At 59.6% G+C, this 461,373-nt stretch carries 397 protein-coding genes, 7 tRNA genes, 1 pseudogene and 2 riboswitches (1 of these 407 cut by a window edge); of the genes and pseudogenes, 188 read left to right on the top strand and 217 right to left on the bottom strand.

The window, feature by feature from the left end:
* Positions 1 to 289 precede the first annotated feature (289 nt).
* From JF539_RS09970 to JF539_RS09955, 4 genes are read left to right on the top strand one after another with little or no spacing between them, the layout of a single operon-like run.
* The gene (locus JF539_RS09970) at positions 290 to 529 is read left to right on the top strand and encodes a GlsB/YeaQ/YmgE family stress response membrane protein (RefSeq protein WP_207140127.1); all 240 of its coding nucleotides are present in this window, start codon (positions 290 to 292) and stop codon (positions 527 to 529) included.
* A complete protein-coding gene (locus tag JF539_RS09965) occupies positions 526 to 966 on the top strand; it encodes an acyl-CoA thioesterase (protein ID WP_207140126.1) in 441 nt (146 codons plus the stop codon). Before JF539_RS09970 ends, JF539_RS09965 begins: the two co-directional genes overlap by 4 nt.
* A gap of 57 nt (positions 967 to 1,023) precedes the next feature.
* Complete coding sequence (gene lipA / locus JF539_RS09960; RefSeq protein ID WP_207140125.1) at positions 1,024 to 1,998, top strand: lipoyl synthase; 975 nt, start codon at positions 1,024 to 1,026, stop codon at positions 1,996 to 1,998.
* A gap of 32 nt (positions 1,999 to 2,030) precedes the next feature.
* Positions 2,031 to 2,483, top strand: a complete 453-nt coding sequence (locus JF539_RS09955) for a type II toxin-antitoxin system RatA family toxin (RefSeq protein WP_207140124.1) — start codon at positions 2,031 to 2,033, stop codon at positions 2,481 to 2,483.
* Between the two features lie 3 nt (positions 2,484 to 2,486).
* Here the strand turns inward: JF539_RS09955 and JF539_RS09950 are convergent, their stop codons facing one another.
* The 5 genes from JF539_RS09950 to JF539_RS28115 all read right to left on the bottom strand — a co-directional run bounded on the left by JF539_RS09950 (position 2,487) and on the right by JF539_RS28115 (position 4,947).
* Entirely contained in the window at positions 2,487 to 2,921 is a 435-nt protein-coding gene (locus JF539_RS09950) for a hypothetical protein (RefSeq protein ID WP_207140123.1), read from the bottom strand.
* A gap of 101 nt (positions 2,922 to 3,022) precedes the next feature.
* On the bottom strand, positions 3,023 to 3,493 hold the full coding sequence (locus JF539_RS09945) for a hypothetical protein (RefSeq protein ID WP_207140122.1): 471 nt from the start codon (positions 3,491 to 3,493) through the stop codon (positions 3,023 to 3,025).
* Between the two features lie 166 nt (positions 3,494 to 3,659).
* Entirely contained in the window at positions 3,660 to 4,103 is a 444-nt protein-coding gene (locus JF539_RS09940) for a hypothetical protein (RefSeq protein ID WP_207140121.1), read from the bottom strand.
* 103 nt (positions 4,104 to 4,206) lie between these two features.
* Positions 4,207 to 4,716 (bottom strand): CinA family protein, encoded by a 510-nt coding sequence (locus JF539_RS09935; protein WP_207140120.1) that lies wholly within the window; start codon positions 4,714 to 4,716, stop codon positions 4,207 to 4,209.
* Between the two features lie 90 nt (positions 4,717 to 4,806).
* Positions 4,807 to 4,947, bottom strand: a complete 141-nt coding sequence (locus JF539_RS28115) for a 2-C-methyl-D-erythritol 4-phosphate cytidylyltransferase (protein WP_207140921.1) — start codon at positions 4,945 to 4,947, stop codon at positions 4,807 to 4,809.
* 394 nt (positions 4,948 to 5,341) lie between these two features.
* On the opposite strand from JF539_RS28115, the gene dusB reads away from it, so the two are divergent.
* From dusB to hflX, 9 genes are all read left to right on the top strand, one after another.
* Complete coding sequence (gene dusB / locus JF539_RS09925; RefSeq protein WP_236042459.1) at positions 5,342 to 6,361, top strand: tRNA dihydrouridine synthase DusB; 1,020 nt, start codon at positions 5,342 to 5,344, stop codon at positions 6,359 to 6,361.
* The gene (locus tag JF539_RS09920; RefSeq protein ID WP_207140118.1) at positions 6,358 to 7,509 is read left to right on the top strand and encodes a two-component system sensor histidine kinase NtrB; all 1,152 of its coding nucleotides are present in this window, start codon (positions 6,358 to 6,360) and stop codon (positions 7,507 to 7,509) included. Before dusB ends, JF539_RS09920 begins: the two co-directional genes overlap by 4 nt.
* A gap of 2 nt (positions 7,510 to 7,511) precedes the next feature.
* Positions 7,512 to 8,951: a nitrogen regulation protein NR(I) gene (gene ntrC, locus JF539_RS09915; RefSeq protein WP_207140920.1), complete on the top strand. Its 1,440-nt coding sequence runs from the start codon at positions 7,512 to 7,514 to the stop codon at positions 8,949 to 8,951.
* A gap of 220 nt (positions 8,952 to 9,171) precedes the next feature.
* Positions 9,172 to 11,436, top strand: a complete 2,265-nt coding sequence (locus JF539_RS09910) for a sensor histidine kinase NtrY-like (protein ID WP_207140117.1) — start codon at positions 9,172 to 9,174, stop codon at positions 11,434 to 11,436.
* On the top strand, positions 11,426 to 12,793 hold the full coding sequence (locus JF539_RS09905) for a sigma-54-dependent transcriptional regulator (RefSeq protein WP_207140116.1): 1,368 nt from the start codon (positions 11,426 to 11,428) through the stop codon (positions 12,791 to 12,793). The genes JF539_RS09910 and JF539_RS09905 overlap by 11 nt, the downstream gene beginning before the upstream one ends.
* A gap of 48 nt (positions 12,794 to 12,841) precedes the next feature.
* Entirely contained in the window at positions 12,842 to 14,218 is a 1,377-nt protein-coding gene (gene trkA, locus JF539_RS09900; RefSeq protein ID WP_207140115.1) for a Trk system potassium transporter TrkA, read from the top strand.
* 102 nt (positions 14,219 to 14,320) lie between these two features.
* A complete protein-coding gene (locus JF539_RS09895; protein ID WP_207140114.1) occupies positions 14,321 to 15,184 on the top strand; it encodes a D-amino-acid transaminase in 864 nt (287 codons plus the stop codon).
* A 183-nt stretch (positions 15,185 to 15,367) separates the two neighbouring features.
* Entirely contained in the window at positions 15,368 to 15,625 is a 258-nt protein-coding gene (gene hfq / locus JF539_RS09890) for an RNA chaperone Hfq (protein WP_187300740.1), read from the top strand.
* A gap of 90 nt (positions 15,626 to 15,715) precedes the next feature.
* Positions 15,716 to 17,035, top strand: coding sequence for a GTPase HflX (gene hflX / locus JF539_RS09885; protein ID WP_419247668.1), 1,320 nt, complete (start codon positions 15,716 to 15,718; stop codon positions 17,033 to 17,035).
* Here hflX and mazG read toward each other — a convergent pair whose 3' ends face one another.
* The 9 genes from mazG to JF539_RS09840 all read right to left on the bottom strand — a co-directional run bounded on the left by mazG (position 17,036) and on the right by JF539_RS09840 (position 26,912).
* A complete protein-coding gene (mazG, locus tag JF539_RS09880; RefSeq protein WP_207140113.1) occupies positions 17,036 to 17,857 on the bottom strand; it encodes a nucleoside triphosphate pyrophosphohydrolase in 822 nt (273 codons plus the stop codon).
* Between the two features lie 182 nt (positions 17,858 to 18,039).
* Complete coding sequence (locus JF539_RS09875) at positions 18,040 to 19,197, bottom strand: ABC transporter permease (protein ID WP_207140112.1); 1,158 nt, start codon at positions 19,195 to 19,197, stop codon at positions 18,040 to 18,042.
* Positions 19,194 to 20,120, bottom strand: coding sequence for an ABC transporter permease (locus JF539_RS09870; RefSeq protein WP_207140111.1), 927 nt, complete (start codon positions 20,118 to 20,120; stop codon positions 19,194 to 19,196). The genes JF539_RS09875 and JF539_RS09870 overlap by 4 nt, the downstream gene beginning before the upstream one ends.
* Positions 20,121 to 20,468: 348 nt before the next feature.
* Positions 20,469 to 21,272 (bottom strand): ABC transporter ATP-binding protein, encoded by an 804-nt coding sequence (locus JF539_RS09865; protein WP_207140918.1) that lies wholly within the window; start codon positions 21,270 to 21,272, stop codon positions 20,469 to 20,471.
* A 317-nt stretch (positions 21,273 to 21,589) separates the two neighbouring features.
* Positions 21,590 to 23,047 (bottom strand): dihydropyrimidinase, encoded by a 1,458-nt coding sequence (gene hydA / locus JF539_RS09860; protein WP_207140110.1) that lies wholly within the window; start codon positions 23,045 to 23,047, stop codon positions 21,590 to 21,592.
* Positions 23,048 to 23,103: 56 nt separating this feature from the next.
* Positions 23,104 to 23,862: an endo alpha-1,4 polygalactosaminidase gene (locus JF539_RS09855; protein WP_209017069.1), complete on the bottom strand. Its 759-nt coding sequence runs from the start codon at positions 23,860 to 23,862 to the stop codon at positions 23,104 to 23,106.
* A gap of 84 nt (positions 23,863 to 23,946) precedes the next feature.
* Positions 23,947 to 25,203, bottom strand: a complete 1,257-nt coding sequence (locus JF539_RS09850; RefSeq protein ID WP_207140108.1) for a Zn-dependent hydrolase — start codon at positions 25,201 to 25,203, stop codon at positions 23,947 to 23,949.
* A 10-nt stretch (positions 25,204 to 25,213) separates the two neighbouring features.
* Positions 25,214 to 25,501 (bottom strand): cupin domain-containing protein, encoded by a 288-nt coding sequence (locus JF539_RS09845; protein WP_207140107.1) that lies wholly within the window; start codon positions 25,499 to 25,501, stop codon positions 25,214 to 25,216.
* Positions 25,502 to 25,565: 64 nt separating this feature from the next.
* Positions 25,566 to 26,912 (bottom strand): aspartate aminotransferase family protein, encoded by a 1,347-nt coding sequence (locus JF539_RS09840; protein WP_207140106.1) that lies wholly within the window; start codon positions 26,910 to 26,912, stop codon positions 25,566 to 25,568.
* Between the two features lie 467 nt (positions 26,913 to 27,379).
* Between JF539_RS09840 and JF539_RS09835 the strand changes: the two genes are divergently transcribed.
* Complete coding sequence (locus tag JF539_RS09835; RefSeq protein ID WP_207140105.1) at positions 27,380 to 28,060, top strand: TetR family transcriptional regulator C-terminal domain-containing protein; 681 nt, start codon at positions 27,380 to 27,382, stop codon at positions 28,058 to 28,060.
* Positions 28,057 to 28,518 (top strand): alternative ribosome rescue aminoacyl-tRNA hydrolase ArfB, encoded by a 462-nt coding sequence (gene arfB / locus JF539_RS09830; RefSeq protein ID WP_207140104.1) that lies wholly within the window; start codon positions 28,057 to 28,059, stop codon positions 28,516 to 28,518. Before JF539_RS09835 ends, arfB begins: the two co-directional genes overlap by 4 nt.
* 17 nt (positions 28,519 to 28,535) lie before the next feature.
* Here the strand turns inward: arfB and JF539_RS09825 are convergent, their stop codons facing one another.
* Positions 28,536 to 29,096: a TetR/AcrR family transcriptional regulator gene (locus JF539_RS09825; protein WP_209017228.1), complete on the bottom strand. Its 561-nt coding sequence runs from the start codon at positions 29,094 to 29,096 to the stop codon at positions 28,536 to 28,538.
* Between the two features lie 259 nt (positions 29,097 to 29,355).
* Here JF539_RS09825 and JF539_RS09820 point away from each other — a divergent pair, with 259 nt between their 5' ends.
* From JF539_RS09820 to JF539_RS09810, 3 genes are all read left to right on the top strand, one after another.
* On the top strand, positions 29,356 to 30,594 hold the full coding sequence (locus tag JF539_RS09820) for an efflux RND transporter periplasmic adaptor subunit (protein ID WP_207140103.1): 1,239 nt from the start codon (positions 29,356 to 29,358) through the stop codon (positions 30,592 to 30,594).
* Positions 30,594 to 33,728 carry an efflux RND transporter permease subunit gene (locus JF539_RS09815; RefSeq protein ID WP_207140102.1) on the top strand — a complete coding sequence of 1,045 codons (3,135 nt, stop codon included), beginning with the start codon at positions 30,594 to 30,596 and terminating at the stop codon, positions 33,726 to 33,728. The genes JF539_RS09820 and JF539_RS09815 overlap by 1 nt, the downstream gene beginning before the upstream one ends.
* A gap of 84 nt (positions 33,729 to 33,812) precedes the next feature.
* Positions 33,813 to 35,279 carry an efflux transporter outer membrane subunit gene (locus JF539_RS09810; RefSeq protein ID WP_207140101.1) on the top strand — a complete coding sequence of 489 codons (1,467 nt, stop codon included), beginning with the start codon at positions 33,813 to 33,815 and terminating at the stop codon, positions 35,277 to 35,279.
* Between the two features lie 116 nt (positions 35,280 to 35,395).
* Here JF539_RS09810 and JF539_RS09805 read toward each other — a convergent pair whose 3' ends face one another.
* A complete protein-coding gene (locus JF539_RS09805; RefSeq protein WP_207140100.1) occupies positions 35,396 to 35,878 on the bottom strand; it encodes a GNAT family N-acetyltransferase in 483 nt (160 codons plus the stop codon).
* Positions 35,879 to 36,300: 422 nt separating this feature from the next.
* Between JF539_RS09805 and JF539_RS09800 the strand changes: the two genes are divergently transcribed.
* Positions 36,301 to 37,059 (top strand): alpha/beta hydrolase family protein, encoded by a 759-nt coding sequence (locus JF539_RS09800; protein WP_209017068.1) that lies wholly within the window; start codon positions 36,301 to 36,303, stop codon positions 37,057 to 37,059.
* 67 nt (positions 37,060 to 37,126) lie between these two features.
* Positions 37,127 to 38,203, top strand: coding sequence for a serine hydrolase domain-containing protein (locus tag JF539_RS09795; protein WP_207140099.1), 1,077 nt, complete (start codon positions 37,127 to 37,129; stop codon positions 38,201 to 38,203).
* A 168-nt stretch (positions 38,204 to 38,371) separates the two neighbouring features.
* Here the strand turns inward: JF539_RS09795 and JF539_RS09790 are convergent, their stop codons facing one another.
* The 7 genes from JF539_RS09790 to JF539_RS27995 form a co-directional block, all read right to left on the bottom strand.
* Positions 38,372 to 38,938, bottom strand: a complete 567-nt coding sequence (locus JF539_RS09790) for a regulatory protein RecX (RefSeq protein ID WP_207140098.1) — start codon at positions 38,936 to 38,938, stop codon at positions 38,372 to 38,374.
* A complete protein-coding gene (locus JF539_RS09785; protein ID WP_207140097.1) occupies positions 38,928 to 39,764 on the bottom strand; it encodes an MBL fold metallo-hydrolase in 837 nt (278 codons plus the stop codon). The genes JF539_RS09790 and JF539_RS09785 overlap by 11 nt, the downstream gene beginning before the upstream one ends.
* Positions 39,764 to 40,567, bottom strand: coding sequence for a TatD family hydrolase (locus JF539_RS09780; RefSeq protein ID WP_207140096.1), 804 nt, complete (start codon positions 40,565 to 40,567; stop codon positions 39,764 to 39,766). Before JF539_RS09780 ends, JF539_RS09785 begins: the two co-directional genes overlap by 1 nt.
* Before the next feature lie 141 nt (positions 40,568 to 40,708).
* Positions 40,709 to 41,779 (bottom strand): DNA polymerase III subunit delta', encoded by a 1,071-nt coding sequence (locus JF539_RS09775; RefSeq protein WP_207140095.1) that lies wholly within the window; start codon positions 41,777 to 41,779, stop codon positions 40,709 to 40,711.
* Positions 41,779 to 42,465, bottom strand: a complete 687-nt coding sequence (tmk, locus tag JF539_RS09770; protein WP_207140094.1) for a dTMP kinase — start codon at positions 42,463 to 42,465, stop codon at positions 41,779 to 41,781. The genes JF539_RS09775 and tmk overlap by 1 nt, the downstream gene beginning before the upstream one ends.
* Before the next feature lie 44 nt (positions 42,466 to 42,509).
* Complete coding sequence (locus JF539_RS09765; RefSeq protein ID WP_209017067.1) at positions 42,510 to 43,676, bottom strand: D-alanyl-D-alanine carboxypeptidase family protein; 1,167 nt, start codon at positions 43,674 to 43,676, stop codon at positions 42,510 to 42,512.
* 95 nt (positions 43,677 to 43,771) lie between these two features.
* Complete coding sequence (locus tag JF539_RS27995) at positions 43,772 to 44,911, bottom strand: septal ring lytic transglycosylase RlpA family protein (RefSeq protein WP_207140093.1); 1,140 nt, start codon at positions 44,909 to 44,911, stop codon at positions 43,772 to 43,774.
* A gap of 755 nt (positions 44,912 to 45,666) precedes the next feature.
* Here JF539_RS27995 and JF539_RS09755 point away from each other — a divergent pair.
* From JF539_RS09755 to JF539_RS09740, 4 genes are all read left to right on the top strand, one after another.
* Positions 45,667 to 45,756: transfer RNA gene (locus JF539_RS09755), tRNA-Ser, on the top strand.
* Between the two features lie 507 nt (positions 45,757 to 46,263).
* Positions 46,264 to 47,244: a ParA family protein gene (locus tag JF539_RS09750; RefSeq protein WP_207140092.1), complete on the top strand. Its 981-nt coding sequence runs from the start codon at positions 46,264 to 46,266 to the stop codon at positions 47,242 to 47,244.
* Between the two features lie 13 nt (positions 47,245 to 47,257).
* Positions 47,258 to 47,782, top strand: coding sequence for a hypothetical protein (locus JF539_RS09745; protein WP_207140091.1), 525 nt, complete (start codon positions 47,258 to 47,260; stop codon positions 47,780 to 47,782).
* A 196-nt stretch (positions 47,783 to 47,978) separates the two neighbouring features.
* Complete coding sequence (locus JF539_RS09740) at positions 47,979 to 48,791, top strand: transglutaminase family protein (protein ID WP_207140090.1); 813 nt, start codon at positions 47,979 to 47,981, stop codon at positions 48,789 to 48,791.
* Between the two features lie 63 nt (positions 48,792 to 48,854).
* On the opposite strand, the gene JF539_RS09735 is transcribed toward JF539_RS09740, so the two are convergent.
* Complete coding sequence (locus JF539_RS09735) at positions 48,855 to 49,448, bottom strand: flavodoxin family protein (RefSeq protein ID WP_207140089.1); 594 nt, start codon at positions 49,446 to 49,448, stop codon at positions 48,855 to 48,857.
* A 37-nt stretch (positions 49,449 to 49,485) separates the two neighbouring features.
* On the bottom strand, positions 49,486 to 50,364 hold the full coding sequence (locus JF539_RS09730) for a sigma-70 family RNA polymerase sigma factor (protein WP_207140088.1): 879 nt from the start codon (positions 50,362 to 50,364) through the stop codon (positions 49,486 to 49,488).
* A gap of 370 nt (positions 50,365 to 50,734) precedes the next feature.
* Positions 50,735 to 50,857, top strand: a riboswitch (guanidine-I (ykkC/yxkD leader).
* A 125-nt stretch (positions 50,858 to 50,982) separates the two neighbouring features.
* Between JF539_RS09730 and JF539_RS09725 the strand changes: the two genes are divergently transcribed.
* From JF539_RS09725 to JF539_RS09705, 5 genes are all read left to right on the top strand, one after another.
* Positions 50,983 to 52,053, top strand: a complete 1,071-nt coding sequence (locus tag JF539_RS09725; protein ID WP_207140087.1) for a putative urea ABC transporter substrate-binding protein — start codon at positions 50,983 to 50,985, stop codon at positions 52,051 to 52,053.
* Positions 52,054 to 52,132: 79 nt separating this feature from the next.
* Positions 52,133 to 52,954, top strand: a complete 822-nt coding sequence (locus tag JF539_RS09720) for an ABC transporter permease (RefSeq protein WP_207140086.1) — start codon at positions 52,133 to 52,135, stop codon at positions 52,952 to 52,954.
* Complete coding sequence (locus JF539_RS09715) at positions 52,951 to 53,784, top strand: ATP-binding cassette domain-containing protein (RefSeq protein ID WP_207140085.1); 834 nt, start codon at positions 52,951 to 52,953, stop codon at positions 53,782 to 53,784. The genes JF539_RS09720 and JF539_RS09715 overlap by 4 nt, the downstream gene beginning before the upstream one ends.
* 11 nt (positions 53,785 to 53,795) lie before the next feature.
* Entirely contained in the window at positions 53,796 to 55,034 is a 1,239-nt protein-coding gene (locus tag JF539_RS09710; protein ID WP_236042361.1) for an agmatinase family protein, read from the top strand.
* A 5-nt stretch (positions 55,035 to 55,039) separates the two neighbouring features.
* Positions 55,040 to 55,540, top strand: a complete 501-nt coding sequence (locus JF539_RS09705; protein WP_207140084.1) for a hypothetical protein — start codon at positions 55,040 to 55,042, stop codon at positions 55,538 to 55,540.
* Between the two features lie 57 nt (positions 55,541 to 55,597).
* Here the strand turns inward: JF539_RS09705 and JF539_RS09700 are convergent, their stop codons facing one another.
* Positions 55,598 to 57,556, bottom strand: a complete 1,959-nt coding sequence (locus tag JF539_RS09700) for a putative bifunctional diguanylate cyclase/phosphodiesterase (protein ID WP_207140083.1) — start codon at positions 57,554 to 57,556, stop codon at positions 55,598 to 55,600.
* A gap of 426 nt (positions 57,557 to 57,982) precedes the next feature.
* Between JF539_RS09700 and JF539_RS09695 the strand changes: the two genes are divergently transcribed.
* On the top strand, positions 57,983 to 59,632 hold the full coding sequence (locus tag JF539_RS09695; protein ID WP_207140082.1) for an alpha/beta hydrolase: 1,650 nt from the start codon (positions 57,983 to 57,985) through the stop codon (positions 59,630 to 59,632).
* 1 nt (position 59,633) lies between these two features.
* Here JF539_RS09695 and JF539_RS09690 read toward each other — a convergent pair whose 3' ends face one another.
* From JF539_RS09690 to JF539_RS09620, 15 genes are all read right to left on the bottom strand, one after another.
* On the bottom strand, positions 59,634 to 60,578 hold the full coding sequence (locus JF539_RS09690) for a patatin-like phospholipase family protein (protein ID WP_207140081.1): 945 nt from the start codon (positions 60,576 to 60,578) through the stop codon (positions 59,634 to 59,636).
* A 119-nt stretch (positions 60,579 to 60,697) separates the two neighbouring features.
* Complete coding sequence (gene uraD / locus JF539_RS09685; RefSeq protein WP_207140080.1) at positions 60,698 to 61,207, bottom strand: 2-oxo-4-hydroxy-4-carboxy-5-ureidoimidazoline decarboxylase; 510 nt, start codon at positions 61,205 to 61,207, stop codon at positions 60,698 to 60,700.
* 6 nt (positions 61,208 to 61,213) lie between these two features.
* Complete coding sequence (locus JF539_RS09680) at positions 61,214 to 62,395, bottom strand: urate hydroxylase PuuD (RefSeq protein ID WP_207140079.1); 1,182 nt, start codon at positions 62,393 to 62,395, stop codon at positions 61,214 to 61,216.
* 78 nt (positions 62,396 to 62,473) lie between these two features.
* On the bottom strand, positions 62,474 to 63,538 hold the full coding sequence (locus JF539_RS09675) for a BMP family ABC transporter substrate-binding protein (RefSeq protein ID WP_207140078.1): 1,065 nt from the start codon (positions 63,536 to 63,538) through the stop codon (positions 62,474 to 62,476).
* A gap of 90 nt (positions 63,539 to 63,628) precedes the next feature.
* Positions 63,629 to 64,543, bottom strand: coding sequence for an ABC transporter permease (locus tag JF539_RS09670; protein WP_207140077.1), 915 nt, complete (start codon positions 64,541 to 64,543; stop codon positions 63,629 to 63,631).
* Positions 64,536 to 65,624: an ABC transporter permease gene (locus tag JF539_RS09665; protein ID WP_207140076.1), complete on the bottom strand. Its 1,089-nt coding sequence runs from the start codon at positions 65,622 to 65,624 to the stop codon at positions 64,536 to 64,538. Before JF539_RS09665 ends, JF539_RS09670 begins: the two co-directional genes overlap by 8 nt.
* Positions 65,624 to 67,138, bottom strand: coding sequence for an ABC transporter ATP-binding protein (locus tag JF539_RS09660; RefSeq protein WP_236042456.1), 1,515 nt, complete (start codon positions 67,136 to 67,138; stop codon positions 65,624 to 65,626). Before JF539_RS09660 ends, JF539_RS09665 begins: the two co-directional genes overlap by 1 nt.
* Before the next feature lie 93 nt (positions 67,139 to 67,231).
* Positions 67,232 to 68,242 (bottom strand): xanthine dehydrogenase accessory protein XdhC, encoded by a 1,011-nt coding sequence (gene xdhC / locus JF539_RS09655; RefSeq protein ID WP_207140074.1) that lies wholly within the window; start codon positions 68,240 to 68,242, stop codon positions 67,232 to 67,234.
* Positions 68,239 to 70,578, bottom strand: coding sequence for a xanthine dehydrogenase molybdopterin binding subunit (gene xdhB, locus JF539_RS09650; RefSeq protein ID WP_419247667.1), 2,340 nt, complete (start codon positions 70,576 to 70,578; stop codon positions 68,239 to 68,241). The genes xdhC and xdhB overlap by 4 nt, the downstream gene beginning before the upstream one ends.
* Entirely contained in the window at positions 70,562 to 72,043 is a 1,482-nt protein-coding gene (xdhA, locus tag JF539_RS09645) for a xanthine dehydrogenase small subunit (protein ID WP_207140073.1), read from the bottom strand. The genes xdhB and xdhA overlap by 17 nt, the downstream gene beginning before the upstream one ends.
* A 3-nt stretch (positions 72,044 to 72,046) precedes the next feature.
* A complete protein-coding gene (gene uraH, locus JF539_RS09640; RefSeq protein ID WP_207140072.1) occupies positions 72,047 to 72,397 on the bottom strand; it encodes a hydroxyisourate hydrolase in 351 nt (116 codons plus the stop codon).
* A 99-nt stretch (positions 72,398 to 72,496) separates the two neighbouring features.
* Positions 72,497 to 73,447, bottom strand: a complete 951-nt coding sequence (locus tag JF539_RS09635) for a LysR family transcriptional regulator (RefSeq protein WP_207140071.1) — start codon at positions 73,445 to 73,447, stop codon at positions 72,497 to 72,499.
* Between the two features lies 1 nt (position 73,448).
* Positions 73,449 to 74,426, bottom strand: coding sequence for a quinone oxidoreductase family protein (locus tag JF539_RS09630; protein WP_207140070.1), 978 nt, complete (start codon positions 74,424 to 74,426; stop codon positions 73,449 to 73,451).
* A gap of 180 nt (positions 74,427 to 74,606) precedes the next feature.
* Entirely contained in the window at positions 74,607 to 75,323 is a 717-nt protein-coding gene (locus JF539_RS09625) for a CDP-alcohol phosphatidyltransferase family protein (RefSeq protein WP_207140069.1), read from the bottom strand.
* A 187-nt stretch (positions 75,324 to 75,510) separates the two neighbouring features.
* Positions 75,511 to 76,446, bottom strand: coding sequence for a DUF2182 domain-containing protein (locus JF539_RS09620; RefSeq protein ID WP_207140068.1), 936 nt, complete (start codon positions 76,444 to 76,446; stop codon positions 75,511 to 75,513).
* 207 nt (positions 76,447 to 76,653) lie between these two features.
* On the opposite strand from JF539_RS09620, the gene JF539_RS09615 reads away from it, so the two are divergent.
* Positions 76,654 to 77,856: a UbiH/UbiF family hydroxylase gene (locus JF539_RS09615; protein ID WP_207140067.1), complete on the top strand. Its 1,203-nt coding sequence runs from the start codon at positions 76,654 to 76,656 to the stop codon at positions 77,854 to 77,856.
* On the opposite strand, the gene JF539_RS09610 is transcribed toward JF539_RS09615, so the two are convergent.
* A complete protein-coding gene (locus tag JF539_RS09610; protein WP_207140066.1) occupies positions 77,853 to 78,308 on the bottom strand; it encodes a DUF1801 domain-containing protein in 456 nt (151 codons plus the stop codon). The genes JF539_RS09615 and JF539_RS09610 overlap by 4 nt on opposite strands.
* A 64-nt stretch (positions 78,309 to 78,372) precedes the next feature.
* Positions 78,373 to 79,341: an AEC family transporter gene (locus JF539_RS09605; RefSeq protein ID WP_207140065.1), complete on the bottom strand. Its 969-nt coding sequence runs from the start codon at positions 79,339 to 79,341 to the stop codon at positions 78,373 to 78,375.
* A gap of 263 nt (positions 79,342 to 79,604) precedes the next feature.
* On the opposite strand from JF539_RS09605, the gene JF539_RS09600 reads away from it, so the two are divergent.
* The 3 genes from JF539_RS09600 (at position 79,605) to hspQ (ending at position 82,127) form a co-directional block, all read left to right on the top strand.
* Complete coding sequence (locus JF539_RS09600; RefSeq protein WP_207140064.1) at positions 79,605 to 80,564, top strand: lysophospholipid acyltransferase family protein; 960 nt, start codon at positions 79,605 to 79,607, stop codon at positions 80,562 to 80,564.
* 96 nt (positions 80,565 to 80,660) lie between these two features.
* Positions 80,661 to 81,701 (top strand): HpcH/HpaI aldolase/citrate lyase family protein, encoded by a 1,041-nt coding sequence (locus JF539_RS09595; protein WP_207140063.1) that lies wholly within the window; start codon positions 80,661 to 80,663, stop codon positions 81,699 to 81,701.
* Between the two features lie 102 nt (positions 81,702 to 81,803).
* Positions 81,804 to 82,127, top strand: coding sequence for a heat shock protein HspQ (hspQ, locus tag JF539_RS09590; RefSeq protein ID WP_207140062.1), 324 nt, complete (start codon positions 81,804 to 81,806; stop codon positions 82,125 to 82,127).
* Positions 82,128 to 82,246: 119 nt separating this feature from the next.
* On the opposite strand, the gene JF539_RS09585 is transcribed toward hspQ, so the two are convergent.
* On the bottom strand, positions 82,247 to 82,858 hold the full coding sequence (locus tag JF539_RS09585) for an invasion associated locus B family protein (RefSeq protein WP_207140061.1): 612 nt from the start codon (positions 82,856 to 82,858) through the stop codon (positions 82,247 to 82,249).
* A 403-nt stretch (positions 82,859 to 83,261) separates the two neighbouring features.
* Between JF539_RS09585 and JF539_RS09580 the strand changes: the two genes are divergently transcribed.
* The 4 genes from JF539_RS09580 to JF539_RS09565 all read left to right on the top strand — a co-directional run bounded on the left by JF539_RS09580 (position 83,262) and on the right by JF539_RS09565 (position 88,826).
* Entirely contained in the window at positions 83,262 to 85,130 is a 1,869-nt protein-coding gene (locus JF539_RS09580) for an extracellular solute-binding protein (protein ID WP_207140060.1), read from the top strand.
* 24 nt (positions 85,131 to 85,154) lie between these two features.
* Entirely contained in the window at positions 85,155 to 86,786 is a 1,632-nt protein-coding gene (locus JF539_RS09575) for a class I adenylate-forming enzyme family protein (protein ID WP_207140059.1), read from the top strand.
* An 11-nt stretch (positions 86,787 to 86,797) separates the two neighbouring features.
* Positions 86,798 to 88,006: a response regulator transcription factor gene (locus JF539_RS09570; protein ID WP_209017066.1), complete on the top strand. Its 1,209-nt coding sequence runs from the start codon at positions 86,798 to 86,800 to the stop codon at positions 88,004 to 88,006.
* 145 nt (positions 88,007 to 88,151) lie between these two features.
* Positions 88,152 to 88,826, top strand: a complete 675-nt coding sequence (locus tag JF539_RS09565) for a DsbA family oxidoreductase (RefSeq protein WP_207140058.1) — start codon at positions 88,152 to 88,154, stop codon at positions 88,824 to 88,826.
* A gap of 62 nt (positions 88,827 to 88,888) precedes the next feature.
* On the opposite strand, the gene eno is transcribed toward JF539_RS09565, so the two are convergent.
* Both eno and kdsA read right to left on the bottom strand, forming a co-directional pair.
* Positions 88,889 to 90,163 (bottom strand): phosphopyruvate hydratase, encoded by a 1,275-nt coding sequence (gene eno, locus JF539_RS09560; RefSeq protein WP_207140057.1) that lies wholly within the window; start codon positions 90,161 to 90,163, stop codon positions 88,889 to 88,891.
* Between the two features lie 94 nt (positions 90,164 to 90,257).
* Positions 90,258 to 91,106, bottom strand: coding sequence for a 3-deoxy-8-phosphooctulonate synthase (gene kdsA / locus JF539_RS09555; RefSeq protein ID WP_207140056.1), 849 nt, complete (start codon positions 91,104 to 91,106; stop codon positions 90,258 to 90,260).
* Positions 91,107 to 91,517: 411 nt separating this feature from the next.
* Between kdsA and galU the strand changes: the two genes are divergently transcribed.
* The 3 genes from galU to JF539_RS09540 all read left to right on the top strand — a co-directional run bounded on the left by galU (position 91,518) and on the right by JF539_RS09540 (position 94,434).
* Positions 91,518 to 92,411 (top strand): UTP--glucose-1-phosphate uridylyltransferase GalU, encoded by an 894-nt coding sequence (gene galU / locus JF539_RS09550; RefSeq protein ID WP_207140055.1) that lies wholly within the window; start codon positions 91,518 to 91,520, stop codon positions 92,409 to 92,411.
* Positions 92,412 to 92,512: 101 nt separating this feature from the next.
* Complete coding sequence (locus JF539_RS09545) at positions 92,513 to 93,817, top strand: nucleotide sugar dehydrogenase (RefSeq protein WP_207140054.1); 1,305 nt, start codon at positions 92,513 to 92,515, stop codon at positions 93,815 to 93,817.
* Positions 93,818 to 93,999: 182 nt separating this feature from the next.
* Positions 94,000 to 94,434 carry a DUF4864 domain-containing protein gene (locus JF539_RS09540; protein ID WP_207140053.1) on the top strand — a complete coding sequence of 145 codons (435 nt, stop codon included), beginning with the start codon at positions 94,000 to 94,002 and terminating at the stop codon, positions 94,432 to 94,434.
* Here JF539_RS09540 and tgt read toward each other — a convergent pair.
* The 5 genes from tgt to coaD form a co-directional block, all read right to left on the bottom strand.
* A complete protein-coding gene (tgt, locus tag JF539_RS09535; RefSeq protein WP_207140052.1) occupies positions 94,431 to 95,588 on the bottom strand; it encodes a tRNA guanosine(34) transglycosylase Tgt in 1,158 nt (385 codons plus the stop codon). The two genes, JF539_RS09540 and tgt, sit on opposite strands and share 4 nt — an antisense overlap.
* Positions 95,585 to 96,670 (bottom strand): tRNA preQ1(34) S-adenosylmethionine ribosyltransferase-isomerase QueA, encoded by a 1,086-nt coding sequence (gene queA / locus JF539_RS09530; RefSeq protein WP_207140051.1) that lies wholly within the window; start codon positions 96,668 to 96,670, stop codon positions 95,585 to 95,587. Before queA ends, tgt begins: the two co-directional genes overlap by 4 nt.
* Positions 96,671 to 96,876: 206 nt before the next feature.
* Positions 96,877 to 97,350 (bottom strand): peptidylprolyl isomerase, encoded by a 474-nt coding sequence (locus tag JF539_RS09525; RefSeq protein WP_207140050.1) that lies wholly within the window; start codon positions 97,348 to 97,350, stop codon positions 96,877 to 96,879.
* A 42-nt stretch (positions 97,351 to 97,392) separates the two neighbouring features.
* Positions 97,393 to 97,932 carry a peptidylprolyl isomerase gene (locus JF539_RS09520; RefSeq protein WP_328809223.1) on the bottom strand — a complete coding sequence of 180 codons (540 nt, stop codon included), beginning with the start codon at positions 97,930 to 97,932 and terminating at the stop codon, positions 97,393 to 97,395.
* A 41-nt stretch (positions 97,933 to 97,973) separates the two neighbouring features.
* Positions 97,974 to 98,480 (bottom strand): pantetheine-phosphate adenylyltransferase, encoded by a 507-nt coding sequence (gene coaD / locus JF539_RS09515; RefSeq protein ID WP_207140049.1) that lies wholly within the window; start codon positions 98,478 to 98,480, stop codon positions 97,974 to 97,976.
* A gap of 486 nt (positions 98,481 to 98,966) precedes the next feature.
* Between coaD and JF539_RS09510 the strand changes: the two genes are divergently transcribed.
* Positions 98,967 to 99,383, top strand: coding sequence for a phosphopantetheine adenylyltransferase (locus JF539_RS09510; RefSeq protein WP_207140048.1), 417 nt, complete (start codon positions 98,967 to 98,969; stop codon positions 99,381 to 99,383).
* A gap of 103 nt (positions 99,384 to 99,486) precedes the next feature.
* Here JF539_RS09510 and gyrA read toward each other — a convergent pair whose 3' ends face one another.
* Positions 99,487 to 102,303: a DNA gyrase subunit A gene (gyrA, locus tag JF539_RS09505; protein ID WP_207140047.1), complete on the bottom strand. Its 2,817-nt coding sequence runs from the start codon at positions 102,301 to 102,303 to the stop codon at positions 99,487 to 99,489.
* 215 nt (positions 102,304 to 102,518) lie between these two features.
* Here gyrA and JF539_RS09500 point away from each other — a divergent pair, with 215 nt between their 5' ends.
* Positions 102,519 to 103,154, top strand: a complete 636-nt coding sequence (locus JF539_RS09500) for a MarC family protein (RefSeq protein WP_207140046.1) — start codon at positions 102,519 to 102,521, stop codon at positions 103,152 to 103,154.
* A 29-nt stretch (positions 103,155 to 103,183) separates the two neighbouring features.
* Here the strand turns inward: JF539_RS09500 and JF539_RS09495 are convergent, their stop codons facing one another.
* The 4 genes from JF539_RS09495 to JF539_RS09480 form a co-directional block, all read right to left on the bottom strand.
* Positions 103,184 to 103,570: a hypothetical protein gene (locus JF539_RS09495; RefSeq protein WP_209017065.1), complete on the bottom strand. Its 387-nt coding sequence runs from the start codon at positions 103,568 to 103,570 to the stop codon at positions 103,184 to 103,186.
* Positions 103,571 to 103,635: 65 nt separating this feature from the next.
* Entirely contained in the window at positions 103,636 to 104,166 is a 531-nt protein-coding gene (locus tag JF539_RS09490) for a hypothetical protein (protein WP_207140045.1), read from the bottom strand.
* Positions 104,167 to 104,194: 28 nt separating this feature from the next.
* Complete coding sequence (locus JF539_RS09485; protein WP_207140044.1) at positions 104,195 to 105,142, bottom strand: polysaccharide deacetylase family protein; 948 nt, start codon at positions 105,140 to 105,142, stop codon at positions 104,195 to 104,197.
* The gene (locus tag JF539_RS09480; RefSeq protein ID WP_207140043.1) at positions 105,135 to 105,737 is read right to left on the bottom strand and encodes a formyl transferase; all 603 of its coding nucleotides are present in this window, start codon (positions 105,735 to 105,737) and stop codon (positions 105,135 to 105,137) included. Before JF539_RS09480 ends, JF539_RS09485 begins: the two co-directional genes overlap by 8 nt.
* Between JF539_RS09480 and JF539_RS09475 the strand changes: the two genes are divergently transcribed.
* Positions 105,705 to 105,998, top strand: coding sequence for a hypothetical protein (locus JF539_RS09475; RefSeq protein ID WP_207140042.1), 294 nt, complete (start codon positions 105,705 to 105,707; stop codon positions 105,996 to 105,998). The genes JF539_RS09480 and JF539_RS09475 overlap by 33 nt on opposite strands.
* A 41-nt stretch (positions 105,999 to 106,039) precedes the next feature.
* Positions 106,040 to 106,471 (top strand): hypothetical protein, encoded by a 432-nt coding sequence (locus JF539_RS09470; RefSeq protein ID WP_207140041.1) that lies wholly within the window; start codon positions 106,040 to 106,042, stop codon positions 106,469 to 106,471.
* On the opposite strand, the gene JF539_RS09465 is transcribed toward JF539_RS09470, so the two are convergent.
* The 3 genes from JF539_RS09465 to guaA all read right to left on the bottom strand — a co-directional run bounded on the left by JF539_RS09465 (position 106,468) and on the right by guaA (position 109,731).
* Positions 106,468 to 107,295 carry a sulfotransferase domain-containing protein gene (locus tag JF539_RS09465; RefSeq protein ID WP_207140040.1) on the bottom strand — a complete coding sequence of 276 codons (828 nt, stop codon included), beginning with the start codon at positions 107,293 to 107,295 and terminating at the stop codon, positions 106,468 to 106,470. The genes JF539_RS09470 and JF539_RS09465 overlap by 4 nt on opposite strands.
* Before the next feature lie 72 nt (positions 107,296 to 107,367).
* Complete coding sequence (locus JF539_RS09460) at positions 107,368 to 107,961, bottom strand: hypothetical protein (protein ID WP_207140039.1); 594 nt, start codon at positions 107,959 to 107,961, stop codon at positions 107,368 to 107,370.
* Positions 107,962 to 108,174: 213 nt separating this feature from the next.
* A complete protein-coding gene (guaA, locus tag JF539_RS09455; protein WP_207140038.1) occupies positions 108,175 to 109,731 on the bottom strand; it encodes a glutamine-hydrolyzing GMP synthase in 1,557 nt (518 codons plus the stop codon).
* A 355-nt stretch (positions 109,732 to 110,086) separates the two neighbouring features.
* Here guaA and JF539_RS09450 point away from each other — a divergent pair, with 355 nt between their 5' ends.
* Positions 110,087 to 111,271 (top strand): tetratricopeptide repeat protein, encoded by a 1,185-nt coding sequence (locus tag JF539_RS09450; protein ID WP_207140037.1) that lies wholly within the window; start codon positions 110,087 to 110,089, stop codon positions 111,269 to 111,271.
* A gap of 208 nt (positions 111,272 to 111,479) precedes the next feature.
* Entirely contained in the window at positions 111,480 to 112,517 is a 1,038-nt protein-coding gene (locus JF539_RS09445; RefSeq protein WP_207140036.1) for a hypothetical protein, read from the top strand.
* Positions 112,518 to 112,600: 83 nt separating this feature from the next.
* Here JF539_RS09445 and JF539_RS09440 read toward each other — a convergent pair whose 3' ends face one another.
* The 4 genes from JF539_RS09440 to JF539_RS09425 form a co-directional block, all read right to left on the bottom strand.
* Positions 112,601 to 113,893: an RsmB/NOP family class I SAM-dependent RNA methyltransferase gene (locus JF539_RS09440; RefSeq protein WP_207140035.1), complete on the bottom strand. Its 1,293-nt coding sequence runs from the start codon at positions 113,891 to 113,893 to the stop codon at positions 112,601 to 112,603.
* A gap of 53 nt (positions 113,894 to 113,946) precedes the next feature.
* Entirely contained in the window at positions 113,947 to 115,449 is a 1,503-nt protein-coding gene (gene guaB / locus JF539_RS09435) for an IMP dehydrogenase (RefSeq protein ID WP_207140034.1), read from the bottom strand.
* 204 nt (positions 115,450 to 115,653) lie between these two features.
* On the bottom strand, positions 115,654 to 116,361 hold the full coding sequence (locus JF539_RS09430; RefSeq protein WP_207140033.1) for an RlmE family RNA methyltransferase: 708 nt from the start codon (positions 116,359 to 116,361) through the stop codon (positions 115,654 to 115,656).
* Positions 116,358 to 117,695, bottom strand: coding sequence for a Ppx/GppA phosphatase family protein (locus JF539_RS09425; protein ID WP_236042359.1), 1,338 nt, complete (start codon positions 117,693 to 117,695; stop codon positions 116,358 to 116,360). Before JF539_RS09425 ends, JF539_RS09430 begins: the two co-directional genes overlap by 4 nt.
* A gap of 662 nt (positions 117,696 to 118,357) precedes the next feature.
* Here JF539_RS09425 and JF539_RS09420 point away from each other — a divergent pair.
* A tRNA-Gln gene (locus tag JF539_RS09420) sits at positions 118,358 to 118,431 on the top strand.
* A 649-nt stretch (positions 118,432 to 119,080) separates the two neighbouring features.
* On the opposite strand, the gene JF539_RS09415 is transcribed toward JF539_RS09420, so the two are convergent.
* A complete protein-coding gene (locus tag JF539_RS09415; protein WP_207140032.1) occupies positions 119,081 to 119,812 on the bottom strand; it encodes a LytR/AlgR family response regulator transcription factor in 732 nt (243 codons plus the stop codon).
* Entirely contained in the window at positions 119,800 to 120,942 is a 1,143-nt protein-coding gene (locus JF539_RS09410) for a sensor histidine kinase (protein WP_207140031.1), read from the bottom strand. Before JF539_RS09410 ends, JF539_RS09415 begins: the two co-directional genes overlap by 13 nt.
* Positions 120,943 to 121,147: 205 nt before the next feature.
* Between JF539_RS09410 and JF539_RS09405 the strand changes: the two genes are divergently transcribed.
* Positions 121,148 to 127,864 carry an autotransporter outer membrane beta-barrel domain-containing protein gene (locus JF539_RS09405; RefSeq protein ID WP_207140030.1) on the top strand — a complete coding sequence of 2,239 codons (6,717 nt, stop codon included), beginning with the start codon at positions 121,148 to 121,150 and terminating at the stop codon, positions 127,862 to 127,864.
* A gap of 172 nt (positions 127,865 to 128,036) precedes the next feature.
* Here JF539_RS09405 and JF539_RS27990 read toward each other — a convergent pair whose 3' ends face one another.
* From JF539_RS27990 to JF539_RS09395, 3 genes and pseudogenes are all read right to left on the bottom strand, one after another.
* Positions 128,037 to 128,465: a PQQ-dependent sugar dehydrogenase gene (locus tag JF539_RS27990; protein ID WP_328809222.1), complete on the bottom strand. Its 429-nt coding sequence runs from the start codon at positions 128,463 to 128,465 to the stop codon at positions 128,037 to 128,039.
* A pseudogene (locus JF539_RS27985) lies at positions 128,356 to 128,598 on the bottom strand (hypothetical protein); the annotation flags it as partial. The gene JF539_RS27990 and the pseudogene JF539_RS27985, both read right to left, overlap by 110 nt.
* A 139-nt stretch (positions 128,599 to 128,737) precedes the next feature.
* Positions 128,738 to 129,949 (bottom strand): carboxymuconolactone decarboxylase family protein, encoded by a 1,212-nt coding sequence (locus JF539_RS09395; protein ID WP_207140029.1) that lies wholly within the window; start codon positions 129,947 to 129,949, stop codon positions 128,738 to 128,740.
* Positions 129,950 to 130,282: 333 nt separating this feature from the next.
* Between JF539_RS09395 and JF539_RS09390 the strand changes: the two genes are divergently transcribed.
* Positions 130,283 to 131,299, top strand: a complete 1,017-nt coding sequence (locus JF539_RS09390) for a zinc-dependent alcohol dehydrogenase family protein (protein WP_207140028.1) — start codon at positions 130,283 to 130,285, stop codon at positions 131,297 to 131,299.
* A 130-nt stretch (positions 131,300 to 131,429) separates the two neighbouring features.
* Here JF539_RS09390 and JF539_RS09385 read toward each other — a convergent pair whose 3' ends face one another.
* From JF539_RS09385 to JF539_RS09355, 7 genes are all read right to left on the bottom strand, one after another.
* The gene (locus JF539_RS09385) at positions 131,430 to 133,619 is read right to left on the bottom strand and encodes a xanthine dehydrogenase family protein molybdopterin-binding subunit (RefSeq protein WP_207140027.1); all 2,190 of its coding nucleotides are present in this window, start codon (positions 133,617 to 133,619) and stop codon (positions 131,430 to 131,432) included.
* Positions 133,620 to 133,632: 13 nt separating this feature from the next.
* Positions 133,633 to 134,094, bottom strand: a complete 462-nt coding sequence (locus JF539_RS09380) for a (2Fe-2S)-binding protein (protein ID WP_207140026.1) — start codon at positions 134,092 to 134,094, stop codon at positions 133,633 to 133,635.
* A gap of 33 nt (positions 134,095 to 134,127) precedes the next feature.
* Positions 134,128 to 134,508, bottom strand: a complete 381-nt coding sequence (locus tag JF539_RS09375; protein ID WP_207140025.1) for a c-type cytochrome — start codon at positions 134,506 to 134,508, stop codon at positions 134,128 to 134,130.
* A gap of 213 nt (positions 134,509 to 134,721) precedes the next feature.
* Positions 134,722 to 135,432, bottom strand: a complete 711-nt coding sequence (locus tag JF539_RS09370; protein ID WP_207140024.1) for a DUF4405 domain-containing protein — start codon at positions 135,430 to 135,432, stop codon at positions 134,722 to 134,724.
* On the bottom strand, positions 135,429 to 135,884 hold the full coding sequence (locus JF539_RS09365; RefSeq protein ID WP_207140023.1) for a cytochrome P460 family protein: 456 nt from the start codon (positions 135,882 to 135,884) through the stop codon (positions 135,429 to 135,431). Before JF539_RS09365 ends, JF539_RS09370 begins: the two co-directional genes overlap by 4 nt.
* A gap of 138 nt (positions 135,885 to 136,022) precedes the next feature.
* Entirely contained in the window at positions 136,023 to 136,604 is a 582-nt protein-coding gene (locus tag JF539_RS09360; protein ID WP_207140022.1) for a flavodoxin, read from the bottom strand.
* A 26-nt stretch (positions 136,605 to 136,630) separates the two neighbouring features.
* Entirely contained in the window at positions 136,631 to 138,085 is a 1,455-nt protein-coding gene (locus JF539_RS09355; protein ID WP_207140021.1) for an MFS transporter, read from the bottom strand.
* Between the two features lie 313 nt (positions 138,086 to 138,398).
* Between JF539_RS09355 and JF539_RS09350 the strand changes: the two genes are divergently transcribed.
* The 12 genes from JF539_RS09350 (at position 138,399) to JF539_RS09295 (ending at position 150,472) form a co-directional block, all read left to right on the top strand.
* Positions 138,399 to 139,292, top strand: coding sequence for a LysR family transcriptional regulator (locus JF539_RS09350; RefSeq protein WP_207140020.1), 894 nt, complete (start codon positions 138,399 to 138,401; stop codon positions 139,290 to 139,292).
* A 242-nt stretch (positions 139,293 to 139,534) separates the two neighbouring features.
* On the top strand, positions 139,535 to 140,518 hold the full coding sequence (locus JF539_RS09345; protein ID WP_207140019.1) for an aldo/keto reductase: 984 nt from the start codon (positions 139,535 to 139,537) through the stop codon (positions 140,516 to 140,518).
* A gap of 346 nt (positions 140,519 to 140,864) precedes the next feature.
* Positions 140,865 to 142,022, top strand: a complete 1,158-nt coding sequence (locus tag JF539_RS09340; RefSeq protein WP_419247679.1) for a muconate cycloisomerase family protein — start codon at positions 140,865 to 140,867, stop codon at positions 142,020 to 142,022.
* Between the two features lie 68 nt (positions 142,023 to 142,090).
* A complete protein-coding gene (gene benA / locus JF539_RS09335) occupies positions 142,091 to 143,479 on the top strand; it encodes a benzoate 1,2-dioxygenase large subunit (protein WP_207140017.1) in 1,389 nt (462 codons plus the stop codon).
* 12 nt (positions 143,480 to 143,491) lie between these two features.
* The gene (gene benB, locus JF539_RS09330; RefSeq protein WP_207140016.1) at positions 143,492 to 144,025 is read left to right on the top strand and encodes a benzoate 1,2-dioxygenase small subunit; all 534 of its coding nucleotides are present in this window, start codon (positions 143,492 to 143,494) and stop codon (positions 144,023 to 144,025) included.
* Between the two features lie 71 nt (positions 144,026 to 144,096).
* A complete protein-coding gene (gene benC / locus JF539_RS09325) occupies positions 144,097 to 145,119 on the top strand; it encodes a benzoate 1,2-dioxygenase electron transfer component BenC (protein WP_207140015.1) in 1,023 nt (340 codons plus the stop codon).
* Complete coding sequence (gene benD, locus JF539_RS09320) at positions 145,116 to 145,895, top strand: benzoate diol dehydrogenase BenD (RefSeq protein ID WP_207140014.1); 780 nt, start codon at positions 145,116 to 145,118, stop codon at positions 145,893 to 145,895. Before benC ends, benD begins: the two co-directional genes overlap by 4 nt.
* A 43-nt stretch (positions 145,896 to 145,938) precedes the next feature.
* On the top strand, positions 145,939 to 147,111 hold the full coding sequence (locus tag JF539_RS09315; protein ID WP_207140013.1) for an ABC transporter substrate-binding protein: 1,173 nt from the start codon (positions 145,939 to 145,941) through the stop codon (positions 147,109 to 147,111).
* A 55-nt stretch (positions 147,112 to 147,166) separates the two neighbouring features.
* Positions 147,167 to 148,036: a branched-chain amino acid ABC transporter permease gene (locus JF539_RS09310; protein WP_207140012.1), complete on the top strand. Its 870-nt coding sequence runs from the start codon at positions 147,167 to 147,169 to the stop codon at positions 148,034 to 148,036.
* 4 nt (positions 148,037 to 148,040) lie between these two features.
* The gene (locus tag JF539_RS09305) at positions 148,041 to 149,045 is read left to right on the top strand and encodes a branched-chain amino acid ABC transporter permease (RefSeq protein WP_207140011.1); all 1,005 of its coding nucleotides are present in this window, start codon (positions 148,041 to 148,043) and stop codon (positions 149,043 to 149,045) included.
* Between the two features lie 49 nt (positions 149,046 to 149,094).
* Positions 149,095 to 149,781: an ABC transporter ATP-binding protein gene (locus tag JF539_RS09300; RefSeq protein ID WP_328809244.1), complete on the top strand. Its 687-nt coding sequence runs from the start codon at positions 149,095 to 149,097 to the stop codon at positions 149,779 to 149,781.
* Positions 149,774 to 150,472 carry an ABC transporter ATP-binding protein gene (locus JF539_RS09295; protein ID WP_207140009.1) on the top strand — a complete coding sequence of 233 codons (699 nt, stop codon included), beginning with the start codon at positions 149,774 to 149,776 and terminating at the stop codon, positions 150,470 to 150,472. Before JF539_RS09300 ends, JF539_RS09295 begins: the two co-directional genes overlap by 8 nt.
* 97 nt (positions 150,473 to 150,569) lie before the next feature.
* On the opposite strand, the gene JF539_RS09290 is transcribed toward JF539_RS09295, so the two are convergent.
* Together JF539_RS09290 and JF539_RS09285 are read right to left on the bottom strand one after the other, a co-directional pair.
* Positions 150,570 to 151,445 carry a LysR family transcriptional regulator gene (locus tag JF539_RS09290; RefSeq protein ID WP_236042357.1) on the bottom strand — a complete coding sequence of 292 codons (876 nt, stop codon included), beginning with the start codon at positions 151,443 to 151,445 and terminating at the stop codon, positions 150,570 to 150,572.
* Positions 151,446 to 151,556: 111 nt separating this feature from the next.
* Positions 151,557 to 152,432 (bottom strand): dioxygenase, encoded by an 876-nt coding sequence (locus JF539_RS09285; protein ID WP_207140007.1) that lies wholly within the window; start codon positions 152,430 to 152,432, stop codon positions 151,557 to 151,559.
* Positions 152,433 to 152,715: 283 nt separating this feature from the next.
* Here JF539_RS09285 and JF539_RS09280 point away from each other — a divergent pair, with 283 nt between their 5' ends.
* Positions 152,716 to 153,096, top strand: a complete 381-nt coding sequence (locus JF539_RS09280) for a hypothetical protein (protein ID WP_207140006.1) — start codon at positions 152,716 to 152,718, stop codon at positions 153,094 to 153,096.
* Positions 153,093 to 153,950 carry an alpha/beta fold hydrolase gene (locus JF539_RS09275; protein WP_207140005.1) on the top strand — a complete coding sequence of 286 codons (858 nt, stop codon included), beginning with the start codon at positions 153,093 to 153,095 and terminating at the stop codon, positions 153,948 to 153,950. Before JF539_RS09280 ends, JF539_RS09275 begins: the two co-directional genes overlap by 4 nt.
* A 341-nt stretch (positions 153,951 to 154,291) precedes the next feature.
* Here JF539_RS09275 and JF539_RS09270 read toward each other — a convergent pair whose 3' ends face one another.
* On the bottom strand, positions 154,292 to 155,218 hold the full coding sequence (locus tag JF539_RS09270; protein WP_207140004.1) for a LysR family transcriptional regulator: 927 nt from the start codon (positions 155,216 to 155,218) through the stop codon (positions 154,292 to 154,294).
* A 96-nt stretch (positions 155,219 to 155,314) separates the two neighbouring features.
* On the opposite strand from JF539_RS09270, the gene JF539_RS09265 reads away from it, so the two are divergent.
* The 5 genes from JF539_RS09265 to JF539_RS09245 are packed head-to-tail and all read left to right on the top strand — an operon-like array spanning position 155,315 to position 160,356.
* Positions 155,315 to 156,496 carry a CaiB/BaiF CoA transferase family protein gene (locus JF539_RS09265; protein ID WP_207140003.1) on the top strand — a complete coding sequence of 394 codons (1,182 nt, stop codon included), beginning with the start codon at positions 155,315 to 155,317 and terminating at the stop codon, positions 156,494 to 156,496.
* The gene (locus JF539_RS09260) at positions 156,496 to 157,440 is read left to right on the top strand and encodes a hydroxymethylglutaryl-CoA lyase (protein WP_207140002.1); all 945 of its coding nucleotides are present in this window, start codon (positions 156,496 to 156,498) and stop codon (positions 157,438 to 157,440) included. The genes JF539_RS09265 and JF539_RS09260 overlap by 1 nt, the downstream gene beginning before the upstream one ends.
* Before the next feature lie 40 nt (positions 157,441 to 157,480).
* Positions 157,481 to 158,473 carry a TRAP transporter substrate-binding protein DctP gene (gene dctP, locus JF539_RS09255; RefSeq protein ID WP_207140001.1) on the top strand — a complete coding sequence of 331 codons (993 nt, stop codon included), beginning with the start codon at positions 157,481 to 157,483 and terminating at the stop codon, positions 158,471 to 158,473.
* Positions 158,474 to 158,479: 6 nt separating this feature from the next.
* Positions 158,480 to 159,067, top strand: a complete 588-nt coding sequence (locus JF539_RS09250; RefSeq protein WP_207140000.1) for a TRAP transporter small permease — start codon at positions 158,480 to 158,482, stop codon at positions 159,065 to 159,067.
* Positions 159,068 to 159,078: 11 nt separating this feature from the next.
* The gene (locus JF539_RS09245) at positions 159,079 to 160,356 is read left to right on the top strand and encodes a TRAP transporter large permease (RefSeq protein WP_207139999.1); all 1,278 of its coding nucleotides are present in this window, start codon (positions 159,079 to 159,081) and stop codon (positions 160,354 to 160,356) included.
* Between the two features lie 156 nt (positions 160,357 to 160,512).
* Here JF539_RS09245 and JF539_RS09240 read toward each other — a convergent pair whose 3' ends face one another.
* The 5 genes from JF539_RS09240 to JF539_RS27980 form a co-directional block, all read right to left on the bottom strand.
* A complete protein-coding gene (locus JF539_RS09240) occupies positions 160,513 to 161,997 on the bottom strand; it encodes a VPLPA-CTERM sorting domain-containing protein (RefSeq protein WP_207139998.1) in 1,485 nt (494 codons plus the stop codon).
* A gap of 179 nt (positions 161,998 to 162,176) precedes the next feature.
* On the bottom strand, positions 162,177 to 163,412 hold the full coding sequence (gltS, locus tag JF539_RS09235; protein WP_328809219.1) for a sodium/glutamate symporter: 1,236 nt from the start codon (positions 163,410 to 163,412) through the stop codon (positions 162,177 to 162,179).
* Positions 163,413 to 163,427: 15 nt separating this feature from the next.
* On the bottom strand, positions 163,428 to 164,912 hold the full coding sequence (nhaC, locus tag JF539_RS09230) for a Na+/H+ antiporter NhaC (protein WP_209017064.1): 1,485 nt from the start codon (positions 164,910 to 164,912) through the stop codon (positions 163,428 to 163,430).
* Between the two features lie 75 nt (positions 164,913 to 164,987).
* Complete coding sequence (locus tag JF539_RS09225; RefSeq protein WP_207139997.1) at positions 164,988 to 166,151, bottom strand: S41 family peptidase; 1,164 nt, start codon at positions 166,149 to 166,151, stop codon at positions 164,988 to 164,990.
* Between the two features lie 278 nt (positions 166,152 to 166,429).
* Positions 166,430 to 167,221, bottom strand: a complete 792-nt coding sequence (locus tag JF539_RS27980; RefSeq protein WP_207139996.1) for a helix-turn-helix transcriptional regulator — start codon at positions 167,219 to 167,221, stop codon at positions 166,430 to 166,432.
* Positions 167,222 to 167,310: 89 nt separating this feature from the next.
* Between JF539_RS27980 and JF539_RS09215 the strand changes: the two genes are divergently transcribed.
* From JF539_RS09215 to JF539_RS09190, 6 genes are read left to right on the top strand one after another with little or no spacing between them, the layout of a single operon-like run.
* Positions 167,311 to 168,384 carry an ABC transporter ATP-binding protein gene (locus tag JF539_RS09215; protein ID WP_207139995.1) on the top strand — a complete coding sequence of 358 codons (1,074 nt, stop codon included), beginning with the start codon at positions 167,311 to 167,313 and terminating at the stop codon, positions 168,382 to 168,384.
* Entirely contained in the window at positions 168,384 to 169,307 is a 924-nt protein-coding gene (locus JF539_RS09210) for an ABC transporter permease (RefSeq protein WP_207139994.1), read from the top strand. The genes JF539_RS09215 and JF539_RS09210 overlap by 1 nt, the downstream gene beginning before the upstream one ends.
* Complete coding sequence (locus JF539_RS09205) at positions 169,307 to 170,125, top strand: ABC transporter permease (RefSeq protein WP_207139993.1); 819 nt, start codon at positions 169,307 to 169,309, stop codon at positions 170,123 to 170,125. The genes JF539_RS09210 and JF539_RS09205 overlap by 1 nt, the downstream gene beginning before the upstream one ends.
* A 27-nt stretch (positions 170,126 to 170,152) precedes the next feature.
* Positions 170,153 to 171,181 (top strand): extracellular solute-binding protein, encoded by a 1,029-nt coding sequence (locus tag JF539_RS09200; RefSeq protein WP_207139992.1) that lies wholly within the window; start codon positions 170,153 to 170,155, stop codon positions 171,179 to 171,181.
* Between the two features lie 19 nt (positions 171,182 to 171,200).
* Positions 171,201 to 171,977: a carbon-nitrogen hydrolase family protein gene (locus JF539_RS09195; protein WP_207139991.1), complete on the top strand. Its 777-nt coding sequence runs from the start codon at positions 171,201 to 171,203 to the stop codon at positions 171,975 to 171,977.
* Positions 171,974 to 173,338, top strand: a complete 1,365-nt coding sequence (locus tag JF539_RS09190; protein WP_207139990.1) for an aminotransferase class III-fold pyridoxal phosphate-dependent enzyme — start codon at positions 171,974 to 171,976, stop codon at positions 173,336 to 173,338. The genes JF539_RS09195 and JF539_RS09190 overlap by 4 nt, the downstream gene beginning before the upstream one ends.
* Positions 173,339 to 173,373: 35 nt before the next feature.
* On the opposite strand, the gene JF539_RS09185 is transcribed toward JF539_RS09190, so the two are convergent.
* Positions 173,374 to 174,279, bottom strand: a complete 906-nt coding sequence (locus JF539_RS09185) for a LysR family transcriptional regulator (RefSeq protein WP_207139989.1) — start codon at positions 174,277 to 174,279, stop codon at positions 173,374 to 173,376.
* Between the two features lie 100 nt (positions 174,280 to 174,379).
* On the opposite strand from JF539_RS09185, the gene speB (JF539_RS09180) reads away from it, so the two are divergent.
* The 11 genes from speB (JF539_RS09180) to JF539_RS09130 all read left to right on the top strand — a co-directional run bounded on the left by speB (JF539_RS09180) (position 174,380) and on the right by JF539_RS09130 (position 185,533).
* Positions 174,380 to 175,384, top strand: coding sequence for an agmatinase (gene speB, locus JF539_RS09180; protein WP_207139988.1), 1,005 nt, complete (start codon positions 174,380 to 174,382; stop codon positions 175,382 to 175,384).
* 88 nt (positions 175,385 to 175,472) lie between these two features.
* Positions 175,473 to 176,450: an ABC transporter substrate-binding protein gene (locus JF539_RS09175; RefSeq protein WP_207139987.1), complete on the top strand. Its 978-nt coding sequence runs from the start codon at positions 175,473 to 175,475 to the stop codon at positions 176,448 to 176,450.
* 18 nt (positions 176,451 to 176,468) lie between these two features.
* Positions 176,469 to 177,263, top strand: a complete 795-nt coding sequence (locus JF539_RS09170; RefSeq protein WP_207139986.1) for an ABC transporter permease — start codon at positions 176,469 to 176,471, stop codon at positions 177,261 to 177,263.
* Between the two features lie 11 nt (positions 177,264 to 177,274).
* Positions 177,275 to 178,054, top strand: coding sequence for an ABC transporter ATP-binding protein (locus tag JF539_RS09165; protein ID WP_207139985.1), 780 nt, complete (start codon positions 177,275 to 177,277; stop codon positions 178,052 to 178,054).
* A 69-nt stretch (positions 178,055 to 178,123) separates the two neighbouring features.
* Positions 178,124 to 179,275 (top strand): acetylornithine deacetylase, encoded by a 1,152-nt coding sequence (argE, locus tag JF539_RS09160; RefSeq protein WP_207139984.1) that lies wholly within the window; start codon positions 178,124 to 178,126, stop codon positions 179,273 to 179,275.
* 97 nt (positions 179,276 to 179,372) lie between these two features.
* Entirely contained in the window at positions 179,373 to 180,632 is a 1,260-nt protein-coding gene (locus tag JF539_RS09155; protein ID WP_207139983.1) for a flavin-containing monooxygenase, read from the top strand.
* A 30-nt stretch (positions 180,633 to 180,662) separates the two neighbouring features.
* Entirely contained in the window at positions 180,663 to 181,082 is a 420-nt protein-coding gene (locus JF539_RS09150) for a RidA family protein (RefSeq protein ID WP_207139982.1), read from the top strand.
* 9 nt (positions 181,083 to 181,091) lie between these two features.
* A complete protein-coding gene (locus JF539_RS09145; RefSeq protein WP_207139981.1) occupies positions 181,092 to 181,766 on the top strand; it encodes a DUF1028 domain-containing protein in 675 nt (224 codons plus the stop codon).
* A gap of 26 nt (positions 181,767 to 181,792) precedes the next feature.
* A complete protein-coding gene (locus tag JF539_RS09140; RefSeq protein ID WP_207139980.1) occupies positions 181,793 to 183,280 on the top strand; it encodes an aldehyde dehydrogenase in 1,488 nt (495 codons plus the stop codon).
* Positions 183,281 to 183,302: 22 nt separating this feature from the next.
* Positions 183,303 to 184,226 carry a LysR family transcriptional regulator gene (locus JF539_RS09135; RefSeq protein ID WP_207139979.1) on the top strand — a complete coding sequence of 308 codons (924 nt, stop codon included), beginning with the start codon at positions 183,303 to 183,305 and terminating at the stop codon, positions 184,224 to 184,226.
* Positions 184,227 to 184,483: 257 nt separating this feature from the next.
* Positions 184,484 to 185,533: a cytochrome-c peroxidase gene (locus JF539_RS09130; protein ID WP_207139978.1), complete on the top strand. Its 1,050-nt coding sequence runs from the start codon at positions 184,484 to 184,486 to the stop codon at positions 185,531 to 185,533.
* 103 nt (positions 185,534 to 185,636) lie between these two features.
* On the opposite strand, the gene JF539_RS09125 is transcribed toward JF539_RS09130, so the two are convergent.
* Positions 185,637 to 187,838, bottom strand: coding sequence for a peptidase domain-containing ABC transporter (locus JF539_RS09125; RefSeq protein ID WP_207139977.1), 2,202 nt, complete (start codon positions 187,836 to 187,838; stop codon positions 185,637 to 185,639).
* Complete coding sequence (locus JF539_RS09120; protein ID WP_207139976.1) at positions 187,835 to 189,463, bottom strand: peptidase domain-containing ABC transporter; 1,629 nt, start codon at positions 189,461 to 189,463, stop codon at positions 187,835 to 187,837. Before JF539_RS09120 ends, JF539_RS09125 begins: the two co-directional genes overlap by 4 nt.
* A gap of 292 nt (positions 189,464 to 189,755) precedes the next feature.
* Here JF539_RS09120 and JF539_RS27845 point away from each other — a divergent pair, with 292 nt between their 5' ends.
* Entirely contained in the window at positions 189,756 to 195,719 is a 5,964-nt protein-coding gene (locus JF539_RS27845; RefSeq protein ID WP_207139975.1) for a beta strand repeat-containing protein, read from the top strand.
* Between the two features lie 327 nt (positions 195,720 to 196,046).
* Here the strand turns inward: JF539_RS27845 and JF539_RS09110 are convergent, their stop codons facing one another.
* Together JF539_RS09110 and JF539_RS09105 are read right to left on the bottom strand one after the other, a co-directional pair.
* Entirely contained in the window at positions 196,047 to 197,366 is a 1,320-nt protein-coding gene (locus JF539_RS09110; protein WP_207139974.1) for an HlyD family type I secretion periplasmic adaptor subunit, read from the bottom strand.
* 124 nt (positions 197,367 to 197,490) lie between these two features.
* A complete protein-coding gene (locus JF539_RS09105; protein ID WP_207139973.1) occupies positions 197,491 to 198,351 on the bottom strand; it encodes a PaaX family transcriptional regulator C-terminal domain-containing protein in 861 nt (286 codons plus the stop codon).
* Positions 198,352 to 198,783: 432 nt separating this feature from the next.
* On the opposite strand from JF539_RS09105, the gene JF539_RS09100 reads away from it, so the two are divergent.
* Positions 198,784 to 199,893, top strand: a complete 1,110-nt coding sequence (locus JF539_RS09100; protein WP_207139972.1) for a zinc ABC transporter substrate-binding protein — start codon at positions 198,784 to 198,786, stop codon at positions 199,891 to 199,893.
* 67 nt (positions 199,894 to 199,960) lie between these two features.
* Here the strand turns inward: JF539_RS09100 and JF539_RS09095 are convergent, their stop codons facing one another.
* Complete coding sequence (locus JF539_RS09095; protein WP_209017063.1) at positions 199,961 to 201,958, bottom strand: L,D-transpeptidase family protein; 1,998 nt, start codon at positions 201,956 to 201,958, stop codon at positions 199,961 to 199,963.
* A gap of 633 nt (positions 201,959 to 202,591) precedes the next feature.
* Positions 202,592 to 203,113 carry a single-stranded DNA-binding protein gene (locus JF539_RS09090; protein WP_207139971.1) on the bottom strand — a complete coding sequence of 174 codons (522 nt, stop codon included), beginning with the start codon at positions 203,111 to 203,113 and terminating at the stop codon, positions 202,592 to 202,594.
* Between the two features lie 586 nt (positions 203,114 to 203,699).
* On the opposite strand from JF539_RS09090, the gene uvrA reads away from it, so the two are divergent.
* The 4 genes from uvrA (at position 203,700) to trmFO (ending at position 209,300) form a co-directional block, all read left to right on the top strand.
* Positions 203,700 to 206,630 (top strand): excinuclease ABC subunit UvrA, encoded by a 2,931-nt coding sequence (gene uvrA, locus JF539_RS09085; RefSeq protein ID WP_207139970.1) that lies wholly within the window; start codon positions 203,700 to 203,702, stop codon positions 206,628 to 206,630.
* 237 nt (positions 206,631 to 206,867) lie between these two features.
* On the top strand, positions 206,868 to 207,020 hold the full coding sequence (locus JF539_RS09080) for a DUF1127 domain-containing protein (protein WP_207139969.1): 153 nt from the start codon (positions 206,868 to 206,870) through the stop codon (positions 207,018 to 207,020).
* A gap of 472 nt (positions 207,021 to 207,492) precedes the next feature.
* Positions 207,493 to 207,642, top strand: a complete 150-nt coding sequence (locus JF539_RS09075; protein ID WP_207139968.1) for a DUF1127 domain-containing protein — start codon at positions 207,493 to 207,495, stop codon at positions 207,640 to 207,642.
* Positions 207,643 to 207,881: 239 nt separating this feature from the next.
* Positions 207,882 to 209,300, top strand: coding sequence for a methylenetetrahydrofolate--tRNA-(uracil(54)-C(5))-methyltransferase (FADH(2)-oxidizing) TrmFO (trmFO, locus tag JF539_RS09070; RefSeq protein WP_207139967.1), 1,419 nt, complete (start codon positions 207,882 to 207,884; stop codon positions 209,298 to 209,300).
* Positions 209,301 to 209,309: 9 nt separating this feature from the next.
* On the opposite strand, the gene JF539_RS09065 is transcribed toward trmFO, so the two are convergent.
* The 5 genes from JF539_RS09065 to yajC form a co-directional block, all read right to left on the bottom strand.
* Complete coding sequence (locus tag JF539_RS09065; RefSeq protein WP_207139966.1) at positions 209,310 to 210,161, bottom strand: phytoene/squalene synthase family protein; 852 nt, start codon at positions 210,159 to 210,161, stop codon at positions 209,310 to 209,312.
* Positions 210,162 to 210,189: 28 nt separating this feature from the next.
* A complete protein-coding gene (locus tag JF539_RS09060; protein WP_207139965.1) occupies positions 210,190 to 210,567 on the bottom strand; it encodes an Mth938-like domain-containing protein in 378 nt (125 codons plus the stop codon).
* 12 nt (positions 210,568 to 210,579) lie between these two features.
* Positions 210,580 to 211,530, bottom strand: a complete 951-nt coding sequence (gene secF, locus JF539_RS27640; protein ID WP_207139964.1) for a protein translocase subunit SecF — start codon at positions 211,528 to 211,530, stop codon at positions 210,580 to 210,582.
* Positions 211,531 to 211,546: 16 nt separating this feature from the next.
* Positions 211,547 to 213,157 carry a protein translocase subunit SecD gene (gene secD / locus JF539_RS27635; protein ID WP_207139963.1) on the bottom strand — a complete coding sequence of 537 codons (1,611 nt, stop codon included), beginning with the start codon at positions 213,155 to 213,157 and terminating at the stop codon, positions 211,547 to 211,549.
* Between the two features lie 73 nt (positions 213,158 to 213,230).
* A complete protein-coding gene (gene yajC, locus JF539_RS09045; RefSeq protein WP_207139962.1) occupies positions 213,231 to 213,566 on the bottom strand; it encodes a preprotein translocase subunit YajC in 336 nt (111 codons plus the stop codon).
* Positions 213,567 to 213,808: 242 nt separating this feature from the next.
* Between yajC and JF539_RS09040 the strand changes: the two genes are divergently transcribed.
* A complete protein-coding gene (locus JF539_RS09040) occupies positions 213,809 to 214,681 on the top strand; it encodes an ATP-binding protein (protein ID WP_207139961.1) in 873 nt (290 codons plus the stop codon).
* A 53-nt stretch (positions 214,682 to 214,734) separates the two neighbouring features.
* Here JF539_RS09040 and JF539_RS09035 read toward each other — a convergent pair whose 3' ends face one another.
* The 11 genes from JF539_RS09035 to nagZ all read right to left on the bottom strand — a co-directional run bounded on the left by JF539_RS09035 (position 214,735) and on the right by nagZ (position 224,669).
* A complete protein-coding gene (locus JF539_RS09035) occupies positions 214,735 to 216,156 on the bottom strand; it encodes a peptidoglycan DD-metalloendopeptidase family protein (RefSeq protein ID WP_209017062.1) in 1,422 nt (473 codons plus the stop codon).
* 238 nt (positions 216,157 to 216,394) lie between these two features.
* Complete coding sequence (locus JF539_RS09030) at positions 216,395 to 217,087, bottom strand: protein-L-isoaspartate(D-aspartate) O-methyltransferase (RefSeq protein WP_207139959.1); 693 nt, start codon at positions 217,085 to 217,087, stop codon at positions 216,395 to 216,397.
* 20 nt (positions 217,088 to 217,107) lie between these two features.
* Complete coding sequence (gene surE / locus JF539_RS09025) at positions 217,108 to 217,866, bottom strand: 5'/3'-nucleotidase SurE (protein ID WP_207139958.1); 759 nt, start codon at positions 217,864 to 217,866, stop codon at positions 217,108 to 217,110.
* Positions 217,867 to 217,960: 94 nt separating this feature from the next.
* Positions 217,961 to 219,241 carry a serine--tRNA ligase gene (serS, locus tag JF539_RS09020; protein ID WP_207139957.1) on the bottom strand — a complete coding sequence of 427 codons (1,281 nt, stop codon included), beginning with the start codon at positions 219,239 to 219,241 and terminating at the stop codon, positions 217,961 to 217,963.
* Positions 219,242 to 219,313: 72 nt separating this feature from the next.
* Positions 219,314 to 220,120, bottom strand: coding sequence for a twin-arginine translocase subunit TatC (gene tatC / locus JF539_RS09015; RefSeq protein WP_207139956.1), 807 nt, complete (start codon positions 220,118 to 220,120; stop codon positions 219,314 to 219,316).
* Positions 220,117 to 220,560 (bottom strand): Sec-independent protein translocase protein TatB, encoded by a 444-nt coding sequence (gene tatB, locus JF539_RS09010; protein ID WP_207139955.1) that lies wholly within the window; start codon positions 220,558 to 220,560, stop codon positions 220,117 to 220,119. Before tatB ends, tatC begins: the two co-directional genes overlap by 4 nt.
* Positions 220,561 to 220,614: 54 nt before the next feature.
* The gene (locus tag JF539_RS09005) at positions 220,615 to 220,839 is read right to left on the bottom strand and encodes a twin-arginine translocase TatA/TatE family subunit (protein WP_207139954.1); all 225 of its coding nucleotides are present in this window, start codon (positions 220,837 to 220,839) and stop codon (positions 220,615 to 220,617) included.
* A 126-nt stretch (positions 220,840 to 220,965) separates the two neighbouring features.
* On the bottom strand, positions 220,966 to 222,102 hold the full coding sequence (locus tag JF539_RS09000; protein ID WP_207139953.1) for an ABC transporter ATP-binding protein: 1,137 nt from the start codon (positions 222,100 to 222,102) through the stop codon (positions 220,966 to 220,968).
* Positions 222,102 to 222,722 (bottom strand): SMC-Scp complex subunit ScpB, encoded by a 621-nt coding sequence (scpB, locus tag JF539_RS08995; RefSeq protein WP_236042448.1) that lies wholly within the window; start codon positions 222,720 to 222,722, stop codon positions 222,102 to 222,104. Before scpB ends, JF539_RS09000 begins: the two co-directional genes overlap by 1 nt.
* Positions 222,723 to 222,798: 76 nt before the next feature.
* On the bottom strand, positions 222,799 to 223,638 hold the full coding sequence (locus JF539_RS08990) for a segregation and condensation protein A (protein ID WP_209017061.1): 840 nt from the start codon (positions 223,636 to 223,638) through the stop codon (positions 222,799 to 222,801).
* Between the two features lie 11 nt (positions 223,639 to 223,649).
* Positions 223,650 to 224,669: a beta-N-acetylhexosaminidase gene (gene nagZ / locus JF539_RS08985; RefSeq protein ID WP_207139951.1), complete on the bottom strand. Its 1,020-nt coding sequence runs from the start codon at positions 224,667 to 224,669 to the stop codon at positions 223,650 to 223,652.
* Between the two features lie 117 nt (positions 224,670 to 224,786).
* Between nagZ and JF539_RS08980 the strand changes: the two genes are divergently transcribed.
* Entirely contained in the window at positions 224,787 to 225,800 is a 1,014-nt protein-coding gene (locus tag JF539_RS08980) for an alpha/beta hydrolase (RefSeq protein WP_207139950.1), read from the top strand.
* Positions 225,801 to 225,876: 76 nt separating this feature from the next.
* Here the strand turns inward: JF539_RS08980 and JF539_RS27975 are convergent, their stop codons facing one another.
* From JF539_RS27975 to JF539_RS08965, 3 genes are all read right to left on the bottom strand, one after another.
* Positions 225,877 to 228,408 carry an SPOR domain-containing protein gene (locus JF539_RS27975; protein WP_207139949.1) on the bottom strand — a complete coding sequence of 844 codons (2,532 nt, stop codon included), beginning with the start codon at positions 228,406 to 228,408 and terminating at the stop codon, positions 225,877 to 225,879.
* A gap of 210 nt (positions 228,409 to 228,618) precedes the next feature.
* Positions 228,619 to 230,388, bottom strand: a complete 1,770-nt coding sequence (argS, locus tag JF539_RS08970; RefSeq protein ID WP_207139948.1) for an arginine--tRNA ligase — start codon at positions 230,386 to 230,388, stop codon at positions 228,619 to 228,621.
* A gap of 97 nt (positions 230,389 to 230,485) precedes the next feature.
* Complete coding sequence (locus JF539_RS08965; RefSeq protein ID WP_207139947.1) at positions 230,486 to 231,703, bottom strand: deoxyguanosinetriphosphate triphosphohydrolase; 1,218 nt, start codon at positions 231,701 to 231,703, stop codon at positions 230,486 to 230,488.
* A gap of 150 nt (positions 231,704 to 231,853) precedes the next feature.
* Between JF539_RS08965 and erpA the strand changes: the two genes are divergently transcribed.
* The gene (erpA, locus tag JF539_RS08960; RefSeq protein ID WP_207139946.1) at positions 231,854 to 232,195 is read left to right on the top strand and encodes an iron-sulfur cluster insertion protein ErpA; all 342 of its coding nucleotides are present in this window, start codon (positions 231,854 to 231,856) and stop codon (positions 232,193 to 232,195) included.
* A 65-nt stretch (positions 232,196 to 232,260) separates the two neighbouring features.
* Positions 232,261 to 233,043 (top strand): exodeoxyribonuclease III, encoded by a 783-nt coding sequence (xth, locus tag JF539_RS08955; protein WP_207139945.1) that lies wholly within the window; start codon positions 232,261 to 232,263, stop codon positions 233,041 to 233,043.
* Between the two features lie 522 nt (positions 233,044 to 233,565).
* Here xth and JF539_RS08950 read toward each other — a convergent pair.
* Positions 233,566 to 234,360: a tetratricopeptide repeat protein gene (locus JF539_RS08950; protein ID WP_209017060.1), complete on the bottom strand. Its 795-nt coding sequence runs from the start codon at positions 234,358 to 234,360 to the stop codon at positions 233,566 to 233,568.
* 655 nt (positions 234,361 to 235,015) lie between these two features.
* Here JF539_RS08950 and parE point away from each other — a divergent pair.
* The 3 genes from parE to JF539_RS08935 all read left to right on the top strand — a co-directional run bounded on the left by parE (position 235,016) and on the right by JF539_RS08935 (position 239,926).
* Positions 235,016 to 237,061, top strand: a complete 2,046-nt coding sequence (parE, locus tag JF539_RS08945; RefSeq protein ID WP_207139943.1) for a DNA topoisomerase IV subunit B — start codon at positions 235,016 to 235,018, stop codon at positions 237,059 to 237,061.
* Positions 237,062 to 237,301: 240 nt separating this feature from the next.
* The gene (locus tag JF539_RS08940) at positions 237,302 to 238,744 is read left to right on the top strand and encodes a DEAD/DEAH box helicase (protein WP_207139942.1); all 1,443 of its coding nucleotides are present in this window, start codon (positions 237,302 to 237,304) and stop codon (positions 238,742 to 238,744) included.
* Positions 238,745 to 238,867: 123 nt separating this feature from the next.
* Positions 238,868 to 239,926: a GGDEF domain-containing protein gene (locus JF539_RS08935; protein WP_207139941.1), complete on the top strand. Its 1,059-nt coding sequence runs from the start codon at positions 238,868 to 238,870 to the stop codon at positions 239,924 to 239,926.
* 62 nt (positions 239,927 to 239,988) lie between these two features.
* Here the strand turns inward: JF539_RS08935 and tenA are convergent, their stop codons facing one another.
* The 10 genes from tenA to JF539_RS08885 form a co-directional block, all read right to left on the bottom strand.
* Positions 239,989 to 240,651, bottom strand: a complete 663-nt coding sequence (gene tenA, locus JF539_RS08930; RefSeq protein ID WP_207139940.1) for a thiaminase II — start codon at positions 240,649 to 240,651, stop codon at positions 239,989 to 239,991.
* A 67-nt stretch (positions 240,652 to 240,718) separates the two neighbouring features.
* Complete coding sequence (gene sufA / locus JF539_RS08925; protein WP_207139939.1) at positions 240,719 to 241,096, bottom strand: Fe-S cluster assembly scaffold SufA; 378 nt, start codon at positions 241,094 to 241,096, stop codon at positions 240,719 to 240,721.
* Between the two features lie 68 nt (positions 241,097 to 241,164).
* On the bottom strand, positions 241,165 to 241,560 hold the full coding sequence (locus tag JF539_RS08920; protein ID WP_207139938.1) for an SUF system Fe-S cluster assembly protein: 396 nt from the start codon (positions 241,558 to 241,560) through the stop codon (positions 241,165 to 241,167).
* Between the two features lie 14 nt (positions 241,561 to 241,574).
* Positions 241,575 to 242,831, bottom strand: coding sequence for a cysteine desulfurase (locus JF539_RS08915; RefSeq protein WP_207139937.1), 1,257 nt, complete (start codon positions 242,829 to 242,831; stop codon positions 241,575 to 241,577).
* A gap of 42 nt (positions 242,832 to 242,873) precedes the next feature.
* A complete protein-coding gene (gene sufD / locus JF539_RS08910) occupies positions 242,874 to 244,193 on the bottom strand; it encodes a Fe-S cluster assembly protein SufD (RefSeq protein ID WP_207139936.1) in 1,320 nt (439 codons plus the stop codon).
* Between the two features lie 14 nt (positions 244,194 to 244,207).
* Positions 244,208 to 244,963: a Fe-S cluster assembly ATPase SufC gene (gene sufC / locus JF539_RS08905; protein WP_207139935.1), complete on the bottom strand. Its 756-nt coding sequence runs from the start codon at positions 244,961 to 244,963 to the stop codon at positions 244,208 to 244,210.
* Complete coding sequence (locus tag JF539_RS08900) at positions 244,956 to 245,303, bottom strand: hypothetical protein (protein WP_207139934.1); 348 nt, start codon at positions 245,301 to 245,303, stop codon at positions 244,956 to 244,958. The genes sufC and JF539_RS08900 overlap by 8 nt, the downstream gene beginning before the upstream one ends.
* Positions 245,304 to 245,312: 9 nt before the next feature.
* On the bottom strand, positions 245,313 to 245,492 hold the full coding sequence (locus tag JF539_RS08895; protein ID WP_207139933.1) for a hypothetical protein: 180 nt from the start codon (positions 245,490 to 245,492) through the stop codon (positions 245,313 to 245,315).
* An 18-nt stretch (positions 245,493 to 245,510) separates the two neighbouring features.
* Positions 245,511 to 246,983, bottom strand: coding sequence for a Fe-S cluster assembly protein SufB (gene sufB / locus JF539_RS08890; protein ID WP_207139932.1), 1,473 nt, complete (start codon positions 246,981 to 246,983; stop codon positions 245,511 to 245,513).
* A 100-nt stretch (positions 246,984 to 247,083) separates the two neighbouring features.
* Positions 247,084 to 248,253 (bottom strand): cysteine desulfurase family protein, encoded by a 1,170-nt coding sequence (locus JF539_RS08885; protein ID WP_207139931.1) that lies wholly within the window; start codon positions 248,251 to 248,253, stop codon positions 247,084 to 247,086.
* Between the two features lie 296 nt (positions 248,254 to 248,549).
* Between JF539_RS08885 and JF539_RS08880 the strand changes: the two genes are divergently transcribed.
* Complete coding sequence (locus tag JF539_RS08880; protein ID WP_207139930.1) at positions 248,550 to 249,218, top strand: alpha/beta hydrolase; 669 nt, start codon at positions 248,550 to 248,552, stop codon at positions 249,216 to 249,218.
* 62 nt (positions 249,219 to 249,280) lie between these two features.
* On the top strand, positions 249,281 to 249,766 hold the full coding sequence (locus JF539_RS08875) for a GNAT family N-acetyltransferase (RefSeq protein WP_207139929.1): 486 nt from the start codon (positions 249,281 to 249,283) through the stop codon (positions 249,764 to 249,766).
* 12 nt (positions 249,767 to 249,778) lie between these two features.
* Here the strand turns inward: JF539_RS08875 and JF539_RS08870 are convergent, their stop codons facing one another.
* From JF539_RS08870 to JF539_RS08850, 5 genes are all read right to left on the bottom strand, one after another.
* A complete protein-coding gene (locus JF539_RS08870; RefSeq protein ID WP_236042446.1) occupies positions 249,779 to 250,327 on the bottom strand; it encodes a DUF2155 domain-containing protein in 549 nt (182 codons plus the stop codon).
* Between the two features lie 111 nt (positions 250,328 to 250,438).
* Positions 250,439 to 253,369, bottom strand: a complete 2,931-nt coding sequence (locus tag JF539_RS08865; RefSeq protein WP_207139927.1) for a valine--tRNA ligase — start codon at positions 253,367 to 253,369, stop codon at positions 250,439 to 250,441.
* Between the two features lie 246 nt (positions 253,370 to 253,615).
* On the bottom strand, positions 253,616 to 254,356 hold the full coding sequence (locus JF539_RS08860; RefSeq protein WP_207139926.1) for a PopZ family protein: 741 nt from the start codon (positions 254,354 to 254,356) through the stop codon (positions 253,616 to 253,618).
* Between the two features lie 389 nt (positions 254,357 to 254,745).
* A complete protein-coding gene (locus JF539_RS08855; protein WP_207140904.1) occupies positions 254,746 to 256,080 on the bottom strand; it encodes a TolC family outer membrane protein in 1,335 nt (444 codons plus the stop codon).
* A gap of 262 nt (positions 256,081 to 256,342) precedes the next feature.
* Positions 256,343 to 257,005 (bottom strand): protein-L-isoaspartate O-methyltransferase family protein, encoded by a 663-nt coding sequence (locus JF539_RS08850; protein WP_207139925.1) that lies wholly within the window; start codon positions 257,003 to 257,005, stop codon positions 256,343 to 256,345.
* 265 nt (positions 257,006 to 257,270) lie between these two features.
* Between JF539_RS08850 and JF539_RS08845 the strand changes: the two genes are divergently transcribed.
* The 3 genes from JF539_RS08845 (at position 257,271) to JF539_RS08835 (ending at position 259,104) form a co-directional block, all read left to right on the top strand.
* A tRNA-Cys gene (locus JF539_RS08845) sits at positions 257,271 to 257,344 on the top strand.
* Between the two features lie 119 nt (positions 257,345 to 257,463).
* A complete protein-coding gene (locus tag JF539_RS08840; RefSeq protein WP_207139924.1) occupies positions 257,464 to 257,892 on the top strand; it encodes a hypothetical protein in 429 nt (142 codons plus the stop codon).
* Between the two features lie 81 nt (positions 257,893 to 257,973).
* Positions 257,974 to 259,104, top strand: a complete 1,131-nt coding sequence (locus tag JF539_RS08835; protein WP_207139923.1) for a carboxylate-amine ligase — start codon at positions 257,974 to 257,976, stop codon at positions 259,102 to 259,104.
* Between the two features lie 41 nt (positions 259,105 to 259,145).
* Here the strand turns inward: JF539_RS08835 and JF539_RS08830 are convergent, their stop codons facing one another.
* Positions 259,146 to 259,397: a hypothetical protein gene (locus tag JF539_RS08830; RefSeq protein WP_207139922.1), complete on the bottom strand. Its 252-nt coding sequence runs from the start codon at positions 259,395 to 259,397 to the stop codon at positions 259,146 to 259,148.
* A 212-nt stretch (positions 259,398 to 259,609) separates the two neighbouring features.
* On the opposite strand from JF539_RS08830, the gene cobD reads away from it, so the two are divergent.
* Both cobD and cbiB read left to right on the top strand, forming a co-directional pair.
* Positions 259,610 to 260,611 carry a threonine-phosphate decarboxylase CobD gene (cobD, locus tag JF539_RS08825; protein WP_207139921.1) on the top strand — a complete coding sequence of 334 codons (1,002 nt, stop codon included), beginning with the start codon at positions 259,610 to 259,612 and terminating at the stop codon, positions 260,609 to 260,611.
* Positions 260,612 to 260,620: 9 nt separating this feature from the next.
* Positions 260,621 to 261,598, top strand: coding sequence for an adenosylcobinamide-phosphate synthase CbiB (gene cbiB, locus JF539_RS08820; RefSeq protein ID WP_207139920.1), 978 nt, complete (start codon positions 260,621 to 260,623; stop codon positions 261,596 to 261,598).
* On the opposite strand, the gene JF539_RS08815 is transcribed toward cbiB, so the two are convergent.
* From JF539_RS08815 to cobU, 5 genes are read right to left on the bottom strand one after another with little or no spacing between them, the layout of a single operon-like run.
* On the bottom strand, positions 261,585 to 263,069 hold the full coding sequence (locus JF539_RS08815; protein ID WP_207139919.1) for a cobyric acid synthase: 1,485 nt from the start codon (positions 263,067 to 263,069) through the stop codon (positions 261,585 to 261,587). The genes cbiB and JF539_RS08815 overlap by 14 nt on opposite strands.
* 18 nt (positions 263,070 to 263,087) lie before the next feature.
* Complete coding sequence (gene cobO / locus JF539_RS08810) at positions 263,088 to 263,726, bottom strand: cob(I)yrinic acid a,c-diamide adenosyltransferase (protein ID WP_207139918.1); 639 nt, start codon at positions 263,724 to 263,726, stop codon at positions 263,088 to 263,090.
* The gene (gene cobN / locus JF539_RS08805; RefSeq protein ID WP_207139917.1) at positions 263,723 to 267,514 is read right to left on the bottom strand and encodes a cobaltochelatase subunit CobN; all 3,792 of its coding nucleotides are present in this window, start codon (positions 267,512 to 267,514) and stop codon (positions 263,723 to 263,725) included. The genes cobO and cobN overlap by 4 nt, the downstream gene beginning before the upstream one ends.
* 20 nt (positions 267,515 to 267,534) lie before the next feature.
* Positions 267,535 to 268,638, bottom strand: coding sequence for a cobalamin biosynthesis protein CobW (gene cobW / locus JF539_RS08800; protein ID WP_207139916.1), 1,104 nt, complete (start codon positions 268,636 to 268,638; stop codon positions 267,535 to 267,537).
* Positions 268,635 to 269,186: a bifunctional adenosylcobinamide kinase/adenosylcobinamide-phosphate guanylyltransferase gene (gene cobU, locus JF539_RS08795; protein WP_207139915.1), complete on the bottom strand. Its 552-nt coding sequence runs from the start codon at positions 269,184 to 269,186 to the stop codon at positions 268,635 to 268,637. Before cobU ends, cobW begins: the two co-directional genes overlap by 4 nt.
* 32 nt (positions 269,187 to 269,218) lie before the next feature.
* Positions 269,219 to 269,434: riboswitch (cobalamin riboswitch) on the bottom strand.
* A gap of 323 nt (positions 269,435 to 269,757) precedes the next feature.
* On the opposite strand from cobU, the gene JF539_RS08790 reads away from it, so the two are divergent.
* Positions 269,758 to 269,833: transfer RNA gene (locus JF539_RS08790), tRNA-Asn, on the top strand.
* Between the two features lie 429 nt (positions 269,834 to 270,262).
* Entirely contained in the window at positions 270,263 to 270,418 is a 156-nt protein-coding gene (locus JF539_RS08785) for a hypothetical protein (protein WP_207139914.1), read from the top strand.
* 229 nt (positions 270,419 to 270,647) lie between these two features.
* Here the strand turns inward: JF539_RS08785 and JF539_RS08780 are convergent, their stop codons facing one another.
* The gene (locus tag JF539_RS08780) at positions 270,648 to 271,277 is read right to left on the bottom strand and encodes a LysE family translocator (protein ID WP_207139913.1); all 630 of its coding nucleotides are present in this window, start codon (positions 271,275 to 271,277) and stop codon (positions 270,648 to 270,650) included.
* Positions 271,278 to 272,603: 1,326 nt separating this feature from the next.
* Here JF539_RS08780 and JF539_RS08775 point away from each other — a divergent pair.
* The 4 genes from JF539_RS08775 (at position 272,604) to JF539_RS08760 (ending at position 276,889) form a co-directional block, all read left to right on the top strand.
* Complete coding sequence (locus JF539_RS08775) at positions 272,604 to 273,203, top strand: hypothetical protein (RefSeq protein ID WP_209017059.1); 600 nt, start codon at positions 272,604 to 272,606, stop codon at positions 273,201 to 273,203.
* Between the two features lie 287 nt (positions 273,204 to 273,490).
* Positions 273,491 to 274,789, top strand: a complete 1,299-nt coding sequence (locus tag JF539_RS08770; protein ID WP_207139912.1) for an NAD(P)/FAD-dependent oxidoreductase — start codon at positions 273,491 to 273,493, stop codon at positions 274,787 to 274,789.
* Entirely contained in the window at positions 274,786 to 275,640 is an 855-nt protein-coding gene (locus JF539_RS08765; protein WP_207139911.1) for a DUF1365 domain-containing protein, read from the top strand. The genes JF539_RS08770 and JF539_RS08765 overlap by 4 nt, the downstream gene beginning before the upstream one ends.
* Before the next feature lie 19 nt (positions 275,641 to 275,659).
* The gene (locus JF539_RS08760; RefSeq protein WP_207139910.1) at positions 275,660 to 276,889 is read left to right on the top strand and encodes an SAM-dependent methyltransferase; all 1,230 of its coding nucleotides are present in this window, start codon (positions 275,660 to 275,662) and stop codon (positions 276,887 to 276,889) included.
* Positions 276,890 to 276,924: 35 nt separating this feature from the next.
* Here the strand turns inward: JF539_RS08760 and JF539_RS08755 are convergent, their stop codons facing one another.
* A complete protein-coding gene (locus JF539_RS08755) occupies positions 276,925 to 277,731 on the bottom strand; it encodes an SDR family NAD(P)-dependent oxidoreductase (RefSeq protein WP_207139909.1) in 807 nt (268 codons plus the stop codon).
* A gap of 120 nt (positions 277,732 to 277,851) precedes the next feature.
* On the bottom strand, positions 277,852 to 278,508 hold the full coding sequence (locus JF539_RS08750; protein WP_207139908.1) for a ChrR family anti-sigma-E factor: 657 nt from the start codon (positions 278,506 to 278,508) through the stop codon (positions 277,852 to 277,854).
* Positions 278,509 to 278,836: 328 nt separating this feature from the next.
* On the opposite strand from JF539_RS08750, the gene JF539_RS08745 reads away from it, so the two are divergent.
* The 5 genes from JF539_RS08745 (at position 278,837) to sseA (ending at position 283,662) form a co-directional block, all read left to right on the top strand.
* Complete coding sequence (locus tag JF539_RS08745; RefSeq protein WP_207139907.1) at positions 278,837 to 279,874, top strand: cysteine synthase A; 1,038 nt, start codon at positions 278,837 to 278,839, stop codon at positions 279,872 to 279,874.
* 22 nt (positions 279,875 to 279,896) lie between these two features.
* The gene (cls, locus tag JF539_RS08740) at positions 279,897 to 281,411 is read left to right on the top strand and encodes a cardiolipin synthase (RefSeq protein ID WP_207139906.1); all 1,515 of its coding nucleotides are present in this window, start codon (positions 279,897 to 279,899) and stop codon (positions 281,409 to 281,411) included.
* A gap of 183 nt (positions 281,412 to 281,594) precedes the next feature.
* Positions 281,595 to 282,311, top strand: coding sequence for an alanyl-tRNA editing protein (locus tag JF539_RS08735; protein WP_207139905.1), 717 nt, complete (start codon positions 281,595 to 281,597; stop codon positions 282,309 to 282,311).
* A gap of 22 nt (positions 282,312 to 282,333) precedes the next feature.
* A complete protein-coding gene (locus tag JF539_RS08730) occupies positions 282,334 to 282,807 on the top strand; it encodes a GFA family protein (RefSeq protein WP_207139904.1) in 474 nt (157 codons plus the stop codon).
* A 9-nt stretch (positions 282,808 to 282,816) separates the two neighbouring features.
* Complete coding sequence (gene sseA / locus JF539_RS08725; RefSeq protein ID WP_207139903.1) at positions 282,817 to 283,662, top strand: 3-mercaptopyruvate sulfurtransferase; 846 nt, start codon at positions 282,817 to 282,819, stop codon at positions 283,660 to 283,662.
* Between the two features lie 22 nt (positions 283,663 to 283,684).
* Here sseA and JF539_RS08720 read toward each other — a convergent pair whose 3' ends face one another.
* The 5 genes from JF539_RS08720 to JF539_RS08700 form a co-directional block, all read right to left on the bottom strand.
* Positions 283,685 to 285,022, bottom strand: coding sequence for a globin-coupled sensor protein (locus JF539_RS08720; RefSeq protein ID WP_207139902.1), 1,338 nt, complete (start codon positions 285,020 to 285,022; stop codon positions 283,685 to 283,687).
* Between the two features lie 446 nt (positions 285,023 to 285,468).
* Entirely contained in the window at positions 285,469 to 286,272 is an 804-nt protein-coding gene (locus tag JF539_RS08715) for an amino acid ABC transporter ATP-binding protein (RefSeq protein ID WP_328809217.1), read from the bottom strand.
* Between the two features lie 67 nt (positions 286,273 to 286,339).
* Positions 286,340 to 287,491: an amino acid ABC transporter permease gene (locus JF539_RS08710; protein ID WP_207139901.1), complete on the bottom strand. Its 1,152-nt coding sequence runs from the start codon at positions 287,489 to 287,491 to the stop codon at positions 286,340 to 286,342.
* Positions 287,492 to 287,503: 12 nt separating this feature from the next.
* Positions 287,504 to 288,712, bottom strand: coding sequence for an amino acid ABC transporter permease (locus JF539_RS08705; protein ID WP_207140901.1), 1,209 nt, complete (start codon positions 288,710 to 288,712; stop codon positions 287,504 to 287,506).
* 240 nt (positions 288,713 to 288,952) lie between these two features.
* Positions 288,953 to 289,972, bottom strand: coding sequence for an amino acid ABC transporter substrate-binding protein (locus JF539_RS08700; protein ID WP_207139900.1), 1,020 nt, complete (start codon positions 289,970 to 289,972; stop codon positions 288,953 to 288,955).
* Positions 289,973 to 290,452: 480 nt separating this feature from the next.
* Here JF539_RS08700 and metC point away from each other — a divergent pair, with 480 nt between their 5' ends.
* Positions 290,453 to 291,613, top strand: coding sequence for a cystathionine beta-lyase (gene metC, locus JF539_RS08695; protein WP_207139899.1), 1,161 nt, complete (start codon positions 290,453 to 290,455; stop codon positions 291,611 to 291,613).
* A gap of 22 nt (positions 291,614 to 291,635) precedes the next feature.
* Here metC and JF539_RS08690 read toward each other — a convergent pair whose 3' ends face one another.
* The 4 genes from JF539_RS08690 to JF539_RS08675 form a co-directional block, all read right to left on the bottom strand.
* Complete coding sequence (locus JF539_RS08690) at positions 291,636 to 291,950, bottom strand: lipid-A-disaccharide synthase N-terminal domain-containing protein (protein WP_207139898.1); 315 nt, start codon at positions 291,948 to 291,950, stop codon at positions 291,636 to 291,638.
* A gap of 63 nt (positions 291,951 to 292,013) precedes the next feature.
* Positions 292,014 to 292,775, bottom strand: coding sequence for a glycosyltransferase family 2 protein (locus JF539_RS08685; RefSeq protein WP_207139897.1), 762 nt, complete (start codon positions 292,773 to 292,775; stop codon positions 292,014 to 292,016).
* A complete protein-coding gene (locus JF539_RS08680) occupies positions 292,772 to 293,683 on the bottom strand; it encodes a phosphatase PAP2 family protein (RefSeq protein ID WP_207139896.1) in 912 nt (303 codons plus the stop codon). Before JF539_RS08680 ends, JF539_RS08685 begins: the two co-directional genes overlap by 4 nt.
* Positions 293,670 to 295,526: an ArnT family glycosyltransferase gene (locus JF539_RS08675; RefSeq protein WP_209017056.1), complete on the bottom strand. Its 1,857-nt coding sequence runs from the start codon at positions 295,524 to 295,526 to the stop codon at positions 293,670 to 293,672. The genes JF539_RS08680 and JF539_RS08675 overlap by 14 nt, the downstream gene beginning before the upstream one ends.
* A gap of 189 nt (positions 295,527 to 295,715) precedes the next feature.
* Here JF539_RS08675 and JF539_RS08670 point away from each other — a divergent pair, with 189 nt between their 5' ends.
* Positions 295,716 to 296,555 carry a phosphodiesterase gene (locus JF539_RS08670; RefSeq protein WP_207139895.1) on the top strand — a complete coding sequence of 280 codons (840 nt, stop codon included), beginning with the start codon at positions 295,716 to 295,718 and terminating at the stop codon, positions 296,553 to 296,555.
* Positions 296,552 to 297,100 carry a CAP domain-containing protein gene (locus JF539_RS08665; RefSeq protein ID WP_207139894.1) on the top strand — a complete coding sequence of 183 codons (549 nt, stop codon included), beginning with the start codon at positions 296,552 to 296,554 and terminating at the stop codon, positions 297,098 to 297,100. Before JF539_RS08670 ends, JF539_RS08665 begins: the two co-directional genes overlap by 4 nt.
* 143 nt (positions 297,101 to 297,243) lie before the next feature.
* On the opposite strand, the gene JF539_RS08660 is transcribed toward JF539_RS08665, so the two are convergent.
* On the bottom strand, positions 297,244 to 298,626 hold the full coding sequence (locus JF539_RS08660; protein ID WP_207139893.1) for a YcaO-like family protein: 1,383 nt from the start codon (positions 298,624 to 298,626) through the stop codon (positions 297,244 to 297,246).
* A 265-nt stretch (positions 298,627 to 298,891) separates the two neighbouring features.
* Here JF539_RS08660 and JF539_RS08655 point away from each other — a divergent pair, with 265 nt between their 5' ends.
* Together JF539_RS08655 and JF539_RS08650 are read left to right on the top strand one after the other, a co-directional pair.
* The gene (locus tag JF539_RS08655; RefSeq protein WP_207139892.1) at positions 298,892 to 299,182 is read left to right on the top strand and encodes a hypothetical protein; all 291 of its coding nucleotides are present in this window, start codon (positions 298,892 to 298,894) and stop codon (positions 299,180 to 299,182) included.
* A 70-nt stretch (positions 299,183 to 299,252) separates the two neighbouring features.
* Positions 299,253 to 299,549, top strand: a complete 297-nt coding sequence (locus tag JF539_RS08650) for a hypothetical protein (RefSeq protein WP_207139891.1) — start codon at positions 299,253 to 299,255, stop codon at positions 299,547 to 299,549.
* Here JF539_RS08650 and JF539_RS08645 read toward each other — a convergent pair.
* Complete coding sequence (locus JF539_RS08645; RefSeq protein WP_207139890.1) at positions 299,541 to 301,409, bottom strand: BTAD domain-containing putative transcriptional regulator; 1,869 nt, start codon at positions 301,407 to 301,409, stop codon at positions 299,541 to 299,543. The two genes, JF539_RS08650 and JF539_RS08645, sit on opposite strands and share 9 nt — an antisense overlap.
* A 305-nt stretch (positions 301,410 to 301,714) precedes the next feature.
* Between JF539_RS08645 and JF539_RS08640 the strand changes: the two genes are divergently transcribed.
* Entirely contained in the window at positions 301,715 to 301,963 is a 249-nt protein-coding gene (locus tag JF539_RS08640) for a hypothetical protein (protein ID WP_207139889.1), read from the top strand.
* Between the two features lie 195 nt (positions 301,964 to 302,158).
* Here the strand turns inward: JF539_RS08640 and JF539_RS08635 are convergent.
* Positions 302,159 to 302,235, bottom strand: a tRNA-Arg gene (locus tag JF539_RS08635).
* Between the two features lie 142 nt (positions 302,236 to 302,377).
* Positions 302,378 to 302,683, bottom strand: coding sequence for an ETC complex I subunit (locus tag JF539_RS08630; RefSeq protein ID WP_207139888.1), 306 nt, complete (start codon positions 302,681 to 302,683; stop codon positions 302,378 to 302,380).
* 385 nt (positions 302,684 to 303,068) lie between these two features.
* Between JF539_RS08630 and JF539_RS08625 the strand changes: the two genes are divergently transcribed.
* Both JF539_RS08625 and JF539_RS08620 read left to right on the top strand, forming a co-directional pair.
* Positions 303,069 to 303,302, top strand: a complete 234-nt coding sequence (locus JF539_RS08625) for a hypothetical protein (RefSeq protein WP_207139887.1) — start codon at positions 303,069 to 303,071, stop codon at positions 303,300 to 303,302.
* A gap of 26 nt (positions 303,303 to 303,328) precedes the next feature.
* On the top strand, positions 303,329 to 303,838 hold the full coding sequence (locus JF539_RS08620; protein WP_207139886.1) for a hypothetical protein: 510 nt from the start codon (positions 303,329 to 303,331) through the stop codon (positions 303,836 to 303,838).
* Here the strand turns inward: JF539_RS08620 and JF539_RS08615 are convergent.
* A complete protein-coding gene (locus JF539_RS08615) occupies positions 303,810 to 304,520 on the bottom strand; it encodes a hypothetical protein (RefSeq protein ID WP_207139885.1) in 711 nt (236 codons plus the stop codon). The genes JF539_RS08620 and JF539_RS08615 overlap by 29 nt on opposite strands.
* Positions 304,521 to 304,731: 211 nt before the next feature.
* Here JF539_RS08615 and JF539_RS08610 point away from each other — a divergent pair, with 211 nt between their 5' ends.
* A complete protein-coding gene (locus JF539_RS08610; RefSeq protein WP_207139884.1) occupies positions 304,732 to 304,911 on the top strand; it encodes a hypothetical protein in 180 nt (59 codons plus the stop codon).
* 15 nt (positions 304,912 to 304,926) lie between these two features.
* Here the strand turns inward: JF539_RS08610 and JF539_RS08605 are convergent.
* From JF539_RS08605 to JF539_RS08590, 4 genes are all read right to left on the bottom strand, one after another.
* A tRNA-Pro gene (locus JF539_RS08605) sits at positions 304,927 to 305,003 on the bottom strand.
* 110 nt (positions 305,004 to 305,113) lie between these two features.
* Positions 305,114 to 305,599 carry a DUF192 domain-containing protein gene (locus JF539_RS08600; RefSeq protein WP_207139883.1) on the bottom strand — a complete coding sequence of 162 codons (486 nt, stop codon included), beginning with the start codon at positions 305,597 to 305,599 and terminating at the stop codon, positions 305,114 to 305,116.
* A 252-nt stretch (positions 305,600 to 305,851) separates the two neighbouring features.
* A complete protein-coding gene (locus JF539_RS08595) occupies positions 305,852 to 306,433 on the bottom strand; it encodes a cold-shock protein (RefSeq protein WP_209017055.1) in 582 nt (193 codons plus the stop codon).
* Between the two features lie 158 nt (positions 306,434 to 306,591).
* Positions 306,592 to 307,350: an SIR2 family NAD-dependent protein deacylase gene (locus tag JF539_RS08590; protein WP_207139882.1), complete on the bottom strand. Its 759-nt coding sequence runs from the start codon at positions 307,348 to 307,350 to the stop codon at positions 306,592 to 306,594.
* A 53-nt stretch (positions 307,351 to 307,403) separates the two neighbouring features.
* Here JF539_RS08590 and JF539_RS08585 point away from each other — a divergent pair, with 53 nt between their 5' ends.
* The 3 genes from JF539_RS08585 to JF539_RS08575 all read left to right on the top strand — a co-directional run bounded on the left by JF539_RS08585 (position 307,404) and on the right by JF539_RS08575 (position 310,106).
* Positions 307,404 to 307,844 (top strand): VOC family protein, encoded by a 441-nt coding sequence (locus JF539_RS08585; protein ID WP_207139881.1) that lies wholly within the window; start codon positions 307,404 to 307,406, stop codon positions 307,842 to 307,844.
* A gap of 125 nt (positions 307,845 to 307,969) precedes the next feature.
* Positions 307,970 to 308,045, top strand: a tRNA-Glu gene (locus JF539_RS08580).
* Between the two features lie 537 nt (positions 308,046 to 308,582).
* On the top strand, positions 308,583 to 310,106 hold the full coding sequence (locus tag JF539_RS08575) for a caspase family protein (protein WP_207139880.1): 1,524 nt from the start codon (positions 308,583 to 308,585) through the stop codon (positions 310,104 to 310,106).
* A 94-nt stretch (positions 310,107 to 310,200) separates the two neighbouring features.
* Here the strand turns inward: JF539_RS08575 and JF539_RS08570 are convergent, their stop codons facing one another.
* On the bottom strand, positions 310,201 to 310,620 hold the full coding sequence (locus tag JF539_RS08570) for an ExbD/TolR family protein (protein WP_207139879.1): 420 nt from the start codon (positions 310,618 to 310,620) through the stop codon (positions 310,201 to 310,203).
* A 275-nt stretch (positions 310,621 to 310,895) separates the two neighbouring features.
* Between JF539_RS08570 and JF539_RS08565 the strand changes: the two genes are divergently transcribed.
* The 3 genes from JF539_RS08565 to JF539_RS08555 all read left to right on the top strand — a co-directional run bounded on the left by JF539_RS08565 (position 310,896) and on the right by JF539_RS08555 (position 312,501).
* Positions 310,896 to 311,297: a DUF1036 domain-containing protein gene (locus JF539_RS08565; protein ID WP_207139878.1), complete on the top strand. Its 402-nt coding sequence runs from the start codon at positions 310,896 to 310,898 to the stop codon at positions 311,295 to 311,297.
* 236 nt (positions 311,298 to 311,533) lie between these two features.
* Positions 311,534 to 311,791: a hypothetical protein gene (locus JF539_RS08560; RefSeq protein WP_207139877.1), complete on the top strand. Its 258-nt coding sequence runs from the start codon at positions 311,534 to 311,536 to the stop codon at positions 311,789 to 311,791.
* 38 nt (positions 311,792 to 311,829) lie between these two features.
* Positions 311,830 to 312,501 (top strand): MotA/TolQ/ExbB proton channel family protein, encoded by a 672-nt coding sequence (locus JF539_RS08555; protein ID WP_207139876.1) that lies wholly within the window; start codon positions 311,830 to 311,832, stop codon positions 312,499 to 312,501.
* On the opposite strand, the gene JF539_RS08550 is transcribed toward JF539_RS08555, so the two are convergent.
* From JF539_RS08550 to JF539_RS08495, 12 genes are all read right to left on the bottom strand, one after another.
* Positions 312,493 to 314,307, bottom strand: a complete 1,815-nt coding sequence (locus tag JF539_RS08550) for a hypothetical protein (RefSeq protein WP_207139875.1) — start codon at positions 314,305 to 314,307, stop codon at positions 312,493 to 312,495. The two genes, JF539_RS08555 and JF539_RS08550, sit on opposite strands and share 9 nt — an antisense overlap.
* Positions 314,304 to 314,726, bottom strand: a complete 423-nt coding sequence (locus JF539_RS08545) for an ExbD/TolR family protein (protein ID WP_207139874.1) — start codon at positions 314,724 to 314,726, stop codon at positions 314,304 to 314,306. Before JF539_RS08545 ends, JF539_RS08550 begins: the two co-directional genes overlap by 4 nt.
* 38 nt (positions 314,727 to 314,764) lie before the next feature.
* On the bottom strand, positions 314,765 to 316,705 hold the full coding sequence (locus JF539_RS08540) for a serine/threonine protein kinase (protein WP_207139873.1): 1,941 nt from the start codon (positions 316,703 to 316,705) through the stop codon (positions 314,765 to 314,767).
* The gene (locus JF539_RS08535; protein WP_207139872.1) at positions 316,702 to 317,469 is read right to left on the bottom strand and encodes a PP2C family protein-serine/threonine phosphatase; all 768 of its coding nucleotides are present in this window, start codon (positions 317,467 to 317,469) and stop codon (positions 316,702 to 316,704) included. Before JF539_RS08535 ends, JF539_RS08540 begins: the two co-directional genes overlap by 4 nt.
* Complete coding sequence (tagF, locus tag JF539_RS08530) at positions 317,466 to 318,161, bottom strand: type VI secretion system-associated protein TagF (RefSeq protein WP_207139871.1); 696 nt, start codon at positions 318,159 to 318,161, stop codon at positions 317,466 to 317,468. The genes JF539_RS08535 and tagF overlap by 4 nt, the downstream gene beginning before the upstream one ends.
* Before the next feature lie 2 nt (positions 318,162 to 318,163).
* Positions 318,164 to 321,817: a type VI secretion system membrane subunit TssM gene (gene tssM / locus JF539_RS08525; protein ID WP_207139870.1), complete on the bottom strand. Its 3,654-nt coding sequence runs from the start codon at positions 321,815 to 321,817 to the stop codon at positions 318,164 to 318,166.
* A 38-nt stretch (positions 321,818 to 321,855) separates the two neighbouring features.
* On the bottom strand, positions 321,856 to 323,454 hold the full coding sequence (gene icmH, locus JF539_RS08520; protein WP_207139869.1) for a type IVB secretion system protein IcmH/DotU: 1,599 nt from the start codon (positions 323,452 to 323,454) through the stop codon (positions 321,856 to 321,858).
* On the bottom strand, positions 323,455 to 324,789 hold the full coding sequence (gene tssK, locus JF539_RS08515; RefSeq protein ID WP_207139868.1) for a type VI secretion system baseplate subunit TssK: 1,335 nt from the start codon (positions 324,787 to 324,789) through the stop codon (positions 323,455 to 323,457).
* Between the two features lie 14 nt (positions 324,790 to 324,803).
* Positions 324,804 to 325,295: a hypothetical protein gene (locus tag JF539_RS08510; protein WP_207139867.1), complete on the bottom strand. Its 492-nt coding sequence runs from the start codon at positions 325,293 to 325,295 to the stop codon at positions 324,804 to 324,806.
* Positions 325,296 to 325,357: 62 nt separating this feature from the next.
* A complete protein-coding gene (gene tagH / locus JF539_RS08505) occupies positions 325,358 to 327,118 on the bottom strand; it encodes a type VI secretion system-associated FHA domain protein TagH (protein WP_207139866.1) in 1,761 nt (586 codons plus the stop codon).
* 23 nt (positions 327,119 to 327,141) lie between these two features.
* Positions 327,142 to 327,738, bottom strand: a complete 597-nt coding sequence (locus tag JF539_RS08500; protein ID WP_207139865.1) for a DUF6931 family protein — start codon at positions 327,736 to 327,738, stop codon at positions 327,142 to 327,144.
* 48 nt (positions 327,739 to 327,786) lie between these two features.
* On the bottom strand, positions 327,787 to 329,577 hold the full coding sequence (locus JF539_RS08495; RefSeq protein ID WP_207139864.1) for a type VI secretion system Vgr family protein: 1,791 nt from the start codon (positions 329,575 to 329,577) through the stop codon (positions 327,787 to 327,789).
* A 418-nt stretch (positions 329,578 to 329,995) separates the two neighbouring features.
* On the opposite strand from JF539_RS08495, the gene JF539_RS08490 reads away from it, so the two are divergent.
* The 9 genes from JF539_RS08490 (at position 329,996) to tssH (ending at position 342,354) form a co-directional block, all read left to right on the top strand.
* The gene (locus JF539_RS08490) at positions 329,996 to 330,706 is read left to right on the top strand and encodes an OmpA family protein (protein WP_207139863.1); all 711 of its coding nucleotides are present in this window, start codon (positions 329,996 to 329,998) and stop codon (positions 330,704 to 330,706) included.
* 254 nt (positions 330,707 to 330,960) lie between these two features.
* Positions 330,961 to 332,241, top strand: coding sequence for an ImpA family type VI secretion system protein (locus JF539_RS08485; RefSeq protein ID WP_207139862.1), 1,281 nt, complete (start codon positions 330,961 to 330,963; stop codon positions 332,239 to 332,241).
* Positions 332,242 to 332,513: 272 nt separating this feature from the next.
* The gene (gene tssB / locus JF539_RS08480) at positions 332,514 to 333,068 is read left to right on the top strand and encodes a type VI secretion system contractile sheath small subunit (RefSeq protein WP_207139861.1); all 555 of its coding nucleotides are present in this window, start codon (positions 332,514 to 332,516) and stop codon (positions 333,066 to 333,068) included.
* A complete protein-coding gene (tssC, locus tag JF539_RS08475; RefSeq protein WP_207139860.1) occupies positions 333,069 to 334,592 on the top strand; it encodes a type VI secretion system contractile sheath large subunit in 1,524 nt (507 codons plus the stop codon). It begins immediately after the preceding gene.
* A 203-nt stretch (positions 334,593 to 334,795) separates the two neighbouring features.
* Positions 334,796 to 335,281, top strand: a complete 486-nt coding sequence (locus tag JF539_RS08470) for an Hcp family type VI secretion system effector (RefSeq protein WP_207139859.1) — start codon at positions 334,796 to 334,798, stop codon at positions 335,279 to 335,281.
* Between the two features lie 144 nt (positions 335,282 to 335,425).
* Complete coding sequence (gene tssE, locus JF539_RS08465) at positions 335,426 to 335,977, top strand: type VI secretion system baseplate subunit TssE (protein WP_207139858.1); 552 nt, start codon at positions 335,426 to 335,428, stop codon at positions 335,975 to 335,977.
* Positions 335,974 to 337,971 (top strand): type VI secretion system baseplate subunit TssF, encoded by a 1,998-nt coding sequence (tssF, locus tag JF539_RS08460; protein ID WP_207139857.1) that lies wholly within the window; start codon positions 335,974 to 335,976, stop codon positions 337,969 to 337,971. The genes tssE and tssF overlap by 4 nt, the downstream gene beginning before the upstream one ends.
* The gene (gene tssG / locus JF539_RS08455) at positions 337,968 to 339,515 is read left to right on the top strand and encodes a type VI secretion system baseplate subunit TssG (RefSeq protein ID WP_207139856.1); all 1,548 of its coding nucleotides are present in this window, start codon (positions 337,968 to 337,970) and stop codon (positions 339,513 to 339,515) included. The genes tssF and tssG overlap by 4 nt, the downstream gene beginning before the upstream one ends.
* 25 nt (positions 339,516 to 339,540) lie before the next feature.
* Positions 339,541 to 342,354 carry a type VI secretion system ATPase TssH gene (tssH, locus tag JF539_RS08450; RefSeq protein WP_207139855.1) on the top strand — a complete coding sequence of 938 codons (2,814 nt, stop codon included), beginning with the start codon at positions 339,541 to 339,543 and terminating at the stop codon, positions 342,352 to 342,354.
* 167 nt (positions 342,355 to 342,521) lie between these two features.
* On the opposite strand, the gene JF539_RS08445 is transcribed toward tssH, so the two are convergent.
* The 6 genes from JF539_RS08445 to JF539_RS08420 all read right to left on the bottom strand — a co-directional run bounded on the left by JF539_RS08445 (position 342,522) and on the right by JF539_RS08420 (position 352,380).
* On the bottom strand, positions 342,522 to 344,546 hold the full coding sequence (locus JF539_RS08445) for a M23 family metallopeptidase (RefSeq protein WP_207139854.1): 2,025 nt from the start codon (positions 344,544 to 344,546) through the stop codon (positions 342,522 to 342,524).
* A 35-nt stretch (positions 344,547 to 344,581) separates the two neighbouring features.
* Positions 344,582 to 346,516 (bottom strand): adenylate/guanylate cyclase domain-containing protein, encoded by a 1,935-nt coding sequence (locus JF539_RS08440; RefSeq protein WP_207139853.1) that lies wholly within the window; start codon positions 346,514 to 346,516, stop codon positions 344,582 to 344,584.
* Positions 346,513 to 347,193, bottom strand: a complete 681-nt coding sequence (locus JF539_RS08435; protein WP_209017054.1) for a hypothetical protein — start codon at positions 347,191 to 347,193, stop codon at positions 346,513 to 346,515. Before JF539_RS08435 ends, JF539_RS08440 begins: the two co-directional genes overlap by 4 nt.
* Before the next feature lie 328 nt (positions 347,194 to 347,521).
* On the bottom strand, positions 347,522 to 349,144 hold the full coding sequence (locus tag JF539_RS08430) for a caspase family protein (RefSeq protein ID WP_207139852.1): 1,623 nt from the start codon (positions 349,142 to 349,144) through the stop codon (positions 347,522 to 347,524).
* 25 nt (positions 349,145 to 349,169) lie between these two features.
* The gene (locus JF539_RS08425) at positions 349,170 to 349,421 is read right to left on the bottom strand and encodes a hypothetical protein (protein WP_207139851.1); all 252 of its coding nucleotides are present in this window, start codon (positions 349,419 to 349,421) and stop codon (positions 349,170 to 349,172) included.
* A 319-nt stretch (positions 349,422 to 349,740) separates the two neighbouring features.
* Positions 349,741 to 352,380 carry a caspase family protein gene (locus tag JF539_RS08420; protein ID WP_207139850.1) on the bottom strand — a complete coding sequence of 880 codons (2,640 nt, stop codon included), beginning with the start codon at positions 352,378 to 352,380 and terminating at the stop codon, positions 349,741 to 349,743.
* Between the two features lie 456 nt (positions 352,381 to 352,836).
* On the opposite strand from JF539_RS08420, the gene JF539_RS08415 reads away from it, so the two are divergent.
* From JF539_RS08415 to JF539_RS08400, 4 genes are all read left to right on the top strand, one after another.
* Positions 352,837 to 353,646 (top strand): GNAT family N-acetyltransferase, encoded by an 810-nt coding sequence (locus JF539_RS08415; protein WP_236042356.1) that lies wholly within the window; start codon positions 352,837 to 352,839, stop codon positions 353,644 to 353,646.
* A 328-nt stretch (positions 353,647 to 353,974) separates the two neighbouring features.
* Positions 353,975 to 355,006 (top strand): ABC transporter ATP-binding protein, encoded by a 1,032-nt coding sequence (locus tag JF539_RS08410; RefSeq protein ID WP_236042355.1) that lies wholly within the window; start codon positions 353,975 to 353,977, stop codon positions 355,004 to 355,006.
* Positions 355,007 to 355,017: 11 nt separating this feature from the next.
* Complete coding sequence (locus JF539_RS08405) at positions 355,018 to 355,950, top strand: ABC transporter substrate-binding protein (protein ID WP_207139848.1); 933 nt, start codon at positions 355,018 to 355,020, stop codon at positions 355,948 to 355,950.
* Complete coding sequence (locus tag JF539_RS08400) at positions 355,950 to 357,653, top strand: ABC transporter permease (protein ID WP_207139847.1); 1,704 nt, start codon at positions 355,950 to 355,952, stop codon at positions 357,651 to 357,653. The genes JF539_RS08405 and JF539_RS08400 overlap by 1 nt, the downstream gene beginning before the upstream one ends.
* 29 nt (positions 357,654 to 357,682) lie before the next feature.
* Here the strand turns inward: JF539_RS08400 and JF539_RS08395 are convergent, their stop codons facing one another.
* From JF539_RS08395 to JF539_RS08365, 7 genes are all read right to left on the bottom strand, one after another.
* A complete protein-coding gene (locus JF539_RS08395) occupies positions 357,683 to 358,627 on the bottom strand; it encodes an ornithine cyclodeaminase family protein (RefSeq protein WP_207139846.1) in 945 nt (314 codons plus the stop codon).
* Positions 358,628 to 358,731: 104 nt separating this feature from the next.
* Positions 358,732 to 359,832, bottom strand: a complete 1,101-nt coding sequence (locus tag JF539_RS08390) for a calcium:proton antiporter (RefSeq protein WP_207139845.1) — start codon at positions 359,830 to 359,832, stop codon at positions 358,732 to 358,734.
* 160 nt (positions 359,833 to 359,992) lie between these two features.
* Positions 359,993 to 360,727: an ABC transporter ATP-binding protein gene (locus JF539_RS08385; protein WP_207140896.1), complete on the bottom strand. Its 735-nt coding sequence runs from the start codon at positions 360,725 to 360,727 to the stop codon at positions 359,993 to 359,995.
* Positions 360,728 to 360,771: 44 nt separating this feature from the next.
* Positions 360,772 to 361,527, bottom strand: coding sequence for an ABC transporter ATP-binding protein (locus tag JF539_RS08380; protein ID WP_207139844.1), 756 nt, complete (start codon positions 361,525 to 361,527; stop codon positions 360,772 to 360,774).
* A 10-nt stretch (positions 361,528 to 361,537) separates the two neighbouring features.
* The gene (locus JF539_RS08375; protein ID WP_207139843.1) at positions 361,538 to 362,674 is read right to left on the bottom strand and encodes a branched-chain amino acid ABC transporter permease; all 1,137 of its coding nucleotides are present in this window, start codon (positions 362,672 to 362,674) and stop codon (positions 361,538 to 361,540) included.
* Between the two features lie 6 nt (positions 362,675 to 362,680).
* Complete coding sequence (locus JF539_RS08370) at positions 362,681 to 363,709, bottom strand: branched-chain amino acid ABC transporter permease (RefSeq protein WP_207139842.1); 1,029 nt, start codon at positions 363,707 to 363,709, stop codon at positions 362,681 to 362,683.
* 92 nt (positions 363,710 to 363,801) lie between these two features.
* Positions 363,802 to 365,154 carry a substrate-binding protein gene (locus tag JF539_RS08365; RefSeq protein WP_207139841.1) on the bottom strand — a complete coding sequence of 451 codons (1,353 nt, stop codon included), beginning with the start codon at positions 365,152 to 365,154 and terminating at the stop codon, positions 363,802 to 363,804.
* Positions 365,155 to 365,620: 466 nt separating this feature from the next.
* Here JF539_RS08365 and JF539_RS08360 point away from each other — a divergent pair, with 466 nt between their 5' ends.
* The 3 genes from JF539_RS08360 (at position 365,621) to JF539_RS08350 (ending at position 368,796) form a co-directional block, all read left to right on the top strand.
* On the top strand, positions 365,621 to 366,226 hold the full coding sequence (locus JF539_RS08360; protein ID WP_207139840.1) for a pyridoxamine 5'-phosphate oxidase family protein: 606 nt from the start codon (positions 365,621 to 365,623) through the stop codon (positions 366,224 to 366,226).
* 110 nt (positions 366,227 to 366,336) lie between these two features.
* Positions 366,337 to 368,379, top strand: coding sequence for a M3 family metallopeptidase (locus JF539_RS08355; protein WP_207139839.1), 2,043 nt, complete (start codon positions 366,337 to 366,339; stop codon positions 368,377 to 368,379).
* 18 nt (positions 368,380 to 368,397) lie between these two features.
* A complete protein-coding gene (locus tag JF539_RS08350) occupies positions 368,398 to 368,796 on the top strand; it encodes a DUF423 domain-containing protein (protein ID WP_207139838.1) in 399 nt (132 codons plus the stop codon).
* A gap of 5 nt (positions 368,797 to 368,801) precedes the next feature.
* On the opposite strand, the gene fghA is transcribed toward JF539_RS08350, so the two are convergent.
* Together fghA and JF539_RS08340 are read right to left on the bottom strand one after the other, a co-directional pair.
* Entirely contained in the window at positions 368,802 to 369,629 is an 828-nt protein-coding gene (fghA, locus tag JF539_RS08345; protein WP_207139837.1) for an S-formylglutathione hydrolase, read from the bottom strand.
* Positions 369,630 to 369,766: 137 nt separating this feature from the next.
* On the bottom strand, positions 369,767 to 370,879 hold the full coding sequence (locus tag JF539_RS08340; RefSeq protein ID WP_207139836.1) for an S-(hydroxymethyl)glutathione dehydrogenase/class III alcohol dehydrogenase: 1,113 nt from the start codon (positions 370,877 to 370,879) through the stop codon (positions 369,767 to 369,769).
* Positions 370,880 to 371,269: 390 nt separating this feature from the next.
* Between JF539_RS08340 and JF539_RS08335 the strand changes: the two genes are divergently transcribed.
* From JF539_RS08335 to JF539_RS08315, 5 genes are all read left to right on the top strand, one after another.
* The gene (locus JF539_RS08335; RefSeq protein ID WP_207139835.1) at positions 371,270 to 372,523 is read left to right on the top strand and encodes a sarcosine oxidase subunit beta family protein; all 1,254 of its coding nucleotides are present in this window, start codon (positions 371,270 to 371,272) and stop codon (positions 372,521 to 372,523) included.
* 14 nt (positions 372,524 to 372,537) lie between these two features.
* Positions 372,538 to 372,843: a sarcosine oxidase subunit delta gene (locus JF539_RS08330; RefSeq protein WP_207139834.1), complete on the top strand. Its 306-nt coding sequence runs from the start codon at positions 372,538 to 372,540 to the stop codon at positions 372,841 to 372,843.
* The gene (locus JF539_RS08325) at positions 372,840 to 375,842 is read left to right on the top strand and encodes a sarcosine oxidase subunit alpha family protein (protein WP_207139833.1); all 3,003 of its coding nucleotides are present in this window, start codon (positions 372,840 to 372,842) and stop codon (positions 375,840 to 375,842) included. The genes JF539_RS08330 and JF539_RS08325 overlap by 4 nt, the downstream gene beginning before the upstream one ends.
* Positions 375,835 to 376,410 (top strand): sarcosine oxidase subunit gamma, encoded by a 576-nt coding sequence (locus tag JF539_RS08320; protein WP_207139832.1) that lies wholly within the window; start codon positions 375,835 to 375,837, stop codon positions 376,408 to 376,410. Before JF539_RS08325 ends, JF539_RS08320 begins: the two co-directional genes overlap by 8 nt.
* A 172-nt stretch (positions 376,411 to 376,582) precedes the next feature.
* A complete protein-coding gene (locus tag JF539_RS08315) occupies positions 376,583 to 377,299 on the top strand; it encodes an endonuclease/exonuclease/phosphatase family protein (protein ID WP_207139831.1) in 717 nt (238 codons plus the stop codon).
* A 45-nt stretch (positions 377,300 to 377,344) separates the two neighbouring features.
* Here the strand turns inward: JF539_RS08315 and JF539_RS08310 are convergent, their stop codons facing one another.
* The 9 genes from JF539_RS08310 to JF539_RS08270 form a co-directional block, all read right to left on the bottom strand.
* Positions 377,345 to 378,850, bottom strand: a complete 1,506-nt coding sequence (locus tag JF539_RS08310) for an anion permease (protein ID WP_328809216.1) — start codon at positions 378,848 to 378,850, stop codon at positions 377,345 to 377,347.
* Between the two features lie 108 nt (positions 378,851 to 378,958).
* Positions 378,959 to 379,444 carry an NUDIX hydrolase gene (locus tag JF539_RS08305; RefSeq protein ID WP_207139830.1) on the bottom strand — a complete coding sequence of 162 codons (486 nt, stop codon included), beginning with the start codon at positions 379,442 to 379,444 and terminating at the stop codon, positions 378,959 to 378,961.
* A gap of 101 nt (positions 379,445 to 379,545) precedes the next feature.
* The gene (locus tag JF539_RS08300) at positions 379,546 to 380,448 is read right to left on the bottom strand and encodes a nitrilase-related carbon-nitrogen hydrolase (protein ID WP_207139829.1); all 903 of its coding nucleotides are present in this window, start codon (positions 380,446 to 380,448) and stop codon (positions 379,546 to 379,548) included.
* Between the two features lie 82 nt (positions 380,449 to 380,530).
* A complete protein-coding gene (locus JF539_RS08295) occupies positions 380,531 to 380,722 on the bottom strand; it encodes a hypothetical protein (RefSeq protein ID WP_207139828.1) in 192 nt (63 codons plus the stop codon).
* Between the two features lie 85 nt (positions 380,723 to 380,807).
* Complete coding sequence (gene recJ / locus JF539_RS08290) at positions 380,808 to 382,613, bottom strand: single-stranded-DNA-specific exonuclease RecJ (RefSeq protein ID WP_207139827.1); 1,806 nt, start codon at positions 382,611 to 382,613, stop codon at positions 380,808 to 380,810.
* A gap of 20 nt (positions 382,614 to 382,633) precedes the next feature.
* Positions 382,634 to 383,629: a class II fructose-bisphosphatase gene (gene glpX / locus JF539_RS08285; RefSeq protein WP_209017051.1), complete on the bottom strand. Its 996-nt coding sequence runs from the start codon at positions 383,627 to 383,629 to the stop codon at positions 382,634 to 382,636.
* 45 nt (positions 383,630 to 383,674) lie between these two features.
* Positions 383,675 to 384,997 (bottom strand): homoserine dehydrogenase, encoded by a 1,323-nt coding sequence (locus JF539_RS08280; protein WP_207139825.1) that lies wholly within the window; start codon positions 384,995 to 384,997, stop codon positions 383,675 to 383,677.
* Between the two features lie 22 nt (positions 384,998 to 385,019).
* Positions 385,020 to 386,237, bottom strand: coding sequence for an LL-diaminopimelate aminotransferase (locus JF539_RS08275; RefSeq protein WP_207139824.1), 1,218 nt, complete (start codon positions 386,235 to 386,237; stop codon positions 385,020 to 385,022).
* Between the two features lie 295 nt (positions 386,238 to 386,532).
* The gene (locus tag JF539_RS08270) at positions 386,533 to 386,775 is read right to left on the bottom strand and encodes a hypothetical protein (protein WP_207139823.1); all 243 of its coding nucleotides are present in this window, start codon (positions 386,773 to 386,775) and stop codon (positions 386,533 to 386,535) included.
* 215 nt (positions 386,776 to 386,990) lie between these two features.
* Here JF539_RS08270 and JF539_RS08265 point away from each other — a divergent pair, with 215 nt between their 5' ends.
* Positions 386,991 to 388,796: a PHA/PHB synthase family protein gene (locus tag JF539_RS08265; protein ID WP_207139822.1), complete on the top strand. Its 1,806-nt coding sequence runs from the start codon at positions 386,991 to 386,993 to the stop codon at positions 388,794 to 388,796.
* A gap of 36 nt (positions 388,797 to 388,832) precedes the next feature.
* Here the strand turns inward: JF539_RS08265 and JF539_RS08260 are convergent, their stop codons facing one another.
* A complete protein-coding gene (locus JF539_RS08260; protein WP_207139821.1) occupies positions 388,833 to 391,166 on the bottom strand; it encodes an EAL domain-containing protein in 2,334 nt (777 codons plus the stop codon).
* A gap of 301 nt (positions 391,167 to 391,467) precedes the next feature.
* Between JF539_RS08260 and JF539_RS08255 the strand changes: the two genes are divergently transcribed.
* Positions 391,468 to 392,067 carry a DUF6653 family protein gene (locus tag JF539_RS08255; protein WP_207139820.1) on the top strand — a complete coding sequence of 200 codons (600 nt, stop codon included), beginning with the start codon at positions 391,468 to 391,470 and terminating at the stop codon, positions 392,065 to 392,067.
* Between the two features lie 12 nt (positions 392,068 to 392,079).
* On the opposite strand, the gene speB (JF539_RS08250) is transcribed toward JF539_RS08255, so the two are convergent.
* Positions 392,080 to 393,048: an agmatinase gene (gene speB, locus JF539_RS08250; RefSeq protein ID WP_207139819.1), complete on the bottom strand. Its 969-nt coding sequence runs from the start codon at positions 393,046 to 393,048 to the stop codon at positions 392,080 to 392,082.
* A gap of 348 nt (positions 393,049 to 393,396) precedes the next feature.
* On the opposite strand from speB (JF539_RS08250), the gene guaD reads away from it, so the two are divergent.
* Positions 393,397 to 394,713, top strand: a complete 1,317-nt coding sequence (guaD, locus tag JF539_RS08245) for a guanine deaminase (RefSeq protein WP_207139818.1) — start codon at positions 393,397 to 393,399, stop codon at positions 394,711 to 394,713.
* A 4-nt stretch (positions 394,714 to 394,717) separates the two neighbouring features.
* On the opposite strand, the gene JF539_RS08240 is transcribed toward guaD, so the two are convergent.
* Complete coding sequence (locus tag JF539_RS08240) at positions 394,718 to 395,959, bottom strand: MFS transporter (RefSeq protein WP_207139817.1); 1,242 nt, start codon at positions 395,957 to 395,959, stop codon at positions 394,718 to 394,720.
* Positions 395,960 to 396,028: 69 nt separating this feature from the next.
* Between JF539_RS08240 and JF539_RS08235 the strand changes: the two genes are divergently transcribed.
* A complete protein-coding gene (locus JF539_RS08235) occupies positions 396,029 to 396,469 on the top strand; it encodes a helix-turn-helix domain-containing protein (RefSeq protein WP_207139816.1) in 441 nt (146 codons plus the stop codon).
* Between the two features lie 479 nt (positions 396,470 to 396,948).
* Here JF539_RS08235 and JF539_RS08230 read toward each other — a convergent pair whose 3' ends face one another.
* The 4 genes from JF539_RS08230 to JF539_RS08215 all read right to left on the bottom strand — a co-directional run bounded on the left by JF539_RS08230 (position 396,949) and on the right by JF539_RS08215 (position 399,210).
* Entirely contained in the window at positions 396,949 to 397,653 is a 705-nt protein-coding gene (locus tag JF539_RS08230) for a sulfotransferase (RefSeq protein WP_207139815.1), read from the bottom strand.
* Positions 397,654 to 397,954: 301 nt separating this feature from the next.
* Positions 397,955 to 398,431: a 30S ribosomal protein S9 gene (gene rpsI, locus JF539_RS08225; RefSeq protein WP_207139814.1), complete on the bottom strand. Its 477-nt coding sequence runs from the start codon at positions 398,429 to 398,431 to the stop codon at positions 397,955 to 397,957.
* A gap of 2 nt (positions 398,432 to 398,433) precedes the next feature.
* Complete coding sequence (rplM, locus tag JF539_RS08220; RefSeq protein WP_207139813.1) at positions 398,434 to 398,901, bottom strand: 50S ribosomal protein L13; 468 nt, start codon at positions 398,899 to 398,901, stop codon at positions 398,434 to 398,436.
* Between the two features lie 162 nt (positions 398,902 to 399,063).
* Positions 399,064 to 399,210: a hypothetical protein gene (locus tag JF539_RS08215; RefSeq protein WP_207139812.1), complete on the bottom strand. Its 147-nt coding sequence runs from the start codon at positions 399,208 to 399,210 to the stop codon at positions 399,064 to 399,066.
* A 61-nt stretch (positions 399,211 to 399,271) separates the two neighbouring features.
* Between JF539_RS08215 and JF539_RS08210 the strand changes: the two genes are divergently transcribed.
* Positions 399,272 to 400,429 (top strand): GGDEF domain-containing protein, encoded by a 1,158-nt coding sequence (locus tag JF539_RS08210; protein ID WP_328809243.1) that lies wholly within the window; start codon positions 399,272 to 399,274, stop codon positions 400,427 to 400,429.
* On the opposite strand, the gene JF539_RS08205 is transcribed toward JF539_RS08210, so the two are convergent.
* Positions 400,426 to 400,857: a PaaI family thioesterase gene (locus JF539_RS08205; RefSeq protein ID WP_207139810.1), complete on the bottom strand. Its 432-nt coding sequence runs from the start codon at positions 400,855 to 400,857 to the stop codon at positions 400,426 to 400,428. The genes JF539_RS08210 and JF539_RS08205 overlap by 4 nt on opposite strands.
* A gap of 235 nt (positions 400,858 to 401,092) precedes the next feature.
* Between JF539_RS08205 and JF539_RS08200 the strand changes: the two genes are divergently transcribed.
* Positions 401,093 to 401,596, top strand: a complete 504-nt coding sequence (locus JF539_RS08200) for a hypothetical protein (protein ID WP_209017049.1) — start codon at positions 401,093 to 401,095, stop codon at positions 401,594 to 401,596.
* Positions 401,597 to 401,631: 35 nt separating this feature from the next.
* Here the strand turns inward: JF539_RS08200 and bmt are convergent, their stop codons facing one another.
* The gene (gene bmt / locus JF539_RS08195) at positions 401,632 to 402,657 is read right to left on the bottom strand and encodes a betaine--homocysteine S-methyltransferase (protein ID WP_207139809.1); all 1,026 of its coding nucleotides are present in this window, start codon (positions 402,655 to 402,657) and stop codon (positions 401,632 to 401,634) included.
* Positions 402,658 to 402,821: 164 nt separating this feature from the next.
* On the bottom strand, positions 402,822 to 405,383 hold the full coding sequence (locus JF539_RS08190; RefSeq protein ID WP_207139808.1) for a GcvT family protein: 2,562 nt from the start codon (positions 405,381 to 405,383) through the stop codon (positions 402,822 to 402,824).
* Between the two features lie 362 nt (positions 405,384 to 405,745).
* Here JF539_RS08190 and JF539_RS08185 point away from each other — a divergent pair, with 362 nt between their 5' ends.
* The 6 genes from JF539_RS08185 to JF539_RS08160 all read left to right on the top strand — a co-directional run bounded on the left by JF539_RS08185 (position 405,746) and on the right by JF539_RS08160 (position 416,828).
* Positions 405,746 to 407,284 (top strand): trimethylamine methyltransferase family protein, encoded by a 1,539-nt coding sequence (locus tag JF539_RS08185; protein ID WP_207139807.1) that lies wholly within the window; start codon positions 405,746 to 405,748, stop codon positions 407,282 to 407,284.
* A gap of 171 nt (positions 407,285 to 407,455) precedes the next feature.
* On the top strand, positions 407,456 to 408,640 hold the full coding sequence (locus JF539_RS08180; protein ID WP_207139806.1) for an AGE family epimerase/isomerase: 1,185 nt from the start codon (positions 407,456 to 407,458) through the stop codon (positions 408,638 to 408,640).
* A gap of 138 nt (positions 408,641 to 408,778) precedes the next feature.
* Positions 408,779 to 409,690 (top strand): bifunctional methylenetetrahydrofolate dehydrogenase/methenyltetrahydrofolate cyclohydrolase FolD, encoded by a 912-nt coding sequence (folD, locus tag JF539_RS08175; protein WP_207139805.1) that lies wholly within the window; start codon positions 408,779 to 408,781, stop codon positions 409,688 to 409,690.
* 196 nt (positions 409,691 to 409,886) lie between these two features.
* A complete protein-coding gene (locus JF539_RS08170) occupies positions 409,887 to 411,869 on the top strand; it encodes an autotransporter assembly complex protein TamA (protein ID WP_209017048.1) in 1,983 nt (660 codons plus the stop codon).
* A gap of 5 nt (positions 411,870 to 411,874) precedes the next feature.
* The gene (locus tag JF539_RS08165; RefSeq protein ID WP_207139804.1) at positions 411,875 to 416,221 is read left to right on the top strand and encodes a translocation/assembly module TamB domain-containing protein; all 4,347 of its coding nucleotides are present in this window, start codon (positions 411,875 to 411,877) and stop codon (positions 416,219 to 416,221) included.
* A gap of 253 nt (positions 416,222 to 416,474) precedes the next feature.
* Positions 416,475 to 416,828, top strand: a complete 354-nt coding sequence (locus JF539_RS08160; RefSeq protein WP_209017047.1) for a helix-turn-helix domain-containing protein — start codon at positions 416,475 to 416,477, stop codon at positions 416,826 to 416,828.
* Between the two features lie 57 nt (positions 416,829 to 416,885).
* Here the strand turns inward: JF539_RS08160 and JF539_RS08155 are convergent, their stop codons facing one another.
* The 5 genes from JF539_RS08155 to JF539_RS08135 all read right to left on the bottom strand — a co-directional run bounded on the left by JF539_RS08155 (position 416,886) and on the right by JF539_RS08135 (position 424,117).
* On the bottom strand, positions 416,886 to 417,914 hold the full coding sequence (locus tag JF539_RS08155; RefSeq protein ID WP_207139802.1) for an Ldh family oxidoreductase: 1,029 nt from the start codon (positions 417,912 to 417,914) through the stop codon (positions 416,886 to 416,888).
* 37 nt (positions 417,915 to 417,951) lie between these two features.
* Positions 417,952 to 420,708 carry an EAL domain-containing protein gene (locus JF539_RS08150; protein ID WP_207139801.1) on the bottom strand — a complete coding sequence of 919 codons (2,757 nt, stop codon included), beginning with the start codon at positions 420,706 to 420,708 and terminating at the stop codon, positions 417,952 to 417,954.
* A gap of 186 nt (positions 420,709 to 420,894) precedes the next feature.
* Positions 420,895 to 421,839 (bottom strand): FecR family protein, encoded by a 945-nt coding sequence (locus JF539_RS08145; RefSeq protein WP_209017046.1) that lies wholly within the window; start codon positions 421,837 to 421,839, stop codon positions 420,895 to 420,897.
* A 320-nt stretch (positions 421,840 to 422,159) separates the two neighbouring features.
* Positions 422,160 to 422,906: a FecR domain-containing protein gene (locus JF539_RS08140; RefSeq protein ID WP_207139800.1), complete on the bottom strand. Its 747-nt coding sequence runs from the start codon at positions 422,904 to 422,906 to the stop codon at positions 422,160 to 422,162.
* A 491-nt stretch (positions 422,907 to 423,397) separates the two neighbouring features.
* Entirely contained in the window at positions 423,398 to 424,117 is a 720-nt protein-coding gene (locus tag JF539_RS08135; protein ID WP_207139799.1) for a glycerophosphodiester phosphodiesterase, read from the bottom strand.
* A 428-nt stretch (positions 424,118 to 424,545) separates the two neighbouring features.
* Here JF539_RS08135 and JF539_RS08130 point away from each other — a divergent pair, with 428 nt between their 5' ends.
* From JF539_RS08130 to JF539_RS08110, 5 genes are all read left to right on the top strand, one after another.
* Positions 424,546 to 425,130 (top strand): YceI family protein, encoded by a 585-nt coding sequence (locus JF539_RS08130; RefSeq protein WP_207139798.1) that lies wholly within the window; start codon positions 424,546 to 424,548, stop codon positions 425,128 to 425,130.
* A gap of 50 nt (positions 425,131 to 425,180) precedes the next feature.
* Positions 425,181 to 425,765, top strand: coding sequence for a cytochrome b (locus tag JF539_RS08125; protein WP_207139797.1), 585 nt, complete (start codon positions 425,181 to 425,183; stop codon positions 425,763 to 425,765).
* Between the two features lie 24 nt (positions 425,766 to 425,789).
* Positions 425,790 to 426,347, top strand: coding sequence for a YceI family protein (locus JF539_RS08120; protein ID WP_207139796.1), 558 nt, complete (start codon positions 425,790 to 425,792; stop codon positions 426,345 to 426,347).
* A gap of 158 nt (positions 426,348 to 426,505) precedes the next feature.
* Entirely contained in the window at positions 426,506 to 428,143 is a 1,638-nt protein-coding gene (locus JF539_RS08115) for a fumarate hydratase (RefSeq protein ID WP_207139795.1), read from the top strand.
* Positions 428,144 to 428,640: 497 nt separating this feature from the next.
* A complete protein-coding gene (locus JF539_RS08110) occupies positions 428,641 to 429,234 on the top strand; it encodes a L,D-transpeptidase (RefSeq protein WP_207139794.1) in 594 nt (197 codons plus the stop codon).
* Positions 429,235 to 429,404: 170 nt separating this feature from the next.
* On the opposite strand, the gene JF539_RS08105 is transcribed toward JF539_RS08110, so the two are convergent.
* Positions 429,405 to 429,773, bottom strand: coding sequence for a gamma-butyrobetaine hydroxylase-like domain-containing protein (locus JF539_RS08105; protein ID WP_207139793.1), 369 nt, complete (start codon positions 429,771 to 429,773; stop codon positions 429,405 to 429,407).
* 69 nt (positions 429,774 to 429,842) lie between these two features.
* Entirely contained in the window at positions 429,843 to 431,279 is a 1,437-nt protein-coding gene (locus JF539_RS08100) for a cryptochrome/photolyase family protein (protein ID WP_207139792.1), read from the bottom strand.
* 448 nt (positions 431,280 to 431,727) lie between these two features.
* Here JF539_RS08100 and moaA point away from each other — a divergent pair, with 448 nt between their 5' ends.
* Positions 431,728 to 432,717, top strand: a complete 990-nt coding sequence (gene moaA, locus JF539_RS08095) for a GTP 3',8-cyclase MoaA (RefSeq protein WP_236042434.1) — start codon at positions 431,728 to 431,730, stop codon at positions 432,715 to 432,717.
* Positions 432,718 to 432,759: 42 nt separating this feature from the next.
* On the opposite strand, the gene JF539_RS08090 is transcribed toward moaA, so the two are convergent.
* Complete coding sequence (locus JF539_RS08090; RefSeq protein ID WP_207139790.1) at positions 432,760 to 433,998, bottom strand: multidrug effflux MFS transporter; 1,239 nt, start codon at positions 433,996 to 433,998, stop codon at positions 432,760 to 432,762.
* Positions 433,999 to 434,351: 353 nt separating this feature from the next.
* A complete protein-coding gene (gene apbC / locus JF539_RS08085; protein ID WP_207139789.1) occupies positions 434,352 to 435,494 on the bottom strand; it encodes an iron-sulfur cluster carrier protein ApbC in 1,143 nt (380 codons plus the stop codon).
* Between the two features lie 318 nt (positions 435,495 to 435,812).
* Between apbC and JF539_RS08080 the strand changes: the two genes are divergently transcribed.
* From JF539_RS08080 to glp, 8 genes are all read left to right on the top strand, one after another.
* On the top strand, positions 435,813 to 436,493 hold the full coding sequence (locus JF539_RS08080; RefSeq protein WP_207139788.1) for an SDR family oxidoreductase: 681 nt from the start codon (positions 435,813 to 435,815) through the stop codon (positions 436,491 to 436,493).
* A 30-nt stretch (positions 436,494 to 436,523) separates the two neighbouring features.
* Positions 436,524 to 437,114 carry a GNAT family N-acetyltransferase gene (locus tag JF539_RS08075; RefSeq protein ID WP_207139787.1) on the top strand — a complete coding sequence of 197 codons (591 nt, stop codon included), beginning with the start codon at positions 436,524 to 436,526 and terminating at the stop codon, positions 437,112 to 437,114.
* Positions 437,115 to 437,318: 204 nt separating this feature from the next.
* A complete protein-coding gene (locus JF539_RS08070; protein ID WP_207139786.1) occupies positions 437,319 to 437,777 on the top strand; it encodes a BLUF domain-containing protein in 459 nt (152 codons plus the stop codon).
* Between the two features lie 126 nt (positions 437,778 to 437,903).
* Positions 437,904 to 439,073 carry a benzoate/H(+) symporter BenE family transporter gene (locus JF539_RS08065; protein WP_207139785.1) on the top strand — a complete coding sequence of 390 codons (1,170 nt, stop codon included), beginning with the start codon at positions 437,904 to 437,906 and terminating at the stop codon, positions 439,071 to 439,073.
* A 93-nt stretch (positions 439,074 to 439,166) separates the two neighbouring features.
* A complete protein-coding gene (gene fdhD / locus JF539_RS08060) occupies positions 439,167 to 440,045 on the top strand; it encodes a formate dehydrogenase accessory sulfurtransferase FdhD (RefSeq protein WP_207139784.1) in 879 nt (292 codons plus the stop codon).
* Positions 440,042 to 440,695, top strand: coding sequence for a molybdenum cofactor guanylyltransferase MobA (mobA, locus tag JF539_RS08055; RefSeq protein WP_207139783.1), 654 nt, complete (start codon positions 440,042 to 440,044; stop codon positions 440,693 to 440,695). Before fdhD ends, mobA begins: the two co-directional genes overlap by 4 nt.
* Entirely contained in the window at positions 440,692 to 441,213 is a 522-nt protein-coding gene (gene mobB, locus JF539_RS08050; protein ID WP_207139782.1) for a molybdopterin-guanine dinucleotide biosynthesis protein B, read from the top strand. Before mobA ends, mobB begins: the two co-directional genes overlap by 4 nt.
* The gene (glp, locus tag JF539_RS08045; RefSeq protein ID WP_207139781.1) at positions 441,210 to 442,487 is read left to right on the top strand and encodes a gephyrin-like molybdotransferase Glp; all 1,278 of its coding nucleotides are present in this window, start codon (positions 441,210 to 441,212) and stop codon (positions 442,485 to 442,487) included. The genes mobB and glp overlap by 4 nt, the downstream gene beginning before the upstream one ends.
* 51 nt (positions 442,488 to 442,538) lie before the next feature.
* Here the strand turns inward: glp and JF539_RS08040 are convergent, their stop codons facing one another.
* Positions 442,539 to 443,537: an MBL fold metallo-hydrolase gene (locus tag JF539_RS08040; protein WP_207139780.1), complete on the bottom strand. Its 999-nt coding sequence runs from the start codon at positions 443,535 to 443,537 to the stop codon at positions 442,539 to 442,541.
* 187 nt (positions 443,538 to 443,724) lie between these two features.
* Between JF539_RS08040 and JF539_RS08035 the strand changes: the two genes are divergently transcribed.
* On the top strand, positions 443,725 to 444,651 hold the full coding sequence (locus tag JF539_RS08035) for a LysR family transcriptional regulator (protein WP_207139779.1): 927 nt from the start codon (positions 443,725 to 443,727) through the stop codon (positions 444,649 to 444,651).
* A 13-nt stretch (positions 444,652 to 444,664) separates the two neighbouring features.
* On the opposite strand, the gene JF539_RS08030 is transcribed toward JF539_RS08035, so the two are convergent.
* Complete coding sequence (locus JF539_RS08030; RefSeq protein ID WP_209017044.1) at positions 444,665 to 445,309, bottom strand: glutathione S-transferase family protein; 645 nt, start codon at positions 445,307 to 445,309, stop codon at positions 444,665 to 444,667.
* A 601-nt stretch (positions 445,310 to 445,910) separates the two neighbouring features.
* On the opposite strand from JF539_RS08030, the gene JF539_RS08025 reads away from it, so the two are divergent.
* The 4 genes from JF539_RS08025 to JF539_RS08010 all read left to right on the top strand — a co-directional run bounded on the left by JF539_RS08025 (position 445,911) and on the right by JF539_RS08010 (position 449,579).
* A complete protein-coding gene (locus tag JF539_RS08025; RefSeq protein ID WP_207139778.1) occupies positions 445,911 to 446,687 on the top strand; it encodes an ABC transporter substrate-binding protein in 777 nt (258 codons plus the stop codon).
* A gap of 125 nt (positions 446,688 to 446,812) precedes the next feature.
* Entirely contained in the window at positions 446,813 to 447,526 is a 714-nt protein-coding gene (locus JF539_RS08020; RefSeq protein ID WP_207139777.1) for an ABC transporter permease, read from the top strand.
* Positions 447,523 to 448,350 carry an ABC transporter permease gene (locus tag JF539_RS08015; RefSeq protein ID WP_207139776.1) on the top strand — a complete coding sequence of 276 codons (828 nt, stop codon included), beginning with the start codon at positions 447,523 to 447,525 and terminating at the stop codon, positions 448,348 to 448,350. Before JF539_RS08020 ends, JF539_RS08015 begins: the two co-directional genes overlap by 4 nt.
* Before the next feature lie 62 nt (positions 448,351 to 448,412).
* Positions 448,413 to 449,579: a trans-sulfuration enzyme family protein gene (locus JF539_RS08010; protein WP_207139775.1), complete on the top strand. Its 1,167-nt coding sequence runs from the start codon at positions 448,413 to 448,415 to the stop codon at positions 449,577 to 449,579.
* Positions 449,580 to 449,687: 108 nt separating this feature from the next.
* On the opposite strand, the gene JF539_RS08005 is transcribed toward JF539_RS08010, so the two are convergent.
* Complete coding sequence (locus JF539_RS08005) at positions 449,688 to 450,563, bottom strand: LysR family transcriptional regulator (RefSeq protein WP_209017043.1); 876 nt, start codon at positions 450,561 to 450,563, stop codon at positions 449,688 to 449,690.
* A gap of 405 nt (positions 450,564 to 450,968) precedes the next feature.
* On the opposite strand from JF539_RS08005, the gene JF539_RS08000 reads away from it, so the two are divergent.
* Positions 450,969 to 451,850, top strand: coding sequence for an NAD(P)-dependent oxidoreductase (locus tag JF539_RS08000; RefSeq protein WP_207139773.1), 882 nt, complete (start codon positions 450,969 to 450,971; stop codon positions 451,848 to 451,850).
* Positions 451,851 to 451,899: 49 nt separating this feature from the next.
* Positions 451,900 to 452,580, top strand: coding sequence for a DNA alkylation repair protein (locus tag JF539_RS07995; RefSeq protein WP_328809214.1), 681 nt, complete (start codon positions 451,900 to 451,902; stop codon positions 452,578 to 452,580).
* Positions 452,581 to 452,588: 8 nt separating this feature from the next.
* Here JF539_RS07995 and JF539_RS07990 read toward each other — a convergent pair whose 3' ends face one another.
* The 4 genes from JF539_RS07990 to JF539_RS07975 form a co-directional block, all read right to left on the bottom strand.
* Positions 452,589 to 453,086, bottom strand: a complete 498-nt coding sequence (locus JF539_RS07990; RefSeq protein WP_207139772.1) for a DUF302 domain-containing protein — start codon at positions 453,084 to 453,086, stop codon at positions 452,589 to 452,591.
* A 225-nt stretch (positions 453,087 to 453,311) separates the two neighbouring features.
* On the bottom strand, positions 453,312 to 454,385 hold the full coding sequence (locus JF539_RS07985; protein ID WP_207139771.1) for a 2Fe-2S iron-sulfur cluster-binding protein: 1,074 nt from the start codon (positions 454,383 to 454,385) through the stop codon (positions 453,312 to 453,314).
* A gap of 4 nt (positions 454,386 to 454,389) precedes the next feature.
* Complete coding sequence (locus JF539_RS07980; protein ID WP_207139770.1) at positions 454,390 to 455,625, bottom strand: aromatic ring-hydroxylating oxygenase subunit alpha; 1,236 nt, start codon at positions 455,623 to 455,625, stop codon at positions 454,390 to 454,392.
* A gap of 145 nt (positions 455,626 to 455,770) precedes the next feature.
* Positions 455,771 to 457,807, bottom strand: coding sequence for an NADH:flavin oxidoreductase (locus JF539_RS07975; protein WP_207139769.1), 2,037 nt, complete (start codon positions 457,805 to 457,807; stop codon positions 455,771 to 455,773).
* A 183-nt stretch (positions 457,808 to 457,990) separates the two neighbouring features.
* Between JF539_RS07975 and JF539_RS07970 the strand changes: the two genes are divergently transcribed.
* Positions 457,991 to 458,653: a TetR/AcrR family transcriptional regulator gene (locus JF539_RS07970; RefSeq protein WP_419247678.1), complete on the top strand. Its 663-nt coding sequence runs from the start codon at positions 457,991 to 457,993 to the stop codon at positions 458,651 to 458,653.
* Positions 458,654 to 458,663: 10 nt separating this feature from the next.
* Here JF539_RS07970 and JF539_RS07965 read toward each other — a convergent pair whose 3' ends face one another.
* Positions 458,664 to 459,149 carry an Lrp/AsnC family transcriptional regulator gene (locus JF539_RS07965; RefSeq protein WP_328809242.1) on the bottom strand — a complete coding sequence of 162 codons (486 nt, stop codon included), beginning with the start codon at positions 459,147 to 459,149 and terminating at the stop codon, positions 458,664 to 458,666.
* A gap of 151 nt (positions 459,150 to 459,300) precedes the next feature.
* Positions 459,301 to 459,939 carry a uracil-DNA glycosylase family protein gene (locus tag JF539_RS07960; RefSeq protein ID WP_328809213.1) on the bottom strand — a complete coding sequence of 213 codons (639 nt, stop codon included), beginning with the start codon at positions 459,937 to 459,939 and terminating at the stop codon, positions 459,301 to 459,303.
* 132 nt (positions 459,940 to 460,071) lie between these two features.
* On the opposite strand from JF539_RS07960, the gene JF539_RS07955 reads away from it, so the two are divergent.
* Positions 460,072 to 461,373, top strand: partial view of a sensor histidine kinase gene (locus JF539_RS07955; protein WP_207139766.1) — the 5' portion only. Its footprint extends 249 nt past the window's final position; 1,302 of the gene's 1,551 nt are visible here — the first part of the coding sequence; it begins with the start codon at positions 460,072 to 460,074; its stop codon lies off the right edge, out of view.

Below are 461,373 nucleotides of genomic sequence, written 5' to 3'. Positions count from 1 at the left end.
GGTGACCTCCTGAAGCTCCTGAACTTTCCCTCTGAAAAGGTTCCAGAGTCCGAGAAAAAACGTCGCAAAAAGTTGTACTGGGGTGGTTACGTCTTTGGGGTGGTCGGGGCCGGTCTTGGGGTCAAACTTGTGTCCAGGCTTGAGGTCTCCGGCATAACGAATTATGCCCTTTGGCTTGTCGCAGCCGTCACCGGTTTCTTTCCGTGCCTGGTCATTTGGCGAAGGATTCTCGGCTAGGCTCTGTCATCAAACCCAGCTCGGCTGGTTGAGGTACTAAGGAGTGCCCGAGATGGGCCTGATCGTTTCAATTGTTATCGGCCTCATCGCGGGCGCCGTCGCGCACCGGGTGCTCAACAGCCGTGGGGGCTTCCTGGGTAGTCTTGTCGTCGGTCTTTTCGGGGCGCTTGTCGGCGGCGAGCTGGCATCGCTCTTCAATCTGAACATGACCGGCGGACTTCTCGACCGGCTGATCGTCGCGACCCTGGGTGCGATCCTGTTCCTGTTCGTCTGGAAAAAGGTTTTCAAGTGACAGTTCTGCCCGAAGGCTTTGCAGCAGTTTCAGATTTCCCGGTTAGCGCGAAGGACACAATCAGATACGGAGATACCGACCGGCAGGGTCACGTCAACAACGCGGTGTTTTCGACCTTTCTGGAAACGGGCCGGGTCGACTTTCTCTACCGGGAAAATCTGACGGAGACCGGTGCGGCTTTCGTGATCGCGCGACTGGAGCTCGATTTCCTGGGAGAGATCAACTGGCCGGGGGATGTCGAGATCGGGACGGCCGTGCTCGAGGTCGGGCGCAGTTCCTTCAAGCTCTATCAGAAGGTCTTTCAAAACGGCGTCGCCGTCGCGCAGGCAGTGAATGTTTGCGTTCAGATGAACGAAGAAACCCGGAAGTCCCAGCCTCTTTCGGAAAAAGCCCGGCAGCGGCTGAAAGAATTGACCAGACATGCACCCGCGACATAACTGGCTCTACAGCTTTATGCCTTGACCTTGACCGGGAATAACGACACTTAAAAGCTCATGGTTACGATCGTCGACACGCTCAATCGCCCGCAAAACAGTTCAGAAGCGCGGCCGCGCCATCCGGAAAAGGCGCACCGCCCGGACAACCCGGTACAGCGCAAGCCGAAATGGATCCGCGTCAAGGCGCCGACTTCGCCGGTTTACCGCGAAACTCAGGACTTGGTACGCGCCAACAATCTCGTTACGGTGTGCGAGGAGGCCGGCTGTCCGAACATCGGCGAGTGCTGGTCGAAGAAGCACGCCAGTTTCATGATCCTGGGCGATACCTGCACACGCGCCTGTGCCTTCTGCAATGTGCGGACCGGGATGCCCGGACCTGTCGATCCGAAAGAAGCGCAAGGGGTCGCGGATGCCGTCGCGGCAATGGGGCTGGAGCATGTGGTCATCACGTCCGTGGACCGGGACGATCTCGACGATGGCGGCGCGAAACATTTCGCCGACGTGATTTCGGCGATCCGCGCGACATCGCCTTCAACGACGATCGAGGTGCTGACACCGGATTTCCTTCGCAAGGACGGCGCGCTCGAAATCGTCGTGGAGGCGCGTCCCGATGTTTTCAACCACAACCTTGAAACCGTTCCCTCAAAATATCTGAAGGTCCGCCCTGGTGCGCGGTATTTCCACTCCGTGCGCCTCCTTCAGAAGGTGAAGGAGCTGGACGACGAGATGTTCACGAAGTCCGGGATCATGGTCGGGCTTGGCGAGGAACGCAACGAAGTGCTTCAGCTCATGGACGACCTCAGGGCCGCTGACGTGGACTTCCTGACGATCGGGCAGTATCTGCAGCCCTCCAAGAAACACCATCCGGTCCTGTCCTTCGTAACGCCGGAGGAATTCAAGGGCTATGAGCGGATTGCCTATGCCAAGGGCTTCCTGAAGGTCTCGGCGACGCCATTGACCCGTTCATCGCATCATGCCGGCGAGGACTTCGCGGATCTGCGTGCTGCCCGCAAGGCCAAGCTCGGCCGGTAAGGCCCGTTTCGCGAAAGGGGGCGTTTTCGGGCATGCCTAGTTTCTCATCCGAGCACAAAGTCAACCACAACGCGGAGGACATGTTCAGCCTTGTCGCCGACGTTGAACAGTATCCGGAATTCGTGCCGCTGTGCAGGGATCTGCATATTCGCGGCCGGAAGGATCTGGGCGATGGACGAAGCGTGCTGATTGCCGACATGACGGTCGCCTACAAGCTCTTCAAGGAGACCTTTACCAGCCGCGTGGAGCTCGATCCGGAAAACAGAACGATCCTGGTGGAATATCTGGACGGACCGTTCAAGCATCTGGAAAACAAATGGACCTTCGTGGACGGCGGGGAAAAAGCCTGTACGGTCGGTTTTTATATTTCCTACGAATTCCGCAGTAAAACCCTCGGATCGCTCATGGGCGTGATGTTCGACAAGGCCTTTCGCAGATTTTCGAACGCGTTTGAAGAACGCGCCGACAAGGTCTACGGAACCTGAGGTTCATTTATACTGCTTGAAAGCGTCGCGAATGGTTCTGATCCGGCTCGGTTTCGCGGCTTGCGGCGAGTCCTTCTCGCGAATGGCCTTCAGTTCGAGGCGTTTCAGACCAAGATCGTCGAGTGTGGCAAAGGCGTCTTTGTCCGAGCAGATCACCCGGCGGTTGTCACCGTCGTTTTCTTCCAGGAAGAGGTCGTTGCCGGCGGCGGTCTGTTGTTCCGTCCACAATACCGTGTTCGAGGTCACCCAGAAGGTCCGGTCGCAGTAGAGGGCTGCGTGATAGCCTTTTTTGGGCGCGGTCAGGATTTCGTGAAACCCTGTAAAACTGCCGTTGGTGTAGTGGGATCTGATGTAATAGTCACTTTGTCCGAGCGCGTGGCCGGACAGGAGAACGCTGGATCCGAAAGTGATGACCATAACTGCAATGGAGCGTTTCATCTCCGGAGTCCTTCGGTTTATTTCCTCAATTTTCCTTCTGCATTGCTAAGACTATAGACACGTCAGCTTACCTGAGCCTTACCGGACCGGGTGCGCGCTCTTTATTTGTCGTGATACGACTTGGCCATTTCCTGGGCAGTCTTGAATGATTTCCGAATGGCCGCGAACCGATTGATCTTCGGTTCCGTCGGGCCGTCATTGTACATGACCATCCGCGGGTCTTCCGAAATGCCAAGATCTTTCAAGGTGACCTGTTCCTCAGGGTGTTCGCAAATCGGACGCCAGCCCTTGCCCCAGTTATGCTCTACCTTGACCACGTATTCGTTTTCGACCTCGACCTGGGTCCAGGCAACGGTCGCGTAGCGAACCCAATATGACCGGCCGCAATACTGAACCTCGACCAATCCGTCGGCCTTGCGGTTGTAGATCCGGTGTGATCCGCGGAACATCCGGCCGTCGTCTCTGGAAATGATGTAGATATCGCCTTTTCGCGGAAGTTCGCCTCCGGCGTGTGCACAGGTGTGCGCGAGAAAAAACGCAGCGAGCGCAAGAAACGTCTTTTGGACTGACATATCCCAATTCCTTCAGCGCGAACTCATTTCGCGTTGTATATTTTACCTAGCCGGACAATAGGTGCGAAGATTTGCGATCGGATTTCGATCCATCGCCGCGTTTTACTAAAGTTTTACCGATTTTTTGTTCGGCCGGCTGGACGCAGCGGACCGGAGCGTCAACGCCTTACGGCGTATGATATGTGGTGTCGAAACCCGACCCTATGGCGGACAGCCGGTTTTGCGAATTGGTGCGAACCGCGGCTTGCGCCAGCAAATCCTCCGGGTGAACATCTATGCCGAGATCCTTTAGGGTAACCTGGCGTTCCGGACCCGCGCAGATCGGGCGCCACCCGCGTCCGAAATTGTATTCGATCTGCACCCTGTGCCCACGCTGGGATTCCACCTGGGTCCAGGCGACGGAGTTGCTGCGGACGAAGTAGCGTCGGTTGCAATAGGAAACCTTGCTCAGGCCTTCGGCATAGTCCGTGAAAAGCTTGTGGCTGCCGACGAACAGTCCATCCCGGTCCCGTGAGATGAGAAAGAAATCTCCCTGCTTCGGAATCGCGTCGGCGAATGCCGCGCTCCCAAGACCAAGTATGCCGGCGGCGAGGATCGCAATGCGTTTCATTTCAAGCTTTCTGAGGTTCCGTTGAGGTCAGTTTTGCGCGAACTATAGTGATGACGAATACGGAAGCCAGCGGCAACTCGAGCCAGAGTAAATGAGGATTTACTCAGTCGAGTGCATTTAGAATTGAGGTCAGGGCGGTCCTTATGGTTTCCAGCCTGATCGATTTTCGGCCCCGGTCGGCGAACCAGCAATGCAGGTGGGCGGTGGGCCTGTCCCTGACGGCGACGGCGACATGCACGGTGCCGACCGGTTTTTCAGCACTTCCACCGCCGGGACCGGCGATTCCGGTAACCGAGACGGCGATATCCGCGTGCGAGCGTGCCAATGCGCCTTCCGCCATGGCGATCGCCACGTCCTTGCTGACGGCGCCAACCTTCTTGATCAGGTCCGGCGAAACGCCCAGGAGCTCGCTCTTGGCTTCGTTGGAGTAGGTCACGAACCCTCTGTCAACGGCGGCGGAAGACCCCGAGATCTCTGTGAGGGTGCCGCAGATCAGTCCTCCGGTGCACGATTCTGCCGTGGCCACCATTTTTTTTCGGGCGATCAGCTCCTCCAGGACGGTAACGGCCAGGGGGGTCAGATCCTCAAGGCTGTCAGGTGTCTTGTCTGTCATGGCTCTGCTCATTCGTTGTCGTTGAAAGGTCTGTGGACTGCCGCGCAGGCAAGTCCGGCCTGAGTGCCGTCCGCATCCATATCCGCTTTTTCATGCAACGACCGACAGAGCGGGAAAGACGAAGAGGCGGGCGGTCTCGTGAAACAGGACATGTTCGGCATCGGTATTTGACAGTGCCTTGAGACCCTCGTAAACGCTTTCCTGCCTGGATGAGCCTCCCGGGACGGTAATCCGGAGTTGTCATTCACGTGTTTTCCCGATGAGGCGACCGCGTCAGAGTGGTTGTTGCTCCGTTCGGGTGAAAGACGGTTGCAATGTGGTTGTGAGAGGGATGACTCGCAAGCGCGATAAGAGTATGTGACGGAGCAGTCCGGCAAGCCAGACGAGGATACGCGCTCAGTGTCTATTCAGGAGCCGCCAGGCAAGTGCCGAGTTCAGCAGCAAAAACGAGAATTGCCGCCGTATTAGTCATTCCCGAGCTCCTTCTCGCTGGCGCCAACCGCGTCGTCTTAACCGTTTTTATCGAAGAACTTGTTCGGACCGCAATTTTTGACTTGTTGCATTGCGTGAATTGTCTACAATATAGGCAACTCAGAAATTGCACAGACAATAAGCAGTCTATTCCCTGGTGTTGCTGTTGATGAAACCTCTGTCGATTGGACGACATACATTGCTCAACCGGGCTGTGCTTGCTCCCATGTCGGGGGTCACGGATCTCCCGTTTCGCAAGCTCGCGGCGCGCCATGGCGCCGGGATGGTCGTCAGTGAAATGGTCGCCAGCGAATCCTTCGTCAAGGGGGATGCGGAAACGCAGATGCGTGCCGAATCTCAGGAGACCGGTCTTCACGTGGTTCAGCTCGCGGGCCGGGAGGCCCGCTGGATGGGCGAGGCGGCCAGGGTCGTCGCGGACCTTGGCGCGGATGTTGTCGACATCAACATGGGGTGTCCGGCCAAGAAGGTGACGTCCGGCCTGTCCGGATCGGCCCTCATGCGGAACCTTGATCACGCGCTGACCCTGATCGAGGCAACCGTAGATGCGGTGGATGTCCCTGTCACCCTGAAGATGCGCCTCGGCTGGGACGAGACGTCCCTTAACGCGCCGGAGCTGGCGCGGCGCGCGCAAGATGCAGGGGTTCAGCTGATTACGGTTCACGGACGTACGCGGTGCCAGTTCTACAAGGGCAAGGCGGATTGGGCCGCGATTTCGAAAGTGAAGCAATCGGTGACAATTCCGGTCATCGCCAACGGTGACTGCAAGGAGGCTCGGGACGCGGTCAGCATGCTGGAACAGTCCGGAGCCGATGGTGTGATGATTGGCCGTGGGGCCTACGGACGCCCGTGGCTGCCCGGGCACATCGGGCATTACCTGGCGACGGGGGAACGGCTTTCACCACCCGGCGGGCGTGAGCTCTCCGACCTTGTCGGCGGTCACTACGAAGACATGCTTCAGCATTACGGGCCCGTTGCGGGCGTGCGCATCGCGCGCAAGCACATCGGCTGGTACATCGACGAAGCCGTTACTCAAGGCGCGGATCCAATGCCGACGTCGCTCAGGAAAACGCTTATGAGTTCCAATCAGCCTTGCGAGGTGTTGCGCCTTGCGACCGATTGGTTTTCCTCCTCAAACGAACGGGAAGCCGCGTGACGACGACAAAGTCCCCGACGGGCCGGACAGCCGCACTTGCCAGTGACGGGCCGACCATCCTGGATGCCCTTCCGCATCCGGTTTTACTGGTCGCCCCAGACGGCGTCATCGAATCGGCCAATATGGCGGCCGAAATCTTCATGCGCTCGAGCGTGTCGGTTCTGCGCCGCTATCCTATCAGCGAATTTGTCCCCTTCGGCAGTCCCTTGCTGACGCTCATCGAGCAAGTGCGCGAGCGCAGCGCTCCGGTCAATGAATACAAGGTGGATATCGGTTCCCCGCGGATCGGAGCGCCAAAGGTGGTCGACATCAACGCGGCGCCCGTCGCTGAGCGACCCGGGGCCGTTGTGCTGATGTTCCAAGAACGCACGATGGCGGAAAAGATCGACCGGCAACTGACGTCGCGCGGCGCGGCGCGCACGGTGACCGGGCTGGCGGCGATGCTGGCACATGAGATCAAGAACCCGCTTTCTGGAATTCGCGGCGCGGCCCAGCTTCTCGAGCAGTCCGTCCCGAACGAGGACCGGGCGCTGACCCGTTTGATCATGGACGAGACCGACCGGATCGTGAAATTGGTCGACCGGATGGAGGTTTTTTCAGACGAACGGCCGATCGAGCGGGAGCCGGTCAATATTCACGTCGTTCTGGATCACGTGAAACGGCTGGCCGACAGCGGATTTGCCCGGGGAAAACGGATTGTCGAGACATACGATCCCTCGCTTCCGCCGGTCTACGCGAACAAGGACCAGTTGATTCAGGTCTTTCTCAATCTGATAAAGAATGCCAGCGAGGCCATAGGCGACGATCCGGACGGCGAGATCCGCATTTCGACCGCTTTCCGGCCGGGCGTGCGTCTCTCCGTTCCCGGAACGGACGAGAAGGTCAGCCTGCCGCTCGAGTTTTGCGTTCAGGATAACGGCCCGGGCGTCCCGGACGATCTCCTGCCTCATCTTTTCGAGCCATTCATCACGACCAAGACCAACGGATCCGGCCTTGGACTGGCGCTCGTTGCCAAGATCATCGGAGATCATGGCGGCGTTATCGAATGTGACAGCCAGCGTCAGAAAACCGTTTTCCGGATCTTAATGCCAGCTTTCACGGATGCCGCTGCGACGACTTCCGAGCGGACCAGAAAAGGAACTGATTGACCATGCCGACAGGCACGATCTTAGTTGCGGACGACGACGCGGCCATTCGCACCGTCCTCAATCAGGCCCTGTCCCGGGCCGGTTACACCGTCAGACTGACCTCGAACGCGTCGACGCTCTGGCGATGGGTGTCGTCGGGCGACGGCGACCTGGTGATCACCGATGTGGTGATGCCGGACGAGAACATCTTCGACGTTTTGCCGCGCATGAAGAAAATGCGTCCGGAACTGCCCGTTCTGGTGATGAGCGCCCAAAACACGTTCATGACGGCAATCAAGGCGTCGGAGAAGGGGGCTTACGAATATCTTCCCAAGCCGTTCGATCTCAAGGAACTGACCAGCATTGTCCAGCGGGCGCTGGAAGAACCCAAGAAGCGTCCGGCGGTCGATCTCGACGATGCGGGAGAGGGAATGCCGCTGGTCGGACGGTCTCCGGCCATGCAGGAAATCTACCGGGTTCTGGCCCGGCTGATGCAGACCGACCTGACGGTCATGATCAACGGGGAATCCGGAACCGGCAAGGAACTGGTCGCAAGAGCCCTGCACGACTACGGCAAGCGCCGCAACGGTCCGTTCGTGGCCATCAACATGGCAGCGATCCCGCGCGACCTGATTGAAGCGGAACTCTTCGGGCACGAAAAAGGCGCCTTCACCGGTGCTCAGAACCGCAGTTCAGGCCGCTTTGAGCAGGCGGACGGGGGCACATTGTTCCTGGATGAAATCGGCGACATGCCGATGGAGGCCCAGACGCGTCTGCTGCGCGTTCTGCAGCAGGGCGAATACACGACCGTCGGCGGGCGGACGCCGATCAAGACCGATGTCAGGATTATCGCCGCGACCAACAAGGATTTGCGTCACCTGATCAATCAGGGTCTTTTCCGCGAAGACCTTTATTTCCGGCTGAATGTCGTTCCGATCCGTCTGCCGCCGTTGCGCGAACGCGTGGAAGACATTCCTGATCTGGTGCGTCATTTCTTCTCGCTCGTGGAAAAGGAAGGCCTTCCGGCCAAACAGATCGACCAGGGCGCGCTCAACCTGCTGCGCCGTTACCGCTGGCCCGGCAACGTTCGCGAGCTTGAAAACCTGGTCCGGCGACTGGCTGCGCTCTATCCGCAGGACGTGATCAGCGAAAGCCTGCTGGATCATGAACTGAGCCAGCCGACCACCAGTCCGATCGAGGATGAAACGCCCGAGACGGTCAATCTCGGCGGCGCCGTCGAACGTTATCTGGCGGGCTATTTCGAAACCTTCGGGGATGCTTTGCCGCCGCCGGGACTTTACCATCGCATCCTTCGGGAGGTGGAGTACCCCCTGATCAGTGCCGCGCTTGCGGCGACGCGCGGCAATCAGATCAAGGCGGCGGAACTGCTTGGCGTGAACCGGAACACCCTGCGCAAGAAGATCCGGGATCTCGACATTCAGGTCATGCGTTCCACGCGTTAGGCCAAGACCGGTGGTCGTCAACACCATGGAGCGGCAGCGGCCGCCGCAACTCGTCCAATGCTCCCGGTGCTCTGGCTTTCACCGCCGGTTTCAGTCATCCACCGCATTTTTTCCCAGGCCGTCAAATCTGTCTCAATTTCGCAACATTGTGTGGTAACTTTGCCGCAAATGTTGAGGCGCGTCGCCAAGAGTTGAACGGTGACAGGTATTTAGAGGCCGAATGATCCTTGGAGTGAGCGAGAGAGCCGGCGCACGGTCGGGCGGACGGGGAAAACTCTGGCGGCGAGCCGGCCTCGCCATCATGGTGATCGCGCTCGTCTCCATCGGGGTGACCTTCGCGATCCTGATGGGGCTGACCACCATCGATCCGACCCGCGACGTGATCTTGAAGGCCATGGCGATCAACGGTGCCTTGGCCGCGATCCTCCTGTGCCTGATCGCCTTTGAGATCGTGAAGCTCTGGCAAGCGCGGCGCCGCGGCCGAGCCGCGGCACGGCTCCATGTCAGGGTCGTCGCACTCTTCAGTATCGTCGCCGCGGTTCCCGCGGTCCTGATGGCAATCCTTGCGGCAATCACGCTTGACCGGGGACTGGACCGCTGGTTCGAGGAACGGACCCGGCAGATTGTCGATAACGCCCTGACCGTTGCCCAGGCCTATCTCCAGGAGCATGCAAGGGTGTTGCGCGGCGATCTCATCGCCATGACCAACGATATCGACAGGGCCAAGGCCGTCTATGACTTCGAGCCCAGCCGGTTCGATCAGTTTTTTTCCACGCAGGTGTCCTTACGCGGGATCCTCGCCGCCTTTATCCTGAATGAAGACGGAGAGGTGGTGACAAGGGTTGTTCACGATCCAAACGCGAAGATACCTCTGCCGCCAAATGACAGTTTTTCGAAGGCCAAGGAAGGCGCGCCGGTCCTGATTGCGCCAGGGAGTTCCAACCTGGTCGGCGGAATCATGAAACTGTCCGCCTACGACAATTATTATCTCTACGCGGTCCGGGCGATCGATCCGAGGGTTCTCGACTATCTGCGCCTGACCGAACAGGGCGCCTCCCAGTATCAGCAGATGGAAAACAGCCGGTTCGGGGTGCAGGTGGCCTTCGCGCTTGTCTATCTCGGTGTCGCCCTGGTTCTGCTTCTGTCCGCGATCTGGATCGGGTTCGGATTCGCCAACAGCCTGGTCTCGCCCATCAGAACCCTGATTTCCGCGGCTGACGAAGTGTCCAAGGGCAATCTGGCGGTAAAGGTCGAAACGGACAAGGCCGGAGGCGATCTGTCCAATCTCGGGCTCACCTTCAACAAGATGACCGGTCAGTTGCTCGGTCAGCGCGATGCCCTGCTGGCGGCAAACGAGCAGATCGACCGAAGGCGCCGGTTCAACGAAGCGGTTCTGTCGGGGGTTTCCACCGGTGTGATCGGCGTGGACGACGAGGCGTCGATCATGCTGATCAACAGGTCCGCCCTGGAACTTCTTCAGCTTGACGAGGTGCAGATCCTGAACCGGTCGTTGATCGAAGTCGTGCCGGAACTGGCCGACTGCATCTCCGATGCCCTGAAAAACGACACGGACCGTCTTCCGGAAACGCAAATCGAGATCACGCGGGAAGGGCGCCTGCGGACGATCAACGTGAGAATCACTCAAGAGCAGTCAACGCGTCGGGAACATGGGTTCGTGGTCACGCTCGACGATATCACGGACCTCGTGTCGGCCCAGCGCAACTCCGCCTGGGCCGATGTGGCCCGCCGCATCGCGCATGAGATCAAGAACCCCCTGACACCGATCCAGCTTTCCGCGGAGCGGATCCGGCGGCGTTACGGCAAACGGATCGAGGAAGACCGGCAGGTGTTCGATCAGTGTATCGACACGATTGTCCGTCAGGTCGGCGATATCGGGCAAATGGTGGATGAATTTTCATCCTTCGCGCGCATGCGCAAACCGACGAAGTCCGCGGGCGACCTCAGGGAAGCCGTCCGGGACGCCGCCTTCATGCAGTCGGTTGCAAATCCGGAGATCAGCGTGACCGCCCAGGTGCCCGAGGCTCCCGTCAAAGCCGTGTTCGATGCCCGTCTGGTCGGTCAGGCGCTGACCAATGTGGTGAAAAACGCGACCGAGGCTGTCGCCGCGCGAACCGGGGATGAGCTGCCGAAGGGCAAGGTCACGGTTTATCTGCGCGGCGAAACACAGGACAGCGGCGGGCGGATCGTGATCGACGTGATTGACAATGGTGTCGGTCTGCCGGAAGAAAACCGCAGCCGGTTGCTTGAGCCCTATATGACGACACGGGAAAAGGGCACTGGCCTCGGTCTCGCCATTGTCCGGAAAATTCTCGAAGACCATGGCGGCGGCATCGAGTTGCTCGATGCGCCCAAGTCCGGTCCGGACGACACGGGTACGCTCGTGCGGTTGACCCTGGCCGCGGACGCTAAAATTGAACCGGAAACCGAAATCGAAGAGCAGACAGTGACAGCTCATGGCGCATGATATTCTTGTCGTAGACGACGAAACCGATATTCGCGAAATGATCGCCGGTATTCTGGATGACGAGGGCTACGGCACCCGGACCGCCCACGATTCCGACAGCGCGCTTGCTGCCGTCAAGGAGCGCAAGCCTTCGCTTGTGGTTCTCGACATCTGGCTCCAGGGCAGCCGGCTCGACGGGCTGGCTTTGCTCGACGTCCTCAAGGAAACCGATCCGGACCTGCCGGTCGTGATCATTTCCGGTCATGGCAACATCGAAACCGCCGTCTCGGCGATCAAGCGCGGTGCCTATGACTATATCGAGAAGCCGTTCAAATCGGACAGGCTGATCCTGATCGTCGAACGGGCCCTTGAGGCCTCGAGCCTGAAACGGGAGGTCCGCGACCTCCGTCAGCGGAGCGGCGAGACGAGCGATATCGTCGGAAATTCCTCCGCGGCCCATAATCTTCGTCAGACAATCCAGAAGATCGCCGGCACGAACAGTCGTATCCTCATCGTCGGCCCTTCCGGTGCGGGCAAGGAACGGGCCGCGCGGATGATTCACGATCTGTCGCCGCGGATCAAAAGCCCGTTTGTCGTCCTGAACGCCGCCACGATCACGCCGGCGCGCATGGAGGAAGAGCTCTTCGGGATCGAAGACGAGCACGGCAATCTGAGGAAGATCGGGGCGCTGGAAGAAGCCCACGGAGGCACGCTCTATCTCGACGAAGTCGCGGATATGCCGGCGGAAACCCAAGGAAAAATTCTGCGTGTGCTGGTCGACCAGAGTTTTTCCAGGGTCGGCGGCACCCAGAAGGTCCAGGTCGATATCCGCATCCTGTCCTCGACGTCGAAAAACCTTGAGGAGCATATCGCCTCGGGCCTCTTCAGGCAGGACCTTTATCACAGGCTGAGCGTGGTTCCCTTGCGCGTCCCGGGGCTCGCCGAACGCCGGGAAGACATTCCCGTGCTGGTGGCGCATTTCATGGAACAGATTTCGGCTGCTTCAGGCATTCCCCTGCGGCCGATCGGCGACGACGCAATGGCGGTGCTGCAGACCCACGACTGGCCCGGCAACGTACGCCAGTTGCGCAATAACGTGGAACGGCTGCTCATCTTGAGCCGCGGCGATCCGGACAGCACCATCACCGCAGACCTTCTGCCGTCCGAAATCGGCGAGACGCTTCCCAGCCTGCCGTCGTCCGGGACCGGAGAGCATCTCATGTCCGTCCCGCTTCGCGAGGCGCGCGAAATCTTCGAGCGGGAGTATCTTCAGGCGCAGATCAAAAGATTTGACGGGAATATCTCGCGTACGGCCGAATTTGTCGGTATGGAACGTTCTGCGCTTCACCGGAAGCTGAAAACCTTGGGCATGACCTGAGGCGGTCGGGCGCGGACGGTCATCTTCGGGCGGTAAAGGGGTCTTCCCATGAAAATCGTTATTTGCGGCGCCGGGCAGGTTGGATACGGCATCGCCGAACGTCTCGCCGCCGAACAAAACGATGTATCGGTGATCGATTCCTCCCCGCAGCTGATCAATGCCATCGGCGACCAGCTCGATGTGCGCGGTTTTGTCGGGCACGGCGCCCATCCGGATGTGCTCGCTCAGGCCGGAGCGGAAGAGGCGGACATGATTGTCGCGGTCACGCTCTACGACGAGGTCAACATGGTGGCCTGTCAGGTGGCGCATTCGCTGTTCAATGTTCCAACCAAGGTTGCCCGTATCCGGGCGCAATCCTATCTGCAGGGCCGCTGGCGGAACCTGTTTTCAAGAGACAACATGCCGATCGACGTGATCATCTCGCCGGAGATCGAGGTCGGGGAAATGGTGTTGCGCCGGCTTGCGCTGCCGGGCGCTGTCGAAACGGTCCGCTTTGCCGACGACAATGTGGTGGTGGTCGGCATCATGTGCGAAGAGGACTGTCCGGTGGTCGACACACCGTTGCGACAGCTCACCGAACTGTTTCCGGATCTGGGTGCGGTCGTCGTCGGGCTTTACCGGAACAACCGGCTGTTTGTTCCCAAAAGCAGCGACAGCATCCTGACCGGCGATCTGGCCTATGTGGTCGCGCGCCGCGACCAGGTCCGCAGAACGCTGAGCATTTTCGGGCACGAGGAACCGGAAGCCGGAAAGGTTGTCATCGCCGGTGGCGGCAATATCGGTCTTTACGTGGCAAAAGCGCTGGAACAGCGCCAGAGCGGCACCAAGATCAAGCTGATCGAGGCGTCCCGCGAGCGGGCGATGGCGGTTGCCGACGATCTGAAACGGTCGGTCATCCTGCATGGCAGCGCCCTGGATCAGACCATCCTGAACGAAGCCGATGCCGGTGACGCGGATACGATGGTCGCCCTGACCAATGAGGACGAGGTGAATATCCTGTCTTCGGTCATGGCCAAGAAGCTGGGCTGCAGGCGCTCCCTGTCGCTTTTGAACAATCCGAGCTACCCGGCATTTGCCAATGCGCTCGGGATCGACGCCTTCATCAATCCGCGGGCGGTCACCATATCGCGCATCCTGCAGCATGTCCGCCGGGGCCGCATCCGTGGCGTGCATTCGCTTCAAAACGGTGCCGCGGAAATCGTCGAGGCAGAGGCGCTCGACACGTCTCCGCTGGTCGGGAAGCCGCTCAGGGAAATCGATCTGCCGACCGGCATTCGGGTCGGTGCGGTGTTCAGGGCCGGTGAGGTGCTGACCCCAGACGGCGAGCTGCAGATCCAGGCGCAGGACCGCATCGTCATTTTCGCAGTCGCGAACCGCGTGCGTCAGGTGGAACAGATGTTCCGCGTCAGCCTGGATTTCTTTTAACGCTTTCCATGTCGGTTTCAGGCCTTGCATTTGTCGCGCTGAACGGCCAAAAATATAAATTATACCAAACGGTTCAAATTGAACTGTGCTTCTGGAGGGCTTATGAGCCGGATTGCATATGTCAACGGGCAATATGTGCGTCACGCTGATGCTGCGGTGCACGTTGAAGACCGCGGTTATCAGTTCGCGGACGGTGTCTACGAGGTTTGTGAGGTCTGGCAAGGCAATATCGTCGATGTTCCCCGGCATCTGGACAGGCTCGACAGATCCTTGAAGGAACTCCGGATCGACTGGCCGATGGCCCGGTCCGCGGTGCAGTTTGTCCTGCGCCAGGTCGTTCGGCGCAACAGGGTGGTCAACGGGCTGGTCTATATCCAGGTTACCCGGGGCGTCGCCCGCCGGGATCATTTCTTTCCGTCGGACGATGTCGCGCCGTCCATTGTCGTGACCGCGCGTTCGGCCGATCCGAAAGCCGCGCAGGCTCAGGCCGAAAAAGGTATCGCAGTCGTAAGCTATCCGGAAAACCGTTGGCCAAGGGTGGACATCAAGACCGTCGCCTTGTTGCCGAACGTGCTTGCCAAACAGAACGCCAAGGAAAATGGCGGGAAGGAAGCCTGGTACGTGGACAAAGACGGCAATGTGACCGAAGGTGGGTCGACGAATGCCTGGATCGTGACCAAGGCAGGTGTGCTGGTTACAAGGCCGGCCGAAAGCGGTATCTTGCGAGGCATTACCCGGCAGGCCATACTGGAACTTGTAGCAAGGGAAGGGCTGACGTTCGAGGAGCGGCCCTTCAGTCTGGCGGAAGCCTATGACGCCAAGGAAGCGTTTGTGACGGCTGCCACGACAATCGCCATGCCGGTGACACGGATCGACGATAGAATTGTCGGGAACGGTCATCCGGGTACGGTTGCAACCCGATTGCGCGAAATGTTCCATACTGCTACTGATTTGCAGGCAGTATGATTCGGTGGCCGCAATCGGTCGTTTATGGGAAGAGAATCAGAGCCGGAAGAGCCGGCTCTGTCTGGTGGGCAGAAAGAAGTGGGCGGACGTCAAACCTTAGAGTTTGAAATTGAACGGATTTTGACGGTAAGCTGCTTAAAAACCGGATGCTCGGCCGCATCCGGATAAAACAGGATAAAAAGACTGATGGCTGAGCGCGCACAAAATCTTCAAGACACTTTTCTTAATCACGTTCGCAAACAAAAAACGCCCCTGACGATATTTCTCATCAATGGTGTGAAATTGCAGGGTGTCGTAACTTGGTTCGACAACTTTTGTGTCTTGCTGCGCAGAGACGGGCATTCCCAGCTGGTCTACAAACATGCGATTTCCACAATTATGCCAAACGGACCTGTTCAACTGTTCGATCAGGCTGAGGAAAACGCTGAAAAGGCTAACTGATTGAAACCGAAGTCTCGCGCGGACGATTTTTCAAAATCAAACGGGGCGGAAGAGCCCGGACAAACATCGCTGAGACTGAAAGACACTGGGGTGGATCGTCTGCCCCAGCCGTTTCGTGCTGTCCTTCTCGAGCCGGTGCTGCATATCCGCAGCGAGGCAGCGTCCCATGATCTTCGTGGGAACCGCAGCCCCGAGGCTCGTCTTCAAGAGGCCGTCGGCCTCAGTGCGGCGATCAATCTCAACATCGTTCATTCCGGTGTCGTCAAGGTCAACAGTCCCAAACCGGCCACCCTGTTCGGCGAAGGCAAGGTCGCGGAGCTTGCGGGGATCGTCGCCAGCGAGGAGATCGACCTCGTGGTGGTCGACCATCCTCTGTCGCCGGTGCAGCAGCGCAACCTTGAGCGGCGCCTGAAAACCAAGGTGATCGACCGTACCGGACTGATTCTGGAAATTTTCGGCGACAGGGCGCGCACCAAGGAAGGTCGGCTTCAGGTGGATCTGGCCCATCTGACCTGGCAGAAAAGCCGGCTGGTGCGCTCCTGGACCCACCTGGAGCGCCAGCGCGGCGGGGCGGGTTTCATGGGCGGTCCGGGCGAAACCCAGATCGAGGCCGATCGGCGTCAGATCCAGGACCGCATCATTGCGCTGCAAAAGCAGCTCGAGAGCGTCCGCCGCACCCGGGACCTGCACCGAAAGAAGCGCAAGAAGATCCCGCAGCCGGTTGTCGCGCTGGTCGGTTACACAAACGCCGGAAAGTCGACGCTTTTCAACCGGCTGACGGAATCCGACGTGTTCGCCAAGGATCTCCTGTTCGCGACGCTCGATCCGACCTTGCGCAAGATTACACTGCCGCATGGCCGGGAAGTGATCCTTTCGGATACGGTGGGGTTCATTTCCGATCTGCCGACCCATCTGGTCGCTGCATTCCGGGCGACGCTCGAAGAGGTTCTGGAAGCCGACTTGATCCTGCATGTACGCGATATCTCCCATCCCGATACGGATGCGCAGGCGGAAGACGTCAAGAAAACGCTCAATGATCTCGGTGTCGATGCCCAGACCGGAGCGCCGATTATAGAAGTCTGGAACAAGATCGACTGCCTCGATCCTGCCTACCGGGACAAGCTGCTGAGTGACGCCGGCAGCGAAGGGCCGGTGGCGCTTTCAGCGCTGACAGGCGCGGGGATCGATCAGCTTTCGACACGCATCGATGCCTTTATCGCCCAGCACGACGATGTTCTTTCGGTTCGTATTCCGGTGGAGGAGGGCGCGCTTCTGGCTAAGCTCTACCAGATGGCGGAAGTTCTGGAGCGAACCGACGCGGAGGACTGTGTCTCCGCGGAGGTGCGCGTATCGGACAAGCAGCGCGGTCCTTTCCGAGACACTTTTGGAGCCTTTATCGACAAAGGCTGATCATTTTCCCTTTGCCGCCTGCCAGGCAGACTCCATCTCCTCGAGGCTCATGTCGTCAAGCGTCGTGCCGTTTTCCTTCGCGTGATCCTCAATGGCCGCGAACCGGCGGCGGAACTTTCGGTTGGTCCGGCGCAGGGCTTCTTCCGGATCGATGTCCAGGTGCCGGGCGAGATTGGCGAGGGCAAACAGCGTATCGCCGAGTTCGTCGGTGACCCGGTCCTTGTCCGGCTGTCCTTTCGCCAGTTCCTCGTCAAGCTCATGGGTTTCTTCCCGGATCTTGTCCAGAACCAGGCGTGCATCGTTCCAGTCGAAACCGACCCTGGAGGCACGGTGCTGAAGCTTGTCGGCTTCCTGCAGGGCCGGGAAGGCGGTTGGGACATCGTCCAGAAACCCTTTTTCGGCTTCGGCCAGTCCAAGGGCTGCGCGCGCTGCCCGCTTTTCCGCGCGTTCCTCGGCCTTGATCCGTTCCCAGATTCCCTTGACCAGGTCCGGCTTGTCGCCGTTTTCGTCTCCGAAGACATGCGGGTGCCGGCGGATCAGCTTTTTGGTGATGCCCTCAACGATGTCGCCGAAATCAAAGTGCTCGTCTTCCTCCGCCATGCGGGCGTGATAGACCACCTGAAGCAGCAGGTCGCCGAGTTCCTCCTTGAGTTCGACCAGGTCGTTCTTGGCAATCGCATCCGCGACCTCGTAGGCCTCTTCCAGCGTGTATGGAGCAATCGTCGCGAAGTTCTGCTCAAGATCCCAGGGGCAGCCGGTCACCGGCGTGCGCAGGGCTTCCATGATTTCGATGAGACGGGAAATGTCGCGGCTTGGGGTCATGAAACAGGCCTTGGCGTTTTCAGTTCAATATAGGATTTTGTCGTTCCGGTTGAGGCGAAGCGCAAGGCGGGGATCCAGTAACCCTGGTCTTGACTGTAAGATCCCGACGTCTGTGTTTACTGGTTTCCTGCCTTCGCAGGAATGACAGGAACACGTAGCTTAGGGACTTTTCCGCGTTCAAGTCATCCCCTGATCGACGGGTGCCAGAAGGTCACGGCCCGTTCGAGCAAAGCGACGGCTCCGTAAAAGAGAGACCCGGCAAGTGCTGCGACGGCGATTTCCGCCCAGACCATGTCCACGTTCATGCGGCCGACTTCGGTCGAGATCCTGAAGCCCATTCCCACGATCGGCGTGCCGAAGAACTCTGCGACGATGGCTCCGATGAGCGCCAGGGTCGAGTTGATCTTGAGCGCGTTGAAGATGAACGGCATGGCCATCGGCAGACGCAGCTTGAAGAGGGTCTGCCAGTAACTGGAGGCATAGGTGCGCATCAGGTCGCGCTGCATGGCGTGCGATGCCGCAAGACCGCTGACCGTATTCACCAGCATCGGGAAGAAGGTCATGATGATCACGACGGCGGCTTTCGACGGCCAGTCAAAACCGAACCACATCACCATGATCGGAGCGACGCCGATGATCGGCAGGGCAGAGACAAGGTTGCCGACCGGCAGCAGTCCCCGGCGCAGGAACGGAATGCGGTCAACCAGAATGGCGACGAAGAACGCCGAACCGCAGCCGATGACATATCCGGCGAGAACCGCTTTCAGAAAGGTCTGCCGGAAATCCGCCCATAGGGTCGGGACGGAGGAGGTCAGGCGCAGCCAGATTTCGGACGGCGCAGGCAGAAGCACCTTCGGGACACCCGCTCCTGTGACGACGATCTGCCAGATAACCAGAAGCGTGATGCCGAATATGGCAGGGATCGCGAGGTTGACGAGACGCCTTGCGAAGGGTGAGCCGACTTTCCAGGTCGCCAGCCGTTCCACGAACAGCCAGGCGGAGGCCCAGGTCGCCGCCGTCAAGGCCCAGAACCCGGCTTTCGCGTCGCCTGCATGGTTGGAGGCCGTCGCGATCAGAAGCCAGGCGGCAACGGCCGTTACAAGTCCGAGAACAACGTCGCCGATCCGGTTGCGCATGAAGCCGAGTTCGTAGCGCACACCGGCGATCGCAAGGATGACAAGGCAAACGGAAAGACGCGGGACGTCCATGACGCCGAGATCGGGTTTAAAGATCGGAAAAATCAGACCGGCAATGACCATGGCAACGATGAACCACGCAAGAAGGGCCGCCATGTCGATCCGGCGTTTGGCTGTGGTGCTGGCTTGGGTACTGGGGGTCATCGCACCATTCCCATGCGTTTCAGGGTCAGTGTTTCGAGCAGTCCGATCAGGGCAACGAGCGTGCCCGCCAGGATTGCGGCCATGATGAGCGCCGACCAGATCTGGACGGTCTGTCCATAGTAGGACCCGGCCAGAAGGCGGGCGCCGAGACCGGCGACCGCGCCTGTCGGGAGTTCACCCACAATCGCGCCGACGAGCGAGGCGGCCATGCCGATCTTCATGGAGGTGAAGAGGTAGGGCACCGCATAAGGCAGGCGCAGTTTCCAGAATGTCTGGAGGCGAGAGGCGGAGTAGGTGTGCATCAGGTCCATGTGCATGATTTCCGGCGAGCGCAGGCCCTTCACCATGCCGACCGTTACGGGGAAAAAGGAAAGATAGGTGGAAATCATCGCCTTGGGCAGAAGTCCGGAGATGCCAACGGCGTTGAGCACCACGATGATCATCGGGGCAATCGCCAGGATCGGGATCGTCTGGGAGGAAATCACCCAGGGCATCAGGGATTTGTCCAGAACCTGCGAGTGCACGATGCCAACCGCCAGCAGGATGCCGAGCGTTGTGCCAATCAGGAAACCCAACAGTGTGGACGAAAGCGTTATGCCGCTGTGATAGACCAGCGAGCGTTTGGAGGTGATTTTCTTCTCCACCGTGGTGTTCCAGATCTCGACGATCACCTGATGCGGCGCCGGCAGAACCGGCCGCTCCTGTGCCAGGGTATCTGTCACGAGCTGGGATATCGGCACGTCTGTCAGGTCTGCACGCTTGTAGAGTTCCTCCTGGAACGGTGTGTTGAGGGCAACGGCGGCGATGTACCAGATGGCGAGAATTGCCGCGACCACGACGATCACCGGCCCGACGGTGCCGGAAAATAGGCCGGAAAAGGGATTCAGGCTGCTGCGGGACGGGGTGAGGGCTGTGTCTGTCATCTATTCTTGCCCTCTCGGTCATCCCATGGCGTGATCCATTGCTGTCCGGTAACGCGGCTACCTCCGGGTTTCCTGAGCGGTGCACCTTGATGCAGTTCCCCCCATTGAGGCGAGAGGGGAGCAAGCTGCGAAACCGAGCTGTGTCGCGCAGCCCCTGAAGATGGGAGAGAACCGGAGACGACAATGGCTTTCCCAATAAGCTGAGACCGAAACCGTAGTGTGGCGGGCTTCGTAACGGGGTTTGTTTTTCTGCTGTTCCTCGTGTTGAACCCGGACCTTTTGGGAACGCAAACGGGTTCGATTGCCGGATCGGATCCGGCATTGACCAGAGGAGGGAGCTTAATAGCCTCAGTCCTCATAGGAATGTCCCGCCTTCAACCCCTCGCGCACCCGGTGGGCGATCTTGAGGAATTCCGGTGTTTCGCGGACATCCAGGGTCCGGTCGCGCGGGAGGTCGCTTTCGATGACATCGTAGATCCGTCCCGGACGCGGGCAAAGCACCACAATCTTGGTGGAGAGAAAAACGGCTTCCGGTATCGAGTGGGTGACGAAGACGACTGTCTTGTTGGTCTTGGCCCAAAGCTGCAGAAGCTGTTCGTTGAGATGGTCCCGGACGATTTCGTCCAGGGCCCCGAAGGGCTCGTCCATCAGAAGAAGATCCGGTTCGACTGCGAGCGCACGGGCGATCGAGGCACGCTGCTGCATGCCGCCGGAAAGCTGCCAGGGAAACTTTTGTTCGAACCCGGTGAGGTTCACCAGCTCCATGTTCCTGGAAATGCGCTGCTGCTGCTCGGCTTTGGACAAACCCATGATCTCAAGCGGCAGGGCGACGTTTTTGGCGATGGTCCGCCAGGGGTAAAGGGCGGCTGCCTGAAACACGTATCCATAGGCACGTTTCAGACGGGCGTCTTCCGGTGAGACGCCGTTGACCGTGATCGATCCGTCCGTTGGCTGTTCCAGATCGGCGATGACGCGCAAAAGCGTTGTCTTGCCGCAGCCGGACGGGCCGATGAAGGACACGAAGTCGCCTTCGTCGATCTTCAGGTCGATATCGGACAGCGCATGCACAGGACCGTCATTGGTCTCGAAGGTAAGCGAGAGCCTGTCGATGTCGATCACCCGTTTCGGGCCGGTTTGCGGAGTGTCCACCATCGCGGTGTCCTTTGCGCTGGCTGGTGCGTTCATTTTAGTCCTCGTAGCACGAGTCTGGTCCGTTTCGGCAAACTCAACGATTGACGTGTCATTCGAAAAGACTGGTGCAATTGCAATCTTTTTCAAACGTTGAGGCGAGCTCCTGATTAACCTCGCCCGTTGGGAGAGGTCGGAGCGAAGCTCCGGGTGAGGGGGCGGCCGTTTCGCATTTCCTGGACGTTCGAGCCGTTCACCCCCAGCCCTCTCCCGATGGGAGAGGGAGCACTGGTCGTGCCATCCGTAAAGGCTTTGCCTGGTGGATCAGCAACGTCGTTTAGTCATACGCCGCTTGCCGGGATGCCCGTGCGCTCCACCTTACGCGGAGCGGTCAGTTCCTTCCAGGTGCTGAGGGCCTTGTTGACAGCCTGGAAAGGCTTGCGGGCAACGAATTCGCCGTGGCCCTGCTTGTGGTTGACGGTGCCGTCTTCCACCGCGACGCGGCCGCGGCTCAGCGTGTAACGCGGCAGGCCCTTGACCTTCTTGCCCTCGAAGACGTTGTAATCGATGGCCGACTCCTGGCTGGAGGCGGAAATCGTCTTTTCCTTTTCCGGGTCCCAGACCACCAGATCCGCATCGGCTCCGACCAGAACAGCTCCTTTTTTCGGATAGATATTCAGGATCTTTGCGATGTTGGTTGAAGTCACCGCAACGAATTCGTTGGGTGTCAGGCGGCCTGTGCCAACGCCGTAAGTCCAGAGCATCGGCAAGCGGTCTTCAAGGCCGCCGGTGCCGTTCGGGATCTTGGTGAAGTCGCCCACGCCCGTGCGCTTCTGGTCCGTGGTGAACGCGCAGTGATCGGTGGCGACCACCTGAAGCGACCCCGAGGCAAGGCCTGCCCAGAGGCTGTCCTGGTGCTTCTTGTCCCGGAACGGCGGAGACATGACCCGGCGGGCGGCATGGTCCCAGTCGGCGTTCTTGTATTCGCTGTCGTCGAGCGTCAGATGCTGGATAAGCGGTTCGCCATAGGCGCGGATGCCGTTCTGGCGCGCGCGGCGCACCGCCTCGTGGGCCTGTTCCGAGGACGTGTGGACGATATAGACCGGCACGCCGGCCATGTCGGCAATCATGATGGCGCGGTTGGTGGCTTCGCCTTCCACTTCCGGCGGACGGGAATAGGCGTGGGCTTCCGGGCCGTTGTTGCCTTCGGCGAGCAGCTTCTGCTGAAGCGTGGCGACGACGTCGCCGTTTTCCGCATGTACCAGCGGCAGGGCGCCGAGTTCGGCGCAGCGGGAGAACGACGCGAACATCTCGTCGTCATTGACCATCAGCGCGCCCTTGTAGGCCATGAAATGCTTGAAGGTGTTGATGCCCTTTTCCTGCACGACCGTCTGCATATCGTCGAAGACCTGCTCGCCCCACCAGGTGATCGCCATGTGGAAAGAGTAGTCGCAATGGGCGAGGCTGGACTTGTTGTCCCACATCTGCAGGGCCTCGAGTAGCGACTGGCCGGGCGAGGGCAGGGCGAAGTCAACCACCATTGTGGTGCCGCCGGCCAGCGCCGCGCGCGTGCCTGAATCGAAATTGTCGGAGGAGAACGTGCCCATGAAGGGCATTTCCAGGTGGGTGTGCGGGTCGATGCCGCCCGGCATGATGTAGCAGCCGGTTGCGTCCAGCGTTTCGTCACCGGCAAGGTTCGGGCCGATCTCGGTGATCTTGCCGTCCTCGATCTTCACGTCGGCTTCATAGGTCAGGTCGGCGGTGACCACCGCGCCACCCTTGATTACCTTGCTTGCCATTGTCGTTCCCCTTTTCTCGATGCTTAAAGGTCCGGCGCTTGCAACCGGAATGTTGTTCAGTTTTCGTCAGGACACCAAAGGGCCGGAGCCGTGAGGTCGCGGTCCTTCAGGATCATTGATAGTCCGTATTTTTCGGCCACCGTGCAGGCCTTGCTGAAATGGATCGGCCGGTCGGTATATTCCGCGTCGAAGACCGGTTTGCCCGCGTCGGCGTAAGCCAGATAGGACTTGCAGCTCCGGTCCTGGTAGCAGCTTTCGGCAATCGCGAAGTCAAGGCTGTCGACAAGGTCTCCGGTCAAGTCCGGGACGTTCTTCTGACCGATCTTCAGGCCGATGCCGTGGGCGGTTGCAGCCAGTAGGCGGACATAGGCGATGGAATGTTTCGCCGTCACCGGAAACCCGCTGTCGTTGTGATGCACATCCATGTTGTCCGGCTCGATTGCGTCGAAGCCCATTTCCTTGCAGCGTTGAAACCGTGCCGTCATGATCGGCAGCAGGACATCGAGCCGGCGAATGTCGAGAAACTTTTCGTCCGGCCAGTCGCCGTAGATCTTGCCGACGACGTCTTTCGGGAAGGCGGCCCTGTCGGGTGCCGTTCGTTCCAGGGTACCAACGCTGACGTAACAGATGGTCTTGATGCCCCTGGCCCGCAATCCGGCAAGATCTTCGGGCGTGACCAGATCCGGATGCAGGTCAAGAACCTGGACAGCACGGTTGAGGTCGGCGGGTTCCGTCAGTTGCCAGTCCCAACTGTCGCCCGCGGAAAAGGCGAGGGCAGATGCGGGCGCCAAAAACAGGCTGCCGGCAATCGCCAAAGCTTTTCCGTTAAAACCCATACCTTCAGCCGTTTCTCGATAGGAGGTCCCGGCGCAGGACCGGGACGCTCTCAAAGGTTCCGGTTACTCCACGATCTCCGCCGTCTCTACCACCGCGTGAAACAGAACATCGGTTCCGGCCTTGGCCCAGTCCCTGGAGATCTCTTCGGCCTCGTTATGGGAGAGACCGTCGACGCAGGGGCACATGATCATCGCCGTCGGGGCGACCTTGTTGACCCAGCAGGCATCGTGACCAGCGCCGGAAATGATATTCTTGTGGGAATAGCCAAGCCGTTCTGCAGCGCTGCGGATTGCCTCGACGCAGGTCTTGTCGAATTCGACCGGATCGAAACCGCCGACCTTTTCGAATTCCACCTCAAGACCCATGTCGTCGCAGATCTTTTTGGCCTCGATCTTGAGCCGGTCTTCCATGTCCTTGATCACGGCGATGTCCGGCGAGCGGAAATCGACGGTGAAGACGGTCTTGCCCGGGATCACGTTGCGGGAGTTCGGATAGACGTCGATATGGCCGGCGGCGCCGACCGCATGAGGGGCGTGCGACCAGGCGATTTCATCGACAAGCTGCAGAATGCGTGCCATGGCTAGACCGGCGTTCTTGCGCATCGGCATGGGGGTCGAACCGGTGTGGGCTTCCTTGCCGGTCACCGTCACCTGGGTCCAGGAGAGGCCCTGGCCGTGGGTGACCACGCCGATGTCCTTTCCTTCCGCTTCCAGGATCGGGCCCTGCTCGATATGGAGCTCGAACATGGCGTGCATCTGGTTCGCGCGCGCGCCGACTTCCTCGTCGCCGACCCAGCCGATGCGTTTCAGTTCGTCGCCGTATGTCTTGCCTTCCGCGTCTTCCCGCTCATAGGCCCAGTCCTGGGTATGAACGCCGGCGAAGACGCCGGAGGCGAGCATGGCCGGAGCGAAGCGGGTGCCTTCCTCGTTGGCCCAGTTGGTCAGCACGATCGGGTGTTTGGTCTTGATCCCGAGGTCGTTCATGGTTCGGATCACTTCCAGACCGCCGAGCACACCGAGAACACCGTCATATTTGCCGCCGGTGGGCTGGGTGTCGAGGTGGGAGCCGACGTAGACGGGCAAGGCGTCCGGATCGGTGCCGGGACGGGTCATGAACATGGTGCCCATGGTGTCGACGGCCATGGTCATGCCGGCGTCTTCGCACCATTTCTGGAAGAGCTTGCGGCCTTCGGCATCCTCATCCGTCAGGGTCTGGCGATTGTTGCCGCCGGCGACGCCTGGGCCGATCTTCGCCATTTCCATAAGACTGTCCCACAGACGGTCGGCATTGATCCTGAGGTTCTCGCCCGGAGCTGCCATTGCCACTCTCCTATTTCAGTTCGGTTTCGACGAAGGACATGGGCACATCCCCGCCGTTGATCACATTGTGTTCGACGCCTTCGTCGCGGCGGTAGACGGTTCCGGCCGGGATAAGCACCTCACGGGTCTCTCCACCCGGCTCCTCAAGCACCATGCGGCATTCGGTCAGCGTTGTGATCACGTAGTCCATGCCATGACGGTGCCAGCCGGTTTCCGCGCCCGGCTCGAAATCGAAGCGAGTCACCCGGACACGCGCGTCGTCGATCAACTGGCTGGCCGTTGCCTGAGGTCTTGTCATCGTTACTCTCTCACACTCAAAAGCTGGAAAGCGGCGGCGGTTTGAGGACCGCCGCCGGAATTCATCAGTCGATGGCGTTCAGTACATTGCGCAGCTTGTCGAACAGCTCGTCGATCTGCTCCTTCGAGATGATCAGCGGCGGCGACAACGCGATGATGTCACCGGTGGTCCGGATCAGAAGGCCCTCGTCGTAGGCCTTGAGGAAGGCTGAGAACGCGCGTTTGGTCGGTTCTCCGGCAATTGGTTCCAGCTCCACCGCCCCAATCAGGCCGAGGTTGCGGATGTCGATGACATGCGGGCAGTCCTTGAGGGCGTGAAGGCCGTCTTCCCAGTGCTGGGAAAGCTCGGACGCGCGCGTGAGCAGACCTTCTTCCTCATAGGTGTCGAGCGTGGCCAGGGCCGCGGCGCAGGCAAGAGGGTGAGCGGAGTAGGTGTAGCCGTGGAACAGTTCGATCATGTGTTCCGGACCGGTCATGAAGGCGTCGTAGATCCCGGAGGCGCAGAAGACCGCGCCCATAGGAATGACGCCGGAGGTAATGCCCTTGGCGGTGGTCACCAGATCCGGCGTTACGCCGAAGAAGTCGGTGGCAAACGGCGAGCCGAGACGTCCGAATCCGGTGATGACCTCGTCGAAGATCAGCAGAATGCCGTGTTCGGTGCAGATGTCCCGCAGGCGCTCCAGATAGCCTTTCGGCGGAATGAGCACGCCGGTCGATCCGGCCACGGGCTCGACGATCACGGCGGCGATAGTCGACGGGTCGTGAAGCTGGATGATGCGGATGAGATCTTCCACATATTCGGCACCGTTTTCCGGTATGCCGCGCGAGAAAGCGTTGCGTTCCGGGTCGTGTGTGTGACGCATGTGGTCGACGCCGGTCAGCAGCGTGCCGAAGGTCTTGCGGTTGGAAACGATGCCGCCGACGGAAATGCCGCCGAAACCGACGCCGTGATACCCCCGTTCACGCCCGATCAGGCGCGTCCGGGTTCCCTGGCCAATGGCGCGCTGATAGGCAAGCGCGATCTTGAGCGCCGTATCGACGCTTTCCGAACCGGAGTTGGTGAAGAAAACATGGTCGAGCGGCGAGGGCATCTTGGCGGCGAGCCGGGCGGCCAATTCAAATGCTTTCGGGTGGCCCATTTGGAAGGCGGGCGCATAGTCGAGTTCGGCGATCTGCTTCTGCACGGCCTCGACGACCTTGGGCCGGGAATGGCCGGCGTTGCAGCACCACAGACCCGCTGTTCCGTCGAGGACCTGGCGGCCGTCCGCGGTCGTGTAATGCATGTCCTTGGCGGCGACGAACATGCGCGGCGCCTTCTTGAACTGACGGTTGGCGGTGAACGGCATCCAGAAAGCTTCCAGATTGTTTGTGGCTGCCTGGTTCGGTGCAGCTGAAGATGCCGAAGATGACATGCGTCCTCCTTGCGGCCGTCAAGAGGTTCGGCCGCGGCTGGTTCTGAAGCGGTTTGCAGATCCGCTCCGAGCAGGCACCCGGCACGAACCACTCCCCGTGTTTTCCCTTAGCGTGTCAGGCAGGCGTAGCCCTCCAAACGAACGCCGATTTTCTCTGGTTGGCCCCATGGCCCGGACCGGTTGACGCCGGTTCTGTTTATGATGATCTCTTCCGTTCGAACCTTCAAGCGTTACCCGTTGCAGGCCGCAGAACGATCGACTAGGCTTCTGACCATCTGGTCAATTTACACTAGGAACGATTTGACCAAATGGTCAAGATGCAAATCCATTCGTCATGATTAATTTCCAGTCAAACAGGAATGGCGGCAATCGAGAGCTGCCGGAGCCTTTGGATTGACACAGGAATGCGGCTGTTGAGCCAAAGCGATGAAAAGGACGGCCTTCGGGGGTCGAAAATGGAATTATAGATGACAGGTCTCAACGAGCAGTCCAGGGAACCCTTCAAGACCGGCGGCATCAGCCGCATTCAGGAAAAGAACCGCTCCCTGATCCTGGAAGCCGCCCTGGGCGAATTCTCGAAGAAAGGGTTTTCCGGAGCAACGGTTGAACGGATTGCCGCGGAAGCCGGCATGTCGAAATCCAACCTGCTTTACTATTTCCCCTCGAAAGAAGCGATTTACAATGCGGCGCTGGCGCACATCCTCGAGGTCTGGCTCGCGCCCTTGAAAACGCTCGACCCTCAGGGGGAGCCGGCCGACGAACTGGCGGCCTATATCCGGCAAAAGATCGCGATGTCCGCGACCTATCCGGAAGCGTCCAGGCTGTTCGCCAACGAGGTGATGCAGGGAGCCCCGCAAATCCTGCCGATTCTCGAGACGAACCTGAAGCGTCTGGTGGATGAAAAATGCCAGGTCATCGAAGACTGGATCGCGGCGGGCAAGATACGGCGCATCGACCCGGTCCATCTGATATTCACGATCTGGGCAACGACCCAGCATTACGCGGATTTCTCGGTTCAGATCAAGGCGCTGACGGGCAAGGACCTGAGCGACGAGGATTTCCTGCGGGAGACGGAACAATCGGTCACGGCGATCGTATTAAACGGTCTCGGGATCACCTGGCCGCAAGCTGAACAAGGCGCGGAATGACGGACAGCCGGGAAGATCCGTTTGCCGCGTCGCGGATTTCCGTGACAGGTCGCCTGTTCATTCTCAAAGACGATATTACCGAGGATTTCATTCGTGCGTCGGGGCCGGGCGGCCAGAATGTCAACAAGGTGTCGACGGCGGTCCAGCTCCGGTTCAATCTGGCAGGAAACGAGACGCTGCCTCAGGAGGTTAAGGCGCGTGCGGAGAAACTTGCCGGCAGCCGGCTGACGCTTCAGGGCGAAATCGTTCTTCAGGCCGACCGGCACCGGACGCGGGAACGCAACCGCGAAGATGCGCTGGAGCGTCTGCTCGACCTGCTGCGCAGGGCCAGCGAAAAACCTAAACCCCGTAAGGCGACGCGCCCGACACTGGCATCGAAGCGACGCAGGCTCGATGCCAAGAAGCAAAGGGGCCAGGTCAAGAAACTGCGCGGCCGGACAGGGCGGGGGGACGATTGAGCGCGTTTCGGTGGCCCTCAGCGCGGCTGCAGGCCGTGGACCAGATGGGCGATGCTGTGTTCCAGGTAGGTTCGTATGTCGGAGATGCCTGAGGGGCCTTCAGGTGAATCAGGCCGGTAGAGCCGGGCGCCGACGAGAATGTCCATGAGGTATTTAGCCGTATCCCGCGGAGAGGAGGTCACGATCGTTCCCTTCTTCTTCTGCGTGTCGACCCAGTCCGCCAGAAGATCGAGAAGGCCGGCGCCGCAGTGTTTCCTGACCAGATCGCCCAGTTCGGGGTTCGCGATGGATTCGGCGAAAAACAGGCGCATTTCATCGATCTGTCTTTGATGCTCGGCGTCGGTCTGATCGACCTTGAAGATTTTTCTCAATGCAATATCGAGCGGGCAATCCTCGTCCATCTGCGTCAGGTCGACCACGTTCGACCGGTGCCGGATGGCCATTTGCGTAAAGAGTTCCGGTTTGGACGGAAAGACCTCGTAGAGCGTTCGCTTCGATATCCCCGCGTTGGCAGCGACCCTGAGCATGGTCGAGCCCTTGTAGGAATGTTTTTGAAACGTCCGGAAAGCGACATCCAGAATTTTTGACTTGAGCGTTTCGGTGTCATGGACCTTCTGGCGGCCCCTAGGACGGCATTCGCGAGGAACGGAGGCCTCTTCACCGGAACACTGCGAAACATTTCTGTTCGGTTTCGTGGAAATTTTCTCCTCCCAATCAGTTCGTTACATTTTGTTGCGGAAATTCGATTGACTGCCGCACTGCACAAATAATATTGGTACCAGAGGGTTTTCTAAACCTCAACAAAAGTCGCGTACCTGACAGGATTCGCTCCAACACATGCTTAGCACATTCTCTTTCGTCGCTTCGGGACGTTTCTCCTCCCTTTCCCGCGCGGCGCTGACAGCCTGCCTGTTTGTTTCGGCAATCACCGCTTCCGCCCCTCTTCAGGCGCAGCAGGGACAGGGTTCGGCACCGAAACCAGAGGTCGGTGTCGTCGAGTTGCATCCGCAATCCGTCGCGATCACCGCCAAGCTCTCCGGACGCACAGTGGCTTCGCTCGACGCCGAGGTCCGGCCCGAGGTCAGCGGCATCATCAAGGAACGCCTGTTCAAGGAAGGCTCCGAAGTGGAGGCCGATGCGGTGCTTTACCGGATCGATGACGAACTCTACAAGGCCGCACACGACAGCGCGGTTGCCGCCCTGCAAAAGGCCGAGGCGGCTCTGCCAAGCGCCGAGACGAAAGTCGACCGCTACAAGGAACTGATCACGCAGAATGCGGTTGCCAAACAGGAACTTGAGGACGCGCTGGCCGACCTTGCCCAGGCGAGAGCCGATATCGCGGCGGCAAAGGCCGATGTTCAAACCGCGAAAATCAACCTGGATCATACGGTCATCCGTGCACCGATTTCCGGACGTATCGAGGCTTCGACGCTGAGCGTCGGCGCGCTTGTCACGGCCAACCAGAGCGATGCCCTGACCACGATCCGTCAGCTCGATCCGATCAACGTCGATGTCACCCAGTCAAGCACCAACCTTCTCAATCTGCGGAAGGCGGTGAGGGAAGGGCGGATCAAGCTCAACGGAGACAATGTGACGGTCCGTCTGCTTCTTGAGACGGGTGAGGACTATCCCGAAGCCGGCAAGCTCGAATTCTCGCAGGCCTATGTCAATCCGACGACGGGCACCTATACCCTGCGCGCTGAATTCGCAAATCCGGAAAGACTGCTGCTGCCGGGCATGTATGTGCAGGCGGTCGTGGAAGAAGGGGTGGCGCAGGACTCCTATCTCGTTCCCCAGCGTGCTGTCTCTCGCAATGCCAGGGGGGAGCCCACCGCGTTGTTTCTCGGCCGGGACGGCAAGGTTGAAGAGCGCGTGCTTCAGGTCGGCGGCAATGTCGGCAACAACTGGCTGGTGAGCGAGGGGATTTCCGACGGCGACAGGGTGATTGTTGAAGGAACGCTGTTCGTCAAAGCGGGCCAGGAGGCAACCGGCGTGCTTGTCACCATCGACGAAACCACCGGCGAAGTCGGAAGCCGCGGCGAAACCCTGGACAATGCGGGCGAGGCGACCGACTGATGTCCGCGTTTTTCATTGACCGGCCGATTTTTGCCTGGGTAATCGCCATCGTGACGATGCTTGCGGGCGCGCTTGCCATCACCACCTTGTCCGTCGCGCAGTATCCTCAGATTGCGCCCACAACCGTCAACATCAACGCCAGTTATCCGGGGGCGGACGCTGAAACCGTCGAAAACTCCGTCACGAAGGTGATCGAACAGGGCATGTCCGGTATCGATCACCTGGACTACATGACGGCGACATCCTCCAATACCGGGCAGGCACAGATTTCTCTGGTCTTTTCCAACGACGCCGATCCGGATGTGGCTCAGATGCAGGTGCAGAACAAGCTGCAACTCGTCACCAGTCAGCTTCCGCAAATCGTGCAGAACACGGGCATCACCGTGACCAAGTCGACGACCGGCTTCCTGCTTGTGATCGGATTTGTGTCGTCGGATGGCCGTCTGACCTCTACCGACATCGCGGACTATGTGGACAGCACGCTGAACGACACGTTGAAACGGGTCGAAGGTGTCGGCGAGACCCGCCTGTTCGGCTCCGGCTATGCCATGCGAATCTGGCTCGATCCGGAAAAGCTTTTGAAATACAACTTGATGCCGAGCGATGTCAGCTCCGCCATCGAGGCGCAGAATACACAGGTTTCAGCCGGTCAGCTCGGCGGTCTTCCCCAGGTCCAGGGCCAGCAGCTCAATGCCACGGTCACCGCATCGAGCCGCCTGCAGACGGTTCAGCAGTTCCGCGACATCATCCTGAAGAGCTCCCAGGAGGGGGCCATCGTGCGCCTTAACGACGTCGCACGGGTGGAAATCGCCAACGAAAGCTACACGACGCTGGCCTCGTATAACGGCATGCCGGCCTCCGGTCTTGCCGTTAGTCTTGCCACCGGCGCCAATGCCATCGATACGGCGGAACGGGTACGCGACACGATCGAGCGTTTGTCCCCCACGCTGCCGGCAGGGCTTGAGGTTGTCTATCCCTACGACACCACCCCCTTCGTCGAATTGTCCATCGAGAAGGTGGTGCACACGCTGATCGAGGCGGTCGTCCTCGTCTTCCTGGTCATGTTCCTGTTTTTGCAGAACATCCGGGCGACCCTCATTCCCACGCTCGCGGTTCCGGTGGTGCTGCTCGGCACGTTCGGGGTGCTGGCGCTTTTCGGCTACTCGATCAACACCTTGACCATGTTCGCGATGGTGCTTGCCATCGGCCTTCTGGTGGACGACGCCATTGTCGTTGTCGAGAACGTCGAACGCGTCATGGCGGAGGAGGGGCTGTCGCCCAGGGAGGCGACCCGCAAGTCGATGAAGGAAATCACCGGAGCGCTGATCGGTATCGCGGTCGTGCTGTCCGCCGTCTTCGTGCCGATGGCCTTTTTCGGCGGTTCGGTCGGCGTGATCTACCGGCAGTTTTCGATCACTATCGTCTCGGCGATGATCCTGTCGGTCCTGGTGGCCCTGATCCTGACGCCGGCGCTCTGCGCGACAATTCTGAAATCCGGCAGTCATGGGCACGCCCGGGGACCGTTTGCCTGGTTCAACAAGGGATTCGACGCCAGCGCCAACGGTTATCGTGCCGCGAACGGATTCATCCTGAAGCGGAGCATTGTCTTTCTGATCCTGTTTGTCGGCGTGTCCGGCGCAATGGGCTGGATGTTCACCCGCTTGCCGAGCTCGTTCCTGCCGCAGGAAGATCAGGGTATCCTGATCACCAGCATCACGCTGCCGGTCGGCGCGACCCAGGGAAGAACGCTCTCCGTGCTCGACCAGGTCCGAAATCACTATCTCGAAAACGAGCCCGATGCCGTCCAGAGTGTCTTCACCGTCGCCGGGTTCGGCTTTGGCGGGCAGGGGCAGAACGTGGGCATCGCCTTCGTGCGAATGAAGGATTTCGCGGAACGCGAGGACCCGCGGCTGTCGGCTCAGGCGGTCGCCGGGCGGGCCATGGGCGCGTTTTCTCAGATGAAGGATGCCCGGGTTTTCGCCCTGGCGCCGCCGGCCATTCAGGGCATGGGCAATACCAATGGTTTTACGTTCTACCTTCAGGACATCAACGGTGCGGGCCATGACCGGCTGATCGAGGTGCGCAACCAGCTTCTCGGGATGGCGGCACAGTCCCCGAAGCTTACGGCAACCAGACCGAACGGTCAGGAGGACCAGCCGCTCTTCAAGGTGAATATCGATACGGAAAAGGCACGTCTTTTCGACTTGTCCATCACCGATATCAACAACACCCTGTCGATTGCCTGGGGGTCCGATTATGTGAACGACTTCATGGACCGGGGGCGGATCAAGCCGGTTTACGTGCAATCGGACGCGCCCTTCCGGATGCAGCCCTCCGATCTCGACCGTTGGCATGTGCGCAACGACGACGGCGACATGGTGCCGTTTTCCGCCTTCGCCACCAGCCGATGGACCTACGGTTCGCCCCGGCTGGAGCGCTACAACGGTTCGTCGGCCGTGGAGTTGCAGGGGCAGGCGGCCACCGGTGCGAGTTCCGGCGAGGGGATGAACGAGGTCGACAACCTTGTCGCCCAGCTTCCGGCCGGATTCGTGCATGAATGGACAGGGCTCTCTTTCCAGGAACGGTTGTCGGGAGATCAGGCGACCTCTCTCTACGCGATCTCGATCCTGATTGTGTTCCTCTGTCTCGCAGCTCTCTACGAAAGCTGGTCGATCCCCTTCGCGGTGATGCTGTCCGTGCCCATTGGTATCTTCGGCGCGCTGGCGGCCGCGTTGCTCTTCGGGCAGACCAACGACGTCTATTTCAAGGTGGGTCTTTTGACCACCATCGGTCTTGCGGCGAAGAACGCCATCCTGATCGTTGAATTCGCGATCGAGCAGCAAAGCCGCGGGAAAGGCCTGATCGAAGCAACGCTCGACGCGGCCCGCCAACGCCTGAGACCTATCCTGATGACGTCCTTCGCCTTTATTCTGGGGGTCACGCCCCTCGCAATCGCGACCGGTGCGGGGTCGGGTGCTCAGAACTCCATCGGCATCGGCGTCATGGGCGGCATGATCTCTTCGACCGTCCTGGGCATCTTCTTCGTGCCGCTGCTTTTTGTGACGGTGCGGCGGGTCTTCGGCGGCAAGAAGGCGGTGTTGCCGGGTGGTGCACCGTCGAGCGAAACGCTTTGAGGCGACGCGCAATCCGGATGACGACCTTTCAAACAATGGACCGCTTCAGTCGAAGGCGGAAAGAAAAACAGGACTTGGGTGGCGATGTCTAAGACGGCGCTTAAATCGGTTGGGGCAGGGCTACTGATCGCCGGATTGCTGAGCGGCTGTGCCGTCGGTCCGGATTATCAGCAACCCAATATTTCAGTACCTGGCCGCTGGTCGAACACCAGCCAGGCGACGCCGTCCGGCGTGCCGCAACTGGCCTACTGGTGGACACGGCTGAACGATCCGGAACTGAACCAACTGATCGAGATCGCGATCAACAACAACCTGGATGTGAGATCGGCCAAGGCCAGGGTTCGGGAGGCGCGCGCCAGCTACAAGCAGACGACCGCGTCCCTCTTTCCGAGCCTCGACGGATCGGCGGCGGTAACCCGATCGAAGTCAACCGGCAGCTCGTCCACCGGCTCCGGAAACTACAGCACGGTTTGGAACGGCGGTTTCGACGCGGCCTGGGAAATCGATCTCTTCGGGGCCAACCGCAGGGCCAAGGAAGCCGCAAAATACGGGATCGACGCGGCGGAGGAAGATCTTCGCTCGACGCTGCTGACGCTGATTGGCGACGTCGCCACAAACTACGTGGAAGCGCGCGGTTTCCAGCAGCGGATCCATCTTGCGCAGCGAACGGCGAAATCGCAGTGGGACACGGCCGAACTCACGCAAAAGCGGTTTGATGCAGGCACGTCTTCCGGAGTCGATCTCGCCAACGCAAAAGGGCAGGCCGCATCCACGGAGGCGGCCATCCCCACGTTGAAAACATCGCTTGCCGCGGCACAGCACAGGCTCGGAGTGCTGACCGGACAGGAGCCGACGGCACTGACGAAGCAGTTGAACAAGAGCAGCCGTATCCCGGTGCCGCGGATACCAATACCGGCGGGTGTGCCGGCCAACATCCTGTTGACCCGGCCGGACGTCCGGCTCGCCGAACGCCAGCTCGCGCAGGCAACGGCCCAGATCGGTGAGGCGGAAGCCGCCAGGTATCCGTCGATCAGCCTGACCGGGGACATCGGGACCAGTGCCTCGGATTTCGGCGATCTCGGCAAGAACTCCTCCATAAGCTGGTCGTTTGGGCCGAGCCTTTCGGTGCCGATCTTCAACGCCGGCAAACTTGCCGCGGCCGTGGAGGTAACCAAGGCGCAGCGTGACCAGTACTTCCTGGCCTATAAGGCATCGGTACTCGAAGCGCTCGAGGATGTCGAAAACGCGCTTGTCGGCTTCAACCAGGAACGGCGGAGACTTTCGAGCCAGAGGCAGTCGGCGCAAAGCTACAAGAAGGCTGCGGAACTGTCCCGTTCACTTTACACCACCGGTGCTGTTTCCTTCCTGGATGTGCTCGATGCCGAACGCTCGACGTATTCCGCCGAGGATACGCTGATCCAGAGCAGGGTGCTTCTGACCACTTACTATATCTTTCTTCAAAAGGCACTTGGCGGCGGCTGGAACGGGGAAGTCGAAACGAGCACGCCCGAGGTCGTCGATACGAACACGGGGCCGCATTTTCAGAATTGACGCGAGCCGGTCCTGACCTTGCCGCGCCAGCGGGAGGGACCGGCGGAACTCAAGCTGTTTTCACGAATACGCAGACGGCAGGCATATCGCGAAGGTCAGGAACGGACCGGGCGGAATCATCTGTCATTGGACATCACGATGACATCGATCTGGGGAAGGCCCTCATCCCGTCCGGGAAAGACGCTTCTCCCGACCTCTTTGAAGCCCCACTTTTCGTAGAAGGGAGCGGCATTCAAAGTGGCCTCGATCTTGACGATCCCGTGCCCATCAGGCGTGGTGTCGCGCAATGCGCGTTCCAAAAGAGCTGCGCCAACACCTCTTCCGGCATGATCGGCATCAACGAACAGGCGTTTCAATTCTCCCGGCACGCCATGGGCAAACCCGATTGGCACGGATCCAAGCTCCGCGATCCAGATCTGCTGATTCCTGCAATCTTCGAGATAGTCGTCACTCGCACGTCCAGCCATCCAGGTCGCTACGACTTCACGAGGGTAGGGATCCGGGCTCAGAGTGCGAACGGAAGCGCCGACCAACGCAAAGACGGCTTCGGCGTCGTCGGCGGTTGAGCGGCGGTAGGTAATTCGGTCAGACGTTTCCATGTTTTCCAGCCGTACGTCTATCGGATGAGTTTAGAAGAATTTCCATGAAAACATCAGATCTGTCCAACGAGTCCTGACAGGGGCAGGAGCCGTTTTCACCCAGGGTCTGTGACTCCTATATGTCCACAGACCGTAGGTCGCGTGCTGTGACAGTTAGCTCGCGAAGGCCGTAATCAGGATCGTCACGCTGGATTTTTGAAATGCTTCAATCGAGCGACCGGACGATCGGTCCCCTGAACTTGCAAACGAAATTCTGCCTTGAACAGGTCAGTCCTAATCCTTGTCGGCCGTGCCAATGAACCGAGCTCCGGGCGGTTTTCGGTCATTTTGGCGGTGAGGGGGCGCTGTGGATCTCGAGCCAGACATTGACATGAATTCGGCAGAACATATCCTCGGCCGCAACGTCGGCCGAGGTATTTGTTTTGGTGGTGGTTTCACGACATCTGATTAAACGGGACGGTGGCGACACGGTTGAACTGTTCCAGGCAAAGGGGGGCAACACCCCTCATGGCGGTGCCATGCTGTTTGTTCATGGCAATCAGGGCGGTCGTCTTATCGGTGCTAAGGAAGCCGTCGATAGCGGGATATTGGCGCGTGTGTCTGCGCGGTTGAACATCACGGCAGCCGCAGTCTCCCAGCCTGGCTTCGGAGCGTCCGACGGACCGCCAGATTTCTGCGGACCCGAAACTCAACAGGCGATCATGGCTGCTTTGTCTTTTTTGATGGAACAGCCATCGGTCGATCCTGAGCGTGTTGTCCTCTACGGCAACAGCCGCGGCGCCGTTGCATCGGCGATGGTTGCGTCCCGGTTCCCGGAGCTGCGGGCCGTCGTCCTGTCCAGCGGCGTCTACGATCTCAAGGAAGTTATCGCTCATTGTTCAGAGGGCCTGCGACGGGCTATTCGAACGGAGGCCGGTCTGTCGAACGAAGCCTTTCGGCTTCGGTCGGCCCTGTACCATGCGCACAAGATCCGGTCGGACGTCCTTCTTTTGCACGGAAGATACGACGACCGCGCTCCGGTAACCCAAGCCGAAGCATTTTCGGACGCATTGGCGGATGCCGGAGTAGCTGCCGTCCTGAATGTTTTCGATTGCGGTCATCGTATCCCGCGGGAATTGACGCAAAGTGTTCTTGGACCTTTTCTCAAAAGGATGTTCGGTGGCAACGAAACCTATCACTGATCCTGTTGATGGCGTTCCAAAACACGCCGCCACGCATGCAGAACTTTTTCGGTCGGCGAGGGCCACAATGATTCAACGGTCAGTTCACTTTCTTCTGCCAGTTTTTCTGGTCTTGAGCAGTGTCTTGCATCCGTCTCAGGCCGAGACGCTCAATCGGAAACTCAAAGACAGTTTCGAGGCGGGTGAGTTGCCGGGCCTCCACGGGGCGATCATCGATTTCAAGGACAAGCGCCTGGCGGAAGTTTATTTTCCCGGCTCCGACGAACGCTGGGGCGATCCGCTTGGAGAGCGCAGGCACTCGGCGGAAACACTCCATGATCTTCGCTCGGTCACGAAATCGGTTGTCGGACTGCTCTACGGGATTGCCTTGGCGGACGGCAAGGTTCCCGACCCTGATGCACCGCTTTACAAGCTGTTTCCGCAGTATGCAGACCTTGCAGGGGAACCCGGGCGGGAACGCATTCTCGTGGCCCATGTTCTGTCAATGCAAATGGGTCTGGAGTGGAACGAGGACCTGCCATATTCGGACCCGCGCAACAGCGAAATCGCCATGGAAAGAGCTTCCGACCGGTATCGCTATGTTCTCGAACAAGCCATCGTCGAACCTCCCGGTCAGTCCTGGCGATATAGCGGCGGGGCCGCGGCGCTTATCGGAAAGCTGATTGCGGATGGAACCGGACTGGACCTGGATGCCTATGCCCGGGAGAAGTTGTTCGAACCGCTCGGCATCGAGACCCATGAATGGATCAAGGGAGCGGATGGGGAGGCCTCCGCTGCTTCGGGTCTGCGCCTTACATTGCCGGACCTGATGAAAATCGGCCGGCTGGTCGCCCAGGACGGCGTTTATGACGGCCAGAGGATTGTGTCTTCGGACTGGCTGGCACGTTCATTCGAACCGCAGGTCAAGATCAGCGATCAGATCCGGTACGGGTACCTCTGGTATATCGCCGGACCCGAAAACCACGTCGTCGCCATCGCTGTCGGAAACGGCGGTCAGAGATTGACGGTGGAGCCGGACCCGGGCCTGGTCGTCGCATCGTTCGCGGGCCGCTACAACGATCCGGAGAGCTGGCGGACATCGATCAAGGTTCTGTTCGAGTTTGCCGTGCCGGAAGTGAGAAAACTGATCGCCGGCTCAAAATAATATCTGGTTTGGCGCTGGCCGTTTTCCGAAAGTGCGGTCAGGCATTCGCTATGCGGGGCAGAGTGGACGTGAGCCCCAGAAGCGATACCGACACAGCGCCTACCAACGAAATTCGCATAATCAATATTATGGAATATTTTTAATTGGGTGTTTGGCGCTGAAAATCAGTCACTTGGCGGATACCCCCGCTGGAGCGTCGCCGGATGCGTCGGCTTCCGTGTCGATTTCTCCGTCCACGACCCTGCGCGCGAGCTCGAATGAAAATCCAGCACGGCACATGGCGGCAAGATCCTTGTCACGGCGATCTTCGCGCTCGGTTGCCTTGCGGTATGGGCCAAGGCGTTTTCGCCGTGCGAACGCCTTGGCGGCGTCATCGTCGGTCTGTGCGTCCTGATCCAGAACGCTGCGGATCGTTTCCCGGTCGACGCCTTTGGCCGCGAGCTTCGCCTCGATCTTGCGGCTCGATGCGCCGCGCCGCCTGAGGCTTGCGGTTTTGGTCTCCGCGAAGCTCCGGTCATTCACCAGACCGGCGCGCACGCATTTCTCGACGACTGTGCGAACCAGGTCTGAATACGTCTCGAGATCTTCATCGAGACTCAGACAGGCCTTGAGAACCTTGCGCTCCAGAACCTTGCGTAAATTCACCTCGGATGACGGGTAACGCTCAAGATAATGGACCGCGGCTCTGGTCAGCCGGTCTTCGGTTGGCAGCTTGTAACGCGGCTTATCCCGCATCGGCTGTCAGGAAGGTCTCTTCGGCAGGATCTTGAAGGTTGATGCGCAGGCCGTCATAGGCCGGCACAATCGATTCCGGCAGTTCCGATTTGAGTGCGTTATAGTCCAAGTCATTGTGAAGATTGGTGAAAACGGCTTTTTCAGGCGCTAGTTCCTTTGTCCAGGCCAAGGCATCGTCAAGGCAGAAATGGCTCGGATGCGGACGGCGCCGCAGGCAGTCGAGAATGAGATAGTCCAGATTTTTCAATCTCTTGGCACTCTCACCGTGGATGTCCGAGACATCCGGAATATAGGCCGCGTTTTCGATGCGGAAGCCCAGAGCGGTGATATCGCCGTGGATGACGGGGACCGGTTCAAGAGCGATGCTTCCACCTGCACCGGAGATGACCACGGGACACTCCGGGTCAATCGGGAAATGCTCCAGAATGGGTGGATAGTTCGACCCGTGAGGCGTTTGAAAACAGTAGGTAAAGGCTGAGAACGCGCGCTCGTACGTCGGCTCATCCATGTAAACCGGGACTTTCTTGCCCGTGTGGACCCAAAAGGCTCTTAAGTCGTCGATGCCGTGAAGGTGATCGGCATGGGCATGGGTATAAAGAACCGCATCGACACGGCCGACGTCAGCGTTCAGAAGCTGTTCCCGGATGTCGGGGCCGGTGTCTATCAACACGGTTGTGCACCCGTTTTCCCCAAACTTTTCCACAAGAAGCGCACAGCGTTTACGGCGGTTTTTCGGCTCGAGCGGATCGCACACACCCCAGTCGTTGCCGACGCGGGGCACGCCGCCGGACGACCCGCAGCCGAGTATTGTCAGGACGGTTCCCATCAGTGGGCAGCCTCTTCCCGAACGTGCGACCTGGGCACTTTCTTGAACAGGCGGAAGAAATTTTCCGTCGTCTGGCGGGCGATGTCTTCTACCGAAACGCCCCGTGTCTCCGCGAGTACGGCGGCGGTCATCGCCGTATAGGCCGGCTCATTGCGTTTGCCGCGCTTCGGTTGCGGGGCCAGATAAGGCGCGTCTGTTTCCACCAGCAAACGGTCCGCCGGCAATTCCCTGGCAATCTCGCGCAGTTCTTCCGAGCGCTTGAATGTCAAAATGCCGGAAAAAGACACATAAAGACCCAGTTCGATACCGGTCAGGGCAAGGTCGCGGCCGGAGGAAAAACAGTGCAGGAGGGCAGGAAACGCCCCCTTCCCCATTTCCTCTCGCAGGATCGCGGCCATGTCATCGTCGGCATCGCGCGAGTGGATGACGAGCGGCAAGCCGGTCTCCCGCGCGGCCTCGATATGGATGCGCAGTCCCTCGGCCTGTGCGTCTCGCGGGGCCTTGTCGTAGAAATAATCCAGACCGGCCTCGCCGATGGCGACGACCTTCGGATGGGCGGCGAGACGGATGATCTCGTCAGCCGGTATGCCGCGCTCTGCTTCCGCATTGTGAGGATGCGTCCCGACAGAGCAATAGACTTCCGGGTAGGTCTCGGCGATCTCCCGAACCCGGTCGAAATTCCTGATATGCGTGCAGATGGTCACCATCAGATCGACGCCGGCGTCGTGGGCACGCGCGATCAGGTCCTGACGTTCGCCGTCGAAATCGGGAAAATCGAGGTGGCAATGGCTGTCAACGATCATGAAAGGTCCACAGTGATTTTGAAATTATGTATTTAGCTGCACGTCAGGTGAGTCTGATAGACGGAATGCTCGGAATTGCCAACCGGGCGGGTCTCCAACTTTCGCGCTCACCGGGGGCCGGGCCGGGTCTTTCGAAAAATCTCAAAACGCCTGCAAGCCACGCAATGCCAGAAAGAAATCGAGAACCACCTGTTTGCGGTCGAGGTTGAGGGCGTCGCTTTCCCCGATGGCTTTTTTGGTCTTCTCCCAAAGGCCGACATATTCAAAGGCGTTCGGGATACCGCTCTTGAGTGCCTGACGCATACGGGCATGCAGCCAGGTCTCGGCGATGTGCTGGAAGCTGTCCCAATTGTCCGATTGACCGCGTGCCGCGACCAGATCCGCAAGAGCGTGGACTGCCGCCAAGTCGAGCCCTTTTGCCGTTTCAGCCAGTTGCCGAACCCCCTTGGCGATGGTCAGACCGTCACCCGACAGAAGGGTCAACGCCGACCTCAGACTTCCGTCCGCGGTTTTCGCGATCTCCATGAGATCCGCTTCGGACGGCAGCGCGGACGGCGCGAGTTCGCGCAGACCCGTTATGATTTCCTCCGGTTCAAGGGGCGCAAGGTCCAGCCTGCGGCATCTGGAACGGATGGTGGGCAGAAGCCGGCCGGGCGCATGGCTCAACACCAGAAAAAGGCAGCGTTCGGGCGGTTCCTCGAGGATCTTCAAGAGCGCGTTCGCGGAGCTGATGTTCATGTCGTCGGCGGCATCGACAATGCAAAGGCGCCAGGCATTGGCCGATGCGGTCGTTCCGAAAAAGGACACCGTTCTGCGAATTTCATCCACCGGCAGATCGCTCTTGAAGCGCTTGGACTTTTCGTCCCACGGACGGCGGAGATGCAGGATGTTGGGGTGACCGCCCCCCTTCAACTGTCGCGCAGCCGGGTGATCTTCCGGGACGCGGAGCGTGTTCTTTGAGGCCGTCTCGGGTCCGAAACGATCGGGATGGGCGACGGCGAACCGGGCCAGGCGGAAGGCCAGCGTCGCCTTGCCGATCCCCTTCGGTCCACCCAGGATCCATGCGTGGTGCAACCGTTCCGACCGGTAGGCTTCAAGCAGGGTGGCTTCTGCCGCCGTGTGGCCGATCAACCGGTCACGTTCATGGGGAAGCGGCACGCCCGGCAGCGCATCGACCTCCGGTGTTTCGACAGGCTCGCGTCTCGGCGCCATCAGACGGGCTCCGCCCCGTGTTCAGACTCGTGGCGCACCGGCTTCAACGTGCTGGAAAAGGCTTTGAGAACGGCGTCCCGCACGGCCCTTTCGACACGATCCGGATCTTCCGTGCCGTCGATCACGGCGAAACGGTAGGATTCCTCGTTCGCAAGGTCCAGAAACAATTGACGCCGGCGCTCATGAACGGCGAGCGCTTCTTCCTCGAAACGGTCCGGTCCATCCGAGTTTTCCTCACGGGCGCGGCTGGCCACGCGGCCAAGTCCGAGCTTTGCCGGAACGTCGATCAGGACCGTCAGTTCGGGGCGAACCCCGGCAACGGCCGCGGTTTCGAGAAGCCTCAGGTAATCGGTGTCGACGCCGGCCTCGCCCTGGTAGACCCTGGTTGAATCGGCGTAGCGGTCGCACAGGACCCAGTCGCCGCGTTCCAGCGCCGGCTTGATCTTGGTGTCGACGTGGTCCGCGCGTGCGGCGGCGAAGAGCATTGCTTCTCCCCTGGGGCCCAGTTCCCGGGCCTCGCCCGACAACAGCAGCGTCCGGATCTTTTCCGCTCCGGGCGACCCTCCTGGCTCACGCGTGACGATGACGCTTTGTCCGCAGCTTTCCAGAAACGTCTTGAGCCGTTCGATCTGTGTCGACTTTCCGGCCCCTTCTCCGCCTTCGAATGTTATGAAGTGTCCAAGCACCCTGTCCGCGGCCTTTCCAAGTTTCCACAGTGGTTCCCGGCGCTCTAGCCGATCCAGCCGAATAGCAATTCCTGCAGTCCATCGAGCGCGCGGCCGAACATTTCGCCCTGACCGATGTCTGCACCGGTCACCAGCGGTGCGCGATAGACAACTCCGTGCTTTCCGAGAACTCGAATTTCTCCGACCCTGTCGCCTTGTTTCACCGGCGCGCGCAGCGGTCCTTTGTAAACCACCCGGATCCGGTACTCCAGAGTATCTCCCCGGGCAAGCAAGACGTCGATATCGGTTTTTGAAACGAGAGGTACCGAGCCTTCAACACCGCCGTAGACGCGGGCTTCAGCGACCTGCTCTCCCGCCTTGAAAACCGTGCGTATGCTGAAGAAATCCCATGCGCCGGCGATCACTTCCTTCAGCGTCTGGAGCCGGTGTTTGTCGGAAGTCAGGCCCGCGACTACGGCGATGATCCTGCGGCCGTTGCGGTTGACCGATCCAAGGCCGGAATAACCGTCGTTCTTGTCGATTCCGCCGCCAAGACCGTCCAGGTTGCGGATTTCCCCGATGAGTGGATTCTTGTTGCGCTGAAAAATCTTGTTCCAGGTGAATTCCGGCAGGGCGAACAGCGGGTAGAAGCTTGCATGGTTCTCCAGGATATATTCCGCCAGCAGCGCCTGGTCGCGCACAGTCGTCTGACTTGGAACGGTGTCGTAACCCGTCGGATTGCCGAAGCGGCTGTTCTTCATGCCTATGGCCTGAGCCAGTTTCGTCATGCGCTCGGCAAAGGCTTCCTCAGATCCGTCCAGGCATTCCGCAAGAATGATCGCGGCATCGTTGCCGTTGTGAACAAGCAGACCCTTCAGGAGGTCTTCAACGGCGATTTCCGACTTGATCGCGGCGAACATGGTTGACCCCCGCGACGGTGCGCCGCCGGTGCGCCAGGCGTGTTCGCTGACTTTGCAAAGCTGATCTGTTTGCATCTCCCCGTCTTTCAGGGCGCGAAAGACGGTCGCGGCGGTCATGACCTTGACCAGCGAGCCCGGGGCGAACGGGTCGTGCGGGGCTTTGGCAAAAAGAATAGAGCCTGAGGAAGGTTCGTAGAGAAATGCTTTTGGGGCCTTGGTGACGATCGTCTCGGCGGCGTTGATGTCGCTCGGCGCGGCCAGCAGCGCGCCCAGAACCATCGGTACAAGCCGAAGGGCGGCACCCCGAAACACTTTCCGCTGCAGTCGCACAGTCAAAGCGCGCGCCCTCACCGTTCAATCCGTCCGCACCATGTCAAACCGAAGAGTGAACGGCCCTTCGATTCCCTTTATTCGTCGGACGGGATATTAGCAGCAAGTTCACGCATGGAAAGGCTCGGGCCAAAAGTAGCGGTGGCCAAAAGCGCATGAGCGCCGGAGACCCGTTCGTTGGCACGGAAAGAGGACACGGCGCCACCGCCCTGCAAAGCGCTGGCCGGCAGGATACCCAAGGTGCCCGGCGCCGGTGCCTGTTGGGGGGCATAGGCGGAGGGAGACGGTTCGAACCTGTTGTTGGAGGCAACCTCTATCGTCGGCCGTCCTGCTTCAAACGCGATGGCCGGGTCGAAGGCAACGGACAGCGGCGCCGGAGACTGCGGACGATAGGCGGCGACAGTGGTTGGGGCGCTCAGGTAAGGGCGCGGGCCCGGTGCGGGCACTTTTCCGAAAACCACTCGCGGCGCGGGTTGAAGCGTTTGGGGATCGGCCTGGGCCAGAAGTGTTCCGGGCATCGTGCCGCCGGGGACAACGGAATCTGCGCCCTGCAAGGATGCCATAAGATAGGCTTCGTCCTGGCCGTGGAGCGGCGCCTTGCCGACATACTCGACCTTGACCTTGCCGACGCCTGCGGACTTGGTGCCCAAAAGGGTGGCGACGCGCTCCGACAAGTCGATGACCCGGTTGCCGTGGAACGGGCCTCGGTCGTTGACGCGCACGATCATCGAGCGGCCGTTGGCCACGTTTGTGACGCGCGCATAGGACGGCAAGGGCATCGTGGTGTGCGCGGCGGTCAGGCCGTTGCGATCAAAGACTTCGCCATTCGCGGTCTTGCGGCCGTGAAAGGTCGGACCGTACCAGGACGCCAGTCCGGTCTTCTTGTAGCTCGTATCTTCCTTGGGGTAGTACCATTTGCCGGCTATCTTGTATTTCTTGCCGACCACGTAGCGCCCGCCGCCCTTGGGCACGGGCTTGCCGGCGGCAACCATGCGCGGGCTGGCCTTCACGCCGTATTTCTTTTCGCTGAATTTGACTTTTTCAGGAGGAGCGCTGCTGCAGGCAGCCACCGCGGACACGGCCGCGATGACGACCAATCCGGAACGAACCTGTCTCCAGACCGTTTTACCGGTGCGCTGACTTAGTCGTTGCGCGCCGGCTTCATCCCCACAAGACGTTCCCGCCACCTGGCGAGTTTCCCCGTCTATCCCTAGCATGTCGCCGTCCTACTCACTTACGCGTTGGCGGCCCCGCAGCTCACGCGACTTTCCCGACACTGGCTTACATCCGCGCCGGTTTAAAAAGGCAATCGACACTCCGACGATCTGTCCCCGCAAGACGCACTGCCCCCGCTACGCGTCCCACATTGCCCTGTTTAATCCCATGTTCCTTACTTCAAAGTAAATCTTGCGTCGAGGCTTCAGGCGCGCGACCTTTTGGCTTTCAACGGTTTAACGAAGACTCCGCCAGCGACAGAAGGTTCATTTGATCGCTAGAATGCTGATTTAATTTTATTTTCCCGTTCAGCTTCCGCCGTCACCGAACTGTTGCCTGTAGAACACACGCGAGGGAAAATCGGCAAAGAGCCTCGTTGTGACATAGGTCACATCCGCGTTTCGGGATTGCTCCTAAGGTCTCCTTATTGCCGATGACCGCCCTGTCACGGCAATGCTGGACCCCACCTCCAGCTTCGGCCGCCGGTTCAAAACCCTGCCCACGACACCGGACCGGCGGCCTCTTAACTTTGTCCATGTTCCGGCGCCCAAGCGCACCTCCTGCCCCTACCCCTTGATTGCGCAAGGGCCCGGAACATGGCAAAGCCTTCCGCCTCTCCGCGCCATCCGATCCAAACCCCATCCACACGAATCTCCGCCCGCTTCGACGCGGCCGTTCACCCGGCGCTTGACTTTCTCGCCGAGACGAAGGAAACGGAAGACAGCGCAGCCGACCGGAGACCGGATCCGGCTGCCCAGGTGAGGTGGCCGAGTGGTTTAAGGCAGCGGTCTTGAAAACCGCCGTGCGTGAGAGCGTACCGTGGGTTCGAATCCCACCCTCACCGCCACTCCCCTAAAGAGCCCAATTATTTCAAAATCCCTTTATTTTCCGGTTGGTTGGCGCGCCTCGAACCGAGTAAGCTAGGCTACCAATCGGGCGATATATGGCGAAGGTTTACAAGCGCGGGATCCCGAAAGATTTTCATGCGCTTTTCGGCGATCGGAAAATTAAGCACAGCCCAAAAACTGACAGTTTCCGAGCCGTGACTATCGCCGGTCAACGTCTCGATATCTTTTACGCCGATGAGTTCAGCCCTTTATTGCCTTGGGCCGCTAGGGCGCGGACGATCAATAGGATCATTGTGGATCCGGTGAGCCAAAAAACGGACGGATGACCGCCCGCTCTCTCAGCGGCCCAACCCGCCTCGCCTCCTGCGTAATCGATTAAAATCTACGTCGAATTCGTCTCAAAGACACACCGCTCGATTATCGGACGGGCAAGACATCCCTGCTTTCATGGCCCATAGATGCACCAGAGGACCGGCTGCAATGGGCGCCGGTGGGAGAGGTGAAACATGTCCAGTGACGACAAGGCAAGACCAGCCGCACAAGTGGTGGTGTTTGCCTCGCAAAAGGGCGGATCGGGCAAGACCACGGTCTCGGCTCACATGGCGGTGGAAGCCGAACGGGCCGGCTATGGCCCGGTGGCGCTGATCGATACCGACCCGCAGGGCTCGATGACCAAATGGTGGAATGCCCGAGCCAGCGCCACCCCGGCCTTTGCCCAGATTTCCGTGCTCGATCTGGCCCGCGACATCGCGGTGCTCGAGGAGGCCGGCTACCGGCTTATCGTTATCGATACGCCGCCGGCGGTGACCTCAACCATCGCCGAAGTGATCATTCATGCCGATCTGGTGGTGATCCCGACCCGGCCCAGCCCGCACGACCTGCGGGCGGTGGGTCCCACGGTGGATATCGTGCAGATGCAAAACAAGCCGCTGGTATTTGTGGTCAATTCGGCCACGTCCCGGGCCCGGATTACCGGCGAGACGGCGGTGGCCCTGTCCCAGCACGGCACCGTGGCGCCGGTTACCCTGCACCACCGGGTCGATTTTGCCGCCTCGATGATCGATGGCCGTACCGTGGGCGAGGTCAATCCTGATAGCCGTTCAGCGGTGGAGACCGCCCGGTTGTGGGCCTATTTTCAGGACCGGCTGATGCGGATGCGGGGCGACGGGCTGGACTTGATCGACCGGCCGCCGCGACGCACCTTCGAGGATGATATTCTCAGCCCGGCCACGGCCGGGATGTCGTCCCATGTCGAAGATGAGGAAGAGATCCCGCTGGAAGACCGGCCCGGCTATGCCTTGTCCGGCCTGGCGCCGCGCTTGGGCACCGGCGCCGGTGTCGCAGTCACCGAGCCCGATCCGCCTGCCGAGGCGGAGAATTCCAACTGGGACGGGGTGGAGCGCCGGCGCGCCGATACGGGGCCGCCGCCAGGCCAGCCCGATCGCCGCCGCTCCCATCAACCTTTCGGCCGCCGGCATATAGCATAAGGAGACCGATACGATGAGCCGCTACGCCAGTCTTCATGCCGGGCTTCTCGCCCGCAAGGGCGAGGCCTCGCCCGCTCAGCCCTCGGCCTTTGCCGGTGCCAGCTATGTCGATGCACCCGCGCCGGAACCGCGGGGTCCGGAAGAACGTCGCGACGCCACCTGCGCCGACCTGCCAGCCCGGACCGTCCTGCTGAGTAAGCCCCCCGCAATCGATGCGGCCAGAGCCCCCGCCCGTGAACCCGCACAGGCCACACCGGATGCGCAGCCCCTCTCTGCGGACGCAGCCGCCCGCGGCTGTTGTCAAGGTGCCGGGGTAACATGGCCCGCCGATCCCCATGCCGGCGTCGACCGCCTGCACCGGGTCGAAGCGCGGCTGACGGCGGAACAGAAGCGCCGGATTCTGACCGTCGCCGTGCAGAGCGGGCACAGTCAGCAGCGCATCCTGTCCGACGCGCTCGACGCCTGGCTGGACGCGCTGTCAGCCGGAGATATGCAGGGATGCGCCTGTCTGAAAGCCCGCACGCCTGAGTCGCGGTGATATCATCCTCCGGCGATCACTTTACCGTGCCAGGCAAAGCGGTCGCTGATTTTTTTGACACATTCGACACTCCGCCGGCCCTTCCGCCGACGTCCCCCAATCTACTGTCTGAAGATTTCTCAGGGTGTGGTCACTCCACCCTTTTCCTCCTAGATTTCAGTCTTTCGAATTCAGAGACCGTTTGAGGGGACGACACTTGCGTTTTTCCGTTCAACACGAAACCTGCTATCAATATTCCGTGCCGGTCAGCCTCGGCGATCATCTGCTTCGCCTGACACCCCGTCCGGACAGCTTCAGAGTTCTTCAGCAAAATTTCGAGATCGACCCGGAGCCGGTCTGGCGGCGCGACGAGCTTGACCGGTACGGCACGCCTGTCACCCGGTTCGGGTTCAGCGGCGAAACGCAAGTTCTACGGATTGTCAGCAAGTTCGAGGGAGAAACCGTCAGCTACGCGGAGCCCCTACCCGGTCTTCAGCCCCTGCCATGGAGCCAGGGTTCGATGGTGGAGTATCTCGGCGCGGGAGAAAACGCGCCAACGCACCGTTTTGCCGGCGACCTTGCAGCTGAATGCGGAGGTCAGGCCGAAACCTTTCTCAATCTCCTCACGCGGGTGCTTTTCGAGCGTTTCGACAGGCATATCCGGATGGACGGCAATGCCCAGAGCGCGGCGGAAACCTTGGCGCTGGGGCGTGGGGCTTGCCGCGACCTGGCGGTTCTCTTCATGGCGGCCTGCCGGAGCCAGGGCATTCCGGCGCGTTTTGTCAGCGGCTACCAGGCCTTCTCCGAGACGGCGGACGGCGGACGCCACCTGCACGCATGGCCCGAGGTCTGGTTTCCCGGCGCCGGGTGGCGGGGCTACGACCCGACCCACGGGATAGCGGTCCGCGACGGCCATGTCGCTCTCGCCGCGGCACCGGATCAGGAGGCGACAATGCCCGTGGAAGGCGGCTTTTGGGGAAATGGCGTTACCTCCACCCTGGATTACCGGGTGCGGATCGAAGCCGGTTGAGCTTTTCCGTAACCGGTGCGGATGTCGTGCGACACGTCAAGCCCCGGCTTCAACGGCAAGCCTCTACGCAGCCAACTGCCGTCCGCGAACGAACTGAGCGGTCACCTCGGCGACGCGCCGGCCGAGATGGCGTGCGGTTTCCAGATCGGCCGCCGGTGGCGCCGTGTCCGGCCCTTCGTCGGTATTCGATTGCGCGGTCGCGCCGAGCCAGCAGCCCAGGCGGTTCAGGTCTCGGGCCGACCCAAGGGAAGAATTGTTGGCCGGCGGCAGATCGAGATTGACCCAATGCATGCCGTGCTGCGCCGCGAACAGGACGAGCTGCATCAGGGTCGCCAGCTTGTCCCCGGACTGGGCGCCGGAATTGGTGAAGCCGGCGGCAATCTTGTCCTTCCAGAGATAGCCGCCTGTCATGATTTCGCGCGAACTGGCGTCCTGAAAGGCCTTGAACTGCGCGGAGGGTCCACCGACATAGGTCGGCGCCCCGAAGATGATCCCGTCCGCCGCATTCAAGATGCCCCATGAGGCCGGGGCCGCGTCAACGGAGAGCAAAGTTGCCTTTGCGCCTTCAGCGTCTTCGACCCCCCTTGCCACCGCTTCGGCCTGCCGGGCGGTATGTCCAAAGCCGCTGTGATAGACGATGGCGATTTCCGTGTTCATGAGCTTCGGTCCTTTAAATCGGTGTGAAGGAGGAATGTCAGGTCTGCTGCGCCAGGCTCCGTTGAAGACTGATCAGCTTGTCCGGGTTGCGCAGGACAAAGACGGCGGACACCGCACCCTCTTCGATCTGCAGCGCGGTCGTTTGGAGGATGTCACCGCCCTCGACGGTCACGAACCCGGGCAGGCCGTCGATGCTTGCATATCGGACCAGGCGGGACGGTTGTTTCCGGAACAGGATCGCGAGTTGCGCAAAGCGTCTCATGACGTCGTCGATGCCGACGATTGGCCGAAGCGAGGCGGCAACCTTGCCGCCGCCATCGGAATAAGCCGTGGCGTCTTCGCGCAGCAACTCGCGAAGCGCGTCCAGATCGCCGGTCCTGGAGGCCTGGAAGAACGCTTCGGCCAGCCTTCGCCCTTCCTTTCTGTCGACGGCAAATCTCTGCCTCGCGGCGTGGATGTGTTCGCGCGCCCGGCTGGCAAGCTTGCGGCAGGCCGCTTCTTCCCGGCCCAGGGTGTCGGCGATTTCGCCGTAACCGACCGCGAAAATGTCATGCAGGAGGAAGGCAGTCCGCTCCAGGGGCGACAGGCGTTCCAGCGCCATCATCAGCGGCAGCGTGATATCGTCCGCAATGTCCTCGTCTTCAGGGTCGAACACCGGTTCTGGCAGCCAGGGACCGATATAGGTTTCGCGCTTGCGACGGGCAGACTTGAGCACATTCAGGCAAAGGCGCGCGACAATCGTCCGTAAATAGGCTTTCGGTTCGCTCACCGCTTCGCGCTTCACATCGAGCCAGCGCATGTACGCGTCCTGCACCACATCTTCCGCATCGGCCACCGAGCCGAGCATGCGGTAGGCAAGACGGATCAGCTGCGGCCTCTGTTCGGTGAAAAGCGGATCGTGACCCGTATCGGACATCTTCGGTCGTTCTCAAGCGTTGGCATTTGCGTCATCGACCCTGCAAGGGCCGGGCAGGACGGATCGGGTGAACGGGTTTGGCGGCATGCTTGCCTCCTTCGAAGTGTCGGTTCGATAGACAAGACAAGGCAGCCGGACCGTTTGTGACATGGTGAAGATATTTTCTTTTGCGACAAGCAATTCTCTCGCAGCGAATTGGCAACGAAACTGACCGGAAACTGTTCACCTGCCGCCCAGTTTTTAGCCAGAACATTGATTGCAAGTTCGTTCTGTCGTCGAGAAGAAATTACCGGAACAAAATAAGTCATTGATAGTTCGAGAGCTTTACATTCCGCCCAAACTGGCACTGCGCTTGCTTTCCTTAATTTTCGTGCAGCGCGCCTAGGGATCCGGTTTTTTTCAAAAACGCAGGACCGAGAGGCGCAAGCCGGGCAGGAAGGGTCGTTTTGGCCTGCATAGCCCGGTGACACGGCGGGACAAAAACCCGGGAGACAACTGCACGAGGTTTCGCGCGCGCGAACCTGCTCCCGGCCGTGCGCAAGAACCTCAAGACGTAAGCCCAGATTGAGCGCTCCTCTCGGGAGGAGTTCAGGGGCCCAAGACAGGAGACGCGCACAGATGCTGAAATCGATTGCCAAAGCTTCCCTACTCGCCGCAGTGCTTTCCATGCCGCTGTCCTATTCCGCCGCCCAGGCGGAGGAAAAGAAAGACTTCAAGGTCTGCTGGTCGATCTATGTCGGCTGGATGCCCTGGGGCTATCTGCAAGACAGCGGCATCATGAAGAAATGGGCCGACAAATACGGGCTCGACATCGAAATCGTCCAGATCAACGATTATGTCGAATCCATCAACCAGTATACCGCCGGCGAGTATGACGGTTGCTCCATGACCAATATGGACGCGCTCTCCATCCCGGCCGGCGGCGGCATCGACACCACCGCTCTGATCGTCGGCGACTATTCCAACGGCAACGACGGCATCATCCTGAAAGACAAGACCGAGCTTGCCGATATCAAGGGCCAGACCGTCAACCTCGTGGAACTGTCCGTCTCGCACTATCTGCTGGCGCGCGCGCTCGATACGGTGGATCTGAGCGAAAAGGACCTGAAGGTCGTCAACACCTCGGATGCCGACATGATCGCCGCCTACGCGACACCGGATGTCACCGCGGTCGTTACCTGGAATCCGCTGCTTTCCGAAATCGAAGCCCAGCCGAATGCCAACAAGGTCTTCGACAGCGCGGGTATTCCGGGCGAGATCATCGACATCATGATGGTCAACACCGACACGCTCGCCGACAACCCGGATTTCGGTAAGGCGCTTGTCGGGGCATGGTATGAACTGATGGCGCTGATGGCCTCCGACAGCGAGGAAGGCATTGCCGCGAAAACCGCCATGGCCGAGGCTTCCGGGACCGACCTTGCCGGCTACGACGCGCAGCTCGCCACCACGAAAATGTTCTACACCCCCAAGGACGCGGTCGATTTCACCAAATCGGAGGATCTGCCCAAGACCATGAAATTCGTGGCGGAATTCCTGTTCGACAAGGGCATTCTCGGCGAAGGCGCGCCAAGCCCGGAGTTTGTCGGTGTCTCCTTCCCGGACGGCTCCGTCTACGGGGACAAGAACAACGTGAAGCTGCGTTTCGACCCGAGCTTCATGGAGATGGCCGCCGGCGGTTCTCTCTGATCCTGACGTCTCCGGCGGGATCCGCTCCAACCGGGCCGGGTCCCGCCGGTTCCTCCCTCGAGATTTCCAGGATCGAGCCATGCGCGTCATCAACCGGTCGCCCTCACGGCTGACAGCCCTTGCCCTGGGTCTTGTGCCCTTTGTCGCGACGATTGTTGCCTATGCGGTTGCAAGCCACTACCGGCGTCTTGAAAACCCGGCGGACAAGCTTCTGCCGTCCCTTGAAAGCATGGGGCAGGCCTTCTGGCGCATGGCCGCCGTTCCGGACAAACGGTCCGGTGAATTGTTGCTTTGGCTCGATACCTTCGACAGCCTTTGGCGCCTGGGCACGGGCATGGCGCTGGCCACCGTTTTGGCTCTTCTCATCGGCATCGGGATTGGCTTTGTCCCGCATGTCCGCAGTGCGCTCGCGCCCTATATCGCGACATTTTCCCTGATCCCGCCGATCACCGTCCTGCCGATCCTGTTCATCGTGTTCGGGCTGGGAGAGGTATCGAAGATCGCGCTGATCGTCGTCGGGACGGCACCGGTGATGATCCGCTACACCGCCCAGGCGGTGCTCGATATTCCAAGGGAAATGATCATCAAGGCGGAAACGCTCGGCGCGTCCGTCTGGCAGATGGTCACCCGGCTGGTCGTGCCGCAGGTGCTGCCCAAGCTGATCGCCTGCATGCGGCTCAGCCTGGTACCGGCCTGGATCTTCCTGATTTCGGCGGAAGCCATCGCCTCGACCAGAGGGCTCGGCTACCGGATCTTCCTGGTCCGCCGCTATCTGGCAATGGATGTGATCCTTCCCTATGTCGCCTGGATCACGCTGCTGGCCTTCCTGCTCGACCGGTTGCTGTTGCTGCTCTCCCGCCGGGCCTTCCGCTGGCATCATCTGGGAGGCGACGCGTTATGACCGTTTCGCAACAGCCGAAACTCTCCGTTCGGGGAGTTGAAAAGTACTATGACGGCACGCCGGTTCTGGAACGGGTCGAACTCGATGTCGCGCCGGGCAGTTTCTGCACGATCGTGGGCGCCTCGGGCTGCGGCAAATCCACATTCCTGCGCATGCTCCTCTCCCAGGAACTCCCAACCCGAGGCGATATAATGCTGGACGGCAGGCCGCTGCCGGACGAACCGACCCCGGATCGGGGCATCGTTTTCCAGAAGTATTCCGTGTTCTCGCATCTCACCGTTGCGGAGAACCTCATTCTGGCAAAGGAATTCGAAGCAGCCACCCTCACCGGCAGGTTCTTCGGATCAAGCCGGCGGACTGCCTTTTCGGACATCGAGGAGCTCCTCGAGCGTATCGGCCTCACCGCCGCCAGGAACCGCTATCCCGCTCAACTTTCGGGAGGCATGCAGCAGCGGCTGGCGATTGCCCAGGCGCTGGTGAAAAAGCCGGCCATCCTGCTTCTGGACGAGCCTTTCGGCGCGCTCGATCCCGGTATCCGCGTCGACATGCACGAGCTGTTGCTCGGGCTTTGGCAAGACCTCGGCATGACCATTTTCATGGTCACCCATGACATTCACGAGGCTTTCAAGCTCGGCACGCGCCTGCTCGTCTTCGACAAGATCCGGCACGATCCGCAAGCGCCCGAGCGTTTCGGAGCGACCATCACCTACGATCTGCCCCTTTCGGCCCCGGTCGCCGGCCCCAGGCAAAAGCCGGAGGACATCGCCACTGTAATCGGCGTGCCTTTCAGTGCCGAAGCGGCCATCCCTTCAGACCCCAACCATCCGTGAGGAACGTCCCCATGAGTTTTTCAACCGAATTAGGTCCCTCTACGCGCCATCGCGCCGCCGGCCAGCTGACGCGCGAACCGGCGAAGAGACAGCACCACCCGGATTTCGACAAGCTTCAACTGCGCGGCTGGAAGTCGGCGGAAAAGGAAGGCACCCTGCCCTCCGCGGCCTGGGAAAAGGAAAAGGCCTGGGCGCTGCGCATGGGACTGACCGGCTCCGACAGCCTGACGGACAAGTCGATCCCGACCTTCGCGCGCGGCGAACTCCCCCACTATGCGGGCATCAACACCTTCCTCAAGGCGCCTTACATCGAAGACGTGACCCAGGTCGGCGCCTATGATGCCGCCATCATCGGCGTTCCCTTCGACGGCGGCACGACCTACCGGCCCGGAACCCGCTTCGGTCCCCAGGGCGTGCGGAAGATCTCGGCGCTCTACACGCCTTACAATTACGAGATGGGCGTGGATCTGCGCGAACAGATGACGCTTTGCGACGTCGGCGATATCTTCACGATCCCCGCCAATATCGAAAAGACCTTCGATCAGGTGACAAGGGCGGTGTCTCACGTGGCCTCCTCCGGCGCCCTGCCGATCATGATCGGCGGCGACCACTCCATTGGCTTTCCCTGCGTACGTGGCATTGCGAACTGCACTTCCAAACGCATCGGCATCGTGCATTTCGACCGGCACATCGACATTCAGGAAAAAGATCTCGACGAACGCATGCATACGACGCCGTGGTTCCATGCCACGGATCTGGTCAATGTGCCCGCCGTGAACCTCGTTCAGATCGGCATCGGAGGCTGGCAGGTGCCGCGCGAAGGGGTCGAGGTGGCGCGCGAACGCAACACCAACATCTTCACCATGCGCGACGTTGAGGAACTCGGCCTCGCGGAAACGGCCGCTCGCGCCCTGGAACTTGCCTGGAAGGATGCGGACGCGGTCTATATTTCCTTCGACATCGACAGTGTCGACTGCGGCTTCGTTCCGGGTACCGGCTGGCCGGAACCCGGCGGTTTCCTGCCGCGCGAGGCGCTCGAACTTGTTTCTCTCGTTGCCAAGGAAGGCATTTGCGGGCTGGAAGTGGTCGAGGTCTCGCCGCCTTACGATTGTTCCGACATCACCGCCCTGCTCGCCACAAGGGTGATCGTGGACGTGCTCGGCACCCTCGTCTCGCACGGAAAAATGGGCGCGCACAAGCATATCATCGACAAGCCGGTGTCCATCCCGGCCGGTCCGGACGTGGAGTGACAGATATGGCTCATCACCACCACAATCACCCTCATCAGCACGGACATGGTCACGCTGCTCACGACCATTCCCATGCGCATGATCACGGTCATGCGCATGGTCACAATCACGCAGGCCACGATCATCTGCATTCCCACGTACACGGGTCTTCCGATGCGGACAGGGCCGAGGAACTGCAGGCGCTGAGTGTGAGTTTTATCGACGGGTTCCGGGCAGCAGAGGACAAGACCTCCTATCTGAGGCTCGCCGGCGTACCGTTCCACCGCCCGGGTTCCGACGGACTTGTCCAGCATCTCGTCGATGCGAAAATCGAAAGCAACTGGCAGGTCGGCACGGCCTCGCCCGCCTTCGCCTCCAAGGAACTGGTCTATATGCCGTTTCCCGGGTCCATGGTGCAGGCCCGCGAGACCATGACATTCACCTATGTGTCTTTGACCGAGCGCTCCGACATCGACCTGCTCGACACCTTGAAAACTCGGCTGACAAGCGGTGAAATTGCCGGCTAAAGGCGCAGGTTCGGTTGAATGGGGACCCAGCCGACGGTTCCGGCGCGGTCCCCAATCTTAGGCCTCCTTCAGATCGGGGTGCCGATGTCCCTGGAAAAACAGGGTCTTGATATCGTCGATGGCCATCGGACCGCCGAAAAGATACCCTTGGCCGTTGGCGCATCCCAGGTCCGCGAGAACATCGCACTGGTCGACGGTTTCGATCCCTTCCACAAGAACCTCCGAGCCCATTTTTGCGGCAATGCCAAGTACGAGTTTGAGAATGTCCCGGATCTTGTCATCGGAGGTCGCCCTGGTGGCGAAGGCACCGTCGATCTTGATCAGATCCCAGTGAAAATCCGTCAGACACGACAGTTCCGAAAAGCCCATGCCGAAGTCATCGAGTACAAGAGCAATGCCGAGGGATCGAACGGACGACAGCGTTGTTTGGATCTGGGCACGATCGCTCATCACGGTGGTTTCCGTGACCTCAATCTTCAGCCGGCTCGCCGGCAACCCTGTCCGCTCGAGGCAGTCTTCCAGCATGAAGACGACATCTTCATCGAGCAATTGTGAAACAGACAGGTTGAGGGAAAGTGTCAGATCGCCTGGCAGTTTCAGGATTTCACGGCATGCCCGCTCCAGAATTTGCCAGCCGATCGGAACAATATCGCCACTGTTTTCCGCAAGTGGAATAAACTCAGAAGGAGAGATCCAGCCAAGGTCCGCATGGTTCCATCGGGCCAGTGCCTCGACGCCCACGATGCGTCCCGACATCAGATTGAACTGCGGCTGATAGTAAGGGAGAAATTCACCGTTCTCGATGGCATCCGGTAGAGCTTGTTCAATCGATATCGTGCGGTCCAGAGCCGCGCGCATGGAGGGCTGGTAGGTAACCGGTCTTGCGAGAGGATTTGCGAGTGCTTCGTAGGCTGCAAGGTCTGCATTCCGAATGAGTTCGGCCGGATCCTTGTCAACGGTTTCGGTGTTGGCGATGCCGATTGCCGGAGGCAGGAGAAAGGCCCCCCTGTCGGTCGCGACGGGATGTTGAAAGCCACGGCGGATTCGCATAACCAGGTCATGCGCGGCCGGATCCTCTGTTTCCGAAGTGGTGAAATAGGCAAGAAACCCCTTGCCGTTGGCCCGAGCGAGGCAGACGGCACCGACAGCAACGCCGGCGGCGTGGCGCAAGATGTCGGCCGCCGAGACCAGGATCGCATTTTCGATCGATTGACAATACTCGGCGGTTTTCGGAGATTTCGCGTCGAGATTGATGCTGACAACATTCAGCACCTGCCCCTCGGACAGCTGTTGATAGGTTCGTCGCAGCCTGGCTGAAAATTCCTTCTGATTGAAAAGCCCGGTCAGAGGATCGTGACTCTGGATATGCAAAAGGCGGTCTGTGTCTTCCATGCGGTCCTGGCATTCCTTTCGGAGAGCCGAGTTCCGGCTTAGGAGCAACACAACCCAGCCAAGAGCGCTGGCGATTGTCGCGAGCGCCAGCCCGGTTTGCATGCCCTGACGGATCTGAAAGGAGCGGCGCGCGGTCTCGGCGCGCGTGTCCGCTTCCCGGGTTGTCATTTCGGCGATGTTTTGAAGCGCGGCCGCGACGGTCTCAGGAAGAACGACCGCGCGATCGACAGGCAGCAGCGCATCCAAAGCATAAAATGCCGCTGTGTTGCCGTTCATTGCGGCCACGGGCGCAGCGACCCAATTCTGAAAAAGGTTTGACCGGTCAAGCACCGTGCTGAATTCACGGCTCGGAAGGTTTTCCAGTGTGGCTTGAACCGACTTTCCACCTAGCTTCGGGAGCTGTCCTTCGCCATGTCCCGATCGGGTCGTGTAGCGGGAAAAGAAGTCCTCGAAATCAGAAGTGTTCAGCCGTATGGCTTCTCGGAAGGAAAACCACTCCAGCCGGTGGTTCTCCTCGAAATCCGAGCGGGTTTCGATGAGACCGTAGGTATTTAAGGCGAGGAAAACTGCGAAGACGCCGCAAAGCGCAGGGAATAAAAACAGCAACAGTCTGTCAAATGACATCGGCCGATCCGTTCGATTGGTCAATCCGGTCTGGTCTGTGTTGCATGCCTTGGTTAACCGGTGCCCCCCGGTTGTTATCGTTAGGGAAACAATTTCAGGCCTCCAGGCCCGTGCCGTTTCCCGCTGAGGCACAGCCGGCTTTTACGCTAGTCCGTTAAACTTTCACGAAACTTGCGGGCTGGCTGTGCTTGTGGGGGTCCGAAGTCGCAGACGCGTCTGAATTCCGGCTCCCCGCTACCGGGTGCGATTTAGACCCGGCAACTGTTAATTCTGTCTAAATGTCACGATGCGCAGCGTAATTTTTATCGATTGAATTCGGCAGCGGTCATTTGAATTGCCGATCTATCGTGCCGTCGCAAGAGGGTGTCATTCTTGCGCAAATGGCCGATACTACCGGTGTTTCAAACCTTTGATGCAGTGTGCGCGATGGCTCCCTTTAAAGCATTCCGGGACGGCTGGTCCCCTTTCGGTTTCGTGGTCGCAGTCAGTTTCTTCGGAGCGGCGTTAACACCGTCCCTGATGCCGCGAGACCCGCTGGTTCAAAGCATCCTGGCGGCAGTCGCGGCCAGTCTGGGATACGAGGCCGCACTTCTGATGCGTTCGCTGTGGAGATATCTGGAACTGCCGGACTGTCCCACCGCGTTGAACCGATGGTGCAGCACCGCCGCGTTGCTGACCGGCGGCGTCATTTTGTTGTACTCGCTGTTGAAAGCCGGGAGCTGGCAGAACGCAACCCGGGCCGCGATGGAGCTTCCGCCCCTGGAAACCGGCGCACCGGTTTTCATCTTTCTGGTCGGTGCCTTCGCAAGCTTTGCTCTTTGGGTCTGTTTTAGGCTCGCGGGAATGCTGAGACGGGTCGTCGCCGTGCAACTGGACAGGGTTTTACCGAGGCGCGTCGGAGTGGTTCTGTCTGTCGGGCTCGTCGGATGGGTCGTGTGGGCAGTCGTCGACGGGGCGCTTGTACGAAACTTTTTCAAGGCTGCCGATGCGTCTTTCCTGGCGGCGGACAAGCTGATCGAAGCCGATATTGCTCAACCGAAAGAAGACAGAAAGACCGGAAGTCCGGCCTCTCTCGTAAAGTGGGAGGAAATGGGACGCTGGGGACGCCATTTCGTCGCGACGGCACCAACCATAGAGCAAATTTCTGAATTCCAGCATGGCCGCGTTATTGAGCCCATCAGGGTGTATGTCGGCCGCCGGGCGGCGGACACGCCCGAGGAACGGGCACAAATCGCTCTAAAGGAACTGATCCGTGTCGGCGGTTTCGAGCGCTCGGTTCTGATCGTGATGGTTCCGGTCGGTACCGGCTGGATGGATCCAGGCGCACATGACACGCTGGACTTCATGCTCGCCGGGGACGTGGCGACCGTTTCCGTCCAGTATTCCTATCTGACCAGCATGCTGGCGCTGCTGGCGCATCCGGACTATGGCGTCGACCAGTCCAGAGCTCTTTTCAACGCCATTTACGATCATTGGACGGACATGCCGAAAGAAGATCGGCCCGATCTCTATGTGCATGGCCTGAGCCAGGGGGCGTTCAACTCCCAGGCCACCCTGCCCTTGCTCGACATGCTCGGCGATCCGATCCAGGGCGCGATGTGGGCCGGTTCGCCGTTCTTTTCGAGGTACTGGTCGGAAGTCAGGGATCGTCGCAACGAAGACAGCCCCGCCTGGCGACCGACTTTCGGCAATGGGTCGCTGGTGCGTGTTCTCGACCAGTATGGTGGGCTTGATGGGAATTTTGCCCCTTGGGGACCGATCAGGGCGGTGTTCCTGAATTACGGCAGCGACCCCATTGTGAATTTCACATTCGACAGCGCGATCAAACCGCCGGCCTGGATGAACGAACCGCGAGCGCCCGACGTCACCGACAAGCTCTCGTGGTTCCCCGTGGTCACCATGTTGCAGCTCGCGCTCGATTCCATGTTCGCGCTCGATGTCGAGAGGTTCGGACACTATTACGTCGCACCGGACTATATCGACGCCTGGGCGGCCCTTGTGGAACCGGAAGGCTGGTCGAAAGCCCGGGCCGACGAACTGAAGGCGATTTTTTCAAGACGCGGTCCGGCGTTCTGAGTCATGAGCCGTCCAATAGCGTGCTCAATTCTCGCTTGAAGACTTCTTTCGCGGGCTCCGCCGCCTTAACGATGTCCTTGATTTTGAAGAAATCCATCGTGTTGAAAGTGCCGATGGGCGGCTCTATCAAAAGGTCCGGTTGAGCGCAGGCAAGCTTTGCGGCAACCAGCGAATGCAGCGTGATGGAAAACGAGCCGATCCAGGTTTCCAGCCCGCTGGGAAAGGTCTTTCTGGACGAAAATGTGCTGCCGGTTACGTCTACGCCGACGGTCACGAGATCAGCCCGGTCAAACACGTCGAAGGGGGTCGGATTGACGAAACCTCCGTCGATCAGCACGCGGTCGTCGATCCGGACGGGCGTCAGCAGCATCGGCAGTGCCGAGGAAGCCGCGATGGCCGGCAACAGACGGCCCTGTTCCAGGACCACCTGGGACTGATTGTAGAAATCCGTCGCAACGATCTTCAACGGCAGGCGCAAGTCGTCGAAGGTTTCCGGCCGGTCTTTTGGAAAGACGGTTTCAAACAGAACAACCGGATCGATTATCGCCGGTCGGGTCATGTTGAGCAGCGAACTCCATGTCCGGCCGTTGGACAGAAACAGCTTCTGCAGCAACTGGGGTTTGCGGGTGAACAGATCGACCGCGAAATCGCGGATATCACGTCCGCTCATGCCGCCCGCATAGAGCCCTCCGAGAATTGCACCCATGGAGGTTCCCGCGATTTCTTTGGGCATCACGCCGAGTTCGTCGACGGCCTCGAGGATCGGAATATGTGCAAAGGCCTTGGCTGCCCCACCTCCAAGAGCCAGTGCGAAACCTTCCTTCTTTTTTGCTGAGGCGGATGGAGTTTCCTCGGATGAGGCCTGACCTTGAGCGGCGGATAAAACCGGGAGCGAGCTTCCGCCCGCGGTCACGGCGGCCAGCATGAGTTCACGTCTTTGCAGCATGGTTCGCAGCGCCAATGATGATGTGAATACCGGAAAACCAATCGGAGCCGATCCTACCATCACGGGTGGCAAATGCGATCCGTTTGTCCTCCTTCAAACGGATAGTCGCCTGATCCGGTCTATTCGGCGATCCGGTCTTCCAGGCGAAACCTGAAAATGCGGGCGATCTGGGTCAACGCAACCTGGAACTCCTTATCCGGATCATTGCCAATTCTGTCTTCGAAAGCGGCCAGGATCATGTGTTTGGTCGATCCCTTGACCGCGAAGATAAAGGGGAAACCGAATGTCTCCAGGTAGCGGCCGTTGAGGTCAGTGAACCTTTCAAATTCCGCGCCGGTAAGCCTGTCGAGTCCGGCCCCGGCTTGCTCTTTCCTGGAATCCACGGCGATATCGCCTGCGATTGCCGCTTTTCCCGCAAGATCCGGGTGAGCACGGATCAGGGCCAGTTGTTCGTTTCGGTGGGCTGCGGTCATGGCTTGTTCGAAGGCGGAGATCACGGATTCGCGGGTTTGAAACGGAGCGGCGTCAAAAGCTTTTTCCGCAACCCAGGGCGAATGCTCCGCCACATCGCCAAAGGCTGCAAGGAAGGCATCCTTGTCCATACGGTTGACATCTGAAAGGCTGGTCATGGTCTTCTATTTCGACTGGCTGATCCAGGCGCCGAGCGTGGCGCGTTCTTCTTCCGTCATGCCGGTCTCGTTGCCGAGTGGCATGGCGTCGGATTGAACGGCCTGCTGCATGATCTGGTCGGCATACCGGTGCAGGTTTTCCAGGCTGTCCAGTTCGATCTCCTTGGGCGGTTCGTCGAAGCCCTCGTATTGCGGATTGGCTGCGTGGCAGACGGCACAGTGTTTCTGCGCAATTTGCAGCACCGTGTTGTCGGCGACCTTTTCGGAGCCTGAAAAATCCCTGGGTGCCGTCATCACCATGGCGATGACAATCGCGATGGCGGCGGCCGGAAGCGACCACCAGAATTTGCCGAGATCATCGCCCGCGTCGTGACGATTGAGGAAATGGCGCATCATTGCACCGGCGATCAGCACGAGTGCGACCAGCAGCCAGGAATGCGGATGTCCGGTTAGCATCGGATAATGGTTGGACACCATCATCAAGAGAACGGGCAAGGTCAGGTAGTTGTTGTGGACCGAGCGCTGTTTGCCCATGGCCCCCAGGGCCGGATCGGGGGCTTCCCCCGCCATCAGGCTGGCGGCAATTTTCTTCTGGTTCGGGATGATCACGCCGAACACGTTGACGGCCATGATCGTGCCGATAAAGGCGCCAACGTGGATAAGCGCCCCTCGCCCGGAAAAGACGTGGGTGAACATATAGGCCGCCGCCATGATCAGCACGAAAACGCACAAGGCAAGCAGTGGCGTGTTCCTGCCGATGGGCGATTTGCACAGTCGGTCGTAGATCAGCCAGCCGCCAACGAGCGACGCGACGGAGATGAGAATTGCTTCGCTTGGCACGAGCTTCAAGACATTCGGGTCAATCAGATAGGCGGTGGCGTTGAAATAATACTGGACAATCAGCAGCGCAAACCCCGTGACCCAGGTCAGATAGGCTTCCCACTTGTACCAGATCAGGTCGTCGGGCAGTTCCTTGGGCGCAACGGTGAATTTTTCGACGTGATAGAAGCCGCCGCCATGAACCTCCCAGGCGGTTCCGAAAACCCCCTCCTTCATGCCTTCCCGTTTGCGCAAGGACAGGTCGAGCGCGATGAAATAGAAGGATGTGCCGATCCAGCCGATGCCGACGATCAGATGCGCCCATCGGAAAAGCAGGTTCAGCCAGTCCATTGCAAAGGCAAGGGTCATGAAGTCCGCGTCCATGATAAGAGGTGAAGGTCGACCGGCCCGGAACATGCTCCCGGGCCGGTTGCGTTCATAAGAACCTTATTGCGGCAGCTTGTCGTCGACGCCCTGGACGTACCAGTTCATGCCCAGAATGGCGCCGTCATCGAGCGTCACGCCATCTTCCGCCGCAACCGTACCGTCCTGCTTGGTGATCGGTCCGGTGAAGGGTTCCCAGCCACTCTTGATCTTGTCTTCGGTGGCCTTTGCCATGGCGACGACATCGTCCGGAAGGTTGGTGTAGGGCGCCATGACAACGTGGCCTTCGGCAATGCCGTCCCAGGTGCTCTCCGATTTCCAGTTTCCGTCCAGCACTTCCTGAATACGCTCGATGTAATACGGCCCCCAGTCGTCGACGATTGCCGTGTATTGGGCGTCCTTAGCGAATTCGATCATGTCGGAGGCCTGGCCGAAGCCGTGCACGCCGCGTTCCTGGGCGACCTGGAGCGGCGCGGTGGAATCCGTGTGCTGGGTGATGATGTCGACGCCCTGGTCGATCAGCGCCTTGGCGGCATCGGCTTCCTTGCCCGGATCGAACCAGGTGTTGACCCAGACCACCTTCAGCTTGAAATCGGGATTGACGGACTGAGCGCCCAGCAGGAACGCGTTGATGCCTGCGACGACTTCCGGAATCGGAAACGACGCGATGTAGCCCGCTACGCCGGTCTTCGACTGTTTGGCCGCGATCTGGCCGATGATGTAACGGCCTTGATGGAACTTGGAATTATAAGTCGCGACGTTGTCGGCGGTCTTGTAGCCCGTGGCGTGCTCGAATTTCACGTCCGGAAACTTCTTGGCGACCTTGATGGTCTGGTTCATGTAGCCGAACGAGGTGGTGAAGATGATGTTGCAGCCTTCGCGGGCGAAACGTTCGAGGGCGCGCTCGGCATCCGGTCCTTCCGGCACGCTTTCAAGAAAAGCGGTTTCCAGCTTGTCGCCGAAATGTTCGACCGCGTCGAGGCGGCCCTGGTCGTGCTGGTAGGACCAGCCGAAGTCGCCGACCGGGCCGACATAGATGAAGCAGGCCTTGACGTCGGCAGCGCTCGCCGCCGAACCTGCTGCGACCAGAACCGCTGCGGCGGCGGTGGCTTTCAAAAGAGATTTCATGTGTTTTACCCCTGTGTTTTTCTCAGGCGCGATCTTGCGGATTATCCCGCCCCTGATCGCTTCGGGGCCGGGAGCTGACCGGGAGCATGACTACCGGTCGGGAACAAAAGACTTGCCGAGACAGGCCGGCGTGTTCACCAGCGTCAGTCTGCGGTTCGCCGAAATGAGGACAAGGACCAGGATGGTCGCCAGATACGGCAGGCTCGACAGGAACTGAGACGGTATGTCCATCTCCATGGCCTGCGCGTGCAGGTTCAGGACGTTGACGGCACCGAAGAGATACGCCCCGACGATTACGCGCAACGGCAGCCAGGACGAAAAGACCACCAGCGCCAGCGCGATCCAGCCCCGACCCGCCGTCATGTTTTCCACCCACTGCGGCGTGTAGGCCAGAGACAGGTAGGCGCCAGCCAGTCCCGAGCAGGCTCCGCCGAACAGGACGGCCATGAAACGGATCCTGATGACGGAATACCCCAGCGCATGGGCCGAGCCGTGATTGTCGCCCACTGCGCGCAGGATGAGACCTACCCGCGTTTTGAACAGCGTATAGGCAACGGCCGCGACCAGCGCGAAGCTGATGTAGACGATGGCGTCCTGACGAAAGAAAACCGGGCCGAAAAAGGGTATGTCGGACAGTCCCGGAATTACGATTTGCGGCAATTTCAGGCCCGGAACGCCGATAAAGGCTTCACCGATGAGTCCGGAAAACCCGATACCAAGGATGGTCAGCGCCAGTCCCGTTGCAACCTGATTGGCCACCAGGTTCAAGACCAGAAATCCGAACAGGGCGGACATGGCGACGCCGGCGAGGATTGCCGCGAAAATGCCGAGTGCACCGGACCCGGTCAGATTGGCGACGGCAAAGCCCATCACCGCGCCCATGATCATCATGCCTTCCACGCCCAGATTCAGGACGCCGGACCGCTCGACGACAAGCTCTCCTATGGCGGCGATCAAAAGCGGCGTCGCGGCGGTGATGACGGTCAGTAGAACGGCTTCAAACATGGGATGCCTCCCCGCCTGGAGCCCGGCGGGAAATCACGCGAACCCGGTACAGGATCAGGGTATCACAGGCGAGAACGAAAAAGAGCAGAAGCCCCTGGATCACGCTGGCGATCTTGTTGGAAACACCCAAAGCCGTCTGGACGGCCTCGCCGCCGATATAGGACAGCGCCAGCACAAATCCGGCAACGATGATACCCAGGGGATTGAGACGTCCCAGAAACGCGACGATGATCGCGGTAAAGCCATACCCGGGCGAAATCGTCGGCAGGAGCTGGTTCAAAGCGCCGGAGACCTCCATGGTGCCGGCAAGGCCGGCCAATGCACCGGCAAGCGCGAAGGAGAAAAGGGTCAGTCCCTTTGCCGAGAAGCCTGCGAAACTGCCGGCTCTGGGGCTTTGCCCCATGACGCGGATCTCGAACCCCTTGAGGGTCTTTGCAAGCAGGACCGCAAGGACGATGGCAATCACCAGCGTGATCGGCGTAGCCAGGCTCAAGGCGCCTCCGAAGACCTCAGGCAGTGTCGCCGCGTCCGAAAACATGCGGGATTCGGGAAAATTGAACCCTCCGGGATCGCGCCAGGGTCCGCGAACCAGATAATCGAGAAGCAGACTGGCCACATAGACCAGCATCAGGCTGGTCAGGATTTCATTGGTATTGAACCGGGTCTTCAAGAGGGCCGGTATCAACGCCCACAAGGCTCCGCCAAGCGCCCCGGACACAAGCATCAGCGGCAGCGTCGCCCCATTCTCAAAATCCGGAAACAGGATGGGCAGAAAGGAGCCGAACAAGGCGCCGATGATGAACTGGCCTTCCGCGCCTATGTTCCAGTTGTTCGACAGGTAGCAGATGGCCAGACCGCAGGCGATCAGGATAAGAGGCGTGGCCTTGTCGATCGTCGCTTCCAGCGACCATTGCTGGGTCAGGGGCTCGATGAAGAACTTGTAGAGCCCGAGAGCCGGATTGTGGCCCGTCAGGGAAAAGATGATCGCAGCGGACAAGGCCGTGAGAGCGATCGCGATGACGGGAGACAGTAAAGCCATCGCCTTGCTTTGTTCTTTTCGTTTGACCAGTTCGATACGCATCAGGCGACGTCTCCCTGGGTTTCGGCACCACCGGCCATCAAAAGTCCGACCCGCTCCCGGGTCATTTTTTCCGCCGGCTCGGCTTCCGACAGGTATCCGCGTGAAATCACCGCGATCCGGTCGGCGATCTCAAATATCTCGTCGAGGTCCTGGCTGATCGCGAGAACGGCGGACCCGGATCTCGCAAGGTCGATCAGGGCCTGTCGAATGAGTGCCGCGGCGCCGGCGTCCACACCCCAGGTGGGTTGATCGACAACGAGCAGGCCCGGCTTGCGGTCGAGCTCCCGCCCGACGACGAATTTTTGCAGGTTGCCGCCGGACAGCGAACGGGCTTCCGGATTGTCGTGGGACATGCGGACATCGAAATCCCGTTTGATGCGTTCCTGGATCGATACCGCTTTGGGCAACGACACCAGACCGCCCCACGAAAGGCCGTCTGATGTCGCATGGCGCGTCAGCACAACGTTTTGGGAAAGCAGCATTCCCGGCACGGCGCCGTGCCCGAGGCGTTCCTCCGGAACAAAGGCCGCGTTCTGGCGCCGGCGCCAGGTGATCGATTTCGTGCCGCAGGCGGTGCCGTCGATCTCGATCATGAAAGACCTGACCGGCCTTTCGCCCGAGATCGCGTCGAACAACTCCCCCTGCCCGTTTCCGGCAACTCCCGCGATCGCAACGACTTCTCCGGCTCTGAGGTCAAGGGAGATTTTGTTAAGGGCGGTCGCGAAGGGTGTCGCGGCCGGTGCCGAGAGGTTCTTCAAGCCCAGACGGACGCCGCCGAGGTTCGCCTTCTTTTCGCTTGCGCTGACCGCGGCCACATCCGCACCGACCATCATGCTCGCCAGCGAAGCGGGCGTTTCCTTGGTCGGATCGCACTCGCGCACAACCTGACCATGGCGCAGGATCGTGGCGTGGTGGCAGATCCTTTTGACCTCTTCCAGCCGGTGGCTGATGTAGAGAACGGCACAGCCTTCTTTCGCCAGCCTTTGAAGCGTCAGGAAAAGTCGATCAGCCTCCTGAGGTGTCAGCACGGACGTCGGTTCGTCCATAATGATAAGCCTCGGTTCCTGCAGCAGGCAGCGGACGATTTCAATCCGTTGACGGATGCCCACCGGCAGATCGGCGACCACATCCGTCGGAGTAAGCGGCAGTCCGTAATCCTTCGAGACCGCTTCAATCCTCTTAGCCAGATCGGCCATCCTGCCTGGATTTGGCAGGGCGAGTGCGATGTTCTCCACCACCGTCAGTGCTTCGAATAGCGAGAAATGCTGGAACACCATACCGATGCCGAGTTCCCTGGCTGTTGCCGGGTTGTCGATCTTCACCCGGTTGCCCTGCCACAGGATTTCTCCTCCATCCGGTTCCAGGGACCCGTAGAACATCTTCACCAGGGTGGATTTGCCGGCGCCATTCTCGCCGAGCAAGGCATGGATTTCGCCCTTGTTGATGACGAGATCAACACGGTCGTTGGCGAGAATATCGCCGAAACGCTTGGTCAGCGCGCGCGCGTCCAACAGCGTTTCGCTCCCGGATCGGCTGCTTTGCCCCGCCTCTGTTTCCGCCTGTCCAAGGCCTGTCTCTGCCAAGTTGCCCCCCAAAAGAATGCTGCTTTATTGACCAACTGGTATAATTTGTGCAAGCGAGCCGTCCACGGCTGCTTGATTTTCCCGGGTCTCGTCCCGCTGCAAAAGATCGACGGCAATGCCTGCGGCAATGGCTGCCGGCAGTTTCGATCTTATGCCTGTCACGCCAACGGGGCAGACCATTCCCGAGATGAGTGCGTCGTTCAAACCCCGTGCCTTCAAACGCTTCTGAAACCGGGCTCGCTTGGTTTCAGAGCCGATAACCCCGCAGTAGCCGAACCTTTGGTGAAGCAAGGCGCATGCCATGATGTCCTCATCCAGTGCGTGTGAATGGGTCATAGCGAGAATGAAAGCGCCGTCAGGAGCCCGGTCCAGAACGGCGGCGGGGGTTGAGGACAGAATTTTACGCGTGTTTGCGGGCGTTGCCGCCGGAAATTGCTCCGCACGGCTATCGACCCAAACGACCTCAAAGGGCAGAGACGCCAGCGCAAGAACCAGTGCCCTGCCCACATGACCGGCGCCGAACAGGTAAAGCGGGCGAACGCGTTCCCCGAAGCGTTCCGAAAGAGTTCGCCGGTTCGCACCTTCGTCACCGTCCAGGCCGAAGATTTCTGCGGGCGGCGTATCGAGAACAGACCGGGCGCCGAGTTTTCCGTTCTCCAGCGTGCAGACTGTTCCGAACGGTTTTCCTTCGGATTCTCTCAGGGCCAGCGTTTCGGCGGGTGCACGATCGTTTTCGGTCAATACCTCAATCGCCAGGTCGACCCGGCCACCGCAGCATTGCCCCAGGTCCGGCCCGAGGGAAACCTTCTGACAAAAAAAGCCGGATCGCCCCTGGGAAGCCGCTTGTGCCGCGCGCCGGATTGCCGCCAGTTCCAGGGTGCCGCCGCCGATCGTGCCATAAAAGCCACCATCGGCCCTGACAACCATGCGGGCACCGGCTTCCCTCGGAGTCGACCCCTTCGCCTGCGCCACGGTCACAAGGGCGCAGCCCTCCCCGTCCTTCAGACAGGCGGCTATTTGCGCCCAGACCTTCATTGGGGCGCCTTTCTCATCCGCATGTCCCGAACGGCTTTCATGATGGCTTCCGGCGTAGCCGGAGCGTCGAGTGTCGGGACAACGCCAGGGTTGAGGCTGGCGACCGCATCTGTGATCGCACAGAAGACCGAGTTGGCGAGCATGACCGGGGGTTCGCCGACCGCCTTGGACCGGTAAACGGTTGCCTGTGGGTTCCCCTGGCTTTCGTAAAGATTGACGGTGAAATCTGACGGGATATCGGAGGCCGCAGGGATCTTGTAGGTCGAAGGCGCATGTGTCCTCAGCCGGCCGGCCTCGTCCCAGACAAGTTCTTCGGTGGTCAGCCAGCCCATGCCCTGCACAAAGCCGCCTTCGATCTGACCGAGATCGATGGCCGGGTTCAGGGAATGGCCGACATCGTGGAGGATATCCACCCGGTCGATCGTCATTTCGCCGGTCATGGTGTCGATGGTGACTTCGGCACAGGCGCCGCCAAATGCGAAGTAGTAAAACGGCCGACCGGTCGCGCTGTCGCGGTCCCAGGTAATGCCGGGGGTGGCGTAAAATCCCGCATGGGAGAGTTGAATACGGGCCATATGGGCCTGATTGGCGACCTCAGCCAGGGAGAAACTCCGGTCGGCCACCAGAACCCTGTTGTCGACGAAAAGGATCGCCTCGGGTCCGCACTGATGCTGCTCGCAAAGGAACGTGATCAACCGGTTTTTGATTTCACCGGCGGCAATCTTCGCGGCCATCGCATTGAGATCGGTGCCGGAAGAAGCCGCCGTCGGGGCCGTGTTGGGCACCTTGGAGGTGTTGGTGGCTGTGATCCGGACCTTGTCGAGCGTGACGCCGAATTCCTCGGCGACCACCTGCGCAACCTTCTGATAGAGCCCCTGCCCCATTTCCGTGCCGCCGTGGTTCAGATGCACGGAGCCGTCGGTATAGAGATGAACCAGCGCGCCGGCCTGATTGAGATGCTTCAGAGTGAAGGAAATACCGAATTTGACGGGCGTCAGCGCCAGGCCCTTCTTGAGGACCGGATTGACCGCGTTGAAATCGTTGACCTCGTCACGCCGGTTCCAATAGTCGGAACTTTGTTCCAACTGCGCGATCAGATCGTGCATGACCTCGTATTCTTCAACGGGCATGCCGTAGGGCGTCAGGTTTCGTTCGCCGTCGTAAAAATTCAGCTTGCGGATATCGAGCGGATCCTTGCCGAGGCTGATGGCGACCGCGTCGATCATCCGTTCCGCGGCGAGCATGCCTTGTGGACCGCCAAAACCACGGAACGCGGTGTTCGAACATGTGTCGGTGCGCAACCGGCGCGAGCGGATCGACGCATCCGGATAGAAATAACTTGAGTCCGCATGAAACATCGTCCGGTCGTTGACCCCGAGCGAGAGATCGGCCGAGTAACCGCAGCGAGCGAGAAATTCCATATCGACGGCACGAATGCGCCCGGACCTGTCGCAACCGATCTTCCAGTCCACTTTGAAATCATGCCGTTTGCCGGTCATGATCATGTCGTCGTCCCTGTCGAGGCGGACCTTGCAGGCGCGGCCCGTCACGCGTGCAGCCAGCGCCGCGAGGGCCGCCCATTGGTTCGCCTGGGATTCTTTCCCGCCGAAACCGCCTCCCATCCGACGGACCTCCGCCGTTACCGCGGCATCCGGGACTCCGAGCACCTTGGCGACCGTGTGTTGAACTTCGGTCGGATGCTGGGTCGAGGTATAGACCATCATACCGCCATGTTCTTCCGGCTGAGCCATGGCAACCTGGCCTTCGAGATAGAAATGCTCCTGGCCGCCGATATGCATCGCGCCGCTGAAGACATGCTCGGAGGCCGACAGACCCGTCTCGGGCGAGCCTCTGCGGAACTGATAGTCCGGCAGAACGGTGGTATCGGCGTCGACCGCGTCTTCTGCGGTCAGGATCGGGGTGATCGGCGCGACCTCTATCCGCGCTTTCGCCGCGGCCTTGCGCGCGGCATCGCGGGTTTTGGCGACAACGGCAAAGATCACCTGGCCGTAAAACAGGATTTCGTCTTCCGCCAGAACCGGGTCGCCACCGAACGCGGAGGAACAGTCGTTGATGCCCGGAATATCCCGCGCCGTGATAACGGTAATCACACCGGGTGCATCGCGGACGTCGCCGAGATCGACGGACTCGATCCGTCCGCGGACCGCCTGTCGAGCCCAGCCGGGCACCACGTGAAGCGTCCCGGCGGGTTCCGCCATGTCGTCGATATAGGTCGCCGTGCCGGTCACATGCAGTCTGGCGCTGTCATGCGGCAGGTCCTTGCTGACGTGTTTCAGCGTGGCGTCAAGGCGATGCTGATCAGGCGGCACGGTCACGGTCGGCCTCCCGTTTCGCCAGCACCCGGATTTCCTCCGGAGCGGTCCCGCTGATTTCCATGAGCGCCTTGGCCAGAAGGGCCCGGGCGGTTTCCATCCGGTACTCCGCGCTCGCTCGCATGTCGCTCAGCGGCGTGAAGTCGGACAGAAGCGCCTGCATGCCGGCGCCCCAGCTCGAGGGATCGTCCAAATCGGCGCCTTTCAGCGCCATTTCCGCCGCTCTCGCGCGTTTCGGCGTTGCCGCCATTCCGCCATAGGCGATCCTGGCTTCCGTGATGAGACCGTCGTCGATCGTGAACCGGAAGGCGCCCATCACCGAGGAAATATCCTGATCGAACCGTTTGGAGATCTTGTAGCAGCGAAACGCCTGATTGGCGGACAGTCTCGGCACGAACAGGCCGGTGACGAATTCGCTCTCGCCCCGGTCCTGTTTGCCATAATCGAGAAAATAAGCTTCCAGCGGCAATGCCCGGGAGCCTTCCGGGGAATGAAGCTCCAATGTCGTTCCGAGGGCAATCAGGGCCGGCGGTGTGTCACCGATCGGAGATCCGTTGGCGATGTTGCCGCCAACCGTGCCCGAAGCGCGCACCTGTTTCGAGCCAATCCGGCGCCAGAGTTCTCCAAGGCTCGCGGAGAGCCCGGTCATCGCGTCCTCGGTAGCCTGATAGGTTGCGGTCGCACCGATCAGGACACCCGAGGCCGTGTCTTCAACCCTCTCGAGCCCCTCGATGCGCCCGAGCCAGATCATTTTTGGCAGCTCACGCAGGTGTTTTGTAATCCAGAGGCCGACATCCGTCGCGCCTGCCACCAGCGTTGCGTCGGGATGCTGGCCGTAAAGCACGGCCAAACCGTCGAGGGTCGACGGCGAGGCGAAAAACCTGTCGCTGTCACCGAGAAAGATGTCGCGGCTGTCGGCAAGTGTCTGCAGCTTTTCCCTCGTCTCGTTCGCGCGCCAGGAAAACGCGTCGTCGGCCGCCTCGAAACAGGCGTCCAGCGCCGCGTCGACGATCGGACGGTAACCGGTACAGCGGCACAGGTTCCCTGCAAGCCATTCGGTGACCGTCTCGCGCGATCTTTCGACATCCGTCGCATGGTAAAGGGTGAACAGGGACATGATGAACCCCGGCGTGCAAAAGCCGCATTGGGAGCCGTGATGCGCGACCATGGCGGCCTGCACGGGGTGAAGCCGTTCGTCCGCGACCAGATCCTCCACCGTCACCAGTTCCGCTCCGTCGATCATGCCGAGCAACTGGATGCAGCTGTTGACCGGCTGATAGACCAGCCTGCCATCGATGAGGCGGCCGAGCGCGACCGTGCAGGCGCCGCAATCGCCTTCGCCACAGCCTTCCTTGGTGCCAGTTTCCCGGCGCCTCAGGCGCAGGTAATCGAGGAGCGTTTCCGTGGGAGCGACGTTCTCCAGTTCAACGATCTCGCCGCCTTTCAAGAAACGGATGCTGTCCCTCATGCCTCAACTCCCCCGGTATGTCGAATAGCCGAAGGGCGACAGAAGAAGCGGCACGTGATAGTGGCCGTCCCGGTCCGCGATCCCGAAGCGGATCGGAATCAGATCGAGAAACAAGGGGTCCGGAAGAGCCTGGGCCGTCTGCCTCAAATAGTCTCCCGCGTGAAACCGGAGTTCGTAAACGCCAGGTTCGAATGCGTCATCCTGGAGGATCGGGCCATCGACCCGGCCGTCGTCGTTGGTCACGTGCGAGGAGATGTGTCTGATCGTTTCTCCGGCCGACCAGAGCTCGATTTTAAGCCCCTCGGCGGGACGGCCCAAGGCCGTATCCAGCACATGCGTCGTCAAACGCCCCATAAGTCATCTCCCTCGCCCGGCGCGCGCCGTCAAACTGTCACAAAAATGTGCCCTAAAAAATCGTCAAACCAAAGCGTTCATTTGAGACCCTATTGATGCCTATTTGGCATCAATAAGCGGTAACCGATCCCGCAACGCGAACACAGCGTGATCGAAAAACATGGCCGGCGCGAGCGCCATGGCGCGCAGGGAAGACGTCACGACACACAGTTTGTCCGCCTGTAAAGGCGCGTCCGACAAAGGTATGAAGACGAGCGCTCCAGATGTCAGATCGTCCTCGCATCCGATCAGCGTTTGAAATCCGATGACGTTGTCCTCACGGGCGAGTGCCCGCATGAGCCTGAGTGAATTGGCTTCCACGTATGTTCTCGACACGCCGTGAATGCGGTTCCGGACAACGTCGATCCTCGTGCGAATCGAAAGCCCTTCCGCCGGCAGGGCGACGGGATATTTCAGGCAGTCGTGCAGACAGAGAGACGGCTCCCCGGCGAGCGGGTGGTCCGGCTTCATCAGGGCGCCTATGGCGACTTCGTGCTGAAAGGCCAGGGTCAATGCCGAGGTTTCCGGAGGATCGAAGGTGAAACCGACATCCGCCTCGGCGGCTTCAACTTTCCTCGCCGCCTCCCTGGAGGAAGACACCGTGACATTGACGTGGATGCCGGGATAGCTTTTACGAAAGTCACTGATGATCGAAGGCAGGAGTTTTTCAGCAACGCTTTCGACTGCCGCGATCGAGACCGTGCCCCGACGCAAGCCCTTCAAAGCATCGAGTTCAGCCACGGTGCCTTCAAAATCCGAATAGGTTCTCCGGATGTGAGCAAGAAGCAATTCACCGGCCTGTGAGAGCCTCAACCGGCGTCCGACCCGCTCAAAGAGCTGTAACCCGAGGGCTTCCTCCAGCCAAAGGATCTGCCGATTAACCGCCGAAGAGGCGACGTTCAGCTCTCTCGATGCCGCCCTGATCGACCCTGCTTCGGCCGCGGCCAGAAAATAGCGCATGGCCGGGCTGTACAGATTGCGCGACAGATCCTGTGCCCGGCCGGAGCGCATGTTACGGGATCAGGACCGTTGTGCCGGTTGTCTTGCGGCCTTCCAGATCCTGGTGCGCCTGCACCGCTTCGGCCAGCCGGTATTCCTGATTGACCTCGATCTTGACGATACCCTTTTGCACGACGTCGAAGAGTTCTCCGGCTGTGGCTTCCAGGTCTTCGCGTGAGGCGATGTAACTGAACAGGGTCGGCCGTGTCGCAAACAGCGACCCTTTCGGCCCCAGAAGCGCCAGGTTGAAATCCGTGATCGGGCCGGAGGATTGACCGAAACTCACCCACAAGCCTCGCGGCTTCAGACAGTCGAGCGAGCCCGGATACGTGTCCCGGCCGACCGAATCATAGACGACGTCGCATTTTTTCCCGCCGGTGATCTCCTGCACTCTCTCGACGAAGTTTTCCGTCCGGTAATTGATCATGTGCTGGTAGCCATGCGCCCGGGCGAGCTCGATTTTTTCCTCAGAACCTGCGGTGCCGATAACGGTCGCACCGAGATGCGCAGCCCACTGCCCGGCAATCAGACCGACACCGCCGGCCGCGGCATGGAACAGGAGCGTCGTTTCCGGCCCGACCTTGTAGGTCTGACGCAGCAGATATTGGGCAGTCATGCCTTTCAGCATCATGCCTGCGGCGGTCTTGTCGTCGATACCTTCGGGAATGACCACCAGCCGGTCGGCCGGGACGATCCTTTCCTGGGCGTAGGCTCCGAGAGGCCCGACATAGGCGACGCGATCGCCCGGTTTGACGTTGGATACCCCGTCGCCAACCGTTTGTACGATGCCGGCGCCTTCGTTGCCCGGGCTGAACGGTGTCCCGTCGGGAGCCGGATAAAGGCCGGAGCGGAAATAGGTGTCGATGAAGTTCAGGCCGACCGCCGTATGACGGATACGCGCTTCGCCCGGTCCCGGTTCGCCAACCTCTACCTGTTCCCAACGCATGACGTCCGGACCGCCGGTCTCGTGAACACGGATTGCTTGGACCATTTCTTTCTCCCCGGCCTTGCCGTCGTCAGGTGTGCTTAGTTCGGCGCCCACTGCGCGCGGCAGGCACATTAGTAACTTCAACGCCGGCAGGAAAGGTCGCCATGAAAAAGAAGTTGCGGTCCGTTTTCGGACGGCTGACCACGCTGTGCGACAGGACAGTTCAAGTCTGAAGGGAGCCGTTCAATCGACCCGGTCGAGCAATTGCTGAACGGCGGAAACCGAGAACAGGTAGACGCTGGCCAACGTAAACAAGATCGCCGGCAGGCCGACAAGCGACATGCCGTCCAGAATCGCAAGGGCTGCCAGCAACATCCACAAGAGCGTAACCGGCAGGGTCACCACGCGCCAGCGCCGGACCCGAACGGGATGAACAAACCTGATGGGAGCAAACGTCAAGGCGCAACAGAGAAGGACAACGCCGATGGTGAAACCTTGTGAGGGCGACAGGGCCATCAGGCCGAACACCACCATGTTCCATCCGGCCGGGAATCCCTTGAAGGATCCGTCCGGGGTTTTCATGCCGTTATCGGCGAAGTACAGCGCACCCGTAAAGACGATCAGACCACCGCAGATCCAGTTCCACGGTTGTGAAAGCATCAGGCTCCAGGAAAGGGCGAAAGCCGGCAAAAACACGTAGGTCGCGTAGTCAATGACGAAATCGAGCGATGCGCCGGACCAGCGCGGCAGGCGCTCGGCAATCTTGAAGCGCCGGGCCAACGGACCATCGATGCCGTCGACGAAGAAAGCCAGGCCGAGCCAGGCAAACATACCTGCCCAATCCCCTTGAGCACCGGCAAGCAGCGCCACCAGCGCAATCGGCGCTCCAGAGGCCGTCAGGAGATGGATCAGAAACAGAGCGGGCTCCGGAGCCTCTTTGTCTGGCGTGTAATCCGTCACGGAAATTTCCTCACCCTGGAAGCGGGCAAGCGCTGTTTTGCCGCTTGTCCCGTGCGTTCGGTTCAAAGTGGACGACTTGAACCTGAAAGACGGATTTCAAACCCGCATTCTCACCGCCGCTGCTTATTATTACGATATTATGACACTGTGAACTCAAAAAACAGCCTTGGCAAACAAGTTCACCGGATCAGCCGGCCGGGGAGCCGAAAAAGATGAGTGCAGTCAGAAGACCGGCCCACACAATCAGGACCACGCCGATCGCGGCTGGAAGAACTCGGCTCGGCAGGGATTTTTCCAGCGCCATCACGCCGCCAAGCAGGGCGATCCAAATGATGTTCATGAGCCCGACCGCAAACATGACCGTCATGACCGCCCAGCAACAGCCGAGGCAGGCCAGGCCCTGAACGAGCCCCTCCCTGAACCCTGCATGTGCTCCGGAGCGCTGCAAAGCGGCGAAGACAAAACGTGGATACCAGCAGCGGGCGAGACAGGCCTGTTTTGCAGGCGTAAACTGGTAAAGCCCCGCGGCAAACAGAACGGATGTCGTCAGGGCCATGCTCACCGGCGCCATCATGTCGTTCATGGCTCCGAACCGGTAGAGCCCCCATTGAACGGCCGTCGCGACCACCGCGTAACCGACCCAGACCGCGAGATAACCGAAAACGGCCATGACCACAGGCACTGTAGAGGAAAGCGTTGCGCCCTCGCCTTTCCCCGCCGTTTCCGCAGAATAGGCGCGGAGCATGGGAAGGGCGGAAGGCAGCATCATGGCCAGAGCCATCATGGTCCACATCGCGAAAATCCTGAAGAGATCCGCAGGTCCCATGTCCGGTCCGGGCATGCCGAAAGTCGCTCCCGCGGGCAGACAGATCACCGCGAGTGCGGCCCGGGCCTCCGCCGACAGCCCCTTGAAGAGATTGAACTGGTTGAGGATGCCCATTCCCGGGCCGGCCTGGGTCATATCCATGACCGGAACCATGTCGGCGACCATTGCGACCAGATAGGTCCATCCCGTCAGACACAAGACCGCGACGGTCATCAGGACGAACGGCCAGCCGCGCCCGGTCTTCCCGCTTTCCAGCCGGTCTTTCCGTGTTCCCTCGAAACTGGGCAGGAATGTCATTGTCGCGGACCTTGTTCATGCGTTCTTGCGCGGCGAAAGCGCATTCACTACCCGATGCCCCCGGGTTGCGAATTGATCTTTCTCATATCATACCGGTCGCGCATCGCTGGAATTGTGACGGGAAAAGGCTGCGTGATTTCGTCCCGTTGAAATCGCCACGATGTGCAGCACATAAGTTTGCAACGATTTTGCCTCCGGATTGGACAGATGGCGAGAAGAAAACCGAACCAGGCCTTTGATATCGCGGTTGTCGGCGGCGGGCCGTCCGGGCGCATTGCCGCCCTGACCCTTGCCCGGGAAGATTTCAAGACGGTGCTTGTTGCACCCAATCCTGTGGGCATGGACGGGCGCACGACGGCCCTCTGGCAGAAGTCAATTGCGCTCCTTGAGAAGGTCGGTGTCTGGGCGCCGTTGGAGTCCAAAACGACTCCTCTCCGGAAGATGCGCATGATTGACGACACGAACCGTCTGGTGCGTTCGCCTGAGGTTGTTTTCGACAGCAACGAGCTTGGCATTGAATGTTTTGGTTTCAATATCTTAAACAATGATCTTAATTTAGTACTGGAGGAATTGTGCCGCCGTCAGGACAACCTGACGATCGTGGAAGAGTCCGTACAGGCCGCGCATTTCGGCAGCGACCTGGTGGAGTTGCAAACGACGGATGGTCAGAGCGTCAAGGCCCGCCTCGTCGTTGCCGCGGACGGACGCAATTCGCTCATTCGCGAGACCGCGCGGATCGATGTCCGGCGCTGGGCCTATCCCCAGGAGGCTGTCGTCCTTAACCTGGAACACACGCTTCCCCACCGGGATATCTCGACCGAGTTCCATACGCCGACGGGACCTTTTACCCTGGTTCCCCTGCCCGGTCGGAAATCCTCGCTCGTGTGCGTCGAAACCGCGGAAGGTGCCCGCCGCCTACTTGCGATGGAGGACGAGGACCTCGCTCTTGAGCTTGAACGCCGGGCGCATTCGGTGCTGGGGAAGTTCAAGCTCGCCACGAAACCGCAAAGTTTCCCGCTCGCCGGTTTGACCGCGACCAGATTTTCGGCGAACCGGCTGGTGCTGATCGGAGAAGCCGCGCATGTGTTTCCGCCCATCGGCGCGCAGGGACTGAATCTGACTTTGCGGGATATCATGGATCTGGAGCGAATCTTGATCATGGCAAAGGCGAAGCACCAGGATCCCGGCGCGAAGACGGTTCTCGAAACTTACGAGGCGAAACGCACCAGCGACATCCACTCGCGCACGCGCGCTGTCGACGCATTGAACAGATCTCTTTTGACCGATTTCCTGCCCGTGCAAGTCGCGCGCAGCGCGGGCATGTATTTCGCAGGCAAGATCGGACCATTCAGGCGTCTCCTGATGCGGGAAGGCATGGCGCCGGGTTCTCTTTTCCGGTTGAACCGCTAGACGGCAGAGCGCGACTTGGCCTCCCGAAATCCGGTCTGTTTCGAGCCCGTTCCTTGCTTCCGGCTGTGATAGGTCAACGCCATGACGATCATCGCACGCAGCTCTTCTTCCGGAAAACCTTCGGAAGTTTTGAAGTGCACGCTGCGATCCCCGCCGTATGTCAGTGTCGGGAACAGTCCTCGCCATTCCGAGACGAGCGAGGATTGGCAACTGACGTACAGCGCATAGTCTCCCGTTCCTGAGGTGTCGCGGTCGATACGGATTGTCGTGCCGGTTTTGGGCCGTTCGGTGAGATAGCTGGGTTGTCCCCATTTCAGGGTCTCGACAAGGCGCCCCGCATCGCCGGTTCGCTCCGCGGTATCGACGATCAAAGACCGGAGCTTTTTCAGCGCCAGCCTCAGGTCCTCGGGATAACCGTCTATGAGGGCCAAAACGTCCGGATTATCCTGCATCTTCTTCGCGCCCGTTCACTCAAAGTCCAAATCGGTGCGAGGGTAGCGCAAGACAACGAACCGATCACCCGCCTTGCAACGGCGTGTCGAACAGAACGCCGCTCGTCAACGCCCAAATGAAAGCGGTCACGGTCACGATGGAGATGGCTGTGCCGATCATCACGAAACTCGAGGCGCGCTGGACGTAAACACCGTATTGCTGGGCAATGACGAAGACATTGGTTGCCGGCGGCAGGCATGCCATCAGCACGGCGGTCGCGACCCAATTGCTGTCAAAACCGCCCAGCCAGGACAGCAGCAGGAAAATAAGGATCGGATGCAGGAGGAGCTTGACCGACAAGACGACGGGCAATTCGACAGGAATACGGCCGATCGGTCGCAACGCGATATTGACCCCCATTGCAAACAAGGCACAAGGCGCCGCCGCCGAACTCAGATAACGGAGCAACGTATCGATAGCCTGAGGCGGACGGAATTCGACGGCGGCCGCGAGCACGCCGGCAATGGTCGCCACGATAAAGGGATGCGTGAAAATCTTGATGACGATTTTTTTCAGGGTTCCGGCGATGGTCTCGTGCTCGGTGCCGGCCAGGGCCATGAGCAAAGGCGCAAGGATAAACATCAAGGCATTGTCGAACGCCAGGATGAGAGCTGTCGGGACGGTCGCCTGTTCGCCAAGCACCGAAAGCGTCAGGCCCGGTCCCATGTAACCGACATTGGAATACGCGCCGGCGATCCCGAGTATGGTGGATTCCCCGATATTGCCTCGGGTCGCCACGACACCGATGCAAAAGGCGATCGCAAAAACGATGTAGGTGGTGAAGGTCGTTGCCGTAATGAAGGAAACGTTGGCGAGCTCTTCAAACGGGGTTTCGGACAACAGGCGAAAGAAGAGCGCCGGCAATGCCAAATAAATGACAAAGAAATTCATCCAGCTCAATCCACTCTCTGGCAGATCGCGGAGCTTTCCAGCTCCGAAGCCCAGGAGTATCAAACCGAAAAACGGCAGAGCCAGCGAGATGACGTTCTGCATCTAAAACCCAAATGCGCAAAGGCCGCGGCTGTGGAAACCGCATGCATGAAGGAGTAACCGGTGTTGACCGTTCAACGGCAGTGAAGGAGCTTGCATCTTGCGCCTTGCTTGGATATGGACGCGTGACTCATTGGCCGCCGCGATCAGATGCGCATTCCAATCAGGTCTCAAGCTGCATCGCAAGGCCCAATCAACTCGGAAAAGACCGGAAAAAGCTCTCTTTCCAGTGAAAGAGGCTCGACAGTCGAAAGCACTTCACCTGAATGTCTCGGAAACTCAGACAGCGCAAAGCCCCCAGACGGTTGGAGTTCCAAAACCGGATTGAAGGTATCGCGCTGAACGCCGCGATCCGGGTGTTTCGCCTGATCCCTGTCGCTACCGCGTCTTTTCTCATGGGTAAAGCTTGGCGGTTGTTCGGACCGTTCAACGCCCGGCACCGCAGGGCGCTGCAGCATGTTGAGATGGCTCTGCCGGAAAAGACGGCTGCGGAGCGCGACGCGATTGTCCGGGACATGTGGGAAAACCTCGGCCGGGTCGCTGCCGAGACGTTTCACATCGACAGGCTGCTCGATCAGGACCGGCGTTTCGAATCCGTCGCCGACGAACGAATGTTCGATATTCTCAAGGAAAAAAACGGCTGTATCCTGGTCTCCTTCCACAGTGGCAACTGGGAACTGTGCGTTCAACCGCTCGTCGGATTGGGATACGAAATCACGGGAATCTATCAGGCGCTCAGAAATCCCGAAGCGGACAAGGCCCTGACCAATCTGCGCAAGGACCTCTACAAAGGCGGTCTCCTTTCGAAGGGCCACAGTACAGCCCGAAAAATTCTGACGACACTGAAAAACGGCGGAATTGTCGCAATGATGGGCGACCTGCGGGAAACGCGCGGCATCCAGGTACCTTTCTTCGGCAAGATGGCCTACGCCAATCCGGTTCCGGCGTCACTCGCCAGAACCTGCAACGTGCCGATCGTTCTTGGCCGGGTCGTCCGCAAGAAAGGCGTCAATTTCCGGATCGAAGGTCACGTCGTTTCCGTTCCTGTGACCGAAGACCGGCAGGCCGATATCCTGGCCGCGACCGAAGACATTCACCGGATTTTTGAAGGTTGGATCCGCGACTGCCCTGAGCAATGGATGTGGATCCATAAAAAATGGGCGAAGCCCGGCACGCAAAAACAAGCCCGCAAGGCGGCCGCACGGCCGAGAACCGGACCGGTCTGATTTCTCTCCCCCTGTTGGGTTTCGCCTTTCGGCGGATGGTTGCAGCGCAACACAGACGCTATAGGTTACAGCTCTACAGGTGGAGGACCCCCTTTCATGAAAACCCCAAACGCCTACTACAAACCCCTTGCGATCGGCGCTCCCGCTCCGTTCCGCGAGCGCCCCGTTTCCCTGGAGCGCATGATTCACTTCGTACCGCCGCATATTGAGAAGATGCGCGCGAAGGTTCCGGACCTGATTCAAAAGGTCGACGTTGTTCTCGGCAACCTGGAAGACGCAATTCCCGCCGACGCCAAGGAAGACGCGCGCAAGGGCTTCATTCAGCTCGCCCAGGAAAACGATTTCGGCTCCACCGGTCTGTGGACACGGGTCAACTGCCTGAACAGCCCCTGGTTCCTGGACGACCTCATGGAAATCGTTCCGGCCGTCGGCGACAAGCTTGACGTGATCATGCTGCCGAAGGTGGAAGGCGTCTGGGACATTCACTATCTCGATCAGCTTCTGGCGCAATTGGAAGCCAGGTCCGGTCTGACCAGACCGATCATGATCCATGCGATCCTGGAGACCGCCGAAGGCGTCAAGAATGTCGAAGAAATCGCGGCCGCGAGCCCGCGGATGCACGGCATGAGCCTGGGTCCCGCCGATCTCGCCGCATCCAGGGGGATGAAGACCACCAGGGTCGGCGGCGGGCATCCGGATTATGCGGTTCTTTCCGACCCGGCTTCAACCGGTGAACGGACCGCCTACCAACAGGACCTGTGGCATTACACCGTCGGCAAGATGGTTGACGCCTGCCTGTCCTGCGGATTGAAACCCTTTTACGGGCCATTTGGCGACTTCTCCGATCCGGCGGCCTGCGAAAGCCAATTCAGGAATGCATTCTTGATGGGATGCCTTGGCGCCTGGTCGCTGCATCCAAGCCAGATCGACATTGCAAAAAAGGTGTTCTCACCCGACCCGGACGAGGTTGCCTTCGCCAGAAAAATTCTGGAAGCCATGCCGGACGGCACAGGCGCCGTAATGATAGACGGCAAGATGCAGGACGACGCGACCTGGAAGCAGGCCAAGGTGATCGTTGACCTGGCTAAGCTCGTCGCATCCAAGGATTCGGAGCTTGCCGAAGTCTACGGTCTTTAGAGATTCGCAAGGCTCAATGGATAAGGTTTCATCTTGGAACGCTTGCAAGCAAGATGCTGACACGGTATCCCGGCAATGCATGCAGTAGGCGGATGAGTAACCATGCGAACGGCAAAATTCAGAATAGGACAGGTTGTCCGGCATCGGGTTTATCCCTTCAGGGGGGTGATTTTCGATGTCGACCCGACGTTCAGCAACACCGAAGAGTGGTGGAATGCCATTCCCGAGGACGTACGCCCCCGCCGCGACCAGCCATTTTACCATCTTCTCGCGGAAAACGAGGAGACGGAATACGTCGCTTACGTGAGTGAGCAGAACCTGGAACCGGATATGACCGGTGAGCCCGTCCGCCATCCTCAAGTCGATGAGATTTTCGAAGAGCAAACCGACGGAACCTACCTGCCGCGCGGCGTCGAAATGCACTGACACCGATCGCTCCGCTTTTAGCGGGCAGTTGAAAACGGGTCGCCCAAAAATCAAAAGGCCGGAACTTTCGTTCCGGCCTTTCTCGTTTCCAGGCGCTTGTGACGCCCTTCAATATACGGTCACTGACCTTGTTTCTGTGCGTCGATCAGTTTCTGACGGGCTTCGTCCGCCTTCTTCTGCAGTTCGCTCTGCAATTGTTGCTGACGTTCCTGTCTTTCCTGAAGGGTCATCGGAGCGCCGTCATAGACCTTGGTGAAACCGATCAGGGTCGCCTTGAACAGGTTTTCCTTGCCGTACTGGTTGAATACGACGATGCGCATCTCACCGCCCTGCTTCATCGCATTGATGAAGGTGTCGTCAATCGCCAATTCAGCGATACAGGCGTTCGGTGCACAAATGCTGTATTTCGGCTGAAGCGGTTTGTTGTCATCGATCCGCACGCTCAGGCCCGGCTGAAGAAGGACACCCGTCGGCACGGAGATAATCAGCTTTTTGCGCGCTTCTCCCTCGATCTCCTGAATGACGACGCTCGTGAGGAACTGGCCCGTGTTCGTGCGCACTTCAATCAGGGTCGCACAGATTTCCTTTTTCGTATTCGGATGAACATTACAGAACTTTTCCCAAGGGCTTTTTTCCTCCTGGGCGATTGCCGGAGCACCGGCGAAAGAAGACAGCACCACGCCTGCGCCGAACGCGCAACCGAGCAATCCTCTTTTCAAAACACTCTTCATCGATACGTCCTCAATCGTGCGTGTACGATACTTTTGCGTTGTTCTGAGGCATTCCGGGTCTGTCCGCAAGAGCCGTCAGAACATTCAAACCGCGAAAACATGGTAACGCACTTAATTTGGGCAAGAGGGTGGCCGATTTGCAACGCGGGCACAGTCGGTCGCTATCGTATCCTCTCTTTGATGCTTCTTCGCCTTTCCGAAAGTAAACGGAGATCATTCCGTTGTTCGGCCCCGGTTCTCCCTTGGATCGGGCATCTTGCTCCGCTGCCGCGATGTCAAACCGGCGTGGGGGTCAAACGACTGGAAACAAGTCTGAATATCTCTGCGATTGTTTCTTGCATCGGGCGCACACGCGTTAACCATGTGATACCCTGACGGGTGAGAATCAACGGAATCTCGGGCTATGGCTGGGCGTATCAGGACATTTATCGCGGCTCTCTTTCATCTCAAGGTGCATTTCCTGCTTGCCGCAGCGGTTTGCGCGACGGTTCCGGCCCTGCCTATGGCGGCGGAGGACACCGCGTTGCCCTGGACCCATGCCATTTCAATGCATGGGACCCCTGCCCTGGCCCCGGACGAGCCCTTTCCCTATGTCGATCCTGACGCTCCGAGAGGCGGAACACTGACCCTGGGGGTTCAGGGAACGTTCGACAGCCTGAATTCCTTCATCGTCCAGGGTGGCTGGACCTCCGCCCGGGGCATGCGCGAACGGCAGTTCGGCAACAATATCCTTGAAAGCCTCATGGTACGCTCATATGCGGAACCATTTTCGCTCTACGGGCTGCTGGCACAGCAGGTCCGGATGCCAGACAGCCGCGAATGGATCGAGTTCGAATTGAACCCGGCCGCCAGATTCTCGGACGGAACGCCTGTAACCGTCGAGGACATCATCTTTTCTCTGGAGATTATCCGCGACAAGGGCCGACCACCGTACCGTACGTGGTACGGCGAGATCGTCAAAAAGGAGGTGACGGGGCCAAACCGTCTCAAACTCTTTTTCAGGGACGGAGAGAACAGGGAGTTGCCGCTCCTGATCGCGCTCGCACCGATCTTCTCCAAGAAACACACGGACGCGGCGACCTTCGACAAGTCCTCGCTGACCCCTCCGGTCGGCAGCGGACCGTATACCTTCAAGACGATCGAGCCGGGGCGTCTGGTCGTCTACGAGAAGAACACGGACTACTGGGCAAGAGACCTCGCGGTGAAGACCGGGTTCGACAACTTCGACGAAATCCGCATCGAGTATTTTCGGGACGAGACCACCCTGCAGGAAGCCTTCAAGAAAGGTCTGATCGACGCGCTGCAATTTCGCGACCCCGCCCGCTGGGCGACGGGCTTCGATTTTCCAGCCGCGGAAAACGGAGACGTCACAAGACTTGAGATTCCTCTCGGCGTTCCGGCAGCGATGCAGGGCATCGCCTTCAACACCCGCCGGCAGCAGTTTTCCGACCGCAATGTTCGCAAGGCCCTGCGGATGCTGTTCGATTTCAACTGGGTGAACCGGAACCTTTACCACGGTCTTTATACGAGAACGGCCGGATATTGGGATAATTCCGAACTGTCATCCATCGGCAGACCGGCCAGCGCCCGGGAAAAGGCGCTCCTCGCTCCGTTTCCGGATGCGGTCGACCCGGATACCCTGGCCGGCACCTGGCGGCCTGCCGACGCGGACGGCTCCGGCCGTGACAGGAAGGTACTGCGCGCCGCCTTGGAGGAATTCGGGAAGGCTGGTTATGGCCTCAAGGACCGGAAACTCGTCAACCGGGAAACAGGCCAGGCTCTGGCGTTCGAGATTCTTGCAAAGAACGAGGACGAGGAGAAACTCGCGCTCACCTACATCCGCACTCTTGAATTGCTTGGTATCGACGCAAGTGTCCGAAGCGTCGATCCATCCCAGTTCGAAGACCGCCGGACGAAACGCGAATTCGACATGGTGTTCAACACCTGGACGGCATCGCTATCGCCGGGCGCTGAACAATACGGACGCTGGTCGTCGAAGGCGGCGGATACGGAAGGATCCTTCAATTTCGTCGGCGCAAAGGAACCGGCCATCGACGCGCTGATCGATGCCATTGTCGGGGCGCGCAGCCGGGAGGATTTCGTGGATGCGGTCAGGGCGTTCGACCGTGTCCTGATCTCCGGCGCCTATGCCGTTCCGCTCTATCACGTTTCAAGCGACTGGGTTGCCCACTGGAATAAGGTTGCGCCGCCTCAACATCATTCCCTTTACGGACATGAGTTCGACACCTGGTGGTCGTCTTCAGCTCAATGACCGGATCTACGGAAACTTAAAGACATGAAAGCCACGCCCGAAAGTCTGTCTCAAGAGTATCACGAAAGTGGAGCCTGGTCCGATGTGCCGCTTGACGAACTCTTGCGCCAGACGGCAGCGGAACATCCCACACGCCTTGCTCTTGTGGACGCACCAGACCGGACCGCATGGACCGGTGGCGAGCCGAGGTCCTTGACTTACGCGGAGGCCGACAGGGAGATCGACAGGCTCGCGGCCTTTTTCAAAACAATCGGTCTCGCCTCCGATCACGTGATCGGCGTACAGGCGCCGAATACCGTGGACACGGTCATAGCAGTCCTGGCAGCCTTGAGAGCAGACCTTATCGTTTCGCCACTGCCCCTGCACTGGCGCCAGAAGAACGTTCTTGAAGCGCTGAACTCAGTTGGAGCAAAGGGACTGATCGCCGCGGACCGGATCGAAACGCGAAACGTGGGGGCCGCGGCTCGCGATGTAGCGGCGGATCTTTTCTCCCTGCGCTTCGTTTTCGGGCTGGGAAAGGACATTCCCGACGGATTGATCGAACTCGGTCCGATGCTGGCCGAAATGGGGGACGACTTTCAGTTCGAACCGGCCGAGCGACCGGACCCGGCAGACCACACCGCGACAATCTGCTGGAGCAGAAGCGGCGAGGAAAACGTTCCCGTAACCCGGTGCCACAACCATTGGGCCTCGGTGGCGCACATGATTGTCGGCGAGGCGCATATCAAGGATGCAAGCACCATCGTCGTCCCCTACTCCCTGAGCGGATTGACGGGTCTGGGCGGGGGATTGGTTCCCTGGCTGCAGACCGGCGGGACGTTACACCTTCATCACCCGACATCTCTCGCCAATCTTGCCGCACACGCCAATCAGGTTTCGGCGGATGTCGTCATGACCCCCGGCCCGCTGGCTCAGACCCTCGATCGGAAACTGAGCAACTCCAACACCACGATACTGGCTGCCTGGAATGTTTCGTCACCGCATCCGACGACCTTTGTGGCCCGAAGGCGGCTGGTCGACCTGCAGGTTGCCGATGAATTTGCGCTTCTCGCCAAGGCGCGCGGGCCATCCGCCAAGATGAAGCCTATTCCCCTGGGAAAGCATAACGGGCCGAACGGGTGCGAAAGCGGGCCAGCCCTTCTGGAGATAGAGATTACCGAGGAGGTCGAGGAACAGCCGCCGGTGCTTCTTGTGAAGGGGCCCTCGGCACCCGATGTCGGCTGGCACACCATCAACGGCAACCAGCGCCGCGTGCGATGGGAAGGAACTGGCTACCTCAACACCAACATCAAAGTCGAAAAAACAGAGGGCGGCATCGTCGGCTTCGGCATTCCGGGCCTGTATGCTCTTGGAACCGGAAACCTGGAAACGATAGACATGATCTATGCGAGCTATCCGGGCATTCGGGAAGCCGCCGCGTTTATCGTCGAAGACCCTGTTCTGGGCGCCAGAATGTATGCGGCCCTCGTGCCGGAGACCGGCAGCGTCCCGGATGCGGGTGCGTTCTTCGCCTATCTTGACGCGGAAGGGGTCGACCTGGCCAAGATTCCGCATCGCGTGCTGATCCTGCAATCCCTGCCGATGAACCCGGATGGAACAATCTGCCGCGACCGCCTGACCATGCGCACTCAGCGCTTGCCTGCCAAAGTCGCGTAAGGGGACCGGACATGGATGTTGAGACATCGCTTTCCTGGCGCGGTCCCTATTGGTACGCCGGTCGCCGCCCACGCAGAAGTGGAAACGGCGACGCGCCGGAGGCTCTCGACATTTCGCTTGTGAAGATGTTCGAGCGCGGTAGCAGACTGCCGACAGCATTGCCTGCGGCGATTGTCGTCGACGTGACCTGCTCTCTGGATGGGACGCTCGATTCGTTTTTCGAATGGCTTCTTCCGTTTGTCAGAGACCTCGCATGCGATGTGCCTTTTTACATTCTGACCGGAGGTGACGACGACATTCCGCAGGGCGTGCAACCGACTGCGGTCATCAATCGCACGGTTCCCGACGACGTTCTCTTGATGCTGATTTGCATCCATCAGCGCGCGATCCTGCGTTTCGAGGAAGCCCAGTTGAGACGAAACGTGTTCGGACGTATTCCCGGTTTCGGATCTGCGCCTCATCACTCCGGTACCAGCAGCCTCATGGTTGTCGGCGTGAGCGGCCGGTTCCTCGAATGGCAGGATGCGATCGACGAAAAGTTCGAGGTCGTGGGTGCGTTCGACGGATCCATGGCGGTGGAGTTCATGGCCTTGCGGGCTTTCGACGCGGTTGTGGTGGATGCTCCTTTTGAAGACGCTGTCGATTACATCCAGCAGATTCGCAGGGATGCCCGTTTCGCCGGATTGCCGGTCCTGGCCGTTTGTGAGGACGAAGACGACACCGTTCACCTTTTCAGAAACGGTGCCTCCGATGTTCTCATGGGCGAAAACCGGAAAGACACGCTTGCCAGCCGGCTGGCTACTGCGATCCGCTTCGGCAAACGCCGCCGTCTCGCCGACCGGGGGCTTGCGGAAAGCCGGATGTGGCTGCGCCAGCAAATCAATCACGGCGGGCTCGATATCGATTATTACAACAGCTACCTGGACAGCTGCAGCGCCGCGCTCGCGGTCCGCGGACTGGATCTGTGGGAAATGCGCCTTCAGCCGGAAAACTTCGGCATAGAGGTGTCTTCGCCCGACGAGTTGGAGGAAACCTATTCGACGCTTCTGTCGATTGCGGATGCGACCAGCCGGGAAGAGGACCTCGTCTGTCTGGTCAAGGACATGGGTCCTGTTGCCGTCTTGAAAAACGAGCAGGGAACGCTGCGGCTTCAAAACCGCATCAACATGATACTGCGTCACACCGTGCGACAGGGAACTCCAACGGGTTGCGACACCTGAACGAGGCGTCAGCCTTGCGTTTTCCTGGCAAAATGAATGCTTCCCGTCCGATTTACCTTTCCCACATTCAATCGCCCCTCGAAACTTTGTTCGGTTTATGAAAAAATCGGCGGTCAAGTACGAGCAGGCTCAAGAAGGGTTCCCAATGAATGACGACACCCCGATCACCATCGACATTGTCTCAGACGTCATGTGTCCTTGGTGTTACATCGGGAAACGGCGGCTGGAAAAGGCGCTAAAGACTGTTCCGGATCTCAGGGTCAAAGTTCGCTGGCACCCTTTTCAACTGGATGAAACGCTTCCCGGGACCGGCAAGGACCGCAAGCAGTATCTCAGCGACAAATTCGGCGGCCTGAAACGTGCCGGCGAAATCTACGCCCAGATAGCGACTGCAGGCGCGGAAGAAGGAATCGATTTCGCCTTCGATGCCATAGCGCTGTCGCCGAATACCCTGGACTGCCACCGGCTGATCCTCTGGTCGCGGGCAGACGATCTGCAGGATGAAGTGGTTGAACGGCTTTTCCAGGCCTATTTCCTGAAAGGCGAGGACCTGACCAAATCGGAGACGCTTGTTCGAATTTCCGAAGAGGCCGGCATGCAGTCGGACCTCGTTGAACAGCTTCTGGAGACGGAAACGGACCTGGACAAAGTCCGGGACCAGATCGCGAAAGCCCAGGAGTCGGGCGTGTCCGGTGTCCCCTGCTTCATTATCGATGGACGCTTCGTTCTGGCGGGCGCGGAAAAACCGGAAACCATTGCGGCCGCGTTGCTGCACGCGGAAGAAACACGGACAAATCCGGACGCCGAGATTTCCGGTTAACTCCTGAAAACAGGAAAGACCCCGCGAGTCGCGGGGCCTTTGAACCTTGAACCGGCGATCCGTTATCCTTTGAGGATCGAACGTCCGGCGTAGACGGCCTGCGGGCCGAGCTCTTCCTCGATGCGAATGAGCTGGTTGTATTTTGCGAGCCGGTCGGACCGCGCCAGAGAGCCGGTCTTGATCTGTCCGCAATTCGTGGCCACAGCGAGGTCGGCGATGGTCGAGTCTTCGGTTTCGCCGGAGCGGTGCGACATGACCGCCGTGTAGGCTGCCTTGTGCGCTGTTTCGACCGCGTCCAGCGTTTCCGTCAAGGTGCCGATCTGGTTGACCTTGATGAGGATCGAATTGGCGACACCCATGTCGATGCCCTTGCGCAGACGTTCGGAGTTGGTCACGAAGAGATCGTCGCCAACGAGCTGGCACTTGGCACCGATAAGGTCCGTGGTCGCTTTCCACCCGTCCCAGTCGTCTTCGGCCAGTCCGTCCTCGATCGAAATGATCGGATACCGGGAGACCAGATCGTCCAGGTATTTCGCCATGTCTTCCGGTGCCAGAGACTTGCCCTCGCCCTCAAGCACATATTTGCCGTCCTTGAAGAACTCCGTGGAGGCGGCGTCGAGCGCGAGATAGACGTCCTCACCCGGCTTGTAGCCCGCGGTTTCGATGGCTTTCATGACGAAGCCGATCGCTGCATCAGTGGATTCCAGATTCGGAGCGAACCCGCCCTCGTCGCCTACGTTGGTGTTGTGTCCGGCCGCGTTCAACGCCTTTTTCAGGGTGTGAAAGATCTCGGAACCCATGCGCACCGCCTCACCGAGCGTTTCGGCGCCAACCGGCATGATCATGAATTCCTGGAAATCGATCGGATTGTCCGCATGTGCGCCGCCGTTGATGATGTTCATCATGGGAACAGGCAGCGTACGCGCGGAGGTTCCTCCGACATAGCGGTAGAGCGGCAGGCCCGAGGCCTGCGCGGCTGCGCGCGCGACCGCGAGCGATACACCGAGAATTGCGTTGGCGCCCAGACGGGACTTGTTCGGCGTGCTGTCGAGATCGATCATGGCCTGGTCGATCTGAAGCTGGTCTTCCGCTTCCAGGCCGCCAACGGTCTCGAAAATTTCGCCGTTGACAGCGTCGACGGCCTTTTGAACGCCCTTGCCCATGAAACGGTCGCCGCCATCGCGCAGCTCCACTGCTTCATGTGCTCCTGTGGACGCACCCGACGGGACGGCCGCGCGGCCGAACGATCCGTCTTCAAGGAAGACGTCGACCTCGACAGTCGGATTGCCGCGGCTGTCGAAAATCTGGCGGCCGATGATGTCAATGATGGCGGTCATGGAAAGAACTCCCTTGTCGCGTTTAGCAGACCATTAGTTCACCGGTTCAGGGACCGGCACGAGATGCAAAGCCGTTGGCAGCTTGTCGAAAAATCTATTCAGCGGCTGTCGCAGGCGTCTTGACGACGTCATCAAGGGCCTTGAGTTGTTTCAAAAGCGCCTCGAGATCTTTCAGCGGCACCATGTTCGGGCCATCGGATGGGGCGTTGTCCGGGTCCGGGTGTGTCTCGATGAAGAGCCCTGCGACGCCAACAGCGACAGCAGCGCGCGCGAGCACGGGTACCATCGCCCGGTCCCCGCCGGTCGAGCGTCCCTGCCCGCCCGGCTGCTGAACCGAGTGGGTTGCGTCGAAAACGACGGGTGCACCAGTTTGCGCCATGATCGGCAGGGCACGCATGTCGCTGACAAGGGTGTTGTAGCCGAAACTGGCACCGCGTTCAGTCAACAAAACGTTCGGGTTGCCGGACCCCGTCACTTTGCCCAGAACATTCTTCATGTCCCATGGCGCGAGGAACTGACCCTTCTTGACGTTGACCACCTTTCCCGTCTGCGCCGCCGCGATCAGCAAATCCGTCTGACGGCACAAAAAGGCGGGTATCTGTAGAATATCGACCACCTCGGCGACCGGAGCGCATTGGTCCGGGGCGTGGACGTCGGTCAGAACAGGCATCCCGTACCGTTCCCTGATGTCCGCGAATATCGGCAGCGCCTCACTCATTCCGATACCACGCTTTCCGGACAGGGACGTCCGGTTGGCCTTGTCGAAGGACGTTTTGAAAACCGTACCGATTCCGAGCCGGCCACTGATTTCCCCAATGGCGGCGGCACATTCCATGGCGTGTTCGCGGCTTTCCAACTGGCACGGGCCGGCAATGAGGCTGAACGCCGTCTCATTGCAGAACGTTACGTTGCCAACGGATACTACGCGGTTCGCTTCGGTCATCAGTCACCATTTTCAAGCAGTTCGCCTGCTATTGCCATTCCGTTTTCGGACGGGCTAGAACTTCCAGGCAAAGTCGGGTGTTCCATAGCGCTCTTTTGCGCTGCCTGCAACATCGGTTACTCCGATGAGTTTTAAACTATTTTCAAACGACTTACTCTGAAAATTAATGTTTTGACCGTATCATCAAACTGTCGTAAGTCTCATCAATATTTTGCATGTGCGTAATTAATCTTTTGCGCCGCAAAATTAGAAGCCGAAGAGTTCAAGGCGCCCGGATTTTTATTGAGAATGCTATCAAGGACATAAACCGCGCAAAATTGGATGATCGATTGCGGGAGTGTCACGCATTTTCTTCAAGTGTGGGCAAATGGTAGGAAATATCGCTGAAGTACAGCATTGGAAGGCTACACCATGAACAAACGTATTCGTAAAGCCGTGCTGCCCGTCGCAGGATTGGGAACGAGGTTTTTACCGGCCACGAAGGCCGTTCCCAAGGAAATGCTGACCATCGTCGACCGGCCGATCATTCAATACGTTGTCGATGAAGCACGAGCCGCTGGTATCGAACACATTGTTTTTGTCACGGGCCGCAACAAGCACGTGATCGAGGATCACTTCGACGTGGCCTACGAACTCGAGGACACGCTGAAGGCACGCAACAAGACCGCCGCGCTCGAACTCCTCGAAAAGCACCGGCCGCAACCCGGTTCGACCAGTTTCACCAGGCAGCAGGCTCCGCTCGGCCTGGGTCATGCGATCTGGTGTGCGCGCGACATCATCGGCGAAGAACCGTTCGCCATTCTTCTTCCCGATGTCATCATCAAGTCGCAAGTTTCCTGCCTGAAACAAATGGTCGATCTCTACGAGAGAACCGGAGGCAATGTCATTGCTGTTGAGGAAGTTCCGGAAGATCACACCCATCAGTACGGCATCGTGGAACTGGCGGAAGAACTCTCCGCGAACGCAAGCCGGATTTCGAGCATGGTTGAAAAACCGGCTCCGGGAACCGCGCCGTCCAATCTGATGATCACCGGACGGTACATTCTGCAGCCGCAGATCTTCGACCTGCTGTCCGCGCAGGACAAGGGCGCCGGTGGCGAGATTCAGCTGACCGACAGCATGCTGACTCTCATGAAGGACCAGCCGTTTGCGTCCCTCAAGTTCGAAGGACGAAGCTACGACTGCGGCAGCAAGGCGGGTTTCCTGAGTGCCAATATCGCTTTCGGCATGGATGACCCGAAGCTTGTCGAGGAACTCGTTCCCTTCATGCGGGACATGATCGAAAGCCCTCTGGCTGCGGAATAGTCCCGCGCCACAAAGTGGACTTGCATTCGATCGGAAGAAACGATTAGGAGTGGGTCGGATCGCGCCGTCGCGGTTCGGCCCTTTCCTTTTCAGGATGTCCAATGTCCATTCCCTCAATTCAATCGAAGTCAATCGCAGTCATCGGTCTCGGTTATGTCGGGTTGCCGGTTGCGGTCGCCTTTGCGGCCCGCGGTTTCGACGTCTTGGGCTTCGATATCGATCGGGGCCGGCTTGCAGAACTGAATGAGGGAATGGATCGGACGGCTTCCGTCACTTCACTGGAGCTTGTCCAGGAAACGTTGAGCTTTTCGGCCGATGAGGAAGCGTTGTGCGGCAGGGACGTCATGATCGTGGCCGTACCGACGCCTGTCGACGCGGCGAAACGACCGGATCTGACGCCGTTCCAAAAGGCGGCTGCAACGGCGGGACGGCAAATCCGCCCCGGTGCGATTGTCGTTTTTGAATCAACGGTGTTTCCCGGGGCAACGGAAGATGTCGGCGTGCCGATCCTGGAACGCGAATCCGGATTGCGCTTGGGAGTGGATTTCGAGGTCGGCTACTCGCCGGAACGCATCAATCCCGGCGACACCGCGCGCGATTTCAGCGACATCACGAAAATCGTGTCCGCCTCATCCGCGCAGGCGTCTGAAACGCTTGCGTCACTTTACGGTGCCGTCGTCACCGCGGGTATCCACAAGGCGCCGTCGATCAAGGTCGCCGAGGCGGCGAAGGTGATCGAGAACACCCAGAGGGATCTGAACATCGCCTTGATGAACGAACTGGCGATGTTGTTTCATCAGATGGGAATAGATACGCGGGATGTGATCGAAGGCTCGCAAACAAAGTGGAATTTCCTTCCCTTTCAGCCGGGTTTGGTCGGTGGTCACTGCATCGGAGTCGATCCTTACTATCTGACGCACAAGGCGCATGAAATCGGGTTCTCGCCACAGGTCATTCTCGCAGGCCGCGGCACCAACGAAGCGATGCCGGCCTTCGTCGCCGGGAAGATCATCCAGGAAAGCGTGAAACTAGGCCTGCCCATGCCGCCGAAGGTTGCGGTGCTCGGCCTCACCTACAAGGCGGATGTTCCCGACACACGCAACTCCAAAGTCGTGGACCTGATCCGGGAACTGGAGCGGTTCGGCGCCGAGGTGCGCGTGCACGATCCGTTGGCCATCCCTCACCAGGTCGCTGAGGAATACGATCTAACGCTCCATGATCTTGAAGACATTTCCGGCGCACATGCCGTTATTCTGGCGGTACCGCACGCGCAATTTCTGCAGGGCGGCAATGGTTGGAGAACCGTTGCCGGTGTTCTGAAAAACGGATCCGGGCTCGTTGCGGACCTTCCGGCGGCCCTCGAGCGGACCGCGGCTCCGGAAAATATAACGCTCTGGCGGTTATGAATGCCGATGGTATTTATACGGGTAATTGCGTTGGTTACCCGGCTCACCGGTTTCCCTGCTCAATAAAAAGCCGTTACGCGCCGAAATTGCTCAAGTTAACGTCGGGGATTGCGCGAATTTTAGGAAACTGAAAAGAGTTTTCCGCCGTATACTGTTCAGGTTCAGAAAAGGAGATCCTGATCATGGCGAAAGCTCATTTCTGGAAATCGGCGACAACCGCAGCCCTGGGCGCGCTGTTGCTTTCAGGCGCGGCGCGTGCCGACGACGGGCTGGACAGCAGCGCATTTCAAACCATCATCAAGAAACAGATGTCCGCGTTTGCCACGGAAAACGCCGAGGCGGCCTATGCCTTTGCGGCAAACTCCCTGAAGCGGAAGTTCCAGAACCCTGAATTTTTCATGGAAATGGTACGTCAGGGATATCAGCCGGTCTACAAGGCGAGAGACGTCACCTTCGGGCGGTCGAAAATGACGAAATACGGGCCGACACAAGAGGTCTTCGTCACCGGTCCCAAAGGCAAGGACTGGATTGCCCTTTACAGTTTTGAGCAGCAAGATGACGGAAGTTGGCGGATCTCCGGCTGTTACCTGACGAAATCGGAAGGTATTTCAGCTTAGGTTCCGAACTCGGGGATATCACCGCGCGCCCAGTCTTCCTTGGTTCTGGCGTAGAAGTCCTCGAACCGGCTTTCTTCGATGGCGTCTCGCATGCCCTGCATGAGCTGCTGGTAATATGAGATGTTGTTCCAGGTGAGCAGCATGCCGGCGAGCCCCTCGCCCGCCCGAACCAGATGATGGAGATAGGCGCGGCTGTAAACGGACGTTGCGGGACACTTGCTTTCCTCGTCGAGCGGGCGCGGATCGTCCTGATGCCGGGCGTTTTTCAGGTTGACCTTGCCAAACCTCGTATAAGCGAGCCCATGCCGGCCGGCGCGTGTCGGCATGACGCAATCGAACTGGTCTATGCCCCGTTTCACACTCTCCAACAAATCGTCCGGCGTTCCCACCCCCATCAGGTAACGCGGTTTGTCGGCGGGCATCGCCGGCAGGGTCACATCAAGCATCGCAAGCATGACCTCCTGCGGTTCGCCGACCGCCAGACCGCCAACGGAATACCCCTCGAAAGGCATTTTTGAGAGTTCTTCCGCCGAACGGATGCGCAGGTCGGCCTGGTCGCCGCCCTGAACAATGCCGTAAAGGCCCTGGCCCTTGCCGGGACCACCCATGGTCTCGAACTGGCTTCTGGAGCGTTCCGCCCAGCGAAGGGACAGCTCCATGGCCCGCTGAATTTCTTCCTTCGGGCTTGGCAGCCGGATGCATTCGTCGAGCTGCATCTGGATGTCGGATCCGAGCAAACCCTGGATTTCGACCGAGCGTTCTGGGGTCAGATGATGTTTGCTGCCGTCGATATGACTTTGAAAACGGACGCCGCCCTCGTCGAGTTTTCTGAGCTGCGCCAACGACATCACCTGAAAACCACCACTGTCCGTCAGGATCGTGTGCGGCCAGTTCATGAACTTGTGCAGACCGCCAAGCCGGTCGACACGTTCCGCCGTCGGACGCAGCATGAGGTGGTAGGTATTGCCAAGCACGACGTCCGCACCGGTTTCCCGGACCTGATCCGGGTACATCGCCTTGACCGTCGCCTGGGTTCCGACCGGCATGAAGGCCGGAGTGCGGACCACACCATGGGGTGTCGTGATTTCGCCACGCCGGGCTCTGCCGTCTGTAGCGATCAGTCTGAAACCGAATTGTCTGGTCTTGTCCGTCATGCTGTCTCCTGCAGCGCTGTCTTGCAGGGAAACAGCAGCGAAGCGTCCCCGTAACTGTAAAACCGGTAGTCCTCGGCAATGGCGTGCGCATAAGCGGCACGCATTGTTTCCAGGCCGGAATAGGCCGACACCAGCATGAACAGGGTCGATCGGGGAAGGTGAAAATTCGTCATGAGGGCGTCGATGGCCCTGAACCGGTAGCCCGGTGTGATGAAGATGGAGGTTTCGCCCGTGAAAGGGGAAATTCGACCGGTTTCGCTGGCTGAACTTTCCAGAATTCTCAAGGACGTCGTTCCAACGCTGACAACCTTGTTGCCGCGTGCCTTGGCTTCCTGCAAAGCGGCTGCGGTTTCCTCAGGGACTTCTCCCCATTCCGCATGCATCTTGTGATCAACAGTGTCCTCCGCCTTGACGGGCAGGAAGGTGCCGGCTCCGACGTGAAGGGTCACCCGGTGCTGTTCCACCCCGCGGTCGTCCAGGGCTTTCAGAAGGTCCGGTGTGAAATGAAGACCGGCAGTCGGGGCGGCGACGGCCCCCTCCCGTGCGGCGAAGATCGTCTGGTAGTCCAGCCGGTCCTGAGCGTCTTCCCCTCGTTTCTGGGCGATGTAGGGCGGCAACGGGATATGGCCGACGGCGGCAATCGCCGCGTCGAGTTCAGGCCCGGACCTGTCGAACACCAAAAGCACTTCTCCGCCGTCGGTTTTCTCGGCAACACGTGCCGTCAGGCTCTCTTCGTTGCCGGCGAACACGACCTTGTCATCCGTCTGAAGTTTTTTCGCGGGCCGTACGAATGCCCGCCAGCGATCGGCACCTGACCGGAGATGCAATGTCGCGCTGATCCCCGCAGTAATCTCTCCCCTGAGGCGCTTGCCTTCCAGCTGGGCCGGAATGACCTTCGTATCGTTGAAGACCAGTGCGTCGCCGGGGTTGAGAAGTTGAGGCAGGTCGCGGACGGTCCTGTCGCTCAAAACCGGCATCCCATCCGGTTGAACAAGGAGCATCCGCGCTGCGTCCCGAGGCCTCGCCGGACGCAAGGCAATACGTTCATTGGGAAGATCAAAGTCGAATTGTTCGACGCGCATCGGGTTTTGCTCAGGCAAGAAAAGGAAAACGGAGCGGTCGGATGTCGCGTTCCAGTACCGCGCGCCCGCTCATAGACGCGATGCCCTTGGCGGTCAACCTGCCAGGATCCGAACGCCATTGGAGAAACGTGATGGCATTGGTTCCTGCAAACAAAAAACGCGGCCACCCGGGCCGCGTCTCTGCAAAAGTGTTTCTAGCCAGGAACTCAGGCCGCGTCGGCTGCGACTTTCAGGGAAACGATATTGTCCGGATCAACGACCGGTTCGCCGCGCTTGATCTTGTCGACGTTGTCCATACCTTCGATGACTTCCCCCCAAACGGTATATTGACCGTCGAGCCAGGGAGCGTCCGTGAAACAGATGAAAAACTGGCTGTCGCCGGAGTTCGGATCCATGGCGCGGGCCATGGAGCAGGTGCCGCGGGAATGCTTCTGCTGGCTGAATTCGGCCTTCAGTTTCTGACCGGACCCACCGGTCCCGGTGCCTTGCGGACACCCGGTCTGTGCCATGAAGCCGTCGATGACCCGGTGGAACACGATGCCGTCATAAAACCCTTCGCGCACGAGTTCCTTGATGCGGGCTACATGGGTCGGGGCAAGATCCGGTTTCATCTCGATGACGACCGATCCCTTGCTGGTTTCCATGAGCAACGTGTTTTCGGGGTCTTTTATGTCTGCCATTTTAATCTCCTTGGGTCAGTAATCGTCTGCGGCCGGGCGTCCTCACTGCGCGTCGGCCGCAATCTGCATCTTGACGATCTTGTCCGGGTTCGCCGGCGGCTCGCCGCGGGTAATGCTGTCTATGTGGTCCATGCCGTCAACGACTTCGCCGAAAACCGTATATTGTCCGTTCAGCCAGTCGCCGTCCGCGAACATGATGAAGAACTGGGAGTTCGCGCTGTTCGGATTTGCGCTGCGCGCCATGCCGAGCGTTCCCCGCTTGAAGGAAGCCTTGGAAAATTCAGCCTTGAGATCGGGCAGCTTTGAGCCCCCCATTCCGGTTCCGGTTGGATCGCCGGTCTGCGCCATGAAGCCGTCGATGACCCGGTGGAAGACGATCCCGTCATAAAAACCCTCGCGGGTCAGCGACTTGATCCGTTCGACGTGGTTCGGCGCCAGATCGGGACGAAGCTGAATGACGACCCGGCCATCCTTCAGGTCCATGTAAAGCGTGTTTTCCGGGTCCGCTGTCTGCGCCCCGGCAGCCGTTGGCAAAATCACAAGAGAAGCCAATATGGCAAGGATTGAAAGTAGTCGTGACACTGGGGACTCCTGAAGTTGAGGTCCGTTTAAAGTCTGGATACCTAAACACCGGCTCCTGAACGCAGGCGCAAAGGTTCAGCGACCGGCTCCGGGACGAAGGCGGAGATTTCCCCACCCATTTTCGCGATTTGCCGGACCAAGGTGGCGGTGATGTGGCGCACCTGCGGAGACGCGGGAAGAAAAACCGTATTTATGTCCGGCTGCAGCGTTCCATTCATGCCGGCCATCTGCATTTCAAAGTCCAGGTCGGTTCCATCCCTCAAACCACGCACGAGGCAGGCAGCGCCGTGATCCCTTGCGGCATCGATTACCAGACCGGAGAAGGAAATGACCTCGAGCCGGTCGGCATCTGCCTCGCTGAACTCCGTTCGCGCCGCCTTGCGGATCAAGTCCACCCGCTCCTCAAAGGAAAACAGGGGCGTCTTGCCCGGATGAATGCCGATTGCGACCACGACCTTGTCTGCGAGCGCAAGCGCCTGACGCAGAATGTCCATGTGGCCGTTTGTGACAGGGTCGAACGAGCCCGGGTAAAGTGCGATGCGTTCCATGGCACTTCCTTACTCTGCTTGATCCGGAGCCACAAGGGAAACGGGCTCCCGAGGACGTCAAGCGCTCACAATCGAGGGCCACAGTGCCTTTAAAACCGGTTTTTTAAACGAAAACCGCATGTATTGGGGGTGATGTTTTTTCGGCGGCAACGTCTGCGATTCTTCCGGAAGAGTATTTCGTGCGGGCCCGGAAAAGCTCGATTTCGCGCCAAAGGATGCAGACGTCCGCATTGCGCACCCTTGCACCAGAAGTTGTTACCGCTGCGGCAGCAAACCGAAAACAGACTATTTCTTAAGCCTTTATGTCTCAACTTATGTCAAATTCTTTGTGACCTTTTATCGTATTTTATGAGGACATGACTAAGTTCCGCTCCGAAGCCTTTTTGCCACTAACTGACAATGTGTGACCGCCGTCACATCGGTCTTTTCATCAATACGGCAGTCTGGCGGCATCAAAGAAGAACGGCGTGAGCAGGAGCCAGACAAATGAGGAGCTACAAGACTTTCGACTTGACCGACACCCAGCCGGTTTCCAAGCCTTTTGCGATAGAAACCAAAGCCCTGGACCGTTCGGTTCAGATCAAGATGGCCGCGGTGTTCATCCTGGCTTTGCTGACGGTACTGCTGGTAGGCATCTTCACTCTGCATCCGAGCAATGCCTCGCAAGCCGACAGAATGACCAACCTCGCGACCCAGGGACTGACCTCGACGAAGTCTGACCGTATGCCGGAAGCAACGGTTGGAAAGTCTTGCGAATCCCAGGCGTGGGGAGCATGGAGCGAAGATTGCGCGGCCGCACTGACCGGTGCGAGCAAAGTTCGCAACGTATCCTTCGTGACCGTCGAGAAGTCCTCTCCGACCGTGAATGAAACCATTTTGGCGCGCTACCCTGTGACCAACTGACGATCAGTCCTCTTTACATCCCCCCGCAAACGGCAAACAGCGGCCCAGTTTCCACCCTGGCCGCTGTTGTCGTTTTTGCGCGTTTACGCGTCTGGTTCAAAGGTCAACTTTCCGGTGTGCCGTCTCCCTCGTCCCCCGTTTCCTCGCCGGCTGCGGGTGGCGTGTCGCCATTCGAGGTTTCCTGACCGCCTTCTTCCTCTTCGAGATCCTCATCTTCCTCGACTTCGGAGATCCCCTCCACGGCAACGACCTTTTCGTCGGAAGCCGTCTTGAAGACGATGACGCCCTGTGTTGCCCGGCCGGCGATACGGATACCGTGGATCGGACAGCGGATGAGCTGACCTCCGTCGGTCACGAGCATGATCTGATGTCCCTCTTCCACGGGGAAGGACGCAACCAGGCCACCGTTGCGATCGTTGACAGCCATGGCGGTGATGCCCTTGCCGCCGCGTCCGGTGACCCGATATTCAAACGAAGAGGTTCGCTTGCCGTAGCCGTTTTCGGAAACTGTCAGAATGATCTGTTCCGCGGCACTCATCTGTGCGTAGCGTTCCTGCGGCAGATCGCCGGCGACAACGCCTTCTTCATCGGACGCGCCACCGTTTTCATCCGCTTCACCCCGCATCGCCCGTGAAAGCTTGAGATAGGCAGCCCTTTCTTCGGCATCCACATCGATATGATGCAGGATCTGCATGGAAATGACCCGGTCGTCGTCGGCCAGGCGAATGCCTCGCACCCCGACGGAATTGCGGCCGGCGAACACCCGGACATCCGTCACGGGGAAGCGGATGCACTGGCCGAAATTCGTGGTCAGCATGACATCGTCATGCTCGGAACAGGTGTCGACGCCAACGATGCCGTCACCATCTTCCAGTTTCATGGCGATCTTGCCGTTCCGGTTGATGTTCACGAAGTCGGAGAGTTTGTTCCGGCGCACCGTGCCACGCACGGTCGCAAACATCACATCGAGATTTGCCCAGCTTTCCTCATCCTCCGGCAAGGGTAGAATGGACGTGATCTGTTCGCCCTGTTCCATCGGCAGGATATTGACCAACGCCTTGCCGCGCGATGTCGGCCCGCCGAGCGGCAGGCGCCAGACCTTGAGCTTGTAGCAGATGCCGCGCGAGGAGAAGAACAGCACCGGCGTGTGAGTGTTGGCCACGAACAGCCGGGTCACGAAATCCTCGTCTTTTGTGGCCATGCCGGAACGGCCCTTGCCGCCCCGGCGTTGGGCCCGGTAGGTGGCAAGCGGCACGCGCTTGATGTAGCCGCCATGGGAAACGGTCACCACCATGTCCTCGCGCTGGATCAGGTCTTCCTCATCGAAGTCCGCGCCGCCCTCGACAATTTCCGTTCGCCGGGGCGTTGCGAATTCTTCCTTGATCTCCAGCATCTCGTTGCGGACGATTTCCTGTATCCGCGCACGGGAGCGCAAGATATCCAGAAAATCGGAAATCTCCGCGCCGATCTTTTTCAGTTCGTCGTCGATTTCATCGCGGCCAAGCGCTGTAAGGCGCTGAAGCCTCAGATCGAGGATTGCCCGGGCTTGCTCCTCGGAGAGCTTGTAGGTGCCGTCTTCCTGGACCTGGTGGCGCGGGTCATCGATCAGACGGATGAGCGGCTCAACGTCACGCGCCGGCCAATCGCGCTCCATCAGTTGCGCTCGTGCCGTCGCCGGATCCGGCGCGGTGCGGATCAGATGAATGACCTCATCGATGTTGGCGACCGCAATACCCAAGCCGACCAAAATATGTGCCCGGTCCCGGGCTTTTTTCAGCAGATAGCGCGTGCGCCGCTGAACGACTTCCTCCCGGAAGGCGACGAAGGCGCGCAGCATGTCGGACAGGTTCATCTGCTCCGGCTTGCCGCCGTTCAGAGCCACCATATTGGCGCCGAAGGACGTTTGCAGCTGACTGAACCGGTAGAGCTGGTTCAAGACAACGTCGGGAACGGCATCCCGCTTCAGTTCGATGACCACGCGCATGCCCGAGCGGTCGCTTTCGTCGCGGATATCGGAAATGCCTTCGACGCGCTTGTCCCGCACAAGCTCGGCGATTTTTTCGATCATCGTCGCCTTGTTGACCTGATACGGGATCTCGGAGACGATCAGCGCGTTACGGTCCTTGCGGACTTCCTCGACATCGACCTTGGCGCGCATGACGATCGAGCCGCGTCCGGTGTCATAGGCGCTTCGGATACCGGAGCGGCCGAGGATCATGGCGCCGGTCGGAAAATCCGGTCCCGGCACGATCTGCATCAGCTCTTCCAGCGACATCGCCGGGTTTTCCATGATGGCGATAGCGGCGTCGATCACCTCGCCGAGATTGTGCGGCGGGATGTTGGTTGCCATGCCGACGGCGATGCCGCCCGCGCCATTGACAAGAAGGTTTGGAAACTTCGCCGGCAGAACGACAGGTTCGCTCTCGGAGTTGTCGTAGTTCTCCTGGAAGTCGACGGTGTCCTTGTCGATATCGTCGAGAAGCTTGTGAGCGACTTTTTCAAGCCGGCATTCGGTGTAGCGCATGGCCGCAGCCGGGTCTCCGTCGACCGAGCCGAAGTTCCCCTGCCCGTCGATCAGGGGCAAGCGGAGAGAAAAGTCCTGCGCCATGCGCACAAGCGCATCGTAGATCGCGCTGTCGCCGTGCGGGTGATACTTACCCATGACGTCACCGACGACGCGCGCCGACTTACGGTAGGGTTTGTTCCATTCATACCCGTTTTCGTGCATCGAATAGAGGATGCGCCTGTGAACGGGTTTCAAGCCGTCCCGGACATCGGGCAGCGCGCGCGACACGATCACGCTCATGGCGTAATCGAGGTAACTGCGCTTCATTTCATCGACGATGGAGACCGGTTTGATATCGGACGGAAAACCGTCTGAAGGGGTGTTGTTGTCCTGGTCGGCCAAAGAGACACTCATTTGCTTGTTATTGCTGTTTCTTTTATAGCCGATTCAATCTGCCGAACCAAATTCCGGGCCATTTTCCGGCTAATCAAACACGCAATTAATTCAATGGTTTGCATTGAATATGCACAGGGGCAAAAAATGATTTTCACCTGGCGAGACCGGTGCGATGGATTAGAGCCTATAGTCGGGTTGAAATCACATCCCAATTTCGGCAGCGGGAACTGATCATGCTCGACTATTTCGTCAATGCCTTCGCGACCCTTTTTGTCACGATAGACCCGATCGGCCTTGCCCCGATGTTCCTGGCCGTGACCGCCGGAATGAGCCGAGCCGACCGCCGGCGCGTGGCCGTCAGATCCGTTCTCACAGCCGCCGGCATCCTTCTGATCTTCTACGCCTTCGGGCAGGCCGTTCTGAATGTCCTGGGAATTTCCGTGTCGGCCTTCCGCGTGGCGGGCGGTATTCTGCTTTTCATCATTGCGCTTGAAATGGTTTTTGGAAAAAGGCAGGAACGCAAAACGGAAACCGCCGAAAAGGCAATCGAACCCGAGACCAACCATGGCGCGGTTCACGAAATAGCGGTGTTTCCGCTCGCCATTCCCCTGATTTCCGGACCTGCCGCGATTTCCGCGATTATTCTGCTCACCGGTCAGGCCCCGGACACTCTGTCATATGCGGGCCTCGGTGCGGTCATTGCATTTATACTGCTGTGCTGCCTGGGAACTTTTCTTCTCGCCGACCGGATCGAGCGTTTGCTCGGCGACACGGCTCAGCTCGTGATCACCCGCCTTCTCGGCGTCCTTCTGGCTGCCTTGTCGGTTCAATTCGTAGCGGATGGCGTCCTGGCGTTTGTCGCGCGCTGACCGGGTCCGTCTTCCCTCGCCCAGGAGTGTTATCTGTCGAGAGAAACCTCAAATGTTTTGTCCGAAAACCCGTGTTTCTTGTCCCGGGCGCGAATCCGAACGCTGCCCACCCCATCCGGAATTACGACGCCTGAAAGCGAGCGGGTGAAAGGTTGCTCGTTTTCATGAGGGTGCAGCAATACACGCTCCCCCAATACGGCACCGTCCGGTCCGAGTACCTGCCACAGATCCGCATAGTGATCCCATCCTTCATCTTCATGGAGAAGCGTCACTGAGAAGGTCCACGATCCGCCCTGTTGACGCGCCGTGGCGTCCACGATTTTAACCTCTCCGGCCAAAACCGGTTTGATGCTGACGAGCGCCAGCGCTAAAAGACAAAAAAATCGCATGTCGCGGCGGTCCCTTGTGTGGATCAATCGCTATCCGGACGCCACCATGCTGGGAATTCCGCACCGGTTAAAGTCACGAATGCGTCAGTTGCTCAACCGGACAGTTGGACGTGGCGGCGCAGTCTAGACAGAAAGTCGGCCACCTGACGCGTTGCGCGGGCAACGGGAAAGGCTTTCAGGCTTTCTTCCGACCAGTCCGTTTCCGGAGCAAGGATTTGCCTGAGACCGGAGAGCTCCAGACGTTCGTCCGGGTCGAGGGGAAGTTTTGCCGCTGCGCCAAGCAGCAACAGCTGTTCGTGGATCTGGCGCAAGACGGACAAGGCATCGCCCATCCGGTTCATGAGAATCGGGTCGTCGCGCCAGCTCCTGCCGCCAAACACCTCTTGTGTCACGCGCTGGCCCGCACCGTGGCAGTCGTAGGCAATGCAGCCCCTGAAGCCGAGCGTCTCCCTTTCCCGGAAAATGGTGCATTTGCCGCAGGTATCGAGATTGGGACACACTTCGCCCGCCGCCTTGTCGATGGCGAAGGACTCGGACTTGTCGAACACGAACACCACACAGCAGAGTGCGGCGCAATTCTCACATTGCGGTTCCAGAACCAGTTCGTCCGCCGTTTTCGTCAATTGATACCCACGTTTCAATGAAGTGCCTTCACGGGCCCAGTCCGACCCTTTGCCCGGCGCCGTCGATCAGTTCGGCGATCTGTCTCTGAAATCCCGAAAAAGATCCTACAGGCATATAGCGCTCGAGTACCGGCAAGCCATTGAGTTTCGGCAGAGGGCCATCCGTCACATGGTTTACGCGCGAGCGAGACAGCAAAAAGGCCGAATAGCCTTCCCGCGCAAGGATGGTGCAGGTTTCGGTGTCGAAGGTCTCGAGGCCGCCGAAGGGTACGGAAAACACCTGTGTTGTCTTTCTGCCCAGGGTCTCCAGCAAGGCCGCGTTTCTCCGGATTTCGCGCCGTTGCTCAGCGCCGGACAGAGACGCCAGGACATAATGGTTTTCGGTGTGGTTGCCGTAGGACAGGAGCGGGTGCTCAACCAGCTGCCGCTCATCGTCGGCGCAAAGGTTCCGTTCTCCTCTTCCGGAAACCACCCGGGCATCCAGGAACGCGCTCAGGAGTTTGTCGAGTTCCGCGCTGTTGACGCTTGGGCACTTGCTTTTCTTGTAAAGATTGTCGGCGTCGATGCGGTTCGATCGGCAAAACGCTTCTGCCCATGCAACAAATTCCGCGGAAAGACCGGAACCGATCAGCATGCGCATCTTGTCCCGCCAGAAGATTTTGCCGGTCAGGGTGCTGCCGATCACGAAAACACTTGCGGGAAGGTTCAAGTCCGCGAGGATTGGCAGTGCGTTGGTAAAGACGCTCTTGTAAGCGTCGTCAAACGTGATGGCGCACTTGCCTTCGCGATCCTGCAGACGGGCCAGGCTGTCCAGGTCGACAACGTCGAAATTCTGCTTGACCCAGGAAAGCTGCTTGAAAAGAACGTCCGGGCATACGTTGTGCAACTTCATACCCGGTTGGACCGGCAGGTTTTCGCTAACGGCGTGATAAAGCAGGACGTGCGCGAAGAGACGCTTTTTCCGTTCGCTAGCCATCGACCATTCTGCCATTCCGCACGATATTGATGCCTGAGAATGCCCCGGTTTCTTCACCTGCGATCTGCCGGTGAAGCAGCCCCTCCCGGTTTTCGAAATACGCTTTGGCGGCCTTGAAGGTCCAGTCACGATCGTAAAAGGTCTTGCCCTCGGTCCATTGCGGCAAGGCTTTGCAGGTGCCTGCCTCGATGCTTTTCAGCGCATCGATCATAAGTCCGGTCCCGGCAACGATGCTTTTGCAGTTGATCGCGGCATAGGTATCGCCGGGCTCCACAAGCACGCGTTGAGAATGGATGATGTCACCTGAATCGATGCCTGGCGACATTCTGTGTACCGTGACGCCGAAATAGCCCGGCGCATTTTCGACGAAGGGCCAAAAATTAGTCCGCCCGCCCCTGTAGTAGGGCGACAGACCCGTATGCATGTTGAGAACGTGTGGCGCGCTGTCCAGGATCTTCCGGCCGAGCATGCATGTTCCCATGACTGCGATGATATCAGGCCTGGCATTTCGGATGATGTCGACCATTCGCTCGGCGTTGATGGAACGGACTTGGCCGTCGACATGAGCGATGACAAGATCGGCATGATCGGCCATGAACCGGGACCTCTGACCGCCAAAGTACCGCCCTTCGGCTTCTCGTTTTTCCTGTTTCAAGGCATTGCCGTAAGCTCGGTAGCGCTTGTGGTAGAAACGCTGCTTTACGGTTTGGAACGGGTGGCGAAAAGTGGCTCGGCGCAGCTCTTCCAGCCGGCTGCGATTGATTTCCTTACCTCCGGTTACGACGCCCACAACGGTCCCGGTCTCCTTGATGAGACGGTTACAGAAATAGAAGTGCCGGTCGGCTCCATCGGTTAGTATGACTATGCGGTTGCTCATGTTCCGTCGGTTGGCAGCCAATGGTGGTTGTCGTTTCAAGTCTAAAGGGGATGGAGCAGCGAGTCGGTCTCGATCTGGCGAAGGGCTTCCTCAAGAGGAACATCGGCGTGGCGGCAGAACCACTGGCCGGTATGCCGGTGCCACATCACGTTGAAATGGAGAGCCGTGTGCCGCTCTTCTACAAGATCGAGCCGTGCAAAGGCGCGATCGAATTCCTCGCCAAGATTTTCAGAAAATCCCGAGCGATAACGGGTCATGAAGCTGTACTTTACACCGCGCCATTTTCCGGAAATATCGACGGGGTAATTGAATTCGGTCTCGCGTATTTCCTGAAGGAATCGTGGTTTCAGCTTTTCATCTATGAAATGCCGGCAAATGCCTTCGACTTCCCGTTTTTCCGTATTCGTCAGAACCCTGACCCATGTCCCCCCTCCCCGTGGCATGCGTTCTAGCCCCAAAGCTCTCTCGTTTGCGGAAACTCTTTGTGGCAGTACTCATAGACGTCTTTGTAGGTTTGCTTGATTTCCGCCTCTAATTCTGGATCGATACCGGCTTCGATCTTGGTCTTGTTCTTGGTTTTGTTCACATAGACGGAAGAATATTCGAAATTCGGTTCAATGCCCAGAAACGCCGACAGCTTTTCGATCTGAGCGGGCTCAAACATCGTCTCGTAGAGACCGACATAGACCTCTTTCTTTTCAAAGGCGCCGTAGAGGCGCTGTATCGTCTCATGGTAGCTGGATCGTAACCGGCATTCCTCGGTCTTGAAGTGACTGCGCAACGCGGCGACAAAATCGGTCACTCCGGCTTCGACGCCCGCACCGGTTTTTCCCTTACTCAACATGAAGCTGATGTTGCTCTTGATCCGCTCAACGGGATCGCGGATCAGGACGACGGCCTTGCATTTAATGTTCCGTTTCTCAAAACCCTGGCGAATGAAACGGAAACGCTCCTCGCTCAACCCGCTGTAAGATGGCGTTATGTCGGCGGTCAGACGCTGTTCGGGGCTGCACAGGGAATCGAAGTACTTGAAGTAGAAGCCCGGCTTTGTCTGCATCAGGTAGAGCAACGCGTCGTTGCGCTTCTGCAGACGGTGGCGCAACGAAGGCCTCGGCGCCAGCATCATTTTCATCGTTTCGATATCGACACAGTCCCAGATATGGTACTCCTTGGTGAAACCTTCGGCGAATTCCCCGGATTGCAGCATGTAGCGATGCAGCCAGCTCGTACCGCATTTCTGGCAACCGGCTCCCAAAATGAAGGTCTTTTCTTTCATGCCATTCAAATTTCACTTTGTTGGATCGGGGGGATCGGCACTCCTGCAAAACCGGAAAAACACCGGTTTCGTTCACTGCCTTTCCAGCCAGTTGGAGCAGATAGTATAAAACTCCAAGTCGGCGCGATACCATTGTTCCAGGTTCTGTTTGGCAAGGTCCGAAAGGGACGGGTCCTGGGTGTACGCGTATTTGTGGGCAGACTTTTCATCCTGTGCGATCGCCAGATCCGCGACGGACAAATTTGAGTTCAACCTTTGCAACAGAACGTCGAAATCGTTCTCAAAAGCTTCCTGCCGAACGATCCAGACAGGCGGTCGTTCCTTCAGAAAGTTTCCGGAGAGCTGAAACCAGTCGGTTTGTCGTGTTCTTACATGACCGATGCTGTTCATCGCCCAGAAGGCGTTCTCTCCGATGCCGTCGTTCCTGAAAAGCGCTTCTGCGAGGTCGTTCGCATGTTCGAAATTCGCAAAGGCTTGCTCTTCTTCTTTCTTCCACTCGTTGTAGAGCCTCGGCTGGCCTTTCCTCTTTCGAGAATAGAAACCTGACCGGAAGCGTGAAAGGGGATGTCTTACGGAAAAGAAATATGGAACGTACTCAGGCACATCCTTGAGCTTCAGGCCATGGCCAGATGAAACAATTCTGAAGTCGTTCTGGAGAGCGTTCAATTGTGTCGACAACTGAATGATCTGTGTTCCCGCGTTCTTTCCGATATGCAGGAAAGCGACATCGTTTGCGGTGAACTTTTCCGGGACGGACTTGCCCTTGAGCGCCTTTCTGATTTTCTTTCTTGTTTTTTTGAACATTTTTTCGCTCTGAAAAGACAATCGGCGAACCGGAAAGATGTCGCCCGGTTCCGGAAAATCCTGGATCGAACTACCCTATTCCCACTCAATCGTTCCCGGAGGCTTCGATGTGATGTCGTAGGTAACCCGGTTGATCCCCTGGACCTCGTTGATGATCCGGGTCGCGGTTTCGCCCAGAAACTCGTGGCTGAAGGGATAGTAGTCCGCGGTCATCCCGTCGACGGAGGTCACGGCCCGCAAGGCGCAGGCGTAATCGTAGGTTCTGCCGTCGCCCATGACGCCCACCGTGCGAACCGGCAAAATGGCGACGAACGCCTGCCAGATTTCGTCATAGAGCCCGTGTTTGCGGATCTGGTCGATATAGACGGCATCCGCCTTGCGCAAGATCTCTAGCTTGTCGCGCGTTATTTCCCCCGGGCAGCGGATGGCGAGACCAGGTCCGGGGAACGGATGGCGTGCAATGAAACTCTCGGGAAGCCCCAATTCCCGTCCAAGCGCCCTCACCTCGTCCTTGAAAAGCTCCCGCAGCGGTTCGACGAGTTTCAGCCCCATCTTTTCCGGCAGCCCACCGACATTGTGGTGCGATTTGATGGTCACCGAAGGCCCGCCCGAAAAGCTAACGCTTTCAATCACATCAGGATAGAGTGTGCCTTGGGCAAGGAATTCCGCACCGTCGATCTCATGGGCGTGTTTCTGAAAGACATCGATGAACAGCTTGCCGATCGTCTTGCGTTTTGTCTCGGGGTCGGAAATCCCCTCGAGCGCTCCGAGAAACAATTCCGCTTCATCGGCGTGAATGAGTGGAATGTTGTAGTGATCGCGGAACATGGACACCACTTCCTGCGCCTCGTTCAGACGCAGCAGCCCGTGATCGACGAATACGCAAGTCAGTTGATCGCCGATCGCTTCGTGGATCAACACGGCGGCAACGGAACTGTCGACGCCCCCGGACAAACCGCAGATGACCTTCTTGTCACCGACCTGTTCGCGGATTTTGGCAATCGCGTCGTCCCGATAAGCCCCCATGGTCCAGTCGCCGGAAAAGCCGGCGAGTTTGACGAAATTCTCGTAAAGCGTTTTGCCATTCGGCGTGTGGTGAACTTCCGGGTGAAACTGCACCGCGTAAAAATTCCGAGCGACATCCGCGGTGATCGCAAAAGGCGCGTTCGGCGATGTTCCGTAGACCTCGAACCCGGGGGCAATTTCGCTGACATGATCGCCGTGGCTCATCCAAACCTGTTCCCGGCCATCGTCGAACCAGCCGTTCAGCAAGGCGATAGTCCCGGTCTTCGGCACGACGTAGGCCCTGCCGAATTCGGCGGTCCCATGTCCCCGCTCCACCTTTCCGCCCAGGCAGTGCATCATGACCTGTTGTCCGTAACAAATGCCAAGGATAGGAACGCCGAGATCGAAGACACTTTCAGGCGGCATCGGTGCGCCGTCCGCGAAGACCGAAGACGGCCCACCGGAAAAGATCACGGCTTTCGGGCTGAACTCCTGGAGGAAAGCGTCGGTAACGTTCTGAAAGGGGTGGATCTCGCAATAGACCTTGAGCTCGCGCAGCCGGCGTGCGATCAGCTGGGTAACCTGGGATCCGAAATCGACGATCAAAAGGCGGTCATGATGTGTCATGGCCAGCTTTTAACCGGACTGATGCGCAAATAGAACCCGAAATCTTCTAGTTACCGCATCCCGCACAGGTTTCTGCTCACGACTGGAAACGGCGTGCTCCTGTCATCGGCGGAAGGTTTCAGCCGGACGGGTTCCGCCCCGCTTTAGGCAGTTTCAGGCTGTTGAGCGATCCTGCCGCGTTTGCCCTGCCCCCCCTGAAGCAGAGGTCTTTCGGGAGCAAGCAGGCGCACAAGCTGTGCACGGTTGAATTTCCCTTTTGACCCCTCTCCGCCCGTTTCTTAGGTTAGCCGCTACCCCGGCGTCTGGAGTTTCAAGTTCAGTTCGGGCCATCGGAAGTCAAACCGCCGGGAAACAAATGACGCTAGCCGCCCGTAAAGCCTTCGACGAAGCCGTGAGACTTGAACAGTCCGGAGACATGGACAAGGCGCTTGTCTCCTACCTGAAGGCTCAGGAACTCGCGCCCAACGATACGGAAATCGCCTACCGCGCAGCGTCCGCGCTGCTTCAGTCGGGCCATGCGGAAGAAGCGCAGTCCCAGTTGCGCCGGATCGTCTTTACCGAGCCCGACCACCTGCGCGCACGGGCGAGCCTCGGCAATTGCCAACTTCTGCTGGGGGATACCGCCAATGCCAAACAGAATTTCACGGATGTTCTGGAGTTGGAGCCTGAGAACAGAAACGCCCTTTACGGGCTCGCCAGCGTTCTTCTGAAGGAGGGAAAGGCTGCCGAAGCCAGCGGTCCCGCGAAGCGTCTGCTGGATCTGCTGCCGGATTCCGCGGCGACTCTGACTGTTTTTGCTGAAACCCAGTCCAAAACCAACCAGTACAGCACCGCGATCGCCGCCTACCGCAGAGCGTTGAAGATCGCTTCGAACCATGTCCCAGCAATGGTGGGGTTGTCGGAGGTTCTCCTGCGCCGGAGCCGGTTTGACGAAGTCGTCGAGCTCACCGTCAGGACAAACCAACTTGTCCCGAACGACCCGTTACCCCTTGTCATCCTTTCCGACGCCCTCGCGGGCAAGGGCGCCCTTGACGATGCCTATGAGGCCGCCCAAGAGGCTCTCAAGTGCGACCGGCGTTCCACCGCGGTCCTCGTCAGGCTCAGCGTTCTCTCGCGCAAGCTCGGAAACGCCGGGCAGGCGATGATGTTCGCGCTCGACGCCCACGATCTGGACGCGCAAGCGCAGGGGCCGTTGAACGCTCTCGGCGCAACCCTTGCCGCCGGGAAGTTCGCCAACCAGGCCCGCTCTGTACTGACTGCCCTGTCGTCCGGCAAAGGGCTTGATCCGGAAGTCAGGCAATTCATCGAAGACCTGATCCAAAACGACGCTGAGGACGAAGTTTCCGGGTCAGCGTTCCCAGAACCATCAGGCGCCGAAAAAGCTAGCGATCAACCAACGCCCGAACCCGCAGTCACACGAGCAGACACGGAAACAGGAGACGATCGGCGAGCCGAATCGGTTTCCGGGCTTCTGCCGGGAGATCACGAACCGCTTCCCAACGTTCTCGGGCTGCGACGGCAGGATCGGTCCTCCTCCTGAGGGTCTGCGAGACCCTTCTTCGTCGGCTCGTCGCAATCGGCCCCGGCAGTGAGGCGACCATATTTCGTTCACAATCCTGATGAAATCTGGTTGCGGTGCAGCAACCGCCCGTCGGAACGCGCCTTGGACCTTCGTGCGGGAGCCTAACGATGTCTGTCAAGAATCGCATCCTCACCGGCCTATCCATCGAAGTCGGGGCACTCCCCGGATGAGGCCGAAGATCATCCTTCATGTCGGACCTCACAAGACCGGCTCGACCTATCTCCAGAAACGTCTGACCGAAAACCGCGGTCATCTCGAGGATTTGGGGGTCTTCATTCCATCCACCGGATGGGGAACAACCGGTCACCACCAGCTGGTGGATGTCTTGCGCGGCTGGCTGCCGGTTTCAGAGGAATGTTCGCTCAATGCATTGAAATTCGAGATTTCCGGCCATGACCTTTCACTGATTACCAGCGAAAACTTCATTTTCCTGAACGAACAGCAGCTACGGGTTTTCCGTGATCTTTTCAGAGGTTACGACATCGAGGTGGTGTTTTTTCTCCGCCACCCGGCCAATGTCTGGCCTTCGCACTGGCAGGAACTGATCAAGCACGGGGCCGACACGACATTCGCTGAATACATGCTGTGCATATTCGGGCTTTCCTCGCTGGTTGACGTGTCCCCCGTGATGCCACGCCTGCAGATCAGGCGTCTGAGCGAAGTGTTTGGTATCGGCAGCCTGAAAATCATTTCCTACGAAAACCTGCTTGAGGCCGAAGAAGATTTCTTCGAGTTTTTCTGGCGTTCCATTCTGCGCAAACCGGATCGCGCATTTGCCGGCGATCGTGAACTGGTCAACAAGTCCTTTGCCGCCGATCATGTGGAAATGGTTCGGCAGCTCAACACGACCTATCTGCTGGAAAGAGGCCAAAGCCCGGGAACGGCGCTCAGACGAGCGTACGAAGTAAGTTTGCGCGACCGGGACCCGGCCGGACCGTTCAAGGCCTTTGTCGAAGAGTTCCGCGAAAATGCCGCTTCTCTTCGCCTGTCGAGCGATTTGCCGATCATGGCCGAAATCTTCGAAGACCTTGCGGGCGAGTTCGGCTCGGTCATCGTCAATCGTCACACCGACAAACAGATCCTGAAGCGCCCCGTCGGTGAGCGGATGGTAACCTACGGCTCAAGAGACTGGATCTTGCGGTCCGGTCAAAGCAGTTATGTCCGTGAAATCTATTCGAAGCTGGTGCGCGACCTGAACGAATAGCGGGTCGTCAGGCGGGCACCGCAACCCTTTTTCCTCGCAGGCCGATCCGGGCCAAGGGGAAAATGTGCCAGCCGCCTGCTGGATCAGCTTGTACGCTGAAAAATTGCGACGAAAAAGCCGTCCGTTGCAGTCGAAGCGGGCGTCATAAGTATTTCACCGCGCTCCGACACGTATTGTGGCTGACGGATATTCGGCAAGGTTTCCCGCCAGATATCGGCGGCCGGCAGCGAAACGAAATCCTGACGACTGCCCAGAAACCATTCGACCTGGTCCTGATTCTCTTCGCGTAACACAGAACAGGTAACGTAAACGAGCCGTCCGCCTGGTTTGACATACCGGCTGCCGTGCTCAAGCACGTGGCGCTGGTCTTCCAGCCGGTCGCCGAGCGCTTTTTCAGACAGACGCCACTTGCTGTCCGGCCGCCGTCGCCAGACACCAGTACCGGTGCAGGGTGCGTCGATGAAGACGAGGTCCATCTGCCGCTCCAGATCATTGAGACTGGAACTGGCCGGATCGCGAACCTGGATGTTGCGCACGCCGGCGCGCTGCAGGCGCTCATGGATCGGTGCCAGCCGCAGCCTGTCGGCATCATAGGCATAAAGCTGGCCCTTGTTTTCCATCGAGGCGGCCAGAGCGAGGGTCTTGCCGCCGCCGCCGGCGCAATAGTCCAGAACCTGTTGCCCGGGCCTCGCCTGTGCAAGATGAGCCGCAAGCTGGCTTGCCTCGTCCTGGAGTTCGAACCAGCCCTTGCGATACCCTTCCTCCGCCTGAACGTGCGGCATGCGCCCGATTCCCGGTTTGGCTTCGATGCGAATTCCCACGGGGGAGAGACCGCAAGCGTCCGCACCGGTATGAGCCAGACGTTTCAGCACCTTTTCCCGGTCTGCTTTCAGGCTGTTTGCCCTCAGGTCGACCGGAGCGCGTGTGGAGAGCGCCCTGCCCTCCTCGACGGCGTGCGGACCGAACACGGCCTCGAACCGTGGCCAAAGCCACTCCGGCACATCAGCCTGCGCGGCGGCCGGCATCTCCACCGGCGCATCCCCGGACAAAAGGTGCGTCTCGTCTTCGGACAGGGAATCCGGCGCATGGCGGTCGTTGGCCAGAGCTTCAACGAGGGAGGGCACGCCCTTGCCCCATGAGCGGACATAGGTCGCCAGAACGAGTGACCGCGCGGCATCGGTTCCCATGACCGAGGCCAGAGATGCCTTGTTCCGCAACGCATCGAACACCAGATTGCCGATGACCGTCCGGTCTCCGGAACCGGCAAAGCGGTGCGCCGCTCCCCAATCCCTGAGCGCGAGCTGCACAGGCCTGTGCCGGTCGTTGACCTCCGTCAGGACTTCAATCGCCGCCGCCAGGCGTCCGCCGTCTTTCATGAGAACCCCTCGGTGCGGGGTGAAGTTGTCAAGACCGCACCGTCTTTGGTTTTTTAAACATTGGAAGGATAATTCGGGCTTTCGCGCGTGATTGTCACGTCATGGGCATGGCTTTCACGCAAACCCGCGCCGGAAATCTGGACAAAACGCGCTTTTTCCTGAAAATCCTTGATGGTCTTGCCGCCGACATATCCCATGGCCGCGCGCACGCCGCCTGCCAACTGATGCAGGACGCTGCCGAGCGCCCCCTTGTAGGGAACCTGACCTTCGATACCTTCCGGAACCAGTTTCAGGCTGTCGCGAACCTCTGCCTGGAAATAGCGGTCCGCGGAGCCCCGTGCCATGGCACCAACGGACCCCATACCGCGATAGGATTTGTAGGAGCGGCCCTGGTGAAGATAAACCTCGCCCGGGCTTTCTTCGGTGCCGGCCAGAAGCGACCCGATCATGACGGACGACGCTCCGGCGGCAATAGCCTTGGCCAGATCGCCGGAAAACTTGATGCCGCCGTCGGCTACCACCGGGATACCGTGCTTGTCGGCTTCATTGACCGATTCCATGATGGCGGTCAGCTGCGGCACACCGACACCGGCAACGATCCGAGTGGTGCAGATGGAGCCCGGTCCGATCCCGACCTTGACCGCGTCGGTGCCAGCATCGATCAGGGCCTTCGTTGCCTCGGAGGTCGCGACGTTGCCGGCCAGAACCTGAACGGAATTGGACAAGGTCTTGACCCGGCTGACCATGTCCAGAACCTTCTGGGAATGCCCGTGTGCCGTGTCCACCACAACCATGTCGACACCGGCATCGACAAGCCGCTCGGCCCGTTCGAAGCCCTCGTCACCCACGCTGGTTGCCGCTGCAACGCGCAACCGACCTTGCGCATCCTTGGAGGCGTTCGGGTTGAGCTGCGCTTTTTCCATGTCCTTTACGGTGATCAGACCGATACAGTTCCGGTCTTCGTCGACGACCAGAAGCTTTTCGATGCGGTTTTGATGCAGCAACCGCTTGGCGTCTTCCTGGCTGACATTGTCGCTGACGGTGACCAGGTTCTCGCTTGTCATCAGTTCATGGATCTTCTGCTCGGGGTTAGAGGCAAAGCGGACGTCCCTGTTGGTCAGGATACCGACCAGCTTTCCCGTGATCTGACCGCCGGAACCGCCGTTGTCGACAACCGGAACGCCGGAGATTCCATAGTGCTTCATCAGGTTCAACGCGTCCTGAAGAGTGGCGTCCGGACCGATCACCAGCGGATTGACGACCATTCCGCTTTCGAACTTCTTGACCATGCGGACTTCTTCCGCCTGCTGATCGAGGCTCAGGTTCCGGTGAATGACGCCGATGCCGCCTGCCTGCGCCATGGCGATCGCAAGACGTCCCTCGGTAACCGTATCCATCGCGGAGGAAATGATCGGAATATTGAGTTCCAGCTCGCGGGTGACCTTCGTCCGCAGGTCGACCTGGCCCGGCATGACTTCCGAATGACCGGGGATCAGCAGAACATCATCGAATGTCAGGGCTTGCTGCCCTGTCGATGGGACAAAGAAAGACGCCATGGCCAATTCCCCTTAAATAGAGTGCCTGAGACACGCGCTTGAATGAACAAGCCCGTATCTTTCGAGTCGCTTCGGCTGTGCCGGAGAAGTTGGCGCGGGTCAATAACATGCGGGTGACAGAAAGAAAAGAGGCGAATGGTTTCTCACCTGCTTCCCCGATTGTTTCGAGCTGCCCGCCGCGAAGGTGGTTCCGTGACCCGACCGTCAATCAGGCGGAAGGTCGCTGCCGCGAAATCCTTTCGCGATGACATAGAGTTCCGGGCTTTCCTTTCGGCTGGCCGGCGGCTTGAGGTGGGCGACCGTCTTGAAGTCACGCTTCAGGTCCTGCAACAAAGCGTTTTCCGTGCCGCCACGAAAAACCTTCGCCAGGAAAGAACCGCCCGGCACGAGGTTTCTGCGAGCGAAATCAACCGCGATTTCAAAGAGGTGAGTCGTTCGCAAGTGGTCCGTCTGCTTATGGCCGGTCGTCGGCGCCGCCATGTCTGAGAGAACCACGTCCGGCTTGTGTCCGCCGAGCGACTCCATCAGCATGCGAGGCGCATCGTCGTCGAGAAAATCCTTTTTCAGGAAAATGGCGCCACGGACATGATCCATGTCCAGGTAATCGATACCGACCACCTTCGGCGCCTCGACGCTCGACTGGACCCGCTCGACCGCCACCTGGCACCAGCCGCCCGGCGCACAGCCCAGATCGACCACCCGGTACCCGGCTTTGAGCAGTCTGTGCTTGTCGTCTATCTCAATGAGCTTGTAGGCGGCGCGTGACCGGTACCCGTCCATCTTTGCCCGGCGCACATAAGGATCGTTCAATTGCCGCTCCAGCCAGCGGGTCGAGGATTCCCGTCTTCCTGCGGCGGTCTTCACCTTCACATGGAGGCCCCGGTCTCCGGTGCCTTTTTTCGAGCGACTCATGATCTTTTCCTCTGGCGGAGCCGGTCCCGGCGTCTGCCGTTTTTCTTCGTGGACCAAACCCCGTCGGCCGCCATCAGTTCGGTCAAGATGCCCTCGCGCAGCCCCCTGTCGGCGACACGGAGCCTTGAACAGGTCCAGCGCCTTCGAATCGCCTCCAGAATGGCGCAACCCGCGAGCACAAGATCGGCACGGTCCGCGCCGATACAGGGGTTTTCCACGCGCGCCTCATAGGGCATGTCGCGCAACTGATCAATCATTCTGGAGACGTCCCGGTCGTCGAGCCAGGTTCCGTCGACCCGGCGCCGGTCGTAGCGCTTCAGACCCAGATGCACGCCGGCAAGCGTGGTGACCGTACCGGATGTGCCCAGCATGTGGACGCCTCCGCCGGCAATCGCCTCGCTGAGATTGTCGGACAGGTTGAAGGCCGCGAGATGAGAAGACGCGTCATCGACCATGGCTTCGAAAATATCCGGGGTCACATGAACCCCACCATGACGTTCCGCCAGATTTACGACGCCGACAGGAAGCGATATCCAGGACCGGATAAACCGGGTCAGCGCATAGCCTCGCGCGCCGCAGCGGTTGCGCAGATCCAGCCAGACGATCTCGGACGAACCGCCGCCGATGTCGAACAGAATCACGCCATCGGCTTCGTGATCGACCAGCGACGCACATCCCGCCACGGCAAGTCGGGCTTCCGTCTCCCGGTTGACGATTTCGAGCGCCAGTCCCGTTTCCTGCCTTACCCGCTCGATGAATTCGTCCCCGTTCTCCGCGGCTCGGCAGGCCTCCGTGGCAATCAGGCGCGAGCGGGCAACACCCCTGTCCGCGAGCTTGCGGTGGCAGTTGGCCAAGGCATCAATCGCCCGGTCCATGGCTGTGTCACTCAATCGCCTGTTGGAACCGACCCCTTCGCCGAGCCGGACGATGCGCGAGTATGCGTCGACGACCCTGAAACCGCGCTCTTCCGGACGAGCGATCAGCAGCCGGCAATTGTTGGTGCCAAGATCGAGCGCCGCGTAAAGCGGAGACCCGTTGCGAGCGGTCCGGGAAGGTTCCCTTCGTCCAGCCGGCTTCGTTTCAGCGACACGCGCTCCGTTCTGGGTCGGCAGCCGTATCTCCGCCGGCGCCTTAGCCGATTCGGAAAACGTCTGCACGTCGGAGGCCATCCTGCCGTTCGGCACACCTGTTTCGAATTCGTTGTGTACGGGCCTGCCGTTGACCGCTCCGTTGGCGGCCTGCCGGCGTTTGCGCCCTCTTCTGCGGGCCGCTTTTTTGCCCTTCGCGCTTGTTGCGCCGTCCGGACCCTTGTCACCTTCATTGCGCGCGGACATTCCGACACCGAGATCGGTTTTTGCCGCCTCTCCACCAGTCTGCGCTTTTGGGTTCCGCTTGCGTTTCTTTCGGCGCTTTCCGGAAGAAACGGCACTTTTCTCCTCCTGTCCGGATTCGGACCGGAGACCTGCGTTCTGATTGACGGTACCGGATACAACACGGGCCGTTTGCGGCCCCGACACCTGCGGCTCCCCGGACACGGCGCTCGGCTTCTGCGCCGCCTCTCCCCCCGGCGACCCCTGGCCGGGTCGGCGCTTACGCCGCCTGCGGCCTGGTCTCTTGTGCTCCTTCGGAGCTGTGCTGTCTCCGGACCCGTCAGCGGTACGACGCCCATTCAGGGGCGGTTCCTGGCCTGACTGTGTCACGTTTTTGCCTTTCAGACCCGGGGAACCCGCCCTTCACACGCCAAGCGTTTTGGGGAGATTCCTCCGAGGCCACATCTTTCGTTGACAAAACTGTAACAGGTTGGCCGCAGTTGGAAAAGCGTTTCAAGGCTCGATTGTCGCGCGCCTTCCTCATGTCTGCAAAGTGCGCTCTTTTCAGAAAAAAGTCACAGGCGGCACTTGCATTCGCCACGGTGTTGGATGTATACGCGGCTCACTCATCGGCCTCGCAGGTTCTTGAACGGACCTTGCCCCTCTCACACACCGATGAGCCGTGTTGGGGAATAGGTTAACGGTAGACCCGCGGACTCTGACTCCGTTAGTCCTGGTTCGAATCCAGGTTCCCCAGCCAACATTTCTCATTTTGAAATCAATCACTTAATCGGAAGCGGCATTGCGTTAGCTTAAGAATTTTCTGAGCACATGTCGCAGGCATTTACAGCAGTTTCCCTTGGTTTACCAAGGGCTCCGGCAAATTCGTGCGACATGAGACTGCGGCAACTGCGCCTAAGATTGTGCGCGACGTTGCTTCGCGAGACACGCCACATCATTTAACCTAAAGCTCATCTGGGTTGAAAGACACAGCTTGATAACAACGTAATTTTATTGATTTGGGACGACTGCTTCTGTTGCTCGATCGCTCCTCTGACTGTTCTGCCTTTTTCGGGCGGGAAGACTTCATCGGTCTCATGTTTTTTCGGCAAGATATTCATTTGAATAGTGCCAAACCAGGCCGATGAATACGCTATCCTTTAGTGACCGCATTGGTGACGTCACCAGATGGCCGGTTCCGAGAAATTCGGTCACCTTAGCTGACATTCGTCAGGACAATTTCTTTGGCCGCCTTCGGCTGAGAGCAGTCGATGAGGTGCGCCGCGGCCAAGATCCGGTTTGCGTACTCATGTTGTTCGATTCAGTTTGAAAATGCGCTTTCCAAAACCGGACATTGGCGGGCCTGGCGTTTGAACGCGATTTGTACCTGTCTCACGCCCCTCACACAGTCACAAAAGGGAGCGCAGTCGCTTTGATGCCGGCCGCCCAAGTTCGACGACATTCGCGCCGGTGCTGAAGTAAATGCTGCTCCGTCCGGAAGCGTGCCAGTTGACGCGCTGGATCTTCGAGCAGTTCACGATGGTGGAGCGGTCCAGCCGATGAAAGGGCGGTGCCGGAAGTCTGGTTTCGAAGACGCGTAAAAGACCGCTGGCGAGATGCTGCTGCCCGTTTTCTAGATAGACGCGGGTGTAGTCCCCTTCGGCTCGCAGAAAGGAAACTGCCTCATGGGGCACCAGAATCGATGCGGAGCTGGTCTTGAGCTGAAGACGGTCCTGTGCCGCTTCCGGGGCGGGAGACGTGTTTTTCTCTAGAGCAGACGGGCGCGATGGCAGCCTTTCGCGCAAGCGGCCGATTGCGGTTTCCAGCCGTTCTGGCTTGACCGGTTTCACCAGGAAATCAATCGCGGCCACATCGAAGGCATCGATGGCATAGAGGTCATAGGCGCTGACGACGATAACGAATGTCTCCGGCGGCAGATCCGTCGCGAGGTCCAGTCCCTTGCCATTGGTCAATTCCACATCCATGAACACCGCATCGGGCCGGGCCCGGTTCATCACGTCCCGGGCAGAGACCAGGTCGCCCGCCTCCCCGGCGATCGTGATGTCGGGATATTCGCCGAGCATGCGCCTGAGACCGCGTCTGGCCGAGGGTTCGTCGTCGACCAGGACTACACGGAGCATGCCGGGCCCTTCAGCAGGATGCGGGCGACGACCGTGCCTTGTCCTTCGCTCAGGCTGAACTCATGCATATCCGGATAGTAGAGCTGCAGGCGCTTTCTGAGATTGGCATGGCCGATCGACTTCCGCGTCGGGTCCGTTTCAGTAATCTTCCCGGAATTCGTAACTGAAACATCGACCTGATTCGTCCCGAGCCGGCGGACGGACACGTGAATGTCTATCCGGTTCGACTGATGCTTCAACCCGTGCTTGACGGCGTTTTCGACGAGCCCCTGCAGAATCATGTGCGGAACGATCATGTCCCTGACCGTCTCGTCCACGCTTACGGTGCATTGAAGCTTGTCCTCAAACCGGATTTCCTGGATGCGCAGATAGGCGTTCATCGCCTCCACTTCTTCCGACAGCGGACAAAGGTCCCGGCGCTGCTGGTTGAGGCAATAGCGCAGGTAACCTGCGATTTCCCGTACCATTTCAAGCGCGGTATCGGGTCGCTCGTGAATTTCCGACGCGACGGAATTGAGCGCGTTGAACAGGAAGTGGGGCGCAAGTTGCAGCCGCAGTTGTTCTAGTTCGGAGCGCATGGCCTCCGCAAGTGCCTCGCTGCGCCGAAGCCGTGCGATCCGCGCCTCGTAATCGGACCTCAGGCAGAAATAGGCCAGCATCCAGCCCAGCAGAACCGAGGTGTAATAAACCACCGGCGTCAGTGGCGTGTTGAAAGGGAACGCCTCGGGAAAAAACAGATCGCGCAGGAGCCAGGCTACATACGTCTGCAGGGTGCCGCCGGCGAGCGAGAGCGCCGCCGCCCCCAGAAACACCGGAATCGTGATCAGCCGCTGGACGTTCCGGAGAAAATAAAGATGCGCCGCGCTTGTGAGCAGAAAGCCGACTGTGTCCATCGAAAGGGTCAGTGTGAGCGCAAGCCGAAAGTCGGAAAACGTCAACACCCGGGCGAAGAAGCCGTAAACGACTATGAACAGCCAGCCGCCGATCTGCAGTTTCCAGAAGAGATGTTCCGTCTCAGGTTGCAGGCTTTCCTCGTGAAGAGGACGCCTGGCGGCCGGCGCACCGGCATCTTCCAAAGGTGCGGAAACGGACCTGCGTGTCATTCCCGGAATGGCTTCATCTAAAATCATGTTTCAAGCGATCTCGTTCTGAACAGGCAGTTTCGAATATAGGACCACTCCGGCGGCACGACTTACAATTTCATCGATGAATTCAGCTGGTTCATCGAATTTGCAGTGAAAACCACTGGCCCGCAACCATAGTTACTCCCGACGAAGAAGAGCAAAAAAGTTCCGACTCAGAACGTTTTAAGACAATTGCTTCAGGGATAAAAAAATGGGCCGTGGCCTTATATCCGACGGAAAAGACCGGGTCTCTCGTCCTTCGGTCAGGGGAAACGTCCGCTTAAAATCGCTGCTGCTGTCCACCGCATCCGTTGCGAGCCTGTGCCTTTTAACCCCTTCCCTGGCGGATTCCCTGTGTGACGAGTCCGGCGACCCGTGGGTTTGCACCTTCAATTCCGGCACGGATGTCAGTTACGTCGATCTGACCGCAACGGGTGCCTCCGCTGGCGCGCTGGCACCCGGCATCACGATTCAGAATTACGGCCAGCAGGATATGGTCATCCCGACCAGCGAAGGCGTCTATGCAAACTGGTATGTCGAATCCAGAGGGTCGGCCGGCGAGGACTCCGGGGCCGCCGGAGCGGGTGGAACCGTTTCTATCGTCAATCAGGCAAATATCGACATCAACGCGTCGGAAGTCAGCCAATTTGCGATGGGCATCTTCGCCCAATCCAGCGGCGGCGAAGGCGACCAGTCCAACGGGGATAACAATTCCAGCGGCGGCGCCGGCGGCAATGGCGGCTCGGTTCAGGTCACCAACAACGGCATTGCGGGCTATACGGCCGTTGGCTACGCCAATTTCGGATTTGCCATTTTCGTTGCCGAAAGCAAAGGCGGAACGGGAGGCAACCAGAACAACAGCGTCCTGTCCGACCAATATGGCGGTAAGGGCGGAGACGGCGGCAGCGTCACCGTCAACAACACCGCCCCGAGCAGCTTCGCCGTCGGCTCGAGCGACGGCCGGTTCCAGGGACTTGGAGAGGGCGGCGGTTTCATCGCCAGATCCCTTGGCGGCAGCGGCGGCGACAACAACGGCAATGCCGGATCCGGCGGAACGGTCACAATAGACAACGCCATGGACGGCGATATCTATTGGGATGTCACCATGAGCGACGGTGACGGCCTGTTCGTCCTTTCCGGTTTGAGCGCGGGAGGCGCGGGCACCTCCTCGACCGACAATAACGACAACGGTGGCGATGGCGGCGATGGCGGCAATGTGTCGATCACCAATTCCGCAAGGCTCATTCTCGACGTTACCGGCGCCAGCTATGAACCGAGCGCGGCAATCGGCGCGAAAAGCACCGGGGGCAAGGGCGGTACCGGCCCCACCAAAGACCAGAGCGGCGGCAATGGCGGGACAGCCGGGTCTGTTTCGGTGTCGCTTGAAAACGGAAAATCCCTCCAGACGAGCGGCGTCAACGTTTACGGCGTACTGGCGCAGAGCATCGGCGGCGAAGGCGGAGACGGCGGCGATGGCACCGCGCTCGCCGGCACCGGCGGCGGCGGCGGTTTCGGCGGCGATGCCGGCACGGTTTCAGTCAACGTTTCAGGCGGCACCGGCATTGAGACAAGCGGTGCCTTTTCCGCAGCCATCGCCCTGCACTCCATCGGTGGCGGCGGCGGAACGGGTAGCGATTTCCAAAGCGTTCTCGGTGGACAGAGCGGCAATGGCGGCAATGGCGGCGACGCCGGAAACGTCTATCTCTCCCTCGGCAATGCCACGGTCACGACCGCAGCCGATCATGCTTTCGGCGTTGTCGCACAATCGATCGCGGGAAGCGGCGGAACCGGCGGGATCGACGCCTCCACCTTCGTCGGACTGGGCGGCGACGGCGCCGGCGGTGGCGCGGCCGGCACCGTAACGGTCAATTCCAGCGCCGACATCACGACCTATGGTTTCAACTCGCTCGGCATCATAGCTCAATCGATTGGCGGCGGCGGCGGTGCGGCAGGCTCTTCCAGCGGGTTCGTCAGCATTGGCGGCAGCGCTGCCGGATCGACAACGTCAAATGGCAGTTCCGTCGGAGTTTCAAACACTCAAACGGTCACGACCAAGGGCGATTCCTCGGCCGGCATCCTGGCGCAATCGATTGGCGGCGGCGGCGGGTCCGGCGGCGACTCCACCGGCACTGTCGGTGTCGGCGGTCAGGGTGCGGCGGGCGGGAATGGCGGCACGGTCGCCATTCCGAATATCGGAACCATCGTCACCTCCGGCGGCTATTCGCCGGGAGCCGTTATCCAGTCCATCGGCGGTGGCGGCGGCAACGGCGGCAGCGTGCAGACACTGTCGACCATCGCCTCCATCGGCGTCGGCGGCTCCGCCGATCTGGGCGGCGACGGCGGAGACGTCTGTGTCGACAACACCGGCGGATGCGTTTACTCCAACCTCTCCTCCCTGCAGGCCGCCACAAGCGACGGCAACGCAAACATCACGACCACCGGCGTATACGCGCCGGGGCTGATTGCCCAGTCCATCGGCGGTGGCGGCGGCAATGGCGGCAGCGTCAAGAATTTCGGTGTGCTGTCCTTCCTCGCGTTCCAGATGGGTGGCAGCGGCGGCGATGGCGGCGACGGCGGAACCGTTTCCCTGACCCAGAACCGGTTTTCCGCCGCGACCTCGGGTGCCCAGTCGACAGCTGTCCTCGCACAGTCCATCGGCGGCGGCGGCGGCACAGGTGGCAGCGCCAATTACTTCGACGCGACCGTCGGCTTCAACGCCGCCTTTGTCCTAGGTGGCAGCGGCGGGGCCGGAGGCGATGGGGACGACGTCACAATCGACCTTTCGAGCGGCACCATCGCCACCGGCCTCTCCGCGTCTTCCACTTCCAAATACGCCCCCAACAATGCGACCGGCATTCTGGCGCAATCGATTGGTGGTGGCGGCGGCAACGGCGGCTCGACATCCGCCGGCGATTTCCTGGTTGCCGCTCCAACCGGCACCGGCGTTCCCCTCGCCTTCAACTATGTGGCAACCGTTGGCGGCAACGGCGGCAACGCGGGAGCCGGCGGCGACGTGGCCGTCACCTATGACCAACCCTCCAGGCTCACGACAATCGGCGATGCCTCTCACGGGATCCTGGCCCAATCGGTTGGTGGCGGCGGCGGCAATGGCGGCGATGCGTCCGCGCTGACAGCCACGCTTGGCGACAAGGACACGGTAGAATCCACCGCTACCGTTGCTCTGGGAGGCGGCACCGGCAATGCCCTGAGCGACTACAATTCGGATTATGCGTTCACGACATCCGGTGGCGGCAATGGCGGGGAAGTCAGTGTAACCCTGGGAACCTACGGTTCGTCTTCCAATTCAGGCGGCACTGCTGCAACGAAACTGACAAGCCTGGCGCCTGAAAGCACGCTTTTCACTTTCGGCGATGGTGCCCATGGCGTTCTGGCACAATCGATTGGCGGCGGCGGCGGTAACGGTGGTCTGGGCAACAGCAACGCCTATACGCAAGGCGGTATTGCGACGCTGGAAGCGAAGATTTCCCTGGGTGGCCAGGGTGGTTCGGGCGGTGACGGCTCCTCCGTCGAGATCCATAACTTTGCCGGCTACACGGTTCAGACGCAGGGATCGGGCTCCAAGGGCCTGGTCGGACAGTCCATCGGTGGCGGTGGCGGCAATTCGCAGGGCGGCACTGTCTACCTTGGCGTTGGCGCCAGCAGCGTATCCGGCAGCATGTCCCTGGGAGTTGGGGCGATAGGCGGCAGCGGCGGCAACGGCGGCACCATCTACGCCGAACAATACGGTCGTATCGAAACCTTCGGCGGCGACTCGGACGGTGTCGTGCTGCAATCCATCGGCGGCGGCGGCGGTATTGGCGGATCGCTCGGCAATGACGCGTCGTCTCACAAGGTTCTTGACGCCATTGGGACCTTGAAGAAACAGATCAAGCGCCTGTCGGATGCGGGAGCTTCCTATTCGTTCACAGTGGATGTCGGCGGCGGTGGCGGGTCCGGCGGTGACGGCAATCAGGTCAGATATTACCATGATGGCCAGATCATCACGCAAGGTGCCTGGGCGGATGGGGTCGTCCTGCAATCAATTGGCGGCGGCGGCGGTCAGGGTGGCTCGTCAACGGCCAGTGGCAGCGAAGTCAGCGCCGACATCGAACTTGCCGTCGGCGGCAGGGGCGGGTCCGGCGGGGACGGCGGTGAAGTCGCCGTCTGGCTGGCGGAAGGTGACACCAATTTCATCAACACAGCCGGTTTTGCTGCCACCGGCATGACGATGCAATCCATCGGTGGCGGTGGCGGCCAGGGTGGCGACGGCTCGGACAACCAGACCGGCACACTGGCAATCGGTGGAGACGGCGGCGGCACAGGCGGCGCGGGCGGCGATGGCGGCGAGGTTCACACCTATGATACCAGCGCGGTAACGATCACCACCAGCGGCAACGATGCCACTGCCATGGTTGCCCAATCGATCGGCGGTGGCGGCGGCACAGGTGGGGTCGGCAGCAGTGCAGAAACAACCCGTGTGGACGGTAGCGAGCTGAGCGTCTCTATTGGCGGTTCAGGCGGTGTGGCCGGCAATGGCGGCACAATCGACCTGACGATGGACACGACGATTGCCACCTACGGCAACCGCTCTCACGGCGTTCTGCTCCAGTCCATCGGCGGCGGCGGCGGTTATGGCGTTACAGGTAGCGTCGAAGGCGGGCTTGATCTTGCAATCGGCGGAACGGGCGGTGCGGCAGGAAACGGCGATGCTGTGACGTTCCAGCTAACCGGTGGCGCCGGCATCCAGACCCACGGCGACGGCGCTTTCGGCCTGGTGGCACAGTCCATCGGTGGTGGTGGCGGATTGGCGGGCGATGCGACCGGCGGTTCCATGACCAACGCCACCGCAAACCTGACCTCCGGCGGGGCCAGCGGCAACGGCGGCCAGATCACACTGGATATCGACGCGCCGATCTACGTCACGGGTGACGAGTCCATCGGTATTATCGCCCAGTCCATCGGCGGCGGCGGCGGTATATCGGGAACCGGCACCGGCGGCGCCGCTGGCCTAATGTCAACGGACAGCACAGGGACCGCGGGCGCTATCGATCTGGAAATCTCAAGTCAGGTCTATGCCACCGGATCGCGCTCGTCAGGTGTCTTCGCGCAAAGCCAGGGCGCAGACGGCAACGGCACAATCGGGATCATGGTTGACGGACAAGGCAACGTCCAGGGGGGCACGGATACGGATGCCGCCGCCATCAGGGTCTCCAACGGGCTCAACAACACGCTGGCTCTGAACGGCAATGCCATTGTCCAGTCAGGCGCGTCGCGCAACGGCACCGACGAGACCGCCTCCTATGCGGTCTGGTATACCGGTACGGGCACGACGGCTGACGGGGCAATCCTTGACGTGACCGTCAACGACACCGCGTCGCTCTATGGCAATGTCGTCCTTACCAATGCCAGTGGTGGCGGCGCCGGCACGGTCACCAACAACTCACCCAACACCCTTGCTGACGGTTATCTGTACGATGCAAATGTGGTCAACAACGGACGCTTCGTGCTGGGCCGCGCACGAGACCCCGGCAAGACCGTGATCACCGGCAACTTCACGCAAGGCGCACAGGGTTTTCTGGTCGCGGACATCGACCTGAACAATTTCGATTCCGATTGGCAGGACGTGCGCGGCGACGCGACGCTTGCAGGAACACTCGGTCTCAATACCATCAGCCTTCTTCCGGACAGGAAGACGAAGGTTCTGTCGGTCGGCGGGTCTGTTGCAGGCACGCTTACCCCTCAGGATTCTCTCATCTTCGATTATCTGTTCAACGCGGAAGGCTCCGATTACTATTTTCAGGTCACTGGAGCCGACTTCACGCCTAACAGCCAGGTTACGCTCAACCGCGACCAGAAGGCCGTTGCTCAGAACCTACAAGATATCTGGGATCGCGGCGGTAACAACCTTTTCGGATCATTGTTTGGTGCCATTGCCGACGAGGTCGACAATCGGTCTGGAAGCTACGCGGAGACCCTGAACCAGCTCCTGCCGCGCACCGGGCTTGCTGCCGTCGTCGAACAGACGTTCGAAATGCTGTCCTTCGGTGACAGCCTGATGAGTTGCCCCGTCTTCGAAGGTGATGGCGCTAGCGTAACCGAGGGGTCTTGTGGCTGGGCACGCGTAACCGGCGGAACAGGCCACCGCGCAGCCATTGGCAATTCACCGAGCTACAACGCCGACGCGCTGACCTATCAGCTCGGTGGACAACGTGAAATCGCTCCAGGCTGGTTTATCGGCAGTGCGGCTGCCTTTCAGCAATCCTGGATTTCACAGGCCTCCGGAACCGTCAGCGGAGACGGTAAGTCGGGATATCTCGGGGCAAGCCTGAAGCGGGAATTGGGGGCCTGGACTTTTTCGGCCGCTGCCGCCGGCAGCTATGGGACAACCCGGTTCGAGCGCAGTCTGTCGATCTCTGGTCTTTCCGAGACGATCTCCAGCTCTCCCGACGTGCTGGCAGGCTCCGTCAGGGCACGGATCGCACGCACCTTTGCGGCCACGAATGTTTACGTCAAACCCTATATCGATTTCGATGCGATTTATTCCAGGGTCGGCAGTTACCGGGAGAACGGCGCATACGGGCTGGAATTCGAATCAACAGGGCAGTGGAATTTCGCCGCAACGCCCTCCGTCGAGCTTGGCAGCCGCCTGCGCTACAAAAATGGCTCTGACCTGCGTGTTTATGGAAAACTCGGCCTGTCGTTTCTGTCCAACGACCAATGGCAAACCGATGCAGGTTTCGCCAACAGTGCCGGAGGCACCGCCTCGTTCAGGACGTCGCTCGAACATGAGGATCTCTTCGCATCCATCGGGGCAGGCCTGCAGCTCACCTCCATCGAAGGTGTCGACCTGCGGCTTGAATATAACGGCCGGTTCTCGGAAAAACTGGCCACCAACAGCGGCTCGCTCAAACTCAGCATTCCCTTTTAGCAGGGGTATGAGAAAGGCGAATCACGGCCCATAGCGGTCATTCGATCCGACCGCAACAAAAGTCCGCTTTCCGCCCAGTCGGGACCTCAGGGCAAAGCGCGGTGAATGGCTGTTTCTACGCGTTGGTTTCAAGATCGCGAAGGTCCGAGATGGGAATGCTAAGCGGTCGTGGTCAGAAATTTCTGGCGAGGATAATTGGACTCGAAGCTTCGATGCTCAGCAGCAACATCCATGCGACATAGAAGGCGAGTCCAATCGGTGCGATCACCGGATTCCAGTGGTAGAGAGGCTGTTCCATGCCGTCCTTGGCGGTCACCCCGTCGCCAATGGAACGGCCGCTGTAGTCCTCGCCGCAGGTGATCAGCGGCCAGCCGTGGTTCTTGCCCGCCTCCGGTCTGTTCAGTTCGCCTCCGCCGCGTGGACCGTGGTTCGACGGTCCAGAGCGCGCCGTCAGGACCGATGGCCGCCGCCTGCAGGTTCCTGTGACCGTAAGACCAGATTTTCGGCAATGTGCCGGGAATAGCCGGATTGCCGTCAGCTGGCCCGCCGTCCGGCAGAAAGGCCGCGCCCCAGGGATGTTCAAAGCCTGAAGCAATGTCATCCTTGCGCAGAACCAACGGATCCTCGATCACCGGCGCCCGGGTCTGTCCGGCATAGGCGGGTCGCTGGTCCGGAGCATTCGGGGCGGCTGCGTTGATATCCTGTGCAGCCGCCGACCCCGTCAATACGATCACGGCAGGGAGACAAAGGCAAAGGATACGCCCAGGTAAACCGTCTTACGGAAGTCCTTGTCTCGAATGTCCGGTTCTATCTCACATACCTTGCCCTTTCCGGTCTCTCGCCATCGGTAACCGCTTAGTTCACTGTCGGATTTCAGTCGGTCGCCGTTGCCGTTGCCGTTGAATAGTCTGCGTCGCTGACCTTCTCCAGCCAGGTGACAACTTCGCCTTCCAGCGCCTCCGCGACAGCCAGATGTGACATTCCTTCGGACGCAGACGCGCCGTGCCAGTGCTTCACCATCGGCGGTATCCAGACAAGATCGCCCGGCTTGACCACCTCGACCGGCCCGCCTTCCATCTGCACCCAGCCTGTCCCGGAAATGATGAACAGGGTCTGCCCGAGCGGATGGGTGTGCCAGGCCGTGCGCGCACCGGCCGAAAACTCTACGGTCGCCCCGCCGATACGGGCTGGTGCTGTGCCATTGAAATAACCAAAGACCTGGACCTTGCCGGTGAAGTAGTCTTCCGGACCGGTGACCGCGGTTTCCGGAGCGGCCCGGACAATTTGTATTTTCTCGTCTTCGGCGATTGCCGTCATTTCACTGTTTTCCTCTCGCGCTGCAAAGACATCCTTCAGGATCGGCACCGCGGACATGGCCCGGGGCCAGCCTGCGTAAAACCCGATATGTGCGGGCACTTCGGCGACCTCGGAGCGGGTCAAACCATTGTCCATCGCCCTGTTCAGGTGGAAGGTCAGTTGTTCAGGCTGGCCGATGGCTATAAGCGCGGACATGGTGACGAGACTTCGGTCGCGCGCGGAAAGATCAGGCCTTTGCCACAAGTCACCGAAAAGCACCCGGTTGGTCAGTTCCGCCAGAGCCGGCGCGGTCGGCGCCACCAGAGTGTTGACGGTCTCCGTCCGGGTCGCTTCGGCAGCGGCTTCCAGTTCGATCCGCGCCTCATCGCTTGCCGAGACCGGTCCGATACCGCGCTCTTCAAACACCTTCTTGACTTCGGCCACCGCTGAAACCGCATTCGGCCAGCCGGAATAGAAAGCGAGTTGCGTGATCAGTTCCCCGATCTCTCCAGGCTCGACGCCGTTGTCGAGTGCGAGGCGCACATGCGATCCGACCTGTGGGATCTTGCCGGTTGAAACAAGTGTCGAAACGGTCACCAGGCTGCGATCGCGCGGCGCCAGTTCGGTGCGTCTCCAGACCTCGCCGAAAAGTACGTCGTCGGTAAAGCCTCCGAGACCCGGCGCGACGTCATAGACCGCGGGCGGTGCAATTCTGTTCCTTGTTTCCTGTGCCTCGCTCCCCGTGGCCGCTAAAGCGGAAACGGCAAGTGTTGCGGCGATCTTCTTCATGCCCTTTTCTCCGTGTCGTCCTTTGCGCCGGACCCGTTGCAAGAACATCCGGCGGTTCCACTGACTTCAGATAGGGAAAAGAACTCTTCGAATTAGATCGTTCGTTTCGAATGCCGCTATATGCCGATTTCATAAGTGCGGCGTTGGCAGCGCATAGATTTATGCTTTCGGAGCATAAGCCCATTCGGCCTTGGCCAACTAATCATAGGGAATTGAAGGGCCTATTTTGACTGTGATCCAGTCTGCAGCGCTCCGCCTTCCACATGGCGGAAGGCGACCGGACGGATGGTGAAAACCGCTATCGCATTCAAGAAAGTCCGAAGGAATAGTGAAATGCTTGGAACAGTTCTCCATGCGCCAGGAGACATCCGCTGTGAAGAGGTATCCGAACCCGAGATCCTCCTGCCGACCGACGCAATCATCAAACTCTCGGCAAGCTGCGTCTGCGGCTCCGATCTATGGCCGTACCGCGGTCTGAACGACGTGGCGGAGCCCATGCACATGGGTCACGAATACTGTGGTGTCGTGGTTGAGGTCGGCAGTGCCGTAAAAACCGTGAAGCCCGGTCAGTTCGTGGTCGGATCGTTCTGCCTCTCCGACAACACCTGCCCCCACTGCAAGGTCGGCTTTCAGTCTTCCTGCGAGCAGCGCGAATTCATGACCGGCGCCCAGGCGTCCCTCGCCCGGGTCCCGCTTGCGGACGGAACGCTGGTCGCAACTGCGGAAATGCCCTCCGAGGATCTCATTCCCAGCCTGCTTGCGACATCTGATGTTCTCGGAACCGGCTGGTACGCCGCCGTTGCGGCTCAGGTAAAACCCGGTTCGACGGTCGTGGTCGTCGGCGATGGCGCCGTCGGCCTGATGGGCGTCCTCGCCTCCAAGCAGATGGGCGCCGAGCGCATCATTGCCATGAGCCGCCACAAGAACCGGCAGGACCTTGCTCTGGAATACGGTGCAACCGACATCATCGCCGAGCGCGGCGACGAGGGCATCGCCAAGGTAAAGGAACTCACCAACAAGATCGGTGCAGACGCCGTTCTGGAATGTGTGGGCACGAAGCAGTCCATGGATCAGGCCCTGCATTGCGCGCGCCCCGGTTCGATGATCGGCTATGTGGGCGTGCCGCACGGTGTGGAGTTCGACGGCCAGCAGCTCTTCTTCTCGCAGGTCGGCATGCTGGGCGGACCAGCTCCCGTGCGCAGGTTCCTGCCTCATCTCATGGATCTCGTTCTGACCCGCAAGATCAATCCCGGCAAGGTTTTCGACCTGGAGGTTCCGCTTGCCGATGTCGCCGAAGGCTACAAGGCAATGGACGAGCGGCGGACAATCAAGACGCTGCTCAGGGTCTAACGGGACCGGCCGAAAACTCGTGGAACCTGTCTGGCCCGGGAAGCTTTCGGCTTCCCGGGCCGCTTTTTTTGCGTGGCCTTTACGACAGGGTACGGGACCGCCTTTATGGCGGTCCCGCGCTTTAGGGTGTTCAGCTTGGGTTCGCGCGGAAGTCGAAGTTCTGCAGCGGCATGTTGCGAACCCTTTTGCCGGTTGCCGCGAAGATCGCGTTCAGAACAGCGGGAGCCGCCACGGCGATTGTCGGCTCGCCGACGCCGCCCCAGAAGCCGCCGGACGGTATGGCAATGACTTCGACCTCGGGCATTTCGTCCAGGCGCATGACATTGTAGGTGTCAAAGTTCTCCTGTTCGATGCGGCCGTCCCGAACGGTACATTCGCCATAAAGCATTGCCGACAGTCCATAGACGAACGAGCCGGCAACCTGTGCCTCGACCTGCTGGGGATTAACGACGTGTCCCGGATCCGTTGCGGCGACGATGCGGTGGATCTTCACCCAGCCGTCGGAGACCGATACCTCCGCGGCCGCCGCCACGTAGCTGCCGAATCCCATGATCTGGGCGAGACCGCGGTGAATGCCTTCCGGTGGCGGTGTGTCCCAGCCGACGCCTCTTGCGGCAGCTTCCAGGACTGCGAGGTGCTTCGGATGGTTGGCCATCAGCTTGCGGCGGAAGTCCAGCGGATCCTGGCCGGTTTCATGTGCAATCTCGTCGATGAAACTCTCCAGGTAGACCGCATTCTGGTTCAGGTTCACACCCCGCCAGGCGCCCGGACGGATGTGCGGATTGCGCATTGCATGGTCGACGAGAAGGTTCGGGATCGTGTAGCCGATTGCCGTTTCGTCGCCATCCGGATTGAGCCCCTGGAAGACAAAGGGGTCGCCGTTTTCCGTCATCGCGCCTGGAAAGGCATAGGCGGCAATCGACTGGCCGGAGATGCGCATGTGCAGGGCCTCCAGATTGCCGTCCGTGTCGACGGCGGCACGAAGGCGGCACTGGGTGACAGGGTGGAAACGTCCCTGCACCATGTCTTCCTCGCGCGTCCACATCATCTTCACGTAGCGATTCGGGATCTGCCTTGCGATCCGCGTGGCCATGCCCACGTAGTCTGACTGCAGCCTGCGTCCGAAGCTTCCCCCGATCCGGGTCACATTGACTTCGCAGGCCTCCGGCGCCAGCCCGGCGGCTTCCGCCATCGCTGAAAGAGCGCTCTCGGGCACCTGGGTCGCGCCCCACATTTCGCAGCGTTCGGGTGTCCAGCGGATCGTCGCCGAAAGGACCTCCATGGGAGCGTGATTCAGGTAGGGAAAACTGTAGTCGGCCTCGATCACACGGTCGGCGCCAGCGAGGACGCCTTTCGCGTCGCCTGCCTCGTTGCCGATGTAAGGCGTCTCCGCCGTCAAGCCCTCCCGCAGCATTTCGGCGATGGTCTCGCTGGAAACGCCCGCGTTCTCGCCTTCGTCCCATTCTATCGGCAGGGCATCGAGCGCAGTCTTCGCCCGCCAGAAGGTATCGGCCACGACGGCGACCGTTTCGTCGTCGACGCGCAGGACATGTTCCACGCCGCGCATGTTCGTGATCGCCGATGCGTCGAAGCTGACCAGCTTGCCGCCGTGCACCGGGCAGGCCTTCGGAACCGCGACAAGCATGTCCGGAAAGGTGACATCCGTGCTGTAGACGAGCGCACCATTGAGCTTGTCCATGGTGTCGATGCGCTTGACCGGCTGACCGGCAATTGTCCAATCGGCCGGATCCTTCAAGATCACTTCGTCGGGAGGCGTGATCGCGTTTGCCGCTTTGGCCACCGCACCGTACGTGGTGGACCGGCCGCTGGCATCATGGGTGATCACGCCTTTCGAGACACTGCATTCGCCGGCGGGCACGCCCCATTCGCGCGCGGCGGCCTCGACCAGCATGGCCCGCGCCGTTGCGCCGCCCTTGCGCACGTACTCGTGAGAACCGCGAATGGCACGCGAGCCACCGGTGCTCTGGCGTCCCCAGACGTTGTTCCGCGCGCTGTTTTTTCCAGGCTTCACCAGCTCGAAGGTCACCTTGTCCCAGTCGCACTCGAGTTCCTCGGCGACAAGCTGCGACAGGCCGGTCAGCGAGCCCTGCCCCATCTCGATACGCGCAATGCGGATCACAACGGTCTCGTCCGGCTTGACGACGACCCAGGCATTCACCTCCGGTGCGCTCGTCCGGGCAAGACCAGGCGATGCCAGCGGAAAGGAGAACCCGAACGTGAAGGCTCCAGCCGCAGCGCCGGAAGCTCCCAGAAACGAACGCCTGGAAAGACGTGCTGCATCATTGATCGTGGCTTGCATCTTCTTGCCCTCCTCAGCCGCGCATGCGCTCGGCGGCGCGCATTACGCCCGCCAGTACGCGCGGATACGTGCCGCATCTGCAAATGTTGGTGATTTCGGCGCGAATGTCCTCGTCGGACGGATCCGCGTTCTGGTTCAACAGGGACGAAGCCGCCATGATCATGCCGACCTGACAATAGCCGCACTGCGCGACGTCCAGCTCCGCCCAGGCGGACTGGACCGGATGCGGGGTGTCGCCCTCCGCAAGTCCCTCGATGGTGACGATCTCGTCGTCTTCGCTGACGGCGCTGATCGGCAGAACGCAAGACCGCGTCGCCTCGCCGTTCAGGTGAACGGTACAGGCGCCGCACTGGGCAACGCCGCAACCGTATTTCGTGCCTGTCAGGCCGACATGTTCACGAATAACCCACAGCAGTGGCGTCTCGTCCTCGACGTCCACCTCGACGGATTTGCTGTTTATCTTCAACTTGGTCATCATTCATTCCTGGCTGGAACGGGGGGGGTCTGGCTAGTCGGAGCTGGCCGCCTGTTCGAGGAAGGCGACAATGTCTTCCCGGTCATCTTCGTTGCGGATGGCGATCGACATGCTTGTACCGCGCACGAGATCACGCGGACGCTCAAGAAAGGCTGTCAGCGTTTCCGGATCCCAGAGGAGGTCGGCATCCCGCATTGCCCTGGAATAGCGCGCGCCCTGTGTGCTGCCGGCTTGGCTTCCGACAATACCGTGCAGAGACGGCCCGATGCGGTTCTCGCCCGCTTGAAGCGAATGGCAGGAACTGCAGCGTTGTCTGAAAAGCCGTTCTCCGGCATCTGCGTCCTGTGCCTGTGCCACTCCGGACATCGGTCCAACGAGCGACAGGGCGAAGAGAGATACGATTACTCTCGTCAAGTACTTCTCCAGTTTCTTGGTTTCCAAGCCCCCGGAAGCCCACATATTCGGCTGTTCAGCTCTTGTCGTTTCGCGCGACGCAACAGGCTCGCACGTATTTCTACTCATAACGCCCGAACAGCGACCCGATTAGCCGGACATTGACGCTTGGGCTTATCTGGCAGGTTCATGAATGGTGGGTCCGCACCCGAGATTTGCGGCTCCGGTCCGGGATCAGTGCTTGCCTGCGTTCGTTCGAACAGAGACCAGTCTTGCGTGTCCGAACTCGATCAGATTGAGGACAAGGCATGATGCGACAGCGAACAATCCGACAATGGCTATCCAGTGCAGGAAAAAACGGGCCGCATCGGCATTGAAGTCCCACATGACCGGGCTCTGGCGGAACGTCAGCCGTGTCCAGACATCCAGTGCGGCGGCGCTTTCCAGGCCTAAGACCAACAGGATCAGGGCACTTGTCGCCGATCCGATTTTCCAGGAAACACCCGCAAACCGGAGTCCTGTCAGATTGCGCATGAGAGACACAAGCCTGCTCCAGTTGAGCCCGATATGCAGCCCGACAAGGGCAATCATCCAGTAGGCGGAATACCAGTGCACCTCTCGCAGAACAAAAACCTGCTTGACCGAGAGAAATGCGAAGACACTCCGGGAAATCAACAGGCTCGAGATCATGAGCACAATCGTTGCGCTCGCCAGGAGCGCGGTGATCGCGACGCTTGCCGCGCGGCGGAGCGTGTAGTTGCCCTTTGGCAGGGAGCACCACCAGTTCAAGTTGGACCGGATGTGAAATCCCAATACGAGAAACAAAGCCGTTCCAAAAAGCTCGTGCGCGAGATTGCCCAACCACCAGTAGGCAAAACACAGCAGCAGCAGGAGGCTGGCACCAAGCACAAGCGAGAGGCGATACGAACTTCCTCGCAGGCTCATTCGTAGTTTCTCAGTTGGTCGAAGGTGTACATGAACTCACGTCCGTCCCGGGCCTGGTGACAGGAGCGGCAGCGCTGCGTGTTCTCATTCAGGTTGATCGAGCCGTCCGGCCAGAACCACTGGAACTGCCAGTTTTCGGTGCGCATCGCTTCTTCATAGTCATCGCCCCAGTTCTCGCCCTTCTCCATCACGAACAGACGGTAGACTTCGCCGTTACGCCAGTCCTGGAGGATGACCTGAGTTCCCGGCGGGATTGGCTCACCGGCCTTCGCTGCATCGGCCGCTTCCCGGGATGTATACATGAACTCCGTTACTTCGCCGCGTCTGACAGTGGTGTAGTGCTCCAGCTCGCCCAGATTGCCGGGAAAGCGGACCCTGTTCTGCTCCGCGAGTGCGGAAGCGGTTGAGACCAATGTGGCAGTTACGGCGCCGGCAATAACCGTGCTTTTCATAATGGGAGTTTTCCTCTTGCCCGGACCGGCACGCGCCGCCGGTCAACTCTCGGAGATATCTGGGAGGGAATTCGGGAAAGATTAGCTGGCGTTTCCCGATAGGCTCTATGAGCACAGCGGATGAATGCGTGCGACGCTTCAGCTCTTCACGCCGGAGACTTCAAGCCAGGAAGACACACGTTCGATGATTGCCCGTTCCTGGTCGCATTCGAGGACAAACGGGTCCAGGACCGTCGCTGCCGGAACGAGTTCGGCAACCGTTTCGAGAGCGCTGCCGGGTCCATATCCGCCATGGGTCACGAACGGAACAAGCCGCTTTCCCGAAAAATCGTTCGCGCTCAGGAAGGTTCTTACCGGCGCGGGCAACGCTCCGCCCCAGATCGGAAAGCCGAGAAAGACCACATCGTAGCCGGCGAAACTGGCGGGCAGATCCTCAAGTGCCGGTGCAATTTCGGCGTCCCGCTGGCGGCGCGCGAGATCGACATGCCGGTCGTAGTCCTCCGGATAGGGTTCTCGCGTCCTGATTTCAAAGAGGTCCGCGTCCTGTTCCCGGCTAAGAAAACCGGCGATCACTCGCGTATTTCCACTGCGCGACAGATAGGCTACGAGCGTTTGATTTCCGGGCGAGGCTGGCAGCGCTTTTCCCGTGCTGCCTGCCAGAGCAGCCAGAAAGAGCGTGTTGACGGCATCCCGCCGCGTGAGCACCGATGGTATGGTCATGTCGCCTGTTTCCTTTTAATTCCTCCTCAGGACCTCTCGATCACCCGGCTCAATGCGGGAACCTCCTCGACACCCCTGCCGGCAAGCGGATTTCTGACAAGGAAGGCGAGTGCGATCGCGAGCGCTGTCGCAAGGAAAGTGCCGCCGGCCGTGAAGGTGAAGGCAAGGCCGCGGGCAAGTTCATCGCTGCTCTCTACCGCCTGCGGAGAGACCAGCGAAAAGACCACCAGCAGGACGGCCAGGCCGAGGGCCCCGCCGAGCTGATGGAACACATTCACGAGCCCGGACGCGGCGCCGGTATCCTCGGAACGGACACCGCTGACGCTGGCCACCGTAAGCGGACCGAGGGCCGCGCCGTTGCCGAGGCCGATCAAAATCATGGGGAGCGCGAAGCCGGCGATGAACGAGCTGTGAGCGGTTGCCTGCCCCAACCAGAACAGTCCGGCAGAGCCAAAGGCAAGGGCGAGCGCCATCAGGCCGCCGTTGCCCAGGCGTGCGGTGAGCCGGGGTACGAACAGCGATGCAAGGAAACTCGGGATCGTAAGCGGCAGAAACGCCATGCCCGCCTGCGTCGGCGTGAACCCGAAAACGTCCTGCAGGAACTGTGTCGTGAAGAAGAAGAACCCCAGCATTGCGCCGATGAACAGCATCCGGGCGAGATAGGCGGCAGAGCGCTGGCGGCTGTTGAACAGGCGCAGCGGCAGGATGGGCTGTTCTGCCTTTCTCTCGTTGATCACGAAGAACAGCAGGAGAAGAATGCTCGCACCAAGCGAGGCAAGAACAGTCTCGTCGTAGAAGCCGTCCGCGGCCGATCGCTCGATTCCAAAGACGAGTGCCGTCATGCCGAGCGTGGAACTCAGCGCTCCCGCCAGATCGAAGCGGCCGGTCTGTCTGTCTGTCTCATCGAGAATGAGGCGGGCGACAATCATCAGTCCGATGCCGATCGGCACATTCATGAAGAACCCGACACGCCAGGAGAGTTCACCGGCGAGAAGCCCGCCGACCAGAAGGCCGAGGCTGGCCCCGCCCCCTGCGACAGCGGCATAGTAGGCCAGCGCACGCGTTCTTTCAGCTCCTTCGGCAAAATGCACGGAAAGCAGGGCGAGCGTGGACGGTGCGAGCACCGCAGCACCGATCCCCTGCACGGCCCGGCCGGCGACCAGCGCCGCCGGTGTCTGGGCAAGACCGATCGCCATGGAGGACAGGGTGAACAGGCCCAGCCCCCAGATGAACATGCGCCGGCGGCCGGCAATGTCCCCTGCCCGCGCGCCCAGAAGCAGCAATCCGCCGAAGCTGAGCATGTAGGCGTTCTGCACCCAGGAAAGCGCGGATGGTGTGAACCCGAGGCCGTCGCGGATCTTCGGCAAACCTGTAATCACGATGGACGTGTCGAGCACGATCATCAGGTAGCTGACGAGAACGATCACCAGCACGGCACCGGGGTTGACGTTCCCTGTTTCAGTTTCGGACGGCGTGGTCACTGGCAGTCTCCTGGATGTCTTCGGTCGAACGACACCCTCGGGTTTCGCGCAGTCCCCACCAGCCTGGGGACGCCTGCGTTATCGGGCGTTCGTGAACCGTGAAAAAAGTGGAATAATCCGTCGGTCGGCAACCGCGCGAACCTTCTGATACATAGAATAGGGAGCCGCCGGCTTATTCACTGGACGACATAAACCGAATGGGCTTATGTCTCAATTTCATGAAAACTCGCGTGCGGCAGATTGAAATCCCGTCCGAGGTCATTAATTAGCTTTCTTGGAAAATGTCCCTTTTGCCTATCGCTGGAGATCATGAATGAAGCGGGATGAACTCGGAGACCTCGCAGCCTTTCTGGCAGTTGCTGAAGAACAGAGCTTCACCCGTGCAGCCGCTCGCATCGGAACCTCCCAGTCGTCCTTGAGCCATACGGTCCGCAGGCTGGAGGAACGTCTTGGGGTCAGGTTGCTGACAAGGACCACGCGGAAGGTGTCGACCACCAAGCCGGGAGAACTCCTTCAGGAAACGCTTGGCCCGGCCTTCGAGGACATCCGCCAGCGCCTCGACACACTGAATGAATTCCGGGAACGGCCCGCCGGCAATCTCCGGATCACGTCGAGCAAGCACGCTGCCCAGACCATTCTCCTGCCCGCGATCACCAGGCTCATGCGGGACTACCCGGACATCAATATCGAGGTCGCGGTAGACCAGAAGCTGACCGACATCGTCGCCGAACGCTACGATGCAGGAGTGCGCCTGGGCGAGCAGGTCGAAAAGGACATGATTGCCGTGCGCATCGGGCCGGAAACCCGAATGGCCGTGTTCGGATCACCGGATTATTTCAAGGACAAACCTGTACCGGAAACGCCCTACGACCTGACGGACCATATCTGCATCAACCTTCGCCTGCCTACGCTTGGCGGGCTCTACGCGTGGGAGTTCGAGCGCGACGGACGTCCGCTCAATGTCCGTGTCACCGGCCAATTCACCTGCAACGACGTCGAATTGATCATCAGATCGGCGGAAGAAGGCCTTGGTCTGGCCTGCCTGCCGCAGGAGCATATTGGCGACCGCGTAAACTCCGGCAAGCTGATCCGGGTCCTTGAGGACTGGTGCCCGCCCTTCCCCGGCTATCATCTCTACTACCCAAGCCGGCGCCAATCGTCGCCGGCCTTCGATCTGCTGGTCAACGCCCTCCGCTATCGTGGATGACCCGGTACCGAGCAATTTGCGATGGATCATCGAGCTTTTCATGAACCAGAACGCATAGTTCATGTCGGAACGGACCTCTAATCGGTCCTGGCTCCTCACCTTAGATTGGAAACCGGCAGAGAATTGGACGGGTGGTTTCTCCAACCCGTCAACTCCGCCGAATGTCATTCAATCGGAAGACGCACCGTGAGCGGCCGTAGCAGCCGCCCAAAAATTGGGCGTTTCCAGAAAAGGAGCCAATCATGAAAATGCGCAAACTCGGCGTGCGTGGACCCGAGGTTTCGACCGTCGGTCTCGGCTGCATGGGCATGAGTTTTTCCTATGGCGACATTCCCGATCCGGTCGACATGATACCGGTGCTTCGCCAATCCTTTGAGGCCGGTGTCACCTTCTTCGACACCGCCGAGATCTACGGTCCCTTCACCAACGAACTTCTCGTCGGCGAAGCACTCGAACCGTTTCGCGACAAGGTAACAATCGCAACCAAGTTCGGTTTCGACATTTCGGACGACGGCAAGATCAACGGGGTCGGTTCCGATCCGGACCGGATCCGCAGGGTTTGCGATCAGTCGCTCAAGCGTCTGCGCACGGATGTGATCGATATCTTTTATCAGCACCGTGTCGATCCCAACGTGCCGATCGAAGACGTCGCGGGAACGGTCAAGGATCTGATCGGCGAAGGTAAAGTCCGGCATTTCGGCCTGTCGGAGGCAGGTGCGGAGACGATCCGAAGAGCGCACGCGGTTCAGCCGGTGTCGGCCCTTCAGAGCGAGTATTCACTCTGGACCCGACAGCACGAGAAAAACATCATGCCGACCGTGGAAGAACTAGGTATCGGCTGGTGCGCCTATTCTCCGCTCGGCAAGGGATTTCTGACCGGCAAGGCACCGGATGCCTCGGAACTCAAGGACGGCGATTTCCGCAAGAACCTTCCGCGCTACCAGCCGGAGGCGATGAGGCACAATCAGGCGCTGGTCGACCTCTTGCGCGAAATCGCCTTCGGCAAGGATGCCACGCCGGCACAGGTCGCGATTGCCTGGATCCTTGCGCAAAAGCCCTGGATCGTCCCGATCCCCGGCTCGACGAAGCTTCATAGAATAGAAGAAAACATCGGCGCGACGGAGATCGAGCTCACGTCATCAGACCTTGCCCGCATCGATGAAGCCGCGGCAAAAGTGGAAGGTTCCCGGTATACAGAGGCACTTGAGGCGTCGACCGGGCTCTAAAGCTGAAGAAAGATCCGGTCAGGCATGGTCGCTTGCGTGCGCCTTGCAGGTCAGGATCCAGTTTACCCCAAAACAACTAAAGGCGGACAAACGCTCAGGGCCCCGGGCGAAACCGCAAATCGTCTGGTTTCTGAGACTCTGCGTAACGATTGCTTGCGCCAACACCACGGGTTTCAAGCAAAGGCTTGCGTCGCTTTTTGTCACGCAAGCCACGATACCGAGCGAGCTTCCGGGCTTGTGCTTTCCAGGTGCGTCACCAGCCAGGGTATCACCCAAGACCCCTCCAATCATCGACAGTTCACGGCTCGCGTAGGCAATCTGCGCTCCAACGAAACCTAAAGACGTGGTGGCCTCTGTGACGACGATTGACCAAATCGAGACTGTGATCCTCGATATTCCGACCATCCGCGGACATGTGCTTTCCATGGCCACGATGCGGTCGCAGACGGCGGTCCTTGTCAGGGTGAAGTTCTCGGACGGTTCGGAAGGTATTGGCGAAGGCACGACAATCGGCGGCCTCAGCTACGGTGCGGAAAGTCCGGAAGGCATACAGTCCGCAATCGACACCTACATTGCGCCAACCCTCGCAGGGCGAGACGGAAACGATGTCAACGGCGCCATTCAGCTTGTCGACAGGCTGGTGAAAGGCAACAGGATTGCCAAGACCGCGGTCGAGATCGCCCTTTGGGACGGTTTGGGTAAGCGTTTGGGCGTGCCGGTGTCGCAGCTTTTCGGCGGCGCTGTTCACAAGGCATTGCCGGTCGCCTGGACATTGGCATCGGGCAACTCCGAGACCGACATCGCCGAAGCGCAGGAGATGATCGAAACCCGGCGCCACAACATCTTCAAGCTGAAGATCGGCAAACGTGGCGTCCGCGACGACATAGCCCACGTTGCGCGGATCAAGGCGGCGATCGGCGATACCGGGAGTGTGCGCGTCGATGTCAACCAGGCCTGGAGCCTGGCTGACGCCCGCTGGGGTCTCAAAGGGCTGCAGGAAGTCGGGTGCGAACTGGTGGAGCAGCCGGTGCAGGCCCGGTTCCGCAGGGCAATGGCCGAACTGACCAACGGGTATGAGATCGCCGTCATGGCGGATGAGGCGCTGAACGGGCCTGAGGATGCCCTGACGGTCGTCGCCGGCAATGCCGCAGACGTCTTCGCCGTGAAGGTGGCGCAGTCCGGCGGGCTCAAGCGGGCTTCCGAGGTGGCGGCCATCGGACAGGCAGCCGGGCTGGGCCTTTACGGCGGCACGATGCTCGAAACAGGTCTCGGCACCGCCGCCGCATTGCAGCTCTTTTCAACGGTCGAGGCACTGCGCTGGGGAACCGAGTTTTTCGGACCGCTTCTCCTGACCGAGGAGATCCTTTGCGAACCGATCGTCTATTGCGATTTCTGCGTCGAAATCCCCACGGGGACCGGCATCGGCGCATCCCTGGACCCGGACAAGGTCGCATTCTACCGGCGGGATCGCGGCCGGACTATCAAGGCAGCCGCTGGCGAATGACCGGCGGCTGGGAGGACAAATTTCAAGGCGCGCCCGAAGCGCCTCGGCAGTCAGGAGGAGGACCACCGATGTTTACCCAATCCAATCTCGACGAATTCGAAAGGCGTGTCGACGGAGCGATCCAGGAAGATCCTGAGAACGGCGTTTTCCGCTGCCGGCGAGACATCTTCACCGATGAAGACCTGTTCGAGCTGGAAATGAAGCACATCTTCGAGGGCAACTGGATCTACATGGCGCATGAAAGCCAGATCCCTGAGCCGGGCGACTATTTCACCCTCTTCATGGGCCGAACGCCCGTGGTCATCACCCGCGACAAGGATGGCGAACTGCACGCGCTGGTGAATGCATGTTCGCACCGGGGCGCGATGCTCTGCCGTTTCAAGCGCCGCAACCAGAAAACCTTCACCTGCCCGTTCCATGGCTGGACGTTTTCAAACACGGGAAAACTTCTGAAGGTCAAGGATCCCAAAGGAGCCGGATATCCGGAGCAGTTCAACAGGGATGGCAGCCACGATCTGACCAGGGTCGCCCGGTTCGAGAATTACCGCGGTTTTCTTTTCGGGTCTTTGAGCGCCGATGTGCAGCCGCTCGAGGACTACCTTGGCGAAGCCCGCAAGATGATCGACATGATCGTCGATCAGGCGGACGACGGCCTGGAAGTTCTGCGCGGCTCTTCGACCTATACCTACGACGGAAACTGGAAGCTTCAGGCCGAAAATGGCGCCGACGGCTACCACGTGTCAGCGGTCCATTGGAACTATGTCGCAACCACCGCCCACCGCGGCGACGAGGGCAAGGAAGACACCATCAAGGCGACTGATGCTTCCAAGTGGGCCAAGCAGCGCGGCGGTTTTCACGCCTATGAAAACGGTCACATCCTGCTTTGGACCGAGTGGGCCGATCCGACCAACCGTCCGGGCTACCCGCGCCTCGAAGAGTGGAGCTCCAAATTCGGCAAGACGAAAGCCGAATGGATGGTCGGCGTACTGCGCAACCTCTGTCTTTATCCGAATGTCTTCCTGATGGATCAGTTCAGCTCCCAGATCCGGGTTTTCCGGCCCGTCAGCGTCGACAAGACAGAGGTCACGATCTACTGCATCGCGCCCAAGGGCGAGAGCCAGGAAGCCCGTTCGCGACGGATCCGGCAGTACGAGGATTTCTTCAACGCCTCCGGCATGGCCACGCCCGACGATACCGAGGAATTCCGGGCAACACAGCGCGGTTATGCCGGTGGGGCGCATGCCGAATGGAACGACCTGACCCGCGGCGCGACCCAGTGGATCGAAGGGCCTGATGCGGACGCCAAGGAACTGGGCATCAACCCGGTGCTGTCAGGCGCCCGCACCGAGGACGAAGGGCTCTTCGTCATCCAGCACACGAACTGGTCCGAACGTATGGCCGACGCCATCGTCAGGGAACGGGGCAATGCACAGCCTGTGCCCGTAGCGGCTGAGTGAGGAGGAGGAACCATGAACACCGTAGCGCTTAACCGCCCTGCCCCCCAACCGGAATGCGCATTGAGCTTCGATGAAATTCAAGCGTTTCTCTACGCTGAAGCGCGCGCGCTGGATGACCGCGACTGGGACACGTGGCTGACCTTCTACCACAAGGATTGCCCATTCTGGATGCCGACCTGGGACGACTTCGATGAGTTGACGGAAGACCCGCAGAACGAGATGTCGCTCATGTACTACCCAAACAGGCAGGGCATCGAGGATCGCGTTTTCCGCATCAAGACCGACCGGTCCTCGGCGACCTCGCTGCCCGAGCCGCGCACCAATCACAACATCTCGAATATCGAGGTGGTGGCGGTAGAAGGACCGGAGATCAAGCTGCGCTTCAATTGGCACACGCTGAGTTACAGGTATGGGGTCACCGACCAGCACTGGGGCACATCGTTCTATACGATCGACGCCAGCGGCCCGGGACCGCAGATCACGGACAAGAAGGTGGTCCTGAAAAACGATCACATCCATCACGTGATCGACGTCTACCACATCTGAATTCTTCCAGCGGGAGCGGAAATAACCTTCGCACGCCCCTCAAGGGTGCGCGGCGACGGGAGGAGCATGCCATGACGAGCTACACAATTGCCCTGAATTTCGAGGATGGCGTTACACGCGTCATCCAGTGCGAGGACGACGAGAAGGTCACCGATGCCGCCTTCCGCCAGAAGATCAACCTGCCGATGGATTGCCGCGACGGGGTTTGCGGCACCTGCAAGTGTTTCGTCGAGCAGGGCGCGTACGAGCTGGAATTCTACATGGACGAGTCGATGAGCGATGAGGAGGCCGATCAGGGCTATGCCCTCACCTGCCAGATGATCCCCGAAAGCGACTGCGTGGTCCGGGTGCCGGCCTCGTCATCTGTTTGCAAGACGGCTCCGGAAACCGTCGACGGCAGGGTTCTGGCCGTCGACCGACTGTCGGAAACGTCATTCGGCCTGCGTGTCGAACTGGCCAGGCCGATCAACTTCCTGCCGGGCCAATATGTGAACCTCAGCGTTCCCGGCACTCCAAATCACCGCTCCTATTCCTTCTCGTCCGCGCCGGGCGCACAGGAGGCGTCCTTCCTGATCCGGAACCTGCCAGGCGGACTGATGAGCACTTATCTCGACGAACGGGCACAGCCAGGGGACGAGGTGACGGCGACCGGCCCCATGGGCGCCTTCTACCTGCGCCCCATCGAACGTGCCCAGGTTTGGCTGGCAGGCGGAACCGGCCTGGCTCCGTTCCTGTCAATGCTGGAGCAGGTTGCCGACCAGGGTTTGGACCATCCGATCATTCTTTACTATGCCGTCACCCGTGCCGCCGATCTGGTCGAGTTGGGCCGCGTAAACGAGCTTGCTGAACAGATCGGCGCTGTCACGGTCATCACGATCCTGGCGGCTGAGGATGAAACACACGAGCGCAAGGGCTTCGTTACCGATCACGTGACGGTTGACGACCTGAACGGCGGCGATTGCGACGTCTATCTCTGCGGTCCCCCGCCAATGGTCGATGCCGTCCGCAACCACTTCGGCAAGCTCGGCGTCGAGCCGGCGAACTTCTACTACGAGAAGTTCAATCCGACGGAAGCCGAGGCCGAAGCCGCATGACCCGCCGTTTTGACGAAAAGGTCATGGTGGTGACCGGCGCGGCACAAGGCATCGGACGCTGTGTCGCGGAGTGCGCCGCAGCCGAAGGGGCCCTTGTGCTGATTGTCGACCGTTCTCCCGCCCGCAAGGACGTCGTCAAGGCAATTCGCGCGGCAGGCGGCACGGCCGAAGCGATTTCCACCAATCTGGAGACCTGGAACGGGTGCGAAAAGGCGATGCAGAAGGCCATCGACCTTTGGGGACGGATCGACGTTCTCGTGAACAACGTCGGCGGCACGATCTGGGCCAAGCCCTATGAGCACTACGAACCCAAGCAGATCGACGCGGAAGTGAAGCGTTCCCTTTTCCCGACGCTTTACTGCTGCCGCGCGGCAATCGAACACATGCTTCAAAGGCAGGCCGGCGTGATCGTCAACGTCTCGTCCATCGCCACACGCGGCCTCAACCGCGTGCCCTATTCGGCGGCCAAGGGAGGCGTGAATGCCATCACCGCCAGCCTTGCGTGGGAAGTCGCCGAGCGCGGCATTCGTGTTGTCGCAACCGCACCCGGCGGGACTGAGGCTCCGCCGCGTATCGTGCCACGCAATCCGAACGCGGACCAAGAACAACGCGCGGACTGGTACCAGACCATCGTCGATCAGACGATCGGATCCACTTTCATGAAGCGCTATGGAACGCTCGACGAGCAGGCAGGGCCCATCCTGTTTCTGGCGTCGGACGCCGCTGCTTACATCACCGGGGTAACCGTCCCGGTCGGAGGCGGCGACCTGGGTTAGGTCCTGAGGAGGGGCCAGCCAACCTACCGGAGGAGAACATACGATGAAACGCGCAATCCTGGCAGCCCTCGGGCTTGCCTCCAGCTTCACATTGCCTGCGAGCGCCGAAGACATCAAGGTCGGCCTGCTGCTGCCGTTTTCCGGTGTCTACGCCGCGCTCGGCAATGACATCGAGACTGGGTTCAACCTTGCCCTCGAACATTTCGGCGGTGAGACGGACGCCACGTTCGAAATTCTCAAGGAAGATACGGAAGTAAAGCCTCCCGTTGCCCTGGGCAAAGCAAAGAAGCTGATTTTGCAGGATAAGGTCGATGTCATGGCCGGGATCGTCAGCTCCGGCGTTCTGGGGGCTGTTCGCGATCTGGTCCACGGCGCGAACGTTCCGTTGATCGTGGCCAACGCCGGCAACGACGAAGCCACCGGGGCCAATTGCTCGCCTTTCATCACGCGCATGTCGTTTTCCAACGGACAGGTCAACCGTCCGATGGGCAAATGGCTGCATGACCAGGGTATCGGCAAGGTGTTTACCCTGGCGCCGGACTATGCCGCGGGCCGCCAGATGATCGACGGTTTCGTTTCAACTTTCGCTAAAGCGGGCGGTAAGATCGTCGGCCAGGAATTCACCCCGTTTCAGAAAACGCAGGATTTCGGGCCTTATCTGGCAAAAGCAAAAGCCAGCGGCGCAGATGCGGTTTTCGTCTTTTACGCCGGCGGCGAAGCAATCTCCTTCGTCAAGCAATACGACAGCTTCGGTCTGAAGTCAGACCTGCCTCTTTACGGTTCGGGCTTCCTGACCTCGCCGCTTTATGTCAACGCGGAAGGCCCTGCAGCCGAAGGTGTGATCACCGCCCTGCACTACGTTCCGACCATCGAAAGCCCCGCGAACGAGACGTTCGCCCAGGCCTTTGAGGCAAAAACCGGCCGTGTACCATCGGAATTCGCGGTCCAGGGATACGATGCCGCGCGCGCATTGATCGAGGCGAGCAAAACCGGTGCGAATGATCGTGAAACGCTCGCCAACGCATTGCGTCAGGTCAGCTTCGAAGGGCCGCGCGGCAAACTGTCGATCGATCCCGCGACGAACAACATCGTTCAGCCAATCTACGTCTACGAGACCGTAATGGGAGAAAACGGCCTGACCCAGAAGGTGCTCGCCCAGTTGTCCGCCGAGGCTGACCCGGCCAATGGCTGCGAGATGGCTCCCGTTTCCAAATGAGGCAACCTGCCCGGCCGCATTCGCGACCGGGCCATCACTGGGAGGAGCGTTTCTTATGGCTCACGATTTGGGGTTCTGGACGCTTCAGACGCTGAATGCGCTGCAACTGTCCATGCTGCTTTTTCTGCTTTCGATCGGTCTGACGGTCATCTTCGGGCTGATGCATTTCGTCAATCTCGCGCATGGATCCCTCTATGCGCTGGGAGCCTATTTCGCCGCTTCTCTGGCGGCTGTTGGCGGCTACTGGATGGGATTTTTCCTGGCACCTGTCGCGGTAGCCGGCATCGGTATTCTGCTCTATTCCGGCTTCATCAAACGGATGCGCAAGTCCGGGCCGATGGCGCAGGTTCTGGTGACCTTCGGCCTCATCTTCGCGCTTCTAGATCTTACCAGGATTTTCTGGGGCGACCTTGCGCTCGCCATTGAAGTTCCCTCGGCTCTGGCCGGACGTCTGGATTTCCTTGGTGTCGAATACCCGGCCTACCGCCTGTTCATCATTGTCCTGGGGGTTGCGATCTTCGGCTTGTTGGCTTTCGTGTTGGGACGCACCCAGATCGGCGCAATGATCCGCGCGGGGGTCGACAACGATGCCATGGCCGCCTGCCTCGGTATCAATGTCGAAAGGATGTTCTTCGTCGTCTTTTGCGTCGGCTGCGCTCTTGCGGGCCTTGCCGGCGCCGTCGCGGCGCCGCTGCTCAGCGTCACGCCGGACATGGGTCTCCACGTTCTTATTCCGACGCTGATCGTCATCGTCATCGGCGGGCTCGGATCCCTCAAAGGCGCGATCGCGGGGTCGCTGATCTACGGCTTTGTCCAGACTTTCGGCGCGGTGCTTGCCCCGCAACTTGCCTCGGTTCTCATCTATGCCCTGCTGGCGGCGGTCCTCGTGATCAAACCTGTGGGCCTGTTCCCGGCGAGAGGATGACACCATGTTCCGTCACAATGCACTTCGCTATGCCGTTCTTGTGGCTCTTTCCCTGGCCGCGTTGTTCCAGGCTTTGACGGCCGAGTATTTCGGCCTGGAAATCCTGACAGAAATCCTCATCCTTGCGGTACTCGTCCTCGCGCTGGACATGGTGGCGGGATTCGGAGGTCAGGTCTCGCTCTGCCATGGCGCGCTCATGGGCGTTGGCGCTTACGTTTATGCTCTGGTCTCGGCGAAGGCGGGTATCGCGCCGCCGGTGGCAATGGCCTCCGCCGTAGCCGTGACCGGCGTCATCGCGTGGGTGATCGGCGCCATTTGTTCGCGCAGTCACGGCATATATTTCATCATGGCGACGCTCGCCTTCGGCCAGATGGCCTATGCCTACGTGTTCGAGGCACCGGTCTTTGGCGGAGACGACGGCCTGAGCGGTATCTCCAGGCTGGATCTGAGCCTTTTCGGTATCGACCTCGATGACAGCCGCAGTTTCGCGCTGTTTTGTCTCGCAGTCGCAGGGGCTGTCTACGGCGCGTCTGTCATGACGCTGCAGTCGGGGCTTGGGCGCTCGCTCACGGGCGTCATGCACAATGAGCAGCGCATGCGTGCATTAGGACTGACCGTCTGGCGGGTGAAAGCGGACGTCTTCGGTCTTTCGGGCATGATTGCAGGCCTTGCCGGAGTTCTGGCTGCCCAACACGTCATGTATATCTCGCCGGGCCTCCTGAGCTGGACGGTCTCCGGAGAGGCGCTTGTCGTCGTGATACTGGGCGGCTTGGGCACTCTGGTCGGTCCTCTCATCGGCGCCGCAGCCTTCGTTTTGCTCAAACATGAAATCAGTGCCTGGACAGACCACTGGCATCTCGTCGTGGGCGTCGTGCTGATCGCCGTGGTGATGAGCGGCGCCAATGGGATCTTCGGCTGGGCCGAAGCCCGCTGGGGCGGCTGGCTCGAGCGCCGCATGGCCGATGCCACCCGAAAGCACGAGCAGGAAGAGGTTGTGAGCGATGCTTGAAACGCGAAACCTGGATAAGAGCTTTGGCGCTGTTCACGTCACACGGGACGTGTCATTGAAACTGGAGCGCGGAGAACGGCGGGTAATACTCGGCCCGAACGGAGCCGGCAAGACCACGCTTTTCAACCAACTCGTCGGTGAACTGACGCCCGACAGTGGTTCGGTTCACCTTGCAGGGGAAGATGTGACCGCTCTGCCCGTGGCCAGACGGGCCCGGCGCGGTCTGTCGCGCAGTTATCAGAAAAACACGCTGTTCGACGGACTGACCGTTGAAGAAAACCTCAGCCTTGCCGCAGCCGTACACACGGGAAACGCAAGCCAGCTCTGGTCGGACAGTTTTACAAAGCCCGAGGTCCATGAAATCGTCGCCGAGGTGGCGGAGCAGGTCAATCTGATGCCCTACATTCATGCCAGGGTCTCCGAGATCAGCTACGGTGTCCGGCGACAGCTCGAGGTCGGGGTCGCCCTTGCCACACGCCCGCTGGTGCTTCTGATGGACGAACCGACAAGCGGTGTCGGACCAGAGATGTCGAAGGGGTTTCATGACCTGCTCAACAATCTGCCACGCGATCTTACTCTCCTGATCATAGAGCACGACATGGACCTTGCCTTCGATGTGGCGGACACGATCACTGTGTTGAACTACGGCGAAGTCGTGTTCGATGGCGTACCGGAGGCAGCACGCAATTCGAAACTGCTCAAGGAGATCTATCTGGGGAGCTGGGAAGATGCTTAAACTGAACGCAATCCAGTCCGGTTACGGTGAAACCCAGGTCCTCTACGGATTGTCGCTTGAAGCGCTTCAGGGAAGGATACTGGCCATTCTGGGACGCAACGGCGCCGGCAAGTCCACGACTCTCAAGACCATCATGGGGCTGTTGCCACTGAAATCGGGAGAGATCTTTTTTGAAGGCAAGCCAATCGCGTTTCAACCGTTCGACATTGCCAAGAGCGGTATTGCCTACGTGCCGGAGACGCGCGACATTTTTCCATCACTGAGCGTGCGAGAAAATCTCGAGATCGTCGCCAAACGGTTCGGCAGTTCCGGGGCGGTGTGGACAATGGAGCGTGTTCTGGAGCTGTTTCCGCGACTAGGCGAACGCCTGGAAAACGGCGGCACCCAGCTGTCCGGTGGCGAACAGCAGATGCTCGCCATCGCCCGCGGACTTTTGATGAACCCGCGTCTTCTGATCCTCGACGAGCCGACCGAGGGACTGGCACCGATTATCGTCAAGCTAATCCACGACAAACTGCAGGAGCTCAAGAATACTGGGCTTTCCATGATAATCGTCGAACAGAATTTCGGCTTCGCAACTTCGTTGGCTGATGATGTTGCGGTTGTTGGCAAGGGCAAGGTTGTCTGGACCGGCAGCTCCGGAGAAATTCGCGCGGACGAGGAGGTTCAGCACACTTGGCTTGGCGTTTAGTGAGGACCGGAAGACATTCGGCAAACAGATCGATCTGAGAGCTGCGCGGCACGTGAACACAGGCTCCGCATGCTCCGCACGGCAAAGTTCAAGGTGATCAAAGAACCTTGCGGGCAACCTTGTGCGCCAGGCGGACAAAGTTCTGAACGTGCACACCTTGTTCGTCCAGCCTGTAGTTCACAGACAGGGTTGTGCGTGCGATTTCCGGTTCGATATTGAGGAATTTCATGTTCTTTCGCGGAGCGGTGGCAACAGACGCCGGAACGATGCAAACACCCTCCCCTACCGAAACCAGACTCAGAGCCGTTTGAAGGTCCATGCACCAGACGCGCAACGGCACTTCGAACCCCGCATCCCGGCAGGCATTCAGAACGAAATCGGCGTAGCTCGGCCGGGGATACTCCGGATAGAGGATCAGGTGATGGGTTTCCAGCCGCTCCAACTTTGCGATTGTGCGCCCACCGGTGTCGATCGAATCCGGCAAAGCAAGGATCAGCTTTTCTTCCATCAGTTCCTTCGTCAGAAACTCAGGATCCTGCAAGGCAGGCCGTGCGAACGCCACATCGATCTCGCGTGACACCAGTGCACGGTGGAGCTGGGCGTTGTTCATCGGGATGAGGTTGAGGTTCACCTCGGGAAAGGTTGCGCGGTAGGATTTGATGATGTTGGGAAGGATTCCAAAGGTGGCGGAGCCGACAAAGCCAATTCGCAGCCGCCCCTCCGCTCCCTGCCCGAGCCGGCGGACTTCAAGTCGTGTGTCAGCAAGTTGCGCCAGGATCGACTTGCCTCTTTCGAGCAGTCGTTCACCGGCCTGGGTCAACGTGATCGCACTTCTGCCCCGGTTGAACAGAGGCGCCTCCAACTCTTCCTCCAATTGCTTGATCTGCCGACTAAGTGGAGGCTGCGCCATGCCGAGACGCTCAGCCGCGCGACCGAAGTGCAGTTCTTCAGCAACGGCGATAAAATATGTCAACTGTTTGAAGTTCAATGTTCGCCCTCCCCCGGCTGATTGTCTAGGATACAAGTTCGAACGAAAAAAGGCCCCCTTCCAAAGGGAGCCAGTCTTCAGGGAGAATACTTGGGACTACTCTGCCGCGATTGCGTGTTCCGCAGCGGCGGCCTTGAGTACGAAATCGAATTCGAAATGCAGGTCCGTGCCCAGTTCCTCAGGCGCGGGCTTGAAATTGCCGATCAGGCTTTCCTTGACCGCGAAAACGCTGTCTTCTTCGAGCCACTCACTGTCCCCGTCGTAGATCTGGCTGATCAGCGGGCGGAAACCTTCCTTGGAAATGATGAAGTGCATGTGGCCTGGCCGGTTCGGGTGGTGCCCCATGAAGTGCAGCAGTTCGCCGGCGGTTTCGTCTTCGGGGATCGGATAGGGAACAGGACGCACGGCCACGAAGGCATAGTGACCGTTTTCGTCGGTCTCGTATCGGCCGCGCAAGTTGTATTCGGGTTGATCCGGATCGAGGTTTTCATAGATGCCGTTCGGAGCGTCCTCCCAAACGTTAAGGGTAACGCCGGGAATGCCGTCACCGTTCTCGTCGCGGATGTAGCCCTCATAATAGGCGGTTTCCTCGTTGTCGAAGTGCTTCTGGATCATTGAAGCGCCTTTGGGCAGGACCGGCGGATTCTCTCGGTAGAATGGTCCAAGCACGGTCGACTCGCTTTCCTTGCCTTCGACCGGATTGGTCAGCATGTCGACCAGCACCTCAACCCCAAGAATGTCGGCCAGCAGAATGAATTCCTGACGGTTTTCGTTACAAAGCTTGCCCGCGCGCGCGAGGTAGTCGCAGGCGGCCAGGAATTCGCCGTGTTGCAGTTTCACGTCCTTGACGAAGGCATGCATGTTCCTGATCAGCGAAACCATGATTTCGCGCTGGCGATCTGTGATGTCGCCATGCTTGCCGAGACTCTCGATCACGACGTCCGTTATGTTGTCCTGATTGACGATACCCATGATTTCTCCTCCTCCTGGCACTCTGGGATACGTGCTCGGGACGCTCCCACGCCCCTTCGACCAACACACTTGTCGAAATCACAGGCCACCCCAATGCCTGCTGCGGTATCGAGTAATACTGTTTTGGATTGCCTCGTCATCGCGTTTGACTGCCGAAGATCCGCAACAGGCTGCTGCCCTGGCCTATTACAGAGTATCGCCCCATACCCTCACCGGCATAGCCACCCATCGGCCGGTCATGTCAGCTAGGCGCGAATTCAAGAACCGACGACAGGAGGCGCGCGTGATCAAAACCTTCAGACATATCCAGTCGGCCCTGGAGGAAACGCCTCACCTGCTACGTCTCGGTCAGTTGTTCAGTGAGACCGTACTGATCGAGGTCGACGGCAATGAATACTATCTGACCTTCGAAAAAGGACACCTCTCGGAGGTGGTCGAGGGCCCAAGCCGGAAGACACCCTGGCGCTTTGCCTTGCGTACCGACACCGAAGCTCTTCGCAAGTTCTGGGAGGCCTGCCCTGACCCCGGATTTCATGACATCTTCGGGCTGGTGAAGATCGGCCGCGGCAGGATCGACGGCGATATACTGAGCCTCGTGAAGAACCTGCGTTTCATGAAGGAAGTCCTCACGCTTGCGCGCGCAACAAAGGAGCTGGCCGCATGAGCATCGAACCGATTACCGGCCGCTACATGACCGTCAAGATTGGGGGAACGTCCCGGCGGATCTACTTCGAGGAAGCCGGCCAGGGCCGGCCGGTCCTCTGCCTGCACACGGCCGGCGCCGACACCCGTCAATGGCGTCATCTGATGAACGACAGCGAAGTCACCGCATCCAACCGCCTGATCGCTTTCGATATGCCCTGGCATGGCAAGTCGCTACCGCCTGAAGGCTTCGAGACGCAGGAATACCTTCTGACGACAGAAGCCTATATCGAGACCGTGCTTGCCGTGACCGAAGAACTCGGACTCGAACGCCCCCTGCTTGCCGGCTGTTCGATGGGTGGGCGGATCGCGCTGCAACTTGCGGCGTCCCATGCGGACCGGTTCAGCGGGTTCATTGCGATCGAAGCCTCGGATTTCCAGCCGGCCTGGTATGACATCGACTGGTTCCATCGTCCCGACGCTCATGGCGGCGAAATGGGGGCGGCGCTGGTCTCGGCCAATATTTCACCCTACGCCCCGAATGCCGAGCGTTGGAACACGCTGTGGATGTTCATGCAGAGCGGACCGGGCGTCTTCAGAGGAGATCTGAGTTTCTATACGAGGGACGACAGCCTGATCCCGCGTCTGCCCACCATCGATACCTCGAAGACACCGGTTCACATCATCGTCGGCGCCTATGACCTGACCTGCACACCGGAAGATGCCGAGCGAACAGCCAAGGCAATCCCGGGCGCGACACTCGCCGTAATGGATGAACTCGGACATTTTCCGATGAGCGAGCATCCCGCGGGGTTTCGGCCTTATTTCATCGAAGCCCTCGGCAGGATGCCGTCGTATACGGCCGAAGCCGCCTGACGGATCGAGAGCTGCACGAGGGTCGGAGCAATGCCCATGGTCCGGAAGTAAAAATCGCCATTCCGGTCGATCGGACGAGTTCGACATTTATCTCTTGCGGAGCGACCCATGGCAGCTCCACGAACCGGGTTGCGGACCAGCGTTCGGCTGACACCATACCTGGCCGGAATGACGACACGATGGTATGTCGGCTATCCGCGAGAGCCTTGTTCTCGTGTTCCTTCTTTTGCCCCCCGTTCAGAAACACTCAATTGAAGAAGGTGCCATCGAAAGGGATCGTGAGAAGCCGGTCCACTCAACGTTCGGCAAACAAGCCTTCGCTCGTGTAAACTGCGCCAGAGCTACAGGAGAGACCGGCACTCCCAGCGACCGCTGGCGATTTCTTCCGACAGGATTTCAATGAAGAGATCCCGGACATAGGCCATTGAACGGGACGTGGGCGCATCGCGACGCTCGCAGAGGTACAACGAACGCTTGATCGACGGATCGACGATTTCACGTCCGATGATGTTCGAGTTGAACGCGCCATGGGCGAGATTTGCAGGCGTGCCCAAAATGACTCCGTAGCCGCTGTTCACGAACAGCGCCGCTGCCGCAACGTTTTCGGAAAAGAAACTTGCATTGCGTTCGAGCTGCTTTTGAATATCCGTATCGTCCGTTATCGGTCGCCCCCTCGGTCCCTTGCGCGTAAGCACAAAGCGTAAGGTCAGGAAATGCTCGAACGTCATGGGTTTGTCCGGATCGCCGATCAATTGGCGTGTTCCCAGACACAACATGTCTTCTTCAAGCAGGGGGGTAAGCGCCAGGCGCGAGTCCCGCGGTGGATTATAAGCAACCGCCAGATCGACATCCGCTGCGAGCAGCCGCTCGATCGTGGCCCCGGAAACGCTCTCGGCAATTTCGAGCTGCAGGCCCGGCTGGCGTTCGGCGACCGTCTGGATCAGTGGCAAGGCAGTCCCCATCACCGCCGAAAAAGCCAACCCAACCACGGCGCGGCCTGTGAGGCTGTCGGTCGTGTCCCGCATGTCGCTCTCGGCATTGTCTACCGCCCGCAAAATGGCCGCCGCGTGCAGATAGAATTGCTGTCCCGCCGCCGTCGGCAACACGCCGCGCGACGAACGTTCGAACAGCGTTTGCCCTAGCCTGTGCTCGAGGTTGACGAGATGATGAGCGATGACCGAGGGAGCACATCGTTCCAGTTCGGCCGCACCGACGATACTGCCGGCGTCAAAAACCGATTTGAAAACGCGTATCTGACGAATATCCAACTTGCTCTCGATTTTTTAGAGACCTGATAGCTAATCATTATAATACATAGAGCCTTTGAACGGCGCTATGGTCTTTCCAACTGGAGGAAGGACGGTATGACAGACGCATTCAGACCGCTTGAGGGTATTCGTGTCGTGGAGATGAGCCACATGATCATGGGGCCCTCCTGCGGCATGTTCCTGGGCTATCTCGGTGCCGAGGTCATCAAGGTCGAACCGCCACAGGGCGACAAGACTCGTAGCTTGACCGGCATGGGACGGCCGATGTTCCCGCTCTTCAATCGCGGCAAGAAGTCGGTGACCATCGACGTGAAGACCGAGGCGGGCCGAAGCGCTCTGGAAGACCTGCTGTCGACCGCCGATGTCTTCGTCGAAAACTTCCGCGATGCCTCGCTGGCCAAGGCGGGGGTCGATGCGGAAACCCTGCGCCGGAAATTTCCGAGGCTGATCTTCACCGCCTGCAAGGGCTTCCTGTCCGGCCCATACCAGAACCGGACCGCACTGGACGAGGTGGTGCAGATGATGACCGGCCTCGCCTATATGACCGGACCGAGCGGCCGGCCGCTGCGCATCGGCTCCTCAGCCAATGACATCATGGGCGGGCTTTTCGCAGCCTTCTCCGTTCTCGCCGCGCTGATGGAGCGCAAGGAGACGGACACTGGCCGGACCGTTCGGGTGGGTCTTTTCGAAAATTGCCTGCTTCTCGTCGCCCAGCACATGGTCCAGTTCGAACTGGAAGGCAGAAATCCGCCACCGATGCCGGAACGGGAATTTTCCTGGCCGGTCTACGACATCTTTGAAGACATCGACGGTCAGCAGATTTTCGTGGGGGCCGTTACCGAAGGCCAATGGGCGGCAATTTGCAAATTGCTCGGCCTGGAGGGTTTGCTTGACGACCCGCGATTGCAGACCCGGATGGACCAGATCAATGCCAGAGAATGGACGATCCCGCTGGTTGCGGCGAAGATCGCCGACCGCAGAGTAGAAGATCTGGGCCCTGCTCTTGAAGCGGCCGGCCTTCCTTTTGCTCCAATCGCCAAACCCTGCGACATGTATGACGACCCACATGTCATGCGCGAAGGCGGCATGTCGATTTCCACCTATGAGGACACGTCCTTCCGCGCCCCGGCATTGCCCTTCGAGATCGACGGAATGATGCCGACCGGCGGAGGCGACGTGCCGGAAATCGGTCGCGACAATGCGGAAATTCTCGGTGCGCTAGGGCTCTGCGGTGCCGAACTGGACGCCGTTACGGGCCGCAAGTCGGAAGCAGCCTGATGCGTGCGGACCGCCTCTTCCCGAAAGACAGGATTGTCCTGCGCGAGGTTGGATTGCGTGATGGTCTGCAATTGACCAAACAGTATCCGACCACAAAACAGAAACACGACTGGCTGCTGCGGGAGCATGCCGCAGGCGTCAGGCACTTCGAAGTGGGATCGTTCCTGCCTGCGTCGCGCTTTCCGCAATTCGCCGATCTGCGCGAGTTGATCGAATTGGTCGGCGCGTTGGACGGCGCTTGTTCAACCGCGTTGACCCTCAACGAGCGCGGCGTTGCCGATGCGCTCGAGACCGAGGTCGACGAAATCATGTTCGTCCTCTCAGCAACAGAGAGCCACAGCCTTGCCAACACCCGCCGCAGCCGGGCCGAAGCACTCCGGATGCTGGAACGGATCAACCTGCAACGCTTGAACGGCAGGGGCAGACCGCCGGTACTGACGGTGGGGATCGCCATGGCGTTCGGTTGTTCGCTGGAAGGCGAAGTCGCCCCGAAGGAAGTCATCCGATTGGCCGAAGCCTGCAAGGCGGCGGGTGTCGACACGATCGCCGTCGCAGACACGGTGGGATTTGGCGGCCCGGCTCAGGTCGGACATATGGCGCATGAACTGCGCCGGCTCCTCGGCGACGATCAACCGATATCGATGCATTTCCACGATACACGCGGCCTCGCCATCGCCAATTGCGCGGCCGCCCTCGACAACGGCATCCGTATTCTCGACGGCAGTCTTGGAGGGCTTGGCGGCTGTCCCTTCGCCCCGGGTGCAACCGGAAACACGGTTTTCGAGGACATGGTGTTCCTCTGCGACACGATGGGCCTTGAGACCGGGATCGATGTAACCGCCCTGGCGGAGGTACGCGCGGTTCTGAGAACCGCGCTGCCGGACGAACCGCTCCATGGCGCGGTGGCGCGTGCCGGAGTGCCGAAGGTGCTGGAGGTCACCTGAGGCGTAGATTCAGAATCAGATCAATATGGGAGGAAAATTCATGATCAGTTTCAGAGCCATAGTGACAAGTGCCGCGGTGTTGGGCGTTTCCGGTGGCGTGGCGGCTGCGCAGGACTATACGATGCGTCTAAGCCATCAGTTTCCGCCAACGCACCACACGGCCGTGCGAATGCAACAATTCGAAAAGGACGTCGAGGCGGAGACCGGCGGCGCGGTGGACGTTCAGATTTTTGGTGCCGCGCAACTCTACAATCCGAAACAGCACCATGCGGCGGTGGCTGCCGGTGAAATTGAATCCGCAATCATCCTGAACCTGCAATGGGGAGGTACCATTCCGGAGATGGCAGTCACGCTCATCCCGTACCTCATGTCGTCTCCGCAAGCCCAGCAGGCTTTCATGGGTTCGGAAGCCGCCAGCCTTCTGGACGATAAAATGTTGGAAAAGGGCATCCGCAATATCGGCTGGATAGTCGACACGAACGATCTGATCTTCACGTCTTCCAAAGAGCATCTGGATGAACCGTCGGACTTCGAAGGCATCAAGATCCGTGGCCTGACGCCACTCTTCAACGAAGGCCTCGTGGCGCTTGGTGCGACCCCGGTCAACATGCCAGGCTCGGAAACCTATCAGGCGCTCCAGACCGGCGTGATCGATGCGGGTGTGACCGGTGTCGCCGCTGCCTACAGCCGGAAATTCTATGAAGTGCAAGGCTACGGCACGGCAACGCCGATGTTCCTGGCATTCGACAATCTCGTGGTGAACCCAGCCTGGTGGGACGGACTGCCGGAAGAAGTGAAAAGCGGAATTCAGCGCGCGGCGGACAAGGCGGTCGAAAGCTCGATCATCACAATCGACGGGATCAGGCCAGAAGACATCGAAAACCTGAAAAGTGTCGGGATGGACGCCAGGGTCTTGACCGACGAGCAGATGGCCGCCATGCGCGACATCATGCAACCGGCTGTTACGGAAGCCTTTCTGAAAGAGACCGGCGAAGACGGAAAGCACCTGCTCGGACTGCTCGGTCAGAATTGAACCGGCATGTCGACTGAAACCAAGGACCGCGGCTCCGTGAACGCGGACGGATTGCCATCTGACCGGTTGCGCGCTTACGAGCGCGCAGTCAGTTTCCTGGTCGAAGCGGCCTTCGCCCTCGCGACTTTGCTGGTGCTCGTGGACCTCGTGTTGCTCGGGATGTCGGTGACGGCGAGGTATCTCGTCAACATGCCGATCACCTGGAGCGACGAAATCGTAGCGCTCTCATTGACGGCGATCACGATGCTGGCAGCCCCGAAGGTGCTGTTCGATCACGGCCACATTGAAGTGGACATCCTCACCTCGATGACACGCGGCAGGCTGTCGCTGGCGCTCCGCGTGTGGTCGTCCCTTGCGGTCTTGGCCGTCGCCCTGCTGCTGATCTTCAATGGCTGGTCGACCGCAATGTTTTCCAGGCTGATCGGCCTGCTGACCGAAGGTTACCTGGAACTCCCGCTTTGGCCTCTCCAGCTTCTCCTGCCGCTTGGAGGAGCGCTCCTGACCCCGGTCGTCATCCTTCATCTGTGGCAGATAGCGGTTCTGTGGCGGCAGAACGGGTCGCGGTCCCCGCAGGATGCTTCGCTCATCGACTGAAAGAGCCGGAAATGATCATCGCCATTATTCTAGTTTCGCTGCTGGTTCTGCTTTTCACCGGTCTGCCGATCTTTGCCGGACTTACCGTCTACGGTGGCGCACTGCTCCTGATGACACAAGGCAATTTCGGGCCGGTGACCGACATCATGTTTCACGAGGTGAACCGGTACTTGCTGGTCGCGATTCCGCTGTTCGGCTTCATGGCCAACATCATGATCAAAGGCAAGGTCGTCGACGATCTGTATGACGCAGCCTACACCTTCACCCGCCATCTGCCCGGTGGACTTGCAGTGGCGACGATCCTCGCGTGCACCGTTTTTGCCGCGATCTCCGGTTCCAGCGTGGCGACTGCCATGACGATCGGTTCGGTGGCGATTCCACAGATGCTGCGCTTCGGGTATGACGAGCGACTGGCCTATGGTGTCGTCGCCGCCGGTGGTACGCTCGGCATACTGATCCCTCCCTCCGGCCCGATGATACTTTACGGTGTCACAACGGACACTTCGATCGGGGGCCTCTTCATGGCCGGCATGGTACCCGGCGCGCTGATGGCCGGCATCTTCATCGTCTGGGCTCTGGTTCGCACCACGATTTCCGGCACGACGACGCGGGAAAAGATGGCCAGTGTTGATGAAATGGCTCTCGCGATGCGCAAGTCCTTCTGGGCGATACTGATGCCATTGATCGTCCTCGGTGGCATGTATGCGGGCGTTTTCACGGCCACCGAAGCCGCGGCGGCGGGGGCCTGGCTGGCGCTCCTCATCACCGTTTTCGTGTATCGCAGCGTCGGACTGCGGGCGATTTGGCAATCGGCGGCGGAAGCTGCCCGAATGTCGGCTATGCTGTTCATGATACTGGCTGGAGCAACCGTGTTCAGTCATGTGCTCACCAAGATGCGCGTTCCACAACAGTTCGTGGAAGCTCTCGTTGCCGCGGATCTTGGAATGATGGGCTTCGTTGTCGTGATGATGGCTGTCGTGCTGATCCTGGGCATGTTCCTGGAGTCGGTCGCGATCATCCTTATAACCGCACCGATTATTCTGCCCGCGATGATTCATCTCGAGATCAATCCGGTCTGGTACGGGGTGTTGCTTGTCGTCAACCTGGAGATGGCGATGATCACGCCTCCAGTAGGCATGAACCTCTTCACACTCAAGGCGATAACAGCCGCCCCCATGGCGCGGATTGTCGCCGGTTCTGCCCCCTATGTTCTGCTGATGGGCCTGATCTTGGCACTGCTTATCCTGTTCCCGCAACTCGCGCTCTGGCTGCCTTCGAAGCTTCTGTAGTGGCGAGGCATTGCGGTCGAGCCCTCAAATGCCGGGCAAGGAAGAATAACCATGACGGTTGCCTCCCGGCGCGAATTCCCCGTCACCAAAGACAAAGGGTGCGGAGACGTTAAGTCTCCGCACCCTTCGAAGTCACGCCAATCGGCGAAGCGCTTTTTACGCTGTCGCGCTTTTCCGCGAACGGCGTCTCGAGACGAGACCCAGGCCGGCCAGGGCCGAGCCGAACAGCAGCGCGCCGGCCGGAAGCGGAACCGCCGTGAGCTGGCTGTAGGTCAGAGCCCCGTCCAGGAAATAGAAGTTTTCCCATGAGACGAGACGGAGCGTCGTGTCACCGGACAGTCCGAGCGCGGTCAGGAGCAGGATCCCGTTTTCCATGGAAACTTCGACATCGCTGCTCAACAGACCGAGGAAGGTGATGCTGTCCTCTCCGTCGCCGCCGTCGAACAGACCGCCGTCACCGAAAGCGCCGATGGACGTGTCGAAGAAATCGTAGGAGAAGACCATGCTGTCATTGTCGTCACCGAAATCAGCGCCACCGATGATCGAGCTTCCCGCAAGGCTGACCAGCGTGTCCTGCCCAGCCCCGAGGTAAAGCGCTGTGCCGCTGGTCCCGATGAGCGCACCCGCGTTGATGATTTCCTGCCCCTGCGTATCGGCATCGTCGGTGTTGACCGCGATGGTTCCGGAAATGAGGCCGAAATTTTCGATCTGCGAGGACTTCGCGCCGGGATCGAAATCGATGGCGGAGTTGGTGGTGGAGCGGATCTCACCGAAGTTGGTGATTTCGCCGCTGTCGATGTCGATGGCATCCTGCGCCTCAAGCGATGGGTTCGCGGCGAGATCGGCAGGCGTCTGGGTGTTCGCGATGGTGCCGTGGTTGACGATCACCGCATTTTCACCGACCTGGATCGCATCGTCGAACCCCGAGATTTCGCCATGGTTGGTGATTTCGGCGAAGTCTCCGGTCTCGATCGCTTCATTGGCAGAGGATTTGATGACGCCCGTCGCGGCGTTGGTAATCCGGGCGTTGTCGCCATTGGCATCGACGGCTTTTTCGACGGCGGAAATGGTTCCGGCGTTATCAACGCTCAGATTGTCACCGCCCTGAATGCCTTCATCCTGGGCCTCGATCAGACCGCCGGCACTGTTTTCCACCGAAAGGCCGGTTCCGTCCCCCACATTGATCGCACGGTCGCTGGTCTGGATCTTGCCGCTGTTTTTGACGGTGACAGAATTGGCGTCCGCGTCATTCTCGGTTTCGCCGACGATCCCCTGATCGACCGCCGAGATCTGACCGCTGTTGACTACGGTCATCCCGTCGCCGCCGACAATGGCTTCGTCGCCGCCGGCAATGGTGCCGCTATTGTTGATCGTGCTTCCGGTGTCCTTGAGCTTGATCGCGTCCTCACCGGAGGCGGTCGTGTCGATAGACGCGCCGGCCTCGACATTCACCGTCACATTCTTGCTGCCGTCATCGATCTCACGGGTTTCGATGGCGTCCGGACCGTCGAACACATCGGTGGCCGTACAGGTGACCGTGTCGCCGTTGCCTGGAGACAAGTCATCGCAGTCGGCCAGGGCGATATTTGCGAAAGAGATTGGGACGAGCGCGATCGCGGTCGTCATCAAGAAACGTTTCATTGAGCATCCCCGGGTTTATTATATTCTTGGAGTACTCAGGCTGGATGACAGATATATGTCAGCCTGCCACGAGGTGTGGCATGCAGGCATCACGGACGGGAATCTCGTTCCTTCCGCCGTGCGGATTGCGCTGCTCCCGCCAGAGACATCCAATGACCGCAGTCTTGCAAGCTCCCGGATCACCAGAGGCTCAAGAACCATTTGATGAGGATGGCGTTTGCGATGTCGACGAAAAAGGCGGAAACGAGCGGCAAAACGATGAAGGCGACCGGGGATGGGCCGTATCTTTGCGTCACGGCGGTCATGTTGGCGATGGCCGTCGGCGTCGCGCCCAAGGTGAAACCGGCGAATCCCGCGGAGAGAACCCCAGCAAAGTAGGTCCGTCCCATGGCCCGGAACACAACCAGGACAATGTAGGCCACCGCAACAACCGCCTGCATCGCCATGGTCACCGTCAGAACACCGGCGCTCGAGGCAAGGGTCCAGAGTTCCATGCTCATCAGGGACATGGACAGAAAAACCGAAAGGCTGAATTCGGAAATCAGGTCCGTCGCCTTGCTGCGGGCACGCCATTTTCTCCTGGGAAAGATCGCCGGAATCACGTTGGCGAGCAGGATCGCACTTAGAAGGCACGGCACGAACAACGGCAGCTTGACCCCGGCTTCCTCCAGGGCCGTGAACACCGTGAAGCCAATCGCAATGGACAGATGGATCCACAGGATGCTGCGCATGATTGAGATCTTGTTGATCTCTTTATCGTCTTCTGCCCCTTCTTCCGGCGCGGCGGCCGTCGGCATGTGTTCTTCGGGATGAATTTCCGCGACCAGATTGTTTCTCTCGATCAGAAACCTGGCGATCGGCCCCCCCAGAAGACTGGCCAGGATCAGGCCGATCGTCGCTGACGCGATGCCCAGTTCCGCCGCGCCGGAAATGGCATAGTCCGACTGAATGGTCGGTCCCCATGCGATCGCCGTTCCGTGACCGCCGATCAGCGACGCGGTCCCGAGCAGCACTCCGGCCTGGGGCGGCAGTCCGAAAAGCGTCGCCCCCAGAGCCCCGATCAGGTTCTGAAGGATCATGTAGCCGATGGTCAGGCCAAGCAGGACAGCCAGCACGGGCCCGCCCCTGAGCAAATCGGAGACACGGGCATTCAGGCCGACGGTCGTAAAGAAGTAGACGAGCAGAAAGTCCCGCGCCGTCAGGTCATAGGAAATTTCACGCCCCGTGAAAACCACGACGGCCAGCGCGACAATCGCCGCCAGAAGTCCGCCGCTGACCGGCTCCGGAATACTGTAGCGTTGCAGGATCGGGAATTTCCTGGTCAGCCGCGCACCGAGAAAATAGACGACGATGCCCAGTGTGAAGGCTCCAAAGCCATCAACGACAAACGGGTCCACCATTGTTTCGCCTTCCACAGCACGCCCTCCCGACTAAGCCGACCTGTCCCCGGTGCTTTTCCATGTTTCGGATTTCAGCATACGGATGCCAAGAAACGCAAAGGCAACCGTCACGACCGGATTCAAAAGATTGAATACGGCAAAGGGCAAATACGAGACAGTCGCGACTCCCAGCGTGGCAGCCATATAGGCGCCGCAACTGTTCCAGGGAACCAGGGCGCTGGTGACAGTGGCCGAATCCCCAAGCGCGCGCGACAGGACTTCCGGCTGAAGTCCCATTTTGCGGAACGCCTTCTGGAATATCTTTCCAGGCAGAACGATCGCAATGTACTGATCCGAGGCCAGGAGATTGGTGCCTATGGCGGCCGCGACAAGGGCGCCGACCAGCCGGCCGGATGTATGTGCCGCCTTAAGAATGCCGCCAAGCAAACGATCCAGCACACCAATCCTGTCTACGATGCCGCCGAAAGCGAGCGCGGTGAGAATAAGCCAGACCGTCACGAGCATGCTTTCCATCCCGCCCCGGGTCAGGAAACTGTCGATGACCGCGACGCCGGTCTCAGAGACATATCCCTGCGCCATGACCGTCCAGACGCCTTTCAGGAGTGCCCATCCTGCCGGCAGTTCGGGATCCTGCGCCATCAGCGCGACATTTGAGGGATAAAGGAAAACCGCTATGACCCCGCCTGCCAACGCACCAGCAAATATCGTCAGGAAAGGAGGAAAACGGACTACGGCAAGGACCAAAACGAAAACGAGTGGCAGGAAGGGCAGAAGACCGACATCAAAAGACTGTTCGAGCGCGCCGGTGAAAGTCGTGGGGTCGAAATCCCCCGGAGCTCCGAAGAACAAGAACACGACAAGACAGATCCCCAGGGTCGGAACCGACGTCCAGAGTGTCTCGGTGATGTGCCGGTACAATTGCGCACCGGCCGCTGCTGTCGCCAGGTTGGTCGCATCCGACAGAGGCGAGGACTTGTCGCCGAAGTAAGCACCGGAAATGATCGCTCCGGCTGTAATCGCCGGATTGAGTTCCATTTGCTGGGAGACCCCCATGAGGCCTATGCCGATCGTTCCCGCGACGGTCCAGGAGCTTCCAACGCACAGCGCGACAATGGCGCAAATCAGAACGACGCTGAAATAGAAGAAGTCCGGAGAAAGGATCTTCAAACCCCAGTAAACCATGGCGACAAGCGTTCCGCTCATCGCCCAGGTCCCGATCAGCGCGCCGACCGCAAGCAGAATGAAAATCGCACCCAGCCCGGTGTTGACGCTTTCGACCGCTGCCTCGCGCATGCTGTCGTAGGAGTGTCCGTGACGCCGGCCAATGGCTACGGCAACCACGGCGGCGAAAGTCAGAGCAAGCTGGTTGGCACCCTCCGCAGCGTCATCGCCATAAAGACTGTATGCTGCCATCAGCAACAAAACCAGGACGACAACCGGCATTATCGCCCAGATCAGTGCCGGTTTGCGCGGATCGTCCGGCTGAGATGGTCCATGCTTCTTCTCGTCGATCACGGTATCCCCCCGGCACCTTGAACGCTTGCCACAGTGTGCAGCATACGGGGTCTGGGTGGCAACGGAACAGAAAATCTACACAGGCACTTTGCCGGGTTCCTCGGTTGGCGGCCAGTTTTTGAAAATGTCAGGTTCGATGCCGACACCTTCGAATGGCGAGCGATCCGGAAACATCTGCCGTTTTGCCCCGACCCACAAACGCATTCCATCCTCCAAATCGCGCAAGTACGGCTGTCCGCTGCTTCCACCGGTTGGCTCACCAACGATCTCAGCCCGCTTGTTGTCTTTGAACGGCGCGACAAAATCTTCGGCCGCCGAGAACGTGCCGCCGTCGATAAGGATGGTCAGCTTTCCTTTAAACGCCTCCTCAGCCGGCTCGACCCAGTCCGCCTCCGAGACGATCATGCGGGGTGGCTCCCCACGAGCACGTGCGAGGCCGTCGGAACAGGGTGTTTCGTAGGTCCAGAACCGATATCGAGTTGGCATCAGCGCCGAAACTAGAGCTTCTGGTGTATTGCCGCCGGCATTGCCGCGAACATCGATCACCAGATGAACGGTATCGGTGAGTGAGCGCAGAAGCTCAATTGCGTCAGCTTCAAAGCGAGGTTGAGCAAAGCTCGGGATTGTGAGGAGATAGCGCTGGCCGTCCTCCAGCCAACGGCCGTCCGTTTCGGCGGGACCTGGAGGAAGCTCAGTCCCCCTCTCGATCCATCTAGTCGTGCCATCCTCCATGACAATCTCAAACGATTGGGGAAACAAGAATGGCCGTGAGAAGAGGCGATTGCGCTGTTCCCGGATGCTGGACCCGGACACAAAAGCCAGTAGCTTTGACGCAAACGCATCTATCGGCTGGCCGCCGATCCGGACGATTTGCGCACCCGGAGCAATATCCTCATAAGCCGACTTGGTAACGCACCACCCGGCTGCATCGTGTCTCACGGCAAGACCGATCGGCGCGCCGTGTTCCCGCCACAGCCAATCGTCGGCAAATGCAGTGTGACCGTTCTTAAGGCTCGCAATCAGCCGCATTGTGGCCAGGTCGAAACCGAGGCGGTCCGGCGCTTCAAAAGCTTCAACGAGATAGGCCTTGAAAACTGCCTCGAAATCGAAACCGGGTAGCGTTTCCCAGTGCGCAAAGCAGGACTGGACGGCTTCATATACGCCCACGACGATCTCACCCCGCCGCGCCACGGATAACGTGCTGTCAGATGAATTGTTAGTCGCTGCCCGCTTTGCCAATTCGATTCCTCAATATCTTTCCGGAGTATCGCAACAAACCCCATACCCTCCAAGTTAATGTGAACGTCGGAAACGAGCACCCTGATTGGCTACATGCGTGTTTCTACCGGCGTGCAGTGTCTCGATCTTCAGCGTAACGAGCAGGAGCGTTGAGAATGCCGAAACATCCGGATACGCGAGCGCCCGTCGACGCACTTAACATGTTTTGGATCAGCATTTCGGCTTGAACGGTTTTTTCCTGGCGACAACAGTTTTCCCGAAATCACCTGACTTCATTTTTACTGATCGGACAGCAAGGGCATGAAGAGCGAGAAGAGTTCCGCCTGTGAGGAGATAGTGCACTTCCGGTAGAGCTGCTTGCGGATCACCTTGACGGTCTGGAAGCTGATACCGAGTTGCAGACCGATCGAGACGGACGAATGTCCGCGCAAGATCAGCAGAGCGACCTGTGCCTGGCGCGGGCTGAGCCGGACGCCCAGTCGGCTTTCGCCGGCTTCGATCAAGCGGTTCATGACGTCTTCTTCCGAATAATCTCCGCTCGACTGCAAACCGAACCAGTGCTGGCGCACGAGACCGCAGACGATCGGGGACAGTCTTTCGGCCATCGAAAGATCGCGGGCGCTGAAACGTCTGCCGGACGAGGCGTCGCGGCCGAGGCAGATATGGACCGATACGCCGTCTGACGGGTAGTCCACATAGGCGATCTCGTCGATGAGGGTCGTGCGTTGATAATAGGAAGCGAAATACTCGTTTCTCTGAAACTGATCCGGTGCGATATCCTTGAGGCGGTAGAGACCGGCCGGCGCCCGATCCACATGCAGGGCGTGAAACGGATCGAGCAGATAGATCCCGGACAGGTAATCGGTATCCAGCTTTTCATGCACATTGCGTTCCACCGCCTGCGCGAAGAGCACCTCCGGTTTCCGGTTCTGGAAATAGGCAAGCATGGTGGTGTTGTCGATCTGGAAACACCGTGCAAGCCATTGAAATAAAGCTGTTTCGAAGGTGTCCGATCCGATGGCCGCAATCGTCTGACCTAGCTGCTTTTCGGCGGAATTCGGTAGATTCACGTGGGTACCCCCTTAGGGGTATATACCCCCTCAAAGCTTCATTTTACCGTTCATTCAATGAATAAAGGGGTATCAGCAATGAGGTGCACATGACCAGTCCCGATATTGCAGTCGCCGTGGATCGGGTGATCAAGCGATACGGTTCTGTCACCGCGCTGCACGGAGTGTCGCTCGATATCCGCGAAAATGAGTTCTTCACGCTGCTCGGCCCTTCGGGGTGCGGCAAGACTACCTTGTTGCGCGCCATTGCCGGCTTCGAGGATGTCACCGAGGGCCGCATTCTGCTCAAGGGACAGGACCTTACGGGGCTACCGCCGCACAAGAGACCGGTCAACACGGTTTTCCAGCAGTACGCTCTCTTTCCGCACATGACGGTCACGGAAAACGTGATGTTCGGGCTGCTGCGCAAGGGCTGGTCCCGACCGGAGGCCGAACGGCGGGTGCGGGACGTTCTGCATCTGGTGCAACTTTCCGATTTCGCCGCGCGCAAGCCCGGGCAGATGTCCGGCGGCCAGCAGCAGCGTGTGGCGCTCGCCCGCGCACTCGCGCCGCGGCCGGAGGTCCTCCTGCTTGACGAACCTCTATCCGCGCTGGATTTGAAGCTGCGTCAGGCGGTCCGCATGGAACTGAAGGCCCTGCAGCGCGAAACCGGCATCGCCTTCATCTTCGTCACCCATGACCAGGAAGAGGCCCTGACCATGTCCGACCGGATCGCGGTCATGTCCGCGGGACGCGTTCAGCAGGTCGGCAGTCCGAGAGAGATCTACGAAGCGCCCGTGAACAGGTTCGTTGCCGACTTCATCGGAGAAACCAATCTGCTCGATGTGGCGGTTCAATCGATATCCGCCGGACAGGCGAACGTGCTTCTGCCCGGCAACCATCCCTTTACCTGCCCGGCCGCAGCGGTCGTCGAGCCCGGTGCCGGTCACCTGTCGGTGCGCCCGGAACGCATATCCCTTTGTCCGGAGGATCAGGGCCATCTGCGGGCGACGGTTACCGGACACACCTATCTCGGAACGGATATTCAGCTGCATGTGGTTCTGGTGGATGGCGAGACCATGAGCGTGCGGCTGCAGAACGCGGAAACGACGCTGGTGCCGGACACGGGAAGCGTCATCGGCCTCAAGCTGGAGACAGGCGCGGCACGCCTGCTGGCCGACTGATGGCCGCCGGACCCGCAATGGCCGGAGGCGCGTCCTCCCGGATCTACGAAGGCGCCGGCCTCAAGCTCATGCTGCCGTCCTGGCTCGTCATCGGCATCTTTCTGCTCGCGCCCGTCGCCATGATGGCGGTCTATTCCTTCCTGACCAAGGAATTCCGGGGCGGCGTCATCTGGGAATTCTCGCTGGCCGCCTACGATCAGTTCTTTTTCGACCGGGGGCTTTTCGGGGATGAGGCGCCAACGATCGAATGGACCTATATCGGCATATTCTGGCGCTCCATATGGCAGGCCGGACTTGCCACCCTCGCCTGCCTGCTGATCGGTTTCCCGACCGCCTGGTTCATCGCCACGCGCGACCCCAAGACCCGGTCCATCTGGTTGTTCCTCGTAACCATTCCCTATTGGGTCAATCTCCTGATCCGCACGGTCTCGATGAAGTTCCTGATCCGGGACACAGGCCCCCTGAACGAGTTTCTTCTCGCGCTCGGCGTCATTGACGAACCGCTTGGCCTGATCAACACCAATTTCGCCGTTCAGCTCGGCCTCTTTTACTCCTACCTTCCCTTCATGGTTCTGCCGATCTACGCAGCGGTGGAGCGCTACGACTTCTCGCTTTCGGAGGCCGCCGCCGATCTTTATTCCGGCACCTGGACCACACTTCGTCTCGTCATTCTGCCGGTCGTTAAGCCCGGCATCGTCGCCGGCTGCATCCTGGTGTTCGTGCCATCGCTCGGAGCGTTTCTGGCGCCCGATCTCCTGGGCGGCGCAAAGACCTTCATGATCGGCTCGCTGATCGAGGAACAGTTCAAGGGAAGCGCCGGCAACTGGCCGTTCGGCGCGGCCGCGTCGATGATCCTCTTGACCATCGTGATGTGCGTTCTGCTGGTCTATGCCCGCAACCAGAACAAGGGAGAGACCCGCTGATGGCCGCCAAAGTCGATCTGCGCCGCTTTCCCGGTTTCCTGACCGTCACGATCCTCTGCCTTTTTGTGCTTTACGCGCCGCTGATCGTGGTTGCGGTCTACTCCTTCAACGCCTCGTCCTCGATCACCAATTGGGGCGGTGTATCGCTGACCTGGTACGCGGATGTCTTCACCGGACCTGAAGCACCGAAGTTTCAGAAGGCTGCCCTGAATTCGCTCGTGATCGCGGTTTGCGCCGCCACCGCAGCAACGGTGATCGCCACACTGGCCGCCGTCGCCATGACACGGGCCGGCAGATTCAAGGGCAAGACCCTGGGCTTCGCGCTCATTAATCTGCCGCTGATGGTGCCGGAGGTTGTCACCGCCGTGGCGAGCCTGGTGTTCTTTTCCGCCATCGGCTTCACGACCGGCCTGATGACGATCCTGATCGCCCATATCGTCTTCTGCATTCCCTTCGCCTATCTGCCGATTGCCGCGCGCATGCAGTCCATTCCGGACATGTTCGAACAGGCCGCGATGGACCTCTATGCGACGCCGCGCGAAGCCTTCAAGCTGGTGCTGCTTCCCCTGATGACCCCGGGAATCCTCTCCGGGTTCCTGCTCGCCTTCATCATTTCGCTCGACGACTTCCTGATCACCAATTTCGTCAAGGGCGCGGGCGTTGAAACCCTGCCGACCGCGATTTTCGGGTCGGTGAAACAGGGCATCAAGCCCAATATCATGGCCATTTCCACCCTCATGCTCGCCGTGTCGGTGGTGTTCGTATCCCTGTCCTGGCTGATCGGCCGGACCGGGCAAGACAAAAAACAAGCAAGGTAACCGCATCCAACCAGAGTGGAGACGAAAATGAAGAAACTACTGGCAACGACAGGGCTGGCTCTCCTGAGCCTCACCGCCGCAGCGCAGGCCGAGGGCAAGCTCTCGATCTATCACTGGTTCGAGTACATCCCGCAGGAACTGCTCGACAAGTTTTCGGAAGAATACGACGTCGAGGTGACCATGGACACCTTCGACAGCAACGAGGCTTTGCTGGCTGCCCTCAAGGCCGGCAAACTCGGCAGCTACGATGTCGCCGTACCGGGCGACTACATGGTCAAGATCCTGAATTCGGAAGGCATGCTCGACACGTTCGAAGCTTCCGAACTGTCCAATTTCGGCAATATCCAGGATCAGTGGGTCGATGTCGCCTTCGATCCGGGCCGCAAGAGTTCCATTCCCTATCAGTGGGGTTCCACGTCCTTTTCGGTGAACCGGGACGTGTTCGACGGCTCCATCGACAGCCTCTCCGTCATCTTCGATCCGCCGGAAGAGCTGAAAGGCAAGATCAACGTTCTCGACACCGCAGGCGAAACCCTGACGCTTGCGTCCCTCTATCTCGGCATCCCGCAATGCACCTCCGACCGCGACCAGCTGAAGGAGCTGAACGCGCTGGTGCAGAAGGCCAAGGCGTCCTGGGCGTCCTTCGGCTCCGATGTCGCCAAGGACGTGCTTGTTTCCGGCGATGCGGCCGCGGGCATGATCTGGTCGGGCTTCTCCGCCAAGGCCCGCGCGGAAGGCGCCAACATCGAATACGCCTTCCCGAAGGAAGGCATGATCGTATGGATGGACAACGTGGTGCTGCTTAAGGACGCCCCGAACCGGGACAACGCCCTGAAGTTCATGAACTTCCTGCTTGAGCCTGAAAACGCGGCAGCCGTCACGAACTACGCGCAGTACACCGCCGGTGTCAAAGGGGCCGACGAGTTCCTCGATCCGGAAGTGAAGAACTCGCCCGAATCCAACCCGCCTGCGGACCAGAATGGTGTTTTCGTCGAAGCCTGTCCGGAAGAAGTCCAGGTTCTATACGACGCCATCTGGACCAACCTGAAGAAGTAAGTCTTAGGAAACGACGGTCATGAAACTGGCGCTCTATCAGGGGCCCGCCATCGGCGGGGATATCGAAGCGGGCTTTGCCCGTCTCGAGACCCAGCTCTCGGCCGCCGCCAGGGCCGGCGCCGCCATGGCCGTCTTTCCCGAACTTTTTCTGCCCGGCTACAACAGGCCGGACCTGCATCGAAACCTCGCCCAGCCATTGGGCGGGGTCTGGAGCGAACGGCTTGCCAGGCTTGCCCGACAGACGGGGTGCGGCCTGACGGTGGGCTGGGCCGAACGGGACGAGGACAACGTCTACAACGCGGCGTCGGCTTTCTCGGAGACCGGGGAGCTTCTGGGGCATTACCGCAAGATCCAGCTTTTCGGGCCGATGGAAAAGGCAAGCTTCGTTGCCGGCGAGAACTACACCGTCTTTGATTTCCAAGGTCGGAAGACCGCGCTTCTCATCTGCTACGATATCGAGTTTCCCCAGCACAGCCGGGCGCTCGCAGACGAGGGTGTCTCCCTCGTTCTGGTTCCAACCGCGAACCCGCAGCGCTTCGACCATGTTTCCAGGGTCTTCGTACCGTCCCGGGCGGCGGAGGCTGGACTGACGATTGCCTACGCGAATTATTGCGGTTCTGAAAACGGCCTCGCCTTTTGCGGGCAGTCGCTGATCGCCGGGCCCGACGCCCAGGTTCTCGCAAGCGCCGGACGGGGCGAGACGCTCCTCGTGGCGGACCTCACACCAATCACAGACATCGCGCCGGACCTCCTGTCCCTGCAGCGCGAGGATTACCGGGAAGGAAAGTTTCGATGACCCTGATGCCGAACATGACCACCGACGCCGTTCTCACCGCGGATACCCATCTCATTCAGTCCTTCGCGGATCTCAATCTGCTGAAGCAGGACGGCGCGCGGACCGTGATCGTCGGCGCGGACGGAACCATGGTGCGCGACAGCGAAGGCAACCAGTTGATCGACGGTATCGGCGGCCTTTGGTGCGTCAATGTCGGTCATGGCCGCAAGGAAATCATCGACGCGATCACGGAGCAGCTCACCCAGCTCGATTTCTATTCCACCTTCTACAACTTCACGCATCCGGCGGCGGCGGCTCTGGCTGAAAAGATTGCCAGCCTGGCACCGGGTCACCTGAACAAGGTCTATTTCGGGAATTCCGGATCGGTCGCCAACGACAGCGCGGTGCGTATCCTGCATCACTACAACAACCGTCTCGGCCGTCCGAAAAAGAAAAAGGTCCTGAGCCGTATCGGCGCCTATCACGGCTCGACCCATCTGGCGATCGCCATGACGACGCCGCTCTATTCCGAAGGCTGGGACCACGTTGAAGGCCTGGTCCACCATCTGAAGAGCCCGCATCACTGGCGCGAGGGCGGCGGCTTGAGCGAAACGGAGTTCTGCGATGCCCTCGTTCAGGACCTGAAGGACAACATCGAACGGATCGGAGCGGAAAACATCGCCTGCTTCATCGCCGAACCGATCCAGGGCGCCGGCGGTGTCGTTGTGGCGCCGGAGGGGTATCACACCCGCATGGCCGCCGTCTGCGCGGACTACGACATCAAGTACATCGCCGATGAGGTCGTGACCGCCTTCGGCCGCCTGGGCCATTTCTTTGCCTCGCAGGACGTCTTCGGCCATACACCAGACATCATCACCACCGCGAAGGGACTGACCTCCGGCTATCAGCCGCTGTCGGCCACCATCGTTTCCGACGAAATCCATGAGGTGATTTCCCGTCCCGGCGGCATGTTCCTGCATGGCATGACCTACTCCGGTCACCCGGCCGCCGCCGCGGCCGGGCTTGCCAACATCGCCGTCATGGAACAGGAACAGATCCCGCAACAGGTCCGGACAACCGGCAAGGTCTTCGAGAACGCCCTGCGCGGGCTTGCCGATCTCGACATCGTCGGAGAAGTCCGCGGCAGCCACTTCATGATGGGCATCGAATTCGTGAAGGACAAGGCGACGAAGGAAGGCTTTGCACCGGAAGACGCCATCGGTCTGAAACTGGCGAAGGCCGCCCAGAAACGCGGTCTGATCGCCCGTCCGCTCGGCAATATCCTGATCCTGTCTCCGACGCTGATCTTGTCTGAGGAACAGATCGCGAAGATCGCAGATATTCTGCGGGAGAGCATTCTGGAAGTCACTGCCACGCTCTGACGCACTTCGAGGTTCGGCGACGATCCGAACCTCGGTCAATGCACTTCGAGCAGGCAGCTCCGAAAGATCTCGGCGACGCGGGACAGCGTACTCACCGGGTAGTGGGCGATGCACATGCCGATCTGGAAACTGACGAGATCCGGCCTCAACGCCCGCATTTCGCCGCGTTCGACCCATTGCGCCGCGTAGTGGGTCGGCAGGAAGCTGACATAGCGCCCGCTCAGGATGAGATGGGCGAGCCCTTCCATCGAATAAGCGGTCGCCCGGGGCGGATGCGCGAAGACGGAATTGTACGCCGTTGCGATCGTATAGCCGCGCCGCGCGTAGGTGAGCTTTGAAATCCTGTCCAGTGAAAGCTCCCCGGACTGCGCGGCGAACAATTCGTGCCGCGTACCACAGTACAGGTTCTGCTCCTCGTAAAAGAGCTGTTCCAGCTGCAAGGCGGCGTTGAGCGGCTGGTTGGCCACGATGGCCACTTCGATCTGCTTGTTCAACAGCGCGGTGCTAAGCTGGTTGGGCGACAACACCATGATCGTCACATTGACATCCGGAACCCGTTCGTTGAACAGCGCGATGGCATCCGGCAGGTGGCATTTGGGGTTCTCGGCCAGTACGTCGACCGCGCCGATCCGCAGTTCACCGACAAGCCCGCCCCGCATCACACCGACTTCGTTGCGGAAATTCTCCAGAGCCGCGAAACACTTGATCGCTTCGGCGTAGATCTTCTGGCCCTGTTCGGTGAGCGAGAACCCGGACCGGCCTCTCCGGCAGAGTTTCAGGCCCAGACGTGTTTCAAGCGCCGCCATCTGGGCGCTGATCGTCGATCTGGACAGACCGAGTTCATCCTGGGCCGCGGTAAATCCATTGTGGTCGACGACCGCACGAAAGATGCGCAACTGACGCAGGTCGACGTCGCTCAAGGGGGAGACGGAGGAAACCATGATACATTGAGATCTTCGGACGTTTACTCTTGTAATTCGATATTATCGGACGTGATGTTGCATGGCAACATGGCGCTCTTGACCAATCGTGGAGCACACCATGTCCGAGCCGACCGCATCCGGTCCAGGGTCCGAACAGGACAACGAATTCTTTCAGCCGGTTTCCGGTTTCGACCTTCCCAGATACGCAGGCGTGCCGACGTTCATGCGGCTGCCGCTTCTGGACCTGGAAGACGAGAAGACCGATCTGGTCGATATCGGCATCGTGGGCGTCCCCTGGGACGGCGGCACCACCAACCGGCCGGGCACCCGCCACGGTCCGCGTCAATTGCGCGACCTGTCGACCATGATCCGGCGCATACATCCCGCCCTCGGCACGCGTCCCTTCGAGGAGCGCAACGTGGCCGATCTCGGCGACTCCCCGGTCAACCCGGCTGATGTCGCCGACGCCCTGGACCGCATCACCGGCTTCTACACCAAGCTGAAACAACGAGGCATCACACCGTTGAGCGCCGGTGGCGATCATCTGATCTCCTATCCCATCCTCAAGGCGCTTGCGGCGGACGGACCGGTCGGCATGATCCATTTCGATGCTCATACCGATCTGTTCGACAGTTATTTCGGCGGCTTCAAATACACCCATGGCACGCCATTTCGCAGGGCGATCGAGGACGGTTACCTCGACCCCAAGCGGGTCGTCCAGATCGGCATTCGCGGCACGATGTATGACGACGAAGACATCAAATGGGGCCTCGCACAGGGCGTACGGATCATCCGCATCGAAGAACTGGACGAGCGCGGTGTAGACGAGGTCATGGCCGAGGCCCGCGCGATCGTCGGCGATCTGCCGACCTATGTCAGTTTCGATATCGACGGCATTGATCCGGCCTTTGCACCGGGGACCGGTACACCGGAGATCGGAGGCTTCAGCACCCGTGAAGCCCAGCGGATGGTGCGTCTGCTGGACGGGCTGAACGTCATCGGCGCGGACCTCGTTGAAGTCTCACCTCCGTTCGACACGTCGGGAGGAACGGCCTGGGTCGGTGTGTCGATCATGTTCGAATTGCTCTGCGTTCTCGCACGAGCACCGGGGACGAAACGCTGAGGACTGGAACCAACAAAAGAAGCAGACCCGACAAGGGCAATAACAACGAACGACTGCAGCACAACCCAACCATTCCGGAGCAGAACACATGAACAAACTGATTTCCCGCCTCGGCGGCGCAGCGCTTGCGGTGGCAACCGCGTTTTCCATGGCCCCCGCGCAAGCCGCGGAAAAACTGACCGTCGGCCACTCCACCTGGGTCGGCTACGGACCGCTCTATATCGCCAGGGACAAGGGCTTCTTCGAGGAGGAAGGTCTCGATGTCGAACTGATCGTCATGGAAGACACCAAGACGCGTATGCCCGCGCTTGCGGCCGGCCGCATCGACGTCGCGGTGACGACCATCGATACGGTTCTGGGCTTCACCTCTCCCAAGCGTCCCCTCACCTATCTGTTCGCGCTTGACGACAGCGCCGGCGGTGACGGCATTGTCGCCAACAAGGACATCAAGTCCGTCGCCGATCTCAAGGGCAAGTCGGTCGCCTACACGGAAGGCTCCGTTTCCCAGTTCTTCCTGAGCGTCCTTCTGAAGGAAGCCGGTCTGAAGCTCTCCGATGTCGAAACCCAGAACATGACAGCCGGTGATGCCGGCGCGGCTTTCGTCGCCGGTCGTGTCGACGCCGCCGTGACATGGGAACCGTGGCTGACCCGCGGCAAGGACACCGAGCACGGCACGCTTCTGATCGACAGTTCAGCAACGCCCGGCCTGATCACCGACGTGGCCGTGACCACCGAGAAATTCCTCGAGGACCACAAGGCCGAAATGCAGGGCTTCTACAAGGCCTGGGTCAAGGCGGTCGACTGGCAGAAGGCGAATGAAAAGGAAGCCGACGAGATCATGGCGAAAGGTGTCGGCGGCTGGCTGAAGGATCCGGCGGTCTTTGCCGAAACCCGCGCCGGTATCGTCTTCTACGACGGCGACATGAACGTCAAGTTCATGGATGCTTCGAACGCTGACGGCATTCTTGGCACCATCGCCGACGCGAAGGCCCTCGGCGAGGAAGCCGGTCTCTTCAAGCTTGAAAGCGATCCGGCTTCCATGGTCGCGACCGGCATCGTCCAGTAAGGCGGCGGAGCAGGCATCATGAACACCACCTCGCTGTTTTCACCGAAAACCGAAATACCTCGAAGCTACTACATTGGCTTGAGCATTTCCTCCGTGCTCGCGGTGCTGTGCTTGTGGTGCCTGCTCACCTACGGCGGCTACATGCCGCCAGACTTCCTGGCGACGCCCGTGGAAGTGTTTTCCGCCGGCGTGGAGCATGTCTCGGACCTGTCGCTCTTCAAGCACATGGGTTCGAGCCTGACCGTGATCCTGTCCGGCTTTCTTCTCGCCTCCGTGCTTGCCGTTCCGCTCGGCATTCTGATGGGCAGCTTCAAGGCCGTTCAGGCGTTCATGGAGCCAATCACCGGCTTCATGCGCTATATCCCGGTCTCCGCGCTGATCCCGCTCCTGATCCTGTGGGTGGGCATCGGACTGGAGCAGAAGGTGATGGTCATCTTTCTCGGCACCTTCTTTCAGCAGCTCATCCTGATTTCCGACGTCTCCGCACGGGTCAGCAAGGATCTCATCGACTGTGCCTACACCCTTGGCGCAAACCGCAAGCAGGTCGTCTGGCGCATTCTCCTTCCGGCCTGCATGCCCGGCGTCATGGACAACCTGCGCGTCACAATGGGCTGGGCCTGGACCTATCTCGTCGTGGCGGAACTGGTCGCCGCCAACAGCGGTCTTGGCTACATGATCCTCAACGCCATGCGCGGTCTGTTCACGGATGTCATCCTGCTTGGCGTCTTCACCATCGGCATCCTGGGTCTTTTGACGGATTTCCTGTTCAAATGGCTACGCCAGCGCCTGCTTCCCTGGTCCGCGGATTTTTGAGGTCTTAGTCGATGAGCCTGCTTTCTCTTGCCGATATCACCGTGCGTTTCGAGCCCAAGGGCAAACCCGCGGTCCTGGCGCTCGACAATGTCTCGCTGACGGTCGCGCACAACACCTTTTCCGTCATTGTCGGACCCTCCGGCTGCGGAAAATCCACGCTGCTCCGTCTGGTCGCCGGTCTGGAAACGCCGACAAGCGGCCAGATGGACCTCGACGGCAAACCGATTTCCGGTCCCTCCGCCGACCGGGGCATGGTCTTCCAGAGCTACACGCTGTTTCCCTGGCTGACGGTCCGGGAGAACGTGATGTTCGGTCCGAAACTGAAAAACCTGCCCAAGTCCGAGTGCGAGGACATTGCCGATACACTCATCGGAAGTGTCCATCTCAAGGGCTTCGAGAACTCCTATCCGAAAGAGCTTTCCGGCGGCATGCGCCAGCGGGTGGCGCTCGCGCGCGCTCTTGCCAACGACCCACGGATTTTGCTGATGGACGAACCCTTCGGCGCTCTCGACAGCCAGACCCGGCAATTGATGCAGGAGCTTCTTCTGGAGATCTGGCAGAAGCATCGAAAGACGGTGCTCTTCATCACCCACGACATCGATGAGGCGGTTTTCCTCGGCGACGAGGTGCATGTTATGTCCGCGCGTCCGGGCCGGTTCAAGAAAACACTGTCCATCGACATCGAACGCCCGCGCGGCATCGATGTGCTGACGTCACCGCAATTCATGGAATACAAGCGGGAAATCCTGTCACTGATGCACGACGAGGCCATGCGCGCCCAGATGGCCTGACCCGGTCCCATAGGACCGTTCCACAAAATGGGACTGGCCAAGAAGCCGCAAATATCGTGAATTGCCGGCATGACCAATGCATTCGATATCCTGGACCGACTGATCGCCTTTCCCTCGGTGAGCCGGGACGGCAATCTCGATCTGATCACCTTTGTCGCCGACCTCTTGGGACGAAACGGTATCGAGTGCCGGCTTTTTCCCTCCGAGACCCGAGACCGGGCCAGCCTGTTCGCGACAGTCGGTCCCGCAGGGCCCGGCGGGATCGTTCTATCAGGCCATACGGATGTGGTGCCTGTCGACGGACAGCCCTGGACCCGTGATCCCTTTCGCCTGAGCGAGCAAGACGGCCGGCTTTATGGGCGCGGCACCGCGGATATGAAGGGTTTTGTCGCCTGCGCCATCGAGGCGGTTCTTGCGGCCCAAATGCACCCGCTGAAGCGTCCGTTGCATCTGGCGCTTTCCTACGACGAGGAGATCGGCTGCGTCGGCGTGCGGCCCATGCTCGGCGAACTAGCAAAACAGGGTTTCCGACCGGACTGGGTGCTGATCGGCGAACCGACCTCAATGCAGATCGCCACCGGCCACAAGGGCAAGATCGGCGCGCGGGCCACCTGCTGCGGTGTCGCCGCCCACTCCGCCCTTGCTCCGACCGGCCTCAACGCTATTCATCTTGCCGCCGATTTCCTGCAGGAAATCAGGACCCTGCAAACGGAGATCGTGGAGACAGGCAGCCGGGACGACGACTACGATATCCCCTATTCGACCCTTCATGCCGGTATCATTCAGGGGGGCACGGCTCTGAACATTGTTCCGGACGCCTGCACGCTGGATTTCGAAATCCGAAACATCGCCAGCGACGATCCGCGGTCCCTCCTGGACAGGCTGTTCGACGCGGCAGAAAAATTGACGAAGACCTCCAGAGACCGGTTTCCCGATGCTGGAATAAAGATCGATGTCGTCAGCGACTATCCCGGTCTCGATACGCCCAGCCAGAGCCGCGAATTCGCCACGGCCATGTCGCTTGCGCAAGGCAGCCAAGCCATCAAGGTCGCCTTCGGAACGGAAGGCGGTCTGTTTTCTTCCGCGCTGGATGTCCCGGCCCTTGTCTGCGGTCCGGGTAGCATGGATCAGGGCCACAAACCGGATGAATTCGTGACCCGCGCGCAAATGGAAGCCTGCAGGTCGATGCTGACCCGCATAACCAACCGCCTTGCTGCTTAGGTTTTTTTGAAGCTAAAGTTTGAAAAGTAAGATTTTATCTAAGCTCCGGCGTCTGACATGGTGGTCGTTCTGACCCACGGCAGCAAAGAGGACGGATATGCCAGTTGAGAAAGTGGAAGCGCTTGTCGTCGGCGGCGGGCAGGCCGGATTGGCCATGAGCGAGCATCTGAGCCGCGCAGGCCTTTCCCATGTCGTTCTGGAGCGCGCCCGGATCGCGGAGCGCTGGAGATCTGAACGCTGGGATTCGCTCGTCGCGAACGGTCCGGCCTGGCACGACCGGTTTCCCGGCATGGAGTTTCCCGACACCGATCCGGACGCGTTCCCCGAGAAGGAAAAAGTCGCTGACTATTTTGTCGCCTATGCGCAGAAGATCAATGCACCCGTCCGGTGCGGCGTTGAAGTAACCGAGGTCCGTCGCCTGTCCGGGCAGCAGGGATTTCACGTCGAAACCACCGATGGCACCTTTGAAGCCAGCTTCGTGATCGCGGCGACCGGAGCTTTCCAGACCCCCGTCTTCCCGAAAATGGTGCCGGACACCGCCGGTGTCTTTCAGCTGCACTCTGCCTCCTACAAGAACCCCGGGCAATTGCCCGAGGGGGGCGTCCTCGTCATCGGAGCGGGATCGTCGGGAACCCAGATCGCCGACGAACTGCAGCAGGCGGGACGAAAGGTCTATCTCTCCGTCGGTCCCCACGGCCGACCACCGCGCAGCTATCGCGGCCGGGACTTCGTCTGGTGGCTAGGCGTCTTGAATAAGTGGGACGCGGAGGCGACGCCCGGCGTGGAGCACACGACGATCGCCGTCAGCGGTGCTGAGGGCGGCAAGACCGTCGACTTCCGGCGTCTTGCGGAAGGCGGCATGACCCTGCTTGGTCGAACAGCAGGCTTCGAGAACGGCATCATGCGCTTTCAACCGGACCTCAAAAAGAACATAGAGGACGGCGATGCCGACTACCTGGCGCTCCTGGACGAAGCGGACGCCTATGTGGAACGCAACGGGCTCGATTTGCCTGTCGAGCCGGAGGCCCGCGAAATCGGCCCCGATCCGGTCTGTGTCAGAGATCCTCTTCTGGAACTCGACCTGAAAAAGGAAGGCATCTCCACCATTCTGTGGGCGACCGGGTTTGAACGCGATTACGGCTGGCTGAAGGTCGACGCCCTGGACGAAACCGGTGCGCCGAAACATCAGCGCGGCGTGTCGAGTGAACCCGGTGTCTACTTCCTGGGCCTGCCCTGGCAGACACGGCGGGGATCGACCTTCATCTGGGGTGTCTGGTTCGACGCCAAGTACCTGGCCGACCACATGTCCAAGCAGCGCGGTTACATGATCTACGAAAGCCAGGCTGAAAAAGCCTGACCGGCGATGCAAAAAGAAACGGAGCGGCTCATGGCCCACAAACGTATCCGCAAGTTCAATACCAAGGACACCTATCCGGAGCAGGCGCTCGACAACGATCTCTGTCAGGTCGTGGTTGCCAAGGGCACCATGGTGTTCGTCCGCGGTCAGATCGGACAGAACCTCGACACCTCTGAAAATATTGGCGTCGGCGATGTGACAGCGCAGGCCGAACAGGCCATGGCGAATATCAAGATGCTGCTGGAAGAAGCCGGGTCCGAGCTGGCGCATGTCACCAAAATCGTCATCTATATTGTCGATCCGCGTTACAGAGAGCAGGTTTACCGGGTGGCCGGCAAATGGCTGAAAGGCGTCTTTCCGGTCTCCACCGGCATTGTCGTTTCGGCTCTTGCCCGGCCGGAATGGCTGGTGGAGATCGATGTCACCGCCGTCATTCCCGACGAAGGTTAGGATTATCGCATGACGTTTTCGATTGCCGCCCGATGTGCAGAGACCGGCGCGATGGGGATTGCCATCTCCTCGTCTTCGCCGGCTGTCGCCGCGCGCTGCGCCCATGCCCGTGCTGGCGTGGGCGTTGTGGCGTCTCAGAACATTACGGACCCGTCGCTCGGACCGAAGGGCCTGGATCTGCTGCAAGGCGGCCTGGACGCCGACCACGCGCTTGAAGCGCTTTTGCAGGATTATCCGACGGCGGACTGGCGTCAGCTCGTGGTACTCGACTCGTCGGGCGGGAGCGCCTTTTTTTCCGGGTCTGAAACCCTCGGAACAAACGCGACCGCGAAAGGCGTGGACTGCGCGGCGGCAGGCAATCTGCTCGCCAACGAAACCGTCCCCGGGGCCATGGTGGCCGCATTCGAAGAATGGCCCGGCGCGCTCGGCGACCGGCTGATTGCCGCCATGAAGGCCGGGCTCGAGGCCGGCGGAGAAGCGGGGCCGGTACACTCCGCCGGTCTTTATATGGTGCGCGACGTGAGCTGGCCGATCGCGGATCTGCGTGTGGACTGGACGGAAGACTGTCCGATCGAAACCCTCAAGTCGCTCTGGCATATCTATCAGCCACAGCTCGAGGACTACGTCACCCGCGCCATCGATCCCACAGCGGCCCCCAGCTACGGCGTGCCAGGCGACGAATAGACATCAAAAAGCAAGGACCTTCAAACATGGAACTCACGCACAAGGATTGGGTCGCAAAGGCGGAGGCAATCCGGTTTCCGGCGCATGCTCTTATCGACGGCAAGCCGGTTCAGGCCATTTCGGGCAAAACCTTCGACACGATCAATCCGGCAACGGGGGCCGTGCTTTCCACCCTGCCCTCCTGTGACGCGAACGATGTCGATGCCGCCGTCAAGGCTGCCCGCGCCGCCTTCGAGGACGGGCGCTGGTCCGGAAAGTCGCCGGCGGAGCGCAAGGCCGTCATCTTGAAGCTTGCGGATCTGATCCGGGAAAACGGCGAGGAATTCGCCCTTCTGGACAGTCTCGACATGGGCAAACCTGTCCGGGACGCGGCAACCATCGATGTGCCGGGAGCGGCTGCGATCTTCCAGTGGTACGCGGAAGCCATCGACAAGGTCTATGACGAGATCGCCCCTACAGGCGAAGGCGATCTGGCACTGGTCCGGCGCGAGCCACTCGGCGTCGTCGGCGCGGTGGTTCCCTGGAACTTCCCGCTCGACATGGCCACCTGGAAATGCGCACCCGCCCTGGCCATGGGCAACAGCGTCATTCTCAAACCCGCCGAGCAGTCGCCGCTTTCCGCCGTCCGGCTGGCGGAACTGGCTTTGGAAGCGGGCCTTCCCGAAGGCGTTTTGAACATAATCACCGGATACGGCGAAACGGCAGGCAAGGCCATCGGTCTTCATCCGGACATCGACTGCGTTGCCTTCACCGGATCCACGGAAGTCGGCAAGTACTTTCTGGAATATTCCGGTCAGTCGAACATGAAACAGGTCTGGCTGGAATGCGGCGGAAAGAGCCCGAACCTCATCTTCGCGGATTGCGACAACCTGGATGCCGCCGCCGACATGGCCGCGCTCGGCATCTTCTTCAATCAGGGCGAAGTCTGCACCGCGAACTCCCGCCTTCTGGTGGAGGCCTCCATCGCGGAGGAGTTCGTTGCAAAACTCGTTGAACGGGCCGGAAACTTCATGCCCGGAGACCCGCTCGATCCGGCCTCATCCATGGGGGCGATGGTCGATGAGAAACAGACCGATCGCGTCATATCCTTCATCGAACAAGGCCGGTCCACCGCGAGGCTACTTTGCGGCGGCAATCGCGTTTCCGTCGATGGGAAAGGCTGCTTCATCGAACCAACCATCTTCGCGGATGTCGCTCCCGGCAACCGGCTGGCGGCGGAAGAAATCTTCGGTCCGGTCCTGTCGGTGATCAGTTTTGAAACGGAAGAAGAGGCCATTCAGATCGCCAACGACACGATCTACGGTCTGGCGGCCTCTGTCTGGACGTCCAATCTGTCCCGGGCGCACAGGGTTTCCGCCAAACTCAAGGCGGGAACCGTATCCGTGAACACGGTAGACGCGGTCTCTCCGATGACGCCGTTTGGCGGCTTCAAGCAGTCGGGGATCGGCCGGGACCTGTCGCTGCATGCCTTCGACAAGTTCAGCGGACTGAAGACCACGTGGATCAAGTACTGACAACCGCAACGTCGAGGCATGAATGCGCTTCACGCTGAAACAGCTTGAGTATTTCGTTGCCGCGGGCGAAACGGGAAGCATCGCCCGGGCCTCGGAACGCATCCATGTCTCCCAGCCGTCGATCTCGACAGCTATTGCCCAACTGGAGAAAGAGCTGAACGTTCAGCTCTTTCTGCGCCACCACGCGCAAGGGCTTTCCCTCACCCCCTCCGGGCGAACGCTCTTTCAAGAAGCCAAGCGTTTGCTCGAACAGGCCGGCGGGCTTTATGCCGCCGCCTCGCAGATGCACGAAGAGGTCCACGGAAACCTCAACCTGGGATGCCTGACAACGCTGGCGCCGATGATCCTTCCGGAACTGACTCTCTCCTTTACGTCTGCGTTTCCGAAAGCAAGCGTATCCCCGCTGATCGACCATCAGGAGCGGCTCCTTGCGAGCCTTCGAAGAGCGGAGGTCGACATCGCGGTGACTTACGATCTCCGGCTTTCCGAGGATGTGACGTTTCAGCCTCTGGTGGAGCTGCCTGTCCACGCTCTTGTCGGCGAGAACCATCCGCTGGCACGGGAAAGCAGGACGACCTTGAAAGAACTCGCCGCTCTCCCCCTGGTGTTTCTCGACCTGCCCCATTCAAGAGACTATTTCCTGTCCCTGTTCGACATGGACGGCCTGACACCGAATATCGCCTACCGGCTGACTCAGCCGGATGTCATCCGCACAATGGTGGCCAACGGGTTCGGTTATACCCTGGTCAATACGGCGCCACGCTCCAATGTGGCGCTGGATGGCCGGACGTTGACCAGGGTGGCCATTGACGGCAGCCACCGCCCCATGACCCTCGGGCTGGCGACCCTGACCGCGCTCAGGCAAACCAAGCTTCTGGAAGCTTTTGTCAGCCATGCGAAAAGCATCATTTCTCAAGGATATATTCCCGGAATGATGGCTCCTTGACGCCTCCCCTCTGATTGATCCGTAAGTCGTGGAGTCCGTTGCGTCGCCTTCGACGCCTCCGCAGCAAATCGGGTCAACGGACCGGTCGAATTTCGATCGAAAACCGCTGGGTGTGCGCGTCTGTCGCAGGTGGAAAATTGAGGTAAATCAAATCCTTTTGCCGATTCAAGGCGTCTAAATAGAATTGTTCTAAAGAAAGGGTGCTGTGCAACACGACCCTGTCTTCCCGACGCAACTTTCCTGCGGAGGATAAAACCATGAAACACTTGATGACATCCATCGCTGCTGTCAGCTGTCTGCTGGCGGGAGCCGCTTCGGCGCAAGAAGACCTGCGTTCCGAAGCAAAGGACCTGTTCGAACCGGTCCCCTCTACGACCCCTTCGGTTCAGGACAATCCGATCACTCCGGAAAAGATCGATCTGGGCAAGGCGCTCTTCTTCGATCCGCGCATGTCCGCGTCCGGCGTGTTCTCCTGCAACTCCTGCCACAACCTGGCGACCGGCGGTGACGACAACATGTCCACCTCCATCGGTCACGGCTGGCAGAAGGGACCGCGCAACGCACCGACCGTCCTGAACTCCGTTTTCAACGAAGCCCAGTTCTGGGACGGTCGCGCAGCCGACCTGGCCGAACAGGCCAAGGGCCCGGTTCAGGCCGGTGTCGAAATGGCCAACACGCCTGAAAACGTGGTTGCGACCCTGAACTCCATGCCGCAATACGTCGACTGGTTCAAGGCTGCCTTCCCGGGCGAACAGGATCCGGTCACCTTCGACAACTTCGCCAAGGCGATCGAAGCCTACGAAGCCACGCTGGTCACGCCGGCACCGTTCGATGCCTGGCTGAACGGCGACGACAACGCGATGACCGACCAGCAGAAGGAAGGTCTCCGCGTCTTCATGGAAGCCGGATGCTCCGCCTGCCATAACGGCGTCAATGTCGGCGGTCACGGATACTACCCGTTCGGCCTCATTGAAAAACCCGGTGCGGAAGTTCTTCCCGAGGGTGACCGGGGCCGGTACCAGGTGACCGAAACCGCCGATGACGAATATGTTTTCCGCGCAGGTCCCCTGCGGAACATCGCCGTGACGGCCCCCTACTTCCATTCCGGCGTCGTCTGGGATCTGAAGACGGCCGTCGAGATCATGGCTTCATCGCAGCTTGGTGCGGACCTGTCCGAAGACGAAATCGACTCGGTCGTCGCCTTCCTGAACGCCTTGACCGGCGAGGTTCCGGAAGTCGTCTATCCGATCCTGCCGGCTGAAACGGGAACAACGCCGAAACCCAGCGGCGTCGTTATCGACGAATAAGCAAACGGCGCAATCGTGCAAGAACTCGAGAAGGCGGTGCCACTGGCGCCGCCTTTTTTCTGGCTTGCGAAGCTTGTCCGGACCGAAAGACCGTTCTCCGCCCTCACCCGGCCTTGGCCGGCTGCCCCATGATCGCCGGGACAATCTTTTCCGGCGGGCCCATCATCGCGATCTGACCGGACTTCAACACCACGACCCGATCCGCCAGTTTCATATGGCTGGGCCTTTGAGTGTTGAGAAGAACTGTGGCCTTGCCGTGAAGCGCCTCGATCATCTCCATGAATTTCTTGTCGCCTTCGAAATCGAGATGCGTGCCGGGATTGTCGAACAGATAGAGCGGTGCGGATTTGATCAGCGCGCGGGCGAGAACGATCCGCTGTTTCATGTCCTCGGTAATCAGTTTGAGGCTCTGACCGTTGAGCCTGGTTTCCAGTCCGTCGAAATGAACGTTCAGGTAGGACAAAAGGCCGAGTTGCGACGTGATTTCGACAAGCCTCTGGTGACTTGCACCCGGATCGGACAGGCGCAGGTTCTGGTCGACCGTGCCGTAAAAGAAATCCAGGTTGTCCGGAGCGTAACCGATCGCGGACCGCCACTCGGACGTGTCGAGCTGGCGCACATCCAGTCCGTCGAAAAGAATGGATCCGACCTGGGGCTGGAACAACCCCGTTATGGCCTGAAACAGCGCGGTTTTCCCAGAACCGCTCGCCCCGGTGATTGCAACCGTCTCGCCTTCGCCGACAGTCAGGTCTATGCCCTTCAAGGTGGCTTCCGTCGCTCCCGGATAGCGCAGCACGAGTGAAGAGATCTTCAGTTCGCCGCGCATTTCACGCTTGATCTTCGGCAGATGACCGGGCTCGCGCTCCAGGGGAACCTGCATCAGGCTATTGATCTGATCGATCACCACCCGGCTTTGCGCGAACTGAGTGATACTCAAGAATGCCTGGTTCATCGGGCTCAGGACGCGCCACGACAATGCCATTGTCGCGATCAGCGCGCCCAGGCTCATGTCTCCGTTCATTGCCTGCCCCGCGCCGATCCCCAGAACCAGCACGCCGCAAATCGTCATCAGCGTCTGGGAAACGGTTTGAAGGACATGGGTCAGGTTGCGCGCGTGCAGATTCAACTTGTTGAAATTCTCCGACAGGGTCGACAGCCGATCCAGCCAGACGTCATCCACCGACAGGTTCCGGAGCGCTCTCTGGTTCCGGACGGTTTCAATCATGAAGTTGTTGAGCCTGGTCTTCTGTTCTCCGACGAGTGCGACCTCTCGCTGGATCCTGGGCAGAACGTAAATGGCCATCAGCGTATAGAGACCGAGAAGCACCAGGGGCGGAAACGCCACGGGACCGCCAATCAGGAAGATTGCCGCGATGAAGATCAGGGTAAAGGGGATATCGACAATGGCGCTGAGAAGAGAACTCTGAAAAATGTCCCGAACGCTGCCGAAGAACCTGAGACGCGCAACCTGGGTCCCGATCGGAGCTTCCGACAGCATGGCATAGGGCAAATGCAGGATGCGTTCGAAAGTCTTGTTGCCGACAAGGGCGTCGATGCGGCCGCCGAGGTAGGACTGCAGGCGGTTCTTGGCCCTGCGCAGCCCTATTTCGCAGGCTAGAATGATGACGATACCGGCGGCCATCGTGAACAGCACATCGATCGCCTTCGCGCCCATGGCCTTGTCGTAGATGGCCATGATGAACAACGGCGGACCGAGCGCCAGGACGTTCAGCACAAACCCCAGTGCCAGGATCGCCAGGACGCTGCCGCGGAATTTTCTGAACACCTGCGAGAACCAGCTGCGGCCGTTGCGGGCCTTGCCGGTCTCTTCAACGTCTTCCTTGACCAGATAGACTTCGTCTCGCGTAATCTCTGCCGTCGGTACGGTTTTCGCCTGCCCCTCGCAGCCGGAGTAGACACGGAAATCGCCTGTATCCGACATGCCCGCGATAATCTGCACGTCGCCACCAGCCACTCTCAAACACGGGAAATGGCTCTTGTCCAGATTGCGCGCCTTGCCGTGATAGAGGGTTGTCCTCACATTCAAGCGATTGAGTACGGCCCTGAGATCCTGAAAATCCGCAACGGAATCAAAATGCGGAAGAGCTTCAAAAAGGAGCCGGCTGTTTCCGTGCCATCCCAATTCCTCAAGCAGCGGAACGAGGCAGTTCTCGGCGGGGGACGCGTCCGCCCGCGACGCAGCATCGGGCGAAGCGCACAGCTCGGCGGACAAATCGCTCAATTGCTTGTGGACCGGGTTCTCCGGGAAATCCTGCTCCGCCAGATTAAACAGTCCTCTGTTCATCCGGCGACCTCCACGCTCGCCGGCGCCCCGGCGTGGGCTGTGCCCCCGTGGAGATATATCTTGCCATCGCGCAGTTCGATCTGCCGGTCCGCGACCGCAAGCATTGACGGCCGGTGACTGACGATCACAACGGTCAGGAGCCCTTTCAGGCGCCGCAGAGCGGAAATCAGCCCTCTTTCAGCCGGCAGGTCGAGCAAGGCATTGGCCTCGTTGAGGACCAGTATTCCGGGTTCGACGGCAAGTGCTCTTGCGATGCAGATTCTCTGCAGGGTCGATGTCGGGACCCTGCCGCCAAGGTCGGATCCGATCTGTGTGTCGTAGCCCTTCGGCAACAAATGGATTTCTTTTTCCAGCCCGATAAGCCCCGCGGCCATCCTGGCCCGGGCGATGTCCGAGACAGCACCGAACATCGTGATATTTTCCAGGATGCTGCCGTTGAAGATGGCCGACTGGCTATCGAGATAGGCAACGTTTTTTCGAAGCGCCTTCCGCTCCGGTCCGGAGTAATCGTGTCCTCCGATCAAAACGCGCCCCTCGTCGGGCTGAATTTCTCCCGCGATCAGCCGCATGAGATTGGTCTTCCCGCTTCCCTCCGGTCCCCGCACCCCCAGAAACTCGCCTGCCTCGATCCTGAGGTTGACGTTCTCAAGCACGCGGTCTCGACCCTCGCCCCTGAGCACGGACACGTTGACGAGTTCGATCGAACTGTCGGTTTCCCCGACCGGGGTGCGATTGTCTTCGACCACCGGCAACTGAAAGAGGGCCTTCACCTGGGAATAGTCGTTGTTCAAACGCTGCATGTCCGTGAGTTGATTGATTGCACGCAAAAACGGTTGGACGAACTGGCCGGACAAAAGCGTGCTTGCCGCGACTCCCCCGATGCTGAAGTTTCCGTAAATGACCATGGCGGCGCCAAAAACCACCACGCAAACCGTCGTCGTCGTTCCGAAAATCGATGCGATGTCCCGCTGCTGTCCAGAGAGCCTTATGAAATTTGCATTCAGTTCGGCTGCCTGTTTCTGCAGGCGCTCGAACCTGCGCATGATCAACGCTTCCATGGCCTGCGACTTCACGGTCTTCGCGCCGGAGAGCACCTCGAGAATAAAATCGGACTTCCGGTCGCCCTGTTCCGAGCGTTCTGCAATGACTTTCTGCAAAAGTCGGTTTCGCTTCAATGCGAACATCAAAAATCCGCAGAGCAGACACAGCGGGACAAGAGCCAACGGGCCGGCAATATACGCAAGAACCACGAAAAAAATCGTTCCGGCGGGAAGATCGACGGCGAGCAGCCGTCTCTGATCGCCGTAGTGTTCCGCAACCGACTGAAGCGAACGGAGTCGATGCGCCTGTACGGAGACAGGAACGCTTGCGAAAAGATCCGTTTCGGCATCGAGGATCCTTCGGAAAAGTTCCTTGTGGGCCTGATGATTGAACCCCGCCCCCAATCGGCCGACAACAGCCGCGCGCGAAACCTTGATGACGCCATCGGCGATCAACACCGTCACGACGCCCGCTATAAGAACCCAGAGCGTGTTCAGGGACGCATTCGGCAAGACCCGGTCATAGACCTGCAACACCGCCAGAGGCATCGCCAAGCCGAGAATATTGGTCAGAACGGACGCCACGACCACATCCCGCGGCAGCCCAGGCGAGGTAATCCACCTGCCCGACGGCGAATGCCGAATCCGGAGCCGAGGAAGAAAGAAGGATGAAACAACCGATTTCAGCATTCAGCGAGCCACAGTCCTCTAGAGCTCGTTTAAAATGCGCCAATCCGGTTTAAAAACGGTTTACCCTAAATCCCGAATTGTAGATTTAAATTGAACTAACATACAGATTTCCGGTTCTTTTTTCCGTTTCCTTAAGGCTGTCGGCGTTCCATCGACCGATCTTCAACCGTGCGGATGTGCGACCGGAATGGCGAACGAAATCGAAAAACGGAATCAGGACGAGACAACCGAGAGCAGAACCACCCTGACCTCGGACAGCTACCTGAATTCCGGCTTCCTGGAGCCCGACGGCCAGCATCTTGACCAGGCGCACGACTACCACCTCGACCAGGACCTGGGCGAAACCATGGAGCAGGTGAACGCCAATCTGCACCTGGGCAGCGACACCCCCGACCGACATACGGGGTCGTTGGAGGAAACCGGTCAGGGCGTCTTTGAAACCATATTCGAGGCACCACCCCTCAACGGATCCGACAACGATGGTACCGCTTTGCCGGACAATGCGGCCGATGCCGGTCTGCCGAACGCGTCTGCCGAGGAAGAAGGAACGCGCTCGGTTCACATTGCCGACGCATCCGATGCGCCCCTGAGCAATGGGCTGTCCAGCGACCCTGCCGACCGAATCCTCAACGGATCCGTGCAAGAGCAGGACCCGATCTCGGAAGAGCGCCTGGAAACCCCACCAACCCAGGAAGCTGCAACGGCAAAGGCGGTTCTTCCCGATGAGACCGATGTTCCCGGAACGGACCCTGCGGAGCCCTCTCCATCAAATCTCTCCGGAATAACGGATATCGATCTCGCGGACGATTCCGTTGACGAAGACGCGGCCTCCGGTTCGGGAACGGGCATACAGGCCCATGCGGATGTCTCGGACGGCAATCAAGTCACATACAGTCTACTGGATGACGCCGGTGGATTGTTCTCCATAGATCCCGCTAGCGGCATCGTCTCTGTTGCCGGAGATCTGGATGCGGAATCGGCCGGCAGTCACGACATCGTCGTCCTTGCGACTGCCTCCGATGGACAAACGCAAACCGAATCATTCACCATAGGCGTTCGGGACGTCAATGAATACGGCGTTTCGCCCGTCACGGATATCGACGCCACGGACAACGCCATCGCGGAAAATGCCGCCTCGGGCGAAACCACCGGAATAACCGCGAGCGCGGAAGATCTGGATGTCTCCGACACGGTGTCCTATTCGATAGACGACCCGAGATTTGAAATCGACGAAAACGGCATCGTGACCGTTGCCGACGGCGCAAATTTCGATGCGGAAACAGAAAGCACAGTCTCCTTCACGGTAACGGCCACGTCGACCGATGGTTCGCAGTCCTCCCAGGTCTTCAACCTGACGGTCTCTGATGTGAACGAAAGCTCTGTCTCAGCCGTTTCCGATACGGACGCCACGGACAACACCATCGCCGAGGATGCGTCCTCGGGCACAACAGTTGGCATCACCGCGCTTGCCACCGATGCCGATGTCACCGACACCGTCAGCTACACCGTCGACGACAACCGGTTCACCGTCGATGCGAACGGTGTTGTCACCGTTGCCGACGGAGCAAGCTTCGATGCAGAGACCGAAGGCTCCATCGACGTCACCGTGACGGCGACCTCTTCCGATGGCTCCACCTCCCAGGAGACCTTCACCATCTCCGTCTCCGACGTCAATGAATCCGCCGTCTCGTCCGTCTCTGACACGGATGCCACGGACAACACCATTGCCGAAGATGCATCCTCGGGCACAACAGTTGGCATCACCGCGCTTGCCACCGACGCCGATGTCACCGACACCGTCAGCTACACCGTCGACGACAGCCGCTTCACCGTCGATGCAAACGGGGTCGTCACCGTTGCCGACGGAGCAAGCTTCGATGCCGAGACCGAAGGCTCCATCGATGTCACGGTGATGGCCACCTCTTCCGATGGCTCAACCTCGCAAGAGACTTTCACAATCTCCGTCTCCGACGTCAACGAAAGCGCCGTTTCTGCTGTGTCAGATACGGACGCCACGGACAACACCATTGCCGAGGACGCAGCCGCAGGAACCGAGGTCGGCATTACGGCGCTTGCCACCGACGCCGATGTCACCGACACCGTCGGCTACACCGTTGACGACAACCGGTTCACCGTCGATGCGAACGGCGTTGTCACCGTTGCCGACGGAGCAAGCTTCGATGCAGAGACCGAAGGCTCTATCGACGTCACCGTGACGGCCACCTCTTCCGATGGCTCCACCTCGCAAGAGACCTTCACAATCTCGGTGTCAGACGTCAACGAAAGCGCCGTTTCCGCCGTTTTAGATACGGACGCTTCGGACAACACCATTGCCGAGGACGCAGCCGGAGGAACCGAGGTCGGCATCACCGCGCTCGCCACCGACGCCGATGTCACCGATACCGTCAGCTACACCGTTGACGACAGCCGCTTCAGCGTGGATGCGAACGGGGTCGTCACCGTTGCTGACGGCGCCTCGTTCGACGCCGAGACCGAAGGCTCCATCGACGTCACCGTCACGGCGACTTCGTCCGATGGCTCCACCTCGCAAGAGACCTTCACCATCTCCGTCTCAGATGTGAACGAGTCCGTTGTTTCTGCCGTTTCCGATACGGACGCCACGGACAACACAATCGCCGAGGATGCATCCTCGGGCACAACAGTTGGCATCACCGCGCTTGCCACCGATGCCGATGTCACCGACACCGTCAGCTACACCGTCGACGACAACCGCTTCAGCGTCGATGCGAACGGCGTTGTCACCGTTGCCGACGGAGCAAGCTTCGATGCCGAGACCGAAGGCTCCATCGACGTCACCGTGACGGCGACCTCTTCCGATGGCTCCACCTCCCAGGAGACCTTCACCATCTCCGTCTCCGACGTCAATGAATCCGCCGTCTCGTCCGTCTCTGACACGGATGCCACGGACAACACCATTGCCGAAGATGCATCCTCGGGCACAACAGTTGGCATCACCGCGCTTGCCACCGATGCCGATGTCACCGACACCGTTAGCTACACCATCGACGACAACCGGTTCACCGTCGATGCGAACGGCGTTGTCACCGTTGCCGACGGAGCAATCTTCGATGCAGAGACCGAAGGCTCTATCGACGTCACCGTGACGGCCACCTCTTCCGATGGTTCCACCTCGCAAGAGACTTTCACAATCTCCGTGTCAGACGTCAACGAAAGCGCCGTGTCTGCCGTTTCCGATACGGACGCCACGGACAACACAATCGCCGAGGATGCATCCTCGGGCACAACAGTTGGCATCACCGCGCTCGCCACCGACGCCGATGTCACCGACACCGTCGGCTACACCGTCGACGACAACCGCTTCACCGTCGATGCAAACGGCGTCGTCACCGTCGCAGATGGCGCAACCTTCGACTATGAAAGTGAACCGTCAATCTCGCTGATCGTCACGGCGACCTCTTCCGATGGATCGACCTCCCAGGAGACATTCACGGTTTCCGTATCCGACGTTGCTGAAGACTATCAGCTAGACGACGGGGGCCAGTCCTTCACGGACAGCGGCGTTGCGGAAACAACGATCACGGGCGGAACCGGCGACGACACCATTACAGGCCACGACGACGGCGCGACCATCGACGGAGCCTCGGGGAACGACGACATCTCCGGTGGATCCGCGAACGACACGCTGTCTGGAGGATCCGGCGACGATACCGTTTCAGGAGGCGACGGCAACGACACGCTTTACGGAGAGGCCCAGTCAACCAACGGAACCTGGCATTATCAGGTTTACGATCACGATTTCAGTTATGCCTCCGGACAGGCGGGCGACATCGAAAGCGGGTCGATGATCGATGAAGGCACGACCGATGCCGTCGACGTTAATGCCCTGATTACGACCGCGAGAGGTTCCACCGACAATCAGGACGACTTCGGCGTCATTCTGACGTCCAATTTTACCGCGACCGACGGCGGCACCTATCGCTTTTCGACGCGCTCCGACGATGGTTCGACAATCCGGATCTACGATTCCAACGGAAATCTGGTGACCTTCACGGATTCCTATGGCAACGAAAGCGACCATCTCGACAACGATCACGATCAGTCCGCAACGACCAGATGGGCGGAAGCCGACCTGGACGCCGGTGAAATCTACACGATCGAAGTCCGGTACTGGGAAAATGCCGGCACCGAGACGCTTGAAGCGACAGTCACACCTCCAGGCGGCAGTGCACAGGATCTGTTCACCTCGGAGTTTGTCAGCTCCTCTGAAGATATCCCTGGAGACGATACGCTGAGTGGCGGCGCCGGCGACGACACGATTGATGGGGGACTGGGAACCGATACCGCTGTCTATTCGGGGAATTTCTCGGATTACACAATCACGGAAAACGCTGGCGTTTTCACGGTGACCGACAACAGGGACGGATCCCCGGACGGAACCGACACGGTCGTGAATGTCGAAAATTTCCGTTTTGCCGATGGCGATGTTCTTGCGGGCGATTTGATCGCGCAAGATATAGGCGCGATCAGCGACACGGACGAAACAGCGAATTCCATCGCGGAAAACGCGGCCGAGGGGGCGGCTACCGGGGTCACGGTTCTGGCAGAGGATGGCAATACATCCGATACAGTTTCCTACTCCGTCGATGACAACCGCTTCGCCGTCGATGGGAACGGCGTCGTCACCGTTGCTTCCGGAGCGTCTTTCGATGCGGAAACCGAAGCCTCCATAGACGTCACCGTTACAGCAACTTCTTCCGATGGGTCCAGCTCGCAAGAGACCTACACAATCTCCGTCACCGATGTGAATGAAACCGCGGTTTCCCCCGTTTCCGACACGAACGCCACAGGCAACATAATCGCCGAAGATGCAGCCACTGGAACCGAGGTCGGTATCACCGCACTGGCCACAGATGCCGATGTGAGCGATACTGTCAGTTATTCGGTCGACGACAGCCGCTTCGCCGTAGATGACAACGGTGTCGTGACCGTCGCATCCGGCGCAGCTTTCGACGCGGAAACCGAAGCCACGATCGATGTTATCGTAACAGCGACTTCTTCGGATGGCTCGACGAGCACGGAGACCTACACGATTGGCGTCTCGGATGTGAACGAGACAAGCGTATCTGCGCTGGTGGACGCGGAGGCGACGGTAAACGCGGTCGCTGAAAACGCGGCCGAAGGCACCGCAGTCGGCCTCACCGCTTATGCGACGGACAACGACGTTTCAGACACGGTGAGTTACACGGTGTCCGATAGCAGGTTTGCGGTGGATGCCAATGGTGTCGTCACGGTCGCTGCCGGGGCGACGTTCGATTATGAAAGCGAACCGTCCGTTTCCCTGACCGTGACCGCAACGTCTTCGGATGGTTCCACGGCACAGGAGACCTTTTCGATCGCCGTTTCTGACGTCGTAGAGGACTATCAGATGAAAGACGGCGAGACCACGTTTACCGATACGGGCGTCGCCGAAACGACGATTACCGGACATGACAGCGCCGATACCATTACGGCCCATGACGACGGCAGCACGATCTATTCTGGTGCGGGCGACGATATGATCTACGGTGGGGACGGCAACGACACTGTCATTTACGGAACCGGCGCGGATACTGTTTATGGTGGAGGTGGCGACGACTTCATCGACGACGAAGTCGGCACCCAGCCCAATAACGACAACAACTATCTGGACGGCGGTGCAGGGAACGACACGATCTATGGCGGCGGCGGCAATGACTTCATGCTCGGGGGAAGCGGAAACGATACGCTGTATGGTGAAGGCGACAATGATATTCTCGCCGGTGGTGAAGGCAACGACCTCCTGGTTTCCGGCTCAGGTGACGATATTCTTGTCGGTCAGACAGGCGACGACATTCTCATTGGCGGTGATGGCTCCGACCTGATTTATTACGGGCTCGGCGATGGCAACGATACGGTCAACGCAGGTATCGGCGCCTCGTGGACGGACGTGATCGACCTCGGAGGTTATACCGGGACGGAATCTGCCGGGGAGTTTGGGACGGATTGGACCGTGACCGTCACCAGCGGATCGATACACCATGTCGACGCGATCAACGGAGAGATCGATCTTTCTCAGGACGCTGACGGCTATATCGATTTCTCTGACGGAAGCCGCGTCACCTTTAGCGACGTCGAGGAAATTCGCTGGTAAGGCCTTATCCTTTTTCCAGAAAACGCCCGGCACAGACGGCTTGGCCGAGTTCGCCAACAGCCACACGTACAGATTGTCTAGAAAAGCGAGGCGTAAGTCGGGTGCAGATCCGCTATCCGGAGATTGGCAGGATGTTGTGAATTCAAGGCCGATGACTACAAATCGATGCTCGCCCTTGTTCACCGCGACAGCCGGATTCCGGCTCACGCAATGCCGCTTTGCGGCGCTCTGTCAGGAATGACCCCGAGGGGGGCGCCAATCTCAGCTTCGCACGGTCGGCGGGCGTGTTTGTCAGGCCGGAAAACACCAACGGTGCATTTTCCGGTTCTACCGTTCGCTGAGCGGATCGCCGATCGCTCTCGTGACGGGCTTCAGAAGATACTGGAGAACGGATTTGGAACCGGTGACGATCTTTGCATCCACGACCATGCCGGGAGAAATCGTCTCGGCCTGGCTTCCGTGGCCGATCCGGTTGGTGGTCAGCGGTATCGTCGCCTTGAAGAAATAATTGCCGTATTCGTCGCGGAAACTCGAGGCGGACAGCACCGAAACCTCCCCCGTGAGCGTACCCTGAATATTCGGATCGAAGGTGGTTATCGCAATCTCCGCCTGGTCGCCAACCTCGATATGGCCGATATCTCTCGGTGAGATCCGCACCTCGGCTACAAGATGGCTGTCGCTTGGAACAATCTCGGCAACTACTTCCCCCGGAGCGACGACACTTCCCGTCCCTTTCAAGTTGAGCGCCTTGATATGGCCGCTGACCGGCGACCGCACAAAAAGCCGTTCGAACCGGTCCCTTTGCTTTTCGGCCTCAAAGGTCAGCTCGTTGCGCTCCTGTACCACCCGGCTGCGCTCTTCGGCGAGTTCTTCCTCGGCAACGGCAATTGATCGTTCGAGGCCCGCCTTCGCCTCGGCCAACTGAGCTTCCGCCTGTCCCTGCATGCCCACCAGTTCACTCAACTGGCTCTGAGCGGTTTGCAGGGAAGATTTGGCATCGAGATAACGCCGTTTCGAGGAATAGCCCTGTTTCAGCAGGTTCTGCTGGATTTCATATTTTTCGTTTTCTATTTCGAGCTGTGTTTCCTGCAGGGACACACGCTCGACAAGGCTCGCCAGTTCGACCTCTTTTTCATTTATCCGTGCCTTGAGCGCCTGCTGTTCTTGCTCGAGTGCTTTTTGCTGCGCAGTCAGAGCCGCCTGCTGCGCTTCGCTGAAGCTCACACCGCCACTGAGGCGAAGTCCGGAGGGACCTGTCCCTGCCCCTCTCGTGGCCAGACGTTGTTCTTCGCCTGCCAAAAACCTCAGGCGGGTCTGAACCTTTTCGAGATCGCTGGAGGCTGCCGTCTCCTGAAGGCGCACCAGCGGAGCCCCCGCCTCGACAAGCTGTCCTTCCTGAACGAGAATTTCCGCGACGAGCCCGCCTTCGAGATGCCCGACGGTCTGAACCTTTCCCGCCGGAACGATTTCGCCTGTCGCCTTGGCGACTTCACGCACCTGACCGACCGCCGCCCATGCGAGAAAGACAACCGTGCCGACAGACAGGATGCGCAAGGCCTGACGGTAGGCAACCGGCGGTGGCCCCTCCTCAAGTTCGAGAGGCATATCCAGCGAGGTGTCGTCTGCAGCGGGTTTTCGAGTGAACATTATACGCGATCGATGATCTGGTTCTTTCCAGTCATCATTGGCGCATCAAAGTAAAGATCCACTGAATCGGCGCGCCATTTTGAAGAAATAAAACTTTTAGTACAGATAGTTACCTATGGCAGAACTACCGTAGGGGTTCCAGGGACTTCAGGCGTGCGGACACCGCCTCGGTGGTTCTTTCCATCGGACCGTCCCGATTCAAAAAGTGCCGACAGATATATTCGTCAGCGGCGCCCGACAATGCGCGATACAGCTCGCAAAACAGGGCCCGCGCGACGGTTCCCGGCCATTCCACGGGCAAAACGGATACCGGCAAGCGCGGATCCCTCAAACGAACGGCACGATACGCGTGAACGAGCGCCACCCGGTAAACCAAGGCCGGCGCCCCCGCAAGCTTCTTCGGAAACTGGGTTTTCAAAGGCTCGAACTGCCGGATGAATGCCGCGTAGTCGCGGCTGAGCGTTTCAAGATCGTAGGCGTCAAAGGCCAGCGCCTTTAGGGCCTCGCTTTCAGGTTCCAGCGGCGAGGCGCGGAATGCGGTTCCGCCGATTCGGCGGCCCGGACGGTCTGATCCCACGAAGACGTCGCCCCCCAGCGAAACGAAGCCCTGTCGCCTGAGATCCTCTTGTGCCTTCCATTCCGGACAATGGGCGATGATCCACTCGCTTTCACCGTCCTCTTCACCGTATAGGACTTCCGCTGCGTGCCTGTATTCGGTCCCCGCTTCCGGGGTCAGCGCATAGAAGCTTCGGCGTCCCTCTCTGTACCCGACGAGCTGCCCCTGGGAAACGAGACGCGAAACCGCCCGTCTTGCAAGGGACTCATTCACGGCAAACCCCGCGCAAAGACTGATCAGGTCGCCCATCCAGATGGAGCCACCTCTCGGCTCGACGACATCGCCGTAAATCGTCGCGATCAGATGCGTGGCTTTGGGCGGGTTGGGAGAGACAAAGCGGTCTATGGTCAGTTCGATGCTGGGAGGCATGAAGCAATCGATCCGTCGAAGTTTTTTCAACCATAGCCGCGCCCAGGGACCAAGCCAATATCGAAGCGCTTAACAATTCTGCCTAGAGTGAATCGCGCTACATCGGCTGCGCCATTCGATGACTGAATTCAAGGAACCCAAACCGAATGCGTCGGGGTGTTCCGGTGAAACGCCAGACTTGCGCGTGAGGTAAAATTGGAGCCCCTCCGAGAATTGCCGCAAGTTCAGCAACGCACTTCAATTCCGGAAACCGAACCCGAAACATGAATCTACGCGGTGACCCATTCCAGATTCAAGGCCGTTGCGGGCATTCCTCCAAACGATATGAGTTTCAAAGACAGGCATCCTGGCGAAAATCGCCTTGCGTCATCGAAAGCTCATCGGTATTGAGTTATACGTTATTACGTTACACTCAACCGGAAGCCAGATACCATGACCTCCCGTTTCTCCGTCCCGGCATTGGCCGGGTCCCTGTGCCTGGTGTCCGCGGGCACGCCGGCACTGGCGGATGCCCTGACGGTGGTGACGACCATCAAACCGATCCATTCGATAGCCGCCGCGGTCATGAAAGGTGTCGGCGAGCCTCACATCCTGATTGACGGCGCAGCGTCCCCTCACGGTTTCGCGCTGAAGCCATCTCAGGCGACCCTGCTGCAAGGCGCGGACGTGGTCTTCTGGGTGGGGCCGGAGCTCTCTCTTTCTCTCGAAAAACCAATTCACTCCATGGCATCTAAAGCCGAAGTGATCGCCTTGATGGACGCCGACGGCATCGAGCAACTGGATATCCGGGAAGGCGCAAATTTCGACGCCCACGATCATGGGCACGCCGATGAGCACGGACACGAGCATGACGAAGACGCTCATGGCGATGATGACGGCGATGGCCATGAGCATGAGCATGAAGACCACGCGGATGAGCATGACGATCATGAAGAGCATGCCGACCACGCCGATCATGAAGAGCATGACCATGAGGAGGAGCATGCGTCAGAAGATCACCATGATCATGATCACGGTGAGGAAAAGGACGCTCATATCTGGTTAAATCCGCAAAACGGCATCGCGATCGCCGGCGCCATGGCCGAGACGCTGGCGAAGATCGATCCGGAGAATGCAGGCACCTACCAAGCCAACGCAGCCGCGTTTGCCAAGCGTATCCAGGACCAGGAAAAGCAGATCGCTGCTGAGTTGGAGCCGGTTTCCGGCAAGAAATTCGTCGTCTTTCATGACGCCTACCACCACTTCGAGCATCATTTCGATTTCGAAGCCAGTGGCGCGATCACCGTATCACCGGAAACGCTGGCCAGCGCTGACCGCATCGCCGAAATCCAGCATCGCATCGAAGAGCTTGATGTGACCTGCGTGTTTCAGGAACCGCAGTTCGAAGCGAAACTGGTCGATGTCGCTCTGGAAGGCAGTGGCGCGCGCAAGGGAACGCTCGATCCCTTGGGAACGCAGCTTGAAAACGGCCCGGATCTTTATCCGCAACTCCTCGAAAACCTGGCCAGGTCGCTGAGCGATTGCCTGTCGGGTCAGTCCTGAAATCTTCTGACAATCCAAAGAAAAACGCCGGACAAGTTTTGTCCGGCGTTTTGTCATCCAAGCCTGCTCAGGATTGTCTGGCTTTCGCCCTGGCTGTCTCGGTCTTTTCGATGGCCTTCAGGAGATAACGGTCCCGGTCGTAGACATCGGCATAATAGGCGATCTCTCCGTCAAGCTCCGGCCACGCCGTGAAGTAGGACACGTAGACGGGAATGTCTCCGGTCACCTGTTCCTGCTCGTTTTGTCCGCCAGCAATGCGCGACGAAACGTAGTCCTTCGACTTTCCAAGCACGGCCGCCGCCATTGCCTTGGGGTCCTGAAGGCGGATGCAGCCATGACTGAAGGCACGCATGTCCTTTTTGAACAGGTTCTTGGACGGCGTGTCGTGCATGTAGATGTGATGCTTGTTGGGGAAGAGGATCTTGACCTCGCCAAGCGCGTTCGAGCGGCCCGGATACTGCCGGACATTGATGGATTGCTGTTTTGCGGCAACCGCATACCAGTCCACAGATGCGGACGAAATCTGGCGCCCGCCCGGTGTCGTCACCTCGTATCCCGCACGGTCGAGATAGCTCGGATCCCGCGCCAGTTTCGGCAGCATCTCGTTGACGATGATGGAATAGGGTACGCCCCAGTACGGATTGTATTCGACAATCTCGATCGTGTCGTAGAAGAAATTCGTCTGGTTCGACTTCTTGCCGACCACAACGCGCATGGACAGCGGAACTTGACCCGGCGCGAAATGGGTGGCGGTGAAGGCCGCCTGGTTGATGAAGACCTTCCGCTCACCGAGTTCTTCGGGGATCCAGCGGCTGCGTTCCATCGCCAGTTCGACCTTCGCGATCTTGGCCGCATTGGTCTCTCCCACCATCGCCATGATCGTGTTTTTGCCGACAATTCCGTCCGGGGTCAGCTTGGCCTCCTTCTGGAAGGCCTTGACCAGATCGACGAGCTCCGGTGCGTAGAGGTCGGATCCATCGTAGGCCTCAAGGGTTTCCGCATGCGCCGTCTTCAGGTCGTCGGAGCCGTTCTTCACGATGGCCGCAACAATGTTTTTCAGTTCCGGGCTTGATTTTCCCGCTTTCAGAAAGGTTCCCGGAGCGATCACGATCTGATCGGCTTCCTCGTCCTCGGCCTTCAAACGCGCCAGTTCCGCGGTCAACTTCCGGAAATGGTCGTTCCGGGGCTGGTGGGCTTCCAGCAAGGACCCCGGGGCGTCGGAGGAAGCCAGCTCGGTGAGAGCGGCGATAAGATCAACAGTGTGCCGCGGAAGATCGTGGTATTGGGAAATGCGGTTGGGGTCGACCCGACCGCGCTCGGCATCCAGAGCATAGGTCAAGGCTGCAGCGCTCAGTTCCATCTCGAAGCGCATCCGCTCGCTGTCGCGTCCTGCCTCGTCGAGACCGGACGACTGCGGCAGTGCGACGAAATAATCTTCCGGGTTCAGCGCGAATTTCGCCGCCCCGGCCAAAGCCTTGCGCACATGGGCGGCCTTCGCCGTCGGCTTGCCGTCTTCGGTCCAGACAAAATCCGGATGCTCGCGGTAGTAGCCGATCAGGGCCTCGCCGACCTCGGGAAGTGCCACCAGGGACAAATCCTTCAGCGCAGGACGCGCTTTGTCGAAGGCGGTCAACACGACAGGCGTGCTGGGCGATGTATCGCTCTCAACCCGCTGAGCGTCTCCGGCTTCCGCGGTTTCATCCGACGGCGTCACTTCAGCGGTTTTCTTTTCCGACAAGGCGGCGAGCGAAACGCTTTTCCAGGCATCGGGCGAATAGTTGAGATACCGGGGAGCCGAGACTTTCGTCGTTGCGGCTTTCTTGCGCAGCTCTTCCTGGCGCAGCCGTTCCTGTTGCTGGCGCTGGTACTGCGGATTGAAGAGGCGCTGGAACAGACCTTGCGCGTCCGCCGTATCGACCTTCGAGACGGAAAAACCGGTCGCCAGAACCGTTGCCATGAGCGCGGCCTTCACGGTCTGCCCCGCAACGGACTTCGGCCGGGCCGTTCGAAGGCCTTCCCGGCCCTTGTCGTTCAACCGGCCTTGTTCCATCGTCTTCGCTTGCATCGATTTAACCTGCAATTCTATTAAAACGTTTTTTCGGCATCTCGTTCCGGCAAACCAGACCGTCTTGTTCCAACCTGGATAGGGCCCGGTTCCGTCTGCTCCGCAGACGTCAGATCGGCTCGCCGACCAATCCCGATGACGGCCCGAATCCGCGTCTACTCCGCGGAACTGGAATTCCATACTATATCAGGCCTGCTCATGTGGTTAAGAGCCGGTAGTCTTTACCCGTCTGAAAATCAAAACACTGTGACGAATTTGCCGCTCCGTCAGCTTGACCGGAGCGTCTTGCGTCTGGCCACATGGAACATGTTCATTCCGGAGGAAAAGCCGGGTTCAGGCCATACGCGCCACGCAGATCGCAGTGCCGGAAAAGCCGGACGAAACTGTTCAGGGACGACCGGCGTCGTTTTGCCGGCTTACCTGTGGAGGAGCGGGGCCTTGCCTCCGGCACCCGGGCTTCTGGAGCAAATCGCGTTTCACCCGAATCGCTTTCACGGTCTGGAACCGGCGCTTTCAACGCACCGAGACGATAAAAGATATGCCCGGTCGAACGCGACACGCTCCGGAAACGCCCGCAACGAAGCTGTGCGGCGCCGAAGCCTCGATCGCACCGCACTTCGCTCCAGATGTGTCTTAGAACGGAATTTCGTCATCCATGGGACCGGATCCGCTGCCGCCCGAACCACCGAATCCACCGCCGCTCGAGCCGCCGCCGTAGCTGCCACCCGAACCGCCGCTGAAACCGCCGCCCTGAGGTTCGTTGCCGTAGTCAGGCAAGCCACCCGGCTGGCCGCCGCCCTCGCCGCGTCCATCCAGCATGGTCAGGGTCGAATTGAAACCTTGCAGGACCACTTCCGTCGAATACCGGTCCTGACCGGACTGATCCTGCCATTTGCGTGTCTGGAGCTGGCCTTCGATGTAGACCTTCGAGCCCTTGCGCAGGTAATTTTCCGCGACCTTGCACAGGCCGTCGTTGAAGATGACCACCCGGTGCCATTCGGTTCTTTCCCGGCGCTCACCGGAGTTGCGGTCGCGCCAGGTTTCGGACGTTGCAATCCGCAGGTTTGCGATCGGCCGCCCATCCTGTGTCCGGCGGATTTCGGGATCGGCTCCGAGATTGCCGACCAAGATGACTTTGTTGACGCTGCCCGCCATGCTGCACTCCTGTTGGTTTTGCCACGATCCGCCGGCCTCAAGCGCATGCTGCGCTCGCTGGTTCGCCTGTTAGTCCGCGCCGTAAGCTTCGCTGCAAGAAATCAGAAGCCTCGCGGAAGGCCAACCATTTCCTCCGATATTTACGGCTCCGGCAACCATTTTCCACAACGCAGGACGACGCGGACAAGGCCCGGGAAACCCGCCGGAGACGACGAAAGCCGTCAGGCGCCGTTCAAACGCCTTCAAAAAGAGAGCCTGCCACATTTCGCCCCATCTTTGTTCCCCATGCGCCGCACAGCCCGTGTCAGGACAGATGTTCGGGTTTTCAGCGCCTCGGGACGCAAATGGCGTGAAATTGCTGACTCCGGCGCCTTGTATGTACTTGTTTTGTTCTTATCATTTTCGTAAGATCGTTTCAACCGCACAGCATGCATTTCAGACCGTTCCTTTCCGCAACGCAAAAGCTTCTCTGGAAGCCTTGCTTGAAACTGCTATATCGGGGGAATGGCAAGCCGGACGTGGTCCGGAGATGCGTGTTTGAACGTCCCAGCGGCAAAAGCCGCGCCAGAGGCAGGAAGAGTTTAGAATGACGAACCCCAAAGCTCCACAGCCGGAGGATTCCTGGAAGACGGATCCTACAAAGATGCTGAGCATTCGCGGAGCAAGGGAACATAATCTCAAGAACGTCGACCTCGATCTGCCCCGCGACCGGCTTATCGTGATGACCGGCCTGTCCGGCTCCGGCAAGTCCTCGCTGGCCTTCGACACCATCTATGCCGAAGGCCAGCGCAGATATGTGGAAAGCCTGTCTGCTTACGCGCGTCAGTTTCTGGAGATGATGCAGAAGCCGGATGTCGACCAGATTGACGGTCTGTCGCCCGCCATCTCCATCGAACAGAAGACCACGTCCCGCAACCCGCGCTCCACCGTCGGGACGGTCACCGAAATCTATGACTACATGCGCCTTTTGTTCGCGCGGGTCGGGGTCCCCTACTCGCCGGCAACCGGCCTGCCGATCGAAAGCCAGACAGTCAGCCAGATGGTCGACCGCCTCATGGACCTGGAAGATGGCGCGCGCCTCTATCTTCTTGCGCCGATGGTTCGCGGGCGCAAGGGCGAGTACCGCAAGGAACTCGCCGAGTTGATGAAAAAGGGTTTTCAGCGCGTCAAGATCGACGGCACGTTCCATGAAATCGCCGACGCCCCCGCCCTTGACAAGAAATTCAAACACGACATCGATGTCGTCGTGGACAGGATTGTCGTGCGCGATGATATCGCCGGCCGCCTAGCCGATTCCCTGGAAACGGCGCTCCAACTGGCCGACGGTATCGCGATTGCGGAATTCGCCGACAAGTCGGAAGAGAACGGCGATCCGCAAAGGATGATTTTTTCCGAGAAATTCGCCTGCCCTGTTTCCGGCTTCACGATTCCGGAGATCGAACCGCGACTTTTTTCCTTCAACAACCCGTTCGGCGCCTGCCCGACATGCGACGGGCTCGGTACAACGCTGGCCTTCGAGGAAGATCTCGTGGTCCCGGATCATTCGCTGTCGCTGCGCGAAGGCGCCGTGCTTCCCTGGGCGAAGACCGGGTCGACGTCCCCATACTACAACCAGACCCTGGAAGCGTTGTGCCGTCATTTCGACTTCTCCATGGCCACACCCTGGAAGGACCTTTCGGCAGAGGTCAGGGACGCCATCCTGCACGGAACGGGAAAGACCAAGATCGAGTTCGTCTATGACGACGGCGTGCGCAGCTACCGCACGGAAAAGACCTTCGAGGGTGTCATCGGCAATATCGAGCGGCGCTGGCGCGAAACCGAATCCACCTGGGTGCGCGAGGAACTGTCCAGGTTTCAGTCAGACCACGCCTGCCCCGCCTGTTCGGGCTACCGGCTCAAACCGGAGGCGCTGGCGGTCAAGATCGCTGGCAAGCATATCGGGGAAGTCACCGAATACTCGATCCGTCTGGCCGCGGACTGGTTCGAGCAATTGCCCGCAAAACTGAACTCCAAGCAGAGCGAAATCGCCGGCCGAATTCTCAAGGAGATCCGTGAACGGCTGAAATTCCTGAACGATGTCGGCCTTGAATACCTGACATTGTCGCGCTCCTCGGGAACGTTGTCAGGGGGAGAAAGCCAGCGCATCCGGCTCGCCTCGCAGATCGGCTCCGGCCTGACCGGCGTCTTGTATGTGCTTGACGAACCGTCGATCGGTCTTCACCAGCGCGATAACGCACGACTGCTCGAGACCTTGAAACATCTGAGGGATCTCGGAAACACGGTGATCGTCGTCGAGCACGACGAGGATGCGGTTCTGGCCGCTGACTACGTGGTCGACGTCGGTCCCGGCGCCGGCGTTCACGGCGGGCAGGTCGTCGCCAGGGGAACACCCGGCGAAATCATGGCCAATCCCAATTCGCTGACAGGAGAATACCTGTCGGGTACAAAGATGATTTCCCGCTCCGAAGGCCGCCGGAAGATCAACAAAAAAAGAAAAATCTCGGTGCACGGCGCGCGTGGCAACAACCTCAAGGACATCGACGTGGATGTCCCGCTCGGCACATTCACCTGTGTGACCGGCGTTTCCGGCGGTGGCAAATCGACCTTCCTGATCGACACGCTCTACAAGGCGGCCGCCCGGCGGCTGAACGGGGCCCGGGACAATCCCGCTCCGCACGACCGGATCGACGGACTGGAAGTGCTGGACAAGGTGATCGACATAGACCAGTCGCCGATCGGCCGGACCCCGCGCTCCAACCCGGCCACCTATACCGGTGCTTTCACTCCCATTCGGGAGTGGTTCGCGGGCATGCCGGAAGCCAAGGCGCGTGGGTATCAGCCGGGGCGCTTCTCCTTCAACGTCAAGGGCGGCCGCTGCGAGGCCTGCCAGGGCGACGGTGTCATCAAGATCGAGATGCACTTTCTGCCCGACGTGTATGTGACCTGCGACGTCTGCAAGGGGCGCCGCTACAATCGCGAGACATTGGAAGTCGAATTCAAGGGCAAGTCCATCGCGGACGTTCTGGACATGACCGTTGAAGAGGCGGCGGACTTCTTCTCCGCCGTTCCGGCTGTCCGGGACAAGATGGAGACCCTCGCACGCGTGGGTCTTGGATATATCAAGGTCGGCCAGCAGGCCACGACCTTGTCCGGGGGCGAAGCGCAGCGCGTGAAACTGGCCAAGGAACTCTCACGGCGGTCGACGGGCCGGACGCTCTACATTCTGGACGAACCAACCACCGGCCTGCATTTTCACGACGTGGCCAAATTGCTCGATGTTCTCCATGAACTGGTCGACCAGGGCAACACGGTGCTGGTGATCGAACACAATCTCGAAGTCATAAAAACCGCGGACTGGATCATCGATCTTGGTCCGGAGGGCGGCGACGGCGGCGGGAGCATTGTCGCGACCGGACGGCCTGAGGATGTCGCCGAAGTCGCGGAGAGCTATACCGGCCAATTCCTTCAAGAGCTTCTGCTACGACGGCCTAACCGGGCCTCGGACGCGGCAGAATAGCGCAGCCAAAGACTTGCCTTTGCCGATATGTGCACCGCACACCGATTCGTATGCGCTTGAATTTGCGCGTTTTTGGCGCTTTCATCGCTGAAATTCATATTGTGTTTGCTGCATTGCACCAAATGCATGTCTGACATGCACAGATGGCACTTCTTTTATTTTGTCGGGTGAAATATATCTGTTTTCAACAACGGCGGGGAACACACCGAGGTTCTTCGCTGACAAGGAAAAAAGAAAATGTTCGACACTGTGCGTCAAAGATACAGCAACTGGGTGAGCTACCGCCGTGCGGTTGACGAATTGTCCCGCCTGTCCACCCGTGAGCTATCGGATCTTGGGATCTGCCGCAGCGACATTAAGTTCGTTGCACGCCGTTCTAACAACGGCTGACATATAGAGATCGCGTCCGGAGGCATCCTCCTCCCAGCCGATGGGCGTGTGACACGCAGGGCATCCTCCTCCCAGCCCTGCCACGTCGAAACGACACCCGCCAGTACCTCCTCCCACTGGCGGGTGTTCGTTTGTCTGGCGTTTGAAATCTTCTCCAACAAAAGCTGCTGTGAGTTTCAAGGGGCGCCGTAAGCGTTCCTCGGACAAGATGAATGCGCGACGCGACAGGGCGGCATCCAGCCTTGTTATTTCGCACTTGCGAAATGAGTAAATTACGAGCTATGCATTAGAGGTGAAAAACGACGGATCTAAATTGTTTTAAACAGTTTTTTACCCTGCGTTTTTTGCATGGCTGCTTCGCGCTTTTGGCTCTACCTTGCAGTGCACAATTTTCGTATATTGCAAACATAAGAGAACGGGCCAGACGCCGATCCGCGGTGATGTGGCCATGAGATAGTGAAAGGCCTGAACCATGATCGACACCGTCGTTCGCAAATACAACAACTGGAAGCGTTTCCGTCAGACCTATGACGAACTGTCCAGCCTGAGCAATCGGGAACTCACGGACCTGGGCATCGCCCGTGCAGACATCGTTCGCTTCGCACGCATGACTGCAAAATAAATCAGTTTCGCGGCCTGAGAGCATCCTCCTCCCAGTTTTCGGGTCGCGTATTCTGTGGGTTATCCGCAGAAATCCAAGAGCGCCTGCCGGTACCTCCTCCCACCGGCGGGCGTTTTTTATTGCGCCTAGTATCGTTGCTTCGCAAAAACATTCGGTGTTATCAGGACGGACTGATTTTACCGCATCCGTCTCGCGACCTTACGTCGTTTGAGACTGCGGACCGACCCCAAGGGAAGATGATGAGCCCAATCCATGTCATCGGCGGCGGACTTGCCGGCTCCGAAGCCACCTGGCAGATCGCGCAAGCCGGTCTCGACGTCGTATTGCATGAAATGCGTCCCGTGCGCGAGACGGATGCCCACCGGACGGACGGACTCGCCGAGCTGGTCTGTTCCAACTCCTTCCGCTCCGACGATTCGGATCACAATGCGGTTGGGCTGATCCACCATGAGCTCCGCCAGCTCGGGTCGCTGGTCATGGCCTGCGCGGACCGTCATCAGGTGCCGGCGGGAAGCGCGCTTGCCGTCGACCGGGACGGATTTTCGGCGGCGGTTACGGCTGCCCTTTCAGAGCATCCGAAAGTCACGATCGAGCGGACTGAAGTCGCGGGCCTGCCGCCCGAGGACTGGCAGAAGGTGATTGTGGCGACCGGTCCCCTTACGTCACCTGCCCTGTCGCGGGCGATTCTTGAGAAAAGCGGTGAAGACGCATTGGCGTTTTTCGACGCCATCGCGCCCATTGTCCATTTCGACTCAGTTGACCTGTCGAAAGCCTGGTTCCAGTCCCGATATGACAAGGTCGGCCCCGGGGGCACGGGCAAGGACTATCTCAACTGTCCGATGAACAAGGACCAGTACGAGGCCTTCATCGATGCGCTTCTTGCCGGCGAAACCGCCGACTTCAAGGAATGGGAAGACAACACGCCCTATTTCGACGGATGCCTGCCGATCGAGGTTATGGCCGCGCGCGGTCGGGAAACCCTGCGCCACGGACCGATGAAGCCGATGGGTCTGACCAACGCGCACAACCCTGACGTCAAGGCTTATGCGGTGGTGCAGCTCCGTCAGGACAACGCGCTCGGTACGCTCTACAATATGGTCGGTTTCCAGACCAAACTGAAGTACGGGGCTCAGGCTGATATTTTCCGGATGATACCAGGGCTCGAGAACGCCCGGTTCGCCCGCCTCGGCGGCCTCCACCGTAACACCTTCCTGAATTCACCCAGGGTTCTCGATGCGACGCTGCGCCTGCAAGCCGATCCTCGGCTTCGCTTCGCCGGGCAGATTACCGGCTGCGAAGGCTATGTGGAGTCCGCGAGCGTCGGCTGCCTTGCCGGCCTCTTCACCGTGCTGGAAACACGCGGCCGGGAAATCGTAGCGCCGCCGGAGACAACGGCAATGGGAGCCCTTCTCGGCCATATTACCGGCGGCCACATAATGCGCGACGACGGTGCTGGAAATCCCGGTTCCTTTCAGCCCATGAACGTGAATTTCGGCCTGTTTCCACCGATTGAAGCTCCTTCAAGGGACGAAGACGGCAAGCGGCTGAAGGGCAAGGAAAAAGCCAGGGCTAAAAAACTGGCCATGACCAGACGGGCGAAGGCGGATTTCGCGGACTGGCAAGCGCAAATCGGCGTTGAGAGCATCGCTGCCGAGTAATCCCCTCCGTCAAATCCGCTGAAATACCTTGCCGGCCGCGCGCCACAGGATCCACTGACGGCGCAATTGCGACAGCTCGACAATCTGCTTCAGCGGATCGAAACCAGGGTTTTCCAGTCCTTTCAGATAAGGCTCGACCAAAGCAAGGGGCAAAAAAGCCGCCTCACACAGTTGCGGAACATCGCCCGCAGATTTCCGGATCCGATCCAGGTGATGACGCACATGGCCGCGCATTTCTTTCAGGACCGCGGCGAGTTCCGGCGACGTTTGCCCCTTGAAGACAGTCTCGGGATCGAGATTGTGCCGGGCCTGAAGGTCTTTGGGCAAATACATCTGCCGGCGGGACGCGTGCCAGGGCAGCGCCCTCATCAGTCCTGTCAGGCCATAGGCAACTCCCGCATGTCCGGCAACCGTCGCGGTTCCCGGGTCTTCGCCGTCGTTCAGCACGAGACACGCGAGCTGCACAAGCGCGGAGACCGTCTCCCCCGCATATCCCTCCAGATCGTGCAGGCTCGGCATCGGATCGTTGTAAAGATCGAAAACCCTGGCCTCTGTCATCGCGGCGAGCGCCCTGGTGGGAAGCTTGTAGCGTTCGATCGCCTGAAGAAGCGCGTTGGCAACGGGGTTGGAAGCGACCGCCCCATGTTCGGTGCCTTCCAGCAGATCGCGCCACCATTGCAGCCTGACTTCCCCCGGCAAAGGTTCGGATACCACCTCGCGCACGCGGGAAATCTCCGCATTGAAGGCGTAAAGCGCCATCAATGCCGGACGATGGGTCTCCGGCGCGAGCAGAGCGCTCAAGTAGCGGTCGCGGTCGAACCGGCGAACCACATCCGTGGCATGATCAAAATCGGTGGTCATTTACGCCCATATGGCCCGGACACAGGCTTCAGTCCACCGCGAGAAGCGCGGCGGCAACCGCCCGGTCCTCGGAAAGTAGCACGTTGTAGGTCCGAACGGCCGCACCTGTGGACATCGGATCCGCCAGAATGCCGGCCTCCCGGAACATCGCCTTCAGGTCTTCCGGCAGCGGCTTGAGCTCGACCCCGGTACCAACGAGAAGAACCTCGATATCCGCCTGCTCCTCGAATACCCGCTGAAACGCCTCTTCACCGAAGCCGGACGAGTCCGTGACATCCCAGCCGTAGATGCCACTCGGTACGCACAAGAGCGCGCCGCGATGGGACATATTCGCGAAACGAAAGCCTTGGTTGCCGTAGGCCTCGAGCGGCGCTCGTCCCGGGAAGTGCGCCTTCCGGATTTCCATCGTCAGGGCCCTTTATACGGTAGCCTTGGCGCCTGACCCTTTCTCGCCGTCGCCGTCCTTCTTCGACAACGCATCCGCCCTGAGATTGAACAGGATCAGGAATGGCGCGGCCAGGAAGATCGAGGAATATGTGCCGATCACGATGCCGAAGATCATTGCGAGCGTGAAGGACTGAATGACTTCACCGCCGAAGATATACAGCGCGATCAGGGCCAGGAGTGTCGTCACGGAGGTCATTGTCGTCCGCGACAGGGTCTCGTTGATCGAAAGGTCCAGAACCTCGGTCAGCGGCCGCTTCTTGTATTTTCGCAGGTTTTCCCTGATGCGGTCGTACACGACCACGGTATCGTTGAGCGAATAGCCGATGATGGTCAGAACCGCGGCGATGCTGGAAAGCGAGAAATCCAGCTGAAGCAGCACAAAGAGCCCGATCGTGATAACGACGTCGTTGGCCGTTGTCAGGATCGCCCCGACCGCGAACTGCCATTCGAAGCGGAACCAGATGTAGATCAGGATTGCCAGGAGAGACGCGGCCACGGCAATGGCGCCGGCTTGCGCCAGTTCTCCGGAAACGCGCGGGCCGACGACCTCAACGCGTCTGAAATCGACATTCTGGCCTTCGAAAATGGTTCTGATCCGCTGAGCGACGGATTGCTGGGCCAGTTCCCCGCCGGGCTGCTCCTCGACGCGAATGAGTATGTCGTCGGTCCCGCCGAACTCCTGAACCTGCACGTCGCCAAGATTGAGCGATGACAGGTCGGAACGGATCGCGGCGATGTCCGCCGGTCCGTCGGTCTTGATCTCGATGAGCGTGCCGCCCTTGAAGTCGATGCCGTAGTTCAGGCCGACCAGAAAAAAGGCGGCGAGCGAGGCGATGACCAGCAGAATGGACAGCGGAAAACTGATCTTCCGCAGCCACATGAACTTGATATGCGTGTTGTCCGGAACGAGTCTCAGCAACATTGAACAGTCTCCCGGATCAAATCGGCAGTTCGGACGGACGGCGGCGGCGTATCCACAGCGCCACCAGCAACCGGCTGAACGTGAAAGCGGAGAAAACGGTCGTGAAAATCCCGATCGCCAGCGTTACCGCGAAGCCGCGAACCGGCCCGGAGCCGAGCTGGAACAGGATGACGGCCGCGATCAGCGTCGTGATGTTGGCGTCCAGGATGGTCCCGAGCGCACGGCTGTAACCGGCATCGACCGCGGATATGACCGACCGGCCTGCCCGGGCCTCCTCCCGGATACGCTCGAAAATGAGCACGTTGGCGTCGACCGCCATACCGATGGTCAGCACGATGCCGGCGATGCCGGGCAGCGTCAGCGTGGCTTGAAGCACCGTCAAAGCGCCGAATATCAGGAAGACGTTCGCCATCAGTGCGATGTCGGCAATGACCCCGAAGCGTCCGTACGCGAGGACCATGAAGACGATGACGGCGACACCGGCAATGATAGAGGCCAGTTTGCCCGCCTCGATGGAGTCAGCGCCGAGACCCGGGCCGATGGAACGTTCTTCGATGACGGTCAGTTTCGCAGGCAATGCGCCTGCCCGTAACAGCACCGCCAGGTCGTTTGCGCCGTCGACCGTGAAATTGCCGGAGATCTGGCCGGAGCCTCCGGTGATCGGTTCGCGGATCACGGGTGCGGAAATCACCTCGTCGTCCAGCACGATGGCGAAGGGACGATTGACGTTCTGCTGCGTGATCTGGGCGAATTTCCGGGCACCGGACTGATTGAAGCGGAAGTTCACAACCGGTTCGTTGGTCCGCTGATCGAAACTGACCTGCGCATCGACGAGATCCTCACCCGATAACAGCGGCGATTCTTCCAGAAGATAGGGAAATGGAGGATCGTCCACAGACAGCAGGACGACAGTGCCCGCCGGCGGGCGGTTCTGAAGAGCCTGCTCGCCGGACATGGAGGTATCGACCATATGGAAGGTCAACTGCGCCGTCTGACCCACAAGGTCCTTGAGACGCTCCGGATCGCTTTCGCCCGGGGCCTCCACAAGAATGCGGCCGCTGCCCTGGCGCTGGATATTGGGTTCCGTCGTGCCGAGTTCGTCGACGCGGCGGCGAATGACTTCAATGGACTGCTGCACGATGGCAGCCATGCGGTCGTTGAGACCTTCTTCCGTGTAGCTGAAACGGATAAGCCCGTCTTCACTGACGCTGATCTCAAATTCGTTGACGGGCTGGCCGCCAAAAAGGTTGGAGACCAGCGGGTTGATCAGAGGCTGGAGACGCTCCTCCGCTTCGTCCAGCCGCGTGAGGTCGCGAATCCGCACCTGAGCCGTGTCGCCCTGAACACCCAGCCCGGTATAGCCGATGCGCGGATCCTCGCGCAGTGTGGTGCGGATGTCGCTCACCAGCGTCTTCATGCGCTTTTGAACGTAATCCTGTTCATCGACCTCATAAAGCAGATAAGCGCCGCCCTGCAGGTCGAGGCCGAGCACCATCTGGCTCTTCGGCAGGAAGTCCGGCCAGCTTCTCAGCTGTTCTTGTGAAAAGAAATTCGGCAGTGTCGTCAGGATGCCTGCGGCAACCACAAGCACGATCAGCGCAATTTTCCAGCGGGCGAAATAGAGCATGGTCTGGCCTTAAAAGCTGCCAGGCCGATTGACAACCGGCCCGGCGAATTCATCGAAACGGCGCGGCTAGGCCTTACGCGTTCTCTTTGGCTGGCTCGGTCTTGGAACGGACTTCCTGCACCATGGAGCGAACAACGCGCACCTTGACGCCTTCCGACAACTCCACCTGCAATTCGCCATCGTCAACCACCTTCGAAACCTTCCCGATCAGGCCGCCGGTGGTCACAATCGTGTCGCCGCGGCGCAGGTTTGCGACCATGTCCTGATGGGTCTTCATGCGCTGGCGCTGCGGGCGAATGATCAGGAAATACATGATGGCAAAGATGGCCACGAACGGAAGGATCTGAATCAGGAACCCAGATGTTCCGGCCGGTCCGGCCGCCTGTGCATATGCGGGGGTGATAAACATTAATCTCTCCTAAGGGGGCGCATTTGATGTCCGAAGGCCATGGGCCCCGGCCGGACAAAAACGCTCTCATTCTGGTGGCGCGGACTATAACGGCGGCGCGCCTCATTTCAAGCTTTGCAAGCGGTTTCCGGCGTACCGGTATCGGAATAACTGCCGTTTTCGGCTTTCAATCGCCGTGATACTCCTCCAACGACTTTTTTCAGGGCCTCACATGGGCCTTTTTCTCAAGGGTTGCAAGAACAATGAGTCCGCAGAACGACCTTGCCGCATTGAATGCGAAACTCGATTCCCTGATCGAGCTGATCGCTCGCGCCGTACCGACCGCCGCCAAGGAACCCGACTGGGCGGCGGCCGACGCCTTTGTCTGGGTACCCGAGCCGGGCGACTTGCATCCCGTGAAGAAGGTCAATCGTGTCGAGATCGACCTTCTGTGCGCCGTGTCCCGTGTCCGGGACCTGCTTCTGGACAACACCCGAAGATTCGCAAGGAACCTGCCCGCCAACAATGCGCTGCTTTGGGGCGCGCGCGGCATGGGAAAGTCCTCTCTCGTCAAAGCCGCTCATGCGGCGGTCAATCTGGAAATTTCGGCATGTGACCTCAAGCTCATCGAAATCCACCGGGAAGACATCGAGACGCTCCCCCGGCTCATGGCCCTGATCAGGAGCGCTCCCCACCGCTTCATCATCTTTTGCGACGATCTCAGTTTCGACAATGACGACACGTCCTACAAATCCCTGAAAGCCGTCCTTGAAGGCGGTATCGAGGGACGCCCGGAAAACGTGATCTTCTACGCGACCTCCAACCGGCGTCATCTTCTCCCAAGAGACATGATCGAGAACGAACGCTCAACCGCCATCAACCCGGCGGAAGCGGTCGAGGAAAAAGTCTCGCTCTCGGATCGTTTCGGACTGTGGCTCGGCTTTCACAAGTGCAGCCAGGACGATTATCTCGACATGGTGCGCGGTTATGCGGCCCATCACGGTCTGGAGATAGAGGATGAGGATCTGCGGGCCCAGTCGCTGGAATGGGCAACCACCCGCGGCAGCCGGTCGGGCCGCGTCGCCTACCAGTTCATCCAGGATCTGGCCGGACGACTTGGCAAAGCGCTGTCATAAAACAAAACCCCGGCCATGTGGCCGGGGGTCTTGATCGTACGCAGTGTGAACTCTCAGCGTTTCGGCAGGTATTTCAGCGGATCGACCGGCTTGTTGCCCTTCCGCAGTTCGAAATGCACCTGCGGCTGGCTGACCGACCCCGTTGCCCCGGCAAGAGCGACAACGTCTCCACGGCGCACCTTGTCGCCACGCTTGACCTTGAGTTCACTGTTATGGGCATAAGCAGAGACCCAGCCATCGCTGTGCCGGAGCAGGATCAGGTTGCCGTAGCCCTTCAGCTCATTGCCCGAATAGATGACGGTCCCGTCGTCTGCCGATTTGACCGGCGTACCTTCCGGCACCGCGAGATTGACGCCCTCGTTCTTTCCGCCACCCGGCTTGGCGCCGAAATCGGAAATGATGCGCCCACGGACCGGCCAGCGGAAGATTTCACTGGAGGTGTCGACCTCTTCCTGAACGCTTGCGACCATCGCAGGCGTCTTGATCGGTGCTGTCGGACGCGCCTCATTTGTCAGCGCAGGTGCGGGCAGCGCCGATTTGTCGACTGCGCCGGAAGGCGCCGCGGCAATCCCTGAGGGTGCAGCGGCCTGCGGCTGACGCGGTGGCGCGGGCACTTCAGCGGCGGCTGATCCGGCGGAGACGGATGCGGTCGTCAGATCCCGGCTGCGTTCACCCGGCTTGCGTTTCGGCAACGCACTGACCCGAAGGACTTCAGCTTCGCCGTCCTTCACCGGACCACGCTTGACGTCGGCAAAGCTTGGCTGGCTGCCAGGCTTGCGCCCCGGACGCGGCAGATCAGCGGAGGATGTCGTAACAGATCCTGTCACGATCTTCTCGTTGCTGTTCGCAGGCGGCAGCTTGACCTTGCCTGTTTCACCCGCGGTCACGCTCGTTGAAGCATTGCGTTCCGAATAGACGTAGGTCGGGATTACAATGCTTTGCCCCGGACGCACAGCCGCCGGGTCGTCGATGCCGTTCACCGCCGCAACCGCCTGGATCGGCACACCGTAACGACGGGCGATCTTGTTCAAATCATCACCCTGACGGACCTGCACCCTTGTTCCGCCAGCAGACGTCCAGCCTTTCCAGGTTTTCGCGGGAGCTGATTTCGAAGTCTCAGGCGCCGGCAAGGTGGCGACGGACGCCGTCCCGGCCGGCGCGGTTGAGGAGGCCGACGGCGCCGGGAGAGGCGCGGACTGGATCGAAGCCTGAGATTTCGGTATTGACCCGGTCGTCACCGGAGCTGACGAGGCAGGAGGCAGACCGGCAGAGGTTCCGCCCGGCCCGTTGACGATGTCCTGATAAGTCGGCTGCGGCTGCCCATTATTGAGAATTGCGCGCTGATTGTCGGTATTGCCCGTGTAGAACGGTGGCTCACCGAACCTTTCGACCGCGCTGGAGCATCCCGCGAGGCAGGCCGCGACGAGCGAGACTGTTGCCACTTTTCCCAGAAGATCCCTGCGGAGGGTACGCATCCGCTTTTTCATCGCACTAAACTCTAACCGCTAACATTGGCTGCTATGGTTAAGATTAGAAACCAGTAAGGTTTATAAAGGCTAAAGACGCCGCGCCGTTTTCCGTAAAAACCGGGAAATCGCCTCAAGTTTCAAAACGCGAGTTTGCGCGATGCACCCACCACGGCAAATCCCAGCAAGCTGATAGACTTGAGGCTCAACAAGAGAAATTCTGCGTTCTTCTGAAAGGTGGGAGCCTTCAAAGTTTATTTGCCAGGCCCGGCTGCAGCATAACGGTTCGGATCTGAACAAGGGTCTCCGCCGTCATGACATTGTCCGCCTTGTGAAACTTTATGAGCGACTGTGGCTGCTTGGGCTTCCCAACCGGCGCAACTAGGTATCCCCCGGGCTTGAGCTGTTGCACCCAGGCATCCGGAACGGCTTCGACCGCCGCGGTCACGACGATTCTGTCGTAAGGCCCCTTTTGCTTGAAGCCGGCGAATCCATCGATTTGACGGGCTTTGACGTTTTCGAGCTTGAGCGCCGCGAATCTTCGATTGGCAAGATCGGTCAGTGTCGCGAAACGGTCAATTGTCTCGACCCTGGCAGCGATATGCGCCAGTACCGCGGCCTGATAGCCGGAGCCTGTCCCGATTTCCAGAACGGAATGATCGGGAGCGAGCCTCAAGGCCTGCACGGCAAGCGCGACGAGAGACGGCGCGGAGACGGTCTGTCCGCATTCAATCGGCAGGGCCGCGTCTTCATAGGCCAGACCGTGATGACGCGCGGACAGGAAAAGGCGGCGCGGCACGCGCTCGATCGCGGACAGGACTTCCCGGGCACCTATTCCGCGCCGGCGCAGGCCGAGAACGAGCGCGGCGCGCGCTTCGGCCTCATCCGGCAGTGCCGCCCCTTTTTCGACCTGTTCGTCGCCGGGCCTCTGACCGGCCATGGGTAACTCCCCGTCCGGGATTACTGAAGTGCCCCGGCCAGGTGACTCACCAGGTCATGGGCTGTCAGGTCTATGCGTAACGGCGAAACAGAAACATATCCATCGGCAATCGCCTGCAGATCCGAATTATCAAGAACGGATTTGCCCCGATCCTCGAAACCCAGCCAAAAATACGGGTTGCCGCGGCCGTCCCGGCGCTCGACGATCGACAGGCCGCTTTGTTCGTGATGGCCCTGCACCGTTACCTTCACGCCTTTGACGCTTTCGGATGCACAGGCGGGAAAATTCACGTTGAGCAACGTGTAGGGTGGAAGCTGAAACCCGATCAGTTTCCGCAGCAATTCGGGTGCATGGTCCGCGGCCACGCGGTAGTCCGGGTCGGAAGACACCGCCCAGTTACAGGCCTGGGAAACGGCAATTGAACGAATCCCGAGAATCGCCGCCTCCATCGCACCGGCCACAGTTCCCGAATAGGTGACGTCTTCCGCCAGATTTTGTCCCCGATTGATTCCCGAGAGAACCAGATCCGGAAGAGCCGGAAGAATCTTGCGCACCCCCATGATCACGCAGTCGGTGGGCGTCCCCTTCAGCGCGAAATGGCGTTCGTCGATCTGCCTCAACCGGAGCGGATCGCTCAAGGTCAGAGAATGGGCCACGCCGCTCTGATCGGTCTCCGGCGCGACCACCCAGACATCGTCCGACAACGTCCGAGCAACGGCTTCCAGAACGGACAGGCCCTCGGAAAGGATGCCGTCATCGTTGGTGATCAGAATGCGCATGTACCCTCGCTTCGTTGGATTGATGACGGCCACAGAACGGCCTTGAGAGACGTCACGCCGGCCCGGCGACCCAAAGAGGCCGGACCGTGCGTTGTCAGCCGATCTTTTCGAGACCGCCCATGTAGGGTCGCAGAACCTCGGGCACGGTGATCGTGCCGTCCGCGTTCTGATAGTTTTCCAGCACGGCGATCAATGCCCGGCCGACGGCGATCCCGGACCCGTTCAGTGTGTGGACAAATTGCGGTTGCTTGGCGTCCGACGGTCTGAACCGGGCGTTCATGCGCCGCGCCTGAAAGTCGCCGCAGACGGAGCAGGACGAAATCTCGCGATATGTGTCCTGGCCGGGAAGCCAAACCTCGATATCGTAGGTCTTTCGCGCTCCAAATCCCATATCGCCGGTACACAGCGTCATGACCCGGTAATGCAGTCCGAGTTTCTGCAGGACCGTCTCCGCGCAGGCGAGCATGCGCTTGAGTTCGTCAAGCGACTCCTCCGGCCTCGTTACGGAGACCAGCTCACATTTCAGGAACTGATGCTGACGCAGCATGCCGCGCGTATCCCGTCCGGCGGAGCCCGCTTCGGAGCGGAAGCAATAGGTCAGCGCGGTCACCCGCAACGGCAGAGCGTCTTCTCCCAGGATTTCTCCAGCCACCAGATTGGTCAAAGGCACTTCCGCCGTCGGAATCAGATAGTGACCGGAGGATGTCTTGAAAAGATCCTCTTCGAACTTGGGAAGCTGACCTGTGCCATAAAGCGGCTCGCTGTTGACCAGGAGCGGCGGCGAGACTTCGGTATAGCCATGTTCCTGTGTGTGCAGGTCGATCATGAACTGACCGAGCGCGCGCTCCAGGCGGGCGATCTGGCCTTTCAACACGACGAATCGCGAGCCCGAAAGATTGGCCGCAGTCGAGAAATCCATCCCGCTGAGTGCTTCGCCGAGCTCGAAATGTTCCTTCGGAGCCTCGTTGAAATCGAAGGTCGGCTTTTCGCCATGCGTTTTCAAAAGCGCATTGTCGTTTTCGTCTGCGCCTTCCGGGACATCGTCATGCGGCAGGTTCGGAATCACGGCCATTGCCGCGTCCAGCTCCGCGATCAGCTTTCGTTCCTGGTCTTCGCCAGACTGGATGAAGGCCTTGATCTGGGCAACCTCGTCGATAAGCTCCTGAGCGCGCGCGTCGTCGCCCGCCCCCTTGGCCTTGCCGATTTCCTTGGAAGCGGCATTGCGCCGTTCCTGGGCTTCCTGAAGCTTGGTGATGTGAGAGCGGCGGGCGTCGTCCAGCGCGATCAGCCTAGCGGAAGAAGCCTCATAGCCCCGCTTGGCAAGGGCCTTGTCGAAAGCGTCTGCGTTTTCCCGGATCCACTTGATATCGAACATCTTCACTTCCCGAACGGCGGTCGTAGGTTTTGCGTTCCGTCAGACCGGCCGGGATGCGGAAAGGACGATACGTTAAACGGCCGCGTCTTCCGCTTCCGCTTCGCGTTCGGCCTCGCGCTCGGCGCGCTGGCGGTCCACCAGTCTGACTGACAGAATGGAGACTTCGTAGAGAAGCAGCGTGGGCAGTGCAAGACCGATCTGCGAGATCGGGTCCGGAGGGGTCAAAATAGCCGCCGCCGCGAAAGCCCCGACGATGGCGTATTTGCGCTTTTTCCTCAGATCCTCGGCCGTGACCAGACCGGCGCGGCCCAGAAGCGTCAGGACGACGGGCAACTGGAACACCAGTCCGAAGGCGAAGATCAGAATCATGATCAGGCCGAGATACTCGCTGACCTTGGCAAGGTGTTGAATGGCGACCTTGCCGTCTCCGGCCATCTGCTCCTGGGACAGGAAGAAGCCCATGGCCATCGGCATGACCAGGAAATAGACAAGGCAGGCGCCGATCAGAAAGAGAATCGGCGTCGCGACCAAAAAGGGAAGAAAGGCCCCGCGTTCGTTCTTGTACAAGCCCGGAGCCACGAACATGTAGACCTGACTTGCGACAACCGGAAACGCCAGAAAAAGAGCGCCGAACAACGCCAGTTTGAGCTGGGTGAAGAACCATTCCTGCGGCGCGGTGAAGATCATTTCAACCGGGTGGGAATCGCCAGCCGCCCGCAAGTAGGGCACGGTGAGAATGTTGTAGATATCCGTCGCGAAATAGAAGCAGATGACGAACATCACCAAGATCGCCCCAATCGACCACATCAGCCGCTGGCGCAATTCAATCAGATGCTCGATCAGGGGCGCCTTCGAGGCGTCGATATCTTCCTGGCTCATGCCTTCACTTCTTCCGTGAGCGGAGTGTCAGCCGGTTTCGGCGCCGATGCGGACGGCGCCACCGCATCCTTGGTCCCGACGGAGGTTTCTCCTCCATCAGCAGGTTCGGCACCGCTTTTTGCCGCGTCCGGGTCAGATGGTGCTTTCGGAGCGTCGGCTTTCTTGCCGGCCGCATCCTCCTCGATCGACTTTTTCAAGTCGCCCAACGGATTGAAGTTCGCCGCCTCTTCGACCTGTTTCTTCATGTCGGCGATATCTGCCTGTTTCTCGGCTTCGCGCAACGCATCATTGAAGGTCGATTGAAACTCACGCGACATGCGCCGCATTTTCCCGACCGTCTGGCCGAGCGTGCGCAGCATGCGCGGCAGGTCTTTTGGCCCCACGACGATGATCGCCACGCAGGCAATCACCAGGAGTTCGGTCCAGCCGATATCGAACATGAGAGTTTTCGTCCCTTAAGGAGACGCGACGCAGATTGGGCTCCTGCCCTAAGATCAGCTCGCTTTGGACTGATCTTCAGCTTTGGCGGACGGCGCCGCTTCGCTGGCCTGATGGTCGATTGTCTTGGGAGCGTCGGCGGTGTCGTCTTCGGCCATGCCCTTCTTGAAGCTCTTGATTCCCTTGGCAACGTCGCCCATCAGCTCGGAAATCTTGCCACGTCCGAACAGCAGAACCACCACCACTGCGATGATCAGGATCTGCCAGATACTAATTCCCATACCCTAAACTCCTACTCAACGGCTCTCGAGCCCATTGGCACTTGTACAAAAACGGCTGTCACCCTGCAACCTGTCGCAGCCGAACATTTTCGGTCCTTAGTCGGAATGATTAACCGCGGTGTTTCTTCAGACGTGGGTGTCCTCTCGCGGAAAAACAAGAACGTCCTTCGGATCGGTCGTCACCGCGACATCCATTCCCTGGTCCCAGGAGCTGCCCGCACGCACTCTTGCCTGGACCGGTTGGTTCAATCCTTCGATCGCGATCGTCAAAAGATCGACCTCCCCCACGAATCGTTTCGACCGAATGCGTCCCCGAACACCCGCAAGCCCCGCCTCGTGCAGCAAGATGCCCTGTGGCCTGACACAGATATCGACGGACCGGGCGTTTTCAACACCGTCCGCCGGCAGTACGCCCAAGGGAGTTTCGATACCCGCGCCGGTGACGGTTCCGCTGACCTGGTTCAATTCCGAAAAGAAGCGGGCGGCAAAAAGATCGGCCGGACTGTTGTAAAGTTCAGCCGGAGTACCGTACTGGACGAGCCGCCCATTGCGCATCAGAACGATTTTGTCGCCCATGCGCATGGCTTCTTCCGGATCGTGGGTCACGATGATGCAGGTTGCCCTGGTCTCCCGGATAACAGCAAGGGTGTCATCGCGAACACTGTCACGTAGCCGCTTGTCCAGGCCGGAAAAGGGCTCGTCCATCAACAGGATGCCCGGACGCGGCACCAAGGCTCTGGCCAGAGCGACACGCTGTTGCTCTCCCCCCGACAACGCGTGCGGGAAATCGGAGGCATAGTCCGCAAGCCCGACCCGTCCGAGCGCGCCGAGCGCCGCGGATCTGGCATCCTTTTTGGCCAGGGCTTTCAGCCCGAACATCACGTTGTCCAGAATGCTCATGTGCGGAAAGAGGGCATAGTCCTGAAACATCAGCCCCACACCGCGTTTTTCGGGCGGCGTGAAAACCGCGTCACCGGCCACTTCGCGACCGTTTATCAGAACCCTTCCCCGAGACTGGCGTTCGACACCGGCCGCGATCCGCATCAGCGTGGTCTTGCCGCAGCCCGAATGGCCAAGAAGACACAGGATTTCTCCCGGCGCGACTGACAGAGTCATATCCCGGACGGACTCCACGCCGTCGTAATCGTGCGAGACGTCTTCAAAAACAAGTCCCGCGGCGATGGTGGCCCCGGCTGTTCCCGGCGCGCCCCAGTCCGCCCGTTGGTCGTTGCCGTTGGCGAATGTGTTATCGTTTTGTGGCATCAAGCTCCGGCGGTTTCTTCCGTATCTTCACCGAACAGAAAGCCGTCTTCGAGCGCATCTTCCTCCTCGTTCAACGCCGCGTCGTCATTCGGCGTTGGCACCAGGAAGGAGGCCGGAACTGCGCTGTCGAGAAGACCGGCTCCTTTCAGTTCTTCCAATCCCGGCAGATCTTTAACACTCTCAAGTCCGAAATGGATCAAAAATTGTTCGGTCGTGCCATATGTCACCGGCCGGCCCGGTGTCCTGCGCCGGCCGCGCATGCGGATCCAGGTCGTTTCCAGAAGAACGTCCAACGTTCCCTTGGAAGTGGAAACGCCGCGAATTTCTTCAATTTCGGCACGGGTTACCGGCTGGTGGTAGGCGATGATCGCCAGCGTTTCGAGGGCAGCGCGCGACAGTTTTCGTTGCTCTTCCACATTCTTGTGCATCAAAAAGGCAAGATCGTCCGCGGTCCGGAAACACCATTTGCCGGCCACCTTGACCAGATTGATCCCGCGCGGCGCGTAGTTTTTCTCCAGCGTCTCCAGAAGTTTGAGAACGTCCGTTCCGTCGGGAAGGCGCAGCGTCAACTCTTCCAGCGACAGGGGATCGGACGACGCAAACAGCAAAGCCTCGACCATTCTCAGGACCGACAGGTCGTCGCGGCCAATGCTCTCCCTGTCGTCTCCCCGCTCCGAAGCGACCCCGTGTCCATCCTCAGGTGCCATGGTCTTGCTCCTTCACCACGGAGCGAATGTAGACAGGGGAAAACGGCTCGCCCTGGCGGATTTCAACCTGGCCCTCGCGGACCATTTCGAGACTGGCCGAAAAGGTGCTGGCCACAATCGTCGCCCAGTCCTTGTTGTCGTAGAGATAGTCCCGCAGATAGGCGTTCAGGGGGGCCCACTCGCTGATGCGGCCGACAAGTCTGGTCAGAAGCTCACGGGCCTCCTGAAGCGACCAGACGGTCCGCTTGAGAACCCGAACCGAGGTAACCGACTGGCGCTGCCTTTGCGTGGCATAGGCCGTCAACAGATCGTAGATCGACGCGTCCCAGATGCTCTTGTGCTGAACCGACATGGTTTCGGGCGCGCCCCGGTGGAACACATCCCTGCCCTGCCGGCTCCGGGTCATCAGTTTTTCGGCGACCTCCCGCATGGCCTCCAGACGTCGAAGCCGGAAGGCGAGCGCGGCAGCCAGTTCCTCCCCGGTCGGCTCATCCTCGTCCTTCTGCTCGGGCAGAAGAAGCTTGGACTTCAAATAGGCAAGCCAGGCCGCCATCACAAGGTAGTCCGCCGCCAGTTCCAGGCGCATGCGACGGGCTTCCGCGACAAACTCCAGGTACTGCTCCACGAGTTCCAGAATTGAAATCCTTGTCAGATCCACCTTTTGAGTGCGCGCGAGACCGAGCAAGAGATCGAGCGGCCCCTCGAATCCTTCGACGTCAACAACAAGCTGCGGATCGCTCGTCGCACGGTCTTCTTCCGCTCCGACCGCGCTCAAAAGATCGAAGGACCCGTCCTCCGCTGTCTGATTGTTTTTCCCCAAGTCCGCCATGTCAGCCGCGCCTAAACACCTTGCCAGCCCGTGATGGAACGAAACTCCTCCCAGGCCGCGTCACGATCGAACCCGGTGGCCGGAGGTTTGATGCTGTCCAAGGCCGCGTCACAGCGCTGTTTTGCCCTGCCGGCGAGTTCCGGAACGGCGGCCGCCACAGCGCGCATTTCCTCCATATCGCCGTTACAGTGCAGAACGATGTCGCAACCGGCGTCAATGGCCCTTTGCGCACGATCTGCGTAGCTTCCGCCGAGCGCATTCATGGAAATGTCGTCGCTCATGAGGCAACCGTCAAACCCGATGTCCCTCCGGATGACCTCCTGAATGACCCTTGAACTTTGCGTTCCGGGTCTTTCGTCGTCCACATCCGCATATACAATATGGGCTGTCATGCCCAAAGGCACGCCGGAAAGCGCCTTGAAAGGGCGGAAATCCACGCTTTCCAACGAAGACTTGTCCGCCTCAACCCTGGGCAGTTCAAGATGACTGTCGACGCGCGCCCTGCCATGTCCGGGGATGTGCTTGATCACGGGCAAAATCCCACCGGCGCAAGCGCCGTCCACCATGGCCTGGCCGAGGAGCGCCACGGTTTCCGGCTCGGCCGAAAAAGCCCGGTCTCCGATGGCATCGACCGTCTCGGGAAACCGGGTGTCGAGGCAAGGCAGGCAAGCGACCGTGATGCCCACATCATGGAGATCTGCCGCGATCAACCGGGCGCCGAGCCAAGCACTCTTGAGGCCGGTTTCCGGTTGCTCATTGAAAAGATCGCCGTAAAACCCCGGCGCGGGATACTTGGGCCAGTGCGGTGGTTTCATCCGCTGAACGCGTCCGCCTTCCTGATCGATCAGTACCGGCGCATCGGCTCTGCCGACTGCTTCGCGAAAGCTGGCGGTCAGAGCCCTGACCTGATCCGGCGACACGATGTTGCGGGCAAAAAGGATCAATCCCCAGGGATCGCTCCGCGAGAAGAAGACAATCTCGGCTTCGGTCAATTCCGGCCCGGCACAGCCGGAAACAAAGGCTCTGGTCATGAATCCGGCTTAGCGGGCGCCCATGGTTCCGTCAAGAAAGACAGCGCGGGTACTTGAACGGGTGTACCGTACCTGCGATTGAGAACCCTGAGGAAATTGTCCCGAACGGAGCTATCCATGCGCGCACGTCACGATATTCCAGCCGGCAGCTTGCACAGGATTTCCCTGAAATCTGAAATCCTTGAGCAAAACCGGCTCGGCGATCCCGCGACCCGCGACATTGTCGTCTACACCCCTCACGGCCACGACGGCAGCGGCCTGCCTCTTTTGGTGGATATCGTCGGTTTCACGGCCGGCGGTCCGGCGCATGCCAATTGGAAAAACTTCGGCGAAAATGTCCCCGAACGGCTCGACCGGCTTATCCACGACCGTGAACTGGCCCCCGTCGTCGTCGCGTTTCCGGACTGTTTCACCCGTCTCGGCGGCAACCAGTACATCGACAGCATCGCGATGGGCCCGTGGGCGACCTGGCTGACGACCGAGATGCTGGAAGCGGTTGAAGGCCGCTTCAAATGCGGCGGTACCGGCAGGCGCGGCATATTCGGAAAATCTTCCGGCGGATATGGCGCATTGGTCCACGCCATGAAACACGCCGATGTCTGGTCCGCGGCGGCCTGCCATTCCGGCGACATGGCTTTCGAGCTTTGTTACCTGCCGGAAATGCCCAGTGCCCTGCGTGCCATTGCGAAAGCCGGCTCCATAGAGGCCTTTGTCACCGATTTCGAGAAAGGGCCCAAATATCCGGGCAATTCGCTTCACGACATGATGACATTCGCCATGGCGGCGACTTACGATCCCGATCCGGACCCCGATGTGTTCTGCGGCATTCGCCTCCCGGTCGACCCGGAAACCTGTGAGCTTATCGAGGAGCGCTGGTCTGCCTGGCAGTCCTGGGATCCCGTGCATATGGCGGATTTGCACATCGACGCCTTGAAGTCCCTGAAGGCGTTATGGATAGAATGCGGAAATCAGGACCAATATAACCTTGTCTACGGCGCCCGGCGGCTCCACAGGAAACTGGATCGCTTCGGTGTCGCGCACGTCTACCGGGAATTCAACGACACTCATTCGTCCATCGACTACCGGCTGGACGAAAGTCTGCCATTTCTCGTCAACTGCCTGATCGACTGAAACGGCAGAAGCCACTCGGCAAACACGGGATCAAAGGCAGGCTTCCCCGCCCCTGTCCTGAACGTCGACTTCCAGATCACGGCTGCCTGCGCACGAAGCAGTCCCCGCCGGCGCCTTGCAGGCTCTGGCACAGGGTGTCCGCCTCCCCGCGGGAGCCTGTCGGAATTCGCGCTCTATAGTAGATCCCGCGATCTCCCAGATCCGCCGCTACGATCACAGCTTCACGGTTCCCCAATATGCCTGGATAGCGCCGCTGCAGACCGGAGTAGGCATCGCTTGCCGCCGCCGCGGTGCGTTGTGACGTGACCTGCACGATATATGTACCGGATGGAATGGTTCCCGTCGTCGAACCGCTGCCAGACGAGGTCGTCTGAGGGGACGCCGGGGTTGACTGGTTCAGGTTGAGCGGGCCCTCGGACCGGGTGGTTGAAGGCGTCTCGGCTTGTGCCGGAGGCGCAGTTGCGACTTGTACCGGTGCATCCGGCTTTTTCCTGGGAAGCACTGTCGGAACAGGCGCGGCCGGTTCCGGCGTTGCCACCTCTTGCGCAGCCGCAGTGTCTTCGGCCGGGGTCGGCGCGGCAGGCGCCGGTGTCTCGCTACCTTCAGAAACGACGGCCGGCGTCGCGACTGCAGGCACGCCTGGAGCCGGTGCGGCAGGCGCATCCGCAACCGGATTGGAGGCTGCCGGCACCTCCGGGGAACCGACGGGGGCGTCAGACCCGTTGCCGGAGGTAACCGGCGTTGTCGTCACGACGCGTGTCGCCCCGTCCGCAGCAGCCGGAGCAGGCGCAACCGCCACACCCGGTGCAGCGGGCGAAGCACTGTCGCCGTCGGAAATGATCGTTCCATCCGGCCGCACCACCAGGGTTCTGACGCGTTTTGGCGCACCGGGAACCAGCTCCGCTCCGCCATTGGTGTCGGCTGGCGCCGGCGGCAGCTCTGCAGGTTGCGGTGACTCAGGCAGAACCAGACGGTCCGGACCCGCATCCTGCGCACCGTCGACCCTGTCATAAATGAGCTTTGCGGCCTGATCGTTGGCGGGTGCCTGACTTTGTTCCGGATGGATCTTCAACGGTTCCTGCAATCCGCTGATGACCGGCGGAGGACCGCTTGGCACCTGGACCGAATTGCCATCGATCAGAAAGAAACCCGCAGCTCCAAGCACACCGACACCGAGAACACCGGCGGCAACGAAAACGCCCCGCCTCGACCTTTCCCTGGCATGCGGAACCGCAGCTCTCTCCGCAGAGGAATGCGGCGGCAACACGCCTGCTCCGGTCAGGCTCGGATCGCTTTCCTGCATGGCCCTGGCGACCGCATCGAGATCGTACCCTTCGGGCGGCGGTGGCGTATCGTCTTCCGCGGCCTGCGGCACCTCTTCGGCGGCATCCGGCCAGACCATATCGTCGATCTCGTCAACGCTGGTTTCAGGCTCTTGCGGCTCCTCGGGCTGACGCATGGAGGCAGCAGGTCTCCGCTCCACCGGCTCGGGGAAGTCGAGGTCGGCGAACAAGGTTTCTATGCCGGCCGGGTCGTCTTTCCTGCCGGGCGCCGTATCCAATTCGCTTCGTTCGGATCCGGGCTCCTCCGAAGGAGTGTTCAGAGCGGCGAGAAAATCGTTTTCGTCGATCGATGGCCGACGGTCTTCAAGCCGTTGCGGCTGCACGTCATACCGGTCCGGCCGGGTTTCCGGGGAAACCGAGAACGCCGCCGCCATCGACGTGCGAGGCTCGACGGGCTGAACAGTTCTGACCGGCTCGTCCTCAAAGACACTTCGGTCCCTTTCAGAGGACAACTCGACCATCGGGGCCTGCGCCGAGCGGACTTCAACGTCCACTTCCGGTTCCAATTCGACGGAGGGAGGCTCCGGCAGCTCGAAACGGGCCGCATAGCTTGGCGGTGTCTGAGGCCTTTCCGGTTGGGAAGGCGTTTCGAAGCGCTCGTCGGTCTGCTGGTCGACGGATTGACGCAAGGCTCCGATCAGCTCGTCTTCGAGTTCGGCCGTCAGATTTTCTTCCAGATCGAGCGAAAGGGAGGGAGCAAGACTTGACTGACCGCTTGCGTTCCCGGCGTCGCCGGAAATCTCGTTTAAGCCACCTAAATAAGGGTCGCGCTGGTCCTTCAGCGCAACGTCCAGTTCCGCTTCAAAGCCTCCCGGCCTATGCTCCACCGCTTCAGCGAATGCCTGCTCAAGTTCGTCCGCTTCAACGGGTTCCGGTTCCGTTGTGACGCGTTCCTCTACCGGCTGAAACTCTTGCGGGTCTTTTGGCCAAAGACTGGACACATGGTTCGAGCGGTCTTCGAGATCTTGCGGGGCGGCTTCCGCAGAAGCCTGCTGAAAACCGGCCATCGCAAGCCTTTCGGCACCTGCGCCTCGGTCTTGTGTCTGATAAGCCTCAGCCTGCGGCGCCTGGTACGGTTCCAGCCGGACCGGTTCGATTGCATGGCGGCTATCCGTCGCCGGACTGCTGCCGGTCTTTGCTTCTCCGGTAAAGGAAGGCTCGACCCGCAACGTCGAAGCCGGCTCTGGACCGGGCCCGGACTCGGATTCCGCGACATCTTCCAATCCCGCGAAATAATCCGTGGCGCCTACCCGACCGCTGCTCACACTGGACCCCACTTGCTTGTTTTTCTGGACAATGCGCGCCAATTCGAGCAGCGGATCATCAACGATCGGACGCTCCGCGCCCTCACCCGTTGAAGGCGCGCGTACACCCGATTGCTTTGTTTCGTAATCTTCTGCCATGAGCTTTACGAAAGTCGGTCCAGTCTAATCACCGTCGCGCTCATGTTATGCACATGAGCCTTCTTTTATCACCTAGCGCATTTCTTCGGGAGCATTGACGCCCAGAATCGAAAGACCTGAAGCGAGCACCAGAGATACTGCACGAACCAATGCAAGACGCGCCAGCGTTAATTTCTCGTTACCAGGGTCAATAAATCGTAAATGCGGCGATTCCTTGCCTCGATTCCAATGAGCATGCAAAGAACTTGCCAACTCATGCAGATAAAATGCGATTCGGTGCGGCTCGTGGGTTTCCGCCGCGGCATCCAGCAATTTCGGCCATTCCGCCATCTTCGCGATCAGCTCCAGTTCGCCGGAATCGCTCAGCAGCGTGAAGTCGGCCTGGGCAAGCTGACGATCGTCGAACCCGATTCCCGGAAGTTCTTCCGCGGCCTGACGCAAGACCGACCGGCAGCGGGCATGGCCGTACTGAACGTAAAAGACCGGATTGTCCTTCGACTGCTCGGTGACCTTCTTGAAGTCGAAATCAAGGGGTGCGTCGTTCTTGCGGTAAAGCATCATGAAACGGACGGCGTCGGAACCCACCTCGTCGACGACTTCGCGCAATGTAATGAAATCGCCCGACCGTTTGGACATTTTCACGGGTTCACCGTCACGCATCAGCTTCACCAGCTGGCAAAACCGCACGACAACTTCGGTCTTTCCTCCGGAGACTGCCTTGCCGACAGCCTGCAAACGCTTCGCATAGCCGCCGTGATCCGCGCCGAGAACATAGATCGTTTCCTGGAACCCGCGCTCGAACTTGTCCTGGAAATAGGCGACATCTGCGGCGAAATAGGTGTAGGAGCCGTCCGACTTCTTCAAGGCCCGATCCGTGTCGTCGCCGAAATCGCTGGCGCGGAACAAGGTCTGTTCGCGGTCTTCCCAGTCGTCGGGCACCTGCCCCTTCGGCGGAGGCAGGGTGCCTTCGTACACAAGCCCCTTGTCCCGGAGACCGTCGAGCATCCTGTCGATCTTGGACCCATTGGACCCGCCACGCGCGTGCAGCGACCGTTCAGAATAGAAAACCTCATGGGAGACGCCGAGAGCGGCCAGATCCTCTCTGATCAGGTCCATCATGGCGGCAATCGCTCTTTCCTTGACGATTGGCAGCCATTCCTCTTCGGCCTTCTCAAGCAGCGAGCCACCAAACTCCCGGTCGAGCATTTCCCCGACCGGTTTCAGGTAATCGCCGGGATAAAGACCCGCCGGAATCTCGCCAATGGTCTCTCCGCGTGCCTCGCGGTAGCGCAAAAAGGCGCTGCGGGCGAGCGTGTCGATCTGCGAGCCCGCATCGTTGATATAGTATTCCTTGGTAACCTCGCAGCCGGCGAATGTCAGAAGGTTCGCCAGCGCGTCGCCGACAACGGCTCCGCGAATGTGTCCGACATGCATCGGGCCGGTCGGATTGGCGGAAACATATTCAACATTCACCTTCGGCGCCGGAGATTGCTCAATGGCACCGAAGCCATCGCCGAGCTGCAGAACGCTGCCGAGAACGCGCTGCCAGACAATGGGCGCGACCCGCATGTTGATGAAGCCCGGGCCCGCGACCGACAGTTCCGTGATATCGGGATTTTCATCGAGCTTTGCGACAAGCCGCTCGGCGAGCTCCCGCGGTTTCGTTCCCAGGGGTTTTGCCAGAACCATGGCGGCATTGGTGGCAAAATCGCCGTGCGCCGGATCCCTCGGTGCTTCGACAACGACCCGGGATAGATCGATAGGTTCGCCACTTGTATCCTTAAGATCAAGTTCTTGCAGAGCTGATTTAACGCGTTGCGTGAAGTCCGCAAAGATATTCATGCTACTCCGGCCGGCTTTCTTGTTTCAAATACAAACTCCCCGTGCGCTGCGAAGGGAAAGCCTTCGGCGCCACGGGGTTGTCAAGTCGTCCTTGCGCCTACCCCAAATCGGGTGTGTCGTCAAACAATCTGCGATGTTCCTCAATCGCATATCTGTCGGTCATGCCAGCGATATAATCGCAGACCCGTCTCGCCGTTTCCGTCTCGTTCAGCCCCGCCAAACCCTTGTTCCAGGGGTCCGGCATCAGATCCGGCTCAGAGAGGAACCTGGAGAAGAGGTCCCGCACGACACGGGCGACCAGTCGGCGGACGGCCAGAACATCCGCATGGCGGTAGACCCTGGCGAACAGAAACCGTTTCACTTCCTTTTCCGCGACCGTCATTTCGCTGGAGAAGCCGACGAGGCACCGTCCCGCCTCCCGGATCTCCAAGACGCTTTGCGGGTTGACCTCAGCCAGATTGCTCACCCCTTCCCGGATGACATCCTCGACCATTCGCGTGATCGATCTGCGCACGATTTCATGAATGCGGCGCCCCTCCTCAAGACCCGGGTACTTGGTATCGACCTCACCGAGGATATCGGCCAGAAAGGGAACCTCTTTCATGTCCTCAATGGCGAACAGGCCCGCTCTCAGACCATCATCCAGATCGTGTGCGTCATAGGCGATGTCATCCGCGATTGCCGCCGCCTGGGCTTCCGCGCCCGGCCAGGTGTCAAGCAGCAGGTCCTGTCTTCCGGCATAGTCGCGAATTGCGAAAGGCAACTGGCCTCCCCTGAACTTTCCCAAAGGCGCGCCGTCCGGACCGATCAACGGGCCGTTGTGCTTGACGAGGCCTTCGAGCGTTTCCCAGGACAAGTTGAGACCGTCGAACTCCGCATAACGATGCTCGAGAAGGGTCACGACCCTTAGCGACTGCGCATTGTGATCGAAGCCCTCGAAGGGGGCCATGCATTCATGCATGACATCCTCGCCCTCGTGGCCGAAGGGCGTGTGACCGAGGTCATGGGCGAGCGCGAGACATTCGGCGAGATCCTCGTCGAGCCTCAATGCGCGCGCGAGCGCGCGGGCTATCTGGGAAACTTCGATCGTATGCGTCAACCGCGTCCGGAAATGATCGCCTTCGTGATAGACGAAAACCTGGGTTTTGTGCTTCAGCCGCCGAAATGCCGAAGAATGGATGATGCGGTCGCGGTCGCGCTGAAACGGCGTTCTGGTCGGACTTTCAGGCTCCGGAAAAAGCCTTCCCCGGCTTTTCGCGGGGTTTTCCGCGTAAATCGCCAGCGATTGCGCTCCAAACCCGATGTTCGGTCTCATTTGCGTGGTGCCACTCACCGAATATCCCCATGTCTTGTTTGATTATAACCGATCGGTCGACATTGACGCGCTCTTCCGCAAAACTTACCTATCAGAAGAAGGCGTTTTGACAGCCTTGGCAGCAGCATGAGCACAGCGAGTCGGCGAAGTATGACCGAAACACTTGAAAATCGAGTAACAGTCAGCGACCGCGCTGCCAAGCGCATCGCGGCAATATTGTCCAAGGAAGCCTCGGGCAGCATGTTGCGCGTGAGCGTCGAAGGCGGCGGCTGCTCCGGTCTGCAGTACAAATACGACGTGGTCGACAATCGGGACGACGACGATCTTGTCATCGAGAAGACCGGCGCGACCGTGCTGATCGATTCCGTTTCCCTGCAATTCATGGCGGGGTCGGAGATCGATTTCGTCGACGATCTGATCGGGCAATCCTTCCAGATCAACAATCCCAATGCGGTTGCCGGCTGCGGTTGCGGCACCAGCTTCACGGTCTGAAGCGCCCTGCCGCGCTCCATCCGCCGGTTGCCCCGGCACCTGTTTTAACGAGAGGCAACCGCTTCATGAAAATCGCGACCTGGAACATCAACGGCGTCAAGGCCCGGCTCGACACGGTTCTGGACTGGCTGAAAGAAACCTCCCCCGACATCGCCTGCTTTCAGGAAATAAAATCGGTAGACGAGAATTTTCCGCTCCAGCCCTTCGAGGACCTTGGCTACAATGTCGCGACCCATGGGCAAAAGGGGTTCAATGGTGTCGCACTCTTGTCCAAAACCCCGCTCGAAGATGTAAGAAGGGGTCTTCCAGGCAATGACGATGACGAACAGGCCCGTTACATCGAGGCCGGTGTCTCGACCAGCGCCGGGGCAATCCGGTTCGGCTGTCTCTATCTGCCGAACGGCAATCCGCTCGGGACAGAAAAATTTCCTTACAAGCTGGACTGGATGGACAGGCTGATTGCCCACGCTGAGGCCCGGTTGAAAGAGGAAATTCCGTTCCTGCTTCTGGGCGACTACAATGTCATCCCCGATCCGATTGACGCGAAGAACCCGCAGAACTGGGGTGACGACGCATTGTTCCAGCCCGAAAGCCGTCAGCGGTTCCGTGCGCTCACGCATCTCGGCCTCACGGAGGCCGTGCGGAGTTGTACGGAAGCGGAAGAAACCTTCACCTTCTGGGACTATCAGGCCGGAGCCTGGCAGAAAAACAACGGCATTCGGATCGACCATATTCTGCTGTCGCCGCAGGCCACCGACCTTCTGGACGGCTGCGGCATCGACAAGCACGTGCGAGGCTGGGAAAAACCGTCCGACCACGTTCCGGTCTGGGTAAAGCTCGCCGCCTGAACGGCCGGCCAACCCAAACGCTCACTCCACCCGGAAAGGCGCGACTTGCGGTTCGCACTCCCCGTGGTAGTCTTTGCGGTGCTATGGGGTAAGCAAAGGCCAAAACAGGTCCGCCCGCTCATTGCGCGGACACATTCTGCCGGTGGCAATCAGAGGCGCCGGGCGCGGAGCTTTTCGTATCTGTGTTTCCGCGATTTTCGTCCTGACCGCATTGCCATCTCACACAATTCCTGCGGCCGAGGCGCCGACGCCTTCCTGTACGTGCCGATACGAGGGCAAGAACTACGGGCTTGGCGAGACCGTTTGCCTGAAAAGTCCAGATGGAATGCGTATGGCGACCTGCTCCATGGTGCTGAACAACACCTCATGGACATTCAGCAAGTCCCCCTGCCCGCTTTCGAATGCGGGCCCTTCAATACGGTTGGTCTACAAATGGGAAAGCGCCTGGAACAGTCCCTCTACGTCTGGACCGCAGGTGCGGACCCGGCAACCGGAGCAAACGCTACGGACGTGCCTTCGGGTTTATTGAGAAGGAAGCTGCTGCGCCGTCATCATGTCCGGGCGGTTTTGCTGCAGCCAGCCATCCGCAAGCGAGCGGGCCAACTGCCGGACGGTCTCCGTGGACACGGCAAAATACTGCTCGTGCATGTCGTTGATCCAGGTGGCCCCGGACCCGGCGGCCTGCTCCCGCGCCACGGTCATCCACATCAGCCCGCGTGCTTTCTTCTTGTCGGAATTTCCGAGGGAATAGAGCGTTTCACCGAGACGGGCCTGCGCGCCAATGTGACCTTTGAGCGCCGCGAGGTTGTACCAGCGAACCGCCATCCGGCTGTTGCTGTCCTGATACATGCGCCCCAGTTCGAACTGCGCCTCCGCATCGCCGAAGTAGGACGCCGCGTGGGTGAAAATCTGCCTGGCCCGAGACTCGTTCTTCGGAACGGTCCCCTCGATGCCATTCAGGTAATAGGTCCCGAGCGCGACAAACGCGCTGGACACGAAAGGCGCATCGGGGGCATCCGGACGGTCGTCACCGTGCTCGCGCACGATCTGGCTGTAGTATTCAAACGCCTTGAGGTCGTCTTCCTGAACGCCGTCGCCGCTGGCGTACATCTCTCCGAGTTTCCAGGCGGCCATCGGCTGCCCGTTTTCCGCAGCATAGCGCAGCGATGTCAGCGCCGCCGCCTTGTCGCCGGAATAATACTGCCGCGCTCCGGTTCTCAAAGCTTCGGTCGGCGTCAGTTCCAGCGCATCAATCGGGTTGCTTGAGGCCGGCTGACCGTCAAAGGCTTGAACACTGCCCGTCAAACCGACAAGCATCAACGCGCCAAGCATCTGCCTGGCAAAAGTAAGGCGTTGATATTGCGAACTGTTTTTCTTCATCCCCGTCACACTATAAAACGCCGGCCGAAACCTGTCGGGTTGCCGGACGATCTTTCCGGCCTTATTTTTTGTCCGCGCCAAGCGCATTGTCTGAACTCTTCTGCCCCTGAGTTGTCTCAGTTCGGCTTGTTGTTCTCGAGCAGCCTAAGGTGGCCAATCAATTCGGCCTAAGTTGGGCCATTCTTGGCCCAAAAGAGACCATTTTCGTAATCGGTCGCCGAATTCCTTCCCACGCCGCCGGAGCGGCTGCGGCAGGTGAACGCAACTAATCTAGCGCAACGGGTGACGGTCAAACATGGCCGAACATGGGCAGCAGCCTTATTCGCCGGTTTCCTGAAAGACTCTCTTTGCCGGTGTTGCCGATTTAGCACAATTTTGATGTCCCCATCCCGCTTGAACGGCATTCCAACATGCCGGGGTTGACGATATCTTTCCAGCGGGGCCGTAACCCCTCCGTTCTGTTGAAAACGGGGGCTTATGGTTAAAAACCTTTCTCGTTCTACATTTGTCCTTCAAAATCGAAGTCGATTCGGTATAGGTACCGGTTTTGAAGCTCCGGACCATGTACTCCAACCCTCTCAGGCGATACGGAATGAGCGCTAAAGACGATTTGTTTGCAGGCAACGCGGCGGTTTCCAAGCCGGTCACGGAAGACGTTCCGGCGCCGGTGACCAAAAAGCCGCGTTCCGTGGCAACAGCGCCCGCGCCCGAAGACTACTCGGCCGCCGACATCGAGGTTCTCGAAGGCCTCGAACCCGTGCGCCGTCGACCCGGCATGTACATCGGCGGCACCGATGAAAAGGCTCTGCATCACCTGTTCGCCGAAGTGATCGACAATTCCATGGACGAGGCTGTCGCAGGACATGCCACCTGGATCGACGTCACCCTGACCGAGGACGGCTATCTGACGATCACCGACAACGGCCGCGGCATACCTGTCGACCCCCATCCGAAATTCAAGGACAAGTCCGCGCTTGAAATCATCATGACGACCTTGCACGCGGGCGGAAAGTTCGACAGCAAGGTTTACGAAACATCCGGGGGCCTGCACGGCGTCGGGATCTCGGTCGTCAATGCGCTTTCCGAGGAACTCGTCGTCGAGGTCGCCAGAAGCCGCAAGCTCTACCGGCAGATATTCCGGCGCGGTCATCCGCAGGGTGGGCTGGAACTTGTCGGCGACACGCACAACCGGCGCGGCACCCTGGTCCGCTTCAAGCCGGACGCGCAAATTTTCGGCAAAGACGCCAGGTTCAAGCCTGCCAGGCTCCTCAAAATGGCGCGTTCGAAGGCCTATCTGTTCGGCGGCGTCGAAATCCGCTGGCATTGCGCGCCCGATCTTCTGAGCGACAAGGACGAGACACCCGAGGAAGCCGTCTTTCATTTTCCCGGAGGATTGAAGGACTTTCTAGCGGAACGCCTGACCAAGGAACGGCGCGTCGTCGACGAGATCTTCGCCGGCAGAACCGATCACACCGGCAAGCACGGCTCCGTCGAATGGGCGGTGAACTGGTTTGCCGGCGACGGCTTCGTGAACTCCTACTGCAACACCGTTCCCACACCTGAGGGCGGAACCCACGAGGCTGGATTCCGCTATGCGTTGTTGCGCGGCCTGAAGGCCTATGGCGAACTGACAAGCAACAAGAAAGCAGCCATCATCACCGGAGACGATGTGATGACATCGGCCGGCGGCATGCTGTCTGTATTCATCCGCGAACCGGAGTTCGTCGGCCAGACCAAGGACAAACTCGCGACCAACGAGGCGACGCGGATCACCGAGGCGGCGGTTCGGGACGCATTCGATCACTGGCTGACCGCCTCCCCCAACCAGGCCAACAAGCTTCTGGAATGGGTCATCGACCGCGCAGAGGAACGTTTGCGCCGCCGGCAGGAAAAGGACGTCGCGCGAAAAACCGCGGTCCGCAAACTGCGGCTTCCGGGAAAGCTTGCCGATTGCTCCGCCAACCAGGCCGACGGCACCGAGCTTTTTATCGTCGAGGGCGATTCCGCGGGCGGGTCCGCCAAGCAGGCCCGCAACCGGTCCAACCAGGCGGTGCTGCCCTTGCGCGGCAAGATCCTGAACGTTGCCAATGCGGGCCGGGACAAGCTTGTGGCCAACCAGCAACTGGCCGACCTCATCCAGGCGCTCGGCTGCGGCACGCGGTCGAACTACCGTGACAGCGACCTGCGCTACGAAAAGGTCGTGATCATGACCGATGCGGATGTCGACGGCGCGCACATCGCTTCGCTGCTGATCACGTTTTTCTATCGCGAAATGCCGGACCTGATCCGCGAAGGGCATCTCTATCTCGCCGTTCCGCCGCTGTACCGGCTCAGTCAAGGCGGCAAAACCCTCTACGCCCGCGACGATTTGCACAAGGACGAACTTCTTGCCACCGCCTTCAAAGGCAAGTCAAAGGTTGAGATCGGCCGCTTCAAGGGCCTTGGCGAGATGCTGCCGGCACAGCTCAAGGAGACGACCATGGATCCATCGAAGCGGTCTCTTCTCAAAGTCGATGTGGAGGAAACCGCCATCGCGGACACGAACGACACAGTCGAACGGCTCATGGGGAACAAACCCGAGGCCCGCTTCCGGTTCATTCAGGATAACGCAGAATTCGCCGAAGACCTTGATATCTAAACAGAGAAGCTCCGGCTGTTTCTAAATTAAGTTGCGCAAACAGTTTTCGTTACCACGGCGCGGATAAGTTTCCATATTAACTTCGTCGGCAAAATTAGCCGCAAATACTCGAATTTCCTCGCATTCTACCTCACCCGCGCATTGACACCCGAATTTATAAATGTAGGGTGTGCGCAGTTTGGCACCGGTCCATCTCAAGGTGCCTTCATGGACAATCACAACATCCGGGCAAACCGCTACATGGCATTTGATACTCTCGGTCTTAGCGAGAAGGTCCTCGCTGCAGTTGAGGCAGCAGGTTATAAAGAACCTACGGCAATTCAGTCCGGCGCAATTCCCCAGGTGCTGGAACGCCGGGACGTTCTCGGAATTGCGCAGACGGGAACCGGCAAGACCGCAAGTTTTACTTTGCCTATGCTTACGCTTCTGGAGAAAGGACGCGCCCGCGCCCGTATGCCGCGCACGCTGATCCTGGAACCGACGCGCGAACTGGCGGCGCAGGTCGAAGAAAACTTCGAAAAATACGGAACCAATCACAAGCTCAATGTCGCGCTTCTGATCGGCGGCGTGTCCTTTTCCGAACAGGACAAGAAACTCGACCGCGGCACCGATGTGCTCATCGCGACGCCGGGCCGTCTGCTCGATCATTTCGAACGCGGAAAACTGCTGCTTCAAGGCGTCGAAATTCTCGTCATCGATGAGGCGGACCGCATGCTGGACATGGGTTTCATTCCCGATATCGAACGGATCTGCAAACTCATCCCGTTCACGAGACAGACGCTTTTCTTCTCTGCGACGATGCCACCGGAAATCCAGCGCCTGACGGAAACGTTTCTGCAAAACCCGGCCCGCATCGAGGTCGCCCCGACATCATCTACCGCCGACAATGTGGCTCAGTTCCTGAAGGCCTCTCCGTCAAAGGATTACGAAAAGCGGGCGGCGCTTCGCGAGTTGCTGGAAGGCGCCGAAGACCTGAAGAACGCCATCGTCTTCTGTAACCGCAAGAGGGACGTGTCCACCCTGTTCCGCTCCCTGGAACGACATGAATACAATGTCGGGACATTGCATGGGGATATGGATCAGCGCACCCGCATGATGATGCTCGACAACTTCCGGAAGGGCAATATCAAGCTTCTGGTTGCCAGTGACGTCGCGGCTCGGGGCCTCGACATTCCCGAAGTCAGTCACGTCTTCAACTACGACGTTCCGATCAATGCGGAAGACTACGTTCACAGGATCGGCCGAACCGGCCGCGCGGGTCGGTCGGGAATCGCCTATACCCTGGTCACGCCTGAAGATCAGAAGTACCTGGAAGCGATCCAGGTGCTGATCAACAAGACGATCGACTGGCTGGGTGAGGAAATCGATTTCGAAGAGGCTGCGAGAGAACGCAAGGCACGACGGAAGTCCGGGCGCTCTTCCAAGGCAGGCAGTTCCAGCAACGACAACGAAACCGACACCGCCAAATCCTCCGGACGCCGGCGTGGGGGCAAGGCCAAACCAGAACCGGTTGAGAGCCTTGAAGAGATTTCCGACGACGCAATCCCGTCGACGGTGGCGAAAATGCCGCAAAAACCAGCTGGTCGAAAGTCAAAAACCGACAAACTGGAACCGGCATTCGCGCCTGGCGTGCATATCCCCGCCTTTCTCCTACGTGAGCCGCGCCCAAAAAAGGCGTCTTAATCGCTAGTTTTACTAATAATCAGCCTTAGACTTAACGTGTCCTTAAATTTTCCATCCGAGTTTCAACACTAGGACTCGCAACCGTGTGGGGCGGATTCGCGATACTCCATCGAGAGAGTGTTTATGGCGGAAGAAGACGACCATAAGCGGACCATCAAATATGGTGAATCCGCTATCAGCTATATCAAGAAGAACACGTTGCCAGCTTACCCACGTTCTTATGAACTCTGGTACACGTATTCGGCTGGTTACAATCAGGGTCTCAACCGCGCCATCAACGAAACACTGAAGACAAACGGACGCGTCAGCACCGACGAGATGCTTACCCTTTACGGTAGGTTCCTGTCGCCGACCCGTTTGGGAGACCGCCTGGACGAGGTGGGGTCCAAAGTTTCCAAAGAAGTCGAGGAACTGGTCGATTCGTTGCAGTTGAGCGCGGACGCCACCTCCGACTACGGACAGGCGCTGGAAAAGGCGAGCGCCAAGATCAAGACCGTCACCGATGCGAGCAAGCTACAGACTTATGTGACCCATCTGGTGAAGTCGACACAAAAAGCGGTAACCTCGAACCGCAAGCTGGAAAGCCAGCTTCTGGAATCGAAGAAGCAGATCGAAACCCTTCAATCGTCTCTTGAGGCGATCCGCTACGAGTCGCTTACGGACGAGCTGACCACGCTCAATAACAGAAAACATTTTGAAAACTCCATTGAACGCCTGGTTGACCAGTTCCACGAAAGCGGACGAGGCTTCGCTCTGGTTCTGACCGATATCGATCATTTCAAGGCTTTCAACGATACCTACGGTCACCAGACCGGCGACCAGGTATTGCGGCTTGTTGCCCTTGCCGTGAAGCAAAACGTCAAGTCCGAGGACATTGCCTGCCGTTACGGCGGCGAGGAATTTGCGATCCTGCTGCCGAATGTTTCCACGAAGGATGCCGCCGAAATCGGTGAGCGTATCCGGCTGGCGGTCATGTCGAAGGAGCTTGTGAAACGCTCGACAGGAGAAAACCTCGGACGGGTCACGATTTCCGTCGGAATCGCCACGTATCGGGACATGGACACAGCCCACTCCATCGTTGCGCGCGCCGACAAGGCGCTTTACGCGGCAAAGGGCGACGGCCGCAACCTGGTCAGGACCGAGCAGGACATCGACGATACCGAGGAAGAGAAGGTCGCCTGACGCCGTCCGTCAATTGGGATAACAGCCAGGCCGTCTCATTTCTGTTTGCAAGGCTGCCGGGGTCAGTTTCCCGCTCTGAACCCCATCTGCCAGAAGTCGCTTTCCAGCCTGCATGCCTTTTCGAACAGCGAGAACACGCGCGGATACCTGTGCTCGGTCAGGGATTGGTCCGCTGTTTCGTTGAACCAGCTTTCAAAGTCACGCGCGAGTTGCTGATAGGCATCGCCGGAGTACTCGGCGATCCAGCGCCGATAGGGATTGTCGGGACCACCGGCCCCCTCCGCCTGTAGCCAAGACCCTATTTCGGCGTATCCCAGAACGCAGGGGGCCAGGGCTGTCTGCAGGTCGAGAAGATCGCCCGACATGCCTGCGTCCAGAACGAAACGGGTATAGGCCATGGTCGGCGTATCCTCATGCGCGTTCTCGATTTCGGCCCGGGACATGCCCCAGGTGCCGCAGATCTCGATGTGCAGCTCCAGCTCCACATCGAGGATTGCCTTCACCCCTTCGAGCGAGCGGCGCATGTCCTGCGTCGTCTGGCTCTTGTAGACGGCAAGGGCATACGCCCGAGCGAACTGGATCAGGAAAAGGTAGTCCTGAACGAGATAATGCCTGAAACTTTCTAGCGGCAGAGATCCGTCGCCAAGCTGCCTGACGAACGCATGCCTGGTGTAATCGGCCCACTGCGGGCGTGCGTCGGCTTTGAGCCGGTCGAACAAACTCATAAAAACCTCAGGAAAGACAATGTGTCAGACGATAGTTGGCTCCGCCTGATTGTTATCGGACCGTATTCTAACGCGCCAGGGCGCTCAGATCCGCGGCCTGGAGAGTGACGGATTCTCCGCAGCCGCAGGCGGACACTTCATTCGGGTTCTTGAATACGAAACCGGACCGGAACTTGGTCACCTCGAAATCCATTTCGGTGCCAAGCAGAAAAAGAACCGCCGACGGATCGACAAAAAGCCTTGCCCCCTTGTCTTCAATCACATCGTCGCCCGGCTGAGTGTCCTCAACCAGTTCCATGGTGTATTCCATGCCAGCGCAGCCGCCCTTCTTGATGCCGATGCGCAAGCCGACGGCTTCCTTGTCGGAATTTTCGACAAGGTCCCTGACACGGTCTGCTGCTGCGTCTGTAAGGGACATTACCTGGAATTTGCCGGCGGCAGCCATGTTTTCCTCTTTCGATCCGTACCTTCAGACCCGATTGAATGGTTTCACGGGCTAAAAGAAATATGGTCCTAATACCAGTTCAGGGCAACCTTCGCTTCATCCGACATCCGGTCCGGCGTCCAGGGCGGATCGAAAACCATGTCCACATTGACCGGCCCGACACCGGGAACCGAGGATACCGCGTTTTCCACCCAGCCCGGCATTTCGCCGGCGACCGGGCAGCCGGGGGCGGTCAGGGTCATGTCGATGTTGATCGACCTGTCATCCTCGATATCGACCTTGTAGATCAGGCCCAACTCGTAGATATCGCAGGGAATTTCCGGGTCATACACGGACTTCAACGCACCGATGATGTCGGTCGTCAGCCGGTCGAGTTCTTCCATCGGAATAGCGCTCACGGTGGAGACTTCTGTCTGAAGCTCTTCGCCGGCCGCGTTGGTGTCGATCGTGGTCGCATTTTCCATGCTGGGATCCGTCCTTACCCGAAAAAGCTCTGTGCCCGCAACAGGGCCTCATAAAGCGCGTCGACTTCCGCGCGCGTATTATAAAGGCCGAAGCTCGCCCGACATGTAGAGGTCACACCGTATTTTGCCAAGAGGGGTTGGGCGCAATGGGTACCAGCCCTCACCGCAACCCCTGACCGGTCGATGATCGTCGCGACATCATGCGCATGTGCCCCCTTTATCTCAAAAGAAACGATGGCTCCCTTTCCCGGTGCTTCACCGAAGATACGAAGAGCGTTGATTTCTTTCAATCGCCTGTGGGCGTAGTCCTTCAGATCGGCCTCGTGACGGGCAATGTTCTCGCGACCGAGCGCATCCATGTAATCGAGCGCTGCCCCCAGTCCGATTGCCTGAACGATGGGGGGCGTTCCCGCTTCGAAGCGGTGCGGCGGATCATTGTAGGTGACCATGTCCTCGGTCACGTCGAGGATCATCTCGCCGCCACCGTTAAACGGACGCAAGGCCTTCAGCCGCTCGGGCTTGGCCCAAAGCACTCCGATGCCGGTGGGACCGTAGACCTTGTGACCTGTGAAGACATAGTAATCGCAATCGATGTCCTGAACGTCCACCGGCAGGTGCACCGCCGCCTGGCTGCCGTCGACAAGCACCGGAATACCGCGCTCATGAGCGATCCGGCAAACCTCCTTGACCGGCACGACCGTCCCCAGGACGTTAGACATGTGGGTGATGGCAACGAGCCTGGTCTTGTCCGAGAGTGCGTCGGCGAAGGCATCCAGGTCGAACGAGCCGTCTTCTCGTACATAGAGCCAGGTAAGCTTCGCTCCATGACGTTCCCGGTGAAAATGCCAGGGAACGATGTTGGAGTGGTGCTCCATGATCGACAGGACGATCTCGCCGCCGTCGCTGAAATAGTCGGGGCCCAGACCGTAAGAGACCAGATTGATCGCCTCGGTGGTGGATTTCGTGAAAACGATCTCCTCCGGCGAACCGGCATTGAGAAATCGGCGCACCTTCTCGCGTGCGGCCTCGTAATTGTCGGTCGCCGTGTTGGAGAGGAAATGCAGGCCCCGGTGCACATTGGCGTATTCTTCCGAATATGCCTTGGCGATCGCGTCAATGACGGCCGCCGGCTTCTGGGCGGAAGCGCCATTGTCCAGATAGACGAGCGGTTTTCCGTAGACCTCACGCGACAGGATCGGAAAATCCTTGCGAACGGCTTCGACGTCGTAGCCCGGTGCTTGAATTGTCTCTTGTGCTGTTGCGACCGTCATGCGGTGCTGCTCCCGTTTCCCGTGCCGGTTTTGCGCGCCTGCTTAGTGACTGGCGAGCCAGTCTCGAACGCGCGTTTCCAAGCCTTCTGTCACGTCCTCTTCATCGTACTCTTCAATTGCTTCCGAGAGAAACGCCAGTACGAGAAGCGTTTTCGCCTCGTCTTCCGGAATGCCCCGGGCGCGCAGGTAGAAGAGCAGATCCTCGTCAATCTGACCGCTGGTCGCGCCATGGGCACAGATGACGTCGTCGGCGAAAATCTCCAGCTCCGGCTTGTTGGCCATCTCGGCGTCCTCGGACAGGAGCAGAGCCTGGGTCATCATCTCGCCATCGGTCTTCTGCGCATGGGGCGCGACATTGATACGCCCCTGATAGACGCCCTTGGCGCGCCCGTCGAGAACGGTCTTGAAGAACTCGCGGCTGTTGCAATGCGGAACCGCGTGATCGACGATCAGCGTCTGGTCCGCAAGGTCCTCGCCGCCGGCCATCGAGACGCCATAGATGTTCGCCTCTGAGTTTTCGCCGGCAAAATTGACAAACTGCTGATTGCGCGTGAAGCGCGGACCTGCGATGAAACCGAGTGACTTGAACTCGGCTTCCGCGCCAAGGGTCGCAATGCTGGTGAACAGGCGCGCGGCTTCGGTCTTACCGGTCATCAGGCGTGTCGCCGCAAGGGAGGCCTTGTCGCTGACGTTGTAGTCGAAGACCGTGTTGAGCTCGCCCGCTCCCGTGTCGCCGACAAAGGTCTCAAGCAGGTGGAGTTTTGCCCCTTCGCCGAGGGTCACCGCGTTGCGGACCGCCTGCGCGCCGGCGCTTGTCGCGACCTGCACAAGTTCAATGGGCTTTGACACTTCCACGCCGCTCTTGACGGCAATCACCACGCCGCCCCTGACAAATGCCGTGTTGAGAGCGACGACGCCGTCCTCTGGACCGGTTTTCGGTGTCTTGAGCATCTGGCTTGCATCCGCGTCATCCAGCGTATCGGCGAAGCTGAACACCGACACACCTTCGGCGAGAAGCTGGTCGACGTCGGACAGCTCCGGCTGGAACACACCGTTGGCGACGACCACTCGGTAGCGGTCGAGATCGCCGAATGTCTCGGCGCTCTCCACAACGGCCTTCGTTGCAGCCAGGTCCGTCGCCGCAGCCAGCGGCGCGGCCGACTTCATGAAGGCCCGCAGGTCCGAGTACTTGTACTCTTCGACCCGGCGGTGCGGCAGGCCGCGGTCACGGATCTGGCCGAGCGCGGCTTCGCGCAGAGCCGTCACGGTCACCGAACCGGGCAACTCAGCCCTGGTCGTTTCGAACCGGGACAACAGATCGCTTTCGGCCTGGGTCTTCTGGATGGGTGCATTTGCGTTCATGTCGCTTCGCTCCCTCAAGCCGCCGCGTCGATATAATCGGCGTAACCGTTCTTTTCGAGCTCAAGCGCCAGTTCCTTGCCACCGGTCTTCACGATCCGGCCCTTGGACAGGACATGCACGACGTCCGGAACGATGTGATCGAGCAAGCGCTGGTAGTGGGTGATCACGATCATGGCGCGCTCGGGAGAGCGCAGCTTGTTGACGCCTTCAGAGACGATCCGCAGGGCGTCGATGTCGAGGCCGGAATCGGTTTCGTCGAGAACACAGAGTTTCGGCTCAAGAAGCGACATCTGCAGGATCTCCGAGCGCTTCTTCTCGCCGCCGGAAAAGCCGACATTGAGCGGACGCTTGAGCATGTCCATGGAGACGTTCAGATCAGCCGCCTGCTCCTTGACCCGCTTCATGAACTCCGGAATGGACAGCGCTTCCTCGCCGCGCGCCTTGCGCTGCGCGTTCATTGCCGTCTTCAAAAATTCCATGGTGGCGACACCCGGAATTTCGAGCGGATACTGGAACGCCAGGAACAGGCCAGCAGCGGCGCGCTCATCCGGCTCCATGTCCAGCAAATTCTCGCCGTTGAAGAGGATTTCGCCTTCCGTGACCTCATAGTCGTCCTTGCCGGCCAGAATGTAGGACAGGGTCGACTTGCCCGATCCGTTCGGGCCCATGATGGCATGGACTTCTCCGGCATTCACCTTCAGGTCGATGCCGCGCAGGATTTCGGTTTCGTCTTCCGCGATGCGGGCGTGCAGATTTTTGATCTCAAGCATCTTTGATTTCCGTAGCGTTTTTCGTCGTCTGTTTCTGCTCCGCCATCCGGCGGAGATCCTGAAGTCTTTTTTCGCGAACTGCGGCTGTTCGCCAGATTTTCATTGCAAACACGGCAACAACTGCAAGCCCCAACAAGCCGAATGCGATGTCGACCGTCGTCAGGATGGCCGTCACCAAAAGGAGCAGGATCGCCAGCAGAAAGAGCACGCGCTCCGTCATTTCGTGACGGACAAATCGATGTTGTTCTTTCAGCCCGTCCTTTTCGGATAGGCGTCTCTGTGCCGCGGCGGCCTGAGCCTGCGCTATGCCTAGTTCAAGGCAGTCTGTCTTGTCAGCCATTGCCATTGGCTATCCAATCTCCATACCCGCCTTACCGAACCAGCCACCAAAAGAGGCTGATCTCAGATTCGATTCATCTGGCCAGTATTTCGGATACGGCCTGATCAGCAGCCGGAAGAGCATCGCAAAAGCAAACAGCACATCAGGCCCAAGGACCAAAGCAAGTGCCGGCTTTGCTGAAATCTGCATGCTCTTCGGCTTCCTCTTTTAACCCACCGAACCTTCCAGGCTGATCGAAATCAGCTTCTGCGCCTCGACGGCGAATTCCATCGGCAACTGCTGGATCACGTCCTTGACGAACCCGTTGACGATCAACGCCACGGCCTCTTCCTCGGACATGCCGCGCTGCTGGCAGTAGAACATCTGATCGTCGGAGATCTTCGAGGTCGTCGCCTCGTGTTCGAACTGGGCCGATGCGTTCTTGCTTTCGATGTACGGCACCGTGTGCGCGCCACAGTCCTGACCGATCAGCAGCGAGTCGCACTGGGTGAAGTTTCGCGCGTTGGAGGCTTTCCTATGGGCGGAAATCAGCCCGCGATAGGTGTTTTCCGACTTGCCGGCCGAAATCCCCTTGGAGATGACCCGGCTGGAGGTGTTCTTGCCCAGGTGGATCATCTTGGTGCCGCTGTCGATCTGCTGATAGCCGTTCGACACGGCGATAGAATAGAACTCGCCGCGTGAATTCTCGCCGCGCAGGATGCAGGACGGATATTTCCAGGTGATCGCCGAGCCGGTTTCCACCTGGGTCCAGGAGATCTTGGAGTTCCTGCCCCGGCAGTCGCCGCGCTTGGTGACGAAATTGTAGATACCGCCCTTGCCGTTCTTGTCGCCCGGGAACCAGTTCTGGACGGTGGAGTACTTGATCTCCGCGTCATCCAGCGCAACCAGTTCAACGACAGCCGCGTGAAGCTGGTTCTCGTCACGCTGCGGCGCCGTACAGCCTTCCAGATAGGACACATAGGCGCCCTTGTCGGCGATGATCAGCGTGCGCTCGAACTGTCCGGTGTTCTGTTCGTTGATCCGGAAGTAGGTCGACAGTTCCATCGGACAACGCACGCCCTCGGGCACATAGACGAAGGACCCGTCTGAGAAGACAGCCGAGTTCAATGTCGCATAGTAGTTGTCGGTGACCGGCACCACGGAACCGAGGTACTTTTTCACCAGATCCGGGTACTCACGCACGGCCTCGGAAATCGAGCAGAAAATAACGCCTGCCTTTTTCAGCTCTTCCTTGAACGTGGTGACGACCGAGACACTGTCGAACACGGCGTCGACCGCGACGCGGTTCTTCGGCTCGACGCCGGCCAGGATTTCCTGCTCGGCCAACGGGATGCCCAGTTTCTCGTAGGTTGCCAGCAGTTCCGGATCAACCTCGTCCAGGCTCTTCGGACCTTCGACGGATTTCGGAGCCGCCCAGTAGTAGAGGTCGTCGAAGTCGATCTTGGGATAGGAAACGCGTGCCCAGCTCGGCTCTTCCATCTGCTGGAAGCGGCGCAAGGCGTCGAGACGCCATTCCGTCATCCATTCCGGTTCGTTCTTCTTGGCGGACAGAAAGCGGATCGTTTCCTCAGAAAGGCCTTTCGCGCCCTTTTCAGACTCGATATCCGTTACGAAGCCGTATTTATACTGGTCGACATCGATGGCTTTCACCCGATCGATGGTTTCCTGTACCGCAGGCATTGTGCACCTCCATATAACGGACGCCGTGTCCGCGTTTCTTTTCATTCATCGCAGGCATTGCCTGCGAGAGCTTTCCTTGCCGCCATTCAGCGGACTATCCCTACGCCGCCCGGTGGCGGGCATCCGGGTTGAGCCGTTCCACGATCTTCGGCCAGACCGACAGAAACCGGTCGATTTCGGCTTCCGTCGTCTTCCATCCCGTGCTGACACGCAGGGCACAGCGTGCAAGCTCTTCGCCGACCCCCATCGCGGTCAAGACATGAGAGACCGACACCTTGCCCGAGGAACACGCGGAGCCGGACGACACCGAGATCCCTTCCAGATCGAAAGCGATCAACGCGGTTTCCGCCGGTATTCCGGGAACCGCGAAACAGGTCGTGTTCGCTAGGCGGCCGGAGGCCTCGCCGAAAACTACGGTTCCCGGACACACGGCCTTGATCCCCGATTCAAGCCTCGTTTGCATGTCAGCGAAATGGCGCGTGTCCACCGCCTCTTCAAGGGCCTCTTCCGCGGCAGCACCGAATCCGGCAATCGCAGCCACGTTTTCCGTACCGGCCCGACGCCAGTTTTCCTGGCCACCGCCGGTCATCAATGCCGAAGGCACCCGCGCGGTAGACCCGACGACCACTGCGCCAGCCCCTTGGGGACCGCCGAACTTGTGAGCAGACAAGGTAAGGACGTCGGCCTGCCAGGCGTCCATATCGATTGGCATGCGCGCTGCTGCCTGAACCGCGTCCAAATGAAGGAAATGACCATAGGTCTTGACGATGGTCCCGATTTCCCGGAGCGGCTGAACAACGCCCGTTTCGTTGTTGGCCACCATAATGGAAACAAGACTCTGTTCGGCATCTTTAACGGCAAGTTCAAGTTCGTCAAGACGAACCCTGCCTTGCGAATCGACCCCGATCGAGATCTGGTCGGCGGTGGCGAAACGCCCTCCGGAAAGCACCGATGGATGCTCGACCGCACTCATGACCAATTTGTCGAGATAAACCGGAGCACCCCGGTCCTGCCACGCAGGCGTAAGCGCGGTCATGTTGGCTTCGGTTCCACCGGAAACGAACGTCACCGCCCTGGCCTTCACATCACAAAGCCGGGCGACCTGTTCCCTTGCCGCCTCGATCCGGCCACGTGCCCTGCGTCCGTGCGCGTGAACGGATGACGCGTTTCCGGGGTCGTTCAAAACCTCGATCATCACATCCCGGGCGCGGGGGCGAAGGGGTGCCCCTGCGTTATGATCGAGATAAATCGGGTCGAAGCGACGTGCCATTGCACCCCATTAGCCGGATTCGAGACTGAGTTTGGTTCGAATATCCGCAGAATTGCCAAGCACATGTTCGAAAAACTTGAAATTTTTCGCCGCGATGACGATAACACCCCCCAACCGGTCGAACAGCGTGTTGTTTGCCTTTGGGCGGCGATGCGAACTTTCGAATAATTCTAAACAGGGTTCTAGAAACTTGGAGACTAAGAGTCAAGTTTAGACTTACGGGAAATCACGTATCCAGACCCCGATTTGCCGCGTTCAAAGAGTGGCGCGACAAAATAACAAGGACATAGCGCTTCATGCCTGAGGTGATCTTCAACGGTCCCGCCGGCCGGCTCGAGGGCCGGTTCCATCCCGCCAAAAAGCGGAATGCCCCCATCGCCCTCGTTCTGCATCTGCACCCTCAATTTGGCGGCACGATGAACAACCAGATTGTTTATCAGATGTATTACATGTTCGCCCGCCGGGGGTTCGCGGTTTTGCGATTCAACTTTCGTGGCGTCGGACGCTCTCAAGGCTCGTTCGATCATGGACAGGGCGAACTTTCCGATGCCGCGGCCGCACTCGACTGGGTTCAGACCGTTCACCCGGACGCACGCGCCTGCTGGATCGCGGGCTTTTCCTTCGGCGCCTGGATCGGGATGCAGCTTCTCATGCGCCGGCCGGAAGTCGAGGGGTTCATTTCCGTCGCGCCGCCCGCCAACCTGCACGACTTTTCCTTCCTCGCCCCCTGCCCGTCTTCAGGCCTGATCATCCATGGCGACAATGACAAGGTCGTTCCGCAAAAGGACGTTCAGACGCTGGTCGACAAGCTGAAGACGCAAAAGGGAATTGTCATCGACCACGAGACCGTTCCGGGCGCGAACCACTTCTTCGAAAACGACATGGACCTGCTGATCGAGCGCTGCGGAGACTATGTCGACGGCCGCCTCGGCCTGACACCCGCCGACTACGTCGACATCGACTGATTTCCGATCCTGGAGCCCGCCATTTCGGCGGGCTTTTTCTTTGTCAAAGCGACCTGTCATTTATGACTGACACAGATCAAGAACTGGTCATTCGACCGGCGACCGTGCATGATTTTTCCGGACTGCTGGACCTTAATCGCCAACTTATAGAAAATGACGTTTTGTCTGATGAAGGCAGACAACTCCAGACCTTCAAGCAGATGCTCGCACATCCCGGCCTGACCATCCTGCTTGCCTTGAAGGATCAGAAACCCGTGGCCACGTGCCTGCTCGTGATCGTTCCAAATTTAACCCGTGGGTGCGCATCGTTTGCGATCATCGAAAACGTGGTGACGCACAGCGACTGGCGCGGAAAGGGCATCGGGCGGGTGCTACTGGACAACGCGATTGAGCGCGCCTTCTCCCACGGCTGCTTCAAGGTCATGTTGCAGTCCGGCGCTGCCAACGAGAAAGCGCACCGGTTTTACGAGAGGTTGGGCTTTTCGAACACAAAAGTCGGGTACGAACTGCGTGCGCCCGGATATCCCGCCCGGAAGCTGAGCCGATAAACTTCCGCGATTTCAGCCTTGAAACGGTTTGGGCCGAGGGACGCCGGGGCCTGACTCCACACCGTCGTCGGGTCCGGCCAACGGATCCTCACCGTCCGCTACGACGCCCTTGATCGGCGGGCCGTCATAATCGTCCGGCGGCGGCACCTTCGACGCCAGTTTGCAGTCGGTCAGCCAGATATCGTAGACCGGATGCTCAACCGCGTGCAGGCCGGGGCTGGCGGCATACATCCACCCGGAAAAAATCCGACGCACCTCGTTGTTGAGAGTGATTTCATCCACTTGAACGAAGCCGGTGGTCAAAGGCGATTCCGTCTGCGGGCGCGTGTGGCAGACCCTGGGCGTGACCTGCAAGGCCCCGAACTGCACCGTTTCGCCGATGTAGACGTCGAAGGAAATGATACGGCCGGTGATCTTGTCCAAGCCGGAAAAGACCGCGACGGGATTTTCAATCTTTTCCGCGAAACCAGAGCCGCTCAAACCGACCGTGACAGTCAAGGCTAGACCCAGTAGCGCCGATAGGCGTTGTGCAGCTTTTCCGGTTTCAGACAAGTCGGCCATCAGCTTCAAAAAGATTCTTTCCTGCAGCATACGGGAGTTATCGGTTGTCGCGCTAGCAGTGAAATACGGCCCGGTTGGGACAAGCCACTCGCCCGGGCCGAATTATGTGGATTAGCCGATCTCCTCAAGTCGCTTCAGGGCGACTTGAACCTTCTCGAGCTTTTCACTGGCTTCCGCGATTTTTTCCCGTTCGCCGTCAACGACGTCTTCCGGTGCTTTTTCGAGGAATTTCGGGTTCGCAAGTTTCTTTTCGATCTTGGAGATTTCACTCTCCAGCTTGCCGGCATCCTTGTTCAGGCGGGCCTTTTCAGCACTCAGGTCGATGACGCCGGCCAACGGCAGGCAAACAGTCGCCTCCCCGACAATGATCTGGGCCGAACCTGCCGGTGCCTTGTCGGCAACTTCGACCGTTTCGGCGCGGGCGAGGCGCAGGATCGCAGATTCGTGAACTTTCAACCGGGCCAACGTTTCCGCACTGGCGCCTGTCACGACAATCGAAACCTTCGCGCCGGCAGGAACATTCATCTCCGCACGGACAGACCGGATCTCGGAAATCAGGTTCACCAGCCAGTTGATTTCGTCTGCCGCCGCTTCGTCCGAAACCCCGGCTTCCGGCCAGGCAGTCAGCATCAGCAAGCCGTCGGACTTGCCCCCTTCGCCGCCAAGGCGCGCCCAAAGCTCTTCCGTCAGGAACGGCATGAACGGGTGCAGGACCTTCAGGATCTCGTCCATCGCCCAGGCCGCCGTCGCTCGGGTTTCGGCTTTGGCGGCTTCGTCGTCGCCGTTGAACACCGGCTTGGCCAACTCCAGGAACCAGTCGCAGAACGTGTTCCAGGTAAACCGGTAGACTGCGCCGGAGGCATCATTGTAGCGGTAGTCCTCAAGCGCCGCCGTGACTTCGGCGATGCATCGGCCCGTTTCCGTGGCGATCCAGCGGTTCAGCGTGTGCTGAGCCGTCGCGGGGTCGAAGCCTTCGACGCTGGCGCAGCCGTTCATTTCGGCGAATCTCGCAGCGTTCCAGAGCTTGGTCGCAAAGCGTTGACCGCCTTCCGCCGCCTGGTCGGACATACGCAGCGTCCGGCGCGACTGCACTTCCTGGCTGGCGAGCGCGAAACGGGTCGCATCCGCGCCGTAGCTGTCGATCAGTTCCAGCGGGTCGAGAACGTTGCCGAGAGACTTCGACATCTTCTTCCCGTTCTTGTCGACCACGATCGAGTTGATATAGACCGTGTGGAACGGCACTTCGTTCATGAAATGAATGCCTTGCATCATCATCCGGGCGACCCAGAAGAAGATGATGTCGAAGCCGGTGATCAGGACATCAGTCTTGTAGTAACGCTCCAGTTCCGGCGTTTCGTGCGGCCAGCCAAGCGTGGAGAACGGCCAGAGCGCGGAGGAGAACCAGGTGTCGAGAACGTCTTCGTCCCGGGTCAGCGCCTTGCCGCCCGCCTTCGCCACGGCTTCTTCTTCGCTTTCGGCGCAATACTCGTTGCCGTCTTCGTCATACCAGACCGGGATCTGATGCCCCCACCAGAGCTGGCGCGAGATACACCAGGGCTGAATGTCGTTCAGCCAGTTGTAATAGGTCTTGTCCCAGTTTTCGGGAACGAATTTGGTCGAACCGTCCTGAACCGCTTTCAACGCCGGCTGTGCCAGGGTTTTGGCATCGACGAACCACTGGTCCGTCAGCATCGGTTCGATGACAACCTTCGAGCGGTCGCCGAAGGGCTGCATGATCTTCTTCGATTCCACCAGAGGCAGCCGGTCCGGGCCCTCCGCATCCTCTTCGAGCGGACGGACGACCGCCTTTCCAAGCGGGCTCCAGCCCGGCGCCTGCCCCTTCATCCAGGCCACGTCCGGATGATCGGCGGGAACCGTGACCGCGAGGCCCTCGGCCGTGATCTGTTCGATGACGCGCTTGCGCGCCTCGAAGCGATCGAGCCCGCGCAATTCATCAGGCACGATGTTGATGAGGTCGATCTCATTGATCGTCATCTCGGCGCCGTCAATGATCGCCTGCGCCTTGGCCGCTTCCTCCTTGTAAGGCGCACCATCGGCGCGCATGGCGCCTTTGGTATCCATGAGGCGGTACATCGGGATCTTGTTGCGCTGGGCAACGCCATAGTCGTTGAAATCGTGCGCACCGGTGATCTTGACCGCACCGGAACCGAACTCCGGATCCGGGTAGTCGTCTGTGATGATCGGGATCAGGCGGCGGTGCTCCTTCGGCCCGACCGGGATCTCGCAGAGCTTGCCGACGATGGGCTTGTAGCGATCGTCGTCCGGGTGAACGGCGACCGCACCGTCGCCAAGCATGGTTTCCGGGCGTGTCGTGGCAATGGAGATGTAGTCGCGGGTCTCGCGGAGGGTGATATTCCCCTCCTCGTCCTTTTCGACGTATTCGTAGGTCTCCCCGCCGGCCAGCGGATACTTAAAATGCCACATGTGACCGTCGGTCTCGATATTCTCGACCTCGAGATCGGAAATGGCGGTCTCGAATTTCGGGTCCCAGTTCACGAGCCGCTTGGACTTGTAGATCAGTCCCTCATTGTAGAGGTCGACAAAGACCTTGAGGACGGCGGCCGACAGATTGGGCGACATGGTGAACTCGGTCCGGCTCCAGTCGCAGGAGGCTCCGAGCCGTTTCAACTGACCGAGGATCGTGCCTTCGGACTTGCGTTTCTGCTCCCAGACCCGCTCGACAAAGGCTTCGCGGCCCATCTCCCGGCGGCCGGGCTGCTGGGTTTCCATCAGCTCGCGCTCGACCACCATCTGGGTTGCGATGCCCGCGTGATCTGTGCCCGGCTGCCAGAGAACGTCATATCCCTGCATGCGCTTCCATCGGATCAGGATATCCTGAAGCGTGTTGTTCAGCGCATGGCCCATGTGAAGCGAGCCCGTCACATTCGGCGGCGGAATTACGATGGAAAAGGCTGGCGCGCCCTCTTCGGCGCCTGCGCCGGCCTTGAAGGCCTCTGCCTTTTCCCAGGTTTCGTAAATCCGCGGCTCAACGCTGGCCGCATCGTAGGTCTTTTCCAGCATCAGGGTTACTCAAAGGGAGAGAATTTCGGTTTTCGTGAGCCCTCGTGTAAATCGGAACCGTCCGCGCAAGTCAACCGCCTAAACCGGCGAAACGCCGTACAGTTTCGCGCTTTCGACCCAAAGTACCGTATTCGGGAAAGCGGGTTCGGGCCGGTCTATGCAAAAATGGCATTTTTGCCGCCATTCAAATCAAAAGGGGCCGCCTGCAGGCAGCCCTGAATGAAATGATTTGCCTGGCTTGAAAAGTCAGCGGCGGCGCGTGACGCGCTGGATTTCCTTCTGGACCATTTGCTCAACCATGCCAGGAAGGTTCTGATCCAGCCACGCCTTCAGCATGGGCCGCAGCATTTCCTTGACGAGTTCCTCCACCGTCTGCGCCTGCGAACCGACGAACATGTTTGCCAGATTATCGAATGCCGCATGGACGGCTTCACCGGTCATATCTGACGTCAGCGGATCGTCGCCGGCAACGTTCGGCAACTCATCCGGCACGGGCATTGCCGCCAGCGTTTCCGCGAAGGCGTCCGCCGGGTCTGCTGCCGGTTCAGGTTCGGGTTCAGGTTCCGGCTCTTCGGCGAACGAAAGATCGCCTTCCGGGCTATCGAAGCTTTCCGCCAACCCCTCGACCATTTCCATGGTGTCGTCTTCGGAAACCGCCAGTTCCTCGGTCAGTTCGAGAACGTCGTCTTCGGGCTCATCCTCGACGGCATCGGCCGCCATAGCCGCAGCCATATCGTCATCATCTTCTTCAGGTGCGCCACTGTCATCGCTGTCCATGTCGAACAGCTTGTCGAGATCGTCCTGGGACATTTCGGAGGCATCGCCCATATCGTCCGCCGCCTCTTCTTCAACTGGGGTTTCGATTTCTTCGTTAGCGTCGCTTTCACCGGTGTCCGCGCCTTGGGAGTCTTCGTCGGATATAATACGGCGGATCGATGCGAGGATCTCCTCCATCGACGGCTCTTCAGCCTTTTTCGCCTGAGACATCACTTCCCCCGTACCTGTAGGCCACGCTACGCTTTACTCAACTCGATCAAAATGATTCGATACTCGAAATTATGCGGGTCAACAGCATAGGCGCAAACAAGGCGCGCTTCCTACGAACGCCTTTTCCCCTTTTTAGTCCGAAATTACCAAAGTCCACCTGATTTCCCACGCAGGTTTCAGGATTTCCTACGGAATTTTGTCACAATGAAGTGAAGCGGAACCACCCACGGCAACATCCCGGACGAAACGCCAGGGAATGCAGTCACTGGCCAAAGGCTCACAAGCACACGGCCTTCGCCGGGTAAACATGGGAGGTTTCAGCACCCCGGATCCGCTCAATCTGATCCGATCCTTGGGGGGTCGGGGGCTCCTCATGAACACCCGTCGGTCTATCGTCCGTCAGGCGTACGCAGGCCGATCCACTTGTCGCGAACCGCTTCGTAGTGCTGTTTCGGATCGTACCGGGCTACATTCAGGCCAAGCGTCATGGCATCAAGACGCCCGACGGCCGCGACCAGCTGGTAGCCTCCGATGATCCGGTTGCGCTGCGCGGTCACAAGGCTCGATTGCTGGCTCACCAGTTCGCGCTGGGCGTCCAGAACATCCAACGTCGTGCGCTGACCGACCCGCTGCTCTTCAATGACCCCTTCCAGGGCAAGTTTTTGGGCCTCTACGGCGGCTTGCGCCGCAACGATCGAAGCCTCGGCGGCCTGATAGACCCCCCACGCGGAAATCACATTCGCGCGGACCTGATCCCGGGCCACATCCAGCTGGAGCCGCGTCTGCCCGAGTTCTTCCTTGGCCTGGCGAATACCGGAATAAACGCTGCCACCCTGATAGATCGGAATGCTCACGTTACCGGAAATCGTTGCGGAATCGCTGTAGCCGGTATCGAACCAGCTACGTGAGATGCTTCCATCGACCGAAACAGACGGCAGCAGGCTTCCTTCGACTGTTTTCACGTTGAAGATGGCGGCATCGACAAGGTGCTGGGACTGGCGGATCAGCGGCTGGTGAGTCTCGCTGAGACGCAAGGCTTCATCAATCGACTTCGGAACGAAACGGCTGATCGAAGTGTCCGCGGACAGGCTTTTTGCCTCAATGCCGACGACCTGGCGATAAATCGCCCGACTGGTGTTCAAGTTCGCAAGCGACGTGTTGAGGCTCGCGCGCGCTTCCGCCGCACGGGCTTCCGCCTGACTGACATCGGTCCGCGTCCCCTCGCCGACATCAAAGCGGTCGCGTGCTGCCCGAACCTGTTCCTCGAGAAACTTCAGGTCGCTTCGTTGCAGCGAAACCAGCGCCGTATCACGAATCACGTCGACATAGGCCGACGCGGCGCTGAGAAGCGTGTCCTGCTCCGTCGAATTCAGACCTTCGCGCTGTGCTTTCACAACCGATTCAGCCTGACGAACCGAGTTGATCGTCTGGAAGCCGTTGAAAATGGACTGACTGATCGAAAGAGAGAGCGACGCGTTGTTCTGATAACCGATAACAGCGTTGGTTCCGGACGCAGACCGGCTTGCCGCACCGGAAGCCGTAATTGTCGGACGCCAGCCCGCCAATGCCTGAGGCACGCTTTCATCCACCCCGCGCAATCCGGCCCGGGCCGCGTTCAACGACGGGTTGTTGGAATACGCCAGAGCCAGCGATTCGTATATTGTTTCGGCTGCGGCGTCAGAGAGAGCGCCGACGATCAGGCTTCCGGCGGAAACCCCGCCCATCAGTCCCAATGCTATGGCGGCTGCTTTCAAAGTCGAACGGCCAGACACCCGACACTCCTCGTTGGATCATTCCGATTTGATTTAGTTGAGTAAACCGGAGAGTGTTTTTCTTCAACCGCCACGGCAGACGATCAGGCAATGGAAATCCCGAATTTTCCGGAGTGCGGCATTCGGGCAACAATTCATTTTAGCCACCGTGGACCGAATCTGTTTCATCGGCCCGTTTTTTACATCGGACCACAACGTTTCACCAAATTTCAGCTTAGAAAACAAATTCTTTCGTTTTCGCAAACTCCGGCAACAGGGCAACGGATGCATTGAACCCGAAGCGGGCGCTCACGGCATCGCCGGACTTCTGGTAAAGTCTGGCGACCCCTGCGCCACCAAGTCCTTCTATCACCGCAAGGCGGCCTTCCGGTTTCAATTGCCTGGTCAGTGCCTCAGGCAAGACCTCAACGGCCCCGTCAACCAGAATCGCGTCGTAAGGTCCTTCCGCCGAATATCCCTCGACCAGCGGCCCTTCCACCACGACCGCATTCTCAATACCGAGGTCAATCAGGAGTTCGCCGGCGGCTTTCGCGAGTTCCGGGTTTTCTTCCAGCGCGACCACCGAGGCGGCAAGCCTGGACAGGACGGCCGCGCTGTAACCCGTTCCCGCGCCGACCACCAGAACGACATCGTCTTCCCGCAGTTCGGCCAATTGCACGAGTTTGGCGAAGATATGCGGCTTCATCAGCACCCGCCCGGATTCGGCGGCGCCGATCGGCAGGTCTTCGTCAATATAGGCCACGGCCTTCTTGGAGGCCGGTACGAAGCGCTCCCGGGGAACAAGTTCCATTGCATCAAGGATACGATGATCGGTAACATCGTTGGTGCGCAACTGGTTATCCACCATCTTGCGGCGGGACTGGTTAAAGTCCGTCATTTCGACCCTCACTTTGACTTGCCGGAGTTCCGGCGCCTCTGAGCAATGTTCATAAACGACGCGCGAGCAGCCTGACAAGTATCCGGCTTTGCGGAATCAGGTCACGGGTCGAAAATTGAAGGCTGCCGCCGGCCTGTTTCGGCGCTCGTCATGACAGACGCATGCGTTCGGACATCAAACGCGTCCGTGGAAATGTGTAGCGGCTCGGATTCAGGGCTTGACCAAACCGGACAACTGGCTGATAAGGCGCGACACACCACCGAGGGGCCCTGTGGCGGAGTGGTGACGCAGCGGATTGCAAATCCGTGTACACCGGTTCGATTCCGGTCGGGGCCTCCACTTAATTTTCCAATTCCTGGCTGCTTTCCTGTAGGGTTGAACGGTTGCTCACCGGTGCCTGGCACTGCGCACCGGTCCTTTTTACCGATCCGCGTTTTATGCATTTCAGGAGACGAGTCATGAAAACAACGGGTGGCAAATCGCATCTTGCGAAACCGGCAAGGCCGGTAACAATGTCGACGATGAAAAGGGTCGCTCCTCCCGGAGCGCGCAGGCAGTGCACACCGGTCGTTCAATCCGACAACACGGAGTCGCTCGTAGAGTCCCTTCGCCAGCGTTTGAACGAGCTCGAAACCCGCGTCGCCGAACTTGAAAACATCATTTCCCTGCAAAACGGCGACGTCACGATCAACGCCTCGAAGAGCGTACTTATCCAGGCGCAGCACACGGTTGAGGTTACCGCCGGCAGCAAGTTCATGGTGTCGGCGACCCAATACGAGTGCAACGCCGCAATCGCCAGGTTCGCCGGACTTCTGGATTGCGACACCGTCAAAGCAAACCTGGTGATGGGCGCCACCTACACGCCCGGCGCGGGCAATGTCTGGTGACGATGCCCATCAGACACCGTCGAGTGCCGCCGCCTTTTCTTCTGCTTGACTTGATATCGTCATTTTGACGATGCTCTCAACATGAAGGAACCCAATTTCAGCATCGGCGTGGAAGAAGAGTATCTTCTCGTCGACACGACAACCCGGAAACTGGCGAGCTCTCCACCTGCGGAATTCTTCGCAGCTTGCGAAAGAGCTCTTGAGGGACGCGTCAGCCCGGAGTTCCTGAGATGCCAGATCGAGGTCGGCACGCCGGTGTGCATGACACTGGCGGAAGTGCGCGCGGAACTCGGTTATTTCCGCAAGACGATCGCACAGGAAGCCGCCAGATACGGGCTCGCGCCGATCGCGGCGTCGACACACCCCGCCGCAGAATGGACCGACCAGCCGCATACCGACAAGGAACGCTACAACGACATCGCCAAGACCATGCAGGTGGTCGCCCGGCGAATGGTGATCTGCGGCATGCATGTCCACATCGGCATCGAGGACGAGGAATTGCGGGTCGAGCTGTTCAATCAACTCGCCTACTTCCTGCCGCATCTGCTCGCGCTGAGCACATCCTCCCCCTTCTGGCGGGGCCGGCGGTCGGGCCTGAAATCCTACCGGCTGTCGGTCTTCAACGAATTGCCGCGCACCGGCCTGCCGCCCCGGTTCGAGAGCTACCACGAGTATCGCCACACGGTCGATATCCTTGCCCATGCGGGCGTTCTGGAAGACGCCACCAAGATCTGGTGGGACCTGCGTCCCTCCGACCGGTTTCCGACACTGGAAATGCGCATCACCGACGTCTGTCCGAATCTGAACGACGCGGTTGCGATCGCGGCTCTTTTCCGGTGCCTGTGCCGGATGCTTTATCGGCTGCGCTGCGCCAACCAGAGCTGGCGGATCTATTCCCGGTTTCTGCTTGCTGAAAACCGCTGGCAGGCGCAACGGCACGGAACGGCTGCGCGGCTGATCGATTTCGGCCGAAACGAGACCGCCGCGTTCGCCGATCTTATCGAGGAACTCATCGAGTTGGTGAGCCCCGATGCAGCGTTCTTCGGCTGCGAAGCCGAACTGAACCATATTCGTGAAATCGCCTTGCAAGGCACGTCCGCGGAAAAACAGCTGGCGCTTGCCGGCGACGTGCCTGAAGACAGCCCATTACCGGAAGAAACGCTCAACCGGATCGTTGACCACCTGATCGCGGAAACCATGGCCGGACTTTGACTGTGGCACGCCGGAAGGACATGTTTCAGGCCCTCTGCGTGTCAGCCAGCCCCCTTCCCGCCCCGCGCCGGCGTGCTGTGCCCCTTCAGATGAAAATAGTCGCGCGCGCCGGTCAGAATGAGAGCGAACTCATCGATCTCCGCGATAACCGCTTCCGCGGACCGGCTCAGACCGGAGCGTGGCCGCAGGGATTTCCGAGCCAAAACCAGGATGCTGCGCGCCTCGCCAAGGGCCGACAAAACGCCGTCGCGATCAAAATCGGCAAGGGGCGGGTTTCGGCGTCCCACTGGCATCCATCTCTCCACACAGACTATATGTTCTTTATTTGTTCTTTTATCTGAAGGGCGATTTCCCTGTCAATCTGCGTTTCTGACAAGGCCATGCCGTTTCTGGCGGTGACCTCACGGTTCAAATCGGCTACCCGTTGGACCACCACCCGTTCAGGACCGAAGCAAGCTATTGGAAAGACTGGCAAGACGGGAACCAAACAGGAAGGGACGCTCGCATGGAGCATGGCGGGGATCTGACGCTTGCAATGGAACGCTTTGGCGGCAACCGGGAAGATTGGCTCGATCTGTCCACCGGGATCAACCCACACAGTTATCCGCTCAAAGGTACCCTGCCCGGACATGTCTGGTCGGACCTGCCATCCAGGTCGTCTGAAGAAAAACTGCTGAGTGCCGCGCGCCAGGCTTATCGCATTCCCTCTCAGCTGGGTCTCGTCGCCGCACCGGGCACCCAGATCCTGATTTCGCTGCTTCCATCGATTCTTCCAGAAGGTTCGGTTGCTCTCGCCTCGCCAAGCTATGCAAGCCACAAGGCCGTGTGGGACCGGGAAAACCGTCCACCGACCGAACTTTCAAGCGTCTATGCGCTTCCCGCCGATGCCCGGATCGTGGTTCTCGTCAATCCCAACAATCCGGACGGACGTCTGATCGACGTCAAAAGCCTTCTGGAAATCGCACGTACCGTGACCGATCGGGGCGGCTTTCTTGTTCTGGACGAAGCGTTCGCCGATGTGGTTCCCGGCTCGAGCCTTTTGCCGCATCTGAAGGATGAGAACGTTGTCGTGCTGCGTTCGTTCGGCAAGTTTTTCGGCCTGGGCGGACTGCGCCTCGGTTTTCTCGCCGGTCCGCATTCCGTCACGCACAGACTGTCCGCCCTCCTGGAAAGCTGGTGCCTGAGCGGTCCGGCGCTGGAGATCGGCACGGCGGCCTTGCGCGACACGGTCTGGCAGGAGGGCATGGTGCGCCAGTTGGCCGACGAAATGGCGGACCTCTCCCTCGTTCTTTCCGAACATCACTTGAGCATCTTCGGCGGAACGACCCTTTTCGCCCTTGCCGCTTCGCGCGAGGCGGGCGCATTGCACGAGGCACTTGCCCGCCGCCGGATCTGGACGCGGATCTTCGACTACGCGCCGACCTGGATGCGTTTCGGCCTGCCGGGCGGCGCGGACAACCTGGACCGGCTGTCGGCGGCCCTTGCCGAAGCTCAAAAAGAGCTCTAACCAGCTTTCATGCTGATCTACGATAATGCGTTGTGGCTGCTGCTCGCGGCTCTTCTGATGGACGCCATCGTTGGCGACCCCGACTGGATGTGGGAGCGCATCCCGCATCCCGTCGTCTGGATCGGCAAGGTCATTACGATTTTCGACAGGACTTTCAACAAGACAAGCTATGCGCCGACAATCAGGAAATTCGGCGGCATTCTGACCTTGGGCGTTCTGGTCGCGGGTTCAGGACTTGTCGGCCTCGCCATTCACGTCCTGGCCTCCAAGCTTCCCTTTGGAGACCTGATCACGGTCGTCCTCGCGGCAATTCTGATCGCGCAAAACAGCCTCTACCGGCATGTCGCGGCGGTTCGCGACGGGTTGAAGAACGGCGGTCTGGAGGCAGGACGCAAGGCGGTCTCCCTGATCGTCGGGCGCGACCCGAAGCAACTGGACGAAGCCGGGGTTTCCCGCGCCGCGATCGAATCCTGTGCGGAGAATTATTCCGACGGTGTCGTCGCCCCGGTTTTCTGGTTCGCCCTGCTCGGCCTGCCGGGCCTGATCGCCTACAAGGCCGTGAACACCGCCGACAGCATGATCGGCCACAAGAACGAGGTCTACGCCGACTTCGGCTGGGCCTCGGCCCGGTTCGACGATCTGATCAACCTGCCGGCCTCCAGGCTCGCCGGGGTTCTGATTGCCCTTGCAGCCCCATTGGCGCGCGGCTCATTTCGAAAAAGCATGTCCTGTGTCTTCCAGGACGCCAAAAAGCACCGCTCTCCCAACGCCGGCTGGCCGGAAGCGGCCATGGCCGGCGCACTGGGGATCGCCCTGGCCGGTCCGAGGATCTATCCTGGCTACACGGTCAACGACAGATACTTGAACGCCACCGCGCGCAAGGAGGCCAATGCAGCGGATATATCGAGAGCACTCAACATCATGTTGGGGGCCATGGCGGCACAGGTGGTTTTCGCGCTCAGCTTGGCCTCAATCACGATTTATTAGCACTAGCAAGCGCCACGATTGCGTCCACGTCCAGCGCCCTTTCCAAATGATTGGCCAGGTCATCCAAGACACGGTCAATGTCCGTTTCGTAAGTCAGGCCTGACCGGGTTTCAAAACGCGCCAGATATGCGGATCGGAAGGTATCGCCTGCAAAAAGCCCATGCATATAGGTGCCGGACACGCGGCCATCTGCCGAGACCGCACCGTCCGGCTGACCATTGTCAAGGATCATCATCGGACGGGCGCAATCCGGGCCTACTGTCCTTCCGATATGGATCTCGTAGCCCTTGACGGGAACGCTACTGGCGACATGGGTTCCAGAGGCGGCAACGGTCGATTTGTCCGGTGTCAGGACGGTCTCGACGTCCAGATAGCCGAGCCCTTCGGCGGTGCCGGGTTCACCCTCGATCCCGTCCGGATCGGCGATCGTCCTGCCCAGCATCTGATAACCGCCGCAGACACCGAGAATATGGCCACCACGCCGGTGGTGGGCCTTCAGGTCGATATCCCAGCTCTGTGCACGGAAGAATGCCAAGTCGCCGACGGTCGATTTCGAGCCCGGCAGCAGGACGACATCGGCGTCGCCCGGCAAGGGGTCTCCCGGCTGTACCAGTTGCAACGTGACGTGCGGTTCCAGCCGTAAAGGGTCGAGATCGTCGAAATTGGCGATCCTGGATATGACCGGCACGACGATCTTGAGTGCGCCGTCGCCGAAACCGTCCGAAAGGCCGAGCGCGTCCTCGGCGGGCAGTCTGGAGGCATCGGAAAACCACGGCACGACGCCAAGCCCCCGCCATCCGGTCCGCGCCGAGATTTCCCGCATGCCGTCGTCGAAGAGACTCGGATCGCCGCGAAACCGGTTGACGAAAAAGCCTTTGATCCGCTGACGTTCGGCAGCCTCCAGAACTGCGTGAGTGCCGACGACAGACGCAATCACGCCGCCCCGGTCGATATCCGCGCACAAGATCACCGGCAGGTCAGCCGCCTCCGCAAAGCCCATGTTGGCGATATCGCCGGGCCGAAGGTTGATTTCCGCCGGACTGCCGGCACCTTCCACGATGACCAGATCCGCTTCTAAGGAGTTAGTTGAAAAACTTTCCAGAACCTTCGGAAGCAGTTTTGCTTTCTGTTCTCCATATTCGCGGGCCCGCATCGTTCCGAACCGCGTCCCCTGAACAATGACCTGTACACCCGTGTCTGTTTCCGGCTTCAGGAGAACCGGGTTCATGTGAACGGATGGGGGCACCCGACAGCCGATGGCCTGCAGCGCCTGGGCCCGGCCGATTTCGCCACCATCAGCGGTCACGGCCGCATTGTTCGACATGTTCTGCGGCTTGAACGGACGGACGGCGAGGCCCCGGTTGGCAAACAGCCGGCACAACCCCGCCACGATCAGGCTCTTGCCCACATTGGAACCCGTGCCCTGAACCATGATGGCCGGTGTTTTGGTCCCCGCTGCCCCGGTTGTCATTATCCTTGAAACCCGCGCCTAGAACTCGATGCCTTCCTGCGGCTTTACGCCGGAACGGAACGGATGCTTGATCTGGGTCATCTCGGTCACCAGGTCGGCGATGTCGATCAGCTCTTCCTTGGCGTTGCGTCCGGTGATGACGACATGAACGTCGTCCGGCTTCTCGTTCTTCAGGAAGTCCACGACTTCGGCGATATCGAGATAATCGTAGCGGAGCACGATGTTGAGTTCGTCGCACAGGATCAGGCGGTAGTCGCCAGAGGTAATCATCTCCTTGGCCGCGTCCCAGGCCTGGCGGGCCGCCTCGATGTCACGCTGCCGGTCCTGGGTTTCCCAGGTGAACCCTTCGCCCATGCGCTTGATGGTCACGAGATCGGAGAACCGCTCCAGCGCCATGCGCTCACCGGTCTCGATCCGGCCCTTGACGAACTGGACCACACCAACCCTGTGACCGTGCCCGAGGGAACGGAACACCATGCCGAAACCGGCGGTCGACTTGCCTTTGCCCTTTCCCGTATGGACGACCAGCAGGCCCTTCTCGATGGTTTTGGTCGCCATGATCTTGTCGCGCGCGGCCTTTTTCTTGCGCATTTTCTCTGCGTGGCGCGCGTTCAGTTCGTCTTCGGTGAGATCCGGCTTGTCGGTATCGGCGGTCACGGCGTGTCGCTCCCTTCCAGTCTTGTCTTCAACTCGTTAAGCGCAGCATGGGTCGAATTGCGCCGCGGTGTCCATAACTCCCGCTCGATCGCTTCCCGGAATCGATCCACCATTTCCTTCAAGCCCGCCGGATTGGCGTCCTTCAGGAACTCAAGCACGGTCCGGTCGTCGAGATATGCTTCATATAGCTGATCGAAGTGATGATCGCCCACGGCCCTGGTTGTGGCCGCGAAGGCGAAAAGATAGTCGAGGGTGGCAACCATCTCGAAGGCGCCTTTGTAGCCGTGGCGCATGACGCCCGCGATCCATTTCGGATTGGCCGCCCGTCCCCTGACGACCCTGCCGATTTCCTCCGACAGGCTGCGCACCACCGGGCGCTCGGGACGCGAATGGTCATTGTGATAGACCTTGGGCGCTTCGCCCTTCAGCGTTTCCACCGTCGCGGCCAGTCCACCCTCGAACTGGTAATAGTCGTCGCTGTCGAGCAGGTCGTGTTCCCGGTTGTCCTGGTTGTGAAGCACCGCATCCACCGATTTCAGCCGGGTCTCTAGTTCCGTGCGCGCGCCCTCTCCGGAGGCACCGCCGCCATAGGCATATCCCCCCCAGGTCAGGAAGGCTTCCGCGAAATCGCCTTTTTCATCCCAGATGCCCTCGTCAATCAGGGCCTGAAGACCGGCGCCATACGCACCCGGCTTCGATCCGAACACACGGTAGCCCGCTCTGCGCTCCGCCTCGCTGGTGCTCAGGCCCTCGGCCAGATATCGTTTCGTCTCGGATCTGATCCGCCCGGCGATCGGGTTGGCTTCCGCGGGTTCCGCCAGCGCGCCGACCGCGCGGGCAGCACTGTCGAAAAGATCCATCTGATGCGGAAAGGCGTCGCGGAAAAAGCCTGACACACGCAACGACACATCGATACGGGGACGCCCCAGTTCCGACAGCTTCAGGATTTCAAAGCCGGTGACCCGGCCCGACCCCGGTTCCCAGACCGGTCTGGCGCCGATTAACGCCAGCGCCTGGGCGATGTCGTCGCCCCCGGTGCGCATGTTGGCCGTGCCCCAGCAGGTCAGTACCAGCGACTGCGGCCATTCGCCTTCTTCCTGGAAATAGCGCTCGGCGACGAGACTGGCGGACTGCTGGCCGAGCCGCCAGGCAGTCTCCGTCGGAACCGCACGCACATCGACCGAGTAGAAATTCCGGCCGGTCGGCAGAACATCCGGCCGCCCGCGCGTCGGCGCGCCCGAGGGTCCAGGAGGAACGAAGCCGCCGCCAAGCGCGGTCAGAACCGCAGCGGTTTCAGAGCCGCCCGATTGCGTGACCGACGGCCGAAGACGGTTGTCGATTTCGGTCATTACGGCGGAAACGGCACTAAGGTTACCGGACACGCTTCTATCGTTTGCGATCAAATTTTCATCCATGCTTATGTCGCCCGCGATCAAATCGCGGCACAGCATTTCGATGCGCTCCACCGTGTCGCCGTTGGAGCGCCACGGTTTATCGGCGCGATTACGCAAAATGGCGGGTTTTTCACCCTCCCAGGTGGCTGAGAAGTCGCAATCGAGGGGGTCGAAGCCGGCCAGCCCCAGGTCGTTTGCGACAGCCCGCTGCAGGCTTTCCCCAGCGGGGTCCGTTCCCCTGGGCACCCGAACGAGCGCGGCCAGAAGATCGGTCAGAAGGTCGCCTTGCGGACTTTCGCCCAGAATGTGCAATCCGTCCCGGATCTGGAGTTCCTTCAGGTCGCAGAGATGCGCGTCCAGCCGCGCCAGACGTGTTTCCTCGTCCATGGCCTCATCGAGACCGATATCCTTGTCGAGCCCGTGCCGGTTTGCCGCGTCCAGGATATCCCGTGTCAGCGCTTTCAGCCGCCTCGGATCGACGCCGCTGGCGAGGTAATATTCATCCAGCAAAACCTCGAGTTCTTCGGCGACGCCGTGGCTTTCGGCGCGGGTCAAGGGTGGCGTCAGATGATCGACGATGACCGCCGCCGTCCTGCGCTTGGCCTGGGCCCCCTCGCCCGGATCGTTGACGATGAAAGGACAAATATTGGGCACCGGCCCGAGAACCGCTTCGGGAAAACAGGCCTCCGACAATGCGAGCGCCTTGCCCGGCAGCCATTCCAGATTTCCATGTTTGCCGAGATGAACCACCGCGTCGACGGCAAAGTGGTCCCGCAGCCAGATGTAGAAGGCGAAATAATGATGCGGCGGCACCAGATCCGGGTCGTGATAGGTTTCTTTCGGATCGATATTGTAGCCCCGCGCCGGTTGAATTCCGACGATCTGGTTGCCGAACCGGTGCAGCGCCAGCCGGAAGGCACCCTCGACGATATGCGGGTCCTGCTCGGGCGCGCCCCAGCGCGCATTGACCTGATTTTGCACCGCTTGCGGAAGCCGGGCGAAGGCCGAAAGGTAATCGCTCACCGGCAGGGTTTCGAAACTCTCGCGCGTATCCCGGCCACCGAGCGCATTGGTTACCCCGGTTGTCAGACGATCCATGAGGTCGCGCGATGTTTCCGGGGCCTCTCGGACATCGTAGCCCGCACTCCCCATCGCCCTTAGCAGCGCGCAACAGGAGGCGGGCGTGTCCAGTCCGACGCCATTGGCCAGACGGCCGTCCTTGTTGGGATAGTTGGCCAGGATCAGCGCGGTCTTCTTTTCAGCCTCGGGAATGCCGCCAAGCCTCGCCCAGGCCGCCGCAAGCCCGGCGACGAACTCGATCCGGTCTGGAACCGGCATGAAGCGGACCGGCGTCGACTGGGTGTCTTCGTCGAAGACACCCTCCTCCTTGAAGGAAACGGCCCGCGTCAGAAGACGCCCGTCGATTTCCGGCAGGACCACATGCATGGCCAGATCGCGGATCGAAAGTCCCTGATCGCTTTCCTCCCAGCCTTCTTTCGAGGAAGAGGAAAACACCACCTGCAGAATTGGTTTTCCGGGACGGTCCAGCGGCGTCGACTGGTGTGCCGCTCCGGCCTTGGAAACGGCGAAAGCGGTTCCGTTCAGAACCACGTCCGGCGGCATCTGCTCAAACAGCGCGTCGAGAACCGCGATGGACTCAGCTTCCTTCAGGCTGGAGACGAACACCGGCAAGGCGTTGACCCCGGCCTCATCAAGTGCCGCAACCAGCGCGTCGACGGGCGCGGTCTGCGCGCCTTGAACCAATGCCCGGTAAAAGGTGATCGCCGCCACCGGCCGCGACGGGTCCTGCCATTTGGCCCTGAGTGTCTCCAGGTCCGGAACGGCGTGGCCCGGCAGGTAGATCCCCGCACGCGGCAGCGGCACCGGATGCGCGGGCTCTTCCGCCTCACCGATCAGGAAGGCGGCGAACCGCAGGGCGTTGGCGTAATTCTCCGAGCCCCCCTCGACACAATACCGCCAGACCCTTTTGACCTCCTCCATCGGACGAGTGGACCGGCTGGCGAGGTCTTCGTCCCACTTGTCATCTCCCGGAATGACGATCAGGCCCATGCCGTTCGCGCGGGCTTCCTCCTCGAACCGTTCCAGGCCGTAACGCCAATATTCACTGCCCCCGAGCACCCGAAGGATCGCAAGCTTCGACCCGCGCAGGGTCTGTTCCGCATAAAGATCGACCGAATAAGGATGAGACAGGGCCATCAGGTTCGCCAGCCGGAGGCTGGCGCTCCCCTCCCCGAGACCGGCTTGCGCGGCGGCGAAACCGCCGAGTTCCGTATCGGCCGCCGACAAGAACAGGATTTCGGCCGGAGACTGGCCGAGATCGACCGCGTCTCCGCCGTCGTCGATCCGGCGCGTCTGACTGGCTAGAATATGCATCTTTGGCTTGTCACTTCAGATCAGGCGGCGGCTCTCACCGTTCCGAGAAGGGTCCGTGCGGCTTCCAGATCCAGCCCCTTCAAGCCGATCACCACGAGTTTTCCGGCATTTTCCGCCCCGGTCGCGAACCAGGTCTCCACCCGGGGGCCGACTGCCTGCACCATGGCCGGAGCCGCCTTGCCCTCGATCGTGACCGCACCCTTGATCCGCAGGACGCCTTTCAGAGCCATGGCTTCAAGAACCTTGCTTTCCGCTTCCTTCAGGCTGGCGAAACCGGAGACGTCCAGTACGTGGCTTTCGAAATCGTCGTGATGGTGATGATCATGGTGGTGATCTTCGTGATCGTTATGATCATCGTGGTCGTCATGATCGTGGTGATGACCGTGATGCTCGTGCCGTCCGGCCATGTCGTCTTCCGCCGCCGAGCCCCGGCCAAGCAGAACCTCGATGGGCAGCGTCCCTTTTTCAGAAGAGACGATGTGCACCGCCGGACGGAGGTCGACCGAAATACGGTCATGAACCCCCTCCAGCACCTCGGCGGACACCAGATCGGCCTTGTTCAGGACAACAAGATCGGCACAGCGAAGCTGATCGTGAAACAGTTCCTCGACCGGGCTCTCGTGATCGAGGGCTTCGTCCGCCGCGCGCTGGGCCTCAAGCGCTTCTTCGTCGAGCGCGATACGGCCCTCGGCAAGCGCGGCCGCGTCGAGCACGGTCACCACGCCGTCGACGGTCACTTTGGGCTTGACGCTCGGCCAGGAAAACGCCCGCACCAGCGGTTGCGGCAGAGCCAGCCCCGAGGTCTCGATGACGATATGGTCCGGCGGCAGATCCCGGGACAGCAGCATTTCCATGGTCGGCAGGAAATCCTCGGCCACCGTGCAGCAAATGCAGCCGTTTGTGAGTTCAACGACCTCCTCTGCCGAACAGCCCGGGTCGGCACATCCGTTCACCAGCGAACCGTCAAAGCCCATGTCGCCGAATTCGTTGACGATCAGCGCGATGCGCTTGCCGCCCGCGTTCTGGAGAAGGTTGCGGATCAACGTCGTTTTGCCGGCGCCCAGGAACCCGGTGACGATCGTTGCCGGGATCTTGCCGGCCGGCTTGAAGGAAGTGTTGGTCATAGGTCGATTTCCGGTTGATCTTGAGGCTTCATGACGAGCGGAAGACCGGCGGCGACGAAGACCACCTGTCGGCAAACACGCGCCATATCCTGGTTGAGCCGTCCCTGCGCATCGCGGAACGACCTTGAAAGTCTGTTCTCCGGCACAATTCCCATGCCGACTTCATTGGAAACGAAGATGCAGGGCCCGGACAGGGCAAGCACCGCCTCGCAAAGCCGGGCTGTCTCTGTGGCCGGATCTTTTTCCGAAAACAAAAGATTGGACAGCCACAGGGTCAGGCAGTCCACAAGCACCACCCGGTCCGCGCGGCAGTGCGCCTGAAGCACCGGGCAAAGATCGAGCGGTTCTTCCACGGTTGTCCAGGATGGGCCGCGTTGCAGACGATGCTGCGAGATCCGCTCCGCCATCTCGCTGTCAAAGGCGGCTCCGGTCGCAACGTAGATTTTTTCCAGGCCGGATTTGACGGCAAGCCCTTCCGCGAACCGGCTTTTGCCGGAGCGGGCACCGCCGAAGACAAGCGTGGCGCGGGGACCTTGTGTTTCCGTCACTCTCTACTCCCGGCCGTCCACCCGACGGCAGTAAGGGTTGCGCATTCGACGGCCGGTCTCCTGGCTTGCGGCTCACCGCGCCTGACACCCCTTCCCGGCCGCTTCGGCCAGTGGTTTTCGTGCAGGCGCTTACCGCTCACAGTTGCGGGGGCAGCTCCGGCTTTACGAACGAACGCGTTCGCCACCGGATTCCCGTTTCATCCGGACAAGGAAAAATCCCAGCCGGAACCGTCGAATTTCTTCCTAGACGGATATGACGGGAGAAACAAGCGTAGCGCTGAAACCGCGGGAGGTTTCAGGCAAGGACCGGAGTGCTACGCCTCCCGGTTCACTTCCGTTCCGAAACACACCTGGCCGGGGGTAACGCATTGAAATCCCGCCGGGTATCGGATGGTTTCCAGGCAATACAAGCCTGCTATTTTTCTGATAAATATGGACTTTCCCACATGCCGGATAAAAAAATGACGGCTTGATGAAAAAATCGCCACAAAGGGCTTGGCAAACGGATCAAGCGTTTGATATACGCATCTCCATCGACGGGGCGGCCGCGAGCCGGGCCCGTTTGTGGTGATCCCCAGTAGCTCAGTTGGTAGAGCAAGCGACTGTTAATCGCTGGGTCGCTGGTTCGAGTCCGGCCTGGGGAGCCACCACCACCTCCGTTGCAAAATTCCAAGAAAAACCTGTTTTCAACAAGCATGCGAGTGTTATTTGCCTCGCGTGACCGACCGCGTTCTGGAAACTCTCCAAGGCAAACCTGATACCGACAGGTGATCAACTCAAACTGGCTTTCGCTGTCCTCGACCCGAAGTTGATTTGTAAACAAACCTCACACCGATAGGCCACCAGGCCCCACGGATGTCACTTGAGACAACCTGGCGTTTCCTTGCCCGGAGCGCTCCTTATGCCATGCTGGCCATCTTGCAGATCGCCCTGAAAGTTCCGGTGCCCCCCCCTTCCGTATTTGTGAAAGACAAACTTGGGCTCAACCGGAGAACACCAGTTCAATCTCCGTGAAAGAGTATTGCGCGGACGAGTACCGGTATCTGAAAACGTCAAAAGCCTCGGACGAGCTTGTGATGAACAGGGGCTTCAGTGCCTTTGTCGAGCTGAACTATGCGATCGACACAAGCCGCGAGGACGGTGTGTCGTCCGCACAAGCCGAGGCCCTGCAGGCGCCCCCTGCTACGGCGACGGCCTTCTTCTCAACGGATAAACCCTGGCGGCCGTCTTGAATTTTCAGCCGTCCGAAACCGACGGAGCGTTCGCCTTCACCGTTGAAAAGAAGTTCCGGTGTTCAAGCGGGCAGGAAGAAAGGGCCTGAATTATCCCGGTTTTGCGGCGGCAAGCGCATAAAGGCTTTCTGCTGCGATTGGACTTTGGGAGAACGGAAGACCTGCGTTCAGTCGTCGCCGAACATGTAGCGAGGCCGCTGGTGTTGTTTCACTGGCAGACGAAGCGGACCTAGGACGATTGGACTTTGGCAGTCAGTATCTTGAGACTTGCGGTTCCGAAACCGATGGCAAAGGCACCTTCAAATCCGCGCCGCAGCTTGAGGTAAAATCTTGTCATCACCTTTGAGGAAAAAAGCAGTGCATAGCCATGAAACACAATAAAGCTCTGCAACCCGACAGCACCAATGACCAACGCAAGGTTCGCCACGTCTGTTCCGGGTGGCAAGCCAAGCGAGAACAACGATCCAAAAAACAGAATTGCTTTCGGATTCGTCAGGTGAAGCGCCAGCCCCTTTGCGTACAGAGAGCGTTTCCCACCCGAGAAAGATCGGGTCGCCAGGTCCTTGCTGGAAAATGCGGAGCGCGCGGCTTTGTAAGCGAGATACATGAGGTATGCCGCTCCAAAGTAACGGATCAGTTCAAAGATCCATGCATTGGCGAGCATTATACCTCCAAGGCCAAGAGCTGCGGCAACCGACCACATCAGGGAACCGGTGGTAATACCAGAGGCAAGAGCAAGACCGGATGACCGTCCGGAAGCCATAGACGTTCCCGCAAGAGCCAGCGTTGCAGGTCCAGGGCTGATCGAGGCGACAAGCGCGGCCAGAAGTATCAGGGGAAGGTTTATGTCTATGGGCATCGGTCGACCTCGCAGAAATATTCTGCGCAGCTTTCAGCAATAATGGAAGGATGTCAATTTGTGGGTCACCCGAGACAATCGGTCTTAACGCTTGCAATGTCAGGTGCTTACCGGGAAAGCGCACCTTGAACGGCAGGCTGGTGGTGTGTTTCACGCACCGCAAAGAAGCTATCCGAGTGCACTACGATTCCTCGGGTTCCAAGAAGGGGTCAGCGTGCGGAGACCGGAAGGCTCTGACAAAGGTCATTCCGGTTTGAGAGCCGCTGGCGTTTGAGCACTCCACCTGCAGGAAGCCCTGCGGGAGAAACGAGGACTGGGGATACTCGCGAGGCAGGTTGACATCCGCGGACCGTCCGGATGTCACACGAACGATATACCTATCCGCTTGGTTCTGAGGTCTTCCGGCTTGAAGCGACCGCCCACTCTTGCCCAACCGGCGGAACCGAATCGAGCCAAACCCCTGTATAAGCGACCATCGGTAAAACGGGAAATCGTACCCCGCTGCGGCGTTGCAACCAATATTTTACATTCGCTTAAAAATTGCGCGCATTAATTTAGAGGGGCAAAATAAGGCACAGCTTCAGAGTGTCCATCTGAATTCCATTTGAATTCAATTGATTAGGTTTAGCCTAAAGCTCGCCTTCGGATCAGCATTAAACCTCACTGCAAATTCTGACAGGGTTGCGTATATTCAGATGTGCAGCTTCATTCCAATTGATAATTGACAGGGTTCTTTCCTGCGCAGGCTTTTCCGGCCAATTGCCGAAAAGGGCTTACCCGCAAGAGGTTACGGGCAATGCCAAACGATTAGCCTGCGAAAGAATGCAGAAGATTCCCCGCGCTCAAGACGGGGATCTCCGGGACAGCGATGCATAAAGCCCCATCGATCGACCGTCCCGTAAATGCTCCGCTGCAAGACCGCAGTGGAGCATTTTTTTGTCTGCGGCCGTCCCCGCCGGTGTGCCCGGATTAAGGGATGCACCTCACGCCAATGCCGTAACGGCAGAAAGCCAGCTGCTGTCCGTAGTCTTTTAAATACGGCATAGTAGGTAATTTTTACGAAGTGGAATCAATCACTTCAAGGTGAAAGACCTTGAAATATGAACGCAGCGCCACATTTATTAACAGAAAGTAAATGAAAAAACCCGAATTTGTGATGTGTATTACACCTATTAACCAGAATGTGGTGCGACAATGGCGAAATCGTGACTGCGCAGAGGGGCGCTTCATCACAATCGCAGGAATTCCGGTAAAGAGTTCTATCAAGAACCGAACCATCGAGCCCCTCGCGCGTTAAGAGAGTTGTATCAGCCTTGGGAGGCGTACATGCAACGGAATAGAAAAGCAGGAACACTTGCGCTTGGCCTCATGCTCGCATTCATGACAGGCGCAATGGCAGCCGAGCCGCTGCCGCAAGAAACGATTACGCTGCCGGAAGACCGCCTGGCCGTGACGGTCGCATCCGCGTCTGTCGACCAGTCCGATCCGCTCGAAAGCGAACTGACCATCTGGGTCGGCGAAATCGAGCTGGACGGGCGCAAGACGGTCTGGGTCGAGTTGATCGATTCCTACGGGGAAGTCATCTACGATTCCGAGGTCAGCACCAACGAAACCCATCTGCTGCCGGATGGTCGGGCCGTTGTCGTCAAGGCAATGGACACAGAGACCGTTGTCGCCGGCAAGGATGACTCGCGGTTGCCAACCGAGGGGACCCTGATGGTTACGCGGCGCGTGGTCAACGATGGCAGCGACGCCACGACTGTGGAACTGATCGAAACCAACGAGGAACCGGTCAAGCGCGGCCCAATGCTGCAGGTTGCGGATTTCGGTCAATCTGTCTGGAATCAGATCGTGGCGTTCTTCGCCGCCGCGAGTTCCCGGGTCCAGGTCGCATGGAATTGGCTGGTCGATACCCTGCAGGCCTGACACTTTCGAAATTGGCCTACCTGACGCACTAAAACGTGCTAAGGCGAGAATTGACGGCAGGTCCGGTGAAAGGACCTGTCTCCGTCCTACGGCTTCAGGCGGTCGCCTGCTTTCGGCGGCAAGTCAATGCGCTGCGCGGTCCGCCTGTTTTTACAGAGCTTTCGCTAAATTTCACAATCCGCATGATCCGACGCGTGGTCCCTTCCGTAAGCAACTAGGATCACAAGGAAACTTTCCGCTTCGGATCATTTCATTGCAGCCGGGGCGGGCTGAGCGAAGGACAGAACATGCGGATTGCCGTCATCGGCTCCGGAATTTCCGGTAACAGCGCAGCTTGGGCATTAAGCGACAGTCACGACGTCACACTTTACGAAAAACGGACGAGACCCGGCGGACACAGCGCAACGGCCGAAATCGATTACGACGGGACGAAGGTCTGTGTCGATACGGGGTTCATCGTTTACAACGAGCGCAATTACCCTGCCTTCACCGCACTGCTCGACCACCTTGGCGTCGCAAGCAAACCAAGCGACATGAGCTTCGCCGTTTCAGCGGACAACGGCAAGCTGGAATGGTCGGGCCATTCCCTGAACACGGTGTTCGCGCAAAGAAGAAACCTTCTCTCTCCGCGGTTTCTGCGCATGCTGCAAGATATTTTCCGTTTCAACAAACAGGCCGTTCTCGACCTGCGATCGGGAGACCTCTCCGGTCAGACGCTTGGAAACTATCTCGACAAGGAGCGCTACTCGAGCGGTTTCGTAAACGATTATCTGTTGGCCATGGGGGCGGCCATCTGGTCCACGCCCATCGGCGAAATGCGCGACTACCCCGCGGAGAGTTTCGTCGCGTTTTTTGAAAACCACCGCCTTTTGTCTTTCGACAAGCAGCAGTGGCGAACGATTTCAGGCGGAAGCCGTTCTTATGTCGAGCGGCTGATTGCGCCGCTGCATGGCAAAATGCGCCTGGGCCGGGCGGTTGTGGAGATCACACGCAAGAACGGCAAAGTCCACGTCACGGATTGCTCAGGGCACAAGGATGTCTTTGACCAGGTTGTCCTCGCAAGCCATACGGATCAGAGCCTGGCCATGCTGGGCGACCCAAGCGAGCGGGAGCGCGACATCCTGAGCGCGATCCGATACCGGCCAAACGAAGTCTATCTCCACCGGGACGAAGCGCTCATGCCCCGGCACAAATCCGTATGGGCCTCCTGGAACTACATGTCCGACAGGAACGCGGGCGAGACCCGCGACGTCACCGTCAGCTACTGGATGAACCGGCTCCAGGACATTGACAGGGAAAAACCGGTATTCGTCACGCTCAATCCGTTCGAACCTCCGCGCGAGGACAGGACCTTTGCGAAATACGTTTACGACCATCCGCAGTTCGATGCGTCCGCCCTGGCCGCGAAAAAACGCCTGAACGACATTCAGGGCGTCAACGGGATTTGGTATTGTGGCGCCTGGCAGGGCAACGGGTTTCACGAGGACGGACTGGTTTCCGGTCTTGCGGTTGCAAAGGCGCTCGGAGCCAATGTGCCTTGGGAAAATGAGCCGCCGGCGCAGGCGTTCCTGGATGCCGCGGAATGAAGCAGAAAAAACATAGCAATCGGCTGAGCGACAATGGCGAGCCTCCGCGCAGCGCCGCATCCCTTTATTCCGGCTCCGTGATGCATCAGCGGATGAAGCCGAAAAGCCACCGCTTTCAGTATCGGGTTTTTTCCCTGCTCCTGGACGTGGACCGGCTGCAGGAAGCGTCCAAAGCCAGCCGGTTTTTCTCCCTGAACCGGTTCAACCTGATGTCGTTTCACGAAAAGGACCACGGCAAAAGAGACGGATCCGGTTTACGCCGGTTCGTCGAGGACCTGCTCGCGCAAAAAGGGCACGCAGCACCGCACCGCATTCTCTTGCTCGCCTATCCGCGGCTGCTTGGCTACGGCTTCAATCCGCTCAGCGTTTACTACGCGTTCGATTCCGAGAACCGTCTGGATGCAATCGTCTACGAGGTTCGGAACACGTTCGGCGGCATTCACACCTATTGCCTTCCGATCGAACCTGCTCAGGTAGCCGACAGTGGCATCCGTCAGGAACAATCCAAGGAATTTTACGTCTCTCCCTTTATCGGCATGGAACAACGTTATTGTTTCCGCATGCTCCCTCCGGGGGAAAACGTCAGGGTACGCATTCTGGAAAAAGATGCCGACGGTCCAGTTCTGGCGGCAACTTTTTCGGGGACTCACAAGACTTTCTCGACGGCAACGATCCTGGCGGAATGTCTTCGTGTCCCCCTCCTGAGTTTCAAGGTCATTGCCGCGATCCATTGGCAAGCCTTTAAAATCTGGCGAAAGCGTGTACCATTTCACCGTCGACCCGAGCCGGGGATGCCGGGTATGGAAGCCGACCCGTCGCACCATCCGGTGTCAACGACCCCTAATTATTGACATTTCAAGAGGTTCTTCCATGAGTGAGCCTATTGTTCTGACAAAAGAAAATCTTCGCTCCGAACTCAAAGGTATGCCCCGGCTCGCGAAAATGGCCGCCGGGCTCGCAATCTCGATCCAGTTCGGAACGCTGAAGATCGAATTTCCTGACGGCCGGGCTTTTGTCATTCAGGGACAGCAGGACGGCCCCTATGGCGTCCTTGTCATTCACGACTGGCGTTTTTTCAAGATGGTGGTCCAGTCCGGTGATGTCGGCGTCGGCGAAGCATTCATTTCGGGATATTGGTCTTCTCCCGATGTAACGACGTTCCTGGAACTCTTTTGCATCAACCAGGAATCGACACTGCGGGCCATTCAGGGAAGTCCAGTCGCGCGTGTTCTGATGTCCATCCGCCACTGGCTCAACAGCAACACGAAACGCGGTTCGAAACGGAATATTTCCGCCCATTACGACCTTGGGAACGCGTTTTACGACAAGTGGCTCGACCCGTCGATGACCTATTCCTCGGCGATCTACAGCAATGAAACCAACGATCTGGAGCAGGCCCAAGCAGCGAAATACGCTTCTCTGGTCCGCGAGACAGATATCGGACCGGACCACACGGTTCTCGAGATCGGCTGCGGCTGGGGCGGTTTCGCTGAGTACGTTTCCAAGACGGTGGGTGCACATGTCCGGGCGCTGACCATATCGCAGGAACAGTTCGACTATGCCCGCGAAAGGATCTTCAGGGCCGGCCTGAACGAAAAGGTAGACGTCGTCTTTCAGGATTATCGCGACGAAAAAGGTGTCTATGACCGGATCGCGTCCATCGAGATGTTCGAAGCCGTCGGCGAGAAATACTGGTCGACCTATTTCAGCCAGCTTGCGAATTGCCTGAAGCCCGGCGGCAAGGCCGGTCTGCAGATCATCACGATCCAGGACAAGATGTTTGAGGATTACAAACGCGGGACCGACTTTATTCAGCGTCATGTCTTCCCGGGTGGAATGCTGCCGCCGCCTGGCCGGCTTGTCGATATCGGTAAGTCCCTCGGACTCGATCTGGCCAACCAGACAATATTCGGGCAGGACTATGCCAGAACCCTTTCCGAATGGCGTCAGCGGTTCGGACAGGCCTGGCCGCAGATCCGCCCGCTCGGTTTCGACGACCGCTTCAAACGGCTTTGGGAATTCTATCTTCACTATTGCGAAGCCGGTTTCCGCTCCGGCAACATCGACGTCCGCCAGATGGTCTATGTGAAGACCGAGTGAGGGAGACGGCCGGGTCTGTCGCCAGGCGCCACTGATCAGCCGGCGCTCTTCTTGTCCCAGCCGGTCGAGCGTGCGACGAGACGGAAATACAGGCGGTCGGGCAGAAGCCGAAGAAGCTTGAGTTGCCGGACAAAGGCCCGGGGAAACGCGATTTCGAAGGTGCCCGGTCGATCGAGCCCTTTGACGATTTGCGCGGCCGCATCCTCAACCGAAATCAGATGTGGCATATCAAAGGGATTCGACCGGGTCGCCGGCGTGTCGACAAAGCCAGGATTGACAACCTGAAGCGTTATTCCTGCACGGTCGAGATCGAACTTCATGGATTCGGCAAGGTTGATGAGCCCGGCCTTTGTGGCGCCATAGGCGGCGGAAGTCGGCAACCCTCGATATCCGGCCACGGAAGACACCACAGCAACCTGTCCCCTACCCCGCGCCTTCATGACCTCGACCGTCGGCAGAAGAGCGTTGACGGTTCCCATCAGGTTCACGTCGATGCTCGTGCGAAATGCCTCCGGGTCGGCGTTCAAACCATCCTGGGGAAGATAGATACCGGCGTTGGCGACCAGAAGAGCCAGAGGCCCGAGTTCCGCTTCAATCGCCCGGCAGATCGACCTCATATGCGCGGTGTCCGTCACATCTCCTGCAAACGCACGGATCCGCCCCCTCAAGGCGCCCGATTCCTGTTCCAGGTCCAGAAGCGCCGACTGAGAACGGGCGGTCGCGGCGATCTGCCATCCCATGTCCGCTAGCTTGAGTGCGACGGCCCGGCCAATGCCGGAACTTGCGCCGGTAATCCAGACGCTACCTTCTTCCGGCCGGGCGCGATAGTTTTTCCGGGACACATGAATCTCCTTCTGCGTTCGATCTGAATACGCAAAACGAAACCGGGCGGATCGATTTTCCGCGTGTCATTTCAGAGATTTGTGCGAGCCGTCGAGTGTGCCGAAAAGGCCTGGTTCACCTCAGCGCATGAAGGGGGCGAACCAGCGCCCGACCGGGCCGGTAAGCTGCAGCCTGCCTGCGGTGACGGCAAAGCAGATGCAATCCTCGTCCTCGTCGGCAATCGGCTTATGGTCGACATCACCATCCGCGAAGGCCACATCGCCGGCCACATAGTGACCGTCTTCGTCCTTGAAGCCGCCCTGCAAAACCAGCGTCAGTTCCGTTCCGTGGTGGGTATGGGACGGCATGGCGCGTCCGGCGCGAACCCACAAAAGACTGCTGACGCATCCGTCGATCTCGCCGAACTTGCATTCCCTCACCCCGGGCAACAGCGTTTTCCACGGAAGGGATTGCATCGACTGACCGACAATCGAACGCAGGGACTGAGGAACGGGCCCGGCCTCTTCGGCTCCGCCGTCCGGCTCCGGCCCGTTTTCGTTCAAGGGCATGTCGCCACTGGCGAAAACGGACGCCAGAAGGGCCTCGCGGTCGGCGAGAGCAACAGGCTCGACCTGGTCCAGTGCGACTGCCGCAAGGGTTTCCAGTGACGAAACATAGGCCCTGTTGCGATCGCTCAGTTCCAAATGCGCACCGACCAGCGCCTGTGCCGGATAGGTCAAGGATCCGGCGGCATATCCCGCCAGAAGCTCATCCATTCCAGTCACGTTTTTTTCCATTCGCGCTCTCATTAATCTCCAAAGCCTGATTTATCCCGACACTGATACGCAAGACAACAGGCACCGGATCAACTCATACACCATTCTCTCAAAACCGGTAACCCGATCGGGACCACCGGCCGCAGAACTGCTTACCCGCTAGCTGTGATATGGCAGAAAAACATTCGCCGGAAAGAGGATCGATTGAAACGTTCGGTTCTGGCAATACGGCCTCGAAACCTTACATTCCAGCCTTGATCACATGAACACGGACGATTAGCGTCCTTATCCCAACAGGTTCCAATCGGCCGGTCAAAACAGAACGGCCTGATCAGCCAGGAATTTACAAATGTCGGTGTCCGAATCCGTAGTCGATGCAATCGGCAACACTCCTCTCATCCGCCTGAAAGCATTGTCGGAGGAAACAGGCTGCGAAATCCTCGGCAAGGCCGAATTCATGAATCCGGGACAATCCGTCAAGGACCGGCCTGCCCGCCAGATGATTCTGGAAGCCGAAGCACGTGGTGATCTGAAACCCGGCGGGGTGATCGTCGAAGGTACGGCCGGGAATACGGGCATCGGCCTGGCTCTGGTCGCGGGTGCGCGCGGATACCGGACCGTGATCGTCATTCCCGAAACGCAAAGCCAGGAAAAAAAGGACATGCTGCGCCTGTGCGGCGCCGAACTGGTCGAAGTTCCGGCGAAGCCCTTCAAGGATCCCAACAACTACCAGCATGTCGCCCGCCGGCTGGCCGAGGAGATGTCCAAAACCGAGCCCAACGGCGTCATCTTCGCCGACCAGTGGAACAATCTGGACAATCCCAAGGCTCATTACCTGACGACCGGACCGGAGATCCTGGAACAGACCGGCGGCAAGGTGGACGGGTTCATTTGCGCGGTCGGCTCGGGGGGGACCCTGGCCGGCGTGTCGCGATATCTGCAGGAGAACAAACCGGGTATCAAGATCGGCTGCGCCGATCCCGAAGGTGCGGCCATGCAGTCCCTGTTCTCCAGGGGGGAAGCGGTCGCTTCGGACGGCTCATCGATTTCCGAAGGCATTGGTCTTGGCCGCAACACACCGATCGTCAAGGATGTGAAAGCCGATTTCGCCTACACGATACCGGATGCGGAAGCGATGCCGCTCGTGTTTTCGCTGGCGGAAAACGAAGGCCTTCTCCTGGGGGGCTCGACCGCCATCAATCTGGCCGGCGCCCGGCGCCTTGCCAAGGAAATCGGGCCGGGAAAGACCATCGTCACCATTCTTTGCGACCACGGCACCCGATATCAGTCGAAACTCTACAACCCGGATTTCCTGCGGTCGAAAAACCTGCCGGTGCCCGGCTGGCTGGAACGAAGTGTGGCCATCCGCGCGCCGTTCGTCTCGTAGCCACATATCCAGCTGGCATGTGATGGGACTGACAGATCCAACCTTCGCTCAAGACGGCTCCGGCGCTGAAGCAGTCGTCCAGGACGCGGTCACCGATTTCGACCTTCTGGAAATACTTCTGGACAACCTCGGCTTGGTCGCCGCTTTCGTTGCGATTGTCTATGTCACCGCCATCGTTTGCGCGGTGCGGGAAATCATGAACTCCCGCACCGCGCAAGGATCGATCGCCTGGCTCCTGTCGCTCTTCTTTCTGCCTTTTCTGACGGTTCCGCTTTACTTCGTATTCGGCTGGCGGTCGTTTTCCGACTACGCGAATATCCAAGCCACGCTTGGGCGGTCGGAGAGAGCCAGGCGAGCCGACGAACTCGGCCTGACGGATCACGACGAGACCCGGGAATGGCCTGTTCTGTCGCGGGTCGCGGGCGTTCCGTTCCTCGCCGGCAACAAGACCGACCTGCTTATCGACGGCGACGCCACCTTTGCGGCCATCAAGGAGGCCATTGCTCAGGCTAAAGAGGTCATCTTTTTCCAGTTTTTCGCCATTCACGACGACGAACTCGGCAGAGAAATGGCCGAGGCGCTGGTCCAGAAGGCAAAGCAGGGCGTCAGAGTCTGTTTTCTTTACGACGATGTCGGCAGCCACGCCCTGTCCCGCAGCTTTCTCGGCCGACTCAAGGATGCCGGCATCGAGGTTTGCGGCTTCAACGAAAATCACCGGTTCCTGCGTCTGCTCGGTCCGATGAGGCTCAACTACCGCAACCACCGCAAACTGGTTGTGACCGACTACAGACAGGCCTTTGTCGGCGGTCACAACGTTGCCGACCAATATGTTGGCAGGGACAAATGGTTCGGGCACTGGCGGGACACCCATGTGCGGGTCGAGGGACCGGCGGCTATTGCCTGTGCGCTTTCCTTTGTCGAGGATTGGCTTTGGGCCAGCGGCAAGCGGATCGATCTGCCCCAGGTCGGCGACGTCCCGATGCCTGGCGACGAACCGGTCCTGGTCATGCCGACCGGTCCGGCCGACAAGCTTGAAGAATGCGCCATCGCCTTTGTCGAGGCGGCGGCAAAAGCGAAACAGCGCCTTTGGATCGCAACGCCTTACCTTGTGCCCTCCCTCGACGTTCAAACGGCCCTTTGCGCCGCGGCCATGCGCGGGATCGATGTGCGCATCCTGCTGCCGGAAAAACGGGACCACTGGACGGTCTGGCTCGCCAGTCACGCCTATGAAGAAATGCTTATCCAGCGAGGCGTGAAGGTTTACCGTTATACGGACGGCTTCATGCATCAGAAAGTGACCTTGCTGGACAACGATCTCGCGTCGGTCGGAACCGTGAATTTCGACAACAGGTCGTTTCAAATCAATTTCGAAATGACCCTCTGGTTCACCCATCCCCGAACGATCCAATCGGTGGAAGACATGCTGGAAACCGACTTTCAAAACGCACGGCTCACCTGGCCGGACGCGTTTCAATCGCGCAGTTACCTGTTTCAGGTGCTCGCTCAAGGCGCCAGACTTCTGTCTCCCATTCTTTGACCTGTATGCTCTTGAATTGACAAGGAGCGGTTTCCCGGTGTTTTCCTAAAGCCCGTCCTCCCCTTGCTCCGGCAGGCAGGATATCTTACCAGAATGTTTTCGCAGGGCGGCAGAGGCGGCAATGCGCAAGCGGAGAAGCTTTTCTTTCATTCAACCCGCAGTCCGAGACGGAGACGCTTGACCATGACGACCCCCTTGTTCCGGCACGACGCCTATCTCCGGACTTGCGAAGCGGAGGTGACTGCGGTCAACGACCGGGGCGGCATCGTGCTGGATCGCACGGTGTTTTATGCGACCGGCGGAGGCCAGCCAGGAGACAGCGGCTACCTCGAGCTGGAAAACGGCGAGAAGATCGAGATCGCCACGAGTGTTTACGGCGAGGATAGAATGTCCATTGTCCATGTCCCGGCGGAGGGACAGGACCTGCCCCAGCCCGGTTGGAAGGTGGCGGCCCATGTCGACTGGGCGCGACGCTACCGGCACATGCGCGTGCACACCGCCTTGCACCTTTTGTCGGTTGCCCTGCCTTATCCCGTCACCGGCGGTCAGATCGGCAATCCCGAAGGCCGTCTTGATTTCGACATGGGCGAAGACACCATCGACAAGGACGGTTTGATTTCAAAACTCGAAGCATTGGTGGACGGCGACCACGAAGTATCGACGGAATGGATCACGGACGAAGAGCTCGATGCCAGTCCGGGCCTTGTCAAAACCATGTCGGTCAAGCCGCCACGCGGCTCCGGCCGCGTTCGCCTGGTTCGGATCGGCGGCGAGGTCGATTTGCAGCCATGCGGGGGAACCCATGTCAGTCGAACTTCCGAGATCGGGCGGCTGGAACTCGGCAAGATCGAGAAGAAAGGCAAGCAGAACAGGCGTGTCCGGATCCGGCTCAACGACTGAGTTTGCACATGAGAGGGAAGACATGAAACTTCAGGGCAGCTGTCACTGTAAGGCGGTCTCGTTCGAGGTGGAGAGCCGGACGCCCTACCCCTATATGCGCTGCTATTGCACCGTTTGCAGGAAAACCGGCGGCTGCGCGGGATACGCCATCAACCTTATGGCCGAGAGCAGCACGTTAAGTTTGCAGGGTGCGGACGCCAAGGCCGTCTATCACGCTGTCATCGACGGCGAGACAAGCCCGGCGGAACGGCATTTCTGCCGCCGCTGCGGCAGCCATCTCTGGCTTTGGGATCCGCGCTGGCCTGAACTTCTTCATCCCCATGCCGGCGCTATCGATACCCCCTTGCCAACACCACCGGAGGTCGTCCATATCATGCTTGAATTCAAGCCTGACTGGATCGACGTGCCGGATGGGCCGGGACACGTTCATTTTCAGCGGTACCCCGAGCTGTCCATTGAGGATTGGCACAAGTCCAAAGGCCTGTACGAAGCTTAAGGAGCTCAAATGACCGACCAACCACTCGTCTCCACCCAATGGCTGGCCGATCGTCTGTCCTCCCCGGACCTTGTGGTCGTCAACGCCTGGATGCCTCCTGTCACGGAGCCGGAGGCACAACCGGTCTACCCGACGGCGCATATCCCCGGCGCGGTGTTTTTCGACATCAACGAAATCTGCGACAAGCAGTCCGATCTGCCGCACATGCTGCCGCAACCGCACGTCTTCTCCTCCGCGATGCGAAAGCTCGGGATCGGGGACGGCCAGACCCTGGTCGTGTACGACGATTTTGGCTTTTATTCCGCGCCGCGGGTCTGGTGGACCCTGAGATGCATGGGCGCCGAGCGCGTCTTTATCCTCGACGGCGGCCTGCCGAAATGGCAGGCCGAAGAACGGCCCGTCGAGGATACGGTTCCCCATCGTGTTCAAAGCCATTTCACCGCGCGACTGAACCACGGCGCTGTGGCTGACCTTGAAAACATCCGGCACTCAATTTCATCGGGGGCCCGTCAATTGCTCGATGCGAGATCCGCTGAACGGTTCGCCGGCGCCGCACCTGAGCCGCGGGCGGGCCTCAAGTCCGGACACATGCCGACCGCGCTCAATCTTCCCTTCACACAGTTGATCGGCACAGACGGCACCTTCCGCTCCAAGGCAGAGCTTGCCGAGATTTTTCAGGCAGCCGGCGTGGATTTCGAGAAACCCGTAACAACGACCTGCGGCTCGGGCGTGACCGCGGCGATACTCACTCTCGGCCTCACGATCCTCGGTGTGAGAGACCTAGCCCTTTACGACGGTTCCTGGGCGGAATGGGGTGGGCGCGAGGACACGAAGATCGCAACCACGCCTTCCTGACGGCAAGCTTCGCCTGCAGCCGTCACCCGGCCTTCAGCGCTTCGAAGAAATCGGCAATCTCGACAGAGATGGCATTTGTGCTGGCGTTCATCCGACGGGCCGCTTCCATAAACGCGCCGGCTGTCCTGTCGCTGGTCTCTATGGCCTGCCCAACCCCTTCTATATCGTTGTCCAGCGTCCCGGCTCCCGAAGCGACCGACTGAATGCTTTGCGAAATTTCCTGCGTCGCGGCGCCCTGCTCCTCGACCGCGGCAGCAATCGAAGCCGTCATCTCGTCGAGGTTCTTGACCACCTCGGAAATCGACTGAATAGATCCGACCGCCTTGTCCGTCGATTCCTGGATCTCCGTGACCTGCTGGCTGATTTCTTCCGTCGCCTTCGCGGTTTGTTCGGCCAGCGTCTTCACCTCACTGGCAACCACGGCGAAGCCCTTTCCGGCCTCACCGGCCCTTGCGGCTTCAATCGTCGCATTCAGGGCAAGAAGATTGGTCTGTTCGGCAATCGCCTGAATGAGACCGACAACATCGCCGATCTTCTGCGCAGCTCCGGCGAGGCTGCCCACCTGGACACTGGATTGCTCCGTGCCGCCAGCGGCTTCGCTCGCAATCTTTGAAGCTCCGACAATCTGTTTCGATATTTCCTGAATGGAACTCGAAAGCTCTTCCGTGGCCGAAGCAACGGTTTGAACGCTCACGCTGGAATCCTTGGAAACGGCGCTGGCGCTTGAAACCTTTTCCATCGCGGATTTGGAGACCAAGGTAAGTTCGTTCGCTTCCTTCTCAACCTTTCGAGCGCCTTCATCGACTTCCTGCAAGGGTTGCCGCACCTTCGCCTGAAATGCCTCGATGGCCAGGTTCAAACGTTTCATCTGCTCGGCACGTTCCTCGAGCAGCTTTTCCTCATAGGTCGAAATCGCGAGATCCATGTCCAGCATAACCGCGGAGGAAACGGCGCTGAGCAATCTTTCGACGTCTTGAAACGATCTTCTGTACTTTCGAAGAATCAACGCATGCAGACGGATCAGAACGAACTTGTAACCGCCAATGTACCAGGCAGGCTCCAGGCCGATCTTGCAGTGAACATGACCGATCCGGTTGATGCTTTGCTGATAGTCCGCGTCGAAACCGTTTGTGAAGAGCTTTTCCCAGTGGGTTTTCTGGGCCTCGACCAGCCTTGGCTGCATGCTGCCGACCATGGCGGAAAGATGTGCGTTGGTCTTTACATGCGCGTAAAACGCATCGAGAACCCCATCCAGGGACGGCTTCACGACCGGCCAGATTTTTCTCAAAATGGCGATAGTTTCCCGGTCGATTTCAGCAAACCTCAACCGGTCCTCAAACTCATGATCTTTGTCGTGCATGGCCGCTCACCCATTAATACTGACCCTACGACAATTGAAAAGAATAAATAAAAAATAAAATAAAATTTACAGTGAAATATTCGACAGCCCACCATCTTGAATTGCCGGTTTATAACTCGATATTTTTGCGTATTTTTGAGCTTGCAACTCCGTACGCAACTTCCAGTCGAGGGCAGATAGAATCGCTCCGCAGTTTCGCGGCAATGCGATCCGGCCCAATCGGAAATTTTGGCCGTGGCGGAAACAGCCGGCGATCTCCTTTCGGGAGATGTTGAGGTAAGCCAGAGACCCGGATCAGGGTGGCGGGAAAAGCGATGCCGAAACGGCAATGGGCCTCGGAACACCATTCCAAGGCCCATTGTCTAAAAAACGGCGTCAACAAACAGGCAAACAGCGAGCAGACCTTTTCGTGAAAAGCTGCACCTGCCTGCCGCCGGTCCGTCGTCCTAGTGGTGCAGGATCTGGCTCAGGAACAATTTGGTCCGTTCATGCTGCGGATTGGTAAAAAACTCCTCCGGCTCGTTCTGTTCCACGATCTGGCCGGCATCCATGAAGATAACCCGGTTTGCGACCTTGCGGGCGAAGCCCATTTCGTGAGTCACACAGAGCATGGTCATGCCTTCTTCCGCCAGGCCGACCATAACATCGAGCACTTCCTTGATCATTTCCGGATCGAGCGCCGAAGTCGGCTCGTCGAACAGCATGATCTTCGGGTTCATGCAGAGCGACCGGGCGATCGCGACGCGCTGCTGCTGGCCGCCGGAGAGCTGGCCGGGATACTTTTGCGCCTGCTCGGGGATCTTGACGCGCTCAAGATAGTGCATGGCGATGTCTTCGGCTTCCTTCTTCGGCATCTTGCGGACCCAGATCGGGGCCAGCGTGCAGTTTTCAAGAATGGTCAGATGCGGAAACAGGTTGAAGTGCTGAAAGCACATGCCGACTTCCCGGCGGATCTCATCGATCTTTTTCAAATCGTCGGTCAGCTCGTTGCCGTCGACGAGAATCTGACCGGACTGGTGTTCCTCAAGCCTGTTGATGCAGCGGATCATGGTGGATTTTCCCGAGCCCGATGGACCGCAGATCACGATCCGTTCGCCGCGCATCACCTTGAGATTGATGTCGCGCAGGACATGGAACTCTCCATACCACTTGTTCATGTTGTTGATTTCGACCGCCACTTCCGTTTCGGAAACCGTCATCTTGGCGCGGTCGGCGGAAAGGTCCTCGTCGCGTACTGTATTCTCAGTCATGGTTGTTAACTCCAAGAGTGTCTGTCGGCCGGGGCGCTGCGATAAGGCGCGCGCCCCGGAAAAATCCTTAGCGTTTGTGCCCGGTGTGCAGCTTCTTCTCCATGAAAATGGAGTAGCGAGACATGCCGAAGCAGAAGCACCAGAAGACGATCGCTGCGAACAGATAGCCTGTATGGCCCTGACTCGGGGTCGACCAGGTCGGGTCTGTGAAGGACGACTGGATCTGTCCAAGCAAGTCGAACATGCCGACGATCAGCACCAGTGTCGTATCCTTGAAAAGACCGATGAAGGTGTTGACGATGCCCGGGATCACCAGCTTCAGCGCCTGCGGAAGGATGATGAGATACATCATCGGCCAGAACCGGAGGCCGAGCGCCATGGCACCCTCATACTGGCCCTTCGGGATCGCCTGCAGCCCCCCACGGACCACTTCGGCCATGTAAGCGGCGGAAAACAGGGTCACACCGATGAGGACGCGCAGCAGCTTGTCGAACGTCACCCCTTCCGGCAGGAACAACGGCAGCATCACCGACGACATGAACAGCACCGTGATCAGCGGCACGCCGCGCCAGAACTCGATGAAGATGATCGACACGAGCTTGACGATCGGCATTTTCGAGCGCCGGCCAAGGGCAAGCGCAATGCCAAGCGGAAGTGAAGCCACGATGCCGGTAACCGCAATCACGAGGGTGACCAGCAAGCCCCCCCACACAGCGGTTTCCACAATCGGCAGAACAACCGTATCCCCGATCACCAGACCGGTCAGCAGGAAATAGGCAACGACCGGAAACACGACCAGAAACAGGATCGCGTTGGCCTTCTTGAACGGCGCGCTCGGGATCGCCAACGGCACCAGAAGCACGGCAAACAGGAAGTAAACGATGTTTACCCGCCAGATCTCCTCCGTCGGGTACCTGCCGTAAATGAACTGGGGGAAGTAGGCCTTTACATAAGCCCAGCAAGCCCCGCTGTGGCCACCGTCCTGCGGCAGGCAGGCTTCCCTGTTTTCTCCAGACCAGACCGCGTCGATCAACGCGAATTGAATGAGCGGCGCGATCAGGGAATAGGCGATCAGGATTCCAATGACGGTCAGTATGGTGTTGCCAATGGAGGAAAACAGGTGCTGCCGCATCCAGCCGATGGCGCCGGTGGTCGAGATCGGCGCCGGCAAGCGCGGCGCCTCCTCGGTTCTGATGTGGAACATTTCAGAATTAGTCATGGGACGCTCTCCTTACCGTTCCACAAGCGCCATGCGCTGGTTGTACCAGTTCATGAAGGCAGAGGTGATCAGGCTGAGCGACAGGTACACCGCCATCCAGATGCCAATGACCTCGATCGCCTGGCCCGTCTGATTGAGAACCGTGCCGCCCATGGACACGAGATCCGGGTAAGCGATTGCGACCGCAAGCGAAGAATTCTTGGTCAGGTTGAGATACTGGCTCGTGAGAGGCGGAATGATGACCCGCATTGCCTGAGGGATGACGACCAGGCGAAGTGTCGGGCCGTTCCGCAGTCCGAGAGCATGAGCCGCCTCGGTCTGACCGTGGCTGACGGCCTGAATGCCCGCGCGAACGATTTCCGCAATGAAGGACGCGGTGTAGATCGACAGAGCCGCCGTTAGCGCCAGAAACTCGGGAATGACGTTGATACCGACATTCAATTCGAACCCACGGCGCAGGATCGGACCGGTTTCGACGAAATTCGGGTGTTCCAGATGCATCGGCATGCCGGTAACGAGATACGTCAAAACGGGCAATCCGACGATCAGGCCGACCGCTGTCCAGAAAACCGGAAACTGCTGACCGGTCTGATCCTGGCGTTTGTGCGCCCATCTTGAAACCACAATGGAAGCAATGATCCCGAGAATGAGGGCAAAGCCTATCCACTCGGCTCCCGGTTCCCAGATTGGTTTGGGACCGCGCAAACCGGCGATATTCAGATGAACCGTATCGAAAAAGAACGACCACTTGTCGCGTTTTCCCGGGACCGCGCGCAACACCGCGAAATACCAGAAGAAAATCTGCAGCAGCAGCGGGATGTTCCGGATCAGTTCGACGTAGCAATAAGCGATACGGCTGATAACCCAGTTGTTGGAAAGCCTTGCAACCCCAACGATGAAACCGACTACCGTGGCGAAGAAAATGCCAACAACCGCAACAAGCAGCGTGTTCAGGAACCCGACAAAAATAGCCCAGCCGTATGAGGACGTTTCAGAGTATTCCACCAGGGACTGATTGGTGCCGAAACCGGCTGTGTTTTCAAGAAAATCCCAACCGGAAGCAATGTTCTGCCTTTCCAGGTTGGCAATCGTGTTGGTGACGATAAAGTATCCCGATACAACTAGCGCGACGATCAACACCGCCTGATAAAAGTAGCCGCGCGCTTTTGGATCGTTGATCAGCGAAGCACGCGCCGGCGCCTCCGCCGTGTCCCGCTCCATTGAAGTCATAGAACCTCGCCCAAGTTTTAACGGAAAGAAGCCGGCATGAAGCCGTGTGTCTTTCTCGTAGAAAACCGCTTCCACACTGCGCTTTTCGCGCGTTCCCCTATCGGCGTTCGAAGCAGTTCGTTCCCCACGTTTGACCGGTTTTGCCCGGTTCTCAACGCATGATGTTTATAAAAAAAGGTTCCGGCAGGCGTGCCGCCGGAACCCTTAATCCTCAGATCTCAGCTAAGAGGATTAGCGGATCGGCGGCGCGTACATGAAGCCGCCCTTGTTCCAAAGAGCGTTCACGCCGCGGGAAATGCCGAGCGGAGTGTCCGGACCGACGTTGGCGTTGAAGGACTCTTCATAGTTGCCGACGTTCTTGATGATGTTGTAGGCCCAGTCGTTGGAGAGGCCGATGCCTTCACCATACGCACCTTCAACGCCCAGAAGACGTTTGATGGACGGGTTGTCGGAAGACTTCATCTCGTCGACATTTTCGGAGGACACACCGAGCTCTTCAGCGTTGAGCATCGCGTTGAGTGTCCACTTGGCGATGTTGAACCACTCATCGTCGCCCTGGCGGACAACCGGCCCGAGAGGCTCTTTGGAGATGATTTCCGGCAGGACCATGTGGTCGCCCGGATTGGTCAGCTTCAGACGCTGGGCGTACAGGCCGGACGCATCCGTGGTGTAAACGTCACAACGGCCGGCGTCATACGCGGCCACAACCTCGTCGGCTTTCTCGAAAGCGACGATTTCGTACGGCATGTTGTTCGCACGGAAGTAGTCGGCGACGTTCAGCTCGGTGGTGGTGCCAGTGTTGGTGCAGACAGATGCGCCGGACAGTTCCAGAGCGGACGTCACACCGAGATCCTTGCGCACCATGAAGCCCTGGCCGTCGTAGTAGTTCACGCCGGCGAAGTTCAAGCCCAACTGCGTGTCACGGGACATGGTCCAGGTGGTGTTGCGCGGCAGAACGTCGACTTCACCCGACTGCAGAGCGGTAAAACGCTCTTTCGCGGACAGCGGAGTGAACTTGGCGGCGGACGCGTCCCCGAAAACAGCAGCGGCCATTGCACGGCAGAAATCAACGTCGAGACCGGTCCAGTTGCCCTGTGCGTCCGGATTGGAGAAACCCGGAAGGCCCTGGCTCACGCCACACTGAATAAAGCCCTTAGCTTTGACGTCTTCCAGCGTCGTCGCACCGGCAGCCGTCGCCGCAACGGCACCCATGGCAGCGCCGAGTACGAGCGGAAGGAATTTTTTTGACATGGATATGCAGCCTTTATTTGTTACCCATACTTTTTTGTCGGGCCTGATCGGAGAACTTCCTCGTTGCCTCGCTCCGCGGACAACAGTCAGCCTCAGCGGCCATTTCCTCCAGAGTTTCCCCGGCCCGCCCGACGCGACCATACGATGGCATTTAGCTGTTCGGGTCAAGTACTTGCTGCCATTATCTCGTCAAATTTCGCGGGCGGCGATGCAATTGCCTCCCGCCAACACGCACAAATAGTGAACATGGCTAAATCGAATTCAATCGATGCCTAAAAAGGGATCAATTACTTTTTCGATTAAACATAAGCGGTATCGCAGGTAGAAGAAGTCCCCGGAAATCGGCTCGAAAAAACGGCGGCCGGAGTCTGTTGCAGCTCCGTAAACTTTGACTAGAGTGCGCATGGCCCGGTGGGCCGACCTGCCCGCACGAGCCCCTTCCCCCTCAATTGCACTCTCAAGATACAACCGGACCAAAACATGTCTCTCAAGCCCGATACCAAACTCATGCACGCTGGCCGGGATCCGCAAGCTTTTCACGGGTTCGTCAATCCGCCTGTCGTCCATGCCTCCACCGTGCTTTATCCGGACGTGGAAACGATGATCGGCGGCAAGCAAGCCTATTCCTACGGCCGGCGCGGAACGCCGACGACCAATTCGCTGGAGGCGGCGATCGCGGAACTCGAAGGGGCGGCCGGCGCGAAACTGGCCAATTCGGGCCTGAACGCGATTGCGCTCGCGCTGTTGTCGTGCGTCAAATCGGGCGATCACATTCTGCTGGCGGACACCGTCTACGGCCCGACCCGCCATTTCGCGGATACCGTCCTTCCCGGTTTCGGGGTTTCGGTGGAATATTACGACCCGGCCATTGCGGGCGGTATCAAGGCGTTGTTCCGGCCAGAGACCACCGCAGTATTCGTCGAAGCTCCCGGCTCCCTGACATTCGAGATGCAGGACCTTCCGGCGATTGCCGCGGCGGCGCGGGAAATCGATGCAACCGTACTTGCCGACAATACCTGGGCGAGCCCCCTTTACTGCCAGCCCCTGTCCCTGGGAGCAGACCTCTCGATCCAGGCGTGTACCAAGTATATCGTCGGCCATTCGGACGCCATGCTCGGTTCGATCGCCGCGAACGAACGGGCCTGGCCGAAGCTTCAAGCGCTGCACGGCGCAATGGGCAGCCACGTCGCGCCGGACGATGTCTTTCTGGGCCTGCGCGGATTGCGCACCCTGTCGGTTCGTCTGGAGCAGCACAGGAAGAACACCCTTGCCGTGCTCGACTGGCTCAAGGACCAGCCCCATGTCGGCAAGATCAGATACCCGGCACTCGCCGCCGATCCGGGATACGAGATCTGGAAGCGGGATTTCTCCGGCAGTTCGGGTCTGTGCGCCTTCGACTTCACCGAGGGCGCGTCGCTACAGCAGACGCACGCCTTTCTCGATGCGCTCTCTCTCTTCGGCCTCGGTTTTTCCTGGGGCGGCTTCGAAAGCCTGGCAATTCCGGTAAGGCTCAAAGGCATGCGCACGGCGACGCAGACCGGTGAAAACAGTCAGTCCGTTCGCCTGCATATCGGCCTCGAAGACCCTGAAGACCTCATCAAGGATCTCGACAAGGCTCTTAGGACCGCCTTCCCGGCGTAATGCATTGCCAGAGACGGAACGGTCAGATGGTCGGATCGTTCCGTTTTTCCCTGAAGATCAGCCACAGGTTCCGGAAGTAGATCAACAAGCCGAGCCCCTGCCCGGCGATGAAAACTGGATCCTGGCGCTGGATGGAATAGATCAGCAGCAACGAACCGCCGGCGACGGAAAAGAACCAGAAGGCGACCGGAACGATCGAGCGGCCGACCCTTTCCGACGCAATCCACTGGATCACGAAGCGCATCATGAACATCGCCTGGGCGACAAATCCCAGAATGACCCAGAAATTGAATTGCTCGATGAAGACAGCGTGTATCCAGTCGAAGAGAGCGGTCATGTGGCTTTTCCAGTTAATTGCGTTTCGGCGTTCCGCCTTGAACTTTGCCCGATGAGAACGCGATCAGGTCAGCGGCCGGACACTCGGGATGTTTTTCCGGCGCCGGCGCAGCCACCAGACACCGAAAAGATCCCATACCCCGATCAGGGCCCGGTCGAAGATTCCGTATTTGGAGGTTCCATGGCGACGCTGGCGGTCCTGTACGTCGATATGGACGACACCGTACCCTTCCCGGATCACGAGCGCCGGTAAAAAACGGTGCCAGCTGTCGAAATAAGGCAGCTGAAGAAAAACTTCCCGGCGAAGCGCCTTGAGGCCGCAGCCGCTGTCGCGCGTGTTGTCCTTCAGGATCGCCCCACGGATCTTGTTGGCGAATTTCGATGCGTAGCGTTTACCGAGACTGGCCTTGCGGCCGAGACGCTGTCCGGCGGCCAAGGCGACAGACGGACCGGAACTGTTCAGCGCATCGAGAAGTTCAGCAATATAGACCGGATTGTTTTCACCGTCGCCGTCGATGGTCGCGACCACATCTCCCCGGGCGTTTTGCAGCCCGGTTCGTACCGCGCAGCTTTGACCGCAGGACTTGTCGTGCCGAAACGGCCGCAGCCAGTCGTGCGTCGACGCATAATCCTGAAGAACGATATCGGTCCCGTCCGTCGAGCCGTCATCGACAACGATAACCTCAAACCCGCGCCCTTGAAGCGCCGCCTCGATCTCATCGAGCAGGATCGGAAGATTTTGCGCCTCGTCCTTGGCGGGAACGACGACGGTCACGGCAAGCGTTCCCCTGTTGCTTGCCAATCCTTCCAGATAACTTTGCGTCATGTGTCGATCCGTCCTGTTTCTTCCGGCGCCGCCGGTTCCACCGAGACGCGCCGTGCGCCACGCTGCCCGCGCAGAACCTGCCAGACCGCGCGCAGACAAGCCTTCGCGGACCGGGCGTTCATATTGGGTTCTATTTTCCCGGAAGAAGAAATGTGAAAACCGATCCGGCGCCGCGCCATGGCCCGGACGGTGAAAAAGGTGAACGAGATCCCGAGCAGGGTTCCGGCAATCACGTCGCTCGGATAGTGCGCGCCGACCATGACGCGACTGAAAGCAAGCCAGAAAGCCGCGACGACGATGAGCCAGCGGTAGGCCGGAAAGATGAACGCCAACGCGGTCGCCAGCGCCGCCACGGTCGTCGAATGCCCGGAAGGAAAACTCGTATAGGTGCCGTCAAAGGCCAGGAAGTCGAACCGAACCGGGCCGACTTCACTGTAGAGCTTTGGACGGGCTCGGCCCAAGGTCCACTTGAAGGCGATGGCCAGCAGTCCTGTCGCCGCGACGCTGTAGAAGATGAAAGCCGCATAGGTGAAGATCGCGCCCACCGTCATGCGCAGCCGGAACGCGTAGCGCCCGGCATCCAGTGCCAGCAGGGCCAGGCAAGTCACACCCGTCGAAATCAGGATCCAGTCCGCCTTGCCGAAATCCGTGAACGCCCTGAACGCTGACCGGTACACACCTGGAAGCGAACGAAGCCAGGGATAGGTCGGAACATCGAAGACGACAACGGCAACGCCGACGGTCAGAAGCAGAACGGCCAGAATGTCCTGGGGCCTTTGCCCTGGCGGGAGCCGGTTCAGGTTGTGGCAGGCGCGCTCTCTTCGACCGGAAAACAGCATGGCAGCCCGCCGAGCATTCCCGCGCAAGCGCGCAAGGATCCGCCAGACATGGTTGCTACTGCTCTTCATTGCCGTTTTCTGCGTCCGTGGGCGTATCTGCTTTTTGATAAAGGGCGATATCGACCTTGTCGCCGCCGTTTATATTGAGGCCCTCTACCCTTTTTCGAACCTCCGGCACAAGACCAATCTCTTTCGCCGCCTTCAAAAACGCCGGTTCTTCCCGGCTTTCTATCGCCGCAACCCGGCAGGAAGCCGGCTCTCCATCGTCCGGAGACGACAGGAAAACCGCCGCTTTTTTCGGCGAAAGGATACGGGTCCCGGTTCCCTCCAGAAAGATGAAACTCGGTTCGTGGAACCCGGAGGTTACCACCTGACGGCCTGTCCTGTCCGCGCATCCCGGTATCGTATCCAGCGCTTCCACCAGCCGCGGGCTGACCCAGATCGGTGTCAGGGCCGGACCGACGAACCCCCAGACGCCGACCGCAACGCACATGGCCGTTGCCGCCGTTGCCGGGACCGCGTAGAGCAAAGGCCCTCGCAGAACCCGCCTGGCGGCGGCAAGCGCGACGACGGCGCCGATGGAGACGATGACGACACCAGGCGGCGAGGGCCAGGTTCCAAGCACGAACGGTCCGGCAAAAGACACCGCCGCCAAACCGATCGGCGGAAGCGCCAGAAGGACAGCCCCGACCCATCGCACCCAGGATTTGGCCTGTGTCCCGGCACCGTCGATCATCGCCGCTGCTACGGGCAGAACCAGCGCCGGCAGAAGCGGCATGGTATAGTGTGGCAGCTTGGTCGCCACGAGTTCGAAGACGATCCAGCTCGGCACAAACCAGGAGACGGCGAAGACCACGAGCGGACTGTGCCTTTCCTTCCACATCAGCGGCAGGGCGATCAGAAAAAAGGTTGGCAGCGGCCAGAAGATTCCGAACATCGCTCCCAGATGCGTCAGAGGCGGCGCGCCGTGGCCTTCCTGGCCCTGCCCCACCTTGCCGAGCAGGTCCTTGCCGATGGCCTCGGTAAAAAACGCCCCATCCGTCGCAATCCAGATCGCGACGAACCAGGGCGAAACAAGCAGCAGAAACCAGAGGACCCCGATGACCGGCGATGCCCCCCTGAACCAGGCTGCCTTTCTGCCAAGCACCATCAGACCGATTGTCGTCAGACCGACAACCATAAGGCCCACCGGCCCCTTGATCAGCACACTTGCGGCCAGCGCCGTCCAGAAAACAAAGCTCAACGCCCAAAGGCGTTGACCACGATCCTTGAGCCAGATGCGCGCCAGCGCGCCCTGGGCGACGATAATGGTCGCAAACAGCATGGCGTCCGTCTTGGCCAGGCGCGCCTCTACTCCGACGATGATGGCCAGACCGACGAAACCTCCGACAAGCAGCGCACCGGCCGGTCCCATGAAGGCCCGGGCCATCCAGAAACTCGCGAGAACGCTCAAGACAGCGCCGACGATTGAAGGAATCCGGTATGTCCACAAAGGCGCATCCGATCCATGACCGGTCAGTTTCACCGCCGCGGCCTGGAGCCAGTAGATGCCGACCGGTTTCTTGTAGCGTGCCTGATCCTGGAAACGGATGTCGATGTAATTGTCCGTTTCAAGCATCTGCTTGGTTGCCTGGGTGAAGCGCGGTTCGTCCCGATCGAGCGGCGGAACCGTCCATTGCCCAGGAGCGAACAAAACGAGCGACAGCAGGACAAGCAGAAACGGAGCCGAAATATCGTGCCCGAAGAGGCGTAGCCAGACGGGCTTGCGAACCGGTTGCGCCCCAATCTCCGGATGTGCCTGTTCCTCCGCGCTCCCGCCCGGCGCGAAAGTTTCCCGAGACGTCGCGGTTCCCGGTTCCCCGGCCGTCATGTCCTGCTTCTCATCCGGACCGTCGTTGGTCTTGTCTGCCATCAACTTTCGTTTCCAAGCGCTCGCCTGTTTTCAAATCCACGGACCCGTTACCGGCGGCGATTTCCTTTCGGTTCCAGTCCGCTTCTCCTACATGAGCTTTTCAAAAAGGGAAACCAGTGCTTGCCCTCATTCCGCGCTGAGCTATCGTCGCTTCAGCCGATTCCATTGTTCAAAACTTACAGGTTCGCAATGACTTTGATTGCTCACATAACGGATTTGCACCTTAGGCCGAGAGGCCTGACATGTTATCGTTTTTCAGATACAAACATGCTTGCGGAGCGTGCCCTGGGCGCCGTGCGGGCGCTCGACCCGAAAGTCGATGCGCTGATTGTCAGCGGAGACCTGACCGACCGGGACGACCCGCGTGAATACGCACTGGCGCGTGACCTGTTTTCACGTTTCGACAGGCCGATCTACCTGATCCCCGGCAACCACGACAGCAGCGAAGGCATGCGCCGGGAGATGCGCGACTTTCCAGGCATGTCGGAAACCCGCGACGGCAAAATTTTCTACAGCGCGCGGATCGGCAGCCTCCGCCTGATCGCCCTGGATTCCCACCTGTCCGGCCAGTCGCAAGGCGAGCTTGGAGACGAGCAGCTGGCGTGGCTCGACCGGGAGCTCGGCCATGACAGCACGCCGACCCTGATCGCTCTCCACCACCCACCGGCGCTTTCCGGAATTTCCCACATGGACAAGATCGGCCTTGTCGACGCGGACGCTCTGGCGGAGGTCGTCGCGCCTCATGCTCAGGTCGAGAGACTGATTTGCGGTCACCTTCACCGGCCGATCATTGCCGGTTTCGCGGGAAAGATCATGACCCTTGCCCCCAGCACCGGTCACCAGGTGGTTCTCGACCTTTCCGAGCACGGTCCGCCCATGTTCAATTTCGAACCGCCAGCCTACTTCCTCCACTATCATTCAGACAAGACCGGCGTGGTCTCTCATCTGGCCTATGTGGAGAACTTCCCCGGACCGCATCACTTTTTTGCCGATCCCGGCGTGACCTGGCCAGGAGACGAGCGCGGATGACCAGCGCTTCGTCCTCCAGATACCTTTTGACCGGGCTCCTTTTCTGCGTGCTGTCCTGGACACTTGCGGCGTGCGGCGCCTTGCCCGGTGGAAGCGACCTTGAGGACAAGACCGTCCTTTCCGACCAGGCGGTCGACAAGCAAGAAATGCTGGCGCTCATCAATGCCTACCGGCAACAAAACGGTCTGGCAGCTCTCCGGCACGACCCGGCCCTGGACGCGGTTTCTCAAAAAATGGCCCGTCATATCGCGAAACGAGACAGCATGGACACATGGGCTCACAGTGCGTTCGGCCTGTCGCAAAGGCTCGACAAGGCGGGATACGCCAACTACGCCGGTGCCGAGAACCTGGGCGCGGGATATGCGGATCTGCAAGCGGCCTTCAAAGGCTGGCAGGGTTCCCAGGGACACAACAAGAACCTGCTCAATCCGTATGTAACCCGCGTGGGGATTGCCAGAACCAACAGAAACGATGGCAAATGGCGCAATTTCTGGGTGATGACGCTTGCCCGCCCATTTGAGGACGGACGCCCCTCCGCTCTGTAGGACTTTCGAAAAAAGGGCGGGGTCTTCCCCGCCCAAGTCTCTTCCAGAGATCGGATGACCCAGTCATCATCCGCACTTCGACATCATAAACATGAGTGTCGAAGTCATGTTTTCTTAGTCTCCGTGCCGCAGGCTGTCAAACCTCAAAACGGAAACGGCCGCGCGGCGAATTCCGCCTCCGTCGCTTCCGAGACGCGAAGACCGCGCTCGACGACGCCGGTAAACAGCCGCGACTTGCCGAAGCGGGGTTCCCAGCTGCACAAATCCGGTGAAAGGAGTTTGACGCATGGAATGTTCAGGTCGGACCGCGTGGCGTTAAACTCCCAAACAGCAAGGTTCCTTTCGAGACAGTGCTGCACCAGCGCCTCATAGGAAAATTCCTCTTGCAGATGAGTTTCCGTGGCCCGGTCCATGTCCGTCATCGGCAGATCCTCGAAGACGGATCTTTGCCGCGCATAGCGGAGCTGCCGTGGAAGTCCCCGATCGGGCGTTTTTCCGTCCGGATAGGCGTTGGCCATCAATTCCAGCGAATTTTCCGCCTGCAGCATTTCTTCGAGTGCGCTCCGGCAGGCGGAAGCGGCCGACCAACCCGCCGCGGAGCCGAATGCCGTTCCGTATCCATCCCTGTCGTGGGAGACCGCCAGCACCACGTGAGCCGGCAGGTCCGTACTTACATGAAAGACGTTCCAGCGCCGCTTCGATCCGGACAGAAATGTAAAAAAAGGCTCAGGAAGAAACGCGGCAAGGACCTCTTTTTCCATCGAGGTTATCCCCAGGCGGTTGTACCACATTTGCGCCACGGCATCGCGCTCGACCAACTCCAGAAACGCCCTCTCCCTGGCACCCTCCAAATCCGTCCAGACAGCGCAACCAATGCTTGAAGCCACGCCAGGCAGGCCGCCAACCTTTACTCCTGCCGCATTGAATAAAACACCGTAATGCGGCAACTGTGCGGTGTCTTTCGCGCCCAGACGACGAACCTTCACGAATAGGTCCGTAAACCGGTTCCAATCTACTGTGCCGACACCCCCACCCTCAACGTCACCCGACAGACCTTCGCCGACCGCGACCTCCTGAGACTGACTGAAACCAAGCAGCGACCCAAGCCCTACTTCTGATTGCTCAACATCTTTCTGAAAAACACGATCATCGGTTGCTCCCAGGGTGTAAAGGCTTAATCTTTCAGCCAACTCCCCCAAACAACTTAAAGCTGCATCCCTGAGAGTGGCGCCCTGCCCTCCCGCAGGCAACGGGCGAACCGGAGAGCGATTTTCGTCCGCCGCCTCCCGGTCGCGTTCAAGCAAGCCGGTACAAAAGCGAACCGGGCAATCATCGGCCCGTCGCAGCGGCACAAGCTTGATGTCGAACGACCCGAGCAACGGCAGAAAAAGCGACAGCGCGGCGTCGAACTCAAGACCCACAGCCTCTCCGTCCGCGTTCGTCGCCGAAGCCAGCCCCACACGGCGCAGGCCCGCGATCGTTTGACTTTTCAAGTTCAGGGCACCGCCCGGCACTTCATTGCTCATCACGCCGACTTGGCCCACACGGCATGTTTGCAAGTATCTTCGAAATACTCGTGTTCACCTTCAAATTGCATATCACGTATTTTCTCACACCTATTCTTGAATAAGCGTCTTCGGCGGAACTAAAGTATCCATGAAAGCGGTCAAGCAATAGTAAATTTATACTACTATTTATCTTTTACTAAAGTTTGACCTAATTCAGTTTAGCCGCGTGACCATCCAATCACCCGCTAAGACGCAGCACAACTTTAACTTATGGAGACTCGTAATGCACACCAAAACGACTTCGCAAACCAACCTGGAAATCGGTTCTAAACTTGGTGCAATCATTCAAGATACGAGCAGCCGTACAGAATTGATCGAAAACCCTTCACAGGTTCTCGCGGAGATTGGGGTGACGGGCGACGTTACACTTCTCGCGGATACGGCCGACATGGTTCATCTCGTTGTGCCTGCGGATGTCGACGTGAATCGTGCGGCCGCCGGTGACGAGGCCTATTTCGAAGAGCTGGGCCGCGCTGCGCTCGGAACCTGCTTCTACGACGATCTTCCGGAGTAATCCGGACCGGCCCATTGGATGTCGCCTGACCGCGGTACCCGCGGCAGGCGGCTCATTCAGGAGGATCATAATGGCGCGCTTCCCGTACTACCGAAAGAATTTGAGAGACCTGGGCGAGCTTTTGGCGAGAGCGGCGATGGATGAAGGCTTGCGCAAGGAGTTTCAAAGCGATCCGAAGAGATTTCTCTCGGCGATTGGTCTGCCTGCGAAGACCACCGAGCTCCTGCGATTTACTGTCGTAGACGAAAAAGAAACTCCGGGTGCAGTTGCCCTGCCCTTCCGCCTGAACGACGCCAAACTCGGCGCCTCAGACGATGCCTACCTGTCTAGCTTGTCATCAATGTTCGTTCGGCCCCGGCTAAACTGACCCCGCCCCATCGAACAGAAACCTCTGGACCAGAGCGGCTCCCTTGTCGAAATTCGCTCGTACCTTCGCGTCCTGAAAGAAGTTGACCCGTGTTCTCCAAACGACGGGATCGTTCACGAAATCCGGCGAATTCTTCAAGATGGTGATCCTGTGCTCGCTGAACCGTCTCAGCGTTTGCAATGCCTCGTGCTCCCGACCCGAGCAGACAAGCGCGGCAACGCGCGTCGTGAGGCCGCCAACGGTCACACCGGCGCCTTTCTCGGTCTGTCGAATTGCAGTCTCGTAATCTTCAGCCGCGAAACAAATATTGGCCAGATACTCGTAGAACACCCGCGGGACGAAGGAAAACAGGCTAAAGGCGCGATCCGCCGTGTTTTTCGCTTCGGCAACATCGCCCGACAATGCCAGACCTTCAGCCACGGACATCAGGTTCGCCGGATCGGCCGAACTCAGGCGTCCGGCATGTTGAAATGCCCTGCGTGCTTCCTCCGGCATATTGGACAGGATCGCCGCCCAGCCATAGACCCTCTGATTCACGGCCTGCCAGGGATCGAGGACAATGGCTCTTTCGGCCAGGTCCAGAAGCCCGTTCAGTCCGTCTGAAGTCGTCTTGTCATAAACCGGGAAATGAAGCTCCTGTTTCATGATGACCGACGCCTTTCCGGCATAGATCATCGAAAAAGAACGATTTGTCCGCTCCAGATCGTCGAGAAGACGCATCGCCTTTTCATCGGACTGAGGCGTGAAGTCCCACAGCAGCGATTCCACCTGGCACCAGCGCGCGAAGACCGAAGTGTTAGCGGGGTTTCTCAGCCGTCCTGTCGCATGAATGTGGATACGCCTGACGATCTGGCTGGCGACGGAGGCAACGTCTTGAATCAGAGCCGGATTGGTGATTTCGTTGAACACGATCTGACCGCTGGTCCGGTCTTCGAATTGAACGACGATCTTGCCAGACCTCTGATCGTGCCGGAATCGCAGCAGGTAGCTGCCCAACTCATGCCCTTCCAGCAGAGCCGGTTTCGGCATGCTTTCGTCGTCGAAATAATCCGATTCGAAGAGATCGAACGAGCGAAACGACGACAGTCCGGAGACGATTTCCTCCCGCAGATGAATGGCGTCCTGCAGACCGTTCTTGTAGAGCGCGGAGGAAACGACGGATATCTCCGGAAGACGGATCGGTTCCTCGCCATTCGCATAAACGCTTCCCGAAGAAACCGCTTCGACCACCTGGCGCATGACCAGTTCGGACCCGGGGACCGGCTCGCCGTGTTTAAGGAGATCCTGCGTTTCCTGATCCGGAGCCTCGTCGAGATGAAGACGCATTTCCCGTTCACAGGTCTTGAACTGCTGGGTGGCCCGTTCACGCTGTCCCAGCTGCATGTACAGCCGGATCAGGACCCGGTGCGCCGTTTCAAGAGCCGGGTCGACCTTGAGAAGAAACTGCGCGCCCGCCTCAACTTGAGCACCGCCGTCTTCCACCTGCGTCTGGTTGAGATGCCTGAACGCGGCGGAGATGACCTGGGAGCGAAGTCTTTCGCGCTCGACCGTGAGCCAATCCGAAAACTCCGGATCGATATCTTCGAACCCGGCAAGGAACTCTCCACGCCACAGGGTGCCCGCCTGAACGAAATCCTCAGCCCGCCCCTTGTCCAAAAGCTCCAGAACCTCGGTCAAATCGGACGAGAAGGTTTCCGGATCGAGCTGGACGTGCCCGGCGGACGACAACACGATGTCACGCCCGGTTTCCTGCTCCGCGGTCTTGAGCTGACGCAAGGCCTGGCGCAGGGATTGCATCGCCTTTTGCCGTTCCGCATTGCTCCAAAGCAGATCCGCAAGCGCCTCTCGAGGGGCGCTCATCGCGTTCATTCTGCAAAGATAGCCAAGAATCGCCAGAGCCTTACGGGTTTTGACGGCAACAGGCTCCTGATCTTTGCCCAAGAGCAAAGGTCGCCCAAGACAAGCGAAACAGTACGCGTTTGCCATCAATTCCCCGCAATTTACGCACAAAATTCTGTTGTGTTGCCGCAAACGGATATGCAACGGCATCGAAGTTGCATTAACACTTTATCACGCTCGTTTCACGCTGCAACAGCATGCTTCCGAGTGGATGGTCACAGCAGATATGCTGTTCTCGGCGAAACAAATACTAGTGGGTAGGTATTATGTCTAAGACAGTTGGCAAACCGAAAAGCGCGGACACCGAGCAAGAGCCGGCCGTTGAGGCGATCAAGCGGATGATCCGTTACACAAAAAAAGAAGCCGACAAAGACGGGCGCACCTTCTGTTCCTATTGCCTCGACATGGCACTCCAGTCCCTGGAAGACGGCTCGGACGACCTCGATCTGATTCTGAAGTCGAAGATAACGCCGCTCATGGTCGGTCAGCAAAACGCGGATTCCGCGAAGGCCTGAAGATCCTGACCCGGTCGCAGCCGCGCCCCGCCATTCAAGCCGCACCGGCTGCTGTTTCTTTGACCGGTGCGGTTGCGCGCAAGACTTTGGATGTCGAAGGAAGTCGTTCAGAGGGCGTTTGCACGTGCGTAGCTCTCCGCAACGAACCGCTCTGCGAATGCGGTTTCCTTCTGATAGGGTCAAGCTGTGAAGAGGTGGCGACCCCGACAGGATTCGAACCTGTGACCATTCGCTTAGAAGGCGAGCGCTCTATCCAGCTGAGCTACGGGGCCTGATGCTTTGAGCGGGCCGCAAACGCGACCGCTTAGACACGATTTCTAAATTGCCTAAAATCGGTCTTTTGTCGATCCTGGACCGCCTGTTTCAACAGGCAATCCCTTCATTTATTTGCCCACTGCCTGAGGGCGTCAAGTCTCAATGCGTCCAGGGAGCAACCCGGTTAAAGCGAAAATTATCCGCGTAGGCAGCGCCGCGCACGACCCGGTTCCGGGGCTTTTCAACACGGTGCGGAATATTGTGGCGCCTGGCATAGGCGACCGCTTCCTCCTGGGTGTCGAAATACAGCCTGACCTGCTGTTTCATGTCGGAAGAAGATGTGTAGCCCATCAACGGCTCGACCGCCTTGGCAACCTCCGGCTCGAAGTCGAGAACCCAGCGCTGGGTTTTTGCCTTGCCGGACTGCATGGCCGTTTTCGCCGGACGGTAGATGCGCGCAACCATTGCCTTTGGCCCCTGGTTCGGTTCATCGGAAAACTAAAATCTGCTTCTTCAGCTTTTTCCCGCCTTTTCGGCGGAAGTCAACATCAAATCTTGCCGGTCGGCGCGAACTTCAGACCCGACAGTGATCGCTAAACTTTTACTAAAATTTCGCCTTCGAACAACACCCGGGTATTAACGCTGAAACCGAAAACTGTCTGTTTTGACAATGAATTAAAATGACAAGGATGGAAGCTCCGTGCTATGAAAAGTGCATCAGGGATTACTTTGTACGAGCAGGAAAACTCGCTCGGCCGCTCAGCGTTTGGTCGGGCTGTCGAATTCCAGCAACCGGACCTTCCGGACGGCAGTCCGTTTGATCCGGGTCATTCTATGTCAGGCGAAGCGCATGCAACAGTTTTTTCAAAAGGGATTGAAAAACTACGTTCCGGAACACGTTCAACCGAGCGTCTCGGATCATAGCGAACTCAAGTCGTCCATCGACGCCGCAAACCTGACCGACATGTGGGACATGATCCTGACCCTCGACTACGGTGTCTCCGGCGTCGAAGATTTGCCGTACGAAAAACGCGATGAATTTCTCAACGTCATGTCGCTGCTCTTAAAGGCGTTCGATAAGTAAGAACGCAGTTTCCAGGCCGATCCGCCATGCTTATCCGTTCTGAAACCCTTTTTACCGAACTCGGCACGCAGGCCATCGAAAGCGGCCTGGCGGATACGACTTTGTCGACCTTCTACGAAACCGTCATGGCACAGGACACCGACGGCAATTTCCAGCAGCGTCTCAAGCCCTTCATGCCGCAACTCAGCCTGTGTTCGGACAAGATGATCAACGGCGCTCCGCCGCCGATCTTCTACGTTGGCCAGGACAGCTGCCAGAGAAGCCTGTTCGGTGAAGACTGGGCGAGCCCCGAGAGCCCTGTGTCGCCACTGCGCACCCCCGACCCGGATCTGGAACTGGCTTCCGCCGAAGGCTATCGCAATGCCCTGAACGGGAAACCCTATTACGGATATGCGAGGGTCCAGGTCGACGTGAACGGGATCGGATACGAAGTGGCCTTCGAGAGACTGATCCTAACGGTGCGCCCTTCCCTGAAATCGACCACCCGTTTCTGCGCCTTTTTCGGCGTCATTCAAGATCTTCAGCGGACGTTCTGACGATCGACTGCGCCAGGATGTGAAGGTCGCTGCGGGTCGAATAAACGAGCCAGTCATCGGCCCGGATGTTGCCCGGTGCGATTTCCCAATGCGTTCCTCTCGGGACAAATCGGCGAAAGCCGATTCTGATCCCGAAACCCCGCTCGGCACTTTTCGCCGACATGAGCCCGTAGTGATAGTCCGGTGACCATTTCAACAGTGAAATCAGGAAGCCCAACTGGGTCAAAGGGACCGCCACCCCCTTGCCACGCAGGTCACGCCGCAGCCAGAGATTGCCGTGATATACAATTCTGCCACGCATGAAATAGGCGTCGTAGGCATGGTCCGTGCCTAGCCTCGCCTGGGGATTGGGGTCGACGAAAATGCGCCGTTGCTGCTGCTGCCAGTAATCCGCGAGACTGCGGTCCTTCAGATCGTCAACCTTCGCCGCCTGGACGGAAACCACGTTTCCAAGGTCATCGTAGGCTCCAAGCCAAAAGGCGGTCGACCCGTGAAGGTCGAAGAACCGCGGCGAGAAATCCTCCATCAGGTATTTGTCCGAAGTTGCCCTGATCGTCTTCTCGAACGCGCTGAAATCCGAGCTTTCCTTTACTGTCAGACCACTTCGCGTGATTTCGGAGCGCAGGACGGCGACCGCCTCCGATACCTCCAGCGTTTCCTGTTGATCGATATCCGGTAACATTCGCCCCACTTGGCGCGGAACGGTTGCCGCGTGTCCGCACCTTCCAAAAATTGAAAGATTGTTGGACAAGAAGACTGTTATGCGGCACCTCGTTACACAAGTCTGCCGAAAAAAAACTTGATGGTTTTCCCTATATTTATTGAGGCTCGGACACGCTTATTGTCGTTAAGGTAAACAAGCGCCAGAAAACCTTCATTCAGACAAAGAAATTATGACACTGCATTCAGAAAAGTTCCAACTTATGGAAAAAGGACGGCTGAAAACGGTTGCGCTCAAGGCAATGCGTCAGGAGCCTTTTGCCGTTGGAGAATCGATCAACAACCGGATGTTTTCATCAAGGCGAGGGATCGCCCGCAGACGGCCCAAACAACCGGCACTGCCGCTGAACTGAAAATCGAAAGGAAAATGGTCGGGGCAGCAAGATTCGAACTTGCGACCCTCTGGTCCCAAACCAGATGCGCTACCAGGCTGCGCTATACCCCGTACCTTGGAATGCCTGCGGTGTATCCGCGTTCGCCGTTGCCGTCAAGTGCGCGAACCCGGGGCTGTTGAGGAAAAGGCTGGCTGCCCGGCAAACGGCCTTCGTACTCTTGCTATTCCCTGTCTATGGACGGGCTGGACACCGTGTCTCCGGGACCGATTCCGAGCTTTGACGTTATGCCGGCATTGAGTTCCAGCACGAATTCCGCCGGTTGTCCGGAAGGAATGGCAACTTCGGAAAAGGGCGTCGTGTCTTTAGCGATGCTGACGATGCGGCCTGTTTTAGCGATATAGATGATGTCGAGCGGCAGCGGCGTGTTTTTCATCCAGAAGTAACGCTCGCCCTCCCCCTCGAACACGAACAGCATACCGTGGTCTGCCGCCATTTCCTCCCGAAACATGAGCCCGCGTGCCCGCTGACGGTCCGTCGACGCCACTTCAGCTTCGAACCGGTGCAAGCTCTCGCCGGATTTGATCACTACCGTTTCCTGCGGAAGCGGCGCCTGCCTCTGCTGCGCCGTCGCAGCCTGGCCGGACACGCCGAGCAGAATCAGAAAAGCCAGAAGCTGGAGCGACCTTTGAACTGCTTTCTCAATCATCTTGAAGCCCTCTTGTCGGCCAGATACCGGCAGACGCTCTTGCGAATTCCGCGCGTACCGCGTTTGACTGGAAATCTCTTGCATCGCCCTCAGCGTTAAATTTCCGGTGTCCAGACAGCAAACGGCGGTTTCGGTAAAACGCGGTTTGCTCCGGTGTTCGGTTGACACCTCTTTGCCTGAACAAAACTGCTTTTCCAAAAAACATTGGCCGGAACATGTCCGGCCATCGAGGAATTGAGCATCGTATCGAAGTTAGTGGGAGGCTGGGATATGGGTTCCTGACCCCAGCGGCCTGATTTCCGCGGCCATCCTGCCCTTCGGACCCTGGCCGAAGCGCACAAGAACGTCCTGGCCCGGTCTCAATTCGGTAATACCGTAGCGGCGCAGGGTTTCCATATGGATGAAAATATCCTCCGAGCCTTCCCCTTGTGTGAGAAAGCCGAATCCCTTGACGCGATTGAACCACTTGACGGTCGCCTTTTCGAAACCGCTTTCCGGCACCACTTGAACATGGGTTCGAGAGGGAGGCAACTGAGAGGGGTGCGTCGCCGTCGACTCGTCCATGGAAAGGATGCGAAACGCCTGCAGTCCGCGCGGCCTGTCGAGGACTTCACAAACGACGCGCGCGCCTTCGTACGCTGTCTGGTAACCGTCCCGTCTGAGGCAGGTAACATGCAGCAGAATGTCATCCTCACCGCTATCGGGGACTATGAAACCGTAGCCTTTCCCGACATCGAACCACTTGATCGTTCCGGCAATCTCAAACACATCGACGGCAACGTCATCCGCCAGTGTTTCGAGTGCGCGGGGTTCCCGTGCGGTTTTAACCCCCATAGCCAATCTGTCCCGTTTCTGGTCCGCATCATGAAGCCAAGTGCGGATAACGACTCACCGCATGGCTGATTCCTGAGAAAAGGATAACATTGCGCTTAATGACGAGAAGCGGAATTGTCGAACTAACCACAGACCATTTAGACTATTTTCGCCGGATCTTAGCCAAAATTTGAAAATGTCTGCGCCAGGGGCGTGCGAATGACAGCCGTGGCCAGCGAATCGAGCGGCGTTTCCTGACCGTTGAGAATCACCAGTTCGGCTCCCCCCTGAACCGCCAGGACCGGCAGCTGTGCCGCCGGGTGGACAACCAGAGATGAGCCGAGAACGAGAAAAAGGTCGCAGTCCTGCGCGCTGAGCGCCGCTCTCTGCAACTCCTTCTCCGGCATCTGCTGACCGAAGCTGACCACAGCCGCCTTCAAAAGACCGCCGCACCGGCCACAGAGCGGGCTCTTTCCGGCGTCAACGGTTTGTCTTTGCGGCTCAAGCTCGGCACGGCTGCCGCAGGACAGGCAGGTCGCGTAAGTCGAATTGCCGTGAATTTCAATCAGATGCTCTTCGGGAAAGCCCGACGCCTGATGGAGGCCATCCACATTTTGCGTGATCAGGGTCTCCAGGCGTCCGGATCGGGCCAATTCGGTCAACGCTCTGTGCGCCGCATTCGGTTTCGCGCGCTGAAAGAACTCCAGCATTTCGAAGCGGCGGTCCCAGTCTTCCAGACGGCTTTCCTCGAACGCCAGGAAATCCTGGTATTGAACCGGTTCCCGTGAAGACCATATGCCGCCGGGCGAGCGGAAATCCGGAATCCCGGAATCGGTTGAGATGCCGGCGCCCGTCAATGCCACGATCCTGAGGTGGGAACCGCTCAGGAAGTGTGCGACAAACTCTTGCGCTTCGGGCAGGCTGATGATCGGTGTCATGGCCGTCCGGCACCCTTTCGAAACATCCCTCGACAGAGGAAAAGGACTAAATCATGCGGTATTTGCACACGATGGTTCGCGTAACCAGCATTGAAGACTCCCTGGATTTTTATTGCAACAAGATGGGAATGGTCGAAACCCGCCGGATCGACAACGAGAAAGGACGTTTCACGCTGATCTTCCTGGCGGCTTCCGACGACATCGAGACAGGAAAAGCCAATGCCGCGCCTCTTCTGGAGCTAACCTATAACTGGGACCCGGAGGATTACGACGGCGGCCGCAACTTCGGCCATCTTGCCTATGAGGTCGACGATATCTACGCGTTTTGCGCCAGCCTGCAGAGCAAGGGTGTCACCATCAACAGGCCGCCGCGTGACGGCAGGATGGCCTTCGTTCGTTCGCCGGACAACATCTCCTTCGAACTGCTTCAAAAAGGCGGCTCCCTTGAAATAAAAGAGCCATGGGCCTCGATGCCCAATACCGGCGAATGGTAAAATAAGCGGTTTGGAGACAGGGGCAGGCCCGATCAACCGGGCCTGCAAAAAATTGTCTGCTTGGCTCTTGCGGGCGAAAGAATTCCCGCCTATAAGCCTCCCCACGACGCAGCCGCGTCGTCCGCGCGCCCATCGTCTAGCGGTCTAGGACGCCGCCCTTTCACGGCGGAAACACGGGTTCGAGTCCCGTTGGGCGTGCCAATCTCACACTTCACATGCTCTGATCGCCGGCGTCTTCCGACGCAACGGTGCCTTCATCGTTTTCGTCCGGCCTCGTCCCTGATCGGTTTGTTTCCAAAGCGAGCGTTGGCCGATCCGATGTTCGTGGCGGTGTCCCGCGTCCAGGAGGCATGCCCTTCTCCCAGGTGTCTGCATCGGCTACACCCAGGTTTGCGATGCGACGAAGGTTTTTCGTGGAGCGCCGACATGGGAGCGCCCGCCAGAAACGTCATGGTTACCCCAAGGTTAGAATGTGTCATAAATTCGCGCGGGCGTACGTGGCGTAACGGTAACGAAAAAGGTATATTGGAACGGAATGAAATTTGTATCTTGATCCCCAACTCGGGTTGCGGACACAAAATGAATTAAAAGGGCACGGGAAACGGCAATTCGCAGACTTGTGACCCCTATTACAGAATGCAAGTGACGTTCGTCATATTGCTCTTTTCGGAGGACGCAGTCCTCACAATCAAGATCGGTTAATCCGACAGGCGACAAAGATTTACGAGAGGACAGGAAATGTTCAAACGCGTGATCGCCGTGCTGGCAATTCTAACGGTGTGGACTGCCCCGGCATTTGCAAAACGTGTTGCCTTGGTTATCGGCAACGGTGCTTACGAGCACACGGTAGCTCTTCCCAATCCGGCCAATGACGCACAAACAATGGCGACCAAGCTGCGCAGCCTGGGATTTGAGGTGGTCGCAGGACAGGACCAGACCTACAACGACATGCGCCGCTCGGTTCTGGACTTCGCCAAAAAGGCCTACGGTGCGGAAATCGCCCTGTTGTTCTATGCCGGCCACGGCATGCAGGTTGCCGGTCAGAACCTCCTCGTTCCGATCGATGCGAAAATCGAGGACGAAACCTCCCTCGACTTCGAAACCATTTCGGTCGACTTCATTCTCCGCCAGATGTCGAAAGACGTGAAGGTGCAGATGGTCTTCCTGGACGCGTGCCGCGACAATCCGCTGGCGCGGACACTCGCCAGGCGCATGGGCCCGAGCCGGTCCGGCAGCCTCGGTGCCGGTCTTGCTGAAATCAAACCGCAGGAAACCGGTGGCGAAGGCTCCGTGATCGCGTTTGCGACAAGCCCTGGCGATGTCGCCCTGGACGGCACGGGAGATAACTCGCCCTTCACCACGGCTCTCATCCGCCACATCGATACTCCGAACGTGTCGATTCAGACCGTTATGACGCGCGTGACCGGCGATGTTTACGACCAGACGGAAAAACGCCAGCGGCCCTGGGTCAACGCCTCGCTGATCGGCGAAGTGTTCCTGAACAAGCAGGCGCAACCGGCCGGCCCTCAGGTCGCCTCGCTCGGCAACACGGCAACCTCGACAGCCCCGGCCCAGGCCCCGGCAGCCTCCGCGGCCGTCAGCGCGGCAACCAAGTCGACGATCGACTGGGAGCGGGAAAAGCTGATTTGGGAAACCGCAAAGTCCAGCGACACCGTCGCAGACTACGAGGCCTATCTGGAAGCTTATCCAAACGGCACGTTTGCAAATTTTGCGCGCAACGCCGTCAAGCGGCTGAGCGGTGGTTCCCAGGTCGCCTCGGTCGATCCGTCGGTTGCAGCCGGCGCTGCAGCGCCTGGCCTGCCTGATCCTCAGAAAGCGGTGCCCGGCACTCCGGAGACCGAAGCCGCCCTCGGCTGGAACCGCACCAAGCGCCGGGAAGTCCAGACACGCTTGAACCTTTCCGGCCAGAGTGTCGGCAGGCCCGATGGCGCTTTCGGCCCCAAAACCCGCTCCGGCGTGACGGCCTGGCAAATGGCGAACGGCATTACGCCGACAGGCTATTTCACCGCGGCCCAGTTCGCCCTGCTGACGACCCAGACACAGGTTCAATACACGGCTTACATGGCTGAGCTGAGCCGCAAGCAGCAGGCGGCGGCAGCATCGCGCAGCGCGACCAGAAGCTCCAGCAACAGGGCCACGAACACACAGCGCAAGTCAGGCGGCGGTGGCGTCAATCCGGCCGGGGCGGCCTTTATCGGCGGCGTTGTCGGCGGCATCATCGGTGGTGCGATCGGTCGCTGAACCACTCATCTGCGAAACAAGACGAAGATGGCCCGGCACAGTCCGGGCCATTTTCTTGCGGAGCATCCTGGTTTCGACAAAGAGGTCGAAACTCTCACCTCAACTGCAAGCTCACCCTTTTGATCCGGGACGCTCTGGCCTCATCCAGAATGCGCACGACAAGCTGGAAATCCGTTTGGCCCGAGGGAACGAGCACCGCCGTTTCCGCCCCCAGTCCGGCAAGTCTGTCGAGCTCCTGCGAGAGCCGTTCGAACGCCAGGTCAACACCATTCACGTTGATGACCGGTTGTTCAAGACCGGGCCTGTTCCGGATCGATATGAACACGGAGGGCTTTTTCAGCTCCTCCGAGACCACCGGCCCGGAAGCCTGTCGCCCGAGCAAAATGTCCAGCGGCCGCCAGACGCCGAAGGAAGACGACAGCAGAAAAAACATGATCAGGATGAAAATCACGTCGATCAGCGGCGTCAGCGGGAGACGCCTGCGCTTGCCGACCGGGGCCGGTATCATCGTCATGCGGTGCGAACCTCGTTCAGTCGGCAGCTGCGTTCAACAAGCCGCAGTTTCGTGAAGATTGTCCGAAACCGCAATCTCAATCTACGGCCGGGTGAGGAAATGCAATCTCGGCCGAGGGAGTTTCTCAGTTCGAACGGTTCAATTCGATCTGAAAAAGCTTTAACCTGACATGGGCTTACACCAAGGGCCCTCGGTCTGGATTCGTTTGATTTGGCTTGGCGATGAACGCTCTGAAAAAATTCTCCTGTTGCTGGGGTCCGGCGCTTGGCAAACCGATGGCGGCAGCCCGTCTTGCCGTGTTCCTCTGCGCCGTCGCTCTTGCAAACACGGCCGAGGCGGGTCTCAGGGTTTGCAACGGGTCTGTCGATCTGGTGAACATCGCGATCGGCTACGAGACGGAAGACGGCCTGAGAACCGAAGGCTGGTGGACGATCACGGCCAACGCCTGCAGCCAGGTGCTTCAAGAACCCTTGCGACAGACAAAATACTATCTGCATGTCGCTGATGGTTTTAGCGAAAGCCGTCTGGGCGGGGACATCACCCTTTGCATACGGGAAGAAAAATTCGTCTTGTACGATGGCGACCAATGCTGGCAAAGAGGATTGATCGAAGCTGATTTTTTTCAGATCGAAACCGAAGGGGCGGAAGACTGGACGGTTCTTCTGTCATATGACTGACCTGGGTATGGCCGGGTGATTGAAATCCGGCTCTGTGCCGAAAAGCTGTTTTGGGGGAATTGATGCGTTTTTCAGCAAGAATTTTACTATCCGCCCTGGTTTGTTCCGCTATGGCTTCCGCCACGCAGGCTCAGGACCTCACCGGTAAAATCGCACTGGAACTCAATCATGTTCAACCCACGCAGGACGGCGGTTGCAGGTTGTCGATCATTGCGACGAATGGCCTGGAAAGACCCATGAGTCAGCTTGGACTGGAAATGGTCGCGTTCAACAAGGACGGTCTCGTTGACCAGTTCCTGCGCCTCGAGTTTTCGCGGATCTCCGCTGGAAAAACCAAGGTCCTTCAATTCGATCTCGCCGGCAAGGCTTGCGACGGCATCTCCCGGCTGCATATCAACGATGTTCGCAATTGTGTTCCGGAGAGCATCCAGGATGTTTACTGCCCGGACCTTCTGGTGCTGAGCAACAAGACACCCATTCAGTTCGGCGACTGACCGCCCCTCACAGTCTTCGGTAAGGGAATGCCGACCGTATGATTGAAACATCCACCTCCCTGCTTGAACTCGGCGGACCGGTCGTTCTGGTTCTGCTTGGCGTGTCCATCGCGGCGCTCGCCGTCATTCTTGCCAAGGTTTTTCAGTTTTCGAACGCCCGGGTCGGCCGGCATGTTCTTGTGCGCCAGGCCGTGTCCCTTTGGCGTTCCGGCGACCGGACAAAGGCCGCCCAAATGCTTCTGAAAGACCGTTCCCTGTCCGCCGGACTGGTGCGCAGCGCGATGGACGCGATCCAGATGCTCGACAAGCAGACCCTGTCCTCCCAGGAACGCGACATTCGGGAAGAACGGCTCAGGGAAGAAATTTCCGCAAGAGCGGCCGACCGCCTGTTTGCTCTGGCCAGTTGGTTGAAGGCCCTGGATCTGGTTACCCAGATCGCACCGCTCCTGGGTCTCCTCGGAACCGTGCTCGGTATGATCGAGACCTTTCAGACGCTACAGGAATCCGGCGCTTCGGCGAACCCGGGTGCTCTGGCCGGCGGTATCTGGGTGGCTCTGCTGACGACCGCTTGCGGCCTTGCGGTCGCAATTCCCGTGTCGGTGGCGGTCACCTGGTTCGAAACGCGGCTGGAAAAGGAACGGGCGGCACTGGAGATCTCGCTTACCGGTGTCTTTACCGCAGGCGCCGTGACACAGCCTGCATCACCGTGAAACCTTGAAGGAAGAAAGCGAAAAGACACCCGGCTCCGCCAGAACAGACGCGATACGGTTTGCAGGCAGCGTTCCGAATCGCGCGGGCTGATTCCGGCTCGGCCGGTTCCAGACGGCAAGCACAAGGGCGGTTTCGCTCTTTGCCCGGGATTGGAGCGTTACCGGCACCGCAAATCGCCAGCCTCCAGCGGTCACGGCGTTTGAGGCGGGAAGGATAAAGCCGCGGCCGTCATGTATTTGACCGGCATCGTCGATCACGTAGAGCTCCGGAGGACCCCTGCCGTTCAAGGGCATGCCGGACTGTTGCGCCTCGGCGATCCGGTCGAGCGGCAAATCCCGTTGAACGATCCCGGTCACAGCACTTCCGCTTTTCACAACCGTCCGGTCGAGATCGACAAGACCCGCGGCTTCGATGCCGTTGGACAGGCCAAGCGCCTCAAGCAACGCGCATTGCGGGCGCGTTATCAAAGTGACGGCAACATTGGCTTCAAAGCCCTGGTCGGCAGCGAATTTTCTGTCAAAATCGATAAAGGCTTCAATTCCGGCGCCATACGCGGCAACCGACGCGCTCTCCGCACCGGCATCTGTCACCGTCAGATGGGCACAGGCACCCGGATCATAACCCGCGACATAAGACGTAACCTTCGCCAGAGGGTCGATGCTGGCAACTTCCTCGGGAGGCACGCCCGGCGCCGCATCGGCAGGTGGCGCGAACACCGGGACGGGTGTCGTTTCTGGCCGGTTTGGGGAAACGGTAGACGTATCGATGTCGCTCGGCTGAACCGCGGCAAGCTCTTGCTTGACCGCGTCAACCGGTTGGACCGCGGGGGTACTCGTTTGTGTGACGATGGCCACCGCATCCGGTGTCCCGACCTGGCCGCTGCCTGAAGAAGGCGTGACGGTGGCCGACACACCGGGATCGACTTGCGCGTCGGAGACCGGAGGTGGCGATATCGCGTTCGCCGTTTCCGGTTCGGTTCCGCTTGAAGCAACGACGGTGGCGTTTTCCTGTGCCAGGACCGGAGCAACGTCCTGATTGCTTTGAACGACCGGCTGTCCCGCTGCCGGGGCGACTACCACGGCGGTAGGCGTGTTGACCGGCGCAACGGCTTCCACAGCCGAGACGCCAGAAAGAGGCGCGACCGGTTCCACAGCGGCCGACGGCGCTGCGACGGAGGAAATCGGCGCGGCCTCTTGTGCCTGCAAAACGACTGCGGGGCCAATATCCTCGTCGCCCGTGACGGTCGCCGGAGCGACGCTGGCCGGCGTTTTCACATCGGGCACAACCGTGGCCAACGGCACAGCCGCTGCGGCCGTTTCCGGCTCCGGAGAGGTCTGCAAGCCAGCCTCCGGCAAAACAGGCGAAATCTCCTGGACGGGCGAGAGTGCAGCTTGCGGTGCCTGCTGGGACTGAACCTGACCGGCAACCACGGTTTCTGGACGCTCAGCAGCGACCGTGGCCACCTGAACGCTCTGACTGCTTACCGCAGTCGCCTCGATCGCATCCGCCTGCGGCACGAGAGGCTTGGCCGGTATGACAGATGGATCCGTTTCCGCCGTTTGCGGCACCGCCGCTTCAACCGTCTCGATCTCGACAGCGGTGGCTGCCTCGAAGACCGGGCCGCCCTCTTCGAGAATGACTTCCGTCTTGACCGGATCGACCGGTTTCTCGGAACTCCAGGGAAAAGCCGGCAAACCATATACAAGAACAGCCAGGTGAAGTGCGACCGAACATCCAAGCACAGCCGGCCAGATATAGGCGGGAACGTCCCACTGACTGTCCAGATTGTACGGGACCGCGGTCACGGGCCGTCCGCTTCGATGGTTACGAGTGACAGTTCTTTTACCCCGTGCCCTCGTAAACGGTCCGCCAGACCGGCGACAGCGGCCATCTCCGCCCGTTTGTCCACCTGCACGGAGACACGCTCGGCGTTTGCGGCAATCGCCTTCAAGAGGTCTTCGGTTTCTTCCACCGACAACAGCCGGCCCTCAAACCAGAGATCGCCGGTCTTCGTCAGCACAAGGCCATTTTGAATGTCGCCCTGGCCGCTTCCGGTGCTGGTTTCAGCCCAGGCAAAGTCCTCAGGCAGAGGTGGCCTGAGCGTTCCGGCGACGAGCAGAAACAGAAGCAGAAGAAACGCAACATTGATCAATGCCAGCGCGCTGTTGTCGGAGCGTTGCGGCATCGTCTTCGGCAGATGGATCGGCTTGGTGTAACGCTTCATGACCGCTTCCCGGGTTTTGAAATCAGGTTATCCGGCCCTCACGGCTCGACCTTGACGGTTGTCGCCGTGGCTCGCACGACGGGAACGTCCCTCATGAGGTTCTCAAAAAACGGTCTCGCCTGCTTCTCCTTCCGGCTGGCAAGGACCGCTCCGATGTCCGGCCCCACCAACGCAATGATCAGCCCGGTTTCCTCCGTCGCGGTCTTGAGATTCAGCGGAACCACAAATCCGGCTCCTCCGTCATCCGACCTCAGATAGGGCGTCAGATTTGCGACGCCCCCCTTGCTGTCCACAAAGAGCAGGCCGAGTTCACCGGTTTTTCGGTCAAAGCCGGAAATGCGTCCGGCCATATTGTCCCCATTGGGCACGACCGTGCGCTGCATGTCCAACGTCAGTCCGGTCTTGCTGCTGCCTTGAGGTGTGGCCCGTAAAAAAGCGACCGCAGGACATTGAGCGTCGCTGACGAGATTGACCTGGATCTTGGCTTCGAAGCCCTGTGATTTGGTGAAGTCGCTGTCGAAAGCGATAAAGGGCGGCGTTCGGGAGGCGAAACCCTCGATTTCAGCCGACCTGCTGGCGATCTGAACGGGCTGAAGATACATGCACTCGCCGGCCTGATAACTGGTGACATAGTTCCGGACACGGTCTTCAGGCTTCAGGACTTCCGGCTTTTCCTCAACGGGCGTATCTTCGGCGGGCCCATCGGTATTCACCAGATTGAATTCGTCCTGTTGCGGATCCTGGCCGTCCTCAACCGTCCCGCCATCTTGTCCGTCGCTGCCGGCCTGATCGAGAGTATCTGTTTTCTCCGGGACCGGTATTACGGGAACGGTGGCGGGTTCGGTGTCCTCAACAGGCGGCTCTTCCACTTCGGGAGTTTGCGTCGCCGGAAGCACCGGTGCCGTCGGAGCATTCTCCTGCGGCGGAACAACCAGAACGGGTTTTTGATCCTGCTCTGGGACCTGCTGGCCGACAACGAAATAAACGCCCCCTGCTCCAAGGCCCGCAAAACCGAGAAGAGACAAGGCCACCAGAATACGACGTCCCCAGCGCACCGGTTGCGACGGCAGATCCAGCGCCGTTTGTTCCGGAGCGGGCGCGGACGGCCTGATAACGGTTGCTTCTGCCGCCATGCGCCGGTTCATTGGCGCTCCCAGGGTCCATTCGGCAATCTCGGCCATGCTCGCAGGCCTGTTGGCCGGATCCGGCTGCAGCATGGTTTCAAGGAGAGGCCGGAACCGGTTGTCGATCCCTTCCAGCGGAGGCATGTGCCGGCGTTTTTCGACGATCTGGGCCTGCGTCCCCCCCATGTCGATCTGCTTGCCGGTCAGGGCTTCGGCGATGACGAGACCAAGCGAGTAGATGTCACTGCGCGCCGTGACCTTACCGTCGAAAATGCCGACCTGTTCAGGCGAAACGTAGTTTATCTTGCCGGCGAAGCCGTCCCCGATGATCGTCGGGCCGCTCGATTTGTTCGCCTTGGAAATGCCGAAGTCGATGATCTTGGCCTGACCGACGTCGGCGTTCTGCAGAATGATGTTGTCCGGGGACAGGTCCCGGTGGATCACGTCGCTCTGATGGACCGCCTGAAGCGCATCCGCCAGTCTTTTGAGAAGACGATAGACGGCCTCCGGCTCCAATGGGCCGGACTCAAGCCGCTGGCTGAGCGACGGGCCGCTGACGAATTCCATGGCGAGATAATAAATTCCGAGCGTCGGTTCCTTGGCGAACACGAAATACTGCGTCAGCGCATCGTGCTTGAAGGTTCGCAGGATCTTGGCCTCGCGCTTGAACAGATCGAGGATCATCGCATCCTTGGCAAAGCTCGCCAGCAGCACCTTGATGGCCACCGGATCGCCGCTCTCAACATCTCGTGCCCGGTATACGGTGCCGATTCCGCCATCGGCGATGTGCTCCTCAATCTCGTAAAGATTGTTGAGCCGCGTTCCTCTCGGCAGATGATGGTCGGCTGAGTTCATATGCGGGTCACTCCTTCACCCGATGCGGCGCTGTCGATGTCGACGATGACCACGGTCACATTGTCCGAACCGCCACCATCCAAAGCACCTTTCACGAGACCTTGCGCGGACGCGTTCGGTGCGGCATTGGCTAAAAAGCTCTGAATGACCGCGTCGTCAAGATGTCCGGTCAACCCGTCGGAGCAAAGCAGAAACCTGTCTCCCCGCTGCAGGTTGCCCGAAACGACGTCAAGTGCGAGTTCGAGGCCCGAGCCGATCGCCCGGGTGATGACATGGCGACGGGCAAAAGTCTTTGCCTCTTCCTTCGACAGGACGTTCCGGTCCACCAGTTCCTGGACTTCCGTGTGATCCGTCGTCAGTTGCTCGAGCTGCCGGTTCCGGTAGCGGTAGACCCGGCTGTCGCCGGCCCACAGGCAGGCGAAATTCGCTCCGTAGGTCAGCAACGCGGCAATGGTCGTGCCCATCGGTCCGTCATTGACCGTCTTCGCAGCGGTCTCGATCCTGTCCTTCGCCGCGACCACACGCGTTTCGAACTGCTCAAGCAAATCCACCGCGCTCCTTGGCGAAGAAATGGTGCAAAGCGCCTTTTTCACCAGGTCAGACGCCATCGCGCCTCCGTTGAGCCCGCCGGCTCCATCCATGACGGCGAACACGCCCTTGGCTTCATCGATGAAATAAGCGTCCTGATTTTCCTCCCGAACGCACCCGACGTGAGTGAGCCCGACCGCAAATCCGCGCATTGCTTCCTGTATTGTCCCCGTCATATCCGATCGTTCTCCGGATCAAGTCGCCCCTCAGTTGACCCTGCCACGCTGGTCCGGCTTTCCTCCGAGCCGAAGGTCTCCGGCAGCAACAGCCAGCGGAACGCCTCCGCTCGCGGCACTCCCCGGCACCGGAATGCATATCGGCGCGGTCCCCCCTCGCACCAGAACTCCGTCAGAGCCGCCGGGGCCGCCTCCGCGTCGGCCGCAAGCTCGCGCATGTCCCCCGGAGGCAATTCAATTTCATTGATACAGGGCGCGCCAAGCCCGGCCACCGCGTCTTGAAACTCGGCAAGACCGGCATCCTCCGCCAGGACGCTCAAAAGCGCGCTTTCCGCCTCCGCGAACCAGCCCTCGGCACCTCGGCCATCGGGCGCAACGCCGGAATTGGCCGCAGCGACAATCGTCAGCGGAAACTTTCGCCCGACCTTGTCCACACTCGGCATGAGAGCTCCCACGACCGGGTCGGCCAGAGCCCCACCTGTTTCCACCGGCGTCAGACGAAACCGCCAGACAGGCATGGTCATGTAGGCCTCCTCCCAGGCATCCCCCAGATCCTCGCGGGACTGGATGAGCCCCTTCGTGACAAAGAGCTCCCACAGTTTCAGGAAACCCGGCGGGCAGGCCGAGACGACAAAATCGGCTCTGTCCGGCAATTTGCCGAAATAACCCGCACCGGGTCGCCCTCCTCCCATTCCTAGAAACTCGTCGGGCAACTGAAGTCGCCGACCGCGGACAGGAAGAATGGATTCGGCTTGGAGCGCAGTGTCACGGTGAATGCAACCTGTCGACCGCCCAGGGTCTCCCGGATCACAAATTTGTTTTGACCGGAACTGACCCTGTTGGACTTGACGAACCTGTAGAATGCCCAGTCCCCGTGGATCTCCTGACGTGACCGGTAGCCGGGAACCTCTGGCTGGATCACCAGAACGACGCGCGGCGTGGCTGTGTTGCTTGGCCAGTCGAAGCTCGCCGGCAGCGGTTGTATCTCCGCATTGAACCCGGGGCCGCGTGTAACGAGAACCAGGTTTCCGTTCACTTCCAGGCTGGCGGAATCCGCTTGCTGAGACAGGGCTCGGGGCACAACCTGAAGCCCGACCGACGGAAACGCGTTGCCCGTCGGGAAGAAAGCCTGCTTGATCAGGTCAGCCCGCTCGAACTGGCGCAACGTGGCGTTGGACAGGCGATCGGCCTGGGTGACTTCCGGTTTCCAGTTCCAGGGACGCGACGAGGTATCGACAAGCGGCTTCAGATTGTCGTCGAAAAACCGCTGCATGATGCCGGATGGTGAAAACAATTTCGCGAATTCGGTCATCGGCACTTCCGACCGGCCGTTGGTGAACGGGAAGTTCCGGGCAACGATCTTCTGGCATGCGCCGGTGACCTGTGACTTCAGCTTTTCATTGAGCTGGGTGATCGAGGTTTCCTTGAACTCCTCATCAAACTCCTTGGCGGCCTGCAGGATCAGCTTGTCAAAGGGTGATGGAAACCGGGTTGCGTTGCTGCGCAGAAGCGAGGCCTGGATCTGGACGTTGGAATTCGCCGTCTCGCTCTGCAGCGGGTTGTTGGCGACCACGAGCAAATTGTCGAGGATGTTCTTGAAGTTCAGCAGCAGGGCGTCGATCTTGCGGCTGTTTTCGCCCTCCACCAGCACGTGATAAGGCCGGAAGTGGTCTTCAATGGACTTGCCCGGAATGATCGCGGGGCCACTGTTGCCGGTCGCCGCGTCGACAGCCTGGGACAATCCGCCCGGAGCCAGCGCGTCCAGGCCGGCCTGAAGACCGATGCGCTTCAGACCGCCGCTCGCGTCCAGAACATATTGCTGGAAAATCCTCTGACCGGCTTTCTTGCCCGCCTGTTCAACATTTCCGGCCGTGGCGGCGTCCGCGACCCCTTCGGTCGACAGGTCCTGGGTCAGCAGCGTTTCCCCGCGGATGCTTTCAAGCAGCTGGACGATCGGCGACGTCGGCGCCGAAACCGCCTGCAGGGTCGTGTACAGCGGTTTGTCGCTGCTCATGGACTTGAACTTCAGATTCGCGAGCGCCGACTCCCAGGCCGCGATGAAGTCCTTGGTGTAAAGCTCGAGAACCTCACCGGGCAACGACTGATACTGATCCGCGAAGGCATTGGCCTCGCCGATGTCGCCGAACACCCACTTGTCGCGTTCCAGTTCCTGCCGGATCCCCGCAAGGTTCGGCAGAACCGACAGGTGAAATCCTGGATAGGTGTAGAACTTGTCGACCACCACCGTATCCAGCGTGTCGCCGTTTTCCGTCTCGAAGACGGTCTCCATGTCCGGGCCGCCCCGTTGCTCGGCGATCCAGTCTTCGCTGGCGAGCCCCTTGGACCTCGACTTCAGGAGAGCGTAGCCACGTTCCGCAAGGCTGACGCGCGCCAGTTCCCTTTGCACTTCGGCGACCAGAACGCCGTCCAGCTGATCGGTAAGAACATTGCCGCCGAAATCGAGATCGAGCATTGCGGCAACGTGGTTGTTGAGTTCGTTGCGGAGCACCTCTCCCTGTGGTCCGGGAAAGCTGAGCAGAAAATCCGCACGGAACGAATTGACGATCTGATCCTTATCGATCTCGGGCGCGTCGCCGGCCACCATTCGATAGAGCTTCATCAGATTGTAGAGTTTGTCGATGTCATCGCCACCCGGACCGGTCCGATTGTCGAGAACATCGGTCATCTGCTCCTCGATGCGCAGCAGGAGACGCGGCCGCAAGAGACGTTCCAAACCACTGCGGTAGGAGGTTACGCCCGCCGATTCGAGGCGCTCCCGCTGGCTCAGGCCGAATTGTTCCGTCAAAGGCGTCGGATCGTTTCGGCTGTCGTAGCCGACGGGAAGTTTGCGCAGCAACGACAATATGTAGGCCGAATCGCGCAGACTGTCGTCGCGCACGACGCGTTCGCTTAGAACCCCCTCGCCTTCAGCCCTGACGGAGGCAATCGCCTTGGCGGTCTCATCGATCAGCGCGCGGTTGTTGAAATAGCTCACGGCCCAAAGACTGCCGAGGCCCAATGTAACGAGGACGACAGCAGCATAGGCCGCAATACGGCCCGCCGTCGCCAATCGCACGGCCTGGCGGTTGTGGGTGACCCAGCCGGCCTCGCCGATGATCACTTTGGTCAGTAGGTCCTTGAGAAAGTAGCTCTTGCCCTGCCCTGAAAGCGCCGCCGCCTGATAGGCGGTTCCGAAGGCCTGACTCATGGAGCCGATCACCCGGTCGATCGCGGTTCCGGTCTGCGTGCCGGAGGTGAAATAAAAGCCGCGCAACACTGCATTCGGATAGTAACGGCTCGGTTCAAATATCGCGTTCAAAAAACCGGTCAGCCGGTCTTTCAGTGCGGCGACCTGGGTCGGAAACCCATAGAGCATCAGGCGCGCGCGCGGATCAGGTTCCTCCTGAAGCCGGTCAGCCATCTCCTCGTTGAGCCGCTCAATCAGGAGATCGAACTCGGCCGGGGTCTCGGCGACCATGTTCTTGTTTTTCTCACGGGTCTGGAAGGTCGCGCCCCACACAAGACTCCGCCGACTTTCCGGATAGGAGCCGAAAAACTCCATGAACCCGGCGACCGTGTCCGCCTTGGTAAAGATGACATAAACCGGGAAATCGACTTTCAGTGTCTTGTAGAGTTCGATCAGCCGCGCCCGGATCGCATCCGTGTGCTGTTTCAGTTCGTCCTCCGATAGCGTCATCAGATCTTCCAGGCTGATGGACACCATCACACCGTTGATCGGCTGGCGCGGGCGGGCCTTGCGCAATATACCCAGAAAACCGAGCCAGGCTTCGCGATCGTGCTCCTCGTCGGAATCCTGGGTGGTGTAGCGGCCCGCCGTATCGATCAGAACCGCGTTTTCAGCAAACCACCAGTCGCAGTAGCGAGTGCCGCCAAGACCCTCGAGTTTCTGTGCTTCGCCTTTCCCGCGCGAGTTTGCGAATTTCAGGCCGGAGTGCATCAGGGCGGTCGTTTTGCCGGCACCCGGAGGACCGATCATCAGATACCAGGGCAGATCGTAGAGATAGGTCCGCGCACTGCCACTCGCCGTTTTCAGCGTCTTCAGAGCATCCTTCATGCGCTCCGAAAGTATCTGCAGATCTTCGTCACTTGCCTTGGTCTGAAGGATTTCCCGTTCCAGCGCCCGGTTGGCGGCGATCCGCTTGTAGATCCTGTAAGCGGTCCAGCCGCCTATCGTCAGAAGAAGGAAAAGCGCGAGTGACAGGCGCACCCACAAGGGTTCGAACGGCCGCACCCCTGCGATGGCGAGGAATGGTCCGCCAAACCAAATCAATGCAATAAGGGCAAAAATGCCTAAAAAGATTGCCGTAATTCCGAGCCAGAATTTCATCGATATTGCCTTGTTCTGCGGTAGCCCCGGCTAAAAAATCAGTTGTCGATCACCAGACCCTGCGATCTCGGTTTCAGGAAAACCTCGACGCGGCGGTTCAGCGCCTTGCCTTCGCGGCTGGTGTTGGGCGCAATCGGCTCATCCGCCCCGCGTCCTTCAACCTGGACGCGGTCGCTGTCTTCGAGGATGCCCTTCATAACCTCCGCAACCGACTTCGCGCGCTCCACCGACAAGTGCCAGTTGGTCGGAAACCGCGGATTGTTGCGGATCGGATCGCTGTCGGTGTGGCCGACGACCAGGATTTCCCCGTCGACCGTGTCGAGCGTCTGGCTGACCTGTTCCACGAGAAGCTGAAACTCCGGTCTCAGCGTGGCCGCGGCAACGTCAAACTGCGCGCGCATGCGCAGCATGATCGCCGGTCCCTCCTGGGATATTTCCAGACCTTCGAGACCTGCAAGCTGTTCCGAAAGAGAGTCGATGGGAGCGTCTTCCGGCGGTTCCGGAGCCGGCGGCGGTTTTGGCTGGTAGCCTTCCCGTGCCAGTTCGACCGGACCGGTCGGATAAAGAGATGCCGCGCGGCTCGCAATAACCTCGCTGCCGTTGGACAAGAGCAGCATCAAGGTAACGTAACCGCCGAGAAGCAACGCTCCCGCCACTGCGGCAACCGACCAGATCGGCACGGAAAAGCCGGTTCGTTTCTGCAACAGGTCCAGCCCGCGCCAATGCGGCGACAGGTCGTCGCCCGGCCGCGGCCGGACGCGTCTCAGAATCTCGTGCAGATCGCGGCGCTCGCGCTCCAGCCCCTGCTGACCGCCCTGGATGGCACGGTACTTGCCGTAAAACCCGAGAGACAGGCAGGAATGCATGACCTCGAGAACGCCGTAATTCCGTCCGGGATCCTGCTTGGCCTTTTCCAGAAGCTGATAGAATTCCACGCCGCCGGTGGCCTGACCAAAAAACTGCGTCAGCATGGAGTACTGGGTCCACTGGTGACGGCCGGCGGACGGCAGGTTCTGGACGATATCGTCCGAGGTGGCACAAAGCGCGTAGGCCGCCGAGCGGATCTGGTCGTCCGCGATACCGGCGCTGCGCAAATCCTGTTCGAACGTCTTGATGGCGTTGTAAACATCGCGCATCAAGGCATCGAACTGCGCGTCCGTCATCGTCAGATGCAAGCGTCCGAGAAGCAGCAGCAGCGGGGCTGCCGCGCGCGAAATCGGATTCCGGTTGGCGACGCGAATCTGGTTGATGTCCGGCGTGTGCGCGAGCTCTCCGGCTCCCTGTGGCCCACCAGGACCCGGTGCCATGCCGCCATGCTGCTGTGGCGGAGGTTGACCGGCTTCCGGCGGCCTGTGAATGTCGGGAGCCTGCTGCTGCCCGTATTCGTATCCGGCCGGCGTCGGCGCATAGGGATCCGGGCCGGCAGCTCCGCCGCCCTGCCAGGGGTCGGCCGGACGGCCAGGCGACGGACTCTGGCCCGGAGACGCCTGAGGCGGCGACGCCGGGGCTGCCGGTTGTTGCGGCGGCTGAGGCGCACCGGATGGCTGTGTTTCGCTCCAGCGCCCGCCCGGATTGGGACGGACGATGGTCTTGCCCTTCCGCTTGGAGACGCCGAACGGGTCGTCGCTGTCCGACATTTAGCGTCCCTCCCGGATGGCGTAGAACTCAAGCTGCAGATCCGGCCAGTTTCCGGAAAACTGCAGACCGATCGCCGAATCCTGACTGAACTCGCGCCAGAGCGGCGTCGTCTTGTCGAGCCGGAAATAGACACGGTCGGTAAGCGCGCGGATCTGCGCCGGCGGCACGGGCATGTGAATCAACGGGATACCCGGCAGGTTGGAATAGACGATCTGGCGCATCTGGCTGAACGGCCCGACCTTGAAGAGGCGGGGAAATTCGTTCTGGATTTCCGTCAGCGGCCGGCGGGCGGCCACCTCGATCACAAAGCTTGCCTGCGAGAACAGATTCCGGTCGACGATGGTCGACTTGAAGGCATTCGCGGCAAGCTGTTCCAGAGGCAGACGGATCGCTCGGCGGTCATATCCGGCAGACAGGAAGGCCTGGATGTCCGCCAGCAAGGGTTTGAAAACATCGTGGAGCTTGTCATGGTCGTAGACCGGGTAATTGCGCGCGCGGCGCTCCTCCGTCGCGAAGGTTGCCAGTTCACCGGCCAGTTGCAGAAATTCCGAATAGAGCCGCTCGGGATGCACGTAAGCGGATTTCCGCAAATGCATCAGCAGCGGATGGGTCCGGTTGAGCATCTGCAGCGTCAGGTAGTCGAAATTCTGCAGCCCTCCGCCGGCCGATGTGTCGGCGGCGTAGCGCGCCAGTTCGCTGAGTTTCCGTTCGACCCAGCCAATCACGGAATCGATCCAGCCGGTCACCACCGGGTGGACATGGCATGCCAGAACCGGCGGCGCGAAACTGCCGTCGGTGATGACAATCCGGTCCTTGACCTCCGTGATCCGCGCCACCGGTAGGCAGACCTGGCCGGGATGTGGCGTTGAGCGGATCGAATACATGAGACGCGGATGCGCGACATCGATTTCTTCCTCCTGGCGAATTGCGGAGGTGGAATCGATGATCGTTTCGCGGCCCTGAAGGTAACGGGTCGCGGCGTCTTCCCGTCCGTTTGCCACTTCGACCGCGTTGACCGTTGTTTCCGGAACACCGAGCCAGACAATCTGCCCGGCGGCGTCCTCCGGAACATCGATTGCCGGCGGCGGGGTTCCGTCCGCGGGAAAGTTGAACACGGTCCCGTCCGGGAACACGCCACGGCCATAGCGCAGGGCGAAACGGCATTGCTGACCGACATCCTGGTCGATCTCAACGTCGGAGAATCCCCATGGGTAGGGAGAAGCAAGCCGGACCCGCTCATCCACCAAATGCTCCGCGTAGCGGTCGCTTTGCTGCAGATGATGCGGCCGCAAAAACAGCCCCTCGGTCCATGCTACCTTGCTATACCACGACATAAAGGAAAGGCTCCTTAAGTATTTTCACGAATTTCCGGAAACAATCTCTTCCGCTCAGCTTTGAGCGCTTCGCCCACAAGTGTCAGCCGCTCCGTTTTCCAGATACCGCAGCCACCGCTGGGACCGACGATCGTTACCCAACTCTCATGCCACGGACCCGGTTCTTGCCAGATCTGATAACGAATAAGGACCCTGTTGCCTTCTCTGCCGATGCAGAGCGCGATGTCTGTTTCATCTGCCGTTTGACCGACGACATGCATGACGAAGTCTCCAGGCTCCGGCAGCACAAAGCCTCCCGCCGTCTTGGTTCTCATCCAATCACATACGCTTTTCCAGACCCAGGAAAATGCAACATTCACTTTCGACACCCGGAACGTCGAAGCGCCGCCGGCGATTCCGCCCGGCTCCAGGCCCTGCGGGCAACTTGACTGTGAAAGCGCGTGTGCCCACCCGCTCCAGCAAGCTGCCGTCACATCCGCGTTCCTGCTTCCAGCCGAGACCTTCATCTCACTTCCTCAGTTTCGCCGGCACATTCCGGCGCTCAAAACCTGAAAACGCTTCAAACAAACTATTGGGACGGCAGCTCGGGATCTTCGCTGCTCAATTCCTCGTAACATTCCGTGAAATACTGCGTGAACACCCCGACGATACCGTCGTCATAGGCCCCGGAAAGGGATGTCCAGCGATCCTGAATTCGCTCCCACAGCTTTCCCTTGGGATTGCTGAATGTACCTTTTTGCACCTTTCCTTCGCCTTCGATTGCTGCCGGAGACAAAGTCTGGTCGAAACGCGCCGCGGCTTTCTGCATGGCCGCATAGGTCCAGACATGGTGTTTCTGGATATCCTTGAACGCCGCTTTCAACGCCTTGTCGATCGGCAGGTAGCCGTTTTCGACCGCGTTTTGCGACAGCATTGTCTGAAGCGCCATCTGCGGTGTCGGGGAGAACTTCAGCGCATTGTTGCCGCTGCGGCCGATCAAGGTGCGGTTTGCGTTGCGCGTCATCGCCTTGACCTGACTGCGCGCCTGCAAAAGACCCATGAGATCGCCGGTAATGTCTTGAAGGATCGTCCCGAGTTCGCGGGCAAGCTCCTCCGGATCCCTGCCCTCCAGGACACTTGCCGGAATACCCGCTCCTTCGGCGAACGCCTTGACGAAATCCGCATTCCCGGCCACGACCTGCGTGCTCCCGGAGTTCTGCGCGAGCGGTACGTTGCCGGTTTCAACGGGCTGGTCAGCCGGTTCCCCGGAAGGCAAGGCCGACGTCGGTTCCGCCGGTGCAGCTTGCGGTGGCGGTGGCGGAGGTGGCGGCGCCTCGACTGGCGGCTCCGCAGGCTGAGGGTCCGGCGCGGCTTCCGGCTCATCAGTCTCCGGAGCCGTCCACGCCGGTGCCTCGGGAAACGGCGTGGCAAGCTGTTCGTTCGCTTCTGGCTCCGGTTCGCTTGCCGGACCCGTAGGCGCTTCAGCGGCGTCTTGCGCCCCGAAGTCCGGCATGCCGAACAGCGGCTGGCCGTCAGTGGGTCCGTCCGGCGTTTCTCCGAATGGCGGGAAAGGCGACACCTGGCTCACATCCGGCTGAACCGGGTCCGGACTGTTGGGAAACGGAGCCGGTTGCTGCAGGTCCGGCTGAGCGGCCAGATGATCGAGGGGATCCGCCTGAGCGGGCCTCGCGGCTTCCCGCTCCGAAACCTGTGCGTTGGGATCGTAAAGCGACGGGTCCGCACTTCCCCAACCGTGCCCCTGGCGGCTCCAGACGTCATCCGCCGGCGTTCCGATGCCGGGGGCAGATGACGGGGGCGCGTGCCGTCCCTCCATGCCAGGCGACGGAGTAGCCCATGGCCCGCCCTGCTCCGGCATCGGATAGGATTCCTGCCGGGGGGATGAAGGCGTCTCAGGCCAGGCCGGTCCGGCCGGTTGTGAAGAGGCCGGTTGAGGTACGTCCCAGGGCTGCCCCTGAGACGTTGCCGGTGCCATAGCCGCCGAAGGTTGCCCGAAGGAGGCCGACGAACTGTCCGCCGCATCCAGCGCAACCGAAATAATGTAGTCGCCGATCATGACGCGGTCCCCTGCGCGCAGAGGATGCGGCTTGTCCATGCGGTTGGGGCTGCCGTTGACGAATGTGCCGTTTGTGGAAGTGTCGTAAAGAATGAACTGTCCGCCTTCGAAGCGGACTTCGCAGTGTTTTCCGGAAATGACCCGCTGCGGATCCGGCAGGCTCCAGTCAAGGTGCTCGTGACGGCCGATATCGAACCCGCGGTCGGCGCAGCTGTAGGAGACCTGACCGCCGGTTTCGAGCCGATCGACATTTTCGATTTGAAGCGTTATCCGCATGCCCACATTTCCTTCGGACGGCTTCAGGTCAGAGCCTGCGTCCGGCTTTTAACAGTTACGACCGGCATGGTACCACCCTCGGCAAAGGATAAACCGGCAGCGAGACAAGATTTCAACGCCTCGTCGCGGTCATTCGGTCCCAGGGAGCCGATCGCGATCTGAAGACCCGCATTCAAGGCTTTCGCCGTCAGATCGTCCGGTGTGTCGACACGGTAGTCCGGGTTGGGTGACAGTGACCCTCCACTCCAGCCGGCGGCCAATCCGACCCAGGCCGAGGCCGTATCCATCTTACCCTCCTGCGCGGCGTCATGAACCGCCGTTCGGGCTTCCTCGTCGCCTTCCCTGACCCAGGTTTCACTCAGCGCAAGAATCTTCTTGTCGGCTTCGCTCAGATTCTCCACCAGGCCGGAAACGCACTGAATTCCCCACCAGACGGCCTCGCGTTTCGGCAAAACGTGCGCGAAGTAAGTCAGCGCGTTTTGAGGATCGTCACTACCCAGCAGCGCCTTCGAGTATTCCGCGGGCGCAATATCGGTTTCCGGTTCCGCGACGGTTTCCACAAGGTCCGGAAACGTCTCGAACACCTGTTTTGCCCTGGTAAAGCGGATTCGTGATGCCATCGGCTTCATTCCCTGATCTTAATGCATAAACTGGTTTCGGCGGCAAAATCAGTTGATCATGACCAGTCCACCTTTCAGCGTCAGCAGCCCGCTGCCGGTCACCTGTGTCACCGGAGCCGACTCGGTCAGCATACCGCTAGCCTTGATGTTGATCATCGGAGACTTGATGTCGATCGACGACGGCGTCATGACGATCTTGCTCGCGCCGCACTTGAACTCGATCATCATCCCGGCCTTCACCTTCCACATCATGCCGATATCCTCTGTCACGTTCTGGCCGACTTTTTCGGTGCGGTTGACATCGATTTTCGTGTCACGGCAATTCTTGACGTGGAGGCTTTCGTTGTTTTCGATGACGGTATCCATGTCCTTTTGGGCGTGAATGCCGATCTGTTCCTGGCCTTTCGAATCGTCGAGAACGAATTCGTTGTAGCCGCCGCCACCGGTTGTCGAATCGGACTTGATGCCGGCCTTGTTCTTTTCGCCGGGCAGCGAATAAGGCGGCATGTTTTCGGCATTATAGACGGTTCCGACAATGATCGGCTGGTCCGGGTCGCCCTCCAGGAACTGAACGATCACCTCCTGTCCGACACGCGGGATGTATATGCCGCCCCAATTCTTGCCGGACCAGACCTGCGCCACGCGAACACGCCGCGACTGGGTCTTGTCGCGGTCCCAATGGAATTCGACCAGGATCTGCCCGTATTCGTCCACATCGATTTCCCCCTGACCGACGACCTTGGCCGTCTGCGGGCCGGGGATCTGGGGCTTGCGGGTCAAGGCGGGCGTTCTGAAGGGTATGTCTGAGGACAGGACGTCATAGGTCCCGGTATAGGCTTCGCCCTGTTCCTGGACCCCTGAGCGGTAGCTTTCCGTGATGATATGATGGCTCGCACGCACCACCAGGTATTCCCGGTTCTGCGGCCCGTGGGGATGGTCGCTGAGCGTGAACAGGCCGCCCGCGTACAGACGCGGCACCTCGCCCGCGGCCTCGATCCGCTTGTCGGCGGCCTGCTCCGCTTCCAGCCTGATCTTGCTGAACGTCGTTCCCTTGTTGGTTTCCGTGTAGCGGCCCGGATAGTCGTATCTCTCCAGGGATCCGGCACGGTAGGCGGAGCCCGCATCTCGTTCCGATTCGAGCGAGGCACTGGGTTTTTCGAAATCGTAGTCGTTCATGGCGAACTTGCCGGTACGGAACTTTCGACCGGGAATCCAGTGGTAGAGATGCTCCTCCTGCCGCTGGCTGTCGCCTCCGAGCGCGATATAGGGAACGTTGGAATCTCCCTGGATCGAATTGTAGGACGACTTCGCGTCCGCGAGGACCAGGGTGTGCTTGCCGTCACTGTGCTCGAAATAATAAGAGATCCCGAACTCCTCCATCAGGCGGCAGCAGAAATCGAAATCCGATTCCCGATACTGAACACAATAGTGGATCGGGTCGTAGCTTTCGGTGAGGTTTTTTACATGATCGTTGAAATCATGCTCGCCAAGCACCTGGGAAATAATGTCGGGAGCCGACATGTCTTTGAAAATCCGGCAATTGGAGTTCTTCGTCAGCAGCCAGAACCAGGGGCGCAACGTCAATTTATAGACATAATAGGCATCCCGGTGACCCAACCATCTTGCGTCGGTCAAAAGGCCATCGAAATAGCGCGTATCGCCGTTGTTGGTGCGAACCTTGACCGTCATGTGCGTCGCGATGGCCCGGTCGAAATCCAGATCCTCACTCTGACTGACAACCTCCAGACTGATCTCGAAGTTCTCGCTCAGTCCCTCGTCGCAATCGATCGTCACAAGGGAGAGCACATCTGTCCCAAAAACCGATTTGAGCTCGGCCATCCGGTCAGTTTGCCTGATTTGTCCTAGGGCCACGAATTACTCCTCGAAAATATTGAGATGCCAGTCATCTACGGCGGTTAATTGCCGCGTTTCAGGTTCTAAAGTGTTTCAGACGAAAATTATGTGCTCCGTAACACAGTAGGTGCAGTTACGATAAATGCCGATGGCTATAGTTTCCAAGCTTTGTCTGCGGCCGCAGGCATTTTTTTGGCCAGCCTACAATTCGCAAGGCCGGATTCATTAACCAGCTTAGTAGACGCCGCATAGGGACTTGCTTATTCTCTGCAAAGCGACATACTCGGAGCAAATCGTTTTTTAGTGACGTTCGCCACACTCAAATTTCCACGACAATGGCACGATGCATTTCGAAGCCCAAAGCAACATCGCTTTCGCAACCCTACGAAAGAGGATTGAAATCGTGACCTTTCTCAAGAACCCGGAACACCGGACCAAATCCAGCCGCGGCAGATCGGTCCGCATGGTGTTGGCGCTTGCAGTGACGGCCGTACTCGGCGGATTTTCCGCCGGATATGATTCCGCGGCTGCTCAGGACCCGACCTATTCCGCCGACGAAGTGACCCGCCACTTCAAGCAACTCAAGACACGTTCGCTGAAACCGACCGGCACGACTCGCGCCCTTTGCATTGGAACGCGGGACGAATGCAATCCTGACGCAGCGGCAGGCGAAGGCGGTCAGGTCGCGGTTACCCAGGACGGCGACACCACGCAGGCCGCTTCGGCGCAGACCGGGGAGACACTTGTCGTCGACCCGGACACTCATGCGATCGACAAGGGTTTCAACCTTCTTGTTTCGTTTGAATATGCGTCCGCCCGACTGAGTTCCACGGCCAAGGCGAATTTGCGCGAATTCGCCAAGGGCATCGCCGATCCCGAACTCTCGCAGGCCACGTTCCTGATCGAGGGACATACCGACGGCATCGGCTCCGCCCCCTACAACCAGCGCCTCTCCGAAGACAGGGCCCAGGCGGTTACCGAATATCTCGTTACGCTCGGCGTCGGGAGAAACCGCCTGAAGACGGTTGGATACGGCAAGTCCCGGCCCAAGGTTGCCGACAATGTCAACGATCCGGCCAACCGCCGCGTCGAGAGCAAGCTGATCATAGAATAAGGAGCCTGGGCACCGGAGCGACCGGCTCTTCGCCCGAATCTGAAGTCCGTAGCTTTTTTGCTTGCTCAAACGGACTTCAGATTCAACAAATGACAGCCACATCAATGTTTCTAATTGGCTTTTCGAATTTGAGATCCGTTTTTGAGCCTGCCGCGAAACGAGGCGGATTTTCAGTTTTATCAACGCCGGCTTAAGAGCTGGCAATCAGGTTTGCAGAGCCTGTTTTTGGGGCTGAACGCGGGACTGGGGGGCAGATGAAATTCGATCCGGAGACTTATGGCGCCGAACTTTCGCCAGGCGCCGGCTGCGGTCCTGATCTTTACGACACGGAGCCGGCGTTTGCCGCGCTCATGGACTCCTGCGAGGAAATGCTCCCCGAGCGCTTCAGCGAGTTCGACAAGTCGGCCGTCGACTTCAGCGACCTGTTCAAGCAGATGGAAGGCTTCCTCAAGCAATCCCGGGATCTGCGACTTCTTGTTTTGATCGCTCAATTCGGGCTGCTCGGCGGTCACCTGGAGACGTTTGCCGACGCCGTCAGAATTACACGAAGACTGCTTGAAAACCATTGGGACAGCGTTCATCCGGAGGACGCTGATTTCGGCCACATGGAACGAATGGGCGCGGTCGAAGCGCTCAACAACAGGGCGACGGTCTATTTGCCTCTGGAAAGCTGCCCGCTTTTCAAAACCAGAAGAACGGGTGCCATCAGCTACCGCGCGATTCAGGTTGCCGCCGGAAACGTCACCGCACGGGAAGACGAACCGACGATTTCGCTTGGGGCGCTCGAGGCCGCCCTCACCTCGGGAGAAATGGAACAGGACGTCATAGACGATGTCCTGAAGAACCTGAATGAGCTCCCGTCCGAGCTCGAGGCCATTTCCGAAATCTGCACGGAAAAGCTCAAGCAGAACGACGCCAAGGCGGCGCCTCCAAACTATGAAAAACTGTGCGAGCTCCTCAGAGACATGACCAAGGAAGTCAGCACCCGTCTGGGGCTGCTGACACCCGAGGAGCAGGAGGCATCTTCGGAGGAAGACGTCGAATCGGAACAGGCGGAAACGGTCGAAGCCGCCGGTGGCAAAGCGGATATCGCGAACGCCGCCCAGGCAAAACTCGTGCTTGAGGCCGTCGAAAGCTATTTTTCTTCCCGCGAGCCATCGCATCCGGCCCTTTTTCTGGTGCGTGAAGCCCGCGGTCTGGTCGGCAAATCCTACCTGGATGCGCTCAAGATCCTGATGCCGCGCCGATTCGACGAGGTCTCGCTGCTGCTCGGCACCAGCGGACTGCAGATCTCCAACGACCGGCTGGTGGATCTGAATGACATGGGAAGCGGTGATCTGGGAGAGACCGATGGATTCGAAACGCCTGTCATTGCAGGGAGAAACGATGCGATGAAGGCGATTGCGGCCGTCAAAGGTTACTTTTCCGCCAATGAGCCGACCAGTCCGATTCCCATGCTCCTGGACGAAGCGCAAAACATGAGTTCAGGCTCGTTCTCTGGCCTGCTGAACCTTTTTGTGCGCCCTGAGGAATAGTGAGGATAACGCGACGTCCACACGGGTTGCACGGAGCGCCGGAGCCAGCGCCGTTCTTCCTTGACTCACAACGCCAACAGGTCCTCAATAATCTGCAAAATGAGCCTCAAGCGGCCATCCTGTGATTGTGATCACTTCCTCTGGCGACAGGGTGAAGTACATAAGAACCACCAACGCAAAACTTGGTATTCAAACACTAAAACGATAACGAAGAGCTTAGCGAAGATTGTGGACCGAACTTTTCTCGGTCGAGAAACTGAAAGGCAAGTAAAATGGCATCGAATAGTGGGCAAAGCTTTATCAAGCGCAACAGGCCTCCCCGCGTTCACATCTTCTACGAGGATCCGTTTGACGCCGAGCAGAAAGTCGAACTGCCTTTTGTCATGGGTATCATGGCCGATCTTTCGGGCGACAACCCCGGGGTTGAAAAGGCCGACATCGACGACCGCAAGTTCCTCGATATCGACATGGACAATTTCTCCAAGCGGATGGAGGCGATCGAACCGGGTACATCCTTCACGGTGACCGACAAGCTCTCCGGCGAAGAAAACTCCAAGCTGAGCGTTCAGTTGCGTTTCAAGAACATGGACGACTTCACCCCCGGCAAGGTCGCGGAGCAGGTTCCGGCCCTTAAAAAGCTTCTCGACGCGCGCCGCAGTCTTGCAGCGCTGCGCACCATGATGGACGGGCGCGTCCAGGCGATCCACCAGCTGGAAGAGCTGACGCGGGATCCGGCTCTGATGCAGGCCCTCGCCCAGAAAATAGAGTCCGACAAAGGGGATTCCAACGACGGTGCATCGAAGACCGACGGCACGGAGGAGGCGTAAATGAGCAATACGGATACCAGCGCTCAAACCGGCGCAGCAGCAGCCGGCGAAGCCGCAGCGGAAAAAAGCCCGGAGGAATTCGCCTCCATCCTGAAGCAGAACTTCCGCATCAAGAGCGAACAGGACACTGCCAACCAGCTTGTCGACGATGCCATGTCGACGTTCCTGGCCGAGGCTCTCTCCGACCAGGCGCTGATCAAGGACGACGTCTACGACACGATCGACGAGATGATCGCGAAGCTGGACGAAAAACTGACCACACAGGTCAATGAAATCATCCATGCGCCGCAGTTCCAGCAGTTGGAAAGTGCCTGGCGGGGTATCGACTATCTCGTCCACAACTCCGAAACGGACGCCAGCTTGAAGCTGCAGTTCCTGAACATCTCCAAAAGGGAGCTTGCAGGGGTCTTCAAGAGCTACCGCGGCGCCAAGTGGGACCAGAGCCCGCTGTTCAAGCAGATCTACGAAGCCGAATTCGGCCAGCTCGGCGGTCAGCCTTACGGATGCCTCGTCGGCGACTACGAATTCTCCTACGATCCGCAGGACATCACGGTGCTCCGCGGCATGGCGAAAATCGCGTCGGCGGCCCACGCTCCGTTCCTTGCAGCCGCCAATCCGCAGCTCATGCAGATGGAAAGCTGGACCGAACTCCCGGCCAAGCGCGACCTGTCCAAGGTCTTCGACACCGAGATCCACGCTCAGTGGCGTACATTGCGGGAATCCGAGGACGCCCGTTACCTTGGCCTGTCCCTGCCGCGCGTCCTTGCACGCCAGCCCTACGGGGCGAAGTCGGACCCGGTTGAGGAATTCGCCTTCGAAGAGGAATTCGGCGAAGACAGCCACGACAACTATGCCTGGATGAATTCCGCCTATGCGATGGCCACCAACATCAACAAGGCCTACAAGGAATATGGCTGGACTGTCCGTATCCGTGGCGTGGAAAGCGGCGGCCTGGTGGAAAACCTGCCGACCCACGTCTTCGAAACCGACGATGGCGGTGTTGACCAGAAATGCCCGGCCGAAATCGCGGTTTCCGACCGGCGCGAACATGAAATTTCCAATTTGGGCCTGATCCCGCTGATCCATCGGAAGAACACCGACCAGGCGGCCTTCCTGGGTGCGCAGTCGGTCTTCAAGCCGCGGCAGTTCTCCGGTCCTGACGGCAAGGATGCAACCGCTTCGGACAATCTGTCCGCGCGTCTGCCCTACATGTTCGCGACCACGCGTTTCGCCCATTACCTCAAGGTCATGGTGCGCAACAAGATCGGCTCGACCAAGGAATCCGCTCAGTTGCAGCGCTGGCTGAACGACTGGATCATGGACTATGTCGACGGCGATCCGGACAATTCCACCGAGGAAACCAAGGCCCGCAAGCCACTTCGCGAGGCCAAGGTCACGATCATCGATGACGAGGAAAACCCCGGCTACTACAGAGCCCAGTTCTTCCTGCGTCCGCACTACCAGCTGGAAGGCATGGATATCGGCATGAGCCTCGCCTCCCGCATTCCGCAGGATGGCAGCTGACGCCACGAATAGCCGATGGGGCGGCGTTCCGCCCCTCCGGCAGGCATTCCGACGGGATGCCAACCGGCTTTGCCGGGTGGAGGTACACAAGGCGCGACAGCGTCCAGGGGTTTGGACCAAAAGGTCCGAAATAGTTGCAAACTTTAGAGATACGGACCGGGCCCATTGCCTTGTTCGATGAAAGACCAAAAGGATCTATTGAAATGGCTGTTGATTTTTTTCTGAAACTTGATGGCATTAACGGCGAAGCTCAGGACAAGAGCCACAAAGGCGAAATTGACGTCTTGTCCTGGTCCTGGAACGCGACCCAGTCCGGCACAACTCACATGGGCAGCGGCTCCGGTTCCGGTAAAGCCTTCTTCGGCGACCTGTCGATCACCAAATATGTCGACAAATCGTCCCCGGTTCTGCTGCAGCATGTCTCCACCGGCAAGCACATCAAAAGCGGCACCATGTATGTCCGCAAGGCGGCCGGCGACAACCCGCTTGAATACATCAAGCTGGAAATGAAGGACATCATCGTCACCAGCATCGGGACCGGCGGCAGCGGTTCGGAAGACCGTATCACCGAAAGCGCAACCCTGAACTTCGGTGAGTACAAGTTCATCTACACCGAACAGAACCCGGACGGCTCCAAAGGCGCGGCTCCGGAGTTCGCCTGGGACATCGCGGCGAACGAAAAGAAATAAGGCTTCCAGCCGGACCGGCTGCCGTTTCGAAGACGGCAGCCGGTTTTCAGGTCCCTTTTGCAGACCCGATCCGGATATCCGGGCGACAATCGTCTGTCATCGTTTCACTTTTTGCTTGGGCAGCCGCCAGCGTGGGCATAGCCAATGGCTAAATCGACCGTAAAACTGCATTCCCCGCTGATGTGGGCATTCCGGGCGATGGACGATCCGGACTACAAGGCCGCGCAAGCCCGCCAGAAGGAAGATGTCAAGGACCGCAACCTGAAATCGGGCCGACGCCTTTCCCGCTCCTACGGTGTGTCAGAACACACATTGCTCTCGGAAGTCCGCCGCGACCTTCAGGCACTCCTGAATACGGTCAACCTCAACTCCACGCAGGATCTCGCCGACTTTCCCGAAGTGGGCAATTCCATCCTCAACTACGGACTGCCCGATCTCTCGGTTCATGTGGTCGATTCAATCCGGATCGAGAAACTCGCGGACGATATACGCGAAGCGCTTCTCCACTTCGAACCTCGGATGGACCCACGCACACTGAAGGTCGAACGGGACGAAGAGGCCGACAGCGATACCTTCAAGGTCCGCTTTCTGATCAAGGCCGAAATCCGCTGCGACCCGATCCGCATCTCGAGCGAATTCATTGCAGACGTCGATCCGGCCTTCGGACGCATAAAGATCATCGGGGCAACCGCATGAACCGGGAATTTCTGGACCTCTACAATCAGGAACTCATCTACTTGCGGGAACAGGGCGCCGCGTTCGCCGACGCCTATCCAGCCGTCGCGGAGCGCCTGGGCGGTCTGCTTGAAGACAAGTCGGACCCCATGCTTTCAGGGCTTCTGGAAGGCACAGCCTTTCTGGCGGCGCGTGTTCAGCTCAAGATGAAGCATGAATTCTCCGAATTCACGTCCAATCTTTTCGAGCAACTCTACCCCACCGCCCTTGCCCCAATCCCCTCCATGGTGCTTGCGCGCGTCACGCCGAAATACGGTGACGCGAACCTGCGCCAGGGCATCAAGATCCAGCGCCACGCCCCCATGGAAGCCGTTTTCCGCGAACGCCAGGGGGAAGTCCGCTGCCGGTTCACACTGACGGCGCCGATCACCATGACGCCGCTTGAACTCAGTGGTGCGAAATACCTGAGCTCGGCCGCCCAGATTTCCGGGCTCGGAGCGGAAATGGCGGAAGACCGCCGGGCCCGTGCGGGCCTGTCCATCACCCTGACGCACCGCATGTCGGAGGACCGGGACCAGGAAGTATCGGCTGAAGAGGCCCTCAAGAAGCGCGAATACCAGGTCGCCGGCTGCCGTATCGACGAGCTGCCGATCCGCCTGATCGGGCCTCTGGACCTTGCGGCACGGGTCTACGAACAGATTTTTGGACATACGATCGCGATCTACATGAGGACAGAGGACGCCTACGGACAGGCGACCTTGCAGCGCCTCCCGGTGAGCGCCATCGAGCAGCTCGGCTTCGATGAGGAAGATGCTCTGCTTCACAACGACAGACGGCTCTTCACCGGCTTCGATCATTTACGCGACTATTTCAATTTCCCGCGCAGCTTCCTGGGATTCCGGCTCACGGGCCTGCGGCGCTACATCGACCGGGTCCACGCAAAGTCCTTCGAACTTGTTTTCGTTTTCGACGAAGCGGATCCCCGCCTTCCCGCCCATGTCGAGCACAAGATCTTCGCCTTGCACAGCGCACCGGCCGTCAATCTGTTCGAGCGCCAGACAGACCGGGTTCCGATCAAGAAGGGGCAGCACGAATTCGCGGTCATCACGGACCGGACCCGGCCCCTCGACTACGAGGTGCACTCAGTCAAGGAGGTCAACGCCCATTTCTCCGGCGGCGAGAAGCGGACGGTCGAACCGCTCTACAGCGTGGCGCCGGATACGGACAGGGCGGGTCACGAATGGTTCTACACCATCCGCCGACTGCCGCGCCGGCAATCGTCCAGCGAACTCAGGCGCATGCAGCCAAGTTCCTATCTCGGCACGGAGACCTTTATCTCGATTTCCAGCGGCGCACACGCGGCCGCGCTCCTGAACAGCGGCGACAAGAAACTCGCGGAACTCTCCTTGAAGGTAATGGCGTCCAATCGGGCGCTCGCCGCCGACCTGCCGGTCGGCAGCACGCCCGACAAGTCCCCGATCGGAGACTTTCGTATTCTTGAGGATGTCAACCTGAAGGTCGATTGCGTCGCGGGACCGACACCGCCGCGGCCGCCTTTGCTTTCCTACAACGAACGTCTTGGGGAGAGCGGCCATGTTGGCGCGATCGCCTGGCGCCTGATCAATATCCTGGCCCTCAATCACACCGGTCTGGTTCATGACGGAGCGGGTCAGGATGGCCGGTCCTTCCGGGATCTGTTGAGTGTTTTCGCCCCCCTGTCCGACAACTCCGCCGACCGGCAGGCCCAGTCCGTGCGCTCGGTGTCGACGCGGCCTGTGGTACGCAGGCTGCAACAGAAGTCCGGCACCGGCGTCGCCAGGGGGCTGGAGGTGACGATCACGCTCGACGACAAAGCCTTCGAGGGCGCGAGCGCCTTCCTGATGGGCGCGGTATTGGACCGTTTCCTCGCCGAATATGCCTCCATCAATCACTTCACCCAATGCGTGATCGAGACCACGGAACGCGGAACGATCATGAAATGGCCGCCCAGGATCGGCGCGAAAGGGATCCTATGAGCAGGCCGGAGGACAAGGACCAATCCGCAAAGGCGGGTGCCGGAGCCGCTTCCTCCGCCCGTGACAAGACCGTGCTGCAATTCGCGTCCCCGCAAGCCCCTGTCTGGCCCGACACGGAGGAATCCGGCGCGTCCCCCAGCGAGGATGGCCCGGCAGCGGACGCGGAAACACACGAAGAACAGGCCGCAGACTCCGTTGGAATGCCCCTTGCGGACGATCAGAGGGTCCCGGAGCCCGCGGAAGAACTCCTGCCTGAACCTCTTGAGGCAGACAAGGAAGCCGAGGCCGAGGCCGCGCCGGCGGTGCCGGAACCTGGCCCGGAGCAGCCCGGCGAACCGTTTCCGGATCAAACCGCCGCCCCCGACGAGGAAGCCGCACCGCCGGAGGAACCATGTATCGAGGTTCCGGTCCAGCAGCAATATGCCTCGCTCCTCGCCGCGTTGAACGAGCGGATCGAAAAGCACCCGGGCGGGCACGACCTGCTTGCCGTCCTGCGCATGCTGGAAGGTCAGACCGCCGAAAAGGAGTCTCAAAACCGGCAAAAGTCTTCAAAGGACGATGAGCCGGCCCCGCCCCGGATCGGCAAAAGTCGGCGGTCCATGGAAGATATCGTCCGTTTCGGCCAGGACCCTTCAAGCGAATTCGCAACCTCGACCATCGAACGAGCCAAACGGGACGCGGACGGCGGACTGGTGCTGCTGGAGCGTTTCCTGGGGCTTCTCGGCCCCCAAGGCGCTCTGCCGTCGTCTCTGACGGATGAAGCCATCATGCGCGGACTTCAGGGAGATGACAGTTTCCCGCGCTTTCTGGATGTCTTCAACAACCGCTTTGTTCAGCTCTTTTTCCGGGCCTGGGCGGACGCACGGCCGCTTGTACAGCATGACAGGCCGGACGACGACCGGTTCCTCGGTTATCTCGGTTCGGCCATCGGTGTCGGCTCACCAATCTATCGCGATCTTGACCGGATCGACGACCGGTTGAAACTGCTCTACGCGGGCCTGATGTCGCCCAAGTCGAAAAGCGCGGCCCGCCTGAAGGCGCTGATCACCGGCGTATTCGGTGTCAGAGTGGAAATCGATCAATGCGTCGGCACCTGGCTGCATCTCGACCCGGACGATCAGCTGAGCCTCGGCGGTCTCGGACCGGCTGGCGCGGGCCGCCTCGGCGCCGATACAATCGTCGGCGCGAAGGTTTACAGCGTCAGCGACAAGATCCGCATCCGGATCTTCACAAAATCCCTCGAAGAGTACCGGAGGTTCTTGCCTCCGACACGGTCAAAGCCCAATCAATGGACCGAAAAACTATTTGATCTCATAGATTTCTACCTCGGTCTTGAAGTCGAATATGAAATAGAACTTGCCTTGCCCAGGAGATGCGCATCCGAGATTCAGATGAACCGAGCGAACTCCGCCACCCTCGGCCATATCGGCTGGCTGAAGCCCGCAGCCGGTCCAAAGGAAGAAGAATTGCCGGCGGAAGACGAAGATATGCTGACAGATACCCGATTCCGGCCTGTGCGCCGCCATACCACCGTTTATCAATAGGTCTCAAATCCGAAAGGCCGAAGCCATGAGTGACATTCTGGTCGAAACCGTTGCCAACAAACTCACCACCGTCAGTTACGAGTGCCTGGAAAAGGCCATGCGGCTGACCAAGAGTTCAGGCCATCGTCATCTGGAGATCCTGCACTGGCTTTACTACCTGGTGCGTGACGAAAACTCCGACCTGCCCCATATTTTGAACCATTTCGGCATCGATCTCGGTACCGTTCACGCGGATCTGCAAAAAGCGATTTCGGAACTGAAAATCAACCAGACCGAACTGCCGTCCATGTCCGCTCCCTTCCAGGAGGCGCTTGAACGCGCCTGGTTCGAAGGTACGCTGCGCTACGGCGACTACAAGATCCGCTCCGCCTATGTGTTGATTGCCGTGATGGGCGAGAAATCCGTCTGGCGTCAGCTTCGCACTTACTGTGCGCAGTTCGACAAACTGAACCGGGACACGATCACCGACAGTCTGGACGGCATTGCCGGCGCATCGGCTGAGACCGGGGCCCGCCCAGTGGATGGATCGGGGCCGAAATCCGCGGCGCCGGCAACAGCCGGGGACGGTGGAGACATGGCTCCCGGCCGTGGTGTCGGCGAGGACGCCCTCACCCAGTTCACGGTCGATTTCACCGCCCGGGCCCGGGCTGACGAATTCGACCCGATCGTGGGCCGCGACGATGAAATCCGGCAGGTCATCGACGTCCTCATGCGCCGTCGTCAGAACAACCCGATCCTGACGGGGGAAGCCGGTGTCGGCAAAACGGCGATTGTCGAAGGGTTCGCCCAGAAGATCGTCGCCGGAGACGTTCCACCCGCGTTGATCGGTACGCGTATTGCTGCGCTCGACCTCGGCCTGCTGCAGGCCGGCGCTTCCGTGAAGGGCGAGTTCGAAAAGCGCCTGCGCGCGGTCATCGACGCGGTCCATGCGTCAATCGTGCCGACGATCCTGTTCATCGACGAAGCCCACACACTGATCGGCGCGGGTGGTGCGGCCGGCACGGGCGACGCGGCGAACCTCCTGAAACCGGCTCTTGCCCGCGGCACTTTGCGGACGGTTGCCGCAACGACCTGGGCCGAATACCGGCAGCACTTCGAAAAGGACCCTGCCCTGACCCGGCGCTTTCAGCCGGTGCAGGTCGACGAACCCGACGAGGAAAAATGCTTCACCATGGTGCGCGGGTTACTGTCGCCGATGGAATCCCACCACCAGGTGCGCATCCTCGACAGCGCGGTCAAAGCCGCCGTGTCCCTGTCCCGCCGCTACATTCCCGCCCGCCAGTTGCCGGACAAGGCGGTCAGCGTTTTGGATACCGCGTCGGCCCGGGTGAACATTTCCCAGGCGGCCCATCCGGCACGCCTGACCGATCTCTTTGCCAAGAAGGGGTTTCTCGAGACGGAGAAAACCGCGCTTCTCAACGATTCCGAACTCGGCACCGTCACGGACGAACATATCGAGGCCATCGACAGCGCCATTACCGAAACGGAGAGTTCAATTGACGCGGTTCGCGACAACTGGGAACGTGAGCGCAAACTTGTCTCCGAAATCCGCCGCCTGAACGCGGCCCTGACCCGGTTGAAGAGCGGCGACGAGGAACAAGTCGAGGAAAGCGCCAAGGCCGAAGCCTCGACGGACACGCCGGAAGATACGGCTCTTGTGCCGATCGACAGCCTCGAGCTGGAACTCGACATCGACCTGGAAGACGAAGACGCCATCCGGACCGCGCTTCACGAGAAACGCAAGGAGTTGTCCGAAATCCCGGATGAGGACCGCATGGTCTATGCCTATGTCGACGACGACGCCGTCGCCAGCATCATCTCCGACTGGACAGGCGTGCCGGTGGGCCGCATGGTTCAGGACGAAATGCAGACCATCCTGTCGCTCGCCGATACGCTCAACAAACGCGTGATCGGCCAGTCCCACGGTCTCGGCATGATCGCCAAGCGCATCGAAACCAGCCGGGCGCAGCTCGGCAACCCGAACAAACCGATCGGGGTGTTCATGCTGTGCGGCCCCTCAGGCGTCGGCAAGACCGAAACGGCGATCGCGCTGGCCGAGTCGCTTTATGGCGGCGAGCACAATCTGATCACCATCAACATGTCCGAGTTCCAGGAAGCCCACTCCGTTTCCGGTCTGAAGGGCGCGCCTCCGGGCTATGTCGGATACGGCGAAGGCGGGCGTCTTACGGAAGCCGTGCGGCGCAAGCCCTATTCGGTCGTCCTGCTGGACGAGGTCGAAAAGGCCCATCCGGACGTGCACGAGATCTTTTTCCAGGTCTTCGACAAGGGCTGGATGGAAGACGGCATGGGGCGGAAGATCGATTTCCGCAACACACTGATCCTCCTGACTTCCAATGTCGGCACCAACGAGATCATGGACGCTTCCGCGGCGATGCTCGACACGCCCGTCTCAAGCGACCCGGCCCTGGCGGCGACCGACCCGAATGCCCCCGATCCGGAAAAGCTTGCAGAAGACCTTCGTCCGGCCCTTATGGACGTCTTTCCGCCTGCCCTTCTCGGGCGCATCGTCACCATCCCCTACTACCCGCTGTCGCCCTCCGTGCTCGGCTTCATCGTCCGCCTGCAACTGGACAGGGTCGTCAAGCGCGTGAAGGAAAACCAGAACGCGGAACTCGTCTATGGGGACGACGTGGTCGCTCATATCGTTTCGCTGTGCCGCGACCCGGACAGCGGCGGCCGCATGATCGACAACATCCTGACCAACGACCTCCTGCCCAAACTGTCGCGCGCCTTCCTCACCGCGCAAATGCACGGCGACGAAGTATCCAAGGTCACCCTGACAGCGGGCGACGACGGAATCGCGGTTGAAGCCGGCTAACCGGCTGGCAGAAATGTCGTCCGCACAGCGAAAGGCCCGGGTCCAGGTGGACCCGGGCCGTTTTTTAGTTGAAACCGAAACGCGGGCCGCAAATTGTCCGGTCAACCGGTGACCGGCCTGCTGCCAATTCGCCGGAGCGGGGACGTTCCTGTGGTTTTTTGAGCCCACTATTGGGCGACGAGGATCTCACCGATCAGAGACCGGTATTGCTTGAGATCGGCGCTTGCCACCGATTGCGGCGCATCGGTGCCCGCTTCCATCTCGAAGGCAAGCGGATCGGTCGGTTCGCCGCGCTGGCGGATTTCAAAATGAAGATGCGGTCCGGTGGAGAGCCCTGTCGTGCCGACGTAGCCGATCAGATCGCCCGCCTGAACGACCGATCCAAGCTGGATGCCGTCCGCATATTCGTGCATGTGGGCATAGCGGCTGGAGATGCCGTCCTTGTGGGTCAATTCGATGAAATTGCCATAACCGCCCCGGACATCGCGATATGTCACCTTGCCGGAGAAGGCGGCGCGGATCGGCGTCCCGGTCGGCGCGGCCCAGTCGACGCCGGCATGCAGGCGTTCGATTTTCTTGATCGGATGGTAGCGCATGCCGAACTTGGACGTCAGAACGCCTTTGACCGGAACCAGCATGGCGCCCGAAAGACTGACCTTGCCGCCTTCGTTCACACAGGCAAAACCGCGATTGCCCGGTGCCTTGAGCACGTAGCAGCGCACCGACCACTTGTCCCCCTGGCGGACGCCGGCGTAAAGAACCCGGCCACCGCCGCGCTTTTCGTCGCGCGGAACGCCGGTGAAAACCAGCGTGAAGCGCTCGTCAGGCTTGATGGTCCGTTTCAGGTCGGTCATCGGCGCCAGATACGCGATCGCCTCGCCGACGATCGAGGCAGGCACGGCGTTGCGGACGGCCGTGGCATAGAGGCCATCGATCAGGCGATGGCTCTTGGCATCCACAGCGCTTCCCGCGTCCGCCACCTTTTGCTCTTCCTCGACGATGGTCTTGCCGAACCAGGGATCCGCGCCATGAACGTAACGGCCCCCGTCCCGGTCCACGGAGTAGGCCGCTGTTCCGATGTAGCCATCGCTTGAATAAAAGGAGATCTGAACCGGACGATAATAGTCGCCGATGCGGCCGACCTTGTTGGGCAGCCGTACACCCCTGACCGCAACCTTGTCGCCGACGGCCAGACCGGTCTTCTGAAACTCCTGCGCGCTGAACTCCAGCAGGGACTTGCTGGTCTCCTCATCGAAGCTGTGCTCCTTCAGGAACGTCTCCAGCGTGACCGCTTCCTTGATCCCGGTCTTGATCTCGATCCTGCTCGCTCCCTGGCCAATCGGCCGTTCCGTCAGGAAAAGATCCAGGGTGTTGCTAGGCGGCTTCAGGAACACCGGCAGGTTCGGCTTGTCGCTTGCAGCAGATTGGTCCTCCTCGACCACAAGACCTTCGCTGTCCTGTCCGCCGCCGAAGTTGCCGAACTGGAAATCGGCTTCGCTACCCGGTGCGCGAATGACCAGATCGCCGCTGTCGTTCAGCATGCGGCTGTCGAGAACGAAGGCGGTCAGCGCCGGCACCGCGCTCTCCCCACCCGTGGCTGAAGAAACCGGTATCGGGCGTTCCGACAGTTCGATCCGTTGTCCTTCGCCGCCTCCTTTCAGAAGCACAGGGTCGCCAGCCAGCGGAATCACCGCAGACAGCGCCATGTCGAAGAAGGGATCGGCCGGAAGGTCAAGATCTTCCTCATTTTTGGAGACCGTTTCCGTGGGGGCCATCTGCGGTGGCTCCTCGGCCTCCTGCGACCCGGCTGTCACGGTCTCTTCGTTTGCCGGCCCGGTGTCCGGGGACGACGGGATCGGCACAGTGGACCGTTGCGGTTGTCCGCCACCACCTGCCTCCGATGCGATTTCCGGTGCGACCTCAGGCGCGGAGAAGGAAATCGCACCGGAATTGATCAGATGAGCGAGACCGCCAATGCCGCCGCCCAGACCCAAGAAAACCAGGGCAAGGGCAACATAGGCAATTTTCGACCCGCGTTTAGGCTCGGCTTCCACGTGTCGCGGAACTGCGGGCTCCGGGTCTTTCGGCGGGTCTTCCGGAAGCTTCGGCCCCTGGCCGGCTGGACGGATGACGGTCCGGTCGAATACGGGACGTTGATCGCCCTGGGTTCGATTTTGTGGCCATTCCACCATGCTGCTACCTGGACCGAGTCTTCGACGAAGCGCGATTATACGGAACGTTTGCGCAGTCCGCCGCTTTTTCCTGTGTGCTTTTCCCGCGCCGCCGGAGCGATCCGTTCCATTTTCATTTCAGCCGTATCCAGGGTAAACACCGTTGTATCCTTGCTCAATCCCCTGAGCAGGCCTGTCCAGATCGCCTTTTTCGGGTAGCTTTCAGGCAGTTTGTCCGCGATGGGTTTGCTGAACGCCAGGCGTACCCTGTTTTCTTTCGCAACCGCTTCAATCCTGCTGGCCGTGTTGACGGTGGTTCCCATGACGGTGAAAGAGCGTCTGTACTCACCGCCGATATCGCCGACCAGAACATGGCCGGCATGCAAGGCAACACGCAGATCCAAAGCCGGTTGTCCGGTCTTGTCCCGCATCCGATCCAGAAGCCGGACGATCTCGCATGCGGAATCGACCGCCGCCCGTTCCGGATCGTCGACGGTATTGGGCGCGTTCCAGACCGCCATGATCGCATCGCCGATGTATTTGTCGATATAGCCCTGATGCGCCGTGATGACCTGGCCGATCGCGTCAAAACAGGAGTTGACCACGCGCACCACCTCCCGGTCCGCGAGACTTTCCGACATTTTGGTGAACCCGGCGATATCGATGAACCCCACAACAACGTGGCGGGTGTCGCCTCCGAGTTCCGGCAGCTGTTCCGACTGGGCCATCTGGCGGATCACATCGGGCGCCAGATAATGGCTGAAGAGGCGCACAAGCGAGCGTTGCTTGCGCTGCAGGATGCCGACCTTGCCGACGGCGGAAACAACCATCGCGCTGACGCAGGCGACCGGGGCCACACCGGGTGCGAACAGAACTCCGAACTCGAGCCCCGCGAGACTGACGCCGAGTCCCGCCACAATGCCCGAAAGTGCGACGGCGGGAAGTACCATCAGAGGCAGGAAAAGTCCCGCCAAAGATCCGGCGACCGCGAACAGGATTGCCACCGCGGGCAGCACCCCGCGCGGCGGCGCCTTCGCCACCCGTCCAGATACCGCGGCTCCGACAATATCGGCGAGGATCAGTACCCCGGCGGTCTGCGGCTGAACCCGAGGGCGGCCACTCGGCCCGGTCATTGCCTCTTTCGCCGGCAGGTGCGGCAGGAACCTGTCGGAATAAAGATGCTCGTCCTCATACGGCAGCATGCTTCCGAACAGAACTGCCCGACCGCCGACGAAGTCTTTCAATGCCTCCTTGCCCTCCTCCGTTTCCAGCATGGTCAGAACGTCGACCAGAGACAGATAGGGGGTCGAAGTCGCCAGGCGGCTCGTCGGAATGGCGACATATCCTTCGGAGATATCCGATCCGAGTTTGGCGAGGACGGCATCTATCATGTCCGGCGAGTCCACAAGAGGCGCATCCGGCGCGTGCCGTCGAACAATGCCGTCGCTGTCCGTCACCACCAGTACCGAACGGACGCCTCCGGCGCCGGCCACCGCGGAAAAGCTGCGGTGCGGTACGCCGATCTCGGTGTGGGCGATAAAGACCTTGCCTCTGTTTTGAAGAAGGAAGCGCTTGAAGGGAACGTCCAGTCCGCGCAAACTGGCTTCGCCCGATCCGGGAAACTGGAAATCGTCGGCGCTGTAGGCGAAAACGAAATCGAAACCGGCCACGAGAGCACCGGCATCAATCACCCCCTGCCCGGCCTTGGCGAAAAAGGGGGTCATCAATACGCGTGGCAAGACCGCCAGTTTTTCTGAATCCAGCGAGACCTGGTCCAGACCAACCACGACAACCGGTGCCGGGGTTTTCGCCTGCGCGGGGCGCAACACGGTACGCAACTGGAAAAGCCGGTCAATCACCCAGCCTTCCCACACGGCCTTTTGGGCCGACAAGCCCACACCAATGCCCGACAATGCCGCGACAAAGGCAATAAGAACGATAAGCTGTTTCCGGCCGAAGACGACGTCCGCAAACCGGCCGCGTGATGTCATTTTACGATGACGACCGCGGTGTTACGGCCGACCTGCGCGGGATCGACTGTGAATTTGCGCATGACAACTCCGAAATCCGGTGCCTTGCCTTGCAGGAACAGTTCGACGTTGACCGGCTCTTCCTCGGTCTGGCGATCCGGCATCTCGGTCAGAATATGATCGAGAATGTCAAAGCGCTTCGGCGCTCCGCCTTCGAATGAGACGAACACCGTGTCGTATTCCTGGCGCAACTGATTGTCGAACCGGAGCATGAGCGAGGCCGCTTTCTTGTTTTCGAGCGCCAGGCCACGCAGTGTAACGGTCAGGCCCTTGTCGGGTTTTTCAGAGTTGGAGCCGCTGTCCGCCTGAAGGCAGTTGCCTGCCCTGAGAACGTCTTCCTCACCGCCCGCCAGCGTGTAGCCAGAAGAGGAAACAGTCACGGTTCCGGACTTGAGACGAACTTCCTGACAGGCCGAATAGTCGAGAAGGTCGACAGTGCCGTCGGCACCGAGTTCCACGACATCTCCCGGCATCAGTTCTGTAAAGGCAGCGACCGCCACGTTTTCGGACTTGTCCAGCACGAGGGCGACAGGATCCGCCAAGGCGGCGCCACCCGACGCGACGAACGCCAAAGCGGAGCACAGGAATTTCGATTTAAATCTTGGCACGATGGAAACGCCTTTCTTCAAACGGGTCATAACGGTCTCCTGAATTACCGACCTTCTACCAAGCATCACCGACCATGATCCTCCCGGCTGGCCAGTGACCGGCTCCAGAGGCTCACCGGGCAGCGCCGCGCCTCTTGGGCGTTTGCCGAACAAGCCGTCGATACGCTCCTGGCCGTTAAACCTGAAAAGACGGCCGGATGTGACATGGTCCTGTCGCCTGGTATTATGGTATCCGAAAAATATTCAAGCAATTGCTCAATCGGGTTTCATCTCTAGCAGACCATCGGGGCATGACTATGATTTCGATCACAGTTTCCTGCAACTTGCTCGCCCCGGCTTCCAGTCGTCCGGCCTTCGCCTACCCAGCAGGTTCCGTGTAGACACTCGCAATCCCGAGGCCATCCGCAGTTTCGGCGATCAAATCGAGAAGCTTGGCCTCGACGCTCATCGTCATTGGCCGCCCGTCCAGCGCCTTCAGCACACTCAACAGCTTGGGCATCGGCTCAGAGGACTGAACCATGACGATGTGATCCGCGCCAAACGGCAAAGCCGCCCGGAGCCTGAGAGCATAAGGCTCTTCGGCGTTCAAGGCCGTATCCCTGCCGAGCGGATCAGCTTTTTCGTCGGGCGCAAGCAGGCGTAGGGTTCCATCCGCCTCCAGCGCGAAGACGGCCACAAAGCCCTCCATCTCGGATGTGAGACCAACCTTGAAAGGAGCGCCTTCCCGAACATGCCCGACAGACGGTTTGATCTTGCCTTCAATCGGCTGCACGCTGAATGCGACATCGAAAAGGTCGGAAAGGAAGACCCATTTGGTCACCACGTTCGAGAAGCGGTCCGCATTGGTGGCCTGTCCGCGAAGGACGACATCGCCGAATTTCGTCAAAACGTCGCCCGCCTCGATGTCCCAGAACAGGTCGGCCGTTTCGTCGCCCGCGCGTTTCAGCCGGCCGTCGAACTGTTCCGTCAGGCTCTGGAGCAGCGGTCCCGCGGTATCGGTGCTGGCCGATACGGTGAGCGCGGCGTTGTTGCGCTCCAGGATATTTCCGTCCACCCGCGGCAATACCGCCGCCCGGGTCGCCCCGCCGACATCGAGGCTCGGCGTCTGGCGCCCTTCGGTCGCCACCCGTACGGTTTCCTGCAAGAAGCGGCTGAGTTCCGACATGCTGATGCCGCCGTCACGGTCCAGGTCCGCCCGTCCTTCGACCCCGCGTGCGAAGGCCCAACTCAGAGCGCCACGCGGTTCGCCGGCAATCATCAGCTCGGGGATCACCTGGCCGTCGACGGTCGCGCCGACATATATGACGTTCGGCAGATGCTCCGGCTGATCGGAAGCCGCCGCCGCCTTTGCCAGCGCGGGAGGCAGCGACTCGGACCGCAGCACATCGTTTTCGAAAGGCGGCAATCCCACAAGGCGCGTTCCAAGCCGGGTGATGCGCGGGTCGACCGACCTCGTCATGGTTCCCGAATGGCAACTGTCGGCCAGCACCATGACGCTTCGACCGCCGGTCGCCTGCAGCATGGCGGCGATGTCGTCGTCGCGCAGCCGCTCGCCATTGCCTGGAGCCGTTACGTCGAAGCCGGCCAGAAGAAAGACTTCGTCCAGACCGTCGTCTTCGGACCCTTTCACCCATTCCTGTTCCTGCGCGCCGTGTCCCGCGTAGGACAGGACGAGAATATCGTCCTCGGACGACCGTGCGATCAGGTCCTGCCACGCTGTCAAAACGGCGGACCGTGTGGCCGCACCGTCGTAAAGCGTGGTCAGGTCGCTGACGCCAGCGGCCTGCAAGGTATCGGCAATGTCCTTTGCATCGTTCACCGCGCCTTTGAGCGGTGAGACGTGCTGGTAATCGTCTATGCCGATTACCAGGGCTCGCCATTCGGCGGCCGACACGGGAGCGCAAAGCAAAGCAAGGCATGACAAGACACGAACCGGCACCAACGCAGGCTTCAGGGTCTTGTTCCAGGAATTCAGGAACATTTTATCTCTCGTTCAGGTGCGTTGATCAGCCCCAACCGCCGCTGTTGCCGCCCCCGGGGCCGCCACCGCCGCCGCCGCCACCGCCGCCGCTGCCGCCACCGTTGCTTTCCGGCTGCCGGACCACAGGCGCCGTTCTGACCGGCGCCGGCGCGGACGTTGTCGGTGCCGCAGGGGACTGGACCGTCGGTGCTGCGGCGGTTCCACTCGTGTTCTGGCATCCGGCAAGCGAGAGAGCCAAAACGCCAAGCGCTGGTCCTGCGAGCAGAATTCTCTTCATGGTTATCTCCTTTTGTCGTCAGTTCTGTTGCGGTTCGCGTCGAAGCCTTCGCAGCTGCCAGATGGCGAGACAGGGCGGCGAAGACGGCATCCCGAGGACGCCTCCTGCTGACCCGCAGCTCTATCGGACAGGTTCTTCATCAACGCCACCGCCAATTCCTTTTCCTCAATAAATCCAGATCAGTGCAAATTCGAAACACGCGTCGTTTTCCGTTCAATGTTCCGGCGCCAGTTTCTGAGTTGAACCGCCAGTTACCATTTTCAATCCGACATTCGCTCCGTGCATGCCGCGGCTTGAGACGAACCCCGGTTACCGGTGATCAGAACAGATCGTAGCGTGGGCGATTCTGTTCCCACTGATGCTTGACCAGCGTAACCACTGCGTCATCGCCCTGCACGGGTTTACGGCCAGTTGCCTCAAAAAACTTTGACAGGGCTGCGCGGGTCTTTCCACCCGGTTGACCGTCGACCGGTCCGGGCTCATAGCCAAGATCGGTCAAAGCCTGCTGAAGCACCTTTGCCTTCAAAGACCCGGACGCCGACTTGAGGTCCTTGCGGGCGTTATCCGCCGGCTCCGACGAAGGATCGATAGCCACCGCCAGCGCCAGCATCCTAACCCGGTCACGGCCGGCCTCTTCGCCCGATTTGGTGCCGAGCATCCAGGCGGTGTTGTAGGCGCCCCAACCATCGCCGCGCAGACCGCTTTCGCGGAACCATCTGGTTGCTTCCGCCTCGTCCTTCGCCACTCCCTGGCCATTGTAGTACATCAGACCGATCGCGGTTCCGGCGGCCGGATGCCCGCCTTCGTGAGCCTTCTTGAACCAGCCGAGCGCCGCCTCGTAATCCTGGGGAACGCCTTTCCCGTCACGGTACAGCGTTCCCATGTTCAAGAAGCCGTAAATATCGTTGCGGGAGGCCGAGCGGTTGAAGTAGTAAACCGCCCGGTCCGAATTCTCGGCGACATGCTCTCCATTGAGATAGAAGGTGCCGATGGCGTTGAAGGAAAAGGTATGCCCGGCCTCGACGGACTGGAGAAGCTTTTCCAGGCCGGCCTCTTCGTTCTGGGTCGTGCCATCTCCCTTGATCTGCGCCATGCCCAGCGAATGAAGCGCGTAAGCATCACCGCGCTCGGCTGCTTTCCTGTAAAGTTCGACAGCCTTTTCGCGGTTCCGGTCGATGCCGGCGCCCAGGAAGTACATCCTGCCGAGCACCTGGCCGGACCGCACATGACCCATCTGGTAGGCCTGCTCGAAATAGTCTCCTGCCGCCGACAGATCGCCCGCTGCAAATGCGCCTCGCCCGCGCTGGAAGACAAAGCGGCCGATGCCCGGATAGGCGGCCATGGCCTCGCCGCAGGCCTTGTCGACCTCCTGGGGATCCAGCTGATTGGCGAGCCGGCCTTCGGTCACCGCCTGAAGATCGAAAGGCTGGGTGGCCAGCTGGTCGCATTGGGTTACCCGCGGCTGGACCACCTGAGTGAGCGTTTTCGGCGTCTCTCCAGCCTGGGCGGGAAGTTCCAGTTCGAACCGCCCGGCTTTCGTTTCGCTGCCGATCTGGGGACGGACCGTCAAAGTGGACAGAGCGGAAACCGGAAAGCGGTCGCCGGGCTGCAACAGCCGGCCATCCGACGAAAGCTGCAGATCGTCGTCAAGCGAAACGATTTTCAGCCACTCGTTGGTTGCCGGCAGCCCCTTCACCGGAGCATCCGGGTAAACGAGCACGGGGCCGACGCCGATATCGGCCTCGACCACGTCCGACGCGGCCGAGCTGGTCAGCCAGGACAAAAGCGCGTCGTAAAGTTTCTTCGCCTCCTGCTGCCGCTCTTCCTCGCTCGGACCGGCGGCCTGCGCAACCGTGATGGACGCGATTGCGGACGCTGTTCCGCCCCACTCGTCCTTGACATCGTAACCGATCAGTTCGACATCGCCGGCCCCGGCATCCGCGGGCAGATATGAAAGCCCGGCCAGTTGCGTGGCGCTCAGCACATCGCCCTCGCCAACGGATTGGCCGTCCGGCAGGCGCAATTCGCCTTTTTCCGGCAGAAGGGTCATGGTCACGTCGATGCCACCGCCTTCGGGCTGAACCGGTTCAGGTATGTTGAGCGCCGCGGCTCCGCCCCCCGCTTCAATCGTGACGCGATGATGGGCGGTAACGACCGGCTCCGGTTTTGGCGGCACGAAATAGAAATCGGTGACCAGAGTGGAGTCCTCATAGGGCACCTGCTGACCGCCGGTCTTGCGAACCACTTCGTCGCGGACCCTCGTCATCAGGTCCTTGATCTCCAGGGACGGGTTGAGAGCGTTGTCCACGACAGAGGACGTGAACGGGCTCAACGGACCTTCGCCGTCAAAAGCAACCTGACCCGGACGGGTCGCATAGGAAATGAAAGCGCCGAGTTTGTTCGGAATCCTGCGCAGCCCACGGGTCTTGCCGAGCGCGTATTCCTCCTCGCCGTAAAACAGGCTGCCAATCTCGAACGGATTGTCGCGGCAGGCATCCAGCATCACGATCTGCAGACTGGACGCGGCTTTCATATAGTCCAAAAGGTGGGAAACCTTGAGGCTCTCGAATTCCAGGTCGTATTGGGAAGCCAGCTTGGCATCGGTCGGAAGAATGAAGTTCGCGTCACCGACCTGCAGCGCATGGCCGGAATAGTAAAACAGGGCGGTGTCGCCTTCGTTCAGTTCACGCAGGAACCGCCGGACAACCTGCTCAAGGTCCTTCTTGGCCAGGTTGGTTCCCACGGTGACATCGAAATCGGCCTCCCTCAGGATCCGCGAAACTTCGGCAATGTCATTGAGCGGGTTCACCAGCGGCTCGACAAACTCGTAGTCCTGATTGCCGATCACGAGCGCCACCCGCCGACCGTCGTCCGGTGCGGTGGACGCGACAGCCGTTGACGACAGAAGCGCCAGGCCCAACGGCAGTCCGACGACCCCGATCCGAACGGCTTGGAGCAAGCGGGCTGCCGGTTTTGCTTTTACCGATCCGGCTTGCCGGCTGGCACGGTGTAGATCTTTCCGTTTTCGCATAACGTCCTCAGCGCAGTAATTTGTGTCGCACTTTCGCGCCATAACAAAAAAAAGTCTGTGACGAACCGCACACCATCGACCGTTCTGACTGAAGCGCGCCAAACCCGCGTCGACATGACCCTAAGGAAGAAGATGCATACTTACCGCATGGACGCAAGACGGAACGCGGACAGAAATGAGGGTTTTTACCGATGGCCGTTCGAAATCACCCGGTTCGACCGGTTTCCTTTTTTCTCAATACCTTATACCAAGGATCGTTGAGGAAGGCCCCGTGCCATCAGAGGCTGCCGCCTCTCGCACACCACAGATTATGATTGCGTTGCAAAGCCGTCGGGAAATCAGATGACAGAGCCCCTTCGAATTCGCCCACTGAGCGCAGAAGAAATGCACATCCCTCTCGAAATGGCCCGGCAGGAAGGCTGGAACCCGGGCGCTGAAGACGGGCCCGCCTTTCTGGCCGCCGACCCAAACGGTTTTTTCGGCGGCGAACGGGACGGAGAACTGGCCACCGTGATTTCAGCGGTGCGTTACGGCGAAAGCTTCGGATTCATCGGCTTTTACATCTGCAGGCGCGAAGACCGACACAAAGGCTACGGTCACCGGATCTGGCAACACGCCATGGACCATCTCGGATCGCGCGTAATCGGTCTCGATGCGGTCAAGGAACAGACCGGCAGCTACGCGGGGCATGGCTTCAAGCCGGTCTACCGCAACATCCGCCAGACGGGGACCGCGCTCTGCGACACACCGATGGACCCCCGCATCGCGCCACTCGGTCAAGGCATCTTTCCATCGGTTCTGGAATATGACCGCCGTTTCTTCCCCGCCCCTCGTGAGGAATTCCTGAAGCTGTGGACCTCGCCCACCCTCGAAACCCGGCGCGGCTTCGTGTTCGTTGAACATGGGACCGTCAAGGGCTACGGCGTCATTCGCCAATGCTACGAAGGTTTCAAAATCGGGCCGCTGTTCGGCGACACACCGGAAATCGCCGATATCCTGTTCCGCGCGCTCGCCGGCCAGGTCAAGGGACAATATATCGTCCTGGATACGCCGGAGCCGAATTCCTCTGCTCTGCTAGTGGCTGAAAAATACGAACTGTCGCCGGAATTTGAAACGTTCCGCATGTACCGCGGTCCGGCACCGGAGCTGCCGGTCGACCAGATTTACGGCATCACGACTTTCGAGCTCGGATAACGCTCGGCCACGTCCCTTCCCGGTTCGCTGAAGCGTTCTGTCTCCAATTCCACTATCGGCCGGGCCCCGCTCGAGACCGGTCCCGAACGCATGAAAGCGCGTCAAGCCTGGCTGTCTTGCGCCGCGTGAGCTGCAACTTGCCAATTTTCGCAAGTCCGGAAGCAGCAAAGGTTCATCAAACTGACATTCAACCGATACATATTTGTCATACAGCAGCCCTATTGAAGCATCTGATTGTCGCTAAGTGTCCATCTGACAAAGTTTTTTCATGACAACCAATCCGATTTCCATGTCTGGCAAGCATGCTTTGTCCGTTCGGTCTCTTTCCATGAGTTACGGTACCGAAAGAGTCTTGAACGAGATCAACGTTGATCTCCGCGCCGGGCAGGTTCTCGGGTTGCTGGGCCCTTCCGGATGCGGCAAGACCACGCTCTTGCGATTGATTTCCGGCCTCCTGCTGCCGGACGAGGGCGAAATCGAGATTGCCGGTGAAAAGGTCGCCGCTCCGGCTGTCGGCATTGCCCTGCCGCCGGAAAAACGCGGCCTTGGAATGGTCTTCCAGGACTACGCGCTGTGGCCTCACATGTCGGTTGCCAGGAACGTTGCGTTTCCACTCGAAATGAAGCGCCTCGGCGCCGTCGAGCGCAAGGAACGCGTGGTCAAGGCGCTGGACCGTGTCGGCCTGGCCGCGATGGCTGAACGGCGGCCGTCCGATCTGTCCGGCGGGCAACAGCAACGGGTCGCGATCGCGCGCGCGATCGTGGCCGAACCGCCTCTCGTCCTCTTCGATGAGCCTCTGTCCAACCTCGACCGGGAACTGAGGGAAACGATGGTGGAGGAGATCGCGGATCTGGTCGGCGAGCTCAATCTCAGCGCCGTTTATGTGACCCACGACCAGAGCGAAGCGCTCACCCTCGCAAACCATGTCGCCGTGATGCGTGCGGGACGGATCGAGCAGCTTGCGACACCCGATGACCTCGTCAATCAGCCGAAATCCCCGGCGGTCGCCGATTTTCTCCGTCTGGGGTGCCTGCTGCCCGCCGTAAAAGATTCGGACGGATGGACCGTCAAAGGCACAAATCTGCGTTTGCCAGCCGCGCCGTTCGACGGCGCCGAAGCAGAAGTCCTTTTGCCCGAGCGGGCCTTGTCCCCAAACGGATCCGGAACGGAAAAACTCCAGGCAGAAGTCGTTCGCACGCAAATGCACAGTGCGGGACAGGCTCTCAGCCTGCGCGTCTCCGGAACAGACCACTTGATCCGAATTCTGACGTCAACACCCGTCCGTTCCGGTGAACTGCTCGAGCTATCCTTTTTACCCGAAGACCTGCGCTGGTTCCCAGTCGCAGCCCAAGCAACTTGATGGAGATACTTATGCGCCGTTTTTCTCTGGCCCTTGTCCTGGGCCTTTTGGCCTCGACGGCCGCCCATGCCGATGTGACCGTCTATTCCGCGGGCCCGGGAGGACTGATCAAAAGTCTGGCCGCGGGCTTCACCGCAAAGACAGGCATCAAGGCCAACGTGTTCCAGGCAACCACGGGCAAGGTCATGGCCCGTCTGGAAGCGGAAGCATCCAATCCGGTTGCCGACGTTGTCATTTCCGCATCCTGGGGAACCGCGACCGACTTCGCGGCAAAGGGCCTTCTGCTTTCCTATGAAAGCCCGAACGCGGCAACGGTTCCCGATTTCCTGAAAACGGAAGGCGCCGTCGCCCAGGGCGTCGCCGGGATCATCATCGCATGGAACACCAAGTCCGATACGCCCATGCCGACCGACTGGTCCGACCTGACCAAGCCTGAATACAAGGATCTCGTTACCCTGCCCGATCCGGCCGCATCCGGTGGCACCTACACCCTTGTTGAAGCGTTTTATGCCAACGGCATGACCGACATTCTGCAGGGCCTCAAAGACAACGGCGCGATTGTCGCCGGTGCCAACAAGGCGGCCCTCAACCCGGTTCTGCAGGGCGCCAAAGCGGCCGTCTTCGCAGGCGTGGACTACATCACCATGGGTGCCGCGGCCAAGGGTGAAACCATCGAAGCCATCTTCCCGGCCAGTGGCACGGTGGTCGCACCGCGTCCGATCATGATTCTCAAGTCTTCCCAGAACCAGGAAGACGCGAAGAAGTTCGTCGACTACGTGCTTTCCGAGGAAGGTCAGAAAGAAGTAGCGAAGGTCTACCTGATGCCGTCGCGTACCGACATCGTGGTCGACCGTCCGCTGATTGGCGATCTGAAACTGCTTTCCAAGGAAGGCGCGCCCTCACGGGACGAAGTCCTGGCCGGTTTCAAGAAGATCTTCAACTAATGGCCGGGGGATCCGTGGCGACGGGCGCGGAAGGCAGTTCCTTCCTGAAATGGACCGCTACGCTCGGATTGCTCATCGTCGTCGCGGTCCCCTGCCTTTTCATCGTCGTCCAGGCGATTTTTCCCGAATTCGGGAGTGGCTCTTTCGCCGCTCCCTTTTCCCTGTTTTTCAAGACGCTCGCCGATCCCGACCTGTTCGGCCTTGCGGGCAACACCCTGATCCTGGGGGTCGGCACGGTCGTTTGCGCGGCCATCCTTGCGGTTCCCATCGCCGCCTTGCGGGCGTTGTTCCGAGTGCCCGGCGCGCTGATCTGGGATGCATTGCTTCTCGTCCCTTTCATGATACCGCCTTATATCGCAGCGCTCGGTTGGATCATGACCCTGCAGCCGCGCGGCTACCTCGAGCAAGTCGCGGGCTTCAATCTGGCGCCACTGCTGTTTTCCGTCTACGGCATCATGCTGATCATGGGCCTCAACACATTTTCCGTCGTCTATTTCGTGCTGTCGCGGACCTTCGAGACGATCGGTGCCCGATACTCCGATGTCGGGCGGGTGTTCGGCGCAGGACAGTGGAAATCCTTCTGGCGGATCACCTTTCCGCTCGCCATGCCCGGTCTCGCCGCCAGTCTTTTATTGGTCTTCGCCATGTCGATCGAGGAATACGGCACACCGGCCGCACTCGGCCGTCGGATCGGCTTCGAAGTTCTGGTGACGGGCATCGAGAACCGAATCTCCGAATGGCCGATCGACCTGCCCGGCGCCGCGACGCTTTCACTCGTGCTGGTCTCGATGGCGCTTGCTGCGTTCACGCTTCAACGCTGGCTTCTGACCCGGCGCGACTATCGGATTGTCAGCGGCAAACCCCAGGCATCTGACAAGCGGCGTCTCGGTGTCTGGGCCCTGCCCGTGGTCGCCCTTTTCGCGTTCCTCTCTTTCCTGGCCACAGGCTTGCCCATCCTCGCCATCCTCGCCACGGCGCTGACGCGCACCATATCCGGCGGCTTGACACCGTCCAATTTCGGACTGGACAATTTCCGGGAGCTGCTGGGTTCGGGCAGCGACGGCCTGGTCGCGCTCGGCAACTCCCTTGCGCTGGGTGTCACTACGGCGTTGCTGGCCGGTTTGCTCGGCGCGATCACGGCCTATTCCGTCGTCAAAGGCAGAGGGCGTTTCCGCATCGTGCTGGACGCCTTGTCGATTACGCCAAATTCCCTGCCTGGCGTGGTCGTGGCGGTCGGCATCATTCTGGCCTGGAACCAACCCTGGCTGCCGGTCACGCCCTACAACACGCCCTTCATCCTGTTGCTCGCCTATATCTGTATCCTGTTGCCGCAACCGGTCCGCTACGCCACCGCGTCGCTGCATCAGCTGGGTGACAATCTGGAGGCGGCGGCGCGGGTCAGCGGGTCAGGTCCCTTGCGCGCGTTTGTCAGGATTGTCTTGCCGCTGATCCTGCCCAGCATGGTGACGGCAATGATCCTTGTGTTTGCGGTGGCCTCGCGAGAACTCGTCGCCTCGCTCCTGGTCGCACCGATCGGCTTCCAGACCATCGCAGTCTACATCTGGCAACAGTTCGATCAGGGCTCCGCCGGGCTCGGCATGGCAATGGCCTTTTGCGCCCTTGTCATCACGACGCTCATCCCGCTGGTTCTGGTATCGCTCATGCGGTGGATCTCGAAGGGCACGGTTGCCGGCCTGAACTAATACCAACCGCCCCGAGCGTCCGATAAAAATCAGTGCTCCACATTGCGATAAGCCAAAATGGCCCCGGCCAGATCCTCCAACGCCGCCCCGACCGACTTGAACATCGTCACCGCGTCTTCCGTTTGCCGGCCCGGATGCTTGTCGCGGCACAAGTCGTAGAGATCGGCCTTCACGTCGTCCGGTGAAATGAGCCCTGACTGGAGCGGCTGAACAATATCGCCGCCTTCCACGAGGCACCCGTCCCGCGTATCGACGAAAATCTCCGCCCGCTTCACGAGATCGTCGTCGCTTTCGCGCATGGCCGGCTTGAAGGCACCGACGAGATCCACATGCGCGCCCGGTTTGAGACACTCGCCCAGGATCAGAGGTTCGGACGACAAGGTCGCGGAACTGACGATATCGGCGCGGCCGAGTTCCTGCTTCAGGTTCTCGGCGACCCTGACGGTTGCCGGAACCTTGTCCTTGAGCTCATCGACGAGTTGGGCAGCCTTGTCTGCGGACCTCCCCCAGATCACGACTTCTTCGATGGACCGCACCGCCATGTGGGCAGCGACCAGGTTCGGCGCGAGCCGCCCCGTGCTCAGCACCAAAAGCGTTTTCGCGTCGGAACGCGCGAGATAGCGCGCAGCCAGCGCGGACGCCGCCGCGGTACGCCGCGCCGTCAGTTCACCGCCGTCGACGAGCGCCAGCATTTCTCCGGTCCTTGCGTCGGACAGCAGATACTGGGCGGCGACCGCGGGCAGGTTCCGTTCGGAATTTCCCGGAATCACGTTCACGACTTTCACACCGGCGTAACCCCCGGGCACCCAGGCCGGCATCAGAAGCATGGTTCCGTCAGGTTCGCCCGGGATCTCCATGTCGTGATGATGGCGTGTCGGCATCACGCAACCGGTCCTGAAAATTTCGGCGATAGCGTCGATCAGGTCGGGGAACGGTAGCGCTTCGCGCGTTTGGATTTCGGATAAAAGCAGCATTTTGAACCGGTTATTCAAGGTGGGACGAGCCCGTGACAAAACCATATATGACGTGTCCGACCAAGCGGTGAAGGGCGTCAAAACCGTCCTGGCCGCGAAAAAGTCTACGACAGATCGAAAATCATCAGCACATAGGCGGCAAACAAGGCCAGATGCACCGCGCCCATCAGGTAGTTGGTGGTCCGGCTGCCGAAGGTCAGCAGACTGACGAAAAGGGTCAGAACCAGCATCACGATTTCCGGCTCCTCGAGACCCAACTCGATGGAGTGGCCGGTAAACAGGCTGACCATGAGGACCGCGGGAACGGTCAGGCCGATTGTGGCGACCGCGGAGCCCAGACAAATGTTCACGGCGCGCTGGAGCTTGTTCTCCCGGGCCGCCTGGATCGCGCTCAAACCTTCCGGCATCAGAACAAGCGCCGCGACAATGAACCCGCTCAAAGCCAGCGGCGCTCCCACTCCGGAAATGCCGAAGTCGACATAAAGCGCCAGCTTTTTGGACAGAAGGATGATCGGCACCAGAGCCCCGAGAAGCCCGATCACATGGAACGGCAGCGAGCGCACAACGACGCCGTGATGGTGCTCTTCATCGTCGGCAGCGTCGGGCTGACGAAAGATGTCACTGTGCGTGACCGTCTGGATCGCAAGGAAAACACCGTAAAGAAGGACTGACATCACGACTTCGAACCCCACCTGGAGCAAGGAGAGCTCCCCACCCGGAGCGGAGTGCGTGAAGCGAGGCAGGACGAGAGCGAATACCGAAAGCGGAACAAGCACGGACAGGAAGGCCTGGGCGCCCTGGAGGTTGTAGCTCTGTTCCTTGTGACGCAATCCGCCGATCAAAAGACACAGACCGATGAGACCGGCCAGCACGATCATGACCACCGACAGCATCGTGTCCCGCGCCATGGTGGGGGCGGCGTCGCCCGAGAGCATGATTGCAACGATGAGTGCGACTTCAATGCCGATGACGGCCAGGGTCAGGATGAGTGTCCCGAAAGGCTCACCCAGGATCGTTGCCAGGCATTCCGCATGCCTGACGACGGAAAAGGCGCACCACATGACGGTGAGGAAGATCACCGCGAGCATGACAAGCGACAGGCCGACGCCGAGCTTTTCCGGCTTGAGCGCGTCGCCCGCCACCGTGAACGCGGCAAAAACCGCAAAGCCCGTCAGGCTGGGCAATTCCGATTTGAGTATTGTCACAGGTCACCATCGAGGCATGAATCGAAAAACGAATAGGATGACCGAACTATAGGCTGGCCCGGCGGCCTGCCGCAACAATGGGGCTCTTCACTGAACGGAAAAGCTTCGGGCCGGCAGGTGCCGGCCCGAAGCCTGATGAAGAAAAACCCGGATGGACTCGTCAGATCGCAAGATATTCCTGACGGAGCTCCGCGTTGTCGAGCACTTCCTGGGCTGTTCCGTCGAAGACGACCTCGCCCATATCCAGGATCACGGCCCGGTCGGCGAGATGAAGCGCAGCGATGGCATTCTGTTCGACGATCACCGTTGTGATCCCAAGATCCTTGACACCTTCCAGAATGCGCTCGATCTCCTGAACGATGACCGGGGCAAGTCCTTCGTAGGGCTCGTCAAGAAGCAGCAGCTTGATGTCCCGCGCCAGAATCCGGGCAACGGCCAGCATCTGCTGCTCGCCCCCGGACATGGTCACCGCTTCCTGCTCCCGCCGTTCGGCAAGGCGCGGGAAATGGTCGTAGATCCGCTCGATGGACCAGCCTTTCGGTTCCGCTATCTGTGACAGTTCCAGATTCTCCTGAACCGTGAGACCCGGAATGATGCAGCGGTCTTCCGGCACCAGTCCGACGCCATTGCGTGCCGCCTGATAGCTTTTCATTTCGTGTAGCGGCTTGTGATCCAGCCAGATCTCGCCATGCGTGAGCTGGGGATCGTCCATGCGCGCGATGGTGCGCAAGGTCGACGTCTTGCCCGCGCCGTTCCGCCCGAGCAACGCCAGGATCTCGCCCTCGCGGACATCGAACCCGACGCCCTGGACGATATAGCTCTCGCCGTAATAGGCATGAATGTCCCAAGCGGAAAAGAACGCGGGCGCGGTTCCGCGAGCCTTGACCGGCTGCACGCTCGGCGCCGTTTTCCCGGCAAACTGGTCTTCCAGAATGGTGGTCACAGGTGCGCTCCTCCCAGATAGGCTTCCTGCACTCGCGGGTCGCCCTTGATGTCTTCCGGCTTGCCTTCGGCGATGATGGTTCCCTGCGCCAGAACGGTGACTTTGTCGGCCAGAGAGAACACGACGTGCATGTCGTGTTCGATGACGACCTTGGTTATGCCCCGGTCGCCGATCCTCTTCAGGAGATCGATCGTGTTGTTGGTATCCGCCCGGGACATGCCCGCGGTCGGTTCGTCCAGCAACAGGAGTTTCGGTTCCTGAGACAGGCACATCGCCAGTTCGAGCCGGCGCTTGTCGCCGCGCGACAACGATCCGGCGATGCTATCCTTCTTTTCCGCCAGGCCCACATCTTCCAGCATATGCAAGGCCTGATCGACGATCTCGGTGTCCTGGTCGAGGCGCTTGAACGCATGCAACGCGAACACGCCGTCCCTTTTCGCCATGGTCGGGATCATCACGTTTTCCAGAAGGGTGAGTTCGGAGAAGATCTCCGGTGTCTGGAACACGCGCGAAACGCCCACCTGATTGATCTCGTAGGGTTTCATGCCGGTGAGCGAAATATCGCCGAACTTCACGGTTCCGGTATCGGGCGCCAGGCGCCCGATCATGCAGTTCAGGAAGGTCGACTTCCCTGCCCCGTTGGGGCCGATGATCGCGTGCACCGTCCCTTCTTCAACGGAGAAGTTCACATTGTTGAGGGCCCGCAAACCGCCGAAGGATTTGTTCACACCCTCTACACGTAGGATTTCCATGTTTGTTTCCTTACTCTGCAGGGGCGGCCGCGCCGCTCGGTTCAGCCTTGCCGGGCTTGCGCCTGAACAGCTTCCTGATCCGGGCAATACCTTCCATCAGTCCGCCAGGCAGGAAAATGACGATCAGCATGAACAGGACGCCGAGCGTCAGGTGCCAGCCCTCGCCGACGAAAAGGCTCGAGACCGACACGATCGGGTACTCGATCCAATCCGGCAGGAAGCCGAAAATCTCATGCAGTGTCTGTTCGTTGAACGCGGAGAAGATGTTCTCAAAGTACTTGATCAGAGCTGCGCCGAAAATCGGACCGAGCAGGGTTCCGGCACCTCCGAGGATGGTCATCAGAACAATCTCGCCGGATGCCGTCCACTGCATGCGCTCCGCCCCCGCAAGCGGGTCCGTGATACACATCAGAGCCCCCGCGAGACCGGCGTACATTCCCGAAATGACGAACGCCGCCAAGGTGTAGGGACGCGGGTTCAAACCCGTGTAGGTCATGCGGTTCTGATTGGTCTTGACCGCCCTGAGCATGATGCCGAAGGGCGAGCGGAAAATCCGCTGCGCGATGAAGAAGCCGATCAGAAGAACCACCGCGCAGAAGTAGAACCCTGCGTAACCGGTCATCTCGATGCCGAACAGGTTCGACAGAAGCGGCCCGTCGCTTTCGGTGGAGCCGTCGAACAGGCGCGGATCGGATTGCAAGACGCGCAACCCCGTTTCGCCGTTGGTGATCGGCGTGAGCACCGAGTAGGCAAGGTTGTAGGACATCTGAGCGAATGCCAGGGTGAGGATCGAGAAATAGATCCCCGACCGGCGCAGCGAGACGTATCCGATCGCAAGCGCGAACAGCCCGGAAGCTATGACCGCCATGATGGCGGCCGGGATCGGATTCATCCCGAGGAGCTTGAAAGTCCACACCGCGGTGTAGGACCCGACCCCCAGGAAGGCGGCATGACCGAACGACAGGTAGCCGGTCAGACCGAACAGCAGATTGAAGCCAGTGGCGAAGAGGCCGAAAATGGCGAATTTCTGCAAGAGATCCGGGTATCCGGCTCCGATCGGCTCAAGCCAGACCGGCATTGTCAGCACTGCGACGGCAAAGACGGCGAAAAAGATGTAGTCGCGCATGGGAGATGTTTGCGTTGCCATGATTTGTTAGCTCTCCATGACGCCCCTGCGGCCGAGCAGCCCGCGCGGACGCACAAGCAGGATGACCACAGCCACGAGATAAATGATGATCTGGTCGATGCCGGGCAGGATCGCCTTGACTTCGTTCATGGAAGCAAACGACTGCAGGATGCCGAGCAGAAAGCCCGCGGCGACCGCGCCGGGCAGCGAGCCCATGCCGCCAACAACGACAACGACGAAGGACAGCACAAGGAAGTCCATCCCCATGTGATAGTCCGGCGGCAGTATCGGCGTGTACATGACCCCAGCGAGGCCCGCGACGACGGCGGCGATAGCGAACACGATGGTGAAGCGGCGCTCGATGTTGATGCCGAGCAGTCCGACCGTGTGCCTGTCGGCCATACCGGCGCGCACGACCATGCCGAAGGTGGTGAATTGCAGGAAGGCGAAAACGGCGGCGATCACAACGGCGGCGAAACCGAGGTAGACCATGCGCCAGTACGGATAGACGATCACGCCGGGATCAAAGCCCAGAACCGCACCGATGTCGGCAGCCCCCCTCACCGTTTCCGGAGCGGATTGCGGAATCGGGTTGGCGCCGAAGATGGATTTGACGACTTCCTGGAGAACGATCGCGAGACCGAAAGTCACCAGGATCTGATCCGCATGAGCCCTGTTGTAGAAATGCTTGATCAGGCCGCGTTCCATGACAAAGCCGACCAGCAGCATCACCGGGATTGCAAGAAGGATCGAGACCGGAACCGAGAAGTTGAGCAGCCAGGCGCCGAAGTCCCCGAGATAGGCCTCGACATAGGGCGTGCGGATTTCAAGCGGCGTTCCCCACGCGGTGGTCTTGTCCGGATCGATTGTCACCAGTTCCAGACTGAGCAGCGCGTTGAAGGAAACCGCGCAGAACGCGCCGAGCATGAACAAGGCGCCGTGCGCGAAATTCACAACACCGAGCGTGCCGAAGATAAGGGTCAAACCGAGCGCGATCAGCGCGTATGCACCGCCCTTGTCCAGCCCGTTGAGCAATTGAAGTAGTATGACATCCATGATGGTTTAGCCGTTGGTTCCTGAACCCTCTGCCCGAAAAACCGAACAGCCGCCGAGCCGTTTCGTCCGGCGGCTGTTCTTTTCATGAGCGCTTATGCGCCGTTGTTGCAGGTACCGAGGTCGCCCTTGACGTCTTCCATGTCGGGAGCGTACTCGACCTGGGCGCGCGGAGTGATCTCGACGACTTCGAGAAGGTCGAACTGCGAGCTCGGATTTTCCTTACCCTTCACGACCAGAACGTCCTTGAAGCACTGGTGGTCCGCGCCACGGTAGAGGGTCGGACCGTTGCCGAGCCCGTCGAACTCATAGTCTTCAAGGGCCGCTGCAACCGCGCAGGGTTCAAAGGTTCCGGCGCGCTGGCAGGCATCCGCGTAAAGGATCGCCTGCGCGTAGCAGGTGTGCGCGGCCTGGCTCGGCGGGAAGCCGTATTCCTGACCGAAGGACTTGACGAATGCCTGTGAGCCTTCGTCCTGCAGCGACCAGTTCCAGTTGGTGGAGCCGAAGATGCCCTTGATGGCATCGCCCGCACCCTGCGCCATAAGGCGGGAGAACAGCGGAACCACGATTTCGAACTGCTTGCCGTTGACCTGCTTTTCACGCAGTCCGAACTGCACGGCCTGGGTCAGAGAGTTGACCATGTCCTTGCCGTAGTGGTTCAGGACAAGCACGTCGGCGCCGGAGTTGAGAACCGGTGTCAGGTACTGCGAGAAGTCGCCCGCCCCGAGCGGGGTGCGGACTGCTGCGACCGTATTCCAGCCAAGCGCTTCGGTATACTTCTTGATCGACCCTTCCTGAGACCAGCCCCAGGTGTAGTCGGCGGTCAGGTGATAGGCCTTGCGGTCGGTGCCGAAAGCGTTTTTCAGCACCGGAGCCAGGGCGGCGCCGGTCATTTCCGTGTTGAAGAAGTGACGGAAACCGTTCGCCCGACGGTCCTTGCCGGTCGTGTCGTTGGAGTGGGTCAGACCGGCCATGAAGATGACGCCGGCTTCCTGGCACAGCGACTGAACGGCGATCGCAACGCCGGAGGACGAACCGCCGGTGATCATGATGGCGCCGTCTTTTTCGATCATGCGCTTCGCCGACGCGCGGGCGGCGTCCGACTTGGTCTGCGTGTCGCCGGTGACGTAAGCGACTTTCTTGCCGTTGACACCGTTGCCTCCCAGCGCCTTCGAGGAGAAGGTGTTCAGCATGCCGCCGTCGCCTTCGCCATTGATGTGCTTCACGGCAAGCTGATAGGCGCGCAGTTCGTCCGCGCCTTCATCGGCGTAGGCGCCGGTCTGCGGAACGTTAAATCCGAAAGTGACTTCTCCGCCCTTGGGCTCGTTGAGATAAGGCGCAGACCAGGCGCTGCTGGTAAATACGGTCGGCGTCGCCAAGGCGGCACCGCCCATGGCGCCCGCACGCAGAATGGAACGCCGATTGAGGGGTTTACGAATTAAGCTCATGCTTTCCTCCCAGAAGGCGGGTGCATCCACCTCGGACGCACCCGTGATAGCTGTACAGCCGCAAGCGGTTTCGACTTTTACCCTACCGGCGCACCGGTTCCTCCGCGTCAAAACCACAAGCTGGCCCGACTGTAGAAAAATCAAACACTTTACAGCAATACGACTATCGGCGCGCTTCAACGTAATCGATTATTATACTTTGGGTGTATTACATTTCCTTTTCTTAATACGGATACTTTGAAATAATGCGTTGCAGCATTCGATTAAATACATTTACTCAATAATTTAGCGACCTCGTTTTTGGCGCTGCGAAGTTACTTTGACGTAATGGTAAAAGCATACGGCCGCGCTACCGATAGACCAAAGTTGAGGGTCAGGCCTGCGATGCAAATTCATTGACCCTGTCGAAAACCGCGAGATAAGGTCCCGGTCTTACCTTTCCTTCCGATGCAGGACTCCGCTCAAAATGATCTTGAAATCACTTGATGAACTCCATTCCCATTATGGAACCGCAGGCGAAGCGTCCCTGATCAAGGAAATAGACCACCTCAGCCCCGCTTACAGAAAGGTCGTCGAGGCGTCTGTCTTTTGCGCGCTGACGACTTGCGGACCGGAGGGGCTGGACTGTTCTCCGCGCGGCGACGACGGTCCTGTCGTGCGGGTGGCGGATGAAAAGACATTGCTGATGCCGGACCGCAGAGGCAACAACCGGATTGATTCCCTGCGCAATATCATCCGGGACCCAAGGGTCTCCCTGATGTTCATGGTGGCGGGCTGGAACAATGTGCTCAGGGTGAACGGAAGAGCGGAAATATCCGTCGACCCGGACCTCATCGCTTCCTTTGAAAAAGAAGGCCATCTGCCGCGAACAGTGATCGTCATCCACATCGAAACCGCCTACTTTCAATGCGCAAGAGCGATCCTGCGGGCCGATCTCTGGAACCCGGAGAAAAGAATCATGGAGGGTGACCTGCCCAGCCCGGGCGCTATCATGCAGGAAATCAAGGATAGTTTCGACGGGAAGACCTACGACGCGGATTGGGTTGGCCGCGCGGCAAAAAGCATGTGGTAGGTCAAATTCCGTCCAAGCGGTGCGGCGCAATCAAGGAAAAGGCCCTTGGCTGCTGCTCTGCAAAGCGCCATATCTGAACCAACTGAAAACCTTTCCTCTTGAGGGTACCCATGACCGTCAATCCGCTGCTCGCAGACTGGACCACCCCTTTCGAACTTCCCCCTTTCGGCGACATAGAACCGCGCGATTTCGACGAAGCGTTCGAAAAGGCGATGGCCGAAGCGCGCGTCGAAATCAACGGTATCGCGAGCCAGACGGCCGAACCGACTTTCGAAAACACGATCACCGCGCTTGAAGCGTCCGGGAAGCAATTGTCAAAAGTCGCGCGCACCTTTTTCAATCTGACGGGCGCGCACACCAACAGCGATCTTCAGAAAATCGAGCGCGACGTTGCGCCGAAGCTGGCAAAGCATTCGTCCGACACGCTCTTGAACGCCGACCTCTACAAGCGCATCGCAGCCCTTTGGGACCAGCGTGAATCCCTCGGTCTCGGCGACGAAGAGACGAAAGTTCTCGAACGCTATCAAAAGATGTTCCAGCGCGCCGGCGCCGGCCTCGGCGAAGCGGACAAGACACGCATGGCGGAGATCTCGCAGCGGCTGGCGGTGCTGGGAACCGGTTTTTCCCAAAATGTCCTGAAAGACGAGTCGGACTACCAGCTCGTTCTGGAAAGCGCGGAGGACCGCGCCGGTTTGCCCGATTTCCTGCTCACCTCGGCGGCAGAGGCCGCCCGGGAGCGCGGCCTTGACGGCAAGCATGTCATCACCCTCTCCCGCTCCTCCATAGAGCCTTTTTTGCAGTTTTCGACCAACCGGCGGCTGCGCGAGGAAGCGTTCAAGGCCTGGGCGAGCCGCGGCGAAAACGGCGGCGAGACGGATAACCGGAACATCATCCAGGAAACGCTGGCCCTGAGAGCCGAAAAAGCCAGGCTCCTCGGATTTGAGAATTTCGCCGCCTTCAAACTCGATGACACGATGGCGAAAACTCCCGGTAACGTGCGCGATCTCCTGACCAGGGTCTGGGAACCCGCCGTCGCGCAGGCCCGCGCAGAGGAGGCCGCGCTCGCGGATATGGCGCAAAGCGGCGGAGAGAATCATCCGATCGAGGCCTGGGACTGGCGTTTTTACTCCGAAAAGGTCCGAAAGGCGGAGCACGACCTCGATGAGACCGAACTGAAGCCTTACCTTCAGCTCGACAAGGTCATCGAGGCCGCATTCGACACCGCCGGACGCCTCTTCGGTCTGTCCTTCAAGGAACTTCACGACCTGCCGGTCTATCATCCGGACGTGCGCACCTTCGAGGTGCTCGACCGGAACGGCAATCATGTCGGCCTGTTTTTGGGAGACTATTTCGCCCGCTCCTCGAAACGCTCCGGCGCCTGGATGAGCGCCTTCCAGTCGCAGCACAGGCTTGACGGCGACGTCCCGCCGATCATCGTCAATGTGATGAATTTCTCCAAGGGAGCACCGGGAGAAGCGACCCTTCTGACCTTCGACGATGCCAGAACGCTGTTTCACGAATTCGGCCACGGCCTGCACGGGCTCCTGTCGAACGTGACCTACCCCATGATTTCAGGAACAAGTGTTGCACGGGACTTCGTCGAACTCCCTTCGCAGCTCTACGAGCACTGGCTCTCGGAACCCGAAGTTCTTTCAAAATATGCCGTCCATTACAAAACCGGCGAGCCCATGCCGGAAGAACTCCTTACCAAGCTTCTAGCGGCGGCGAACTTCAATCAGGGTTTCGCCACCGTCGAGTACACGGCGTCGGCCCTGATCGATCTGGAGCTGCATCTGCTCGAGCGGCCGGAAGATCTCGATATTTCGGCCTTTGAGGCCCGGGAACTCGGTAAACTCGGCATGCCGAAAGCCATTACCATGCGCCACCGGATTCCGCATTTTCAGCACGTCTTTTCCGGAGACGGCTATTCAGCGGGATACTACAGCTACATGTGGTCCGAGGTGATGGACGCCGATGCCTTCGACGCCTTCAAGGAAGCCGGAGACATTTTCGATCCCGAAACGGCGGAAAAGCTGCTGACGCATATCTATTCCGCCGGAGGGCGGCCGGACCCGGAAGAGACCTATATAGCTTTCCGAGGCCGGGCGCCAAAGATCGACGCTCTTCTGGAAAAGCGCGGATTTGCCGCGTAAAAACGAAGGTGATCGAAGATGACCCTCCACCTCGACCCGACGACGCGGCTCTCGCGCCTGTCCCTCGCCCTGGGCGGGCTTTCCGGTGCCTTGGGTGTCGTCAGCCTTGCCCTTTCGGCTCATAGCTCGGCGTCGGATCTCATGGCGACCTCGGCGCAGATGCTGTTGTTTCACGCACCGGTGTTCCTCGGCCTCGGCATTCTGTCCCAGGTCCGCAGCAGCCCGTTCCTTACCCTCTCCGTGCTCCTGTTCTCTTGCGGCCTGACGCTCTTTTGCGGCGACCTGTTCTCGCGCATGATCCTCGGCCACCGCCTCTTCGCGATGGCCGCTCCGACAGGAGGACTGCTGGTCATTCTCGGTTGGATCGCAATCGGCCTCAGCGCCTTCAGCATCAAACCGAGACGATCACCTTCGTAGCCGGATCAGCCTTTCAGCCGCTCCGCGTGCCAGCGAACGTGATCACGCGCAAAGGTCGACACGAAATAATAGGAATGGTCGTAGCCGGCGTGCATCCGGTAGCTGTGCGCCGTTTTCGTTTCGGTCAACGCTGCGCCCAGCGCCTGTGGCCTCAAGAGGTCCAGAAACTGGTCGTCAGCCCCCTGGTCGATCAGTATGTCTCCGGCCCACCCCTTATGTCTCAACAGCAAGGTTGCGTCATGGCCGGACCAGACGGCTTCGTCCGGACCGAGATAGGCGCCAAGCTGCTTCCGGCCCCAGTCGGATTCGGTGGGATTGGCGATTGGAGCAAAGGCGGACAGGGACTGGTAGTGTCCGGGATATTTCATGGCGAGCGTCAGCGCACCGTGTCCTCCCATGGAATGTCCAGTGATGCCATGGAGCACCGAAACGGCGAAGTTGTCCGTTACAAGATCCCTAAGTTCGCTTGCGATATAGGTCTCCATCCGGAAATGCGGTGCCCAGGGAGACTGCGAGGCATCGATGTAAAAACCGGCGCCCTGGCCGAGATCGTAGGCTTCGTCGTTGGCAATGCCTTCGCCACGCGGGCTGGTGTCGGGAAACACGAGCGCCAGTCCAGCCTCCGCCGCATGCGCCTGAAGACCGGCCTTTGTCATGGCGTTTTCGTGGGTACAGGTCAGCCCGGAAAGGTACCAAAGACATGGCACCGGTCCTTCCTGTGCCTGCGGCGGCAGATAGACGGCAAAAGTCATGTCACAGCCGCAGGCCTGCGAGGCATGGCTGTAAACGCCCTGGATGCCGCCGAAGGATTTGTTTTCTGAAACGGTTTTCATTTGGCGGAAAGCTCCCGTCTGCCGGTCGACCCGGACTCGATTTGAATGGGGGTTGAGAAAGGACCGGCAGGACCGGTCCCTCCCTGACGTTGTCAGAATGTGCTCAGCCGATATGACAAGGGAATTACCCTCTGTCTTCAGTAAAGCACCACCGACCTGATGGATTCACCGGAATGCATCAGGTCGAAACCCTTGTTGATGTCTTCCAGCGGCATTGTGTGTGTGATCATCGGATCGATCTCGATCTTTCCGTCCATGTACCAGTCGACGATCTTCGGAACATCCGTGCGCCCGCGCGCGCCGCCGAAAGCCGTGCCGCGCCAACTCCGCCCGGTGACCAGCTGAAACGGACGGGTGGAGATCTCGGCGCCCGCCGGAGCCACGCCGATGATGATGCTTTCGCCCCACCCCTTGTGCGCCGCTTCCAGGGCGGTCCGCATCACCTGAACGTTGCCGGTCGCGTCGAAGGTGTAGTCCGCACCGCCTTTGGTGAGGTTTACCAGATAGGGAACCAGATCGCCCTCGACCTCCGACGGGTTCACGAAGTCGGTCATGCCGAAGCGCTCTGCCATTTCCTTCTTGTCGGGATTGAGGTCAACGCCGACAATCTGGTCCGCGCCTGCGAGCCGCAGTCCCTGGATCACGTTGAGGCCGATGCCGCCGAGACCGAAAACGATCGCCCGGGAGCCGATCTCCACCTTGGCCGTGTTGATGACCGCACCAATTCCCGTCGTTACGCCGCAGCCGATATAGCATACCTTGTCGAAGGGCGCGTCGGGGCGAATCTTCGCCAGTGCGATTTCCGGAACCACCGTGTAGTTGGCGAAGGTCGAGGTCCCCATGTAATGAAGGATAGGATCTCCATCCAAGGTGGAAAACCGGGACGATCCGTCAGGCATGAGACCTTGTCCCTGCGTGGCGCGAATCGACTGGCAGAGATTGGTCTTCGGATTAAGGCAGTATTCGCAGCTGCGGCATTCGGGCGTGTAAAGCGGAATGACATGATCGCCCGGTTTCAGGCTCGTCACCCCGGGTCCGACCTCGACGACCACACCCGCACCTTCGTGGCCGAGAATAGCCGGAAAGAGACCTTCCGGATCGGCGCCGGAAAGGGTGAATTCATCGGTGTGGCATATTCCCGTGGCCTTGACCTCAACGAGAACCTCGAAGGCACGCGGACCTTCCAGATTGACAGTTGTTACTTCGAGCGGTTTTCCGGCTCCCACGGCGACAGCTGCACGAACTTCCATTGATCCATCTCCTTAGCGCGAACGTTCGCTGAGACATACCTCTTGGTCATCCGATTGCAAGAACCGAAACGGCACAGGGTGTCGGGATTGCGCTATCTGTGCCGGAACGTTCAGGACGCGGCGACAGAGGCCGGAAGCTGTGTCACTGCGTTTTCCGCGTAGCGCAGCACTGGAACGATTGGCCGCAGCCGATAAAAGACCCATGTCGCATTCAGACAAGCAAGCGACCGAAACCTGATATGCAACCCCATGACCAATCGCGAATATGCGCGGCATTGGACGGGCCGCTGCCTCATAAGCTACGGTTGAGACCTGAACGACTTAACTCCACGGCCGTCGCATCCTGAGCGCCAGGGCCGGTAACCTGAAAACGTGCGGAGCCGCTGCTTTATGAAGCGTTATTCCTTCCTGGAACTGGCGAAAAACGCCTTTTCCGCGCACCAGAATTGGGGTCGCCAATGGCGTGCGCCGGAACCGAAAGCCGAATATGACGTGGTCATTGTCGGCGCCGGTGGCCACGGACTGGCGACCGCCTACTACCTTGCCAAGGAACACGGCATCCGTAATGTGGGTGTAATCGAGAAAGGCTGGCTCGGCGGCGGCAATACAGGCCGGAACACCACAATCGTGCGCTCCAACTATCTTTGGGAGGAAAGCGCGGCCCTCTACAATCACGCGATCGGCCTCTGGCAGAACCTGTCTCAGGACCTCAATTACAACGTCATGTACTCCGCACGTGGCGTCCTCATGCTGGCCCACACCGTTCACGACGTTCAGTCTGCGCAGCGCCATATCCACGCCAATCGGCTCGCCGGCGTGCAGAACGAGTGGCTGACCCCCGAACAGGCGAAAGAATACTGCCCCCCGCTCAACATCTCCAGGAACATCCGCTACCCGGTGATGGGTGGAGCGCTGCAACGCGTCGGCGGCACCGCCCGTCACGACGCCGTCGCCTGGGGGTATGCACGAGGCGCCGACGCTCTGGGTGTCGACATCATTCAGAACTGCGCCGTGACAGGCATCCGCCGAACACCGGACGGTGCCGTGGAGGGCGTTGAAACCGCCAAGGGCTTCATCAAGGCCAAGAAAATCGGCGTCGTGACCGCCGGGCACACGTCTGTGGTCATGTCCATGGCCGGGCTCCGGCTGCCGCTGGAATCCTTTCCCCTGCAGGCCCTTGTCTCCGAACCGGTGAAACCCGCCTTTCCATGTGTGGTCATGTCCAACACGATCCATGCCTATATTTCGCAGTCGGATAAAGGCGAGTTGGTCATCGGCGCGGGGACGGATCAGTTCGTGTCCTACTCCCAGGCTGGCGGCATCCATATCACCAACCACACGATCGACGCGATTTGCGAGCTTTTTCCGCATTTCCGGCGCATGCGCATGCTGCGCAACTGGGGTGGTATCGTCGACACCACGCCGGACCGCTCTCCGATTCTCTCCAAAACATCGGTACCGGGTCTTTACGTCAATTGCGGCTGGGGCACGGGTGGCTTCAAGGCGACACCCGGTTCCGGGCACCTCTTCGCCCACACCATCGCCAAGGACGAGCCGCACCCGATCAACGCACCCTTCACCATCGACCGGTTCAAGACCGGCCGGCTTATCGACGAGGCGGCCGCGGCCGCTGTGGCCCACTAGGGGAGACGCCAGCCATGTTGTTGATTTACTGCCCCTACTGCCAGGTGAAACGCGCCGAAACGGAGTTCCATTGTGGTGGCGAGGCTCATATCGCCCGCCCCTCCGACCCGTCCAAGACAACCGATGAGGACTGGGTGGATTTTCTTTACACGCGCAGCAACATCAAAGGCGTCTATGCCGAACGCTGGCGCCATATCCACGGATGCGGACGCTTCTTCAACGCTGTGCGCGACACGGTGAGCGACGACTTCCTGAAATTCTACAAGGCCGGGGAACCGATGCCGGATCTTAACGCACTTGCTGCGGAGGCAGGCAAATGAGCCAGCCGTTCCGTACAGAGAAAGGTGGCCGGATCGACCGCGCCGAACAGCTGACCTTCACTTTCGACGGCGAGGAGCTGCACGGCCACAAGGGGGACACCCTTGCCTCCGCCCTGTTGGCCAACGGCATTCACCTGGTCGGGCGGTCGTTCAAATATCACCGCCCTCGCGGGATCGTGACCGCCGGCTCGGAAGAGCCCAATGCGCTGGTCGGCATCTACCGTAACGGGGACCAGACACCGAACCTGCGCGCGACCCAGGTTGAACTCTATCAGGACCTGCAGGCGATTTCCCAGAACCGGTTCCCGTCCCTCGGTTTCGACGTCGGGGCGGTCAACGATCTCTTGTCGCCGCTGTTTCCCGCCGGTTTCTACTACAAGACCTTCATGTGGCCGAAATCGTTCTGGGACCGCGTCTATGAACCGATCATCCGTTCAGCGGCGGGGCTCGGCAGACCACCGAAGAACCCCGACCACGATTACTACGGCAATCAATATGCTCACTGTGACGTTCTGGTTGTCGGCTCCGGCCCGGCGGGCCTCGCCGCGACGCTTGCGGCGGCGGAAACCGGAGCGCGGGTTATCCTGTGCGACGAGCAAGCGGAATTCGGTGGGTCTCTCCTGAGCGTAGCCAGCGCGAGCATAGACGGCAAGGACCCCTCGATCTGGGTCAGCGAGACAATTCAGAAGCTCTCCGCGATGGCCAACGTGACCTTGCTGCCGCGTACCACGGCCTTCGGATACTTCGCGCATAATTTCATCGCTCTCGCCGAAAGGGTGACCGAGCATCTGAAGGACCCGGACCCCAAGCTGCCGCGTGAGCGGCTGTGGCAGGTACGGGCCAGGGAAGTCGTCATTGCCGCCGGCGCAATCGAGCGTCCCATGGCGTTTCCGGAAAATGACCGACCCGGTGTAATGCTCGCCGAAGCCGGCCGCACCTATCTGAACCGCTACGGCGTGAAGGTCGGTCACAAGGTTCTGGTCGCCACCGCCTGTGACACGGCCTGGCAGGCCGCTTTCGACCTGGCCGACCACGGTGTCGAAGTGGTGGCTATCGCGGACATCCGCGAGACGCCGCCCGACAACCTGATCAGCATCGCCAAGGCGCGCGGCATCCGTGTCGAAGCCGGCTGTGTGGTGACCGGAACCCTTGGCCGCAAACGGGTCAAGGCAGCGCTGCTGGGCAGGCTCATGACATCCGGACAGGTCGCCTCCGGCGGTCAGGTCGAATGCGACGCTCTGCTGATGTCCGCAGGCTGGACGCCGACCGTAAGCCTTTATTCCCAATCGAGGGGAAAAGTCGTCTGGGACGCGGAAAAAGGCGCCTATGTTCCTGGCAAGCCGGTCCAGAAAGAACGATCGACCGGCGCATCCAAAGGCCTCTACGGTCTTCAGGCGACCCTGGAAGACGGCTATGCCGCCGGCGAAGAAGCCGCCCGAGCGGCGACGGGGAAGACCGCGACCTTCACGCGCGCGACCGCGTCCGGCGGCGAGGCCGGGAACGGTGGAACGCTCGGCGCCCTGCCCCACGACCGCGACGCCTCCCGCGTCAAGGCTTTCGTCGACTACCAGAACGACGTGACGGCGAAAGACGTGAAGCTGGCGGTGCGCGAGGGAATGCACTCCATCGAGCATATCAAGCGCTACACCACCACCGGCATGGCGACCGATCAGGGCCGCCTGTCGAACATGAACGCCCTGCAGATCGCCTCCGGTTCGCTTGAGCGGCCGATGCCCGAAGTGGGACTGACCACGTTCCGGCAGCCTTACACGCCGACCACCTTCGGTCTGTTCGCCGGCGTCGCACGCGGTGATTTCTTCGATCCGGTGCGCAAGACGCCGTCGCATGATTGGGTGGTCGGGAACGGCGGCGTCTTCGAGGACGTCAGCCAATGGAAGCGGGCATGGTATTTCCCCAAAACAGGTGAAGACATGCATGCCGCCGTCGCCCGGGAGTGCAAGACCGTGCGCGAAAGCGTCGGGCTTTTCGACGCCTCCACGCTCGGAAAGATCGAAGTGGTCGGTCCCGATGCCGCCGAATTTCTGGAGCGGATGTACACCAACCCCTGGAAGAAACTGGCACCGGGGCGCTGCCGATACGGTCTTCTGCTCAACGATGCCGGCTTTATCACCGACGATGGCGTGATCGGCCGCCTGGCGGAAGATCGTTTCCATGTCACGACGACGACCGGCGGTGCGCCGAGCGTCTTCGCGACGATGGAAGACTATCTGCAAACCGAATGGCCCGATCTGGACGTCTGGATCACTTCCACCACGGAGCAATACGCGGTCGCGGCCGTTCAAGGCCCCAAGGCCCGGGAGGTTATTGCCCCCTTCATCGAAGGTGTCGACCTCTCCGCCGAGGCCCTGCCGCATATGAGCGTCAAGGAAGCCACCTTCTGCGGCGTTCCCTGCCGCCTGTTCCGGATTTCCTTTACCGGAGAGCTTGGCTTTGAAATCAACGTACCCCGGCGCCACGGCAGGATGCTGTGGGAGACCCTGGCGGCGGAGATCGAGAAGCACGGTGGAACGCCCTATGGCACTGAGAGCATGCACGTTCTGCGCGCCGAAAAAGGCTATATCATTGTCGGCCAGGACACGGATGGCACCGTTACGCCTCACGACGCCGGCATGAGCTGGGCCATCGGCAAGAAGAAGTTCGATTTCGTCGGCAAGCGCGGTCTGGAGCGTCCCGACCTCATCGCTGAAAACCGCAAGCAATTTGTCGGCCTGCTCACCAAGGACCCCAAGGTGAAACTTGAGGAAGGCGCTCAGATCACGACGGCGGAAACTCCGGCAACCGGTACGCCCGCGGAAGGTCATGTGACCTCGTCCTACTATAGCCCGGCGCTGGACCGCACCATCGCACTGGCTGTGGTCAAAAACGGACACGCGCTGGAAGGGCAAACCCTCTACGTCCCCATGCCTGACGGCAGCATTCCGGTCGAGGTGACCGGAACGGTGTTTTACGACAAGGAAGGAGCACGGCTCAATGTCTGACGTTCTGGCCGGCGGCCTGATCACGCCGGATGCCGGCGAAACGCCGCTTCTCAGCCTGAGTTCCCTCTCGATCCTGAAAGCCGCGCCCCTGGCCCGGCTGTCGTTCCGGGCGCGAGAAGCGTCGCTCGGCGCCGCGGGTACCGCCTTTGGCCTGGACCTGCCGGTCGCTCCGCTGTCGTCCAACTCCGCCGAAAAGCGGGCCGCGCTCTGGATGGGCCCAGACGAATGGACCCTGCTGGCCCCGGAAGACGAACTTCAAGCCGTTTTCGATGCGATCGAGTCCGCGCTCTCGGGACATCCACACGCGCTGGTCGACGTTTCCGACCGCTCGGAGACCGTCATCGTCAGCGGAGAACAGGCCGTGTGGCTGCTCAATACCGGTATCTTCATCGATTTCTCGCTTGAGGAGTTCCCGGTAGGAACCGTGACCCGGACAGTCTTTCACAAGGCGCCCGTCATGGTCTGGCGGCTCGCGGAAGAGACGTTCGCGGTCGAGGCCTGGGCGACGTTCATGGACTATGTCTCCGGTCTTCTGGTGCAGTCCGCGAAAGAGCTGGAAGCTGCCTGACGGCTCACGGAACCGGGCAAGACCCGATCTTCGTCTCACGCCTTCCACCGGATACGAAGCGGAAGGCGCGAAACTTGAATTCGGACACGAAAGGTTAACGGAATGCCGGTCCCTGGGTATATCGCCTGACCGGGTCTTGCCATTTCCGTTAAAAGCCCGGCACTCTCGGGCCATGCTCAAGATCGGTTCCTACAACATCCAGAAAGCCATCGGCGTCGATGCCCGCCGCAAGCCACAGCGGATCATGAAAGTCATTCGTGAGCTGGATTGCGATATTCTCGCGCTGCAGGAAGCCGACAAGCGGTTCGGGCCGCGCGCCAGCACGCTCGACCGCAACGTGCTTCTATCCGAAACCGATTACCGGCCGGTGCCCTTCGCCACCAGCGACCGCAGCCTTGGCTGGCACGGCAACGCTCTTTTGATCCGCAAGTCCATCGGCATCCTGGACCACCGCCGGATCGACCTTCCCACTCTTGAGCCGCGCGGCGCCGTCGCCGCGGATCTGACCGTCGGAGGCGAAAAAATACGCATCGCGGCGATGCATCTCAGCCTGGTCGGACATTTCCGCAAGAAGCAGGTCGCGTCGCTGATGCATCAGTTGCACGAGCATCTCGACTATTTACCCACCGTTCTGATCGGCGACCTCAACGAGTGGCGCGACGGTTCCAAGAGCCTGAAACTCTTCGAGCAACACTACGAAGTGACGACCCCCGGCCGCAGCTTTCCGAGCCCGATGCCAGTCGGCAGTCTGGACAGGATCATCACCAGTCCCGAGTTTACCGTCCGGCGCGCCGGCGTACACAAATCCAAGACGGCCCGTGTCGCTTCCGATCACCTGCCCGTATGGGCGGAACTCGCCCTCGAGCCGGCCGGGCACCTTGCCGGATGACGAATGCCGGTCGCCGGTTCTGTTAGGAGCGTAGCGAAAAGCCGGTCACTGAAAAATCACCCCAAGCGCACCAACCAGGGCGGCGGACAAGAGCGCGGTTATGGGAACCGTCACCGCCCAGGCAGCTACTATGGTCAGCAGACTGGCGCGCCGCACGAGCAAACGCCGTTTGTGAACTTCACGATTGCGCAGCGTTTTTCGAGGCTTTAGCTGGTTACCCTCCGCCACATAGCGATTGAGATACCACTCACGGAAAAATCCGACACCAAACACAGCCCCCACCACCGTGTGCGTCGAGGAGACAGGCAACCCGAGGCTCGAAGCAGTCAGGACAGTGACCGCCGTCGCCAAGGTGACGCAAAAGGCCCGTATGGGGCTCAATTTGGTGATCTGCTTCCCGACCACCGTTACCAGGCGGCGGCCGAACAGAAGCAGTCCGGCAGAAATGCCAAATGCCCCGACTCCGGTGACCCAAATGGGAACGTTCGACTGCACCCGTTCGATATACCAGGCGCTCAAATCGGTATCGCCCGCATGGCTGCTGACTATCGCCGCGAGCGGCCCGATGGCGTTGGCGAGATCGTTCGCGCCGTGCGCGAACGACAGAAGAGCCGCCGTCACCATGAGCGGCACCGCAAACAGCTCTTTCAAACCTCTTGAGTTGTCTTCAAGTTCCGGCAACCGGCGCGCGATCACGGTGCGGTAGAGCCGCCAGACAAGCAGACCTGTCAGCAAACTGATACAGGCCCCAAGCCACCCCGGCAGGGGCAACTGATGCTGCACGGACTTGAACAGGAGAAAAGCCGTGAAGATCGCACCGGTCAGGCCTAGGAGCACCGGCAACCAGACATAGGCCGCCTCGAGCCTGTCCCGGCGATAATAGACAAACCTGTTCATGAAGGCCATCAGGACCGCCGCAATGGTGCCGGCGATGACGGGTGCCGTCATCCAGGTGAGCGCGATCGCAGAGACCGTGGACCAGTCGATGGCCGACACTCCGCCGAGTGCCATGCCGGCTCCCACAACCCCGCCAATCACCGAATGTGTCGTTGAAACGGGCGCACCGACAAAGGTTGCAAAGTTGATCCACAAGGCGGAAGCCACCATCGCGGTCAACATGCCTTGCATGAAGATCAGGTTGTCGCCGATGTTCGCGGAACTGAAAATGTCCTGGGAGACAGTCGAGACCACCTCACGGCCCGCCAGAAAGGCTCCGGCCGTCTCGCAAACCGCGGCCAGCAGGAGCGCCCCCGTCAGACTGATGACGCGGGCACCGACCGCGGGACCGACATTGTTGGCGACGTCGTTGGCGCCGATATTGAGCGCCATGTAGCCTGCCGTTGCGCTTGCCGCCGCAATCACGAGCACATGCGACACTTCCTGCGAGAGAACCTCCGCAGCGGCGACGGCGGCGCAAAGAGCAAGAAAAAGCAGAGCAAGCCCCGGCCCGGTCAGCCGGCGTCCCATGGCCTCGGCCGCGTCCGCAAAAAAACCGATCCTGTCGAGATCCTTGTCGAGACCCCTGGAAATCGAGTCATTGTTTTTCAGCAAGCAGCCAACCTCGAAAGGAAGAGCACCGGGCAGGCAACCGAAGCAAAGACCTTCAGCCCGGCGCCAATGATGATCGCGCCGGGAGAAGGCCCATCGGTTTGAACCTGTTTACCGAATCTCGGATTTATGATCGCGCAGGAATCGCTTGAGCGCCGTTTCGTCGGCCGCCTCCATCGCCTGCGATAGCGGCAGCCAAACGCATTTGCGCTGGCCGAGTTCGGGATACTTCTTCAATTGTTTCTTGAACGTGACCTTGAAAACGACAACGGTCGTGCGGAGTTTCAGCCCGGTGCCAAGGCCTTTGAAAGACCGGAAACTTCCCATCGGACGCGTTCCCGCCTTGCCGATCACGCCCGCTTCCTCATAGGCTTCAGTGAGAGCGGTTTCATGGGCAGGCCTATCCTTTTCCGGCCAGCCCTTGGGCAAAATTAACCTCCCCGTGTCCCTTGTGGTCACAAGCAGGATTTCAGGTTCCTTTTTGCCCGGACGCACGCATAGCGCCGCGATCTGCAGACGGGCCGGCTTAACGAATAAGCTTCCCAGCCCCCGCAACCACGAGTCATCTTGCGCCGAAACTGTTCTGGCGATGGTCATCTCCACACCCATTGGGCCTAAACTTAGCCGCTATATATGGAGATTCCGATGCACAGTCCAGAAAAACATGCACTTGGTGCACATCAATACGCGTCTATCGTTCAGACGGCCAGCTCGTCCACTTTTACCGCTACGTGGTCGGCCGTCCAGGCTCCCGGCCAGACTTCCGCCTTGCCGGTTTTCAAGTCTCTCAGCTTTTCAAAAGGCACGCTGGCAATCAAAAACGGCTCTTCTCCCCGGGTTCCCCCCGTCGGAGCTATTTCCGCGGCGATCCCAGAATATCCGAACTCCTCTTCGCAGGGCAGATAGAGCGCGGCGCCTGACACATTGGTGTCGTTTTGTGTCGTTCCCTGCGACCTGCCGACAACACCGCAAACGGCGACGGCGCACATGAGTTCAACGGCCCTTGCCTTCGCACAACCGAAGACACGGTGGTAGCCGGAGTGCATCTCAGTCATCGAAGGCACGATCAAAAGATCGAGATCCTGTTTGGCCAAAAGGCCGCTGAGCGCCGGCATTTCCACATCGAGGCAGATCAGGATCGCCATTTTCAGGCCGTCCAGCTCAAACACCCGCAGTTCTTTTCCGGGGATCAGCCGCCAGGTGTCGGAATTTTGTTCAAAAGGGGTCAGGCACAATTTGTCCTGCCGGATTTCCCGGCCGTCAGACGTCAGAAGAACCGCCGTGTTCGTGATCCCCTCAGGCGTCTTGACCGGCATCGATCCGGCAAGCACCGAGAGACCGTATTGTTTCGGCAAGGGCGCGATCAGGGGGAGCAGCTCTTCGCCGACGCTGGCCAACCAGTCCATTTCCCGGTCGGGCCTCAAACCTTCCGGCTTAAACGCCAGGCAGCACTCATTCAGATACTCTGGAAGTACGAGAAGCTTTGCACCTTCCGAGGAAGCCCGCTTCATTCCGTCCTCGATCTGTTCGGCAAACTCTCTTACGGAGGCCGGAGCGCGACCAAGGTTAAAAGACCAGAGAGCAATAGGATATTCGGTCATGACGCCTGCACCGTTTCAGTTACTGCGCCTGACTTAAAATGTTGTCGCCGGTAAGATCAAGCGGCAATGGCGCCGCCGACGGCTATTCGACAAACAATGCAACGAAGGCGGTCAACACGGCCAGAAACACCGTGCCGACAAAAAAGGCATTCGGCTCTTTTGGAAGCGATTTGAGTTTCGCCGAACGCCGGACCTCGCGTACTCCCTTCAGGGCCCTGTCTGTACGGCGGTCGATTTCCGCAAAATACGGCGAGAGCTCATTCTGAGCGCGCATGCCTGTTCCTCACGATTCCTTCGTTCAGAACAACCCTAGGTGAAGAGGCTTAGCGAAGCGTTAACACCCCATTTACCATGTGAATTCAAAGACGGCTTTTCTGCGGATCGGCGACGTCGAGGATACGCAACTGGACCTTGGGGCTGCCCTGCCACGTATCAATGGAGAGCGTTCCGGCAACGTGAAGAGACTTCCCTCTCCCCTCCAGCAGCATCTGCCCGTGGGGTTTGTCGGCGGCCTTGAAACAAATCGATTTCAATGTGCTGCCGTCTCCGGCTGCCAGCGTCGCCCGTACATGTCCGTTTCCGACAACATCGGCAAAGGACACACGGTGGGACGGAAAAGCGAAGACAGGCTCCGAGTGACCGGCACCGTACGGTCCCGCCTTTTCCAGAAGTTCGAGAAGATCCAGCGTTGCACCGGTCCCGGTCAGGGCCGCGTCGATCGAAAGATCCCGTTTCGAAGCCGCGACCTCCACCGCCTCGGCGAGCGTTTCGTTGAAAAAGGCCTCAAGGTCCGCAGCCTTTTCCCGCCGGACCGTCAGACCGGCGGCCATGGCGTGTCCCCCACCTTTCTCAAGTAATCCGTTTTCGACGGCCTGACGCACCGCCTTGCCGAGATCCACCCCTTGAATGGAGCGGCCGGACCCTGTCCCCTTGCCGCTGGCGTCATAGGCAATCGCGAAGGCCGGACGCCGGTGCGCTTCCTTGAGGCGCGATGCGATCAGGCCGACGATACCCGGATGCCAGTCTTCCGAGCCCGTGAGCAGGACGGCGGGATCGCGGGTCTCGATCGCCATGGCCGCTTCGGCGCCCGCCTGCTCGAGCATGACGGCTTCCATCGCCTGACGCTCGCTGTTGAGCTGGTCGAGGCGTGCCGCGATCGTTCTCGCTTCGTGAGGATCCTCCGTCGTCAGGAGACGCGCACCCAGGGCGGCGTCGCCGATCCGTCCACCCGCATTGATCCGGGGGCCGATCAGAAAACCCAGATGGTAGGGCGCGGGTTTTCCGCTCACTCTGGCCACGTCGGAGAGAGCCGTCAGGCCGTAGTTCGCGCGCCGGTGCATGACCGTGAGTCCACGGGTAACATAGGCACGGTTCAGTCCCTTCAGGGGCACAACGTCGCAGACTGTCCCCAACGCAACCAGATCCAGAAGTGTCATGAGATCGGGCTGCGGACGTGTCTGGAAGGCTCCCCTTCGGCGCAATTCGCGGTTCAGGCCGACCAGAAACAGGAAGGTGACCCCGACCGCGGCGAGATGCCCCTGTCCCGACAGATCATCCTGCCGGTTGGGATTGACCAGGGCGCTGACGTCCGGAAGGCTCTCTCCAACCTGGTGATGGTCAATGACCACCACGTCGAGATCCAGTTTCGAAGCCACTTCGAAAGCCTCGAAGGAGGTACTGCCGCAGTCGAGCGTGACGAGCAATTCGGCTCCGCCCGCACACAGGTTTTCGATAGCCGGCCCGTTCGGTCCGTAGCCTTCTATGATCCTGTCCGGAATATGAATGACGGGGTCGAGCCCCAGCCATTGCAGGTATTTCGCAAACACCGCCGAGGACGTCGCCCCGTCGACGTCATAGTCGCCGAAGATCGCGATCTTTTTGCCGGATTGCACGGCATCCGCGACCCGGGAGACCGCCCGATCCATGTCCACCAGACCGGATGGGTCCGGCATGAGGGACTTGATGGACGGCTCCAGAAATTCGGCAGCGGTCTCCGGGGAAACGCCCCGGGCCGCCATGACCCGGGCCAGAACATCCGGCAAGCCATGCGACTGGGCAATGGCGAGAGCGGCACGGTTTTCAGAGGCACTGAGACGCTCTCGCCAGGCATTGTCGTTTGCCGACCGGGTCACCCCCAGGACCAAGCGCCTTTCGTCTTCTTCCATTGCCCTTGTTCGGTGCCGCCTTAATCCAGATGAAACTTGGCCAGATCCGTGTGCTGGGCCTTGATGTAGCGAACCGTTCCAGTCGACGAGCGCATCACGACGGTATGTGTGGTGATGTGGTTGCGGCCGAAGCGCACGCCCTGCAGAAAGTTGCCGTCCGTTACACCGGTTGCCGCGAACAGGACATCCGGACCGGCCATTTCCTCAAGCTTGTATTTTTTCTTGATGTCGTCGATGCCCATGCGATGCGCCCGTTCGACCTGCTCGTCGCGGGTGATCACGAGGCGGCTCTGCATCTGGCCGCCAATACAGCGAAGCGCGGCCGCCGCCAGCACACCTTCAGGCGCACCGCCAATACCGGCGTAAATATCGATCCCCGTTTCATCCGGATCGGTCGTATGAATGACGCCGGCAACGTCGCCGTCGCCGATCAGGCGGATGGCGGCTCCCGTGGCGCGGATTTCCTCGATCAGGCGGGCATGGCGCGGCCGGTCGAGCACACAAGCCGTCACCTCCTCGACCTTGACGCCTTTTTCCTTCGCAACGGCGGCAATGTTTTCAGCGATCGGCACATCGAGATCGATCAGGTTGTCAGGATAGCCGGGGCCAATCGCGATCTTGTCCATGTAGCTGTCCGGGGCGTTCAGAAGATCGCCCTCAGGCGCCAGCGCGATCACGGCCAACGAATTCGGCAGGTTCTTGGCGCAGATTGTCGTGCCTTCCAGGGGGTCGAGCGCGATGTCGACCTTCGGCCCCTGTTTTGTGCCGACATTTTCGCCGATATAGAGCATCGGCGCTTCGTCGCGTTCGCCTTCGCCGATGACAACGGTGCCGTCAATCGGCAAACGGTTCAGTTCGCGCCGCATCGCGTCGACCGCCGCCTGGTCCGCCGCCATTTCGTCGCCATGGCCGCGCAGCCGGGCAGCCGAAACAGCCGCTCTTTCGCTGACGCGCGCCAGTTCGAGGGTCAAAATGCGATCGAGGCCGCTTGACGGCTGGTTTTCAGTATTGGACATCAACATCTCCGCTCTCCCCGCAAGATAGCTGGACAGGCACTCTACTCAGTTCAGTTTTTCAATTCGGATCATCTGTGGGCGCTCGGCGACCACACCTTTGGACATAATCGTCTCCAACGCCTCCTTGATCGCGACCTCGGTGGTTTCATACGTGATCAAGATGACAGGTTGAGGCACATCGGCGTCAAATCTTGCCGGAGCGTCTTCTCCCGCATGGCGCTTCTGGACGATCGATTCCAGAGAGATTCCCACGTCGCCCATGCACCGTGCGATCTCGGCGAATGCACCCGGTCTGTCAAAAACCGACAGGCGAATGTAATAGCCCCCTTCGTGAAGGCGCATCCGGGCGCGTTGATACTCTTTCAGATCGGCGGACGGGGTTCCAAGCACCGGCGTTTCATCGCCCCGGGCAACATCGGCAATATCGGCAACCACAGAGGAAGCCGTGGCATCGCCACCGGCCCCCGGACCCACAAGAACGATTTCGCCGACGAAATCACCGTCCACGGCCACCGCGTTCAGGACGCCGTCGATCCGCGCGATCGCGGATGTTTTCGGAACCATCGTGGGATGGACCCGCTGTTCGATACCGGTTTCCGTCATCAGCGCCACTCCGAGCAGCTTGATCCTGTAGCCCAGTTCGTCGGCCGCCTGAATGTCTGCGGTCGTAATCGAGGTGATGCCTTCCATATAAATGTCGTCGGCGGCGATTTTCGTCCCGAAAGCCAGGCTGGTGAGGATCGCCAGCTTGTGTGCCGTATCGTTGCCCTCGATATCGAATGTCGGATCGGCCTCCGCGTAGCCAAGGCGCTGCGCATCGGCGAGACACTCCTCGAAACTGATCCCCTCGGCTTCCATCCGGGTCAGAATGTAATTGCAGGTGCCGTTCAAGATACCGTAGATCCGGCCGATGCCGTTGCCGGCCATGGATTCCCGCAGCGTCTTGACGATCGGAATTCCGCCGGCCACGGCGGCCTCATAGTTCAGACACGCCTCGTTGTCTTCGGCGAGGCCGGCAAGGTCCACACCGTGACGGGCCAGCAGCGCCTTGTTCGCGGTGACGACATGGATACCCCGGCTCAGGGCGGCACGCACGCTGTCTTCCGCCGGGCCGCTGTCGCCCCCGATAAGCTCCACGAAAATATCGATGTCGGCCTTTTCCGCCATTTCAACAGGATCGGTGAACCAATCGAAAGAAGAAACATCAACTCCTCTGTCCTTGGACCTGTCGCGCGCGCTCACCGCGGTGACGCTCACTGCCCGGCCGGACTTGCGAGCGATCTGCCCGCCATGTTTTGTCAGAAGTTGAATGACAGACGCTCCGACGGTCCCCAGACCTGCAACGCCTATTTTCAATGGTTCAGCCATATGGAGTTAAATCCAGTCCTGTTCAACGAGAACTCTCAAGCGGGATGACGTTGTGCAGCTTTTGCTCCGCGGTTTCAAGGAAGCGGCGGATATTTCTTGCGGCCTGACGCAATCTTTGTTCGTTTTCCACCAATCCGATACGCACGTATTCGTCCCCGTGTTCGCCGAAGCCGATGCCCGGTGCGACAGCAACCTCGGCACGTTCCAGCAGCAGCTTGGAAAACTCCAGACTTCCCAAAGAACGGAACTGCTCCGGGATCGGCGCCCAGCAGAACATGCTGGCCTCGGGGGCCGGAATATCCCAGCCGGCACGCCCGAAACTATCGACAACGACATCCCTGCGCCGCTTGTAGATTTCCCGGGTTTCGCTGATACAGTCCTCCGGTCCGTTCAACGCGGCGGTCGCGGCCACCTGAATGGGGGTGAAGGCACCGTAGTCCAGATAGGACTTGACCCGGGCGAGCGCCGCGATCAACCGCTCGTTGCCGACCGCAAATCCCATACGCCAGCCCGGCATGGAAAACGTCTTTGAAAGCGAAGTGAATTCGACCGTGATATCCAGCGCGCCCGGCACCTGCAGGACCGAGGGCGGCGGCGTCTCGCCGAAATAGATCTCCGAGTAAGCCAGATCCGAAAGAATGAAGATGTTGTGCTTGCGCGCGAACGCAACGACGTCCCTGTAGAACTCCAGGTCCGCGCAACAGGCCGTCGGATTTGACGGGTAGCACAGGATGATAGCGATGGGTTTCGGCACGGAATGAATGACCGCGCGTTCCAGTGCGTCGAAGAAGCCCGTCCCCGGCTCTGCCGGTATGTTCCGGATGGAGGCCCCGGCCATCAGGAAACCGAAGGTGTGGATCGGATAGCTCGGGTTCGGGCTCAGAATGACGTCACCCGGCGCCGAAATGGCCTGGGCCATGTTCGCGAAGCCTTCCTTGGAGCCGAGCGTCGCGATCACCTGGCTGTCGGGATCGAGCTTCACGCCAAACCGGCGGCCGTAATAGGCGGCCTGCGCCTTGCGCAGCCCCTGTATCCCTTTCGAAGCGGAATACCGGTGGGTGCGCGGGTCCTGGACCACCTCGGTCAGCTTGTCGACGATATGTTTAGGCGTGGGCAGGTCCGGATTTCCCATGCCAAGATCGATGATGTCCGCCCCTGCCCCGCGCGCCTTCGCCTTCAAACGGTTGACCTGTTCGAACACATACGGCGGCAGCCGTTTGACTTTGTGGAATTCCTCCATGGCGCGGATCCTTGCGAGTTGACCTTGGATCAAGGGACATCCGATCGAAACCGGGCGGGTATCCGCTGATCGATTTAGACAGTTGGAGCATCTTGATTGCGTTCGTCCGAGCGCAGACAAGATGCTCCATCGGCCGCATGGAACACCGGACGTTGCACCAAGCGGCGCGGCTCTTTTAACAGCCTCAACCGAAATGCGCACCCGTCTTTAGCTCAATAGCCATCTAAACTTAAGGCGACCTGAACGCCAATCGCACCGGTTCCATGCCGGTTCACGGCGTAGTCGCCGATCCTGTCTATTCCGAGGCAAGGGATTTCAAATAGGCTTCCGTCGCCTCGCGGTCCCTGGCGTTGATCAGACCGGACGCTTCGGCGCCCCCGACCGGGGACCCGTATCCCTTCGGTGGCGGCACGTTGCTGCTGACAGTACCGGGATTTGCCTTGAGAGCATCCACGAGCGGCGTACCGGGCCCGATCGCGCAGGAGCAGAGCCAAAGCGACAGTATGCTGCAAATCGCCACAGGGTGCGTGCGTCTCATTGAGCCATCCAACCTTTCCCGGGGCGGTCCGATTTCCGTGTGCGCTTTTTTGATGGCTTGAAATCCAATCGACTGAGCCAGATCATTGTGTCATAAATACCTGCTAGTCCAAAATACAAGCTAAATTATAATAAGATAAAGCTTTTTGAGTTTGAAAAGCCCGCTGGCCCGTATTGGCCGGAAGAGGCGAAGGAAACCGGAGGGGACGCCCGCCCATGGCCGACGAACGCCAGAATCCCATGCTGCAGTACATTATCAGTAATCCGGAGGCTTTTGCCCAGAATCTGGCGAAGACTCTGGAGCAGGCCGGCAAGGCGCTCGCAGCCTATATCGAGCCGAGGGAAAAAGGGACGATCAAGCACGAATCGACAGACGAACTGACCGGAGTGATCAAAACGCTGGCACAGGTGGGCGAGTACTGGGCGTCGGATCCTCAGCGCGCGATCGAAGCCCAGTCGCGGCTCTGGAGCGGTTACATACAACTCTGGAATTCGTCCTTGAAACGCATGATGGGCGAGACCTCCGTACCGGCTGTTCAGACCCCGTCGAGAGACAAGCGTTTCGCCGATCCCGATTGGGAGAACAACCAGTTCTTCGATTTCATCAAACAGCTCTATCTGATCACCAGCCAGTGGGCCGAAGAGATGGTCCACGAAGCGGAGGGGCTCGACGACCACACCCGTCACAAGGCGCAGTTCTACGTCACACAGATCTCCAACGCGGTTTCACCGTCCAATTTCGTTCTGACCAATCCGGAACTGTTGCGCCTGACGCTTGAAAGCAACGGCGAAAATCTGGTCAAGGGCATGAAGCATCTTGTCGAGGACCTCAAGACCGGCAAGGGCGAACTCAAGATCCGGCAGACCGATGCATCGAAGTTCAAGCTGGGCGAGAACCTGGCCACGACGCCGGGCAAGGTCATCGCTCAAAACGATGTCTGCCAGCTGATTCAGTACACGCCGAGCACCGAAGAAGTGCTGAAGCGGCCGCTGCTCATCGTTCCGCCGTGGATCAACAAGTTCTACATACTCGATCTCAACCCGGAGAAGTCCTTCATCAAATGGGCCGTCGATCAGGGACATACGGTTTTTGTGATTTCCTGGGTCAATCCGAACGAGAAACAGGCTCAAAAGAGCTTCGAACACTACATGAAAGAAGGCATCCTTCATGCCCTGGACGTGATCAAGCGCGCCACGCGGCAGGAGGAAGTGAACGCTATCGGCTATTGCGTCGGTGGCACGCTTCTCGCGGTCACGCTCGCCTACATGGCGCGCGTCGGCGACGAGCGCATCAAGACCGCCACGTTCTTCACGACCCAGGTCGATTTCACCTATGCCGGCGACCTCAAGGTGTTCGTCGACGAGGACCAGATTGCACTGATGGAAAAGCGGATGAAGGAGGCCGGTTATCTGGAAGGCTCCAAAATGTCCTCCGCCTTCAACATGCTGCGGTCCAACGACCTGATCTGGTCCTATGTGGTCAACAACTACCTGAAGGGTGTGGAGCCCTTCCCGTTCGATCTGCTCTACTGGAATTCCGATTCAACCCGCATGCCGGCAGCCAACCATTCATTCTACCTGCGCAATTGCTACCTGGACAACAAGCTGTCCAAGGGCGAAATGGAGATTGCGGGCGAGGTCCTCGACCTTTCAAAGGTGACGATACCGATCTTCAACCTGGCGGCGCGGGAAGATCACATCGCGCCCGCCCAGTCGGTTTTTGTCGGGTCCGGCTGTTTTGGCGGACCGGTCGAATACGTGCTCGCAGGATCCGGACATATTGCCGGGGTCGTCAATCCGCCGGTGCGCAAGAAGTACCAGTACTGGACCGGCAGTGAGCCCAAGGGGGCGCTCGATGCCTGGATCAAGACGGCCGAGGAGCATCCGGGATCCTGGTGGCCCTACTGGGATCGGTGGATCCGCGACCAGAATTCGCAGACAGCCAAGGCGCGCAAGCCCGGGGCCAACCGGGTGAAGGTGCTGGAGGATGCGCCGGGCTCCTATGTCATGATGAAAGTCTAGGGCACGGACCCAGGAGCCGGCGGGGCCGGCCGACAATCAGATATAGGCCCGCTCGATGGGAACATCTATGCGCGTCAGGGTCATGGCAAGCAACTTGCCGAGCCTGTCCGCGCTCATGGGACGGCCGAAGTGGAACCCCTGAACGGTTTCACATTTGCAGCTTGCCAGAAACGCCTGCTGTTTCGCGGTTTCCACGCCTTCGGCAACGACATTCAGACCAAGTTCCCGTCCGAGGGATATGATCGCGCGCGCAATGCAGCGGTCGCTGTCGGTGTTGTCCAGGTCCCGGATGAAACTCTGATCGATCTTGAGCCGGGTCAGAGGAAAGCTCTTCAGGGCCGCCAGGCTTGAATAGCCGGTGCCGAAATCGTCGATCGCAAGTTTCAAGCCTATTCTGCGGAAGTCGTCCATCAGACGGACCGCCTGGTCGGCATTCTGGATCAGCAGCGTTTCGGTGACTTCCAGTTCCAGGTATTTCGCCGGAAGGCCGGACGTCTCCATCGCTTCGCAAACGTCGGTGACGAGCCCCGCGTCCCTGAACTGGCGCGGAGATACATTCACTCCAACCGTAATCGGCTCAAGGCCTCTCTCCTGCCACATCTTGTTCTGCCGGCAGGCTTCGTTCAACACCCAGCGGCCCAAGGGAACGATCAGACCGCTTTCCTCGGCAAGCCCGATGAAATCGCCCGGCATCAGACGCCCCAGCGCCGGGTGTTGCCATCGCACCAAAGCCTCGGCGCCGACAATTGTTCCGGACATGAGATCGTATTGAGGCTGATACTCCAGAAAGAATTCCTGCCGGGCTATACCGCTCCGCATTTCCTCAAGAAGCGTCAGTTTGTTCAGCGACCTTCCGGGGCTCGAATGCTGATGAATCCTGATCTCGTCCCTGCCAGATGCCTTTGCCTCGAACATTGCCTTGTCGGCGTTCTGGAGAAGCTCGGCGGCGTCCTTGGCATCCTCGGGAAAACAGGCCGCCCCGAGACTGCATGTCACGTGAAAGGACAGATCTTCCAGATGAAGGGTCTGAGTGATGTCATCCCGCAACCGCGCAAGAAACGTCTTCAGCCTGGTCTTGACGGCGCCGTGACCTTCGACAAGCAGGACAAATTCGTCGCCACCGAAGCGGATGGCCTGACAGGCCTCGTCTCCCGAAGAGGCAATCCGTTCCGCGATAATCTTCAAGACCTCGTCGCCAACCGAATGTCCGAAGCTGTCGTTGACCGTCTTGAAATTGTCCAGATCGACAAAAACCACCGCCACCGGTTCACCTGTCAGCCGGCTCGCCGCGATCTTCCTTTCCAGTCGGCTGTTGAACTCCAGCCTGTTCGGCAGTCCCGTCAATGCATCGTGATGGGCGAGAAAGCGAATTCTTCCTTCCGCACGATCCCGCTCAACCGCGATCGACGCCAGATGCGCGGTTTCTCCGGCGATCTTGTACTCGTGCTCCGTCGGACTTCGGTTTTCCCGAGAATAAAGACCAAACGTCCCCAGGACGTTCATGTCCTTTCCGAGAATCGGGATCGACCAGCAGGACCGAAACTCCAGGTTTCTGATTTGCTCGGAGTAGCCGGAGCAAAGCTCGTCGTCCTGGATGTTCTCGACAATTACGGTTTCGCGTCTATGGGCGGCTGCGCCGCAGGAACCGGACCGCGGACCGATCGGAATTCCATCCAGGTCAGCCCAGAATTCCTTCGGCAGGTTCGGTGCCGGGCCCGCCACGAGCCATTTGCCGGTCTCGTCAGCCAGCATGACGGAGCCCACTATTCCGTCGAGTTGTGCTTCGATGGTCAGGACAAGTGTCTCGAGCACCGTTTGAAGCGGCTGACCGTTGGCGATTTCCTGCAGAACCTTGTTTTGTCCCTGCAAAAGCAGTTCGGCTTTCTTGCGCTGAGTGATGTCCCGGCAGATGCCCATGATTCCGACAACTTCGCCCTGCGCGTTCGTCACCGGAAATTTCGAGGAGGAAAACCATTTCCGTTTTCCGTCCGGCAAAATCATCAGCTCTTCAAAATCGACCTTCGGCGACTTGGACACCATGATTTCCCGTTCGGTGGAAAAATACACAGTGCCCGTCTCGGCAGGATGCAGCTCAAGATCCGACTTTCCGATAAGCTGCGAGCTGTCTTCGTAGCCGATGTCCAGCGCGACCTGATCGTTGGCCATGACAAAGCGGCAATTCCGATCTTTCACGAAGATGTAGTCGGAAACCTGATTAACGAGGGTCTTGAGCCAGTCAAAGCCGAGGATCAGTTCGTCGGCTCCCCCCAGTTTCGCCACGTGGTTCAGACGCGAAAGCTCGGTTGCCAGGGACGGCTCATTGTCGATTTTGAAAGAGTTTCCGTCGTCACCGCTCCACTCCGAAGCCATTCCATTGTCCGATTCATATTTTTATTAAGTGATTGAAACTTTCACACCGCATAAATTCAAGCTAAAAAACCTTGAACACGATGCCAAATTCGCTGCTATTCAAAAGTTTTTTTTAAATCTAAGTTTTTAGTTCAAATGCCAATGCGATAGACTTTCCGGAAAATATCGACAGGAAGTGTTTTTTGCCTTTGGCGGCATCCCAGCCCTTCCGTTGAGCCAGGTTTCTTTGCCAACAAGATGTTTGCCAGACTGCATCAACCGCAGCTATGATCCCGCGATCCTTTTTGACAAGTAGCCAAGCATGCAAAACCCGCGGCGTCTTCTTTCCCCCCGTTTCAGTCAAGGTCTGCCTGACAGCGACCGCGTGGCGGTCCTTTCCAGTCTGCCCTTGAGCGGACGATCCGGCCGGCCGGCCACGCCGGTTTCTATTTGTCTCAAGTTCCTTGCGCCAGGCCTACTCACCGCACTGCTCTGGCTGCAAATGTGGCTGGGGCTTTCTGGAGCGCTTGCGCTTACGGCCGCTGTGGCGGTGGGGCTGATCGCGGTTCAAAAGACATACCCGGGTCGGAAATCGGGAGACGGCTGGCTGTCTCAAGCCGGCTACGGAGAACGCATCTGGCTGAACCGCTTTATTGTTCCAATCCCGCCGGAGCTTTACACCGGCATCACTCTCCTTTACCCGGTATTCTGGAGCGGCGCCCTGGCAGCGCTGCTCGGCGGATATTCCATGTCCGCGCTTTTGACCGCAACCGGTCTTCTGGTTGCCCATTCCGCGCAATTCGTCTGTATTGAAAAGCAGATCCGGCTCTACCGGGAAATGAAAAACAAAGCGCCGCTCTACCGTTTTTGGGCATCCGTTCCGGACAACGACAATCGTCGCTCTCAAAAAGCGACGACTTAGGGACCGATCCTCCTAACAGGAGTGCTTCCCGGCCCGTTTCTCCGCAAGCAACCCGATATAGGTCAGCGCGACACTCGCGCCGGCAATCGAGGTTATGTCGGCGTGATCGTAGGCTGGGGCCACTTCCACGACATCGCCGCCGACGAAATTGAGCGCGCCGAGACCGCGCAGGACGGATAGTGCCTCCCGCGAAGACAGGCCCCCGGCGACAGGTGTGCCTGTCCCTGGTGCAAAGGCGGGGTCGAGGCAGTCGATATCGAAAGTCATGTAGGCCGGCGCATCGCCAACGCGCTCGATTATCCGCTCGATCACGCCGTTCAGTCCGAGTTCGTCCATCTGATATCCGAAGACGATATCCAGTCCGCAGGTTTCCGGCGCATGGGTCCGGATACCGATTTGGATGGATTTCTCCGGGTCTATCAGGCCTTCACGCGCGGCCCTTCCGGTGAAGGTGCCGTGATCTATGCGATCGCCCTGATCCGGCCAGGTATCCTGATGCGCATCGAACTGGATGAGCGCCATCGGGCCGTGTTTGGCCGCATGTGCCTTGAGCAACGGATAGGTGACGAAGTGATCGCCCCCGATGGAAAACAAATGGGTTCCGCTGTCCAGGATTTCCGCAGCCTGTTCTTCGATGTGACCGGGGATATCGCCGTTGCGCCCATAATCGAAGACACAGTCGCCATAATCCACGCAGGACAAAACCTCGAACGGGTCCATTTCAAAGGGATACTGCGGATCGCCGTCGAAAATCGCCGAGGCGCGCCGCACTCCTTGCGGACCGAAGCGCGCACCCGGACGGTTGGAAACGGCGGCGTCGAAGGGAATGCCCCAGACCGCCAGATCGACATCCGTGAGATCGCGGCTGTAGCGCCGGCGCATGAAGGACAACGCTCCACCGTAAGTCGGTTCGTGCGAACCGCCTTTCACCGAGGTCCCGAGAAAGGCGTTATCTGTCGGACGCGGCAATTTGACTGACATGGTGTTTTCCCGAAACTGCGAATGACAGGCTTGAAACCCCGTCATAGCTTTTAAGCAAGCCCGTTTACGGGGGCTCGACATCTCCTCCCCCGGTTCACTCCGTCTGTCAATCGGGTTTCGACACCTGCCAACGAATGGAAACCCATCCAATGAGCCGTTTCCGGCAGTCAAAACCCTCTCGCTTCCGCTGGTTCGGCCACGATCTTACTGAATTGTTTTCCGTGGCTTGAGTTCGCACCGATCGCCTTTATCATATCCTCCGAGTTGGCCAACGCGAACGCGCGCGCGGGTCAAAAATCAGGGCGCGTTTCCAGCGCCTGTCATGCATTTCTTCAAGGAACTCAGTCTGTGGCGGACAAGAACACAAAAATTCTGCGCGGCAGACTGCTGACCTTTTCCGACACTCCGAACGGTCCGGATGATACCGGCGCCTATTATTACGAAGAAGACGGCGCGCTTCTCATAACCGGTGGCCGAATCGAAGTCAGGGGCCGCTACGAAGAGGTCAGCGTTTCCGCTCCGGCAAAGACCCCGGTCGAAGATCACAGGCCGCATTTGCTTCTGCCGGGATTTATCGACACGCACATACATTTTCCGCAAGTGCAGGTCATTGCGTCCTGGGCGGACCAGTTGCTGGATTGGTTGAACGACTACACCTTTCCAGCCGAGCAGCGGTTTGCCGACAAGAGCCACGCCGACCGTATCGCCGGCGCGTTTTACGACGCTCTCTTGAGCCACGGCACGACGACTGCCGCTGCCTATTGTTCCAGCCATGTGAACTCGGTCGATGCCTATTTCGAGGAAGCCGACAGGCGCGGCATGCTGATGCTCGGCGGCAAGACCATGATGGACCGCAACGCTCCGCCAGCCCTTTGTGACACAGCACAAGCGTCATACGACGACAGCAGGAAGATGCTGGAAAAATGGCATGGCTGCGGGCGCGCGCACTACGCCATCACGCCGCGTTTCGCCATCACCTCGACGCCGGAGCAATTGGACGCCGCCGGCAGTCTTCTGAAAGAGTTTCCGGACTGCCACCTGCAGACGCACATCAACGAAAATCCGAACGAAATCGCCTTCACCCGGGAGCTCTACCCTGACTCGGCGCATTATCTGGGGGTCTACGAGAGCTTCGAGCTGCTCGGCCCCAAATCTCTGCTCGGCCATTGCATCCACATGACAGGCCATGAGCTTCACGTCATGCGCGACACCGGAGCTGTCGCGGTCTTCTGTCCGACGTCAAACCTGTTCCTGGGGAGCGGTCTGTTCGACAAGGCGGGCATCGAAGGCGCCGGGATCCGGACGGCGATTGCGACCGACGTCGGCGGCGGCACCAATTACTCGCTTCTGCGCACTCTGGACGAAGGCTACAAGGTCCTTCAGCTTCAGCGCCAGCGGATGCATCCGCTGACGAGTTTCTACTGGGTGACCCTCGGCAACGCCCGGGCCCTGTCCCTGTCGCACAAGATCGGCACTCTGGACCCCGGGACCGACGCGGATATCGTCGTACTCGACGCAAGAGCGACGCCGCCCATGGCCTTGAGGATGGAAACTGCGGAAACGCTGTCGGAAGAACTCTTCGTGCTCCAGACGCTCGGCGACGACCGGGCGGTGGTCGAAACCTATGTCGCCGGAAAGAGGCAAAAGAGCCGTATTCCGGCTTGAAGTTTCAGACCTCCATCCCCCGTTCGGCTGTTTCCTTTTGCCGGATCCGGCGCAGGAGAACGGGAACGAAGCAACCGGCCGCGAAAAGCGTCAGGGTAACCGCAGCCGCCCTGTAGACCATCGCAAACCCAAGGCTCTGGATTACAGGTGTCAGCAGGAGTGGCGACACCACCTGCCCCAGAAACATTGACGTCGTGACGATCCCCGAAACGGTTCCCCGGCGCTCCGGCGGAGCCACCTGCAACGCCAACATCAGGAACCCCGGCTGCACAAAGGCGTACCCGGCGCCTACCAGGGCCGCACCGGGCAGAATCAATAGCCAGACGGGCTTTATCGCCAGCACCAGGAAACCGGCGGACATCAGCACCAGTCCGAGCCCGTATGCGGCAAACACACCCAGACGCGCGCTGACCCTTTTGAAGGCAAGCGCGAAGGCACCGCCAGTCAGGGTCAGGGCGCCAAGCCCCGCCGCCGTTCCCTTTGCGGCGTCGAAGCCGTTCTCATGCAAATAGAACGGCAACTGGCTCGGCATCAGGAAAAACAGCATGACGGTCGCCATGGCAAGCGCGCCCACCGCCAGGGACGCAACCAGCCAGCGTTTCCGGTCCGCCCCGGTGTCCGCTCCGTCCGCAACCGGCCCAATCGGCTCCGGGCTGCTGTCTTCACGCCTGACCAATGTGACCAGCAGCGGCAGCAAGAGCACCGGCAACGCGTAGACCAGAAACGGCAGCCGGGGCGAAACGCCAGCCAAAAGACCGGCGGCACCGATGTATAAAAACCCGCTGAAATTGATCGCCGCGGTCTGCCAGCCGAGAAACGTGCCGCGTCTCGGTCCGAAAAACAAGTCACCGACCAAAGCCACTTGAGCGGTCATGACCAGCGCGACCGCAAAACCGAGTGCGAACCGGCTGAACAGGATTGAAGAAAGACCGGGCAGATAGGCGCCTGCGCTTCCAGACACCGCGAACAGGGCAATCCCCGCCACCAGAAGCCGGCCACGGCCATAACGATCGGTGGCAAGCCCCGCGAAGGGCGCGACCAGCACGACCGTAAGCGACGGCGCCGACACCAGAAAACGGGTCAGATAAGCCGCATTGGGATTATCCGGGAACGCGGCCTGCAGACTTGGCAACGCCGGGCTGATTGTCGCGTTGGCCATGATCTTCAGCGTTGCCGTCAAGAGCAGCGCAATCGCCACACTGTCCAGCCATAACGGCCTTTCGCCAGCCGCCTTGAGTTCAGACATGTCTTTTTTCCTTGCAATCGGGAAGCATGGCCGACAGCCTACAAATTCAAGTCGACTTGAGGTCAAGATATGAAATTGCTGGATATTTCAGAAATCTCGAAACAGACCGGCATCGCGGCTTCCGCGATCCGGCATTACGAGGAAAAACACCTGGTTACCTCCGTCGGCCGGCGCGGATTGAAACGACTCTTCGGGCCCGAGGTCCTGGATCAGCTCGCGCTGATCACGCTTGGCAAGGCAGCCGGCTTTTCGCTGGACGAGATCAAGGCGATGTTCGGCCCGGACGGCCGCCCCGCTCTCTCCAGAGCCACGCTTCACGAAAAGGCAGACGACCTCGACCGCCAGATCGACCGGCTGTCCGCCTTGCGCGACATGATCCGCCACGTCGCCGACTGCCCGGCGCCGTCACACATGGAGTGCCCGAAGTTTCAGAAGCTGATCAGGATCAGCGGCAAACGAAAACACCACGCGCCGCCTCAAAAAACGCCAATGCCACTTGGCGATCTGTAGTTGAACAATCCGAAACCGTTTTCATATGGTCAAAAGGCTCTGAAATCAGGAAGTGTCAGTGCAACTTTTGCGACGCATGTTCAGCCGCAAACGGCCAAGCCCGATCTTCCCGGGCGACGTTCAGATGAAGTTGCAATGGATCCTTCTCAGCGCGCTTTGCGAAGCGCACGATTATACTTGGTCGGGGAAGCCTGGGCCTGCCGCTCTTAAGGCGCACTTCTCTTCGGCGCTCGGCCTGCCGATTTATTCTTCCGGCGATCCGAAAACAAAAGGCGTTCGACTTAGGGAGTGCAAAAGCCGGCAGAGCTTTTCAGCGTGGTCAGACGATCGGATTTGGCCCTGACGCGATGCGACAGAAACACTTTTCACCCTCACGTCGATCCGATCTATATAACAATCATGAGCCAGGTCTTTTTAGGATCTCGCCTGCCTAGATTTCGTTTTCGAAAGGCATTCCATGTCCCCGGTGCCTCTTCGCACTAAGTCTTGTTCTCGTGAGGCATATCAATTGCGAAATTGCCCGGTATGTTCAGGAAGTCGCAGATTTTTGACGTATCCCTCTCTTTCGTGACGTCAATGATCAAAAGCTTTTCAGGAGTATCCGCAAAATATTTCTTGATACTCAGATTTCGACTTTCATAGAGATCTATGTAATAGTCCTTATCATATATTTTCTCCCATTGAACTTCCTTCTTGCGCCCATCAAATGACGTGAGAAATCGTTTCGTCTTGGTGTGAACGTATCCCGGATACAGATAGTTGAATTTTTCAAGAATAACTTTCTCGGATACGTCATTGATATCTTCAATGCCATAGATTTTCTTATGAAAATTCACGAGGGATGAAAACCAGCTTTCCGGGTCTCTCTCTGTGAGTATGAACTTGCTGTTCGGGAACAAGGCATCCGCCGCGACATATGTGAGGCCCTGCGAGAAAGGCATATCCTGGAACGCATCGTAGCGACTGCAAAACCGCGTCAGCTCTGTGTAATCCGTTTCGAAAACGCGCTTCGTTAGCCTGATTTCCTGCTCCTGTTGATCAGGCAAATGATAGCCATAGAGACGGAGGACCCTTTCCAGGGTTGTCGTTCCCGTCTTGTTGTCACCAATACAAAAAATCTTGTTGAAATTCTTGTTGGCGATGACGGCCCATGACACGGCATTGGAAAATTCTTGAGGTGTCAATTTCCCCTCCATTGCTGGACCGACGGTTCCAAGGACCTTCGCTCAAATGCAAGTCCTGGTTCCTGGCGCGTGCGCGTCATACCCCTTGCGCATCAACTCAGCGGCCTGTGCAATCAGCTGAGCCAGCTCGTACGATTTTTTTCGTGCCTTACTTTGCCGATATGCCGATGTTTCAACAATAGGGCCTTGGGGGCTTGCCCGTGCGTCCTCCGTTAATGTTGAGATTTCAGTTCCAGCAGGCAAGAAAAAAGGGCCCGCGAACCGCGAGCCCCTGGATTTTCGAAAATATTGCCGTTCCAGCTTAACGCTTGGAGAACTGGAAGGACCGACGGGCCTTGCGCTTACCGAACTTCTTACGTTCCACGACACGGGAGTCGCGGGTCAGGAAGCCGTTTTTCTTCAGAATGGCACGCAGTTCCGGTTCGTAGTGGGTCAGAGCCTTGGAGAGGCCGTGGCGCACCGCACCCGCCTGCCCGGAGAGCCCGCCACCGGTCACGGTCGCAATGACATCATACTGACCGGCGCGATCCGTGAGCATGATCGGCTGCTGAAGGATCATCTGAAGAACCGGGCGAGCGAAATACTCGGTGAAGTCCTTCTTGTTGACGACGATCTTGCCGGTGCCCGGACGGATCCACACGCGAGCGATCGCGTCTTTCCGCTTGCCGGTTGCATAGGCGCGGCCCTGAGCGTCCAGCTTCTGGACATGGACCGGTGCTTCGGGGGCTGCGGTCTCAACCGCGCCGCCCAGTTCTTCCAGGGATTGCAGCTCAGCCATGATTAAGCCCTCTTGCCGTCATTTTTGGGGTTGAGGCCCTTAACGTCGACCAGTTCAGGCGACTGAGCTTCATGCGGATGGTTCGGGCCGGCGTAAACCTTGAGGTTGCTCAGCTGCTTGTTGGACAGCGGACCGCCCGGCATCATGCGCTGCACGGCCTTTTCCAGGACGCGCTCGGGAAAGCGGCCTTCCAGGATCGCGCGTGCGGTGCGCTCCTTGATGCCACCCGGATGGCCGGTGTGCCAGTAGTACTTCTTGTTGTCGTACTTGCGGCCGGTGAGCACCACCTTATCGGCGTTGATGACGATGACATTGTCACCGGTATCGATATGCGGAGTGTAGGTCGGCAGATGCTTGCCGCGCAGGTGGTTGGCGATGAAAGCGGCGAGACGGCCGACAACCATGCCTTCTGCGTCGATCAAGATCCACTTTTTCTCGACCTCAGCCGGTTTGGCAGAGAAGGTCTTCATGAGTATGATCCGTAATGGTCGGGTTACAGAAAAGGCCCGTGCGGATCTTCAAGAAACCAGCGAACGGACCTCAAATTCGGTCGAGGCAGCTTATAGGCCGACACGGAAATGTCGTCAAGTTCATTCTACACCCTCCTATAGTTTATTTCTGTTTATTTTCAATTACTTATAAAAACGGTATTCAGATACCTCATAATTTGCCGCAATTTTTGCAAACACCCCCTGTTGCAAACCTGAGCAGTTTCGACGCCTTTTCTCGTCAATTTTACCAATCCTTAAAACCTGAAGATCACTTTCACGATGAATCATGAGGAACTCCTGCACGATGGGTCTATCAAGCCTGAAAACTTGGACCAAACGTCCATTGATTGTGGCAACGATGGGCGCCGCGTTGCTCCTTCTGGCGTCCGTTGCAGCCCTTGACGTTCTGATCGACTGGCAGGTCGATGCGGCCATCAAGGAAGAGGCAGAAATTCGGGCCCTGAACTGGGCGGAAAACTTCTACCGGACCACGCCTTCGGCTCGCCGCATGATCGGTCAGGGCATAACCACGCGCCAGGAGGCGGAGAGGCTCGAGAATTCCTTTGCCCTGGTGGGTGTCGTGCGCTTCGAGATGTTCGACGACCAGGGAATGATCACGCTTCTGTCGGACATGGGCGGCCCAATGCCGGAACAGCTCTTCAACGAGCTCGCACTCAGCGTCCATGAAAGCGGCGAGCCGCAGGTTGCCATTGTAAGCCAGACAGGCGCAGCGGCACCAGAAAAAACCTATGCGCAAGTCTACCTGCCGGCCGTGCTCCCGTCCGGTGAAAACATCGGCACGCTCGAGGTTCTTGTCGACGTCAGCAATTTCAGACAGGCCTTGCAGGCCGCTTTCAAGAAAACCGGCGGACTGATGGTTGCCGGAACCGCGGTATTCCTGCTCGTCCCGGTGGTGATTTACGTTCACCGGACGCGTCAGCTGAGGCACAAGGACAGGCAACTCCTGGAGCTGACGCGTTACGATCAACTGACCGGCACGCTGAATCGCAACAGCATTTCACAGATCTTCGACGATCATTTCGAAAATTCCGAGACCCCTCTCAACCTCGGCATCCTTTTTGTCGACATCGACTACTTCAAACAGGTGAACGACCAGTTCGGCCATGTTTGCGGCGATCTCCTGCTTCAACAGATCGCGCATGCGCTCAAGGCGTGCCTCAGAGGAGGAGGTGACGCGGTCGGACGCTTCGGCGGAGATGAATTCGTGCTCCTGCTGCCTGAAATTTCCTTGAAGGACTTCAGATGCCTCTATGGGCGCGTCATGGAAAAAGCGACATCTCCGAAAGACGTTTCCGGAGCCATCTACGCCCCGAGCCTGAGTATCGGCGCCTATCTTGCCGTGACCGGCGACACCGGCCGCTTGGCCCTGCACCGCGCCGACCTCGCCGTCTATGCGGCCAAACGCCGTGGCCGCAGTCAGATCGTCGAATACTCCGAGGAGCTTGAAGGTCTGTTCGAGCAGGAAGACATTCTGAAAATCGCCTAAGGGGCGCGTGGAGGCACCGAATAGGTTGCCGTGGCATGCGCCACCAGGTCTTCCTCCCCTTCCCCGGCAATCCCGCAGTCGACCACGACCAGACGCTTGCCGAGCTTCAGAATGCGACAGGTGGCCAGGAGATCACCAGGCTCGGGCTTGCGCAGAAAATTGATGTTGAGATTCGTGGTCACCGCCAAGGCCTGTGGCCCGATGTGCGCCAGGATCACGACATAGGCGGCCAGATCCGTCAGGCTCATCATGGCCGGACCGGAAACCGTTCCCCCGGGCCGGAGGTGCAGCTCGTTGGCGGACAGACGAACGACGGCTTCACCGGACGAAACGCCTTCGATGGCGTACACTCGACCACCGGCATGAATCTGCGGAAACTCCCGGTCCAGCAATTCCATGACTTCAACAGCAGACATGACCGGCTGCATTTTAGCTCCTCCCAACCCCATAAAACCAAACCGATTTTTTTATGCAGCTTACGCTAACGTCAAAACGGTGGAAAGCAACCGGGAATCGTCGCTGGCATCCAGACCCCGGTGATTGTAAATTTTCTCGAGGGCTGATGTCGTTGGTTTCGTGGCGGCCTTGGGCCTTGACGAAGACGAGGCTTCAACACGTTCGGCGAGAAGCGGCATTTCCGGCTCCGGAGAAAGGAAAGATCCGATGCCCCGTTTTACACTTCTGCGATGCGCCGCTCTGGCCGCCACCTGTCTGCCGTTCGGCCTGGGCCTTGCGCCCTATTCGACACAGGCGGAAGGCTGGACCTATATGGATGACCGCTCGACGCCTCAGAAACTGGTCGAGAGTTACTATTACGCCATCAGCAACAAGTTATACGTCCAGGCCTACAGCTATTTTCAGGCCGAAGATGCGCCCGCAGACTTCGACAAGTGGGTGAAAGGCTATGCCGGGACGGAGACCGTGCAGGTCAAGTTTGGAGAAACGGAGCCCGATCCGGGCGCCGGGCAGATCTACTGGGCGCTTCCGGTGGCTCTGGAAGCCAAGCAGACGAATGGCTCCACCAAGGTCTTCACCGGCTGTTACAAGATCCACATGATCAATATCGGCATGCAGGCCGACCCGCCCTACCAGCCCATGGGCATTGTCTCGGCAAAGCTTGCCGAGACAAAGGAGAGCTTTTCCAAGGCACAGCCTGGAAGCTGCTGACGCAGACCTGACAGCCGGCCCAGCGCGCCCGCAAGCTATCCTCGCCGGCGGCCCCGGCGGCGGCCGGTCCCGTCACCGCCTTCGGCCCGCGCAGCATCCGCCGCCTTGTTGGGGGGCGAGACCAGCGGTCCGATTTCGGCAATGACCTCATCGAGGGTCGGGCGCGTTCCGGCCCGGTGCGCGTCAAGCGCCGCGCGCATGGCCGCCAGATGAACCGGCGACGTTCCGCAGCATCCGCCGACGATCCGGGCGCCGGCGTCCAACGCCATATGGGCATATTTCGCCATCAGTTCGGGCGTGCCGGTATAGACGACCTCATCCCCCTTGATCTGCGGAATGCCGCAATTGGCCTTGGCGACGACAAACGCCTCCGGATAGGCTGCCGTAATGTCCATGATCGCGGCCAGGAGGTCCGATGCCCCGACCCCGCAGTTGGAGCCGATCGCGACAGGCGTGCAGGCAAACTGGGACTGAAGGTCTCCGAGCCCTGTCGGCGACAGGCCCATCATGGTCTTGCCCGCCGTATCGAAGCTCGCGGTCAGCACCAGCGGCAGGTCGAACTCCTTCGCCGCCTCGGCAGCCGCTTTCATTTCCTCAACCGCGGACATGGTCTCGACCCACAGAATATCCGCTCCACCTTCCACAAGACCTTCGATCTGCTCACGAAAGGCAGCGACACCGTCCTCGTAGCTGAGTGCGCCGAGCGGCTGGAAGAGTTCGCCGGTCGGACCGATGGACCCGCCGATGAGGACTTCGCGATCGACCGTCGCAGCCACTTCCTTTGCAAGTTTCACGGCAGCGATGTTGAGTTCCTTCACCCTGCCCTCGGCCTTGTGCAGCTTCAGCCGGTGCCTGTTGCAGCCGAATGTGTTGGTCAGGATGATGTCCGACCCGGCATCGACGAACGACTGGTGCAGCGCCTTGATCTTTTCAGGCTCGTCCGTGTTCCAGAGTTCCGGCGCATCGCCCGAAACGAGCCCCATCTCGAACAGATTGGTTCCCGTCGCCCCGTCGGCGAGAAGTGCCCCTTTCCGGGCCAGAAGATCTTCCAGTTTGGACATTCGTCAGTCTTTCGTCTTTGTACGTGGCGATCCGTTCTGAACGGCCTATCCCGCAATAGCAGACCCCGCGCGGAAGTCCACGCGGGGTTTGAGGTCATCTCCGGACTCTGCCGTATCGACGGCTCCCCGGCAGGGTCCAGCCGGCGGTTTCCCGACCCGACAGGTCAGGAGCGCGGCTTCAGGTTTTCCGGATCGTAGAGCGGTTTGTAGCCGACTGCGACCACTTCAACCGGATAGGTTTCGGAGAAGTATTCGACATTGAGCTTGCGGCCGACCTCGCAATAATCCTGCGGCAGGTAGGCCAGCGCGATGTTCTTGCCAAGCGTCGGTCCGTAGGCAATCGAGGTCGTGTAGGACAGGCGGCCAAGGCTATCGACAAGCGTCTTGCCGGTTTCCGGATCCATGACCGGCAGGGCACCGACGGGAAAGCGCTCGATGCCGTTCCCATCGGTGTTTTCCGTCATCACGAGGGTGCAGAGCATGGCCGGCTGCTTGTCGCGCGCCCTGTATTTCAGATGCTTGGCCTTGCCCCGGAAATCGGCTTCCTTCACCTTTGGCCTAGCCAGATCCGCCTCGTAGAGATTGTACTGGGTCAGAAGGTCGGCATTCTGCAAGCGCAGGCTCTTTTCCATTCGGCGCGAGTTGGCGTAGGTCTCGACGCCGACCGCCATGACGCCGACGGCGCGCAGAGCGTCCCAAACCGCAAGGCCGTCCTCGTATTTCATGTGCAGTTCCCACCCCTGCTCGCCAACGTAGGAAAGCCGAAGGGCGGAGACCGGCTTGCCTGCGATTTCGATCTGCCGGATGGCCGCAAAGGGGAAGTTTTCAGGGTCGAGCGCTGCCGGGTCGGCAACGACCTTTTTCAGGTTCTCACGCGCGTTCGGCCCCCAGATGCCGATGGTGGTGAACTGTTCGCTCACATCGGTGACGGTGACGTCGAAGCCTTTGTCCTCCGCAATGCGCTTCACATAGTGGAAGTCGCGCGGGCCGGCGTCGGCGCCGTCGACGATGCGGCAGCGGTCGGCCATGCGGAACACCGTCAGATCGGCGCGAACATTGCCCTCGTCATCGAGAAAATGGGTGTAAATGCCCTTGCCGACATTGGCGTCGCCGCCGATTCTGGCCGCGCACAGCCATTCCAGCAGAGCAACATGGTCTGGCCCTTCGACGTCGAACATGAAGAAGTGCGACAGGTTGATGAGGCCGCAATCTTCGCTCAGCGCCAGGTGTTCGGCATTTGACACGCGCCAGAAATGCCGGCTGTCCCATTCGTTTTCGCGGACCGGGACCCGGTCGCCGTATTTTTCCAGCAGCGGTTCGTTGGCGGCATAGCCGTGAGCGCGTTCCCAGCCGCCGAGCTCCATGAAATAGCCGCCGAGTTCAACCTCCCGCTCATAGAATGGCGAGCGTTTGACGTTCCGTCCCGTCGCGTAGGGTTCGCGCGGATGGATCGCCGGGAAATAGATCTTCTGGGCGGCTTCGTAGCAGCGGCCCTCGATGAATTCCTCGGTCAGCTGATGCCCATAGAAGCGGGAATAGTCGATGGATGCGTGATCGATTTCAGTTCGGCCGTCGGTCATCCAGTCGGCGATCAGTTTGCCGTATCCCGGCCCGTCCTTTACCCAGATGGCGACGCAATACCAGAGTCCACGGACCTTCTGGCTCTCGCCGCAGGACGGACCGCCGGCGGCAGAAACCTGCAGAAGACCGTTGAAGGAATGACCCTCGTTGTAGCCGATTTCGCCCAGGATCGGCGTCAGTTCCATGGCGCGTTCGAGCGGTTCGATGACCTGCTCCATCTCCAGATCGCGCTGCGAGGGCGACAGGCGCGCCTGATCCTTTTCCAGCAGATCGCGCGGGTGGCACATACGCGGGTTGTCCGTTTCGTAATAACCCCACTCGATCTGGCCGCCCTCTGTCGTCTTCGGGTCGCCGGTGTCGCGCATGTAGGCGGAATTGCCCTGGTCGCGCAGAAGCGGAAAACCGATGTCCTTTCCGGTGCCTTCAAACTCGTTGTAGGGACCGAAAAAGGTGAGCGGATGATCGACCGGCATGACCGGCAGGTCTTCGCCGACCATTTCGGCGATCAGCCGGCCCCAGAGACCGGCACAGACGATGACATGATCGGCCAGGATGGTTCCGCGATGGGTGACGACGCCCTTGATGCGGCCATCTTCCACCAGCAACGACTGCGCGGGCGTGTTGGCGAAGACCTTGAGCTTGCCGCTTTTCTCGCCTTCATCCACCAGCTTGCCGGCAACCGTCTGCGACCGCGGCACCACGAGGCCGGCATCCGGATCGAACATGCCGCCCTGAACCATGTCCTCTTCGATGAGCGGGAACATTTCCTTGATTTCTGCCGGATTGACGAGGCGGACGTTGGTGCCGAAGGCCTTGCCGGAGGTTACCTTTCGCTTGATCTCCTCCATCCAGGCATCGTCGCCGGTCCTGGCGACTTCAAGGCCGCCGACCCGCGCGTAGTGGCCCATCTTGTCGAAGAAATCGATGGAATACTGGGTGGTCCAGACCGACAGGTAGTCGTGGCTCGTCGTGTAGCAGAAGTCCGAAGCATGCGCCGTCGAGCCGATATCGGTCGGAATCCCGGACTTGTCGATGCCAACGATATCGTCCCAGCCGCGTTCGATAAGGTGATGCGCCACCGAAGCGCCGACAATGCCGCCCAGACCGACGATGACGACTTTTGCCCTGTCAGGAAATGCTGACATCTTTCATTCCTTTTCACTATTACCGAAGGCTCCGCGCCGCCAGTGCAGCACTCCCGATTTGACCAGCCACGGCGAATTTCCCGTCCTCTCGATGGGCACTATCGCGACAGATTATTCGCGAAAATAGCTCAATTGCGTCATGGCGGCAGCATCACCGCGACACGCCTCCGCGAAATAGCGACACATGCTGCCGTTCCGCCTTCTCCTCCGGCTGCGCCACGTACCCGGGCGCAGTCAACCCGGAAATTTCCAACACGCCCTTCATGCCGGATTTAGAGTAGGGTAAGACGCTTCTGGACCCGGACCGTCGCATGACTTGAGAAAGACTGCGACACACGAAATACCAATTTGGGAGCGAAGACATGTCAGACGCCGCACCGTCAGGCCGCCGAGGAAGATCCGCACGCCGCGAACGCCGGCAGGCCGGATCCGGCGGTCAGGCCGTTCCCTACATCTCCCGCAACATTCCGGTTTACGATGTCTTGAGCGACGAAGGCGCACAACGAGTCGAGGCGAACGCCGACCGGATTCTTGCCGAAATCGGCCTGGAATTCCGCGAAGATCCGGAGGTTTTGAACATCTGGAAAATCGCCGGAGCCGAAATCGACGGCGAGCGCGTGCGTTTTCCGAAGGGCATGCTGTGCGAGATCCTCAAGACCGCTCCTTCGCAGTTCACCCAACACGCGCGCAATCCTGCCCGAAGCGTCGAAATCGGTGGCAACAACCTGGTGTTCGCCCCGGTCTACGGTCCCCCTTTCGTGACCGATCTCGACCAGGGCCGCCGATACGGCACCATCGAGGATTTCCGGAACTTCGTGAAACTGGCCTACATGTCGCCATGGATGCACCATTCTGGCGGGACGGTGTGCGAACCGGTGGACTTGCCGGTGAACAAGCGGCATTTCGACATGGTCTATGCTCATATCAAGCATTCGGACAAACCGTTCATGGGCTCCGTGACCGCTCCCGAACGGGCGGAAGATTCCGTGCGGATGGCGCAGATCGCCTTTGGCGAGGACTTCGTCGACCAGAATTGCGTGATGATCCAACTCATCAACGCCAACTCGCCGCTCGTCTTCGACGCGACGATGCTCGGTGCATTGAAGGTCTACGCGCGCAACAACCAGGCCTGTATCGTTTCGCCCTTTATTCTGGCCGGCGCGATGAGCCCGGTCACCGTTGCCGGAACACTCTCCCAGGTTCTGGCCGAGGCCATGGCGGGCTGTGCCCTCACCCAGCTGATCCGCCCCGGGGCTCCCGTCGTCTTCGGCGCCTTCGTCAGTTCCATTTCCATGCAGTCCGGCGCTCCGACCTTCGGCAGCCCGGAGGGCTCGCTTCTTTTGAACGGCGCCGCCAAGCTGGCCCGGCGGCTCAACTTGCCTTTCCGCTCCGGCGGCTCCTTCACAGCCTCCAAACTTCCGGATGCCCAGTCGGCGCAGGAATCCGCCCAGACCATTCTGGCCACCGTGCAATCCGGAGTGAACTTCTGCCTCCACGCCGCCGGCTGGCTCGAAGGCGGTTTGTGTTCGTCCTACGAAAAATTCGTCATGGATGCCGACCAGCTCGGCATGATGCATGTGCTGGCGAAAGGCATTGACGTTTCGGAGGAAAGCCTCGCGATGGATGCGTTGCAGGAGGTCGGGCCCGGCGGTCACTTCCTCGGGGCCGCGCACACGCAACGCAATTTCGAAAGCGCCTTTTACCGCTCGTCTATCGCCGACAACAATTCCTACGAACAGTGGCTTTCCGACGGCGAACTCGACTCCGCACGGCGCGCCAACCTGCGCTGGAAGGAACAGCTCAGAGCCTATACGGGTCCGGAGCTCGACCCCGGTGTCGACGAAGCCCTGCAGGCCTTCATGGCCGAACGCAAGGCGTCGTTCCCGGACAGCAACGTCTAGGAGTTTTCTCCGGAACAAGGAGACTGCGGGCCTGTGACTTTGGTGTAACACCCGGCCCGCAATTCCTGACTCCCGGAACCATTTCCGGCTCGCGGTCTTTAGTTCGATAAACAGGACAGACTACCCTGTCTCAACTGTCCTGTGTGCGATCCCCTGGGCGAGAGGAAATCGATGTCCGCTTCCGATCAGACTGCCGACTGTCAAACCGTAACCCGTCTGGCAAGGGAGCTGACTGACTGGCTCACTCAAAAAGCCCTGCCGACATGGCTGTCCTGCGGCACCGACTTCGAAAAGGGCGAGTGTTACGAAGCGATTGACGTGCTCACCCGCGAACCCGTTTCCGTGCCACGCCGGGCGCGCGTTGTCCCCAGGCAGATCTATTCGTTCCTGGCCGGCGCCGATCTCGGCTGGAGCGGACCCGCAGGCGAAATGGCCGGAAACCTCCAGGCCTGGTACCTGGACCGTTACTTCACCGAAGAGGGTTTTGCCGTGGGAGCCGTCGGCATCGACAACCGTGTCACAGACGGCGTCTTCGATCTCTACAATCAGGTATTCGCGCTGTTCGGCTTCGCTCAGGTGGCAAAGACGCTTCCTTCGTTGAAAAACGAGTCGGTCGACCGTGCGACCAATTTGCTCAACTTTCTGATCGATCACTATCGCCACCCTGAAGCCGGTTTCCGGGAAGCCAATCCGGACAGACGGCCTCTGTGTTCCAATCCGCACATGCACCTGTTCGAGGCCTGTCTGGCCTGGGAGGCCATTTCGGACGATCCGGCGTGGTCCGAACTTGCGGATGAAATCGCGGAATTGGCGCTGACACGGTTCATCGACCCGATCAACGGCGGCTTGCGGGAGTTCTTCGACCTGGACTGGACGCCGATGCCAGACGACACAGGCCGGGTCATGGAGCCGGGCCACCAGTTCGAGTGGGCTTGGCTCCTCACCCGCTGGGGAAGCTCCCGGAAGGATGCCGGCGCGCTGATCGCTGCCCGCCGACTTTACGATATCGGCTGGACCTATGGCATCGACGAAAGCCGGGGCGTGACGTTCATGTCGCTCAACGACGATTTTTCCGTCCGCGATCCGCTCGCGCGGCTTTGGGGCCAAACCGAATGGATCAAGGCGGCGGTCGGATTGGTCAGGGTCTCGACAGGTCCGGAACGGGCTGCCTATCTTTCCGATATTCCCGACGCGGTTCGCGCGCTTCAGATCTTTTTCGAAGGTGTGCCCGACGGACTGTGGCGGGACAAGATGAAGCAGGATGGCACTTTTGTGGAGGAAGCAGCGCCTGCCAGCTCCCTCTATCACATTGTCTGCGCTATCGCGGAACTCAATGAATTCGTGAACAGCGCCTGACAGCGGCGGCATCTGTCCGAAGATCGTGACGGAAGCTGAGAGGAAAATGACGCAAACGGTCTTTTTCATTTTCCAACGGCGTTCTATAGCTGTGCGCCGAAAACGACGTCTTTTGCAAAAGAACAATCGGGAGGCGGCATGCCCCAGGCAAAAATCATTGACGGAAAAGCCATAGCGGACTCCGTCAGAGAGGAAATCGCGCGCCGCGCGGCTGCATTGCTGAAGGCCACCGGCAAGCGTCCGGGCCTGGCGGTCGTTCTGGTCGGCGAGGATCCGGCGAGCCAGGTCTATGTCCGCAACAAGGACCGCGCCGCGGAGGCCTGCGGTTTTCACTCGGTCAAACACACGCTCGCGACCGAAACAGGCGAAGAAGACGTTCTCGACCTTGTCGAGAAGCTCAACAACGATCCGGACATTCACGGCATCCTGGTGCAGTTGCCCCTGCCCCCGCATATCGACGAAAGCAAAGTGCTGCGCCTGATCCGTCCCGAAAAGGACGTCGATGGCTTTCATCCGATCAACGTCGGCCTTCTTACAGCCGGTGAACGCGACAGCGCTCTGGTTCCCTGCACGCCGGCCGGCAGCCTCGTGCTCTTGAAACGCACTCTCGGCGAACCCCTGGCCGGGTTGAGCGCCGTCGTTGTCGGGCGCTCCAACATCGTTGGCAAACCGATGGCAAGTCTGCTGCTTCAGGAAAGTTGCACCGTCACCATTGCTCACAGCCGCACGAAGGACCTTGCCGACGTTGTGCGTTCTGCGGATATCACGGTCGCCGCGGTCGGACGGCCGGAGATGATCAAAGGCAGCTGGATCAAGCCCGGCGCGACCGTGATCGACGTCGGCATCAACAGGATCCCGGCTCCCGAACGCGGCGAAGGGAAAACCCGGCTTGTCGGCGATGTCGCCTTTGACGAAGCTGTTGAAGTGGCGGGTGCCATTACGCCGGTCCCGGGTGGGGTCGGACCGATGACCATTGCCATGCTGATGGTGAACACCCTGACAGCAGCCCGACGCCTTCTGGGTCTTCCCGAAGAAGATGCGCTCTTTTGAAAACACCCCGTAAAAGCTAAACTCTTGATGCCCCTTCGTACTTGCGTTGGATACTGAGCCATGGTCTATCGTGGTTCAGTAAACCTTAACCATGGCATCCTAATCTGCTCAGGTAGGGGCTGCGTAAGCAGTTTGGCGGGATCTTAAGCGACATTTAGTATCCATCCGGCCAGGCCAATTCGACAGGCGGCAGTAAGTGAAGGGTCTACCGTCCTGCAAGTCCGACTTCTGTTCGGACGTGCATCATAGCGCGAAATCGGCACTGGCTGCGGGATTGGCAGCCGGAACCCTTTTACATGTCCGGGCTCTCTTCACCTCCGTTCTGGTTTGCCTGGCTCTGTTACTGGCCGCTCCCCCCGCGCACTCCTTTGAATTGTTCGGCTGGAATCCGTTCGGCTCCAAAGAAGAAGATACCGAAGCGGTGCCCGATCCCTTGCCTTACGAGGCAGAGCTGTCCGTTTCCGGGGACAGTGACGATCTGGCTTCCGGCCTGAAAAGCGCGTCTTTGCTGCTTCAACAACAGAACAAGCCGCCGTCCGGCGAAGCCGGCCTGATTGCCCGTGCGCTTTCGGACCGGGAACGGCTGGTTGCCAAACTTTACGCGGACGCCAGGTATGGCGGCACCGTAGATATCAAACTCGCAGGCATTCCGCTTGAAACAGCGCTTGAACAGAGCGACCTTCCGAATGCCAGGCCGGTCAAGGTCGTCATCCTGGTCAGCCCCGGTCCCGCGTTCACATTCGGCGACGTCGCGATTTCAGCGCGCGGCGGCGAACTTTCCACGGACCCGTCTTTCTGGGAGCTCTCCCGCGGGGATCCTGCAGGCTCGGGCAAGATCCTGACGGCGGAAGGCCGGATCGTGAACGTCTTGCGCGGACGCGGCTATCCCAAGGCCAAGATCGCCGAGCGCCGGATCACCGCCGACCACTCCAGTAACACTCTGGCTGTCACGCTGATCGCGGACGCCGGCCCGCAGGCCCGTTTCGGCGCCGTATCCGTTACCGGGACGGAAGTCACGGACCCTGATTTCGTCATTCAGCAGGCCATGCTGCCCGAGGGGGGCATCTATTCGCCCGAGGACCTGGCCCGTGCCCGCAAACGTCTGAACGAACTTGGCATCTTTTCGTCCATCAGACTCGTCGAGGGCAACATTGAGGGTCCGGACGGAGCCTTGCCCATTACAATCGAAGTCAGCGAGCGCAAACGTCATGTCATCGGCGCCGGTGCATCCTGGTCCAGCACCGAGGGTTTCGGGCTTGAAGGATATTGGAGGCGCCGGAACCTGTTTGGCCGCGGAGAACTTCTGTCGGTCGAAGGCTCCATCGGGCGGATCGGCACCGAGAGCTTCGAAAATCAGGAATACTCCGCAAAGATTGCTTTCGAAAAACCGGGCGTTTTCGGTCCGCTGACCAGCTTTTCCACGAGCCTGGAAGCAAAGCAGGAAAATCCGGACGCCTATAAAAGCAAATCGGTGACCTACAACGCCTTTTTGAACCGGCAGTTTTCGGAGACCTTGAACGGACGGGCCGGCGCGGAAGTCTTCTACTCTTATGACGAGGATGCTTTCGGCGACAACGACTATCTGCTGGTCGGCCTCCCGGCGGATCTGACGTTCGACAACCGGGACGACAAGCTCAATCCCTCCAAGGGGATCTTCGCCGCCCTGTTCGCTGAACCGGCCTATGACACCCTGAACTCGAACGCGATGGGGTTCGTGAAGGGTACTGTTTCGAGCTATTACGCGCTGGACGAGGCCAAGCGCTTCATTCTGGCAGGAAAGGTGACTGCAGGGTCGATTGTCGCGCCCTCCGTCGAAGCGGTGCCGGCCAGCCGGCGCTTCATCGCCGGCGGTGGTGGTTCCATTCGCGGTTACGCCTATCGCAACGTCGGACCGAGGCTAAACGGCGAAGTCATCGGCGGCCGCTCCCTGATCGAATTGTCCGGCGAAGTCCGTGTCCGGATCACGGAAACGATCGGCATCGTCGGTTTTGTAGACGCCGGGAACGCCTACGAAGACAGCGTTCCGGACTTTTCGGAAGAGCTGAAGGTGGGCGTCGGCGCCGGCCTGCGCTACTTTACTCCCATAGGCCCGCTTCGAATCGATGCGGCCATTCCGCTGGACCCGGATCAGGACGATCCGGATTTCGCGTTGTACGTTGGGTTGAGCCAGGCGTTTTAATACCTATGCGACTTTTAAGTCTCTTACTGCGGATCTTCGGATTCCTGCTGGCGCTTGTCGTCATAACGCCACTCGCCGCGATCGGCCTGCTGCAGGTTCAGGCAGGACGTACTCTCGTGTCCAGCGTCGTCAGCAACCTCGCGTCCACCGATGCGCAGACGATTACGGTCGAGGATCTCTACATGAGCTTCGGCCTGAATGCCGATGTCGGCCGGATTTCGGTCGGCGATCAGGAGGGCGCCTGGCTCAACACGAGCGGTATTTCCCTCAACTGGCATCCGCTTCAGCTCATCTCCGGCGATCTGGACATCACCTCCTTGTCCGTCGAGCGGATTGACATGCTCAGGCTGCCCGCCGAGCAGCAGACGGCCGCGACCGGTGATGAGACGGAGAGCTCTGACGCCGGAGGGTTTTCCCTTCCCGTGAATGTCTCGCTGTCCCAGCTTACAATCGACGAGATCAATGTAGCGGAACCGGTTCTTGGCGCCCCCGTATCACTTTCCGCCTCCGGGTCGGGATCCTTCGCGCTCGACCCCGCCTTGATCACCGCAGACCTCGGAGTGCACAGGATCGACGGGATCGAAGCCGGCCTGAACGCGAAAGCCGCGTTCGAACCCGCGTCGGAAACGCTTGCTTTCGATGTCAGAGTGTCCGAACCGCGCGGCGGACTGGCGGCGCGATTGCTGGACGTTCCGGATCTTCCCGCCGTTGACCTGGTCTTGCAAGGCGACGGTCCCTTGACCGATTGGGCAGCCAAACTTGAGCTTGCCCTGGACAACCGGAAAACCGTCACCGGCTCGGCCAGTCTCAAGGAAACGCCAACCGGCCGCACCCTTGATTTCGACCTTGATGGCGATCTCACGGCACTTGCTCCTCCAGCCGCGCAAGCCTTCGTTCTCGGCACAACGCACGCGAAGGGAAGTGCGGCCCTGTCTCCGGAATTCGCACCACGCTCCGCACAGCTCTCGCTAAGCACCCAGACCGTTTCGCTGGAAGCAAACGCGGCCCTCGGCAACAACACTCTCGACGCCCGGACCTCTCTCTCCGTAAGCGCGGGCGACAACGCCCTGATCGCCGTCGACCTTTCAGACCGGCGTGTCGCATTCGGTCCGCTGAAGATCGAAGCCTCGGTCTCAGGGGAGCGAACTGCGGCCGACTGGTCCGTGCAGGTCGATCTCGCCTCCCTTCAGACCACGGAAGCCAGAACCGGCGCGTTCACACTGCAGGCCTCCGGAAAGGGCGCGGACCTGTCGCCGGAGGTTCTGACAACGCCATTCGCGCTTGAAATGAAGATCGCTGCCCTGAAAGGCCTGATCCAGCAAACCGAGCCGCTTTCGGGACCGGTGTCCCTCAGGGCCGCCGGCACGGCGGATGGCGGAAAACAGACGGCTCACCTCTCCGATCTTGCAATCGATACCCAGGTCGGGACGGTCACGCTGAACGACAGCCGGTTTTCAGCCGAGAAGGTTTCCACTCAGGGCCGGCTTTCCCTGGCTGACCTTTCGAAATTCGCAGGTCTTGCGGGCCGCGAGCTTGGCGGCAGCGTTGCGGCATCGTTTTCCGCAGACCTTGACCCCACGGCTGTAGACGGGTCAGCCGCCATTGCCCTTGTCACACGGGACTTGATCACCGGAACGGCCCAGGCCGATGCGCTTCTTACCGGAGAAAGCCGGATCGACGCGTCGATCCGGCTGAACGGGCAAGACGACATCGCGGCCGAAAGCCTTGCCCTGAAGAACGAGGCACTCGATGTGTCCGGCAAGGCGGCCTATCGGGACAACACGCTGACATCCGACCTTTCCGCCAGCCTCGCCGATCTCTCGAAAGTCGATCCTCAACTCGGCGGCAGCGTCAAGCTGAAGGCGACCACCTCCGGACCGGTCGCTGCGCTCAAGGTCAAGGCGGATGCGTCTTCGGACGAAATCCTGTTGTCAGGCACCCCTCTGAGAAACCTGGCATTTTCCGCCGACGCCACGGCAGACCCCAAGGCTCCGACGGCCGTCGTCAAGAGCTCGGCTTCCCTGAACGGCCAACCGATCGAGGTCGATGTCGAGCTTACCAGCCGGGATGGCGGCGCTCAGATCTCTCCTCTTTCGATTGCCTTGGCCGGAAACACCATCTCTGGAGATCTCGCCATCGTGGATCTCGCCAATCCGGTGGAAACGCTGGAAGGCAACCTGAAGATCGATGCCCCGGATCTCGCCTCACTGTCGCCACTGGTTCTGACGGATATCGGCGGGCGCCTGCAAGGAACAGTCACCGCCGATCCAGATGGCAAAACCCTCTCGCTGGATGTCACCGGAACCGATATCGAAGTTCCGTCGGTCAGTATCGGGACGGTAAAACTCAAGGCCGATCTGGCGGCCCCTTACGCCGCTGAAACGGTCACCGCGGACATTCTCGTTTCCGAGTTGATCACCGACGCAACGCCGATCCACAGCGCCAAGATAACGGCGAAGCCGGACAACGGCGGCACCGCTCTGACGGCCGATGTGAAAATGGATGAGAGCGGTAAGGACGGCTTGACGCTGACGAGCCGTTTCAGCCAGCCGGAGTCTGGCGGCTACCTCCTGGCACTTTCGCAACTGGCGATGCGCTATCAGGGGATTTCCAGTGAACTGAAAAACCCGACCACCGTCTCCTATTCCAATGGCAATGCGGTGATCGAACCATTGGAACTGCAACTCGGCAACGGTTCCTTCGCGGTTTCCGGCACGGCGGGACAGACCCTCGATCTCAACGCCGAGCTCAAGGAAGTTCCGCTGAATCTCGCCAACGCCTTCGTGTCCTCGCTCGGGCTCGGCGGCAGCCTGTCGGGGACCGTGTCCGCCAAGGGCAGTGCAAGCGCGCCTGAGGCCAACTGGTCGATCACGGGCGGCGGCCTCATCGCCAAACAGCTGAAAGACAACGGGCTGTCGGCCCTGACCTTGAAATCGACCGGAAGCCTCAAGGACGATCAGATCTCCCAATCCACCAGCGTTACGAATTCCGGTGGCCTCGACCTCAAGACGTCGGGAACGGTCGGATTGGCGGCACCCAACGCTCTGGCGATAACGCTCGACGGCACGGTTCCGACCGCCGCCATAAAGAAACCCATGCTGGAGGCAGGCATTCGCGCCGACGGCGCCATTTCCCTGAAGGGGACCGTGAGCGGGTCTGCCAAGGCTCCGACCTATCAGATCACAGCGACGCCCGTGGGGCTGAAAGTCACCAGTCTTTCGACGGGCCTGACCGTTCAAAATATCCAGGGGTCCGCGACGGCGACACAGGACCGGGCCTCGCTCGACGGCATCCGCGGCGAGCTTGCGACCGGGGGGACATTGGCGGCGTCCGGAACGGTCGGCCTGAAGAACGACTTTCCGGCCGATCTGTCGATCAAGCTGGACGAGGGGCGCTATATCGATCCGGGACTTGTAACGGCCAGTGTCGACGCTGACGTCAAGATTGCCGGGCCCCTCGCCTCGCCGAGCGCGTCCGCGCTCATTTCGGGGAAAGTGAACATCAACAAGGCGGATATTTCCGTGCCGGAATATCTGCCCGGCAGTATCCCTCCGGTGGACGTCCGGCACGTCAACGCCTCCAGGGCCGTCCGCGAGCAGGTCGCGGAGCTTGGCGGCGAGACGAAACAAAGCCAGGCGCAACAGAAGAGCAATCCGCCCCGGCTGAATATCGTGCTGTCCGCGCCCGGCCGGATCTTTGTTCGCGGCCGGGGACTCGACGCCGAACTGCAAGGCAATCTGAACGTGGTCGGAACCACCGCCGATCCGCAGGCCATCGGGGCCTTTTCGCTCAAGCGCGGCCAGCTCGATATTCTGACCCGCCGTCTCGTCTTCTCAGAGGGAACCGCGACCTTCGATGGTTCCCTGTCCCCGATCCTTAATTTCGTGGCCACAACAACGGTGAGCGACACCACCATCACGGTAACGGTCAGCGGCGAGGCGGACGATCCTCAAATTGCTTTCAGTTCGTCACCGGAGTTGCCCCAGGACGAGGTTCTTGCGCTGCTGTTGTTCGGGAAAAGCGTCGGCAACCTTTCCGCCACCCAGGTGGCCCGCCTTGCCGCCGCCATCGCGACCTTGACCGGTGGAAGCGACAACGGCCCTCTCGCCCAGATCCGGAAGTCACTGGGCCTCGATGCCATCGACATCAACACCGATGGCGACGAAGGCCCGTCCGTGGCGGTCGGCAAATACATTAACGACAACATCTATCTCGGCGTCGAACAGGGAACCGGTTCAGATTCCAGCCGCGTGAAGGTCGATATCGATCTGGACAGGGGGCTGAAAGTCCGGGGCGAAGTCGGCGCGGACGGATCTTCAAAAGCCGGGATTTTCTTCGAGAAGGAATACTAATTCCAATGCTCGCGATCAATTTCCCTTGGAGCAGCCTTGGTCCGCGCGGCGTCATTTTTCACGAGCCACTGGCCGAAACACGCCCCAGTCTGACCCGGACGCGACAATTCTCCATGGCTGCGGTTGCGGTGCACAGAGGTAACGTGCGAGTGTGCCCGCCATGACCCACCCTTTCAAAAACACGCCCCCATCCCATTCCGGGGACCCCGATCAACAGGCTTTGGAACGCCAAGAAGCCGACGGGAGTTCGGTTATGTCTTCCAAGAGCAGTGACTACACACTCGGCGAACGTATCTGCAAGGCCCGAGACGTTTCAGGCCTGTCCACGGCGCAATTGGCGCGACGGCTCGGCATCAAGACCTCCACGCTGCACAGCTGGGAATCGGACCGCTCCGAACCGCGTTCCAACAAGCTTGTTCTTCTTGCCGGCCTATTGAACGTCAGCCCAACCTGGCTGCTCGTCGGCCGGGGCACGCCCCCGGTCATGGACGAACCGGCTTCGGCGGATCTCGACGGCGTGAGGGTTGCTCTGGACCGGCTCCAAAGACAGGCCCAGGGACTTGCCGACGAGATCGCGGCGTTACAGGAACGGCTCAACGGATCCTGACCCGGGCAAACGGACCTCGAAAACGGTCAGCAAGGCTCCCTGCGGATCTTTTCGGTCCTAGATGCCTGTCTCCTCGGACCGTTCTCCGGCCAGCAGAAGAAGATCCCGGTACATTTCCGCAGGGACCGAAAGACCGGCACGGGTGGCTGCCTCACGTGCTTCCAGTCTACGGCTGCCCGGCATGCGGGCGCCGTCCGTCTGTTCGATCTCCTCGAACAAAACCGCGATCCTTTGCCAGTATGCTTCGTTCGACGTCACGCCCGGGTCGATCGCCAGAATGGTCTGAGAGAGATTCGGCGGCTCTCCTTTTCCATCGAACAGGCCACTGGCCTCGAAACCGAAATGCGCGCCGACGAGCGCCGCCGACAACACTTCGATCATCATGGCCAGGGCGGCTCCCTTGGCCTCCCCGATCGGGATCATCGTCCCTTTCATGGCATCGGCAGCGTTTGTTGTCGGTTGACCTTTTTCATCGAGCGCCCAGCCTTCCGGAATGGATTTCCCGGTGCGCTCGGCTGCCATGATCTTGCCCTTCGCAACCCTCGAGACCGCGAAATCGATCACCAGAGGCGGCATTCCCTCCGGGCCCGGCGCCGCGAAGCAAATCGGGTTGGTGCCGAAAAGCGCGCGGGAACCGCCCCAGGGCGCGACGGCCTTCGGAGCATTGCCGAAAATCATGGCCACAAGGCCGTTTTCCGCCAGACGTTCGCAATGCGCCCCGCCTTGTCCGAAATGGTGCGATCTTCCGATTGCGGCGAGTGCGACGCCGTTGGCCCGAGCCATCGCAGGCAGTTTTTCAAGAGCGAGCTCGATCGCGGGATAGGCAAAGCCGAATCCCGCATCGATCCGCAAAACGCCGGGCTTGACGAGTTCAGCGGAAGGAACAGCCCCGCCGCGAACCTTGCTCGTTCGCACCTGCTCGACATAGGACGGAATTCGCGACAGACCGTGCCCCGGCTGTCCGGAAGCCTCCGCCGCGACCAGCGCGCGCGCGACGGGCCTGGCGTTTTCCGGCGCCGTCCCCGCCGCGATCAACGCGGCCTCGGCCAGTCGCTGTGCCTCCGCGATTGAGAGTGTTTTTTTCAATGGATTGTCGAACCCCGTGCTGCAGTTACTCGGGCCATCATGAACAAGACGTCTTCAGCTCCGGATATTGGCCTGCCGAAGCAAGAAGCGCAGACAGTTCTATAGCTGACATCGGACGGCCATAAAGGTATCCCTGACCGTACTGACAGCCCAGCTCGCACAATTTCCGAGCCTGGTCCGGTGTTTCAATCCCTTCGACCAAAACGGACATATTGTTGCCCGAGGCGAGATGCAACACGGCCTCGATGATTGCAATGTCTTTTTCGCTGTCGATATTTTCGCGAACGAAAGAACGGTCCAGTTTGATTTTTGAAAACGGATACTTGGGTATGTATCCGAGCGAAGAATACCCCGTTCCGAAATCGTCCAGCGAGAAACTGCAGCCAAGAGCCTTCAACTCTTCCATGCAAAACCGCAGATCCAGGCTTTCGTCGATAAACAGAGACTCCGTGATCTCCAGATCCAGTCGCCCCGCAGGGAAATTTGTCCGGTCCAGAGCTTCAATGACCGTCGACACAACGTTGCCGCGGCTGAACTGAATGGCCGATACGTTTACGGACAGCCGCAACGCATCGGATAGTGTCATCGCTTCCTTCATGGCCCTGTTCAAAACCCAGGCCCCCAGTTCGACGATGTAACCGTTCTCCTCGGCGATGGGAATGAACTCGACCGGTGAGATTGACCCCATCAGTCGATGCTCCCATCGCAGCAGGGCCTCGGCTCCGACAATTGCGCCATCCTTCAGATCGACAAGCGGCTGATAAACCACTCTCAACTCGTCCCGCACGATTGCCTTGAACAGTTCGGTTTCCAGTTTCCGGCGTCTTTCCAGGGCTTCGTTCATTTCGGGACGGAATGCCAGAACGGCGCTTCGCGTTTCCCGGCGCACCCTGGAGAGCGCGTTTCCGGACGCCTTGAGAACCTCATCGGCCGCCATCGGACCGTTGGATCGTACATAACCGAATTTCAGCTGCACGGTAATGCGGGAGCCATCAAGGGAATAATCTTCCCCAACGACTCGCTCCACCGTTTCGACAAAGGATTCCTCGAAATCAGCATCTGGATCGATTGCCAGTGCGCCAGCAAACACATCGGCCGTGATTGCCGACCAGACCACCTCATGCTCCAGATAGTTTTTTAGCCGTGAAGCAACCGCATGCCGAATCTTGTCTCCGAAAGAAAACCCTAGCGACGCGATGATCTGGTCCAGATTGATAATGGCAAACTGGACCACGAGAAGATCCCGGCCGCTCGTCCTCGTTCCCGCGGCCAACTTGGTGAGTTCGTCTTCGAAACCGGCCCGGTTCAGGAGGCCTGTAATCGGGTTGAACCTGGCCAGATATTTCAACTGCGCGGCAGATTCACGCTCTTCGGTCACATCGCGGCAGGTCAGACAGGCAACGGCTTGCGTTTCCACCTGTCGGCGCCGGTCTGCTTTCGCAACTGCTCTTTCAGAGCGGGTGACGACATACTCAATGTATCTGTGTTTCTCCCCGTGCCGATGCAGCACCGAAATCTTGGGAACCGGTACAGTTGTGGATTGCATCGCGAGCACGGAATTGGCTTCGTCGACAAGGTCCTGCGGCAAGAGGTCGGCGGCGGCCTTGCCCACCGGTTCGTGACACTTGAACAGAGTGCGCGCCACCTGACTTGCGGCGGTGATCCTTCCTTGCGCATTCAAGACGACAATCGCGTCGAAACTGTCATCGAACACGAGCCCGAGCATCCGTTCACTGTTCCGCTTGCCGATGGTGGTGACATGCAGGAGAATCTTGTGAAATCCGAGTTCACGGAACACGACGCCGGCAGCGGCGATGAGGAGCGCAATATGCGCGCTCGCGGTCGAGGCCAGGAGAGTTTCGTTCTTGTGGAGTGCGAAGGCGATGACTTCGATCACCACGGCGCATAGCCCCAGGATCACGACCTTGACCCGCCATCCGTCAATGCTGGTCATCATGAGCAGCAACAAGACAATGAGCACTCCGGCGACAGCGACCCCTTCCCCGCCGATTGTCAGCGCACGGTTCTGGATCAGCGTCTCGGCGCCAAGCGCCTGGATAAGGCTACCGGGCAGCAAATCGAAGACCGGAACAGCGAACAGATCACGAAGCTCAAGCGCACTCGCACCGACGATAACCTTTCTTCCCGCGAACGTTTCCTCATCCGCAGCGGCGTTCAGAGCATCGATCAGGGAAACGCGCGGCAACTGGTCGATCGCTATCCCGAAATCCAGCGTGAACGCACCTGCAGGGTCTCCGGAATACCCGCTCATGTAAGAGGCAACGGAAAGTTCTGTTGTTCCGCCAATGTCATAGCCATAAAGGTTTCGCCAGATCCGGCTGTCGTCCTCCATCGGCACCATCACCACCACCGGCCATGCATTTTCCAGGAACATATCCAGTGGTCGATTGATGATCTGGCCAGAGTCCGGATCGGCTGTGGCTGATTGGAGAAAGACGGCAAGGCTTACGTTTCCGGCCCGTTCGATCGCCGAGGCGAAAATTCTGTCTTCCTCGGCATCGGAAGCGGAGCTGAAATCAACGTCGAAAACGATTTCCTCAGCACCTGCCGCGTTCAATCTGTCAATCAGGTCGGCGTAAATGCGCCGTGGCAACGGCCAGACGCCAAGCTGGTCGAGGCTCCTGGCGTCAATGTCGACCATGACGATTTCGCCGGACACGGGTCGCTGGTCCAGGCTGAACCGTGTTTCCCACAGATAACGGTCAAATTCGGCTGTAAGCCCCCATGCGCGCATAGCCAGAACACCCGCCACGATAATGAGTGTCAGGATCATTGCGTTCGTGGCGCATCTCATTCCTTGTTTGAAGGACTTCAGCACTCTCTCTAACCAAATTCCCGTTTGAACCGGGGTCGTTGATCATCACCCCCGGTCTTGATCCCATCGCTCGCTCTCAAGGAAGCAGCAGTCCGCAACGTCGAACGGCCAACGGCTCTCCCGGAGCCGACTGCCTGACGTGCGTTACTTGTTTTTTCCGTTGGCATTGCCGTTGCCGTTGCCACCGGCATTGCTGTTGCCCGAATTGCCGTTGCCATTGCCATTCCCGCCAGCGTTGCTGTTTGAGGAATTCCCGTTGCCATTCCCGCCGGCATTGCTGCTGCTCGAGCTTCCGTTGCCTTTGCCTCCGGCATTGTTGTTGCCCGATCCGGAATTGGAATTCGACCCCGCCGACTTGCCGGAGTTGTTCGAGGCGCCGGATAGGGGGCCGGTCTGAGCGTTGAACAGAGGAGCCCGCTTTTTTCCAGGGCGGGTCTTGGGGCGCGTCGCCCCACCCACGGACAAGCCAGCCTTTCTTCCAGGCTCACTGGAAGCGCTTTGTCCCGCACCCAAATCAACGCGTTCACCGGACGCAAAATCTTCCACCGCGACCAGCCCCCTTTCGACGGAGACTTGTGCCTGTCTGGAACTGACCGAAACGCCAAATCGCGTTCCTTTCACGACCGCAGCCAAAAACGGCGTTTCAACTGAAAAATGGGGTCTCGCTCGCTTTTGAACATCGATCGTCAAATTACCCTTGCGCTGCAGAAGTGTTGTCTTCCGTCCCTTGCTGAGCTGTTTCGACAGTGCAAACGTCGTGTTGGGACCGACGGATATCGTCTCTTTGCCGCGAACAATCAGTGCACGACCGCCGGCGCGCGTGCCCATAGTGTAGCCCTTTTCGAAGACCATGCCTTTCTTGACGCGAAAAGCCTGGACGCCCGGGGCGACGAAGTAGACAACGCCGGATACCCGATTGACCACCCACTCTTCCGCAAAAGCAGTTGCCCCGTTAAACGCGGCAATCGACAATATTAGAACCTGGACAGCAAAAATCCTGCCGAGGCTCGGTGCCGCGGCACCGGTAAAAATCGGATTTCCAAGTTTATTCATCACTTCCAAAGTCTGTCGAACGAACACCAAAGACATCGAGGCATCACCTTAGATCAGCTACTCGTCGAACCTTGACAAGGCGTCACTTAACTTGAAGTGAACCAGTAGAAAAAACGCAATAGATTATTGTTATTTTTTACAATGACAATTAAAAAACTTGAAAATTACGGTGAATACTTCAACAACAAATTCAGAATTCGCCTTACGAACAATGAGATAGAACCCTCATTCCAGTGTCCTATGGGACAGGCGCCCAGCCTTGAAAAAAGGCCCTGGAGTTGAAGCAATCTGACGTCTTCCAGAAACCCTAACGATCAGCCGACCTTGTCTGACAGAAGCCCCCGACGCCGCAAGGGCTACTTGTTTTTACCGTTGCCGTTGCCGTTGCCGTTGCCGTTGCCGTTACCGTTGCCATTGCCATTGCCGTTGCCGTTGCCGTTACCGTTTCCATTGCCGTTGCCGTTGGAATTTCCGTTGCTGTTACCGTTTCCATTGCCGTTGCCGTTGGAATTTCCGTTGCTGTTACCGGATTTTCCGTTGTTGCTGGAGTTGCTATTCGCCTTTCCACCGGATGAGGCCGAGGTGTTTTTGCTGCCCTTGGCCTTGCCTGTTTTGGACTGGCTGTTGGCTGCCTTGGCCTGGCTCGCCGATACCGGCACATTTCTGATGACGCGCGTCTTGAAGGCTGGCGCTCTTTTTGCCCCCGCCTTGACCGCGGGCTTGTTCTTGCCTCGAACGTTCAATCCCACACTGCGCGAGGGAGCGGAACTCGCGGACTGGCCAGCACCGACATCAGCCGTTTCGCCTGAGGCAAAGTCATGAACATTAACGAGACCGCGCCCGACAGAAACGGAGGCGCTCCGACGGCCGACATTGACCGTAAACTTCGTCCCCTTCACCACTGCCGCCAGCAAGGGCGTCTCCACTCTGAAATGCCGATACCACCGTCGCTTTACATCGACCTCAATTCGGCCCCGGTCCTGATAAACGACCGTTTTCCTTACAAAAAGCCCCTTGGCCTCAAGCGTTGCCACGGTGTTCGGCGCAAGTGAGAAATTTTCCTGTCCCCGCGAGATCTTCACTCTGCCGCTGCCGGTATTCACCTTCCAGCCCCTGCGGATTTTCATGCCGCGCTCGAGCGCGATTGTTTCGCCGTCTTTCGTCTCAACGACAACATTTCCCCTGACCCGCTCAACCTGCCAGTGCCATCCGGGAGAAGTCCCCGACTGGTCCTCCGACCTGGCTTCCACGGACGTAAAGGCCAGAAGGACGACGGCAACGAGCAACGATGCGATCGATCGCACTGTTTCGCCAACTCCCACCGGGAAGCCGGCGACCATGGCACCGGACCTATTGTCTATTTGAGAGAAGTCGCAAGAGCACAGCTTTGCCATAGGGAACGCCCCGCACCAGATATTACATCTGGCGGAACGTACATTCTCCCCCTTAACAACCCGCAAATGCGCTTGAAAAAGGCGACAGTGTGATTAGTAAGCAGAGATGATAGTCTCACTTATAAACCTATAGAGGAAATTTACCCCCCTTACACCCAAGTATAAGAAGTCAACATTTTCACATCTCTCGCTTTAATTACTTACGCCGGTTCCAGCAGGTTCTTTTCAACTGCACGAAACGTTTCCACATGGTCGATATTCATTTGTTCGACCTCGCATCGTACAGCCCACTCGAACACAGACCGGTCGTCGCCACCGTAAAACATCTGGGTGATCAGCCCGGCATCCTTGGCTCTGGCAACCTGTTCCGCATCGATATTGTCTTCGTGAAACTCCAGGATGTGGGCATCCTGGGCCACGGCCCGGTCTACAGAGCCAACGTGCATGAAGAGAACCATGCGCTTCAGATCGGGCACGCGCGCACGCGCGCCGGCAAGAATGGACTGGTCAAAGGAAAAGGTCCAAGCGTCGTTCAGCATGCCGCGAACCGCGAGCATGTCACGCACTTCGACCGGATCGCCTTCCTTGATTTCGACATAGGTCCCGACCCGCCCCTTGCAGGCATCCAAAAACGCATCCAGTCTTGGTACGCGCTGCCCCTCGAAGTCGGCGCCGAACCAGGCGCCCGCGTCGAGCGTGTCGATATCCTTTGCAAGCAAATCGGTTATGCGGCCGTGCCCGTTGGTGGTTCGATCCACCGTGGCATCGTGAATAACGTAGAGGATACCGTCCTTTGAAGGGCGCACGTCGAGTTCAACGTAATCGGCACCGATCTCGATCGCCTTTTCCAACGATGCGAAGGTGTTCTCCGGCGCCAGCAGACTGGCGCCCCTGTGGCACACAATGACCGCGTTTTTCACGTCAATTCTCCTGTGTCTCCAGACCGGTTTCCAACCAGCATCCGGGGGTTTCCGGGGCCTGGGTGGAACGGTGCTAGAGGGAAATTGGACCAACAGGTGCCTGACTTTCTTGATGGATTGATGACAGGTATATTTTTCCTTCCCAATCAATATCTTAACTCTATCAACAATCCTGGATTGCAGGTTGTGACTTGCCTGAAGACCTCTCTTTGGCGAAAATGATTCTGTTTTTCCTGTCTCGAGAGACGCAAACTCCTTTCCAAACCGGCAAACCGCTCAATCAGACCTGCCTGCCATCCCGGCGTTGCGAGAAAAATTGTTCATTCCTTACGAACAGTCAGTCAAATGGCACTTCCGGATTTTTCTCTTATCTTCCCGACTAAGCGTTCAAGAGCGAACGCTTCCGTAACATCACACGAGGTTTGATCATGATCCGTCTCGCGGCTTCCGCACTCGCCCTTTCTCTTCTGACCGGCACCGCACTGGCCGAACCGGTTGCCTATGATTTCGACAAATCCCACGCCAACCTGAGCTTCAGCTACAACCACCTCGGTTACTCCACCACGGACGGCCGCTTCGGCAGCTGGGAAGGAAAACTGCTGGTCGACAAGGATGCTCCGGAAAACTCCTCCATCGAATTTACCATCGACGTCGACAGCCTCGACACCTTCTGGGCGGACCGGGACAAGCACTTCAAAAGCCCCGACTTCTTCGATGCCGAGAAATTCCCGAAAGTGACCTTCAAGAGCACCAAGGTCGAGCAGACCGGGGAGAATGAACTCGAAGTGACCGGCGACCTCACGATCAAGGACATCACCAAGCCCGCAACCCTGAACGTGACCGTCACCACCCTGGGCGAGCACCCGATGGCCAAAAAAGAAGCCGCCGGTTTCGCGGTTTCCACAGTTGTGAAGCGGTCCGACTACGGTATGGACATGTATGTTCCGTACGTCGGCGACGAAGTGACCGTGACATTCCACGCGGAATCGCTGAAGGCCGACACGACCAACTGATGTCTACAGCGAAGGCCGTTCAGCGGCCTTCGCCACTCAAGGATTTCCAAATGCTGCGCAACACCCTGTCGGGATACGGTCTGATCGCCATCTTGTTTCACTGGACGATGGCCTTGATGATTGTCTTCATGCTTGCGCTCGGACTGTACATGAAGCAACTGCCCCTGACGGAGCAATCGACGTTCCAGCTTTTCCAGTTGCACAAGTCGATCGGCTTCGTGGTTCTGGCGCTTGGCCTGCTGCGCATTCTCTGGCGGATCGTCAACCCGGTGCCTCGACTGCCTGCCGGCATGGCAGGGCTGGAGAAACTGGCCGCTCATGCGGGCCACTTCGGTCTTTATGCCCTGATCTTCGCCATGCCCGTGACCGGCTGGTTCATGGTATCTGCCTCACCCTGGGGGATTCCGACGATCCTGTTCAACATCTGGCCGGTGCCCCACCTCCCGGTCCCTTCGGCCCTTGGCTCGCAGGAGCAGGCGGAAAGCTTCTTCAAGCTCCTGCATGAGTACGGCGCCTACCTGCTGATCGCCCTGGTCATCGGCCACGTCGCGGCAGCTCTCAAACACCACTTCATTGCCCGCGACGACACGCTGAAACGCATGACATCGACAGCTCCCGCGAAGGCAAAGGCCTGATATTTCACTTTAGAGAGACACTCCATGCATCTGAAATTCTGCTCCTATCTAGCAGCGGCAGCTTTCACTTTTGGCACCGTGGCACCGTCCCTGGCCGACACCTGGAACGTTGACCCCGACAGAAGCAAACTCGGTTTTGAAGTTCAACAGGGCCAGGGAACGGTTCAGGGGACTTTCGAAACATGGACCGCCACCATCGAGTTCGATCCGCAAAAACCGGAAGACGCCAGGATTTCCGCACGGATAGAGCCTGCAAGCGCCTCCACCGGCAACGCGCAATTCGACGGCACGATCCCCTCGAAAGACTGGTTCGACGTCGATGGTTTTCCGGTTGCGGAGTTCAAGGCGGACGGCGCCCAGAAAATCGACGGAACCAGTTACAAGGCAGACGGTGTCTTGACCATAAAGGGCGTCACGCAGCCGATCACCCTTGAGTTCACGCTGGAGATTGACGGAGACACGGCGAAAGCCGACGGAACAGCGAAACTCAATCGTCTCGACTACAAGCTCGGCGAGGGCGTGGGCTCCGACACCGTCGGCGATGCCGTCACCGTCACGCTTGATCTGACCGCTGTCCGATAAACACCGACGCGACCCGGCAAACACCGGGTCCGACCAATTTGGCAGGCCGTGCGACTTGGCGTCCACGGCCTTTTTGCCGTATGAGAACAGCTCCGATTGATCCAGCGCCACCCGGTCATCTCGCTCGTGGGTGAAAGCCAGACAAGGAATGCCGTCATATGAACGCTCCCGTATCCCCTCCCGCCTATCATCACAGCGCGCTTTTCCCCCAGGGCGAAGACAAGACGCCCTACCGGAAGCTGACGTCGGACCACGTCAGAATGGCGGAATTCAACGGTGAAGACGTCCTGGTCGTTGAACCGGAAGGTCTCCGCCTGCTCGCCGAGGAAGCGTTCAAGGACATCAACCACTATCTGCGCCCGGGCCATCTAGAGCAGTTGAAGAAAATCCTCGACGATCCGGAAGCGACCGAAAACGACAAGTTCGTCGCCTACGACCTTCTGAAAAACGCCAATATCGCTTCCCATGGCGTCCTGCCCATGTGCCAGGATACGGGCACCGCGATCATCATGGGCAAAAAGGGGCGCAGGGTCTGGACCGACGGGATGGACGAGGCCAGGCTCGGAGAAGGCGCGCGCGACGCCTATTTCAAAAAAAACCTGCGCTATTCACAGCTCGCGCCGGTCTCCATGTTCGAGGAGAAAAACACCAAGAACAACATGCCGGCGCAGATCGAGCTCTATGCGGAAGGCGAGGATGCCTACAAGTTCCTGTTCATGGCAAAGGGCGGCGGCTCCGCCAACAAGACGTTCCTTTTTCAAGGCACCCCGTCGCTGCTCACCCACGACCGGATGGTCGAGTTTCTGAAGGAAAAGATCCTGACGCTCGGCACGGCGGCCTGCCCGCCCTATCACCTGGCGATCGTGATCGGCGGAACGTCGGCGGAGATGAACCTGAAAACCGCCAAGCTCGCCTCCGCGCGCTACCTCGACGGTCTGCCGACGCAAGGCTCGGACCTCGGACATGCCTTCCGTGACCTTGAGATGGAAGCGGAAATCCACAAACTGACCCAGGCCACGGGTGTCGGCGCACAGTTCGGAGGCAAGTATTTCTGCCACGATGTCCGCGTCATCCGGCTGCCGCGCCACGGCGCGTCGCTCCCCATCGGTCTGGCGGTTTCCTGTTCGGCGGACCGCCAGGCGGTCGGCAAGATCACAAAGGACGGTATTTTCCTGGAGCAGCTTGAAATGCATCCGGAGAAATATCTGCCCGAGGTGACCGACGAGCACCTGTCGGACAATGTGGTCAAGATCGACCTGACGCGGCCGATGTCCGAGATCCTCGGCGAACTTACCAAGCATCCGATCAAGACCCGGCTTTCGCTGACCGGCCCGCTGATCGTGGCCCGCGACCTTGCCCATTCCAAATTGCGCGACCGTCTCGAAAGCGGCGAGCCTCTGCCCGACTACTTCAAGAACCACCCGATCTACTATGCTGGACCGGCCAAGACACCGGAAGGCATGCCGTCCGGGTCTTTCGGTCCGACAACGGCTGGACGAATGGACGCCTATGTCGATCAGTTCCAGGCCGCTGGCGGCTCCATGGTGATGCTGGCCAAGGGCAACCGCTCCGCCCAGGTGCGCCGCGCCTGCCAGGCGCACGGCGGCTTCTATCTGGGTTCCATCGGCGGCCCCGCCGCCCGTCTCGCCCAGGACTGCATCAAGAAGGTGGAAGTGGTCGAGTTCGAGGAACTCGGCATGGAAGCCATCTGGAAGATCGAGGTCGAGGATTTCCCGGCTTTCATCGTCGTCGACGACAAGGGCAACGACTTCTTCAAGGAATTGAATCTGGGATAATCCCCCAGGGTCCGCGTCCAGGGTGACAAATGCTGTCGGCCGGTGCGCATCTCGCGTCTTGCGCGCCGGAGACAGCGCAAGACGTGCTTCCGGGCCCCCTCCGCAGATCCAGATCCGGTCCCGGCCCAACGGCCGGGACCATGCGTTTTGCGCGGAAGACGTGCCTGATCGTTTCCCGAAAAAGAGCGGCCCGGAACAGAGGGACGAATCGCTGATTACCGCTCCGCCGTCAGGAATGGTTCACCGACAATTCCGTTGCTCACGCATCTGAAAACGGCAACCATTCCGGGAACAGTGACACGCAGCTCGTTCCAGGAGAGAAAAACGTTGCATTTTCGGCACATTTTGACGGCGCCGACCACACTCACATTAACGTGAGATTCCATTTTCGCCTATTTTGGGCCATCATCATTAACACTGCGGCAAGGACCTTCTCCTAACGTAAGGGCGAACGCAATGTATGCGCTATGGTGGGTCTGGCGCGAATGGGGATCAGAATGAAGACGCTTATTTTTGCATTGTTTACACTACTGGCCGGTACGATGCTGCTGCCGGAAACGGCTTCTGCCCGGGCTGGCTTTTTCGATCACAGCACCAACACCTGGGTGACACCGAAATATCATCCGGGCGGCAAATCGCCGGTCCGGCGCAAGAAGGTCAGATACGATGGCCCGTACGCTCCGGGAACCCTGGTGATCGATACGTCCGAGCGCCGGCTGTATCACGTCCTTCCGGGCGGCAAGGCCATGAAGTATGGCGTCGGCGTCGGCAAGGACGGCTTCCAGTGGGCCGGCACGCACCGCATCAGCCGCAAGGCTGAATGGCCGGGCTGGACGCCTCCGCCGCAGATGCGGGCTCGCGAACGCGCGAAAGGCCGTATCCTTCCGGCTCATATGCCGGGCGGTCCCAACAACCCTCTCGGCGCCCGGGCGCTCTACATCGGCTCGACCCTGTACCGTATCCATGGAACGACTGAGCCGTGGACCATCGGTTCCGCCGTTTCTTCCGGCTGCATCCGGCTGGCAAACGAAGACATCATCCATCTTTACAGCAACGTGAAGGTCGGATCGAAAGTCGTCGTCAAACGCTGATCGCGCTCATAAAGACATTGAAAAGCCGGGCCCTTTCGCCCGGCTTTTTTGTGCCCGGAACATCCGGCAATTTATGCAAGCGACACCTTACCGGCCCTCATCCGGTCGTCCGCTCCGGGGCCAATGGGCCCGAATGTGACAAGACCCATCCCCATCCATTGCGGGTGCCTTTACCGGTCCCGGCTCAAACCTTTCTCTTCCAGCTCCTTGAGATAGCCACCCCAGTGGCGGTCGCGCTCATTGCCGAGTTCCCGCAGGTAGGTCCATGTGAAAATACCGGAGTTGTGCAGATCGTCGAAATGGATCTTCACCGCATAATTGCCGACCGGCTCGATTTTCAGGATCTCAACGCGGCGTTTGCCAGGCACGGTCCGCTTTTCGGATGGTGCATGCCCCTTGACCTCTGCCGAGGGAGAGCAGACCCGCAGATATTCTGCGGAGAGCGCATGCCGTTCCCCGTTGTCGAAAGCGACCGTGAGGCTGTCACGGTCCTTGGAGACCCGGAGTTCAGTCGGCCAGGGGGCGGTTTCGTCGGTCATTGGACATCCTGATTGCAGAGAAGGACCGTTTGTGATTTTACGCAGACGATAGTCTCACCCGCCCCGCCGTCAAGCCGGGTCTCGATTGGCCTGTTTCACCGCCTCATATCCCTCCAGCGCCGCCTGACGGGCAGCGGCGTGGTTCACGACAGGATACGGATAGGTCTCGCCAAGCCGCACACCCGCCCTTTCCAGAACCTCCTCCGCGGCCTCGAAAGGCGCGAAAAGCACTTCGGTCGGCAGGTCTTTCAGTTCAGGCACCCACTTGCGCACATAATCCCCCTCCGGATCGAATTTCTCGCCCTGCGTGATCGGGTTGAATATCCGAAAATAGGGCGCGGCGTCAGCGCCCGAACCGGCCACCCATTGCCAGCTGGCAGAGTTGTTCGCCAGATCGGCGTCGAGCAGCGTATCCCGGAACCAGGTTTCGCCATGGCGCCAATCGAGTCTCAGATGCTTGATCAGGAAGCTGGCAACGATCATGCGCACCCGATTGTGCATGTAACCGGTTTGCCAGAGCTCCCGCATCCCCGCATCGACGATCGGATATCCGGTACGCCCCTTGCGCCAGCGTTCCAGATCGCCAGGCGCTTCCCGCCAGGGATAGGCATCGAAAGCGGGCCGCCAGTTTTCCGAGGGAAGTTTCGGAAAGTGATACAGCAGGTGATAGGCAAACTCCCGCCACGCCAGTTCACTCAGGAACTTCGTTCCATCCCGGGACGACCCGTCGCCGGTTTCCGTGTGTCGCAGAGTTTCGTGCCAGACCTGTCGCGGCGAAATATCGCCGAAATGCAGGGCGGGCGACAGCCTCGACACGTTTGGCAGGTCCGGCCGGTTCCGCAAGGTTCCGTAGCCGTCCAGACCGTTTTGCAGAAATGCCTTCAACCGCTTGTGCGCGCCTTTTTCTCCGGGTTCCCAAAGCTCGCCCCAGCCCTCGGCCCAATCGGGATTTGAAGGCAGCAGTCCAAGCGCTTCCAGTGCTTCGCCTTGCGGCCCTTCGGCGAACCGGACATCGTCTGGAGCCGGAAGCGGCGTTTCCACCTCCAGGTCCTGCGCGGCTTTCCAGAAAGGGGAATAGACCTTGAACGGACCGCCGGACTTGGTTTTCAGTTCCCAGGGCTCGAAAAGCAGCGAGGCCTTGAAGCTCTTCGCCTCAAGCCCATCCTCCTTCAGCACGGCCTTGATATCGGTGTCCCGTTCGATGGCATGCGGTTCGTAGCACCTGTTCCAGTAGACGGCTTTGGCGCCCGTCTCCTTCGCGAGTTCCGGAATCAAATGGCGCGCGCTGCCGCGCAGAAAAACCAGCCCCGGCAACGCCTTTTTCAGCGCGGCCAGACTGTGATACAGCCACCAGCGGCTGGCTCCCCCCATTGGATGCGAGTCCCCGGACTGATCCGCCGTTTCCAGTACGAAAACGGGAAGAACGGCCCCTTCCCTCGCGGCGTGAAAAAGAGCTGGGTTGTCGCTGACGCGAAGGTCCTGGCGAAACCAGACAAGTGTGGTCATGATGGCTCTTGCTTCCTGTTCGAAGAGACGTTTTCCAAGCGCACTTCACCCGCCCCGGTCTGAGCGTGTTTGGCACCTGTCCGGCCGTGTCCACCTCCTTGGCCGGGCACGCCCTTTAGTCCTGCGGCAGGCTTCCGGGCGAAAGCGCTCCAGAGACAGCCGGACCGGATGCCGTAAAGTGCAGTAGCTAATACGGCTGCGCCGGCAATTGGATCAAAGCCCTTGCGCAGACAAACCGGTATCGGTGCCGGATGGATTGACATAAGTATACTATCCAGTTTACCTGAAGCGGATCTGCGGTCCGTTCGGTTCGGTTTCGATTGATATTGTCTGCCGTAACGCCATATGATCGGAGAATAAATAAAGTTTCCAGGGAGAGGAAAACGTGACGGACGGTAAGATCGTGTTGCCGGTGACAAAAACGGACGCATTGTCCGCGCCATCCCCCATGATAGACCCCTTCGGCCGCGCGGTGAGCTATCTTCGCGTGTCGGTCACCGACCGCTGCGATTTCCGTTGTGTCTACTGCATGGCGGAAGACATGACTTTCCTGCCCAAGCGCGAGGTTCTTTCTCTCGAGGAACTGGACAGGCTTTGTACCGCCTTTATCGAGAAAGGTGTTCGCAAGCTGCGTCTGACAGGCGGCGAACCGCTTGTGCGCAAGAACATCATGAGTCTGATCCGCAGTCTTGGGCGACACCTGGAGTCAGGTCTTCTCGACGAACTGACGGTCACCACGAACGGCTCACAGCTTCAGCGCTTCGCCGGGGAGCTACACGATTGCGGCGTGCGCCGGATCAACGTGTCCCTCGACACGCTCGACCCTCAGAAGTTCAAGGCTGTGACCCGCTGGGGCGACCTTGGCAAGGTGATGGACGGTCTTCGGGCGGCGCGCGAAGCCGGGCTCCAGATCAAGATCAACATGGTCGCGCTCAAGGATGTGAACGAAGACGAGATCGTTCCCATGCTCAAATGGTGCCATGACGAGGGCTATGATCTGACCCTCATCGAAACCATGCCGCTCGGTGAAATCGACGGAGACCGGACGGACCAGTATCTTCCGCTTTCAACCGTGCGGGCCCGTCTTGCCGAGCGTTTCACGCTGACGGACATTCCTTACAAAACGGGTGGCCCCGCGCGCTACGTCACTGTTGAGGAAACGGGCGGACGGCTCGGCTTGATCACGCCGATGACACATAATTTCTGTGAAAGCTGCAACCGGGTTCGCGTTACCTGCACCGGCCAGCTCTACATGTGCCTGGGGCAGGATGACATGGCCGACCTGCGCGCGCCTCTCAGAGCCTCTGAAGGCAACGACCTCCTGAACAAGGCAATTGATGAAGCCATCGGTCGCAAGCCGAAGGGACACGACTTCGTCATTGACCGTACCACCAACCAGCCGGCGGTCTCCCGTCACATGAGCGTTACAGGCGGATAAATCCGTAAAAGACGGGTCTGACCGTCCCTGAACGCAAGTCGTTCATTCCGCCGGCACCATCTCCCGGCGGGTGGAGACCAGTCTTATTGCGACTGCCGCGATCAGACCGGCACCCACGCCGGCTGCCATAATCCAGATCATCGCCCAGGGCGACCCGGCGAGAAAACCGTCCGCGTACAGCCTTGCAACCAGGGAACCGGCCACCGCTCCGGTCGCGACTTGCAATGACGCAGTCAGGCCCGAGGCCGATCCGGCGAGGTCGGGCCGCACACTGACGGCGCCGGACAGCGCGCTCGGCAGGCAAACGCCGTTGCCCAGTCCAAGAACGAACATCGGCAAAAAAAGGCTCGCCGGCGTCAGCGCCTCGAACAGGGTGAACCCGGCCACCAACACGACCGCAAGCCCGCTTATCAAGGTGCCGGCGAGTACCATTGGAAACATGCCGACGCGTTCGGCGTATTTTCCGGACAGGAAATTCCCGGCCATATAGCCGAGCGCGACAAACATGAAGTAAAATCCCATTTCGGCAGCCGTCATGGACATAAGTCCGGCCGCGATGAACGGGGCGCCGCCGAGATAGGCGAAATATGTCAGCGCCGAAAAGGTCGCCGTCAGCGCGTATCCCCAGTAAAGAGGCTCCCTGAAAAGGCGAAGATACGATTGCAGGACCTGGCGCGCGGTCACGGCCACGCGTGTCTTGTGGGTTTCCGGCAGGCGGTAGACGCTGGCCCAAAGGACCCCTACGCCGAATATCAGCATGAGAAAAAAGCCGCCTCGCCAACCGTAGAACTGATCCAGCACCCCTCCCATCGCAGGTGCGAGCGCCGGCATCACCGCCAGCCCCATGGTCACATAGCCGATCATGCTTGCCGCTTGCCGCGGACCATAAAGATCCCTGACGATCGCGCGACCGAGAACCAGACCCGTGCAGCCGCCCGCGGCCTGGATGACCCTCGCGGCGATCAGCCACTCGATCGACGGCGCGAGCAGGCAAAAGATGCTGCCAACGACGAAAAGGGCCATTCCGATTATGATCACTGGACGCCGGCCGAACAGGTCCGAAAGCGGGCCCCAGAACAACTGCGACACGGCGACAGAGATGAAGAACGCGGACATGGAGAGCTGGATTTCGCCCGCCGTGGCGGAGAACACCGCCATCATCCCGGCAAGAGATGGCAGGTAGATCTGCATGGCCACCGGGCTGACGGTCGAAATCGCAATGAGGACCGCCAGTGAGGGTTTCGGTTCACCGGCAGCGGTCTGAGGATGGGCTGGCGTCATTCCCGGGAAGGAACCTTTGTTCGTTTTTCTTTCCGCACAATCGCGGGCCTGACCCTAGGCAAACCGCGTGATCAGGACGTGAAAAACCTAATTGTTCCAACCGCTAAGGATTTCACACCCTTCTAGCGAGCGAAAATTCGGCCTAAACCCTCAAATTGATCCATAAAACAAAATATCGTCTTTTTTTCTTTCGCGACGTGCGATTTGGCAAAAAGCAGTGAGCCTGGAAACCGCATGCGATTCGGCCAGAGTCGGAATTCGCTGCCAATCGCCATGGAAAAACGGCTCGGCAACTCCGCTTGCAAGCGCCTTGAGGTAGCGAAACGAGGGGCTCTGAAAGCCCCAGACCAGGCTCAGTCGAACACAATCTTCGGCGCGGCTCTTTCCGCGCTGGCCGCGGACTGTTCGATACCCGCGACGACCTTTGCGGCGATGTCCCGGTAGATGGCCGCGACAGGCCCTTCGGGATCGGAGACGACAATGGGCGTTCCGGCATCGGACGTTTCCCGGATCTTCATGGTCAGAGGTATTTCGCCCAAAAAAGGCACATTGAGGTGTTCGGCTTCCTTGCGCGCGCCCCCATGACTGAAAATGTCGTGGCGGCTGCCGCAGTCAGGACACAGGAAGTAGCTCATATTCTCAACGATCCCGAGCACGGGAACATCGACGCGCTTGAACATGTTCAATCCCTTTCGCGCGTCGATCAGGGCGAGATCCTGAGGTGTCGATACAATTACCGCGCCGGCGAGCGGGACTTGCTGCGCCATGGTGAGCTGGGCGTCTCCGGTGCCTGGAGGCATATCCACGACGAGAACATCGAGTTCGCCCCAGGCGACCTCGCGCAACATCTGTGTCAGGGCGGAAATCACCATCGGTCCCCGCCAGATCATCGGCGTTTCCTCTTCCACCATGAAGCCCATCGACATGACCTTCACGCCGTAGCCCTCAAGGGGTTTCAGCAGCCGGCCTTCAAGCGGTTCGGGCCGACCGGATACCTTGAACAGGCGGGGAACGGACGGACCGTAGATATCGGCGTCGAGCACACCGACCTTCAGACCGTTGGCGGCCATGGCGAGGGCCAGATTCGCGGTCGTCGTGGATTTCCCCACACCGCCTTTGCCGGAAGCGACCGCGATAATGTGCCTAATCCCCGGAACGCCCGGTTTGGCGGACGCATCTTCCCGGACAGGCCGCTGAGGCTGACGCGGCGCCGGTCTCTGTGCCGTGTTCCGGGCGTCTCCAGGCGCCCGCTCCGCCGTCAACGCCACCATGGCGTTTTCAACGCCTTCTACCTCCTTGACGACCTTTTCCGCCGCCTGCCGCAAAGGCTCGAGTTCCTGAGCCCGTTCCGCCGGAACCGTGATGGAAAACGCGACACGGCCGTCCGACACGAAGACGTCGGAAATGAGGCCCAGGGAGACGATATCTCCTTCAAGATCGGGTCCCTTGATCTGCTTCAGGCGTTCCATTACCGCCGATTTGATCGTGTCGTTCATTCGTCCGTCCTGCTGTCGAAGCCACCGTATCGGGATATCCCGTAAGCGCTTCATCAAACTTTTCAAATGGCGCCGCCGTAACAAAAATCAAACCGCCGCACGGCAGCGTCCCTCTCCCTCGCTCGAGGTCACAGATAAAATCCTTCCGCCGGTAAAACAAGCCTGCCGCAGCGCCACGCTTTGTCGCGCGGCAGGAGAGCCGAGGGCCCTGTGCGAGGGCAGCAATCTTTCGGTTGCAAGCCTGCCAAAGCCGATTACCCTGATCGGCGCCCCTGCTTTCAGACGTTCCTCCCCTCTCAAGACCTGCTGGATATCAACATGCCAACCTGCGTCATCACCGCAACGAACCGCGGGATCGGATTTGAACTTGCCCGCGTCGCGCTCGCCCGCGGCTGGACCGTCTTCGGCTCAATCCGATCAATGGAGAACGCGGAGACCTGCGCGGCGGCGCTCGGCGACGGCTTTCTGCCTCTCGTCTTCGACGTGAGCGACCATGCCGCCGTCCAACAGGCAGCGGCAAGGATCCCGGAAGGCATCGACCTGTTGATCAACAACGCGGGTGTCATAGGCCCGGAGCGGCAGACACCGTTCGACATGGATTTTCCAGGTTTCCAGGAGACGCTTGCCATCAACACGCTTGCCCCGCTGGCGGTCGCGCAGGCTTTTCTCCCTCATCTCAGGCGCTCCGGGTCCGGCAGGATCCTGACCGTTTCAAGCCAGATGTCCTGGATGGGCTACCGCAAGTCCGACACGCTGGCCTACCGCGCCTCGAAAGCGGCGGTCAACAAGGTCATGCAGGGGCTCGCGACCGAGCTTGAGCCGGAGGGTATCCCGGTTGTCCTTGTCGACCCGGGCTGGGTCCGCACCGATATGGGCGGCCCGCAGGCCGACAATTGTCCAATCGAGGTGGCAGAGGGCATTTTCAGGATCGGCGAGGGCCTGACACTTGCCGACACCGGTAAATTCCTTCGGTGGACAGGCGAAGAACGGCCGTTCTAAAACAGAAAAAACAATCGGGAATGAAAACCTATGCCCTGGCCTTTGCCCGTCACCCTGAAAGGCGCTTATGCCACGCTCGCGCCCTTGTCCCAGTCTCACGCGGCCGATCTGGCGGAAGCGGCCTCGGAAGGAGAGCTCTGGAAGCTCTGGTACACATCCGTACCGGAACCCGACGCGGTACCGGCTGAAATCGACCGCCGTCTGGCGCTTCAGGAAAGCGGGTCCATGCTGCCCTTCGCCGTGCTGACGCCAGATGGCAAGGCGGTCGGCATGACCACCTACATGAATATCGATGCCCTTCACAAACGGGTGGAAATCGGTTCGACATGGTACAGAAAGGCGGTTCAGCGCAGCCCGCTCAATACCGAGTGCAAGCGGATGCTGCTCGGCCATGCCTTTGAAGACCTCGACTGTATCGCCGTGGAATTCCGGACCCATTTCCTGAACCGCCAAAGCCGCGCGGCGATCGAACGCCTCGGCGCAAAACTCGACGGCGTTCTGCGGTCCCATCAACGCTCACCCAACGGGGCCCTGCGCGACACGGCGGTGTACTCGATTCTTCCCCATGAATGGCCGGCCGTGAAGGCGGGGCTCGATTTCAAGCTCGCCGAAGAGCGGTGACCTCCTTTTCCACACAAAGTTAAGCAAACGTAATTTTACACAGTTTTCTTATCTGCCGGCTTCATCATCAAAGCACTGCCTTCCCCAGACCTTTCCGTAAATTGCGTCACTATCAACACTCTTCTTCCAAAACGTCTAAAATTTTAAGCAAATGTGAGGAATTGAAGCGCAGGCTGGTTCCATCGGCAAAAGGATGGAACGGCCATGGAATTTTATCGCGCCTGCTTCAGAAGCAAAATCAGATGGGACAAGCTCAGGCTGTCCCTGCCCGACGAAATCGAAAAGACGCTGCTGCATATCCGGCGGAGCAACCGCTCGACCGGCGTTACGGGAGCCTTGCTGATGGTCGATCAGCATATCGTCCAGATCCTCGAAGGTCAGCCTGGGCCGGTTCTCGACACGGTCTATTGTGTCATGAACGATCCGCGTCTCGAAGACATCGAAGGCATCATCCACGAACCGGCGGATTTCCGGCTCTTCCCGAATTCCCTGATGTTCTTCAGAGATCTGAGCGACGGTGTCGCGGCATCCCAGAATGCGGTCCTCAGGCCGTTGCTCGATCATCCGGGCGCCCTCACCCGGGACGAAGCCTATCTGGCGTTCAGTCATTTCGCCGGAGAACTCCAGGCAGGCCGACTGACCAATGCCATGCTGATGATCTGAAACGCTCCGTTGCCAGGACGGGAGCGTTTTCAGCGGGCAAAAGATTGTGATCCTGTGGCTTTATTGCCCTAGTCTGTTCTAGCCGCCCCCGGATAGTGTGCCTCTTCGATTTTCAGGGGTCACGCAATGTCCGGCGGATATCCGACACTTCAAACTCTTTCCGCGGGTCTTTTGGCAGCCATCGTCGGATTCGCGAGTTCCTTTGCCATCGTCATCCAGGGCCTTGCGGCCTCCGGAGCCAGCCCCGCCGAAGCCACCAGCGGACTGATGGCGCTTTCCATCTCCATGGGGCTGTGCGCGATCGTCGCCTCCCTCGCGACCAAGATGCCCGTTTCGATCGCGTGGTCGACGCCGGGCGCCGCCCTTCTGGCTTCCGCCGGCGCCGCCGACGGCGGTTTTTCCGCTGCAGTCGGGGCCTTCCTTCTCTGCGCAGTGCTCATCGTTGTTTCCGGCCTGGTCCGCCCGTTCGGCCGTGCGGTCGCCGCCATTCCCGGTCCCCTGGCCAACGCCATGCTGGCCGGTGTCCTGTTCGGTCTCTGCCTTGCTCCCGTGAGGGCGGTCGCCGAACTGCCTGCGAGTGCGCTCGCCATCATCTTGACCTGGGCAATCGCCTTTCGCTTCGCCAGGCTCTACGCGGTTCCGCTTGCCATGATCGTCACTTTCGCCATCGCCGGCTTGACCGGCGGTCCGGTGGATCTGTCCCAAGCCGATATCATCAGCCGGCCGGTCCTGATCGAACCCGCCTTTACCCTCGAAGCCGCCGTAAGCATTGCGCTGCCGCTCTTCATCGTCACCATGGCCTCGCAAAATATTCCAGGCATCGCCGTCCTGAGAGTTTATGGCTATCATCCCGCGAGCGGACCGCTGTTCACCCTATCCGGCGTTTTCAGCCTTCTTGCCGCCCCCTTCGGCGGTCACGCGGTGAACCTCGCGGCGATCACCGCAGCCATGTGTGCCGGCGAAGACGCCCACAAGGACCCCGCGCAAAGGTACTGGGCCGCTGTCGTCAACGGCGTTGCCTATGTCCTGTTCGGCCTGTTCGCCGGTCTGGTCATGGCCTTTGTCGCGGCAACGCCGTCTATCCTGATTGAGGCGGTCGCCGGCCTTGCCCTCCTGAGCGCCTTTGCCTCTTCCATAGGCGAGGCAACAAAAACGCCGGAAACACGGGACAGCGCGATCATCACTTTTCTTGTCACCGCTTCCGGGGTCAGCTATCTGGGCGTATCCGGTGCATTCTGGGGGCTTATCGCAGGCGGCGCCTTCATGGCGCTGACACGCAGGCGGTCGACCGGGTGAAGCGAATTGACCGCGCGGCTTCCTAAATGCCTTGCCCTCACGCGGTTGCCTCCCCTAGGGTACAGGCTGAACAGAACTTGGAGCATTCCGGCCGTGACAGGCCCGTTTTTACTGAAGACCGACCCTGACGACCCCAGCCTTTCAACGTCCGTTAGCGGCATCGACCAGGATGGCGTTTCTGTTGAAACCAGGGTTGTGACCGAAAAAGCGCTGACGCTTTACCTGAACTCCCAGGAAGTGGTCACCATGATGACCATCGGCGACCATCCCGAGCTCCTGGCCGTGGGCTACCTGAAAAACCAGAACATGCTGGCTGCGGACGATGTCATTACCGGGATAGACTACGACGACGATCTCGAAGTTGTCGTGGTCCGCACGGAACGGGAAACCGATTTCGAAGAGAAGCTGAAAAAGAAGGTCCGGACATCGGGATGCGCTCAGGGCACCGTGTTCGGCGATGTCATGGAGGGCTTTGAAACCGTTTCCCTGCCGCAGGACGCACGCCTGAAAACGTCCTGGCTTTACGAGCTGACCAGATCCATCAACACGGCGCCGTCGCTTTACCTGGAAGCGGGCGCGATTCACGGCTGCGTTCTGTGCCGGGAAGACACGCCGCTGGTCTACATGGAGGACGTCGGCAGGCATAACGCGGTCGACAAGATCGCGGGCTGGATGGTGCTGAACGAGATACCCGCGCACGACAAGATCTTCTACACGACGGGACGGCTCACGTCCGAAATGGTGATCAAGACGGTGATGATGGGAGTCCCCATTCTGGTGTCGCGGTCCGGGTTCACCGCCTGGGGCGTCGATCTGGCGCGCCGGGCCGGTCTGACGCTGATCGGCCGCGCCCGAGGGAAGCGCTTCGTGGCCCTTGCCGGAACGGAGCGGATTGAGTTCGATATGGCGCCGGAACATGCGGAGGACGAACCCCGCAAGGCACGGCGCAAGGGGAGCGCTCCGGAGACATGATGGCGCAGGACGGAAATCTCACGCCCAAGCAAGTGATCGGCTGTGTCCTGGCGGGCGGCCAGTCCAGGCGCATGGGCGGCGGCGACAAGAGCCTCATGGACCTTGGCGGGAAAACCATGCTGGAAATGGTCCTCGAACGGCTCGGCCCTCAGGTTCCCGAGATCATTTTGAATGCCAACGGCGATCCGTCACGATTCGCTCATACCGGCCTGGAGGTCGTCGCCGACCCGGTTGGAGATTACGCCGGCCCGCTTGCCGGCGTGCTTGCCGGGCTGACCTTTGTCAGGAACCAAAGACCTGAAACGACGCATGTCGTTTCCGTTGCCGGCGACACTCCCTTTTTTCCGGGCACGCTTGTCGAAAAATTCTGTTCGGCGCTCCCGTCGATCGATCCCGTGATCGCGCTTGCCACTTCCGCCGACAAACTCCACCCTGTTTTCGGGTTGTGGCCCGTGGCTCTCTACGAGGACCTGAAGGCATGGCTCGAGACAGGCCAAAGCGGCAAGGTACTCGCTTTCGTAGACCGTCACGACAGCATCGAAGTCTCCTTCGAGAAGGACCCGGCAACCGGAATGGACCCGTTTTTCAATGCCAACAGACCGGACGATCTCGTGACCGTCCGCAAGGCGCTCGGGCACCCGCTGACATGACAGACACTCCCGTATTCGGAATCACGGGCTGGAAGAACTCCGGCAAAACGCGGCTCATGGCCAGCCTTGTGCGCGAATTCACGGCGCGGGGCCTCAAGGTCTCGACGGTCAAGCATGCCCATCACAACTTCGACATCGATCACCCGGAAACGGACAGCTACCGCCACCGGGAAGCGGGTGCGTGCGAGGTCGCGCTCGTGTCCGGCCGCCGGTGGGCGCTGATGCACGAACTCAGGGATGAAAACGAGCCTCCCCTCCCGGAGATCCTCGCGCGCCTTGCGCCTTGCGACCTCATCCTGATCGAAGGCTACAAACGCGAAAGCCACTTTAAAATCGAGGCCAGGCGCCTGGAGACGGCCGACCGCGGCGCGCTTGCTCCGGCCGATCCCGGTATTCTGGCCGTTGCCTCGGATCACGAACTCCCCGACGAAACGCTGCCGGTCTTTCATCTGGACGACATTCCGGCGCTCGCGGATTTCATTCAGCAGACCCTGAAGTTGAAGGGGCGCGCCTTATGAGCGGAAAACCGTTGCAGGACGATTGTTTCGTGCACGACAAGGACCGGCTCAGGCACCAAGAAGCGCTTGCCATCCTGAAGGAACGGCTATCGACCGTCGCCGGAACCGAAACCCTGCGTCTCGAAGAGGCGTTGGAACGCATTCTGGCGGAAGCCGTCATAGCGCCCCGCGACGTGCCGCTGACCGACAATTCCGCGGTCGACGGCTATGCCTATCGGCATTCCGATCACGACGAAGCGGGCGGATTTTTCCGGCTCCAGCAGCGGATCGCGGCCGGGCAGACAGACGCGACGGCCCTTTCTCCCTGGGCTGCCGCGCGGATCTTCACCGGTGCGGTCATGCCGCCCGGCGCCGACACGGTCGCCATGCAGGAAGACTGCGAGACGCATGAGCAGGACGGTCAGGACTTCGTGATCGTGCCCCAGGGACTGAAAAAGGGCGCCAATTGCCGCAAGGCCGGCGAAGACGTCCCGAAAGGAACGGAGCTTCTGTCTCCCGGCCAGATCCTGCGGCCGCAGGATCTGGCCGCGATTGCCTCCACCGGCCAGGCCGAAGTCTGTGTCTACCGGAGGCTCAAGGTTGCCCTTGTCTCGACGGGAGACGAGCTGCGCCGTCCCGGAGAGGCAATCTCGTCCGGCGGCGTTTACGATTCCAACCATTTTCTTCTCAGGGGCCTCTGTGCGACCCTTCCCGTCGAAATTGAAGACCTCGGCGTCCTGAAGGACGACGCGGATCTGATCGGCGCGACGTTGCAGGACGCAGCGGCGCGGTGCGATGCGGTGATCACCACCGGCGGCGCCAGCAAGGGCGAAGAAGACCATATCCTGCGCATTCTGGACGAGCTTGGAAAGCGCCAGATCTGGCAACTGGCGGTCAAACCGGGCCGGCCAATGATGTTCGGCACGCTCGGGCGCTGCGCCTTTCTGGGGTTGCCGGGAAACCCGGTTGCAACGATGGTCTGCTTCCTGCTCTATGCCCGGCCCGTTCTCAGCACTCTTGCCGGCGGTCCTTTCCTGGAACCAAGAGGTTTCCAGGTCCCGGCGGCTTTCGAAGTTCCGAAGAAAAAGCCGGACCGGCGCGAATTCTACCGCGGCTATCTGGGAACCGACGCGCAAGGCGCCACCGTCGCGCATAAATTCCTGCGCGACGGCTCCGGCTTGATCACGGGACTGCGCGAGGCGGACGGGCTGATCGAAATTCCCGAGGAAGTCACCCGGATCAAAAAAGGCGATCCGGTGAAATTTCTGCCCTTTTCCGGCTTTGGCATTCGCTGACCGCCCGGGCCCGACCGGCAATCAATTTGAAGGTCAGGCCCGGATTTCGGTTCAGTAGGCGTAAGGCCAGCCGGCCGCCACGAAACGATAGCCGTCGCTTTCCTTCACAACGCGGCCCATCCCCGGAAACGGAATATGCGCTCCGGCAAACAGCAGTTTTTCAGTCGCGGCCTGATCAAGGAAGCGCTTGCGGGATGCCGCAGCCATTTTGGCATCGATGTCAAAGCCAATCCCCCAGTCCGGATTCTCGAACTGATAGACCGCCATGTGGACGACATCTGCCGCAATGACGAGGGTTTCACCGTTGCTGTCGAGGACATAGCCCGTATGTCCCGGCGTGTGACCGGGCAGCGCCATCGCCTGGATACCGGGCAGGATTTCCTTGTCGCCCGAAAAGAGCGTCTGACTGCCTTTGTAGGCGTCCGCGGCCCGGCGCGCGCCGACGAAAAACGGCTTGAACTGCTCGGGGGCGCCGCTCATGGCCGCGTCATCGAACCAGAAGGCGTTATCGACTTCCGGCAGGATCAGTTCCGCGTTCGGAAAGACCCGGTTCCCATCCGCGTCAACGGCACCGAAGAGATGATCCGGGTGCATGTGGGTAATCAGCACGGCGTCGATCTGGTCCGGAGACACGCCTGCCTCCTTGAAGGCCAACGGAAGCCGGCCCATGGTCGGACCGAGCGCATCGGCGGTTCCCGCGTCCACCAGGATCAGCCGCTCACCCGTGTTGATCAAAAAGGCATTGACGGGGATCCGCAGCGCGTTTCCTTCAATCAGCGCCCTGTCGCGCAGACGTTTGCCTTCCGCTTCCTCATAGCCAACGACAACCTCCGGCGTGATATCGAGATACCCGTCGAGCAGCGCGGTGACTTCGAAGTCGCCGACCTTGTATCGAAGCGCGCTCGCCATGGGCGCCCCGGCCAGGGGCGCTGCGGCCTGCGCGGAGGACGACAGGAGGGAGAGCCCTCCGGCGGTGGCAGCCAGTGCACCTGCACCGGCAACACCTCCCAAAAGACTGCGTCTGGAGAGGGAAAGAGATGGAATGGTCATGAACGGACTCCCGGCTTGACCTAAGAAAAACAGGTGTTGGATGGCCCGGAACGTACAGAAGCGACCGGACACAGGTAGAGATGTTTCATACGGATTGTTTTTAAAGCCCAGGCGATCTTATATGAATGATAAGTCAGACTTATAGGTTTGAGAAATCCGCGTCCATTGAAACTGCCGGAGCCTCCCGATGGACAAACTCGTAGCGCTCAAAAGTTTTGTGCAATCGGTGAAATTCGGCAGCTTTTCGGCGGCGGCGAAACACATGGGTATCTCCCAACCCGCGATCAGCCAGCAGATCCGTTCCCTGGAGAACGAGCTTGGCAACCGTTTGATCAACCGCACGACGCGGCAACTCAACCTGACGGAAGCCGGCCAACGCTACCTTGTCCATGCACAGGACATACTTGAGCGCCTTGAGGAAGCCGATCGCTCGATCCGCAGCGAAGACGACCAGATGACCGGACTGCTGTCTCTTGGTCTGCCGAGCGGCTTTTCGGAAACCCTGCTGTCGAATTTTCTGCTTGATTTCAACACGGACTATCCGGGGATCGTTCTCGACATCTCCCTGTCCGACCTTTACGCCGACGTGGTTCAGGAACGACTGGACGTGGCGATCCGGATGGGGGACATCAGCGACGACCGTCTCATCGTGCGCAGACTCGGAACCGCGCAGCGCTGCCTGGTCGCCTCCCCGCGCTATCTGGATGAAAGAGGGCGGCCGAAACACCCCTCGGATCTGTGCACCCACGACTACCTTCTCTACAAGACCATTTCGACAGGCTTGCAGGTCCCCTTTATCAGCCCGGGCGGAGAAAACCTCTCTGTTCGGATAAAACCCTCGATGATCGTCAACAACAGCGCAATGCTGCGGCGGGCCGCTCTGGCCGGGCGGGGCATCGTGCTGGCGAACCGCTGGCTGATCGATCCTTACCTCCGGTCGGGCGAGCTTGAACTCGTGCTTCCGGAGTGGCGGTACCCGCCACACCCGGTCTACGCGGTTTATCCCTCCAACCGATTTATTCCGCTCAAGGTCCGCCGGTTCGTCGACCGGCTACAGGGGTTTCTCGACGAGCAGAAAACGTTCTCTAACAGCCACATGGCCGCCGCGGAATGATCCGCGCCCCCGATCAGATTTCGTCGACGGCGACGGTCCAGGTTTCCTTGAGCGCCTCCGCCTCCCATGCAAGCCAGGCCTCGGTTCCGGTCATGGAAGCGTGATAACGGGCGAAAACCGGATCGTCCGTCAAAGTGTAGGTCGCAATGCGGCTGACGACCGGGGCATACATGGCGTCCGCGATCGTGAAATCGCCGAACAGGAAAGGTCCGCCGGATTTTTCCAGGCACTCGCTCCAGATCGACAGGACCCTCCCGACATCCGCCTTCACCGCGTCGCTCACCCCGAGCGTTTCCACGGGACGGCGCATGTTCATCGGGCAAGCGTCCCGCAACGCCCCGAAACCCGAGTGCATTTCGGCGGATACGGACCTGGCAAGAGCCCGCGCGGCGCTATCTTCAGGCAACAGGCCTTTTTCGGGATAGCATTCAGCCGCGTATTCCAGGATCGCGAGACTGTCCCAGACCGTGAGGTCGCCGTCTTTCAAGACCGGGACTTTCATACTCGGCGAAAAGGCGGCGAAGTCCGGGTTGCCATTTTCAAAGTCGAACGGCACCAGTTTCTCCCGAAACGGTATGTTTTTTTGGCGCAAGGCGATCCATGGCCGGAAAGACCAGGAAGAGTAGTTCTTGTTGCCGATAAAAAGTTCAAAATCCATCACGCCACCCATGTTTGACGACCCCGGACCAAGGTTACGGCCGGCCGGCCCTTCCCTGTCTTTCGGTAAATTTCTACCTATTCCGACAAGGGCGGCGGTTCAAATTCATTAAAATCATGGGTTCGATCAAGGATTTCGATGCGGACACTCGGCGCAGGTCTTGCTTTTTGTTTGCGATTTTCACAGGCGCGTCCCCGGAGTCCGGCACTTGTCAGTTCGAGAGCCTGCAATGCGCTTCCCGGAACCTCCTCTTCAGGCAACACCGGAAGTCACACGTCTGCACGGGCCGCTCCTCCTTTGGTCTTATTCTCCAGAATCATGGCGAAGAAGCAGAGGCTGCCGCCCCAGACGCGGTGTCCTTTCCGCATCGTCGAGCGCATCCTGCGCGGAAATGAACCAACCACATAAGGCTCCCGGAGCACTCAACCATTCCCTTTTCCTTCGGCGACGAAGTTGAAATTGACGATATTGTGTTTCGACGCTGCGTTTTTTTCCCAGGCATGGTTGAAATTTGATCTGAAGTGTATGGAATAGAAACATCGGGCGAACGGGCGGGAGGAACCCGCCTGTGCCACGAACAGATATTAGGGGAACAAATAATATGCGTGTTTTGCGTATGGCTGCGGCTGCTGTGGCCGTTTTGGCTGTTGTGGGTGGCGCGGAAGCGAAAGACTGGTCCAAGGTCCGCATCGGAACCGAGGGCGCTTACCCTCCCTTCAACTCCCTGACCGCAGACGGTGAACTCGTCGGATTCGACGTCGATATCGCCAAGGCGCTCTGCGAAGAAATGAAGGTCGAGTGCGAGTTCGTCACCCAGGACTGGGAGGGCATGATTCCCGCTCTGCAGGCCGGCAAGTTCGACGCCGTGATCGCATCCATGTCGATCACCGACGAGCGGAAGCAGCAGGTCGATTTCACCAACAAATACTACAACACGCCGCCGGCCATCGCCGTGCCGAAGGATTCCAAGCTTTCCGGCACCAGCGACGCGGACCTGAAAGGCATCACGCTTGGAGCCCAGAGCTCCACCACGCATTCCAACTATGCGGAAGAAAAGCTGCCGTCCGTTGAGCTGAAGCTTTATCCGACGCCGGACGAGTACAAGCTCGACGTTTCCAGCGGACGTATCGATGCCGTCATCGACGACGTCGTTGTCCTGTCCGACTGGCTCGGCACCGATGACGGCGCCTGCTGCAAGCTGCTCGGGACCCTTACCCCGGATCCGGTCATCAACGGTGAAGGCGCGGGCATCGCGATCCGCAAGGAAGACGGCGACCTGAAGGAAATGCTGAACAAAGCCATCGCGGCCATTCTTGCGAGCGGCAAGTACCAGGAAATCAGCGACAAGTACTTCACGTTCGACGTTTACGGCGGCTGATCTCGCTGAAACCGGTAGCCAAGCGACACAGCGCGATTTCGCGCTGTGTCTTTTTTCGAAAATAAGATTTCTATCCGGACAGCAGTTGCAAACACTGTTCGAGGAAAAGGAAGACGCGCCAGCTTATGAATGAAGCTTTGACGCTGCTATCGTTTGGGGAACATGGCTGGGGCGACACGATCGCGATTGGCGCCCTGGTGACGGTTTCACTTGCGCTTGCCTCCCTGCCATTCGGTCTAGCGCTTGGATTTCTTCTGGCGCTTGCAAAAAAGTCAGCCGAACCGAGCCTGAAGCTTGCGGCCAATATCTACACCACCATCTTCCGCGGTCTGCCCGAGCTTTTGACACTTTTTCTGGTCTATTTCGGCGTTCAGATCGGATTTCAAAAGGCGTTGAAACTGATCGGGATTGAAACCTATTTCGAAGTCAATTCCTTCGTCGCCGGGATGTTCGCGCTGTCGTTCGTGTTTTCCTCTTATGCGTCAGAAGCGTTTCTGTCCGCCTTTCGGGGAATTCCACAGGGACAATTCGAGGGCGGTCAAGCTCTCGGATTGAGCCGGAAGCAGACGATGACCTTCATTATCCTTCCCCAATTGGTCCGATTGGCTTTGCCTGCTCTGGGCAATCTGTGGCTGATCCTATTGAAGGAAACGGCACTCGTCTCGACAATCGGGCTTGCGGATCTGATGCGTGAAGCCGGAATTGCCGCCAGAGTAACCAAGGAAGCCTTCCTCTTTTTCGGCGTCGCCTGCCTGATCTACCTGATTCTGGCCATAATCTCTTCGACCGGCCTGGCGCGATTGGAACGTTGGAGTAAACGCGGAGATACGGCAAGATGACTGTAGTCTCTTCCGACACGGCGCTGCCGCCTCCGCCGCCACTGCCGCGCCGCTGGACCAAGGCCAGAATTCTCGGTCACGTGCTGATGGCGCTCTGGATCGTGTCCGGGGCCTCGCTTCTCTTTTATCTCGTCACCAACATCAACAGCCCGTTTGTCCAGAAATACTGGCCTGACTATGTCGATGGCTTCCTCGTCACGCTGCAGATCGTCAGTGTTTCTCTGTTGATCGGCGCGCTGCTCAGCCTGCCGATTGCAGCCGCCCGCGCGTCACGTTGGAAGGTTCTCTCCGCTCCGGCCTACGCCTACGTCTATTTTTTCCGCGGCACACCGCTGCTGGCCCAGACATTCCTGGTCTATTACGGAGCCGGCGGCTTCCGTACGGAACTGGAGGCAATCGGCCTTTGGACCTTTTTCCGGGAAGCCTGGTACTGCGTGATCTTCACCTTCTCCCTGAACACCTCCGCCTATCAGGCCGAGATATTGCGGGGCGCCATCCTGAACGTTCCAAAAGGCCAATGGGAGGGCGCGGCCGCCCTGGGACTTTCCCAGCCTGTTACCTTTTTCAAGGTCATCCTGCCTCAGGCCCTGATGGTTGCCCTCAGGCCCTACGGCAACGAGATCATTCTGATGATCAAGGGCTCTGCGATCGCTTCAATCGTTACCGTGTTCGATCTCATGGGTGAAACTCGCCGCGCTTATTCGCGCACCTATGACTTTCAGGCCTATATCTGGGCTGCGGTGATCTACCTCATGATGGTGGAAACGCTGCGCAGGGTGTGGGACCGTCTCGAGATGCGTCTGACCCGCCATCTGAAGCGCTGAGTCTGTTGCGACCCGCCGCCCCCGCGGCGGGCGCACCCGTCCTTTGAAATCAGGAATATCCGATGACCAACACGCCGACCAAGACCCCGGGCCTCCATGTCGACAGCCTGCTGGCCCATGGTGGCGGCGGGTTCGATCCGGCCACCGGCGCCGTCGTTCCGCCGATCCAGACGGCAACAACCTTCGTCCGCGACGAAACCTACGCGCCGGTCCTGCCGGGCCAGATCTACAGCCGGGACAGCAATCAGCTTTACAAGCAAACGGAAAAGCTGATCGCCGCCCTTGAACTCGGTGCCGACAGCCGGCTTTTCGCTTCCGGCATGGCCGCCGTCGCTGCGGTCGCGCGCATCGTCAAACCGGGAGGCACCCTGCTGGCGCAATCCGGGATTTACTGGGGCACGACCCATTTCCTGCGCAAGCACTGCGCCCACAACGACATCGCGCTGGTCGAGGCCGATGCCAGCGATCTGCAAGCCCTTTCCGACGAGATGTCCGTCACCCGTCCGGACCTCGTCTGGCTTGAAGTGCCCAGCAACCCTTTCCTGAAGGTCGCGGATATCGGGAAGATCGCCGAATTGTGCAAGACGACCGGCTCGCTGCTTGCCGTCGACGCCACTGCGGCCACACCGCTTGTTCTCAAGCCGCTGACCCTCGGCGCCGATTTCTCCATGCACTCGGCGACAAAAGCGCTCAACGGACACTCTGATCTTCTGGGCGGCGTTGTGACCGCCAGCGACGCCGCCAGCGAGGCCTGGTCGTTTGTCTGCGAGGAACGCCTTGCCGGAGGCGCGGTGCTGGGCTCCTTCGAAACCTGGCTTCTGCTGCGTGGCCTCAGAACGCTTGCCCTGCGCGTCGAGCGTATGAACAGGAACGCCATGGCGCTCGCCGACTATCTTGAGGCGCACCCGAAGATCGATTCCGTGCTTTACCCCGGCCTGGCAAATCATCCGCAGCACGCGCTCGCGAAAGAACAGATGACCGGCGGATACGGCTCCTTGATGTCGGTTCTCGTCAAGGGCGGCAAGGACGAGGCCTTGAAGGTGGCCGGCAGTCTCGATGTGTTCCAGCGTGCCACCTCTCTGGGCGGCACGGAGAGCCTTGTGGAGCATCGCTTCACGATTGAGGGGGAAGGCTCCGGGATACCGGAAAACCTTTTGCGGTTGTCCACCGGCATTGAACATATCGGAGACCTGACAGCCGATTTCGACCAGGCGCTTGCGGCTCTCTAGAACGCTGTTGAATAAGCCGGGTCTGCACCGGCGTCGCCCCGGGCAAGCGCAGCGCGTTCCGGGGCGACACATTGGGTTTCATTTCAACACCCGGCCACAAAGGCCTTATCAAGCGCCCTCTTGTTCGTCGCGCATCGACCTCAGCCAGCGCAGAAAGGCCTTGACCGGTTCGCGCTGGATACCAGGTCTGGTGACGATGTGATAGCCGGAGCCTTCCGAGCGGATATCCTCGAACAGGACCCGCAGCGTGCCGGCCTCGATCTCGGACTGCACGAAAACCTTTGACATCGCCGTTATGCCGTATCCGCGGCGCACGCCGTCGAGGATCATGTAACCCGGCAGGTTTGAAATATTGAGCTTCTTGTTCGGAACCACCCCCTGCTCTTTCAGCCAGAGGGCCAACTCGTTGGTGCCCAGTTCCTGAAGCCAGGGAAACCGGAGAAGGTCTTCGGGCTTGAAGTCCGGCGCATCGCCAACGAGGCAGGTCGCTCCGACGACAACGTAATTGCTGGCGACCAGCATTTCACTCTCGAGCCCCGGCCAGTTTCCCGAACCATAGCGAATGGCGAGGTCGACGCCGCCGGGTTCCAGGGTGACAACATCCGCCGTCGGATTGATAGACAGTTCGACATCCGGATGCGTGTTGCGGAAATCGGATATGCGCGGCATCAACCAGCTCACCGCGAAGGTCGGTGTTGTCGAGACATTCAAGGGGCGCCCCGCGTTCGCCCCCAAAAGCAGTTCCACCGTCGCGAGGATCTTTTCAAATCCGCTTTGAACCCCTTGAAACAACTGCTCGCCTTCAGGGGTGAGCGCCACCCCTCGCCCCTCCCGTGCGACCAGGGCGCAGCCGAAATGGGCCTCGAGCGCCCTGACCTGCTGGCTGACCGCCGCATGGGTAACGTTCAATTGCCGGCCCGCCGCCGAAAGGCTCTTGGTCTCGGCAACGGCCGCGAAGGCTCTCAGACTGTTGAGCGATGGCATGGCCCGCCAATCCATATGTAATCTCACCTTATATTTTGAAAATCTTCCTGACTCGCATTCACGGCGCTGAAGGCGCACATTCTCTTCATCGAAACGCGAAACAGGAACCAAGTCAATGTTAGATATTTATGCAAAAAGCTTCTTGGAAGCCAGCCGTTTTACCGGCAACACCCGTCCGGATCCGCAGACCCAGAGGCACCTGGACCGGCAGTCGTCCAAGCGCGAACAACACACCCGACTTTGGCGGCGGTCTCCTTACTGGATCTGACAACCGATTGTTCCCCTTCGGTCGAAACAGTCCCCCGCCGAGCTGACAGACACCTGCAAATGCCGTAAAACATGACGAACGAAATCAAGCAGGCCCGGTCAAGATGCCGGGCCTTCTCATGCGAGGGGAACGCTGACATGGCAAAGGTTGCATTCATCGGTTTGGGCGTCATGGGGTATCCGATGGCCGGGTATCTGAAAACCAAGGGCGGTCACGACGTCACCGTCTACAACCGCACCACCGCCAAGGCTGAAAAATGGGCCTCCGAATATGGTGGATCCTTCGCGAAAACGCCGAAGGAAGCCGCTGACGGTTGTGACTTCGTCTTTGCCTGCGTCGGCAACGACGATGACCTGCGGTCCGTGACCACCGGCCCGGACGGCGCGTTTCATGGCCTCAAGCCAGGCGCCATCTTCGTCGACAACACCACCGCTTCCGCCGAAGTCGCCCGCGAACTCCATCGCGCGGCTAAGGAAAAAGGCTGCGGCTTCATCGACGCACCGGTCTCCGGCGGCCAGGCTGGCGCTGAAAACGGTGTCCTGACCGTCATGTGCGGTGGCGACGAGGACCAGTTCGACAAGGCCAAGCCCGTCATCGAATGTTTTGCCAAGTTCGTCGGCCTGATGGGAGAGAGCGGCGCGGGCCAGTTGACCAAGATGGTCAACCAGATCTGCATCGCCGGCCTCGTTCAGGGCCTATCCGAAGCCATCCACTTCGCCAAAAAAGCCGATATGGATGTTGAAAAGGTCATTTCCGCGATCCGGGGCGGCGCGGCCCAGTCCTGGCAGATGGAAAACCGTTGGGAGACCATGAACCAGGGTAAATTCGACTACGGTTTCGCCGTCGACTGGATGCGCAAGGACCTGGGGATCTGCCTGAAGACGGCAAACGAAACCGGAGCCCGCCTGCCGGTCACGGCCCTGGTCGACCAGTTCTACGCCGAGGTTCAGGCGATGGGAGGCAGCCGCTGGGATACGTCCAGCCTGATCGCGCGCCTTGAAAACGCCGAGAAGAAATAACCCGCCGGCCGCGGGGCGCACCGAAACCGTCGCTGGCACCGCCGGCACTGTGCTCACCGAACTGCGCTCGCTCGGCACGGAAGAAAACCGCGCCGGGATGGCGCGGTTCGGTATCGAAACGCAGCACGCCTTCGGTGTCCCGATGGCAAGGTTGCGCCCGCTCGCCAAAACCATCGGAAGCTCTCCCGACCTCGCCCGGGAGCTTTGGGAAAGCGGCTTTCACGAAGCCCGCCTTCTGGCAATTCTCCTGACACCGCCCAAATCGCTGACACCGGATCTTGCTCTGACCTGGCTTGAGGACATTCGCTCCTGGGACCTGTGCGATCAGCTCTGCAATGTGCTCGCTCGAAGAGAGCACACGGATGAACTTGTTCCACTCCTTGCCGCGGACAAACGGGAGTTCGTTCGTCGCGCCGGGTTCGCCCTGATCGCCTGGCGCGCCGTGCATGCCAAGAAGGCTCCGGAAAGCGAGTTTTCAGGGTACTTTGGCCTGATCAGGACCGCGGCGGAAGACGAGCGGAACTTCGTCTGGAAGGCCGTTCACTGGGCGTTGCGTCAGATCGGCAAACGGTCAGCCGCCTTGCACGGCCCTGCTCTGGCACTGGCTGAAGAACTCGGTGCATCGGACAACAGGACAGCCCGGAAAATCGGACGGGAAGCGATCCGGGAACTTTCCTCAGAAAAGGTCCGCACCCGGCTGGGTTTGGGTGCGGATGCCTGCAGTCAATAAAGCAGCGCCTATTGACCGGCCGCTTCCCTGGCGATCTCGTCGAGCAAGGCATTGACCTCCGCAATCGCCATCTTCGAGGCCTCCGGCCCCGTTTTGGTCAGTTCCCGGTATCCGACCGTCACGCTCCCCGGTTTGTCGGGCGTTTCATAAACGAACACGGTATAGGGGCAATAGGCAATGTTGGCCGGATCGGCCTCCATGGCCTTTCGCGACAAATTGGCGGAGCAGAAGAGCATCGACTGAGCGTCGATGAAGATCTGCTTCTCGCTGCCCACGTCCGATCCGGTCCTGTCCAGCATGTTGCCGATATGCGAGACATAATCGATCACCAGGCCACGATTGACGATGGCGTTTTCCAGGTCGAACCTGATGTCCTCAAAGGCGCCGGACACTTCGTATACGGTCACGCCTTCAGGCGACGCACCGCCATCGGCCGACGCCGCGCCGCCACAGATGAAAGCGGCCGCTGCCAGAACCGAACCGGCTTTGCAGATTTTTCCCAACATTGAATTTCCTCCCACAGTCCAGACCAGCGGGCCTGTTACCGGTACCGACCGGCACCGGAAAAAGCCGAAACACTGATCGTTTCCATTTCGATCCAACACCCCGCGCCCGATCGGACACGGTCTGCTCTCAAGTGATCAAACTAGAAGCCGACAATGCGGGAAACATTGACACATAGCAATATTTGAATTCTTTTTCCGAGAACAACGGTGAGCCGATTTCCGGGATCAGATCTCCACTTCCACGGTTCCGATCGGGTTGGAGCAGCAGGCAAGGATGTAGCCGGCTTCCACATCGTCGTCGCTGATGCCGCCGGAATGGACCATATGCACCTCGCCGGAGAGTTTCTTCACCTTGCAGGTGCCACAGACGCCGAACGTGCAGCCTGAGGGGATGTTCAAACCGGCGTCCTTGGCGACCGCCAGGACCGTGTCCGTCTCCGAGCACCAGGCTGAGACCTGCGAGTTTGCAAAGACAATCTGTGCCTGGGCGTCCTCCTGAGGCACCACATCGTCGAACTCGGTCAGCTCCGCCTTGGTCTCGGCAGGCGCCTCGAAGCTTTCCTGGTGATAGCGATCCATGTCGTAGCCGAGCGCGTTGAGAATTTCGCGGACGGTATCCATGAAACCTTCCGGACCGCAGCAGTAGACGTCGCGTTCCAGGTAGTCGTTGCACATCAGCCCAAGCATGAGCTGGTTGAAGTATCCCCGGTAGCCGGTCCAAACCTCGTAAGGATCGCTTCTGTTGACCACAAAGTGAAGCTGCAGGCCGTTCACGCGGCTTGCTATATGCTCAAGCTTCTTGCGGAAAATCAGTTCCACCGGACGGTTGGCGCACTGGATGAAGCAGATGTCCGGCTCCTCGCCACGCTCGAACAGGGTTGTCGCCATGGACATCATGGGCGTCACGCCCGAACCGGCGGAAATGAACAGGTACTTGCCGTCCGGGTTGGCGGGCAGATGAAACAGGCCAGCCGGTCCGTATGCCTTGAGGCGCATGCCTGGCTGGAGGTTGTCCAGCATCCAGCGGGTGCCAACGCTGCCCGGTTGCGCCTTCACCGTCACGCAAATGTAGGCATTGGTCAGGGGCGACGAGGAAATCGTGTAGGTGCGTTGAACGTTGCCGCCGGGAACCGGCAGGTCGAGCGTGATGAACTGACCCGCCTTATACAGGAACGTTGCCCCGGACGGAGGCCGGAAAGTGAAGGTTTTCACCTCCGGCGCCTCCGGCAACACGCTGACGCATTCCAGTAATTCGCTGTCTGTCCAGACCGGCGTGTCCCGACCGGGCATGGGTATCATGATGTCACTCCGCCGCAATTCGGAAGCGGCCGATCAGGCCGTTTTCAAGCGTCCGCGCGTACCAGTCGATGAACTGGATCACACCGCTTTCCTGAGCCATGGAATAGGGTCCGGGTTCGTAGGCCGGCGAGTTGATCCCCTTTTGGTTCTCCTCGACGATCTGCCTGTCCTCGTCGTTGGTGTGGATCCACACCTCGCTCAGCCGCGTGAGATCGTAGTCAACGCCTTCCTCAGCATCCTTGTGCACCAGCCAGGTCGTCGTGACTTCGGTTTCCGTGGGACTGACCGGAAGCACCCGGAAGGTCAGGACCTGATCGGACAGGAAATGGTTCCAGGTATTCGGGTAATGGAAGAACAGGCAGGACCCGGCGTTGTCGAAGGGAACCGTGCCAACCCGCTTCGAGACCGCCGCCTTGCCGTCCATGGTGTAGCTCACCGCATTTCCGAGGAAGGGAATGCGCACGAAGCGCCACTGTTCGGAGGGGTCGATGAGAAACTTTGACGGCAAACCCGCGGCTTCGCAACGCTGAACATGCTCCAGCCCGAGGTTTGACGCGGCCGAGTCGTCTCCTCCAACCAGGTTGGGGTCGTCCGGAAAGGTACGGCAAAGGGAAGGATGAGAGCCGGCGCAGTGGTAGCATTCCCGATTGTTTTCCAGAACGAGCTTCCAGTTGCCCTGTTCCGTGATCGTCGACTGGTAGGCGACCTTGAGATTGGCAAGGTCGTGCGGATCGAAATAACGCGACGCCTGCTTTTTGAGCTCGGTCATGTCCGGCGCAACCTCAGCCAGACAGATGAACACCATGCCTGAAACCGTTTCGCAGTGAACCGGTTTCAACCCATGATCAGCGGGCTTGAAGTCCGGCCCCATCTCCTTCGCCCAGAGCAGCTTTCCGTCGAGTTCGTAAGTCCACTGATGGTAGGGGCAAACGAGCTTGGGCGCGGAGCCTTTCGCAGCGGAACAGATACGGCTTCCCCGATGCCGGCAGGAATTGTGGAACGCCCGGATCGCGCCGTCGGCGCCACGCACGACAATTACGGAATAATCGCCGATCTGGAGCGTGATGTAGTTGCCGGTCTTCGGCATTTCGGCGGAAGGGGCGGCGAAAATCCACTCTTTTTGCCAGATGTGCTTCAGGTCGCTCTGATAAACATTCGCGTCCGTATAGAAGGCCCTTGGAAGGGAATATCCGGCACGGCGGCCCATTAAAAGAGAAAGAACTTCCGCATCGCTCTGCATGTCACACGTCCTTTTCAAGCCGTCTCCCCGGCCCAGATCATCGGGAGAAACTAGGGGCACTTTACCCCTGGCACGTAGTCCAAAAACGGCATGCGCTTATTCAGGAAAGACCTGCCCATCGAATTTTTCCGCAGCGCAAAATCCGCTAGATATTCTTGACCAGACGTAAGGCGTCGTAGATCGCCGCATGGGTGTTGCGGGCAGACACCGCATCGCCGATTCGGAAGAGCGCAAAATCACCCTCCGGATTTGCCGAAAGCGGTTGTTCCCGTCCGAAAATAAGCGCTTCCTGATCGACAGCACCGAGGTTTTTCGATTTCGGTTTCAGGTCGAAATAGAGTTCGTCGAGCGGAACGGTGCCGTGGTTGATCACGATCTGGTCGAAGTCCCGCTCTTCGAGATGATCCGAATAATCCGTGCCGATGACAGCCGTTATCATGTTGCCGGAGCGCCTGGCCGCCATGAGCCGATAGGTGACCGTGAACCGCACGTCCCTGCCCTGGAGCGAACGCATATAGGGCACCAGGTTCATGCCCATGACTTCTGGGGCAAAGGACCGGTCCGGCGTCATGATCTCCACATGCGCGCCGGATTTCGCGGCGATTTCGGCGGCTTGCAAACCGGCGTGATCCCCCGCGTCGTCATAGACCAGCACCCGTTTGCCAGGTCTCACGTCGCCGGCAATCAGGTCCCAGGCAGAGACCGTCAGATCGTTTCCTTCCCGCAAAACTTCGGTATGCGGCAGGCCTCCGGTCGCAACGATGACCGCGTCCGGGGTCTCGGCTGTAACGTCCTCAGCCTCCGCGTAACTGTTGAAGCGAAAACGGACACCGCGCGCCGCGCATTGCTCCAGGCGCCAGCCGATGATCGAAATCATCTCCCGGCGGCGTTCGGATTGCGCCGTCAGACGGATCTGGCCGCCCGCATCCGGTGCGGCCTCGAACACCGTCACCTGATGTCCACGCTCCGATGCCACGCGCGCGGCTTCCATGCCGGCCGGTCCCGCACCGACCACGACGACCTTCTTCTTGACTTTCGCTTCGGGAATTTCATGGGGCATGGTCAGCTCCCGTCCCGTTGCCGCGTTGTGGATGCACAAGGCCTCACCGCCCTGATAGATCCGGTCCAGGCAGTAGGTGGCGCCGACGCAGGGCCGGATGTCCCCTTCCCGCTTTTCCGAAATCTTCTTGACGATCAGGGGATCGGCCATATGCGCACGGGTCATGCCCACCATGTCCAGAAGCCCCTCGGCGATGGCGTGACGGGCCGTTGCGACATCCGGTATCTTGGCGGCGTGGAATGTCGGCAGCCCGATCTCCCGCCGGATCGTTCCGGCAAAATCCAGATGTGGTGCATTGCGCATGCCTTGCACCGGGATCACATCAGTCAGGCCCGCATCCGTGTCGATATGCCCCCTGATGACATTGAGGAAATCGATCTGCCCGGTCGCCTTGAGACGCCTGGCGATTTCCAACCCTTCCTCGGGCGTGATGCCAACGTCCAGTTTCTCATCCGCGGAGAAGCGGATGCCGACGATGAAATCGTCGCCGACCCGCTTGCGGACGGCATCGATGACCTCAAGCGAAAACCGCATGCGGTTTTCAAGCGAGCCGTTATAGGGTCCGTCGAGCGAATTGACGGCCGGCGACCAGAACTGGTCCATCAGGTGGCCATAGGCTTCAAGTTCAATGCCGTCCATGCCTCCGGCCTTCATCCGTTCCGCGGCGTCGGCATAGTCCTGAACAATGCGCGCGATATCCCAGTCTTCCACCTTCTTCGGAAAAGCCCTGTGCGCCGGCTCCTGGGCATGCGTGGTGGAGACGGACGGCAGCCAGTCGCCCTTGTTCCAGGTCGTGCGGCGCCCGAGATGGGTAAGCTGGATCATCACCGCGCAACCGTGTTCGTGGCAGGCATCCGTAAGCCGTCTGATCCACGGCACCACTTCGTCCTTGTACGCGAGGATATTGTTGAAGGCGGGCGGCGAGCTTCTGGAGACCGCCGCGGAGCCGGCGGTCATGGTCAACGCCACTCCTGCCCTGGCGCGCACCTCGTGATAGGCCCTGTACCGGTCTTTCGGCATGCCGTCTTCGGGGTAAGCCGGTTCATGCGAGGTGATCATGATCCGGTTTTTCAACGTCAAGGACTTCAGCCGGTATGGCTGCAGCAACGGATCTTTCGACATGCGTTTTCCCTCAAAGCGCCTGCCCGCGTCCTCTCAGCAGGTCCTGAGGACACAATAGAATCCGCGTCTTTCTCTTGAAAAGTCGCAAAAGCGACATTCTTGTCGCTTTTCATGACACAGGTGTCGGATTCTGTTGCATCCAGAAAAACGCGCTGCTATCGACCTTGCATGACCGATCCATTAATCGAGAAAACGTCGGGCTGGCGCGGAACGCGGGAGATCTGGCTGCAGGCGGCCTATCAGGCGCTTCTGGAAAGCGGCATCGACGGCGTCAAGGTCATGCCGCTTGCCGAGCGCCTTGGGCTGTCGCGCACGAGTTTTTACGGTCATTTCTCGGACAGGGACGACTTGCTGGGGGCGCTGATCACGCTCTGGCAGGCCAAGAACACCGGCAACCTGATCAAGCGGACCGAAGACTACGCCGAGACGGTGACCGAGGCGATGCTGAACGTCTTCGACCTGTGGCTTTTGCCGGATCTCTTCGATTCCAGGCTCGAGTTCGCCGTTCGCAACTGGGCGCATTCGGACGAGAGGCTATCCGTCATGATGGAAGATGCAGACCGGATTCGCGTCGAGGCACTGGAGGCCATGTTCCTGAGGTTCGGATACGATGACCACTCCGCCAATGTGCGGGCAAACACGGTCTATCAGACCCAGATCGGCTACATTTCGATGAAAAAAGACGGGCCGCTCGAATTGCTGGAACCGCGCCTCAAACGCATGCCGCACTATGCGGAAATCTTTACCGGCCAAACGGTCTCCGAGGCGGAAATCGCCCGATTTCGAGCCCGGCACATTGCACAGGACCCGGTCACGAACGCGCCGACCCCGGCCGCCCTACCCTAAATTCCGGAAATCACGTGTCGGGGCGCGTCTTTTCCGTCGCGACATAGGAGAGCGGCAGCGAGGTGGTGTTCTTGATCTGCTCCATGGCGAACGTTGTCGACACGTCGGATATGTCGATCTTCGCAATCAGCTTCTTGTAAAAGGCATCGTAGGCTTCGATATCGGGCACTGCCACGCGCAGCAGATAATCCACCTGACCGGCCATGCGGTAGAACTCCACCACTTCGGGAAACTCCTGAATGACGTCGGCGAATTTCTTAAGCCAGTCCTCCGAATGCTGGCTGGTGGTAATCGCAACGAAGGCCGTGACCTTGGCGTTCACCTTGGCCGGATCCAGCAACGCGACGCGGCCGGTTATCACACCGTCTTCTTCCATCTTCTGAATGCGGCGCCAGCACGGCGTGGTCGACAGGCCGACCCGGCGGCCGATTTCCGCGACTGGAACGGTGCAATCCTCCTGAAGGATGGACAGGATACGGCGATCAATACGGTCGATCATGAACGGTCACCCAGTGTTCGGCGTCGTGAAACTTCGGCATGAATGTTCGAAAGTTGGGAAATAATTCTCCAAATTCACGTCAACGTCTATTTGAATTTCAATGATATTGTCAAATCACGCTCAATTGAGAAAATTTTTCGATCCGCAGTCATATCAGCCTGGCAACTTCCCTCTGGAGCACCGGCAAGAGGTCTTCCGCGAACCAGGGGTTTCTTTTCAGCCAGGCATTGTTGCGCCAGGACGGGTGCGGCAGCGGCAATATGGCGGGTTTCCCCGGAGCTCTCGCCGCCTCCAGATATCCGCGCCAGCCCGCCACGGTATCCGTCAGCGACGTCTTTCGCGCGCCCCCGAGGTGGTAGGCCTGGGCATACTGACCGATCACCAGAATGAGCTCGAGCTGAGGCATGGCCTCAAACAGACGATCGTGCCACGTCCTTCGGCATTCGGCGCGTGGCGGCAGATCTCCCCCCTTGGCGTCGAGACCGGGAAAGCAAAACCCCATCGGCACGATGGCGAGGCGCCCGGCGTCGTAAAAAACGTCCTCGCCGATGCCCATCCAGTCTCTCAGGCGATCGCCGGAGGGGTCCGTGAACGGGCGGCCGCTTTTGTGAACCCGCGTTCCCGGTGCCTGGCCGCAGACGCAAAGTCTTGCGGTCGAAGACACCTGCAGTACCGGCCTCGGCATGTGCGGCAAGGGTGACTTTTCCGGATCGTCGAGACAGATCCGGCATGCGCGGACAGCCTCCGCGAGTTCTTCGAGCGTTTCGGATTTCGCAAGTTCAGACACGGAGTAACGCCTTGAAACAGCCGGTTAACACTTCCCTTACCACGCTCTTGAGGACGATCTTAAGATTTGGTGAGCCACATTGCGGAAACACGCAGTATCACAATAACGACTTAGACACCCTGCGAGCTGCCTATGGGTTCCCTGGCACCAGATATGGGCGACGACAAATACGCCATCAACCGGCAGCGGGCCATCCGGCGACGGGAAATGGCGCGCTCGGTAAAGGACGTGCGCAGCCGCCTCGGCGCTCCGCGGAACCGGCACACGACCTTCGATCTGGAGCGACAGCACCTTTTCGCCGACACACGCATCAATGCCGCCTTCGCGGTGCCGTTGCTGGCCCTCATCGTGGCGGCCATTTCCGTCTTGTGGGTCAGCCCGGACATCATCGCGGCCTGGTTCGCCGTTACGATCTGCACGCATTTCCTGATGGTGGTGACGAGCCATTCCTACGAGAAGGCCTCGTCCGATCAAAAAAACAAGTCCTGCTGGCGCAGGCGCTTCGCCATGGGCGATTTCATCTACGGCAGCAGCTGGGCCCTGTTTTTCATGCTGCCCATGACGACAGATGCCGGCGACGGGTTCGTGATCTTTCAATTCGCGACGCTATTGATCGTCGTTGCAATGAACACGATGCAGTCGGCGACGCTGCCCAGGTGCCTGCTCGCCAGCACCCTGCCGATGACGCTTGTCGTCACCGTCAGCTTTCTGCGCCAGGCGGATCCGATCCACTACACCCTTGCCGCAATGGCCATCGGCGCGCAGGGTTTCTTTTTCATCCTCGGCAACCAGCTTCTGAAGAACGCCAACACGATGCTGGAATACCGGGCCGACAAGGACCATCTGATCGCCGAGCTGGAAACAGCGAACGCCATGTCGGACGAGGCCCGGCGCAGAGCCGAGGCCGCCAATATCGCAAAGTCCCGCTTTCTGGCCACCATGAGCCACGAGTTGCGCACGCCGCTCAACGCCATCCTCGGCTTTTCCGAAATCATGAAGGATGAAGTGCTCGGGCCCATGCAGAACAACAACTATCAGTCCTATGCGGCGGATATCCACGGCTCGGGGCAACACCTGCTCAATCTGATCAACGAGATCCTCGACCTGTCACGGATCGAAGCCGGCCGGCACGAACTCCACGAAGAAGCGCTGCTCCTGGACGACGTCGTGGAGGAATGCGGCACCATGATGAAGGTACGGGCCAAGGCCAAGTCGATTTCGCTGCATCATGCGCACGAACCGGGTCTCCCCCGTGTCTGGGCGGACGAGCGCGCCTTGCGGCAGGTGGTTCTGAACCTGCTTTCGAACGCGGTGAAATTCACTCCGGCGGGCGGGGATGTGCGCGTCAAGGTGGGATGGACCACGGAAGGCGGTCAGTATGTCTCCATCAAGGATACCGGACCGGGTATTCCCGAAGAGGAAATTCCGATCGTC

Source organism: Roseibium aggregatum, assembly GCF_017309185.1.
GTDB lineage: Bacteria > Pseudomonadota > Alphaproteobacteria > Rhizobiales > Stappiaceae > Roseibium > Roseibium aggregatum_B.
The sequence above is the reverse complement of the archived record's forward strand: the minus strand, read 5'-3'. Positions and strand labels throughout refer to the sequence as shown.

Excerpts from the sequence above, each read along its gene's own strand:
- JF539_RS09970 (WP_207140127.1), top strand. The coding sequence starts at position 290 with ATGGGCCTGATCGTTTCAATTGTTATCGGCCTCATCGCGGGCGCCGTC.
- lipA (WP_207140125.1), top strand. The coding sequence starts at position 1,024 with ATGGTTACGATCGTCGACACGCTCAATCGCCCGCAAAACAGTTCAGAA.
- JF539_RS09955 (WP_207140124.1), top strand. The coding sequence starts at position 2,031 with ATGCCTAGTTTCTCATCCGAGCACAAAGTCAACCACAACGCGGAGGAC.
- JF539_RS09950 (WP_207140123.1), bottom strand. The coding sequence starts at position 2,921 with ATGAAACGCTCCATTGCAGTTATGGTCATCACTTTCGGATCCAGCGTT.
- JF539_RS09945 (WP_207140122.1), bottom strand. The coding sequence starts at position 3,493 with ATGTCAGTCCAAAAGACGTTTCTTGCGCTCGCTGCGTTTTTTCTCGCG.
- JF539_RS09940 (WP_207140121.1), bottom strand. The coding sequence starts at position 4,103 with ATGAAACGCATTGCGATCCTCGCCGCCGGCATACTTGGTCTTGGGAGC.
- JF539_RS09935 (WP_207140120.1), bottom strand. The coding sequence starts at position 4,716 with ATGACAGACAAGACACCTGACAGCCTTGAGGATCTGACCCCCCTGGCC.
- ntrC (WP_207140920.1), top strand. The coding sequence starts at position 7,512 with ATGCCGACAGGCACGATCTTAGTTGCGGACGACGACGCGGCCATTCGC.
- JF539_RS09910 (WP_207140117.1), top strand. The coding sequence starts at position 9,172 with ATGATCCTTGGAGTGAGCGAGAGAGCCGGCGCACGGTCGGGCGGACGG.
- JF539_RS09905 (WP_207140116.1), top strand. The coding sequence starts at position 11,426 with ATGGCGCATGATATTCTTGTCGTAGACGACGAAACCGATATTCGCGAA.
- trkA (WP_207140115.1), top strand. The coding sequence starts at position 12,842 with ATGAAAATCGTTATTTGCGGCGCCGGGCAGGTTGGATACGGCATCGCC.
- JF539_RS09895 (WP_207140114.1), top strand. The coding sequence starts at position 14,321 with ATGAGCCGGATTGCATATGTCAACGGGCAATATGTGCGTCACGCTGAT.
- mazG (WP_207140113.1), bottom strand. The coding sequence starts at position 17,857 with ATGACCCCAAGCCGCGACATTTCCCGTCTCATCGAAATCATGGAAGCC.
- JF539_RS09875 (WP_207140112.1), bottom strand. The coding sequence starts at position 19,197 with ATGACCCCCAGTACCCAAGCCAGCACCACAGCCAAACGCCGGATCGAC.
- JF539_RS09870 (WP_207140111.1), bottom strand. The coding sequence starts at position 20,120 with ATGACAGACACAGCCCTCACCCCGTCCCGCAGCAGCCTGAATCCCTTT.
- JF539_RS09865 (WP_207140918.1), bottom strand. The coding sequence starts at position 21,272 with ATGGTGGACACTCCGCAAACCGGCCCGAAACGGGTGATCGACATCGAC.
- hydA (WP_207140110.1), bottom strand. The coding sequence starts at position 23,047 with ATGGCAAGCAAGGTAATCAAGGGTGGCGCGGTGGTCACCGCCGACCTG.
- JF539_RS09850 (WP_207140108.1), bottom strand. The coding sequence starts at position 25,203 with ATGGCAGCTCCGGGCGAGAACCTCAGGATCAATGCCGACCGTCTGTGG.
- JF539_RS09845 (WP_207140107.1), bottom strand. The coding sequence starts at position 25,501 with ATGACAAGACCTCAGGCAACGGCCAGCCAGTTGATCGACGACGCGCGT.
- JF539_RS09840 (WP_207140106.1), bottom strand. The coding sequence starts at position 26,912 with ATGTCATCTTCGGCATCTTCAGCTGCACCGAACCAGGCAGCCACAAAC.
- JF539_RS09835 (WP_207140105.1), top strand. The coding sequence starts at position 27,380 with ATGACAGGTCTCAACGAGCAGTCCAGGGAACCCTTCAAGACCGGCGGC.
- arfB (WP_207140104.1), top strand. The coding sequence starts at position 28,057 with ATGACGGACAGCCGGGAAGATCCGTTTGCCGCGTCGCGGATTTCCGTG.
- JF539_RS09820 (WP_207140103.1), top strand. The coding sequence starts at position 29,356 with ATGCTTAGCACATTCTCTTTCGTCGCTTCGGGACGTTTCTCCTCCCTT.
- JF539_RS09815 (WP_207140102.1), top strand. The coding sequence starts at position 30,594 with ATGTCCGCGTTTTTCATTGACCGGCCGATTTTTGCCTGGGTAATCGCC.
- JF539_RS09810 (WP_207140101.1), top strand. The coding sequence starts at position 33,813 with ATGTCTAAGACGGCGCTTAAATCGGTTGGGGCAGGGCTACTGATCGCC.
- JF539_RS09805 (WP_207140100.1), bottom strand. The coding sequence starts at position 35,878 with ATGGAAACGTCTGACCGAATTACCTACCGCCGCTCAACCGCCGACGAC.
- JF539_RS09795 (WP_207140099.1), top strand. The coding sequence starts at position 37,127 with ATGATTCAACGGTCAGTTCACTTTCTTCTGCCAGTTTTTCTGGTCTTG.
- JF539_RS09790 (WP_207140098.1), bottom strand. The coding sequence starts at position 38,938 with ATGCGGGATAAGCCGCGTTACAAGCTGCCAACCGAAGACCGGCTGACC.
- JF539_RS09785 (WP_207140097.1), bottom strand. The coding sequence starts at position 39,764 with ATGGGAACCGTCCTGACAATACTCGGCTGCGGGTCGTCCGGCGGCGTG.
- JF539_RS09780 (WP_207140096.1), bottom strand. The coding sequence starts at position 40,567 with ATGATCGTTGACAGCCATTGCCACCTCGATTTTCCCGATTTCGACGGC.
- JF539_RS09775 (WP_207140095.1), bottom strand. The coding sequence starts at position 41,779 with ATGGCGCCGAGACGCGAGCCTGTCGAAACACCGGAGGTCGATGCGCTG.
- JF539_RS27995 (WP_207140093.1), bottom strand. The coding sequence starts at position 44,911 with ATGCTAGGGATAGACGGGGAAACTCGCCAGGTGGCGGGAACGTCTTGT.
- JF539_RS09750 (WP_207140092.1), top strand. The coding sequence starts at position 46,264 with ATGTCCAGTGACGACAAGGCAAGACCAGCCGCACAAGTGGTGGTGTTT.
- JF539_RS09745 (WP_207140091.1), top strand. The coding sequence starts at position 47,258 with ATGAGCCGCTACGCCAGTCTTCATGCCGGGCTTCTCGCCCGCAAGGGC.
- JF539_RS09735 (WP_207140089.1), bottom strand. The coding sequence starts at position 49,448 with ATGAACACGGAAATCGCCATCGTCTATCACAGCGGCTTTGGACATACC.
- JF539_RS09730 (WP_207140088.1), bottom strand. The coding sequence starts at position 50,364 with ATGTCCGATACGGGTCACGATCCGCTTTTCACCGAACAGAGGCCGCAG.
- JF539_RS09725 (WP_207140087.1), top strand. The coding sequence starts at position 50,983 with ATGCTGAAATCGATTGCCAAAGCTTCCCTACTCGCCGCAGTGCTTTCC.
- JF539_RS09720 (WP_207140086.1), top strand. The coding sequence starts at position 52,133 with ATGCGCGTCATCAACCGGTCGCCCTCACGGCTGACAGCCCTTGCCCTG.
- JF539_RS09715 (WP_207140085.1), top strand. The coding sequence starts at position 52,951 with ATGACCGTTTCGCAACAGCCGAAACTCTCCGTTCGGGGAGTTGAAAAG.
- JF539_RS09710 (WP_236042361.1), top strand. The coding sequence starts at position 53,796 with ATGAGTTTTTCAACCGAATTAGGTCCCTCTACGCGCCATCGCGCCGCC.
- JF539_RS09705 (WP_207140084.1), top strand. The coding sequence starts at position 55,040 with ATGGCTCATCACCACCACAATCACCCTCATCAGCACGGACATGGTCAC.
- JF539_RS09700 (WP_207140083.1), bottom strand. The coding sequence starts at position 57,556 with ATGTCATTTGACAGACTGTTGCTGTTTTTATTCCCTGCGCTTTGCGGC.
- JF539_RS09695 (WP_207140082.1), top strand. The coding sequence starts at position 57,983 with ATGGCTCCCTTTAAAGCATTCCGGGACGGCTGGTCCCCTTTCGGTTTC.
- JF539_RS09690 (WP_207140081.1), bottom strand. The coding sequence starts at position 60,578 with ATGCTGCAAAGACGTGAACTCATGCTGGCCGCCGTGACCGCGGGCGGA.
- uraD (WP_207140080.1), bottom strand. The coding sequence starts at position 61,207 with ATGACCAGCCTTTCAGATGTCAACCGTATGGACAAGGATGCCTTCCTT.
- JF539_RS09680 (WP_207140079.1), bottom strand. The coding sequence starts at position 62,395 with ATGACCCTTGCCTTTGCAATGGACTGGCTGAACCTGCTTTTCCGATGG.
- JF539_RS09675 (WP_207140078.1), bottom strand. The coding sequence starts at position 63,538 with ATGAAATCTCTTTTGAAAGCCACCGCCGCCGCAGCGGTTCTGGTCGCA.
- JF539_RS09670 (WP_207140077.1), bottom strand. The coding sequence starts at position 64,543 with ATGTTTGAAGCCGTTCTACTGACCGTCATCACCGCCGCGACGCCGCTT.
- JF539_RS09665 (WP_207140076.1), bottom strand. The coding sequence starts at position 65,624 with ATGCGTATCGAACTGGTCAAACGAAAAGAACAAAGCAAGGCGATGGCT.
- xdhC (WP_207140074.1), bottom strand. The coding sequence starts at position 68,242 with ATGAAGGTCTGGGCGCAAATAGCCGCCTGTCTGAAGGACGGGGAGGGC.
- xdhA (WP_207140073.1), bottom strand. The coding sequence starts at position 72,043 with ATGAGGGACAGCATCCGTTTCTTGAAAGGCGGCGAGATCGTTGAACTG.
- uraH (WP_207140072.1), bottom strand. The coding sequence starts at position 72,397 with ATGGGGCGTTTGACGACGCATGTGCTGGATACGGCCTTGGGCCGTCCC.
- JF539_RS09635 (WP_207140071.1), bottom strand. The coding sequence starts at position 73,447 with ATGCGCTCCGGCCGGGCACAGGATCTGTCGCGCAATCTGTACAGCCCG.
- JF539_RS09630 (WP_207140070.1), bottom strand. The coding sequence starts at position 74,426 with ATGGTCCAAGCAATCCGTGTTCACGAGACCGGCGGTCCGGACGTCATG.
- JF539_RS09620 (WP_207140068.1), bottom strand. The coding sequence starts at position 76,446 with ATGACATTCCTGCCCAGTTTCGAGGGAACACGGAAAGACCGGCTGGAA.
- JF539_RS09615 (WP_207140067.1), top strand. The coding sequence starts at position 76,654 with ATGGCGAGAAGAAAACCGAACCAGGCCTTTGATATCGCGGTTGTCGGC.
- JF539_RS09610 (WP_207140066.1), bottom strand. The coding sequence starts at position 78,308 with ATGCAGGATAATCCGGACGTTTTGGCCCTCATAGACGGTTATCCCGAG.
- JF539_RS09605 (WP_207140065.1), bottom strand. The coding sequence starts at position 79,341 with ATGCAGAACGTCATCTCGCTGGCTCTGCCGTTTTTCGGTTTGATACTC.
- JF539_RS09600 (WP_207140064.1), top strand. The coding sequence starts at position 79,605 with ATGTCTCGGAAACTCAGACAGCGCAAAGCCCCCAGACGGTTGGAGTTC.
- JF539_RS09595 (WP_207140063.1), top strand. The coding sequence starts at position 80,661 with ATGAAAACCCCAAACGCCTACTACAAACCCCTTGCGATCGGCGCTCCC.
- hspQ (WP_207140062.1), top strand. The coding sequence starts at position 81,804 with ATGCGAACGGCAAAATTCAGAATAGGACAGGTTGTCCGGCATCGGGTT.
- JF539_RS09585 (WP_207140061.1), bottom strand. The coding sequence starts at position 82,858 with ATGAAGAGTGTTTTGAAAAGAGGATTGCTCGGTTGCGCGTTCGGCGCA.
- JF539_RS09580 (WP_207140060.1), top strand. The coding sequence starts at position 83,262 with ATGGCTGGGCGTATCAGGACATTTATCGCGGCTCTCTTTCATCTCAAG.
- JF539_RS09575 (WP_207140059.1), top strand. The coding sequence starts at position 85,155 with ATGAAAGCCACGCCCGAAAGTCTGTCTCAAGAGTATCACGAAAGTGGA.
- JF539_RS09570 (WP_209017066.1), top strand. The coding sequence starts at position 86,798 with ATGGATGTTGAGACATCGCTTTCCTGGCGCGGTCCCTATTGGTACGCC.
- JF539_RS09565 (WP_207140058.1), top strand. The coding sequence starts at position 88,152 with ATGAATGACGACACCCCGATCACCATCGACATTGTCTCAGACGTCATG.
- eno (WP_207140057.1), bottom strand. The coding sequence starts at position 90,163 with ATGACCGCCATCATTGACATCATCGGCCGCCAGATTTTCGACAGCCGC.
- kdsA (WP_207140056.1), bottom strand. The coding sequence starts at position 91,106 with ATGACCGAAGCGAACCGCGTAGTATCCGTTGGCAACGTAACGTTCTGC.
- galU (WP_207140055.1), top strand. The coding sequence starts at position 91,518 with ATGAACAAACGTATTCGTAAAGCCGTGCTGCCCGTCGCAGGATTGGGA.
- JF539_RS09545 (WP_207140054.1), top strand. The coding sequence starts at position 92,513 with ATGTCCATTCCCTCAATTCAATCGAAGTCAATCGCAGTCATCGGTCTC.
- JF539_RS09540 (WP_207140053.1), top strand. The coding sequence starts at position 94,000 with ATGGCGAAAGCTCATTTCTGGAAATCGGCGACAACCGCAGCCCTGGGC.
- tgt (WP_207140052.1), bottom strand. The coding sequence starts at position 95,588 with ATGACGGACAAGACCAGACAATTCGGTTTCAGACTGATCGCTACAGAC.
- queA (WP_207140051.1), bottom strand. The coding sequence starts at position 96,670 with ATGCGCGTCGAACAATTCGACTTTGATCTTCCCAATGAACGTATTGCC.
- JF539_RS09525 (WP_207140050.1), bottom strand. The coding sequence starts at position 97,350 with ATGGCAGACATAAAAGACCCCGAAAACACGTTGCTCATGGAAACCAGC.
- coaD (WP_207140049.1), bottom strand. The coding sequence starts at position 98,480 with ATGGAACGCATCGCACTTTACCCGGGCTCGTTCGACCCTGTCACAAAC.
- JF539_RS09510 (WP_207140048.1), top strand. The coding sequence starts at position 98,967 with ATGAGGAGCTACAAGACTTTCGACTTGACCGACACCCAGCCGGTTTCC.
- gyrA (WP_207140047.1), bottom strand. The coding sequence starts at position 102,303 with ATGAGTGTCTCTTTGGCCGACCAGGACAACAACACCCCTTCAGACGGT.
- JF539_RS09500 (WP_207140046.1), top strand. The coding sequence starts at position 102,519 with ATGCTCGACTATTTCGTCAATGCCTTCGCGACCCTTTTTGTCACGATA.
- JF539_RS09485 (WP_207140044.1), bottom strand. The coding sequence starts at position 105,142 with ATGGCTAGCGAACGGAAAAAGCGTCTCTTCGCGCACGTCCTGCTTTAT.
- JF539_RS09475 (WP_207140042.1), top strand. The coding sequence starts at position 105,705 with ATGAGCGATGACAAGATCGGCATGATCGGCCATGAACCGGGACCTCTG.
- JF539_RS09480 (WP_207140043.1), bottom strand. The coding sequence starts at position 105,737 with ATGGCCGATCATGCCGATCTTGTCATCGCTCATGTCGACGGCCAAGTC.
- JF539_RS09470 (WP_207140041.1), top strand. The coding sequence starts at position 106,040 with ATGGTGGTTGTCGTTTCAAGTCTAAAGGGGATGGAGCAGCGAGTCGGT.
- JF539_RS09465 (WP_207140040.1), bottom strand. The coding sequence starts at position 107,295 with ATGAAAGAAAAGACCTTCATTTTGGGAGCCGGTTGCCAGAAATGCGGT.
- guaA (WP_207140038.1), bottom strand. The coding sequence starts at position 109,731 with ATGACACATCATGACCGCCTTTTGATCGTCGATTTCGGATCCCAGGTT.
- JF539_RS09450 (WP_207140037.1), top strand. The coding sequence starts at position 110,087 with ATGACGCTAGCCGCCCGTAAAGCCTTCGACGAAGCCGTGAGACTTGAA.
- JF539_RS09445 (WP_207140036.1), top strand. The coding sequence starts at position 111,480 with ATGAGGCCGAAGATCATCCTTCATGTCGGACCTCACAAGACCGGCTCG.
- JF539_RS09440 (WP_207140035.1), bottom strand. The coding sequence starts at position 113,893 with ATGAAAGACGGCGGACGCCTGGCGGCGGCGATTGAAGTCCTGACGGAG.
- guaB (WP_207140034.1), bottom strand. The coding sequence starts at position 115,449 with ATGGCGTCTTTCTTTGTCCCATCGACAGGGCAGCAAGCCCTGACATTC.
- JF539_RS09430 (WP_207140033.1), bottom strand. The coding sequence starts at position 116,361 with ATGAGTCGCTCGAAAAAAGGCACCGGAGACCGGGGCCTCCATGTGAAG.
- JF539_RS09425 (WP_236042359.1), bottom strand. The coding sequence starts at position 117,695 with ATGTCCGCGCGCAATGAAGGTGACAAGGGTCCGGACGGCGCAACAAGC.
- JF539_RS09415 (WP_207140032.1), bottom strand. The coding sequence starts at position 119,812 with ATGCTCCGTGTAGTCCTGGTCGACGACGAACCCTCGGCCAGACGCGGT.
- JF539_RS09410 (WP_207140031.1), bottom strand. The coding sequence starts at position 120,942 with ATGATTTTAGATGAAGCCATTCCGGGAATGACACGCAGGTCCGTTTCC.
- JF539_RS09405 (WP_207140030.1), top strand. The coding sequence starts at position 121,148 with ATGGGCCGTGGCCTTATATCCGACGGAAAAGACCGGGTCTCTCGTCCT.
- JF539_RS27990 (WP_328809222.1), bottom strand. The coding sequence starts at position 128,465 with ATGACATTGCTTCAGGCTTTGAACATCCCTGGGGCGCGGCCTTTCTGC.
- JF539_RS09395 (WP_207140029.1), bottom strand. The coding sequence starts at position 129,949 with ATGAAGAAGATCGCCGCAACACTTGCCGTTTCCGCTTTAGCGGCCACG.
- JF539_RS09390 (WP_207140028.1), top strand. The coding sequence starts at position 130,283 with ATGCTTGGAACAGTTCTCCATGCGCCAGGAGACATCCGCTGTGAAGAG.
- JF539_RS09385 (WP_207140027.1), bottom strand. The coding sequence starts at position 133,619 with ATGCAAGCCACGATCAATGATGCAGCACGTCTTTCCAGGCGTTCGTTT.
- JF539_RS09380 (WP_207140026.1), bottom strand. The coding sequence starts at position 134,094 with ATGACCAAGTTGAAGATAAACAGCAAATCCGTCGAGGTGGACGTCGAG.
- JF539_RS09370 (WP_207140024.1), bottom strand. The coding sequence starts at position 135,432 with ATGAGCCTGCGAGGAAGTTCGTATCGCCTCTCGCTTGTGCTTGGTGCC.
- JF539_RS09365 (WP_207140023.1), bottom strand. The coding sequence starts at position 135,884 with ATGAAAAGCACGGTTATTGCCGGCGCCGTAACTGCCACATTGGTCTCA.
- JF539_RS09360 (WP_207140022.1), bottom strand. The coding sequence starts at position 136,604 with ATGACCATACCATCGGTGCTCACGCGGCGGGATGCCGTCAACACGCTC.
- JF539_RS09350 (WP_207140020.1), top strand. The coding sequence starts at position 138,399 with ATGAAGCGGGATGAACTCGGAGACCTCGCAGCCTTTCTGGCAGTTGCT.
- JF539_RS09345 (WP_207140019.1), top strand. The coding sequence starts at position 139,535 with ATGAAAATGCGCAAACTCGGCGTGCGTGGACCCGAGGTTTCGACCGTC.
- benA (WP_207140017.1), top strand. The coding sequence starts at position 142,091 with ATGTTTACCCAATCCAATCTCGACGAATTCGAAAGGCGTGTCGACGGA.
- benB (WP_207140016.1), top strand. The coding sequence starts at position 143,492 with ATGAACACCGTAGCGCTTAACCGCCCTGCCCCCCAACCGGAATGCGCA.
- benC (WP_207140015.1), top strand. The coding sequence starts at position 144,097 with ATGACGAGCTACACAATTGCCCTGAATTTCGAGGATGGCGTTACACGC.
- benD (WP_207140014.1), top strand. The coding sequence starts at position 145,116 with ATGACCCGCCGTTTTGACGAAAAGGTCATGGTGGTGACCGGCGCGGCA.
- JF539_RS09315 (WP_207140013.1), top strand. The coding sequence starts at position 145,939 with ATGAAACGCGCAATCCTGGCAGCCCTCGGGCTTGCCTCCAGCTTCACA.
- JF539_RS09310 (WP_207140012.1), top strand. The coding sequence starts at position 147,167 with ATGGCTCACGATTTGGGGTTCTGGACGCTTCAGACGCTGAATGCGCTG.
- JF539_RS09305 (WP_207140011.1), top strand. The coding sequence starts at position 148,041 with ATGTTCCGTCACAATGCACTTCGCTATGCCGTTCTTGTGGCTCTTTCC.
- JF539_RS09295 (WP_207140009.1), top strand. The coding sequence starts at position 149,774 with ATGCTTAAACTGAACGCAATCCAGTCCGGTTACGGTGAAACCCAGGTC.
- JF539_RS09285 (WP_207140007.1), bottom strand. The coding sequence starts at position 152,432 with ATGGGTATCGTCAATCAGGACAACATAACGGACGTCGTGATCGAGAGT.
- JF539_RS09275 (WP_207140005.1), top strand. The coding sequence starts at position 153,093 with ATGAGCATCGAACCGATTACCGGCCGCTACATGACCGTCAAGATTGGG.
- JF539_RS09265 (WP_207140003.1), top strand. The coding sequence starts at position 155,315 with ATGACAGACGCATTCAGACCGCTTGAGGGTATTCGTGTCGTGGAGATG.
- JF539_RS09260 (WP_207140002.1), top strand. The coding sequence starts at position 156,496 with ATGCGTGCGGACCGCCTCTTCCCGAAAGACAGGATTGTCCTGCGCGAG.
- dctP (WP_207140001.1), top strand. The coding sequence starts at position 157,481 with ATGATCAGTTTCAGAGCCATAGTGACAAGTGCCGCGGTGTTGGGCGTT.
- JF539_RS09250 (WP_207140000.1), top strand. The coding sequence starts at position 158,480 with ATGTCGACTGAAACCAAGGACCGCGGCTCCGTGAACGCGGACGGATTG.
- JF539_RS09245 (WP_207139999.1), top strand. The coding sequence starts at position 159,079 with ATGATCATCGCCATTATTCTAGTTTCGCTGCTGGTTCTGCTTTTCACC.
- JF539_RS09240 (WP_207139998.1), bottom strand. The coding sequence starts at position 161,997 with ATGAAACGTTTCTTGATGACGACCGCGATCGCGCTCGTCCCAATCTCT.
- JF539_RS09215 (WP_207139995.1), top strand. The coding sequence starts at position 167,311 with ATGACCAGTCCCGATATTGCAGTCGCCGTGGATCGGGTGATCAAGCGA.
- JF539_RS09210 (WP_207139994.1), top strand. The coding sequence starts at position 168,384 with ATGGCCGCCGGACCCGCAATGGCCGGAGGCGCGTCCTCCCGGATCTAC.
- JF539_RS09205 (WP_207139993.1), top strand. The coding sequence starts at position 169,307 with ATGGCCGCCAAAGTCGATCTGCGCCGCTTTCCCGGTTTCCTGACCGTC.
- JF539_RS09200 (WP_207139992.1), top strand. The coding sequence starts at position 170,153 with ATGAAGAAACTACTGGCAACGACAGGGCTGGCTCTCCTGAGCCTCACC.
- JF539_RS09195 (WP_207139991.1), top strand. The coding sequence starts at position 171,201 with ATGAAACTGGCGCTCTATCAGGGGCCCGCCATCGGCGGGGATATCGAA.
- JF539_RS09190 (WP_207139990.1), top strand. The coding sequence starts at position 171,974 with ATGACCCTGATGCCGAACATGACCACCGACGCCGTTCTCACCGCGGAT.
- JF539_RS09185 (WP_207139989.1), bottom strand. The coding sequence starts at position 174,279 with ATGGTTTCCTCCGTCTCCCCCTTGAGCGACGTCGACCTGCGTCAGTTG.
- speB (WP_207139988.1), top strand. The coding sequence starts at position 174,380 with ATGTCCGAGCCGACCGCATCCGGTCCAGGGTCCGAACAGGACAACGAA.
- JF539_RS09175 (WP_207139987.1), top strand. The coding sequence starts at position 175,473 with ATGAACAAACTGATTTCCCGCCTCGGCGGCGCAGCGCTTGCGGTGGCA.
- JF539_RS09170 (WP_207139986.1), top strand. The coding sequence starts at position 176,469 with ATGAACACCACCTCGCTGTTTTCACCGAAAACCGAAATACCTCGAAGC.
- JF539_RS09165 (WP_207139985.1), top strand. The coding sequence starts at position 177,275 with ATGAGCCTGCTTTCTCTTGCCGATATCACCGTGCGTTTCGAGCCCAAG.
- argE (WP_207139984.1), top strand. The coding sequence starts at position 178,124 with ATGACCAATGCATTCGATATCCTGGACCGACTGATCGCCTTTCCCTCG.
- JF539_RS09155 (WP_207139983.1), top strand. The coding sequence starts at position 179,373 with ATGCCAGTTGAGAAAGTGGAAGCGCTTGTCGTCGGCGGCGGGCAGGCC.
- JF539_RS09150 (WP_207139982.1), top strand. The coding sequence starts at position 180,663 with ATGGCCCACAAACGTATCCGCAAGTTCAATACCAAGGACACCTATCCG.
- JF539_RS09145 (WP_207139981.1), top strand. The coding sequence starts at position 181,092 with ATGACGTTTTCGATTGCCGCCCGATGTGCAGAGACCGGCGCGATGGGG.
- JF539_RS09140 (WP_207139980.1), top strand. The coding sequence starts at position 181,793 with ATGGAACTCACGCACAAGGATTGGGTCGCAAAGGCGGAGGCAATCCGG.
- JF539_RS09135 (WP_207139979.1), top strand. The coding sequence starts at position 183,303 with ATGCGCTTCACGCTGAAACAGCTTGAGTATTTCGTTGCCGCGGGCGAA.
- JF539_RS09130 (WP_207139978.1), top strand. The coding sequence starts at position 184,484 with ATGAAACACTTGATGACATCCATCGCTGCTGTCAGCTGTCTGCTGGCG.
- JF539_RS09125 (WP_207139977.1), bottom strand. The coding sequence starts at position 187,838 with ATGAACAGAGGACTGTTTAATCTGGCGGAGCAGGATTTCCCGGAGAAC.
- JF539_RS27845 (WP_207139975.1), top strand. The coding sequence starts at position 189,756 with ATGGCGAACGAAATCGAAAAACGGAATCAGGACGAGACAACCGAGAGC.
- JF539_RS09110 (WP_207139974.1), bottom strand. The coding sequence starts at position 197,366 with ATGTTCACTCGAAAACCCGCTGCAGACGACACCTCGCTGGATATGCCT.
- JF539_RS09105 (WP_207139973.1), bottom strand. The coding sequence starts at position 198,351 with ATGCCTCCCAGCATCGAACTGACCATAGACCGCTTTGTCTCTCCCAAC.
- JF539_RS09100 (WP_207139972.1), top strand. The coding sequence starts at position 198,784 with ATGACCTCCCGTTTCTCCGTCCCGGCATTGGCCGGGTCCCTGTGCCTG.
- JF539_RS09095 (WP_209017063.1), bottom strand. The coding sequence starts at position 201,958 with ATGCAAGCGAAGACGATGGAACAAGGCCGGTTGAACGACAAGGGCCGG.
- JF539_RS09090 (WP_207139971.1), bottom strand. The coding sequence starts at position 203,113 with ATGGCGGGCAGCGTCAACAAAGTCATCTTGGTCGGCAATCTCGGAGCC.
- uvrA (WP_207139970.1), top strand. The coding sequence starts at position 203,700 with ATGACGAACCCCAAAGCTCCACAGCCGGAGGATTCCTGGAAGACGGAT.
- JF539_RS09080 (WP_207139969.1), top strand. The coding sequence starts at position 206,868 with ATGTTCGACACTGTGCGTCAAAGATACAGCAACTGGGTGAGCTACCGC.
- JF539_RS09075 (WP_207139968.1), top strand. The coding sequence starts at position 207,493 with ATGATCGACACCGTCGTTCGCAAATACAACAACTGGAAGCGTTTCCGT.
- trmFO (WP_207139967.1), top strand. The coding sequence starts at position 207,882 with ATGAGCCCAATCCATGTCATCGGCGGCGGACTTGCCGGCTCCGAAGCC.
- JF539_RS09065 (WP_207139966.1), bottom strand. The coding sequence starts at position 210,161 with ATGACCACCGATTTTGATCATGCCACGGATGTGGTTCGCCGGTTCGAC.
- JF539_RS09060 (WP_207139965.1), bottom strand. The coding sequence starts at position 210,567 with ATGGAAATCCGGAAGGCGCACTTCCCGGGACGAGCGCCGCTCGAGGCC.
- secF (WP_207139964.1), bottom strand. The coding sequence starts at position 211,530 with ATGTTGCTGAGACTCGTTCCGGACAACACGCATATCAAGTTCATGTGG.
- secD (WP_207139963.1), bottom strand. The coding sequence starts at position 213,157 with ATGCTCTATTTCGCCCGCTGGAAAATTGCGCTGATCGTGCTTGTGGTT.
- yajC (WP_207139962.1), bottom strand. The coding sequence starts at position 213,566 with ATGTTTATCACCCCCGCATATGCACAGGCGGCCGGACCGGCCGGAACA.
- JF539_RS09040 (WP_207139961.1), top strand. The coding sequence starts at position 213,809 with ATGAGTCCGCAGAACGACCTTGCCGCATTGAATGCGAAACTCGATTCC.
- JF539_RS09035 (WP_209017062.1), bottom strand. The coding sequence starts at position 216,156 with ATGCGTACCCTCCGCAGGGATCTTCTGGGAAAAGTGGCAACAGTCTCG.
- JF539_RS09030 (WP_207139959.1), bottom strand. The coding sequence starts at position 217,087 with ATGGCCGGTCAGAGGCCCGGCGACGAACAGGTCGAAAAAGGGGCGGCA.
- surE (WP_207139958.1), bottom strand. The coding sequence starts at position 217,866 with ATGCGCATTCTGATCACCAACGATGACGGCATCCTTTCCGAGGGCCTG.
- serS (WP_207139957.1), bottom strand. The coding sequence starts at position 219,241 with ATGTTCGATATCAAGTGGATCCGGGAAAACGCAGACGCTTTCGACAAG.
- tatC (WP_207139956.1), bottom strand. The coding sequence starts at position 220,120 with ATGAGCCAGGAAGATATCGACGCCTCGAAGGCGCCCCTGATCGAGCAT.
- tatB (WP_207139955.1), bottom strand. The coding sequence starts at position 220,560 with ATGTTCGATATCGGCTGGACCGAACTCCTGGTGATTGCCTGCGTGGCG.
- JF539_RS09005 (WP_207139954.1), bottom strand. The coding sequence starts at position 220,839 with ATGGGAATTAGTATCTGGCAGATCCTGATCATCGCAGTGGTGGTGGTT.
- JF539_RS09000 (WP_207139953.1), bottom strand. The coding sequence starts at position 222,102 with ATGCCACAAAACGATAACACATTCGCCAACGGCAACGACCAACGGGCG.
- scpB (WP_236042448.1), bottom strand. The coding sequence starts at position 222,722 with ATGGTCGAGGCTTTGCTGTTTGCGTCGTCCGATCCCCTGTCGCTGGAA.
- JF539_RS08990 (WP_209017061.1), bottom strand. The coding sequence starts at position 223,638 with ATGGCGGACTTGGGGAAAAACAATCAGACAGCGGAGGACGGGTCCTTC.
- nagZ (WP_207139951.1), bottom strand. The coding sequence starts at position 224,669 with ATGACCAGAGCCTTTGTTTCCGGCTGTGCCGGGCCGGAATTGACCGAA.
- JF539_RS08980 (WP_207139950.1), top strand. The coding sequence starts at position 224,787 with ATGCGCGCACGTCACGATATTCCAGCCGGCAGCTTGCACAGGATTTCC.
- argS (WP_207139948.1), bottom strand. The coding sequence starts at position 230,388 with ATGAATATCTTTGCGGACTTCACGCAACGCGTTAAATCAGCTCTGCAA.
- JF539_RS08965 (WP_207139947.1), bottom strand. The coding sequence starts at position 231,703 with ATGAGACCGAACATCGGGTTTGGAGCGCAATCGCTGGCGATTTACGCG.
- erpA (WP_207139946.1), top strand. The coding sequence starts at position 231,854 with ATGACCGAAACACTTGAAAATCGAGTAACAGTCAGCGACCGCGCTGCC.
- xth (WP_207139945.1), top strand. The coding sequence starts at position 232,261 with ATGAAAATCGCGACCTGGAACATCAACGGCGTCAAGGCCCGGCTCGAC.
- JF539_RS08950 (WP_209017060.1), bottom strand. The coding sequence starts at position 234,360 with ATGCTTGTCGGTTTGACGGGCAGTGTTCAAGCCTTTGACGGTCAGCCG.
- parE (WP_207139943.1), top strand. The coding sequence starts at position 235,016 with ATGAGCGCTAAAGACGATTTGTTTGCAGGCAACGCGGCGGTTTCCAAG.
- JF539_RS08940 (WP_207139942.1), top strand. The coding sequence starts at position 237,302 with ATGGCATTTGATACTCTCGGTCTTAGCGAGAAGGTCCTCGCTGCAGTT.
- JF539_RS08935 (WP_207139941.1), top strand. The coding sequence starts at position 238,868 with ATGGCGGAAGAAGACGACCATAAGCGGACCATCAAATATGGTGAATCC.
- tenA (WP_207139940.1), bottom strand. The coding sequence starts at position 240,651 with ATGAGTTTGTTCGACCGGCTCAAAGCCGACGCACGCCCGCAGTGGGCC.
- sufA (WP_207139939.1), bottom strand. The coding sequence starts at position 241,096 with ATGGCTGCCGCCGGCAAATTCCAGGTAATGTCCCTTACAGACGCAGCA.
- JF539_RS08920 (WP_207139938.1), bottom strand. The coding sequence starts at position 241,560 with ATGGAAAATGCGACCACGATCGACACCAACGCGGCCGGCGAAGAGCTT.
- JF539_RS08915 (WP_207139937.1), bottom strand. The coding sequence starts at position 242,831 with ATGACGGTCGCAACAGCACAAGAGACAATTCAAGCACCGGGCTACGAC.
- sufD (WP_207139936.1), bottom strand. The coding sequence starts at position 244,193 with ATGAACGCAAATGCACCCATCCAGAAGACCCAGGCCGAAAGCGATCTG.
- sufC (WP_207139935.1), bottom strand. The coding sequence starts at position 244,963 with ATGCTTGAGATCAAAAATCTGCACGCCCGCATCGCGGAAGACGAAACC.
- JF539_RS08900 (WP_207139934.1), bottom strand. The coding sequence starts at position 245,303 with ATGGCTGACAAGACAGACTGCCTTGAACTAGGCATAGCGCAGGCTCAG.
- JF539_RS08895 (WP_207139933.1), bottom strand. The coding sequence starts at position 245,492 with ATGCAGATTTCAGCAAAGCCGGCACTTGCTTTGGTCCTTGGGCCTGAT.
- sufB (WP_207139932.1), bottom strand. The coding sequence starts at position 246,983 with ATGCCTGCGGTACAGGAAACCATCGATCGGGTGAAAGCCATCGATGTC.
- JF539_RS08885 (WP_207139931.1), bottom strand. The coding sequence starts at position 248,253 with ATGGCACGTCGCTTCGACCCGATTTATCTCGATCATAACGCAGGGGCA.
- JF539_RS08880 (WP_207139930.1), top strand. The coding sequence starts at position 248,550 with ATGCCTGAGGTGATCTTCAACGGTCCCGCCGGCCGGCTCGAGGGCCGG.
- JF539_RS08875 (WP_207139929.1), top strand. The coding sequence starts at position 249,281 with ATGACTGACACAGATCAAGAACTGGTCATTCGACCGGCGACCGTGCAT.
- JF539_RS08870 (WP_236042446.1), bottom strand. The coding sequence starts at position 250,327 with ATGGCCGACTTGTCTGAAACCGGAAAAGCTGCACAACGCCTATCGGCG.
- JF539_RS08865 (WP_207139927.1), bottom strand. The coding sequence starts at position 253,369 with ATGCTGGAAAAGACCTACGATGCGGCCAGCGTTGAGCCGCGGATTTAC.
- JF539_RS08860 (WP_207139926.1), bottom strand. The coding sequence starts at position 254,356 with ATGTCTCAGGCGAAAAAGGCTGAAGAGCCGTCGATGGAGGAGATCCTC.
- JF539_RS08855 (WP_207140904.1), bottom strand. The coding sequence starts at position 256,080 with ATGGGCGGGGTTTCCGCCGGAAGCCTGATCGTCGGCGCTCTCTCTGAC.
- JF539_RS08850 (WP_207139925.1), bottom strand. The coding sequence starts at position 257,005 with ATGACGGACTTTAACCAGTCCCGCCGCAAGATGGTGGATAACCAGTTG.
- JF539_RS08840 (WP_207139924.1), top strand. The coding sequence starts at position 257,464 with ATGAAAACAACGGGTGGCAAATCGCATCTTGCGAAACCGGCAAGGCCG.
- JF539_RS08835 (WP_207139923.1), top strand. The coding sequence starts at position 257,974 with ATGAAGGAACCCAATTTCAGCATCGGCGTGGAAGAAGAGTATCTTCTC.
- JF539_RS08830 (WP_207139922.1), bottom strand. The coding sequence starts at position 259,397 with ATGCCAGTGGGACGCCGAAACCCGCCCCTTGCCGATTTTGATCGCGAC.
- cobD (WP_207139921.1), top strand. The coding sequence starts at position 259,610 with ATGGAGCATGGCGGGGATCTGACGCTTGCAATGGAACGCTTTGGCGGC.
- cbiB (WP_207139920.1), top strand. The coding sequence starts at position 260,621 with ATGCTGATCTACGATAATGCGTTGTGGCTGCTGCTCGCGGCTCTTCTG.
- JF539_RS08815 (WP_207139919.1), bottom strand. The coding sequence starts at position 263,069 with ATGACAACCGGGGCAGCGGGGACCAAAACACCGGCCATCATGGTTCAG.
- cobN (WP_207139917.1), bottom strand. The coding sequence starts at position 267,514 with ATGCATATTCTAGCCAGTCAGACGCGCCGGATCGACGACGGCGGAGAC.
- cobW (WP_207139916.1), bottom strand. The coding sequence starts at position 268,638 with ATGACCAACACTTCCTTCAAGCCGGCCGGCAAGATCCCGGCAACGATC.
- JF539_RS08785 (WP_207139914.1), top strand. The coding sequence starts at position 270,263 with ATGAACAGGGGCTTCAGTGCCTTTGTCGAGCTGAACTATGCGATCGAC.
- JF539_RS08780 (WP_207139913.1), bottom strand. The coding sequence starts at position 271,277 with ATGCCCATAGACATAAACCTTCCCCTGATACTTCTGGCCGCGCTTGTC.
- JF539_RS08775 (WP_209017059.1), top strand. The coding sequence starts at position 272,604 with ATGCAACGGAATAGAAAAGCAGGAACACTTGCGCTTGGCCTCATGCTC.
- JF539_RS08770 (WP_207139912.1), top strand. The coding sequence starts at position 273,491 with ATGCGGATTGCCGTCATCGGCTCCGGAATTTCCGGTAACAGCGCAGCT.
- JF539_RS08765 (WP_207139911.1), top strand. The coding sequence starts at position 274,786 with ATGAAGCAGAAAAAACATAGCAATCGGCTGAGCGACAATGGCGAGCCT.
- JF539_RS08760 (WP_207139910.1), top strand. The coding sequence starts at position 275,660 with ATGAGTGAGCCTATTGTTCTGACAAAAGAAAATCTTCGCTCCGAACTC.
- JF539_RS08750 (WP_207139908.1), bottom strand. The coding sequence starts at position 278,508 with ATGGAAAAAAACGTGACTGGAATGGATGAGCTTCTGGCGGGATATGCC.
- JF539_RS08745 (WP_207139907.1), top strand. The coding sequence starts at position 278,837 with ATGTCGGTGTCCGAATCCGTAGTCGATGCAATCGGCAACACTCCTCTC.
- cls (WP_207139906.1), top strand. The coding sequence starts at position 279,897 with ATGGGACTGACAGATCCAACCTTCGCTCAAGACGGCTCCGGCGCTGAA.
- JF539_RS08735 (WP_207139905.1), top strand. The coding sequence starts at position 281,595 with ATGACGACCCCCTTGTTCCGGCACGACGCCTATCTCCGGACTTGCGAA.
- JF539_RS08730 (WP_207139904.1), top strand. The coding sequence starts at position 282,334 with ATGAAACTTCAGGGCAGCTGTCACTGTAAGGCGGTCTCGTTCGAGGTG.
- sseA (WP_207139903.1), top strand. The coding sequence starts at position 282,817 with ATGACCGACCAACCACTCGTCTCCACCCAATGGCTGGCCGATCGTCTG.
- JF539_RS08720 (WP_207139902.1), bottom strand. The coding sequence starts at position 285,022 with ATGCACGACAAAGATCATGAGTTTGAGGACCGGTTGAGGTTTGCTGAA.
- JF539_RS08715 (WP_328809217.1), bottom strand. The coding sequence starts at position 286,272 with ATGACTGAGAATACAGTACGCGACGAGGACCTTTCCGCCGACCGCGCC.
- JF539_RS08710 (WP_207139901.1), bottom strand. The coding sequence starts at position 287,491 with ATGACTAATTCTGAAATGTTCCACATCAGAACCGAGGAGGCGCCGCGC.
- JF539_RS08705 (WP_207140901.1), bottom strand. The coding sequence starts at position 288,712 with ATGGAGCGGGACACGGCGGAGGCGCCGGCGCGTGCTTCGCTGATCAAC.
- JF539_RS08700 (WP_207139900.1), bottom strand. The coding sequence starts at position 289,972 with ATGTCAAAAAAATTCCTTCCGCTCGTACTCGGCGCTGCCATGGGTGCC.
- metC (WP_207139899.1), top strand. The coding sequence starts at position 290,453 with ATGTCTCTCAAGCCCGATACCAAACTCATGCACGCTGGCCGGGATCCG.
- JF539_RS08690 (WP_207139898.1), bottom strand. The coding sequence starts at position 291,950 with ATGACCGCTCTCTTCGACTGGATACACGCTGTCTTCATCGAGCAATTC.
- JF539_RS08685 (WP_207139897.1), bottom strand. The coding sequence starts at position 292,775 with ATGACGCAAAGTTATCTGGAAGGATTGGCAAGCAACAGGGGAACGCTT.
- JF539_RS08680 (WP_207139896.1), bottom strand. The coding sequence starts at position 293,683 with ATGAAGAGCAGTAGCAACCATGTCTGGCGGATCCTTGCGCGCTTGCGC.
- JF539_RS08675 (WP_209017056.1), bottom strand. The coding sequence starts at position 295,526 with ATGGCAGACAAGACCAACGACGGTCCGGATGAGAAGCAGGACATGACG.
- JF539_RS08670 (WP_207139895.1), top strand. The coding sequence starts at position 295,716 with ATGACTTTGATTGCTCACATAACGGATTTGCACCTTAGGCCGAGAGGC.
- JF539_RS08665 (WP_207139894.1), top strand. The coding sequence starts at position 296,552 with ATGACCAGCGCTTCGTCCTCCAGATACCTTTTGACCGGGCTCCTTTTC.
- JF539_RS08660 (WP_207139893.1), bottom strand. The coding sequence starts at position 298,626 with ATGAGCAATGAAGTGCCGGGCGGTGCCCTGAACTTGAAAAGTCAAACG.
- JF539_RS08655 (WP_207139892.1), top strand. The coding sequence starts at position 298,892 with ATGCACACCAAAACGACTTCGCAAACCAACCTGGAAATCGGTTCTAAA.
- JF539_RS08650 (WP_207139891.1), top strand. The coding sequence starts at position 299,253 with ATGGCGCGCTTCCCGTACTACCGAAAGAATTTGAGAGACCTGGGCGAG.
- JF539_RS08645 (WP_207139890.1), bottom strand. The coding sequence starts at position 301,409 with ATGAGCGCCCCTCGAGAGGCGCTTGCGGATCTGCTTTGGAGCAATGCG.
- JF539_RS08640 (WP_207139889.1), top strand. The coding sequence starts at position 301,715 with ATGTCTAAGACAGTTGGCAAACCGAAAAGCGCGGACACCGAGCAAGAG.
- JF539_RS08630 (WP_207139888.1), bottom strand. The coding sequence starts at position 302,683 with ATGGTTGCGCGCATCTACCGTCCGGCGAAAACGGCCATGCAGTCCGGC.
- JF539_RS08625 (WP_207139887.1), top strand. The coding sequence starts at position 303,069 with ATGCAACAGTTTTTTCAAAAGGGATTGAAAAACTACGTTCCGGAACAC.
- JF539_RS08620 (WP_207139886.1), top strand. The coding sequence starts at position 303,329 with ATGCTTATCCGTTCTGAAACCCTTTTTACCGAACTCGGCACGCAGGCC.
- JF539_RS08615 (WP_207139885.1), bottom strand. The coding sequence starts at position 304,520 with ATGTTACCGGATATCGATCAACAGGAAACGCTGGAGGTATCGGAGGCG.
- JF539_RS08610 (WP_207139884.1), top strand. The coding sequence starts at position 304,732 with ATGACACTGCATTCAGAAAAGTTCCAACTTATGGAAAAAGGACGGCTG.
- JF539_RS08600 (WP_207139883.1), bottom strand. The coding sequence starts at position 305,599 with ATGATTGAGAAAGCAGTTCAAAGGTCGCTCCAGCTTCTGGCTTTTCTG.
- JF539_RS08595 (WP_209017055.1), bottom strand. The coding sequence starts at position 306,433 with ATGGGGGTTAAAACCGCACGGGAACCCCGCGCACTCGAAACACTGGCG.
- JF539_RS08590 (WP_207139882.1), bottom strand. The coding sequence starts at position 307,350 with ATGACACCGATCATCAGCCTGCCCGAAGCGCAAGAGTTTGTCGCACAC.
- JF539_RS08585 (WP_207139881.1), top strand. The coding sequence starts at position 307,404 with ATGCGGTATTTGCACACGATGGTTCGCGTAACCAGCATTGAAGACTCC.
- JF539_RS08575 (WP_207139880.1), top strand. The coding sequence starts at position 308,583 with ATGTTCAAACGCGTGATCGCCGTGCTGGCAATTCTAACGGTGTGGACT.
- JF539_RS08570 (WP_207139879.1), bottom strand. The coding sequence starts at position 310,620 with ATGACGATGATACCGGCCCCGGTCGGCAAGCGCAGGCGTCTCCCGCTG.
- JF539_RS08565 (WP_207139878.1), top strand. The coding sequence starts at position 310,896 with ATGGCGGCAGCCCGTCTTGCCGTGTTCCTCTGCGCCGTCGCTCTTGCA.
- JF539_RS08560 (WP_207139877.1), top strand. The coding sequence starts at position 311,534 with ATGAGTCAGCTTGGACTGGAAATGGTCGCGTTCAACAAGGACGGTCTC.
- JF539_RS08555 (WP_207139876.1), top strand. The coding sequence starts at position 311,830 with ATGATTGAAACATCCACCTCCCTGCTTGAACTCGGCGGACCGGTCGTT.
- JF539_RS08545 (WP_207139874.1), bottom strand. The coding sequence starts at position 314,726 with ATGAAGCGTTACACCAAGCCGATCCATCTGCCGAAGACGATGCCGCAA.
- JF539_RS08540 (WP_207139873.1), bottom strand. The coding sequence starts at position 316,705 with ATGAACTCAGCCGACCATCATCTGCCGAGAGGAACGCGGCTCAACAAT.
- JF539_RS08535 (WP_207139872.1), bottom strand. The coding sequence starts at position 317,469 with ATGACGGGGACAATACAGGAAGCAATGCGCGGATTTGCGGTCGGGCTC.
- tagF (WP_207139871.1), bottom strand. The coding sequence starts at position 318,161 with ATGGGAGGAGGGCGACCCGGTGCGGGTTATTTCGGCAAATTGCCGGAC.
- tssM (WP_207139870.1), bottom strand. The coding sequence starts at position 321,817 with ATGAAATTCTGGCTCGGAATTACGGCAATCTTTTTAGGCATTTTTGCC.
- icmH (WP_207139869.1), bottom strand. The coding sequence starts at position 323,454 with ATGTCGGACAGCGACGACCCGTTCGGCGTCTCCAAGCGGAAGGGCAAG.
- tssK (WP_207139868.1), bottom strand. The coding sequence starts at position 324,789 with ATGTCGTGGTATAGCAAGGTAGCATGGACCGAGGGGCTGTTTTTGCGG.
- JF539_RS08510 (WP_207139867.1), bottom strand. The coding sequence starts at position 325,295 with ATGAAGGTCTCGGCTGGAAGCAGGAACGCGGATGTGACGGCAGCTTGC.
- tagH (WP_207139866.1), bottom strand. The coding sequence starts at position 327,118 with ATGCGGATAACGCTTCAAATCGAAAATGTCGATCGGCTCGAAACCGGC.
- JF539_RS08500 (WP_207139865.1), bottom strand. The coding sequence starts at position 327,738 with ATGGCATCACGAATCCGCTTTACCAGGGCAAAACAGGTGTTCGAGACG.
- JF539_RS08495 (WP_207139864.1), bottom strand. The coding sequence starts at position 329,577 with ATGGCCGAGCTCAAATCGGTTTTTGGGACAGATGTGCTCTCCCTTGTG.
- JF539_RS08485 (WP_207139862.1), top strand. The coding sequence starts at position 330,961 with ATGAAATTCGATCCGGAGACTTATGGCGCCGAACTTTCGCCAGGCGCC.
- tssB (WP_207139861.1), top strand. The coding sequence starts at position 332,514 with ATGGCATCGAATAGTGGGCAAAGCTTTATCAAGCGCAACAGGCCTCCC.
- tssC (WP_207139860.1), top strand. The coding sequence starts at position 333,069 with ATGAGCAATACGGATACCAGCGCTCAAACCGGCGCAGCAGCAGCCGGC.
- JF539_RS08470 (WP_207139859.1), top strand. The coding sequence starts at position 334,796 with ATGGCTGTTGATTTTTTTCTGAAACTTGATGGCATTAACGGCGAAGCT.
- tssE (WP_207139858.1), top strand. The coding sequence starts at position 335,426 with ATGGCTAAATCGACCGTAAAACTGCATTCCCCGCTGATGTGGGCATTC.
- tssF (WP_207139857.1), top strand. The coding sequence starts at position 335,974 with ATGAACCGGGAATTTCTGGACCTCTACAATCAGGAACTCATCTACTTG.
- tssG (WP_207139856.1), top strand. The coding sequence starts at position 337,968 with ATGAGCAGGCCGGAGGACAAGGACCAATCCGCAAAGGCGGGTGCCGGA.
- tssH (WP_207139855.1), top strand. The coding sequence starts at position 339,541 with ATGAGTGACATTCTGGTCGAAACCGTTGCCAACAAACTCACCACCGTC.
- JF539_RS08445 (WP_207139854.1), bottom strand. The coding sequence starts at position 344,546 with ATGGTGGAATGGCCACAAAATCGAACCCAGGGCGATCAACGTCCCGTA.
- JF539_RS08440 (WP_207139853.1), bottom strand. The coding sequence starts at position 346,516 with ATGACATCACGCGGCCGGTTTGCGGACGTCGTCTTCGGCCGGAAACAG.
- JF539_RS08435 (WP_209017054.1), bottom strand. The coding sequence starts at position 347,193 with ATGACCCGTTTGAAGAAAGGCGTTTCCATCGTGCCAAGATTTAAATCG.
- JF539_RS08430 (WP_207139852.1), bottom strand. The coding sequence starts at position 349,144 with ATGTTCCTGAATTCCTGGAACAAGACCCTGAAGCCTGCGTTGGTGCCG.
- JF539_RS08425 (WP_207139851.1), bottom strand. The coding sequence starts at position 349,421 with ATGAAGAGAATTCTGCTCGCAGGACCAGCGCTTGGCGTTTTGGCTCTC.
- JF539_RS08415 (WP_236042356.1), top strand. The coding sequence starts at position 352,837 with ATGCACATCCCTCTCGAAATGGCCCGGCAGGAAGGCTGGAACCCGGGC.
- JF539_RS08410 (WP_236042355.1), top strand. The coding sequence starts at position 353,975 with ATGAGTTACGGTACCGAAAGAGTCTTGAACGAGATCAACGTTGATCTC.
- JF539_RS08405 (WP_207139848.1), top strand. The coding sequence starts at position 355,018 with ATGCGCCGTTTTTCTCTGGCCCTTGTCCTGGGCCTTTTGGCCTCGACG.
- JF539_RS08400 (WP_207139847.1), top strand. The coding sequence starts at position 355,950 with ATGGCCGGGGGATCCGTGGCGACGGGCGCGGAAGGCAGTTCCTTCCTG.
- JF539_RS08395 (WP_207139846.1), bottom strand. The coding sequence starts at position 358,627 with ATGCTGCTTTTATCCGAAATCCAAACGCGCGAAGCGCTACCGTTCCCC.
- JF539_RS08380 (WP_207139844.1), bottom strand. The coding sequence starts at position 361,527 with ATGGAAATCCTACGTGTAGAGGGTGTGAACAAATCCTTCGGCGGTTTG.
- JF539_RS08375 (WP_207139843.1), bottom strand. The coding sequence starts at position 362,674 with ATGGCAACGCAAACATCTCCCATGCGCGACTACATCTTTTTCGCCGTC.
- JF539_RS08370 (WP_207139842.1), bottom strand. The coding sequence starts at position 363,709 with ATGGATGTCATACTACTTCAATTGCTCAACGGGCTGGACAAGGGCGGT.
- JF539_RS08365 (WP_207139841.1), bottom strand. The coding sequence starts at position 365,154 with ATGAGCTTAATTCGTAAACCCCTCAATCGGCGTTCCATTCTGCGTGCG.
- JF539_RS08360 (WP_207139840.1), top strand. The coding sequence starts at position 365,621 with ATGATCTTGAAATCACTTGATGAACTCCATTCCCATTATGGAACCGCA.
- JF539_RS08355 (WP_207139839.1), top strand. The coding sequence starts at position 366,337 with ATGACCGTCAATCCGCTGCTCGCAGACTGGACCACCCCTTTCGAACTT.
- JF539_RS08350 (WP_207139838.1), top strand. The coding sequence starts at position 368,398 with ATGACCCTCCACCTCGACCCGACGACGCGGCTCTCGCGCCTGTCCCTC.
- fghA (WP_207139837.1), bottom strand. The coding sequence starts at position 369,629 with ATGAAAACCGTTTCAGAAAACAAATCCTTCGGCGGCATCCAGGGCGTT.
- JF539_RS08340 (WP_207139836.1), bottom strand. The coding sequence starts at position 370,879 with ATGGAAGTTCGTGCAGCTGTCGCCGTGGGAGCCGGAAAACCGCTCGAA.
- JF539_RS08335 (WP_207139835.1), top strand. The coding sequence starts at position 371,270 with ATGAAGCGTTATTCCTTCCTGGAACTGGCGAAAAACGCCTTTTCCGCG.
- JF539_RS08330 (WP_207139834.1), top strand. The coding sequence starts at position 372,538 with ATGTTGTTGATTTACTGCCCCTACTGCCAGGTGAAACGCGCCGAAACG.
- JF539_RS08325 (WP_207139833.1), top strand. The coding sequence starts at position 372,840 with ATGAGCCAGCCGTTCCGTACAGAGAAAGGTGGCCGGATCGACCGCGCC.
- JF539_RS08320 (WP_207139832.1), top strand. The coding sequence starts at position 375,835 with ATGTCTGACGTTCTGGCCGGCGGCCTGATCACGCCGGATGCCGGCGAA.
- JF539_RS08315 (WP_207139831.1), top strand. The coding sequence starts at position 376,583 with ATGCTCAAGATCGGTTCCTACAACATCCAGAAAGCCATCGGCGTCGAT.
- JF539_RS08305 (WP_207139830.1), bottom strand. The coding sequence starts at position 379,444 with ATGACCATCGCCAGAACAGTTTCGGCGCAAGATGACTCGTGGTTGCGG.
- JF539_RS08300 (WP_207139829.1), bottom strand. The coding sequence starts at position 380,448 with ATGACCGAATATCCTATTGCTCTCTGGTCTTTTAACCTTGGTCGCGCT.
- JF539_RS08295 (WP_207139828.1), bottom strand. The coding sequence starts at position 380,722 with ATGCGCGCTCAGAATGAGCTCTCGCCGTATTTTGCGGAAATCGACCGC.
- recJ (WP_207139827.1), bottom strand. The coding sequence starts at position 382,613 with ATGGAAGAAGACGAAAGGCGCTTGGTCCTGGGGGTGACCCGGTCGGCA.
- glpX (WP_209017051.1), bottom strand. The coding sequence starts at position 383,629 with ATGTCCAATACTGAAAACCAGCCGTCAAGCGGCCTCGATCGCATTTTG.
- JF539_RS08280 (WP_207139825.1), bottom strand. The coding sequence starts at position 384,997 with ATGGCTGAACCATTGAAAATAGGCGTTGCAGGTCTGGGGACCGTCGGA.
- JF539_RS08275 (WP_207139824.1), bottom strand. The coding sequence starts at position 386,237 with ATGGAGGAATTCCACAAAGTCAAACGGCTGCCGCCGTATGTGTTCGAA.
- JF539_RS08270 (WP_207139823.1), bottom strand. The coding sequence starts at position 386,775 with ATGAGACGCACGCACCCTGTGGCGATTTGCAGCATACTGTCGCTTTGG.
- JF539_RS08265 (WP_207139822.1), top strand. The coding sequence starts at position 386,991 with ATGGCCGACGAACGCCAGAATCCCATGCTGCAGTACATTATCAGTAAT.
- JF539_RS08260 (WP_207139821.1), bottom strand. The coding sequence starts at position 391,166 with ATGGCTTCGGAGTGGAGCGGTGACGACGGAAACTCTTTCAAAATCGAC.
- JF539_RS08255 (WP_207139820.1), top strand. The coding sequence starts at position 391,468 with ATGCAAAACCCGCGGCGTCTTCTTTCCCCCCGTTTCAGTCAAGGTCTG.
- speB (WP_207139819.1), bottom strand. The coding sequence starts at position 393,048 with ATGTCAGTCAAATTGCCGCGTCCGACAGATAACGCCTTTCTCGGGACC.
- JF539_RS08240 (WP_207139817.1), bottom strand. The coding sequence starts at position 395,959 with ATGTCTGAACTCAAGGCGGCTGGCGAAAGGCCGTTATGGCTGGACAGT.
- JF539_RS08235 (WP_207139816.1), top strand. The coding sequence starts at position 396,029 with ATGAAATTGCTGGATATTTCAGAAATCTCGAAACAGACCGGCATCGCG.
- rpsI (WP_207139814.1), bottom strand. The coding sequence starts at position 398,431 with ATGGCTGAGCTGCAATCCCTGGAAGAACTGGGCGGCGCGGTTGAGACC.
- rplM (WP_207139813.1), bottom strand. The coding sequence starts at position 398,901 with ATGAAGACCTTCTCTGCCAAACCGGCTGAGGTCGAGAAAAAGTGGATC.
- JF539_RS08215 (WP_207139812.1), bottom strand. The coding sequence starts at position 399,210 with ATGATTCATCGTGAAAGTGATCTTCAGGTTTTAAGGATTGGTAAAATT.
- JF539_RS08205 (WP_207139810.1), bottom strand. The coding sequence starts at position 400,857 with ATGCAGCCGGTCATGTCTGCTGTTGAAGTCATGGAATTGCTGGACCGG.
- JF539_RS08200 (WP_209017049.1), top strand. The coding sequence starts at position 401,093 with ATGCCCCGTTTTACACTTCTGCGATGCGCCGCTCTGGCCGCCACCTGT.
- bmt (WP_207139809.1), bottom strand. The coding sequence starts at position 402,657 with ATGTCCAAACTGGAAGATCTTCTGGCCCGGAAAGGGGCACTTCTCGCC.
- JF539_RS08190 (WP_207139808.1), bottom strand. The coding sequence starts at position 405,383 with ATGTCAGCATTTCCTGACAGGGCAAAAGTCGTCATCGTCGGTCTGGGC.
- JF539_RS08185 (WP_207139807.1), top strand. The coding sequence starts at position 405,746 with ATGTCAGACGCCGCACCGTCAGGCCGCCGAGGAAGATCCGCACGCCGC.
- JF539_RS08180 (WP_207139806.1), top strand. The coding sequence starts at position 407,456 with ATGTCCGCTTCCGATCAGACTGCCGACTGTCAAACCGTAACCCGTCTG.
- folD (WP_207139805.1), top strand. The coding sequence starts at position 408,779 with ATGCCCCAGGCAAAAATCATTGACGGAAAAGCCATAGCGGACTCCGTC.
- JF539_RS08165 (WP_207139804.1), top strand. The coding sequence starts at position 411,875 with ATGCGACTTTTAAGTCTCTTACTGCGGATCTTCGGATTCCTGCTGGCG.
- JF539_RS08160 (WP_209017047.1), top strand. The coding sequence starts at position 416,475 with ATGTCTTCCAAGAGCAGTGACTACACACTCGGCGAACGTATCTGCAAG.
- JF539_RS08150 (WP_207139801.1), bottom strand. The coding sequence starts at position 420,708 with ATGATCCTGACACTCATTATCGTGGCGGGTGTTCTGGCTATGCGCGCA.
- JF539_RS08145 (WP_209017046.1), bottom strand. The coding sequence starts at position 421,839 with ATGTCTTTGGTGTTCGTTCGACAGACTTTGGAAGTGATGAATAAACTT.
- JF539_RS08130 (WP_207139798.1), top strand. The coding sequence starts at position 424,546 with ATGATCCGTCTCGCGGCTTCCGCACTCGCCCTTTCTCTTCTGACCGGC.
- JF539_RS08125 (WP_207139797.1), top strand. The coding sequence starts at position 425,181 with ATGCTGCGCAACACCCTGTCGGGATACGGTCTGATCGCCATCTTGTTT.
- JF539_RS08120 (WP_207139796.1), top strand. The coding sequence starts at position 425,790 with ATGCATCTGAAATTCTGCTCCTATCTAGCAGCGGCAGCTTTCACTTTT.
- JF539_RS08115 (WP_207139795.1), top strand. The coding sequence starts at position 426,506 with ATGAACGCTCCCGTATCCCCTCCCGCCTATCATCACAGCGCGCTTTTC.
- JF539_RS08110 (WP_207139794.1), top strand. The coding sequence starts at position 428,641 with ATGAAGACGCTTATTTTTGCATTGTTTACACTACTGGCCGGTACGATG.
- JF539_RS08105 (WP_207139793.1), bottom strand. The coding sequence starts at position 429,773 with ATGACCGACGAAACCGCCCCCTGGCCGACTGAACTCCGGGTCTCCAAG.
- JF539_RS08100 (WP_207139792.1), bottom strand. The coding sequence starts at position 431,279 with ATGACCACACTTGTCTGGTTTCGCCAGGACCTTCGCGTCAGCGACAAC.
- moaA (WP_236042434.1), top strand. The coding sequence starts at position 431,728 with ATGATAGACCCCTTCGGCCGCGCGGTGAGCTATCTTCGCGTGTCGGTC.
- JF539_RS08090 (WP_207139790.1), bottom strand. The coding sequence starts at position 433,998 with ATGACGCCAGCCCATCCTCAGACCGCTGCCGGTGAACCGAAACCCTCA.
- apbC (WP_207139789.1), bottom strand. The coding sequence starts at position 435,494 with ATGAACGACACGATCAAATCGGCGGTAATGGAACGCCTGAAGCAGATC.
- JF539_RS08080 (WP_207139788.1), top strand. The coding sequence starts at position 435,813 with ATGCCAACCTGCGTCATCACCGCAACGAACCGCGGGATCGGATTTGAA.
- JF539_RS08075 (WP_207139787.1), top strand. The coding sequence starts at position 436,524 with ATGCCCTGGCCTTTGCCCGTCACCCTGAAAGGCGCTTATGCCACGCTC.
- JF539_RS08070 (WP_207139786.1), top strand. The coding sequence starts at position 437,319 with ATGGAATTTTATCGCGCCTGCTTCAGAAGCAAAATCAGATGGGACAAG.
- JF539_RS08065 (WP_207139785.1), top strand. The coding sequence starts at position 437,904 with ATGTCCGGCGGATATCCGACACTTCAAACTCTTTCCGCGGGTCTTTTG.
- mobA (WP_207139783.1), top strand. The coding sequence starts at position 440,042 with ATGATGGCGCAGGACGGAAATCTCACGCCCAAGCAAGTGATCGGCTGT.
- mobB (WP_207139782.1), top strand. The coding sequence starts at position 440,692 with ATGACAGACACTCCCGTATTCGGAATCACGGGCTGGAAGAACTCCGGC.
- glp (WP_207139781.1), top strand. The coding sequence starts at position 441,210 with ATGAGCGGAAAACCGTTGCAGGACGATTGTTTCGTGCACGACAAGGAC.
- JF539_RS08040 (WP_207139780.1), bottom strand. The coding sequence starts at position 443,537 with ATGACCATTCCATCTCTTTCCCTCTCCAGACGCAGTCTTTTGGGAGGT.
- JF539_RS08035 (WP_207139779.1), top strand. The coding sequence starts at position 443,725 with ATGGACAAACTCGTAGCGCTCAAAAGTTTTGTGCAATCGGTGAAATTC.
- JF539_RS08030 (WP_209017044.1), bottom strand. The coding sequence starts at position 445,309 with ATGGATTTTGAACTTTTTATCGGCAACAAGAACTACTCTTCCTGGTCT.
- JF539_RS08025 (WP_207139778.1), top strand. The coding sequence starts at position 445,911 with ATGCGTGTTTTGCGTATGGCTGCGGCTGCTGTGGCCGTTTTGGCTGTT.
- JF539_RS08020 (WP_207139777.1), top strand. The coding sequence starts at position 446,813 with ATGAATGAAGCTTTGACGCTGCTATCGTTTGGGGAACATGGCTGGGGC.
- JF539_RS08015 (WP_207139776.1), top strand. The coding sequence starts at position 447,523 with ATGACTGTAGTCTCTTCCGACACGGCGCTGCCGCCTCCGCCGCCACTG.
- JF539_RS08010 (WP_207139775.1), top strand. The coding sequence starts at position 448,413 with ATGACCAACACGCCGACCAAGACCCCGGGCCTCCATGTCGACAGCCTG.
- JF539_RS08005 (WP_209017043.1), bottom strand. The coding sequence starts at position 450,563 with ATGCCATCGCTCAACAGTCTGAGAGCCTTCGCGGCCGTTGCCGAGACC.
- JF539_RS08000 (WP_207139773.1), top strand. The coding sequence starts at position 450,969 with ATGGCAAAGGTTGCATTCATCGGTTTGGGCGTCATGGGGTATCCGATG.
- JF539_RS07990 (WP_207139772.1), bottom strand. The coding sequence starts at position 453,086 with ATGTTGGGAAAAATCTGCAAAGCCGGTTCGGTTCTGGCAGCGGCCGCT.
- JF539_RS07985 (WP_207139771.1), bottom strand. The coding sequence starts at position 454,385 with ATGATACCCATGCCCGGTCGGGACACGCCGGTCTGGACAGACAGCGAA.
- JF539_RS07980 (WP_207139770.1), bottom strand. The coding sequence starts at position 455,625 with ATGCAGAGCGATGCGGAAGTTCTTTCTCTTTTAATGGGCCGCCGTGCC.
- JF539_RS07975 (WP_207139769.1), bottom strand. The coding sequence starts at position 457,807 with ATGTCGAAAGATCCGTTGCTGCAGCCATACCGGCTGAAGTCCTTGACG.